The 461,373-nt window shown below is 71.7% G+C and carries 401 protein-coding genes, 6 tRNA genes, 3 rRNA genes, 1 other RNA gene and 1 pseudogene (1 of these 412 only partly in view); 293 read left to right on the top strand and 119 right to left on the bottom strand.

Annotation, left to right across the window (positions count from 1 at the left end; translation table 11 throughout):
• Positions 1–538 carry the start of a DUF2142 domain-containing protein gene (locus DEI88_RS10450; protein WP_181441171.1) on the bottom strand. It extends 1,025 nt beyond the left edge of the window, so the window shows 538 of its 1,563 coding nt (coding positions 1–538); its start codon is at positions 536–538; its stop codon lies beyond the left edge, outside the window.
• A 120-nt stretch (positions 539–658) separates the two neighbouring features.
• Between DEI88_RS10450 and DEI88_RS10445 the strand changes: the two genes are divergently transcribed.
• On the top strand, positions 659–1,264 hold the full coding sequence (locus tag DEI88_RS10445) for a dTDP-4-dehydrorhamnose 3,5-epimerase family protein (protein ID WP_111009536.1): 606 nt from the start codon (positions 659–661) through the stop codon (positions 1,262–1,264).
• Between the two features lie 5 nt (positions 1,265–1,269).
• On the top strand, positions 1,270–2,133 hold the full coding sequence (gene rfbA / locus DEI88_RS10440; RefSeq protein ID WP_111009537.1) for a glucose-1-phosphate thymidylyltransferase RfbA: 864 nt from the start codon (positions 1,270–1,272) through the stop codon (positions 2,131–2,133).
• A 77-nt stretch (positions 2,134–2,210) separates the two neighbouring features.
• Here the strand turns inward: rfbA and DEI88_RS10435 are convergent, their stop codons facing one another.
• The 3 genes from DEI88_RS10435 to DEI88_RS10425 are packed head-to-tail and all read right to left on the bottom strand — an operon-like array spanning position 2,211 to position 6,320.
• The gene (locus DEI88_RS10435) at positions 2,211–3,851 is read right to left on the bottom strand and encodes a DUF2142 domain-containing protein (RefSeq protein WP_111071370.1); all 1,641 of its coding nucleotides are present in this window, start codon (positions 3,849–3,851) and stop codon (positions 2,211–2,213) included.
• Positions 3,848–5,401 carry a DUF2142 domain-containing protein gene (locus tag DEI88_RS10430; protein ID WP_111071371.1) on the bottom strand — a complete coding sequence of 518 codons (1,554 nt, stop codon included), beginning with the start codon at positions 5,399–5,401 and terminating at the stop codon, positions 3,848–3,850. The genes DEI88_RS10435 and DEI88_RS10430 overlap by 4 nt, the downstream gene beginning before the upstream one ends.
• Positions 5,391–6,320, bottom strand: a complete 930-nt coding sequence (locus tag DEI88_RS10425) for a glycosyltransferase family 2 protein (RefSeq protein WP_375334619.1) — start codon at positions 6,318–6,320, stop codon at positions 5,391–5,393. The genes DEI88_RS10430 and DEI88_RS10425 overlap by 11 nt, the downstream gene beginning before the upstream one ends.
• Positions 6,321–6,429: 109 nt before the next feature.
• On the opposite strand from DEI88_RS10425, the gene DEI88_RS10420 reads away from it, so the two are divergent.
• Together DEI88_RS10420 and DEI88_RS10415 are read left to right on the top strand one after the other, a co-directional pair.
• Positions 6,430–8,337 carry a glycosyltransferase family protein gene (locus tag DEI88_RS10420; protein WP_146246009.1) on the top strand — a complete coding sequence of 636 codons (1,908 nt, stop codon included), beginning with the start codon at positions 6,430–6,432 and terminating at the stop codon, positions 8,335–8,337.
• Positions 8,324–9,904: a glycosyltransferase family protein gene (locus DEI88_RS10415; RefSeq protein WP_111071373.1), complete on the top strand. Its 1,581-nt coding sequence runs from the start codon at positions 8,324–8,326 to the stop codon at positions 9,902–9,904. The genes DEI88_RS10420 and DEI88_RS10415 overlap by 14 nt, the downstream gene beginning before the upstream one ends.
• Positions 9,905–10,014: 110 nt before the next feature.
• Here DEI88_RS10415 and DEI88_RS10410 read toward each other — a convergent pair whose 3' ends face one another.
• The 6 genes from DEI88_RS10410 to DEI88_RS10385 all read right to left on the bottom strand — a co-directional run bounded on the left by DEI88_RS10410 (position 10,015) and on the right by DEI88_RS10385 (position 18,032).
• Entirely contained in the window at positions 10,015–11,169 is a 1,155-nt protein-coding gene (locus DEI88_RS10410) for a glycosyltransferase family 2 protein (RefSeq protein ID WP_111036598.1), read from the bottom strand.
• A gap of 48 nt (positions 11,170–11,217) precedes the next feature.
• Complete coding sequence (locus tag DEI88_RS10405; RefSeq protein WP_111071374.1) at positions 11,218–12,084, bottom strand: glycosyltransferase family 2 protein; 867 nt, start codon at positions 12,082–12,084, stop codon at positions 11,218–11,220.
• Complete coding sequence (locus DEI88_RS10400) at positions 12,081–13,196, bottom strand: glycosyltransferase family 4 protein (RefSeq protein ID WP_111071375.1); 1,116 nt, start codon at positions 13,194–13,196, stop codon at positions 12,081–12,083. Before DEI88_RS10400 ends, DEI88_RS10405 begins: the two co-directional genes overlap by 4 nt.
• 2 nt (positions 13,197–13,198) lie before the next feature.
• Positions 13,199–14,443 (bottom strand): ABC transporter ATP-binding protein, encoded by a 1,245-nt coding sequence (locus tag DEI88_RS10395; protein WP_111071376.1) that lies wholly within the window; start codon positions 14,441–14,443, stop codon positions 13,199–13,201.
• Between the two features lie 26 nt (positions 14,444–14,469).
• Positions 14,470–15,405 (bottom strand): ABC transporter permease, encoded by a 936-nt coding sequence (locus DEI88_RS10390; RefSeq protein WP_111009546.1) that lies wholly within the window; start codon positions 15,403–15,405, stop codon positions 14,470–14,472.
• A gap of 68 nt (positions 15,406–15,473) precedes the next feature.
• Positions 15,474–18,032, bottom strand: coding sequence for a glycosyltransferase (locus tag DEI88_RS10385; protein ID WP_220038112.1), 2,559 nt, complete (start codon positions 18,030–18,032; stop codon positions 15,474–15,476).
• Positions 18,033–18,143: 111 nt separating this feature from the next.
• Between DEI88_RS10385 and DEI88_RS10380 the strand changes: the two genes are divergently transcribed.
• From DEI88_RS10380 to DEI88_RS10370, 3 genes are all read left to right on the top strand, one after another.
• The gene (locus DEI88_RS10380; protein WP_111071377.1) at positions 18,144–19,172 is read left to right on the top strand and encodes a glycosyltransferase family 2 protein; all 1,029 of its coding nucleotides are present in this window, start codon (positions 18,144–18,146) and stop codon (positions 19,170–19,172) included.
• Between the two features lie 147 nt (positions 19,173–19,319).
• On the top strand, positions 19,320–21,479 hold the full coding sequence (locus tag DEI88_RS10375; protein WP_146246010.1) for a hypothetical protein: 2,160 nt from the start codon (positions 19,320–19,322) through the stop codon (positions 21,477–21,479).
• A 118-nt stretch (positions 21,480–21,597) separates the two neighbouring features.
• Entirely contained in the window at positions 21,598–22,923 is a 1,326-nt protein-coding gene (locus DEI88_RS10370; RefSeq protein WP_111036595.1) for a hypothetical protein, read from the top strand.
• 73 nt (positions 22,924–22,996) lie between these two features.
• Here DEI88_RS10370 and DEI88_RS10365 read toward each other — a convergent pair whose 3' ends face one another.
• Positions 22,997–24,292: an O-antigen ligase family protein gene (locus DEI88_RS10365; protein ID WP_111026185.1), complete on the bottom strand. Its 1,296-nt coding sequence runs from the start codon at positions 24,290–24,292 to the stop codon at positions 22,997–22,999.
• A gap of 129 nt (positions 24,293–24,421) precedes the next feature.
• Here DEI88_RS10365 and DEI88_RS10360 point away from each other — a divergent pair, with 129 nt between their 5' ends.
• Positions 24,422–25,171, top strand: a complete 750-nt coding sequence (locus DEI88_RS10360; protein WP_111036640.1) for a polyprenol monophosphomannose synthase — start codon at positions 24,422–24,424, stop codon at positions 25,169–25,171.
• Here the strand turns inward: DEI88_RS10360 and DEI88_RS10355 are convergent.
• Positions 25,125–26,558: a glycosyltransferase family protein gene (locus DEI88_RS10355; RefSeq protein WP_111071379.1), complete on the bottom strand. Its 1,434-nt coding sequence runs from the start codon at positions 26,556–26,558 to the stop codon at positions 25,125–25,127. The genes DEI88_RS10360 and DEI88_RS10355 overlap by 47 nt on opposite strands.
• Positions 26,559–26,610: 52 nt before the next feature.
• Positions 26,611–27,993 carry an O-antigen ligase family protein gene (locus DEI88_RS10350; RefSeq protein WP_146246011.1) on the bottom strand — a complete coding sequence of 461 codons (1,383 nt, stop codon included), beginning with the start codon at positions 27,991–27,993 and terminating at the stop codon, positions 26,611–26,613.
• Between the two features lie 68 nt (positions 27,994–28,061).
• Between DEI88_RS10350 and manA the strand changes: the two genes are divergently transcribed.
• The 5 genes from manA (at position 28,062) to DEI88_RS10325 (ending at position 35,144) form a co-directional block, all read left to right on the top strand.
• Positions 28,062–29,267, top strand: a complete 1,206-nt coding sequence (gene manA, locus DEI88_RS10345) for a mannose-6-phosphate isomerase, class I (RefSeq protein ID WP_111009634.1) — start codon at positions 28,062–28,064, stop codon at positions 29,265–29,267.
• 38 nt (positions 29,268–29,305) lie between these two features.
• The gene (gene galE, locus DEI88_RS10340) at positions 29,306–30,268 is read left to right on the top strand and encodes a UDP-glucose 4-epimerase GalE (RefSeq protein WP_111009553.1); all 963 of its coding nucleotides are present in this window, start codon (positions 29,306–29,308) and stop codon (positions 30,266–30,268) included.
• A 203-nt stretch (positions 30,269–30,471) separates the two neighbouring features.
• Positions 30,472–30,795, top strand: coding sequence for a WhiB family transcriptional regulator (locus DEI88_RS10335; protein ID WP_111009635.1), 324 nt, complete (start codon positions 30,472–30,474; stop codon positions 30,793–30,795).
• A gap of 102 nt (positions 30,796–30,897) precedes the next feature.
• A complete protein-coding gene (locus tag DEI88_RS10330) occupies positions 30,898–33,732 on the top strand; it encodes a glycosyltransferase family 2 protein (protein ID WP_146246012.1) in 2,835 nt (944 codons plus the stop codon).
• Positions 33,729–35,144 carry a DUF5719 family protein gene (locus tag DEI88_RS10325; RefSeq protein ID WP_111071382.1) on the top strand — a complete coding sequence of 472 codons (1,416 nt, stop codon included), beginning with the start codon at positions 33,729–33,731 and terminating at the stop codon, positions 35,142–35,144. Before DEI88_RS10330 ends, DEI88_RS10325 begins: the two co-directional genes overlap by 4 nt.
• 14 nt (positions 35,145–35,158) lie before the next feature.
• On the opposite strand, the gene DEI88_RS10320 is transcribed toward DEI88_RS10325, so the two are convergent.
• Complete coding sequence (locus tag DEI88_RS10320) at positions 35,159–35,611, bottom strand: metallopeptidase family protein (protein ID WP_111009556.1); 453 nt, start codon at positions 35,609–35,611, stop codon at positions 35,159–35,161.
• 42 nt (positions 35,612–35,653) lie between these two features.
• Between DEI88_RS10320 and DEI88_RS10315 the strand changes: the two genes are divergently transcribed.
• The 8 genes from DEI88_RS10315 (at position 35,654) to secA (ending at position 46,273) form a co-directional block, all read left to right on the top strand.
• Positions 35,654–35,863, top strand: a complete 210-nt coding sequence (locus tag DEI88_RS10315; protein WP_111009557.1) for a DUF3499 family protein — start codon at positions 35,654–35,656, stop codon at positions 35,861–35,863.
• Positions 35,864–35,968: 105 nt separating this feature from the next.
• Positions 35,969–37,447 carry an adenosylhomocysteinase gene (ahcY, locus tag DEI88_RS10310; protein ID WP_111009636.1) on the top strand — a complete coding sequence of 493 codons (1,479 nt, stop codon included), beginning with the start codon at positions 35,969–35,971 and terminating at the stop codon, positions 37,445–37,447.
• A 133-nt stretch (positions 37,448–37,580) separates the two neighbouring features.
• The gene (gene mtrA / locus DEI88_RS10305; protein WP_111009558.1) at positions 37,581–38,258 is read left to right on the top strand and encodes an MtrAB system response regulator MtrA; all 678 of its coding nucleotides are present in this window, start codon (positions 37,581–37,583) and stop codon (positions 38,256–38,258) included.
• A gap of 72 nt (positions 38,259–38,330) precedes the next feature.
• A complete protein-coding gene (gene mtrB, locus DEI88_RS10300) occupies positions 38,331–39,983 on the top strand; it encodes an MtrAB system histidine kinase MtrB (protein ID WP_111036638.1) in 1,653 nt (550 codons plus the stop codon).
• Positions 39,980–41,650 carry an LpqB family beta-propeller domain-containing protein gene (locus DEI88_RS10295; protein ID WP_111071383.1) on the top strand — a complete coding sequence of 557 codons (1,671 nt, stop codon included), beginning with the start codon at positions 39,980–39,982 and terminating at the stop codon, positions 41,648–41,650. Before mtrB ends, DEI88_RS10295 begins: the two co-directional genes overlap by 4 nt.
• Before the next feature lie 101 nt (positions 41,651–41,751).
• Positions 41,752–42,444, top strand: coding sequence for a ComF family protein (locus DEI88_RS10290; RefSeq protein WP_111013448.1), 693 nt, complete (start codon positions 41,752–41,754; stop codon positions 42,442–42,444).
• A 90-nt stretch (positions 42,445–42,534) separates the two neighbouring features.
• Positions 42,535–43,236, top strand: a complete 702-nt coding sequence (gene hpf / locus DEI88_RS10285) for a ribosome hibernation-promoting factor, HPF/YfiA family (protein WP_111013447.1) — start codon at positions 42,535–42,537, stop codon at positions 43,234–43,236.
• 223 nt (positions 43,237–43,459) lie between these two features.
• A complete protein-coding gene (secA, locus tag DEI88_RS10280; RefSeq protein ID WP_111009562.1) occupies positions 43,460–46,273 on the top strand; it encodes a preprotein translocase subunit SecA in 2,814 nt (937 codons plus the stop codon).
• A 108-nt stretch (positions 46,274–46,381) separates the two neighbouring features.
• On the opposite strand, the gene DEI88_RS10275 is transcribed toward secA, so the two are convergent.
• Positions 46,382–46,975 carry an Rv3235 family protein gene (locus DEI88_RS10275; RefSeq protein ID WP_258374929.1) on the bottom strand — a complete coding sequence of 198 codons (594 nt, stop codon included), beginning with the start codon at positions 46,973–46,975 and terminating at the stop codon, positions 46,382–46,384.
• A gap of 139 nt (positions 46,976–47,114) precedes the next feature.
• Here DEI88_RS10275 and DEI88_RS10270 point away from each other — a divergent pair, with 139 nt between their 5' ends.
• Entirely contained in the window at positions 47,115–48,608 is a 1,494-nt protein-coding gene (locus DEI88_RS10270; protein ID WP_111009563.1) for a sensor histidine kinase, read from the top strand.
• Positions 48,609–48,743: 135 nt separating this feature from the next.
• Here the strand turns inward: DEI88_RS10270 and DEI88_RS10265 are convergent, their stop codons facing one another.
• Positions 48,744–48,992, bottom strand: coding sequence for a WhiB family transcriptional regulator (locus tag DEI88_RS10265; protein ID WP_066515941.1), 249 nt, complete (start codon positions 48,990–48,992; stop codon positions 48,744–48,746).
• Positions 48,993–49,296: 304 nt separating this feature from the next.
• Here DEI88_RS10265 and DEI88_RS10260 point away from each other — a divergent pair, with 304 nt between their 5' ends.
• Positions 49,297–49,671, top strand: coding sequence for a hypothetical protein (locus DEI88_RS10260; RefSeq protein WP_111009564.1), 375 nt, complete (start codon positions 49,297–49,299; stop codon positions 49,669–49,671).
• A 10-nt stretch (positions 49,672–49,681) separates the two neighbouring features.
• On the opposite strand, the gene bcp is transcribed toward DEI88_RS10260, so the two are convergent.
• The gene (bcp, locus tag DEI88_RS10255) at positions 49,682–50,152 is read right to left on the bottom strand and encodes a thioredoxin-dependent thiol peroxidase (RefSeq protein ID WP_111009565.1); all 471 of its coding nucleotides are present in this window, start codon (positions 50,150–50,152) and stop codon (positions 49,682–49,684) included.
• Positions 50,153–50,251: 99 nt separating this feature from the next.
• Here bcp and DEI88_RS10250 point away from each other — a divergent pair.
• Together DEI88_RS10250 and DEI88_RS10245 are read left to right on the top strand one after the other, a co-directional pair.
• Positions 50,252–50,327: transfer RNA gene (locus DEI88_RS10250), tRNA-Lys, on the top strand.
• Between the two features lie 201 nt (positions 50,328–50,528).
• Positions 50,529–50,981: a MarR family winged helix-turn-helix transcriptional regulator gene (locus DEI88_RS10245; RefSeq protein ID WP_111071384.1), complete on the top strand. Its 453-nt coding sequence runs from the start codon at positions 50,529–50,531 to the stop codon at positions 50,979–50,981.
• 46 nt (positions 50,982–51,027) lie between these two features.
• On the opposite strand, the gene DEI88_RS10240 is transcribed toward DEI88_RS10245, so the two are convergent.
• Positions 51,028–51,279: an SHOCT domain-containing protein gene (locus DEI88_RS10240; RefSeq protein WP_220038113.1), complete on the bottom strand. Its 252-nt coding sequence runs from the start codon at positions 51,277–51,279 to the stop codon at positions 51,028–51,030.
• 218 nt (positions 51,280–51,497) lie between these two features.
• Here DEI88_RS10240 and DEI88_RS10235 point away from each other — a divergent pair, with 218 nt between their 5' ends.
• Genes DEI88_RS10235 through DEI88_RS10215 form a run of 5 tightly spaced genes read left to right on the top strand, consistent with a single transcriptional unit; the run spans position 51,498 to position 57,235 of the window.
• Positions 51,498–53,012 carry a sensor histidine kinase gene (locus tag DEI88_RS10235; protein ID WP_111071385.1) on the top strand — a complete coding sequence of 505 codons (1,515 nt, stop codon included), beginning with the start codon at positions 51,498–51,500 and terminating at the stop codon, positions 53,010–53,012.
• Positions 53,005–53,697, top strand: a complete 693-nt coding sequence (locus DEI88_RS10230; protein ID WP_258374930.1) for a response regulator — start codon at positions 53,005–53,007, stop codon at positions 53,695–53,697. The genes DEI88_RS10235 and DEI88_RS10230 overlap by 8 nt, the downstream gene beginning before the upstream one ends.
• A gap of 60 nt (positions 53,698–53,757) precedes the next feature.
• Positions 53,758–55,095 carry an alpha-amylase family protein gene (locus DEI88_RS10225; RefSeq protein ID WP_111071386.1) on the top strand — a complete coding sequence of 446 codons (1,338 nt, stop codon included), beginning with the start codon at positions 53,758–53,760 and terminating at the stop codon, positions 55,093–55,095.
• A 29-nt stretch (positions 55,096–55,124) separates the two neighbouring features.
• Positions 55,125–56,045, top strand: a complete 921-nt coding sequence (locus tag DEI88_RS10220) for an endo alpha-1,4 polygalactosaminidase (RefSeq protein WP_111071387.1) — start codon at positions 55,125–55,127, stop codon at positions 56,043–56,045.
• Between the two features lie 41 nt (positions 56,046–56,086).
• Positions 56,087–57,235, top strand: a complete 1,149-nt coding sequence (locus DEI88_RS10215) for an NAD(P)/FAD-dependent oxidoreductase (RefSeq protein ID WP_111071388.1) — start codon at positions 56,087–56,089, stop codon at positions 57,233–57,235.
• 16 nt (positions 57,236–57,251) lie between these two features.
• Here DEI88_RS10215 and DEI88_RS10210 read toward each other — a convergent pair whose 3' ends face one another.
• Together DEI88_RS10210 and DEI88_RS10205 are read right to left on the bottom strand one after the other, a co-directional pair.
• Positions 57,252–58,640 carry a hypothetical protein gene (locus tag DEI88_RS10210; RefSeq protein ID WP_111071389.1) on the bottom strand — a complete coding sequence of 463 codons (1,389 nt, stop codon included), beginning with the start codon at positions 58,638–58,640 and terminating at the stop codon, positions 57,252–57,254.
• Between the two features lie 151 nt (positions 58,641–58,791).
• On the bottom strand, positions 58,792–59,628 hold the full coding sequence (locus DEI88_RS10205; protein ID WP_111026170.1) for a DUF2382 domain-containing protein: 837 nt from the start codon (positions 59,626–59,628) through the stop codon (positions 58,792–58,794).
• A gap of 337 nt (positions 59,629–59,965) precedes the next feature.
• On the opposite strand from DEI88_RS10205, the gene cofD reads away from it, so the two are divergent.
• The 5 genes from cofD (at position 59,966) to DEI88_RS10180 (ending at position 65,108) form a co-directional block, all read left to right on the top strand.
• Complete coding sequence (gene cofD, locus DEI88_RS10200) at positions 59,966–60,982, top strand: 2-phospho-L-lactate transferase (RefSeq protein ID WP_111071390.1); 1,017 nt, start codon at positions 59,966–59,968, stop codon at positions 60,980–60,982.
• Positions 60,983–61,137: 155 nt separating this feature from the next.
• The gene (locus DEI88_RS10195; RefSeq protein ID WP_111009641.1) at positions 61,138–62,109 is read left to right on the top strand and encodes a TIGR03557 family F420-dependent LLM class oxidoreductase; all 972 of its coding nucleotides are present in this window, start codon (positions 61,138–61,140) and stop codon (positions 62,107–62,109) included.
• Positions 62,061–62,948 (top strand): coenzyme F420-0:L-glutamate ligase, encoded by an 888-nt coding sequence (cofE, locus tag DEI88_RS10190; protein WP_111071391.1) that lies wholly within the window; start codon positions 62,061–62,063, stop codon positions 62,946–62,948. Before DEI88_RS10195 ends, cofE begins: the two co-directional genes overlap by 49 nt.
• Complete coding sequence (gene cofC / locus DEI88_RS10185; RefSeq protein ID WP_111071392.1) at positions 62,945–63,526, top strand: 2-phospho-L-lactate guanylyltransferase; 582 nt, start codon at positions 62,945–62,947, stop codon at positions 63,524–63,526. Before cofE ends, cofC begins: the two co-directional genes overlap by 4 nt.
• Before the next feature lie 43 nt (positions 63,527–63,569).
• Entirely contained in the window at positions 63,570–65,108 is a 1,539-nt protein-coding gene (locus tag DEI88_RS10180) for a reverse transcriptase family protein (protein WP_111071393.1), read from the top strand.
• A gap of 14 nt (positions 65,109–65,122) precedes the next feature.
• Here DEI88_RS10180 and DEI88_RS10175 read toward each other — a convergent pair whose 3' ends face one another.
• The 5 genes from DEI88_RS10175 to DEI88_RS10155 form a co-directional block, all read right to left on the bottom strand.
• The gene (locus tag DEI88_RS10175) at positions 65,123–66,631 is read right to left on the bottom strand and encodes a flavin-containing monooxygenase (protein ID WP_220038114.1); all 1,509 of its coding nucleotides are present in this window, start codon (positions 66,629–66,631) and stop codon (positions 65,123–65,125) included.
• Positions 66,628–69,081 carry a 7,8-didemethyl-8-hydroxy-5-deazariboflavin synthase CofG gene (gene cofG / locus DEI88_RS10170; protein ID WP_111071440.1) on the bottom strand — a complete coding sequence of 818 codons (2,454 nt, stop codon included), beginning with the start codon at positions 69,079–69,081 and terminating at the stop codon, positions 66,628–66,630. Before cofG ends, DEI88_RS10175 begins: the two co-directional genes overlap by 4 nt.
• 127 nt (positions 69,082–69,208) lie before the next feature.
• Entirely contained in the window at positions 69,209–70,117 is a 909-nt protein-coding gene (locus tag DEI88_RS10165) for an alpha/beta hydrolase (protein WP_111071394.1), read from the bottom strand.
• A gap of 8 nt (positions 70,118–70,125) precedes the next feature.
• Entirely contained in the window at positions 70,126–71,844 is a 1,719-nt protein-coding gene (locus DEI88_RS10160; protein WP_258374934.1) for a DHA2 family efflux MFS transporter permease subunit, read from the bottom strand.
• A gap of 62 nt (positions 71,845–71,906) precedes the next feature.
• A complete protein-coding gene (locus tag DEI88_RS10155; RefSeq protein WP_111071395.1) occupies positions 71,907–72,794 on the bottom strand; it encodes a siderophore-interacting protein in 888 nt (295 codons plus the stop codon).
• Between the two features lie 210 nt (positions 72,795–73,004).
• Here DEI88_RS10155 and DEI88_RS10150 point away from each other — a divergent pair, with 210 nt between their 5' ends.
• The 4 genes from DEI88_RS10150 to DEI88_RS10135 all read left to right on the top strand — a co-directional run bounded on the left by DEI88_RS10150 (position 73,005) and on the right by DEI88_RS10135 (position 76,541).
• Complete coding sequence (locus DEI88_RS10150; RefSeq protein WP_146246013.1) at positions 73,005–74,414, top strand: ferredoxin reductase family protein; 1,410 nt, start codon at positions 73,005–73,007, stop codon at positions 74,412–74,414.
• A gap of 13 nt (positions 74,415–74,427) precedes the next feature.
• Positions 74,428–74,925, top strand: coding sequence for an FMN-binding protein (locus tag DEI88_RS10145; protein ID WP_111049912.1), 498 nt, complete (start codon positions 74,428–74,430; stop codon positions 74,923–74,925).
• A complete protein-coding gene (locus DEI88_RS10140) occupies positions 74,922–75,767 on the top strand; it encodes an FAD:protein FMN transferase (RefSeq protein ID WP_111036579.1) in 846 nt (281 codons plus the stop codon). Before DEI88_RS10145 ends, DEI88_RS10140 begins: the two co-directional genes overlap by 4 nt.
• 255 nt (positions 75,768–76,022) lie before the next feature.
• Positions 76,023–76,541: a hypothetical protein gene (locus DEI88_RS10135; RefSeq protein WP_111071397.1), complete on the top strand. Its 519-nt coding sequence runs from the start codon at positions 76,023–76,025 to the stop codon at positions 76,539–76,541.
• A gap of 22 nt (positions 76,542–76,563) precedes the next feature.
• Here the strand turns inward: DEI88_RS10135 and DEI88_RS10130 are convergent, their stop codons facing one another.
• Positions 76,564–77,325 (bottom strand): SDR family NAD(P)-dependent oxidoreductase, encoded by a 762-nt coding sequence (locus tag DEI88_RS10130; RefSeq protein WP_111009581.1) that lies wholly within the window; start codon positions 77,323–77,325, stop codon positions 76,564–76,566.
• A 75-nt stretch (positions 77,326–77,400) separates the two neighbouring features.
• Here DEI88_RS10130 and DEI88_RS10125 point away from each other — a divergent pair, with 75 nt between their 5' ends.
• Positions 77,401–77,991, top strand: a complete 591-nt coding sequence (locus tag DEI88_RS10125; protein ID WP_220038115.1) for a TetR family transcriptional regulator — start codon at positions 77,401–77,403, stop codon at positions 77,989–77,991.
• A 153-nt stretch (positions 77,992–78,144) separates the two neighbouring features.
• Here DEI88_RS10125 and DEI88_RS10120 read toward each other — a convergent pair whose 3' ends face one another.
• Positions 78,145–79,701 (bottom strand): amino acid permease, encoded by a 1,557-nt coding sequence (locus DEI88_RS10120; protein WP_111071399.1) that lies wholly within the window; start codon positions 79,699–79,701, stop codon positions 78,145–78,147.
• 113 nt (positions 79,702–79,814) lie between these two features.
• Between DEI88_RS10120 and DEI88_RS10115 the strand changes: the two genes are divergently transcribed.
• Entirely contained in the window at positions 79,815–81,071 is a 1,257-nt protein-coding gene (locus tag DEI88_RS10115; RefSeq protein ID WP_111036569.1) for a mechanosensitive ion channel family protein, read from the top strand.
• Here DEI88_RS10115 and DEI88_RS10110 read toward each other — a convergent pair.
• Positions 81,046–81,243: a hypothetical protein gene (locus DEI88_RS10110; protein ID WP_111009585.1), complete on the bottom strand. Its 198-nt coding sequence runs from the start codon at positions 81,241–81,243 to the stop codon at positions 81,046–81,048. The genes DEI88_RS10115 and DEI88_RS10110 overlap by 26 nt on opposite strands.
• Before the next feature lie 95 nt (positions 81,244–81,338).
• Between DEI88_RS10110 and DEI88_RS10105 the strand changes: the two genes are divergently transcribed.
• A complete protein-coding gene (locus DEI88_RS10105) occupies positions 81,339–82,496 on the top strand; it encodes an SLC13 family permease (protein WP_111009586.1) in 1,158 nt (385 codons plus the stop codon).
• 46 nt (positions 82,497–82,542) lie between these two features.
• On the opposite strand, the gene DEI88_RS10100 is transcribed toward DEI88_RS10105, so the two are convergent.
• Positions 82,543–83,511 carry a magnesium transporter CorA family protein gene (locus DEI88_RS10100; protein ID WP_220037490.1) on the bottom strand — a complete coding sequence of 323 codons (969 nt, stop codon included), beginning with the start codon at positions 83,509–83,511 and terminating at the stop codon, positions 82,543–82,545.
• Between the two features lie 118 nt (positions 83,512–83,629).
• Between DEI88_RS10100 and DEI88_RS10095 the strand changes: the two genes are divergently transcribed.
• The 20 genes from DEI88_RS10095 to DEI88_RS10000 all read left to right on the top strand — a co-directional run bounded on the left by DEI88_RS10095 (position 83,630) and on the right by DEI88_RS10000 (position 108,017).
• Complete coding sequence (locus DEI88_RS10095; protein WP_111071400.1) at positions 83,630–84,394, top strand: fructosamine kinase family protein; 765 nt, start codon at positions 83,630–83,632, stop codon at positions 84,392–84,394.
• Between the two features lie 195 nt (positions 84,395–84,589).
• Entirely contained in the window at positions 84,590–86,179 is a 1,590-nt protein-coding gene (gene otsA, locus DEI88_RS10090) for an alpha,alpha-trehalose-phosphate synthase (UDP-forming) (RefSeq protein WP_111050147.1), read from the top strand.
• Entirely contained in the window at positions 86,172–86,948 is a 777-nt protein-coding gene (gene otsB, locus DEI88_RS10085; protein ID WP_111071401.1) for a trehalose-phosphatase, read from the top strand. The genes otsA and otsB overlap by 8 nt, the downstream gene beginning before the upstream one ends.
• A 66-nt stretch (positions 86,949–87,014) precedes the next feature.
• Complete coding sequence (ilvD, locus tag DEI88_RS10080) at positions 87,015–88,709, top strand: dihydroxy-acid dehydratase (RefSeq protein ID WP_111013417.1); 1,695 nt, start codon at positions 87,015–87,017, stop codon at positions 88,707–88,709.
• Between the two features lie 77 nt (positions 88,710–88,786).
• On the top strand, positions 88,787–90,607 hold the full coding sequence (locus DEI88_RS10075) for an acetolactate synthase large subunit (RefSeq protein WP_111009591.1): 1,821 nt from the start codon (positions 88,787–88,789) through the stop codon (positions 90,605–90,607).
• On the top strand, positions 90,604–91,110 hold the full coding sequence (gene ilvN / locus DEI88_RS10070) for an acetolactate synthase small subunit (protein WP_111009592.1): 507 nt from the start codon (positions 90,604–90,606) through the stop codon (positions 91,108–91,110). Before DEI88_RS10075 ends, ilvN begins: the two co-directional genes overlap by 4 nt.
• A 74-nt stretch (positions 91,111–91,184) precedes the next feature.
• Complete coding sequence (gene ilvC, locus DEI88_RS10065; protein WP_111071402.1) at positions 91,185–92,210, top strand: ketol-acid reductoisomerase; 1,026 nt, start codon at positions 91,185–91,187, stop codon at positions 92,208–92,210.
• A 204-nt stretch (positions 92,211–92,414) separates the two neighbouring features.
• The gene (locus DEI88_RS10060) at positions 92,415–93,590 is read left to right on the top strand and encodes a mannitol-1-phosphate 5-dehydrogenase (protein ID WP_111009595.1); all 1,176 of its coding nucleotides are present in this window, start codon (positions 92,415–92,417) and stop codon (positions 93,588–93,590) included.
• On the top strand, positions 93,587–94,042 hold the full coding sequence (locus DEI88_RS10055; protein WP_111071403.1) for a hypothetical protein: 456 nt from the start codon (positions 93,587–93,589) through the stop codon (positions 94,040–94,042). The genes DEI88_RS10060 and DEI88_RS10055 overlap by 4 nt, the downstream gene beginning before the upstream one ends.
• On the top strand, positions 94,039–94,440 hold the full coding sequence (locus tag DEI88_RS10050; protein WP_111013415.1) for a hypothetical protein: 402 nt from the start codon (positions 94,039–94,041) through the stop codon (positions 94,438–94,440). Before DEI88_RS10055 ends, DEI88_RS10050 begins: the two co-directional genes overlap by 4 nt.
• A 93-nt stretch (positions 94,441–94,533) precedes the next feature.
• On the top strand, positions 94,534–96,123 hold the full coding sequence (gene serA, locus DEI88_RS10045) for a phosphoglycerate dehydrogenase (protein WP_111071404.1): 1,590 nt from the start codon (positions 94,534–94,536) through the stop codon (positions 96,121–96,123).
• Positions 96,124–96,151: 28 nt separating this feature from the next.
• A complete protein-coding gene (locus DEI88_RS10040; RefSeq protein ID WP_111071405.1) occupies positions 96,152–97,213 on the top strand; it encodes a 3-isopropylmalate dehydrogenase in 1,062 nt (353 codons plus the stop codon).
• 44 nt (positions 97,214–97,257) lie between these two features.
• A complete protein-coding gene (locus DEI88_RS10035; RefSeq protein WP_111071406.1) occupies positions 97,258–98,460 on the top strand; it encodes a branched-chain amino acid aminotransferase in 1,203 nt (400 codons plus the stop codon).
• A gap of 9 nt (positions 98,461–98,469) precedes the next feature.
• Positions 98,470–99,240 carry a fumarylacetoacetate hydrolase family protein gene (locus tag DEI88_RS10030; protein ID WP_111009601.1) on the top strand — a complete coding sequence of 257 codons (771 nt, stop codon included), beginning with the start codon at positions 98,470–98,472 and terminating at the stop codon, positions 99,238–99,240.
• 678 nt (positions 99,241–99,918) lie between these two features.
• Positions 99,919–101,438 (top strand): 16S ribosomal RNA (locus DEI88_RS10025).
• A gap of 502 nt (positions 101,439–101,940) precedes the next feature.
• Positions 101,941–105,069 (top strand): 23S ribosomal RNA (locus DEI88_RS10020).
• Positions 105,070–105,176: 107 nt separating this feature from the next.
• Positions 105,177–105,293: ribosomal RNA gene (gene rrf, locus DEI88_RS10015) — 5S ribosomal RNA — on the top strand.
• The 16S, 23S and 5S rRNA genes sit together here, the layout of an rRNA operon.
• 107 nt (positions 105,294–105,400) lie before the next feature.
• Positions 105,401–106,888, top strand: coding sequence for a glutamate--tRNA ligase (gene gltX / locus DEI88_RS10010; RefSeq protein ID WP_111071442.1), 1,488 nt, complete (start codon positions 105,401–105,403; stop codon positions 106,886–106,888).
• Between the two features lie 65 nt (positions 106,889–106,953).
• On the top strand, positions 106,954–107,892 hold the full coding sequence (locus DEI88_RS10005; protein ID WP_111048878.1) for an NAD(P)/FAD-dependent oxidoreductase: 939 nt from the start codon (positions 106,954–106,956) through the stop codon (positions 107,890–107,892).
• 53 nt (positions 107,893–107,945) lie between these two features.
• Positions 107,946–108,017 (top strand) — tRNA-Gln (locus tag DEI88_RS10000).
• Between the two features lie 168 nt (positions 108,018–108,185).
• On the opposite strand, the gene DEI88_RS09995 is transcribed toward DEI88_RS10000, so the two are convergent.
• Complete coding sequence (locus tag DEI88_RS09995) at positions 108,186–109,163, bottom strand: endo-beta-N-acetylglucosaminidase H (RefSeq protein ID WP_111071443.1); 978 nt, start codon at positions 109,161–109,163, stop codon at positions 108,186–108,188.
• A 254-nt stretch (positions 109,164–109,417) separates the two neighbouring features.
• On the opposite strand from DEI88_RS09995, the gene DEI88_RS09990 reads away from it, so the two are divergent.
• From DEI88_RS09990 to DEI88_RS09975, 4 genes are all read left to right on the top strand, one after another.
• On the top strand, positions 109,418–110,713 hold the full coding sequence (locus DEI88_RS09990) for an ABC transporter substrate-binding protein (protein ID WP_258370190.1): 1,296 nt from the start codon (positions 109,418–109,420) through the stop codon (positions 110,711–110,713).
• A 162-nt stretch (positions 110,714–110,875) separates the two neighbouring features.
• The gene (locus DEI88_RS09985; protein WP_111013701.1) at positions 110,876–111,862 is read left to right on the top strand and encodes a carbohydrate ABC transporter permease; all 987 of its coding nucleotides are present in this window, start codon (positions 110,876–110,878) and stop codon (positions 111,860–111,862) included.
• Positions 111,859–112,764 carry a carbohydrate ABC transporter permease gene (locus DEI88_RS09980; protein WP_111009319.1) on the top strand — a complete coding sequence of 302 codons (906 nt, stop codon included), beginning with the start codon at positions 111,859–111,861 and terminating at the stop codon, positions 112,762–112,764. The genes DEI88_RS09985 and DEI88_RS09980 overlap by 4 nt, the downstream gene beginning before the upstream one ends.
• 11 nt (positions 112,765–112,775) lie before the next feature.
• Positions 112,776–113,024 carry a hypothetical protein gene (locus tag DEI88_RS09975; RefSeq protein ID WP_111009318.1) on the top strand — a complete coding sequence of 83 codons (249 nt, stop codon included), beginning with the start codon at positions 112,776–112,778 and terminating at the stop codon, positions 113,022–113,024.
• A 20-nt stretch (positions 113,025–113,044) separates the two neighbouring features.
• On the opposite strand, the gene DEI88_RS09970 is transcribed toward DEI88_RS09975, so the two are convergent.
• Positions 113,045–114,079: a DUF72 domain-containing protein gene (locus DEI88_RS09970; RefSeq protein WP_111071445.1), complete on the bottom strand. Its 1,035-nt coding sequence runs from the start codon at positions 114,077–114,079 to the stop codon at positions 113,045–113,047.
• 98 nt (positions 114,080–114,177) lie between these two features.
• Here DEI88_RS09970 and DEI88_RS09965 point away from each other — a divergent pair.
• From DEI88_RS09965 to DEI88_RS09950, 4 genes are all read left to right on the top strand, one after another.
• Positions 114,178–114,250 (top strand) — tRNA-Glu (locus tag DEI88_RS09965).
• A gap of 212 nt (positions 114,251–114,462) precedes the next feature.
• The gene (locus DEI88_RS09960) at positions 114,463–114,990 is read left to right on the top strand and encodes a fluoride efflux transporter FluC (RefSeq protein WP_111071446.1); all 528 of its coding nucleotides are present in this window, start codon (positions 114,463–114,465) and stop codon (positions 114,988–114,990) included.
• Positions 114,987–115,364, top strand: a complete 378-nt coding sequence (locus tag DEI88_RS09955; protein ID WP_111027136.1) for a fluoride efflux transporter FluC — start codon at positions 114,987–114,989, stop codon at positions 115,362–115,364. The genes DEI88_RS09960 and DEI88_RS09955 overlap by 4 nt, the downstream gene beginning before the upstream one ends.
• Complete coding sequence (locus DEI88_RS09950; protein WP_111071447.1) at positions 115,361–115,963, top strand: histidine phosphatase family protein; 603 nt, start codon at positions 115,361–115,363, stop codon at positions 115,961–115,963. Before DEI88_RS09955 ends, DEI88_RS09950 begins: the two co-directional genes overlap by 4 nt.
• Before the next feature lie 122 nt (positions 115,964–116,085).
• Here DEI88_RS09950 and DEI88_RS09945 read toward each other — a convergent pair whose 3' ends face one another.
• On the bottom strand, positions 116,086–117,159 hold the full coding sequence (locus DEI88_RS09945; protein WP_181441172.1) for an FUSC family protein: 1,074 nt from the start codon (positions 117,157–117,159) through the stop codon (positions 116,086–116,088).
• Between the two features lie 315 nt (positions 117,160–117,474).
• Here DEI88_RS09945 and leuC point away from each other — a divergent pair, with 315 nt between their 5' ends.
• The 6 genes from leuC to DEI88_RS09915 are packed head-to-tail and all read left to right on the top strand — an operon-like array spanning position 117,475 to position 123,986.
• Entirely contained in the window at positions 117,475–118,989 is a 1,515-nt protein-coding gene (leuC, locus tag DEI88_RS09940; protein WP_111013705.1) for a 3-isopropylmalate dehydratase large subunit, read from the top strand.
• On the top strand, positions 118,989–119,585 hold the full coding sequence (leuD, locus tag DEI88_RS09935) for a 3-isopropylmalate dehydratase small subunit (protein WP_111027139.1): 597 nt from the start codon (positions 118,989–118,991) through the stop codon (positions 119,583–119,585). Before leuC ends, leuD begins: the two co-directional genes overlap by 1 nt.
• The gene (gene murA / locus DEI88_RS09930; protein ID WP_111009310.1) at positions 119,586–120,953 is read left to right on the top strand and encodes a UDP-N-acetylglucosamine 1-carboxyvinyltransferase; all 1,368 of its coding nucleotides are present in this window, start codon (positions 119,586–119,588) and stop codon (positions 120,951–120,953) included. It begins immediately after the preceding gene.
• Between the two features lie 7 nt (positions 120,954–120,960).
• The gene (locus DEI88_RS09925; protein WP_258374942.1) at positions 120,961–121,785 is read left to right on the top strand and encodes a lysophospholipid acyltransferase family protein; all 825 of its coding nucleotides are present in this window, start codon (positions 120,961–120,963) and stop codon (positions 121,783–121,785) included.
• A 43-nt stretch (positions 121,786–121,828) separates the two neighbouring features.
• Entirely contained in the window at positions 121,829–122,854 is a 1,026-nt protein-coding gene (locus DEI88_RS09920; protein ID WP_111071570.1) for an NAD(P)H-dependent glycerol-3-phosphate dehydrogenase, read from the top strand.
• Between the two features lie 4 nt (positions 122,855–122,858).
• Positions 122,859–123,986 carry a D-alanine--D-alanine ligase family protein gene (locus DEI88_RS09915; protein WP_111071449.1) on the top strand — a complete coding sequence of 376 codons (1,128 nt, stop codon included), beginning with the start codon at positions 122,859–122,861 and terminating at the stop codon, positions 123,984–123,986.
• Between the two features lie 14 nt (positions 123,987–124,000).
• Here the strand turns inward: DEI88_RS09915 and DEI88_RS09910 are convergent, their stop codons facing one another.
• On the bottom strand, positions 124,001–124,531 hold the full coding sequence (locus DEI88_RS09910) for a DUF3515 family protein (protein ID WP_181441173.1): 531 nt from the start codon (positions 124,529–124,531) through the stop codon (positions 124,001–124,003).
• A gap of 38 nt (positions 124,532–124,569) precedes the next feature.
• On the opposite strand from DEI88_RS09910, the gene thiL reads away from it, so the two are divergent.
• A complete protein-coding gene (gene thiL, locus DEI88_RS09905) occupies positions 124,570–125,568 on the top strand; it encodes a thiamine-phosphate kinase (RefSeq protein ID WP_111071451.1) in 999 nt (332 codons plus the stop codon).
• A gap of 30 nt (positions 125,569–125,598) precedes the next feature.
• On the opposite strand, the gene rsmD is transcribed toward thiL, so the two are convergent.
• Positions 125,599–126,168, bottom strand: coding sequence for a 16S rRNA (guanine(966)-N(2))-methyltransferase RsmD (gene rsmD, locus DEI88_RS09900; RefSeq protein ID WP_111009306.1), 570 nt, complete (start codon positions 126,166–126,168; stop codon positions 125,599–125,601).
• An 84-nt stretch (positions 126,169–126,252) separates the two neighbouring features.
• Between rsmD and DEI88_RS09895 the strand changes: the two genes are divergently transcribed.
• The 7 genes from DEI88_RS09895 to DEI88_RS09865 all read left to right on the top strand — a co-directional run bounded on the left by DEI88_RS09895 (position 126,253) and on the right by DEI88_RS09865 (position 135,392).
• On the top strand, positions 126,253–128,493 hold the full coding sequence (locus DEI88_RS09895) for an ATP-dependent DNA helicase RecG (RefSeq protein ID WP_111071571.1): 2,241 nt from the start codon (positions 126,253–126,255) through the stop codon (positions 128,491–128,493).
• 26 nt (positions 128,494–128,519) lie between these two features.
• The gene (gene coaD / locus DEI88_RS09890) at positions 128,520–129,002 is read left to right on the top strand and encodes a pantetheine-phosphate adenylyltransferase (RefSeq protein ID WP_111013712.1); all 483 of its coding nucleotides are present in this window, start codon (positions 128,520–128,522) and stop codon (positions 129,000–129,002) included.
• A 127-nt stretch (positions 129,003–129,129) separates the two neighbouring features.
• Positions 129,130–129,684 (top strand): YceD family protein, encoded by a 555-nt coding sequence (locus tag DEI88_RS09885; RefSeq protein ID WP_111071572.1) that lies wholly within the window; start codon positions 129,130–129,132, stop codon positions 129,682–129,684.
• A 3-nt stretch (positions 129,685–129,687) separates the two neighbouring features.
• Positions 129,688–129,891, top strand: a complete 204-nt coding sequence (gene rpmF / locus DEI88_RS09880) for a 50S ribosomal protein L32 (protein WP_111009303.1) — start codon at positions 129,688–129,690, stop codon at positions 129,889–129,891.
• A gap of 70 nt (positions 129,892–129,961) precedes the next feature.
• On the top strand, positions 129,962–130,687 hold the full coding sequence (gene rnc / locus DEI88_RS09875) for a ribonuclease III (protein ID WP_258368504.1): 726 nt from the start codon (positions 129,962–129,964) through the stop codon (positions 130,685–130,687).
• The gene (mutM, locus tag DEI88_RS09870; protein ID WP_111048872.1) at positions 130,687–131,652 is read left to right on the top strand and encodes a bifunctional DNA-formamidopyrimidine glycosylase/DNA-(apurinic or apyrimidinic site) lyase; all 966 of its coding nucleotides are present in this window, start codon (positions 130,687–130,689) and stop codon (positions 131,650–131,652) included. The genes rnc and mutM overlap by 1 nt, the downstream gene beginning before the upstream one ends.
• A 38-nt stretch (positions 131,653–131,690) precedes the next feature.
• A complete protein-coding gene (locus tag DEI88_RS09865) occupies positions 131,691–135,392 on the top strand; it encodes a chromosome segregation SMC family protein (RefSeq protein ID WP_111071452.1) in 3,702 nt (1,233 codons plus the stop codon).
• A 17-nt stretch (positions 135,393–135,409) separates the two neighbouring features.
• On the opposite strand, the gene DEI88_RS09860 is transcribed toward DEI88_RS09865, so the two are convergent.
• The gene (locus DEI88_RS09860; RefSeq protein WP_111009299.1) at positions 135,410–136,426 is read right to left on the bottom strand and encodes a TerC family protein; all 1,017 of its coding nucleotides are present in this window, start codon (positions 136,424–136,426) and stop codon (positions 135,410–135,412) included.
• Between the two features lie 202 nt (positions 136,427–136,628).
• Here DEI88_RS09860 and ftsY point away from each other — a divergent pair, with 202 nt between their 5' ends.
• On the top strand, positions 136,629–137,498 hold the full coding sequence (gene ftsY / locus DEI88_RS09855) for a signal recognition particle-docking protein FtsY (protein WP_111009298.1): 870 nt from the start codon (positions 136,629–136,631) through the stop codon (positions 137,496–137,498).
• A 52-nt stretch (positions 137,499–137,550) separates the two neighbouring features.
• On the opposite strand, the gene DEI88_RS09850 is transcribed toward ftsY, so the two are convergent.
• Positions 137,551–139,743, bottom strand: coding sequence for a xanthine dehydrogenase family protein molybdopterin-binding subunit (locus tag DEI88_RS09850; RefSeq protein ID WP_111071573.1), 2,193 nt, complete (start codon positions 139,741–139,743; stop codon positions 137,551–137,553).
• On the opposite strand from DEI88_RS09850, the gene DEI88_RS09845 reads away from it, so the two are divergent.
• Together DEI88_RS09845 and ffh are read left to right on the top strand one after the other, a co-directional pair.
• On the top strand, positions 139,742–140,038 hold the full coding sequence (locus tag DEI88_RS09845) for a PH domain-containing protein (protein WP_146246015.1): 297 nt from the start codon (positions 139,742–139,744) through the stop codon (positions 140,036–140,038). The genes DEI88_RS09850 and DEI88_RS09845 overlap by 2 nt on opposite strands.
• A gap of 73 nt (positions 140,039–140,111) precedes the next feature.
• Positions 140,112–141,668: a signal recognition particle protein gene (gene ffh, locus DEI88_RS09840; RefSeq protein WP_111009296.1), complete on the top strand. Its 1,557-nt coding sequence runs from the start codon at positions 140,112–140,114 to the stop codon at positions 141,666–141,668.
• Positions 141,669–141,719: 51 nt separating this feature from the next.
• Here the strand turns inward: ffh and DEI88_RS09835 are convergent, their stop codons facing one another.
• Positions 141,720–142,859 (bottom strand): glutamate--cysteine ligase, encoded by a 1,140-nt coding sequence (locus tag DEI88_RS09835; protein WP_111048870.1) that lies wholly within the window; start codon positions 142,857–142,859, stop codon positions 141,720–141,722.
• Between the two features lie 225 nt (positions 142,860–143,084).
• Here DEI88_RS09835 and aroA (DEI88_RS09830) point away from each other — a divergent pair, with 225 nt between their 5' ends.
• The 8 genes from aroA (DEI88_RS09830) to trmD all read left to right on the top strand — a co-directional run bounded on the left by aroA (DEI88_RS09830) (position 143,085) and on the right by trmD (position 152,630).
• Complete coding sequence (aroA, locus tag DEI88_RS09830; RefSeq protein ID WP_111071454.1) at positions 143,085–146,222, top strand: 3-phosphoshikimate 1-carboxyvinyltransferase; 3,138 nt, start codon at positions 143,085–143,087, stop codon at positions 146,220–146,222.
• A complete protein-coding gene (locus DEI88_RS09825) occupies positions 146,219–147,397 on the top strand; it encodes an acyl-CoA dehydrogenase family protein (RefSeq protein WP_111009293.1) in 1,179 nt (392 codons plus the stop codon). The genes aroA (DEI88_RS09830) and DEI88_RS09825 overlap by 4 nt, the downstream gene beginning before the upstream one ends.
• A 143-nt stretch (positions 147,398–147,540) precedes the next feature.
• Positions 147,541–148,359: an SDR family oxidoreductase gene (locus DEI88_RS09820; protein ID WP_111071455.1), complete on the top strand. Its 819-nt coding sequence runs from the start codon at positions 147,541–147,543 to the stop codon at positions 148,357–148,359.
• 13 nt (positions 148,360–148,372) lie between these two features.
• Positions 148,373–150,484 carry an oxidoreductase gene (locus DEI88_RS09815; protein WP_111071456.1) on the top strand — a complete coding sequence of 704 codons (2,112 nt, stop codon included), beginning with the start codon at positions 148,373–148,375 and terminating at the stop codon, positions 150,482–150,484.
• 177 nt (positions 150,485–150,661) lie between these two features.
• Positions 150,662–151,072 (top strand): 30S ribosomal protein S16, encoded by a 411-nt coding sequence (gene rpsP / locus DEI88_RS09810; protein WP_111009290.1) that lies wholly within the window; start codon positions 150,662–150,664, stop codon positions 151,070–151,072.
• 3 nt (positions 151,073–151,075) lie between these two features.
• The gene (locus tag DEI88_RS09805) at positions 151,076–151,312 is read left to right on the top strand and encodes an RNA-binding protein (protein WP_111009289.1); all 237 of its coding nucleotides are present in this window, start codon (positions 151,076–151,078) and stop codon (positions 151,310–151,312) included.
• Positions 151,313–151,331: 19 nt separating this feature from the next.
• On the top strand, positions 151,332–151,940 hold the full coding sequence (gene rimM, locus DEI88_RS09800; RefSeq protein ID WP_111009288.1) for a ribosome maturation factor RimM: 609 nt from the start codon (positions 151,332–151,334) through the stop codon (positions 151,938–151,940).
• Between the two features lie 3 nt (positions 151,941–151,943).
• Entirely contained in the window at positions 151,944–152,630 is a 687-nt protein-coding gene (trmD, locus tag DEI88_RS09795) for a tRNA (guanosine(37)-N1)-methyltransferase TrmD (protein ID WP_111037204.1), read from the top strand.
• A gap of 3 nt (positions 152,631–152,633) precedes the next feature.
• Here the strand turns inward: trmD and map are convergent, their stop codons facing one another.
• Positions 152,634–153,425 (bottom strand): type I methionyl aminopeptidase, encoded by a 792-nt coding sequence (gene map / locus DEI88_RS09790; RefSeq protein WP_111071457.1) that lies wholly within the window; start codon positions 153,423–153,425, stop codon positions 152,634–152,636.
• Positions 153,426–153,651: 226 nt separating this feature from the next.
• Here map and rplS point away from each other — a divergent pair, with 226 nt between their 5' ends.
• The 9 genes from rplS (at position 153,652) to DEI88_RS09745 (ending at position 160,442) form a co-directional block, all read left to right on the top strand.
• Complete coding sequence (rplS, locus tag DEI88_RS09785; RefSeq protein ID WP_111009285.1) at positions 153,652–154,002, top strand: 50S ribosomal protein L19; 351 nt, start codon at positions 153,652–153,654, stop codon at positions 154,000–154,002.
• A 125-nt stretch (positions 154,003–154,127) separates the two neighbouring features.
• Positions 154,128–154,877 carry a signal peptidase I gene (gene lepB, locus DEI88_RS09780; protein WP_111009284.1) on the top strand — a complete coding sequence of 250 codons (750 nt, stop codon included), beginning with the start codon at positions 154,128–154,130 and terminating at the stop codon, positions 154,875–154,877.
• Between the two features lie 83 nt (positions 154,878–154,960).
• Positions 154,961–155,707: a ribonuclease HII gene (gene rnhB / locus DEI88_RS09775; protein ID WP_258374944.1), complete on the top strand. Its 747-nt coding sequence runs from the start codon at positions 154,961–154,963 to the stop codon at positions 155,705–155,707.
• Between the two features lie 28 nt (positions 155,708–155,735).
• Positions 155,736–156,059, top strand: coding sequence for a DUF2469 family protein (locus tag DEI88_RS09770; RefSeq protein ID WP_111009283.1), 324 nt, complete (start codon positions 155,736–155,738; stop codon positions 156,057–156,059).
• A gap of 216 nt (positions 156,060–156,275) precedes the next feature.
• A complete protein-coding gene (locus DEI88_RS09765; RefSeq protein ID WP_111009282.1) occupies positions 156,276–156,629 on the top strand; it encodes a histone-like nucleoid-structuring protein Lsr2 in 354 nt (117 codons plus the stop codon).
• A 210-nt stretch (positions 156,630–156,839) separates the two neighbouring features.
• Positions 156,840–157,214: a YraN family protein gene (locus DEI88_RS09760; RefSeq protein WP_258370192.1), complete on the top strand. Its 375-nt coding sequence runs from the start codon at positions 156,840–156,842 to the stop codon at positions 157,212–157,214.
• Positions 157,211–158,734: a YifB family Mg chelatase-like AAA ATPase gene (locus DEI88_RS09755; protein ID WP_111013722.1), complete on the top strand. Its 1,524-nt coding sequence runs from the start codon at positions 157,211–157,213 to the stop codon at positions 158,732–158,734. Before DEI88_RS09760 ends, DEI88_RS09755 begins: the two co-directional genes overlap by 4 nt.
• Positions 158,731–159,516, top strand: a complete 786-nt coding sequence (locus DEI88_RS09750; protein WP_181441174.1) for a DNA-processing protein DprA — start codon at positions 158,731–158,733, stop codon at positions 159,514–159,516. Before DEI88_RS09755 ends, DEI88_RS09750 begins: the two co-directional genes overlap by 4 nt.
• Positions 159,517–159,569: 53 nt before the next feature.
• Positions 159,570–160,442, top strand: a complete 873-nt coding sequence (locus tag DEI88_RS09745) for a cytochrome d ubiquinol oxidase subunit II (RefSeq protein ID WP_146246016.1) — start codon at positions 159,570–159,572, stop codon at positions 160,440–160,442.
• 479 nt (positions 160,443–160,921) lie between these two features.
• Here DEI88_RS09745 and DEI88_RS09740 read toward each other — a convergent pair whose 3' ends face one another.
• Positions 160,922–161,119 carry a hypothetical protein gene (locus DEI88_RS09740; RefSeq protein WP_111071460.1) on the bottom strand — a complete coding sequence of 66 codons (198 nt, stop codon included), beginning with the start codon at positions 161,117–161,119 and terminating at the stop codon, positions 160,922–160,924.
• A gap of 545 nt (positions 161,120–161,664) precedes the next feature.
• Here DEI88_RS09740 and DEI88_RS09735 point away from each other — a divergent pair.
• The 3 genes from DEI88_RS09735 to DEI88_RS09725 are packed head-to-tail and all read left to right on the top strand — an operon-like array spanning position 161,665 to position 163,645.
• Positions 161,665–162,474, top strand: coding sequence for a TIGR04255 family protein (locus DEI88_RS09735; RefSeq protein ID WP_111071461.1), 810 nt, complete (start codon positions 161,665–161,667; stop codon positions 162,472–162,474).
• 10 nt (positions 162,475–162,484) lie between these two features.
• The gene (locus DEI88_RS09730; protein WP_146246017.1) at positions 162,485–163,114 is read left to right on the top strand and encodes an SDR family oxidoreductase; all 630 of its coding nucleotides are present in this window, start codon (positions 162,485–162,487) and stop codon (positions 163,112–163,114) included.
• A 6-nt stretch (positions 163,115–163,120) separates the two neighbouring features.
• Positions 163,121–163,645 (top strand): hypothetical protein, encoded by a 525-nt coding sequence (locus DEI88_RS09725; protein WP_146246018.1) that lies wholly within the window; start codon positions 163,121–163,123, stop codon positions 163,643–163,645.
• Between the two features lie 576 nt (positions 163,646–164,221).
• Here DEI88_RS09725 and DEI88_RS09720 read toward each other — a convergent pair.
• From DEI88_RS09720 to DEI88_RS09700, 5 genes are all read right to left on the bottom strand, one after another.
• Positions 164,222–164,605, bottom strand: a complete 384-nt coding sequence (locus DEI88_RS09720; RefSeq protein ID WP_111071465.1) for a hypothetical protein — start codon at positions 164,603–164,605, stop codon at positions 164,222–164,224.
• A gap of 530 nt (positions 164,606–165,135) precedes the next feature.
• Complete coding sequence (locus tag DEI88_RS09715; protein ID WP_111071466.1) at positions 165,136–165,390, bottom strand: hypothetical protein; 255 nt, start codon at positions 165,388–165,390, stop codon at positions 165,136–165,138.
• Positions 165,387–166,169 carry a hypothetical protein gene (locus DEI88_RS09710; protein ID WP_146246019.1) on the bottom strand — a complete coding sequence of 261 codons (783 nt, stop codon included), beginning with the start codon at positions 166,167–166,169 and terminating at the stop codon, positions 165,387–165,389. The genes DEI88_RS09715 and DEI88_RS09710 overlap by 4 nt, the downstream gene beginning before the upstream one ends.
• 108 nt (positions 166,170–166,277) lie before the next feature.
• Positions 166,278–167,120 (bottom strand): hypothetical protein, encoded by an 843-nt coding sequence (locus DEI88_RS09705; RefSeq protein ID WP_146246020.1) that lies wholly within the window; start codon positions 167,118–167,120, stop codon positions 166,278–166,280.
• 180 nt (positions 167,121–167,300) lie between these two features.
• Positions 167,301–167,630, bottom strand: coding sequence for a hypothetical protein (locus tag DEI88_RS09700; protein WP_111071469.1), 330 nt, complete (start codon positions 167,628–167,630; stop codon positions 167,301–167,303).
• Between the two features lie 498 nt (positions 167,631–168,128).
• Here DEI88_RS09700 and DEI88_RS09695 point away from each other — a divergent pair, with 498 nt between their 5' ends.
• Positions 168,129–168,338 carry a hypothetical protein gene (locus DEI88_RS09695; protein ID WP_146246021.1) on the top strand — a complete coding sequence of 70 codons (210 nt, stop codon included), beginning with the start codon at positions 168,129–168,131 and terminating at the stop codon, positions 168,336–168,338.
• Positions 168,339–168,343: 5 nt separating this feature from the next.
• Here DEI88_RS09695 and DEI88_RS09690 read toward each other — a convergent pair whose 3' ends face one another.
• Positions 168,344–169,852 carry a recombinase family protein gene (locus DEI88_RS09690; protein ID WP_111071470.1) on the bottom strand — a complete coding sequence of 503 codons (1,509 nt, stop codon included), beginning with the start codon at positions 169,850–169,852 and terminating at the stop codon, positions 168,344–168,346.
• Between the two features lie 14 nt (positions 169,853–169,866).
• Here DEI88_RS09690 and DEI88_RS09685 point away from each other — a divergent pair, with 14 nt between their 5' ends.
• Both DEI88_RS09685 and DEI88_RS09680 read left to right on the top strand, forming a co-directional pair.
• Positions 169,867–170,322, top strand: coding sequence for a DNA-processing protein DprA (locus tag DEI88_RS09685; RefSeq protein ID WP_146246022.1), 456 nt, complete (start codon positions 169,867–169,869; stop codon positions 170,320–170,322).
• Between the two features lie 29 nt (positions 170,323–170,351).
• Positions 170,352–171,287, top strand: coding sequence for a tyrosine recombinase XerC (locus tag DEI88_RS09680; protein ID WP_146246023.1), 936 nt, complete (start codon positions 170,352–170,354; stop codon positions 171,285–171,287).
• Here the strand turns inward: DEI88_RS09680 and DEI88_RS09675 are convergent.
• Complete coding sequence (locus DEI88_RS09675) at positions 171,272–171,895, bottom strand: murein hydrolase activator EnvC family protein (RefSeq protein ID WP_258374945.1); 624 nt, start codon at positions 171,893–171,895, stop codon at positions 171,272–171,274. The genes DEI88_RS09680 and DEI88_RS09675 overlap by 16 nt on opposite strands.
• 293 nt (positions 171,896–172,188) lie before the next feature.
• On the opposite strand from DEI88_RS09675, the gene DEI88_RS09670 reads away from it, so the two are divergent.
• The 10 genes from DEI88_RS09670 to DEI88_RS09625 all read left to right on the top strand — a co-directional run bounded on the left by DEI88_RS09670 (position 172,189) and on the right by DEI88_RS09625 (position 181,000).
• Positions 172,189–173,637, top strand: coding sequence for a sugar porter family MFS transporter (locus DEI88_RS09670; protein ID WP_258368489.1), 1,449 nt, complete (start codon positions 172,189–172,191; stop codon positions 173,635–173,637).
• Positions 173,638–173,949: 312 nt separating this feature from the next.
• A complete protein-coding gene (rpsB, locus tag DEI88_RS09665; protein WP_111009277.1) occupies positions 173,950–174,870 on the top strand; it encodes a 30S ribosomal protein S2 in 921 nt (306 codons plus the stop codon).
• An 83-nt stretch (positions 174,871–174,953) separates the two neighbouring features.
• A complete protein-coding gene (gene tsf / locus DEI88_RS09660) occupies positions 174,954–175,781 on the top strand; it encodes a translation elongation factor Ts (protein WP_111009276.1) in 828 nt (275 codons plus the stop codon).
• A 102-nt stretch (positions 175,782–175,883) separates the two neighbouring features.
• Positions 175,884–176,603 (top strand): UMP kinase, encoded by a 720-nt coding sequence (gene pyrH / locus DEI88_RS09655; RefSeq protein ID WP_111009275.1) that lies wholly within the window; start codon positions 175,884–175,886, stop codon positions 176,601–176,603.
• 88 nt (positions 176,604–176,691) lie between these two features.
• On the top strand, positions 176,692–177,246 hold the full coding sequence (gene frr / locus DEI88_RS09650; RefSeq protein ID WP_111009274.1) for a ribosome recycling factor: 555 nt from the start codon (positions 176,692–176,694) through the stop codon (positions 177,244–177,246).
• Positions 177,246–178,256 carry a phosphatidate cytidylyltransferase gene (locus tag DEI88_RS09645; protein ID WP_111027153.1) on the top strand — a complete coding sequence of 337 codons (1,011 nt, stop codon included), beginning with the start codon at positions 177,246–177,248 and terminating at the stop codon, positions 178,254–178,256. Before frr ends, DEI88_RS09645 begins: the two co-directional genes overlap by 1 nt.
• Positions 178,257–178,317: 61 nt before the next feature.
• Positions 178,318–178,866 (top strand): DivIVA domain-containing protein, encoded by a 549-nt coding sequence (locus tag DEI88_RS09640; protein ID WP_111009272.1) that lies wholly within the window; start codon positions 178,318–178,320, stop codon positions 178,864–178,866.
• Positions 178,867–178,913: 47 nt separating this feature from the next.
• Positions 178,914–179,939 (top strand): aggregation-promoting factor C-terminal-like domain-containing protein, encoded by a 1,026-nt coding sequence (locus tag DEI88_RS09635; RefSeq protein ID WP_258372064.1) that lies wholly within the window; start codon positions 178,914–178,916, stop codon positions 179,937–179,939.
• A gap of 12 nt (positions 179,940–179,951) precedes the next feature.
• Positions 179,952–180,248: an Rv1322 family protein gene (locus DEI88_RS09630; protein WP_181434894.1), complete on the top strand. Its 297-nt coding sequence runs from the start codon at positions 179,952–179,954 to the stop codon at positions 180,246–180,248.
• Positions 180,245–181,000, top strand: a complete 756-nt coding sequence (locus tag DEI88_RS09625) for an alpha/beta hydrolase (protein WP_111009271.1) — start codon at positions 180,245–180,247, stop codon at positions 180,998–181,000. Before DEI88_RS09630 ends, DEI88_RS09625 begins: the two co-directional genes overlap by 4 nt.
• Positions 181,001–181,053: 53 nt before the next feature.
• On the opposite strand, the gene DEI88_RS09620 is transcribed toward DEI88_RS09625, so the two are convergent.
• Positions 181,054–182,904, bottom strand: a complete 1,851-nt coding sequence (locus DEI88_RS09620; RefSeq protein ID WP_111071471.1) for a DivIVA domain-containing protein — start codon at positions 182,902–182,904, stop codon at positions 181,054–181,056.
• 304 nt (positions 182,905–183,208) lie between these two features.
• Here DEI88_RS09620 and DEI88_RS09615 point away from each other — a divergent pair, with 304 nt between their 5' ends.
• Together DEI88_RS09615 and DEI88_RS09610 are read left to right on the top strand one after the other, a co-directional pair.
• Entirely contained in the window at positions 183,209–184,966 is a 1,758-nt protein-coding gene (locus DEI88_RS09615) for a DUF8094 domain-containing protein (RefSeq protein ID WP_111071472.1), read from the top strand.
• On the top strand, positions 184,963–185,958 hold the full coding sequence (locus DEI88_RS09610) for a tetratricopeptide repeat protein (protein ID WP_111027157.1): 996 nt from the start codon (positions 184,963–184,965) through the stop codon (positions 185,956–185,958). Before DEI88_RS09615 ends, DEI88_RS09610 begins: the two co-directional genes overlap by 4 nt.
• A 130-nt stretch (positions 185,959–186,088) precedes the next feature.
• Here DEI88_RS09610 and glgB read toward each other — a convergent pair whose 3' ends face one another.
• The 3 genes from glgB to DEI88_RS09595 all read right to left on the bottom strand — a co-directional run bounded on the left by glgB (position 186,089) and on the right by DEI88_RS09595 (position 192,736).
• The gene (gene glgB, locus DEI88_RS09605; protein WP_111013731.1) at positions 186,089–188,644 is read right to left on the bottom strand and encodes a 1,4-alpha-glucan branching protein GlgB; all 2,556 of its coding nucleotides are present in this window, start codon (positions 188,642–188,644) and stop codon (positions 186,089–186,091) included.
• Entirely contained in the window at positions 188,641–190,632 is a 1,992-nt protein-coding gene (locus DEI88_RS09600; RefSeq protein ID WP_111071473.1) for a maltotransferase domain-containing protein, read from the bottom strand. The genes glgB and DEI88_RS09600 overlap by 4 nt, the downstream gene beginning before the upstream one ends.
• A 61-nt stretch (positions 190,633–190,693) precedes the next feature.
• Positions 190,694–192,736, bottom strand: coding sequence for a glycogen debranching protein (locus tag DEI88_RS09595; RefSeq protein WP_111071474.1), 2,043 nt, complete (start codon positions 192,734–192,736; stop codon positions 190,694–190,696).
• Between the two features lie 84 nt (positions 192,737–192,820).
• Between DEI88_RS09595 and DEI88_RS09590 the strand changes: the two genes are divergently transcribed.
• The 8 genes from DEI88_RS09590 to DEI88_RS09555 all read left to right on the top strand — a co-directional run bounded on the left by DEI88_RS09590 (position 192,821) and on the right by DEI88_RS09555 (position 201,240).
• On the top strand, positions 192,821–193,987 hold the full coding sequence (locus tag DEI88_RS09590) for a cysteine desulfurase family protein (protein ID WP_111071475.1): 1,167 nt from the start codon (positions 192,821–192,823) through the stop codon (positions 193,985–193,987).
• Between the two features lie 106 nt (positions 193,988–194,093).
• A complete protein-coding gene (gene prfB, locus DEI88_RS09585) occupies positions 194,094–195,200 on the top strand; it encodes a peptide chain release factor 2 (RefSeq protein WP_111009263.1) in 1,107 nt (368 codons plus the stop codon).
• Positions 195,201–195,327: 127 nt separating this feature from the next.
• Positions 195,328–196,086, top strand: coding sequence for a cell division ATP-binding protein FtsE (gene ftsE, locus DEI88_RS09580; protein ID WP_111009262.1), 759 nt, complete (start codon positions 195,328–195,330; stop codon positions 196,084–196,086).
• Positions 196,083–196,997, top strand: a complete 915-nt coding sequence (gene ftsX / locus DEI88_RS09575; RefSeq protein WP_111009261.1) for a permease-like cell division protein FtsX — start codon at positions 196,083–196,085, stop codon at positions 196,995–196,997. The genes ftsE and ftsX overlap by 4 nt, the downstream gene beginning before the upstream one ends.
• Positions 196,998–197,106: 109 nt before the next feature.
• Positions 197,107–197,583 carry an SsrA-binding protein SmpB gene (gene smpB / locus DEI88_RS09570; RefSeq protein ID WP_111013736.1) on the top strand — a complete coding sequence of 159 codons (477 nt, stop codon included), beginning with the start codon at positions 197,107–197,109 and terminating at the stop codon, positions 197,581–197,583.
• 185 nt (positions 197,584–197,768) lie between these two features.
• Positions 197,769–198,146, top strand: a transfer-messenger RNA (tmRNA) gene (gene ssrA / locus DEI88_RS09565).
• Between the two features lie 376 nt (positions 198,147–198,522).
• Entirely contained in the window at positions 198,523–199,452 is a 930-nt protein-coding gene (locus DEI88_RS09560; RefSeq protein WP_111071476.1) for a hypothetical protein, read from the top strand.
• Positions 199,453–199,584: 132 nt separating this feature from the next.
• The gene (locus DEI88_RS09555) at positions 199,585–201,240 is read left to right on the top strand and encodes an APC family permease (protein WP_220035624.1); all 1,656 of its coding nucleotides are present in this window, start codon (positions 199,585–199,587) and stop codon (positions 201,238–201,240) included.
• Positions 201,241–201,340: 100 nt separating this feature from the next.
• On the opposite strand, the gene DEI88_RS09550 is transcribed toward DEI88_RS09555, so the two are convergent.
• The 3 genes from DEI88_RS09550 to DEI88_RS09540 form a co-directional block, all read right to left on the bottom strand.
• Positions 201,341–202,648: an LLM class flavin-dependent oxidoreductase gene (locus DEI88_RS09550; RefSeq protein ID WP_111071477.1), complete on the bottom strand. Its 1,308-nt coding sequence runs from the start codon at positions 202,646–202,648 to the stop codon at positions 201,341–201,343.
• Positions 202,648–204,090 carry an O-acetylhomoserine aminocarboxypropyltransferase/cysteine synthase family protein gene (locus DEI88_RS09545; RefSeq protein ID WP_258374946.1) on the bottom strand — a complete coding sequence of 481 codons (1,443 nt, stop codon included), beginning with the start codon at positions 204,088–204,090 and terminating at the stop codon, positions 202,648–202,650. Before DEI88_RS09545 ends, DEI88_RS09550 begins: the two co-directional genes overlap by 1 nt.
• A 92-nt stretch (positions 204,091–204,182) precedes the next feature.
• Positions 204,183–204,902 (bottom strand): M50 family metallopeptidase, encoded by a 720-nt coding sequence (locus DEI88_RS09540; RefSeq protein ID WP_181441175.1) that lies wholly within the window; start codon positions 204,900–204,902, stop codon positions 204,183–204,185.
• Between the two features lie 165 nt (positions 204,903–205,067).
• Between DEI88_RS09540 and DEI88_RS09535 the strand changes: the two genes are divergently transcribed.
• Positions 205,068–206,561, top strand: coding sequence for an MFS transporter (locus DEI88_RS09535; protein WP_111009256.1), 1,494 nt, complete (start codon positions 205,068–205,070; stop codon positions 206,559–206,561).
• A 21-nt stretch (positions 206,562–206,582) separates the two neighbouring features.
• On the opposite strand, the gene DEI88_RS09530 is transcribed toward DEI88_RS09535, so the two are convergent.
• From DEI88_RS09530 to aroA (DEI88_RS09520), 3 genes are all read right to left on the bottom strand, one after another.
• Positions 206,583–207,365 (bottom strand): inositol monophosphatase family protein, encoded by a 783-nt coding sequence (locus tag DEI88_RS09530; RefSeq protein ID WP_111048856.1) that lies wholly within the window; start codon positions 207,363–207,365, stop codon positions 206,583–206,585.
• Between the two features lie 135 nt (positions 207,366–207,500).
• Positions 207,501–208,571, bottom strand: coding sequence for a ribosome small subunit-dependent GTPase A (rsgA, locus tag DEI88_RS09525; RefSeq protein WP_111009254.1), 1,071 nt, complete (start codon positions 208,569–208,571; stop codon positions 207,501–207,503).
• Positions 208,568–209,914 carry a 3-phosphoshikimate 1-carboxyvinyltransferase gene (aroA, locus tag DEI88_RS09520; RefSeq protein ID WP_111071577.1) on the bottom strand — a complete coding sequence of 449 codons (1,347 nt, stop codon included), beginning with the start codon at positions 209,912–209,914 and terminating at the stop codon, positions 208,568–208,570. Before aroA (DEI88_RS09520) ends, rsgA begins: the two co-directional genes overlap by 4 nt.
• Before the next feature lie 67 nt (positions 209,915–209,981).
• On the opposite strand from aroA (DEI88_RS09520), the gene DEI88_RS09515 reads away from it, so the two are divergent.
• Complete coding sequence (locus DEI88_RS09515) at positions 209,982–210,887, top strand: sigma-70 family RNA polymerase sigma factor (protein WP_284158401.1); 906 nt, start codon at positions 209,982–209,984, stop codon at positions 210,885–210,887.
• Entirely contained in the window at positions 210,884–211,126 is a 243-nt protein-coding gene (locus tag DEI88_RS09510; protein WP_111009253.1) for a zf-HC2 domain-containing protein, read from the top strand. Before DEI88_RS09515 ends, DEI88_RS09510 begins: the two co-directional genes overlap by 4 nt.
• A gap of 81 nt (positions 211,127–211,207) precedes the next feature.
• Here DEI88_RS09510 and DEI88_RS09505 read toward each other — a convergent pair whose 3' ends face one another.
• The gene (locus DEI88_RS09505) at positions 211,208–214,987 is read right to left on the bottom strand and encodes a multifunctional oxoglutarate decarboxylase/oxoglutarate dehydrogenase thiamine pyrophosphate-binding subunit/dihydrolipoyllysine-residue succinyltransferase subunit (protein WP_111048855.1); all 3,780 of its coding nucleotides are present in this window, start codon (positions 214,985–214,987) and stop codon (positions 211,208–211,210) included.
• A 220-nt stretch (positions 214,988–215,207) separates the two neighbouring features.
• On the opposite strand from DEI88_RS09505, the gene guaB1 reads away from it, so the two are divergent.
• The 3 genes from guaB1 (at position 215,208) to DEI88_RS09490 (ending at position 219,287) form a co-directional block, all read left to right on the top strand.
• Positions 215,208–216,647, top strand: coding sequence for a GMP reductase (gene guaB1, locus DEI88_RS09500; RefSeq protein ID WP_111009251.1), 1,440 nt, complete (start codon positions 215,208–215,210; stop codon positions 216,645–216,647).
• A 205-nt stretch (positions 216,648–216,852) separates the two neighbouring features.
• Positions 216,853–218,253 (top strand): hemolysin family protein, encoded by a 1,401-nt coding sequence (locus DEI88_RS09495; protein WP_111013742.1) that lies wholly within the window; start codon positions 216,853–216,855, stop codon positions 218,251–218,253.
• The gene (locus tag DEI88_RS09490; protein ID WP_111009249.1) at positions 218,250–219,287 is read left to right on the top strand and encodes a hemolysin family protein; all 1,038 of its coding nucleotides are present in this window, start codon (positions 218,250–218,252) and stop codon (positions 219,285–219,287) included. The genes DEI88_RS09495 and DEI88_RS09490 overlap by 4 nt, the downstream gene beginning before the upstream one ends.
• Before the next feature lie 60 nt (positions 219,288–219,347).
• Here DEI88_RS09490 and DEI88_RS09485 read toward each other — a convergent pair whose 3' ends face one another.
• The 3 genes from DEI88_RS09485 to DEI88_RS09475 form a co-directional block, all read right to left on the bottom strand.
• Entirely contained in the window at positions 219,348–219,755 is a 408-nt protein-coding gene (locus DEI88_RS09485; RefSeq protein ID WP_111013743.1) for a VOC family protein, read from the bottom strand.
• A gap of 130 nt (positions 219,756–219,885) precedes the next feature.
• Positions 219,886–220,584, bottom strand: a complete 699-nt coding sequence (locus tag DEI88_RS09480) for a helix-turn-helix transcriptional regulator (protein WP_111013744.1) — start codon at positions 220,582–220,584, stop codon at positions 219,886–219,888.
• A gap of 49 nt (positions 220,585–220,633) precedes the next feature.
• Positions 220,634–221,713: an NADH:flavin oxidoreductase/NADH oxidase gene (locus DEI88_RS09475; RefSeq protein WP_111071479.1), complete on the bottom strand. Its 1,080-nt coding sequence runs from the start codon at positions 221,711–221,713 to the stop codon at positions 220,634–220,636.
• A gap of 165 nt (positions 221,714–221,878) precedes the next feature.
• On the opposite strand from DEI88_RS09475, the gene DEI88_RS09470 reads away from it, so the two are divergent.
• A complete protein-coding gene (locus DEI88_RS09470; protein ID WP_111071480.1) occupies positions 221,879–222,709 on the top strand; it encodes an ADP-dependent NAD(P)H-hydrate dehydratase in 831 nt (276 codons plus the stop codon).
• A gap of 13 nt (positions 222,710–222,722) precedes the next feature.
• On the opposite strand, the gene DEI88_RS09465 is transcribed toward DEI88_RS09470, so the two are convergent.
• The 3 genes from DEI88_RS09465 to DEI88_RS09455 all read right to left on the bottom strand — a co-directional run bounded on the left by DEI88_RS09465 (position 222,723) and on the right by DEI88_RS09455 (position 224,372).
• The gene (locus tag DEI88_RS09465; RefSeq protein ID WP_111071481.1) at positions 222,723–223,358 is read right to left on the bottom strand and encodes a TetR/AcrR family transcriptional regulator; all 636 of its coding nucleotides are present in this window, start codon (positions 223,356–223,358) and stop codon (positions 222,723–222,725) included.
• 86 nt (positions 223,359–223,444) lie between these two features.
• The gene (locus DEI88_RS09460; protein ID WP_111009243.1) at positions 223,445–223,633 is read right to left on the bottom strand and encodes a hypothetical protein; all 189 of its coding nucleotides are present in this window, start codon (positions 223,631–223,633) and stop codon (positions 223,445–223,447) included.
• A 49-nt stretch (positions 223,634–223,682) separates the two neighbouring features.
• On the bottom strand, positions 223,683–224,372 hold the full coding sequence (locus DEI88_RS09455; protein WP_146246024.1) for a YceI family protein: 690 nt from the start codon (positions 224,370–224,372) through the stop codon (positions 223,683–223,685).
• A 124-nt stretch (positions 224,373–224,496) separates the two neighbouring features.
• Between DEI88_RS09455 and DEI88_RS09450 the strand changes: the two genes are divergently transcribed.
• The 4 genes from DEI88_RS09450 to DEI88_RS09435 all read left to right on the top strand — a co-directional run bounded on the left by DEI88_RS09450 (position 224,497) and on the right by DEI88_RS09435 (position 228,086).
• Entirely contained in the window at positions 224,497–225,789 is a 1,293-nt protein-coding gene (locus DEI88_RS09450; RefSeq protein WP_181441176.1) for a glycosyltransferase 87 family protein, read from the top strand.
• On the top strand, positions 225,786–226,094 hold the full coding sequence (locus DEI88_RS09445) for a thiamine-binding protein (protein WP_111071483.1): 309 nt from the start codon (positions 225,786–225,788) through the stop codon (positions 226,092–226,094). The genes DEI88_RS09450 and DEI88_RS09445 overlap by 4 nt, the downstream gene beginning before the upstream one ends.
• Positions 226,095–226,354: 260 nt before the next feature.
• Positions 226,355–226,558, top strand: a complete 204-nt coding sequence (locus tag DEI88_RS09440) for a hypothetical protein (protein ID WP_111009239.1) — start codon at positions 226,355–226,357, stop codon at positions 226,556–226,558.
• A 259-nt stretch (positions 226,559–226,817) separates the two neighbouring features.
• Positions 226,818–228,086 carry an MFS transporter gene (locus DEI88_RS09435; RefSeq protein ID WP_111071484.1) on the top strand — a complete coding sequence of 423 codons (1,269 nt, stop codon included), beginning with the start codon at positions 226,818–226,820 and terminating at the stop codon, positions 228,084–228,086.
• A gap of 47 nt (positions 228,087–228,133) precedes the next feature.
• Here the strand turns inward: DEI88_RS09435 and DEI88_RS09430 are convergent, their stop codons facing one another.
• The 4 genes from DEI88_RS09430 to metX all read right to left on the bottom strand — a co-directional run bounded on the left by DEI88_RS09430 (position 228,134) and on the right by metX (position 232,757).
• A complete protein-coding gene (locus tag DEI88_RS09430; protein ID WP_111009237.1) occupies positions 228,134–228,805 on the bottom strand; it encodes a response regulator in 672 nt (223 codons plus the stop codon).
• 108 nt (positions 228,806–228,913) lie between these two features.
• On the bottom strand, positions 228,914–230,230 hold the full coding sequence (locus tag DEI88_RS09425) for a hypothetical protein (protein WP_111009236.1): 1,317 nt from the start codon (positions 230,228–230,230) through the stop codon (positions 228,914–228,916).
• On the bottom strand, positions 230,227–231,387 hold the full coding sequence (locus DEI88_RS09420; protein ID WP_111009235.1) for a sensor histidine kinase: 1,161 nt from the start codon (positions 231,385–231,387) through the stop codon (positions 230,227–230,229). The genes DEI88_RS09425 and DEI88_RS09420 overlap by 4 nt, the downstream gene beginning before the upstream one ends.
• A gap of 149 nt (positions 231,388–231,536) precedes the next feature.
• Positions 231,537–232,757, bottom strand: a complete 1,221-nt coding sequence (gene metX, locus DEI88_RS09415; RefSeq protein ID WP_111071485.1) for a homoserine O-acetyltransferase MetX — start codon at positions 232,755–232,757, stop codon at positions 231,537–231,539.
• Between the two features lie 231 nt (positions 232,758–232,988).
• On the opposite strand from metX, the gene DEI88_RS09410 reads away from it, so the two are divergent.
• Both DEI88_RS09410 and DEI88_RS09405 read left to right on the top strand, forming a co-directional pair.
• Positions 232,989–233,996 carry an SDR family oxidoreductase gene (locus DEI88_RS09410; protein WP_111009233.1) on the top strand — a complete coding sequence of 336 codons (1,008 nt, stop codon included), beginning with the start codon at positions 232,989–232,991 and terminating at the stop codon, positions 233,994–233,996.
• Positions 233,993–234,409 (top strand): hypothetical protein, encoded by a 417-nt coding sequence (locus tag DEI88_RS09405; RefSeq protein WP_146246026.1) that lies wholly within the window; start codon positions 233,993–233,995, stop codon positions 234,407–234,409. The genes DEI88_RS09410 and DEI88_RS09405 overlap by 4 nt, the downstream gene beginning before the upstream one ends.
• Positions 234,410–234,540: 131 nt before the next feature.
• Here the strand turns inward: DEI88_RS09405 and DEI88_RS09400 are convergent, their stop codons facing one another.
• Together DEI88_RS09400 and DEI88_RS09395 are read right to left on the bottom strand one after the other, a co-directional pair.
• Positions 234,541–235,875 carry a bifunctional o-acetylhomoserine/o-acetylserine sulfhydrylase gene (locus DEI88_RS09400; protein WP_111013753.1) on the bottom strand — a complete coding sequence of 445 codons (1,335 nt, stop codon included), beginning with the start codon at positions 235,873–235,875 and terminating at the stop codon, positions 234,541–234,543.
• 193 nt (positions 235,876–236,068) lie between these two features.
• Positions 236,069–237,196, bottom strand: a complete 1,128-nt coding sequence (locus DEI88_RS09395; protein ID WP_111071487.1) for an acyltransferase family protein — start codon at positions 237,194–237,196, stop codon at positions 236,069–236,071.
• Between the two features lie 111 nt (positions 237,197–237,307).
• On the opposite strand from DEI88_RS09395, the gene DEI88_RS09390 reads away from it, so the two are divergent.
• From DEI88_RS09390 to DEI88_RS09365, 6 genes are all read left to right on the top strand, one after another.
• The gene (locus DEI88_RS09390) at positions 237,308–238,081 is read left to right on the top strand and encodes an SDR family oxidoreductase (RefSeq protein ID WP_111009229.1); all 774 of its coding nucleotides are present in this window, start codon (positions 237,308–237,310) and stop codon (positions 238,079–238,081) included.
• A 34-nt stretch (positions 238,082–238,115) separates the two neighbouring features.
• Positions 238,116–238,679 (top strand): phosphoribosyltransferase, encoded by a 564-nt coding sequence (locus DEI88_RS09385; RefSeq protein ID WP_111009228.1) that lies wholly within the window; start codon positions 238,116–238,118, stop codon positions 238,677–238,679.
• Positions 238,676–239,401 (top strand): Type 1 glutamine amidotransferase-like domain-containing protein, encoded by a 726-nt coding sequence (locus DEI88_RS09380; protein ID WP_111013755.1) that lies wholly within the window; start codon positions 238,676–238,678, stop codon positions 239,399–239,401. The genes DEI88_RS09385 and DEI88_RS09380 overlap by 4 nt, the downstream gene beginning before the upstream one ends.
• Positions 239,398–240,096, top strand: coding sequence for a uracil-DNA glycosylase (locus DEI88_RS09375; protein ID WP_111013756.1), 699 nt, complete (start codon positions 239,398–239,400; stop codon positions 240,094–240,096). The genes DEI88_RS09380 and DEI88_RS09375 overlap by 4 nt, the downstream gene beginning before the upstream one ends.
• Positions 240,097–240,171: 75 nt before the next feature.
• On the top strand, positions 240,172–240,777 hold the full coding sequence (locus tag DEI88_RS09370; protein WP_111013757.1) for a GNAT family N-acetyltransferase: 606 nt from the start codon (positions 240,172–240,174) through the stop codon (positions 240,775–240,777).
• A gap of 67 nt (positions 240,778–240,844) precedes the next feature.
• Positions 240,845–242,269: an amidase gene (locus DEI88_RS09365; RefSeq protein ID WP_111071488.1), complete on the top strand. Its 1,425-nt coding sequence runs from the start codon at positions 240,845–240,847 to the stop codon at positions 242,267–242,269.
• Positions 242,270–242,341: 72 nt separating this feature from the next.
• Here DEI88_RS09365 and DEI88_RS09360 read toward each other — a convergent pair whose 3' ends face one another.
• The 6 genes from DEI88_RS09360 to DEI88_RS09335 form a co-directional block, all read right to left on the bottom strand.
• A complete protein-coding gene (locus DEI88_RS09360; protein WP_111071578.1) occupies positions 242,342–243,142 on the bottom strand; it encodes an ABC transporter ATP-binding protein in 801 nt (266 codons plus the stop codon).
• 53 nt (positions 243,143–243,195) lie between these two features.
• A complete protein-coding gene (locus DEI88_RS09355) occupies positions 243,196–244,029 on the bottom strand; it encodes an ABC transporter ATP-binding protein (RefSeq protein ID WP_111071489.1) in 834 nt (277 codons plus the stop codon).
• Complete coding sequence (locus DEI88_RS09350; RefSeq protein WP_111071490.1) at positions 244,026–245,012, bottom strand: ABC transporter permease; 987 nt, start codon at positions 245,010–245,012, stop codon at positions 244,026–244,028. Before DEI88_RS09350 ends, DEI88_RS09355 begins: the two co-directional genes overlap by 4 nt.
• Positions 245,009–245,959 carry an ABC transporter permease gene (locus DEI88_RS09345; protein ID WP_111009221.1) on the bottom strand — a complete coding sequence of 317 codons (951 nt, stop codon included), beginning with the start codon at positions 245,957–245,959 and terminating at the stop codon, positions 245,009–245,011. The genes DEI88_RS09350 and DEI88_RS09345 overlap by 4 nt, the downstream gene beginning before the upstream one ends.
• 22 nt (positions 245,960–245,981) lie before the next feature.
• The gene (locus tag DEI88_RS09340) at positions 245,982–247,499 is read right to left on the bottom strand and encodes an ABC transporter substrate-binding protein (protein WP_111071491.1); all 1,518 of its coding nucleotides are present in this window, start codon (positions 247,497–247,499) and stop codon (positions 245,982–245,984) included.
• Between the two features lie 72 nt (positions 247,500–247,571).
• Entirely contained in the window at positions 247,572–248,489 is a 918-nt protein-coding gene (locus DEI88_RS09335) for an alpha/beta fold hydrolase (protein WP_111071492.1), read from the bottom strand.
• Positions 248,490–248,563: 74 nt separating this feature from the next.
• On the opposite strand from DEI88_RS09335, the gene DEI88_RS09330 reads away from it, so the two are divergent.
• Both DEI88_RS09330 and DEI88_RS09325 read left to right on the top strand, forming a co-directional pair.
• A complete protein-coding gene (locus tag DEI88_RS09330; protein WP_111071493.1) occupies positions 248,564–249,484 on the top strand; it encodes a siderophore-interacting protein in 921 nt (306 codons plus the stop codon).
• Positions 249,481–250,392 carry an ABC transporter ATP-binding protein gene (locus DEI88_RS09325; protein WP_502866982.1) on the top strand — a complete coding sequence of 304 codons (912 nt, stop codon included), beginning with the start codon at positions 249,481–249,483 and terminating at the stop codon, positions 250,390–250,392. The genes DEI88_RS09330 and DEI88_RS09325 overlap by 4 nt, the downstream gene beginning before the upstream one ends.
• Positions 250,393–250,398: 6 nt before the next feature.
• Here the strand turns inward: DEI88_RS09325 and DEI88_RS09320 are convergent, their stop codons facing one another.
• The 5 genes from DEI88_RS09320 to DEI88_RS09300 all read right to left on the bottom strand — a co-directional run bounded on the left by DEI88_RS09320 (position 250,399) and on the right by DEI88_RS09300 (position 256,329).
• On the bottom strand, positions 250,399–251,226 hold the full coding sequence (locus DEI88_RS09320; RefSeq protein ID WP_111009216.1) for an SDR family NAD(P)-dependent oxidoreductase: 828 nt from the start codon (positions 251,224–251,226) through the stop codon (positions 250,399–250,401).
• Positions 251,227–251,245: 19 nt separating this feature from the next.
• Positions 251,246–252,646 (bottom strand): dihydrolipoyl dehydrogenase family protein, encoded by a 1,401-nt coding sequence (locus DEI88_RS09315; protein WP_111048845.1) that lies wholly within the window; start codon positions 252,644–252,646, stop codon positions 251,246–251,248.
• A 64-nt stretch (positions 252,647–252,710) separates the two neighbouring features.
• On the bottom strand, positions 252,711–253,532 hold the full coding sequence (locus tag DEI88_RS09310) for an arginase family protein (RefSeq protein WP_111071495.1): 822 nt from the start codon (positions 253,530–253,532) through the stop codon (positions 252,711–252,713).
• Between the two features lie 53 nt (positions 253,533–253,585).
• A complete protein-coding gene (locus DEI88_RS09305; protein ID WP_111013768.1) occupies positions 253,586–254,299 on the bottom strand; it encodes a PspA/IM30 family protein in 714 nt (237 codons plus the stop codon).
• 65 nt (positions 254,300–254,364) lie between these two features.
• Positions 254,365–256,329 carry a TPM domain-containing protein gene (locus DEI88_RS09300; protein WP_284183518.1) on the bottom strand — a complete coding sequence of 655 codons (1,965 nt, stop codon included), beginning with the start codon at positions 256,327–256,329 and terminating at the stop codon, positions 254,365–254,367.
• A 245-nt stretch (positions 256,330–256,574) separates the two neighbouring features.
• Between DEI88_RS09300 and DEI88_RS09295 the strand changes: the two genes are divergently transcribed.
• Positions 256,575–256,778: a hypothetical protein gene (locus DEI88_RS09295; protein ID WP_111013770.1), complete on the top strand. Its 204-nt coding sequence runs from the start codon at positions 256,575–256,577 to the stop codon at positions 256,776–256,778.
• A gap of 152 nt (positions 256,779–256,930) precedes the next feature.
• Here DEI88_RS09295 and DEI88_RS09290 read toward each other — a convergent pair whose 3' ends face one another.
• On the bottom strand, positions 256,931–257,953 hold the full coding sequence (locus tag DEI88_RS09290) for a Gfo/Idh/MocA family protein (RefSeq protein WP_111013771.1): 1,023 nt from the start codon (positions 257,951–257,953) through the stop codon (positions 256,931–256,933).
• 9 nt (positions 257,954–257,962) lie between these two features.
• A complete protein-coding gene (locus DEI88_RS09285) occupies positions 257,963–258,433 on the bottom strand; it encodes a MarR family winged helix-turn-helix transcriptional regulator (protein ID WP_111009210.1) in 471 nt (156 codons plus the stop codon).
• Positions 258,434–258,519: 86 nt separating this feature from the next.
• Between DEI88_RS09285 and DEI88_RS09280 the strand changes: the two genes are divergently transcribed.
• Positions 258,520–259,482: a quinone oxidoreductase family protein gene (locus tag DEI88_RS09280; protein WP_220038119.1), complete on the top strand. Its 963-nt coding sequence runs from the start codon at positions 258,520–258,522 to the stop codon at positions 259,480–259,482.
• 57 nt (positions 259,483–259,539) lie between these two features.
• Here DEI88_RS09280 and DEI88_RS09275 read toward each other — a convergent pair.
• Together DEI88_RS09275 and DEI88_RS09270 are read right to left on the bottom strand one after the other, a co-directional pair.
• A tRNA-Arg gene (locus DEI88_RS09275) sits at positions 259,540–259,614 on the bottom strand.
• A 219-nt stretch (positions 259,615–259,833) separates the two neighbouring features.
• Positions 259,834–260,436 carry a hypothetical protein gene (locus DEI88_RS09270; protein ID WP_111071497.1) on the bottom strand — a complete coding sequence of 201 codons (603 nt, stop codon included), beginning with the start codon at positions 260,434–260,436 and terminating at the stop codon, positions 259,834–259,836.
• A 115-nt stretch (positions 260,437–260,551) separates the two neighbouring features.
• On the opposite strand from DEI88_RS09270, the gene argS reads away from it, so the two are divergent.
• The 9 genes from argS to prmC all read left to right on the top strand — a co-directional run bounded on the left by argS (position 260,552) and on the right by prmC (position 272,642).
• A complete protein-coding gene (gene argS / locus DEI88_RS09265; RefSeq protein ID WP_111071498.1) occupies positions 260,552–262,216 on the top strand; it encodes an arginine--tRNA ligase in 1,665 nt (554 codons plus the stop codon).
• A gap of 3 nt (positions 262,217–262,219) precedes the next feature.
• Complete coding sequence (locus DEI88_RS09260) at positions 262,220–262,996, top strand: LmeA family phospholipid-binding protein (protein WP_111013774.1); 777 nt, start codon at positions 262,220–262,222, stop codon at positions 262,994–262,996.
• A 117-nt stretch (positions 262,997–263,113) separates the two neighbouring features.
• Positions 263,114–264,664 carry a diaminopimelate decarboxylase family protein gene (locus DEI88_RS09255; RefSeq protein ID WP_111071499.1) on the top strand — a complete coding sequence of 517 codons (1,551 nt, stop codon included), beginning with the start codon at positions 263,114–263,116 and terminating at the stop codon, positions 264,662–264,664.
• 41 nt (positions 264,665–264,705) lie between these two features.
• Complete coding sequence (locus DEI88_RS09250; RefSeq protein WP_111009205.1) at positions 264,706–266,037, top strand: homoserine dehydrogenase; 1,332 nt, start codon at positions 264,706–264,708, stop codon at positions 266,035–266,037.
• On the top strand, positions 266,037–267,119 hold the full coding sequence (thrC, locus tag DEI88_RS09245) for a threonine synthase (RefSeq protein WP_111071500.1): 1,083 nt from the start codon (positions 266,037–266,039) through the stop codon (positions 267,117–267,119). Before DEI88_RS09250 ends, thrC begins: the two co-directional genes overlap by 1 nt.
• A complete protein-coding gene (gene thrB / locus DEI88_RS09240) occupies positions 267,116–268,144 on the top strand; it encodes a homoserine kinase (protein ID WP_111025668.1) in 1,029 nt (342 codons plus the stop codon). Before thrC ends, thrB begins: the two co-directional genes overlap by 4 nt.
• Before the next feature lie 176 nt (positions 268,145–268,320).
• Positions 268,321–270,645 (top strand): transcription termination factor Rho, encoded by a 2,325-nt coding sequence (gene rho, locus DEI88_RS09235; RefSeq protein WP_111071501.1) that lies wholly within the window; start codon positions 268,321–268,323, stop codon positions 270,643–270,645.
• A gap of 3 nt (positions 270,646–270,648) precedes the next feature.
• Entirely contained in the window at positions 270,649–271,731 is a 1,083-nt protein-coding gene (prfA, locus tag DEI88_RS09230) for a peptide chain release factor 1 (protein ID WP_111071502.1), read from the top strand.
• Positions 271,732–271,808: 77 nt separating this feature from the next.
• Positions 271,809–272,642 (top strand): peptide chain release factor N(5)-glutamine methyltransferase, encoded by an 834-nt coding sequence (gene prmC / locus DEI88_RS09225; RefSeq protein ID WP_258374955.1) that lies wholly within the window; start codon positions 271,809–271,811, stop codon positions 272,640–272,642.
• Here the strand turns inward: prmC and DEI88_RS09220 are convergent.
• Entirely contained in the window at positions 272,639–273,334 is a 696-nt protein-coding gene (locus DEI88_RS09220; protein ID WP_258374948.1) for an HAD family hydrolase, read from the bottom strand. The genes prmC and DEI88_RS09220 overlap by 4 nt on opposite strands.
• 36 nt (positions 273,335–273,370) lie before the next feature.
• Here DEI88_RS09220 and DEI88_RS09215 point away from each other — a divergent pair, with 36 nt between their 5' ends.
• From DEI88_RS09215 to DEI88_RS09120, 20 genes are all read left to right on the top strand, one after another.
• Positions 273,371–274,045, top strand: a complete 675-nt coding sequence (locus tag DEI88_RS09215; RefSeq protein ID WP_111009198.1) for an L-threonylcarbamoyladenylate synthase — start codon at positions 273,371–273,373, stop codon at positions 274,043–274,045.
• Entirely contained in the window at positions 274,042–275,313 is a 1,272-nt protein-coding gene (locus DEI88_RS09210) for an MraY family glycosyltransferase (RefSeq protein ID WP_111009197.1), read from the top strand. The genes DEI88_RS09215 and DEI88_RS09210 overlap by 4 nt, the downstream gene beginning before the upstream one ends.
• The gene (locus tag DEI88_RS09205) at positions 275,313–275,792 is read left to right on the top strand and encodes a Cg1360 family ATP-synthase-associated protein (RefSeq protein WP_111013228.1); all 480 of its coding nucleotides are present in this window, start codon (positions 275,313–275,315) and stop codon (positions 275,790–275,792) included. The genes DEI88_RS09210 and DEI88_RS09205 overlap by 1 nt, the downstream gene beginning before the upstream one ends.
• 104 nt (positions 275,793–275,896) lie before the next feature.
• Complete coding sequence (gene atpB, locus DEI88_RS09200; RefSeq protein WP_111071581.1) at positions 275,897–276,757, top strand: F0F1 ATP synthase subunit A; 861 nt, start codon at positions 275,897–275,899, stop codon at positions 276,755–276,757.
• Positions 276,758–276,813: 56 nt separating this feature from the next.
• Positions 276,814–277,047, top strand: a complete 234-nt coding sequence (gene atpE, locus DEI88_RS09195; RefSeq protein WP_092096151.1) for an ATP synthase F0 subunit C — start codon at positions 276,814–276,816, stop codon at positions 277,045–277,047.
• Positions 277,048–277,055: 8 nt separating this feature from the next.
• On the top strand, positions 277,056–277,616 hold the full coding sequence (locus tag DEI88_RS09190; RefSeq protein ID WP_111009195.1) for a F0F1 ATP synthase subunit B: 561 nt from the start codon (positions 277,056–277,058) through the stop codon (positions 277,614–277,616).
• 2 nt (positions 277,617–277,618) lie between these two features.
• Positions 277,619–278,413, top strand: coding sequence for a F0F1 ATP synthase subunit delta (locus DEI88_RS09185; RefSeq protein WP_111013229.1), 795 nt, complete (start codon positions 277,619–277,621; stop codon positions 278,411–278,413).
• A 151-nt stretch (positions 278,414–278,564) separates the two neighbouring features.
• The gene (atpA, locus tag DEI88_RS09180; protein WP_111071504.1) at positions 278,565–280,202 is read left to right on the top strand and encodes a F0F1 ATP synthase subunit alpha; all 1,638 of its coding nucleotides are present in this window, start codon (positions 278,565–278,567) and stop codon (positions 280,200–280,202) included.
• A gap of 55 nt (positions 280,203–280,257) precedes the next feature.
• Positions 280,258–281,160, top strand: coding sequence for a F0F1 ATP synthase subunit gamma (locus DEI88_RS09175; RefSeq protein WP_111013230.1), 903 nt, complete (start codon positions 280,258–280,260; stop codon positions 281,158–281,160).
• Positions 281,161–281,201: 41 nt separating this feature from the next.
• Positions 281,202–282,662, top strand: coding sequence for a F0F1 ATP synthase subunit beta (gene atpD, locus DEI88_RS09170; RefSeq protein WP_111009191.1), 1,461 nt, complete (start codon positions 281,202–281,204; stop codon positions 282,660–282,662).
• 2 nt (positions 282,663–282,664) lie between these two features.
• Entirely contained in the window at positions 282,665–282,943 is a 279-nt protein-coding gene (locus DEI88_RS09165; RefSeq protein WP_111009190.1) for a F0F1 ATP synthase subunit epsilon, read from the top strand.
• Positions 282,940–283,713 (top strand): YaaA family protein, encoded by a 774-nt coding sequence (locus tag DEI88_RS09160; protein WP_111071582.1) that lies wholly within the window; start codon positions 282,940–282,942, stop codon positions 283,711–283,713. Before DEI88_RS09165 ends, DEI88_RS09160 begins: the two co-directional genes overlap by 4 nt.
• Positions 283,714–283,783: 70 nt before the next feature.
• A complete protein-coding gene (locus DEI88_RS09155; protein ID WP_146246027.1) occupies positions 283,784–284,365 on the top strand; it encodes an FHA domain-containing protein in 582 nt (193 codons plus the stop codon).
• A 13-nt stretch (positions 284,366–284,378) separates the two neighbouring features.
• The gene (locus DEI88_RS09150) at positions 284,379–285,206 is read left to right on the top strand and encodes a PP2C family protein-serine/threonine phosphatase (RefSeq protein WP_111009188.1); all 828 of its coding nucleotides are present in this window, start codon (positions 284,379–284,381) and stop codon (positions 285,204–285,206) included.
• Between the two features lie 145 nt (positions 285,207–285,351).
• A complete protein-coding gene (locus DEI88_RS09145; protein WP_111013231.1) occupies positions 285,352–286,758 on the top strand; it encodes a serine/threonine-protein kinase in 1,407 nt (468 codons plus the stop codon).
• Positions 286,759–292,602, top strand: coding sequence for an Ig-like domain-containing protein (locus tag DEI88_RS09140; protein ID WP_111071506.1), 5,844 nt, complete (start codon positions 286,759–286,761; stop codon positions 292,600–292,602).
• A 47-nt stretch (positions 292,603–292,649) separates the two neighbouring features.
• Positions 292,650–293,621: an AAA family ATPase gene (locus DEI88_RS09135; RefSeq protein WP_111013233.1), complete on the top strand. Its 972-nt coding sequence runs from the start codon at positions 292,650–292,652 to the stop codon at positions 293,619–293,621.
• Entirely contained in the window at positions 293,618–295,036 is a 1,419-nt protein-coding gene (locus DEI88_RS09130) for a DUF58 domain-containing protein (RefSeq protein WP_111013234.1), read from the top strand. The genes DEI88_RS09135 and DEI88_RS09130 overlap by 4 nt, the downstream gene beginning before the upstream one ends.
• A complete protein-coding gene (locus DEI88_RS09125) occupies positions 295,033–297,417 on the top strand; it encodes a transglutaminase TgpA family protein (protein ID WP_111071507.1) in 2,385 nt (794 codons plus the stop codon). Before DEI88_RS09130 ends, DEI88_RS09125 begins: the two co-directional genes overlap by 4 nt.
• 107 nt (positions 297,418–297,524) lie before the next feature.
• A complete protein-coding gene (locus DEI88_RS09120; protein ID WP_258374949.1) occupies positions 297,525–299,546 on the top strand; it encodes an FHA domain-containing protein in 2,022 nt (673 codons plus the stop codon).
• Between the two features lie 1,365 nt (positions 299,547–300,911).
• On the opposite strand, the gene DEI88_RS09115 is transcribed toward DEI88_RS09120, so the two are convergent.
• Positions 300,912–301,907: an asparaginase gene (locus DEI88_RS09115; RefSeq protein WP_111071508.1), complete on the bottom strand. Its 996-nt coding sequence runs from the start codon at positions 301,905–301,907 to the stop codon at positions 300,912–300,914.
• A gap of 47 nt (positions 301,908–301,954) precedes the next feature.
• Here DEI88_RS09115 and DEI88_RS09110 point away from each other — a divergent pair, with 47 nt between their 5' ends.
• From DEI88_RS09110 to rbfA, 10 genes are all read left to right on the top strand, one after another.
• Positions 301,955–302,422 carry an OsmC family protein gene (locus DEI88_RS09110; RefSeq protein WP_111009180.1) on the top strand — a complete coding sequence of 156 codons (468 nt, stop codon included), beginning with the start codon at positions 301,955–301,957 and terminating at the stop codon, positions 302,420–302,422.
• Positions 302,423–302,510: 88 nt separating this feature from the next.
• Complete coding sequence (locus DEI88_RS09105) at positions 302,511–303,467, top strand: FKBP-type peptidyl-prolyl cis-trans isomerase (protein ID WP_146242826.1); 957 nt, start codon at positions 302,511–302,513, stop codon at positions 303,465–303,467.
• Between the two features lie 2 nt (positions 303,468–303,469).
• Entirely contained in the window at positions 303,470–304,582 is a 1,113-nt protein-coding gene (locus tag DEI88_RS09100) for a 1-deoxy-D-xylulose-5-phosphate reductoisomerase (protein WP_111071509.1), read from the top strand.
• Between the two features lie 140 nt (positions 304,583–304,722).
• Positions 304,723–306,051, top strand: coding sequence for a M50 family metallopeptidase (locus DEI88_RS09095; RefSeq protein ID WP_258371956.1), 1,329 nt, complete (start codon positions 304,723–304,725; stop codon positions 306,049–306,051).
• 120 nt (positions 306,052–306,171) lie between these two features.
• Positions 306,172–307,320 carry a flavodoxin-dependent (E)-4-hydroxy-3-methylbut-2-enyl-diphosphate synthase gene (gene ispG, locus DEI88_RS09090; protein ID WP_181434785.1) on the top strand — a complete coding sequence of 383 codons (1,149 nt, stop codon included), beginning with the start codon at positions 306,172–306,174 and terminating at the stop codon, positions 307,318–307,320.
• Positions 307,321–307,398: 78 nt separating this feature from the next.
• On the top strand, positions 307,399–309,210 hold the full coding sequence (locus tag DEI88_RS09085) for a proline--tRNA ligase (protein ID WP_111009175.1): 1,812 nt from the start codon (positions 307,399–307,401) through the stop codon (positions 309,208–309,210).
• A gap of 170 nt (positions 309,211–309,380) precedes the next feature.
• A complete protein-coding gene (gene nusA / locus DEI88_RS09080; RefSeq protein ID WP_111071510.1) occupies positions 309,381–310,373 on the top strand; it encodes a transcription termination factor NusA in 993 nt (330 codons plus the stop codon).
• A 53-nt stretch (positions 310,374–310,426) separates the two neighbouring features.
• Positions 310,427–310,777 (top strand): YlxR family protein, encoded by a 351-nt coding sequence (locus tag DEI88_RS09075; protein WP_309146638.1) that lies wholly within the window; start codon positions 310,427–310,429, stop codon positions 310,775–310,777.
• Between the two features lie 72 nt (positions 310,778–310,849).
• A complete protein-coding gene (gene infB / locus DEI88_RS09070) occupies positions 310,850–313,612 on the top strand; it encodes a translation initiation factor IF-2 (RefSeq protein ID WP_111013242.1) in 2,763 nt (920 codons plus the stop codon).
• 87 nt (positions 313,613–313,699) lie between these two features.
• The gene (gene rbfA / locus DEI88_RS09065) at positions 313,700–314,170 is read left to right on the top strand and encodes a 30S ribosome-binding factor RbfA (RefSeq protein ID WP_111071511.1); all 471 of its coding nucleotides are present in this window, start codon (positions 313,700–313,702) and stop codon (positions 314,168–314,170) included.
• Here rbfA and DEI88_RS09060 read toward each other — a convergent pair.
• Positions 314,146–315,015: an iron-sulfur binding domain-containing protein gene (locus DEI88_RS09060; protein ID WP_111048899.1), complete on the bottom strand. Its 870-nt coding sequence runs from the start codon at positions 315,013–315,015 to the stop codon at positions 314,146–314,148. The two genes, rbfA and DEI88_RS09060, sit on opposite strands and share 25 nt — an antisense overlap.
• Positions 315,016–315,118: 103 nt before the next feature.
• On the opposite strand from DEI88_RS09060, the gene DEI88_RS09055 reads away from it, so the two are divergent.
• The 5 genes from DEI88_RS09055 to DEI88_RS09035 are packed head-to-tail and all read left to right on the top strand — an operon-like array spanning position 315,119 to position 318,457.
• A complete protein-coding gene (locus tag DEI88_RS09055) occupies positions 315,119–315,595 on the top strand; it encodes a hypothetical protein (RefSeq protein WP_111013244.1) in 477 nt (158 codons plus the stop codon).
• A gap of 54 nt (positions 315,596–315,649) precedes the next feature.
• Positions 315,650–316,585 (top strand): tRNA pseudouridine(55) synthase TruB, encoded by a 936-nt coding sequence (gene truB / locus DEI88_RS09050; protein ID WP_111071512.1) that lies wholly within the window; start codon positions 315,650–315,652, stop codon positions 316,583–316,585.
• A complete protein-coding gene (locus tag DEI88_RS09045) occupies positions 316,582–316,947 on the top strand; it encodes a hypothetical protein (RefSeq protein ID WP_111071513.1) in 366 nt (121 codons plus the stop codon). The genes truB and DEI88_RS09045 overlap by 4 nt, the downstream gene beginning before the upstream one ends.
• Before the next feature lie 50 nt (positions 316,948–316,997).
• Entirely contained in the window at positions 316,998–317,501 is a 504-nt protein-coding gene (locus DEI88_RS09040) for a hypothetical protein (protein WP_111035911.1), read from the top strand.
• A gap of 2 nt (positions 317,502–317,503) precedes the next feature.
• Complete coding sequence (locus tag DEI88_RS09035; protein ID WP_111035965.1) at positions 317,504–318,457, top strand: bifunctional riboflavin kinase/FAD synthetase; 954 nt, start codon at positions 317,504–317,506, stop codon at positions 318,455–318,457.
• A gap of 101 nt (positions 318,458–318,558) precedes the next feature.
• On the opposite strand, the gene DEI88_RS09030 is transcribed toward DEI88_RS09035, so the two are convergent.
• Both DEI88_RS09030 and DEI88_RS09025 read right to left on the bottom strand, forming a co-directional pair.
• Positions 318,559–319,791: a DUF349 domain-containing protein gene (locus tag DEI88_RS09030; RefSeq protein ID WP_181439687.1), complete on the bottom strand. Its 1,233-nt coding sequence runs from the start codon at positions 319,789–319,791 to the stop codon at positions 318,559–318,561.
• Positions 319,792–319,949: 158 nt separating this feature from the next.
• Positions 319,950–320,777 (bottom strand): peptidylprolyl isomerase, encoded by an 828-nt coding sequence (locus DEI88_RS09025; protein WP_111071514.1) that lies wholly within the window; start codon positions 320,775–320,777, stop codon positions 319,950–319,952.
• Between the two features lie 149 nt (positions 320,778–320,926).
• Here DEI88_RS09025 and DEI88_RS09020 point away from each other — a divergent pair, with 149 nt between their 5' ends.
• The 40 genes and pseudogenes from DEI88_RS09020 (at position 320,927) to DEI88_RS08825 (ending at position 366,932) form a co-directional block, all read left to right on the top strand.
• Positions 320,927–322,288, top strand: a complete 1,362-nt coding sequence (locus DEI88_RS09020) for a replication-associated recombination protein A (RefSeq protein WP_111048898.1) — start codon at positions 320,927–320,929, stop codon at positions 322,286–322,288.
• A gap of 256 nt (positions 322,289–322,544) precedes the next feature.
• Positions 322,545–323,174 (top strand): 30S ribosomal protein S4, encoded by a 630-nt coding sequence (gene rpsD / locus DEI88_RS09015; RefSeq protein ID WP_111009163.1) that lies wholly within the window; start codon positions 322,545–322,547, stop codon positions 323,172–323,174.
• Between the two features lie 117 nt (positions 323,175–323,291).
• Positions 323,292–323,486: a hypothetical protein gene (locus tag DEI88_RS09010; RefSeq protein ID WP_111009162.1), complete on the top strand. Its 195-nt coding sequence runs from the start codon at positions 323,292–323,294 to the stop codon at positions 323,484–323,486.
• Between the two features lie 84 nt (positions 323,487–323,570).
• Positions 323,571–326,228 carry an alanine--tRNA ligase gene (gene alaS, locus DEI88_RS09005; RefSeq protein WP_111071515.1) on the top strand — a complete coding sequence of 886 codons (2,658 nt, stop codon included), beginning with the start codon at positions 323,571–323,573 and terminating at the stop codon, positions 326,226–326,228.
• Between the two features lie 5 nt (positions 326,229–326,233).
• Positions 326,234–326,677, top strand: a complete 444-nt coding sequence (gene ruvX / locus DEI88_RS09000; protein WP_181434789.1) for a Holliday junction resolvase RuvX — start codon at positions 326,234–326,236, stop codon at positions 326,675–326,677.
• 55 nt (positions 326,678–326,732) lie between these two features.
• Positions 326,733–328,244: an endolytic transglycosylase MltG gene (gene mltG / locus DEI88_RS08995; RefSeq protein WP_258374951.1), complete on the top strand. Its 1,512-nt coding sequence runs from the start codon at positions 326,733–326,735 to the stop codon at positions 328,242–328,244.
• Positions 328,245–328,289: 45 nt separating this feature from the next.
• On the top strand, positions 328,290–329,522 hold the full coding sequence (aroC, locus tag DEI88_RS08990) for a chorismate synthase (RefSeq protein ID WP_111071516.1): 1,233 nt from the start codon (positions 328,290–328,292) through the stop codon (positions 329,520–329,522).
• Positions 329,523–329,599: 77 nt separating this feature from the next.
• Positions 329,600–330,157, top strand: coding sequence for a shikimate kinase (locus DEI88_RS08985; protein WP_111013387.1), 558 nt, complete (start codon positions 329,600–329,602; stop codon positions 330,155–330,157).
• Positions 330,154–331,254 carry a 3-dehydroquinate synthase gene (aroB, locus tag DEI88_RS08980; protein WP_181441177.1) on the top strand — a complete coding sequence of 367 codons (1,101 nt, stop codon included), beginning with the start codon at positions 330,154–330,156 and terminating at the stop codon, positions 331,252–331,254. Before DEI88_RS08985 ends, aroB begins: the two co-directional genes overlap by 4 nt.
• A gap of 113 nt (positions 331,255–331,367) precedes the next feature.
• Entirely contained in the window at positions 331,368–331,931 is a 564-nt protein-coding gene (efp, locus tag DEI88_RS08975; RefSeq protein WP_111009159.1) for an elongation factor P, read from the top strand.
• A gap of 12 nt (positions 331,932–331,943) precedes the next feature.
• Positions 331,944–332,417 (top strand): transcription antitermination factor NusB, encoded by a 474-nt coding sequence (nusB, locus tag DEI88_RS08970; RefSeq protein WP_111013250.1) that lies wholly within the window; start codon positions 331,944–331,946, stop codon positions 332,415–332,417.
• Positions 332,418–332,474: 57 nt separating this feature from the next.
• Positions 332,475–333,035: a bifunctional pyr operon transcriptional regulator/uracil phosphoribosyltransferase PyrR gene (gene pyrR, locus DEI88_RS08965; protein ID WP_181434791.1), complete on the top strand. Its 561-nt coding sequence runs from the start codon at positions 332,475–332,477 to the stop codon at positions 333,033–333,035.
• Positions 333,032–334,024 carry an aspartate carbamoyltransferase catalytic subunit gene (locus DEI88_RS08960; RefSeq protein WP_111071517.1) on the top strand — a complete coding sequence of 331 codons (993 nt, stop codon included), beginning with the start codon at positions 333,032–333,034 and terminating at the stop codon, positions 334,022–334,024. The genes pyrR and DEI88_RS08960 overlap by 4 nt, the downstream gene beginning before the upstream one ends.
• On the top strand, positions 334,021–335,382 hold the full coding sequence (locus DEI88_RS08955) for a dihydroorotase (protein ID WP_111071518.1): 1,362 nt from the start codon (positions 334,021–334,023) through the stop codon (positions 335,380–335,382). The genes DEI88_RS08960 and DEI88_RS08955 overlap by 4 nt, the downstream gene beginning before the upstream one ends.
• Positions 335,379–335,930 (top strand): PH-like domain-containing protein, encoded by a 552-nt coding sequence (locus DEI88_RS08950; protein ID WP_111071519.1) that lies wholly within the window; start codon positions 335,379–335,381, stop codon positions 335,928–335,930. The genes DEI88_RS08955 and DEI88_RS08950 overlap by 4 nt, the downstream gene beginning before the upstream one ends.
• Positions 335,927–337,168, top strand: a complete 1,242-nt coding sequence (gene carA, locus DEI88_RS08945; RefSeq protein ID WP_111071520.1) for a glutamine-hydrolyzing carbamoyl-phosphate synthase small subunit — start codon at positions 335,927–335,929, stop codon at positions 337,166–337,168. The genes DEI88_RS08950 and carA overlap by 4 nt, the downstream gene beginning before the upstream one ends.
• A complete protein-coding gene (gene carB, locus DEI88_RS08940; RefSeq protein WP_111013255.1) occupies positions 337,168–340,440 on the top strand; it encodes a carbamoyl-phosphate synthase large subunit in 3,273 nt (1,090 codons plus the stop codon). Before carA ends, carB begins: the two co-directional genes overlap by 1 nt.
• Complete coding sequence (pyrF, locus tag DEI88_RS08935; protein ID WP_258371953.1) at positions 340,437–341,348, top strand: orotidine-5'-phosphate decarboxylase; 912 nt, start codon at positions 340,437–340,439, stop codon at positions 341,346–341,348. The genes carB and pyrF overlap by 4 nt, the downstream gene beginning before the upstream one ends.
• Before the next feature lie 2 nt (positions 341,349–341,350).
• Positions 341,351–342,292 (top strand): guanylate kinase, encoded by a 942-nt coding sequence (gene gmk, locus DEI88_RS08930; protein WP_111071584.1) that lies wholly within the window; start codon positions 341,351–341,353, stop codon positions 342,290–342,292.
• Between the two features lie 32 nt (positions 342,293–342,324).
• Entirely contained in the window at positions 342,325–342,588 is a 264-nt protein-coding gene (rpoZ, locus tag DEI88_RS08925; protein ID WP_111009151.1) for a DNA-directed RNA polymerase subunit omega, read from the top strand.
• 3 nt (positions 342,589–342,591) lie between these two features.
• On the top strand, positions 342,592–343,800 hold the full coding sequence (metK, locus tag DEI88_RS08920; RefSeq protein ID WP_111009150.1) for a methionine adenosyltransferase: 1,209 nt from the start codon (positions 342,592–342,594) through the stop codon (positions 343,798–343,800).
• Positions 343,801–343,893: 93 nt separating this feature from the next.
• Positions 343,894–345,930, top strand: coding sequence for a primosomal protein N' family DNA-binding protein (locus DEI88_RS08915; protein ID WP_258374952.1), 2,037 nt, complete (start codon positions 343,894–343,896; stop codon positions 345,928–345,930).
• 30 nt (positions 345,931–345,960) lie between these two features.
• Positions 345,961–346,911: a methionyl-tRNA formyltransferase gene (locus DEI88_RS08910; protein ID WP_111071522.1), complete on the top strand. Its 951-nt coding sequence runs from the start codon at positions 345,961–345,963 to the stop codon at positions 346,909–346,911.
• Positions 346,908–348,332 carry an RsmB/NOP family class I SAM-dependent RNA methyltransferase gene (locus DEI88_RS08905; RefSeq protein WP_258374953.1) on the top strand — a complete coding sequence of 475 codons (1,425 nt, stop codon included), beginning with the start codon at positions 346,908–346,910 and terminating at the stop codon, positions 348,330–348,332. Before DEI88_RS08910 ends, DEI88_RS08905 begins: the two co-directional genes overlap by 4 nt.
• Positions 348,333–348,392: 60 nt before the next feature.
• Positions 348,393–349,049 (top strand): ribulose-phosphate 3-epimerase, encoded by a 657-nt coding sequence (gene rpe, locus DEI88_RS08900; protein WP_111071524.1) that lies wholly within the window; start codon positions 348,393–348,395, stop codon positions 349,047–349,049.
• A 5-nt stretch (positions 349,050–349,054) separates the two neighbouring features.
• The gene (locus tag DEI88_RS08895) at positions 349,055–349,318 is read left to right on the top strand and encodes a phosphoribosyl-ATP diphosphatase (protein WP_111013262.1); all 264 of its coding nucleotides are present in this window, start codon (positions 349,055–349,057) and stop codon (positions 349,316–349,318) included.
• Between the two features lie 67 nt (positions 349,319–349,385).
• Positions 349,386–350,225, top strand: coding sequence for an ATP phosphoribosyltransferase (gene hisG / locus DEI88_RS08890; protein ID WP_111071525.1), 840 nt, complete (start codon positions 349,386–349,388; stop codon positions 350,223–350,225).
• A gap of 14 nt (positions 350,226–350,239) precedes the next feature.
• Positions 350,240–351,001 carry an imidazole glycerol phosphate synthase subunit HisF gene (gene hisF / locus DEI88_RS08885; RefSeq protein WP_111009143.1) on the top strand — a complete coding sequence of 254 codons (762 nt, stop codon included), beginning with the start codon at positions 350,240–350,242 and terminating at the stop codon, positions 350,999–351,001.
• Between the two features lie 8 nt (positions 351,002–351,009).
• Positions 351,010–351,393: pseudogene (hisI, locus tag DEI88_RS08880) on the top strand (phosphoribosyl-AMP cyclohydrolase); the annotation flags it as partial.
• A gap of 163 nt (positions 351,394–351,556) precedes the next feature.
• The gene (locus DEI88_RS08875; protein WP_111035958.1) at positions 351,557–353,041 is read left to right on the top strand and encodes an anthranilate synthase component I; all 1,485 of its coding nucleotides are present in this window, start codon (positions 351,557–351,559) and stop codon (positions 353,039–353,041) included.
• Positions 353,038–353,748, top strand: a complete 711-nt coding sequence (locus DEI88_RS08870) for a Trp biosynthesis-associated membrane protein (RefSeq protein WP_111035901.1) — start codon at positions 353,038–353,040, stop codon at positions 353,746–353,748. The genes DEI88_RS08875 and DEI88_RS08870 overlap by 4 nt, the downstream gene beginning before the upstream one ends.
• Positions 353,735–353,971, top strand: a complete 237-nt coding sequence (locus tag DEI88_RS08865; RefSeq protein WP_111009141.1) for a DUF6704 family protein — start codon at positions 353,735–353,737, stop codon at positions 353,969–353,971. Before DEI88_RS08870 ends, DEI88_RS08865 begins: the two co-directional genes overlap by 14 nt.
• Positions 353,972–353,999: 28 nt before the next feature.
• Positions 354,000–354,773 (top strand): indole-3-glycerol phosphate synthase TrpC, encoded by a 774-nt coding sequence (gene trpC, locus DEI88_RS08860; protein ID WP_111009354.1) that lies wholly within the window; start codon positions 354,000–354,002, stop codon positions 354,771–354,773.
• A gap of 46 nt (positions 354,774–354,819) precedes the next feature.
• Entirely contained in the window at positions 354,820–356,034 is a 1,215-nt protein-coding gene (gene trpB, locus DEI88_RS08855) for a tryptophan synthase subunit beta (RefSeq protein ID WP_111009140.1), read from the top strand.
• Positions 356,031–356,861 (top strand): tryptophan synthase subunit alpha, encoded by an 831-nt coding sequence (gene trpA / locus DEI88_RS08850; protein WP_111009139.1) that lies wholly within the window; start codon positions 356,031–356,033, stop codon positions 356,859–356,861. Before trpB ends, trpA begins: the two co-directional genes overlap by 4 nt.
• 31 nt (positions 356,862–356,892) lie before the next feature.
• Positions 356,893–357,885 (top strand): prolipoprotein diacylglyceryl transferase, encoded by a 993-nt coding sequence (gene lgt, locus DEI88_RS08845; protein ID WP_111071526.1) that lies wholly within the window; start codon positions 356,893–356,895, stop codon positions 357,883–357,885.
• 268 nt (positions 357,886–358,153) lie between these two features.
• Positions 358,154–362,728 (top strand): glutamate synthase large subunit, encoded by a 4,575-nt coding sequence (gltB, locus tag DEI88_RS08840; protein ID WP_111071527.1) that lies wholly within the window; start codon positions 358,154–358,156, stop codon positions 362,726–362,728.
• 80 nt (positions 362,729–362,808) lie between these two features.
• On the top strand, positions 362,809–364,266 hold the full coding sequence (locus DEI88_RS08835; RefSeq protein ID WP_111009136.1) for a glutamate synthase subunit beta: 1,458 nt from the start codon (positions 362,809–362,811) through the stop codon (positions 364,264–364,266).
• 102 nt (positions 364,267–364,368) lie between these two features.
• Positions 364,369–365,814, top strand: coding sequence for a pyruvate kinase (gene pyk, locus DEI88_RS08830; RefSeq protein WP_111009135.1), 1,446 nt, complete (start codon positions 364,369–364,371; stop codon positions 365,812–365,814).
• A 29-nt stretch (positions 365,815–365,843) separates the two neighbouring features.
• Positions 365,844–366,932 (top strand): VIT1/CCC1 transporter family protein, encoded by a 1,089-nt coding sequence (locus DEI88_RS08825; RefSeq protein WP_111009134.1) that lies wholly within the window; start codon positions 365,844–365,846, stop codon positions 366,930–366,932.
• A 73-nt stretch (positions 366,933–367,005) separates the two neighbouring features.
• Here DEI88_RS08825 and DEI88_RS08820 read toward each other — a convergent pair whose 3' ends face one another.
• Positions 367,006–367,545, bottom strand: a complete 540-nt coding sequence (locus tag DEI88_RS08820; RefSeq protein ID WP_181435102.1) for an HdeD family acid-resistance protein — start codon at positions 367,543–367,545, stop codon at positions 367,006–367,008.
• Between the two features lie 123 nt (positions 367,546–367,668).
• Positions 367,669–368,397, bottom strand: coding sequence for a VIT1/CCC1 transporter family protein (locus DEI88_RS08815; RefSeq protein WP_111013390.1), 729 nt, complete (start codon positions 368,395–368,397; stop codon positions 367,669–367,671).
• 94 nt (positions 368,398–368,491) lie between these two features.
• Here DEI88_RS08815 and DEI88_RS08810 point away from each other — a divergent pair.
• Together DEI88_RS08810 and DEI88_RS08805 are read left to right on the top strand one after the other, a co-directional pair.
• Positions 368,492–368,573 (top strand) — tRNA-Leu (locus DEI88_RS08810).
• 100 nt (positions 368,574–368,673) lie between these two features.
• Positions 368,674–369,279, top strand: a complete 606-nt coding sequence (locus tag DEI88_RS08805; protein WP_111009132.1) for an ANTAR domain-containing response regulator — start codon at positions 368,674–368,676, stop codon at positions 369,277–369,279.
• Positions 369,280–369,306: 27 nt separating this feature from the next.
• On the opposite strand, the gene DEI88_RS08800 is transcribed toward DEI88_RS08805, so the two are convergent.
• On the bottom strand, positions 369,307–369,651 hold the full coding sequence (locus DEI88_RS08800) for a PaaI family thioesterase (protein WP_111071586.1): 345 nt from the start codon (positions 369,649–369,651) through the stop codon (positions 369,307–369,309).
• Between the two features lie 128 nt (positions 369,652–369,779).
• Between DEI88_RS08800 and polA the strand changes: the two genes are divergently transcribed.
• The 7 genes from polA (at position 369,780) to DEI88_RS08765 (ending at position 380,703) form a co-directional block, all read left to right on the top strand.
• Entirely contained in the window at positions 369,780–372,446 is a 2,667-nt protein-coding gene (polA, locus tag DEI88_RS08795; RefSeq protein WP_111071528.1) for a DNA polymerase I, read from the top strand.
• 83 nt (positions 372,447–372,529) lie between these two features.
• The gene (locus DEI88_RS08790) at positions 372,530–374,218 is read left to right on the top strand and encodes a DUF885 domain-containing protein (RefSeq protein ID WP_111071529.1); all 1,689 of its coding nucleotides are present in this window, start codon (positions 372,530–372,532) and stop codon (positions 374,216–374,218) included.
• A gap of 225 nt (positions 374,219–374,443) precedes the next feature.
• Positions 374,444–375,901: a 30S ribosomal protein S1 gene (gene rpsA / locus DEI88_RS08785; protein ID WP_111009129.1), complete on the top strand. Its 1,458-nt coding sequence runs from the start codon at positions 374,444–374,446 to the stop codon at positions 375,899–375,901.
• A gap of 69 nt (positions 375,902–375,970) precedes the next feature.
• Positions 375,971–376,585 (top strand): dephospho-CoA kinase, encoded by a 615-nt coding sequence (gene coaE / locus DEI88_RS08780; RefSeq protein WP_111071587.1) that lies wholly within the window; start codon positions 375,971–375,973, stop codon positions 376,583–376,585.
• 63 nt (positions 376,586–376,648) lie between these two features.
• Positions 376,649–377,740, top strand: coding sequence for a BPSS1187 family protein (locus DEI88_RS08775; protein WP_111013270.1), 1,092 nt, complete (start codon positions 376,649–376,651; stop codon positions 377,738–377,740).
• A 49-nt stretch (positions 377,741–377,789) separates the two neighbouring features.
• Positions 377,790–379,331: a class I adenylate-forming enzyme family protein gene (locus DEI88_RS08770; protein ID WP_111071530.1), complete on the top strand. Its 1,542-nt coding sequence runs from the start codon at positions 377,790–377,792 to the stop codon at positions 379,329–379,331.
• Positions 379,332–379,377: 46 nt separating this feature from the next.
• Positions 379,378–380,703, top strand: a complete 1,326-nt coding sequence (locus DEI88_RS08765; protein WP_111071531.1) for an acyltransferase — start codon at positions 379,378–379,380, stop codon at positions 380,701–380,703.
• Positions 380,704–380,753: 50 nt separating this feature from the next.
• Here the strand turns inward: DEI88_RS08765 and DEI88_RS08760 are convergent, their stop codons facing one another.
• Positions 380,754–382,088, bottom strand: coding sequence for an MFS transporter (locus DEI88_RS08760; protein ID WP_111071532.1), 1,335 nt, complete (start codon positions 382,086–382,088; stop codon positions 380,754–380,756).
• Between the two features lie 193 nt (positions 382,089–382,281).
• Between DEI88_RS08760 and uvrB the strand changes: the two genes are divergently transcribed.
• The 11 genes from uvrB (at position 382,282) to DEI88_RS08705 (ending at position 396,474) form a co-directional block, all read left to right on the top strand.
• Positions 382,282–384,366 carry an excinuclease ABC subunit UvrB gene (uvrB, locus tag DEI88_RS08755; protein WP_181434794.1) on the top strand — a complete coding sequence of 695 codons (2,085 nt, stop codon included), beginning with the start codon at positions 382,282–382,284 and terminating at the stop codon, positions 384,364–384,366.
• Positions 384,356–385,270: an SDR family NAD(P)-dependent oxidoreductase gene (locus DEI88_RS08750; protein ID WP_111071533.1), complete on the top strand. Its 915-nt coding sequence runs from the start codon at positions 384,356–384,358 to the stop codon at positions 385,268–385,270. The genes uvrB and DEI88_RS08750 overlap by 11 nt, the downstream gene beginning before the upstream one ends.
• 103 nt (positions 385,271–385,373) lie before the next feature.
• Positions 385,374–388,403, top strand: a complete 3,030-nt coding sequence (uvrA, locus tag DEI88_RS08745; protein WP_258371949.1) for an excinuclease ABC subunit UvrA — start codon at positions 385,374–385,376, stop codon at positions 388,401–388,403.
• Positions 388,404–390,425 carry an excinuclease ABC subunit UvrC gene (gene uvrC / locus DEI88_RS08740; protein ID WP_111048811.1) on the top strand — a complete coding sequence of 674 codons (2,022 nt, stop codon included), beginning with the start codon at positions 388,404–388,406 and terminating at the stop codon, positions 390,423–390,425. It abuts the gene before it with no gap.
• 60 nt (positions 390,426–390,485) lie between these two features.
• Complete coding sequence (rapZ, locus tag DEI88_RS08735; RefSeq protein WP_111071534.1) at positions 390,486–391,370, top strand: RNase adapter RapZ; 885 nt, start codon at positions 390,486–390,488, stop codon at positions 391,368–391,370.
• A 45-nt stretch (positions 391,371–391,415) separates the two neighbouring features.
• A complete protein-coding gene (gene whiA, locus DEI88_RS08730) occupies positions 391,416–392,396 on the top strand; it encodes a DNA-binding protein WhiA (protein ID WP_111013276.1) in 981 nt (326 codons plus the stop codon).
• 198 nt (positions 392,397–392,594) lie between these two features.
• Complete coding sequence (gap, locus tag DEI88_RS08725; RefSeq protein ID WP_111009120.1) at positions 392,595–393,599, top strand: type I glyceraldehyde-3-phosphate dehydrogenase; 1,005 nt, start codon at positions 392,595–392,597, stop codon at positions 393,597–393,599.
• A 3-nt stretch (positions 393,600–393,602) separates the two neighbouring features.
• Positions 393,603–394,820, top strand: a complete 1,218-nt coding sequence (locus DEI88_RS08720) for a phosphoglycerate kinase (RefSeq protein WP_111071535.1) — start codon at positions 393,603–393,605, stop codon at positions 394,818–394,820.
• Positions 394,817–395,596, top strand: a complete 780-nt coding sequence (gene tpiA, locus DEI88_RS08715) for a triose-phosphate isomerase (protein WP_111009348.1) — start codon at positions 394,817–394,819, stop codon at positions 395,594–395,596. The genes DEI88_RS08720 and tpiA overlap by 4 nt, the downstream gene beginning before the upstream one ends.
• Before the next feature lie 256 nt (positions 395,597–395,852).
• Complete coding sequence (gene secG / locus DEI88_RS08710; protein WP_111009118.1) at positions 395,853–396,104, top strand: preprotein translocase subunit SecG; 252 nt, start codon at positions 395,853–395,855, stop codon at positions 396,102–396,104.
• A 4-nt stretch (positions 396,105–396,108) separates the two neighbouring features.
• Positions 396,109–396,474 carry an RNA polymerase-binding protein RbpA gene (locus tag DEI88_RS08705; protein ID WP_111009117.1) on the top strand — a complete coding sequence of 122 codons (366 nt, stop codon included), beginning with the start codon at positions 396,109–396,111 and terminating at the stop codon, positions 396,472–396,474.
• A gap of 201 nt (positions 396,475–396,675) precedes the next feature.
• Here DEI88_RS08705 and pgl read toward each other — a convergent pair whose 3' ends face one another.
• The 6 genes from pgl to tkt all read right to left on the bottom strand — a co-directional run bounded on the left by pgl (position 396,676) and on the right by tkt (position 404,054).
• On the bottom strand, positions 396,676–397,446 hold the full coding sequence (pgl, locus tag DEI88_RS08700; RefSeq protein WP_111013278.1) for a 6-phosphogluconolactonase: 771 nt from the start codon (positions 397,444–397,446) through the stop codon (positions 396,676–396,678).
• Between the two features lie 34 nt (positions 397,447–397,480).
• Positions 397,481–398,425: a glucose-6-phosphate dehydrogenase assembly protein OpcA gene (locus DEI88_RS08695; RefSeq protein ID WP_111009115.1), complete on the bottom strand. Its 945-nt coding sequence runs from the start codon at positions 398,423–398,425 to the stop codon at positions 397,481–397,483.
• On the bottom strand, positions 398,422–399,963 hold the full coding sequence (gene zwf / locus DEI88_RS08690) for a glucose-6-phosphate dehydrogenase (protein ID WP_111013393.1): 1,542 nt from the start codon (positions 399,961–399,963) through the stop codon (positions 398,422–398,424). The genes DEI88_RS08695 and zwf overlap by 4 nt, the downstream gene beginning before the upstream one ends.
• Positions 399,964–400,049: 86 nt before the next feature.
• Positions 400,050–400,724, bottom strand: a complete 675-nt coding sequence (locus tag DEI88_RS08685; protein ID WP_111071536.1) for a hypothetical protein — start codon at positions 400,722–400,724, stop codon at positions 400,050–400,052.
• Positions 400,721–401,833, bottom strand: coding sequence for a transaldolase (gene tal / locus DEI88_RS08680; RefSeq protein ID WP_111048807.1), 1,113 nt, complete (start codon positions 401,831–401,833; stop codon positions 400,721–400,723). The genes DEI88_RS08685 and tal overlap by 4 nt, the downstream gene beginning before the upstream one ends.
• A 127-nt stretch (positions 401,834–401,960) precedes the next feature.
• Positions 401,961–404,054 carry a transketolase gene (tkt, locus tag DEI88_RS08675; RefSeq protein WP_111013280.1) on the bottom strand — a complete coding sequence of 698 codons (2,094 nt, stop codon included), beginning with the start codon at positions 404,052–404,054 and terminating at the stop codon, positions 401,961–401,963.
• Between the two features lie 319 nt (positions 404,055–404,373).
• On the opposite strand from tkt, the gene DEI88_RS08670 reads away from it, so the two are divergent.
• On the top strand, positions 404,374–405,309 hold the full coding sequence (locus tag DEI88_RS08670) for a heme o synthase (RefSeq protein ID WP_111009111.1): 936 nt from the start codon (positions 404,374–404,376) through the stop codon (positions 405,307–405,309).
• Positions 405,310–405,543: 234 nt separating this feature from the next.
• On the opposite strand, the gene DEI88_RS08665 is transcribed toward DEI88_RS08670, so the two are convergent.
• A complete protein-coding gene (locus DEI88_RS08665) occupies positions 405,544–406,503 on the bottom strand; it encodes a COX15/CtaA family protein (protein ID WP_111025625.1) in 960 nt (319 codons plus the stop codon).
• A gap of 303 nt (positions 406,504–406,806) precedes the next feature.
• On the opposite strand from DEI88_RS08665, the gene sufB reads away from it, so the two are divergent.
• Genes sufB through DEI88_RS08640 form a run of 5 tightly spaced genes read left to right on the top strand, consistent with a single transcriptional unit; the run spans position 406,807 to position 410,916 of the window.
• On the top strand, positions 406,807–408,225 hold the full coding sequence (gene sufB, locus DEI88_RS08660) for a Fe-S cluster assembly protein SufB (protein WP_111009109.1): 1,419 nt from the start codon (positions 406,807–406,809) through the stop codon (positions 408,223–408,225).
• The gene (sufD, locus tag DEI88_RS08655; RefSeq protein ID WP_111009108.1) at positions 408,226–409,479 is read left to right on the top strand and encodes a Fe-S cluster assembly protein SufD; all 1,254 of its coding nucleotides are present in this window, start codon (positions 408,226–408,228) and stop codon (positions 409,477–409,479) included.
• Positions 409,479–409,805: a non-heme iron oxygenase ferredoxin subunit gene (locus tag DEI88_RS08650; RefSeq protein WP_111009107.1), complete on the top strand. Its 327-nt coding sequence runs from the start codon at positions 409,479–409,481 to the stop codon at positions 409,803–409,805. Before sufD ends, DEI88_RS08650 begins: the two co-directional genes overlap by 1 nt.
• A 17-nt stretch (positions 409,806–409,822) precedes the next feature.
• Positions 409,823–410,587: a Fe-S cluster assembly ATPase SufC gene (gene sufC, locus DEI88_RS08645; protein ID WP_111009106.1), complete on the top strand. Its 765-nt coding sequence runs from the start codon at positions 409,823–409,825 to the stop codon at positions 410,585–410,587.
• Positions 410,587–410,916: a metal-sulfur cluster assembly factor gene (locus DEI88_RS08640; RefSeq protein WP_111009105.1), complete on the top strand. Its 330-nt coding sequence runs from the start codon at positions 410,587–410,589 to the stop codon at positions 410,914–410,916. Before sufC ends, DEI88_RS08640 begins: the two co-directional genes overlap by 1 nt.
• Positions 410,917–410,993: 77 nt before the next feature.
• Here the strand turns inward: DEI88_RS08640 and DEI88_RS08635 are convergent, their stop codons facing one another.
• Complete coding sequence (locus DEI88_RS08635) at positions 410,994–411,614, bottom strand: biotin transporter BioY (protein WP_111071537.1); 621 nt, start codon at positions 411,612–411,614, stop codon at positions 410,994–410,996.
• 188 nt (positions 411,615–411,802) lie between these two features.
• On the opposite strand from DEI88_RS08635, the gene DEI88_RS08630 reads away from it, so the two are divergent.
• On the top strand, positions 411,803–413,401 hold the full coding sequence (locus DEI88_RS08630) for an ABC-F family ATP-binding cassette domain-containing protein (protein WP_111013284.1): 1,599 nt from the start codon (positions 411,803–411,805) through the stop codon (positions 413,399–413,401).
• Between the two features lie 39 nt (positions 413,402–413,440).
• Here the strand turns inward: DEI88_RS08630 and DEI88_RS08625 are convergent, their stop codons facing one another.
• The 3 genes from DEI88_RS08625 to DEI88_RS08615 are packed head-to-tail and all read right to left on the bottom strand — an operon-like array spanning position 413,441 to position 415,178.
• Positions 413,441–414,493, bottom strand: coding sequence for an SURF1 family cytochrome oxidase biogenesis protein (locus DEI88_RS08625; RefSeq protein ID WP_111035887.1), 1,053 nt, complete (start codon positions 414,491–414,493; stop codon positions 413,441–413,443).
• Positions 414,490–414,777, bottom strand: coding sequence for a hypothetical protein (locus tag DEI88_RS08620; protein ID WP_111013286.1), 288 nt, complete (start codon positions 414,775–414,777; stop codon positions 414,490–414,492). Before DEI88_RS08620 ends, DEI88_RS08625 begins: the two co-directional genes overlap by 4 nt.
• Entirely contained in the window at positions 414,777–415,178 is a 402-nt protein-coding gene (locus DEI88_RS08615; protein WP_111035886.1) for a DUF3099 domain-containing protein, read from the bottom strand. The genes DEI88_RS08620 and DEI88_RS08615 overlap by 1 nt, the downstream gene beginning before the upstream one ends.
• A 131-nt stretch (positions 415,179–415,309) precedes the next feature.
• On the opposite strand from DEI88_RS08615, the gene fabG reads away from it, so the two are divergent.
• Positions 415,310–416,023, top strand: a complete 714-nt coding sequence (gene fabG / locus DEI88_RS08610; RefSeq protein ID WP_111013288.1) for a 3-oxoacyl-ACP reductase FabG — start codon at positions 415,310–415,312, stop codon at positions 416,021–416,023.
• 37 nt (positions 416,024–416,060) lie between these two features.
• On the opposite strand, the gene serB is transcribed toward fabG, so the two are convergent.
• Together serB and DEI88_RS08600 are read right to left on the bottom strand one after the other, a co-directional pair.
• On the bottom strand, positions 416,061–416,711 hold the full coding sequence (serB, locus tag DEI88_RS08605) for a phosphoserine phosphatase SerB (RefSeq protein ID WP_111013289.1): 651 nt from the start codon (positions 416,709–416,711) through the stop codon (positions 416,061–416,063).
• A gap of 64 nt (positions 416,712–416,775) precedes the next feature.
• On the bottom strand, positions 416,776–418,017 hold the full coding sequence (locus DEI88_RS08600) for a glucose-1-phosphate adenylyltransferase (RefSeq protein WP_111013290.1): 1,242 nt from the start codon (positions 418,015–418,017) through the stop codon (positions 416,776–416,778).
• A 47-nt stretch (positions 418,018–418,064) separates the two neighbouring features.
• On the opposite strand from DEI88_RS08600, the gene glgA reads away from it, so the two are divergent.
• The 3 genes from glgA to DEI88_RS08585 all read left to right on the top strand — a co-directional run bounded on the left by glgA (position 418,065) and on the right by DEI88_RS08585 (position 420,510).
• A complete protein-coding gene (gene glgA, locus DEI88_RS08595; RefSeq protein ID WP_111035885.1) occupies positions 418,065–419,261 on the top strand; it encodes a glycogen synthase in 1,197 nt (398 codons plus the stop codon).
• A gap of 74 nt (positions 419,262–419,335) precedes the next feature.
• Positions 419,336–420,118: an ABC transporter ATP-binding protein gene (locus DEI88_RS08590; protein ID WP_111009086.1), complete on the top strand. Its 783-nt coding sequence runs from the start codon at positions 419,336–419,338 to the stop codon at positions 420,116–420,118.
• Positions 420,119–420,261: 143 nt separating this feature from the next.
• Complete coding sequence (locus DEI88_RS08585; RefSeq protein WP_111009085.1) at positions 420,262–420,510, top strand: type B 50S ribosomal protein L31; 249 nt, start codon at positions 420,262–420,264, stop codon at positions 420,508–420,510.
• A 205-nt stretch (positions 420,511–420,715) separates the two neighbouring features.
• Here the strand turns inward: DEI88_RS08585 and DEI88_RS08580 are convergent, their stop codons facing one another.
• Complete coding sequence (locus DEI88_RS08580) at positions 420,716–421,456, bottom strand: exonuclease domain-containing protein (protein WP_111071588.1); 741 nt, start codon at positions 421,454–421,456, stop codon at positions 420,716–420,718.
• 291 nt (positions 421,457–421,747) lie between these two features.
• The gene (gene treS, locus DEI88_RS08575; RefSeq protein WP_181435100.1) at positions 421,748–423,496 is read right to left on the bottom strand and encodes a maltose alpha-D-glucosyltransferase; all 1,749 of its coding nucleotides are present in this window, start codon (positions 423,494–423,496) and stop codon (positions 421,748–421,750) included.
• Between the two features lie 130 nt (positions 423,497–423,626).
• Here treS and DEI88_RS08570 point away from each other — a divergent pair, with 130 nt between their 5' ends.
• Positions 423,627–424,544: an alpha/beta fold hydrolase gene (locus tag DEI88_RS08570; RefSeq protein ID WP_111009344.1), complete on the top strand. Its 918-nt coding sequence runs from the start codon at positions 423,627–423,629 to the stop codon at positions 424,542–424,544.
• Positions 424,541–425,632, top strand: coding sequence for a glycosyltransferase family 4 protein (locus tag DEI88_RS08565; RefSeq protein ID WP_111071538.1), 1,092 nt, complete (start codon positions 424,541–424,543; stop codon positions 425,630–425,632). Before DEI88_RS08570 ends, DEI88_RS08565 begins: the two co-directional genes overlap by 4 nt.
• A 66-nt stretch (positions 425,633–425,698) precedes the next feature.
• Here DEI88_RS08565 and DEI88_RS08560 read toward each other — a convergent pair whose 3' ends face one another.
• Together DEI88_RS08560 and DEI88_RS08555 are read right to left on the bottom strand one after the other, a co-directional pair.
• The gene (locus tag DEI88_RS08560) at positions 425,699–426,340 is read right to left on the bottom strand and encodes a histidine phosphatase family protein (protein ID WP_111009082.1); all 642 of its coding nucleotides are present in this window, start codon (positions 426,338–426,340) and stop codon (positions 425,699–425,701) included.
• A 52-nt stretch (positions 426,341–426,392) separates the two neighbouring features.
• Positions 426,393–427,253, bottom strand: coding sequence for a Sir2 family NAD-dependent protein deacetylase (locus tag DEI88_RS08555; protein WP_111071539.1), 861 nt, complete (start codon positions 427,251–427,253; stop codon positions 426,393–426,395).
• Positions 427,254–427,311: 58 nt separating this feature from the next.
• On the opposite strand from DEI88_RS08555, the gene DEI88_RS08550 reads away from it, so the two are divergent.
• Together DEI88_RS08550 and DEI88_RS08545 are read left to right on the top strand one after the other, a co-directional pair.
• Positions 427,312–428,133: a TrmH family RNA methyltransferase gene (locus tag DEI88_RS08550; RefSeq protein WP_111013294.1), complete on the top strand. Its 822-nt coding sequence runs from the start codon at positions 427,312–427,314 to the stop codon at positions 428,131–428,133.
• A gap of 32 nt (positions 428,134–428,165) precedes the next feature.
• Positions 428,166–429,398: a D-alanyl-D-alanine carboxypeptidase family protein gene (locus DEI88_RS08545; protein ID WP_181441178.1), complete on the top strand. Its 1,233-nt coding sequence runs from the start codon at positions 428,166–428,168 to the stop codon at positions 429,396–429,398.
• Between the two features lie 5 nt (positions 429,399–429,403).
• Here DEI88_RS08545 and DEI88_RS08540 read toward each other — a convergent pair whose 3' ends face one another.
• Entirely contained in the window at positions 429,404–430,198 is a 795-nt protein-coding gene (locus DEI88_RS08540) for an SGNH/GDSL hydrolase family protein (RefSeq protein WP_111071589.1), read from the bottom strand.
• A gap of 23 nt (positions 430,199–430,221) precedes the next feature.
• On the opposite strand from DEI88_RS08540, the gene DEI88_RS08535 reads away from it, so the two are divergent.
• The 8 genes from DEI88_RS08535 (at position 430,222) to DEI88_RS08500 (ending at position 440,623) form a co-directional block, all read left to right on the top strand.
• Complete coding sequence (locus tag DEI88_RS08535; protein ID WP_111071541.1) at positions 430,222–431,397, top strand: acyl-CoA dehydrogenase family protein; 1,176 nt, start codon at positions 430,222–430,224, stop codon at positions 431,395–431,397.
• 55 nt (positions 431,398–431,452) lie between these two features.
• A complete protein-coding gene (locus DEI88_RS08530) occupies positions 431,453–433,834 on the top strand; it encodes an FUSC family protein (protein ID WP_111071542.1) in 2,382 nt (793 codons plus the stop codon).
• Between the two features lie 139 nt (positions 433,835–433,973).
• The gene (gene dinB, locus DEI88_RS08525) at positions 433,974–435,227 is read left to right on the top strand and encodes a DNA polymerase IV (RefSeq protein WP_111025611.1); all 1,254 of its coding nucleotides are present in this window, start codon (positions 433,974–433,976) and stop codon (positions 435,225–435,227) included.
• Positions 435,228–435,253: 26 nt separating this feature from the next.
• Complete coding sequence (locus DEI88_RS08520) at positions 435,254–437,059, top strand: DEAD/DEAH box helicase (protein ID WP_111009075.1); 1,806 nt, start codon at positions 435,254–435,256, stop codon at positions 437,057–437,059.
• A complete protein-coding gene (locus DEI88_RS08515; protein WP_111009074.1) occupies positions 437,056–437,259 on the top strand; it encodes a hypothetical protein in 204 nt (67 codons plus the stop codon). The genes DEI88_RS08520 and DEI88_RS08515 overlap by 4 nt, the downstream gene beginning before the upstream one ends.
• 120 nt (positions 437,260–437,379) lie before the next feature.
• A complete protein-coding gene (locus DEI88_RS08510) occupies positions 437,380–438,708 on the top strand; it encodes an NAD(P)/FAD-dependent oxidoreductase (RefSeq protein WP_111071543.1) in 1,329 nt (442 codons plus the stop codon).
• 138 nt (positions 438,709–438,846) lie between these two features.
• Complete coding sequence (locus tag DEI88_RS08505) at positions 438,847–439,995, top strand: zinc-dependent alcohol dehydrogenase (protein WP_111009072.1); 1,149 nt, start codon at positions 438,847–438,849, stop codon at positions 439,993–439,995.
• Positions 439,996–440,035: 40 nt separating this feature from the next.
• Positions 440,036–440,623, top strand: a complete 588-nt coding sequence (locus DEI88_RS08500; protein ID WP_111009071.1) for a hypothetical protein — start codon at positions 440,036–440,038, stop codon at positions 440,621–440,623.
• A 99-nt stretch (positions 440,624–440,722) separates the two neighbouring features.
• Here DEI88_RS08500 and DEI88_RS08495 read toward each other — a convergent pair.
• Positions 440,723–440,808: transfer RNA gene (locus DEI88_RS08495), tRNA-Leu, on the bottom strand.
• A gap of 168 nt (positions 440,809–440,976) precedes the next feature.
• Between DEI88_RS08495 and DEI88_RS08490 the strand changes: the two genes are divergently transcribed.
• Together DEI88_RS08490 and mshC are read left to right on the top strand one after the other, a co-directional pair.
• A complete protein-coding gene (locus tag DEI88_RS08490; RefSeq protein ID WP_111071544.1) occupies positions 440,977–442,302 on the top strand; it encodes a M20/M25/M40 family metallo-hydrolase in 1,326 nt (441 codons plus the stop codon).
• Positions 442,302–443,567 carry a cysteine--1-D-myo-inosityl 2-amino-2-deoxy-alpha-D-glucopyranoside ligase gene (mshC, locus tag DEI88_RS08485; RefSeq protein ID WP_111071545.1) on the top strand — a complete coding sequence of 422 codons (1,266 nt, stop codon included), beginning with the start codon at positions 442,302–442,304 and terminating at the stop codon, positions 443,565–443,567. The genes DEI88_RS08490 and mshC overlap by 1 nt, the downstream gene beginning before the upstream one ends.
• Before the next feature lie 45 nt (positions 443,568–443,612).
• Here the strand turns inward: mshC and DEI88_RS08480 are convergent, their stop codons facing one another.
• The gene (locus tag DEI88_RS08480; RefSeq protein ID WP_111071590.1) at positions 443,613–444,548 is read right to left on the bottom strand and encodes a proteasome assembly chaperone family protein; all 936 of its coding nucleotides are present in this window, start codon (positions 444,546–444,548) and stop codon (positions 443,613–443,615) included.
• 158 nt (positions 444,549–444,706) lie between these two features.
• On the opposite strand from DEI88_RS08480, the gene DEI88_RS08475 reads away from it, so the two are divergent.
• From DEI88_RS08475 to lnt, 8 genes are all read left to right on the top strand, one after another.
• Entirely contained in the window at positions 444,707–445,441 is a 735-nt protein-coding gene (locus DEI88_RS08475) for an HAD family hydrolase (RefSeq protein ID WP_111013301.1), read from the top strand.
• Positions 445,441–446,454: a tRNA (adenine-N1)-methyltransferase gene (locus DEI88_RS08470; protein ID WP_111009067.1), complete on the top strand. Its 1,014-nt coding sequence runs from the start codon at positions 445,441–445,443 to the stop codon at positions 446,452–446,454. The genes DEI88_RS08475 and DEI88_RS08470 overlap by 1 nt, the downstream gene beginning before the upstream one ends.
• A 63-nt stretch (positions 446,455–446,517) precedes the next feature.
• Positions 446,518–447,429, top strand: coding sequence for an FKBP-type peptidyl-prolyl cis-trans isomerase (locus tag DEI88_RS08465; protein WP_111071546.1), 912 nt, complete (start codon positions 446,518–446,520; stop codon positions 447,427–447,429).
• A gap of 36 nt (positions 447,430–447,465) precedes the next feature.
• Positions 447,466–448,512 carry a helix-turn-helix transcriptional regulator gene (locus DEI88_RS08460; RefSeq protein WP_111071547.1) on the top strand — a complete coding sequence of 349 codons (1,047 nt, stop codon included), beginning with the start codon at positions 447,466–447,468 and terminating at the stop codon, positions 448,510–448,512.
• Positions 448,505–449,473 carry a helix-turn-helix transcriptional regulator gene (locus DEI88_RS08455; protein WP_111009064.1) on the top strand — a complete coding sequence of 323 codons (969 nt, stop codon included), beginning with the start codon at positions 448,505–448,507 and terminating at the stop codon, positions 449,471–449,473. Before DEI88_RS08460 ends, DEI88_RS08455 begins: the two co-directional genes overlap by 8 nt.
• A gap of 129 nt (positions 449,474–449,602) precedes the next feature.
• Positions 449,603–450,358, top strand: a complete 756-nt coding sequence (gene tatC / locus DEI88_RS08450; RefSeq protein WP_111009341.1) for a twin-arginine translocase subunit TatC — start codon at positions 449,603–449,605, stop codon at positions 450,356–450,358.
• Positions 450,355–452,859 carry a DEAD/DEAH box helicase gene (locus DEI88_RS08445; protein ID WP_111071548.1) on the top strand — a complete coding sequence of 835 codons (2,505 nt, stop codon included), beginning with the start codon at positions 450,355–450,357 and terminating at the stop codon, positions 452,857–452,859. Before tatC ends, DEI88_RS08445 begins: the two co-directional genes overlap by 4 nt.
• Positions 452,860–452,870: 11 nt before the next feature.
• On the top strand, positions 452,871–454,517 hold the full coding sequence (lnt, locus tag DEI88_RS08440; RefSeq protein ID WP_111071549.1) for an apolipoprotein N-acyltransferase: 1,647 nt from the start codon (positions 452,871–452,873) through the stop codon (positions 454,515–454,517).
• A gap of 57 nt (positions 454,518–454,574) precedes the next feature.
• Here lnt and DEI88_RS08435 read toward each other — a convergent pair whose 3' ends face one another.
• The 3 genes from DEI88_RS08435 to DEI88_RS08425 all read right to left on the bottom strand — a co-directional run bounded on the left by DEI88_RS08435 (position 454,575) and on the right by DEI88_RS08425 (position 456,732).
• Positions 454,575–454,940 (bottom strand): RNA polymerase-binding protein RbpA, encoded by a 366-nt coding sequence (locus DEI88_RS08435; protein ID WP_111009061.1) that lies wholly within the window; start codon positions 454,938–454,940, stop codon positions 454,575–454,577.
• 104 nt (positions 454,941–455,044) lie between these two features.
• Positions 455,045–456,253 carry an SPFH domain-containing protein gene (locus DEI88_RS08430; RefSeq protein WP_111071550.1) on the bottom strand — a complete coding sequence of 403 codons (1,209 nt, stop codon included), beginning with the start codon at positions 456,251–456,253 and terminating at the stop codon, positions 455,045–455,047.
• The gene (locus DEI88_RS08425) at positions 456,250–456,732 is read right to left on the bottom strand and encodes an NfeD family protein (RefSeq protein WP_111071551.1); all 483 of its coding nucleotides are present in this window, start codon (positions 456,730–456,732) and stop codon (positions 456,250–456,252) included. The genes DEI88_RS08430 and DEI88_RS08425 overlap by 4 nt, the downstream gene beginning before the upstream one ends.
• A 184-nt stretch (positions 456,733–456,916) precedes the next feature.
• On the opposite strand from DEI88_RS08425, the gene DEI88_RS08420 reads away from it, so the two are divergent.
• Complete coding sequence (locus DEI88_RS08420; RefSeq protein ID WP_111009058.1) at positions 456,917–457,687, top strand: SDR family oxidoreductase; 771 nt, start codon at positions 456,917–456,919, stop codon at positions 457,685–457,687.
• A 12-nt stretch (positions 457,688–457,699) separates the two neighbouring features.
• Positions 457,700–458,149, top strand: a complete 450-nt coding sequence (locus DEI88_RS08415) for an NUDIX hydrolase (protein WP_111013308.1) — start codon at positions 457,700–457,702, stop codon at positions 458,147–458,149.
• A 5-nt stretch (positions 458,150–458,154) separates the two neighbouring features.
• Here the strand turns inward: DEI88_RS08415 and DEI88_RS08410 are convergent, their stop codons facing one another.
• From DEI88_RS08410 to DEI88_RS08400, 3 genes are all read right to left on the bottom strand, one after another.
• Complete coding sequence (locus DEI88_RS08410) at positions 458,155–458,550, bottom strand: VOC family protein (protein WP_111071552.1); 396 nt, start codon at positions 458,548–458,550, stop codon at positions 458,155–458,157.
• 65 nt (positions 458,551–458,615) lie between these two features.
• Entirely contained in the window at positions 458,616–459,161 is a 546-nt protein-coding gene (locus DEI88_RS08405) for a DinB family protein (protein ID WP_111048785.1), read from the bottom strand.
• Between the two features lie 27 nt (positions 459,162–459,188).
• A complete protein-coding gene (locus DEI88_RS08400; RefSeq protein WP_181434800.1) occupies positions 459,189–460,565 on the bottom strand; it encodes an NtaA/DmoA family FMN-dependent monooxygenase in 1,377 nt (458 codons plus the stop codon).
• A gap of 277 nt (positions 460,566–460,842) precedes the next feature.
• On the opposite strand from DEI88_RS08400, the gene DEI88_RS08395 reads away from it, so the two are divergent.
• Positions 460,843–461,301, top strand: coding sequence for a hypothetical protein (locus tag DEI88_RS08395; protein ID WP_111071554.1), 459 nt, complete (start codon positions 460,843–460,845; stop codon positions 461,299–461,301).
• The last annotated feature ends 72 nt before the right edge of the window (positions 461,302–461,373 follow it).

Here is a 461,373-nt window from a genome sequence, read left to right as displayed (position 1 = left end):
AGGAACCGATCTGGGCCAGTTGCGGCACGGCCGCCAGGGCCGCAGCCGCGACGAGGCCGAACCGCCGGGACCGCGTGAGGCGACGGCCGGCAGCCCAGACGAGCATGGGCAGCGGCGCGACGAGTGCGACGTCGAGGAGGCGGAGGACGACGATCACGTGGTCCCACCGCAGGTCCTCGAACCCGACCACGCGGAGCACGACGGCCGCCAGGGCGTAGGCGGTCGGTGGATGCTGGGTCATCTGGTCCGCTCCGGCGCTCGCACCGGGGGCGGCACGGACGAGTTCGGCCCAGGTGCCCCGGTCGGCCGGCGCGGTCGTCGCGACCTCGGCGCGGGCCGCGAGGAGCGCGTTCGACACCCGCAGTGCGCCCGGCGCCGGCCAGCCCTCACCCGTGGCGATCGCCACGACGGCACCGGTGTGCGGCAGTTCGTCGGGCGCCTGGAAGAGCGGCGTGAGGAGCGCCCAGACGACGAGCAGGAGGGTGAACGCCGCGGTGATCGAGCCGATCGTCCAGCGCTCCGTGCGGGTGACTGGCATCCGGACCTCCATCGTCGGCGAGCTTACCGATGGGCCACCGCCCCGCCCCGCCCACCCGCCGACCCGCGCCGCGCCGCTCCCGGGCGAGGGCGCGAACCGGTGCCTTGCTACGCTCTCGGGGTGCAGATCCGCGAACTGAAGATCCCCGACAGCTACGAGATCACGCCGAAGCAGTTCGGGGACGACCGTGGCGTGTTCCTCGAGTGGTACCGCTTCGACCGCCTGGCCGAGGCCACCGGCCGTTCGATCGACCTCAAGCAGGCGAACACGTCCGTGTCGAAGCGCGGCACCGTCCGCGGCATCCACTTCGCGGACATCCCGCCGAGCCAGGCCAAGTACGTGACGGCGACGCACGGCGCGGTCCTCGACTTCGTCATCGACATCCGGGTCGGCTCGCCGACGTACGGCGAGTGGGACTCGGTGCTCCTCGATGACGAGGACCGGCGGGCGATCTTCCTGTCCGAGGGGCTGGGCCACTGCTTCGTCGCACTGACGGAGGGCGCCACGGTGTCCTACCTCGTCACGGACGTCTACCAGCCCACGCGCGAGCACGGCATCAGCCCGGTCGACCCGGCCATCGGGCTCGCGTTCCCGGAGGAGGCGGGCGAGCTGCTGCTGTCCCCGAAGGACACCGAGGCGCCGACGCTCGCCGAGGCCGAGGCACAGGGGCTGCTGCCGCAGTGGGCGGACGCCCGGTCGTTCTACGACTCGCTGAAGGGGGCCTGATCGCGATGAAGGGCATCATCCTCGCCGGCGGTTCCGGCACGCGGCTGTGGCCCATCACCAAGGGCATCTCGAAGCAGCTCATGCCGATCTACGACAAGCCGATGGTCTACTACCCGCTGTCGACGCTCATGATGGCCGGGATCCGCGAGGTCCTCGTGATCACGACGCCGGAGTACAACGACCAGTTCCGTGCGCTCCTGGGCGACGGCTCCGCGCTCGGCATGACGATCGAGTACGCGGTCCAGCCCTCGCCCGACGGCCTCGCGCAGGCGTTCGTCATCGGCGAGGACTTCATCGGGGACGACAGCGTCGCGCTCGTCCTCGGCGACAACATCTTCCACGGAGTCGGCCTCGGCACGAACCTCCGCAAGAACACCCACATCGACGGCGCGACGATCTTCGCGTACCACGTCTCCGACCCCAAGGCCTACGGCGTGGTCGAGTTCGACGACGCCTTCCGCGCGATCTCGATCGAGGAGAAGCCCGCCGAGCCGAAGTCGAACTACGCCGTGCCGGGGCTGTACTTCTACGACCACCGCGTCGTCGAGATCGCCAAGACGATCGAGCCGAGTGCCCGCGGTGAGCTCGAGATCTCGACGGTCAACGAGCGGTACCTCGAGGCCGGTGCGCTCAACGTCCAGGTGCTCGACCGTGGCACCGCATGGCTCGACACCGGCACCTTCGAGTCGATGATGCAGGCGTCGGAGTACGTGCGCGTGATCGAGGACCGGCAGGGCCACAAGATCGGCTGCATCGAGGAGATCGCCTGGCGGAACGGTTGGATCGACGACGCCGCGCTCGCCGCGCTCGCCGCACCGCTCGCGAAGAGCGGGTACGGCGTGTACCTGCAGCGCCTCCTCGACGCCTGACGCGCGTCCCGTCGCGCGGCACCCCGACGCCCCGGACCTCCGCCAGGAGCCGGGGCGTCGTCGCGTCCCGAGCTCCGTCAGTCGACGTCCGGGAGGCGGTCGGTCGCGGTCACGGGACCCGTGGCGGTGACCGACGGGACCGGGGTGGGCGGGGCCTCCCGGCCGGTCGTGTCCCGACCGGACCCGAGCCCGCACCAGCGCCACGCGAGCACCACCGCGACGACGACCGCGACCGCCATGAGGACGCCGACCACGGCGAGGGCGTGCGACCCGAGCGGCGTCGTGTACGCGAGGTGCGCGAGGCCGGGACGCGTGATCCCGAGGTTCGTCTGCTCGTACTCGCCCCGGTAGGCGACGCTCAAGCCGTACGCACCGACGGCCGGGGCCGCGACGACGAGGACCCGGGCGGCCCGGCGACGGAGCACCGGCCGGACCACGAGCGCGGACCAGGCGACCGCACTCATCGCGATCGCCGCGACGAGTGCGACGAACAGGAACCGCCCCTGGGTCCCGCCGATCTGGTGCAGGCCACCGTAGGACCGCCAGTCGTACGCGACGACGGCGAGGAGCACGGCCGCAGGCAGCGCGCCGAGTGCGACGACGGCACCGCGCTGCGGGAACCGGCGGGTGAACGACCACGCGATCGCGAGCAGCGCCACGAGCGACAGGAGGTCGGTGAGGATCGGGGTCATCGGGAACTGGAAGCCGCCGAACTCGCCCCAGAACGAGCGCGTCAGTCCGTCCCACTGCTGGTCGACGAAGAGTCCCAGGTTCCGCGTCGAGCCGGGCGGCCACGGCGTGACCGGGGTGAGACCGGCGAGACCGTTCGGCAGCGGGGTGTGGAAGGCGACGAGGCAGTGCACCCACCACCAGGAGCCGAGCACCACGCCGATCGCGAGCGCCACCCCGGCGCGGGCCAGCCGTGCCCGCCAGGGGAGGGCGCGTGCGGCGAGCACGACGACGGCGACGAACAGGACCGCCGGGAGGCCCGTGGCCTTCACCGACGCCAGCACGGCGAACGTCAGCCCGAGCGCGAGTGTCGTCCACCAGCGCCGGTCACCGGTGAGGATCCGGACGCCGAACCACGTCAGCAGGCCGCCCAGGAGGAACACGGGGGCCTCGTTGGTCACGGAGGAACCGATCTGCGCGAGCTGGGGCACCGCGAACAGCGCGAACGGCGCGACCGCTGCGAGTCGCGGCGCCCGCGTGAGCCGCCGGACCGTCGCCCAGACCAGGACCGGCAGCGGCGCGACGAGGAGGGCGTCGACCAGGCGGAGCACGACGACGGCGACGTCCCACCGGAGGTCGTGGAGGTGGAGGATCCGGAGGACGACCGCCGCAGCCAGGTAGTAGGTGGGCGGGTGCTGCGACATCTGGTCCACGAGCACCGATTCGCCAGGGTGCGCCGCGAGGAGGGCACCGACGGTGGGCCGCTGGAGGGGCGGGGTCGACGCGGCGGAGTCGACCGCGGCACGCGTCGCGTTGAGGTAGTGCAGCTGCCCGGGGGCGTCCCAGTGGCCGCCGAGCGCGAGGTGCAGCACGGCGTCGACGTGGGCGGCCTCGTCCGGGGCCTGGAACATCGGGGTGACGAGCGCCCACACGACGAGCAGGAGCGCGAACGCCAGCGTGACCACCGCGACCACCACGACCTCGCGCCGGGTCACCCGGGGGCGCGGCACGACCACCGCGGTGGCCGGGAGGCGCTCGGCGGCGGTCATACCGGGACCTCCTCGCTCCGCGCCGCGCGCGTCCGCGCCGCCGCGGCTGCGGGGATCGCCCACCACGTGGTGACGGCCGCCGCGACGAGGGCGACGCCGAGGAGCACGGTGAGGACCGTCACGCCGGCGCCGCCGACGGGACTCACGCTCGCGAGCCGGTGGAGGCCGTCCTGCGTGACGAGGAACTGGTTCTTCTCCCAGAAGCCGCGGTACCCGACGGTGACGCCGTACGCGGCCACGAGCACGGCCGTCACCAGGGCCACCCGGCCGAACCGGGCGCGACCTGCGGGCGTCAGGACGGCGCGTCGCCACGCGAGCGCGCTCAACGCCACGAGGGCCACGATGCCCGGGAAGAAGTACCGGCCCTGCACGCCGCCGATGAACTGCGTGCGGTCGTAGCTCTGCCAGTTGTTGAGCAGCTGGGTCGCGACGAGGAACGCGGGGAACACCGCGAGCGCGATCGCCGAGCGGAGCGCGGGGCCGCGCCGGAACCCCCACACGACGATCCCGCCGATCCCGACGATCGTGAGCAGGTCCGTCAGCACCGGGGTCATCGGGAACTGAGCGCGTCCGAAGTCACCCCAGAACGTCGGTCCGAGGCCCGTCCACTCGCTGTTGAAGAACTGGCCGAAGTTCGGCGTCGCCCCGCCGGTCCAGGGCTCGTCCGGACGGAGGGCGATGAGTCCGTTCGGCTGGAGCGCGTGGTACACGACGATGTTGTGGAGCCACCACCAGCCGCCGAGCACCCCGGCGACGGCGAGCGCGACGAGCGCCCGGACCGCGCGCACCACGGGACGGAGGACACCGACCCCGGACCAGAACGCGGCGACGGCGACGAACGGGATCGCGGGCAGACCCGTCGCCTTCGACGCGACCGTGAGTCCGAGCGCGACCGACAGCGCCAGGAGCGTGCGGCGTCGGACGTCGCCCGTCACGACCCGGACCCCGAGCCACGTGACGAGCGCACCGGCGAGCATGACGAGCGGGTCGTTGCTCGCGGAGGCACCGATCTGTGCGACCTGTGGCACCGCGAGGACGGCTGCCCCGCCGACGAGCGCCGCGGCGGGTGAGCCCGTCAGCCGTCGGGTCGTCGCCCACGCCAGCAGGGGGAGTGCGAGCACGAGGAGGGCGTCGAACAGCCGCAGGGTGAGCACGACGAGGTCGAACCGGAGGTGCTCGTAGTGCACGAGGTGCAGGACACCGGCGGCGAGCACGTAGTACGTCGGCGGGTGCTGCGTCATCTGGTTCACGCCGGTCTCGTGCGTGTACCGGCGTTCCAGCGCGCCCCACGTCGGGCCCTGGTCGGTCGGGACGTGTCCCACGAGCGCCTGCGCCTGGACCGTCGCGCCCTCGTAGCGGAGGTGCCCGGGTGCCGCCCAGCCGTCGCCGCGCGCCACGTGCACCACGGCGTCCACGTGGGCGGCCTCGTCCGGCGTGTGGAACAGCGGGGTCAGGACCGCCCACAGCGCGAGTACCAGCCCGAACGCGACCGTCAGCGCGACGACGGCGATGCGCTCGCGACGGGTGATCGGAGGGGCGTCAATCGCCATACCGGGCGAGCTTCTGGAGGTCGAGTGTCTCCTCTTGCAACGTCCGGTTCAGGCGTGTCAGGTCGGCGACCACGCCGATCACGATCGAGAGCAGGGCCGTGATGACGAGGACGACGCCGAGGATGAGCGACTGCAGGTGGTTGCCCCCGCCGTCCACCGCCAGCAGGACGAGGTACCGGACGAACGGGATGAGCCCGCACACGGCGAGCAGCACGCTGATCCAGGCGAACAGGGCCATGGGTCGGTACATCAGGTAGACCCGGGCGATCGCGGACCCCGACTGGAACATGTGCTGCCAGATGTTGCTGAAGAGGCGGGACTCGCGGGTCTTCGGGTTCGTGGTGATCGGCACGCTGGCGATCGCGAGGCGCTTGTACCCGGCCTGGACGATGGTCTCCATGCAGTAGCTGAAGCGCGTCACGATGTTCAGCCGGATGAGCGAGTACTTGGAGTACGCGCGGAAGCCGCTCGCGGCGTCGGGCAGGTCGAGGCCGGCCGCGCGGCTGGCGACCCAGCTGCCGAACTGCTGCATGCTCTTCTTGAAGGCCGAGAAGTGCTCGATGGTGCGGGTCTGCCGGTCACCGATGACGATGTCGGCCTCGCGCCGGAGGATGGGCTGCACCAGCTCGGTGATCATGGCCTGCGGGTACTGGTTGTCGCCGTCGGTGTTCACGACGATGTCGGCGCCGTGCAGGAGCGCGTAGTCGACGCCGTCCCGGAAGGACCGCGCGAGACCCATGTTCGTCGTGTGGTGCACGAAGTGCTTGACGCCGTGTTCGCGCGCGACCTCGACGGTGCGATCGGAGCAGCCGTCGTCGATCACGAGCAGCTCGACCTCGTCGATGCCGGGGATCTCGCGGGGGATCGAATCGATCACGGACGCGATCGTGGCCTCTTCGTTGAGGGCGGGGATCTGCACGAACAGTTTCAAAATTCGGAACACCTCGGGCTCTGGACAGCGCTGTCGATCCTAGCGGAGGTCGTGAGCGGAACGGTGTCGGCGGCGCGCGGGCACTACCCTCGGACGCATGGCGCTGACCCGGGGACCAGCTCGCGTCGCTGCGGGTGTCGCTCGACGCCTGTTGGCCGGTCGTGACGTCAGCCCACCCGACGCGGGGCACGCACCCGTCGTGCTCGGCATCGCGACGGAGATCGACCAGCGCGGCGTGGACCATGCGGCGCTCCGCGCCGACGTGACCACCGTCCTCGTGCTCGCCGACGTCCGGACGTCGCTCGCCGACCGCGCCGCCGCCCTCGACGCGGCCGCAGCGTCGGTCGACGCCGCGCAGGTGCTCCTGGCCACGTACGACGTCCACGCCGGACCCGCCACCGCACATCCCGTACCGCGCGTCCCGCAGGGGTGGCAGGGCGTCGACGAGCGCGTGCACGCGACGGTCGGCGGCGCCCTCGCCGCCGCGCTCCCGGCCGTGGTCGGAGCGCGTCTGCTCGTGGTCGACGCGGCGCTCGACGCCGAGCCGGAGGCGTGGGGACGCCTCCTCGACGCGCTCACGCCGGACACCGCGGTGGTCCAGGCGGTCGTGCGCACCCGCGACGACCTCGTCGCGAGCGCGGGTGCCGGGTTGATCCGTCCAGGGTGGCCCACGTGGCCGGTCCTCGAGGGGTTCCCGGTCGAGGACGTCGGCGAGGCGGGCACGGTGGTCTTCGCCGCCGACGAACCCGTCCTCGCCGTCCACACGAGCGCAGTCGGGATTCCGCCGCGCACGATCGACGCACAGGTCACGCTCGCCGCCTGGACACGTGCCGCTGCGGACGTGCACGGCGGTGCCGTGCGGGCCGTGCCGGTCGGACGCGTGTACCGGGACGCGCGCGAGACACCGCGGCGCCTCGACACCGACGCCGAGGCGGTCGTCCGCGGGTGGGACGACCGAGCGGACGCCTGGACGCCGACGACCCTCGCCGCGCGCGGGCTCGCCATCGCACGCGTCGACGCCGGTCCTGCGGGGCGTCCCGTCGCGCTGCGCGTCCCCGTGCCGTGGCTCGTGCGGGCCGTGCACGCGACCGATCGCGCCGTCCGTCTGCGCTGGTCGCTCAAGATCGCGGCCCACGCCGGCCCCCGCGGTGACGACTGGGGCGACCTGTTCTTCGCCCAGGACCTCGCGGCCGCCCTGCGGCGAGCAGGTCAGGAGGTCGTGGTCGACGCGCGGGACCGGCACGTCCGTCCACGCTCCGAGCACCTCGACGACGTCAGCCTCGTGCTCCGTGGACTCGACGACACCCCGGTCGTCCCCGGCGCCGTCAACGTGCTCTGGGTGATCAGTCACCCCGACCTCGTCACCGACCCGGAGCTCGCCCGGTTCGACCTGCGCTTCGCCGCGGGCGCTCGGTGGGCGGACGCCACGGCGGCCCGGACGGGACTGCCCGTCCGGACGCTGCTCCAGGCCACCGATCCCGCGCGGTTCGCACCCGGACCGTCCGATCCCGAACTCGCCAGCGACGTCCTCTTCGTGGGCAAGACCCGCGACACCGTCCGGCCGGTCGTCGCCGACGCGGTGGCGGCCGGCCTCGACCTGACGGTGTGGGGATCCGGGTGGGACGCGACACCGGTGGCGCCCCTGGTCCGCGGGGCGTTCCTCCCGAACGACCGCCTGCCCGACGCCTACCGCAGCGCTCGGGTCGTGCTCAACGACCACTGGCCCGACATGGCCGACGGTGGGTTCCTGTCGAACCGGCTCTTCGACGCCGCCGCCACGGGGGCCATCGTCGTGTCGGACGACGTGCCGGGCATCCGCGAGGTCGCAGGACCGAGCGTCGTGGTCACGGCCGGCGGTCCGGACGACCTGCGGCGCGTCGTCGCGGCCGCGCAACCCGGCGACGAGATGATCCGATCGGCGCGTGCCGCGGTGTTCGCCGAACACCATTCGTTCGACCGTCGAGCCGCCGTCCTGATCGAGGAGGTCCTCCGTGTCCGCAGCTGAGTCGTGGGCCGAGGGACCCCGGAGTGCGACGCGGGAGCGACGCCGGGAGGGACGGGCGCGGCGGGACGCGCGGCTCGAGGTCGCCGGGTTGGTCGCCGCCGTGGTGTTCGTCGTGCTCGCCTCGGTCGCCCGTGCGCTGAGCAACGGGCCGCTGTCGACGGCCGACGAGACCGCGCACCTCGACTACGCCTACGAGGTGTGGCACGGTCACCTCCCGGTCTTCGAGCGCGGGATCCAGTTCCACCCCGCCTTCGGGGCCGTCCCGCCCGTGCAGTGGGTCTCGCAGCACCCGCCGCTGTTCTACGCGCTCCTCGCGCCCGTGGTCGGACCGCTCATCGACGGCAACCACCTCTACATCGCGGTGATCGCCGGCCGGTTCGAGGACGCGCTCATCGCGGGGACGACGGTGCTCGCGACGTGGTGGGCCGCGCGGCAGGTGCGTCCGGGGGACCGCGTCGTCGCGGTCGTGGCCGCGCTCGCCACCGCGTCGACCGGCATGCTCATCCTCGTCGGTGGCGCGATCTACAACGACCTCGTCAACGTCACGTTCTGCGCGCTCGCGATCGGGCTGGCGGCGCGGGCGTTGCGGACCGGCCTGACGACGCGGCTCGTCGTCGCCGCGGCGCTCGTCGGCGTGGGCGGCATGCTGAGTCGGCTCGTGTTCGCCGTCTTCCTCCTGGGCCTCGTCGTCGCCCTGTTCGTCGCGCCGACCCGTGCCGTCACCGCGCGCGGGGCGTGGGGGCGCCGGGTGCTGGCGGCCGTCGTCGTCGGTGTCGTCGCCGCGCTCGGGGCGGGGTGGTTCTACCTCCGCAATCGCGCGCTCACCGGCAACGTCGCCGGCAGCCACCCGGCCTGGGCCGCGGCGCACCTCGGTCGGCACGACCGGACCGCGTCGTCCGTCGTGACCGACAAGGGGTTCTGGGAGCAGCTGTTCGCCGTGTACCGGGCCGGCCTGCCGACGACGAGCCCGCTCACGTGGGTCCTGCTCCTCGCACCGCTCGTGCTCGCCGCGGTCGTCGGTGTCGTCGTCCTCGTCCGCACGCTGCGTGCACGCGGACGCCGTCACGGCTCCGCCGCCGCCGATGCCCAGCCGACCGAGGCCGCCGGGGTCGTCGGGCGGCCGCTCTGGGGTGTCCCGGCAGGGTGGTGGATCGCGGCGATGATGGTCGCGGTCGTCGTGCTGACGGTGTTCCTCGAGGTCCGGTTCGTGATGGGCGGTGGCGCCCCGAACACGCGCTACGCGCTCCCGCTCGTCCCGGTCACCGCGATCGTCGGGGCGATCGGACTGACCGCGCTCGGGCGCATCGCGGGCACGGTCCTGACGGTGCTCTGGTCGATCTGCGCCGTCGTGGCCTACTCGAGCGCCGTCGGGCTCGTGACCCCGGTCGGCCCGGCGATCGCGCTGACCGCCACGCGTGGCGACTACGTCGTCTCGCTCGTCGTCTTCGCGTTCATGGTGGTGGCGGCCGTCGTGCTCCGCCTCCGGCGGCCGCCGGCAGTCGGTGTCGACGCGGGTTCCGAGTCCGACGTCCACGCCGACCACGGCGGACGGCCCGACGGCGCCTGAGCGTCGCGTCCGGAGTCTCCGGCGTCTCCGGCGTCTCCGGAGTCTCCGGCACCTCCGCGTCTCCGGCACCTCCGCGTCGCAGCGAGGACGACCGCGTGTCAGTGCGGGTGTCAGTGCGCGCGGATGCGCGACCGGACCGACCGGGCCACGTCGCCCGCACGGTCGGCCATACGCACGACGCGCCGCGCCCGCATGCGCTGGAGCTCGGCCTCCCGGTGGTTCGCGAGCTGCTCGACGGCGTCGATCCGGAGTTGCTGGTGCTGCACCGTCGACTCGAGCAGCCGCACGTTCTCGCGGACGCGTCCGAGTTCGGTCTCGCGGCGGTCGACCTCGGCATCGCGCGCCGCCAACGCGGCTCCGACCCGGCGCAGGTCGACGAACTCGTCCTCCGGGACGACCTCGTCCTCGCCGTCGGCAAGCGGCGTCCCGCGGTCGGCGAACGAGCGGACGAGGGAGTCGTCCCGGGTGAACGGCCCCGCTTCGGCTTCCGCCTCGGTGACGTGGCGGAGCGCGTAGTAGTGGAGCAGGACGCCCTCCTGGAGGCGCCGGTAGTCACGCATCCCGTGGTGGTTCGGGCTCGGGTTGAGGTCGGGGTTCGCCTCGTACGCGCGACCGGCGATCTCGACGCGGTGCTCGTACTGCCCCCACGATCGCCAGGGGAAGTGCAGGACCTCGAGCGCGAGGTCCTCGGCGGGGGCCTCGCCCGCGGGGATGGTCACGAGGTGGTTGCCCTGGACGACGGCGACGTCCGGGTGTCCGACGTGGATCGCGTTCCCCGACGGCTGCGAGATGAGGCCCGCTGCGTGCAGTTCGGACGCGGAGCGTTCGTCGCGCCACAGGAGCCGCGACAGACCGCCGCCGCGCCGAGCGAGGGGACCGACCATGTTGACGACGGGGACGACGAACGCGTTCACCGCGGGGTCGAGCCGTTCGAACACCTCGTGGAGCGTCAGGCTGCGGTCCTTGGCGAACAGGAACTCGTCGGCGTCCGCGTTGACGACCCAGTCGGCACCGTGCAGCGTGTGCGCCTCGCGGGCCATCCGTGTCACGGTCTCGCTCTGCTGCTTCCGGTGCACCGGGTCGTGTCGCAGGTCGACCTCGGCGACGCCGGACGCCGCGAACGCCTCGAGGGCCTCGCGGGTGCCGTCGACCGATCCGTTGTCGGTGATGACGAAGACGTCCACGCCCTGTGCGAGGTGGTGGTCCAACCACGGTCGGATGACGTCCGCTTCGTCGCGGACCATGAGCGTGACTGCGAGTTTCATCGGTGGAGTCCCGGGGAGGTGTCGGGTCGGCCTGGGAGGCCGACGTGGTCAGATGGTCGAACCGTGCATCCTGCTGCGGACACCCAGGGCGAGCCTGAGCGCGACGCGCAGCGGCCACAGGTACCACCCGTGGTACTTCGAGGCGAGGAACCGGTACGCGCTCGCGTGGTGTGCGTGGCGCATCCGCTCGGACACGCCACGGGTGGAGTGCGCCCCGACGTGCGTGACGCGAGCCGCCGGCTCGTACACGTTCCGGAAGCCGGCTCTGGAGAGCCGGTAGCCGAGGTCGACGTCCTCGAAGTACATGAAGTAGCGCTCGTCGAACCCGCCGATGCGCTCGAAGGCGCTGCGGCGCACGAGCAGGCACGCCCCCGACAACCAGCCGGCGTCGCGTCGTCGGGCGCCGTCGCGGTCGCTGTGGTACCGGGCGGTCCACGGGTTCCGGGGCCAGACGTTAGCGAACAGCGCGTGGCCGAGCCCGTTCCGGAGCGACGGGACGGCGCGCGCTGACGGGTAGACGGTCCCGTCCAGTTCGACGATCGCCGGGCCGACGGCGCCGATGTCCGCTCGTTCCGAGCCGGTCGCGAGGAGGCGGTCGACGGAACCGGGCGCGAGGACGACGTCCGGGTTCGACACGAGCACCCAGTCGACGTCCGGGGGGAGCGCGGCCACGGCGCGGTTCACCGCACTGCCGTACCCGGCGTTGGTGCCGAGTTCCAGGAACACGGCACCGCTCGCCTCCGTCGCCGCGCGGAGCCCGGCCAGGTCGTCGGACCGGTTGTCCGCGACGACGACCGGGACCCGGCCGGAGCACGACGCACCGGTCGAGGCGAGGAAGTCGGTCAGGTAGCGGCCGGAGTTGTAGCTGACGGTCACGATCCCGACGTGGGCCGTGCGTCGTTCGGTCGTCGTCATGCCGCGTAGACCTCCTCGTGCACGCGAGCGCACGCGCGCCAGGTGAAGGTCTGCGCACGCTGTCGGCCGTCGGTGGCGAGGGTGGAGCGTAGCGCCGGGTCGGCGAGCAGGCCCGCGAGACCCGCGGCGATCGCGTCCGCCGTGGGCTCCACGTACGCGACGGCGTCGCCTCCGACCTCCGGGATCGCCAGACGGCGCGTCGTCAGGACGGCGGCACCGCACGCCATGGCCTCGAGGACCGGGAGTCCGAAGCCCTCGCCGGTGCTCGGGTACGCCACGACGGTCGCGCCGCCGAGGAACGCGGCGAGATGGTCGTTGGGCAGGAAACCGAGGTGACGGAGGCGGGCGCCGGGCCGGTTCCCCGCGCGTTCGAGCAGGTCCCGAGCCGTCGGGTCCCAACCCAGGCCGCCGGAGACGACGAGCGGGGGAGCGTCCGGGAGTTCGGCGTGTGCGGCGACGAGGGCGGCGACCTGCTTCCGGGGCTCGACGGTCCCGAGGAACGCGACCCAGCCCTCGCTCGGGTCGAGGTCGTGCTCGGCCGCGAAGGAGCGCACGGCCTCCGAGGTCGGCTCGTGGAACACGGCAGGGTCGACGCCGAGGTGCGCGACGACGTTGGGGACCGCGGTGTGGGGCACGAAGCGGGCGATCTCCGCAGCCGTCGCGGCGCTCGGCGTGACCGTGGCCCGCGCGTGACGGCGGGCGAGTCGGGTCCACAGCCGGAAGAACCGGCGCTTCAGGGCCCCGTGTGCGTCGGGGTCGCTGAAGAAGGTCGCGTCGTGCAGCGTGACGACGGACCTGCGGCCAGCGGCGAGGGGGAACGTGTAGTGGGGACAGTGCAGCACCCGTGCCCGCGCCCGCAGGGCCAGGAGCGGCAGCCCGACCTGTTCCCAGAGCAGTCGGACCGGACGACGCGCCACGGCGGCGGGCGCGACCGCGTAGCGGTGCGACGGCGCCACCGATCGGAGCCACGACAGGTCGTCGGGTTTCACGACGACACCCACCGCCACGCCGTCCTCGGCCAGGCCGCGCAACAGGCCCACGATGTAGCGCGCCACGCCTCCGCGGTTCGGCGGGAGACTGGTCGCGTCGACGAGGACCGGGAGGTCGACCACCGTCAGGCGGGGATCTCGCGTGCGACGGTCGACACCCGCGTCATCCCGGCGTGACGGTCGTCGTCGGCCATGACGAACCGGGCCGCCTCGCGCAGGATCGCGATGTGCTCCCCGGTCTTCTTGGCGAGGAAGCAGTGGATGAAGTACGGGCCACCACCGAACTGGATGTCCCGGAGCCGGTACTCCACGATGGTCCGACCGTGCAACGGCTGGTGCGTGAAGCCGATCTTGCGGCTGTCCGTTCCGTACACGAGGTGGCCGTGCTGGTTCTCGATCTTGAACCCCGAGTTCCACTCCTCCAGCGGCGAAGTGTGGGACACGGTCATCCGGATGACGAGGTCGTCGCCCGGCTGGAGCTCCTCGCCCGGGGCGCGGCCCGGCGCGGCGATCTCGACGCGCTCGACCTTGCCGGGCGTCGCTTCCTCGCCCGCGGCCTCGGCCTCGGCGACGCGGCGACCCTCGAGGATCTCGCGGAAGTTCTTGACGGCGTGCCGCGCGGACCCCTGGAACTTGACCTCGCCGTGGTGCAGGACGACGGCGTGGTCGCAGAGCTCCTGGACCTGCCCGAGGGAGTGGCTGACGAGGATGATCGTCCGACCCTGCTGCTGGAACTCGCGGATCTTGTCGAGGCACTTCTTCTGGAACTGCTCGTCGCCCACGGCCAGGACCTCGTCGACGAGGAGGACGTCCGGGTCGGTGTGGATCGCGACGGCGAACGCGAGCCGGACGTACATGCCCGAGCTGTAGAACTTCACCTGCGTGTCGATGAACTCGCCGATGCCGCTGAACCGGAGGATGTCGTCGAACTTCTCCTCGGCTTCCTCTTGCGTGAGACCGAGGATCGCGGCGTTGAGGAACACGTTCTCGCGGCCGGTGAGGTCCGGGTGGAAGCCCGCACCGAGTTCGATGAGCGCGGCGAGGCGCCCGCGTCGAGCGACCGACCCCGTGCTGGGCTCGAGGATGCCGCCGATCACCTTGAGCAGGGTCGACTTGCCCGATCCGTTCGGCCCGAGCAGCCCGATCGTCGTCCCGGCCGGGATGTCGAGGTTGACGTCCTTGAGGGCCCAGAAGTTCTCGCTGTGTCGGCGCCCGGCGCGACCGAGCGTGACGATCCGTTCCTTGAGGGAGTTGTCCTTCCGGATGACGAAGCGCTTCGAGACGTTCCGGATGCTGACGACGGTCGGGGCGTCCTCGAACACGGCGTCCTCGGTCTCGCTCGGGGCGATGAGGTCGTTGTCGATCGACATGTGCTGCCTTTCTCGGTCCCGAGGACTCAGATCTCCTGTGCGAAGTTCCCCTGCAGTCGGGCGAACGCCCGCTGGCAGAAGAAGAGCGCGACGAGTCCCACGACACCGGCGATCACCAGGCGGAGGAGCATGTGGTCCGGGTACTGCTCGGGACCGCCGGCGGTCCAGAAGGCGCGGTGGAAGCCGAGGATGGCGAGCGTGACGGGGTTGTTCTCGTAGATCGGCAGGATCCAGCTGATCCCCGCGGCGATCGCCCGGTCGTGCACCATCTGCCACGAGTAGACGATCGGGGACGCCCACATGAAGAGCATCATCAGGACCTCGACCAGGTAGGCCATGTCCCGCAGGTACACGTTGAGTGCCGAGAACAGCAGGCCGATGGCGGTGGCCCAGATCAGGATCACGAGCGTGGCGGGGAAGAAGAACAGGATCCCCTCGTTCATCGGGAAGGACCGGAACGCGGCCGTCGCGATGAGCAGGATCACCATCTGGATCCCGAAGTTGAACAGCGCGCCGCCCACCGCGGAGAGCGGGTAGATCTCGCGCGGGACGTAGACCTTCTTGAGGAGGCCCGCGTTCGCGACGACGGAGCCGGTCGCGCCGGAGACGATCTCGCTGAACAGTCCGTACAGGGTCAGCCCGGCGAACACGTAGATGGCGAACTCGGGGATCGCCCGGGACGAGCCGAGGATCTTGCCGAGGATCAGCCAGTAGATCCCCAGCTGGACGAGCGGCCGGATGAGTGACCAAGCGAACCCGAGTGCACTGTCCTTGTAGCGGGACTTCAGATCGCGGCGGATCAGGAGGTCCAGGAGCTGGCGCTGACCGTGGATCTCGCGCACCGACCCCCAGGTACCCCCGGCGGTCCGGCCCGCGGGCACCAGCTGCTCCGTGCGGAGACGGGCGAACCGGTCGGCGACGGTTCGGTCGGCGACGGTCCGGTCGGCGATGGTCGTGCTCATGTGTACCTCACTCGTCGGACGAACAGGAAACTATACCTCGCGCCGATCCGGCCGGCACCGCCACGCACTCAGCGTCCGTACTTGCTCGCGCGCATCGTCGAGACACGGTTGCGCACCTTGCCCGCGAGTTCCTGGACGCCGCCGTCGGTCAGGTAGTGCCTCGCGAGCATGACGTCGCGGCGGAGCCCGTGTCGGCTGTTCGCGATCTCGTGGAACCGCTGCTCGCGCGACTTGCCGATCTGCGGGATGACGACGCCTCCGCCCGTGCGCTCCCGTTCGACAGCGGCGTTCGCGCGGTCGGGAGCCGGGTACGGGTCGTGCGCGAACTCGATGAGCGGCGCGAGCGCCTTCTCCCAGGTGAAGTCCGCACGGACCCGGGCGACCTGTGCTCGGGCCTCGGCGATGGCGGCCTCGTCGTAGAGCATCGCCTCAAGTGCGTCGGCGAGGGCGTCGACGTCACGCTCCGGGACGGAGACGCCCATGCCCTCGGCGGCCACGAGGTCGCCGAAGCTGTCGCCCTCGGTGGTGACGATCGGCAGGTTCGCCCACATGTAGTCGAGGATCCGGGTGCGGAACGAGAACGTCGTCTCGACGTGCGCGAAGTGCGTCGAGACGCCGGCGTCGGCCTCGAGCAGGTAGTTCTGGCGGTCGTCGAGCGCGACCCACTGCTCGTTGAAGAACACGTGCTTGTTCGTCAGCCCGAGCTTCTCGCTGATCTCGCGGGTCTTCGCGACGATGGCCATCTCGGGCACGTCGGGGTTCGGGTGCGCGACACCGAGGAAGAACAGGCGGATGTCGTCGTGGCGCTCGGCGACCTTCGCGACGGCCTCGACCAGGGTCGGGGTGTCGAACCAGTTGTAGATGCCGCCACCCCAGATGACGACCTTGTCGTCCTCGCCGATGCCGGGCACGACACCGCGGATCGCCTTGCGGGTGTGCTGCGGCGGCGTCGAGTCCATGCCGAACGGTGCGATCGCGATGAGGGACTTCAGGTTCTCGTCCTGCGCGTAGGTGTCGGGGTTCACGCGACCCACGGCCGCGAGCTGCCCGATCCAGAACAACCGCTGCCGCTCCGAGGCGCACAGGAAGAAGTCGCCGCGCTGGAGCTGCTCGTTGACGACCTCGGTTGTCACGAGGACCTGGTTCCGCCACGCGGCGTCGCCCATCTCGCGCCCCTGCTCGAGCTGCTCGAGGTGCATCGGGTCGTAGAGGTCGACGACCATGATCTTGTTCGAAGCCTGCAGCGTCAGGAAGTGCCGCAGTGCGAAGCCCTGGAAGAAGATGACGTCGGCCCACTCCTCGTGCACCTTCATCGCGCGCTCGTCCTGCAGACGGACGCGGTGCACCTCGAACTGGTCCGAGGCCCGGTTGGCGACGTTCCAGGTGACGAGGCGGACGTCGTTGTGCTCGCTCAGCGCCTCGGCGATCTTCCACGCCCGCATGCCCGGGCCGGCCATCTTCTCGCCGAGCGCGTCGCCCGTGATGATGAGGACGCGCTTGCGCATCATCGGCCGGTTCACCTGGAACGCGTCCTGGATGGCGGTGAAGCCCTCGAGGTAGTAGTCGTTGCCGAACAGCGGGTGGAAGATGTTCCCGAAGAGCCGGAAGACCTCTTTGTCGGTCTTCACCCGACGGGACTGCACCTCGGCCCGGCTCTGCCGGAGCTTCGGCAGGTCGGCCACGAACTGGTCGACGGCGAACAGACCGGCCACGGTGTCCTTCGACACCGGTGTGGTCGGCTCGTGCTCGTCCGGTGCCCCGGTGAAGCGGCGGAGGTCGTACGACTCGCTGTCGAGCTCGCCCTTGGCGACGGCGCGACGGGCGAGGAGGGCGAGGGCCGCGGGGAGGATCGTGCCGAGGCTGGCGTCGTCGAGGTTCTTGTAGAGCATGTGCAGCGCGTTGCGCTCGAGCAGGTACATCTCGCGGTACTCGCCGAAGCTCTTCATCGAGCCGTGGTGCTTGTGGTACACGATCGAGTTCGGCGCGAAGCGGACGCGGTAGCCGTACAGGTTCAGCCGCCACCCGAGGTCGACGTCGTCGTAGAACATGAACAGGTCCTCGTCGAACCCGCCGATCTCGAGGAACAGTGCCCGGCGCACGAGGAGCGCCGACCCCGTGCCGAAGAGGATGTCCTTCTCGCGGTCGAACCGGCCGTCGTCGGGCTCGGTCGTGTGGTTCTTGTAGCCCATGCCGAACCAGGTCAGCCCGGCCTCGACGAAGTCGATCGCCGTGCCGTCCCAGTCGAGGACCTTGCTGGCGACCGCGCCGATGCGGGGGCTCGCGGCGAACGCGGCGAGCCCTTCGCGGATCCACTGGGGGTCCGGCTTGGCGTCGTTGTTGAGGAACGCCACGAACTCGCCGGTCGCCGTGCGGGCGCCGAGGTTGCTGCCGCCGGTGAACCCGAGGTTCTCGTCGGACACGACGAGCTTGACGTTCGCCTGGTCGCCGAGGGCCGCCCGGAGGCGGGTCGCACTGTCGTCGCCGGAGCCGTTCTCGACGACGACGATCTCGAGCTGGCGTGCGGGCCAGTCGACCTCGTTCAACCGCGCGACGCACTCCAGGGTGTCGTCCGTGCCGCGGAAGTTGATGATGACGACGGACACGGTGCCCGTGGTGGTGACGGTCAAGACGGGATCTCCAGATGTCGACGGCGGTCGTGGCGCACTGGCCGTGGCGAGTATAGCCAGCCGCCCGGCGCGGGACCGTGGAGACCGCCGGTGGTGCGGGATGATGGTCGAATGCTCGTCTCTGTCGTCGTCGTCGACTGGCACCGCGCCGACCTGACCGTGCGCGCGGTGGAGTCCGTCCTCGCGCAGCGCAGCGAGCACGACGTCGAGGTGGTGCTCGTCGTCAACGAGGCCCGCGACGCCGACGTCGCCCGCTTCCGTCGCGACCTGCCGCGGGTGGTCGTCGTGCCGATCGACCGGAACAGCGGGTTCGCGGGCGGGGTGACCGCCGGGATCGCGGCCGCACGGGGAACGGTCGTGGCCCTGCTCAACAACGACGCGGTCGCCGACGACGGCTTCCTGGCACACGGCGTGGCCGCGCTCGAGGCGGCCGGACCCCGTACCGCCGCGGTCGCCGCGACCGCCCTGCTCGAGGGCACCTTCCGCCCGGACCCGGACCCGGACGGCCGCGACCCCGACGACCTCGTCGCGCCCGACGGGGCACGCTGGCGGCGCTCGGAGGGCGGCGTCCACCTCGTCAACGGCACGGGCGTCGTGCTGTCCCGGAGCGGCAACGGCCGCGACCGCGACTGGCTCGCCCCGATCGAGGGGCCGCGCGAGACGACCCCCGTGTTCGGGTTCAGCGGCGGCGCCGCGTTCATCCGTCGCGAGGCGCTCGACCAGGCGGGCGGGTTCGATCCGCACCTCTTCATGTACTACGAGGACGTCGACGTGTCGTGGCGGCTGCGCCTGACAGGGTGGGACATCGGGCACGCGCCGCACGCCGTGGTGGTCCACCGGCACGCGGCGAGCTCGGGCAGCGACTCACCCCTGGTCCGCTACCAGAGCATCCGGAACCGGCTCGCGGTCGTCCTGCGCAACGCGACGGCCGGCACGACGCTGCGGGTGGTGCTCCGGACCACGGCGCGCGCCCTCCTCGACCTCGCGCGCCCCGACCGCGCACAGCTCACGCCCGCGCAGTGGCGGCGTCTCGTCCGGGAGGCCCCGGGCCTGGTCCGCCATGCCCGTCGCGCCCGTCGCGGCGACGGTGCCACCCGTGCGGACCGTCGGCGGGTCGAGGAGCTCCTCGAGGCGGACTGAGCACACCCTCCCGCCGCAGCGGCGTCGGGGAGGTGTGTCGAGCCTCCCGGCCGTTCCGTCGTGCCGCCCGTTCGGGGGACGGATCGGGGGCTGTGTGACTGGAGTGGTTCCCGTAGCCTGAAGTGACCCTGAGGACCTGATGTGGTCATGCGACCCCATCCGATGATCGCCGCGCCCGCGGACCGGACCAGCACCGACGCCACCGGCGAAGAGGAGACCGACGACGTGAACAAGCTCCTGGCGACGGTCATGGCGGTGCTCGCCCTGGCCACCGTGCTCGTCGGGTTCCAGGTCGCACCGCGCTCGCCCGGGGAGGAAGCCGCCCGCGCGCTCAGCGGGTCGGCGTTCCAGGCGGGGAACATCATCTCGGACGCCAACTTCTTCGACGGGGACGCGATGTCCGCGTCGGCGGTCCAGTCGTTCCTCGACGACCAGATCGGCACGTGCAAGTCGACCTCGTGCCTCAACGTCGGCACGTCGTCGCTGAACGCGCACGCCGCCGACCCCATGTGCGGGGCGGTCACCGGCGGATCGGGCCTGAGCGCGGCGACGATCATCACCCGGGTGGCGGTCGCGTGCGGCATCAGCCCCAAGGTGATCCTCGTGACCCTGCAGAAGGAGCAGGGACTCGTGTCGGGCAGCACCGCACAGAAGCCCTCGTCGGGCGTGCTCTCGCGGGCCATGGGCTACGCCTGCCCGGACACGACGAACGGCGCCTGCGACCCGGCGTACTCGGGGGTCGGCAACCAGGTGTACTGGGCCGCCTGGCAGTGGAAGCGGTACGCGAACCCCGCCGGCACGAGCAAGTACTTCACCTGGTACGCACCCGGCACGACGGCCGCGGTGCAGTACGACGTCCCGACCTCGTGCGGCACCAAGTCGGTGACGATCACCGACCAGGCGACCGCGGACCTCTACTACTACACGCCGTACACGCCGAACGCGGCGGCGCTGGCGAACCTCTACGGCACCGGAGACGCGTGCTCGGCGTACGGCAACCGGAACTTCTGGCGCCTGTACAACGACTGGTTCGGCGACCCGACGGCCGGCGCGGCGTCGCCGGTCGGGTCGTTCGACGGGGCGACCGGCGGGTTCGACGAGCTGAGCGTCCGAGGCTGGGCGATGGACGGCGACGTCGACGACCCGATCCGGGTCCGGGTCACGGTGGACGGTGGCAGCCCCACGACGATGACGGCCGACCAGATGCGCGCGGACGTCGGCAGGGCCTACCCGGGTCGGGGTTCGGACCACGGTTTCTCCGGGACGCTCGCCGCCGCCGCGGGGAGTCACCAGGTGTGCGTGACCGCGGTCGGCGTGGGCAGCGGCCAGACGACGGCGCTCGGGTGCCGGACGCTGACCGTGACGAGTGCGTCCCCGATCGGGGCGGTGGATCAGGCGCAGGCGTCGCCGGGCGGCATCCGCGTCCGCGGGTGGACGCTCGATCCCCAGACGTCGGACTCCATCCGTGTGGCCGTCTACGTCGACCACACGCACACGACCACCCTCGCGTCCGGCGCGCGGTCCGACGTCGGTCGCGCCTCGGGGCTCGGGTCCGCGCACGGGTTCGACGAGACGCTCCCGGCGACCGCCGGCACCCACACCGTGTGCGTCTACGGCATCAACGTCGACGAGGGCTCGAACGCGCTCATCGGGTCGTGCAGCACCGTGCACGTCCCGGGCTCGAGCCCGACGGGGTCGCTCGACGGCGTGACCACCACGACGAACTCGGTCGCGGTCGCGGGCTGGGCCCTCGACGGGGACACCACCGGTCCGGTGGCCGTCACGGTGACCGTCGACGGGAAGGCGCAGCGGGTGACGGCCTCCGCGTCACGCTCGGACGTCGCGAGGCTCTACCCGGTGTACGGGGCCGCACACGGGTTCTCGACATCGGTGCCGGCCGGCAACGGGTCGCACACGGTCTGCGTGACCGCCGTGAACACGGGCGCCGGATCGGACACCAGCCTCGGCTGTCGGACCGTCTCGGTCGTCAACCAGGCCCCGAAGGGGAGCCTCGACCAGGTCGCGGCGGTGACCGGCGGCGTCCACGTCCGTGGGTGGACGTTCGATCCGGACGCACCGACGACGTCGATCGCGGTCCACGTGTACGTCGACACCCGCGCGACCGCGCTGACCGCGTCGACCAGCCGACCGGACGTCGCCCGCTCCTTCAGCGGGATCGGCACGGCGCACGGGTTCGACGCCACGGTCCCGGCCGCGAAGGGCAGCCACCGGGTGTGCGTCTACGCGATCGACGCGACCGGCGGCAGCAACCCGACGCTCGGCTGCAGCACCGTCACCGTCCGCTGACCGCGGCGTGCGCGGGTGCGGCCGCCGGAGACCGGCCCGCCCCGCGCGGGTGAGGCCGCGGGGCACGCTCGCCGTGCCGTGGCGACGGAGCGGGTGAGCGGTCTGGCATGATCGTGCGGTGCTCAGGAACCGGACGGTCCACCCTGTCGTCGTCGCGATCGGCGCCGTGGCGCTGTGGGCGGTCGGCACGCTCGTCGCGTGGTTCCGGCTCACTCCCGAGAGCCGGGGGACGCTCTGGGCCGAGGACGGCCGCTTCTTCCTGCAGGACCTGTTCACCCACGGCACCGTCGGGTCGCTCCTCGTGCCCTACCAGGGGTACCTGCACGTCGTCCCGCGTGCCGTGATCGCCCTCGCGGAGCACGTGGCGTCACCCGGCCGCTTCGCGGAGGTCGACACGGCCCTCTGCTGTGCCGTCGCCGCGGCCGCGGGCGCGGGCGTGTTCGTCCTGTCCGGCGCCGTCGTCCGGTCCTGGGTGGCTCGGGTGCTCCTCGGTCTCGTGCCCGTGCTGCTCCCGCTGGCCCCGATCGAGATCTCCGGCAACGCCGCCAACATCCACTCGTACCTCCTGTTCCTCGCCCCGTGGGTGTTCGGGGTCGTCGTCCGGTCGTGGTGGCACTCCGGGGTGCTGGCGGTCGTCGCGGTGCTCATCGGTCTCTCGGAGATCCAGTCGATCGCGTTCCTGCCCGTCCTCCTCGTCGGGATCCGCTCACGTCGCAAGTGGCCCGTCGTCGCCGGTGCCGTCATCGGCACCGGTGCACAGGTCCTGACGACGCTGTCCAACGCGCGGACCGCCTCGGAGCACGTGCCCGTCTCGGTGGCCGACATGGTCGTCGGCTACCTCCTCGAGGTCGTCGGCGGCACCGCGACGTGGAACATCGCGGACGTCGGGACGGAGGCGGCGATCCACGGGTTCGTGGTCCTCGTCGTGCCGGCGCTGCTCGTCCTCGCCCTGCTCGTGCTCGGCGTGGTGCTCGGCGGCTGGTGGCAGCGCGGCGCGATCGTCGTGCTGCTGTACGGCTCGCTCCTCGTCTGGGCGGGGTCGGTGTACCTCAACGCCAACACGGTCTACGAGTACGCGGAGTACACGACCGCGCAGCTGCGGACCGTCTGGACGATCCGCTACGGTGCGCCGAGTTCGATGTTCCTGCTCGCCGCGGTCCTCGTCGCCGCCGACGTCCTCGCGGCCCGCGCGGTCGCGGCACGGCGTCGGGTGTTGCGGGTCGGCCTCCTCGCCGTGGCCGGAGTCGTCGCCGCCGGGGTGGCCGTGGCGTTCGCTCTGAACGCGCCCGTCGACGGCCAGAAGCGCGAGGCCGGGCCGCTGTGGTCGGACCAGGTGACGGCGTGGACCGCGGAGTGCGACGTCCGACCCGCGCAGCCGGCACGACTCCTCGAGGCCCCGACCGGGTGGGTGGCCGCAGTGCCGTGCACCTGGCTGGAGCACTAGCCGACGACGGGTGCACCCACGGCGCGTGCACCCACGCACCGGCGGACGCCGCGGGGGCACCGGTGCACGGGCTTCAGGGGCGCCGGAGGCGTGAGCGCCAGGACCGGCGTCGTGCGGTGATCACGAGCACGGTGACGAACATCATCAACCCCGCGCCGTGGAGCAGGTAGCTCTCGGCCGCACTCGTCACGCCGATGAGGACGAGCACGACGGCGGGCCACACGTAGGCGACCCCGGGGAACGTCGTGGCGGTGACCCAGGCACGCGCGAACGCCAGTCCGGCGGTCGCGACGAGGACGAGCATGCCCGCGAGCCCGATCTGGAACCAGGCGTCGACGAGGGCGTTGAGGCCGGAACCGAACGGGCGACCCGACTCGGTCAGCAGCGTGTCGAACGGGAACACGTCGGTCGGCCAGGTGCCCACCCAGCCCCAGCCCTGGATCGGGTACGCCTCGATGAGGATCCGGATCCGCGACCAGAGGGCGATGCGGGTGGCGGTGCCCTCGGCCGCTCCGATCCCGCGGAGCAACGGGTGACGCAGCGCGATCCCCGTGACGACGGCGGCGAGGAGGAGCACACCGAGCGCCGCGTTGATGCCGGGACGGCGGGGGAGCGGTGCCCGGCGGAGCGCGACGATCGCGAGCGCCGCCACCGCGAGTGCGATCATGGCGATGCCCGTGATCGGGGACTGGACGAGCATGAGCGTGATGAGGGCGAGCGCGGCCGACGCGATGCCCCGCCACCGGGTGACGCTGTGCGTGAGGATCTCCATGACGAACGTCACGAGCGCCATGCCCGCGATGAACCCCATGAAGTTCCGGGTGCCGCCGACGCCCTGGATCGGGCCGCCGTAGGCGATGTCGCCGGTGATCCCGAGCGCCGGGATCGGGACGTCGAGCACGAGGCCGCTCAGGACCTCGAGCCCGAGTGACGTCACGACGAGGATCCGGAGCGCGTCGCCCGAGGCGCGCACCACCTGCACGAGGTCGCGTCCGAGCGCCAGGTACAGCCCGAGGGACACGAACCCGATCGTGGACGCGAACCCGCGCAGGGACGACCAGGAGTACGTGCTCCACAGGACGCTGAGCGCCATGTACCCGACGAGGCCGAGCAGGCTCAACGGGAGCACGCCGTGCCAGTCGATCCGGTAGCGCTGCCCGAGCAGGCTGAGACCGGCCAGGACCACCAGGGACACGAGGACCGCACCGGTGCCGGCCGCGCCGACGAGCACGTGGACGGTCGGGGACCCGAACGCGAACACCACGATCACGGTCGCGAGCGCCTGCGAGAACCGGCCGCCGGCGGAGAACCCGATCCACGCGGACACGTACCGGCGCGCCAGGACACGGCGTCCGGGTGCTGAGCTCACGGACCAATCATCTCGTACCCGGAGCGCCGCGGCCCGGACCACGCGGCACGGCGGCCGTTCCCGGGCGCGTGACCGAGCATGGGATACGCTCGACCGTCCACGCTCGCGTCCGAGGAGTCCGTCCGCACCATGCCGTCGTCCGTCCGTCCGCTCGTCATCGTCCCCACCTACGACGAAGCGGAGAACATCACCGCCGTGACGGAACGGGTCCTCGGGGTGGTGCCCGAGGCGCACCTGCTCGTCGTCGACGACGGCAGCCCCGACGGCACCGCGGACATCGTGGCCGCCATCGCGGCGGGCGACGATCGCGTGCACCTGATGCGCCGCAGCGGCAAGCTCGGCCTGGGCACCGCCTACGTCGCGGGGTTCCGATGGGGGATCGAGCGTGGGTACGACCTGCTCGTCGAGATGGACGCGGACGGGTCGCACCCGGCGTCCGCGCTCCCGGACCTCGTCCGTGCGGTCGCCGACGCGCCCGCCGCCGCCCGCGTCGACCTGGCGATCGGGTCGCGCTGGGTCACGGGGGGATCGGTGGTCGACTGGCCGCGGTCGCGGGAGCTCCTGAGCCGCGGCGGGAACTGGTACGCGCGGTGGATGCTGCGGCTCGACGTCCACGACATCACCGCCGGCTTCCGCGTGTACCGCGCCGACGCGATCTCGCAGATGGACCTCGACACCATCGACTCGAAGGGCTACTGCTTCCAGGTCGACATGACGTTACGGGTGCACGACGCGGGAGGCCGCATCGTCGAGCGCCCCATCGAGTTCCGCGACCGCGTGCTCGGCACCTCGAAGATGAGCCGGGCGATCGTGCTCGAGGCGATGGCGCGGGTCACGCAGTGGGGACTGCAGCGCCGGTTCGGGCGTCGGCGCCGCTGAGCTCCGCGTGGGCGCCGCCGTCCCCGGTGTCCGCCACTCGGTCCGTCCAGCCGCGCTCCGGCAGCGCTGGGTCCGCCGTGCCCCGCAGGCGCGCCGTCGGTGACGCCAGGAACGCGACGACCATGCAGACGAGCAGCACCGCCCGTCCCCAGACGCCGAGTGCGAGCGCCTGGTCGGCCCACGTGGTCCCGGCCGGATGCCCGAGCGTCAGGTAGTACAGCCACCGGAACCACCCGACGAACGCGCACAGGTCGGCCACGAGGTACGCGGCGATCCAACCGACGCGGATCCGCACCGTGACGAAGAAGGGCAGCAGCCAGAGCGTGTACTGCAGCGAGTCCACCTTGTTGAACGCCATGTACACGCACAGCAGCGCCGCGCTCGTCTGCAGCCAGGGGTAGGGCCGACCGCCGCGTGCGAGCAGCAGGCTCACGACCACGACGACGACGATGCCGACGGCGGTCGCGGCGGTCGACGCCGCGCTCATGAGGTGCTGGATGTGCTCGGTGCCGTCGTCGGACCACGGGCGGAGCCCCCAGTACCAGATCGACAGCGTCGCGCGATCGATGTTGCGGGCGGCCTGGAACCGGAAGACCGAGAACCACCCGGTGAAGTTGACGACCGCGAGCGGGACGTTGACGACCGCGACGACCCCCACCGCGACGCCGATGGGCGCGAGGGCCCGGAGGAGACGCCGACCGATCGTCCGACGGCGTCCGTCGGTGAGCACCGCGAGGGCCAGGGGGAGCACGAACATGATCGGGTAGAGCTTGAGCGCGCCGCCGACGCCGAACGCGGCGGCCGCGAGGAGCACGCGGGTGGTGGGCGACCAGCGCCGCGGGCCCGCGACGACGAGCGCGATCCCGAGCGCGGTCATCAGCACGGGTAAGACGTCCCAGTTGTACAGGGCGTAGAGCGCGAGCGGCGGCGTCGCTGCCCAGGCCCAGGCCCGCCGACCGGCGACACGCACCAGGAGGAGCGTCACGAGCACGCCGACGACCGCGAACACGCAGGTGGTGACGAGCAGGAACCCGACGTCGGTGGACACCGGGAGTGCGGTGAGCCAGACGAACAGGCCCGTCAGTGCCGGGTACTCGACCGTGCCGCCGTGGACCGCCGGCGGGTCGGCCGTGTACGTCCCGTGCACGTAGGGCACGAGGTGCGCGATGAGCCCCCGGCTGCCCCAGAGCGACAGCACGTCCGAGTAGCAGGCCTTGCGGACGACGTCCTGGTACGGGTCGGTGCTCGCGCCGTTCGAGGCGAAGACGCCCTTGGAGCAGGTGAGCTTGTCCGCGGCGCTCAGGACCGTGAGGAGCACGGTGGCGAGCACCATGCCGACGACCTCGAGCGGGTGCGGACGGGAGCGCAGGACGGCCGGCGCGGTCATGGGGTCCTCTCGGACGGGGGCGGGGTCGGCGTCAACCGTAGCCGGTCGCGGGTCAGCGGCCGGCCGCGGCACGACGGAAGGACCGGCTGCGGACCGGCACACGCGGTCCGTCCCCGATCGACGGCGGTTCGTCGCCGACGGCGACGATCCGGGTCTTCACCGCGACGAGCACGAAGAGGATGAAGTCGCCCTCGTAGAGGAGCCGGGACTCCGTGACGCTCTGCACGAGGAGCGCCACCACGACGAGCAGGGCGAGCAGCGAGACCGGCGCGAACGCCCGCGGGCGGTGGTCGGCGTCGTAGCTGAACGCCGTGGCGCTCGCCCACGACCGCGCGAGCGTCGTGAGGACGGCGAGGCCGAACAGGACCACCCCGACGACGCCGGTCTGCATCCAGACGTCGAGGAACGCGTCGTGCGCCTGCAGGTACGTGACGCCGTTGCGCACGGCGAGGTGGTTGAGCGGCTCGATGGCGGGCCACCAGTACCCGAGCCACCCCCACCCGAGCACGGGGTGCTGCTCGACGAGGCCCCACACCGCCCGCCAGATCTCCCCGCGTCCGGTCAGGTCCGGGCTCTTGCCCGCCAGCGCGAGCACCGGCCGCCAGAGCAGCGCCACGAGGCCGGCGAGCACGACCGCGATCGCGAGCCCGGCGAGGTAGCGCGGGGTCCGTCGTCCGGTGGGCACGCGACGGATCACGAGCGCACCGGCGAGCATGAGCGCGGTCACGGCCGCGGCGGCCACCACCGTGGAGGAGCGGGTGAGCAGGAACACCACCGCGGCCACGGAGAGCCAGCCGGTCGCGCGCACGCGCCGCATGCGCCCCTCGGCGAGCTGCACGCCGACCGCGATCGCGGCAAGCAACGCCACCATGGCCAGGAGGTTCGCGTTGCCCGGGAGGCCCTGGATGCGTCCGCCGGTGAACAGTTCCGCCCGCGAGAACGCGAACGCGGCCGGCACGTGCCGGCCACCGTAGTGCGTCCACACCGGGTAGACGGGGTGGCGGACGAGGACCGCGACGACCGCCTCGAACACGAGGGACAGGGCGAGGACCCAGCGGACTGCGAGGCTCAGCGCGTCGAGGATCCGCCGCCAGCTCAGGGTCGAGGCGATGACGACCGCCATGAGGGCGCAGAGGAGCTGCGCGGCGATGCTCGCGGTCGTCGCGACCCGCCAGTGCGACCACGCGACGCTCACGAGGCACCACGCGATGTACACCCACAGGGCGTTCGGCGTGCGCCGGAACGACGGCCGGGCCCGGATCGCGATCGCGACCCCCCAGGCACCCGCGCCGGCGCAGACGACCGCCCATCCGATCCAGCTGATGGTGTTCGGGATGCCGTCGCCGGTGAAGACGATGAAGAGCACGGTGGCGGCGAAGCCGAACGCCTCACGCTCCGGGACGCGTCCGCGGGTCCACGGCCAGGTGTTCGTCACGACGACGAGGCTACCGGGCCGCGGGCCCGGGACCACTGCCGTCGGCCCCTGCCGATATGGTCGGAACCATGTTCCTCGGTATCACGAACACCCCGCGCGACTACGCCTGGGGCTCCCGCACCGCGATCCCCGAACTCCTCGGCCGCACCGTCACCGGTCAGCCGCAGGCCGAACTCTGGCTCGGAGCGCACCCGGGCAGCCCGAGCGTCGTGGTGAACCCGGCGATGGTCGGTGGTGCGGACACCCTCGCCGACTGGATCCGCGAGGAACCGGACGCCGCGCTCGGTGGCGGGGCCGAGGGCCTCCCGTTCCTGCTCAAGGTGCTCGCCGCCGCGGCACCGCTGTCACTGCAGGCGCACCCCACGCCCGAGCAGGCCCGCGACGGGTTCGCGCGCGAGGAGGCGGCGGGGATCCCCGTCGACGCCGCGGAGCGCAACTACAAGGACCCGTACCCGAAGCCCGAGCTCGTCGTCGCGCTGAGCGAGCGGTTCGAGGCCCTGAGCGGGTTCCGCCCGGTGGACGAGGCGCTCGCCGACATCGTCCGCATCGACGGCGGGACCGGTCGCACGGCGCCGCTCGCCGACCGGCTGCGCGACCAGGGCCTCGAGGAGACCGTCCGCTGGCTCGTCACCGCGGACGACGACGCGCGCTCCCTCGTGCGTGTGCTCGGGGAGCTCGCGACCGCCGTCGAGGACCCGACGCCGAACACCGCGACCGTCGTCGACCTCGCCGCGTCGTACCCGGACGACCCGGGCGTCGCGGTCGCCCTGCTCGTGCACCGGGTCTCGCTCGCCCGGGGCGAGGCCCTCTACCTGCCGGCGGGCAACATCCACGCCTACCTCGAGGGCCTCGGCATCGAGCTCATGGCGCCGTCGGACAACGTCCTGCGCGGTGGTCTGACGCCGAAGCACGTCGACGTGCCGGAGTTGCTGCACGTGCTCGACTTCACGCCGGGGCCGCCGCCGCTGCTCACGCCCGAGCCTGTCGCGCCGGGTGTGGACCGGTTCGCACCCGCGGGCGTCGGGTTCGCACTCGTCCGCGTGTCGAGCGCCGGTGCCACGGCCGGGCTGGGCGCCGGCGGGGTCGTGCCGCTCGGCGGACCGTCCATCGCGATCTGCACCGAGGGCGCCGCGACCCTCGTCGGAGCACGGTCGGCGACCATGCTGCGCCGGGGGGAGTCCTGCTACGTCACGCCCGACGAGGGCACGGTCACCGTCGAGACCGACGCCGCGGGGGGCGGCACCGCCACCGTCTTCATCGCCACCCCCGCCTGAGCCGCGGTCGGGGCGCGCCGTCCCGGTACGGTAGCGCCATGAGTTGGTTGGTCACCGGCGGTGCCGGGTACATCGGTTCCCACGTCGTACGCGCCCTGCGGGCCGCGGGGCTCGAGACGGTCGCCCTCGACGACCTCTCCAGCGGGTTCGCGTCGTTCGTCCCCGAGGACGTCCCGTTCGTCCAGGGCACGATCCTCGACGGCGACCTCGTGCGGCACGCCATCGACGAGCACGGTGTCACCGGTGTCGTGCACGTCGCGGGGTTCAAGTACGCGGGCGTCTCGGTCGAGCGTCCCCTCCACACGTACGAGCAGAACGTCACCGGCATGGCGACGCTGCTCGGTGCGATGGCGGACCGCGGTGTCGACCGGGTCGTGTTCTCGTCGAGCGCGGCGGTGTACGGCACCCCCGACGTCGACGTCGTCGTCGAGGACACCCCGAAGGCGCCGGAGTCCCCGTACGGCGAGTCGAAGCTCATCGGCGAGTGGCTGCTCCACGACATGGAGGTCGCGGCCGGGTTCCGCACGACGAGCCTGCGGTACTTCAACGTCGTCGGTTCCGGTGGACCCGATCTGTACGACGCGAGCCCCCACAACCTGTTCCCGCTCGTGTTCGACGCGCTGCTGGCCGGACGGACGCCGCGGATCAACGGCGACGACTACCCGACGCCCGACGGCACGTGCGTCCGTGACTACATCCACGTCGCGGACCTCGCCCACTCGCACGCCGTGGCCGCCCAGCGCCTCGACGCGGGGGACCGGCTCGAGCGTGCGTACAACCTCGGCAGCGGTGACGGTGTGTCCGTGCGCGAGATCATGACGGCCATGGCCAGGGGCACCGGGATCGACTTCGAGCCCACCGTCGCGCCCCGCCGTCCGGGTGACCCGGCACGCATCGTCGCGACCGGCGAACTCGCCGCGCGCGACCTCGACTGGGCCATGCGCCACTCGCTCGACGAGATGGTGACGAGCGCCTGGGAGGCCCGCCGGAACGCCTCCTGACCGCCGTCCGGCGGCCCTGTACACCACGGACGACGCGCCGCGCGACACGCCAGAACGGGGGACATGACCTTCGATACGAGGTCGACGGTTTTATGATCCGCCGACTTGACCTCAGCGAATCACACCTGTGTAATTAGTGCTGCGGCGCTCGCCGCGACCGTGGCCAACACGACCGTTCAGCGGTGGAGCAAGGGGTGATCAGGGTGAACGCTTCCGACTTCCGGTCCGGCGTCCCGGACGACTGGCACGTCGACCCCGTCGACCTCGGCGTCCCCGGGGTCCGTCGTGCCGGCGAGGACCAGGGGGACAACCCGCTCGCCTGGCAGGTCGACTCGCTGTGCGCGCAGACCGACCCCGAGGCGTTCTTCCCGGAGAAGGGCGGCTCGACGCGCGAGGCCAAGAAGATCTGCACCTCGTGCGAGGTCCGCTCCCAGTGCCTCGAGTACGCGCTCGAGAACGACGAGCGGTTCGGCATCTGGGGCGGCATGAGCGAGCGCGAACGACGGAAGCTGCGCAAGCGCGCGTAGTCCGGTCGTCGACACCGGATCCGCTTCGGCGGGAGCGGTCTCCGAAACGCGCGCCGCGCCTCCCGGGAGCCGCTCCGGACCGGACGTAGAGTGACCGGCGTCATGCAGCCCAGAGTCACCGCGATCCTCGTCTGCGCCAACGGCGCGGAGTTCCTCGACAGGACCCTGGACGCGCTCGCCGCCCAGACCCGCCCCCCGGAAGCCCTCGTCGTCGTCGACGTGGGGTCCACCGACGGCTCGACCGACGAGCTCTCGTTCGGCGGGTCCGCGCAGCTCGCACGGATCCCGGCCGGTCGGCCGTTCGGGGAGGCGGTGGCCCAGGGGGAGCGCGTCGCACCGCACGCCGCACCCGACGAGTCCGTCGACGAGTGGCTGTGGCTCATCGGGCACGACAACGCCCCCGCGCCGACCGCGCTCGCCGAGCTCCTCGCCGCCGTCGAGATCGCGCCGTCCGTCGCGGTCGCCGGGCCGAAGGTCATGGTCGCGCAGGAGCCCACGCGCATCCGGGAGTTCGGCGAGAGCATGACCCGCTTCGGACGGTCGACGGTCCTCGTCGCCGACGAGCTCGACCAGGGACAGCACGACGCGCACGCGGACGTGCTCGGCGTCGGTGTCGCCGGGATGCTCGTCCGACGTTCCGTCTGGACCGCGCTCGGCGGCTTCGACCCGGGACTGCCGCACGTCGACGCCGCGCTCGACTTCTGCGTCCGGGCGCGGCTCGCCGGCCACCGCGTCAGCGTCGTGCCCGAGGCCCGGGTGACGAGCGCCGGCGGCCCCGAGGACTTCGGACGACGGTCGGTGTCCGAGACCCGTCGCCTCCGTTTCCGGCGGCAGGCCCAGCTGCACCGGCGTCTCGTGTACGCACCGGCCGCGGTCCTCTGGCTCCACTGGCTGTCGCTCGTGCCGCTCGCGATCGTCCGGAGCGTCGGGCGCCTCGTCGCGAAGCACCCCGGTGCCGTCGGTGCCGAGATCGGTGCCGCCGTCGCCGTGGCCTTCGGCGGTGGCGTGGGACGGGCACGACGGACCCTCGCGCGGAACCGCCGGGTCGGCTGGGCCGCCGTCGAGCCGCTCCGCGTGAGTCTGGGCCGCGTCCGGGAGCACCGGGTCACCGCGCGCGACCTCGAGCTCGCCCGGGTCGAGGACGCCGCCGTGCCCCGCGCGTCGTTCCTCGGCGACGGCGGCTTGTGGACCGTCCTCGCCGCCGCGGTCGTCACGGCGGTGCTGCTCGGCCCGCTGCTCGGGGCACCCGCGCTGACGGGTGGGGGGCTGCTGCCGCTCAGCACGACGGTCGGTCGGCTCTGGCAGAACGTCGGGTACGGATGGCACACGATCGGGACCGGGTTCACGGGGCCGAGTGACCCGTTCGCGGCGGTGCTCGCGGTGCTCGGCACGCTCACGTTCTGGTCACCGTCCACGTCGATCGTGCTCGTCATGCTGCTCGCGGTGCCGTTGTCGGCCCTCGGCGGGTGGTTCGCGTCGCGCCGGCTCACGACGCGGGTCTGGGTGCCGGTCGTCGGTGCGACGCTGTACGCGCTCTCGCCGTCGCTCGTGACGGCCGTGATGAGCGGGCACGTCGGCGCCGTGATCGCGCACGTGCTCCTGCCGTGGCTGCTCCTCACCCTCCTCGGCGCCCATCGGTCCTGGGCGTCGTCGGCGGGCGCCGCGCTGCTGTTCGCAGCCGTGCTCGCGAGCGCCCCGTCGCTCATCCCGGTGCTCGTGCTGACGTGGCTGGCGTCCCTCGCCTTCGGCTGGCGGCACCTCCTCCGGCGCATCGCGATCCCGCTGCCCGCGGTCGTGCTGTTCGCCCCCCTCGTGATCACGCAGCTCCGCGCGGGAACGCCGCTCGGCGTCCTCGCCGACCCCGGCGTGCCCGACGCCACCCGGGCGCCGTCGGCGCTCCAGCTGGCGATCGGATCCCCGCTCCCGGACTGGAACGGGTGGACGACGGCGTCGCACGCCGCCGGGTTCGCCACCACGGTCCTCCCGATCGCGCTCGCGGTGCTCGCGCTCCCGGTCGGCGCGACCGCCATCGGTGCGCTGCTCGGCCGACGCTGGCACCTCGCCGCGGTCGCGCTCGGGTTCGCGCTCGTGGGGTACCTCACGGCCTTCGGCGCCACGCACCTCGCGCTGTCCGGCGTCGGGTCCACCACGACCATCGTGTGGCCCGGCAGCGGTCTCAGCGTGTCCTGGTTCGCGCTCGTCGTCGCCGCGGTGGTCGGGCTCGACACGCTGCCGCGACTCGCGCCCGGTCTGGGACTCGTCGCCGCGGTGCTCACGGGCGTGACGGTCGCGCCGGTGTTCGCGGGTCTGTACCTCGGCACGGCGGCGATCAGCCCGACCACGGGGCGCGTGATCAGCGCCTACGTCAACGCGGAGGCACGGACGAACCCCGACGTCGGCACGCTCGTCCTGACCCCGCAGCGCGACGGCACGCTCGGGGTGTCCCTGGAGCGCGGGCAGGGGGCGACGCTCGACGACCAGTCGACGGTCCAGGCCACCGCCCACCGCCTCAGCCCGGACGACCGGCGCCTGACGACGCTCGCGGCGAACCTCGCCAGCCGGAGCGGCTTCGACCCGCGCGAGGACCTCCGCCGGCTCGGCGTGCGGTTCGTCCTGCTCGCGGACGGACCCGACTCCCGTGCCGCCGAGGCACTGCACGACCGCGCCGCCGGTTCCATCGGCCAGGACGCCCGGTTCACGAGCATCGGCGCGACCGGCACCGGCGTCCTGTGGAGCTACGACGGCCGCGTCGACCGGCCCGCCACGGGCACCGCCGCGGCGTCCGCCGCCCACGCGCTGTTCCTCGTCGTCCTCGGCGTCGTGTTCGGCGCCACCGCACTCCTCGCGATCCCCACGGGGCCGCGTCGGCGGCGGGCGGTGTCGCACGTGATCGAGGCCGACGAACCCGCGACCACCTTCGACGAGGAGCGCGAATGACCCAGCAGCCCACGAACGGTCAGCGGAACGGACGGCGATGGGCGGTCCGGGGGAGCGCCGCGCTCGTCGCCGTGCTCGTCGCCGCGGGCACCATCGGCGCCGCGCACGCCGCGGACCTCACCGGCATCACGGCGCGACCCGCCGGGCGGACCGTGACCCCCGTCCCCGCGGACGCCTCCCGGGTGTGCGCGGGCGGCCTCCTCCAGCTGGCCGACGCGTCCGGTGCGGACGCGACCACGGCCTCCCGGGTCGGCCACGAGACCGTCGCCGCGGCGTCGACCACGGGACAGGTGCACCGGTCGACCCTGGCCGCCGCGAGCAGCGGTGGCTCGGACCCGACCGTCGTCACGGCACGCGCCGGGCGCACCACCCCGACCGTCGCCGGGAGCGGCATCCAGGAGGCCGACGGTGACGAGGTCGCGGGCCTCGCCGCCGCCTCGTGCGACGACCCGTCGACGTCGAGCTGGCTCGTCGGCGGCTCCACCGAGACCGGTCGGACGAGCATCGTCACCCTGGCGAACCCCACCGACGTCAACGCGACCGTGGACCTCGACGTCTTCACGACGACGGGCAAGGTGTCGGCGCCCGGCACCACCGGCATCGTCGTCGCACCGAACACGCAGAAGGTCGTGCCGCTGGCGGGGTTCGTCTCCGACGCGGCGTCGCCGGTCGTGCACGTGACGTCCTCCGGCGGTCAGATCGTCGCCACCATGCAGGAGAGCATCGTGCGGACCCTCACCCCGGGTGGGGCCGACGTCGTGCAGGCGGCGGCGACACCGTCCCGGACGCAGACGATCCCCGGGGTCGTGCTCCGCGACACGGACGGCGCGCAGCACGGCGACGACACCGCCGACGCAGCACCGGTGGTCCGCGTGTTCGTGCCGGGTGACGCGAGTGCGCACCTGACCATGGCCCTGACGACCGCGGACGGCGGTGGGACCACGGTCCAGGCCACGGCGGACGGCGGCGTCGTGACGGACGTGCCCCTCGACGACTTCGCCGACGGCCGGTACACGGTGACGGTCACCGCGGACGTGCCGATCGTCGCCGGGGCCCGGACGAGCACGCCGACGACCGACGGCCGGACCGACCTCGGGTGGTTCGCGTCCGCGCCGACGCTCACGGGCACCACCCTCGTCGACGTCGTCGACGGTCCCGGCGCCCGCCTCACGCTCGTCAACCCCACGACCTCCGACGCCACGGTGACCATGGCGGCGGGCGGGGAGCGCACGACCGTCACGGTCGCCGCGGGGACGACGGCGGACACGACGGTGCCGACGAGCACCGCGCTCACGCTCCGCGGTGTCCGCGGGCTGGTCGCGGGAGTGTCCTACGCGGGCGACGCCGGGATCGCCGGGTTCCCGCTGCGCCCGGGTGCCACCGCGTCGACGCCGATCACCGTCTACCCCTGATCGGCGGGACGGGGTCAGAGGTGCCGGTACCGGTCCGGGGCGAGGTCCCAGGGGTCCTTGTCGAGGAGCTCCGCGACCGCCCGGAACACCGCGGTCTCGACGACGATCCGGCGGTCGACGTCGTCCTTCTCGGGCAGGTGCGTCAGCCGCTCGACCGGGATCCGGTAGATCGTCACGCGGTCCGGCCGTCGGTCGATGCGCCAGCGTGGCACCGTGCGGTCCGCCGGGTCGGGTGCGGTCGCGGTCGACGGCATGTCCGCCACCTGGAACACGACGCCGCGCAGTTCGTCGGGCCACAGCTCGACCAGGTAGTGCGCCGTGTCGCCGACGATGCGGTCGAACGCCTCGGCCCGGGTGACCACGGGCGCGAGGTCGGGTCCGGTGACGGACGAGCGCCCGCCCCGGCCGTGCCGCGAGCGACCGCGGGCCCGGTCGACGGGCGTCACGAGGGGGCGTCGGCGGACCATGCGGCCATGGTACTGCCGGGTGCCCGGTAGGTTGGGCGGGAGATGGACGTGCGGATCTGCAGCAAGGTCGCCTGCGGGGCGGGGGCCGTGGCGACCCTGACGTACGACTACGCCGACTCCATGGTCGTCGTGGGACCGCTGTCGATCCGGGTCGAGCCGCACGGGTACGACCTCTGCGGCCGGCACGCCGAACGCCTCTCGGTCCCACGGGGGTGGCAGGTGGTGCGCCGTGCGCCCCTCGGGCGCGACTGACGACGGCCGGGTCCGTCGCCCCGCGGTCGCCACCGCCCGCATGCCGGGAGGCGCGGTGCGAGCCCGCCACGTGCCTCCCGGCCGGAGGGTGGGAGACTGGTGGTCATGCCCACCGACATGCAGACCGCGCTGCCCCACCGCGTCGCCGACCTGACGCTCGCCGAGGCCGGCCGACACCAGATCCGCCTCGCCGAGCACGAGATGCCCGGCCTCATGGCACTGCGCGAGGAGTTCGGTGCGTCGCAGCCGCTCGCGGGTGCGCGGATCGCGGGATCGCTCCACATGACCGTGCAGACGGCCGTGCTCATCGAGACCCTCGTCGCGCTCGGTGCCCGCGTGCGCTGGGCGAGCTGCAACATCTTCTCGACGCAGGACGAGGCGGCCGCGGCGGTCGCGGTCGGCCCCACGGGCACCCCGGACGCCCCCGCCGGTGTCCCGGTGTTCGCCTGGAAGGGCGAGACCCTCGACGAGTACTGGTGGTGCACGAACCGGATCTTCGACTGGTCGGCCGAGGCCGCGGCCGAGGGCGCCGACTGGATCGGGCCGAACATGATCCTCGATGACGGCGGCGACGCCACGATGCTCGTGCACGAGGGTGCGGACGCCGAGTCCGCCGGAGCCGTCCCCGAACCGGCGTCCGACGCCGCGGCCGAGCGTCTCGTCGTCCTCCGCACGATCGCCGAGTCGCTCGCGACCTCGCCCGACCGGTGGACCCGGATCGCGGCCGAGCTGCGCGGGGTGACCGAGGAGACCACGACGGGCGTGCACCGTCTGTACGAGCTCGCGCGCGCCGGCGTCCTCCGGTTCCCGGCCATCAACGTCAACGACTCCGTGACGAAGTCGAAGTTCGACAACCGCTACGGCATCCGGCACTCGCTGCCGGACGGCCTCAACCGGGCCACCGACGTCCTCATCGGCGGCAAGGTCGCGTTCGTCGTCGGCTACGGCGACGTCGGCAAGGGCGCGGCCGAGGCGCTCCGCGGACAGGGTGCCCGCGTCATCGTCTCCGAGGTCGACCCCATCTGCGCGCTCCAGGCGGCCATGGACGGCTTCCAGGTCGCCCGGCTCGAATCCGTCCTCGACCAGGTCGACATCGTCGTGACCTGCACGGGCAACGTGGACGTCGTGACGGTCGACGACATGCTCGGGCTGAAGCACCTGGCGATCGTCGCGAACGTCGGCCACTTCGACAACGAGATCGACATGGCCGGACTCGAGCGGCTCGAGGGGGCGGAGCGGATCGAGATCAAGCCCCAGGTGCACGAGTGGCGCCTGCCGAACGGCCGGAGCGTCCTCGTCCTCAGTGAGGGGCGGCTCATGAACCTCGGCAACGCGACCGGCCACCCCTCGTTCGTCATGAGCAACTCGTTCACGAACCAGGTGCTGGCGCAGATCGAGCTCTGGACCCGACCCGAGGCGTACCCGACCGACGTGTACGTGCTGCCGAAGCACCTCGACGAGAAGGTCGCACGACTGCACCTGGACGCGCTCGGCGTCGAGCTGACCACGCTGGACGCCCGACAGGCCGACTACATCGGCGTGCCGGTCGAGGGCCCCTACAAGCCCGAGCACTACCGCTACTGACGCCCCGGCGGCGCGGCGGCGATCCCCGCGGACCGCCGCCCCGCCGCGCCCGGCCGTCGTGACCGGGTCCCTCGGTTATGGTGGCAGCACGGGCGCGTCGCCACGTCCGGCACCACCGATCCTGAGGGGGACCATGAGCCCGCGCATCCTCGTCGTCGACGACGACCAGGCGCTCGCCGAGATGATCGGGATCGTCCTCCGGTCCGAGGGGTTCGAGCTCGAGTTCAGCGAGGACGGCACCGACGCGCTCGAGGCCTTCCAGAGCACGCGACCGGACCTCGTGCTGCTCGATGTCATGCTGCCGGGTGTCGACGGGATCGAGGTCTGTCGCCGGATCCGTGCCGAGAGCGGCACGCCGATCATCATGCTCACCGCCAAGGGCGACACCGCCGACGTCGTGTCCGGCCTCGAGAACGGTGCCGACGACTACGTGGTCAAGCCGTTCAACCCGAAGGAGCTCGTCGCGCGCATCCGCACGCGCCTGCGCCCGGTGGCGAGCGACGCGGCCGTCCTCACCGTCGGGGACCTCACGGTCGACGTCCCCGGGCACGAGGTCCGCCGCGGCCGCACCCCGATCGCACTCACCCCGCTCGAGTTCGACCTGCTGCGCGCCCTCGCCGAGAAGCCGAACCAGGTGTTCACGCGCGAGATGCTGCTCGAGCAGGTGTGGGGGTACCACTACAAGGCGGACACGCGACTGGTCAACGTCCACGTGCAGCGGCTGCGCGCCAAGATCGAGCACGACCCGGACAACCCGCGCATCGTCACCACCGTGCGCGGCGTCGGCTACCGGGCGGGCTCGCAGGGCTAGCCGTTGGCCAGGCCCGCGGCCCGCGCGACGCCGACATCCGTCGCGTCCCCCGGGGCGGTCACCGTCCGGCAGGTGTGGCGGCGCACCCGGCGATGGATCCGGCGGGGGTGGCGTGCCGTCGCGTTCCTCTGGCGACGGTCCCTGTTGTTCCGCGCGGTCGCCATCACGGTCCTGACGACCGGGCTCGCGGTCAGCGTCATCGGCACCGCGATCACCCTGAGCATCACGAACAACGTCTACGCCCAGCGGCGAGACCAGATCGAGGCCGAGTCGGAACGTGCGACGGTCCTCGCGCAGAACATCTTCGATGCCGCCACCGCCGCCGAGGACAACAACCAGGTCGAGCTCGAGACGCTGCAGAACGAGGCGCAGACCTCGATCCTGACCACCACGACGAGTCCCGGCGGCACGAGCATCGCCATCCTCCGCACCCCGGGGCAGTCCACCACGCAGACGCTGCAGAACATCGCCAGCCCCGACTTCCCGGACTCGGTGATCACGCCCGAGTTGCGGAAGGCCGTCGCGAAGGACTCCGGTGCGCTCCGGCTGCAGGCGGTCGCGCTCGAGGACGGCGGACGACGGGAACCGGGGCTCGCGGTCGGGTCGACGCTCCAGATCCCGAGCGCCGGGCAGTACGAGCTGTACCTCGTCTACGACCTCAGCGACGCGCAGAAGACGCTGGACTTCGTGTCGCAGACGCTGTCCGTCGGCGGCGTGGCGCTCGTCGTGCTCATCGCGCTCGTCACGTCGCTCGTCGTCCGCCTCGTCGTCGGCCCGGTGCGCGTCGCGGCCGAGACGAGCCGCAAGATCGCCGCCGGTCGACTCGACGAACGCATCCCCGTGCGGGGCGAGGACGACATCGCGATCCTCGCCACGAGCTTCAACGGCATGGCCGACGTGATGAGCCGGCAGATCACCCAGCTCGCCGAGCTGTCCCGCGTGCAGCAGCGGTTCGTGTCGGACGTGTCCCACGAGCTCCGCACGCCCCTGACGACCATCCGGCTCGCGGGCGACGTCCTGTTCGACGCCCGACACGCGTTCGAACCAGCGGTGGCCCGGTCGAGCGAGCTCCTGCACACCCAGATCGACCGGTTCGAGTTGCTGCTGGCGGACCTGCTCGAGATCTCGCGGTACGACGCCCAGGCGGTGCAGCTCGAGACGGAGCCGGTCGTGCCGGCGGCGCTCGCGACCGACATCGTCGACGAGTTCCGGCCGCTCGCCGAGTCGGCCGGAGTCGAGCTGCAGGTCGCCACACCGGGCGGCCACGTCGTCGTGCAGGCCGACGGACGACGGATCCGGCGCGTGCTCCGCAACCTCGTCGGGAACGCGATCGAGCACGGCGAGGCCAAGCCGGTGCAGGTCGTGGTCGACAGCGACGCCGACACGGTCGCGATCGCCGTGCGCGACCAGGGCGTCGGGATGCCCCCGCAGGACGTCGAGCGCGTGTTCGACCGGTTCTGGCGGGCCGACCCGAGCCGACAGCGGACCATCGGCGGGACCGGCCTGGGGCTCGCGATCAGCCTCGAGGACGCACACCTGCACGGCGGGCGGATCGACGTCTGGTCGCGGCCGACGGTCGGATCGGTGTTCGTGCTGACGCTCCCGCGCCGCGCCGGCGACGCGGTGACGCGGTCGGTGATCCCGTTGCCCGCGCTCGACGACCTGGAGGACGAGCCGCGCCTCCCGGCCGTCCCCGCCGACGGCGACGGAGGGCCGCAGCGGTGACCCGGCGCGTCCTCACCGCGCTCGTCGCGACGCTCGTGCTCGTCGTGCTCACCGCCTGCGCCGCGATCCCGACCGGCGGTGCCGTGCAGAAGGGCGGCCGCGTCGAGGACCAGGCGCCGTCCGGCGTCGACTACCGCCCGAACGGGCCGGTCAAGGGCTCGGACCAGGAGACCGTCCTCCGACAGTTCATCGACGCGGCCACCGGTGCCCAGGACAACTACGCGGTGGCACGGGAGTTCCTGACGACGGGGTTCGCGCAGCGGTGGAACCCGCGGCAGAGTGTGACCGTCCGCCAGGGGAGCGGCACCGTCGCGCGCACCGGGGACCGTCGGCTCTCGTACACGATGACGGTGTCGGCCACGGTGGACGCCGACGGCGAGTACACGCAGGCCGACAGCGACGCGACGTCGACGCTGACGTTCCAGTTCCGCAAGGAACGCGGGCAGTGGCGGATCAGCTACGCGCCCGGCGGGATCATCCTGTCGCCCGTCAGCTTCGAGTCGGTGTTCCAGGCGCACGCCCTCTACTTCTACGACCCGACGTACCACTACCTCGTGCCCGAGGAACGGTGGTTCCTCGCCCGGTCGTCGACGAGCACGCGGATCGCGAGCGCGCTGCTCGCCGGGCCGAGCGAGTGGCTCAAGGGAGCGGTCGTCACGGCGTTCCCCGAGGGCACGCAGCTGTCCCTCAACGCCGTGACGATCGAGAGCGGGTCCGCCCAGGTCGACCTGACGAGTGACGCGCTGAAAGCGACCACGGTCGAGAAGGTCCGGATGCGCGAGCAGCTCACCGCGAGCCTGGCGTCGGTCGCGAGCATCTCGTCCGTGACGATCACGGTCGAGGGCACGAGCCTCGACGTGCCCGACTCGACGGGCACGAACGCCGAACGCGACCCCGACGTCGACGCCCGGCCGCTCGTCGTCGCGAAGAACGCCGTCGGCAACGCAGCCGCGGGAGCCGTCGACCAACTCGCCGGCATCGCGGACAAGATCCGCGGCCTCGACCCGACGTCACTCGAGGTGACGGCGGCGGGCACCTCCGCCGCGGTCGGCACGGCGGACGGCGTGGACGCCGTCCGGTCCGGCTCGAGCGCTCCCGTGCAGGTGGACACGCGGAGCGGCCTCGTCGCGCCGTCCATCGACGACGAGGGCTTCGTGTGGTCGGCCCAGGCGGCGGACCCCCGGTCAGTCGTCGCTCACGGGCTCGAGGGCGATGCGCACCCGATCTCGTCGAGCCTGCCCGACGGCCGACTCGTCGCGTTCCGCGTGTCGCGGGACGCCACCCGGGCGCTCGCGCTCATCGACACCGACGAGGGTGCCGCCCTGTACGTCATGGGCGTGCTCCGGAACTCGCAGAAGCAGCCGACCGCGCTCGGCGCACCCGTCCGGGTGCCGGTCGCCGCGGGGACCCCGGTCGACGCGACGTGGCAGAGCGACCTCGAGGTGGCGTCGCTCGGCTCCACCGCGACCGGCTCGACCGTGACGTCGTCGACCATCGGCGGGCGTTCGACGACGCTCAACCGCCCGTCCGGTTCGGCGACGACGATCGTCGGCGGTGCGTCCGACTCGCTGCTCCTGCGCATGACCGACGGCCGTGTGCTCGCCGAGAGCGGCGGTGGCTGGGACGACAGCGGCGTGACGGCGGCCGTCCTCGGCACGCAGCGGTAGGCCGGGAGGCCCGTCCTCCCCAGGTGCTCCCGTCCGGACCGCCGTCCACCGACTGGTGGATCCGGCGCCGAGTCACGCGGCCGCGGCGCGACGATCGAGGCATGGGGGAGCGGGAAGCCGACCGGTGGCGGGACGCGGCGATCGAGGCGCTCGGCGTGCTGCTGCCGGTGTCGTGCGTCGTCTGCGGGCGTGACGACCGCCCGGTGTGCCACGCGTGTCTCGAGGACCTCGCCGCGACCCCGTCGTGCGTCCGGCTCGTGGCCGGCGTCCGGCTCGACGCCCCGTTCACCTACCGGGGGACGGCCCGGGCCCTCGTGCTCGCGTTCAAGGTGCACGGACGGCTCGACGTCGTCGGACCGCTCGCCCGCCCCACCGTGCGGGCACTCCGGGGGGCGCTCGCCGAGGCGCCCGACGCGGTCGTGGTCCGGGTTCCGTCCTCGCGGGCGGGACGTCGGCGGCGGGGATTCGACCCGGTCGTCGTCCTGCTCCGTCGCGGTGGTTTCCGGACCGCTCGCGTGCTCCGACGGGTGCCGGACCCGCGGGCCCGCGGCAGGCGCGACGGCGGCCAGAAGTCGCTGTCGGCGGTGGACCGGGTGACCGCGACGGTCGGCACCCTCCGCGCGGTGGACGTGCGCGACCGCGCCGTCGTGCTCGTCGACGACGTCGTGACGACCGGGGTGACCATGGCCGAGGCCATCCGGGCGGTCCGCGCCGCGGGCGGCCGCGTGGTGCGGTGCGTGGCGACGGCGAGCGTGGAGCCGTCCTCCCCGTCGGAGGCTGGGACCGGACCCTGAATCGTCGCGTGCACCCGGGTCTACGCTCGCTCGAAAGGCGTCTGGAGTCGCCACGAGGAGGCGACGCGCCGAGTCTGGATGGGAGCCGCCATGGACATCTCGATCACGGGACGGAACGTCGGGATCACCGACCGTTTCCGCGCCTACGCCGAGGAGAAGTCCGCGAAGATCGACGCGCTCGCCGATCGTGCCGTGGCCTTCGAGGTCCGGGTCAGTCGACACCACGAGAAGAGCAGCGGGGCGAGCGGTGACGACCGCGTCGAGCTCACCCTCATCGGTCCTGGGCCGCTCATCCGCGCCGAGTCGACCGCGTCCGACAAGTACGCGGCGTTCGACCTGGCGTTCGCCCGCATCGCCGAACGGTTGCGGCGTGCGAAGGACCGCAAGAAGGTCCACCGGGGCCGTCATCGCCCGACCTCGGTCGCCGAGGCGGCGGGTGACGGGTTCGCCACGATGGACGTCGTGCCCGCCGACGGCACGCTCATCGAGACGGTCGCGACCGGCAGCCTGCCCGTCGTGACGGACGAGGCCCAGGCGACGGACGAGGACGCCTACAACCCCGTCGTCATCCGCACGAAGGTCTTCGCGTCGTCCCCGATGACCGTCGACGACGCGCTGTACTACATGGAGCTCGTCGGCCACGACTTCTACCTCTTCATCGACGCCGAGACGGAACGCCCCAGCGTCGTGTACCGCCGCAAGGGCTGGGACTACGGCGTCATCGCCCTGGACGACGCCGCACCCGTCCAGCAAGAGGCCGCGACGGTCGAACGCGCTGGCGTGACCGTCTGACCTCCGCGCACGACCACGAGGGCCCCGCTCGGCACCACACGGTGCGGTCGGGGCCCTCGTGTCCGCCCCGAGCGAACGGGCGCGCCCATCGGCTCCGGCAGCGCCCGCCGCCCAGGTGTGCGGGCGCGGAGGTTGCTAGCATGGCTGGCTGATCAGGCGCGCGCGACCGGCCGTCCGGAGGCCCCGAGCGATCAGCGCCAGACGACACCATGAGGAGTCTCGATTGACCAACGTGCTGGAGAAGGTCCTCCGCATCGGCGAAGGGCGCACGCTCCGACGCCTCAAGGCCTACGCCGAGGCGATCAACGACCTCGAGGACGACTTCGCCACCCTCAGCGACGAGGAACTGCGCGACGAGACGCGTGAGCTGCGCGAGCGGTACGCGAACGGCGAGTCCCTGGACGACCTGCTGCCCGAGGCGTTCGCCGCGGTGCGTGAGGCGTCGAAGCGCACGCTCGGGCTCCGTCACTTCGACGTCCAGCTCATGGGCGGTGCCGCGCTGCACCTCGGGAACATCGCCGAGATGAAGACCGGTGAGGGCAAGACGCTCGTCGCGACGACGGCCGCGTACCTCAACGCCATCGCCTCGCGCGGCGTGCACGTCATCACCGTCAACGACTTCCTCGCGAGCTACCAGTCCGAGCTCATGGGCCGCGTGTTCCGCGCGCTCGGCATGACCACCGGCTGCATCCTCGCGGGGCAGGAGCCCGCCGAGCGTCGCGAGCAGTACGCCGCCGACATCACGTACGGCACGAACAACGAGTTCGGCTTCGACTACCTGCGCGACAACATGGCGTGGCAGGCGTCGGACATGGTGCAGCGCGGGCACTTCTTCGCCATCGTCGACGAGGTCGACTCGATCCTCATCGACGAGGCCCGCACGCCGCTCATCATCTCCGGACCGTCCTCGGGCGAGGCCAACCGCTGGTTCACCGAGTTCGCCACGATCGCCACGCGCCTGCGTCCCGGCGTCGACTACGAGGTCGACGAGAAGAAGCGCACGGTCGGCGTGCTCGAGCCCGGGATCGAGAAGGTCGAGGACTACCTCGGCATCGACAACCTGTACGAGTCGGCCAACACCCCGCTCATCTCGTTCCTCAACAACGCGATCAAGGCCGACGCCCTGTTCAAGCGCGACAAGGACTACGTCGTCATGAACGGCGAGGTGCTCATCGTCGACGAGCACACCGGTCGCATCCTCATGGGCCGCCGGTACAACGAGGGCATCCACCAGGCGATCGAGGCGAAGGAGGGCGTCGAGGTCAAGGCGGAGAACCAGACCCTCGCCACCATCACGCTGCAGAACTACTTCCGCCTGTACAAGAAGCTCTCCGGCATGACCGGTACCGCCGAGACCGAGGCGGCGGAGTTCATGTCGACGTACAAGCTCGGCGTCGTCCCGATCCCGACGAACAGGCCGATGCAGCGCAACGACCAGACGGACCTCGTGTACAAGAACGAGCCCGCGAAGTTCGAACAGGTCGCCGCCGACATCGAGCAGCGGCACGAGAACGGCCAGCCCGTCCTCGTCGGCACGACGAGCGTCGAGAAGAGCGAGTACCTGTCCAAGCTCCTCGCCAAGCGCGGCGTGAAGCACGAGGTGCTCAACGCGAAGAACCACGCGCGCGAGGCCGCGATCGTCGCCCAGGCGGGTCGCCTCGGTGCGGTCACGGTCGCCACGAACATGGCCGGCCGCGGTACGGACATCATGCTCGGCGGCAACGCGGAGTTCCTCGCCGTCGCCGAGATGCACGCGAAGGGGCTGTCCCCGACCGAGACCCCGGATGAGTACGAGGCCGCGTGGGACGACGTGTTCGCCCGCGTCAAGGCCGAGGTCGAGGTCGAGGCCGAGAAGGTCCGCGACGCCGGTGGGCTGTACGTGCTCGGCACGGAGCGACACGAGTCCCGGCGCATCGACAACCAGCTGCGTGGTCGCTCCGGTCGACAGGGCGACCCCGGCGAGAGCCGCTTCTACCTGTCCCTCACCGACGACCTCATGCGGTTGTTCAACTCCGGCGCGGCCGAGAGCCTCATGGGCCGCTCGAACGTCCCGGACGACCTCGCGATCGAGAACAAGCTCGTCGGTCGTGCGATCCGCTCCGCCCAGGCCCAGGTCGAGGCCCGGAACGCCGAGATCCGCAAGAACGTGCTGAAGTACGACGACGTCCTGAACCGCCAGCGCGAGGCCATCTACGACGACCGGCGCCGCATCCTCGAGGGCGACGACCTGCACGACCGGTCGCAGCAGTTCCTCGAGAGCGTGGTCAACGAGATCATCGACTCGCACACGGGCGAGGGCTCCCCGGACGACTGGGACCTCGATGCGATGTGGACCGAGCTCGGGACGCTCTACCCCGTGTCGATCACCATCGACGAGGTCATCACCGAGGCCGGATCGCGGGGCAAGGCATCGCGCGACTTCCTCGGCCGCGAGATCCTGTCGGACGCCAAGCTCGCGTACCAGAAGCGCGAGGAGGCCCTCGGCGACGAGGCCATGCGCGAACTCGAGCGCCGCGTCGTCCTGTCGGTGATCGACCGACGCTGGCGCGACCACCTCTACGAGATGGACTACCTCAAGGACGGCATCGGTCTCCGCGCGATGGCGCAGCGCGACCCCCTCGTCGAGTACCAGCGCGAGGGCTACGCCCTGTTCCAGAGCATGATGGGCCAGATCCGCGAGGAGTCCATCGGGTTCCTGTTCAACCTCGAGGTCCAGGTGCAGCGTGACGGCGAGACGGCCGTCATCGACGCCAAGGGCCTCGGCGAGGACTCGGAGGCCGCCGGGCTGGAGTACTCGGCACCGTCGATCGACGGCGAGGTCGAGGTCCGTGACCAGAGCGGTCGCCTCGAGCAGGCGGCGACCGCACTCGCGCAGCGGCAGCAGGCCGTCGCCGAGGCCGAGCAGGTCCCGGGTCCCGAGCGGGGGTCGTCGTTCGGTGCTGCGGCGACGGCGTCCGGGCAGCGCGGTGCCTTCGGGCAGCGCGACACGGCGCCGACGAACCGGGCGGACCGTCGGGCGCAGGCCAAGAAGAGCTGATCGGGAGCGTTCCCGGAACGGCGGCGGTCCTCCTCGGGCCGTCGCCGTTCGGCGTTCGCGCACCCGTCGCCGGCCAGCCCTGCGCTCCGGTGCGGTCCGCACCGGTGGTCAGAGGACGCTGACCGCGGTCGCGCGCCATCGGCCGTCGCGGCCCTCCAGGCGGATCGCGACCGCACGAGTTCGTGCCCGTGCATGCACGATGACGGTGGCCTCGGCGACACCGTCGCTCGGTTCGCGGACGATCACCGAACCGATCGAGAAGACGGGCCGGCGCGGCGCCGTCCGGCGTACCGACCGCGCGCGGGCCGCCAACCGGACGCGGACCTGGAGGTGTCGGTGCACGTCGTCCGTCACCCACCGCGCGATCTGGTCGAGTTCACGGGCGCCGGCGAGGATCTCGACGACACAGCGGGCGAGGTCCCGTGCGACGGGGGTGGGGTCCGGCAGCGCTGCGCGAGGGGGCTGCGGTGCGGCGTCGGCGCGGCGGAGCCGGCGCGGCCCGGCGGTGCGCCGCGGCGCGCGCTCGGCAGAGCGATCCGGCTCGTGCCCGGGAGGCGTGGGGCGGAGGACCGCGCCGTCGAGCGCCGTGGGCAGCGGAGGAGCCGGCTGCGCTCCGTGCTCGGTCAGGGCGTGCCGCCCCTGACGGCGCATGCCCCGTCCCTCCGGTCCGTCGTCGGTGCGCTGTGCGGCACGGTCGTCCATGAGCCCCCTCGTGGTGCGGTGGTGCGGCCTCCCCGGCCACGCCCTCAGGCTACTGACCGTTGGAATGTGACATTTAATCCCCGGACCGAGGTGGGGACGGTCGCAGGGAGGACCGGAGGCGGCCACCTAGACTTGCTCCGTGTCGACCCTCAGTGACCTCGTTCTCGCCCAAGGCCGGTCCACCGACGCGGACGTCGAGTGGCTCCACCTGCTCGTGGGCGACGGTCAGCTCCTCGCCGACCTGTCGTTCGCCGACATCGTGGTGTGGGTGCCCGCGGAGGACGGCTCGTTCGTGGCCGTCGCGCACGCGCGGCCGTCGTCCGCCGCGACGCTGTTCTACCGCGACGTCGTCGGGCAGGGCGTGCGGGACGAGTGGCGCGACCAGATCACCCAGTGCTTCGAACGCAGCGAGATCGTCGACTCGGCGGAGCCCGACTGGTACGAGGACACCCCGACCCGCGTGCGCGCGATCCCGGTCCTGCGTCGGTTGTCCGCCACGAGCGCCCAGACGACGGAGGCGCCCATCGCCGTCGTCACACGCCACTCGAACGTCAACGAGCAGCGCACGCCGAGCCGCCAGGAGCTGACGTTCAACTCGAGCGCGAACGACCTGTTCGGCATGATCGCCACGGGGGACTTCCCGGACATCGGCGCACCGACCGGTCCGCGTCGGGGTGCTCCTCGTGCCTCCGACGGACTCCTGCGACTCGACGTCGGGGGCGTCGTCACCTTCGCGAGCCCGAACGGCCTCAGTGCCTTCAACCGGATGGGCTTCGAGGGCGAGCTCGAAGGGCTCTCCCTGGCCGAGGTGACGACCGGGCTGCTCGGGAATCAACTCGTCGTGGACGAGTCCCTGCCGCTCGTCGTGACCGGTCGCGCTCCGTGGCGCACCGACATCGAGGCGAAGGGCGTGACCGTGACGCTCCGCGCGATCCCCCTGCGCGACCACGGGGAGCGCATCGGGGCGATCGTGCTCTGCCGTGACGTCACCGAGCAGCGGCACCAGGAGCGCGAGCTCATCACGAAGGACGCGACGATCCGCGAGATCCACCACCGCGTCAAGAACAACCTGCAGACGGTCGCGTCGCTCCTCCGCATCCAGGCGCGTCGCACGCATTCGGAGGAGGCCCGGGAGGCCCTGCAGCAGGCGATGCGTCGGGTCGCCGCCATCGCGGTCGTCCACGACACGCTCTCGACCGGTCTCAGTCAGAACGTGGACTTTGACGACGTGTTCGACCGCGTGCTCATGCTCGTGACCGAGGTCGCGGCGAGTCACAACACGACCGTGCGCCCCAAGAAGACGGGCGAGTTCGGTGTGCTCCCGAGCGAAGCGGCGACGCCGTTGGCGCTCGGCCTCACGGAACTCGTGACGAACGCGGTGGAGCACGGGCTCGACGGCCGTGACGGCGAGGTCGAGATCGTGGCCGACCGGTTCGAGGACCACCTCGAGGTGCAGGTGCGCGACAACGGGCGCGGACTCCCCGAGGGCAAGGTCGGTGCGGGACTCGGCACGCAGATCGTGCGGACCCTGATCCAGGGCGAACTCGGCGGCACGATCGACTGGCACACCTTGGTCGGCAGCGGTACCGAGGTCACCATCGGCATCCCCTTCCGGTGGTCGGAGCAGTCGTAGGGCTTCGGCCTCGGGATCGCGCGGGGTCCGAGTCGAGGGACGACGGGCGCGGCAGGACGACGTGGGGTGGAACGACGACGGCGCCCGGTCCCCTGGGGGACCGGGCGCCGTCGGCGTCGGAACGGGTGCGCTCGGTCAGGAGGCGCGACGTGCGCGGGCAGCGCGGCGCTTGAGCGCGCGACGCTCGTCCTCGCTCAGACCGCCCCAGACGCCCGAGTCCTGCGAGGTCTCGAGCGCGTACTGCAGACAGGTCTCGGTGACGGTGCACCGAGCGCACACCGACTTCGCCTTCTCGATCTGGTCGACGGCCGGGCCGGTGTTCCCGACCGGGAAGAAGAGCTCGGGGTCCGCGGTGAGGCAGGCGGCCTTGTCACGCCAATCCATGTGTTGATGCTCCTTAAATAGCTTCGAATCGCACGACGAACGGCCGTGGCGAATCAAGTGCAGGCGTGGGCCAGCTGGGCTGCAGCACTGCGGGGGGATTCTCTGTGGGGGAGAGAAAGACTCTGCGGGAGGCGCACACGTCATCGTGGCGTTCCATCGACCTCGAACATCGTTCCATACTGATATGGCCAAATCAAGGGTCGAGAGCTGGAGGAACGCTGTGTCGGATGCCCCACGCCCGGAGCGCCCCGAGGGTGCCGCTGATCGGGAATCACCTGATCGCGCGGCATTCCGGACGCCGACCGTGCTCGGTCTCGCGGTCGTCGTGGGGCTCGAGTTCCTCGCCGTGGCGGTGCTCACGGTGGTGCTCGTCGTCGACCTCGTGGTCGCCCCGCCGGACTCGGTCGTGAACGGTCTGGCGCTCATCGTCCTCGCCGCCGTCGCCGCGATCTGGCTCGGAGCGATGGTGCTCGGACTGGCCCGCGCCCGCTCCTGGGTGCGGAGCGGGGTCGTCGTCTGGCAGTTCCTCCAGATCGCCCTCGCCGTCGGTGCGTTCCAGGGCGTGTTCCGGGTCCCGGCGATCGGGTGGGTGCTGCTCCTGCCAGCGCTGCTCGCCCTGGTGCTCGTCTTCGCACCGGCGACGACGGCGGTGCTCGCCCGCCGCGACCTCGAGCGCTGAGGGCAGGGACTCAGTCCAGGCCGAGCTTCTTCCGCAGCGCGGCCACGTGCCCCGTCGCCTTCACGTTGTAGAGCGGCAGCTGCACGCGGCCGTCCTCGTCGACGACGATCGTCGAGCGGATCGTGCCCGTCGTGACCTTGCCGTAGAGGTTCTTCTCGCCGTACGCGCCGTACGCGCGGTGGACCGTCAGGTCCGGGTCGCTCAGGAGCGGGAAGGTCAGGGCCTGCTCGTCCTTGAAGCGCTGCAGCGCGGGGAGGTCGTCCTTGCTGATGCCGAGCACCGTGTAGCCGGCGCCCTGCAGGGAGTTCATGTTGTCGCGGAAGTCGCAGGCCTCGGTCGTGCATCCGGGCGTCGACGCGGCCGGGTAGAAGTACACGATGACCTTCCGGCCCCGCAGGTCGCGCAGGCTCGTCGGCGTGCCGTGCTCGTCCGGCAGGGTGAAGTCGGGGGCGTCGGCCCCGGCGGCGAGACGTTCGGTCATCCTGTGCTCCTTGCGCGACGTGGTGGCGTCGCCCCGTGGTCCGTGGCGGCCGAGACCCATGCTATTGTTGTTCTCCGTTGCGGCGAGCCGCGACGGTACGCGCCTCTAGCTCAATTGGCAGAGCAACTGACTCTTAATCAGTGGGTTCTGGGTTCAAGTCCCAGGGGGCGCACCACCAGCCCCGGACCTCCCGGCATCAGCCGCAGGTTCGGGGCTTCGTCGTTGCCAGGCGCGGCCGTCGTCCCCCTCGATCGGGGGCGTCGTCCGGCAACCGCGGCGCTCGCGGGTCGCGCCGAGGACGACCTGGACTCGGTGTAGCGTGCGTACCTCCGGGCGGGAGCAGGGGGGGTGACGGGTGGGAACAGCGGACGAGGACGTGTCCGACCTCATCGCGGCGTTCACCTCCGTACAGCGGGCGAACGCCGCGCTCATGCGGCAGCTGAGCCTCCTCGCGGGCGTGCACGAGAACGCGCTGCGGGCGCTCGTGCTCATCGACGACACGGCCCGGTCCACGCCGACCGAGGTCGCCGGGTTCCTCGAGCTGACCTCCGGTGCGGTCACGAGCATGCTCGACCGACTCGTGGCGGGCGGGTTCATCAAGCGGATCCCGAACCCGGCCGACCGGCGCGGGTCCCTGCTGACGCTCGAACCCGCGGGTCAGGCCGTCGTCGCGCAGATCCGGCGCCGCTACGAGGGGGTCATGCGGGCCGTCGACGCCGAGCACCGGGCCGGGCTGTACCTCGTGCTGAACGACCTCGCGACCGGGCTGCTCGAGCAGGCGCAGGGCGTCGTGTCCGACGCGGCCGCCGCGGGCGCAGACGGGACGTAGTCCCGGGACCGGCGGCGACCGCGGCGTGCGGCACGGTGCCGCGGCGTCAACGTCGGTCGAGCTCGGACGACCGCGCCCGGTACTCCGTCGCGTCGATCTCGCCGCGCGCGAACCGGTCCGCGAGGACGGCCCGGGCGTCGGAGCGAGCGCGCCACGGCCCGCGGCGGAGGACCCCGAACACGAGGGCGAGCACGACGAGGGTCGCGAGGAACACGACGGGGAACACGGCGAACGGGGCCATGGGCGGGCCGCCGTGCCAGGACGGTGCGGCGGCGAGTGTAGAGAGTGCGGGTGTCATGGTGACCTCCTCGGTCGGTGGCTGGGCGTCGCTGGTGCGACCGGTCCAGGCTCCTGCTCCGCGGTCGTCCTGTCGTCCGCTCGGGGGACGCTCCTGGACGTGCTCCCGACGGCAGTACCCGAGGTCGTTCCTCCACACGCATCACGCCGGAGGGAGGAGTCCACGGACACCTCCCCGGGCGGACGACGGCGCCCCGGTCGGCACCTAGGCTTCCGGGCATGAGGAGACCCACCGAGACCGGGCGGCGGCGGTTCGCGCGCGTCGGCAGGGTGCTCCCGGTGGCGGCACTGCAACTCGTCGGCACCCTCGTCCTGTCGCGCTGGACCGGGCCGACGCCCGGCACCGTGCCCGCTCATCCGGGACCGCCGTGGGGGCCGGGAACGGGGGAGGCCGTCGTGGCGGCACCCGGTCCGCTCGCGATCGCGATGCTCGTCGCTGCGGTGGTCGTCCTGCCGTTCCGGTGGCGTTGGCCGGTCGTCGTCCTCGGCGTGACGCTGGCGACGACCCTCGGCTACGCGGTCCTCGTGAGCCCGCGGGGTCCCTTCGTCGCGGCCCTCACCATGGCGGCGGTGAACGCGTGGCTGTCGGGTCGTCGCCGTTCCGCGGCCGCGGCGGTGGCGATCGGCGCGTTCGTGCTCCCGTGGGTGGACCTCGCGACCGGGCGTTCGTCCGTCCTGCCCTGGGGGACGGTCACCGTCATGCTCGCGTGGGGTGGACTCACGATCGCGCTCAGCGAGCTCGCTCGCGTCCGCGTGCTCCGCGCGGCCGAGGCCCGCCGCGCACGCGCGGAAGCGGTCCGGCGGCGCGCCGAGGACGAACGCGTCCGCATCGCTCGTGAGCTGCACGACTCGGTGGCGCACAACATGTCGCTGATCAACCTGCAGGCCGGGGTGGCGCTGCACCTCGGCGCCGACCTGCCGGACCCGACCCGGGCCGCGTTGACGAGCATCCGCGACGCCAGCCACGAGGCCCTCGTGGAGCTCCGCGCGGTGCTCGGGGTCCTCCGCAGGGTGGACGATCCGGACGCGGGAACGAACAGCGGCGGCGCGGGTGCGGCGACCGGGAGTGGGACCGAGGCGACCGGGGATGGGGGCGTCGTGGTGCCCGAACGGTCCCCGGTGCCCGGCCTCGATCGACTCCGGGATCTCGTCCTGCGCGCGGAGGCGGCCGGACTCGACGTCACGCTCGACGTCGACGGCGACCTCGGCGCCGTCGACCGCATCGTGGATCGGACGGCGTTCCGCATCGTGCAGGAGTCGGTGACGAACGTCATGAAGCACGCGCCGTGGAATCGTGTCGCGGTGGTCGTCGGCGCGTCTGCGGAAGTCCTCGACGTCACCGTGGAGGACCTGCCCGACGCGCGCGGGCGGAGGGGCACTGCTGCACAGCCGGACCCGGCCGCGTCAGTCGCGTCCTCCGCGTCGGCCGCGTCCTCCGCGTCGCCCTCGGTGGACGCCCCGCAGGACACCCTCGACCGCGCCCAGGCCGGCCTCGGTCCGTCGGGCAACGGCATCATCGGCATGCGGGAGCGGGTGGCTGCGGTCGGGGGCGTGCTCGAAGCCGGCCCGGTCACCGGTGGCGGATGGCGGGTGCACGCGCGGCTCCCGACCACCGGCACGACCCAGACCCCGACCCCGACCACCGGCACGACCACGACCACGACCACGGGCACGGACATCACGGACCGACGGACCGCTGCCCTCGAGCGAGGACAGGAGGCACACCGTGGATGACGCCAGCGAGGCGGCGCCGCTCCGGTTGGTGATCGCGGACGACCAGGCACTCGTCCGCGCCGGACTGCGGGCGCTCGTCGAGTCCGAGCCCGACATGACCGTCGTCGCCGAGGCCGCCGACGGCGAGGACGCCGTGCGTGCCGCCGTGAAACACCACCCCGACGTCGTGCTCATGGACATCCGGATGCCCCGCGTCGACGGACTCGTGGCGACGCGGCGCATCGGTGCCGACCCGGCGCTCCGTGACGTGCGCGTCGTGGTCCTCACGACCTTCGAGGAGGACGCCTTCGTGTTCGAGGCGATCCGGGGCGGAGCGGCCGGGTTCCTGGTCAAGGACACCGAGCCGGCCGAGCTCCTCCGCGCGATCCGGACGGTGGTTGCGGGTGACTCGTTGCTCTCGCCGGGGGCGACCCGGTCCCTCGTCGCCGCCTTCGCCACGCACGCCACCCCGGCGGAACTGACCCCTGCACTCGACCGCTTGACCGACCGGGAGCGCGAGGTCATGCGCTGGGTCGCCGGGGGACTGTCGAACAGCGAGATCGCCCAACGCCTGTTCATCAGCCCTGCGACGACGAAGTCACACGTGAGCCGGGCGATGGTGAAGCTCGGCGCACGGGACCGGGCGCAGCTCGTCGTGTTCGCCTACGAGACGGGCCTCGTCGCACCCGGCTGGTCCGGCTCCTGACCGCGTGGCCCCCAGCGCGGATCGGTAGGGTCGACCAGGCCGACGAACCGGAGGTGGTCGATGACGTCCTGGGTGGAGCACGCCCTCTGGTGGCACGTGTACCCGTTGGGGTTCGTCGGTGCCGACATCCGTCCGCCGGATGCCCCCGCGCCGTCGGCACGGGAACGCCCGGTCGAGCACCGGCTCGGCCGACTCGAGGCGTGGCTCGACCACGTCGTCGACCTCGGGCTGAACGGCATCGCGCTGGGACCGGTGTTCGCGTCGTCGACGCACGGCTACGACACGCTCGACCACTTCCAGGTGGACCCGCGGCTCGGGGACGAGGACGACCTCCTCCGTCTCGTCGCCACGGCGCACGACCGCGGCGTCCGGGTGCTGCTCGACGGGGTGTTCAACCACGTGGGGCGCGCGCATCCGGCGTTCCGAGCGCTCGAGGAGGACGGACCCGCGGCCCCGACCGCCGGACTGTTCCGCGTGCGCTGGGACGGGTGGCGTCCCGGTGACCGCGTCGACGCGGACGTGTTCGAGGGCCACGACCAACTCGTCGCCCTCGACCACGGCTCCTCGGGGACCGTCGACCTGGTCGTCGACGTCATGACCCACTGGCTCGACCGCGGCGTGGACGGCTGGCGCCTCGACGCCGCGTACGCCGTGCCTCCCGCGTTCTGGGCGGCGGTGTTGCCCCGCGTGCGAGAGCGGCACCCGGACGCTTGGTTCTCGGGTGAGGTGATCCACGGTGACGCCGCTGCCGTCGTGCGGGCCTCGACCATGGACTCGGTCACCCAGTACGAGCTGTGGCAGGGCATCTGGCACGGCATCGCGGACGGCAACTGCCACGAGCTCGCACACGCGATCCGCCGGCACGACGCGCTCCTGTCGACGTTCGTCCCGAGCACGTTCGTCGGTAACCACGACGTGACGCGCATCACCTCCGCGGTCGGTCCGCGGCACCTGCCGCACGCCCTCGCGGTCCTGTTCACGGTGGCCGGCGTGCCGAGTGTGTACGCGGGCGACGAGTACGCCTTCCGCGGCGTCAAGGAGGCCCGGGTCGGCGGCGACGACGCCGTGCGCCCGGCGTTCCCACCCGTGCCGCCGGCTCCGGCCGACCTCGATCCGGAGGGCCGGGACGCGTTCCGCACGCACCAGGCGCTCGTCGCCGTGCGGCGTCGCCACCCGTGGCTGCACCGCGCGCACACGGACGTCGTGCACCTCGAGAACACGGCGATCGTGCTCCGGACGGCGATCGGCACGGACGCGGTCGTCACCGCGCTCAACATCGGCGACGAGGCGGTGTCGCTGCCCGCGGCCGGGTCGACCATGATCGAGGCGGGCGCGGGCGAGGTCGACCACGGTCGCGTCCGACTGGCGGCCTCCGGTTGGGCGGTGCTCGGCGGGTGACCGCTCGTCGCGTCTCCGGGCGAGCCTGCATGACCGCCGTGCTCGTCGTGGCCGGCTGGGTGGTCGCCCCGCCCGTGGCGTCCGCCGCGCCGTCGGACCGACCCGCGTCGGCCGCCATCGGGAGGCTCGGCGTCGGGGGGCTCGGTGTCGGGAGGCTCGCCGTCGCGGCACCCGCGTCCACCGCGACGCGTTCGTCCCCGCCGGTCCGGCCGTTCCCGACCCGCGGGCGCCCGGACTACCAGCTCGGCGGCGCCTACCGTCCGCCCGCCGGCGTCACGATCGTCGAACGGGACAGCACCGCGCATCCGGCACCGGGCACGTACGGGATCTGCTACGTCAACGGGTTCCAGACCCAGCCCCAGGACACCGCGTGGTGGCGGCGCGAGCACCCGAGGGACCTCCTCCGGACCGCATCGGGGAAACCGGTCAGCGATCCCGGGTGGCCGGACGAGGTCCTCCTGGACACCGGGACCGCGGCGCACCGTCGAGACGTCGTCCGGGTCCTGTCCCGCACCGTGGACCGCTGTGCACGTCGTGGGTTCGACGCCGTCGAGTTCGACAACCTCGACTCGTGGACGCGCTCGCGCGGGCGCCTCAGCCGCGCTGACGCCCTCGCCACCGCCGCGCTCCTGGTCGACGTGGCGCACCGGGACGGCCTCACCGCGGGGCAGAAGAACGCGCCGGGCCTCGGCACGCGGGGGCGGGACGTCGGGGGCTTCGACTTCGCCGTCGCCGAGGAGTGCGTGCGCTACGACGAGTGCCGTGCGTACACCCGCGTGTACGGCGGACGGGTGATCGACGTCGAGTACAGCGACGCGCTCCGCACGACGTTCGCCGCCGCCTGCCGTTCCGCGTCGCGGCCGCGCATGACGATCCTCCGCGATCGTGACCTCGTCACGCCCTCGCACGCGGCGTACCGGTACCGGCGCTGCCTCGTCGCCGGCTCGTGAGAGCATCGTCGCGCCCCCGCCCGCCGACAGGAAGCCGCTCCGTGCCCCGCTCCGACACCACCGCCACCGCCCTCGTGATCGGAGCCGGGATCGCCGGCGCCGCCACCGCGTTCGCCCTGGCGCGCCGTGGGGTGGCCGTGACGGTCGTCGACGACGGCGCGACCGGGCAGGCGACCGCGGCGAGTGCGGGGATCCTGCAGCCCTGGTCGTCCGCGGTCGACGGGCCGTTCCTCGACCTCTACGCGGCGGGCGCCGCGTTCTACCCGAACCTGCTCGCGCAGCTCGCCGGCGTCGGCGTGACCCGGACCGACCACCGTCGGAGCGGTGCGCTCGTCGTCAACGCCGACCCGGCCCTCCTGGACGCGGCGGAGGCCCGGGTCCGGTCGCGGGCGGCCGTCGCCGGGTCGGTCGTCGGCGCGGTGGAGCGCATCACGAACGCCGAGGCCCGACGACGCTTCCCTCCGCTCGCCGCGGGACTCGACGCGCTCTTCATCGAGGGCGGCGGACGCGTGGACGGCCGCACGCTCCGTGATGCGCTCCTCCTGGCGGCCGAGCGCCTCGGCGCGGTGCGGCGGGGCGGCCACGTCCGATCGGTGCGCGTCGTGCAGGGCCGGCCGCTGGTCGACGTCGACGGCGCGGACACGACGGCGGACGTCGTCGTGGTCGCCGCGGGCGCGTGGTCACGGGACCTCCTCGCATCCACGGGTGCCGCCGTCCCGGTCGCACCGCAGCGCGGTCAGATCACGCACCTCCGCGTCGAGGGCGTCGACACGTCCGCCTGGCCCTCCGTCCACCCGTTGTCGCACCACTACCTCGTGGCGTTCGACGACTCGCGCGTCGCCGTCGGCGCGACCCGCGAGACCGGCAGCGGGTTCGATCCACGCGTCACCGCGGCCGGGCAGCTCCAGGTCCTGCAGGACGCGCTGGCGGTCGCGCCGGGACTCGCGGACGCGACGCTCATCGAGACGCGGGTCGGGCTGCGGCCCCTGCCCGACGAGACCATGCCGGTCGTCGGTGCGCTGCCGGGTGCGCCGGGCGTCGTCGTCGCGACGGGGTACGGCGCGGCCGGACTGACGATGGGCCCGCTGCTGGGTGACGCCGTGGCCCGGTGGGTGCTGGGGGAACCGGCACCCGAGCTCGAGCACACCGCGCCCGGACGCGCTGGCGTCCCTGGCACCGACGCGCGCTGATCCGCCGGTCGTCCGGTCAGACCCCGCCGCAGGTGATCGCGCGGATCGTCGCGGCGTTCCCGCCGCCGACGCCGCCGACGAACGCGGTGGTCGGCGTGCCGTCGGTGAGCGGCTCGGACTCCACGACCCGTCGGTCGTCCTGGCCACCCTGCCGCGACGCGACGCCGATGGTGATCGTCGACATCGGGCAGGTCTCGTGCGGGGTGAGCCGGAAGCCGACGCACCCGAGGGTGCTGCACGCGTCGGGGTAGGCGGCGGCGGGGACCTGACCGTCGACCGACACCGGCAGCAGCGACGGGCGGACCTCGTGGCAGATGACGTCCTGGACCCCGGCGTACGCCTCGTTCCCGGACTCGACGAGGACGACGGGGACGCCCGCGGGGACGTCGACGAACCGCAGCGCGAGGCGGGTGGCGACGCCCGTCGCGGTGTCGGCGAACCCGACCTCGACGCGCGCGCGGCACGTCGTGGTCGTCGAGAGGGTCCAGGCCCAGCACCCGCCGTCGTCCGTGGCGCCCGGCAGCGTCGGTGACGGGTCGCAGTAGCGGCCGACGTCGGCGTCGGGGACGTCGGTGACGTGGACGTCGTCCTCGGCTCGCGGTGCGGGACCGCCGGCGCGCGTGCCGTCGGCGGTGCCCGGGCCTCCCGACCGGCCCGCGGCCGTGACCGGCCCGTGTGCCGGTGACGGCAGGGCGGGTACGACGAGTCCGGCCGCCACGACGAGGGCCGTCACCGCGACGACGACGGTCGCACCGACCGTGTCCCATCGCCGTCGGCGGGTCAGCCGTTCGTGCAGCTGCGTGGGGGTGGTCCGCCCGGGTTCGACGAACGCCGAGGCGGTGGATGTGCCCCACGCCTCCGCGGACCACGCCGTCACGGCCTGGTCATCGGTCAGCCACGGCGTGCCCAGGGCGTCCGCCCGCCGACGCGCCCGCTGCGGCACCGCCCAGGCACGCCAGCTCCGCGCGTCGGTCGCGATGCGCTCGACGGCGTCGCCGGCCAGCCGTCGTACACGACGGTGCGCCACGATCAGCCGCACGCCGCCGACGAGGATCGCGCCGCTCGCGATGACGAAGGGTCCGCGCGAGGCCGCCCCGACGGCCGTGACGACGTCGCCGGCCAGGAACACGACCGCTGCGATCCAGCGGGCGCGTCGGGCTGCCGACCACGACGGGCCGAGGAACGCGAGCATCGCCGCACGATCGCGTGTCCAGAAGCGCCATCCGCGTGGCGCGGCCGGGAGGCCCGGTGCCGGGGACCAGCCCTCCGGCGGCTCCCACAGTTGGTGCAGGGCGACCCACTCCGCCGACGGTTCGGGCCACCCGAGCGGGCGGCGGAACCGGAACGGCGGGGCCGCCGCTCCCGCGGGCTCGGACGGGACGGCGGTGTCACGGAGTTCCCCCATGCGGCGACCGTACCGGCGCCTCCCAGGTGCCGCGCAGGCCCCTCTTCGGGGTCGACGTCCCGTGCGGTCCGGACGCGTCCTGCACGACGAACGACGACGGCCCGCCACCGAGGGGGTGGCGGGCCGTCGTCGTGGTGACGGTGCTGCGGAGTCAGCTCCGCGTGGTGCCCGTCGTGCCGGTGGTGCCGCCGTCGCCCTCGAGCTCGATCTCCTCGTGCGCGACGTCCTCGGTCACGTTCTGCTGCTCGGTGACGGTGTCCTTGCCGAGGCGGACGCGCTCGACCGGCACGGTCTCCTTGTCGACGACGACGCGCTCCTCGCTGAGGGTCACCTCGTGCTCCTCCTCGCTGAGCTCCGGGCCGTCGGTCGCGGCGCCGACGTTCGCGTCGGTGATCGGCTCGCGCTCGAGTCGGACCTCCTCGTGCTGGACGGGGACGGTGACGTTCTGCTGCTCGGTGACGATGTGCTTGCGGAGGCGCGCACGGCCGGTCTGGACCTGCTGCGTGCCGACCTGGAGGTGCTGCTCCGAACGGGTCATGGCGTCGTCGGTGTCGGGGCCGGAGGTGTCGTGGCCGGCGCCCTCGAAGCCCGTGGTGCCGGTGCCGACCGTGCCCGTGGTGTCGGTGCCGGTCGTGGTGGTGTCGGTGCCGGCGTAGGTGTCCGTCGTGCCGGTGCCGCCGGTGATGCCGTAGTACGAGAACAGCGTGTTCTCCTCGTCGATGCCGAGCTGGCCGTCGGCGTCCACCCGCGGGGCGTCCTTGATCTTGGCCTTCTCGTACCCGACCGTCAACGTGCCGTTGCTGTAGTTCGCGTTCTCGAGCGGGACGAAGGACTCGGAGGTGCCGAAGAGTCCCGTCGAGACGCTGGCGAACAGCGGGTGACCGTCGTTCTGGTCCACGTAGACCTGCTTGACGGTGCCGACCTTGTCGCCGTCGCGGTCGATGACCGTCGCGTCGAAGATGTCGTTCATGGTGGTGGTGTCGATCATCGCGTTCTCCCTGATGTCGGTGGTGCTTCTCGGGTCTGCTTCTCGGTCTGCTCTGGAGCGCGTGGACGTCGGGCCCTGCGCCGGTGTGATCGCGACGCGCCGTACGGGCTGACGTCGACGCAGGCGATGCAACGCGTTCTCGGCCGTGCCGTCCCGCATGTCCGGGTGCCACCCATCGAACGGGGGACAAACAGAGCCGTTCGCGTACTTCTGCGGCCCGGGACGCGGTGCCACGACGCATGTCGGAGGATGTGGGGCACGTGCTCCTCCTGCTGCTGGTTCGTGCCGGATCCAGCCGCGTTCCCTGGCGTTCCCGGTGCCTGGGAGGATCAAACGCATGGCCTCCTCGACCTCGACACCCGTGCCCACCCGCCGTTCCGTCACCGTGCTCGCCGGCGGCGTCGGCGGGGGACGGTTCGCGCGCGGCGTGCGGCACCTCGCGCGGCAGCAGGACCTCGACGTCACCGTCGTGGTGAACACGGGTGACGACCTCTGGCTCACCGGGCTGCGCGTGTGCCCCGACCTCGACTCCGTCATGTACGCCCTCGCCGACGCGAACGACACCGAGCGCGGATGGGGGCGGGCGGGCGAGTCCGAACGGGTCAGCGCCGAGCTCACCGCCTACGGCGTGGGGTGGCCGTGGTTCACGCTCGGCGACCTCGACCTCGGCACGCACATCGCGCGCACCGCGATGCTCCGCGACGGCGACGACCTGACCCGGGCCACGGCGCGGCTGGCAGCGCGGTGGGCCCTCGACGTCACGCTCCTGCCCGTGACCGACGACGAGGTCCCGACCCTCGTCGACGTCGACCGTCCCGACGGCACCCGGGACCGCATCCACTTCGAGGAGTGGTGGGTGCGCCACCGCGCCGCGATCCCCACGCACGGGTTCGTGCAGCAGGGCGTCGAACGGGCGTCGGTCAGTGCGGCGGCAGCGGCGGCGATCCGTGGTGCCGACGTCGTGCTCCTCGCGCCGTCGAACCCGGTGGTGTCGATCGGGACGATGCTCGGGGTGCCAGGGGTCCGCGAGGCGCTCGCCGCGGCCCGGGGTCCGGTGGTCGGCGTCGCCCCGGTGATCGGAGGTCGACCCGTGCGTGGCATGGCGGACGTCTGCTGTGCGGTGGTCGGCGTCGAGGCGACGGCCGCGGGGATCGCACGGCACTACGGCGCCCGGCGGGACGGCGGGCTGCTCGACGCCTGGCTCGTCGACGAGGTCGACGCGGACTCCGCGGCCGAGCTGCAGCGCGACGGGCTCCGGACCCGGGCCGTCCCGCTCTGGATGACCGACGACGACGCCACGGCCGACATGGCGCGGGCCGCGCTGGCGCTCGGGCTGGAGGCCCGGGGAGCGTGAGCGGAGCGGATGGTCGTCGCGGATCCGCAGCCAGCGTCATGACCTGACCGCCCGTACGATCGAGCCGGAGCCCGGACCGCGGATGCATCAGGCGCACGGGCACCCACGACAGGAGGACGCATCCCGTGACCGGACCGACCATCGGCTACGCCGCCATGCTCGAGCAGTTCCACCCGACCGAGGCCGTCGCGCTGAGCGAGTACGCCGAGCAGCACGGGTTCTCGGGGGTGATGGCCGCCGACCACTTCCAGCCGTGGGTCCCCGCGCAGGGTCAGAGTTCGTTCGTGTGGAACGTGCTCACCGCCATCGGCGAACGGACCCGGGGGGACATGGGGCCCGGCGTCACGGCCCCGACGTTCCGCTGGCACCCGGCGATGGTGGCCCAGGCGTCGGCGACCCTCGCCGCCATGTACCCGGGCCGGCACTGGCTCGGACTCGGATCCGGCGAGGCGCTCAACGAGCACGTCGTCGGGCAGTACTGGCCCGAGACGCCGGAACGCATCAACCGCATGTTCGAGGCCATCGACGTCATGCAGAAGCTGTTCCGGGCCTCGGCCGCGGGCAAGGACGTCAAGCACTCCGGCACCTTCTTCAAGCTCGAGTCGACCCGGCTGTGGACCATGCCCGAGGTGCCGCCGGAGATCCTCGTCGCCACCGCCGGTCCCGTGACCGCCAAGCGCGCCGGGCGGACGGTCGACGGCCTCATCACGGTGGGGGCACCGCTCGAGAAGATCGCGGGCCTGTTCGCCAAGTTCGACGAGGGCGCGCGCGAGGCCGGCAAGGACCCGTCGACCATGCCCCGCGTCCTCCAGGTGCACCTGTCCTGGGCGCCGACCGACGAGGAGGCGCTCCGGAACGCGATGGTCGAGTGGCCGAACGGCGGCATGAAGTTCCCGAAGGCCGACATCCGCTCGCCGTTCGAGTTCGAGCAGATGGCCAAGCTCGTCCGCCCCGAGGACTTCGAGGGCCGCATGGTCATCTCGAGCGACCCGGACGTGCACCTCCGGGCGTTGCAGCGGTACGCGGACCTCGGCTTCGACCGGATCTACCTGCACAACGTCGGGCGGAACCAGCGAGAATGGATCGATGTGTTCTCCGACGCGGTCCTGCCGAAGCTGACCAGGTGACCCGGTTCACCGTCTTCGCCATCCGCGGCGTGCCCGAGGTCGTTCCGGGTGCCGACCTCGCCGCGCTCATCGGTGACGCGATCGCCGCGGACCCCGAGCAGGCGCTCGCCGACGGGGACGTCCTCGCGGTGACGAGCAAGGTCGTGTCGAAGGCCGAGGGGCGGACGGCCCCCGCCGCCGATCGTGACCGCGTGATCGCCGAGGAGACCGTCCGCGTCGTCGCCGAACGTCCCACCCCCGACGGGCGGGTCACCCGGATCGTGGAGAACCGGCTCGGCATCGTCGGTGCCGCCGCCGGGGTCGACGCCTCGAACACCGCCGACGGCACCGTCCTCCGTCTGCCGGAGGACCCGGACGCCTCCGCCCGCCGCATCCGCACGGCCCTGGAGGCCCGCTTCGGCCTCCGCCTCGGCGTGGTCGTCACCGACACGCTCGGGCGGGCGTGGCGCACCGGGCAGACCGACGTCGCGATCGGCGCGAGTGGCGTCCGGCTGCTCGTCGACCTCGCCGGGACCCTCGACGCGAGCGGACGGCCACTCGGGGTGACCGCTCCGGCGGTCGGCGACGAGATCGCCGCCGCGGCAGACCTCGCCAAGGGCAAGGCGACGGGCCTCCCGGTCGCGGTGGTCCGCGGACTCGGGCACCTGCTCGACGCCGACGCGCCCGGCGCGCGGGTGCTCCAGTACCCGGCCGAGCGCGACTGGTTCCGGCGTGGTTCCGCCGAGGCGCACCGCGACGGCTACGAGGCCGGTCTGGCAGCGGCCGCGGCCGCGGCCGCGGCCGAGCAGGCCCAGCAGACCCGCACCCACCGGATCCTGCCGCCCACCGAGGTGCCGTGACCCCGGACTGGACGATCGTCGTCCCGGTCAAGGGCACGGCGGGGGCCAAGACGCGACTCGCGGCCACGCCCGAGCAGGCCCTCGCCATCGCGCTCGACACGGTCGCCGTCGCCGCCACGGTCGCGCCGGTCGTGGTCGTGACCCACCCGTCGTCCGCGCCGGCGTTCCACGCCCTCGCCGTCACCGTGGTCGAGGACCCGGGCCGCGGCCTCGACGCCGCGGTGCTCGCGGGCATCACGACGTGCGCACACGGCCCGACCGCAGTCCTCCAGGGCGACCTGCCCGCACTCGACGCGGCGCAGCTCCGTGCCGCGCTCGCGGCGGCAGCGGCGTACCCGCGCGCGGTGCTGCCGGACGCCGACGGGACCGGCACCGTCCTGCTCACGGCACTCCACGGCCACGACCACCGCCCGCGGTTCGGACGCGGCTCCGCCCGCGCCCATCGGGCCCAGGGATACACGGAGCTCGACCTGCCGGGCCTCACCGGTCTCCGACGTGACGTGGACACCCCCGCGCACCTGGCCGCCCTCGGGTCCGGCCTGGGGCCGCGGACGCTGGCGGCGTTCGCCCGGTCCTGATCCCGCACCACCACGACGACCCGCTGCGCACTATGGTGAGCCCGTGCGGTGGTCCCCGGGCGAGGCGGATGGAGCACGCGCTGCTGCATCCTCTCCGGGGCTCCCCCGGGGCACGCGGATCGACCAGGAACACACGCCTCAGGAGCTCGGGCGCGCTCCGCGCGCTGACGCTCCCGAACGGCACGACGAGTCGTCCGGGGACCACCAGCACGCCGACCCGCCACCGACCTCGCGGCTCGTCGCCCCGGAGCGGTCGGCCGGTCTCGTCGAGACGGCGATCGCGCTCGCGGACGCCTTCCTGGCCGCGTCGGCGTGGCGACCCGCGGAGCTCTCGGCCGCCGGCACCACGACGGTCGGACGCCGTCCGGGTCTGGTCGAGCCCGCGGTCGCGGCCGTCCTCGCCGTGTACCCGCGCGCCCCACGGGACGCGCCGCGTCGGCTGGCCGGGGTCCTCGCGTCCGACCGCTCGTTCACCGCGGCGTTCGCACGCCTCACAGCCCGCCGGCCCGTGCGGCTCCGGGTGCGCACGGTCGCACCCGTGGTCGCGGCTCCGGTCGCGGCGCACGTTCCCGTCGTCGACGCGTTGCCCGATCTCGCGGCGCTGCTCGGTGTCACCACCGAGCGGCTGCTCTGGTTCGCCGACACCCGCGGGTGGAACCGTCGGGTCCCGGCCGGGAGTCCGCTCCACCACTACGAGCACCGGTGGGTCCAGCGCCCGGGACGGACCCCACGGTTGCTCGAGGCGCCGCTCCACCAGCTCCGGACGATGCAGCGGGTGGTGCTCGACCAGGTGTTGGCGCCCCTCCCGCTGTCCGACGCGGTGCACGGCTTCGTGCGCGGTCGCAGCGCGCTGTCCGGTGCCGAGGTCCACGTCGGGCACGACGTCGTCGTGAGTGCCGACCTCGTGTCCTTCTTCGCGGCCGTCCCGGCCTCCCGCGTGTACGGGATCTTCCGCCGGGTCGGGTACGCCGAACCGGTGGCGCACGTGCTCACCGGACTGTGCACGCACGTCGTGCCGGACGCGGTGCTCCGCGCGATGCCGCCGGGCGGGGACCTCGACGAGCGGTGGGCGCTCCGCCAGGCCCTCGCCACGCCACACCTGCCGCAGGGGGCGCCGTCCTCGCCGGCGCTGGCGAACCTGTCGCTCCGCCGACTCGACGCCCGGCTCGCCGGGTGGGCGCAGGCCGCGGACGCCGTCTACACGCGGTACGCGGACGACCTGGCGTTCAGCGGCGACGGCGCGATCGCCGCGCGACCCGACGCGTTCCTGCGCGGCGTCGACCGGATCGTCGCCGACGAGGGGCACGCGCTGAACCCCCGGAAGACGCGCGTGCGGCGGCAGGGGGTCCGCCAGTCGGTCACGGGCGTGGTCGTGAACGCGGTGCCCGGCGTCGGCCGACGCGAGCTCGACCGCCTCCGAGCGGTCCTGCACAACTGCGTGCGGTACGGACCGGCGTCGCAGGACCGGGGCGACCACGCCGACTTCCGCGCCCATCTGGAGGGACGGGTCGGCTGGGTGGAGCAGGTGCACCCGGCGCGCGGAGCGACGTTGCGAGCAGAGTTCGAACGGATCGCGTGGTGAGCGGGCGATGCGTCTCAGGCCGCTCGTCGGGGGAGCGGCTGGGTGGCCAACCGCTCGAGGGTCCGCCGGAACGCGCGCGCCGTCCCCGGCCAGAGCAGGGTGAGCCGGCCGCTCCGCTCGTCGACGTACCAGCTGCGGCATCCGCCGGTCAGCCAGACCGTGCCCGCGGCCATCGCGTCGAGGTCCGCGGTCCATCGGCGCTCGGCGTCGGCGTCCACCTCGACCGTGCGCGCACCGTCGGCCCGCGCGCGTCGCAGGACCGCGACGACGAACCGTGCCTGCGTCTCGATCATGTCGACGGCGCTGTTGTGGCCGAGCGCCGCGTTGGGCCCGTCGACGACGAACAGGTCGGGGAACCCGGCCACCAGGGTCGTCGCCCAGGCCGTCATCCCGCCGCCCCAGTGGTCGGCGAGCAACAGGCCGTCGCGGCCCCGCACGCGTCGGGCGACGGGCGGTTCGGTGGCGGCGAAGCCCGTCGCGAGCACGATCACGTCGACCGGGTGCCGGCGCCCCGAGTCGGCGACGGCCTCCGTGTCGTCCACCGCGACGAGCGCCGACGACTCGAGCACGGCGCGACCGGACGCCAGCGCCGGGTAGTAGTCGTCCGAGAGCAGGACCCGCTTGCACCCGATCTCGTGGTCCGGGGTGAGCGCGCGTCGCATCACCGGGTCGGGCACCTGCGCGGCGAGGTGGTCGAGCGCGAGCCGACGCAGGGCGTCGCGGGCGGCACCGGGAGCGCGGCGGGCGACGTGCCCAGCCTCGGCCTGGTCGAACAGCGTGGCGCGCTCGCGCGCGAGGAACGCCGGGTCGGCCGCGGCGTGCTCGCGCTCCGTCGTCGGCACGGCCTCGTCGTTCCGCGGGACGACGTAGGGCGCCGAGCGTTGGAACACGACCGTCCGTGCCGCCTCGACCGCCACGTGTGGCACGAGCTGCACCGCCGATGCACCGGTACCGATCACCGCGACCCGCGCGCCCGCCACCGACGTCCTCGGGTCCCACGCGCTGCTGTGGACGACGGTGCCGGGGAACCGATCGAGCCCCGGCACGGCCGGCAGCCGGGGTTCCGACAGCCGGCCGGCCGCGAGGACCAGCGAGCGGCACCGGACCACCCCGCGGCTCGTGGTGAGGACCCAGCCGGCCGCGTCCTCGGGTCCCTCGTGCCACCGCGCGTCGAGCAGTTCGGTGCCGAAGCGCACGTGGGGCGTCACGCCCTCGGCGCGGGCCACGCCCTGCAGGTATGCCTGGATCTCCGCGCCGGGCGCGAACCGGCGGCTCCAGTCGGGGTTCGGGCGGAACGAGAACGCGTAGAGACGGGCGGGGATGTCGCATGCCACGCCGGGGTAGACGTTGTCACGCCACGTCCCGCCGACGTCGTCCGCGCGCTCGAGGACGACGAGGTCCCGGTGTCCCGCCCGCAACAGGCCGGACGCCACCGCGATCCCGCCGATGCCGGCCCCGACCACGACCGTGTCGACCACGGCGGGCAGGGTGTGCGAGGGCGACGGTGCGACCGGCCCGGTCACGCGGGGGAGCCCTCGCCCGTCACGGCCCCGTAGTCCGTCCGTCGCTCCCGCAGGGGACGTCCCGCGGCTGCCGCGAGGGCCTCGAGGTCCCGCCGTTCGAGCACGAGGCCCGCCTCCGGGCCGGCTGACGGTCGGAGCGCGCCGTCGAGCAGGACGCCGCCGACGTCGTCCGCGCCACCTCGGAGCACGTCGGCCGCCGTCGCGAGCCCGAGCTTCGTCCACGCCGCCTGCACGTGGTCGATCCGCCCCGCGAGCAGCAGCCGTGCGACCGCGATGACCGCGCGGGACTCCGACGGTGTTGGACCGGGCCCGGCGACCGCCGCGACCGCGGCGGGTGCGTCCGCCGGGACGAAGGGCATCGGGATGAACTCGGTGAACCCGCCGGTGCGGTCCTGCACGCGCGCGATCGTCCGGAGGTGCGCGACGACCTGTGCTGGCGTCTCGACGTGCCCGTAGACCAGGGTCGCGGTCGAGGGCAGACCGGCCGCATGCGCGGCGCTGATCGTCTCGGACCAGGTCGTCGCCGGTGGGTCCTGCCCCTCACTGAGCACGGCGCGCACGTCGTCGTCGAGGACACGGGCGGCCGTGCCGGGCACGCTCGTCACGCCGGCGTCCCGGAGCATCCGGAGGAACCCGGGCAGGTCGACCCCCGCACGGGCCGCGCCGTCGACGAGCTCGGGTGGCCGGAAGGCGTGCACCGACAGGGCGGGGGCCGCGCGACGGACCGCGCGGACGACGTCGGTGTACACGGCGGCCGGGAGGGCCGGGTCGGGTCGTCCCTGCAAGCACACCTCCGTGGCGCCGAGCGCCGCCGCCTCCGCGGCCAGGGCGGCGACGTCCTCGACGGTCAGACCGTCCCCCTTCCCGGCCTCGTGGTCGTCCCCGACGAGCCGCGCGGTGTCGATGTTGCGGTTCACGACGTGGGTCACGGCGTCGAGTCCCGCCGCGGCCCGCACACGGTCGGCGAGCTCGGCGAGCGCGTCGAGCTGCGCGCCACGGGCGGTGAGCAGCACGGCGGCGTCCTCGTCCGTGATCGCGGACGGGTCGGTCCCGACGGCGACGGTCGCCGCGGCGAGTGCGGCGTCGACCCGAGGATCGCCGACGGGCGGTGCCGCCGCGTCGCGCCCGAGTCGCACCGGCGTGCCGTCGTCGCGGGTGGCGGACCGGCCGCGGACGGGTGCCTGCTCGTCCGCGAGCCGGGTGACGGGGTCCTGCAGGGCCTCCAGGGCGGGTCGGACGGCGTCGTCGAGCCAGCGGTCGGCGTCGGCCAGGTACCGCGGGTGGGCGGTGAGCCGTTCGCGGAGCGTGTACCCGGACCGGGCGGTGAGGTCCGCGAGCGTGTCGAGTTCCGGCCACGGCCGCTCCGGGTTGACGTGGTCGGCGGTGAGCGGACTGACGCCGCCCCAGTCGTCGACGCCCGCGCGGACGAGCAGGTCGAGCTCGGCCGCGTCGGTGAGGTTCGGCGGCGCCTGCACGGTGGTGTCCGGCCCCATCACGACGCGCGCGACGGCCACGGCGGCGACGTACTCGACGAGGCCGAGGTCCGGTTCGTTCTGCATCGCCGTCCGGGGCTTCGCGCGGAAGTTCTGGACGATGGTCTCCTGCACGTGCCCGTACCGCTCGTACAGCCCGCGGATGGCGAACAGGGCCTCGGCGCGGTCGTGGTGGTCCTCGCCGATCCCGAGCAGGACGCCCGTGGTGAACGGGATGCGGGAGCGTCCGGCGTCCTCGATGACCCGGAGCCGCAGCGCAGGGTCCTTGTCGGGGGACCCGTGGTGCACGCCGCCGGGTTCGGACCACAGCCGCGTCGCGGTCGTCTCGAGCATCATCCCCATGGAGCCCGCGACCGGGCGGAGGCGCTGCATCTCGGCCCAGGACATCACGCCCGGGTTGAGGTGCGGGACCAGCCCGGTCTCCTCGCGGACGAGCCGCGCCATGGCGTGCACGTAGTCGAGCGTCGAGTCGTACCCGTGGTCCGCGAGCCACGTGCGCGCCGCACGCCAGCGGTCCTCCGGGCGGTCGCCGAGCGTGAACAGGGCCTCCTTGCAGCCCATCGCCGCACCCGCACGGGCGATCGCGAGGATCGCCTCCGGCTCCATGTACGTCGGGATGCCGCGCGTGGCGAGGCCCCCGGGGGTGTCGACGAAGACGCAGTAGTGGCAGCGATCGCGGCACAGCTGCGTGATCGGCAGGAACACCTTCTTCGAGTAGGTGATGACGCCGGCGCGTCCGGCACGCTCGAGTCCGGCGTCCCGGATCCGGGAGGCCACGGCGAGCAGGCGGTCGAGGTCGCGACCGCGGGCTCCGAGCAGGGCGGTGGCGTCGTCCACGTCGATGGGCTCGTCCGACTCGGCGCGATCGAGGGCCCGGTCGAGCGCCGGGGAACCGGGGGCGCGCCGGTCCGGGATCGGGACGGCGGTGGGGACGGGCACGGATGTGGGCACGGTCATGGCGGGCTCCCGGACGGCGTGGGCGGCGGACCGGTGCTCGACGGAGCACCCCGGACCCAAATCGAGGCCCGATCGGTGACTCCACCGATGCTAGCCGGGCCGGCGGGCGCCGCCGTCCGCCGGGCCGTCAGGTCTCCGAGGTGAGGTGCTGCCCGAGGAAGGCGACGTGGTCGGGTGCCAGGCGCCTCCAGAACGCCATGTCGTGGCCGCCGGCCTCGAACCCACCGGCCGGACGACGGGTGAATCCGTCGATGTACGTCCGGACCGCCGGTTCGAACCCGTCGCCGGTGCCGCAGTCGATCCGCACCGGGATGCCGTCGAGCGCGCGCTGCCGGCCCGTCACCGTGTTCGCGGCGAAGTCGGTCGGGTCGTCGAACGCACCGCGGGCGGTGTCCCCGGCGGTGGTCCACAGCGCGGGGGACAGCGCGGAGACGACGCGGACCCGGTGGCGCCCGAGCACTCCCGCGAAGTGCAGTGCGCCGTACCCGCCCATCGAGTACCCGGTGAACCCGAGGCGGGCCGTGTCGAGTCCCTGCCGCGCGAGCAGGGGGAGGAACTCGTCGAGCACCATCGACGCGGGGTCGTCGCCGTCGGCCCGCCGATGCCAGTAGCGGTCGCCCCCGTCGACCGCGGCGATCGCGAAGGGCGCACCACCGTGGTCGACGTGCTCGGCGAGGAACCGGTCGAGGCCGAGCCGGTGCCCGAACAGGTCCGCGTGGTCGTCCCCGTACCCGTGGAGCGCGACGACGACGGGGAGCGCGTGGTCCGACGTCGGCGCCGCGACCGTCCAGCCCACCCGTCGACCGCGTCGTGCGCGCGAGGTGAACGAGCCCGAGCGCGTCGGGACGGGACGGACGTCCGGGATGCGCCCGGCGTGGCCGTCCAGGCCGAGCACCCGGTACAGGGTGGACCGCCCGGGGAGCGCCCGGAGGTCGACGGCGGCACCGAGGGCACCGACCGCGGCGACGCCGACCGCCCCGACGACGAGTGACCGGCGCGTCACGACGGCGCGGCGGGATCCGGAGGGTGCGGCCATGGGGACGATCAGGCTCCGGTGTCCGGCGGCGCGACGTGGCGGGCGTGGTGCTCCGCCGGGACCCGTGTGCCACCGGCGTCCGTCGGGGCCCCCGATGCGAGGTGGGCCGGTGTGGGGTCGTGATGCTGCGTGGGCTGGGCGGGGGCCGTGTGGTCGGCGGCGGCCGTGTGCTCGTCGTGCGGCGTGGGCTCGGTCTGCGCGTCCTGCCCGGGCTGCTGCCCCCGTCCGGGCTGCTGCCCCTGGCCGGGCTGCTGTCCCCGTCCGGGCTGCTGCCCCCGCGGGAGCACGAACACGAGCAGGAACGCGAGCAGCGCGAACGCCGCGCTGACGAGCATGGCGTGGGCCGCGGCGTCGGCGAACCCGGTGGCGAGCGCGGCCTTCGAGCGGCCGGACACCGTCAGCGTCCCGAACAGCACCGACCCGATCACCGCGATGCCGATGGCTGCGCCGACCCGCTGGATCGCGTTGACGACCGCGCTCGCGGCGCCGGCCTCGGCGGGGTCGACGGTCGCGACGATGATCTGCACGTTCGGGGCGATGAAGAACCCGTTGCCGACGCCGGCGATGAACAGCGGCGCCAGGAACTCCCAGTTCGTCAGGTCGGACGCGTCCGTGAGCTGCAGGACGAGCCAGGACCACACGAGCCCGATCGTGACGAGCGCCGTGCCGAGCACGAGGACGTTGCGTCCGAGCCGGCCCACGAGCCGGGCGCTCTGCGACGAGCCGGCGATCGAGCCCACGGCGAACGGGGTCGCGACGAGCCCGGACTCGAGCGCGGTGTGGCCGAGGCCGCTCTGCCAGAGGAGCGAGATCGTGAAGAAGATGCTCGTGAACGCGGCGAAGTACACCAGGGCGAGGATGACGCCGCCCGTGAACGCCCCGTGGCTGAACAGGTGCGGTGGGACGAGCGGTGCCGCGCCCCGGCGGCTGATCCGGAGCTCCCACAGCGCGAACAGGGCGATGAGCACGACACCGGCCGCGAGCGTCAGGTAGGTCCAGAGCGGCCACCCCTCGTCCTGGCCCTGGATGAGCGGGACGAGCAGCGCGACGAGGCCCGCGGAGACGAGCAGGAGTCCGACGAGGTCGACGCCCTTCGCGCCCTCGCGGACGTCGAGGTCGCGTCGGGCCGGCAGGAGCGCGACGGCCGCGATGAGGGTCGCGATCCCGATCGGCACGTTGACGTAGAACACGGTGCGCCATCCGTCGGTGTCCCCGAACGCCTGGATGAGCAGACCACCGAGGATCGGCCCGAGCGCCGTGGACACCCCGATGACGGCACCCATGATCGCGAACGCACGTCCGCGCGTCCGCGGCGGGAACAGCAGCTGGATGAGGGCGGTGACCGCGGGGACGAAGATGCCGCCCGCGAGACCCTGGACCACGCGGAACACGACGAGCCAGACGGCGTCCGAGGCGATGCCGCACGCGAAGCTCGCGGCGGTGAACAGCGCGAGCCCCGAGAAGAACACCCACTTGTGCCCGATGCGGTCGCCGACCCGTCCGGCCGGGATCAGCGTCAGCCCGAACGCGAGCGCGTACCCCGAGATGATCCACGACAGCGTCGCCTCGGACGCGTCGAGCGACTGGCGGATCGTCGGCAGGGCGACGTTCACGATGGTGGTGTCGAGCAGTGCGATGAACATGCCCGCGAGGAGCACGATCATCGCCTGCCAGGCGCGGCGGGGCACGGCGTCGGCGGACGGCTGCCGGGTGGTCGGTTCGGTCACGGGTCGCTCTCGGATCGAGGATGGGCGGTGCGCACCCGGCCCGGAGGGCGGGCGGTGCGGGGTCAGTCGGCGAAGATCTGCCCGACGGGCTCGCGCTTCTCGGCCTGGAAGCGGTCCTCGGCGCGACCCAGCGCCCAGTATGCCGACAGGGACATCGCGCGGCGCTCGATTCCCCAGCCGTCCTGCAGGATCGCTCGGATCGCCTGCATGGCGCCGCGCTCACCGTGCGCGAACACCGCGACCGGCCGGGAGGGCCGCGACAGTCCGCGAACAGCGTCCGTGAGCAGCGCCCCGGCTTCGGCGACGGCTCCGTCGGGCCCACGGCGGTGGAGCCACCGCACCACGACCCCGTCCGGGGCCGCGAGCGGGAGTTCGTCCTCGGGGCCGTCCACCTCGACGAACGCGCGTCCCGAGGCGGCGGCGGGCAGGGCCTCCAGGACGGCGGCCACGGCGGGCAAGGCGGAGTCGTCGGCCACGAGGAGGTGCCAGGTCGCCGGGTCGGCGGTGGGGGAGTAGCCGCCTCCGGGACCGGACAGCGCGAGGGTGTCGCCCGGCCGTGCGGACGCGGCCCAGACGCCGGCGACGCCCGCGTCGCCGTGCACGACGAAGTCGATCGTGATGGTGCGGGCGACCGGGTCGACGGCGCGGACGGTGTAGGTCCGGCGCACCGGCATGTCCTCGGGCGCGAGTCGGCCGCGGAGCGCGTCGAGGTCGTACGGCGGGGTGAGGCCGAGGTCCGGACGCGCGAACAGGAGCTTGACGTACTTGTCGGCGGCGGCCAGCCGGTCGGGCGACGCCCCGGCGACGAAGTCGTCGAACGCGGGGCCGCCGAGGTGCACGCGGACCAGGTGCGGGCCGAGGCGCTCGGTCCGGTCGACCACGAACACGTGCTGGGCTCGGGCTGGCCGCGGCTGGGGTCCGGCGGCAGCGGGTGCGGGGGGATTCGTCATCACCTGCAGTCTCCCAGCACATCCGCGGCGTGACCGGGCATTTCTCGGTCGATTCTCGGAGCCGCCGTGCGCGGGTACGGCCACTGAGGAGAACCCGCGCGTTCTCACAACCCGCCCCCGGCCCGCTCATGGGATCGACACAGCCTGAGACCGTTCGATCATCCCACGACCACCGGCAGGGTGCTGGCGTCGCAGCGGATCGGAGACCCCATGGCGATCGGGACGGTTGGGCGGGCAGCGCCCACACGGCGCCCCACCGAGCGGCAGCTCCGCCGGCGGCACCGGACGCGCCAGGTCACCGTCGACCTGCTCGTCGTCGCGGTGTGGGTGTCGGCCGCCATGGCGCTCGCGCTCTGGCTCACGGCGGTCCCGGTGCGGTGGGACGGCATCGGTGTCGTCGTCACCGACCTCGGGATCGCGGCTGGCCTCGTCGGGACCGACCTCGTGCTCGTGATGATCGTGCTCGCGGCCCGCATCCCGTGGATCGACCGCGTGGTGGGACACGACAGCGCGATGGCCGTGCACCGGTCCCTCGGCAAGCCGTCCCTGTACCTGTTGCTGGCCCACGCGGTGCTGCTCGTCGTCGGGTACGCGCTCGAGGCGCACGTCGATGTCCTCGCCGAGGGGTGGGCGCTCGTCACCACGTACGACGTCTTCCTCTCGCTGCTCGCGATCCTGGCGATGATCGCGGTGGTCGTGACGAGCGTCGTCGCGGTCCGACGGTACCTGCCGTACGAGGGCTGGCACGCCGTCCACCTCCTCAGCTACGTCGCGGTGCTCATCGCTCTGCCACACCAGCTGTCGCTCGGCGGCATGCTCGCGCACGGCTCGTGGCAGCGCACGTACTGGATCCTCCTGTACGCGACGGCGATCGGCGCGATCGGCTGGTTCCGGTTCACCCTGCCCGCGATCCGGAGCGTCCGGCACCGCATGGTGGTCGAGCACGTCGAGCGCATCGCGCCCGACGTCGTGTCGCTCTGGATCCGCGGACGTCGGCTCGACCGACTCGGGGCGCGCGGCGGACAGTTCCTCATCTGGCGGTTCTGGTCCGGCGAGACCTGGTGGCACGCCCATCCGCTGTCGCTGTCGGCGGCTCCGTCGAGCACGCGGCTGCGGATCACCGTCCGGTCCCTCGGTGCCGGGAGCGGTCGACTCGCGACGCTCCCGCCCGGAACGCGCGTGTCGTTCGCCGGACCGTACGGTGTCTTCACCGACCGTGTCCGGGCAGGCGACCGGATCGCCGTCGCTGCCTCCGGCATCGGCGTCACCCCGATCCGCGCGTTCCTCGACCACCTCGACGTGCCCCGGGGCGCCGTGACGATCCTCCTCCGCGCCCGGAGCGAGCGCGAGACGTACCTGTGGGACGAGGTGTTCCAGTGGGCGACCGACCACGGCGCCCGCGTGTACACGAGCATCGGACCGCGTGGCCCGGGTCCGAACGGGTGGCTCGCCGCCGCTGACACGTCGCGCGGGGTCAGTGCGGGCACCGTCTGGCCGGGCATCGCGGACAGCGACCTGTACATCTGCGGACCGGACGGCTGGTCGGACCTCGTCGAGGCGGACGCCCGACGCGCGGGTCTGCCCGCGGACCGGCTGCACCGCGAACGATTCGACTGGTGAGGAGAGGGTGGTCATGAGGAAACGGGCACTCATCGGCGGGGTCCTCGCGTCGGTCGCCGTGGTCCTGGGGTCCTGGGAGGTCGGGCAGCCACACACGACGACCACCACGACCACCCCGGCGGCCAGTGGCGACGACGGCGGTTCGTCGTCCGGCTCGTCGTCGTCCGGCTCGTCGTCGTCCGGTTCGTCGTCGTCCGGCTCGACGTCGTCCGGCTCGACGAGCACGGCGACGTTCACCGACGGGACCTTCACCGGCTCCACGGTGTCGACCCAGTACGGCGACGTCCAGGTGCAGGTCACGGTGTCGGGCGGCAAGATCACGGCCGTGACACCCCTCCACCTCACCGACGCCGAGCAGCGCTCCGTCATGATCAGTGAGCAGGCGGCACCGCTCCTCGAGGACGAGGTCCTCAGTGCCCAGTCCGCCGACGTCGACACCATCAGCGGCGCGACCTACACGAGCGACGCGTACCTGCAGTCACTGCAGGCGGCGCTCGACGAGGCGCGATGACGTCGATCGGGTCGGTGACACCGACCGGGGACGGCGCCGGCGTCAGACGCATCGACGCGCCCGACGGCGTGCGACTCGTCGTGCCGACGATGGGCACGATGGCGTCGATCCGGGTCGACGGACCCCGCGGCGACACCCGCGGCCTGGAGGGCCGGATCACCGCCGTCGTCGACCGGCTCGACCGCGAGTTCAGTCGCTGGGACCCACGCTCCCCGGCGAGCGCCGTCGCCCACGGCCGACTCCGCCTCGGCGACACGAGCGCGGAGCACCGAGCCGTGTACGCGCTCGCGATCGACTGGCGGAACCGCTCGGGAGGCGCGTTCGATCCCCATCGACCCGACGGCACCGTGGACCTCGCGGGCATCGTGAAGGCGCTCGCGATCGAGCGGGTCGGCGCCGTGCTCGACGACCTCGACGCCGTGGGGTGGGTGTGCAACATCGGTGGTGACGTCCTCGTCGCCGGCACGACCATGACCGGGCGCCCCTGGACCGCGGGGATCGTCGACCCCGCCGACCGATCGTCGCTCATCCGTCGCGTGCGGCTCCTCGCCCGGCACCGCGCCGTCGCGACCTCGGGGACCGCGGAGCGTGGCGCACACATCTGGTCTCCGCTCGGCGACCAGTCGACGAGCGAGCGGTTCGTCCAGGCGAGCGTGGTCGCGGCCGACATCGTGACCGCGGACGTCCTCGCCACGGCCGTGATGGCCGGTGGTGCGACCGCCGCCGCGCTCGCCGCGTCCGAGCACGGGTGCGTGGTCCTCGCGGTGCGGCCCGACGGCACGACCGCGACGTGGGGGCTCGACCGACAGCTGCAGACCCGGCGCGGTGCCCACGCCGCCTAAGGGGGTACCGGGCGCGAGCACCGCGCGGGCGTCGCTTCCGCTGAAGGAGGGGCGACGGGAACGATCCTGTTCGTCCCGGACCAAGGAACCGCCAAGGAACCGAGCGACGCCCGTTCCGGCAGTTCGTGCTCTCGGAGCGGACGCACCGAGCCGTCATACGGGTGCCACAGGCGGGAGCGGTGTCATCGATCCAGGCGCTTCGCGGCGCTGCACACGCCCGGAGGTCCGGGAGCACCACGATCAGGAAGACCAGCCATGACGAGCACGAACGACACGGACCGACGCCCCGACTGGGAGCACACGCCCGCTCCCGGGGTGGACCAGCGCCCGGCGCCCGATCCGATGCCCCGGGTGTCCGGCGGGGAGCGGCGTGGCGGCGTCCCGGGATGGAGCGAGGTGCCGTCGGTGCGCGTGCCGCCCGTGATGTTGCCGCGGACCTCGGTCAGGTCGTCGCGGCGCTGGTTCTGGCCGGCCGTCGTCGCTGCGGTCGCGGTCGTGGCCCTGTTCGTCGGTGGCGTCGGCGGGTACGTCATCGGGCATCGGTCGTCCGGCACGACGACGCAGCAGTTCCCGAGCGGCGGGACCGGCGGGTACGGCTCGCCGGGCGGTGGGACGGGGGAGTTCCCGGGCGGAACCGGGTCGGGTAGCGGCACCGGCAGCGGCACCGGCACCGGCACCGGCACCGGCACCGGCACCGGAACCGGCACGGGCGCGGGCACCGGCACCGGAACCGGAACGGGTGCCGACGCCGGTGACGCCGGCACGTCCTCCTGACCGCGCCGGCGGCCGCCTCGGGTCAGACGACCGACCAGCCGCCGTCGCTCGGCAGGACCGCGCCGTTCACGTTCGCGGCGTCGTCGCTGAGCAGCCAGGTGATCGCGGCCGCGAGCCGCTCCGCCTCGGCGGGCTGGGGCACGGCGACCTGCATGATCGGACCGATGCGGCCGGCGGCGAAGTCCGATCGCATCGGGGCCTCGATGTTCGTCATGACCGCTCCGGGCGCGACGGCGTTCGCGCGGACGCCGCTCGGGCCGTAGAAGAACGCGACGCTCTTCGTGAGGCCGACGACGGCGTGCTTCGACGTCGTGTAGGCGACGCCGGCGGCCGAACCGCGGAACGCCGCCTCCGATGCCACGTTGACGATCGAGCCCGCGCCGGCGGGGATCATGAGCCCGAGCACCGCGCGCGTCAGACGCATGGGCCCCGTCACGTTGACGCCCATGACGCGGTCCCACGTCGCGTCGTCGACCTCGGCCGGCGGCAGGAACGCGTCCATGATGCCGGCGACGTTCGCCAGGCCGTGCACGGATCCGTCGGCGGCCGCGATGACGGCGTCGATCGTCGGGGCCTGCGCCACGTCGCCGACCACGGTGACGACGTCGTGCCCGGCCAGCTCGCCGCGCAGGGCGTCGAGTCGGTCGGCGACGACGTCGGTGGCGACGACGCGGGCGCCCTCCTGCACCAGCCGGGTGGCGGTGGCCCGGCCGATGCCGGAACCGGCGCCGGTCACGATGACGGTCCTCCCGTCGAATCGTCCCGGGGTGATGGTCTGCGTCATGATTGCTCCTCGTCGAACACGGGCCGCGGGTCGGCCCGGAAGCAGTTATAGCACCCAGTGCCAAAAGGAGGCCCGGTGGCAGCAGCGAGAACGGGCCGTCCCGTCGAGGTGGACCCCGACCGCGTCGCCGAGGTCGCGCTCCGGCTGTTCGCCGAGCGCGGCTTCGATGCGGTGACCATGGACGACGTCGCGGTGGCGGCTGGCGTCAGTCGGCGCACCCTCTTCCGGGTGTTCCGGACCAAGGACGACCTCGTCTGGGGCGGGACCGCCGAGGCGGCCGACCGGATCGCCGCCGAGCTCGCCGCGCTGCCGGACAGGGCCGACCCCTACGAGGCGATGCGGACGGCGTACGTGGCCGCGCTCACCTTCCCGTCCTCGCTCATCCCCGTGACGCGGGCGCGACTGCGTCTCATCGCGGACCACGAGCGATTGTCGGCCGGTGCGGTGACCCGGCTCGGCGCGGGCCGTGACCTCGTCGTCGGGGAGCTGCGCCGGCGGCTCGGACCGGACGCGTCGCCGCTGCTCCTCGAGGTCCGTACCAGCGCGATCGCCGCCGCGGTGTTCGCCGCGATGACCTTCTGGGCCCGGCAGGACGACGGCGATCCCGCGACCGTCGTGGACCGCGCTCTCGCAGGCCTCGTCCGGGACTGGTCGGCGGACGGCTGAGGTCGACCGAGCCCGGCGTTCGGCCGGACGAGGTTCGCCGTCACCGGCCGATCGACGTCGCCGACACGGGCGTGACCGACTCGGCCGGGAGGACCGGGACCGGCTCGCGCAGGCCGGTCCCGTCCTCGAGCGGCTCGCCGCGGCTGCTGCCGACTAGGAGCGGTCCTCGCGGCGGCGGACCTGTGCGCGCGGGTCGCGTCCCGTGACCGGGTACGGACCGGTGACGCCCTCCCGGAGCGACGCGATGCGGAGGATCCGGTCGCGCTGGAGGAACCACCCGACCACGAGCAGCGGGATGATCACCACGAGCGACGCGATCGTGAGCGTGCCGATCGGCCAGTCGATCGCCATGAGCACGAGCACGGACACCAGGAACGCGAGCGTCAGCCAGGACGTCACCGGGGCGCCCGGGAGCCGGAAGGTCGGCTCCTTCGCCAGGCCCTGCTTCGCCCAGACCCGGAGTCGCATCTGGCAGAGCATGATCGTGCCCCACGCGGTGACGATCCCGAGCGCCGACACGTTGAGGACGATCTCGAACGCCTGGCTCGGCACGAACAGGTTGAGCACGACACCGGCGAGCGTGAAGCAGGCCGTGAGCAGGATGCCCGCGAACGGCACCCCGCCCTTCGACATCTTCGTCGTCCACTTCGGCGCGGAGCCGTTCATGCCCATCGAGTGCAGCGCCCGGCCCGTGGAGTACAGACCGGCGTTCAGAGACGACAGCGCTGCGGTGAGCACGACGAAGTTCATGACGGATCCGACGACGTGCCCGACCTGCGGGTTGCCGATGGACGAGAAGAACGTGACGAAGGGGCTGACGCCCTCCTTGTAGGACGTGTACGGCAGGAGCAGCGACAGCAGGATGATCGAGCCGACGTAGAACACCGCGATCCGGAGCACGACCGAGTTGATCGCCCGGGGGATCACCTTCTCGGTGTCCTGCGTCTCGCCGGACGCCGTGCCGACGAGCTCGATCGCAGCGTAGGCGAACACGACGCCCTGCACGACGAGCACCGCGGGCAGGAGCCCGGTCGGGAACAGCCCGCCGTGGTCGCCCCAGATCGAGAAGCCGGTGTGGACGCTCGCGCCGCCGGTCTGCACGGGGAACGCGAAGAACAGCCAGATGAGTGCGATCACGAGGAACGCCACGAGCGCGGCGACCTTGATGAGCGCGAACCAGAACTCGAGTTCGCCGAACACCTTGACCGCCACGAGGTTCGCGGCGAGCACGACGAGCAGGGCCACCAGGGCGAGCGCCCACTGCGGGATCGCGCGCGTGCCCGTCCAGTAGTGCAGGTACAGGGCGACGGCGGTGGTGTCGACGATCGACGTCATGGCCCAGTTGAGGAAGTACATCCACCCGGCCGCGTACGCGAACTTCTCGCCGTAGAACTCGCGCGCGTACGAGATGAACGAGCCGGACGACGGACGGTGCAGCACGAGCTCGCCGAGCGCGCGGAGGATGAAGAACGCGAAGATCCCCGCGACCAGGTAGACGACCGCCAGCGCGGGTCCGGCGGAGTGCAGCCGACCGCCGGCGCCGAGGAACAGACCCGTGCCGATCGCTCCGCCGATGGCGATCATCTGGAGCTGCCGGGGCTTCAGGCCGTGCTGGAACCCCTCCTGCTCGTGGGCGAAGTCGTTGCCGGACGCCCGTCCGGTGTCGTTCGCTGGTGGCCGTCCGGTGTCGCTGTGGTCCTGCGCGGTCATCCCGCCACCGTACCGACGAGCTGCCGGACGTGCTCCCGGACCAGGGGGCAGCGACGGTTGCGCGACGGTCGTCGTCCAGCCGTCGCCACGTGTCAGCGTGGTTCCATGGACGGATGGCACCGCTCATCCGTCTCCTCGTCGCCGTCGGGTTCGCGCTGCTCCTGACCGCGGCGACGGCGCTCGTCCTCCACCTGGTGTTCCGAGCCCTCGCACGCCGGGGCCGATGGGCGGCCGTGCTGTCGCGCCGCACGAAGCACCCGACCCGGACGGTGCTGCTCGTCGCGTTCCTCTGGACCGCGTTCGCGTCCTCCATCCGGCCGGACGCCCGGCTGTACCCGTGGCGGGACGACGTCACCCACGGGTTCCTCATCGTGACCATCGCGGCGGGTGCCTGGCTGGCGTGCGAGCTCGCGATCTTCCTCGAGGACCTCGGTCTGCACCGCTACCGCGTGGACGTCCCCGACAACCGCGTCGCGCGGCGGATCCGCACGCAGGTGCTCATCATCCGGCGGCTCACCGTCGTCGTGGTCGTCGTCATCGCCGTCGGCTCCATCCTCCTGACGTTCCGGGGGATCGAGGCGGCCGGCGCGAGCGTGCTCGCGAGCGCGGGCCTCATCAGTGTCATCGCCGGCATCGCGGCGCAGTCCACCCTCGGCAACGTGTTCGCGGGCATGCAGCTCGCGTTCTCGGGCGCGGTCCGGGTCGACGACGTCGTGGTGGTCGAGCAGCAGTGGGGCCGGATCGAGGAGATCACGCTCACCTACGTCGTCGTGCACCTGTGGGACGACCGGCGCTTCATGCTGCCCTCGACGTACTTCACGACGACGCCGTTCGAGAACTGGACCAGGACGAGCAGCGAGCTCCTCGGGAGCGTCGACTTCGACCTCGACTGGCGGGTGAGTCCGGGCCAGATGCGGACGGAGCTCGACCGGATCCTGGTGACGACGGACCTCTGGGACGGGCGCACCAAGGTCCTGCAGGTCACCGACGCCGTGAACGGGCTCGTACACGTGCGGATCCTCGTGACGGCGCACGACGCACCCGGCCTGTTCGACCTCCGCTGCTACGTCCGCGAGGAGATGATCGCCTGGATCCAGCGCACGCACCCCGATGCGCTGCCGCTGCAACGGGTCATGATGGTCGACCCGACGCCGGACCGACCGCGGTCGCGGCGCGAGCCGTCCACCGCCACGAGCTCCGCCCTGTTCGGGGGCGACGAGGGCAGCGACCGCGCCGCGCTCTTCACGGGACCGATCCAGACCTCCGGCATCCGGCCGGACCAGATCCCGCCCGCCGACGCCGCGTGGCAGCGCACCCGGCGGGCGCCCCACGACCCGCGGGACGCTAGCGGACCTGCTGCCGGCCCTTGATCATCCGGTCGTCCTCGATGACGGTGCCGACCGCGACGATCGTCGTGGCGAGCCACGCGACCCACGTCAGGGCGAGGCGCCAGTCGCGCGGTCCCTTCCGCGTCGTCTGCAGGACGCTCCACCCGCTGAAGAGCGCGCTGAGCACCGATCCGTTGAACAAGAACTTCCGCACGTGTGCCTCCTGGTGTCGTTCCAGGCCACGCTACCCGTGGGTATGGTGGAGCGCCGTCCGCAGCGGACGGTGATCAGGACGAACCAGGAGGCCCCGTGCGTCAGGCCGCGATCGGGGCGCTGCTCCTCGTCGCCGGAGCGGTGTGCGTCGTGGTCGGTGTCCTGCCCGTGCCCACGCTCCTCGCGCTGGCCGACCGGGTGGTCCCGGTCCTGGCGTTCGTGCTGGGCCTCACGATCGTCGCCGAACTCGCGGCGGACGCGGGCGTGTTCGACCGGCTGGCCGACCTCGCGGCCCGGGTCGGGCGTGGCCGGACCCTCGGGCTCTGGGCAGCCGTCGTCGTGCTCGCGGTCGTGTGCACGGTGTTCCTCTCGATCGACACGACCGCGGTGCTCCTGACCCCCATCGTCATCGCCCTCGCTCGGCGGGTCCAGCTGCCGCCGATGCCCTTCGCGCTCACGACCGTGTGGCTGGCGAACACCGCGTCGTTGCTCCTACCGGTGTCGAACCTCACGAACCTGCTCGCCGTCTCGCGCATCGGACTGGCGGGGCCGCCGGCGTTCGCGGGGCTCATGGCGCTGCCGGCGCTCGCGGGGGTCCTCGTGCCGTGCGTCGTGCTGCTCGTCGTGTTCCGTCACCGGCTGCGCGGCGGGTACGCGCCCCCGCCCGTGCGCCGACCGGAGGACCGCGTGTTCTTCGTCGCAGCCTCCGCGGTCCTCGCGGCCCTCGTCGTGGCGCTGACCGCCGGCGTCACCGTGTGGGTCGCGGCGCTCGCCGCGGCCGCGGTCCTCGTCGTGGTCGCCGCTGTCCGCCGACCCGACGTGCTCCGCCCCGCTCGTGTTCCGTGGCAGCCGCTCGTCCTCGCAGCGGGGTTGTTCGTCGCCGTCGAGACCCTGCATGCAGTCGGCTCGACCGATCCGCTCGTCCGGGCGCTGCACGGCGGTGACGGCTTCGGGTCCCTGCTGGGGCTCGCGGGCGCGGGCGCGCTCGCGGCGAACGGGATCGACAACCTCCCCGCGTACCTCGTGCTCGAGCCGGCGGCGGGCAACGCGGCCGTGCGGTACGCGGCGCTCCTCGTCGGAGTGAACGCCGGGTGCCTCGTGACGCCGTGGGCGTCGCTCGCCACGCTGCTCTGGCACGCACGGCTCCGCGCCGAGGGCATCGCGCTGTCGTGGGGTCGCTACGCGGCGCTCGGCTGCGTCGTCGCCCCGCTCACCGTCGTGGCGGGCGTCGCGGCGGTCCTCGTCGCCCGCTGAGCACCGGTGGCACCGTCGGCGTGGGCCGGTCCTGCCGTCGTCGGCGTCAGAGCCAGTCGCGCCGACGGAACACGGTGTACAGCGCGACCGAGGACACGACGATGAGCACGGCGGACGCGACGAGCCCGGACCAGGCGCCCTCGCCGGGGAACTTGATGTTCTGCCCGAACCACCCGGTGATGGCGGTCGGGATCGCGATGATCGCCGCCCAACTCGTCACCTTCTTCATGACCAGGTTCATGCGGTTCGACGCGAGGTTGAGGTTCGTCTCGAGCACGCTCGACACCGACTCACGGAGCTGGTCGACCTGCTCCGTGGCCGACGTGATGTGGTCTGCCACGTCGCGGTAGTACGGTCGCAGTCCGTCGCTGACCTGCGTCGCGTCATCACGGACGAGGGTCTGGATCACCTCGCGCTGCGGCCCGACGAGCCGCCGCAGGGTCCCGAGCGCCTTCCGCAGCGCGAACGACCGCCGCTGGATGTGGGACGTCTGCGCGGACACCTCGAACAGGTCGTCCTCCAGGTGGTCGATGAGGTCCTCGAGCTGTTCGACCGTCGCGGTGGCGTGGTCCGCGAGCACGTCGAGGACGCCCCACACGAGGAACGCGGCACCGTGGCCGGCCAGGTCGTCGTTGGCGTCCCAGCGGCGCACGAACTCCTGCGCGTCGAAGCCCGGCGCGTGCATGGTGACGACGGCGCGTTCGGTGACGAACGCCTTGACCTCGTGCGTCACCAGGTCGGTGCCGCCGCGCGAGCACGTCACGTCGTACGCCACCAGGAACAGGGCTCCGTGGTACCGGTCGAGCTTCGGCCGTTGCCCCGGCTCGAGTGCGTCCTCGCTCGCGAGCGCGTGGATGCCGAGTTCGTCCTCGATGCGCGCCAGCTCGTCGGCCGTCGGGTCCGTGAAGTCGACCCACACCACCTCATCAGGACGCTCGAGGTGGTCGGACACGTCCTCCACCGGGAAGTCCTCGGCCGCGACCGTCCCGTTCCGCCACATCCGCGTCCGCACCATGCCGGTCATCGTACTGAGGCACACGTGCGGCCCGGTGCCTGGCGCGTCCGGGTCCACGGCGAGACCCGTGTCGACCGGGAGGCCCGCGTCGGTCGCCGGGACGGGGCAGGCTGGGTGCATGGCGGTGTTCACGAAACGGCGGTCCGACGCTCCCGACGGCTTCTTCGTGGCGGAGGCGGCGGGACTGACGTGGCTCGGTGCCGCTGGCGGCGTCGCGGTCGCGGCCGTGCTCGACGTCGGACGGCGCCACATCGACCTCGAGGAGCTGTCCGACGTCCGGCCCACGCCCGGTGTCGCTCGCCGGTTCGGCCACGACCTCGCCCGCACGCACGACGCCGGCGCCGCGGCGTTCGGTGCGCCGCCCGAGGGGTGGGACGGCCCGACCTTCATCGGCAAGCGGCCGCAGTCCTGCCGGCCGTCGTCGTCGTGGGGGCGCTTCTACGCGGAGCAGCGCGTTGCACCGTTCCTCGACCTGGCACGTGCTGCGGGCAGTGTCACGGATGACGAGCACGCCGCCGTCCGCAGGGTGCTCGAGGCCGTCGCGGACGGGGCGCTCGATGACGACGACGTGCCCGCGCGACTGCACGGCGACCTCTGGAACGGCAACGTCGTCTTCACGCCGGGCGGCGTCGTGCTCATCGACCCCGCGGCGCACGGCGGGCACCGCGAGACCGACCTCGCGATGCTCGACCTCTTCGGCTGCCCGTACCTCGACGAGGTCGTGGCGGGGTACCAGGAGCACGGGCCCCTCCGTCCCGGCTGGCGGGAGCGGATCCCGCTGCACCAGCTGCACCCGCTCGCGGTGCACGCGGCCGGCTACGGACGGTCGTACGGGCACGCGCTCGTCGACGCCGCGCGGCGGACCGCCGCGCTGCTGCGGTGACGTCCCTCGCCCCTCGTCCGCCCCGCCGCCGCCCCGGCTCCATCGGCCCGACGTCCGCCCCCGGGCAGCCTGGATGCCCGCTGCTAGCCTGGACCGGCCCGCCGCCGCGACGGGTGCCGAGCGCCTCCCGCGCCCGTGCGACGTCCGGCGCCTCCCGTCGCCGGTCGGCGGGACCAGAACGGAGAGCCCGCACCAATGTCCGCAGTCCCCCCGGAAGCCGAGCCCACCGACACGACGCCGACCCCCGACCGGACGGCCTCCACGGACCGGTTCGGCTTCGTCGTGGTGTCGAACCGCCTCCCCGTGGACCGCGTGGTCGACGAGGACGGGACCGAGGGGTGGCGGCACTCGCCGGGCGGGCTCGTCACCGCGCTCGAACCGGTGATGCGCGCGAACGACGGCGCGTGGGTCGGTTGGGCGGGCCAGCCCGACGTCGACCTCGACCCCTTCGAGAACGACGGCATCCACATCGTGCCGGTGCCGCTGTCCGACGCCGAGATCGAGGAGTACTACGAGGGCTTCAGCAACGACACCCTCTGGCCGCTGTACCACGACGTCATCGAGCAGCCGACGTACCACCGCGACTGGTGGAACGCGTACCGGCGGGTGAACCAGCGGTTCGCCGAGGCCGCGGCGGCGGTCGCCGACCAGGACGCCGTCGTGTGGGTGCAGGACTACCAGCTGCAGCTCGTCCCGCAGCTCATCCGCGAACTCCGTCCCGACGTCACGATCGGCTTCTTCAACCACATCCCGTTCCCGCCGGTCGGGATCTACGCGCAGCTGCCCTGGCGGTCGCAGATCATCGACGGCCTGCTCGGCGCCGACGTCATCGGGTTCCAGCGGTACGACGACGCCTCGAACTTCCTCCGCGCCGTGCGCCATATCAAGGGCCACACGACCAAGGGTGCGATCGTCGACGTCCCGGTGGACGACCCGGACGCCCCGCGTTCGCGACGGGGCATCACGGTCCGGCACGTCGAGGCACGGCACTTCCCGATCTCGATCGACGCAGAGAGCTACGAGGACATCGCCCGACGGCCCGAGGTCCAGGCCCGTGCCCGCGAGATCCGCGAAGGACTCGGCAACCCGAAGACGGTCCTGCTCGGGGTCGACCGACTCGACTACACCAAGGGCATCGGACACCGCATCAAGGCCTTCGGCGAGCTCCTCGAGGACGGCCGCATCGACGTCGAGGACGCCACCCTCGTGCAGGTCGCGAGCCCGAGCCGCGAGCGCGTCGACACCTACAGGGCACTCCGCGACGAGATCGAGCTCACGGTCGGTCGCATCAACGGCGACCTCGGCACGATCAGCCACCAGCCGATCAGCTACCTCCACCACGGCTACCCGCGCGAGGAGATGGTGGCGCTCTACCTCGCCGCCGACGTCATGCTCGTCACGGCGCTCCGCGACGGCATGAACCTGGTCGCCAAGGAGTACGTGGCGAGCCGGTTCGACAACCAGGGCGTGCTCATCCTGTCCGAGTTCGCCGGCGCCGCCGACGAGCTCCGCCAGGCCCTGCTCGTCAACCCGCACGACATCGGCGCGCTCAAGGACGCCATCGTGCGCGCGATGCAGATGCCACAGCGCGAGCGCGCGACCCGCATGCGCGCCCTGCGCAAGCGCGTGCGGGACAACGACGTCGCGCGGTGGTCGCGGTCCTTCATCGAGGCACTCGACCGGCACGCGCCGGGCGGCGGCATCGACCCCGAGGCGACCGACCCCGGTGACGAGCACGTCGACGAACTCGCGCAGACCACGCCGGTGGAGGCGCGTGATGCCTGAGGCCCCCTCGCTCGACAGCGCGATCGAGCGGCTGGGTGGGGCGCGGTCACTGCTCGTCGCCCTCGACTTCGACGGCACCCTCGCGCCCTTCGCGGACGATCCGGCAGCGGTGGCGGCTCTGCCGGGCTCCTGGGCCGCGGCGCTCACCCTCGACCGCGCACGCGACACCCACGTCGTCCTCGTCTCGGGCCGCCCGCTCGCGGGGTTGGCGCGCGTGACGCACGCTCCCGACGGCATGTCCCTCGTCGGGTCGCACGGCGTCGAGTGGCGGGTGGACGGCCACGACGAGGCCGCGCTGTCGCCCGACGAACTCGCGGCCGTGGATCGGATCGGCGCGCTCCTCGATGCGGTCGCCGAACGCCATCCCGGTGTCCACATCGAGCACAAGCCCGCGGGCCTCGGGGTGCACACGCGTCGCGTCGGTCCGGCCGAGGCCCGAGCGGCCGTGGAGGACGCCCGGGCGACGGTGCTCGCGGCGTTCCCCGACGTCCACGTGCGCGATGGCAAGGACATCCTCGAGTTCGCGGTGCGCGACGTCACGAAGGGCGACGCCGTCGAGCGGCTGCGTGCGCTCCTCGACGCCGACCGCGTCCTGTTCGCGGGCGACGACGTCACCGACGAGGACGGCTTCCGGGCGCTCGACCAGGACGCCGGCGACGTCGGCATCAAGGTCGGGCCGGGGGAGACCCGCGCGGCGCACCGCGTCGCCGACCCTGCTGCCCTGACGCCCGTGCTGCAGGCGCTGGCGCGCGCCCGCGCCTTCCGCTGACGCTCCCGTCCGCTCGCGCTCGGCCCCGCGTCCGGTTGGTGTACCAACTGCATCTAGACTCGCTCCATGCCTGATATCGACGTCAAGCCCCGCAGCCGTGCTGTCACCGACGGGATCGAAGCCACCACCTCGCGTGGCATGCTCCGGGCGGTCGGCATGGGCGACGCGGACTGGGACAAGCCCCAGATCGGCATCGCCTCGTCCTGGAACGAGATCACCCCCTGCAACCTCTCCCTCGACCGTCTGGCGCAGGGGGCGAAGGAGGGCGTGCACGGCGGCGGCGGGTACCCGCTGCAGTTCGGCACGATCTCGGTGTCCGACGGCATCTCGATGGGCCACGAGGGCATGCACTTCTCGCTCGTCTCGCGCGAGGTCATCGCCGACAGCGTCGAGACCGTGGTGAACGCGGAGCGCCTCGACGGCACGGTCCTCCTCGCCGGCTGCGACAAGTCGCTCCCCGGCATGCTCATGGCGGCGGCCCGGCTCGACCTGGCGAGCGTGTTCCTCTACGCCGGTTCCGTCATGCCCGGCTACGTCAAGCAGGCCGACGGCTCGGAGAAGCAGGTCACGATCATCGACTCCTTCGAGGGTGTGGGGGCCTGCAAGGCGGGCACCATGACCGAGGAAGAGCTGAAGAAGATCGAGTGTGCGATCGTCCCGGGCGAGGGCGCCTGTGGCGGGATGTACACCGCCAACACGATGGCGTCCCTCGCCGAGGCCCTCGGCATGAGCCTCCCCGGGTCGGCTGCGCCGCCGTCGGCCGACCGTCGTCGGGACTACTACGCGCACCGCTCCGGCGAGGCCGTGGTCGAGATGCTCCGCCTCGGCATCACCGCACGGCAGATCCTCACCCGTGAGGCCTTCGAGAACGCGATCACCGTGCTCATGGCGCTCGGCGGCTCGACGAACGCCGTCCTGCACCTGCTCGCGATCGCGCACGAGGCCGAGGTCGAGCTGACCCTCGACGACTTCAACCGCATCGGCGCGAAGGTCCCGCACATCGCCGACATGAAGCCCTTCGGCCAGTACGTCATGGTGGACGTCGACCGCAACGGCGGCATCCCCGTCGTGATGAAGGCGCTCCTCGACGCGGGTCTGCTGCACGGGGACTGCCTGACGGTCACGGGGAAGACCCTCGCCGAGAACCTCGCCGAGATCGATCCGCCGGAGCTCGACGGCAAGGTCATGCGCAAGCTCGACGACCCGATCCACGCCACGGGTGGCCTGACGATCCTCCAGGGCTCGTTCGCGCCCGAGGGCGCGGTCGTCAAGACGGCCGGCTTCGACGCCGAGGTCTTCCAGGGCCCCGCCCGCGTGTTCGACCGGGAGCGCGCCGCCATGGACGCCCTGACCGAGGGCCGGATCGGCAAGGGCGACGTCGTCGTCATCCGCTACGAGGGCCCGAAGGGCGGCCCGGGCATGCGCGAGATGCTCGCGATCACCGCCGCCATCAAGGGCGCGGGCCTCGGCAAGGATGTACTACTCTTGACCGACGGACGATTCTCGGGCGGCACAACCGGCCTGTGCATCGGCCACATTGCACCGGAGGCAGTGGACGCAGGTCCCATCGCCTTCGTGCGCGATGGCGACCAGATCCGCGTCGACATCGCCGCTCGCACGCTCGACCTACTGGTCGACCCTGCCGAGCTGGAGGCCCGCCACGACGGCTGGGCACCGCTTCCCCCGCGGTACACCCGCGGTGTCCTCGCGAAGTACGCGAAGCTCGTCCGGTCCGCCGCCCAGGGCGCGGTCACGGGCTGAGCGCCGACCTCCACCCTCGCACCACGACGGCGGCGCCGTCCCCGCGGACCGCGCCGCTCCACACCAGAGGAAGTGCCATGCCCACGGAAGCCACTCCGCTCTCCGCCGCGGGGACGCGGCGCGCACCCGAGGTCCTGACCGGCTCCGGCGCGGTCCTGCGGTCCCTCGAACACCTCGGCATCACCGACGTCTTCGGGCTGCCGGGCGGCGCGATCATCCCGTTCTACGACGAGCTCATGGCCTCGACGGCCATCCGCCACGTCCTCGTCCGCCACGAGCAGGGCGCCGGCCACGCGGCCGAGGGCTACGCGGCGGCGTCCGGGAGGGTCGGGGTCGCGATCGCGACGTCGGGTCCGGGCGCGACGAACCTCGTCACCGCCATCGCGGACGCCTACATGGACTCCGTTCCGTTCATCGCGATCACCGGCCAGGTGTTCTCGACGCTCATGGGGACGGACGCCTTCCAGGAGGCCGACATCGTCGGCATCACGATGCCGATCACGAAGCACTCGTTCCTCGTCACGAAGCCCGAGGACATCCCGAGCACGCTGGCCGCGGCGTACCAGATCGCGACGACGGGACGTCCCGGTCCGGTGCTCGTCGACATCACGAAGGACGCCCAGCAGAACTCGGCGCCGTTCGTCTGGCCCCCGCGGGTCGACCTGCCGGGGTACCGCCCGGTGACCAAGGCGCACGGCAAGCAGATCGCGGCCGCGGCGCAGCTCATCGCCGAGTCGAGCAAGCCCGTGTTCTACGTGGGCGGCGGCGTCATCCGGTCCGGTGCGTCGGCGGAGTTGCTGCGACTCGCCGAGGCCACGCACGTCCCGGTGGTCACGACCCTCATGGCTCGCGGGGCGTTCCCCGACTCGCACCCGCAGCACCTCGGGATGCCGGGGATGCACGGCACGGTCCCGGCGGTGCTCGGACTGCAGGAGAGCGACCTCATCGTCGCGCTCGGGGCCCGGTTCGACGACCGCGTCACGGGCAAGATCGACGAGTTCGCGCCGGACGCCAAGGTGGTGCACGTCGACATCGACCCCGCCGAGATCTCGAAGATCCGGTTCGCCGACGTCCCGATCGTGGGCGACGCGAAAGAGGTCCTCACCGACCTCCTGGCCGCGTGGCAGGACGTCCCCGTCGCCGACCGCGCGTCCCTCGACGCCTGGTGGGAGCGCCTTGGACGGCTCCGTGAGCAGTTCCCGCTCGGGTACGCCGCCCCGCAGGACGGCCTCCTCGCGCCACAGGCCGTCATCCGCCGCATCGGCGAGCTCACCGGGCCGGAAGGCGTGTACGTGGCCGGGGTCGGTCAGCACCAGATGTGGTCGGCGCAGTTCATCCAGTACGAGCGCCCCCACGCCTGGCTCAACTCGGGCGGCGCGGGGACGATGGGCTACTCGGTCCCCGCCGCCATGGGCGCGAAGGTCTCGCAGCCCGACCGCGTCGTGTGGGCGATCGACGGCGACGGCTGTTTCCAGATGACGAACCAGGAGCTCGCGACCTGCGTCATCAACGACATCCCGATCAAGGTCGCGATCATCAACAACTCGTCGCTCGGCATGGTGCGACAGTGGCAGACGCTGTTCTACGACGGCCGGCATTCCTTCACCGACCTCGAGACGGGGCACGCGTCCCGACGGGTACCGGACTTCGTCAAGCTCGCCGACGCCTACGGTGCGCTCGGCATCCGCGTCGAGCGCGAGGACGAGATCGACGACGCGATCCGGCTCGCCCTCGCCACGAACGACCGGCCCGTCGTCATCGACTTCGTCGTCAGCCGCGACTCCATGGTGTGGCCGATGGTGCCGCAAGGGGTCAGCAACTCCGCGATCCAGCACGCACGCGACCTCGCCCCGAGCTGGGACGACGAGGACGCCGACATGACCGGGAGGCCCGCATGAGCCACGTCCTGTCCCTCCTCGTCGAGGACAAGCCGGGTCTGCTCACGCGCGTCGCCGGCCTGTTCGCGCGGCGCGGGTTCAACATCGAGTCCCTCGCGGTGGGATCCACCGAGGTCGAGGGGTTGTCCCGGATCACCGTCGTGGTCGACGTCGAGGACCTGCCGCTCGAACAGGTGACGAAGCAGTTGAACAAGCTCGTCAACGTCATCAAAATCGTCGAGCTCGAGTTCTCGCAGTCCGTGCAGCGGGAGCACATGCTCGTCAAGGTCCGGGTGGACAACCAGACGCGCTCCCAGGTACTCGAGGCCGTCAACCTGTTCCGGGCGCGCGTCGTCGACGTCGCGACCGATTCCCTGGTGATCGAGGTCACGGGTGACCCCGGCAAGATCCAGGCGATCCTGCGCGTGCTGGAGCCGTACGGCATCAAGGAGCTCGCGCGGGCGGGCCTCCTCGGCATGGGCCGAGGCCCGAAGAGCATCACCGACCGCGTCCCCCGCGCGTAGTCGACATGACCCCGGGGCGGCACACCGCGGACCCCCGGACCGGACACACCGAACCGACAAGGAGAACCACCACCGTGACTGACATCGTCTACGACGCCGACGCCGACCTCTCGCTCATCCAGGGCAAGAAGGTCGCGGTCATCGGCTACGGCTCGCAGGGCCACGCGCACGCGCTCAACCTCCGCGACTCGGGCGTCGAGGTCGTCATCGGCCTGCAGGAGGGCTCCAAGAGCCGCAGCAAGGCCGAGGAGGCCGGATTCACCGTGCACACCCCGGCCGAGGCGACCGCCTGGGGCGACGTCATCGTCGTCCTGACGCCGGACCAGGTGCAGCGGCACGTGTACGCGGACGAGATCCAGCCGAACCTGACCGACGGCAAGGCGCTCGTGTTCGGGCACGGCTTCAACATCCGCTTCGGCTACATCCAGGCCCCCGAGGGCGTCGACGTCGTGCTCGTCGCGCCGAAGGGCCCGGGCCACACGGTGCGCCGTGAGTACGAGGCCGGCCGGGGCGTGCCCGTGATCGTCGCGGTCGAGGTCGACGCCTCGGGCCAGGCGTGGGACCTCGCCTGGAGCTACAGCAAGGCCATCGGCGGTCTGCGGTCCGGCGGCATCAAGACGACGTTCACGGAGGAGACCGAGACCGACCTGTTCGGCGAACAGGCCGTCCTCTGCGGTGGCACCTCGCAGCTCATCCAGTACGGGTTCGAGACCCTCGTCGAGGCGGGCTACCAGCCCCAGATCGCCTACTTCGAGGTCCTGCACGAACTCAAGCTCATCGTCGACCTCATCTGGGAGGGCGGGCTCACCAAGCAGCGCTGGTCCATCTCGGACACGGCCGAGTTCGGGGACTACGTCTCGGGCCCGCGCGTGATCGACCCGCACGTCAAGGAGAACATGAAGGCGGTCCTCGCCGACATCCAGGACGGCACCTTCGCCAAGCGCTTCATCGAGGACCAGGACGCCGGTGCGCCGGAGTTCACGGCGCTGCGCGAGAAGGGCGAGGGGCACCCGATCGAGGCGACCGGTCGCGAGCTGCGCAAGCTCTTCGCGTGGAAGCAGACCGACAGCGACTACGTCGACGGCTCGGCCGCCCGCTAGGCTCCTGCCAGCACTCGACGAGGAGGCGACGGTGCGCACCACGCGCACCGTCGCCTCGCGACGTGACCCGAACGACATGCAGCTCCTCTCCTCCAGCACCCCCGCGCACGCCGCCCTCCGGCCGGCGTCCTCGGCGCACCGATCGCACCCGCTGGGTCGTCCGTCGTGGTCGGTCGCGGCCTCCCGGCATGGGAAGATGCTCGAATGGCGGTGACGAGACGTGCGGTCCACATCGGCGCCGGCAAGATCGGGCGCGGATTCGTGGGCCAGTTCCTCGCAGCCAGCGGGTACGACCTCACCTTCGTCGACGTCGACGACCGCGTCGTCCGCGCCCTGAACGAGTCCGGCCGCTTCGTCGTCCACGAGGTCGGTGACGACCCCATCGACCGCGTGGTCGAGGGCTTCGCCGCCCTCAACAGCAAGCGCGAGCGCGACCGCGTGGTGGAGGCGATCGCCGGCGCGGACGTCGTCACGACCGCGGTCGGCGCGCGGACACTGCCCCTCGTGGCGCCGTTCATCGCCGAGGGACTGGCCGCGCGGCCGGCCGGAGCGGGCGTGGTCACCGTCGTGGCATGCGAGAACGCCATCAACGCCACCGACTCGTTGCACGCGAGCGTCCGGCGATCGCCCGCCCTCGAGGACCACGACATCGACGCGGTGTTCGCGAACTGCGCGATCGACCGCATCGTGCCGGAGCAGACCGGCGTGCTCGGACAGTCCGGCGGCCTCGACGTCGTCCTCGAGCCCTTCTACGAGTGGGTCATCGAGCGGACGCCGTTCTCCGGCGTCGACGCCGAGCCCCCGGCGATCCAGGGCGTCACGTGGGTGGACGACCTGCAGCCGTTCGTGGAGCGCAAGCTCTACACGGTGAACACCGCCCACGCGACCGCGGCCTACCACGGCTTCGTCCGCGGGATCCGGCTCATCCGCGAGGCCCTCGAGGACGACCTGGTCCGGGCCGAGGTCGACGGCGTCCTCGACGAGACCACCGCGTTGCTCGTCGCGAAGCACGGTTTCGACCCGGAGGAGCACCGCCGGTACGTCCAGGCGAACCTCGTCCGCATCGCCAACCCGCTCCTCCCGGACACGACGGCGCGGGTCGGACGCAACCCGCTCCGCAAACTCGGGCGTCGTGAGCGCTTCATCGGTCCCGCCGCGCAGCTGGCGGAACGCGGCATGCCGGTCGACCACCTGCTCGGCGCCGTCCGGGTCGCCCTCGAGTTCGACGACCCCGACGACCCGGAGTCGTTCGAGCTGCACGCGCTGCTGCGGTCCGGGGCGACCGCCCACGCCCTCACCGAGATCCTCACGGGACTCATGGAGAGCCACCCCCTGTTCCCGGCGGTCCGTTCGGTGGTCGCTTCTACACTGGAGTCATGACCACCCCGAAGGACGTCGGGTCCCCGCCGAACGGCGGTGCGGACCACGACGACGCCGAGGCCCTGAGCTGGGGTGCGGAGCAGGACGCCACCTACGTCGATGCACCGGCCAACGAACTCCGCGCACCGAGGGCGCCGCGGGCCCGCACCGGTGACGAGCCCCTCGCGTCCGGATCGCTCGTCGGTCTGGGCGTCCTCGGTGGGGTGTACCTGCTGTACACGGTGGCGTGGCTCGTCAGTGCGGGCGCGTTGCCGGTCGATCCCGGCACGTCCGCGGCGGCCGTCTTCTCCGAGGGCCTCCGGGTCCTCGCGATCATGGCCCCGGCTCTGTGGTTCGCGGCCACCCTGTGGCTCGGGCAGGGCCGGCGCCCGCGGACGCGGGTCCTCTGGCTCGTCGCGGGGGCGCTCGTGCTGTTCCCGTGGCCGTTCGTCCTGACGAGGAGCTTCGGGTGAGCGCGGTGCCCTCGGACGACACGTCGTCGTCGGCCGTTCCCGACACCACGGGCGTGACGCTCGGCAAGGTCGTGGTGTGGGTCGTCGCCGCCGTCCTGTTCGCGTACGTGCTGTGGCAGGCGATCGGCAACTTCGTCGGCGTGACGACCACCCTCTCGGCGAACAACGCGTTCCTCCGGCGCAACGGGGGCGATGCACTGCAGACGAGCGTGCCCTGGGTGGCCCTCGTCATCGACGTCGCCATCGCACCCGTCCTGTACGCGGTGGCGTGGTTCGTCACTCGGCGCACGGACCTCGTCCGGACGGTCGTCGTGTTCCTCGCGGCGTTCTGCGCGGTCGCGGCGCTCTGGTTCGACGTCCTCCAGTACGTCTCCGCGACGCTGCGCGTGGGCGGCTGACACCCGTCGTAACGCGTTCGGCCCGTCGATAGCATGGGATGCGCGTCGTCCCGCGTCGCGACCCCACCGCCCCCTCCCCGAAGGAACCCACCTGTGGCAAAGCCGGTCGTCCTGATCGCCGAAGAACTCTCACCAGCGACCGTCGAGGCCCTCGGGCCCGACTTCGACGTCCGGGACGTGGACGGCACCGACCGCCCCGCGCTCCTCGCCGCGCTGGCCGACGCGAACGCGATCCTCGTCCGATCCGCCACCAAGGTCGACGCCGAGGCGATCGCTGCGGCGCCGCACCTGCAGGTCGTCGCGCGCGCCGGGGTGGGCCTCGACAACGTCGACATCAAGGCCGCCACGGCTGCCGGGGTCATGGTGGTGAACGCGCCGACGTCGAACATCATCTCGGCGGCCGAGCTCACGGTCGGTCACATCCTCAGCCTCGCCCGGCACATCCCAGCGGCCCACGCATCGCTGTCGCAGGGGGCGTGGAAGCGTTCCGCCTACACGGGTGTCGAGCTCTACGAGAAGACCGTCGGCATCATCGGCCTCGGTCGCATCGGCGCCCTCATCACCGCACGGCTGCAGGCCTTCGGCGTCTCCGTGATCGCGTACGACCCGTACGTCACCCCGGCCCGCGCGCAGCAGCTCGGCGTCGAGCTCGTGTCACTCGAGGACCTCCTCCGCCGGAGCGACTTCGTCACGATCCACATGCCGAAGACCCCCGAGACCGTCGGGATGATCTCGGACGACCAGCTCGCCCTCATGAAGCCGACCGCGTTCGTCGTCAACGTCGCCCGCGGCGGCCTGATCGACGAGGCCGCCCTGCGGCGCGCGCTCACCGCGAACACCATCGCCGGCGCTGGCCTCGACGTCTTCGTCACCGAGCCGCCGACCGACGACGCCCTGACCGCGCTGCCGAACGTCGTCGTCACACCGCACCTCGGGGCCTCGACGGACGAGGCCCAGGAGAAGGCGGGCGTCTCGGTCGCGAAGAGCGTCCGACTCGCACTCGGCGGCGAGCTGGTGCCGGACGCGGTCAACGTCGCCGGCGGTGTCATCGACCCCTACGTGCGACCCGGCATCCCACTCGTGGAGCAGCTCGGGCAGGTGTTCGCGAGCCTCGCCGACACCTCGATCACGAGTGTCGACGTCGAGGTGCACGGCGAGCTCGCCGGGTTCGACGTGAGCGTCCTCCGGCTCGCGGCGCTCAAGGGCATCTTCACGAACATCGTCAGCGAGCAGGTGAGCTACGTGAACGCGCCGCTCCTCGCCGAGCAGCGCGGGATCACGGTGCGGCTCATCACGGACCCCGCCACCGCCGAGTACCGCAACGTGCTGACCATCCGCGGCGCCCAGTCCGACGGTCCGGCGATCAGCGTCTCGGGGACCCTGACGGGTCCGAAGCAAGTGGCCAAGCTCGTCGAGGTCAACGGCTACGACATCGAGGTCCCGCTCGCCCAGCACCACGTCGTCATGGTCTACACGGACCGTCCGGGGATCGTCGCGGTGTACGGCAAGGAGTTCGGGGACGCGGGCATCAACATCGCGGCGATGCAGATCGCCCGGCGTGCCGCTGGCGGCCAGGCGCTGAGCGTCCTCACCGTGGACTCGCCCGTGCCGAGCCCGATCCTCGAGCGCGTCCGCGCCGCGATCGACGCCGAGTCGCTGCGCGAGATCGACATCACCCTGTGACCGCGGTCGCACGACCAGGAGGCCCCGCATGACGGACACCATCGACCTCGCCGTGATCCGTGGCGACGGCATCGGCCCCGAGGTCGTCGAGGAGGCCCTCAAGGTCCTCGACGCCGCGGTCGGGCCCGACGCGATCCGACGGACCGAGTACACCCTCGGGGCCGGGCACTACCTCGAGACGGGGGAGGTCCTGACCGACGACGACCTCGCCGCGATCGCCCGGCACGACGCGATCCTGCTCGGCGCGGTCGGGGGTGACCCCCGCGATCCGCGGCTCGCGGGCGGGATCATCGAGCGCGGTCTCCTCCTGCGCCTCCGGTTCGCCTTCGACCACTACGTGAACCTCCGACCGACGCGCGTCTACCCGGACGTCGCCTCCCCCCTCGCCGATCCCGGCGAGGTCGACTTCGTCGTGGTCCGCGAGGGCACCGAGGGGCCGTACGTCGGCAACGGCGGGGTGATCCGCAAGGGCACCCCGGCCGAGATCGCGACCGAGGTGAGCCTCAACACCGCGTTCGGCGTGGAGCGCGTCGTGCGGTACGCGTTCGACCTCGCCCGTCGTCGCCCTCGCCACCACCTGACGCTCGTGCACAAGAGCAACGTCCTCGTGCACGCGGGCGACCTCTGGCAGCGGACCGTGGCCTCCGTCGGGGCCGAGTACCCCGAGGTCACCGTGGACTACCAGCACGTCGACGCCGTGACCATCCACATGGTCCAGCGGCCCGGTGTGTTCGACGTCATCGTCACGGACAACCTCTTCGGCGACATCATCACCGACCTCGCCGGCGCGATCAGCGGCGGCATCGGTCTGGCGGCCTCGGGCAACATCAACCCGGACGGCACCTTCCCCAGCATGTTCGAACCGGTCCACGGGTCCGCGCCCGACATCGCGGGTCAGCAGCGGGCCGACCCCACGGCCGCGATCCTGTCCGTCGCGTTGCTGCTCGACCACCACGGTCGGACGGCCGAGGCCGAGACCATCACGCGGGCGGTCGAGGCGGACATCGCGGGCCGCGGCGCCACGTCGCGCTCCACGGCCGAGATCGGCGACGCGATCGCCGCGGCCGTCGCGCGTACCACCGCGGCCTGACCCCGGCGTCCGCCGAACCGACCGCTCCGTCCCCAGGAGACACCATGACCAGCACGACACCCACCAGCACCGACACGGCGTTCACGACGGCGTTCCGGACGGTCCCCTCCGCCGACCGCCGCGCGGCGGCCGAACGGGAGGCCATCCTCGCCGACCCGGGGTTCGGCAAGTTCTTCACGGACCACATGGCGACCATCCACTGGTCGGTCGAGTCCGGCTGGCACGACGCGAGCATCCATCCGTACGGGCCCCTCGTGCTCGACCCGAGCGCGAGCGTGCTCCACTACGCGCAAGAGATCTTCGAGGGCCTCAAGGCGTACCGGCACGCCGACGGTTCCGTCTGGGGGTTCCGACCCGAGGCGAACGCTCGTCGGTTCCAGCGGTCCGCCGAACGCCTGGCGCTGCCGGAACTCCCGGTCGAGGACTTCGTGTCGGCCATCCGGCACCTCGTCGCGACGGACGTCGAGTGGGTGCCGTCGGCGGACGAGACGAGCCTGTACCTCCGGCCGTTCATGATCGCGACCGAGGCCTTCCTCGGGGTGCGCGCCGCGCAGCAGGTGGAGTTCCACGTGATCGCCTCGCCGGCCGGGGCGTACTTCACCTCGGGTCCCAAGCCGGTCTCGATCTGGCTGTCGACGCAGTACGGCCGCGCGGGCAAGGGCGGCACGGGAGCGGCGAAGACCGGTGGCAACTACGCGTCGTCGCTCCTGCCGCAGCAAGAGGCCTACGCGCATGGCTGTCAGCAGGTGATGTTCCTGGACTCGGTCGAGGGGCGGTACCTCGAGGAACTCGGCGGGATGAACGTCGTGCTCGTCCGGTCCGACGGCACGCTCGTCACCCCGGACTCCGACAGCATCCTCGAGGGCATCACGCGGGACTCGATCCTGCAGCTCGCGGAGGACCGCGGCCTGCGCGTCGAGCGCCGTCGCGTCGCCCTCGACGAGTGGCGCGACGGGGTCGCCGACGGCACGATCACCGAGGCCTTCGCGTGCGGAACGGCTGCCGTCGTGACCCCGATCGCCGAGTTGCGGGGCGAGGACATCACGATCGGGTCCCCGACCCAGGGGGCCGGCGAGCTCACGATGTCCCTGCGACAGGAGCTCACCGACATCCAGTACGGGCGACGCCCCGACCCGCACGGGTGGATGGTGCAGCTCACCGAACCGGGCGCGGCGGCCGTCGGCGACGCGGGCGACGATGCCCTCCGCTCCGCGGAGTCCGGGACCGACGAGGCAGCGGCTCAGTAGGGTCGACACGTGAAGATCGCACGGTTCAGCACTCCGGGGGAGGACCCCCGTTACGGCATCCTCGACGAGCGAGCGCTCGTGGTCCTGGCGGGCGACCCGCTGTACCAGGGGTTCGAGACGACGGGGGAGCGGGTGGACCTGCGGACCGCGACGCTCCTCGCTCCGGTGATCCCGAGGTCGAAGGTCATCGGGGTCGGGCTCAACTACGCCGAGCACGTGTCCGAGATGGATGAGCGCGCGGGGGAGGACCCCATCGTGTTCCTCAAGCCGAACACGGCCATCATCGGCCCGAACGACCAGATCCGCTTGCCGCAGGACGTGGGGCGCGTCGACCACGAGGGCGAGCTCGCCGTCGTGATCGGGTCCCTGGCGAAGAACGTCCGTCGCGAGGACTTCGCGGACGTCGTGCTCGGGTACACCGTGGCCAACGACGTGACCGCCCGTGATCTCCAAGCCCGCGACGGACAGTGGACCCGGGCGAAGGGCTTCGACACGTTCTGCCCGATCGGCCCGGTCATCGAGACGGACCTCGATCCGTCCGACGTCCGGTTGGAGACCCGCGTGGACGGCGACATCCGGCAGGCGGCGTCCACCTCGGAGATGATCCACGACATCCCGAGTCTCATCGAGTTCGTGTCCTCGATCTGGACCCTGCTGCCCGGGGACCTCATCCTCACCGGGACCCCGGCGGGCGTGGGCCCGATCAACGACGGCGAGATCGTCGAGGTCACGGTGTCCGGCATCGGCTCGCTGACCAACCCGGTCGTCGCGCGACGCTGACCCGACGCCGCCGAACCGAGCTCCGACGCCGCCGAACCGAGCCCCGACGCCGGCCGACCCGGCCCGCGACCCCGACACCGCCACGGTGCCGGGGTCGCGGCGTTCGCGGCTCCGCAGACCACGATCGGGGCGCGGAACCAGGAGCGGACAGCCCGGTGGTTGCATGGGACAACTTCGCGACACGCCCGGGATGTGGGGTGGTTTGCTGGGTGGTGGGGTGGTGCGTAAAGTAATCACTCGTCACCCCAAAGGTGCGGCGGAGCGGCCGGGACAGTGTCCCGGAGCGAGCCGGCCTCAAGCGGGACCGTCCTCCACCGAGGTTCTGATCGGGACTTGCGCCTGATCGCTTCGACGCTTAGGATGTAAAACCTGCAACTGGTCCTCTCCTTCGGGATGAGCCATCCACCTCGTGTAGGGGGATGCACATCGGTTGCACAACCAAGAACACAGCTTCGTTGCTGATGTCCGGGGGTTCCCGGGTGGATGAGCGGACGCGTCTGGTCCTTGAGAACTCAACAGCGTGCACATTGTCAATGCCAATTTATTGACCCCGTGCGTGTCGGCCTTCGGGTTGGCGCGTTCGTGGACGATTCCTTTGGATTGAATGATTGTCAGTAGACAGTCTTTTCAGTCAGCATCAAATTCGCCTTCTGCTCTTCGGAGTGGTTGGGAACGTTTTTTACGGAGAGTTTGATCCTGGCTCAGGACGAACGCTGGCGGCGTGCTTAACACATGCAAGTCGAACGATGATGCCCAGCTTGCTGGGCGGATTAGTGGCGAACGGGTGAGTAACACGTGAGTAACCTGCCCCTGACTCTGGGATAAGCGTTGGAAACGACGTCTAATACTGGATATGACGGCCGATCGCATGGTCTGGTCGTGGAAAGAATTTTGGTTGGGGATGGACTCGCGGCCTATCAGGTAGTTGGTGAGGTAATGGCTCACCAAGCCGACGACGGGTAGCCGGCCTGAGAGGGTGACCGGCCACACTGGGACTGAGACACGGCCCAGACTCCTACGGGAGGCAGCAGTGGGGAATATTGCACAATGGGCGAAAGCCTGATGCAGCAACGCCGCGTGAGGGATGACGGCCTTCGGGTTGTAAACCTCTTTTAGTAGGGAAGAAGCGAAAGTGACGGTACCTGCAGAAAAAGCACCGGCTAACTACGTGCCAGCAGCCGCGGTAATACGTAGGGTGCAAGCGTTGTCCGGAATTATTGGGCGTAAAGAGCTCGTAGGCGGTTTGTCGCGTCTGCTGTGAAATCCCGAGGCTCAACCTCGGGCTTGCAGTGGGTACGGGCAGACTAGAGTGCGGTAGGGGAGATTGGAACTCCTGGTGTAGCGGTGGAATGCGCAGATATCAGGAAGAACACCGATGGCGAAGGCAGATCTCTGGGCCGTAACTGACGCTGAGGAGCGAAAGCGTGGGGAGCGAACAGGATTAGATACCCTGGTAGTCCACGCCGTAAACGTTGGGCGCTAGATGTAGGGACCTTTCCACGGTTTCTGTGTCGTAGCTAACGCATTAAGCGCCCCGCCTGGGGAGTACGGCCGCAAGGCTAAAACTCAAAGGAATTGACGGGGGCCCGCACAAGCGGCGGAGCATGCGGATTAATTCGATGCAACGCGAAGAACCTTACCAAGGCTTGACATACACCGGAAACGGCCAGAGATGGTCGCCCCCTTGTGGTCGGTGTACAGGTGGTGCATGGTTGTCGTCAGCTCGTGTCGTGAGATGTTGGGTTAAGTCCCGCAACGAGCGCAACCCTCGTTCTATGTTGCCAGCGGTTCGGCCGGGGACTCATAGGAGACTGCCGGGGTCAACTCGGAGGAAGGTGGGGATGACGTCAAATCATCATGCCCCTTATGTCTTGGGCTTCACGCATGCTACAATGGCCGGTACAAAGGGCTGCGATACCGTAAGGTGGAGCGAATCCCAAAAAGCCGGTCTCAGTTCGGATTGAGGTCTGCAACTCGACCTCATGAAGTCGGAGTCGCTAGTAATCGCAGATCAGCAACGCTGCGGTGAATACGTTCCCGGGCCTTGTACACACCGCCCGTCAAGTCATGAAAGTCGGTAACACCCGAAGCCGGTGGCCTAACCCTTGTGGAAGGAGCCGTCGAAGGTGGGATCGGTGATTAGGACTAAGTCGTAACAAGGTAGCCGTACCGGAAGGTGCGGCTGGATCACCTCCTTTCTAAGGAGCATCTGGCACTGCTGGCCTGGCCCGTTCGGGTTGGGGGTGGTGTCCAGGCGCCGGATCGAGACGAATGTTCTCGCCGGTAGCTCATGGGTGGAACATTGACAGTGGGTCCGGATGGATCTCGTGGATGCTAGTACGTCGGTTTCGGCCGGTTGGAACGGGTCTGTGGGTGAGGTTCGGGCCGTGCACGTTGTTGGGTCCTGAGGGACCAGGCTTCCCTGCTGCCTGTGTGGTGGTGGGGGTTGGGGCTTGATGCCCCCTCGTTGGGCCAGTGCCAAGTCGACCGGTTGGTCGGGGCGGGCTGGTGCCGATCGTATGTTGAGAACTACACAGTGGACGCGAGCATCTTAGACGCTTGCTGATTCGTCGCCGGCTTTCGTGGTTGGTGGTGGGTCGGCTGGTGTCACAAGAGTGCGATTCGCTCCTGACGTCGTTTGGCGTTGGGACGAGTCAACACTGAGGCCGTGCATCGTTTTCGGTGCGCGGCAATCTTTGTGGTCAAGTTTCTAAGAGCAAACGGTGGATGCCTTGGCATCTGGAGCCGAAGAAGGACGTAGAAATCTGCGATAAGCCTCGGGGAGCTGATAATCGAGCTGTGAGCCGAGGATTTCCGAATGGGGAAACCCCGCCAGGCGTTTTGCGACCTGGTGACTCCCGCCTGAATGTATAGGGCGGGTAGAGGGAACGTGGGGAAGTGAAACATCTCAGTACCCACAGGAAGAGAAAACAACATGTGATTCCGTGAGTAGTGGCGAGCGAAAGCGGATGAGGCTAAACCGATCATGTGTGATAGCCGGCGGGCGTTGCATGGTCGGGGTTGTGGGACACGTCGCTCAGTTCTGCCGGACTGGGGCGGTTACAGCGCATCATAGTCGAACCGGTTTGAAAGCCGGGCCGTAGTGGGTGCCAGCCCCGTAGACGAAATGGTGTTATGGCCGGATGTGTATCCCAAGTAGCACGGGGCCCGAGAAATCCCGTGTGAATCTGTCAGGACCACCTGATAAGCCTAAATACTCCCAGATGACCGATAGCGGACAAGTACCGTGAGGGAAAGGTGAAAAGTACCCCGGGAGGGGAGTGAAATAGTACCTGAAACCGTTTGCTTACAAACCGTTGGAGCCTCCTTGTTGGGGTGACAGCGTGCCTTTTGAAGAATGAGCCTGCGAGTTAGCGATATGTGGCGAGGTTAACCCGTGTGGGGTAGCCGTAGCGAAAGCGAGTCTGAATAGGGCGATCCAGTCGCATGTCCTAGACCCGAAGCGAAGTGATCTATCCATGGCCAGGGTGAAGCGACGGTAAGACGTCGTGGAGGCCCGAACCCACTTCAGTTGAAAATGGAGGGGATGAGCTGTGGATAGGGGTGAAAGGCCAATCAAACTTCGTGATAGCTGGTTCTCTCCGAAATGCATTTAGGTGCAGCGTTGCGTGTTTCTTGCCGGAGGTAGAGCTACTGGATGGCCGATGGGCCCTACAAGGTTACTGACGTCAGCCAAACTCCGAATGCCGGTAAGTGAGAGCGCAGCAGTGAGACGGTGGGGGATAAGCTTCATCGTCGAGAGGGAAACAACCCAGACTACCAACTAAGGCCCCTAAGCGTGTGCTAAGTGGGAAAGGATGTGGAGTTGCACAGACAACCAGGAGGTTGGCTTAGAAGCAGCCACCCTTGAAAGAGTGCGTAATAGCTCACTGGTCAAGTGATTCCGCGCCGACAATGTAACGGGGCTCAAGCACACCGCCGAAGTTGTAGATTTCGTACCCAGACAAGCCTTCGTGGTTCAGTCGTACGGAGTGGTAGGAGAGCGTCGTGTGGCGAGTGAAGCGGCGGAGTGATCCAGCCGTGGACGCCACACGAGTGAGAATGCAGGCATGAGTAGCGAAAGACGGGTGAGAAACCCGTCCTCCGAAAGACCAAGGGTTCCAGGGCCAGGCTAATCCGCCCTGGGTAAGTCGGGACCTAAGGCGAGGCCGACAGGCGTAGTCGATGGACAACGGGTTGATATTCCCGTACCGGCGAACAACCGTCCCAGTCAATCCAGTGGTGCTAAGAGTCCTAACCCGGCTCGATCCTGATCCCTTCGGGGTGATGGACGTCCGGTCTAACGCTCGACCCCATGCTGGTGCGGCTAGCGTATTAACAGGTGTGACGCAGGAAGGTAGCTGAGCCAGGCGATGGTATCCGTAAGGTGAACCTGGTGTAAGGATGTAGGGCTGACGATAGGCAAATCCGTCGTCTGTACGCCTGAGATCCGATGCATACCCGTCATGGGGAATTCAGTGATCCTATGCTGCCGAGAAAAGCATCGACGCGAGGTTGCAGCTGCCCGTACCCGAAACCGACTCAGGTGGTCAGGTAGAGAATACCAAGGAGATCGAGAGAATCGTGGTTAAGGAACTCGGCAAAATGCCCCCGTAACTTCGGGAGAAGGGGGGCCGGAACCGTGAACGGACTTGCTCCGGGAGCGGGGAAGGCCGCAGAGACCAGTGGGAAGCGACTGTTTACTAAAAACACAGGTCCGTGCGAAGTCGCAAGACGATGTATACGGACTGACGCCTGCCCGGTGCTGGAAGGTTAAGAGGAAGGGTTAGCCTCACGGCGAAGCTCAGAATTTAAGCCCCAGTAAACGGCGGTGGTAACTATAACCATCCTAAGGTAGCGAAATTCCTTGTCGGGTAAGTTCCGACCTGCACGAATGGCGTAACGACTTCCCAGCTGTCTCAACCGCGAACTCGGCGAAATTGCACTACGAGTAAAGATGCTCGTTACGCGCAGCAGGACGGAAAGACCCCGTGACCTTTACTACAGCTTGGTATTGGTGTTCGGTGTGGCTTGTGTAGGATAGGTGGGAGACTGTGAAGCGGGCACGCCAGTGTTCGTGGAGTCGTTGTTGAAATACCACTCTGGTCACTCTGGATGTCTAACGTAGGACCCTGATCGGGTTCATGGACAGTGCCTGGTGGGTAGTTTAACTGGGGCGGTTGCCTCCCAAAAAGTAACGGAGGCGCCCAAAGGTTCCCTCAACCTGGTTGGCAATCAGGTGTCGAGTGTAAGTGCACAAGGGAGCTTGACTGTGAGACTGACAAGTCGAGCAGGGACGAAAGTCGGGACTAGTGATCCGGCAGTGGCTTGTGGAAGCGCTGTCGCTCAACGGATAAAAGGTACCTCGGGGATAACAGGCTGATCTTGCCCAAGAGTCCATATCGACGGCATGGTTTGGCACCTCGATGTCGGCTCGTCGCATCCTGGGGCTGGAGTAGGTCCCAAGGGTTGGGCTGTTCGCCCATTAAAGCGGTACGCGAGCTGGGTTTAGAACGTCGTGAGACAGTTCGGTCCCTATCCGCTGCGCGCGTAGGAAATTTGAGAAGATCTATCCCTAGTACGAGAGGACCGGGATGGACGAACCTCTGGTGTGTCAGTTGTTCTGCCAAGGGCACCGCTGATTAGCTACGTTCGGACCGGATAACCGCTGAAAGCATCTAAGCGGGAAGCCGTCTTCGAGATGAGATTTCCATGCCCCTTGTGGGTGAGAGGCTCCCAGTAGACGACTGGGTTGATAGGCCGGATGTGGAAGCGGGGACTAACGACCCGTGGAGCTGACCGGTACTAATAAGCCGATGACTTGATTACACTTCCCACCCGTTCGGGTGGGGCTCGCGTCCACTTTGTGGTTCCCGATATGCGATCGGGGATCATCCGTAGCAACTGCGGAACATGATCGTGAATATCGATGGTGTTCCGGTGGTCATAGCGAGAGGGAAACGCCCGGTCACATTCCGAACCCGGAAGCTAAGCCTCTCAGCGCCGATGGTACTGCAAGGGGGACCTTGTGGGAGAGTAGGACACCGCCGGACTCAACGTCAGGGAAGCCCCTGATCACTCGCTCGAGGAGCGTGCTGATCAGGGGCTTTTCGTCGTCTCCGGTCGGTGTCGACGGGCGTCACGGTAGGATCGGGGCGTCATGACAGCGCCATTCACCACCGCCTCCGGCTCCGACGTCCGAGTTCGTTTCTGCCCGTCACCGACGGGGACGCCCCACGTCGGACTGATCCGGACGGCCCTGTTCAACTGGGCCTACGCACGGCACACCGGCGGGACCTTCGTGTTCCGGATCGAGGACACCGACGCGGCCCGCGACAGCGAAGAGAGCTACGAGCAGATCCTCGACGCGCTCCGCTGGCTGCGGTTGGACTGGGACGAGGGCATCGACGTCGGCGGTCCGCACGGCCCCTACCGGCAGTCCGAGCGGTCGGACATCTACGTGGACGTCATCGAGCGCCTCAAGGCCGAGGGGCTCGTCTACGAGTCGTTCGTGACCCCGGAGGAGATGGAGGCCCGGAACCTCGCGAACGGCCGTGATCCGAAGCAGGGGTACGACAACTTCGAGCGCGACCTCACCGAAGCCGAGCGTGCGGGGTACCGGGCCGAGGGTCGGCAGCCGGCGCTCCGTCTCCGGGTCCCGGACCGCGATCTCGGGTTCGCTGATCTCGTCCGGGGCGACATCACGTTCCCCGCCGGATCGTTCTCGGACTTCGTTGTCGTCCGGCCGAACGGCAAGCCCTTGTACACGTTCGTGAACCCGGTCGACGACGCGCTCATGGGGATCACGCACGTGCTCCGCGGCGAGGATCTGCTCTCGTCGACGCCACGGCAGATCGCGCTGTACGAGGCCCTGGTGCAGATCGGCGTGACCTCGTTCGTGCCGCGGTTCGGGCATCTGCCCTACGTGATGGGCGAGGGCAACAAGAAGCTGTCCAAGCGCGACCCGGAGTCGAACCTGTTCCACCACCGGGCAAACGGGTTCATCCCCGAGGGTCTGGTGAACTACCTCGCGCTGCTCGGCTGGTCGCTGCGGGCGGACCAGGACGTGTTCTCCCTCGACGAGATGGTGGGGGCGTTCGACGTCGTGGACGTCAACCCGAACCCGGCGCGGTTCGACCCCAAGAAGGCCGAGTCGATCAACGGCGACCACATCCGACTCCTCGCCGTCGACGACTTCACGGACCGTCTGGTGCCGTACCTCGACGGCGTGCTGAGCGACCCGGTGACGGCGGACGAGCGGTCCGTGCTGCAGCGCGCGGCGCCGCTCGTGCAGGAGCGCATGAACGTCCTGAGTGATGCGCGGGGCATGCTCGGTTTCCTCTTCGTCGCGGACGACGACCTCACGATGGAGGACGACGCGCTCGCCACCCTCAAGGAGGACGCGCGGACCGTGCTCGACGCCTCCGTCGACGCCCTCGAAGCGATCGAGGACTTCCGCGCGGAGCCCATCGAGTCGGCGCTCCGCGCTGCGCTCATCGACGGGCTCGGCCTGAAGCCCCGGGTCGCCTTCGGTCCGCTGCGGGTCGCGGTCTCCGGGCGACGGGTGAGTCCGCCGCTGTTCGAGTCGATGGAGATCCTGGGAAAGTCGTCGACGCTCACCCGGCTCCGCCGGCTCCGCGACCGGTGACGGACCCATCCGGAGCGGGAGCGGTGCCCCCGCGCCGCGCCCCTGCGGCGCCGCACGGCCCCGACGTGCCCCCCGCGGACGACTACGACGTCGTCGTGATCGGGGCCGGCCCTGCCGGGCTCAGCGCCGCGCTCAACCTCGTGCGCGCGCGCAGGCGGGTGCTGCTCGTGGACGCCAACCGCCCGCGGAACGCGGCGACGCTGCGGTCGCACGGGTTCCTCACCCGTGACGGTGTGTCGCCCCTCGAGCTCCGGAAGCTCGGTCGTGAGGAGGTCGAGGCCTACCCCGAGGCGACGGTCACACAGGCGGTGGTGGATGACGTCCACGCGGACGCTGGCGGCTGGGTGGTCTCGGGCGCCTGGCGGGGAACGCCCGTCGCGGCGCGCGGTGCGGCCGTCGTCGTGGCGACGGGACTCCGCGAGAGCTTCCCGAGCCTCCCGAGCCTCCGTGCGTTCTACGGGACGAGCGTGCACAGCTGCGTGGAGTGCGACGCGTACGAGAAGGCCGGGCAGCCGCTGGCGTTGATCGGGGAGACCGACGACCTGGCGGAGCGCGCGCTCGTGCTGGCGGCGTGGACGGACGACCTCGTCGTGTTCACGAACGGCGTGGGCCGTCTGTCGGAGGACGACCGCGCTCGCCTCCATGCCGCCGGGGTGGCTGTGGAGGACCGGGCGATCGCCGACCTCGAGGGCGGACGTGATGGACTGACGGGCGTCCGGCTCGTCGACGGCGTCGTGGTCCCGCGTGTCGCCGGCTTCGTGCGACCCCGGTGGCACGTCGATCTCGACTTCCTCGACACGCGGCTGGACCACGACGAGGACGGGTTCGTCGTGGTCGACCGGCACGGCCGGACGGGTGTCCCGGGACTGTACGCCGTGGGCGACGTCACCCCGCCCGGCCCCGAGCAGCTCATCGTCGCGGCTGGTGCCGGCGCCGTGACGGCCGCTGCCGTCCATCGTGACCTCGTCCGTGGTCTTCGGCCTGCTCGGGATGCTGTACAGTAGACACTCGGTTCCGGACACCACGGAACCATGGTCCGAGGCTGCCTCGTGACCATTGGGGTATGGTGTAATTGGCAACACGGCTGATTCTGGTTCAGTTGTTCTTGGTTCGAGTCCAGGTACCCCAGCAGCGAGCAGGCCCCCGAGCGATCGGGGGCCTGCTGCTTTTCCGGGGAACAGTCGCGAGCGCCCGGCGGGCGTGCCGGCCCGTCGACGGCACGATCTCCTGGGGCGAGCGCGAGGGACGGTGCCGCCACCGTCCCTCCCGCGCCGGGCGTCGCGCGCGGCCGTTCCGGTCAGCGGTACGTCGCACCCTGTCCGTAGAGGCTCTGCGTGAGTGCTGACACGTACGCGCTGTCGTCACCGTCGGGCAGGTCGTACGTCATGAACACGCCGTAGTGCTCCGCCTCGGTCCGTCGTGCGAGCGCCTGCGCGGTCGCGATCGGGGTGCTCTGGATGTCGACGGCGGCGGGGGAGAGCCGCGACTTCGGGAGGCCGGGTGTCGCCGGGGCGCTGTAGGTGCCGTAGTAGGGGTTCCAGGCGTAGTCGAGCTTCGAGCCGATGCGCGGGCTCGAAGCGTCGAGGCTGGTCGATGCCGGGCCGATGTCGTAGAACGAGAGCAGCTTGTGCGGCAGGTCTGCCCGGAGCGCCGAGATGAGCCAGCCGATCGACTGCGCGTTGGGCTGTGGCGTGCCGTTCACGCCGTAGTCCGAGTACTCGTCGTCGAGGTCGATGCCGTCGAGGCGGTACTTCGTGACGACGTCGCGGACCTGCCGTGCGAAGTCCGCGGCGGCGGCGGGTGTGGAGAAGTTCGCGATGCCGGCGCCCTGGTGGTTGCCGAGGATGGACAGCTCGACCTTGATCCCCTTCGCCTGGAGGGGCCGGACCTGCGTGGCGGCCTGGTCGAGCGTCGCCTGGACGTTGGCGTTGAGCGACAGCTGCGCCTTCGTGCCGTCGTCGTCGATGTTCGCGGCGAAGATGATCCCGATGTCGAACGCGTTCGCCCCGTCGGCGAGCGTGTAGCGGCCGACGTTCGCGAGCTGGTCGTTGTTGACCTCGACGTACGCGACGCTGGTCGGGCCGTGCTTGACGGCGTGGTGCTGCTGATGTCCGTGGTCCGGACGGCCTGCCGTCGCCGCGTTCGCAGCGGACGGTGCGAGCGGCACGGCCGCAAGCGTGATGGCGGCCGCGGCCCCGATGCACCATCGCCTGGTGGTCCTGGGGGTGACGGTCCCGCGGGTCCCGGTGGTGGTGGTGGTGGTGGTCCTGCGCATGGCACTCCTCGTCGAGTGGGGTGGGTGGCGGTGTTCTTCGCCGTGGACCGAGCGTGGATGACTGAAGCGCTTCAGTCAACCCCGCACCAGCCTCGTCCTCGGAGTCGGGCCGGCGTCCAGCGGGTTGATAACGATGTGGTGTCGCGACGCCCCGAGCGGGTGCGCGCCTCCCCCTTCCGGGGGTACCGTCCCGAACCAGCGGGCAATGAGGCCTGCTCAGGCGTGTCGCCTGCGATCTCAACGAGGAGACGACAGTGGACAGGACACGAGGGAAGCTGCGCATCGTCTGTGCGGCCGGCGTCGCGGTGATCGGACTGACGTTGGCAGGGTGTTCGAGCGGCGGTTCCGGCTCGGGTTCGGGTGGCGGCGACGCGACCTCGGGCCAGACCAGCCGCGGGCCGATCACGTACGTGCAGGGCAAGGACAACTCGAACGTCGTCCGCCCGCTCATCGCCAAGTGGAATGCCGCGCACCCGGACGAGAAGGTGACGTTCAAGGAGCAGTCCGACCAGGCCGACCAGCAGCACGACGACCTGGTGCAGCACTTCCAGGCGAAGGACTCGGGGTACGACGTCGTCGACGTCGACGTCGTGTGGACGGCCGAGTTCGCGGCGAAGGGCTGGCTGACGCCGCTCACGGGGAAGATGCGGATCGACACCTCGAAGCTGCTCGCACCGACCGTGAAGACGGCGACGTACAACAACACGCTGTACGCCGCACCGCAGACGTCGGACGGCGCGCTCCTGTACTACCGCAAGGACCTCGTGACGACGCCGCCGACGACGTGGTCGGCCATGATGCAGGACTGCTCGATCGCCGAGCGGGCCGGGATCGGGTGCTACGCGGGTCAGTTCGCCAAGTACGAGGGCCTCACGGTGAACACCTCCGAGGCGATCAACGGTGCCGGTGGATCGGTGCTCGCGAAGGACGGTTCGACACCGACGCTCGACACCGCGAAGGCCCGGGCAGGCCTGCAGAACCTCGTCACCGCGTTCAAGGACGGCGACATCCCCGCGGAGGCGATCACGTACCAGGAGGAACAGGGACGCCAGGCGTTCGAGTCCGGCAAGCTGCTGTTCCTGCGCAACTGGCCGTACGTGTACAACCTCGCGAAGACCGATGGTTCGTCGACGGTCAAGGACACGTTCGGGATCGCGCCGATCCCGGGCGCCGACGGCATCGGATCGTCGACGCTCGGTGGTCACAACGCCGCGATCAGCGTGTACTCGAAGCACAAGGCGACCGCGCATGACTTCCTCGAGTTCCTCGAGTCGAACGAGACCCAGAAGTTCTTCGCGACGCAGGGGTCCCTCGCGCCCGTCGTCGGGAGCCTCTACACGGATCCGGCCCTGACGTCGAAGCTGCCGTACCTGCCCACGCTGCTCACCTCGATCAAGAGCGCCGAACCCCGTCCGGTGACGCCGTACTACCCCGCGGTCACGAAGGCGATCCAGGACAACGCGTACGCCGCGCTCAAGGGCTCGAAGTCGGTGCAGCAGGCACTCAAGGACATGCAGGCCGCGGTCAAGTCGGCGTCGAACTCGAACTGACCCTCCAGGTCCTCCCGACCGACGGACGGGAGGCGCGGTGACGGAGCCGCGCCGCCCCTCCCGTCCGTTCCGTCCGGAGACCGGTACGAAGCGACACCAGGCGAGGAGGCCACCGTGTCAGCAGCAACAGAGATCCCGGCCGCGATCCCGGCCCCGTCGGGCATGGAACCACGACGTCGGGGACGGAGCGGTCTCAACGCCGCGCACGGCCGGTGGGCCGTCTGGCTCATCGGCCCGACCCTGCTCCTGCTCGCGATCGTCATCGGGTACCCGGTGGTGAGCGCGATCGTGCAGTCGTTCCAGAACGACGCCGGCCTGGACAAGGCGACCGGGATGTTCGTCAGCGGCGGCTTCGCCGGTGTCGCCAACTACGTGCACTGGCTCGGACAGCGGTGCGGCACCGGTGGGAGCGCGGTCGCGTGTCCGCCCGGCAGCCTCGGCGCGACGTTCTGGACGTCGTTCGGCAACACGTTCTTCTTCACCGCGGTGACGGTCGTCTTCGAGACCGTGATCGGGGTGTGGATGGCGATCATCATGAACCGACCGTTCACCGGGCGGGCGCTGGTCCGGGCCGCGGTGCTCGTTCCGTGGGCGATCCCGACCGCCGTGACGGCCAAGCTCTGGTACTTCATCTTCGACGTCAACGGCGTTCTCAACCAGGTACTCGGGACCCACGTGCTCTGGACGAGTGGGGAGTGGTCGTCGCGGTTCGCGATCGTCATCGCCGACACGTGGAAGACGACCCCGTTCATGGCGCTGCTCATCCTCGCGGGCCTGCAGCTCATCCCCGAGGAGGTCTACGAGGCCGGCAAGGTGGACGGTGCCACGACGGTCCAGCGGTTCCTCCACATCACGCTGCCCCTCGTCCGCCCGGCCCTCATGGTGGCCGTGCTGTTCCGGGTGCTCGACGCGCTGCGCCTGTACGACCTCCCGGCGATCCTCACGGGCGGCGGCGGGGGATCGGGGAACGCCACCACGACGCTCTCGATCCTCGTCGTCGAGCAGATCCGACAGGGGTTCAACTCCGCGTCGGCCCTGTCGACGATCACGTTCCTCGTGATCTTCGCCGTGGCGTTCCTGTTCGTCCGGTTCCTCGGCGCGAACGTCGTGCAGACGCAGGCCGCGCAGCAGAAGGGCGAACTCCGATGACCATCGCAGCGCCTCGGGCCCGCGCCGCCGTCCGCGATCGCGACACGACCACCTCGACCATCCGGGTCGAGCGGCACCGAGGTCCTGCGATCCGGACGGGCATCAGCGCCGCCGTGATCGTCATCTGGTGCCTCCTGCCCTTCTACTGGATGGTCGTCACGTCGTTCCGCGACGTCGGCTTCACGTTCGACGCGACGCCCTGGCCCACCCACGTGACGCTCGAGAACTACCGGACGGCGTTCTCCACCGGACTCGGCAACCACCTGGGACGTGCCCTCGGCAACAGCCTCGTCATCGGTGGGACCGTGACGGTGATCGCGTTGCTCGTCGGGACGAGTGCCGGCTACGCGTTGGCCCGACTCGAGTTCCGCGGCAAGTCGGTGATCGCCGGCGCGATCCTGGCCGCGTCCATGTTCCCCGGCGTGGCGCTCATCTCGCCCCTGTTCCAGCTGTTCACGGACCTCGGTTGGATGGGCACCTACCAGGCCCTGATCCTGCCGAGCATCTCGTTCGTGCTGCCGCTGACGGTCTACACGCTCACCTCGTTCTTCCGCGAGATGCCGTGGGATCTCGAGGAGGCTGCGCGGATCGACGGCTGCACGCGGATCCAGGCGTTCCGACGGGTCATCCTGCCGCTCGCCGCTCCCGCGGTCTTCACGACGGCGATCCTGGCGTTCATCTCGTCGTGGAACGAGTACCTCATCTCGAGTCAGCTCTCGAGCGACCGGACACAGCCGGTGACGGTGGCGATCGCGAGCTTCGCCGGCAGCCAGCCCCACCAGGAGCCGTACACGGCGGTCATGGCCGCGGGCACGATCGTCACGATCCCGCTCGTGATCCTCGTGCTCGTCTTCCAGCGTCGGATCGTCGCCGGCCTGACGGCCGGTGGCGTCAAGGGCTGATCGTGGCGCGCATGCGGCCGCCGCGCCCCACGGACACGACCGACACGTTGATCGGGTTCAGTGGGTTCTTCGGCGCGGTCCTCCTCGTCGTGACGATCACGTGCGAGCTCACCGGGCGGTCCGCGCTCGGATGGGCGCTCGCGTTGCTCGTCGTCGTCGCGCTCGTCGCGGCTCTGCTGCATCGGCGCGCGGCGCTCGTCCGCCGGACCGGCGGGCACGACGGACGGGAGGCCTCCCATGACGTCGGCGGGAGCGGCTGACGGATCGCGACCGCGCGCGGTCAGGACCCGAGGGTGCCGCCGGGCCGGTGCGGTGCCTCCCGGCTGACCGCACCCCGCGCAGCGAGCGCCGCGTCGAGCGCCAACGCGTCCCAGGGTGCGTGGCGCTCGGCGTCGTTGTCGAAGTAGACGAACGTGTCCCGCCCGGCGAGGAGGTGTTCCTCGACCCGGTGCGCCCACTGCCCGGTCGCGTGCTCGTCGTAGCCGCTGTGGTAGACCTCTGGACTGCCGTGCAGGCGCAGGTACGCGAAGTCGGTCGTCGGCTCGTCGAAGCGGGGCCAGGCCGTACCGGCGTCGCTGTCCACCAACGCCACCCGGTGCTGGCGGAGCACCGCGAGGTGGTCCGGCGTCACGGCGGCGGGGGTGCGGACCTCGAGCGCGTGACGGATGACCCGCTCGCCCGGCGTGCCGTCCCCGGATCGACCGTCACCGTCGCCGTCGGAACCGGGCACGCTGTCCGACGCGCGCACCTTCGCGTCGTGGTCGTCGGCGAGCGCCCGTGCGGCGTGGAAGGTCGTGGGCAGCTGGTCGAGGAAGGCGTCGAGGACGTCGGGGGTGGGGGCGAAGGCCGCGGGGAGCTGCCAGAGGACGGGCCCGAGCCGGTCCTCGAGCTCGAGGACGCCCGACGCCATGAAGTTCGCGAGCGCCGTGTGCACGTTCCGCAGGTGCAGCATGTGGGTGAGGTAGCGCCCGCCCTTCACGGCGAAGACGAAGCCGTCGGGGACGGCGTGCCGCCACGCCTGGTACCGCTCGGGGCGCTGCAGCGAGTAGAACGAGCCGTTGAGCTCCACGGTCGGGAACCGATCGCCGACGTACTCGAGCCAGCGGCGCTTGGCGAGGCGCTGCGGGTAGAAGTCGCCCCGCCAGCCGTCGTACTGCCACCCGGAGAGCCCGACGCGGGCGACGGCGCCCGTCGGAGGGGCCCCGGCGGACCGGGCCAGCGCGCGACGGTCGGTGCCCCCGATGGTGGCGGCGCCCCCGATACGCCCTTCGCCCTCGATGGACTCGGCGCGGTCGTCGGGGTCGGGGTCGGGCATCGCCCCACGGTATGCCCCGGCGCCGGGCCGACACACCGACGGCCGCTCGTTTTGCGTCGTGACCCGGACCTGTGTCATACTCTTCTGGTTGCCGGAACGGCCCCATCGTATAGTGGCCTAGTACGCCGCCCTCTCACGGCGGTAACGCGGGTTCGAATCCCGCTGGGGTCACGCGCACAGTGACTGCAGAACCAGCACGGCAGCCGCATGGAATCCCTCGCCCGCGGGCGGGGGATTCCGTCGTTCCGGCTTGGTACGCTCCAGGGGTCTCCGACCCGGCAGTGGGGCCTGCCGGACCCGAACCTCGCCGACCGGCCGGTCGAGCGACGACGGTCCCTGTCTCCGATCGCGCGTCCTCGACGCGCCCAGCAGATGGGAGCACCATGACCAACGCGTCCGGCGGACCGAGCGCCGCCCCCGCGTCGAGCGGTGGCAGCCCGCCGTCCGACCCTGACGTCGAGGTCGACGACACCGCGAGCGGTGCGCCGACCCGTCCGCCGCATCTCCGCTGGCCCTCCATCGGCCTCGTGGCGCTCGGCGGAGCGGTCGGGACGGCTGCGCGAGCGCTGATCACCTCGGCCCTGCCGTCCGGTCCCGCCTCGTGGCCGGTCCTCGGCATCAACGTCCTCGGCGCGTTCTGCCTCGGGCTCCTGCTCGAGGCGTTGACGCGCCGCGGTTCCGACGAGGGGCGCCGCCGATCCCTACGGCTCCTGTTCGGGACGGGCGTGCTCGGGGGCTTCACGACCTACAGCACGCTCGCGGTCGACGCGGCCACGCTGCTCCGGACCGGGCACGCTGGCACCGCGGTGGGGTACGGCCTCCTCTCGGTCGTCGCGGGGCTCGTCGCGGTCGTCGTGGGTCTGGTGGTCGCGGCGGTGACGCGCCCCGACGCCGGGGCAGCACGTCGGTGAGCACGGTCGAACTCGTGCTCGTCGCGGTCGGCGGCGGCGTCGGCGCCGTGCTCCGCTTCGTCCTCGACGGCGCCGTCAGAGCGCACTGGCCGCGCTCCCTTCCCCTCGGGACGATCGTCATCAACGTGAGCGGATCGCTCGTCCTCGGGTACGTCACCGGACTCGGAACGGCCGGGCTGCTCCCGAGCCTGGTCGTCGCGACGCTCGGGACGGGCATGATGGGCGGGTACACGACGTTCTCGACGGCGAGTGTCGAGACGGTCCAGCTCGTGCGTGCCGGTCATCCGTGGCTCGCGCTGCTGAACGGGATCGGCATGCTCGTCGTCTCGGTCGGCGCCGCAGCGCTCGGCCTCCTCCTCGGAAGGAACACATGACCTCGGAACGCCCCGGTGGACTCGTCCTCGTCCGCCACGGAGAGACCGCGTGGTCGAAGAGCGGCCAGCACACCGGTAGGACGGACATCCCCCTGACGGAGAACGGCATCGAACAGGCGAAGCGCGCGGGGCGGTTCCTCGCCGATCGCGACTTCGCCCTCGCGCTGTCGAGCCCGCTCGAGCGAGCGCGCGAGACCGCGCGGCTCGTCGGCGTCGACGCCGAGCCGGACGAGGACCTGTTCGAGTGGGACTACGGCGCGTACGAGGGACTGACCACGCCGCAGATCAAGGTGCAGCGGCACGGGCCCTGGGACCTCTGGACCGACGGCGTCCCCGCCGGCGACACCCCTGGTGAGAACGCCGCCGAGGTCCGGGTCCGGGCCGAACGGGTGCTCGACCGGGCGCGACCGGTGCTCGCCGAGGGGCAGGACGCGATCTTCGTCGCGCACGGGCACGTGCTCCGCGCGATCGGTGCGGCCTGGATCCGACTCGCGCCGCAGGACGGCGCAGTCCTCGCGCTCTCGACCGCCTCGGTCAGCGTGCTCGGCTACGAACACGGCCGCCCGGTGATCGACCACTGGAACGTCCAGCCGGGATAGGCCCGACGGCCGGGAGGGCCGGGGCGGCCCGTCCCTCCCGGCCGTCGAACCGTCGGCCCCGGTGCCGGGAGTGCCGCGCTGTCGTTCCCCGGCCCTCCCAGCCGTCGGACGGCTCCCGGCCGTCAGACGGTGCGGATCGCGCTCGTCGCACCGAGCGGCCGGCCACGGCGTCGCTCGACGGCGCGCCCGGCCAGGAGCAGGAGGACGCTCACGGCCGCCCCGAGCGCGGTCTGCACGACCCGCTCGACCGCGAGACGCTCGGGTGCCTCGGGGAGGCTGAGCCACGAGACGGCGAGGGCGAGCGGCGTGAGGAACAGCAGGCAGACCGCGTAGTTCCGCGCGACGAAGATCTCGGCCCAGAACTGGCCGAGCACCGCGATGAGGACGATCCACCAGTCCGTCGGGTGCAGGAGCAGGACGCCGACGGCGACCACGGTGCCGCCGATGGTGCCGACCACGCGCTGCACAGCGCGCTGGATCGTGTGCCGCTGCCGGAGCGCGGGGAGCGTCGACACGACCGCCACCACCGCCCAGTACGGGTGTCCCAGCCCCGTCGCCTCGCCGACCGCGCCGGCGACGAGCGCGCCGACCAGGTTGAGGCCGACGGTCTCCCACAGGGCGGGACTCCGCAGCACGGCGAAGGACCGGCGTCGTGGCTCGACGAAGGGTCGGAACAGGTGGCGCATCGACTCGCCCCACACGGCCCGGGCGAGGAACCCGCCCATCGACACCACCCAGGCGAACGCCACGGCGCCGAGGACGATCCCGACCACGCCCGGCAGCTGGGCCGGGGTCACCGGTACGAGCGAGCAGACGACGAACGCGAACACGGGGAAGATGGGCTGCGCGGGGATCGCCTGGAGGACCGAGAGCGTGCCGACGGCCACCACGAGGACGACCGCGAGTCCGACCGCCTCGGCCCAGAGCGGCGCCCCGGTCATGCTCATCGCGACGCCGGCGAGCATGCACGCGGCCTGCAGCAGGCCCGCGGTGGTGACGGTGACGACGCGTCGTCCGTAGGGCTCCCGCGCGCCCGGGATCGCGGCGAACCCGGCGAAGAGCGCGAAGGCGGCGTAGCCCGACAGACCGGAACCGATGAGCACGGCGAGCGGGACGCCGCCGGCCACGGCGGCCCGTGCCGCTCCCTCGATGTTGATCGTGCGGGCGGAGTGGGGCGGTCGTTCGGTCGTCGTCATGTCCTGTCCATCATCCCACCGGGCGTGCTGGGGGAGGACGCCCGGACGACGCGCGAGACGGAGAAGAACGACAGGTGTCGTCCTGCTGGTATACCAATCCGCGCCAGCATGCGGATCGGACCGGGAATGGACGCTCGAGGCCCGTGGTTCCGGGCATCCACGGGCCTCGGAGGGCCCGGACGCGAGCGTAGACTCGCTGGACCCGGCGCCCGCCGGGCCCGCGACTCGCGGGAGGCGCACCTCGCTCGGGGTGCGCGGACGACCCGGTCGCCGTCCGACAGGACAGGCGACCACACGCATGGGAGGCACGAGGTCATGGGCAGGACGCTCGCCGAGAAGGTGTGGGACGACCACGTCGTGGTCAAGGGCGAGGACGGCACTCCCGACCTCCTCTACATCGACCTCCACCTCGTGCACGAGGTCACGAGTCCGCAGGCGTTCGACGGCCTCCGCCAGGCCGGGAGGCCCGTCCGCCGCCCCGACCTCACCATCGCCACCGAGGACCACAACACGCCGACCCTCGCGATCGACCGTCCCATCGCCGACCCGACGAGCCGGACGCAGATCGAGACCCTGCGGCGCAACTGCGCGGAGTTCGGTGTCCGGCTGCACCCGCTCGGGGACGCCGAGCAGGGGATCGTGCACGTCGTCGGACCGCAGCTCGGCCTCACCATGCCCGGCATCACCGTCGTGTGCGGCGACTCGCACACCTCGACCCACGGCGCGTTCGGGGCCATGGCGTTCGGGATCGGCACGAGCGAGGTCGAGCACGTCCTCGCCACGCAGACCCTGCCGCTCAAGCCCTTCAAGACCATGGCGATCACCGTCGAGGGGACGCTGCGCCCCGGTGTCACGGCGAAGGACGTCATCCTCGCCGTGATCGCGCAGATCGGCACCGGCGGTGGTCAGGGCTACGTCCTCGAGTACCGCGGCAGCGCGATCCGGGCGCTCTCGATGGAAGGCCGGATGACGATCTGCAACATGTCGATCGAAGCCGGTGCACGCGCCGGGATGGTCGCACCCGACCAGACGACCTACGACTACCTCCGCGGACGGGCGCACGCCCCGAGCGGGCAGGACTGGGACGACGCCGTCGCCTACTGGGACACGCTGGCGACGGACGACGACGCCGTGTTCGACGCCGAGGTGTTCATCGACGCCGACGAGCTCGAGCCGTTCGTGACGTGGGGGACGAACCCCGGTCAGGGCGTCTCGCTGTCGGCGACCGTGCCCTCGCCGGCCGACTTCGCCGACGCCAACGCCCGTGCGGGCGCCGAACGGGCGCTCGAGTACATGGACCTCACCCCCGGCACCCCGATGAAGGCGATCCCCGTCGACGCGGTGTTCATGGGCTCCTGCACGAACTCGCGCATCGAGGACCTCCGCGCGTTCGCCTCGATCGTCCGCGGTCGGACCAAGGCCGAGGGCGTCCGGGTCATGGTGGTGCCCGGGTCCGCGCGGGTCCGCCTCGAGGCCGAGGCCGAGGGGCTCGACCAGGTGTTCCTCGACTTCGGCGCGGAGTGGCGGTTCGCCGGCTGCTCGATGTGTCTCGGCATGAACCCCGACCAGCTCGCCCCCGGCGAGCGATGTGCGTCCACGTCGAACCGCAACTTCGAGGGGCGCCAGGGCAAGGGCGGCCGGACACACCTCGTGTCACCGCTCGTCGCCGCGGCCACCGCCGTCCGGGGCACGCTGTCGAGCCCGTGGGACCTCGAGGAGGACGACGCGCGGCGTGCCGTGGACGAGGTCACGCCGGTCGGTGTCGCCGCTGGCCGCACGACCGTCGCCGACGCCGAGGCCGGCGTCGCGCAGCCCGAGGAGGAACACTGATGGACAAGCTCTCGGTCGTGACCGGCGTGGCGGCACCGCTGCGTCGGGCGAACGTCGACACCGACCAGATCATCCCGGCCGTCTACCTCAAGCGGGTGACGAAGACGGGCTTCGAGGACGCCCTGTTCGCCGCCTGGCGGCAGGATCCCGAGTTCGTCATCAACCGTCCCGAGTACCAGGGTGCGTCGGTGCTCGTCGCCGGTCCGGACTTCGGCACGGGGTCGAGCCGGGAGCACGCGGTGTGGGCGCTCCGGGACTTCGGGTTCCGGGTGGTCGTCTCGCCGCGGTTCGCGGACATCTTCCGCGGCAACGCCGGCAAACAGGGGCTGCTGACCGCCGTGGTCACCGAGTCCGACGTCGAGCGCATCTGGGCGGCGATCGATGCCGCGCCCGGAGTCGAGGCGACGGTCGACCTCGTCGCGCAGCGCGTGTCGGTGGGTGATGTGGACGTCCCGTTCGAGATCGACGCATACACTCGATGGCGGTTGATGGAAGGGCTCGACGACATCGGGCTCACCCTCCGCGACGAACCGTCGATCACGGAGTTCGAATCCCGCCGCGCCTCGTGGCGGCCCGAGACATTGCCGGTGAAGTAAGTGAACTCTCTCGTACAGGACGCAGCGGCTGCAGGCGCTCGCGTCGGTCTCAAGTCGGACGAGATCGTCATCCGCGGCGGCAAGCCGCTCGTGGGACGCATCGAGGTCCGCGGCGCGAAGAACCTCGCGACCAAGGCGATGGTGGCCGCGCTGCTGGGCGACACACCCTCGATCCTCCGCGACGTGCCGGACATCAGCGACGTCAAGGTCGTCCGGGGCCTGCTCGAGGTGCACGGCGTCCGGATCAGCGATCCTGCCCGTGGCGAGCTCATCCTCGACCCGTCGAACGTCGAGAGCGCGCACTTCGCCGAGATCGACGCCCACGCCGGGTCGAGCCGCATCCCGATCCTGTTCTGCGGTCCGCTGCTCCACAAGCTCGGCGAGGCGTTCATCCCCGACCTCGGCGGTTGCCGCATCGGCGACCGCCCGATCGACTTCCACCTCGACGCGCTCCGCGCGATGGGCGCCGTCGTGGACAAGCAGGTCGCCGGCATCCACCTCGAGGCGCCGAACGGTCTCAAGGGCGCGAACATCGAACTGCCGTACCCGAGCGTCGGCGCGACCGAGCAGGTGCTCCTCAGCGCCGTGCTGGCCGAGGGTGTCACCGAGCTGCGGAACGCCGCGATCGAGCCCGAGATCATGGACCTCATCGCGATCCTGCAGAAGATGGGCGCCGTCGTCTCCGTCGAGCCGAACCGGACGATCTTCATCGAGGGCGTCGAGAAGCTGCGCGGGTACACGCACCGGGCGATCAACGACCGCAACGAGGCCGCCAGCTGGGCCGCCGCCGCACTCGCCACGAACGGTGACATCTTCGTCGAGGGTGCCAAGCAGCAGGACCTCATGACCTTCCTCAACGTCTTCCGCAAGGTGGGCGGCGGGTTCGACATCCAGGAGGACGGCATCCGCTTCTACCGCGAGGTCGAGGTGCTCAAGCCCGTCGTCATCGAGACCGACGTCCACCCCGGCTTCATGACCGACTGGCAGCAGCCGCTCGTCGTGGCACTGACGCAGGCCGAGGGCCGCAGCGTGGTGCACGAGACCGTGTACGAGAACCGGTTCGGGTTCACGGACGCGCTCAACGAGATGGGTGCGGACATCGTCGTGCACAAAGAGGGACTGCCCGGCCACGACCGTCGAGTCGCTCGTCGTCCCTTCGAGCAGGCCGCGGTGATCACCGGACCCACGCCGCTGCACGGCGCGAACGTGCGCGTGCCCGACCTCCGGGGCGGGTTCAGCCACCTCATCGCCGCGCTCACCGCCAGCGGTGAGTCGCACATCACGAACGTCGGCATCATCAGCCGTGGGTACGAGCACTTCATCCCGAAGCTCCGCAAGCTCGGCGCGGACTTCGACTTTGCCGGGTGAGGGCGCGGTGCCGGACAACGGCACGCGGTCGACGAGGGGGCAGCAGGGCGGCGGGCGCGAGGTCGTCACCGCTGGCCTGCCCACCCCGGGACGGCGGTTCCACCGGGGCGACCTGAACGGTGCGTTCCGGGTCGTCGCGTCGATCGTCATCCCGATGATCCGGGTCGCTGCGCGGTTCCGGTGGCACGGGAGCACGCGGCTGCCGGCCGAGGGTCCGTTCATCGTCGCGCCGAACCACTACACGAACATCGACCCGCTCGTCGTCGGCACGGTCGTGTGGCTGCACCGTCGACTCCCGCAGTACCTCGCGAAGGCCTCGCTGTTCCGGGTCCCGGTGCTCGGGTACTTCATGCGCGGCATGGGCAACGTCCCCGTCGAGCGCTCCGGACGGACCCGCGGCAGCGACCCGCTCACCGGTGGTCGTGCCCTCGTGGCGGGCGGCGGCGGTCTCATCGTCTACCCCGAGGGCACGCTCACGCGCGACCCGGACCTCTGGCCCATGCGCGGGAAGACCGGCGCGGTCCGACTCGCGCTCGAGAACGACGTCCCGCTCATCCCCATGGCCCACTGGGGCACCCAGCGCATCATGCCGCGGTACGGGCGCACGCTCCGGCTCTTCCCGCCGTCGCGCGTGGACGTCGCGATCGGCGAGCCGCTCGACCTCTCCGCGTACCGGGGACGTCCGCTCGACCAGCACCTGTTGCAGCAGGCGACCGCCGAGCTCATGCAGGCGATCACCGCGCTCGTCGAGGAGCTGCGCGGCGAGCGTGCACCCGCCGAGCGGTGGGACCCGGCAGCGAACAACCAGAAGGAGACCGGCCGCTTTGCCTGACGCGCCCGACCATCCAGGCCGCGGCGCGGTCGACACCGCCGCCATCAACGTCGTCCTCCGTCGCGCCGAGTCGCGACGGGTCGCCGTGCTGGGCGCGGGGAGCTGGGGCACCACGTTCGCCAAGGTGCTCGCGGAGGGCGGGGCCGACGTCGTGCTCTGGGCGCGTCGACCCGAGGTCGCGCGCGAGATCACCGAGACGAAGCGGAACTCCGACTACCTGCCCGGCATCAACCTCCCGCGCACGCTGACCGCCTCGGACCACCTCGACCGCGTGCTCGACGGCGCCGAGCAGGTCTACGTGTCGGTGCCCAGTCAGAGCCTGCGCGCGAACCTCGCGGCGGTCCGGACACTGCTGCCCGTCGAGGCGCCCGTCGTGAGCCTCATGAAGGGCGTCGAGAAGGGCACGGGCCTCCGGATGAGCGAGGTCCTCCAGCAGGGCCTCGACATCGATCCGGATCGGATCGCGGTGGCGTCCGGCCCGAACCTCGCACTCGAGATCGCACGACGACAGCCGACGGCGGCCGTCGTGTCGTCGACGAGCACCGACACCGCGACCGCCGTCGCGGCGACCGCCACGAACCCGTACTTCCGGTCGTTCATCAACACCGACGTCATCGGCACCGAGTTCGGCGGCGTGCTCAAGAACCTCATCGCGGTGGCCATCGGCATCGTCGACGGTGTCGGCTACGGCGAGAACACGAAGGCGTCGATCATCACCCGTGGCCTCGCGGAGATGACCGGGTTCGCGGTCGCCAACGGTGCGCGCCCCGAGACACTCGCCGGTCTCGCCGGGCTCGGCGACCTCATCGCGACGTGCCAGTCACCGCTGTCGCGGAACAACACCGCGGGCCGACTGCTCGGCCAGGGCTACCGATACGACGAGGTCGTCCGGCAGATGAACCAGACCGCCGAGGGTCTGGCGTCGGTCGCTCCGATCCTGGCGCTCGCCGCCGACCACGGCGTCGACATGCCCATCGTCAGCCAGGTGGGCGAGGTGCTCGCCGGTAGGCTCGACCCGCGGAACATCGCGCCGCACCTGACCGAGACCGACGAACCCCAGGGCGAGTGATCCCATGACGCAGACGACCGCCATCGACGCCCGGCCGGCCGGAGCCGGGGCTCGGACCCGTGTCGTGGTCCTGTTCGGCGGCCGCTCGAGCGAGCACGCGATCAGCTGCGTGACCGCGGGCGGGATCATGGCCGCGATGGACCGCTCGCTGTTCGACGTCGTGCCGGTCGGCATCACCCGTGCGGGCGCGTTCACGTTGCAGTCGGACGACCCGGGCGCTTGGGCCCTACGCGGCTCCGACCTCCCCTCGGTCCCGGACAACGGCACCCGCGTGCGCTGGCCGGACTCGGTCGACTCCCGCGCCCTCGCGGTGGTGCAGGCCGACGGATCCATCACCGCGCTCGGCGACGTCGACGTCGTGTTCCCGATCCTCCACGGCCCCTTCGGCGAGGACGGCACGGTCCAGGGCCTCCTCGAGTTGGTGGGGCTGCCCTACGTGGGCGACGGCGTCCTCGCGAGCGCGGTCGGCATGGACAAGCACCTGTCGAAGGTCGTGCTCGAGCACGCCGGTCTCCGGGTGGCGCCCTGGACGACGGTCCTCCGCCGTGAATGGGACGCCGACGAGGCCGACGTCCTCGAGCGAGCGGCCGCGCACGGGTGGCCGTTGTTCGTGAAGCCCGCGCGTGCCGGGTCGAGCATGGGGGTCTCGCGGGTCGACGAGCCGGGGCAGCTCCCGGCGGCGTTCGCGACCGCGTTCGAGCACGACAGCAAGGTCATCGTCGAGCCACGCATCGTCGGGCGCGAGATCGAGGTCGCGGTGCTTGAGGGTCGCGATGGCACCCCGCGCACGAGCCTCCCGGGCGAGATCGTCGTCGACGAAGCGGGGTTCTACGACTTCGAGGCGAAGTACCTCGGTGGCGACGAGCAGCTCCGGTGTCCCGCCCCGCTGTCCGAGGACGAGACCGACGAGGTCCGTTCCATCGCCGCCCGCGCCTTCGAGGCGATCGCCGGTTCGGGCCTCGCACGGGTCGACTGCTTCCTCACGGACGACGGGTTCGTCGTCAACGAGGTGAACACCATGCCCGGGTTCACCCCGTTCTCGATGTACCCCCGGTGCTGGGCCGCGTCCGGGCTGCCCTACCCGGACCTCGTCCGCGAACTCGTCGAGCTCGGGGCGGTCGCCGTCCGCTGAGCGGTCGTGGCGGGTCAGCCCGCCGGGGTGGCGCTCGTCGACGGCGTGGCGGGCGCGGAGGGCGTTGCCACGTCCGAGGGGTCGAGGCACGCGTGGCCGTCCTTCGGCAGGGTCGACACGGCGTCCCCGATGTCCTGCAGCACGTCGCTCGTCGCCGCCGTCGGATCGAGCGCGACCTGCACGGCGGGCGAGCGTCCGAACGTCGTGTAGACGATGGAGTCCTTCCGGGCGTCCCGGATCCAGTCGACCGATCCGAGGGTGAAGCACGGCAGGTCGGACACGGTCGGCACGGGCACGCCGCAGTGCAGGACCACGGCTGCCGGGGTGCCCCAGACGGCCGTGGACTGCGCGTTCGTGGCTCGGATCGCGAGCTTCGACTCGACGGTGGTCGGCAGGCGCACCTGGACCGCGGCGCAGGCCGCGGAGTTCGCCGCCGGCGCCGGTGTCAGCGTGACGGCGTCAGCACAGCCCGCGAGGGCCGCGACGAGGCCGACCGCCAGGGCGATCGCCCCGAGTGCCCGGGGGAGACGGCGCGAGGAGTGCATCGCCATCAGGCTACCCGAGCGGGCGGTACGGTCGGAGAGTGCACGACAGCGACGACACGGTGGGCAGCGTCGGCGAGCTCGGCGTGCTCGCTCGGATCACCCGTCGGCTCCCGTCCGCCGCATCCGCCCTGCTCGGCCCGGGCGACGACTGCGCGGTCGTCGCCGCGCCGGACGGACGCTTCGTCGTGACGACGGACATGATGGTGCACGGCCCGGACTTCCGGTGGGCGTGGTCCTCGCCGACGGACGTCGGTTGGAAGGCGGCCGCGACGAACCTGTCCGACGTCGCTGCGATGGGGGCGCGCCCGACCGCGTTGCTCGTGGCGTTGGCCGTGCCGCCGCAGACCCCGGTCGGCGTGCTCGAGGCCATCGCCGACGGGTTCGCGGCGGCGTGTGCCACCCTCGCCCCGGGTTGCGGCGTGGTCGGCGGCGACCTGTCGACGTCGGCGACCGCGACGGTGACGGTCACGGCGTTCGGGGACCTGGAGGGCCGGGCGCCGGTGCTCCGGTCGGGCGCACGAGCGGGTGACCAGGTCGCGGTCGCGGGTGAACTCGGCGTCGCGGCCCGGGGACTCGCGCGGCTGTTCGCGGAGGGGGTCGACGACCGCGGCGAACCGGACGCCGAACGGACCGCGGCCTTCCTGGCGGCCTCGCCCGGGGGGACGGACCCGGGCGTCGAGCGGCAGCGTCGCCCCCGTCCGCCGGTCGCCGCGGGGGTCCTCGCCGCCCAGGCCGGGGCGACCGCGATGCTCGACCTGTCCGACGGGCTGGCGATCGATGCCGGTCGCGTGGCCCAGGCCAGCGGTGTCACGATCGACCTCGACCCGTCGGTGGTCCCGGAGGGGCCGGCCCTGCACGGCGGTGAGGACCACGGACTGTTCGCGACGTTTCCACGCGGGTCGGGCCTCCCGGCCGGGTTCCGGCGGATCGGGACGGTCGTGTCGGCGGCCGGTGCGCCGGGCGTGACGCGGGGGGGCGTCCCGGTGTCGACGCAGGGGTGGGACCCGTACGTGGGCTGGGACGGCGCCGTCGGCTGACACCAGGGACGAGCGCGGTGGGCGCCGGGGTCAGTCCGTGATGTCGGGCGCGGCCTCCCACGCGACGGTGTCGCCGTACGTGCGCTTGCTCCAGGCCTGGAGGCCGTCGGGCCAGGTCGGCTGCGGCGACCTGGTGCTGCGTTCCACGACCACGAGCGCCTCCGGCCCGAGCCGGGGGACGAGGGCCGCGAGCACGGCCTGGATCTCGTCCTCGTCCACCTCGTACGGCGGGTCGATGAACACCAGGTCGAAGCGGCGACCGGTGGATCGGAGGTACCCGAGCGCGGACTGTGCGTGGACGTCGATGTGGGTGGCGCCGCCGGTCCTCCGCTGGACCGACCGGGCGTTCTCGCGGCAGGCGGCTGCCGCGGGTGCTGCGCGGTCGACGAGCACGACCTCGACCGCGCCGCGTGACGCCGCCTCGAGGCCCAGAGCGCCCGTGCCGGCGTAGAGGTCGAGCACCGCCGCGCCGGCGACGAGTCCCCGCGCGTCGAGCGAGGAGAACAGGGCCTCGCGCACACGGTCGCTCGTGGGTCGCGTGCCGGCCCGCGGCACGCGCAGCGTCGTGGAGCCAGCGGCCCCCGCGATGATCCGGGTCACGCACGACACCGTATCGGCACCAGCGGACGTCGTGCACGGCTGGGAGGCCCGGTGCATGTCGGCGGGAGCGACTACCGTTGCGACGTGGTCACCGCCAGTCCCGCGTCCGCGTCGTCCCCGGCAGTCACCCCGGACCCGCTCGACGCACGGTTGAGTGGGGTGCTCGGCGGCCGCACCGCGACGGCCTTCGAGAAGGCGTTCGGCATCCGCACGGTGGGCGACCTGCTCGCGCACGCCCCGCGGCGGTACGCCGAGCGCGGCGCGCTGACGGCCCTCGACGAGCTCGCGGTGGGGGAGTCCGTGACCATCGTGGCCGAGGTCGTGGACGTCCGTGAACGGACGATGCGGCAGCGGCGCGGGTCCATCCTCGAGGCACGCATCGGCGACGGCAACGGCATCCTCACACTCACGTTCTTCAACCAGGGCTGGCGCGCGAAGGACCTCGTCGCGGGCGCACGCGGCATCTTCGCGGGCAAGGTGTCCGACTACCGGGGCGCACGGCAGCTCGCGCACCCCGACTACGAGCTGTTCGACGCCGACGACCCGCGGGCCACGGCCGACGCCGACGGCGAGCAGGCGATGCGCTGGTCGCGACAGCCGATCCCGATCTACCCGGCGACCTCGACGCTGTCGTCGTGGCAGATCGCCAAGGCCGTCGGGGTCGTGCTCGACACGTTGCCCGAGCTCGAGGACCCGGTGCCGTCGTCGGTGCGCGCCCGACTGGGCCTGCTCGGGCACCGGCGCGCGCTCGAGCTCCTGCACCGGCCCGAGCGGACCGCCGACTGGAAGGCCGCGCAGGACGCGCTCCGGTACCGCGAGGCCTTCGTGCTGCAGACCGCGCTCGTCCGACGGCGCCTGGCCGCGCGGGCGACCGCGTCGACGCCGCGGGTCGCGGCGCCGGGTGGCGTGCTCGAGCGCTTCGACCGGCACCTCCCCTTCACGCTGACGGACGACCAGACGGCCGTCGGCGCGGAGATCGCCGCCGACCTGGCCGAGCACCACCCCATGCACCGGCTCGTGCAGGGCGAGGTCGGATCCGGCAAGACCCTCGTGGCGATCCGCGCGATGCTCACGGTGGCGGAGTCCGGCGGCCAGTCGGCGCTCATCGCACCGACGGAGGTCCTGGCGGCGCAGCACCTCCGCTCGATCGTGCGGTTCCTCGGACCGGACCTCGCCGCCGAGCTCCGGCCGGTGATCGTCACCGGTTCCCAGTCCTCCCGCGAGCGGCAGCGGGCGCTCCTCGCGGCGGCGAGCGGCGGGTCACGGCTCGTCGTCGGCACGCACGCGCTCCTCGGCGATCGGGTCGACTTCGCCGAGCTCGGCCTGGTCGTCGTCGACGAGCAGCACCGGTTCGGCGTCGAACAGCGCGAGGCCCTGCGCACCAAGGGCAGGACCCCGCCGCACGTGCTCGTCCTCACCGCGACCCCGATCCCGCGCACCGTCGCCATGACGGTCTTCGGCGACCTCGACGTGTCGACGATCCAGGGGCTGCCCTCGGGGCGGGCAGGTGTCGAGACCCACACCGTCGCCCTCGCGGACCACCCGGGTTGGGAGCACCGGATCTGGACCCGGATGGCCGAGGAACTGGCGTCGGGGCGGCAGGCGTTCGTCGTGTGCCCGGCCATCGAGGACGGCTCGGTCGAGGAGGGCGAGGAAGCCGGTGACGACGCGGTCCAGGCCGACGCGGGCGCGACGGGTCCCACTCGTCGTCCCCCTGCCACCGTCCTCGGGACGGCGGAGCGGATCCGCGCGATGCCGGAGCTGCGGGACCGGCGGATCGCGGTCCTCCACGGCCGGATGCCCGCCGAGGACAAGGACGCCACCATGACCGCGTTCGCCGCGGGGGACGTCGACGTGCTCGTCGCGACGACCGTGATCGAGGTCGGCGTCGACGTCCCGAACGCCTCGATGATGGCGGTCCTCGACGCCGACCGGTTCGGGGTGTCCCAGCTGCACCAGCTCCGTGGGCGCATCGGGCGTGGCGGTCACCCGGGCGTCTGTCTGCTCGTGACGAGCGCCGAGGACGGCACACCGGCGCGCGAGCGCGTGGACGCGGTGGCCGGCTCGGACGACGGGTTCGAGCTCGCACGCGTCGACCTCGAACTCCGACGTGAGGGCGACGTGCTCGGTGAGCGACAGTCGGGCGGCCGGTCGTCGCTGACGCTCCTGCGGGTCGTGCGGGACGCCGACGTCATCGTCGATGCCCGGGGCGAGGCGGAGCGGCTGTTGACGGCGGACCCGACGCTCGAGCGCCACGCCGTGCTCCGGGCCGCGCTCGACCGACGCCTCGACGAGACCGACGCGGCGTTCCTCGGCAAGAACTGACGCGGCGGCGTCGGTAGGGTCGGTCCATGCCCCAGATCGCCGTCGTCCCCGGCTCGTTCGACCCCGTCACCGTCGGGCACCTCGACGTGATCCAGCGTGCCGCCACGATCTTCGACGAGGTCCACGTCCTCGTCGTGCACAACCCGGACAAGACGAGCAGCCTCTTCGACGCCGCGGAACGGGTCCGGCTCATCGACGCCGCGCTCGACGAGGCCGGGTTGCACGACGGCGTCCGGGTGGAGTCGTGGTCCTCCGGTCTGCTCGTGGACTACTGCCGGCAGGTCGGTGCGCGCGTGATCGTCAAGGGGGTGCGGTCGAGCGCGGACGTCGCGTACGAGACACCGATGGCGGCCGTGAACCGCGACCTCGCGGGCGTCGAGACCGTGTTCGTCGTCCCCGAGCCCGGTCGCTCGCACGTGTCGAGTTCGCTCGTCCGGCAGGTCGCGTCGCTCGGTGGGGACGTCTCGCCCTACGTGCCGCGGGTCGTGGTGGAGGCCCTGGCCCACTGACTCGGAGCGGTGACCGTCGGTGGCGGGCGCCGCCGTCCTGCGCGCACCGCACCGGGGTGCGCCGCGGCATGCTGACGCTCGCTCTCGGGCGGGATGCGCGGTAGGATCGATCCTCGTGCCTGGCTTCGTGAACACCCCGTACACCCTGCCGGTGCGTGACATCATGCACCGCCCGGGCGAGATGCGCGAGCACGTCCTCGACGTCGAGCTCGCGGAACCGTTCGGTGCCGGACAGGTCGCCGTGCCGGTCGGTGGGGCGCTCCACGTCGAGGTCCGACTCGAGGGGCTGCACGAGGGGATCCTGGTGTCCGGCCACGCCGACGCCGAGGCCGTCGGCGAGTGCAGCCGCTGTCTGATCGACATCACCGAGCCGGTCGAGGTCGATTTCACCGAGTTGTTCGCGTATGATGCCTCGGAGGATTCTGATCTCCAGGTTCACGATGATCACGTGGATTGTGAACCGGTGATCCGAGACGCGGTGGTGCTCGCACTGCCGTTCCGACCGGTCTGCCGACCGGACTGCCCAGGACTGGACCCGGTGACGGGTGAGCGCCTGGCGGACGTCGGCGAGCGTGTGACCCCTGAGGTCATCGACCCGCGCTGGTCCGCGCTCGCAGCACTCCGAATCGACACCACCGACCCCGACGGCGCTCGTCCTGACGCCGACAAGGAAGAGAGATAAGCCATGGCCGTTCCCAAGCGCAAGAAGTCCCGCGCCAACACGCACGCCCGCCGCTCGCAGTGGAAGGCGGCGCCCGTCGCGCTCGTGAAGACCGTCGAGAACGGCAAGGTCACCTACAGCCTCCCGCACCGCGCCAAGGTCGTCGAGGACAGCGCCGGCACCGCGCTCTACATGGAGTACAAGGGCCGCAAGGTCGCCGACGTCTGATCGAGGCGGATCAGTGCGTGCAGCGTCCGGTTCCCGTGGGTCGACCCCCGCGGAGTCGGACGCTGCACGTCTGCTGGCCGTCCTCGACGTCGACGTCGACCCGGATCTCGTCGACCTGGCGTTGACGCACCGCTCGTTCGCCTACGAGCACGGGGGCATCGCGCACAACGAGCGACTCGAGTTCCTCGGTGACTCGATCCTCGGCCAGGCCGTGACGGTCAAGCTCTACCGCGACTACCCGGATCTGGACGAGGGCGAGCTCGCCAAGCGACGCGCGAGTCTCGTGTCGACCGTCGCCCTCGCCGAGATCGCCCGCATCATCGGCCTCGGCGCCTTCCTCAAGCTCGGTCGCGGCGAGGAGCTCACGGGCGGCCGGGACAAGTCGTCGATCCTGGCCGACACGGTCGAGGCCGTCATCGGCGCGACCTACCTGTCCGCGGGGCCGGACGTCGCCACCGCGCTCGTGCTGCGCCTCGTGGAGCCCCTGCTCGTCGACCCCGACCGCTTCGGCGCCGCGATGGACCCGAAGACGAGCCTGCAGGAACTGGCGTCGGCACGGTCCCTCGGCAACCCCGCGTACCGGGTCACCGAAGAGGGCCCCGACCACGACAAGACCTTCCACGCCACCGTGGTGCTCATGGGCGAGGACATCGCGAGCGGTACCGGATCGAGCAAGAAGAACGCCGAGATGGCCGCGGCGCTCGGCGCGTGGACGCGACTGTCCGGCCGCGGCGAGGAGTCGGTCGACCTCCTCGCGGCGGACGGACCCGACGCCGGCACGGGTGACGCCCGCTAGTGCCCGAACTCCCCGAGGTCGAGGTCGTCCGCGCGGGCCTCGAACCGGCCGTCACGGGCGCCCGCGTGCTCGACGTCCACGTCGTCGACGAGCGCGCTCTGACGCGACACCGGGGCCCGGCCGAGGACTTCGTCGCCCGCCTGACCGGGCGCACCGTGCAGGCCGCCGTGCGGCGCGGCAAGTTCCTGTGGATGCCGCTCGACGACGTCGGCGCGGGTCCCGAGGCCCTCGTGGCGCACCTCGGCATGAGCGGTCAGATCCTGCTCGGTCGGGACCGCCCGGCCGCTCGGCACCGCAGGGTGGTCCTCGCGGTGCAGCCCGCGGGCCGGACCGCCGACGGCCTCGTCGAGCCGCCGGTCGAGCTCGAGTTCGTCGACCAACGGACCTTCGGTTCGATGGCGGTCGACGCGACCGTCCCGACCGTCGACGGCGCACCCGCGGGGCACGCCGGTGCCGCCGACCAGGCGGATCCCGACGGGGCGTGGCGACGGCGGATCCCGACGCAGGTGTCGCACATCGCACGGGACCCCCTCGACCCCGCGTTCGACGACGCGCGGTTCGTCGCGCTCGCGCACCGTCGGCACAGCGGCATCAAACGGGTGCTGCTCGACCAGGGTGTGGTCAGCGGGATCGGCAACATCTACGCGGACGAGAGCCTGTGGGCGGCCCGGCTGCACCACGACCGCCCCGCCGACGCACTGAGCCGGCGCGCGCTGACCGGCCTGCTCGACGAGGTGCGCGCGGTGCTCCGCCGGGCGCTCGAGGACGGCGGCACGAGCTTCGACGCCCAGTACGTCAACGTGAACGGGCAGTCCGGGTACTTCTCCCAGCGGCTCGCCGTGTACGGGCGACAAGGTCAGCCGTGCCCCCGCTGCGGGGCGACGATCGTGCGCGAGGCGTTCATGAACCGCTCGAGCCACCGCTGCCCCGTGTGCCAGCGACGGCCGCGGTCGCGCCTGGGCTAGCCTGTGCCCACCGATCGCGCGAGCATGGAAGGCCGTCCGTGTACCTGAAGAGCCTGACCCTCAGGGGGTTCAAGTCCTTCGCGCAACCGACGACCTTCGCACTCGAGCCGGGCGTGACCTGCATCGTGGGTCCCAACGGCTCGGGCAAGTCGAACGTCGTGGACGCCCTCGCGTGGGTGATGGGGGAGCAGGGCGCCAAGACGCTCCGCGGCGGCAAGATGGAGGACGTCATCTTCGCCGGCACCTCGACGCGGGGACCGCTCGGCCGCGCGCAGGTCACCCTGACGATCGACAACAGCGACGGCGTGCTCCCGATCGAGTACGCGGAGGTCACGATCTCGCGGACCCTGTTCCGGAACGGCGGGAGCGAGTACGCCATCAACGGCGAGAACTGTCGCCTGCTCGACGTCCAAGAACTCCTGTCGGACACGGGGCTCGGCCGCGAGATGCACGTCATCGTCGGGCAGGGACAGCTCGACAAGGTGCTCCACGCGACGCCGGAGGACCGACGCGGCTTCATCGAGGAGGCCGCCGGCATCCTCAAGCACCGTCGGCGCAAGGAGAAGACGCTCCGCAAGCTCGACGCGATGCAGGCGAACCTCACCCGGTTGTCCGACCTCGCCGGCGAGATCCGGCGTCAGCTGAAGCCGCTGGGACGGCAGGCCGAGGTCGCGCGCAAGGCGCAGTCCGTGGCGGCGGTCGCCCGGGACGCGCGGGCCAGGATCCTCGCGGACGACGTCGTCCGGCTGCGGCGGGAGCTCGCCGAGCACCTCGCGGTCGAGGCCGGCCGGAAGAGCGAGCGCATCGTGCTCCAGGAGCGGCTCGACCAGGCGCGCATCCGACAGCAGCACGTCGAGCAGACGATGGTGGGTGACGACGTCGACCGGGCGCGGACGGTGCTCCACGGCCTCGAGAGCGTGCAGGAGCGACTGCGGGGGCTGTCGACCCTCGCGAACCAGCGCCTCCTGCTGCTCGCCCAACAGGCGGACGTGCCCGCCCAGGGCCCCACCGTCACCCCGTCGATGGTCGCGGACGCGCGGGACGAGGCCGAGCGTCTCGAGGCGAACGCCGAGGACCTCCAGGGCGCGCTGGCGTCGGCGGCCGAGCGCGTGGCCCGGGCGCGTGCGTCGCTCGACGCCCTCGACGAGGAGATCGCGGCGCAGAGCGCACTCGTGTCGCAGCACGACCTGGACGCCCAGCGCCTCGGCAACCGCGTCGACGTGGCACGGCAGCGGCTCGCCTCCGCCACGGCCGACCGTGCCCGTCGGGAGCGGGCGCTCGCCGAGGCCGAGGAGCGTGCCGGACGCGCCGAACAGGAGCTCGCCGGGATCGCCCGCGACCCGGGACTGGACGCGGACGAGGACGACCTGGCGCAGCTGCTCACGGACGCCCGGGCGGCGCTCGAGGGCGCCCAGTCGCGACGGGACGAGGCGCGGGAGCGGCTGCATCGGCTCGAGCGCGAGCGTGACGCCCTCGCCGCACGCGTGACCGCGCTCGGGCTGTCGCTCGACGTCCGCGACGGCTCACAGGCGCTCATCGACGCCGGGCGCGCCGGGGTGCTCGGCCGACTCGCCGACCACATCCGGGTCGCCGCCGGGTACGAGGCCGCGGTCGCGGCCGCCCTCGGCGGACTCGCCGACGCGGTGCTCGCCGCCACCCGGTCCGCCGCGCTCGACGCCGTGACCGCCGCACGGACGAACGACATCGGTCGCATCGACGTCGTCGTCGCCGACGCGCCGGGCACGGGATCGCACCTGCCCCCGGCCCTCCCGTCCGGCGTCCGTCCGGCACTCGAGGTGGTCGACGGGCCTCCCGCGATCGTGGCGCTGCTCGCGGACACCGTCGTCGTCGAGCCGGGCGCGGACCCGGCCACGGCCGACCTGGAGGCCCTGCTCGCCGCCGTCCCGCAGGCGACGGTCGTCACCGCCGCGGGTGACGTCGTCCGCGCGGTCCTCGTGACGGGCGGCGGGGAACGCGCGACGTCGCGGCTCGAACTCGTGGCCGAGCGGGACACGGCCGCGAGCCGGCACGTCGAGGTCGTCGCGGCCGCCGACGCGGCGGGCACCGACCTCCGAGCTGCGCGTGACGCCGTGGACGCGGCACGCGCCACGGCGGACGAGGCCGACCGCACCCTCCGCGCCCACGTGGCCGCGAAGGCGGCGTTCGACCGGGCGTCGGCGACCGCGCGCACCCGCGCGGAGAACGCGCGAGGCGAGGCCGACCGGCTCCGCGCCGCGCTCGCCGAGACCGCGGGCGCCGTCGAACAGGCGGAGCAGGCGCTCGCCGTCGCAGACCAGGAGCACGCCGCCTTCCTCGCCGCACCACGGCCGATCCTCGACGCGTCCGCGCGTGACGACCTCCTCGACGACCTCGAGGCCGCGCGGAGCGACGAGATCGACCAGCGCATCCAGGTCGAGACCATCCGCGAGCGGGCGCGCGCCGAACGGGCGCGGGGCGCGGCGTTGGAGCGGCAGCTGGCCGCGGAGCGCGCGGCCGCCGACGAACAAGCGCGCCTCGCGGTGATCCGTCGCCGGCAGATCGAGGCCGCCGAGGGGGTCATCGCCGACCTCCCCGCGGTCCTGGACGCCGTCGATCGCTCCGTGGCTGAGGCCCGCGTCCGGCTGACCGCCGCCGAGGCCGACCGTGCGCGGCGGAACACGGAGCTCCAGACCCTGCGGGCCGAGGAGCAGTCCCTCCGCGACCGGCTGCAGTCGGTCACCGACGGCCTCCACGGGCTCGAGATGGAGATCTACGAGAAGAAGCTGCACGTGTCATCGCTGCTCGAACGCGCCGGCAGCGAACTCGGCCTGGTCGAGCAGGTGCTCGTCGCCGAGTACGGCCCCGACGTCCCGGTCCCCGTGGACGTGCTCGTCGACCCCCGCGTGCGTGCGCGCCAGCACCGCGAGGCGATGCGCGCGGCGGGAGTCGACCGTGACGCGGATGTCGACGCCGACGCTGACCCCGCGACGCTCGATGCCGAGGTCTCCACACTGCCCGGCGGCCCCGCGCTCCCGGACCCGGACGCCGCGCCCCGCTCCGAGACCGAGGTCCCGACCGTGCCGTACGTGCGCGCGGAGCAGGAACGCCGGCTCCGCGACGCCGAACGGGACCTCGGACAGCTCGGCAAGGTGAACCCGCTCGCGCTCGAGGAGTTCCAGGCGCTCGAGCAGCGGCACCGGTTCCTCACCGAGCAGCTCGACGACCTGACGAGCACGCGGGGGGACCTCCTCACGATCATCGAGGAGCTCGACGGCAAGATGCAGGAGATCTTCCGCTCGGCGTTCGAGGACACCAAGCGGGCCTTCGACGAGGTGTTCCCGATCCTGTTCCCCGGCGGGACGGGCACGATCGAGCTCACCGATCCGGACGACATGCTCGCCACCGGCATCGACGTCGCCGTGCGCCCCGCGGGCAAGAAGATCGACCGGCTCACCCTGCTGTCCGGCGGCGAGCGCTCCCTCGCGGCGATCGCGCTGCTCGTCGCGATCTTCACGGCCCGGCCCAGCCCGTTCTACATCATGGACGAGGTCGAGGCCGCGCTCGACGACGCCAACCTCGGGCGACTCCTCACCGTGTTCGGACGCCTCCGGACCTCGTCGCAGCTCATCGTGATCACGCACCAGAAGCGGACGATGGAGATCGCCGACGCGCTGTACGGCGTCTCGATGCGGCAGGACGGCGTCAGCGCGGTCGTCGGGCAGCGCGTGCAGGACGCGGAGCGCGAGCGCGCCGCGAGCTGAGCGCCCCGATCAGCGGATCAGGCCTCGACGCGCTGGTCGTGATGGCCGTCGAGCGGTTCGCCGCGGCGGACCCGCCGCGCGGACACGACGAGGCTGACGATCGTCGCCACCGCGACGACGAGCACGATGAACGACAGCGAGAACCAGATCGGGATCTCCGGAGCCCACTCGATGTGGTGACCGCCGTTGACGAACGGGAGCTCGTTGACGTGCATGGCGTGGAACACGAGCTTCACGCCGATGAACCCGAGGATGACGGCGAGTCCCTGCCCGAGGTAGATGAGGCGCTCGAGGAGCCCGGAGATGAGGAAGTACAGCTGTCGCAGACCGAGCAACGAGAACGCGTTGGCGACGAAGACGATGTAGGCGTCCTGCGTCAGCCCGAAGATCGCGGGGATCGAGTCGAGGGCGAAGAGCACGTCCGTGAGGCCGAGCGCCACCATGACGAGCGCCATCGGCGTGAGGAGGCGACGGCCGTCGACCTTCGTGGTGACGCGGTCGCCGTCGTAGTCCTCCGAGGTCGGCAGGATGCGGCGCAGCACGCGGATCAGCCGCGACTCGCCGGCGCTCTCGTCCTCGTGCCCGCCGCGCGCCTGACTCCAGGCGAGCCAGAACAGCAGCGCGCCGAACAGGTAGAAGACCCACGAGAAGTTGTCGATGATGACGACGCCGAGGGCGATGAACACGCCGCGTGCGATGAGCGCGATCGCGATGCCGACGAGGAGGACCTTCTGCTGGTACGCGCGCGGGACCTTGAACGCGGTCATGATGATGAGGAACACGAAGAGGTTGTCGATGCTCAACGACTCCTCGGTGATCCACCCGGCGAAGAACTCGCCGCCCGCCTGGTGGCCGCCGAACGCCCAGACGCCGAGGCCGAAGAGGACCGCGATCCCGATGTACACGAGCGACCAGGTCGTCGACTCGCGGATGGTGGGCTCGTGCGCCTTGCGCACGTGCGAGAAGAAGTCGAAGACGAGGAGCGCGAGCACCAGCGCGATGGTGCCGAGCCAGACGGCGATGTGGACGTCCACGTGGATCCTCCAGTAGGGCCGTTCCCGGAATCGGGGACGACGACGACTGAAGGTCTCTTCCGCCGCCCGGACGAGCGGCCGATGGCACCGGGCCCGGATCGTCCCGGACCGTACTGACGGCACCACCGCGGGAGGAATACTCCCCTTCGTGGTGCCAGGCTACCGGTGATCGCGCGCGATCGGCCCGCTCTAAGCTGGGAGCATGGCGAGTTCCTGGTCCCTCTCGAGTCGGCTCCGCGGGTTGTTCCAACGGCGCACGATCGACGAGACGACCTGGGAGGACCTCGAGGCGGCGCTCATCGGTGCCGACTTCGGGCCGGACATCACCGAAGAGGTCGTCGACGACCTCCGTGCGCAGGTGGACCGGTACCAGACGACCGATCCGGCGGACCTGAACCGGATGCTGCGCGAGGTGCTCGAGGAGCGCCTGTCGAAGCTCGACACCACGCTGAAGCTGTCGAACCGCCCGGCCGTCGTGCTCGTCGTCGGTGTGAACGGCGTCGGCAAGACGACGACGATCGGCAAGTTCGCCAAGTTCCTCCGTACCTACGACCGCAGCGTGCTCGTGGGCGCCGCGGACACGTTCCGTGCCGCGGCGGTGGAGCAGGTCGCGACGTGGGCCCAGCGCGCCGGGGTCGAGGTCGTGCGACCGCAGCAGCCCGGACAGGACCCCGCGTCGGTGGCCTACCAGACCGTCGACCGGGCGATGCGCGAGGGGATCGAGATCGTCGTCATCGACACCGCCGGCCGCCTGCACACCAAGGCGGGTCTCATGGACGAGCTCTCGAAGATCAAGCGCGTCGTCGAGAAGCAGACGGAGATCGCCGAGGTGCTGCTCGTCCTCGACGCCACCACCGGGCAGAACGGCCTCGCGCAGGCGCAGGCGTTCATCGAGGGCGCGGGCGTCACCGGTCTCGTCATCACGAAGCTCGACGGCTCGGCGAAGGCCGGGTTCGTGCTCAGCGTGCAGGAGAAGACGGGGATCCCCATCAAGCTCATCGGCCAGGGCGAGGGCATCAACGACCTCACCGGGTTCACGCCCCACGTCTTCGTGCAGAACCTCGTCGGCTGACCGTTCGACGCCTGGACGGTGACCGTGCCCGGGTGTCCGAACGGGCGCCGGATCAGGCTCGGGCCGGCATCCGATCGACGAGGGCGTCCGGTCGGATCGGCAGGCGACGGACCCGCACGCCGGTCGCGTCCCAGACGGCGTTCGCCAGCGCCGCGGCAGCACCGACGATCCCGATCTCCCCGATCCCCTTGCCGCCGAGCGGCGTGAGGTCCTCGCCGGGTTCGTCGAGCCACTCGGCGTGGATCGACTCCACGTCCGCGTTCGTCGCGACGTGGTACGTGGCGAGGTCGTGGTTGCCGATGTCGCCCGCCACGGGGTCGATCTCGGCGTCCTCGTGCAGCGCCATGCCGATGCCCCACGTCATCCCACCGACGAGCTGCGCTCGGGCCGTGCGGGCGTTGTAGATGCGGCCCGCGGCGAACACGCCCACCATGCGGTCGACCCGTACCTCGCCGGAGTCCGTGTCCACGCGGACCTCGACGAACTGCGCGCCGTACGCGTGCCGCGACCGCTCCGCGAGGTGCTGCACGTTGTCGTCGGTCCGCTCCGTCACCGAGAGACCGGAGGACGGCACGACCGCTCCGCGCTCGAGTCGCTCTCGCAACGAGCGGCAGGTCTTGTCGACCGCCCATCCCCACGAGGTCGTCCCGAACGACCCCGCACCGAGCGCGGCCTGCGGGAGCGTCGAGTCGGCGATGTGCATGCGGATGCGGTCCACCCCGACCTCGAGGGCATCGGCTGCGACCTGCAGGAGCACGGTGCGGGACCCGGTCCCGATGTCCGAGGCGGCGACGCCGACGGTGAACGTCCCGTCCGCCTCGGCGGTGACGGTCGCTCCGCTCGGGACGACGCGAGCGGGGTAGTAGGCGGCGGCGACACCCGCGCCCACCAGCCACCGTCCGTCGCGTCGCATGCGCGGCTCGCGCCCACGGGCCTCCCACCCGAACAGCTCCGCCCCCCGGCGGAGGCACCCGACGAGGTTCCTGGTGCTGAACGCCGCCCCGTCGATCGGGTCGACGTCCGGCTCGTTCCGGAGGCGGAGCTCGACGGGATCGATGCCGAGCGCGGCGGCGAGCTCGTCCATCCCCGATTCGAGCGCGAAGCTCCCGGGTGCCTCTCCGGGAGCGCGCATGAAGCGGGGTGTCGGCACGTCGAGTGCGACGTACCGGTGCGAGGTGCGGCGGTTCGGTGCGGCGTACACGTGGCGGGTGCAGTCCGCCACCTGTTCGACGAACGTGCCGATCGTGGAGGTCTGGGTGCGGACGTCGTGACCGATCGCGGTGAGCGTGCCGTCCGGACGCGCTCCGAGGCGGATCCGGCTGGCGGTCGGCGTGCGGTAGCCACCGATCGAGAACACCATCTGCCGCGTGAACACGAGCTTCACACGACGGCCGGTGACGAGTGCGGCCATGGTGGCCAGGGGCAGATCGGGCTTCGGCGAGCCCTTCGAGCCGAACCCGCCGCCGACGTGCTCGGTGCGGAGCCGGACCGCGCTGTCGTCGATGCCGAACAGGTCGGCGACCACACCCGCGGCCAGGGACGGCCCCTGCGTCGCCTCGATGAGCTCGAGCCGGGCACCGGCAGCGGCGCGTGGTCGACCGTCCTCGTCCTGCTCGCGCGACGGGCCGACCCACCACGCGGTCGCGGCGTGCGGCTCGAGCGGGTTGTTGACCTGGGGTGGCGTGGTGTAGGTCGCGTCGAGGACGACGTCCGCGTCGGCGAGCGCGCGGTCGAGGTCGCCCTGGTCGGTGTCCGGCTCGAGGTCGCCGTTGATCGACTCCGGGGCGACGAACACCCCGGGGGCGTCGTCCGGACCGAAGGACGGTTCGTCGGGGAACACCGTGTCCGCCGGCTCAGCGTCGTAGGTCACCCGGAGCGCGGCCGCGGCCGCCCGCGCGGTCTCGAAGGTCTCCGCGATGACGAGCGCGACCGGTTCGCCCCGGTAGTGGACGCGGTCACTCTGCAGCACGAAGAGCTCGGTCGTCGGGACGGCGGTGAGCCGTGGTGCGTCGTCGGCCGCGATCACGGTGACGACCCCCGGCATGGCGAGCACCGCCTCCCGGTCGATCGCCACGACCCGGCCGCGTGCGATCGCGGCCTGCACGACCCACGCGTAGCAGGCGACGTCCTCGCCGCCGGTCTCGGCGGCGTACCGAGCCCGTCCGCGGACCTTGTCGGCGCCCTCGACCCTCGGGAGGGGCGCGCCGAGCACCGGTCCACGTCGCTGCTCGTCCACCGACTCCATGCGCACCGCCTCGTCCACGACCACCTGCGCGGCGATCTCGAACCCTTCTACTCCCGGACAGCTCGCGCCCGCGGGGCTAGCGTCGACGGTGGTCGGGCGGTCGCCCGGCCGTCGGCTCGACCCGGAGGCTCTCATGCGCTGGCTCCTCACCACCGCGATCATCGTCGGCATCGTCCTGCTGGTCGTCGGTCTGCTCGGCGCAGCCCTGCGCATCCTGCTCTGGATCGGGATCGTCGTGCTCGTGATCGCGGTGATCGGGTGGTTGGTGCGCCTCGTCACCGGTCGTCGCGCCTGACGACCGGCGCGCGCGCCCGCGGTGGGCGGGCCGGGAGGCACGGCACGGGTCCGGCGCGTAGAATCACGGGACCATGGCGCAATTCGGCACACTCTCCGATCGGCTCACCGAGACCTTCCGCAACCTCCGGTCCAAGGGTCGACTCACCCCGTCCGACGTCGACGGCACCGTCCGTGAGATCCGGCGTGCCCTGCTCGACGCCGACGTGGCGCTCGAGGTCGTCAAGTCGTTCACGGCGTCGGTCCGCGAACGCGCCTTGTCGGACGAGGTCAACAAGGCGCTGAACCCGGCCCAGCAGGTCGTCCAGATCGTCAACGAGGAACTCGTCGGGATCCTCGGCGGCCAGCAGCGCCGCCTCGAGTTCGCGAAGCGCCCGCCGACGGTCATCATGCTCGCGGGCCTCCAGGGCGCGGGCAAGACGACGCTGGCCGGCAAGCTCGGCAAGTGGCTCAAGAAGGACGGCCACACCCCGATGCTCGTCGCCGCGGACCTGCAGCGGCCGAACGCGGTCACGCAGCTCCAGGTGGTCGGCGAGCAGGCCGGCGTCGAGGTCTACGCGCCGGAACCGGGCAACGGTGTCGGGGACCCGGTCAAGGTCGCCAAGAACGCGATGAAGGTCGCGGTGGACCGGCAGTTCGACACCGTCATCGTCGACACCGCCGGGCGGCTCGGCGTCGACGCCGAGCTCATGAAGCAGGCGGCGAACATCCGCAAGGCCGTCGACCCGGACGAGGTCCTGTTCGTCATCGACGCGATGATCGGTCAGGACGCCGTGGCGACCGCGCGCGCCTTCCAAGAGGGCGTCGACTTCACCGGTGTCGTGTTGTCCAAGCTCGACGGCGACGCGCGCGGTGGTGCCGCGCTGTCGGTGGCCAGCATCACGGGCCGACCGATCATGTTCGCGTCCACGGGCGAGAACCTCGACGACTTCGAGCCGTTCCACCCCGACCGCATGGCCAGCCGCATCCTCGACCTCGGTGACGTCCTGTCGCTGATCGAGCAGGCGCAGCAGGCCTTCGACGAGGACGAAGCCCGCAAGGTCGCCGAGAAGATCGCGACCGACTCGTTCACGCTCGACGACTTCCTCAAGCAGATGCAGCAACTCCGCAAGGCGGGGTCGATCAAGAGCATGCTCGGCATGCTGCCCGGCGCGAAGGGCATGCGCGAGGCCCTCGACTCCTTCGACGAGCGCGAGATCGTCCGGACCGAGGCGATCATCCAGTCGATGACGCCGCAGGAGCGTGCGCTGCCGAAGATCCTCAACGGGTCCCGTCGCCTGCGGATCGCGCGCGGTGCCGGGTCGACCGTCACCGAGGTCAACCAGCTCGTGAACCGGTTCGAGCAGGCCGCGAAGATGATGAAGACGGTCGCCAAGGGTGGCGTCCCCCAGGTGCCCGGCATGGGCCCGGTTCCCGGTGCGTCCTACGCGGGCAAGCGGCAGCAGCCGAAGAAGAAGGGGTCCAAGGCGGGCAACCCGGCCAAGCGCGCTGCGCAGAACGCGGCCATCGCGTCCGGACCGCAGGCGCCGACGGCGCCGACCGGCGGTGGCTTCGGGCTCGGTGGTGCGAAGAACCCGAAGGCGCCCACCGAAGAGGAGATGGCCGCGCTCGGCAAGTTCCTGAACCGGTAGCGGCGGGACGGACGTGCGGTGCGCCTCCCGTCCGTCCCGTCGGTCGCGCGGTCACAGCACCGCGTCGATGCTCTCCCCGAGCTCGGTGACCAGGGACCGGACGACGGCCCGCATGTCGTCCTCGTGCTCTGCCGCGACGCGGAGCTGCCGCTGGTAGGACGCGCCCTCCTCGAGGACGCGGTCGAGCCCGTGGAGCTCCTCGAGGCACCCCAGGCGCTCGGCGACGGGCTCGAGTCGTACGACGAGGTCGCGGACGTCGTCGGACACGAGGCGCTCGTCACCGGCGGCGTCCACGATGATCTCCGCCTCCATCCCGTACCGGGCCGCACGCCACTTGTTCTCGCGCACGAACCAGGGCTGCATGGTGGGGAGGGTCTCCCCGGCGTCCAGCCGATCGGACGCCTCGGTCACCAGGCACTGCACGAGCGCGGCGACCGCGGCGAGTTCGTGCGCCGTGCTGATGCCGTCCGAGACGCGGTTCTCGAGCGTCCCCCACTTCGGCGACGGTCGGAGGTCCCAGCGCAACTCGGTGTGGTCGTCCACGACACCGGTGCGCACCATGTCGTCCACCATCTCCTCGTAGTTCGCCCACGCACCGAACTGCGGGGGGAGTCCCGCCGTCGGCAGCTGCTGGAACATGAGCGCACGGTTCGAGGCGTAGCCGGTGTCGACGCCGGCCCAGTAGGGACTGGACGCCGTCAGCGCCTGGAGGTGTGGCACGGACGCGAGCATCGCGTTGAGGATCGGCAGGGCCTTCTCGCGGTCGTCGATGCCGACGTGGACGTGCACGCCCCAGATGAGCATCTGGCGACCCCACCAGCGCGTGCGATCGATGAGGGTCGTGTACCGCTCACTGTCGGGCGTGACCTCCTGCTGGTCCCACTGCGCGAAGGGGTGCGTACCCGAGCACATCACGTCGGTGTCGAGCACGTCAGCGGCCGTGCGCACCGCGGTCACGATGCCGGCCAGGTCGCGGACCGCGTCGCGGACGGTGTCGTGGACGCCCGAGACGACCTCGACGGTGTTCGTCAGGAGCTCGTTCGTGACCCGGTCGTGTCCGAACCGCTCCCGCACCGCGAGGAGCACGTCGGGCGCCCGCGGCGTGAGGTCGCCCGTGGTGCGATCGACGAGCGGCAGCTCCCACTCGATCCCGATCGTGGACGGTCGTGACGACGTGAACGCGATGTCCATGCGCGGCCTTTCGGAGGCGGTCGGTGGGCCCGGGGACACGGCTCCGTCGCCGGCTCGGGACACGCGCCCGGGGTCGGGCGCCGGTTTGTCGGATCGGGTCCCATCCTGCCTCGTGCATTGTCGGACACGCACAACAACGGCTCCCGCGCGTCGTTCCCCCGGCGGTTTCGACCCGCGCTCGGCGAGGACTACGGTGGATCCGCTCCGCCACGGAATGAGGTACGCATGCAGCTGGTCGTCCGCGGGACATCCGCACCCCTCGTCGGGGAACTCGACATCCCCGTGTCCAAGTACCACGCGCATCGTGCGCTGGTCCTCGCGTCACTGGCGGAGGGCACCAGCGTCGTGTCGGGCATCAGCACGACGCGGCAGGTCGAGTGGACGGTCGGGACGCTGCGGGCGCTCGGCGTCGACATCGTGCGACGGGGCAACGACTACCTCGTGACGGGGCTCGGCGGTCGCTACGTCGCCACCGACGTCGTCGACCACGGCTCCCGCGGCGCCGACGGTCTGCTCAACATGGGCTCGTCCGGGACCACCCTCTACTTCATGACGGGCCTGGCCGCACTCGCCGACCGCCCGATGACGCTCACGGGCATGAAGTACTTCCAGCGGCGCCCGATCAAGGCGCTCCTGACCTCGCTCACGCAGATGGGCGTCGAACTCGAGGCGACGAACGACTGCCCGCCCATCACCGTGCAGCCCCGACGGCCGCGCGGTGGCGACGTCTCGATCGCCGGCACCCTGTCGCAGTGGGTCTCCGGACTGCTCCTGGTCGCCCCGTTCGCCGAGCAGGAGACCCGCATCCACATCACGGGCGGCCGCCTGAACGAGCAGCCCTACGTCGAGCTGACGGTCGCGATGATGCGCCAGTTCGGTCTGACCGTCGAGGTCTCGGACGACTGGCTCGAGTACCGCGTGCCGGCGAACCAGCGCGCGACGCCGCACGACTACGTCATCCCGCCGGACATCGGCTCGGCCGCGTTCGGGATCGCCGCCGCGGGCATCCGCGAATCGGACGTGCTCCTGCGTGGGATGACCTCGTTCCGGACCGCCGACACCGACCACCCCGAGAGCGAGTTCCTCGACCTCGCCACCGCGATGGGCGTCCCGATGCGCATCGACGAGGAGACCGGGTTCGTGCGCATCACGCACGACGGCTCGCCGCTCCGGCCACTCGACATCGACTGCCAACCGATCCCGGACCTCCTGCCCGTCCTGTCCACCATGGCGACCTTCGCCGAGGGCACGAGCCGCCTGTGGAACGTCGCGCACATCCGCCTCAAGGAGTCTGATCGCGTCGCCGCCATGCTGCAGCTGAACCGCATGGGCGGCCGCGCGGAGCAGGGCGCGGACGAGCTCCGCGTCACGGGGGTGCAGCAGCTCACGGGATCGCCGATGTCGTCGTTCAACGACCACCGCGTGCTCATGTCGCTCGCCGTCGCGGCGTCGAAGGCCGACGGCGTGTCCGCGCTCACCTACCCGAGGGCGTACCGCATCTCCTACCCGACGTTCCTCGAGGCGATGAACTCGGTCGGGCTCGACATGGAGGTCGGGGATGCCACCGCGGCGCTCGCCGCGGCCGACTCCGCCGAGGGCTTCGACCCCGAGGACGCCGCCGAGGACCTCGGCGCCGTCGCCGCCGAGGAGGCCGCGGTCCCGGCGGGGATCGACGCCGAGCCGCTCGTGCTCAGCGAGCGCGTCCGGGCACTCGCCGAGTCGGACCCCGACGGAGCCGCGGTGATCGAGGTCGGCGGACCGGCCGCGGTCACGACCACGTGGAAGCAGCTCCAGGACGAGGCGGACCAGGTGTCCGCGCTCCTGCTCGAGCTCGGCGTGCGCAAGGGCGAGTCGGTCGCGATGCAGCTGCCGAACTGGCGGGAGTTCGTCGCCATCACGCTCGGCGCGGTCCAGATCGGCGCCGTCGCGACCCCGATCATGCCGGTGTTCGGACCGCGTGAGACCACCATGACGCTCGCGCGGTCGCGTGCCCGCGTCGTGTTCCTGCCGAACGTGTTCCGCAAGCGCCGGCCCGCGATCGAGCTGCTCGACGTGGTGGACGAGGCCGCTGCGCAGAACCGTCGGCTCGCGGTCGAGCACGTCGTGGTCCTGCGGTCGGAGGCCCGCGGGCACCAGGACACCCCGACGAACCTGCCGCCGATGCCCGCTGACGCCATGGACCGCGTCGACGCCTCCGAGTGGAACTGGCGGTACTACGACACCGCGCTCGAGTCGGTCCAACCGGACACCGCGCAGATCCGCTCGATGTCGCCCGGTCCGGACGACATCTGCCAGCTGCTGTTCACCTCCGGGACCACGGGGGAGCCGAAGGGCGTCCAGCACCCGCACCGGACGCTGGGCCTGGCCACCGCGATGCACGTCGCGCAGACCGGCCTCGGTGCCCAGGACCGCATCTACATCCCGTCGCCGTTGGCACACCAGACCGGGTTCCTCTACGGCATGCTGCTGGCGTTCCGCCTCGGCGTCGCGCAGGTGATCCAGCCCGTCTGGGACGGCCGCGTGGCGCTCGACCAGGCGTTCGGAGCGGCCGGGGCGACGTTCGTGCAGTGCGCGACGCCGTTCCTGACCGACCTCGTCGACCTCGTCGAGGCCGGGGCCGAGCAGCCCGCGTCGTTGCGGATCTTCGTGCCCACGGGCGCCGCGGTCCCACGCGCGCTCGCGCAGCGCGCCGCGACGGTGCTCGGGAGCGCGATCCTCGGCGCCTTCGGCACGAGCGAGACCTGCCTCGGCGCGCTCTCGAGCCCGAGCGACGACCCGGCGGACGCATACGGGCACGACGGGCGCGCGTTGCCGGGCATCCGCCTGCGCATCGTCGACGACGAGGGCGCCGAGCTCCCGGTGGGGAGCGAGGGCAACTTCGAGCTGCACTCGCCGACGATGTTCGACGGGTACCTCGACCGCCCCGACCTCACCGACGACGTGTTCACCCCGGACGGGTGGTACCGCACCGGCGATCTCGCGCGGATCGACGACAAGGGGTTCCTCAGCATCACCGGCCGGGTGAAGGACGTCATCAACCGCGGCGGTGAGAAGATCCCCGTGGTCGAGATCGAGAACCTGCTGTACCAGCACCCCCTCGTCACGGACGTCGCGATCGTCGCGATGCCCGACGAGCGACTCGGGGAACGTGCCTGCGCGTTCGTGGTGTCGTCGCGTGACGACGAGACCCTCGACTTCGGTGCGATGCAGCAGTACCTCGAGCACGCCAACGTGTCGAAGTACTACTGGCCGGAGCGGCTCGAGTACATCGACGAACTGCCGCGGAACGCGGTGGGCAAGGTCCAGAAGAACGTCCTGCGCGAGCAGGCCGCGGCGCTCGTCGCCCAGAAGGAGAACTCATGACGCAGGTGACCGAGACCGTGGCCCCGTTCGACGAGGACGCGTTCCAGCAGCTCAAGGCCGAGGTGGACGCGTGGGTGCGCGGCCCCGGCGAGGACTACGCGAACGAGATCGAGCGCACCGGGCAGGTCCCCCCGCAGGTCCTCGTGGACCTGCGCGAGCGTGGGTGGCTGGGCCTGGCGGCGCCCGTCGAGCTCGGCGGTCGTGGGATCCCGTTCCCGCGCTACCTCGAGATCATGGAGATCATCTCGCGCTCCCACGGCTCGATCCGCATGCTCGTGCACGTCATCAACGGCACGTGGCGCGCCATGGCGCCGTACGCGACTCCGGAGCAGCTCGAAGAGGTCGTCAAGCCGTCGATCGCCGGTGACACGCTCGTGGCGTTCACGCTGACGGAGGCGACCGCGGGTACCGGTGCGGACATCCGCACGACCGTCCGGCGCGAGGGTGACACCTACGTCATGAACGGCGAGAAGCACCTCATCACGTTCGGCGTGAAGTGCGACTACTGGCTGCTGGCGGCGCGGCTCGAGGGGTCGACGGGCCAGGAGGGCACGGTCGCGTTCCTCATGCCGAACTCGGGTCTGCCGGGTGCCGAGGTGATCGACGACTCGGACACCATGGGCATCCGGGGCACCGACCACGCCATCCTCAAGTTCCACGACGTCCCGGTGCCGGTGTCCGCGCGCCTCGGCGAGGAGGGCCAGGGGCTCGAGGTCGCGCTCGGCGGGTTCCTCCTGCCGAGCCGCGTGTCGGTCGCGATGAGCGCCGTCGGTCTGGCCGAGCGTGCGAACGAACTGGCCGTCGAGTACGCGAACACCCGCGAGACCTTCGGCAAGAAGCTGAGCAGCCGACAGGCGATCCAGTTCTACCTCGCCGAGAACTACGCGGACATCGCGGCCGCGCGGGCCCTGGTGTACGAGGCCGCCCGCGCCTACGAGGAGGGCCGTCCCGACGCGGGAACGCTCTCGAGCGCGTCGAAGATGGTCGCCGTGGACATGCTCGCGCGGGTCACCGACAAGGCCCTGCAGGTGCACGGCGGATCCGGCTACTGGAAGCGCAACACGATCGAGCGCGTGTACCGCGACGCCCGTGCGCAGCGCTTCGAGGAGGGCACGAACGAGATCCAGAAGCTCGTGGTCGGCCGCGCGGTCGTCACCGGGCAGGCGCGATTCTGACATGACCTCGGTCGGGAGGCGCGGGGCGGGCCCGTCCCGTGCCTCCCGACCGTCAGCACCAGCGTGACCGTCCCACCCGCGTGACGTCCGCCCCACCCCCGACCGGCGCGCACGCGCCGGCACCAGCGAGACAAGGAACCCCCGTGGCCGACACCACCAGTGCACCCGTCGCCGTCATCACCGGCGCATCCCGCGGCATCGGCCGCCTGCTCGCGAAGAAGCTCGGCGCGCGCGGCGTCACCGTCGTCGTGACCTACAAGGGCAACGCCGACCTGGCCGAGGAGTCGCTCGCCGACGTCAAGGCCGCCGGTGGTGACGGCATCACCGCCCAGGTCGACATCGAGCAGCCCGAGTCCATCGACGCGCTCTTCGACGTCGTCCGCGACACCTACGGACGGCTCGACTACTTCGTGGCGAACGCGGCAGCCAGCGCGTTCAAGGCCGTCAAGGAGCTGAAGCTCCACCACCTCGACCGCAGCTACGCGACCAACGCGCGGTCGTTCGTGCTCGGCGCCCAGCGCGCGGCGGAGCTCATGGACGACGGCGGTCGGATCGTCGTCGTCACGTCCTACGGCTCGCTGCGGGCGTTCCCCACGTACGCCGCGCTCGGCGCCGCGAAGGCGATGACCGAGTCCTACATGAAGTACATGGCGGTCGAGTTCGGTCCGCGGCAGATCACCGTCAACGCGGTCAACGGCGGACTCATCGACACCGACTCGCTCGACTACTTCTACTCGAACGTCCCCGGTCAGGCCCCGATGCACACCGTGCTCGAGAAGCTGCCGCTGCAGCGGCCCGGCACCCCGGACGACATGGCGGACGCGGTCGACTTCCTGCTCTCGGACAAGGCGTCCTACATCACCGGACAGGTGCTGTCGGTCGACGGTGGGCTCACCGTCATCGCGCCGCCCTTCTGGTCGGACACGACGTCGCCGCTGCGCGACGCCGTCCTGCCGCAGTAGGACCCTCGCGCCCATGTCCGACCCGTCGACACCGCTGACGACCGCCGCACCGCTCGCCGTCACCACCACCCCGTGGTCGCTCGGTCCGATCACGTTGCCGCATCGTGTCGTGATGGGCAGCATGCACACCGGACTCGAGGTGCACGACGACGGTGGCGCCGGCATGGCCGCGTTCTACCGGGAGCGAGCCGCCGGGGGAGCGGCGCTGCTCATCACCGGCGGCATCGCGGTCAACGACGAGGCGCGCGGCGGCCCGGACTTCGCGGTGTTCGGGGTGGGGGACACCGACGACCGCTTCCGCACCGCCGTCGACGCCGTGCACGCGGAGGGCGGCGCCATCCTCGCCCAGCTCTTCCACGCTGGTCGCTACGCCCTGGTCGCCGGGCTCACGGACCGGAACGGTGCGCCGCAGCGCGCCGTCGCACCGTCGCCCCTGCCGTGGGCGGCCGCGCGCGGTGTCGTGCCCGAGGCGCTGACCCACGACGAGGTCCTCCGGACGATCGAGGACTTCGCCGACGCGGCCCGGGCCGCTCGGGACATCGGGTTCGACGGCGTCGAGATCATGGCGTCCGAGGGCTACCTCGTCAACCAGTTCTGCTCGCCGCTCACGAACCAGCGGGACGACGCATGGGGTGGCGACCCCGAGCGTCGGCGGCGGTTCGCCGTGGAGGTCGCACGCGCCGTCCGCAGCGCGGTACCGGACCTCGCGGTGACGATCCGCCTGTCCGGGGTCGACCTCATGCCGGGGTCGTCGTCGCCGGAGGACGTCGACGCACTCGTCCGCGACCTGCTGCCGACCGGGATCGACGGCATCAGCGTCGGGGTCGGCTGGCACGAGTCCCGGGTACCGACCGTGCAGGCCGCCGTGCCGCACGGTGTCTGGCTGTCGTACGTCGAACGCATCGCGCGCGTCGTGCGCTCCTCCGACCGCCCGGACGTCCGGGTGCTGGCGTCGAACCGCATGACCGACCTCCGCGACGTCGAGGCGGTCCTCGAACGCGGGCTCGTCGATGCGGTGGCCCTCGCCCGCCCGTTCCTCGCCGATCCGTCCATCGTCAGCACGAGCCTCCGCGGCCGGTTCGACCTGGTCACGACGTGCATCGGCTGCAACCAGGCGTGCCTCGACCGGTCGATCGTCGGTCAGCCGGTGTCGTGCCTCGTGAACCCGCGGGCCGCTCGTGAGGTCGCGTTCCCGGTCCGTCCGACCGCCGAGCCGAAGCGGATCGACGTCGTCGGCGGGGGACCGGCGGGTCTCGCGGCGGCCGTCGACGCGGCGCGTCGCGGGCACCGGGTGCGACTCTGGGAGCGCGCGGACGAGCTCGGCGGGCAGTTCGGGCTCGCCTCCCGCATCCCCGGGAAAGAGGACTACGCCGGTCCGGTCCGGTCCGCGCACGCGGAACTCGTCGAGCGCGGCGCGGAGGTCCTGCTCGGCCGGACCGCCACCGCCGCCGACCTCGCCGACAGCGACGGCGTCGTGCTCGCCTCCGGCGTCGTGCCCCGCACGGTGACGATCCCCGGAGCGGACCTGCCGCACGTCATCACGTACGAGCAGGCGCTCCGGCACGGCGTTCCCGCGGGCAGCGTGGCCGTGATCGGCGGCGGTGGGATCGGTGTCGACACGGCCGCGTTCCTCGTGGAGTCGCCCGACGAGTCACGTCGGGCCGCGGAGTTCGACGAGCGCTGGGGGCTCGACGGCTTCGACGGGCTCGTCGGTGACCTGCCGCAGCGCGAACCCGCCGCTGCCCGCACGCTCCGGCCGGGGCACGACGTGACCGTGCTCCGCCGCTCCGGCAAGTTCGGACAGGGTGTGGGGATCACCTCGCGCTGGGTCGCGCTCGGCCGCCTCCGGGACGCGGGGGTCCGCTTCATCGGAGGGGTGCGCGAGTACGTGGGGATCGAGCCCGGGGTGCTCCGGATCCTCGACGAGGACGGCACACCGGTCGCCGTGCCCGCGGACACGGTGGTGCTCTGCGCCGGGCAGGAGGCGTCGAGCGACCTGGCGTCGGAACTCGCGGCGACCGGGGTGCCGTTCGCGGTCGTCGGCGGTGCGCGGGACGCCCGTTCGGTGGACGCGGTCCGCGCGACCACGGAGGCGCTCGAAGCGGTCCGGCGGCTCGCTCCCTGACGCCCGATCGCGTGCCGGTTGGCGAGCCTCCCGGTCATCTGCAAGAATGAACGGTCGAGTCCTGCCCGCCCGACCCTCTATCAGGCGGTGCGCGACTTCCATCCGAGCTTTCGCCGCGTGTGCCCCCACGCCCACGGTCGGCAGTTCAACCACTCTGAACACGCAACAGGAGCAAACGTGGCTGTCAAGATCCGCCTCAAGCGCCTCGGGAAGATCCGAGCGCCGTACTACCGTGTCGTCGTCGCCGATTCGCGCACCAAGCGCGATGGTCGTGTCATCGAGGAGATCGGCAAGTACCACCCGACCGAGGAGCCCTCGGTCATCGACATCGACTCGGACCGCGCGCAGTACTGGCTCGGCGTCGGCGCGCAGCCGACCGAGCAGGTCGCCGCCCTCCTCAAGCTCACGGGTGACTGGGGCAAGTTCAAGGGCGACGCCTCGGCGACGAGCACCGTCAAGACCGCCGAGCCGAAGCAGGCCTTCGTCGCCGACGACAAGAAGAAGCCGGTCCTCAAGCCGAAGTCGGAGAAGCAGGCCCCGGCCGCTCCGGCCGCGGACGCCACCGACGAGACCGCCGCCGAGGCGTAGGTCTTGCTCGAATCCGCGCTGACGCACCTCGTCAAGGGGATCGTCGATCACCCTGACGACGTGCGCGTCGCCAGCTCCACCTCTCCGCGTGGCGAGGTCCTCGAGGTGCGCGTGCACCCCGAGGACCTCGGCCGCGTGATCGGACGCGCCGGACGGACCGCGAAGGCGCTCCGCACCCTCGTGTCGGCGCTCGCCGACGGTCAGCGGGTGCGGGTCGACGTGGTCGACACCGATTCCTAGTCGCACGACCCAGCTCCGGGTGGGTCGACTCAGCAAGGCGCACGGGCTCAAGGGCGGTCTCAAGCTCGAGCTCTACACCGACGACCCGGACCGTCGGTTCACCCCGGGAGCCGTCTTCTCGCTCCAGGTGCCGGACGATTCGCCGTGGTCCGGCAAGGACCTGGAGCTCCAGGAGCTCCGGTGGTACAACGCGCACCCCGTCGCGTTCTTCGTCGGTGTCCCCGACCGGACGGTCGCCGAGACGCTCGTCAAGGCGATCCTCTGGGTCGAGCAGGACGAGGACGAGCCGACGGGCGAGGACGACGCATGGTACGACCACCAGCTCGTCGGGCTCCGGGTCCTCCGCGAGGGCGTCGAGGTCGGGACGGTCGCGCGGGTCGACCACCTGCCGGCGCAGGACCTGCTGGCGATCGACACGCCGTCCCGTGGCGAGGTCCTCGTCCCGTTCGTGAGCGCGATCGTCCCGTCGGTGGACATCGCCGGGGGCACGCTCACCGTGACGCCCCCGACCGGGCTGTTCGAGGAGGTCATCGAAGCGCCGGAGGACGCCGCCGACGGCCCGGAGGACGCCGCCGGTGCGTCGGAGGCGGAGGCCGACGGGTCCGCCACCGACCACGACGAGGACTGACCCGTGCGGATCGACATCGTCACGATCTTCCCGGAGTTCTTCGGCGTGCTGGACGTCTCGCTCCTCGGTCGCGCGCGGCAGGGGGGTCTGCTCGACGTGCACGTGCACGACCTCCGCGACCACACCTCGGACCGCCACCGGACCGTCGACGACACCCCGTACGGCGGCGGTGCCGGCATGGTGATGAAGCCGGAGCCGTGGGGCCTCGCGCTCGAAGGGCTCCTGCGGCCCGACCGGTCCTCGACCCTCGTCGTGCCGACCCCTGCCGGGGTGCCGTTCCGACAGGAGACCGCGCGTGCCCTCGCCGAGCAGGAACACCTCGTGTTCGCGTGCGGCCGGTACGAGGGCATCGACGCGCGGGTCGTCGAGTGGGCGTCCTCCCGCGCGTCCGTGCGTGAGGTCTCGCTCGGGGACTACGTGCTCAACGGTGGCGAGGTCGCGGCGATGGCGATCGTCGAGGCCGTGGGGCGGCTCGTCCCGGGCGTCGTCGGCAACCCCGAGAGCCTCACCGAGGAGTCGCACGAGGACGGCCTGCTCGAGTACCCGAGCTACACGAAGCCGGCGTCCTGGCGGGGTCTCGACGTCCCCGAGGTCCTGCTCAGCGGGCATCACGGGCGCGTCGCTGCGTGGCGCCACGAGCAGCAGCTCGAGCGGACGCGGCGGGTCCGGCCGGACCTCCTCGGTGACTAGACGTCAGGCGAGGAGGGCGGCCCGCTCGGCGCTGCGCAGCGTGAGGACCTCCGGGCCGTTATCCGTGACCGCCACGGTGTGCTCGACGTGCGCCGCCCGCGACCCGTCGCTGCTGCGCAGGGTCCAGCCGTCCTGGTCCTGGTAGAGCTCGTCCGTGCCGGCCATGAGCCACGGCTCGATCGCCATCACGAGACCGGGACGGAGGACCATCCCCCGGCCCGCGCGGCCGTCGTTCGGGACGTGGGGGTCGCCGTGCATCGAGCGGCCGACACCGTGGCCGCCGAACTGGAGGTTGACCGGGTAGCCCGCATCCCGGGCCACCGAGCCGATGGCCGACGAGACGTCGCCGAGACGGTTGCCGGGACGCGCCGCGGCGATCCCCGCGTCGAGCGCGCGCCGGACGGTCGCGACGAGGCGCTGGTCCTCGGCGCGCGGGGTCCCCACCTGGACCGTCACGGCCGAGTCCGCGACCCAGCCGTCCACGCTCGCGGCGAAGTCGAGGCTCACCAGATCGCCGTCGACGAGGCGCTGCGCGTGGGGCAGGCCGTGCAGCGCGGCGTCGTTGACGGACGTGCAGAGGTACCGGCCGAACGGCATCGCGCCGAACGACGGGTGGTAGTCGACGTAGCAGCTCTCCGCGCCGCGGTCCGCGATCATCCGACCGGCCAGCGCGTCGAGGTCGAGCAGGTCGACGCCGACGTCGGTGGCGTCGACGAGCGCGTCCAGGACGTCCGCGACGAATCGTCCGGCGGTGCGGAGGCCGTCGAGCTCGGCGGGGGTGCGCAGTTCGATCATGCACACCATCCTGCACCGCACGGGCCGCGCTTCGGCACGCCGACCCCGCGCGGGACGTGGTCCCGGCTGACGGCCCGGGTGGCGCTGGCCATACAGCCTGTGGCAAGATGGACAGCCGTGCCCTGGCCTGGTTCTGCCACGGGGGAACCGCCGCTCGTGGGGCACGCACCACATCTTCCCATCGATCAGCGACCGACCCGTGCGCGGCCGCAGAGAGTGACACATCATGAGCCAGCTCCTCGACCAGGTGGACGCCGCCTCGCTCAAGAGCGACATCCCCGCCTTCCGCGCCGGTGACACCGTCAAGGTGCACGTCAACATCATCGAAGGCACGCGCTCGCGTGTCCAGGTGTTCCAGGGCGTCGTGATCGGCCGGCAGGGCCACGGGGTCCGCGAGACCTTCACGGTCCGCAAGGTCAGCTTCCAGGTCGGCGTCGAGCGGACCTTCCCGGTGCACTCCCCGGTGATCGACCACATCGAGCTCGTGACCCGCGGTGACGTGCGTCGCGCCAAGCTCTACTACCTCCGCGAGCTCCGCGGCAAGAAGGCGAAGATCAAGGAGAAGCGCGAAGCCTGATCCTCCTCGAAGGATCAGCCAGCGCGCCGAGCGTCGGCGAGGGCCTCCCGTCCATGTAGCGTGTTCGCTGGACGGGGGGCCTTCGCTGTCTCGTCCGTCACCGTTCAAGGACCAGCAGGACGTCAATGACCGAACCGATCACCGACGGGGAGACCCGTCGCCGGGGCGAGCCGCGCCGCCGCAATGGAGCGCTCACCTTCCTCCGCGACCTCGTCATCATCTTCCTCGCGGCGCTGCTCGTGTCGTTCCTCGTGAAGACGTTCCTGATCAGGTCGTTCTACATCCCCTCGGCGTCGATGGAGGAGACCCTCGTCCCGAACGACCGGGTCATCGTGAACGAACTCGTGCCGCACGTGGTCGGACTCAAGCGCGGTGACGTCGTCGTGTTCAAGGACCCGGGTGGATGGCTCGACGGCGAGCAGCTCCCGGACCTGACCCCGCACACGGCGCTCGGCAAGGCCGCCGAGTGGCTGCTCACGCAGGTCGGCCTCGGGACCGCGGACAGCGACGACCACCTGATCAAGCGCGTGATCGGGCTGCCGGGCGACAAGGTGTCCTGCTGCAACGACTTCGGACAGCTCTCGGTGAACGGCGTGCCCATCAAGGAGCCGTACATCACCCTGCCGGCGGGGGAGACGCGCGCATCCGGCACGGACTTCTCGATCACCGTGCCGGCCCACTCGCTGTGGGTGATGGGTGACAACCGGTACGACTCGAAGGACTCCCGGTACAACCGGCAGACGCCGAGCCATGGCTTCGTGCCGGAGTCCGACGTCGTGGGGCGCGCGTTCGTGATCTCGTGGCCGACGAGCCGGTGGTCGTGGCTCGGCGACTACCCGGACGTCTTCGCGGGCGTGGAGCAGCGGGACTCGTGACGGCGGCGGGCGCAGTGCGCGGCGCGAAGCGGCCTGCGCGGCCGACCCTGCGATGGGAACGCTCCTTGCTCGAGCAGGGTCGCGTGACCGTCATCGGGTGCGACGAGGTCGGTCGCGGAGCGATCGCCGGCCCCGTGGCCGTCGGGGTCGCGGCGGTCACGATCGCGGTCGGCCGGATGCCGAGCGGGCTCGCGGACTCGAAGCTGCTCTCGCCCGCCAAGCGTGAGGCGCTGGTGCCGCGGCTCGAGGCCTGGGCGACCACCGCGGTCGGGATGGCATCGGCGGACCTCGTGGACGAGCAGGGCATCGTCACGGCGCTCGGAGTGGCCGGGGCGCGCGGCATCGACCAGCTCGTCGCGGCCGGGATCGCGTTGGACGGTGCGGTCGTGGTCCTCGACGGCTCGTTCGACTGGCTGAGCCGAGCGCTCCGCGACCCGGTCGACGTGCTCGTGCGGGTCAAGGCCGACCGCGACTGCGCCTCGGTCGCCGCCGCGTCGGTCGTCGCGAAGGTGCGGCGCGACGCCCTCATGGTCGCCGCGCACGAGGAGGCCCCGCACTACGCCTGGGCGTCGAACAAGGGGTACGGCTCAACGGAGCACTACGACGGCATCCGTGCCGCCGGTCCGCACGCGCTCCACCGTCGGTCGTGGCTCCACCGATTCGATCCCGTCGTCGAGGTCGAGCCGCTGTTCGAGCTCGACGAGGACGTCCCGTCCGCCGACGACGCGGTCCCGTCGGTCGACGACGCGGTCCCGTCGGTCGACGACGCGGTCCCGTCGGTCGACGACGGGGCCCGCCCGCTCGTGGGAGCCGACCCCGAGCGCTCCTGAAGCTCGTCGCGCCGTAGGATGTGCGGCGATGGATGACGACGAATTCGACGACTACGACCGCGAGGTCGAGCTCGCGCTGTACCGTGAGTACCGCGACGTGGTGTCCCAGTTCCGCTACGTGGTCGAGACCGAGCGACGGTTCTACCTGGCGAACGAGGTCGAACTCGTCCGGCGGGACACCGAGCACGACTTCTACTTCGAACTGAGCATGAACGACGTCTGGGTGTGGGACGTCTACCGTTCCGATCGCTTCGTCAAATCAGTTCGAGTGCTCACGTTCAAGGACGTCAACGTCGAGGAACTGACGAGTCGGGAGCTCGAACTCCCCAAGGAACTCGCCCTCGACGAGTAGGTGCGCCGTGCACGGAGTGTTCACCCCGGCGGGGTGAAATCACGGACCCGGCGCCGACGAATTCGACGGCATTCCGCAATTCCGTGAGCGAGTGCAATCCGGAATGGTTACGCTGTGTGCTGGCGTCAATTCGTGGACATGTCCGCATGCCCCACGTCATCGACGTCGTCAACGACCGGAGAACCACCGTCCCCACGGTGGGCAAGGAGTGTGCACATGGCCCAGAAGGTGACCGTTCAGCTGGTGGACGATCTCGACGACACCCCGATCGGCGCGGGCGACGGCCGGACCGTCGAGTTCGCGTTCGACGGAGCGACCTACGAGATCGACCTGTCCAACGACCACGTCGACGCGTTCCGCGAAGTCCTGTCGGACTACATCGCCGCAGCGCGGAAGGTGGGGGCCCGGCGTTCGGGTTCCGGATCGGGTTCGACCAAGACCCCGGCGAAGCGCGGGAACTCGGCCGATCTCGCGAAGATCCGGGAATGGGCGCAGGAGAACGGTCACAACGTCTCCAGCCGTGGCCGTATCTCGGCGGCGGTGCAGGAGGCCTACGCGGCCGCCCACTGACGACGCATTCCGACGATCGCTGAACGACCGTCGGGAAACGGCGGATCCGCGCACGCGGATCCGCCGTTCGTGTTCTCAGCAGGACATCCGTCCTGTCAATTCCGCCCGTCCTCCACAATCCAGCCGAATCGCATTCCTTCCACCGATCGGCGCCACGCGAAATGCGTGGATCCCGGGTTCGGCAGGCTCGGTCCGGGAGGAACGATGCAGGTGACACAGGACGATGGCGGTCACAACCGCCGGACCGGGGCGGCGGGAGAGGACATCGCAGCGCGGTGGTTCGAGGAACGGGGGGCCCGCGTCCTCGACCGGAACTGGCGAGGCCCGAGCGGCGAGCTCGATCTCGTGGTGCGCCACGGGCAGACGGTGGCCGTGGTCGAGGTGAAGACGCGCACGGTGACGACCGCAGGACACCCGTTCGAGGCGATCACCCGCCGCAAACGCACCCGGCTCCGCCGGCTCGCCGCCGAGTGGTGCGCGACACATCCCCGCGTCGCTCGCGCCTCGGCCGTCCGCGTCGACGCAGTCGCGGTCCTCATGGTCGGCGACCACGTCGCGGTCGAGCACCTCGAGGACATCGCGTGAGCGGCATCGGGCGGACCACGGCCGTCGCGCTGCTCGGCATCACCGGCCGCATGGTCGAGGTCGAGGCGCACCTGTCGAGTCAGCTGCCCTCGTTCAGCATCATCGGCCTGCCGGACGCGGCCCTGGGTGAAGCCCGCGAGCGGGTCCGTGCCGCGGCGTCGAACACGGGCAGCGCGCTGCCCGCGCGGCGCATCACCGTCAACCTCATCCCGGCCTCCGTGCCGAAGCACGGCTCCGGGTTCGACCTCGCGATCGCCATGGCGGTGTTCGTCGCGGCGGGGGTCGTGCCCGCCGACCCGGCCGGGACGGTGCACATCGGCGAGCTCGGGCTCGACGGGCGAGTCCGTCCCGTCCCCGGCATCATCCCCATGCTCGCCGCCGCGCGCGAGGCGGGTGCCGAGCGTGCCGTGGTGCCGGCGGGCAACGCCGCCGAGGCGTCGTACGTCCCCGGCATCCGTGTCGAGCCGGTCGTCACCCTCCGCGACGCCGCGATCCTGGCAGGAGCCGACCTGCTCGCCGAGCCGGCCGAACCCGTGACCGCCGCGGCGGTCACGGCGGCGGACCCCGAACCGAAGGAACTGGCGGACGTCGTCGGCAACCCGACCGCGGTCCGCGCCCTCGTCCTGGCGGCCGCCGGTGGTCACCACGTGCTGTTCCTCGGCCCACCCGGCGCGGGCAAGACGATGCTCGCCGAACGGTTGCCCGGCCTCCTGCCCGACCTCGATCCGGTCGCCGCGCTCGAGGTGGCGGCCATCCGGTCGCTCGCCGGCCACGGCGCGGAGTCGTGGACGGTCCGGCCCCCGTACGAGCACCCGCACCACTCGACGAGCCCGGTCGCGCTGATCGGCGGCGGCAGCCGTCTCATCCTGCCGGGCGCCGTGTCCCGTGCGACACACGGGGTGCTGTTCCTCGACGAGGCGACCGAGTTCCCCCGGAACGTGCTCGACACCCTGCGGCAGCCGCTCGAGTCCGGCACCGTGACCATCCACCGCGCGGTGGGACGCGCGCACTTCCCGGCACGCTTCCAACTCGTGCTCGCGGCGAACCCGTGCCCCTGCGGCCGGTACGGCGTCCCCGGACCGCCGTGCGAATGCCCGCCGCTCGCCCGGCGTCGATACCTCGGACGGCTGTCCGGCCCGTTGCTCGACCGGATCGACGTGCGGCTCGCGGTGCCCCGGGTCACCCCTGCTCGCATCCGCTCCGACGTCGATCACCCGATGACCACCGCCGTGGCGCGAGAGCGCGTCGTCGCCGCCCGGGCCGCGATGTCCCGGCGCTGGCGAGGCACCCCGTGGCGGCTCAACGCCCACGTCCCCGGCACCCACCTCCGGAGCGCCGACATCGCGTTGCCGACCACGACGACACGGTCGCTCGATGTCGGACTCGAACGGGGGACGCTGACGATGCGCGGGTACGACCGGATCCTGCGCATGGCGTGGACGCTCGCCGACCTGGCGGGCGAGGAGCGGCCCGACACCGACCACGTGCGTCAGGCGATCGCGCTGCGGAGCGCCCTGTGAGCGCCACCGCGGCCGCTCGCCTGCGCGGCGTCGGCAGGACGGACGACGGCGATCCGGACACGGCCGTCGCCGCGGCGCTCTGGACCGTCGTCACGGAGCCGGGGGACGCGGTCGCCGGGCACCTCGTCGCCGCCCTGGGGGCGGTGGACGCGCTCCGCCTGGTGAGGCGCGGCGACGACGCCCTCCGCATCGCCGACGCCTGCCGCGCACAGGTTCCGGTGGCCGACGAGGACCACCGCGAACTCGTGCAGGCGCTCGTCGCCGCGCTCGCCCGCTGGGCGCCGCGGCTGCGACATCTCGACCCCGATCGCGTGCTCGACGCGGCGGCGGCGGTCGGCGCACGACTCCTGGTTCCCGGGGACCGTGACTGGCCCGAGCGGCTGGCGGATCTCGGCCCGCACGCACCGCTCGCGCTCTGGATGCGCAGCACCGCCCCGCCCGCGTCGTGGTGGGCGTCCGCGCCATCGCTCGCGGTGGTGGGGTCCCGCGCGGAGACACCCTACGGAGCCGAGACAGCGGCCGACCTCGCCTCGGCCGCGGCCGATGCAGGCGTGCTGGTCGTGTCGGGCGGCGCACACGGGATCGACGCGGTGGCACACCGCGTGGCCCTCGCTGCGGGTACACCCACCGTGGCGGTGCTCGCGGGCGGTGTCGACCAGCTCTACCCGGCGGCGAACGTGGAACTCCTCCACCGCGTCATGCGGCGCGGGGCCGTCGTGGCCGAGGCGCCACCCGGGGTCCGGCCGACGCGGTGGCGGTTCCTCCAGCGGAAACGCAAATAGACAGATTCTACGTCTACGCAATCGGTGTCGGCGGGTTCTGCCATAGTCGTAACGTGGCACGCCTGAAGGACTCCCTCACTGATACTCGCCGGTTCCGCGTCTGGGCGTCCACCCCGTCGGAATTGCTTCCGGTGCTCGACGCGCTGGAGGCTCAGTACGCCGAGCTGCGTAACAGCTACATCGACGAGCGAACGCGTTATGCCCGCGAGGCCTTGGACCGCGCGGAGCGAGACCTCGCGACGTCACAAGAGCGCGTCGCCGATGACTTCACCAACTATTACGCGAGCCGCGTGCAATACGCGGAGAGAGAGGTGGCAGAAGCGGAGGCCCGCCTGAGGGAAGCAACGAGCGAGGCCGAGCGTTTTGACATGGTCAAGGTCCACGTTAAGTTGCGGGGTGGGGCCGAGCGGGACGCGAAGGGGCGTCCTCAGGAGGTTGTGGAGTACCTCGCTCCGCTGCCGATTCGTGATTTGACGGTCAGTACCCCTGCGGGGTCCCTCAGCGGACACCGCATCACCGTCAACTTCCGGCGGGACGAAGGCGCGTTGCTGACGGTTACATCTGAGGATTCTCGGTGGGCCGCCGCCGCCCTCGCTGAGGTCGGCGACGCCCTCGCTGTGCGGGTGCCTAGCTGGCGCTGGGCGCGAAGCTGGTGGGTCGTATACCCAGTGGTGTTGTTCGCCGCGATCGTCCTCTCAACAGGTGTTGCAAGGGCTCTGCCGAAGGATCAAAACGTCGTGGCTCTGTTCATCGCAGCCGCGTTCGGCCTCGCCGTGGCGGGGGCCTTCGTGGGGATACGCCGCCTGCTGCCGGCGTTCGAGCTTGCCGCGAGTGGAGCACCGCGAGGGCGTCGCGTCGTCGGGCTAGTTGCAGGTTGGGTTACCACAGTGGTGCTCGGAGTGATCACCAACCGCATCAGCGGATGACGGGGGGCGAGCGGACTGACGAACGCCCCGGCCTGAGTAGGTCGAGGGCGTTCGTATGTCTGAGGCGGCCGGCGCGGGGGTACACCGCACCGGCCGCGCATTCACTCTAAGCGTGCCAGTACGGTTGGCGCGAGAGCCCGGGGCGCTTCCATCGCTCCGGGCTCTCGTCACGCCGCGGACGCCAGCGCCAGGGCCTCTACATCGAGCACCTGAGCCTGTCCGGCGGCGACCCAAGCGCGGAGCTGGTCGCGGAGGCCGGCGGCGCGGAGGAGGCTCACGAAAGCATCCCCGGCGACTAGGACGAGCTGGCGCTGGGGGCGGTGATGGCGGGGGACTGGGGGTACGTCATGGTGCTGGTTCCTCTGTTCGATGCCGGCGGGGTGCCGGGCTCGAACAGTTAAACAGTCGGCGCGCGGGGGAGCGAGCCGAGGCGTACCCCCAGTACCGGCGGTAAGAGCCAGTCTCCTAGCGTGAGTCCCCTAGTGGTCGTCGCCGGGGGCGTAGAGCCCGAGGTCATTCCGCTGCGGAGCGCCGAGGTCGGGCGGGAGTGCGGGGCCGGTGACGCCTGCCTGAGCCTGAGCGATGCGGCGGGCCGCGAGCGGCCCGCCGTTCTGCTGGGCCTGGCGGACGGCGTAGGGGGCGGTGCGGTCGACGTAGATGGTGCCGTCGTAGAACATGTTGGTCCTTTCGGTGGTGTCGGTGGTGGCGCATACCGTCCCCGCATGGCTGGCAAGCTCTGCGAGCGGCACAGTCTGCGGATGCGGCTGCTGCTACCGCTGGCGCGTCCTGGCGATGGGTGGTGGCTCTGCCCGGAGGGCGACTCTGAGCGAGCGGACGTAGGCGAATGCCCGAGCCCACAGCGGGCGGCGAGTTGAAGTGCGTCCCGGCTCCTGCGGTGCAGGTGGCGCAGTTTGGCTCGTCAGAACCAGGCGGCCGCTCCACCGCGGCGGAGTGGTAGAGGACCGCGCGGCCTGCTCGCGCTGCCCGCAGATCACGACGTGTGATCGAGTCCGGAAGCGCGCTGAAGGGAGGCGTTCCAACTTGACGCACGCGTATGCGCCGGTCGTGTCGTCCCGCGAATACCGCATCAGGTCGACGTGGACGCCGCACCTGTGCTTCCCGCTCCTCTGCCTTGCGAGCCGCTCTCAAGCCTCGCGTGGCACAGCTCCAGCCGTGACCGTTGCGCTACGTTCGTCTTCATGCACACCCGTGGGGCAGAACGATGACACTTCATTTCAGGAACCCACCGCTGCTTGAGCTCGTGGCGGACCTTCGCTGGGATGTCCCTTCATCACCGCAGCCGTTGGCAGCCATCGGGCCGCTCGGCACAGTGCCGGTCCAGGTTGCGTTGAACGCGCAGGAGCCGCTTCTCGATGAGTTCCGGGCTGCTTGTCAAGAGCTTGGATTCACGTACGTGGAGCGGCTGGTGCCAGTCGGTATGCCACTGATGCCCGGTCAACATCTATTTCGATTCCGTCGAACAACCGACAACCTGATCGTGCAGGCCGGCCCCGGCGTAGTGAGTGTTCACGCTCTTCCTCCTTATGAGTCTTGGGCGGGATTCTCGCCCGAGGTGAAAAAGGTTGTCGCCGCCTTGACAACCGTGCTGCGGGGTTATAATAATGAGTTTTTCCGAGAAGTAAGCGTCCGCTATCTTGATGCTTTCGGAAGACGTTTTCTTGGCGAAGCGTCACCCTCCGATTTCGCTCAGCAGACGCTAGGCTTTAAGTTGCACCTTCCCGGATCTGTTGAGGATGAGAGAGATGCGTCATCAGCTACGCAGCTAGCATTCACATATAGTTTTTCCACGCGAGATGCACTCGCCGTCACGATAGCGCTTTCTGAGGGACTCATCAATAATGAAGTATCGTTGATCTGGGATACAGCCGTGCGATCCGGGAGCGCAGTTGCTTCTGAAAGCGAGAAGGTCATGGAAGTGTTTGCAAGGGCGCATGACGTGATTCATGCAATATTCGTAGACTCAACTCAGTCCATCCGCGAACTCATGGAGCCGGAAGGGCAGGATGACTGAGCCGGCAGTGATGGCCACGCTCGGCGGTCTTCGCTATTCGTTCCCTTCGCTCCTATCGGGGGTCGCGTCGCTTGCGACGAGCGCGTCGGTAGCTGTCGCAGCGCCTCTGCAAAACCTGACGTCGTTCCTCACTAGCGCTCGTGATCGGTCCGGCCGTGATATGGCTGCTGGTGTTGTGAATGAGTATCTCGCGCTCGCGCGCGAGATTCGATTGAGCAAGACTCGCAGTGACCTGGAATACTTGTCGACCCTCCAAGACGGGTGGGACGGGCCGGGATCCCTCGCGCCCTCTACGGAGGTCCTAGCCAACGTCAATGGCGCGGTTGCAGTCCTGCTAGAGGAACTCAGTGACTACGACCTGGTTCCCAATACTACGGGCACTGTGTCGTTCGAATGGGAGGATGAAAAGGGCTACGCATTGTTGGAGATTGGAAGCGAGAGCTACGCGCTAACGATCGACCCCTCAATGGGCGAGCCGCACTTTGAGAACGGCAAGTTTGGCCTAAATGCCCTTGTTTCGGTTGTCCTGCATCTCACTGTATTGCTTGAGTTTTCGGCTGTGTCGCAGCCCGTAGGGGTTGAAATACCTCGTGACGCGTTTGTGTCTGACGTGCGGCGGACGTTCGCGCCGGTCGGCTGAGATTCAATGGGGGAAGATGAACGCCTGTCTCCAGATGAGAGCGGGGACGTCAACAATGACTTGCCACTCGTCGTGGCGGACGATGAGTATGTGGAGCGCATAGTCTCTAAAACCAACGTCAGCGGCAAGGGCGGCTTGCGATGGCAAGCGTTGAAGCCTCGTCCTGGCGAAATGGGCGTATCCGTGATACGAGCCGTTATTGGTAAGAACGTCGTCAAGCGGACTGCAAAAGCAGTCATCCGAGACTACGTGGGACTCGCGGAAGGCCTGGTCGGTCAGCTCAGGGCGGTGGGGGTGGATGTTGTTGATGAGCGGCGTGTCGGTGAGTATCACGGTCACGCCGAGATCCGCTTCCAGACCTATCCGGAAGTTCTCCAACCGTACGAGCCGGTTCCAGCAACCGAGGGAAACCTAGAACAGATTCACTATTACAAGAGTCACCTTCGGCTGTTCAGGCTGCTTGTGGACCCGGATCCATCTAGCGAGAGCTGGGACGGGCCTGCGCTAGCCGGTGGAACTTTAGGCGAGTAGTCGATTCAGCTTCACTGCCGAGTTAGCCGTGAAGCCCATGGGCGCCGCCGGGCAGGGCAGGTCTGCGAACAGGTAGCCGCACCGCCACGGCGCTGGGCCGTCGCGGAGCACGTCGTGCGCGGATGCGCCATGGCCCCGCGCGGTCAACGCTGCATCAGGATCGAGGACGCCGAAGCCCCGCCGGCGGTGCCGGAGAAGGCCTGTCTGAGTGGGCGTAGTGCGCGGTCAGGGCGAGGTCGATGGGGTGAGGCTCGCGGCGCATGAGTGCGGTGGCGGCGGCCATGAGCAGGCCATATCGGCGCTCGGGGTAGCCGGGGTCCGGCTCGTGCCCCCTGGGGAACCAGCCGGGGTGCGCGGAGTCGTAATGGACGATGGCGCTGTATGCGGCGTGGGCGGCGTCGGCGCGAGCGCTGCCGGTGAGGCCGAGAGAGTCGGCGTAGCCGATGGCGGCGGCGACCGCTTCCGCGGGCGTCGTCACCTGGCGGGCAAGCCGGAGCAGTGGCCGGTCGTCAGTGCGGTCACCTACCGGGAGGACGAGCTGCGCCGCGGCGCGGGGACGCGATGGCGGGCGGCGCACTAGAGCTGCTTGCCCTGCCGAAGCCCGGAGACCTTGCGGAGCTGCGACGAGGACAGCGGCGCAAGCCGGGCGAGCATCTGGCCTGCGGCCTGGCGAGCCAAACGGCTCTCAGTGACCGCGCCGCTGATGACCGTTTGGCCTTGCGAGCCGTTCAACACGTAATCGGTGCGAGCGGCGACGCTCATCATGAGGTCAGCGGTGGTGACAAGTTCGGCGGCCTGTTCGAGCTGCGCCAGCTCTGCGCCGGCGAGCTCGGGACGCTGCTCGATGACGGACAGGAAGGCGTCCCGTGCCGCGTCACTCCAGTGGTCGGGCGTCGGCCACTCGTCGGGATTGAACGCTGGTGCGTCGGGCTCGGTGGCGAGAACGTCGTCAGTGGTCATGGTGATGGGCTCCGGAAGGGTAGACGGACCGCGGTCAGCGGAGGAGGGACGTTCGAAAACCGGCGCAGGCCACGGGAGGCTCGGTCTCTGGCGCTATGCCTTGTCGAGCTGGAAGACGGCCGGGGGGAGGAGTCCGACGCCGGCGGCTCGGCTCGGGTGAGCGCGGGTCGCCGGTTGCCCGTGCGGCGCTTGCCGAAGCGATCAGCGCGCGCACACACTCGCGGCACGACGGCGGCCCGCCGCGGCCCGCGTCGGTCAGGACACGAGCCGCGGCGGTCGATGCTGATGCGATCAGTCGCGGCCAGCCGTCAGTAGGCCGAGTCGCCTGTCGAGCGCGCTCGGCGCTGGCGTTGCGGGCTCGACTGCCTCACGGCAGGCGCGGCACCGGGGGACTCGGCGGACGGGTCGTGCGGATGCGACGGGCACCCACCGCGTACAGGTTCGGCAGGTCAGGAACCAGCGCGGGGCTGGTCCAGGAGTGGGGGTTGACCGTGGCGCGGGAGCCGCAATCCGTGCGCCGGGGCGATAGGTCATGAGGCGTCTCGTCGGATCGCGGCCTGAACGTCGAGTGCGGCGCGAGCGTCGGCCTGCTCTCGGGCCTGCTCTGCCATTGCCTGCACGGCGTAGCGCTGCCAGTAAGTCTCCCGGGCCTCGCCGGCGCGGTCGGCAGCACCGCGAACGGCCTGCTGCTCGCCCCACGTCAGCTCGTGGTACGGCTTGGGCTGAGTCGGAGTGGTGTTGGCGACGACGGCGCGGGCGATGGCGCGGGCGGTTTCGGAGTTCACTTGGCGTCCTTCCCGGACAGGTCGAAGGTGAGGCCGGCGAGAGAACGGCCGTCCGGCGCGGTGGCGACGCCAGCGGTCCCGGCGCTGCGGGCGTCGCTGAGGCGCTGCACGTCGCGGGCGATTTGAGTCAGTTGACCCGCTGCCGCTCCGGCGTCGGCCGCAGCGGCAGCGCGTCGGCGCTGCGCGAGGTCGACAGTGCGCTCGATGTCGGGCAGGAGCTGCATCGCGGCAGCGTCGAGCCCCGCCGGATTCACACCCGCGAGCGGCAGCCCGGCGAAGGGTGCGAGCGTGCGGATGGCCGAGATGTGCTCGATGACGCCGGTCAGTGCCTCGGGGAGCGCGGCGAGATGATCCATGAGCGCGGACTCTGCGCCTGCGCGCTTGCCGGCGAGGTTTGCGATTGGCGCGTCGCTCAGCGAGTCCTCCAGGAGGCGCACGGGCCGGTACGCCTGGACCGCGCGGCCCTCCGCGGCCTGCCAGTCGCGGTAGGCGTTGTCAAAGTCCTCGACACTCACGTCGCGGCGTCGGCGAAAGCTGCCGTCAGCGTCGCGGCGGACGGTCCGGCCGTCGCTTTCGGCCATCGCGTAGTACGCGCGCCGCGCGGCTTCCGCTTCATCGGATGCGGCTCGGGAAGCAGCGCGGAGAGCAACCAGCTCAGAGCCGCCGTCCGGGCGGTCGATGATCGCGTCGAGTTCGGCTTGTGCGGCGGCGTCGGCGTCGCGCTTGATCTGCTGCATGCGGTCGTTGGCGCGCGAGACGGGGTTGTCGGTGTAGGTCAAAGGGGTTGCCTCTGTTCTGAGCCGTGGGCAGCCGTGCGATCCATCGCGGCTCGTTCGATGGCGGCGGGGGCTACAAGGGGGTAGAGCTCGCGGAGCGTCGGCGTGGCGTCAGGCGAGTGCGGCGCGCTGCGCGGCGAGCCGGGCGTCGAGGGTGGTGCGGTCCGGGACTATCCAGTGCCGGCCGTAGGGGCGGGCGTTGCGGGGCGTGAGGACAGCGTCTAGGGCAGCGCGGAGGATGCGGGAGCCGTTGCTCTGGCCACGCTTGTTCGGGTCGTCCTGAGCGTCGAGAAGTGCCGTGAAGGCCTCCGCCGCGTCGGCGTCGAGCAGGAGGTCGAGGACCCCGGTCCACGTCAAGCGCTCACCCTCGCCCAGCTCGCCGTCAGTGAAGGTGTCAGCGATGAAGCCGAGCGCCGCGACCGCCTGGCGTTGCTGGACGCGGGCGCGCGACTCGCGGCACCGCTCGGCGTGCGGGATCGCGGGACGCGGCGTAGCCGGCTCCGCAGGCGTCCGCTGGACCGGCCAGGGACAGTCCCGGATGGCGGCGCGGCGAACGACAGCCAAGAGATAGGTCGAGACGGCCTCCGGGTCGCCGTCGAGGACGTAGGTGCGAAGGTCCGTGTAAACGGGCGAGGCGTCGGCGCGGTCCGGCAGCTTGCGGAGCTGGTCACGGAGGATGGTGGCCGCTGCGGCGAAGGTCAGGGGTGCCGCGGTCTTCGTGCCGGGGACGTGCTGGGCGAGGCCCGTGGAAGCGCGGCCGATGCCGGCGTCGTGGAGGACGCCGGTGGCGAAAGTGCGCGCGAGCATCGCCGGCCAGGGCAGCGCGAGGCGGCGGCCGTCGGGCGTCCAAGCCACCTTGGTCGCGTGGCCGCTGTGCGGCGCGGCCCGGAGCTTGCTGCCGGTAAGCGCGGCGAGGCGGTCCGCCGGGGTCGGTGGGGCGGGGGATGGAGTCATGGGGTCGGTTCCGAGAGGGTCGGTGGGCAGCGCGTGGGCGCGCGCTGTGTGGGCGTGCAACGGAAACGTGAGAATGACGATTTGCTGCCGCCCCATCTATCTTTTGTAGGAGAGAAAGACGCCTAGAGAGAGATATGTGTAGGGGGCAGAGAATCGTCACTTCTCACGTTTCCGTTGCAGCTAGGAGGCGAGCGGCGCTACCGCCGGCGTCCCTGCCCGCGTCCGCTCGACCGCCGCGCGATACGCGGGGCCGAACATGGCCGTTGCTCGGGCGTCGGCGGCACGCCAGAGGGCATCTGCGGCATCCGCCGGCCCGGTACCGGCGTTCGCATCGAGCGTGGCGCGGAAGGCCGCCTGCATGGCCCAGAGCAGCTCCAGTGCCTCGCGGTCACGGGATGCCGCGGGTCGGTTGCTGCGGGCACGGCAGGCGTCGGAGCAGAATCGCGCCGTTGAGCGCTGGGCCTCGAAGGTGTCGCCGCACTGGCGGCATGTAGTCGTGAAGGTGCTCACGGAGCGTGCTCCTTAGCGGTCGATAACGTTCGGGATGAAGGACAAAAGCAACGGCCCCGGCAATGAGCCGAGGCCGTGAATATCGAGTGGGGGAGAATGAGTGGGTGCGCCGGCGCTCACCCCTGAGCTGGCGCACCCGAGACACGCGCCATTGCGTGTCGTTGTCCGCCGGGAGGATCGCCGGACGATGGGCCGCCGCGGGGGTGAGCGGCGAGAGCGTGAGGACCGCCGCGCCCCGGGAACCGACCAGGGTGCCGGCGCGGGCGGTCAGACGGCGGCGCGTGCCCATTCGCGCTGCCGTCCGTGTGCGGCGCTGATCGTCCGCGTTCACGATGTGGGCCGCCCCCGGCCGAAAGGACCCGGAGGCGGCAGGGCACAGGAGGCAACCCTTGAGAGAGCCAACGCGCGTCACGGGCGGGTCGCATCTACCCGCGGGGGCATCGCCCTCTCACCGCTATAGACCACGGCGTGGCCCACGTCACATGTACGCTCGCGGCTGTGAAGCGCCGCCTGCCCCGTTACGCCTACGTGCTGATTGCGATTGGCGGGCTCGCCGCAGGCGTCGCGGGGGCGCTCGGTGACAACGCTAAAGAGCACGGAACGCCGTGGGGCGTCGCTTTCGGCGGCGTTGTCGCCGCTTGGGTCGTGATCTGGCTTGTCGTCGTGGGCCTTGTGGCGCTTGCAGCGCGGCGCGGCGGTCGGCGCTGACCCCGCTACTCGGTGTGCTCCCATTCGTTGAGGTGGGTCGCTAGAAGGTGCTGAATGCGCACGCGCTCGGGGCCGCGGCCCGGGTCTACCTGTACGGCGACGAGAGCGCGGACTACCTCGCGCTGGCGGTCCAGGTCGAGCGCGTCGAATCGCTCTCCGACTGTCTCGCGGATGCTTGCCCCGCCGCGGACGGCCGCTGCTGCGGGAGGCAGGTGCCCCAGCAGGTCCAGCGCAACGGCGAGCAGAGCGCTCGCGCCGGACCGCTCGGCGCGTGCCCGGTCGAGTTCGGCCGTCACGACCTCACGTTCGTCGCGGAGCTGTTCGAGGCGTACGCGAGCGACGGCTGCGGAGATTAGGCCCTCATCACGATCCGCCGAGGTTTGCGCGGCGGCGCGCTCCGCACGGTCCAAGCGGGCCAGGAGTGTCGCGAGGGTAGTGCCCGGCTCTGCGGTCGGGATCAGGTCGGGGCCGCCGGTAGCTATTGCCCAGACGACGGCGTCGCGCACCTGGGGCTCCAGGTAGCGCGCGAGGATCTGCGGGTGGCGGTGGTTGGCGCTGCACCGGTAGCTCTCCCGAAGGCGCTTGATGCCCGCGCCACACACACCGCAGACGGCGATTCCGCTGAGCAGGTACCTGCGGGCCGGTCCCGGCGTCGTCCGCCTGGCAGGGTCCGCGAGAATGGCTCTGGCGGTCTCGGCAGTGTCATCGTCCACGATGGCGGCGACGTGCTCGCTGCGCTGCCAGCTCTCGGCGCGCTTGCGCAGCTCGCGCCGCTCGCTCGGGGTGAGCGCAGCATCATTTGGCAGTGCGAGCGCCATGCCCTGATAGCTGCGGTTCAGGATCACGTCACGAACGCGGCCAGGGGTCCATTTTCCCTCGCCTCCGCGACCAGTTGTGAAGGCGGTGCCTCTGGCGGTGAGGGCTGCGGCAATGCTGTAGATCGTGCGGCCGTCCGCCACGGCGTGAAAGATTTCCAGGATCACCGCCGCTTCGTTGGGCCGGGCGGTCGTCCCATCAGACTCATAGCCGTAGCGGCGGCGTCCCGGCACTGGTAGCCCCATAGCGACACGCTGAACGTTCGCGCGGCGCTGTCGAGCGCCCTTGCGTTCGATTTCTGCGCGAGCTACCGAGGCTTTGATGCGGGCGTACATGCGGCCCCCGTCGGTGCTCAAGTCAGCTTCACCGTTGGCCGTGACGACGATGAGGCCACGTGACTCCGCTGCATCGATCCAGTCCTCCAGCTGGCGGGGCTGACGCGTCAGACGGTCCAGGTCCCAGCACACGAGTGCATCGAATCGACCGGCGGCGTAATCGTTCTCCAGGCGTTCGTAGGCGGGGCGCTTCACGTCCTTCTTGCTGGCGGAGATGCCATTGTCCGTGTACGGCTCGCCAGCCAACGTCCATCCTCGGTCGGCGACGATCCGGAGGCAGTCCTGTCGCTGACGCTCGACGGCCAGACCGGTTGCCCGGTCGTCGTTGCTGATGCGGAGGTAGACGGCGGCGCGCAGTTGCATACGTCTAACTTAGTTTGGCGCAGCGCAACCGGTTGATCGCGGCCCTCGCCGACGCCGTGGTGGTCGTCGAGGCGGGCGCGCGGTCCGGGGCGCTCAACACGGCCCATCACGCCGCTCAGCTCGGTCGACCCGTGCTGGCGGTGCCGGGTCCGCTCACCTCACCGTCGTCGGTCGGGTGCCACCGACTGGTGTCCAGCGGTCGGGCGACGCTGCTCACCGCCCCCGCCGATGCGGTGCGGGCGGTGAGCGGTCCGGACGCCGACGGCGGGCCGCTCCGCATCCGATCGGCGCAGGACGACCCTGAGCTGCTCCGTGTGCTCGATGCGCTCAGCCGCCGCGCGGGACTGTCCGTGGACGAGGTCGCTCGACGGTCTGGGCTGGGGACCGCCGCGACGGAGGACGCGCTCGCCCTGGCCGAGCTCGAGGGCCGGGCGGAACGCCACCGGACGGGGTGGCGCCTGGTTCCGTGAGGGCGACCGGCGGCGACTACGGTTGGCCCATGACGCCCGCGGCCGAGGACCTGGAGTTGGTCCGCGCCACGCACGCGTTCCTCGACCACCTCGTCCACGGTCGTGGTCTGAGCGCCCAGACGGTCCGCGCCTACAGCGGTGACCTCGAGGACCTGGTGGCGTTCGCGGCGGAGCGTGGTGTCGGTCGGCCGGACGAGCTCACCCTCGAGGTGCTCCGGGACTGGTTGTGGCGTGCGACCGAGCGTGGACTCGCTCGGACGACGATCGCCCGCCGGGCCTCGTCGGTGCGCGCCTTCACCCGGTGGGCCGCCGAGACCGGTCGGATCGCCACCGACCCCGGCGTCCGGCTCCGTGCGCCGAAGGGCGGCGCCCACCTGCCGCGAGTGGTGCGTGCCGACCGTGTCGAGGGCATCCTGACGACCCTCGGTGACCGCGCCGCGGACGGCGATCCGGGAGCCCTCCGTGACCACGCCGTCGTGGAGCTCCTGTACGCGTCGGCGCTGCGGGTCGGTGAGCTCGTGGGCATCGACCTCACAGACGTCGACCGGAACCGGCTGACGGTCCGTGTCCTGGGCAAGGGCGGACGCGAACGGGTCGTCCCCTTCGGCGTGCCCGCGGACGACGCCCTCGGTGCCTGGATGGAACAGGGCCGACCGGTGCTCGTCGGCCGTGCCCAGGCGCCGGACCCGTCGGCGTTGTTCCTGGGTGACCGGGGTGCCCGGCTCGGCGTCCGCGGGGTGTACCGGCTCATCGCGCGGATCCTGGCGTCTGAACCGGGGGACGGTCCCGCAGGCCCGCACACGTTCCGGCACAGCGCGGCGACGCACCTGCTCGATGGCGGTGCCGACCTCCGGGCCGTGCAGGAGATGCTCGGGCACGCGAGCCTCGGCACGACGCAGATCTACACCCACGTGTCGAGTGCGCGCCTGCGCGAGGCGTACCGGAGTGCTCACCCTCGGGCGTGATCACCGAGTGGCAGGAGCACGGGCCAGGCCGCCGGTGCGAGGTACGCGAGCGGGTCGACGTACCGCTCGTCGACCCGCACACCCAGGTGGACGCAGGGCGCGGCGGCCGGGCAGTGTCCGACCGCGACACGACCGACAGGGGTCCCGGCCGCGACCGTGGTGCCGACCACGACGTCCGGCGTGACCGAGTCGAGCGAGCTCCGGACGCCACGGCCGTGGTCGATCGTCACGACGCCGCGTCCTGCCACGGGCCCGGCGAACACCACGGTCCCCGCCGCAGGGGCCCGCGCGAGCGTGCCGACGGATGCGCGGACGTCGATCCCGCGGTGCCCCGCGCCGTAGTCGTGTGCCGGGGGTTCGAACGGCCGGAGGACGACGCGCTCCGGGACGGGCCAGGTCCAGGCCGACGCCGCCATGCTCGCCGACGTGCGGATCGACGCCGGGCGCCGGGGTGCCCCTGCACACGGGGGCCCAGCGCACGAGGAACCAGCACGCGCGGGCCCAGCGCCGAGCGTGACGGTGCACAGCGCGACGACGCACAGCACGAGGACGCGCGGGACGACCACCAGCGCCGCGCCGAGGCGCGTCCAGGATCTGCGCGGCGTCATCGTCCGCAGGGGAGAGGGCACCGCTCGCGACCGTCCTGTCGTGTTCATGGGCCGAGCCTGGTCCCCACCGCACGTCTCGAGGGGACGCTGCGCGAGCGTGCGGGGAGTGCTGCTTGATGGCGGGTCCTGGGGAGGGGGAGCGACTGCGGCGTGCGATGACGACCACGGACACGGCCCCAGGGGTACCGTGGCAGGCGCTCCGGTCCCGAGCAACGCCGCCCCGGACGGCGACCAGCCGACCTCCGGGGCAGCGCACGGCGACTCGGTCGTACGCCGGCGGGAACGAGGAGCACGTGAGCACATCGACGACGAGGTCCGGCACAGACCGGGCGTTCAAGGGCAAGGTGACTGCGTTCGCCATCGCCGCAGCGGTCGGCGGGTTCCTCTTCGGGTTCGACAGCTCGGTGATCAACGGCGCCGAGTCGGCGATCACCGACCAGTTCAAGCTGTCGGCCGGGGGGAGCGGCTTCGCGGTCGCGAGCGCCTTGATCGGCTGCGCCTTCGGCGCCTACTTCGCCGGGCGGGTCGCGGACCGTTGGGGCCGCACGCGCGTGATGTTCATCGCGGCGATCTTGTTCTTCGTCAGCTCGGTGGCGGTGGCGTTCTCGCCCGACACCACGTTCTTCGTGGTGTTCCGCCTCATCGGCGGTCTCGGCATCGGCACCGCGTCGGTGATCGCGCCCGCCTACATCTCCGAGGTCGCGCCGAAGGGCATCCGCGGTCGACTGGCGTCGTTCCAGCAGCTGGCGATCACGCTGGGCATCTTCGCCGCGCTGCTGTCCGACCAGGTCATCGCGATCGGCGGGGGCGGCACTGCGAGCGGACACTTCTGGGGCCTCGAGGCGTGGCGGTGGATGTTCCTGGTCGGGGTGATCCCGTCGGTCGTGTACGGCGTCTTGGCGCTCGTGCTGCCCGAGTCGCCGCGGTACCTCGCCGCGCAGGGGCGCAAGGACGATGCGCGGGAGGTGCTGACGAAGATCGTGCCGAGCGACACCGTGGACACGTCCCTCGACGAGATCGAGGACGGCATCCGCCAGGAGGAACAGCAGCAGAAGGGCACGATCCGCGGCGACCGCTTCGGCCTCAAGGGCATCGTCTGGGTCGGCATCATCCTCGCCGTGCTCCAGCAGTTCGTCGGCATCAACGTGATCTTCTACTACTCGACGACCCTGTGGCAGGCCGTCGGGTTCAAGGCGTCGGACTCCTTCACGATCTCGACCATCTCGTCGGTGATCAACGTCGTCGTCACGTTCGTGGCGATCTTCACGGTCGACCGCCTCGGTCGGAAGCCCCTGCTCGTCGCCGGATCGGCCGGCATGTTCGTGTCGCTGCTCATGGTCGCGATCTCGTTCTCGCAGGCGTCGCTGGACTCCAGCGGCAATCCGCACCTGCCGGGTCCGTGGGGCGTCATCGCGCTCGTCTTCGCCAACCTGTTCGTCGTGTCGTTCGGTGCGACGTGGGGCCCGCTCATGTGGGTGCTCCTGGGTGAGATGTTCCCGAACCGCATCCGCGCGACCGCGCTCGGCATCGGTTCGGCGGCCAACTGGGTCGCCAACTTCGTGGTCACGATCACGTTCCCCGCGCTGTCGGGCTTCAACCTGACGGTCACGTACGGCATCTACGCGTTGTTCGCGCTCGTGTCGTTCTTCTTCGTGCTCGCCAAGATCCCGGAGACCAAGGGCCGCTCGCTCGAGGAGATGGGTGTCAGCGCCGAGGGTGGCAAGGTCGGCAGCAGGTCCTGACGGGCGCGGGACCATCGCGATCGGCGTTGCCGGTCGTCCAGGAGGCACGGGGCACGGGAGACGATCGAGTCACCGGCACCGTGCCTCCCGGCGTCCTGCGGCGCGACCGGCTGGTGCTATCCTGAGTGCAGCAGCGCGCTGAGCGCTGACTTCGCGTGCCCATCGGCCTCCACGCCCATCGGTCCGCCCGCTGGTCCTCTCCGGCGTCGCGGCGGTCGTGCGCCGGGCACCAGGGACCCGACCGCCGGTCGTGGTCGACAAACCGCAACATCAGCGCGCGGCCGTGCCGTGCGCCGGAAAAGGAGAACGGCCATGGCCGTCGTCACCATCCGCCAGCTGCTCGACAGCGGCGTGCACTTCGGGCACCAGACCCGCCGGTGGAACCCGAAGGTGAAGCGTTTCATCCTCGCCGAGCGCTCGGGCATCCACATCATCGACCTGCAGCAGTCGCTGTCCTACATCGACCGCGCCTACGACTTCGTCAAGGAGACCGTCGCCCACGGCGGCACGATCCTCTTCGTCGGCACCAAGAAGCAGGCGCAGAACTCCATCGCCGAGCAGGCGACGCGCGTCGGCCAGCCCTACGTCAACCAGCGTTGGCTCGGGGGTCTCCTCACGAACTTCCAGACGGTCTCCAAGCGGCTCGCCCGCATGAAGGAGCTCGAGGAGATCGACTTCGACGACACGACGAAGGGCTTCACCAAGAAGGAGCTCCTCATCAAGAAGCGCGAGCTCGACAAGCTGCACAAGACCCTCGGTGGCATCCGCAACCTCACGCGCACGCCGAGCGCCCTGTGGGTCGTCGACACCAAGAAGGAGCACCTCGCCATCGACGAGGCGCAGAAGCTCGGCATCCCGGTCATCGGCATCCTCGACACCAACTGCGATCCCGATGAGATCACCTACCCGATCCCGGGCAACGACGACGCGATCCGCTCGGTCGGTCTGCTGACGCGCATCGTCGCCGACGCCGCCGCCGAGGGCCTGACCGTCCGCCACCAGGGCGGGTCGGACGAGCCCGTCGAGCCGCTGGCCGAGTGGGAGCAGGAGCTCCTCGCGCAGGGCGGGTCGAACACCGCCGCAGGCCAGACTGAGGGCGAGGGCGCCACGGTCGAGGAGAACGACGCCGACGCGCAGGTCGCCGAGAAGCCGCTGGGCGAGCCGCTCGAGACGGTCAACGCGGAGCCGACGGCCGAGGCCGCTGCCGCCGCCGAGACCACCCCGGCCGAGTAACAGCCGCACAGGACACACCGGGGAGGCGCCGTCCGGCGCCTCCCCGTTCATCACCACACGCGAGTCCAGAAAGGACGTCCACCATGGCGAACTTCACCGCAGCTGACGTGAAGACCCTGCGTGACCGCCTCGGCGCGGGCATGCTCGACAGCAAGAACGCGCTCGTCGAGGCCGACGGCGACATCGAGAAGGCCATCGAGATCCTCCGGGTCAAGGGCCTCAAGGGTGTCGCGAAGCGCGAAGGCCGTGCGACCACCGCCGGCCTCGTCGCCGCCACCGAGACCACCGGTGCCGCCACGATCATCGAGCTCGCGAGCGAGACCGACTTCGTCGCGAAGAACGACCGCTTCATCGCGCTCGCGTCCGAGGTCCTCGGCGCGGTCGCCGAGGCCGGTGCCGACACGGTCGAGGCCGGCAACGCAGCGACGGTCAACGGCCAGACGGTCAGCGACTACATCAACGACAACGCCGCGCTCATGGGCGAGAAGGTCGAGCTCCGCACGGTCGCCCGTGTCGACGGCACGAACTTCGCGATCTACCTGCACAAGACCAGCCAGGACCTGCCCCCGCAGGTCGGCGTCGTCGTCGCCTACTCGGGTGACGACGCCGAGACGGCTCGGTCGATCGCGCAGCACATCGCGTTCGCCGACCCGAAGTACCTGACGCGCGAGGACGTCCCGACCGAGGCCGTCGAGAAGGAGCGCGGGATCGTCGAGGAGACCACGCGCGCCGAGGGCAAGCCGGAGGCCGCCCTCCCGAAGATCATCGAGGGCCGCCTGAACGGCTTCTTCAAGGAGATCGTGCTGCTCGAGCAGGGCTACGCGAAGGACTCGAAGGTCTCCGTGGCCAAGGTCGCGCAGGACGCCGGTCTGACCATCGAGGGCTTCGCCCGCGTCAAGGTCGGCGCGTAACCCACCACCGACGGGGTCCGGAACGACACGTTCCGGACCCCGTCGTCATGTCCGCTTCCGATAGATTCCCTCCAGCACGACGACGAAAGGGCGAACCGAACGATGACCGACGAGAAGACCGGCCGCAGGCGCGTCCTCCTGAAGCTCTCGGGAGAGGCGTTCGGCGCCGGATCCCTCGGTGTGAGCCCCGCGGTCGTGAGCCGCCTGGCGGGCGAGATCGCCGAAGCAGCACGCGACGTCGAGATCGCCGTGGTCGTCGGCGGCGGGAACTTCTTCCGCGGCGCCGAGCTCAGCCAGAGCGGCATGGACCGCGGCCGCGCCGACTACATGGGCATGCTCGGCACCGTCATGAACGCGCTGGCGCTCCAGGACTTCCTCGAGCAGGCGGGTGCCGCGACGCGGGTCCAGTCGGCGATCGCGATGACGCAGGTGGCCGAGCCCTACATCCCGCGCCGGGCGGAGCGGCACCTCGAGAAGGGCCGTGTCGTCATCTTCGGCGCCGGTGCGGGGCTGCCGTACTTCTCGACGGACACCGTGGCCGCGCAGCGTGCGCTCGAGATCGGCGCGAACGAGGTCCTCGTCGCGAAGAACGGCGTCGACGGGGTGTACTCGGCGGACCCGAAGAAGGACCCGTCGGCCGAGAAGCTCGAGCGGGTCACCTACCAGGACGCCCTCGTCCGCGGGCTCAAGGTCGTGGACGCCACCGCCTTCAGTCTCTGCATGGACAACGGCATGCCCATGCACGTGTTCGGGATGGAGGGCGAGGGCAACGTCGCCGCCGCCATCCGCGGCGCACGCATCGGGACCGTCGTCAGCAACTGAGCCCTGCGAGGTCGAGGCGCGCGGGGCCTCCCGGACGGTCGACGGACCCCGCGCGACTAGACTCGACGCGTACCGAAGGAGAACGACCGTGATCAGTGATGTCCTGACCGAGGCGACCGAGAAGATGACGCGCGCCGTCGAGGTGGCCAAGGACGACTTCTCGACCGTCCGCACCGGCCGCATCAACGCGGCGTTGTTCCAGAAGATCCCGGTCGACTACTACGGTTCGCCGACGCCGCTCGCGCAGCTCGCGTCGTTGCAGACGCCCGAGGCGCGCACCCTCATCGTCACGCCGTACGACAAGACCGCGCTCAAGGAGATCGAGCGCGCGATCGCGACGTTCCCGAACCTCGGCGCGAGCCCGTCGAACGACGGCGAGATCGTCCGGGTCACGATCCCGGAGCTGACGCAGGACCGCCGCAAGGAGTTCGTCAAGATCGTCCGGGGCAAGGGCGAGGACCACAAGGTGGTCATCCGGAACATCCGCCGTCGCGCGAAGGACGACCTCGACGCGCTGAAGGGCGAGATCTCGGACGACGAGATCTCGCGCGCCGACAAGGAGCTCGAGGCCCTCACGAAGCGCTACGTCGACCAGATCGACGACGCGCTCAAGAAGAAGGAAGCGGAACTCCTCGAGGTCTGATGGAGCAGTCGCAGGGGGACCCCCGCCCCGAGTCGGGCGAACACGATCGCGCGACCCGGCCCGCTTCCACCGCGCGACGGCTCCGCGCCGACCTCGACGCGCGCGCACGGTCGGCGCGGACCGACTTCGAGACGCAGCTGCGGCAGCGTCGTGCTGAGATCGAGGCCCGGAACGAACAGCTGACCGCGCGCACCGGACGCAACCTGCCCGCGGCGATCGGCATCGGAGTCGTGTTCGGCCTGGTGATGGTCGGCAGCCTCGTCATCTGGAAGGCGCTGTTCATCCTCGTCGGCGCGTTCCTGGTCGGTGTCGCGGTCTACGAGCTCGCGACGGCCATGCGCGCCGGTGGCCGTGACGTCCCCCGGATCCCGAGTGTCCTCGCCGGCGTCGCCATCGCCCCGATCGCCTTCTTCGGGGGGCCGCGCGCCGCGCTCCTCGAACTCATCGCCGGGATCGTGCTCATCACGGTGTGGCGCCTGGTCGAGCTCGCTGCCACCCGACCGCGCCTGGCGGCGAGCAGTGTGGTCCTCGACCTCATGGCGGGTCTGTTCGTCCAGGTGTACGTCGCACTGCTCGCCGGATGTGCGGTGCTCCTCACCGCGCTGCCACACGGCCAGTGGTGGACCATGGCGTTCCTCATCGTCGTGGTGTCCGTCGACACGGGCGCCTACGCGAGTGGTCTGTCGTTCGGCAAGCACCCGATGGCGCCGAGGATCAGTCCGAAGAAGACGTGGGAGGGCTTCGGCGGGTCGTTGCTGGCCAGCATGATCGCGGGCGTGATCGTGTCCGTGCTGCTCCTCGACGAGCCCTGGTGGTTCGGCGTCGTCCTCGGTGTCGCGATCACGGCCTCGGCGACCATCGGGGACCTCACCGAGTCGATGATCAAGCGCGACCTCGGCATCAAGGACATCTCGACGTTCCTGCCGGGGCACGGTGGCCTGCTCGACCGCATCGACAGCGTGCTCCCGTCGGCGGCGGTCGCGTACGTCCTGTACCTCGTGGTGCACTGAGGCGCGAGCCGAGCCGACGGCGCGGTGCTGCTCGCATGGGCGGTGATGGCATGATGTCGCCGTGGCTTCGACATTCCCGACCGTGGACCGTTCGACCCTCGGCTACGACGTCGACGAGGTCGACCGGTTCCTCGAGGACGCGCGGCGGGCCTACACGGACGACGGCGCCGACGGCCACGTCGCCTCGGACAAGATCCGCGCGACCGCCTTCAGCATGCGCAAGGGCGGGTACTCGACGCAGCACGTCGACGCGGCGCTCGAGCGGCTCGAGGACGCCTTCGCGGCTCGGGAGCGCGAGGCGGAGCTGAGCCGTCACGGACAGAAGGCGTGGTACGCCGAGGCCCGCGCCAAGGCGTCCGACGTGGTGGCGCGCCTCGACCGCCCGGACGGCCAGCGGTTCCAACGGGTCGGCTTCCTGACGGTCGGCTACCACCCGAAGGACGTGGACACCTTCGCCGCCCGACTGCGCGGGTACTTCCACGACGGCAAGCCCCTGAGCCTCACCGAGGTGCGATCGGTGGTGTTCCGGCCCAAGCACGGTGGGTACCGCGAGGGCCAGGTCGACGCGGTGCTCGACGCCGTGGTGGAGGTCATGCTCGCCGTTCGGTGAGTCAGTGCTTCGCATTCCGTGATCCATCCGTTACCCTGGACGGACTCATGGGCAGGCACACCGCAGAACCACGATCCGTCCGGACCCCCCGTCAGAACGAGTCCTTCCAGCAGGACACCGTCGACCAGGGCAGGTCCAGCTCCGTCATCGGCGAACGTCGGGCAGCCCTCGGGCGGCCTCGCGCCGAGCGGCCCGCGGCCCGTCGCGTGGCGGCCCGGGAGGCCACTCCCGCGCTGCCGACGCCGGTCTCGGTCGCCGACAACCGCGTCTCGGCACCCATCGCTCGGGGCGAGGCGGCGCTGCACGCGACGACCGCCGCCGAGTCGGCCCTGACCGCGCAGCGTGACGTCGCCGCCCGCGTCGTCCGGGTGCGGCGCGCTCCGGTGGCTCCGCCGAAGCGTCCGGAGCGTGCCGTCGGCGTGACCGCGTTCCTCCGTCGTCGCGCGACCATCCCCGCGCTGTCGTTCTTCGCGGTGTTCGGGTTCGTTGGCGGCTCACTGGTCAATCCACTGTCCGGCTCGTACGCGTCCGCGGCGGTCCTCGCGCCGACGCTGCCCTCGGCGCCCGCGCAGCAGTTCACGGCGCACGGCACGTACCAGAACGTCGTCGTCACGCGCGACGGTTACCAGGTGACGAAGCCCGTGGTCGTGACGCCGAAGGTGACCGCGCCGACGACGACCACGACGACGACCGCCGCAGCAGCGTCGACTTCGACCGCTTCGAGCGCCGCGGCGACCGCGAGCGACGCCGCACCTGCCGCGGGTACGCCGGACCCGGGCAGCGCCAAGGCGATCGCGCTGACGCAGGTCACCGCCAAGGGCTGGGGGACGGACCAGTACAACTGCCTCGTGTCGCTCTGGACCCGTGAGTCAAGCTGGAACGTCTACGCGTACAACCCCTCGGGTGCGTACGGCATCCCGCAGGCGCTGCCGGGCAGCAAGATGGCGAGCGTCGGGGCCGACTGGCAGACCAACCCGGCGACGCAGATCGCGTGGGGGCTCGGGTACATCCAGGGCTCGTACGGGACGCCGTGCGCGGCCTGGGCGCACAGCAACGCCTTCAACTGGTATTGATCGGCGCCCGGCGTGCCGCGGAGCAACCGGCCCCGGCGACGCGGGCGCGCGGATCCCGATGAGGAGTCCGGTCTCGACCGCCTCCTGACCGGTTGGGCGCGCACCGAGTCGCGGCGCGGCAGGACGTTCACGGTGCAACCGATCAGTGCGTCCTCCGCACAGAAGGCATACGTGTGTCCGGGGTGCGGGGGGACGATCGAGCCCGGTGTCGCACACCTCGTGGTGTGGCGGCAGGACGGTGTCCTCGGTGACGCCGCCGACCTCGCCAGTCGTCGGCACTGGCACGTCCACTGCTGGAGGATCGCGTGAGTACGGCCCCGGACGACCGCGTCACCGAGATCCGGAGCGACGTCGTGCTGCCCGCGCTGCGCACGGAGGTCGATCTCGTCACCGACGACCACCTCGTGCTCGTCGGCGAACTGGCCGAGCCGGAGGGACGGCCCGCCGCCGGGACGATCGTGACGCTGCACCCCCTGCCGACGGCGGGCGGGTTCATGGACTCCCACGTGTTCCGGAAAGCCGCCGCGCGCCTCCCGGCCCTCGCCGCCATCGCGGTGCTCCGCTTCAACTTCCGCTCGGTGTCGTCGCCGCGGGGGACGTCCGAGGGTGCCTTCGGGGACGGCGTCACCGAGGGGTTCGACCTCCGTGCGGCCGTGGCCGAGGTCCGTGACCGCGGGCTCCCGGCGCCGTGGCTCGTCGGGTGGTCCTTCGGGACCGAGGTCGTCCTGCAGCACGGCATCGAACACGTCCGGTCCGGTGCGGTCGCGGGCGTGGTGTTGTTGTCGCCGCCCCTCCACCGCACGACCGACGACGTCCTGGCGCGCTGGCGAGACCTCGAGGTCCCCGTCGTCGCGTTCGTGCCGGAACACGACGACTTCTTGCGCCCCGACGAGGCCGCCCGTCGCTTCGCGATCGCGCCGGCCGTCCGCGTCGTCCCCGTCGCCGGAGCGAAGCACCTCTGGGTGGGGGAGCGGGCCGTCCGGGTCGTGCTCGACGCCATCGCCGACCTGGTCGTGCCGGGATCCGCGCCGCTGCCGACCACCTGGCCGGTCGCGGACTGAGGCGGACGCCCCGCCGGCGGAGGGAGCCGGCGCGGCGCTGCCGTGGCTCGTGCTCAGTCCCGCTGGACCTCGACCGCGTGCGTCAGCGCTCCCCGGAGGTTCTCGAGGTACCCGGCCACCGCCTCGCGCTCCATGCGGATGGCGGCGAGGCGGTCCTCCGCGTCGGCGACCAGGCGAGCGGTCCGCTCCTCGGCCTCGGCGACGAGCGTGCGGGCGCGCTCCTGGGCGTCGCGGAGGGTCTCGTCCGCACGCTCGGCCGCGCGGTCCTCGCGCGCGCGAGCGGCGTCCTGCGACTCGCGGTCGAGCCGGTCGGCCTCCGCTCGGGCGTCGTGGGCGCGTCGGACGGCCTCGGCGAGCTGCAGGTTCGCCTCGTCGAGGTACTTCTGGGTCTCCGCGACGGTGTCCTGGTGCTTCTGCAGGTAGTCCTGCTCGGCTTCGTCGCGGCGACCGGCGAGCTCGGACTCGAGGGCGGCGCGGGCGTCCTCGCGCTCGCGGGCGAGGGCGGCGCGCATCTCGTCGACCTCACGGTCCAGGTCGGCTCGGGCGACGTCGATCTGCTCGCGGAGGGCGTCCCGCTCGGCGAGCAGTGCACCGATCTCGGCGGTGCGTCGCTCGGCGATCTCGGTGTCGAGCGCGGCGTGCTCCCGTGCCGAGCGCTCGGCGAGTTCGTGCTCGTGTGCCGCAGCGGCCCGCTCCGCCGCGTCCTCCGCAGCGGCCCGCTCCCGCGCGATCCGGGCCTGGTGGTCGGCGGTCTCGCGCGCGATCCGCTCGGCGGTCTCCTCCACCAGGCGCTCGTTCTCGAGGCGCGTCTGCTCGGTGTCGACCGCGATCGCGGCACGCGCCGACTCGATCTCGTGGTCGAGGTCGCTGCGCGCCGCGGCCAGTTCCTGGTCCGACCGGGCACGGGCCGCGCTGAGCTCCTGCTCGAGGTCCGTCCGAGCGCGGACGGCCTCGTGCTCCCACGCCGCACGCTCGGCGGCCAGCCCGGCCTCGGTGTCGTCACGGCGCCTGGCGAGTTCCGCTTCGACGGCCTCGAGCCGACTGGCGACCTCGTCCTCGAGCTGCGCGCGTCCGGTCTCGAGCTCGAGCGCCAGGGCGTCGCGACCTGCCTGGAGCTCCCTGGCCCAGGACTCGCGGCCGCTCCGCAGTTCGTGGTCGAGCGTCTCGTGGCCCTCGCGCATCGCGCGGTCGAGCTCGGCGGTGCGTCGCTCGTGCTCGGCCTCGAACACACCACGGCGGTGTTCGGTCTCGCGGTCGAGCGCCGCCGCGGCCTCGCGCGCCGCTGCGGCCTCGCGCTGGGCGACCTCGCGCAGTTCGGCGACCTCGCGCTCGACCTGCGCACGGAGCGCAGCGGTCTCGCGGACGGCGACGGAGCGCGTCTCGGCGGCTTCGGTGACCGCGGCGCCGCGCGTGGCCGAGGCCTCGTTCCGGGCGTCCTGGAGCAGCAATCCGGCCTCGGACCGGGCGCGTTCGATCGTGTCCGCGGCCTCGGCGCGTGCTCGGGCCACGTCGCTCGTCGCGCGGGCCCGGGCGTCCTCGAGGGTGTCGGTCGCCTCGCGCTGGGCGTCCGCGACGAGGCGGGCGGCTTCCGTCCGGCTCGTCGCACGGAGCCGTTCGGCGTCGATGTCGGCCTGGCTGATGAGGCGGGTCGCCTGTTCCTCGGCGACGCGCAGGGTGTTCTCGAGCCGGGTGCCGAGCCCGCTGTACGTCGGCGTGCCGGCCTCGTCGAGCTCGGACTGCAGGTCGTCGACCCGGGCCTGCAGCAGGCGGATCTCCTTGGCGGCCTCGGCACGGTCGTTGTTCGACTTGATGAGCTCACGGCGCAGCTCACCGAGTGCGCGATCGACGTCGTCCCGCCGGTAGCCCCGGAGCTCCGAACCGAACTCTGCTTCGTCGTACGCCACGTGTCGCTCCTGATGTCACTCGTCGAGGCGGCTCCGCCCGGGGTCGATTGTAGTGGTGGGTCCGGCGAGCACGGCGGGAGCGCAGGACGGTCATGCCGGCATCGTCCGCCGGTCCACACCGGCCGCCGGGAAGATGCGCCTCCCAGGCTCGTTGGCTATCCTGGACCGTCGTTCCGCGCGCCCGTGCGGCGTGCTCCGGCGCGGCCGCCGGGAGCGTGGCGCCCGCCATCCGAAGCGGGACCCCGCGTCCGACGTCGTGGGGGCGTCGCGCCGCAACCCACCCCGGCGCGGAGGGAGAGTACACGTGCGTTTCGTCCTGGCGATCATCAGCTTCGTCATCGGCGTCGTGCTCGTCGGCCTCGGGGTCGGGCAGCGGACGGTGTTCGCGCCGCCCTCCTCGACCGTGGCGTCGACGACCACGACGGGCGACGCTCCGGTGACGGTGATCCCGGGTCGGACGCTCGTCGCGAACGCCGGCCACCAGCACGTCCGCGTCTCCGGGGCCTCGGGCACCGCGTTCGCGGCCTACGGGCGCACCGCCGACGTGATGGCCTGGGTCGGGAAGGCCCGGCACAACACCATCCGCTACGACGCCGAGACCACATCGCTCCGGGACCGTGTCTCAGGCACGCAGCGACACGTCCCGTCGCCGAAGGGCAGTGACCTCTGGTACGGCGAGTACGAGGGGCACACCCTCGACTTCACCGTCGACCTGCCGGCGGACACCGCGCTCGTCATCGTGTCGAACGGGTCGGACCCGGCCCCCGCGCACCTCTCGGTCACCTGGCCGCGGGACACCGCGACGCCGCTCGTCGGCCCTCTGATGACGGCGGGCGGGTTCTTCGTCGCGCTCGGCATCGCGCTCTACATCTGGGCCATCATCCACCAGCGGCGGCTGCGCGGACCCCGCCGGCGCAGCGGTGGCACCCGGCCGCCGCGCGCACGGGTCTCGCGCCGTCGCGCGGTCGCCGCGGGCGCGCAGGTCCCGCCGCGTCCACGCCGCGGCCGCCGCATGGTCGCGGTCGCGCCGGTCGTCGCGCTGACGACACTCGCCCTCGCGGGGTGTTCGTCGGAGTACTGGCCGCAGGGGACCTCCGCTACGCCGACGCCGACGCCGACCGTCACCGCGACGGCGGGCCCGGCCGCGGCCGCCGAGCCCACGGCGGCGACGCTCCCGCAGATCCGCCGCATCGTCGCGCGCGTCGCCGCGGTCGCGGCGCAGGCGGACAGCTCGCGGAACGCCACCACGGCCGCGGAGCGCTTCACCGGGCCCGCGCTCGACCTGCGCAAGGCGAACTACACGATCCGGGGGAGCGACACCGAGGTCGACGCCCCGCCGACGATCCCGTCGTCGGGCATCTCGGTCGCCCTGCCGCAGCAGACCGACACCTGGCCGCGTTCGGTGTTCGTCGTGCTGACGGGATCGCAGCAGCAGAAGGACGTCGCTCCGCAGGCCCTGACGCTGGTGCAGGCGTCGCCGCGGGCGCAGTACAAGGTCGAGTACGACGTCTCGCTCGAGGCGGACGCGAAGCTCCCGTCGGTCGCGCCCGTCACCACCGGTGCCGCGCAGCTCTCGCCGGACGTCAAGCTGCTGACCGTGCCGCCCGGGCAGGTGGCCTCCGCCTACGCGGACATCCTCGCGAACGACACGGCGAGCGAGTACGCCGACGTCTTCTCGTCCGAGGGCGACGAGCTCCGCCAGAAGATCGGCAAGTCCTACAAGGACCAGAAGGCGAAGAGCCTGTCCTCGACCGCGAAGATCGCGTACTCGTCCGAGGTCCCGTCGGCCGACTCGAGCATCGCGCTCGCGACGAACGGCGCCGGCGCGCTCGTCTCCACGAGCCTCGACGAGATCGAGAAGGTGACCCCGATCCAGTCGGGCGCGACGCTGAACACGGAGGGAGCGGTGAAGGCGCTCTCGAAGGTCGGGTCGAGCACGAAGGGGATCAGCGCGACCTACGGCGTGCAGGTGCTGTTCTCGGTGCCGCCGGTCGGATCCAAGGCCAAGATAGAACTGCTCGGGTTCACGCAGGGCCTGATCGCAGCGAGTGAGGTGCAATGAGCAACATCCCCCCGACCCCCGCCGGTCTCCGTGGCGCGGTCGACCTGTCGTCCCTCGTGAACCGCGGCACTGCATCGCCGCAGGCTCCGGCGTCCGCGGCTGCTGCCGCCCCCGGCGGACCCGGAGGCGCCGCCGCCGGGGCCTCGGACGCCCTCGTGGTGCCCTCGCTGGTCGTCGACGTGACGGACCAGACGTTCCAGGACGTCATCGAGCTGTCCATGCAGGTCCCCGTGATCGTCGACCTCTGGGCCGAGTGGTGCGGGCCGTGCAAGCAGCTGTCGCCGGTGCTCGAGCGCCTCGCGCAGGAGTACGACGGGCGCATCGTCCTCGCCAAGGTCGACGTCGACGCGAACCCCCAGCTCACGCAGGCGTTCCAGGCGCAGTCAATCCCGACGGTCGCCGCCGTGATCGGTGGTCGTCCGCTCGGGCTGTTCGTCGGCGCCCTGCCCGAGGCCGAGGTCCGCGACGTCATCGAGCAGGTGCTCCAGGCCGCCGCGCAGAACGGGATCGCCGGACGCGTGCAGGTGGCCGACGGCGCCCCCGACGCCGACGCCGCCGCCGAGCCCGAACCGGAGCCGCTGCCGCCGCACCACCAGGCCGCGTACGACGCGATCGAGCAGGGTGACTACACGACGGCGATCGCCGAGTACCGCACCGCGATCGCGCAGGACCCGCACGACCGCATGGCCGTGGCGGGGCTGGCGCAGGTGTCGCTCCTCGACCGGCTGCAGGGCGCGACCGCCGACGAGCTCCGCGCCGCGGCGGCCGCAGCACCGACGGATCCGGCTGCCCAGCTCGGCGTCGCCGACCTCGACATCAGCGGCGGGCACGTCGAGGACGCCTTCGGGCGCCTCCTCGACGTGTTCCCGACCGTGCACGGCGCGGAGCGCGAGGCCGTCCGCGCGCGGCTCGTGGAGTACTTCGAGCTCGTCGGTGCCGACGACCCACGGGTCGTGGCGGCACGCCGTCGGCTCGCGACCCTGCTCTACTGAGCCCGGCGCGCCCGGCCGGCACCGCCGGCTCGTGGCGCGCCCCCAGCGGACGCAGGACGAACGGAACGGCCGGGAGGCGCGCCTCCCGGCCGTTCCGTTCGTCACCGCGCGCGTGCGGCGCGGCGATCGCTCACCGCTCCAGTCGGAGCCAGACCGACCCGAGCGGCGGGACCACGAGGTCAGCGGACGCCGGACGACCGGCCCAGGGCTGGTCCTCGGCGGTGACGGCGCCCATGTTGCCCACCCCGGAGCCGCCGAACGCGGTGGCGTCGGTGTTGAGGACCTCGCGCCAGACGCCCGCCTCGGGCAGCCCGAACCGACGCTCGACCGGGACGCCCGAGAAGTTCGTGAACACGGCGATCCGCTCGTCTCCGGCCTTCCGGATGAAACCGATGGTCGAGTGTTCGGCATCGCCACCCTCGAGCCACTCGAACCCCTCCGGGGAGTCGTCGTGGGTCCACAGTGCCGGGCTCGCGACGTACACGCGGTTCAGCTCGGCCACGAGGTCCTGCACGCCGCGGTGTCCCGGGTCGTCGAGGAGCCACCAGTCGAGTCCGCCGGCCTCGTTCCACTCGCTCGGCTGCGCGAACTCCTGCCCCATGAACAGCAGCTGCTTGCCGGGGTGGGCCCACATGAACGACAGGTACGCGCGGACGTTCGCCAGGCGCTGCCACTGGTCGCCGGGCATCTTGCCGTACAGCGAGCCCTTGCCGTACACGACCTCGTCGTGGCTGATCGGCAGCGTGAACTGCTCGCTGAACGCGTAGACGAACGAGAACGTGATCTCGTCGTGGTGGTACGAGCGGTACACGGGCTCGCGGTGGATGTACTCGAGCGAGTCGTGCATCCAGCCCATGTTCCACTTCTGCCCGAACCCGAGGCCGCCCTCGCTCGTGGGACGGGTGACCCCGGGCCACGAGGTGGACTCCTCGGCGATCATGACGATGCCCGGGTAACGCTTGTAGGCCGTCGCGTTCGTCTCCTGCAGGAACGAGATCGCCTCGAGGTACTCGCGTCCGCCGTACTTGTTCGGCAGCCACTCCGTGCGCGAGTAGTCGAGGTAGAGGATCGAGGCGACGGCGTCGACGCGGAGACCGTCGATGTGGAACTCCTCGAGCCAGTACAGGGCGTTCGCGACGAGGAAGTTCCGGACCTGCGGCTGACCGAAGTCGAACACGTACGTGCCCCAGTCGAGCTGCTCGCCGCGCCGGGGGTCCGGGTGCTCGAACAGCGCGTAGCCGTCGAACTTGGCGAGCGCCCACTCGTCCTTCGGGAAGTGTCCCGGCACCCAGTCCATGATGACGCCGATGCCGGCTTCGTGCAGACGGTCGATGAGGTAGCGGAGGTCGTCGGGGCTGCCGAACCGAGCGGTCGGCGCGTAGTAGCCGGTGACCTGGTAGCCCCACGAACCGCCGAAGGGGTGCTCCGCGAGCGGCAGGAACTCGACGTGCGTGAACCCGAGGTGCTGCACGTGCCCGATGAGGTCGTCCGCGACCTCGCGGTACGACAGGCCGGGGCGCCAGGACCCGAGGTGGACCTCGTACACGCTCATCGGGTGGTCGTGCGTGCTCGTCCGAGCCCGCCGTTCCATCCACGCGCGATCGCCGTCGCTCCACTCGTGGGTGGCGCGGGTGATGACGCTCGCGGTGAGCGGCGGGACCTCGGTCCGGCGCGCGAACGGGTCGGCTCGCTCCACCCAGCCGCCGTCGGTCAGGATCTGGAACTTGTACCGCTGGCCGTCCTTCGCGCCGGGGACGAACAGCTCCCACACGCCCAGACCGCCGAGCTTGCGCATCGAGGTGGTCCGACCGGACCAGCCCTCGAAGTCACCGATCACCCGCACCGCCGTGGCACGAGGCGCCCACACCGCGAACGAGACGCCCTCGACGCCGTCGATCGACCGGAGGTGCGCACCCATGAGGTGCCAGAGCTGCTCGTGGCGGCCCTCGGCGAACAGGTGCAGGTCGACGTCACCGAGGGTCGGGGCGAAGCGGTAGGCGTCGTCGCTCGTCCACGTCTCGTCGTCGTACTCGGCCTCGACGCGGTAGCTCGTCACGGTGCCGGGCAGGGCACCGGCCCAGACCCCGAACCCCTCGTGGTGCAGGGGCGCGGCCGTGCCGTCGGGGAGCACGAGCGTGACGGCGTTCGCGAGGTGACGCACGACGCGCACACTCGTGCCGCCGTCGACCGGGTGCGGGCCGAGGACGTCGTGGGGCTGCGACCATCGGCCCTCGGCGACCTGCTGCAGGAGCCACTCCTCGACGGGGCCGGGGACCGGCTCCGCGGCCGGTGCGACATCGGTCCTCGGTGCGGCGGCGTCGGTGTCGACATCGGTGTCGGTCGGCCGGGAGGCCGTGCTCGCGCCCGTCGGCTCGACCCCGGTGTCCGTCCTGGTCGCACCCGGCGTCGTCGCGCCCGCGGGGACGGGTGCGTCGGTCGCCGTGGCCGCGGGGTCCGTGTCGTCGGTCGCGGCCGGGGCACTCGCCCCGCGACCGGCGAGCGTGTCGGCCTCTGCGACGGAGCGGTCCGGGGCCTCGGCGGCCGTCGCGGGCGCGCCGGGCAGGTCCTCGCCGGGCGCGGACGTGTTCGGTTCGTCACGGGGCGCCGACGCCGTCGGGACGAAGGTCGAACGCCGTGCGGGGCGGCCCTCGTCGGGCTCGCGCGTGGGTTCGGTGGTCTCGGTCATCGGTGTGGTCCCTCCACGACGAGCAGGTGCACGGGTTCCTGGAAGGCGTCCAGGCGCACGTAGTTGGCGGCGCCCCAGGTCCAGCGGGCGCCGGTGACGACGTCGCGCACGTCGAACAGCCCGTCGGTCGGGAGCCCGAGCGCGGCGAGGTCGAGGAACACGGTCGCCTCGCGGGCCGAGTGCGGGTCGACGTTCGCGACGACGATGACGGTGTCCGAGCGGCCCGACCGGGTGTACGCGCCGGGCAGGTGCTTCGAGTAGGCGACGATCGCGTCGTTGTCGGTGTGGTGCACGTGCAGGTTGCGGAGCTGACGCAGCGCGGGGTGGGCGGACCGGAAGCGGTTGAGCATCGTCACGTACGGCGCGAGCGATGCTCCGGCGGCCTCGGCGGCACCGAAGTCCCGGGGCTTGTACTCGTACTTCTCGTTGTCGATGTTCTCCTCGCTGCCCGGCCGGGCGACGTCCTCGAACAGCTCGTAGCCGGCGTACATGCCCCAGGTGGCGGCACCCGTCGCCGCGAGCGCGGCCCGCACCTTGTAGCCCGCGCGCCCGCCGAACTGCAGGTACTCCGAGAGGATGTCCGGGGTGTTCACGAACAGGTTCGGCCGGAGGTAGGCGCTCGTCTCGTGCGCGAGCTCGTCCAGGTAGGACTCGATCTCCTCTTTGGTGTTCCGCCAGGTGAAGTACGTGTAGGACTGCGTGAACCCGGCCTCGGCGAGCGCGCGCATCATCGGCGGACGCGTGAACGCCTCGGCGAGGAACGCGATCTCCGGGTTCTCCGTGCGGATCTCGCGGATCACGCGCTCCCAGAACCACAGCGGCTTCGTGTGCGGGTTGTCGACACGGAAGATGCCGACGCCGAACGAGATCCAGTGCCGGAGGACACGGAGGACCTCGGTGACGATGCCCTCGGGGTCGGTGTCGAACTGGATCGGGTAGATGTCCTGGTAGCGCTTCGGCGGGTTCTCCGCGGTCGCGATCGAGCCGTCGGCGCGCTGCGTGAACCAGTCGGGGTGCTCGGTGACCCACGGGTGGTCCGGCGAGCACTGGAGCGCGAAGTCGAGCGCGACCTCCATGCCCGTGTTCTTCGCTGTCTCCACGAAGGAGCGGAAGTCCTCCTCGTTGCCGAGGTCGGGGTGGATCGCGTCGTGTCCACCGTCGGCGCTGCCGATCGCCCAGGGGCTGCCCGGGTCCGCCGGGCCGGCGTGCAGCGTGTTGTTCGGCCCCTTGCGTGCGGTGACGCCGATCGGGTGGATCGGGGGGAGGTAGATCACGTCGAACCCCATGCGCGCCACACCCGGGAGGCGGCGCGCGGCAGTGCGGAACGTCCCGCTCCGCCATGTGCCGTCGGCCTGTCGGCGCGCGCCCTCGCTGCGCGGGAAGAACTCGTACCAGGCCCCGACGCCGGCGCGGGTGCGCTCGACGTCGAGCTCCTGCGTCGCGGAGGTCGTGCGGAGCGAGGTGAGCGGTGCGTCCACGAGCGCGGCGGTCACGCGCGGGTCGTCGGCGGCGGCAAGGCGTGCGGCGGGGGAGCGGTCCGTGTCGCGCATCACGGCGGCCGCGTCGGCGGCTGCGGTCGACTCGGCCTCGTCGGCGAGTCGGTCGAGCAGCACGGCGCCGTCGAGCAGGGTCGCCTCAGTGTCGACACCCGCGGCGATCTTCAGCCGCGCGGCGTGGATCCACGTCGCCCAGTCGTCGGCGTAGGACTCGACGTGCCAGGTCCAGAGACCGACCGAGTCGACCTGCACGGTCGCGGCGTAGCGGTCGGTGCCCTCGCCGACGAGTGCCATCGGCACCGCCCGGACGGCGCCGTCGGGGCGCTCGAGCACGAGGTCCGCTCCGATGACGCCGTGGCCCTCTCGGAACACGGTCGCGGCGAAGGTGACGACCTCGGAGTCGAACGCCTTGCTCGGGAAGCCGTTCGGCGTCGAGGGTTCGATCGCGGTGATGGGGATGCGCCCGATGACGGGTCGGTCTGCAGTGGCCACGGTTCGACCGTACTCGGAGGACCGCGGGCGGGTCCGCCGCGGGCCCTGGCGCGGGCGACGCTCAGACGATCTCGAACACGTGGATGCCCGGTCCGTAGGCAGTGAACACCGTGCCGACGGACCGGTGCCGCTCGTGGTCGCGGTGCTTCTCGCTCGACCAGACCAGGCGGTAGGCCTCGACGTCGCCGTGCGCCGGGAGGGTCATGTCGCGGGTGCGTCCACTGCCGTGGACGATCACGAGCACGCGGTCGTCGGGTTCGTCCTCCGGCGTCGACTCGGCGAAGTACTGCAGCGCCCGGTGCGTCGGCTCGTCCCATCGGTCGTCCGTCATCGGGGTGCCGTCGGTCGCGTACCAGGTCATCCTGGTCGCCGAGGGCGTGTCGGCGCCGTCGGTGCCGAAGCGCGACGGCCGGAGGGCCGGGTGCGCCGCCCGGAAACGCACGAGGGCGGCGGTCTGCTCGACCATCCACTCGACGTCCGGGTCCGGGCTCCAGTCGACCCACATCGACGCGTCCGTGATGGCGTACGGGTTGTTGTTGCCGTGCTGGGTCCGACCTCGTTCGTCGCCGGCGGTGATCATCGGCACGCCCGCGGACAGCAGCAGCGTGCCCATGAGGTTCCGGAGGGACCGTTGCCGTGCGGCACGGACCCCGCGGTCGTCGGTCGGCCCCTCCACGCCGTGGTTGAACGAGCGGTTGTCGTCCGTGCCGTCGCGGTTGTCCTCGCCGTTCGCCTCGTTGTGCTTGTGGTCGTACGACACGAGGTCACGCATCGTGAAGCCGTCGTGCGCCGTGACGAAGTTCACCGCCGCCGTGGGGCCACGGTCGGCGCCGAAGACGTGACGGGACCCGGCGAGCACACCCGCGAGGGCACCGATGCCCGTCATCGGGCTGCCGTCGCGGCGCTCCCGGGCGATGTCGGTGAGCCAGAACTGCCGGACCGTGTCGCGGAAGCCGTCGTTCCACTCGGCGATGCGCGGGCCGAAGGCACCCGTCCGCCAACCGTCCGGCCCCACGTCCCAGGGCTCGGCGATGAGCTTGACGTCCTGCAGGAGCGGGTCGTCGCGCAGGCGTTGCAGGAGCGGGTGTGCGGGGTCGAACCGGTGGTGGGCGTCCCGTGCCAGGGCCGCCATGAGGTCGAACCGGAACCCGTCGACCTGGACCTCGCGTGCCCAGTACCGCAGGCTGTCGATGACGAGGTCCGCGATCGCCGGCTGGGAGGTGTCCAGGGTGTTGCCGCATCCGGAGGTGTCGAAGTACCGCTCCGCGCCCGCCGCTGGTTCCTCCGCCCAGCGGTACGCCGTCGCCCCGTCGAGCCCGCGCAGTCCGGACGTCGGGCCGCCGAGGCCCTCTTCCGCCGTGTGGTTGTAGACGACGTCGAGCACGACCTCGATGCCGGCTTCGTGCAGGAGCCGGACCATGCCCTTGAACTCGCGCAGCACCGCGGTCGCCCCGGCCGCCCGGGCGCTCGCCGAGGCGTAGGGCGCGTGCGGGGCGTGGAACCCGAGCGTGTTGTACCCCCAGGCGTTCTCGCGCCCGGCTCGCCGGAGCCACTCCTCGGAGCGGAAGGCGTGCACGGGCAGGAGCTCGACCGCGGTCACCCCGAGCCGCCGGAGGTGGGCGATCGTGCTCTCGTGCGCCAGTCCCGCGTAGGTGCCGCGCAGGTGTTCGGGCAGGGCCGGGTTACCGGCGGTCAGGGTGCGGACGTGTGCCTCGTACAGGACGGTCCGGTCGATGGGCGTGCCCGGCTTCGGCACGCCGCCCCAGTCGAAGCCCTCGTCCACCACGACCGAGGTCCAGCCGTCGCCGGCCGGCTCGATCCCGCGCGCGTACGGGTCGAGCAGCGGACGGAGGGGGTCGAAGTCGTCACGGGCACCCCGTGGTCCGTCCGCGAGCAGGTGGTAGGTGTCGCCCACACGGGCGCCGTCGGCGCGGCCGGTCCAGACGCCGCCGTCGCGCTGCAGGGGGACGCGGATCGGACCGTGGGTCGCGGAGGCGTCGACCACGAGGGTCACTGCGGTCGCGGTGGCGGAACGGACGGCGAACGACGCGCCGTCAGCGTCGGGACGGAGCCCCGGCTCGGGCACGATGTCGACGGTCTGCACCCGATCAAGGCTAGCGAGCGACCGGCGTACCCTGTGGAGGCGCCCACGGCCGGGGGCGCGAGGACGCACCACCCGGGAGGCACCGTGCCGGTCTACCTCGACCACGCTGCGACGACGCCGATGCTGCCCGCCGCGCTCGCCGAGTACACGCGTGCGCTGTCGGTGGTCGGCAATCCCGCGTCCATCCACAGCGCGGGCCAGGGGGCGCGCACGACGCTCGAGACCGGCCGCGAACGGGTCGCCCGCTCGCTCGGCGCCGATCCCGTCGAGGTCGTCTTCACCTCCGGTGGCACGGAGAGCGTCAACCTCGGCGTCAAGGGCCTGTACTGGGCCCGGCAGCGCGACGCCCGTCGACCACGCGTCGTGGTACCCGCCGGGGAGCACCACGCGACCGTCGACACCGTCGAGTGGCTCGCCCGGCACGAGGGCGCGGTCGTCGACGTGGTCCCGCTCGACGAGCGGGGTCGCCTCGACCTCGTCGCCCTGAAGGCGGCGCTCGCCGATCCCGCGGACGTCGCCCTGGTCACGTTCCTGTGGGCCAACAACGAGGTCGGCACGATCCAGCCCGTGGCCGACGTCGTCCGCCTGGCGCACGCGGCGGGCGTGCCCGTCCACTGTGACGCGGTCTCGGCGTTCGGCCAGGTGCCCGTCGACTTCCACAGCAGCGGTGTCGACGCCATGAGCGTCTCGGCGCACAAGATCGGCGGCCCCGTCGGGATCGGTGCGCTCGTCCTGTCGCGGACCGCCGTGGTCGAGCCGCTCCTCCACGGTGGTGGGCAGCAGCGACAGGTCCGGTCCGGGACGCAGGACGCGGCGGCGGCCGCGGCGTTCGGCGTCGCCGCGTCGGCGCCCCACCCGGACCTCACGCCGCTCCGGCAGGCGCTCGTCGCCGGGGTCGCGGAGCGCGTGCCGACCGCGGTGCTGCGCGGCGACCCGGTGGACCGCTTGCCGGGGAACGCGCACTTCACGTTCCCGGGGTGCGAGGGGGACTCCCTGCTGTTCCTGCTCGACGCGGCAGGCGTCGCGGTCTCGACGGGGTCGGCGTGCCAGGCCGGGGTGCCCGAGCCCTCGCACGTCCTGCTCGCCATGGGCCTGTCCGAGGAGACCGCGCGCGGCGCGCTGCGGATCACCCTCGGGCACACGAGCACGGCGGACGACGTGACCGCGTTCCTCGATGCACTGCCCGACGCGGTCCGACGAGCCACCCGCGCGGGCATGGCCGGACACGCGCCCGCCATCGGCGCCCGCTGAGGCCGCCAGCCGGGACGACGGTGGCGCGGACGGTGCCGCCGCGCATGCTCCACTGCCGACCCCGGCCGCGGGGACGGTGGCGGCTGGGCCGGTAGGCTTGTCGATCATGGTCGAACTGGACATCAGCGAGCAGATCTCCGCCCTCCGCGAGACGTTCGGGAACATCCGCTCGGTGGTCGACGTGGACCGCCTCGAGCGTGAGATCGCCGAGCTGAGCGAGCAGGCGGGCGCGCCTGATCTGTGGGACGACACCGCGCACGCGCAGCAGGTGACGAGCGCGTTGAGCCACCGGCAGGCCGAGCTCAAGAAGATCACCGAGACCGAGCAGCGCCTCGACGACCTCGAGGTCCTCGTCGACATGGCGAACGAGGCCGAGGACGAGGAGAGCGCGCAGGAGGCCCGCGACGAGCTGACCGCCCTCTCGCGGACGATGGGCGAGCTCGAGGTGCAGACGCTCCTCGACGGCGAGTACGACGCACGCCCGGCCGTCATCACGATCCGCGCCGGCGCGGGCGGCGTCGATGCCGCGGACTTCGCCGAGATGCTCCTGCGCATGTACCTCCGGTACGCCGAGCAGCACGGATTCCCGGTCCAGGTGATGGACACCAGCTACGCGGAAGAGGCCGGGATCAAGTCCGCGACGTTCGAGGTCGACGCCCCGTACGCGTTCGGCAACCTGTCGGTCGAGGCCGGCACGCACCGCCTCGTCCGGATGTCGCCGTTCGGCGCCGCCGGCAAGCGCCAGACGTCCTTCGCCGCGGTCGAGGTCATCCCGCTCATGGAGGAGACCGAGGCCATCGACATCCCCGAGAACGACATCCGGGTCGACGTGTTCCGGTCCTCCGGCCCGGGTGGACAGTCGGTGAACACGACGGACTCCGCCGTCCGCCTGACGCACATCCCGACCGGCACCGTCGTCTCGATGCAGAACGAGAAGTCCCAGATCCAGAACCGCGCCGCGGCGATGCGCGTGCTGCAGTCGCGCCTCCTGCTCCTCAAGAAGGAAGAGGAGAACGCGAAGAAGAAGGAGCTCGCCGGGAACATCACGGCGAGCTGGGGGGACCAGATCCGCTCGTACGTGCTCGCGCCGTACCAGATGGTCAAGGACCTCCGGAGCGAGTACGAGGTCAACAACCCGAGCGCCGTGTTCGACGGTGACCTCGACGGCTTCCTCAATGCCGGGATCCGGTGGCGCAAGCGCGGCGACGCCTGACAGGCACCGCGCCAGCGTTGCGCGTCGCCGCCTGCGACGGACGCGCCGGGACCGGCCCCGTCCCTCCCGGCCGCGAACCGCGCGCCTGACTTGCGTTCCGAGGAACGGCACCTACCCTGATCGGGTCATGATCAGATTCGACCAGGTCACCAAGGTGTATTCGGGCAACCCGAATCCGGCGCTCAACGACCTCACCCTCGAGATCCTCAAGGGCGAGTTCGTGTTCCTCGTCGGGGCCTCCGGCTCCGGCAAGTCCAGCTTCTTGCGGCTCGTCCTCAAGGAGGAGCGCCCCACCAAGGGTCAGATCCACGTCCTCGGGCAGCGGCTCGGCTCCCTGTCATCGCGCAAGGTCCCCTATTTCCGCCGCAACCTCGGGGTGGTGTTCCAGGACTTCCGGCTCCTGCCCAACAAGAACGTCTTCGACAACGTCGCGTTCACGCTGCAGGTGATCGGCAAGAGCAAGGGGTTCATCGGCGAGGCGGTGCCGGACGTGCTCAAGATGGTCGGACTGTCGGGCAAGGCGAACCGCCTGCCGCACGAGCTCTCCGGTGGTGAGCAGCAGCGCGTCGCGATCGCCCGTGCGGTCGTGAACAAGCCCGCGATCCTGCTCGCGGACGAGCCGACGGGCAACCTCGACCCGACGACCTCGGCGGGCATCATGGCCCTGCTCGAGCGCATCAACCAGGGCGGGACCACCGTGCTCATGGCGACGCACGACGCCGGCATCGTGAACCAGATGCAGCGTCGCGTGATCGAGCTGTCGGCGGGCAACGTGCTCCGCGACGAGCAGTCCGGTGGCTACCAGACGCAGGCGGTGCCGATCGTGCGGCAGCAGCCGGTGTCGACCACCACGGGCATCCAGACGCTGCCGGGGATCGTCCGATGAGGCTCGGGCTCGTCATGTCGGAGGTCGGCTCCGGCCTCCGCCGCAACGCGTCCATGGTCGTGTCGGTCGTGCTCGTGACGTTCATCTCGCTGACGTTCGTCGGCACCGCGATCCTGCTGCAGATGCAGATCACCCAGATGAAGGGGTACTGGTACGACCGGGCGCAGGTCGCCGTCTACCTGTGCACCGACACGGACACCACGGGGAACTGCACCGGGGCGAAGGCGACGGCGGACCAGCGTCAGCAGGTCGAGGAGCAGCTCCGCTCGTCGACACTCAAGCCGTTCATCCAGAAGACCTACTTCGAGACGCAGGACCAGGCGTACACACGCTTCAAGTCGCAGTTCAAGGACTCCCCGGCGACCGAGTTCGTCAAGCCGCAGTACCTCAACGAGACCTTCTGGGTGAACCTCAAGGACCCGTCACAGTCCGACGTGCTCATCGAGAGCCTGTCGAAGCTCGCGGGGGTGCAGAGCGTCGTCGACCAGCGGGGGTACCTGCAGCCGATCTTCTCGGTGCTCAACGCGTCGTCGTACACGGCGGTCGGCATCGCGGCCCTCATGCTCGTGGCGGCGGTGCTCCTCATCGCGACGACCATCCGGTTGTCGGCGTTCTCGCGACGTCGAGAGCTCGGCATCATGCGGCTGGTCGGTGCGTCGAACCGGTTCATCCAGACACCGTTCATCCTCGAGGGGGTGATCGCCTCGCTCATCGGGGCGGTCCTCGCCGGGGGAGCGATCGTCGCCGTCGTCTGGTTCTTCGTGCGCGGCTACCTGGCGACGCGGTTCACGGGCACGCCGTTCATCGGCATGAGCGAGACGGTGCTGGTGGTGCCGGCGGTGGTGGTCATCGGCGGCATCCTGGCGGCGCTGTCCGCGAGCGTCGCGATCCGGCGGTACCTCAAGGTCTGACCTTCCCGCGCGCTGCTGCGGCTGTCGTTCGGGGAAGCGTGGGTGGTCGACACCGGTTGGGTAGACTGGGCGGCCGCCACACACCGGTGGCCGGCGGAGAGGACTCGACATGCCGAAGGAACGCGGGGAGAAGGTCGTCGCGACGAACCGGCGCGCGCGGCACGACTACCTCATCGAGGACACGTACGAGGCCGGCATCGTGCTCTCGGGCACCGAGGTGAAGTCGCTGCGACAGGGCCGGGCCTCGCTCGTCGACGGGTACGCCTTCATCGACGGCGGTGAGGCCTGGCTCGACGCCGTGCACATCCCCGAGTACACCGAGGGCACCTGGAACAACCACGCGCCCCGCCGCAAGCGCAAGCTGCTCCTCCACAAGCAGCAGATCGTCAAGATCAGCCACAAGACGAAGGAGGGCGGCTACACACTCGTCCCCCTGCAGATCTACTTCTCGGATGGCCGGGCCAAGGTCGAGATCGCCGTGGCGAAGGGCAAGCGCGAGTACGACAAGCGGCAGGCGCTGCGTGAGCGCCAGGACCGCCGTGAGGCCGAGCGCGCGATCTCGACGCGCGGGCACCTCGGGGAGTGACGAGGCGGGCCTCCCGAGCCGTTCGCTCCGGCGCCGTTCGCCCCGGGCGGACCCGGGAGGACCGTGCTGGCCTGGCAGGGTCCGGTGTGAGCGCGCTAGACTGGGCAACCGCCTCCACCACGAGGCGTGTGGTGCCGCTCACGCGGCGCTGACAACTCCACAGTGTGACAGTGGCCCTCCGTCATGGGGATGATCGGTTTCGACATCGCCTGCGTGCCGACGGGAAGCGGGCCGAGGATCCACGGTCATCTCGTCAACGATCCGTGGAAAACAACAAGTGCCAATTCCAAGCGCACTGACTTCGCTCTCGCTGCGTAAGCAGTAGAGCCACATGAAGTCCGTCGGCCGGGTGATCGTTCCCTATCCCGTGTCCGGCGTCATCCAGGGGACTCGCTGCGTGATTCCGTCCGGAGGTCACGCGGGACTTGCATCCGGGCTGGGCTCGTCGTCCTAGAAGCCAGTAGCAAAGGGCGGAGTCGAGCAGAACGCCTCATCTGGCTACGCCCGTAGAAGACGTCGAATCACAGCGATGGACGGGGGTTCAATTCCCCCCATCTCCACCACTGCGGATCGATCCGCGGGGTCACTGTCACACACGTGGTCGTCCGAGGCCGCACCGGTTCCGCTCTGCGGGCGCCGGTGCGGCCTCGGACGTCTCAGCCCCCATCTCCAGCGCCCAGAAGTTCTCCAGCGCCCAGCGGTTCTCCGGGGCCCGGCGGTTCTCCGGGGCCCGGCGGTTCTCCGGGGCTCATCAGTGCTCGGAGACCCAGGTACTCCCGGCCTGGGTACCTGCGAGGCCGGGTTCCTGTGGGCTGCCTGCGTAGCACGATCGATCGAGCGCCTCCCGTCGGTAGCGTCGGCGTCGGGTCGGCGGACGCCGGTCCGCTCGCTCACACGAGGGTCCCGCGGTGCGGGTGGCCCGTCGACGGGAGGACGCACGTGCAGGAGATCGCGATCCGGGTCCGGCTCGCCGCTCGGGAGCGGCTCGGGCTGTCCGACTACGAGCGGACCGTGCAGGCCGTCGCCACGCTCGCCGCGGTCGTCCGCTGGCTGCCCACGCCGGAGGCGCGTCTCGTCCTGCGTGGTCGTGGCAGCGACCCGGTGCGGGTCGAGACCGTGAGCACCGCGAACGGCTTCGAGATGGTGCTCGTGCTCGATGACCGGTCCTCGGCCGTCGAGCGGGCGGCGGTGGTCGTCGCGTCGGCGATCGCGACCGCCGCACGGGAGCGGGTCGACGGTGCCGCAGGAGTCGTCGGCGAGCTCGACCGCCTCGATCGCAGTGCGCCGCGCGGTCGGAGTGTTGCCGAGCGGGCGCTTCGCCGGTTCCTCGAGGACGCCCGCACCGACGTGGTTGCCGGGCGTCTGACCGCACGCGTCCGGGCCGCGAGCGCGCTCGTCCGGTTGGCGGAGGACGGTGCGATGGTCGTCGTCGAGCGCGTGGTCGACCCCGCTGCCCCGGCGGTCGAGACGCACGTGGTCGACGACGTGCCCGAACCGGGGGACGCGGTGGTCGTCGCCGAGACACCGGACGAGGCGGCGCTCATGGCGGACGCGCCCGTCGTCGTGGGAGTCGTGCCGCAGGTCGCGGTCACCGAGGCCCCGCCGCTCCCCACGCCGCCTTCGGGCGAGCCGAGCATCGCTCCCGCGCAGCAGCCCGACCGGCTGAAGACGGACGCCTCGAAGCAGAAGGACGAGTCGAAGCAGAAGGACGAGTCGAAGCAGAAGGACCGGTCGAAGCAGAAGGACAAGTCGAAGCAGAAGGACAAGTCGCGGCAGAAGGACAAGTCGAAGCGGAAGGACCCGTCGGCGAAAAAGGACCGGTCGAAGAAGGGCGGGCCGAAGAAGGGCGGGTCGAAGAAAGGCCAGTGAACCTGTGGGATCGTACAGGCGCTGTGTTTCCATCCGGTTACGGCTGTGTTCCGATCGCGTTGCCTGAACGTTCACCGGGTGCGGATGGTGGAAGAGTCGCATAGTCCTCAGCAATCCGACACAGGAGCGACTTTGGCTACGACCACCACCACGACGACGCCGCCGGACACCGGACTCAAGCGCAACGTCGGCTTCATCGGGCTCATCTGGGCCTCGACCGGATCGATCATCGGTTCCGGGTGGCTCTTCGGTTCCCAGCATGCCCTCGAGGCAGCTGGTCCCTCGGCGATCATCTCGTGGGCGATCGGCGGTGTCGCGATCCTCGTGCTCGCACTCGTCCACGCCGAGCTCGGCGGCATGTTCCCGATCGCCGGAGGCACGGCTCGCTTCCCGCACATCGCGTTCGGTGGCGTCGCCGGCGCGTCGTTCGGTTGGTTCTCGTGGCTGCAGGCCGCGACCGTCGCCCCGATCGAGGTCGAGGCGATGATCAACTACGCGCAGCACTGGAAGTGGGCGCAGACCTTCGTCACGCCGTCGACGGGCGTCCTCACGGGCTCGGGCATCGCCGTCGCGATCTTCCTCATGCTGATCCTCACCGTCATCAACCTGTTCAGCGTCAAGATCCTCGCGAACACGAACTCCGCGGCGACCTGGTGGAAGGTCGGCATCCCCGTCCTCGTCATCATCGTGCTCGGGTTCTCCGGGTTCCACGGCAGCAACTTCACGGCCGCCGACGGGTTCGCTCCCGAGGGTGCGAAGGGCATCCTCGCCGCGGTCTCGACCTCGGGCATCATCTTCTCGTTGCTCGGGTTCGAGCAGGCCGACCAGCTCGCGGGTGAGTCGAGCAACCCGAAGCGTGACATCCCGCGCGCGGTCATCGGCTCGGTCGTCATCGGCCTCGTGATCTACCTGCTGCTCCAGATCTTCTTCCTCGGTGCGCTCAACCCGTCCGAGATCGGCCACACCTGGCTCTCCGGTGCCTACACGAAGTTCACCGGCCCGTTCGCGGACATCGCCATGGGCGCCGGGATCACCTGGCTCGCGGTCATCATCTACATCGACGCGGTCATCTCGCCCGGTGGCACCGGCCTCATCTACGTCACGGCGTCGTCGCGTGTCTCGTACGGCCTCAGCAAGAACGGGTACTTCCCGCGGGCGTTCGAGTGGATCACGAAGGGCGCGGTGCCGTGGTTCGGCCTCATCTTCGCCTTCGTCATCGGCGTCGTGTGCTTCCTGCCGTTCCCGTCCTGGCAGTCGCTCGTCGGCCTCATCACGAGCGCCTCGGTCCTCATGTACGGCGGTGCCCCGCTCGCCCTCGGTGCGTTCCGCAAGCGGATCCCGGACGCCGAGCGCCCCTACCGGCTGCCGGCCGCCAGCGTCCTCGCACCCCTGTCGTTCATCGTCGCGAACCTCATCATCCTGTGGACCGGCTGGTCCACGGACTGGAAGCTCGGGATCGCGGTGGCGCTCGGCTTCGTCATCATCATCCTGAACCGGGTGCTCGGTGGGAACCGTGCGGTCCAGCCGCGTTGGGACTGGCGGGCCGCGCAGTGGCTGTTCCCGTACCTCATCGGCATGGGTCTCATCGTGTTCCTCAGCGACTTCGGTCCGCTGAAGCACCCGTGGTTCCCGCTCTGGTGGGACATCGCGGTCACCGCGGTGTTCTCGATCGTGATCTACTACTGGGCCGTGAACAGCGCCTCGAGCCGTGAGGAGATCCTCCGCACCGCCGAGGACGTCCGCGAGACCGAGGAGACCAGCGTCGTCGACGCCGTGCCCACCCACTGATCGCGGTCTCCGCTCACATCGAACGGGAGGCGGTGCGCACGACGTGCGCACCGCCTCCCGTTCGTCGCTCCCGGACCCGTGATCGTGGCGCGGTCGAGCGTCAGAAGTCGGCGAGGTTGGCCCGGAGGCCGCCGTCACCGAACTCGCGACGGAGCAGACCGCGGCGACGGAGGACCGGGACGAGGTCCGCGAGCATCCGCGTGACCGCGACGGGGTGGAGGTCTCCGGAGAGGATGAAGCCGTCGTTGTCGGCGTCGTCGCCGAGCTCCTCGGCGAAGTCGGCGAACTCCTCCGCTGTGCCGACGAAGCCGGTGCGGTCCGCGAGCCGGCCCTTCCGTGCCTTGCGGGTCAGGAGCGCGCGGAGCGGGGCGTCCGGGGTGTCGCCGACGAGACCGCGGATCGTGCCCGCGGAGACGTGGTCGCCGAACAGTCCCGCGGGCAGGGGTGCGTCGAGGTCGAGCGTCGTGAGGTCCGTCTCGAGGTCGCTCGACTGGCCCATCGCCACGACGAGCAGGTCCTCGTCGCTCGGGTGCCGCGACGCGTCGACGAGCCGGTCGGCCTCGGTCGCCGAGGACACGATCTCCGGCTTCACGACGAACATCGTCCGGACGGCGCCCGGCGCCCGGCCTGCAGCGGCGGACGCCTCGGCGATGCGGGACCGGTACCCACGCACGGTGGCGGCGTCGAGCGGGGCGAGGGCGAGCTGCACGTCGGAGTGCGTGCCCGCGAACGCGAGCCCACGCCCCGAGCCGCCCGGCGAGACGATGACGGGGTCGTCCGCGAGCGGGAGCGCGTTGAGCGGACCGGTGACGTCGAAGTACGTGCCCTGGTGGCGTGAGCCGTCGGTGCGCTCGCCATCGGCGAAGTGCCACGTGTCGGTGTCGGCCACGACGGCGTCCTCGCCCCAGCTGTGCCACAGGTGCCGGATGACGCCGAGCCACTCCTCGGCGCGGTCGTACGCGGCGTCATGGGGCAGCGGCGCGGCGCCGACGTGCCGCGCGCTCCCGACGTCGGTGACGACGTTGAGCCCGAACCGGCCGCCCGACAGGTGCGCCAGGGTCGACGCCTGTCGGGCCGCCAGGTACGGCGGGGTGATGCCCGCGTTGACGGTCGGCACGACGCCGATGTGCTGGGTCGCTGCGAAGAGGTACGGCGCGAGCAGGAGCGGATCGTGCTTCGGGCCGCCGTACGCCTGCCGGATGCGCAGGTCGAGGGTCGACGGGTTGCCGAGCGAGATCGCGTCCTCGGCGATGACGAGGTCGAGGCCGGCCTGTTCGAGTGTCCGGGCGGACTGCTGGTACAGCTCCGGACGGGTCCAGTCGTACCCCCAGTCCCAGTCGGGCCGACCCCACCCCTGGGGGCCGAACCCGCGGGCGAAGAACCACCCGAAGTGCTGCATCCGTGGCATCAGATCTCCTCGAGCACGATGTGGGGAGCGCCGAACTCGCCGGACCGGACGTCTTCGTCCACGGTGACGGTCTCCGCGACCGGTGTCCGGCCTCCCGGACCGTCGGCGGGCAGAACGACCCCCGGCCCCTCGGCGGACCGGACCGCCGCCAAGCCGCGCTCGAGGTCGCGGATCAGGTCCTCGACGTCCTCGATGCCGACCGAGACGCGCAGCAGGCCCTCGTCGATGCCGGTTGCGGCGCGTTCCTCGGGCGTCCGCTGGGCATGCGTCGTCGACGCCGGATGCAGGATGAGTGACCGGACGTCGCCGAGGTGCGTCATGCGACTGAACAGGCCGAGTGCGTCGACGAACCGCTGGGCGGCGTCCCGTCCGCCCGCGAGCGAGAAGGCGAACACCGAACCGGCCCCACGCGGCAGGTAGCGCGTCGCGAGGTCGTGGTAGGGGTTGGACTCGAGCCCCGCGTGGTCCACGTTCGCGACCTCGGGCTGCGCGTCGAGCCACCGGGCGATCGTCAGCGCGTTCGCGCCGTGTCGCTCCATGCGCAGCGAGAGCGTCTCGACGCCCTGCTGGATGAGGAACGCGTTGAAGGGCGAGGGGGTGGGGCCGAGCCGTGCGGCGACGACGTCGCGTGCGTACACGACGAACGCCCGGTCGCCGTGGCGGTCGACGTGGCTCCGGCCGCCGAGCGCGCGGTCCGGTTCGGTCAGATGGGGGAACCGGCCGCCCGTGGCAGCCCAGTCGAAGCGACCGCCGTCGACGACGACCCCACCGATGGCGGAGCCGTGTCCCGCCAGGAACTTCGACGCGGAGTGCACCACGATGTCCGCGCCGTGCTCGAGCGGCCGGACGAGGTACGGCGTGGCGAGTGTGTTGTCGACGACCAGCGGTACGCCGTGCTCGTGCGCCACCGCGGCGACCATCGCGATGTCGAGGACGTCGTTCTTCGGGTTCGGGATCGACTCGCCGAACAGGAGCCGCGTCTCGGGGCGGATCAGCGCCCGCCAGGCGTCCGGGTCACGGGCGTCGTCGACGAAGTCCACGCTGATCCCGAGTCGTCCGAGGTTCTGCAGCAGGAGGCCGCGGGTGCCCTCGTAGATGCTCGACGCGGACACGACGTGGTCGCCGGCCTGCAGCAGACCGAGGAGCGCCACGGTCACCGCGGCCTGTCCGCTGCCGACGAGGATCGCCTCGACCCCGCGCTCGAGGACGGCGACGCGGCGCTCGAGCGACGCGTTCGTCGGGTTGCCGAGCCGCGTGTACGTGTACCCGGCGTCGTCGCCGGCGAACCGGTCGCGCGCCTGCCCGAAGTCGTCGAACAGGAAGCCGGACGACATGTGGATCGGGGTGATCCGCGCGCCGTGCGCCGAGTCGGGCACGACCCCGCCGTGCACCTGCTCGGTGCTGAACCCGAACCCCGCCGTCGCCGTGTCGCTCTCGGGCACGTCCCACCTCTCTCTGCCTCTGCCGGCGCACCTGCGCCCATCGGGCGATCCTCCCACTGCCGGAGCCGGGAGGCACGACCGGCGTCGTCCGGTTACGGCACCACCCCCACGACGAGCGTCCGCAGACCGACCGCGACCGCGTCGACGACCGCGCCGAGCGGGGCACGCGCCAGCCAGACGACGCCGAGTTCCACGAGCACGAACAGGACGTACCAGACCGCTGCGGGGAGCCGGTACTCGCTCGCGACGATGTGGAAGTCCGTCCGGACCGGAGCGCCGGTGGCGATCCAGCCGGCCACCCGCACGACCGACCGCACACCGTCGACGACAAACAGCGCGCCGATCGCAGCGACGACGAGCACGGTCCACTCCGAGGGACGCACCGCGACCCAGACGGCGACGGCCGCGAACCCGACGACGACCAGGACGCCGAAGGCGTTCCGGACGAACAGGACGGCGACCACGGCGGCGACGCCGAGGACGGCCGTCGTGAGCACGCGGTCGGCGTGGACGGACCCGATCACGAGCAGGGCCCCGGCCCAGAGCGGTGCCGAGTACCCGGCGTAGAGGTTGCCGAGCCGGACCGCCCACCGCACGGCGCGGGGGACGCGACCGAGGTCGACCCATGCCTCTCCCGAGCCGTCCGCGTGGAGGTCGATCCGGCGGATGCGGCCGCCGAACGGCACGACGACGACGCAGTGGCCGACCTCGTGCACGATGGTCGTGGCGATCCGGGCGACGCGTCCGACGGCGGGCACGAAGGGCAGCGCCGCCCCGACGAGCAGGGCGACCAGGAGCGCGGAGGACGGCACCGGGGGATCTTCGCGCACCCGGCCGATGTCGAGCCTGGGAACGCGGGGGGCGACCCCCGGCCGCCGCCGATCGGCGCTCCTGGTGGAGCCGCGGTGGCAGACGCCCGCCGGCATGGGGGACGTCCGCTCGGCGACCACGGCGCCGACGCGGAGTAGACGAGACAGGTGACGACGACCTCCCGATCCGACGCCGGCGACCAGGACACCGAGCGCGACCGGCAGCGGTGGCACGCGTTCGCGGTGTGCATCGCGGTCGCCGGGATCACGATCATCGACCTGTCGACGGTGAACGTCGCGCTGCCGTCGATCCAGCGGTCGCTCGGCGCGTCGAACTCGGAGCTGCAGCTCATCGTCGCCGGCTACGCACTGGCGTTCGGCCTGGCGCTCGTCCCGGCCGGGCGCCTCGGTGACCTCCGGAGCCGCCGGCTCATGTTCGTGGTCGGCCTGATCGCGTTCACGACCGCCAGCCTGTTGTGCGCGATCGCCCCGTCCATCCAGGTGCTCGTCGTCACGCGGATCCTGCAGGGCTTCGCCGCGGGGACGCAGATGCCCCAGGTGATCGGCCTGGTGCAGCAGCTGTTCCGTGGGGAGGAGCGCGGGCGCGCGTTCGGCATCTTCGGCGCGATGGTGGGCATCTCGACCGCGCTCGGTCCGACGATCGGCGGCGCGCTCATCGCCCTCGGCGGCGAACAGACCGGATGGCGCTACATCTTCTGGCTCAACGTCCCGTACGGCCTCGCGGCCCTGTACTTCGCGGTCCGCCTGCTGCCCCGGAAGCGCCAGGACCCGTCACGCGACCGCGAGCTCGACCTCGTCGGGATCGTCCTGCTCGGCGTCGCGGTCGTCACGCTCATGCTGCCGTTCGTGCTCACCTCGGGCACGGGCGACTCGCCCCTGCGGTGGCTCGCACTCGTCGGCACCGCGGTGTCCGGGGCCCTGTTCGTCTGGTGGGAGCGGCACTACGCGCACACGGGACGGTCCCCGGTCGTGCACTTCGACCTGTTCCGGCTGTCGTCCTACCGGAACGGCCTGCTCATCGCCGCGGTGTACTTCGCGGCGCTGCCGGCGACGTTCCTCATGGTGACCCTCTACCTGCAGGAGGGCCTGCACCTCGAGCCACTGTTCGCCGGCATGGTGAGCATCCCGTTCGCCGCCACGGCCGCCGCCGGCGCCTGGTTCGGCGGTCGCCTCGTCAACCGCATCGGCAGGGCGCTCGTCGTCTGGGGGCTCTGCGCGGTGGTCGTCGGGTTCGTGGCGCTGCTCGTCGCCGCGACCACGACCCCCGCGTCGATCACTCCATGGGCGATGGCGGGTGCGTTCCTCATCGGTGGCGCGGGCGGTGGCCTCGTCGTGTCGCCGAACCAGACCCTGACGCTCGCGCAGGTCCCCGTCGAGCACTCCGGTGTCGCGGGGTCGATGCAGCAGCTCGGCCAGCGCGTGGGCACCGCGATCGGCACGGCCGTCGCCACGAGCGTCTTCTACGGGATCGTGCGGAGCGAGGACCGGAAGGCGGGGGACCTCACGGCGTACCACGACGCGTTCCGCGCAGGCACGGCGTTCACCGTGGGACTCGTCGTGCTCGTGCTCGCGCTCGCGATCGTCGACCTCGTGTCGCGGAAGAAGCGCGGCGAGGAGACGCCCGTGCCGCAGGAGGCCTGAGACGTCGCCGGGTCGTCGCGCCTACCCGCGGATGGTGCGCACGACCGCGTCGTGCAGGAGCCCGTTCGTCGCGAGGGCGGTGCCGTGCCACGGGCCGGGCTCGCCGTCGAGCGACGTGAACCGCCCACCCGCCTCCTCGACCACGGGGACGATCGCCGCAATGTCCCACGGCTTCAGGTCGCCCTCGCCCGCGACGTCGAGGGTGCCCTCGGCGACCATCATGTAGGCCCAGGCCTCGCCGTAGGCACGGGTCCGCCAGACGGACCGGGACAACCGCAGGAGGCCGTCGAGCCGCCCGGCCTCGTCCCAGTCCTGGAGGCTCTGGTAGCTCACCGAGGCGTCCGCCAGCTCCGCCACTCCCGACACGCGCAGGGGACCCTCCAACGAGGAGGCCCCGAGTCCCGTCGCCCCCCACCACCGCTTGCCCATCGCGGGGGCGGACACGACGCCGACCCGGGGGACGCCGTCGACGGCCAGGGCGATGAGCGTCGCCCACACGGGCACGCCGCGCAGGTAGTTCGCCGTGCCGTCGATCGGGTCGATCACCCACTGCCGGTGTCCGGAACTCCTCGCGGTGGTCCCTGCGGCGGCGGTCGACTCCTCGCCGAGGAACGTGTCGTCGGGACGCTCGGCCGCGATCCGCTCGCGGAGGGCCGCCTCGACCGCCTGGTCGGCGTCGGTCACGTGCGTGCGGTCGGCCTTGACGTCGACGTGCAGGTCGGCCGCCCGGAAGCGGGCGAGGCTGATCGCGTCCGCCGTGTCGGCCAGGGAACGGGCGAACGCGAGGTCGGCGGCGAGGTCCACGCGCCGAGCCTACCGAGCACCGACGGTGCACCTGGCCCGGCCGTCCTTCCCCGCGAGATCGCGCCCGGTGCCGCTCGCAGACCGGTCGGAGCGGCAACGACTGCGATGGCGGCGGAAGGAGGGGAGAGGGGCAGGTCAGTCCGCGCCCGGGTCCAGCTCGCCCATGCCCGTGAGCAGCGCGCGGAACGAGTCGAGCCGCTCGATGCCCGTGGGGCCGAGCTCGCCGTCCTGGACCCGGTCGACGATCTCCCAGTCGTGCGCCTGGTCGAGCGGTATGCCGTCGGCGGGCTCGCGGACCGGCACCGCGTGCGCGGCGAACGCGCGGAACACGTTCTCGGGCTGCACGTGCCCGAGGCCGAACGACCGCACGCCGGGGGTGTCGATGATCCAGCCGCCGCCGTGCACCGGCAGCGCGATCGAGGACGACGACGTGTGGCGCCCGCGTCCGGTGACCGCGTTCACGACGCCGGTCGCCCGGGAGGCCCCGGTCAGGGCGTTCACGAGCGTGGACTTGCCGACGCCCGAGTGTCCGACCGTCACCGTCACCTGGTCACGGAGCACGGCCGCGAACGCGTCGAACGGCACGTCACCCGCGGCGCTCGTGACGACGCGCAGGTCGAGGCACGCGAAGTGCGCGAGGAACGGCTCCGGGTCGGCGAGGTCGGTCTTCGTGATGCAGAGCACCGGGTCGAGCCCGGCGTCGAAGGCGGCCACGAGGTACCGGTCGACGAGCCGGGGCCGGGGCTCGGGGTCGGCCGCGGCGATGACGATGAGCATCTGGTCCGCGTTCGCGACGATGACGCGTTCGACGTCGTCCGTGTCGTCCGCGCTGCGGCGGAGGAACGTCGAGCGGTCCGCGACCTTCACGATGCGGGCGAGGGAGCCCTCGTCGCCGCTCACGTCGCCGACGAGCGACACGTGGTCACCGGTCACGACGGCCTTCTTGCCGAGCTCGCGCGCCTTCGTGGCGGTGATCACCCGGGCCTGGCCGGACTCGGCGTCGAGGGGACCGCCCCCGACGAGCACGCCGAACCGTCCGCGGTCGACGTTCGTCACCCAGCCGGGCGTGGCGTCCTCGTGGGTGGGGCGCTGCTTGGTGCGCGGACGACTGCCCTTCGGGTTCGGCCGCACCCGCACCGCGGACTCGTCGTACTGCCCGTACGGTTCGTCGAGGTCGTCGTCGTCCCCGCCGTCGAACCAGCTCATGCGCCCGACGTCGCCACGAGCGTGTCCCACAGCTCCGGGAACTGCGGCAGGGTCTTCGCGGTGGACCCGATGTCGTCGACCGCGACGCCGTCGACGACCAGACCGATGATCGCGCCCGCGGTCGCCATCCGGTGGTCCTCGTACGCGCCCCACGCCCCCCCGTGCAGCGGACGGGGCTCGATCCGGAGGCCGTCGTCGAGTTCCGTCACCGCGCCTCCGAGACCGACGACGTCGGCGGCGAGTGCGGCGAGCCGATCGGTCTCGTGTCCGCGCAGGTGCCCGATGCCGGTGACCGTCGACGGGCCCTCGGCGAGGGCCGCGAGCGCGACGAGCGCGGGCGCGAGCTCGCCGCCACGCGACAGGTCGAGGTCGACGCCGGGCAGCGACGCCCCGCCACGGACACCGACGCCGCCGTCGACGACCAGGTCCGCGCCGTCGCGCGAGACGGTCGCGCCCCAGTGCGGCAGGAGGGTCTCGAGGTCCGCGCCCACCTGGGTGGTGGCGGTCGGCCAGGTCCGGATGCGGACGGTCCCTCCGGCGACGAGCGCGGCCACCGCGAACGGTGCCGCGTTCGACAGGTCCGGCTCGATCGTGACGTCGCGGGCGGCGATCGGACCCGGGTGCACGTGCCAGACGCCCGTGTCGGGTTCGTCGACGACGACCCCACGGTCGCGGAGCGCCGCGACGGTCATCGCGATGTGCGGCATGCTCGGCAGCCGTTCCCCGCGGTGCCGGAGCAGCAGGCCCTCGTCGAAGCGGGGCGCCGACAGCAGGAGGCCCGACACGAACTGGCTCGAACGGCTCGCGTCGATCGTCAGCTCGCCACCGCGCACACCGCCCGTCCCGGTGAACGCGAACGGCAGGCTGCCCCCGCCGTCGTCGGTGACGTCCACACCGAGCGCGACGAGCGACGCGATGGTGGTGTCCATGGGGCGCCGGCGCGCGGACTCGTCACCGTCGAACACCACTGGACCGTCGGCGAGCGCGGCCAGGGGCGGGAGGAACCGCATCACGGTGCCGGCGAGGCCGCAGTCGACCCGGACGTCGCCGTGCAGCGGCGCGGGGGTCACGCGGAGGTCCGGGCCGTACGGGCCGGCCCCACCCGCCGGGTCGATCCGGACACCGAGCGCGCGGAGGGCGTCGACCATGAGCGCCGAGTCCCGCGAGTGCAGGGGGAGCCGGATCGTGGACGGACCGTCGGCGAGGGCCGCGAGCACGAGCTCGCGGTTCGTCAGGGACTTCGACCCGGGCAGGGCGACGTCGCCGTGGAGGGGACCGCGCGCCACGGGCGCCGGCCAGTCGTCACCGGCGGGGACAGAGCGGGAATCAACGGGAGCCTGCATCGGTTCCCCAGGATAGCGATGCGCGTGCCCCGCCTGCCTGGCGAGGTGCGTGCCGGACAGGAGGACCATGGCCACCGCGCTGACAACGGAGCGTCCACGGGTGCGGACGTTCCCGTCCGCGTCGACGTCGCTGATCGGGGACCTCGACGACGACCGCCGACTACGATGGCGGGCGATGACGAGCCAGGACGACGCGACGAACCCCGACGGTCCGCTCGGACGACCCCCGGTCGACGAGACGGAGGAGCAGCTCGACGCCGTCGAGGAGGAGTCCCTCGCGCTCGCCGAGACGGACGGTGCGGACGCGGTCACGACCCCCGACGCGCAGGAGCTCCGCCGGCTGTTCGAGGAGCAGGCGTTGCCGTTCATGGACCAGCTGTACGGCGCGGCGATGCGGATGACACGGAACCCGGCCGACGCGTCGGACCTCGTGCAGGAGACCTTCGTCAAGGCGTTCGCGGCGTTCCGGTCGTTCCGGCAGGGCACGAACCTCAAGGCCTGGCTGTACCGGATCCTGACGAACACGTTCATCAACAGCTACCGGAAGAACCAGCGGAACCCCTACCAGGGCACCATCGACGAGCTCGAGGACTGGCAGCTCGGCGGGGCGGAGAGCGTTACGCAGAGCATCTCGTCGCGCTCGGCCGAGGCCGACGCGATCGACCACCTGCCGTCGTCCGCGGTCAAGGACGCCCTGCAGGCGATCCCCGAGGACTTCCGGATGGCGGTCTACTTCGCCGACGTCGAGGGGTTCTCCTACCAGGAGATCGCCGACATCATGAAGACCCCGGTGGGCACGGTCATGAGCCGGCTCCACCGCGGCCGGCGCCTGCTCCGCGGGCTCCTGGCCGACCACGCACGAGAGACCGGTGTGGTGCCCGACGCAGCGTCGACGGAGACGATGCGCCCGCGGACCCGCACCACGAAGACGCCCGCCACGACGGGCCGGAGCACGGGGAGGAACGGACGATGAGCGGCTGCGACTGCTCGAAGGCCAAGGCGGAGCTCGAGGAGTTCCTGCACGACGAGCTCGAGCGCGACGACCTCGCGGACATCCGCGAGCACATGGCCGGCTGCGAGGACTGCTCGAGCGAGCACCGCGTCGGCGTGGTGCTCATGACGGCCGTGCAGCGCGCCTGCAAGGAGACCGCCCCGGAGGACCTGCGGACCCAGGTCATCGCCGCGCTGCGCGAGGCGCAGGCGACCCACTGACCCGACCGGGAGGCCCGCTCGCCGTCCGCCTCGTCGGCGGCGGTGCGGGGGGCCTCCCGGCCGGTCGGGGTCGGCGCCCGATCAGATGGTGAGCGCGCGGTCGATGACCTCGGCCGCCTCGCTCGCGGAGCGCTTCGACGACCCCGTCGCCGGAGCCGCGCTGGCGGGACGTGAGGACACCGAGAGCGGACGGCCGTCGAGGTGGCGCGACAGCGCCATGCAGACGAACGGCCAGGCGCCCTGGTTCTCCGGCTCCTCCTGCGCCCAGACGAGGTCCGCCTGCGGGTAGGAGCGGAGGGTCGCGAGGATCTGGTCGAGCGGGAGCGGCGCGAGCTGCTCGAGTCGGACGAGTGCGACGTCCTCGACCCCGCGCTTGGCGACCTCGGCAGCGAGGTCGTGGTGGATCTTGCCCGAGTGGAGCACGACCCGCCGTACGGCCTGGCGGTCGGCGATCCGCTGGTCGTCGATCACCTCGCGGAACCCGCCGGTGGTGAACTCCTCGACCGCGCTCGTCGCCTGCCGCATGCGGAGCATCGCCTTCGGCGTGAACACCACGAGCGGCTTCTGCGGACGCGCGTGGGCCTGCCGACGGAGCAGGTGGAAGTACGACGCCGGGGTCGACGGCCGCGCCACGACCATGTTGTCCTCGGCGCAGAGCTGCAGGTAGCGCTCGATCCGAGCCGAGGAGTGGTCCGGCCCCTGGCCCTCGTAGCCGTGGGGGAGGAGCAGCACGAGCCCGGACCGCTGGCCCCACTTCTGCTCGGCCGACGAGATGAACTCGTCGATCACCGTCTGCGCCCCGTTGGCGAAGTCGCCGAACTGGGCCTCCCACATGACGAGGGCCTCGGGCCGCTCCACGGAGTAGCCGTACTCGAACGCCATGGCCGCGTACTCACTGAGCGGCGAGTCGTAGATGTACAGCCGGCCCTGGTCCTCGGTGAGGTTCGCGAGGGGGAGCCACTCCTGGCCGTTGACGCGGTCGTGGAACACCGCCTGGCGCTGCACGAAGGTGCCTCGCCGGGTGTCCTGACCGGTGAGCCGGACCGGCTTGCCCTCGACGAGGAGGGACCCGATCGCGGCGAGCTCCGCGAACGCCCAGTCGATGCCGCCGCTGCGCGACATGTCGACGCGCTTGGTGAGCAGCTGCTGGAGCTTCGGGTGGACCGTGAACCCCGCCGGGTGGTTGTCGTGCGCGTCGCCGACGAGTCGGAGGACGTCCGCGCTCACCGCCGTCTCGTGCACCTCGTGCTCCGAGTCGTCGCGCTGCGCGGAGGGCCGTTCGAGGCCCTGCACCGCGCCGCCGTCCGCGGGGACGACCGGGATCGACCCCGTCTGTGCCTCGTGGGTCTCGGCGAACGCACGCTCGAGGCGGTCCTGGAAGTCCCGGTGCGCCTGGTCGTACTCGTCCTGCGTGATGTCGCCGCGACCGACGAGGGCGTCGGTGTACAGCGTGCGGACCGAGCGCTTCGCCTCGATGAGGTTGTACATGAGCGGCTGCGTCATCGACGGGTCGTCGCCCTCGTTGTGGCCGCGGCGGCGGTACGAGACGAGGTCGATGACGACGTCGCGGTGGAACTGCTGCCGGTACGCGAACGCGATCTCGGCGACGCGTGCCACGGCCTCCGGGTCGTCCCCGTTCACGTGGAAGACCGGCGCCTGGATCGTCTTGGCGACGTCGGTCGAGTACACCGACGACCGCGACGCGCTCGGCGACGTCGTGAACCCGACCTGGTTGTTCACCACGACGTGGACGGTGCCACCCGTGCGGTAGCCCCGCAACTGCGACAGCTGCAGGGTCTCGACGACCACGCCCTGTCCGGCCATCGCCGCGTCGCCGTGGACGAGCACCGGCAGGACACCGAAGGTGCCGATCGGGGTCCGGTCCTGCTTGCCGCGGACGATGCCCTCGAGCACGCCGTCGACGGCCTCGAGGTGCGACGGGTTCGCGGCGATGGTCACCGGGATCGCGGTGCCCTCAGCCGAGCGGAACACGCCCTCCGTCCCGACGTGGTACTTGACGTCGCCGGAGCCCTGGCCCGCGACGGCGCCGGGCAGCTGTGTCCCCTCGAACTCGCGGAAGATCTGCCCGTAGGTCTTGCCCGCGATGTTCGTGAGCACGTTGAGCCGACCACGGTGCGCCATGCCGATCGCGACCTCGTCGAGACCCTCGCGCGCGGACTCCTGGATGAGCGTGTCGAGGAACGCGATCATCGACTCGCTGCCCTCGAGGCTGAACCGCTTCTGGCCGACGTACTTCGTCTGCAGGAACGTCTCGAACGCCTCGGCCTCGTTGAGCTTGCCGAGGATCCGCAGCTGCTCGTCCTTGCCCGGCTTGGCGTACGGCACCTCGACGTGGTCCTGCATCCACCGGCGCTGGGCCGGGTCCTGGATGTGCATGTACTCCACGCCGATCGTGCGGCAGTACGAGTCGCGGAGGATCCCGAGGATGTCCCGGAGCGGCGCGCTCGTGGTGCCGGCGAGGCCACCCGTGACGAACTCGCGGTCGAGGTCCCAGAACGTCAGCCCGTGGTTCTCGATCTCGAGGTCCGGGTGGGTCCGCTGCTGGTACTCGAGCGGGTCGATGTCCGCCATGAGGTGTCCGCGCACCCGGAAGCTGTTGATGAGCTCCTGCACGCGGGCGGTCTTGTTGACCCGCGACGACAGGTCGACGTTGATGTCGTTCGCCCAGCGGATCGGCTTGTACGGGATCCGGAGCGCCGCGAAGATGCCCTCGTAGAAGCCGCGCTCGCCGATGAGCAGCTCGTGGACCGTCTTGAGGAACTCCCCGGACCCGGCGCCCTGGATGACGCGGTGGTCGTAGGTGCTCGTCAGCGTGATCGTCTTGCCGACCCCGAGCTCGACCAGGGTCTTCGGCGCGGACCCCTGGAACTGCGCCGGGTACTCGAGGGCACCGGCGCCGATGATCGACCCCTGCCCCTTCATGAGCCGCGGCACGGAGTGCACCGTGCCGATGCCGCCCGGGTTCGTCAGCGAGATCGTCGTGCCGGCGAAGTCCTCGGCCGTGAGCTTGTTCGCCCGCGCGCGCTTGACGAGGTCCTCGTACGCCGCGATGAACTGCGAGAACGTCAGGGTCTCGGCGCGCTTGATGCTCGGGACGAGCAGCGCACGGGTGCCGTCGGACTTCGGGACGTCGATGGCGATGCCGAGGCCGACGTGTGCCGGGGTCACGACGACGGGCTTCCCGTCCTGCTCGTCGTGGTAGACGTTCTGGCTCGGGAACTCCTGGATCGCCTTGACGAGCGCCCAGCCGATGAGGTGCGTGAAGGACACCTTGCCGCCGCGCGTCCGCCGCAGGTGGTTGTTGATGACGATGCGGTTGTCGATCATGAGCTTCGCGGGGATCGTCCGCACGCTCGTCGCGGTCGGCACCTGGAGCGAGGCCTCCATGTTCGCGGCGAGGGTCTTCGCCATGCCCCGCAGCGGCGTCCGGACGTCCTCGTGGGTCTCCTCGTGGTCGTCCCGCTCGTCGCTCGGATCGGCCGGGATCGGGGCCGGGGTCGGCTGCTTCGACGTCGTCCGTGCCGGCATCTGCGTCGACGAGGTACGCGGGGCGCCGCCGTCCGCGGCGCGCGCGGGCTGCGCGACCGGCGCGGCCGGCTCGACGGGACCCGCCGGGTCGGGAGCTGACCCGGCAGCCGGGGACGGGCCTCCCGGGCGGTCGTCGGACGCGCCCGCGTCGCTCACCTGCGTCCGGTGGTAGCTCTCGAGGACCGGCCACCAGGACCGGTCCACGGCGTCCCTGTCGACCAGGAACTGCTCGTAGAGCTCGTCCACCAGCCACTCGTTCGCGCCGAATTCGCCTGCGGTCTCGTCCGATGTCCCCGTCAGATGGCTCGACACAGCCGATCGCCCACTCTCCGTCGATTGATGCTGGTGCCGGTCGCACACACACGACCCGTGCACCGTGCGGGCAGCATCGCCCGCGCCCGTCAAGCCTAACCCGCCTGCGGGCCGCCTCGGCGGGAGCGCCCAGGGTGTCTGGACGGACCCGTCCGCGCCGGTGGCCGTCACCCCGCTGCGACACGGTCGCCCCCGAGGAGGGCCGTATTACGGTGAGCGCATGAGGTTCTACGAGACGCGACCGACCCACGACCTGACGTACTCGGACGTGTTCCTCGTGCCGAGCCGCTCCGGCGTGTCGAGCCGGTTCGACGTCGACCTCACGCCGCCCGACGGCACCGGCGCGACCATCCCGGTCGTCAGCGCCAACATGAACTCGGTCACGGGTCCGCGGCTCGCGGCCACGTTGGCGCGGCGCGGCGGCCTCGGGGTCCTGCCGCAGGACATGCACCCGCAGGACCTGGACGCCGCCATCCGCTGGGTCAAGGCCCAGCCGGTCGATCACGACACCCCGGTCACGATGACGCCCGACACGACCGTCGCCGAGGCGCTGACGCAGCTCGCGCCGGTCCCCGGGCACGGCGTCGTCGTGCAGGACGCCGGCGGGGAGTACCTCGGCTGCGTCCCCGCGGTCCGGCTCGCGACCGCAGGCGAGGACGCGACCGTCGGGGATCTCCTGCACGGCGCGGTGACCGCGATCGACGCCGACGACGTCGACTCGCCGCGGGCCGTGTTCGACCTGCTCGCCGCCGCCGAGGTCGACTTCGCGCCCGTCCTCCGGCACGGTCGCGTCGTCGGCACCACGAGTCCCACGAGTGCGATCCGTTCCGGCATCTACCGGCCCGCGGTCGACGCGGACGGGAGGCTCCGGGTCGCCGCCGCGGTCGGCATCAACGGCGACGTGGCACGCAAGGCGTCCGCGCTCGTCGCCGCGGGCGTCGACGTGCTCGTCCTCGACACCGCCCACGGGCACCAGGAGGGCATGCTCCGTGCGCTGCGCACCGTGGCCGACCTCGGACTCGGCGTCCCGCTCGTCGCGGGCAACGTCGTGACCGCCGACGCGGTGACGCACCTCGTCGACGCGGGCGCCTCGATCATCAAGGTCGGTGTCGGCCCTGGGGCCATGTGCACGACCCGCATGATGACCGCGGTCGGGCGGCCGCAGTTCTCGGCGGTGCTCGAGACCGCGGCGGCGGCACGGGCGCTCGGTGCCCACGTCTGGGCGGACGGCGGTGTCCGGTACCCACGCGACGTTGCCCTCGCCCTGGCGGCCGGCGCCGCGAGCGTCATGATCGGGTCGTGGTTCGCCGGCACGGTCGAGGCGCCGGGCGTCCTCAAGGTCGACGCGCAGGGGCGACGGTACAAGGAGAGCTGGGGGATGGCGTCCGCGAAGGCCGTTCGCGAGCGGTTCGAGCGGCTCGACCCGTACGAGCGCGCGCGCAAGGCCCTGTTCGCCGAGGGGATCTCGTCCTCGACCATCTACCTCGACCCGGAGCGTCCGAGCGTCGAGGACCTGCTCGACATGATCACGGCCGGGGTGCGGAGCTCGGCGACGTACGCCGGCGCACGTGACCTCCCCGCGTTCGCGGACCGTGCGCTCGTCGGCATCCAGTCCGCCGCGGGGTACGAGGAGGGCAAGCCGGTCCCGGTGTCCTGGTGAACCGGACCGTGTCCCGCTGAGCGGCACCGCGCCGACCGCATCGGTTCCGCGCTGGGGGGATTCCCGGCCAGGGCGGGCCCCCGGGCGCTACTGTTGACCACACTGTGGACGACCCTCCTGATCGCACGTCGCCGGGCCGACAGCCGAACGCGGCCCGACATGCCCGGCCGCGCCGCCAGCTCCTCCTGCTCAGGAGGCCCTCGGTATGACCGTCGTCGACCTCCTCATGCTCGTGGGCGGCGTCCTCCTCACCCTCGGGACGGGCGTGTTCGTCGCGAGCGAGTTCGCGCTCGTCAACCTCGACCGCGCCGACCTCGAGGCCCGGCGTGAGCGCGGCGCAGCGGGGCTGACACCCGTCATCCAGGCGCTCAAGGTGACGGCGACCCACCTGTCGAGCGCCCAGCTCGGCATCACGCTCACCACGCTCCTCAGCGGGTACCTCCTCGAACCCTCCATCGCGCACCTCATCGAGGGCCCGTCCACGGCGCTCGGTCTGCCGGACGAGGTCGTCGAGCCCGTCGGGTCCGTCGTGGCGCTCGTCATCGCGACCCTGCTGTCGATGGTGCTCGGAGAGCTCGTGCCGAAGAACTTCGCGCTCGCCCTGCCGCTCGGTACCGCCCGACTCGTCGTGCCCGTGCAGATCGTGTTCACGACGGTGTTCCGACCCGCGGTCGCGTTGCTCAACGGCACCGCGAACGCCGTGCTCCGCACGATCGGGATCGAGCCGCAAGAGGAACTGTCCGGTGCCCGGAGCGCCGAGGAGCTCACGAGCCTGCTCCGCCGATCCGCGATGGAGGGCAGCCTCGAGCAGGACACCGCCACGCTGCTCACCCGCACGATCGCGTTCTCGGAGCACACCGCGAGCGACGTCATGACGCCGCGCCCGCGGGTGTCGACGATCGGGGTGGCCGAGTCCGCCGCCGACGTCATCGCCCTCGCCCGCCGCACCGGGTTCAGCCGGTTCCCGGTGATCGACGAGGACGCGGACGACGTCGTCGGCATCGTGCACGTCAAGGCAGCCGTCGCCGTACCGCGCGACAAACGGGCGGAGGTGCCGGTCGGTGCTCTGCGGACCGAGGCCGAGCGCGTCCCCGAGACGATGCACCTCGACTCCCTGCTCACCGCCGTCCGCGGTCGCGGGTACCAGATGGTGATCGTCGTCGACGAGTACGGCGGCACCGCCGGGGTCGTCACGCTCGAGGACCTCGTCGAGGAGCTCGTCGGTGAGGTCTCCGACGAGCACGACCGGACGCGGGTCGACGTGGTGCGGTCACGGGGCTGGCTGACGTTCCCGGGCCTGCTGCGCCCGGACGAGCTGCAGGACCGTGCGGGCGTCCGTGTCCCCGACGACGGCCCGTACGAGACCATCGGTGGCTTCGTGATGAGCCGACTCGGACGCCTCCCGGTGGTGGGCGACACGGTCCCCGTCGACGGCGGGATGCTCCGTGTGGAGCGCCTCGACGGCCGCCGGATCGACCGCATCCGGTTCACGCCCACGCCCACGCCGACGGCGGTCGACGAGGGTGAACCCGCGGTGCCCGGATCGTCGAGCATCGCGCCCGAGGTGCCCGACGAGGTCGGGGTCCGACTGGGGGTCCCGCGATGAGCGACTGGCTCGGCATCCTCTGGCTCGTCGTGCTGCTGCTCGGCAACGCGTTCTTCGTGGCCGCGGAGTTCGCCGTCATCTCGGCGCGACGATCCCAGATCGAACCGCGCGCGGAGCAGGGCTCGCGGGCCGCGCAGCGCACGCTCTGGGCGATGGAGCACGCCACCCGCATGCTCGCGACGACGCAGCTCGGCATCACCGTGTGCTCGCTGCTCATCCTCAACGTCTCGGAACCCTCGATCCACCACCTGCTCGAGGGGCCGCTGCACCTCACGGGGTGGGACGTCGAGGTGACCGGCACCATCGCGTTCGTCATCACGCTCGTGATCGTGTCGTTCCTGCACGTCGTGTTCGGCGAGATGGTGCCGAAGAACATCTCGTTCTCGATGCCGGACCGGGCCGCGCTCGTGCTCGTGCCGACGCTCTGGTACCTCGGGCACGGCGTCCGAGGGATCACCGTGGTCCTGAACGCACTGGCGAACGGGTTCCTCCGCGTGTTCCGGGTCGAGCCGAAGGACGAGGCCGTCAGCGCGTTCACGGTCGACGAGGTCCAGACGATGGTGGAGCAGTCCCGCCGCGAGGGCACGCTCGTCGACGCCGCCGGCACGCTCGCCGCCGCGTTCGAGTTCACGGCGAAGAAGGTGCGGGACGTCGCGGTGCCGATGCCCGACCTCGTCACGCTCCCGGACGACGCCACGCCGGGCGACGTCGAACGGGCGGTCGCGACCCGTGGATTCTCCCGGTACGTGCTCGTCGGCGACGACGGCGACCCGACGGGCTACGTGCACGTCAAGGACGTCATCGACCTGCGCGAGGACGAGTTCGACGACCCGGTGCCGCCGAAGCGCATCCGCCAGCTCATCTCGCTGTACCGCGACATGGACCTCGAGGACGCACTCGCGACGATGCGGGCGGCGGGTGTCCACCTGGCGCGCGCGTTCGACGCCGACGGTCGGACGACGGGCGTGCTGTTCCTCGAGGACATCCTCGAGGAACTCGTCGGCGAGGTCGAGGACGCGACCCGACGTCGCTGAGCCGGGTCGCGCCTCCCGGAGGGCGGCGCGCGCGGTCGGCTCGTGCCGGCACGCGGGAACTCAGCGCGGGACGCCCTCGAACTTCGCGATCGCGACGGGGCTGACCGGCGTGAAGCAGTTCACGAGCGTGCCGTCGGGATCCCGGAGGAGCAGCGACCGGTTGCCCCACGGCATCGTCGTCGGCGGTGCGACCACCTCGACCGTGCCGTCGTCGAGCTCGGCCGCGAGCGCGTCGACGTCGGCGACGAGGAACTCGACGATCGGCGTCCGGCCCGTGCTCGGGTCCGACCGGTCGCCGAGCACGGCGGCCATCGTGCGGGTGCTGCCGATCGCGAGGGTCCCGCCGGCGGTCCGGAGTTCGGCGAAGTCCGGTGCGGGGCGGACGGCGGTGACACCGGTCACACGCTCGTGGAAGGCGACGAGGCGGTCGACGTCGTCGGTGATGAGGCGGACGGAGACGAGGTTCACGGTGGGGCTCCCGGTTCGGTGGCGCCGCTGGTGCGGCGCGGTGACGGCCGCGGAGTGCGGCGACGACCAGGATCGCGGGCGCGAGCGACAGCCCTGTGTCGGTGTTTCCGGTGCCGATGTCCGATCCGCGTCAGACGAGTGTCAGCGTTCGGAGGTCCCCGTCCGGCACCGCGATCTCCTCGGGGCGCACGGTCCGGCGCGGCGCGGTCTCGGCCGTCACCGTGAGGCCGTCGATCCGGTCGACGCGGAACGCGCGGAGGTCGTCGCGGAGGCGGCACCACCCGAGGAGGTACCACCCGCCGGCGGCGCCGATCCACCCCACGGGCTCGACGTCCCGGAGTGTCGCGCGCCCCGCACGGTCCGTGTAGCGGAGCCGGAGGACGCGCCGCGCCGAGACCGCGTGCCCGAGCGCGGGCGGGGCGGCGGCGTCGAGCGGGACCGCGCCGAGGAAGTGCACGCGGTCGGCCAGGTCCCGCGCGGCGTCCGCGTCGTCGGACCGCATGGCCGCGAGGACCTTGCGCAGTGCCACGGCTCCTGCGTCGCGGAACGGGCTGCCGGCGAGGGCCTGCAGGGCGACCGCGACCGCGACCGCCTCGTCCGGACCGAAGTTGACGGGCGGGAGCGTCCGCGCGCGGTCGATGCAGTAGCCACCCGTCCGACCGGGCTCGGCCCACACCGCGGCACCCGACTGTTGCAGCGCGCTGACATCGCGTTCGATCGTGCGTCGGCTGACGGAGAACCGGTCGGCGAGCCACGCAGCGCTCCGCGGGCGCGGTGCGACGGCACGCAGTTCCTCGACGATCGCGTACAGGCGGTCGGTCCGGTTCACGGGCTCACGATAGTCCGGAGCGGGCCCGGAGCGGGCCCACTCGGCCGGACTAGACGATCGGCGCGCGGTGGTACTGCCGGGGCGCGTACGGCAGCTCGACGCGGAGCGCCGCCGCGGCCCGGAGGGCGAAGTTCGGGTCGCGCAGGAGTGCCCGACCGATCATGACGACGTCCGCCTGCCCGGTGACGAGGACCTGCTCGGCCTGGTGCGGCTCGTCGATCATCCCGACCGCTGCCGTGGGCACGCCGGTCGCCGCTCGGATCGCCGCCGCGAACGGCACCTGGTAGCCGGGACCGACGGGAATGGTGGCCTGCGGGACGTTGCCACCCGTCGAGACGTCCACCATGTCGGCTCCGTGCTCGGCGACCCAGCGTGTCACCTGCTCGGTGTCCTCGAGCGTCCATCCGCCGTCCACCCAGTCGGTGGCCGAGAACCGCACGACGATCGGCACGTCGGCGCCGACCTCGGCCCGGACGGCGTCGACCACCTCGACGAGCGCGCGTGCCCGGTTCTCGAGGGAGCCTCCGTAGGCGTCGGTCCGGGTGTTGCTGAGCGGCGAGAGGAACTGGTGGAGCAGGTACCCGTGCGCGGCGTGCACCTCGAGCAGGTCGAAGCCCGCGTCGACGGCACGGCGAGCGGCGGCGGCGAATGCCCGGACGACCTCGTGGATGCCGTCGGTGTCGAGCGCGGCCGGCTCGGCGTAGCCGTCGAACGCGATCGCACTCGGCGCGACGGTCGTCCATCCGCCCTCGTCGGCGGGGACGGTGCCGTGCTGTTCGGCCCAGGTGCGGTGGGTCGACGCCTTCCGGCCGGCGTGCGCGAGCTGGATGCCGGCGGCTGCACCCTGGCTGTGGATGAAGTCGACGATCGGACGGAACGCGTCGCGCTGCTCGTCGTTCCAGATCCCGAGGTCGTGCGGGGTGATCCGTCCCTCCGGCACGACGGCCGTGGCCTCGGCGAGCACGGCGCCCGCGCCCCCACGCGCGAACGACCCGAGGTGCACCAGGTGCCACGGCGTCGGGACGCCGTCCTGTCGTTCCACCGAGTACTGGCACATCGGGGAGACCCAGATGCGGTTGCGGACCTCGAGTCCGCGGAGGGTGATGGGTTCGAACAGGGCGTGCGTCACGCGGTGGTCTCCTCGTGTCGGGGCGGTGCCCGCCGCGCCGGACGGTGCAGCGAGGGTGTGGAGGAGCGCCCGCGGGACGGGGACGGCGTCGTGCCGCCGTCGGCCCGGCGTCCTCCGTGGCCCCGAGCGGAACGGACTCCTCCGCTCAACCGTAACGTGGGGGACGTGAACGCATTCCGCCCCTTCCGCATCGAGGACGCCGCCGACTGGATCACCCCGCCCGAGCCGGACACCGACAAGTACGGTCGCGGCGTGCTCGGCATCGCGACGGGGTCGAGTGCGTACCCGGGCGCTGCCGTGATCGGTGTCGACGCGGCCGTCCACACGGGCGTCGGCATGGTGCGGTACGTCGGTCCGGAGCGGGCGACGGACTTCGTGCTCGCGCGACGCCCCGAGGTCGTGTCCGGTGTGGGACGCGTCCAGGCGTGGCTCGTCGGCTCCGGGACGAACGCCGACGCCCTCGACGCCGAGACCCGTGAGGGGCTCGCGCACGCGTCGGACGACGGCGTGCCGGTCGTCGTGGACGCCGGGGCGCTCGGCGCGGTCGACCTCGGACCGGCCGCCGTCCTGACGCCCCACGCGGGCGAGCTGGCGAAGCTCCTCGGCATCGACCGGGCCGCGGTGCAGGCAGATCCGCGTGGATCCGCGCGTCGCGCCGCCGACCGGACCGGCTCGACCGTCCTGCTCAAGGGCCGGATCACGCACGTCGCCACACCCGACGGCGGGCCGTCGTTCACCGCGGACAGCGCCACCCCGTGGCTCGCGGCGGCGGGCGCCGGGGACGCGCTCGGCGGCGTGCTCGGCGCGCTCGTGGCGACGCGGGCCGCGCGGGGCCCACTGACACCGACGGACCTGGCGCATCTGGCCGCGGCGGCGGCCGTGCTGCACGGCAGCGCCGCCGTCCGTGCCTCGGACGGTGGCCCGTTCACGATGACGTCACTCGCGGAACACGTCTCGCGTGTCGTCGCGGACCTCGCGACCGGACGGACCGTCTGAGCGTGGCGGAGCGCTACAGCGGCAGGTCGATCTCCCACACGGGCGGGATGTAGGCACGGGACCACCCCTCGCGCATGCGCGTGATCGCGCGGTCGAACGCCTCGACCAGGTCCATGCCCGGTCGCACCATCGACTGCAGCTGCAGGCCCTCGTAGAGCGCGATGAGCTGCTCGGAGCCGTACGCCGGCACCATGGTGTCCGGCTCCCGTCCGGCCTCGATGTCGCGGGACAGCTGCCGCTGCACCATGAGCTGGAACGTCAGCCACCGGTCCTGGAGGCGCGGCGCGAGCGGGTGCCCGGGCGTCGCGGCGATGTTGAGCATGGCCGTGAGCAGACGCATGAGCGCCGGGTCCTCGACGTTCGCCTCGACGATGCCGCGGAGGAACCGCACGGCGCCGTAGCGCTCGGCGAGCGGGAGGATCGGCGCCATCCGCTGTGCGTTCCAGTGCTCGATGGTGGCGAGCACGAGGGTGTCCCAGGGCCCGATCGTCTCCTCGAGCTCCGCGACCGTCGTCCCCGCGCGCTCCGCGAGCAGCTCGGGCGACGCCTCGTGGAACGCGACATCGCGGAACATCGCGATGGCCGCCTCCAGGATCGGGGTGCGGCGGTCGTCGACGGTCAGAGCCCCGTCCAGCGCGGTGTCGGTCACTCGACCATCCGACCGCAGATCGGGTCTCCGGCGCGACCGCCAGTCCTGGGGACACGGCAGCGGGGTCGGAGGCTGCCCGCGCGGGGCTATCGCGCGTCGAGTTGCCGCTTGACCTGGCTCAGCTCGGGAGGGGTGAGGTTGGTGCCGTCCGCGCGCTTCGCCTCGTGCACGACCCGCCTCGTCGGTCCACCGCGGTCGTCCACCTCGTCCTCGCCGCGCCAGTCCACGGGGCCGAGGCCCGGGATGTCGATCGTTCCGCTGCTCGGGGTGCCCATGCCGAGGACCGTACGCGGGGGCACGTGCGCGGACGTGCGGCAGGGAGGGTCAGGAGGCCGGGGTCGCGTGCACCTCGAACTCGACCGACCCGGTGTCCTCGACCCTGACGAACCCGAGACTCGGGGCGGTCACGCCGTATTCGGCGAACCGGATCGGGATCGTGCCGGACACGTCCGCACCGTCGCCGTCGAGTCCCGACTGGATGGTCGCCGTGACCGTCCGCGTCACGCCGTGCAGGGTGAGTTCCCCGGTGACCCGGCTGGTCGTCGTCCTGCTCGACGAGGACGGCACCGCACCGGGGATCGACGCCGTCGTGGTGAACGTGGCGGTCGGGAAGGCATCGGCGTCCATCGCCGAGTCCCGGAAGTACGCGTCGCGCTGGCTGGAGTCCGTGTGGATGCTCGCCACGTCGACCCGGATCGTCGCGGCCGTGATCGCGCTGCCCGCCACCGTGGCGGTGCCGGACACCTGCCCCGTCCGACCCGTGACCGTGACCGGCTGCCCGTTGAGGACCTCGTGCACGCGGTACCCCGCGGTCGAGCCACTCGCCACGCGCCAGGTGCCGTCCATCTCAGCGGTGTGGAGGGTCGACGGTGCCCGGCTCGCGGCGACGCTCGGGGTCGCCTCGGCCTGGGCATCCACGTGGTTCCGGTACACCACGGGGCCGACGACCGCGGCGATCACCGCGAACACCACCACGACGACGCCGATGCCGATCCAGATCGTCCGCTTGCGCATGGCCGAACCGTGGCACGGCGCGCTGCGTCACCCCTGGGAGGCCCCTGGAGACCTGCCACGGACCGCAGGAACGCCGCCCGTCGCCGCGGGCACCCGCACCGGCCACCGCTACGCTCGTCCGGTGGTGACCGCCCCGCCTGACGCCGTCGCGTCGCACGCGCGTCGCGCCCTCGTCGCCCGCTCGGCGGACATCGCGCTCGTGGTCGCGTTCCTCGGCGTGCACGCACTGCTCTGGTACCTCGACCGCGTGCTCCCGAACCTGCCGCTCGGCGACGTCACGTACACCTACCGGAACTGGGTCGCCGAGGGCGCCGCATCCGGCACCTGGGTCGGCATCGACCGCGACTGGGTCTACCCGGTGGTCGCCCTCGTGCCGATGGTGCTCGCCGCGGCGGGGGGTGTCGCGACCATCGGCACCGGCTGGCTCGTGCTCATGACCGTGCTCGACCTCGGGGTGTTCGTGCTGCTCTGGCGGCACCGCGTCCTCGGGGTGCGCGTCGCGTGGTGGTGGACGGTGTTCCTCGTGGCGCTCGGACCGATCGCCCTCGGTCGGATCGACACCGTAGCGACGTGTCTCGCCCTCGCCGGCGTGGTCGTCCTCGCCGCGCGTCCGGCCGTCGCGTCGTCCCTGTTCACCCTCGCCGCCTGGATCAAGGTCTGGCCGGCCGTGCTCGTCGGGACGCTCGTGCTCCTGCGGCGCGGTCGTCGGCCGGTGCTCATGGCGGCCGGGGCGACGACCCTCGTCGTGGTGCTGGTCGACCTCGTGCTCGGCGGGGGCGCCCACCTGCTGTCGTTCGTCGGGCAGCAGACCGGGCGCGGCCTCCAGATCGAGGCGCCGCTGGCGACCGCGTTCCTGTGGCGCGCGCACGCCGGGGTGCCCGGCACCGTCGTGTACTACGACCAGACGATCCTGACGTTCCAGGTGCGTGGATCCGGGACGGCCGCCGCCGCCGCCCTCTCGACACCGTTCATGGCACTCGTCGTCGTGGCCGTGGTGCTCCTCGCCCTGTGGGCCGTGACCGGCGGCGCACGACGAGCCGAGGTCGCTCCGGTCCTCGCGACCGCGCTCGTCGGCGCGCTGCTCGTCACGAACAAGGTCGGGTCCCCGCAGTACATCGGGTGGTTCGCGGTGCCGGTGGTGTGGGGCCTCCTGGCGGGTCGGGCGAGCGCCCTGCGCTTCCTGGCGCCGGCGGGGCTCGCCCTCGTCACCGCGTTCACCACGCAGCTGGTGTACCCCGCCCCGTACGACCGGCTGCTGGCGCTCGACCCGGTGACCCTCGCGGTCCTGTCCGTGCGGAACGCGCTCGAGCTGGCGATCCTCGTGTGGGCGGTCGTCGCGCTCGTCCGCATGCGACGTCCCGTCACCGCCGGCGACCGGGAGGACGGTCGACGGGTCGGTGGCACGATGGACGCATGATCGTCGCGTTCTCCGTCGCCCCGTCCGGCGGTCCCGCCGCCGAAGACGGCTCGGTGCACGACGCCGTCGCCGCCGCCGTCCGCGTCGTGCGGGCGTCCGGGCTCCCGAACCGCACCTCGTCGATGTTCACCGAGCTCGAGGGCGAGTGGGACGAGGTCATGGCCGTGGTCAAGGCCGCGACCGAGGCCGTCGCCCCCTTCGGCACGCGCGTGTCCCTCGTGCTCAAGGCCGACATCCGGCCGGGGCACTCGGGCGAGATCGACGGCAAGCTCGCCCGCCTCGAGCGCGCTCTGGGCCGCGACTGAGCACTGCTGGCGCCGCGGCTGAGCGCTGACCGGGCCGCGACTTCGGCCGGCTCCGGTGCTCGCCGCGAGCGGCGCATGCGCAGACCTGGGAGCGCTGCGTGCGATCGGCCGACACGCCGCGGTGGTTCCGGCGATGTCGGTGGTCGGGTGTGTCCTTGGATCATCGGGGCGGACGTGATCCCCACACCAGGGACCTGCCCGACCCGGTCGACAGGACGAAGCGCGACGGGCCACGACGTGGTCACGGACAGGAGGCTCGGATGATCTTCGAGGGATGGTGCCCCGACTGCGATCTGCAGACCGTGCTGGTGGACACCGGCGACGGGCCGGAGCACGGCGAGCAGGCGTGGGCGACCTGCACCGAGTGCGGTGTCGGCTGGACCTGGCGTGACGCGCTTCCCGAGCCGAGGACGTCCGCCCGTGACCGCAGCGACGACAACGAGGTCGCGGCTCGCGCGGCCTGAGCGCATGCACGGCTCGAACCGAGGCGTGGGCCGGACGTCGAGCAGGTCGAACCGATTCGACCGGACACGCCGAGCTGTGCTTCCGAGGCCACTGATGCCGACCTAGCATGGACGGAGCCCGTTGCGAACGGGCTTGCTCGCCGCCGAGCGCCCCGGCTCCGCCGGTCGTGACGGCCCCGTCGGCGCGGCGAGGGAGCAGCGGGGCCCTGACACCAGCTCCGCGGTGCGATCCCGTCCGACCCCCGCCGGAAGACACGCCATGACCACGCTCACGCCCGCGCGCAAGACCGCGGCGCTCCTCGCGCTCGCCCTCGGTGGGTTCGCCATCGGCACGACCGAGTTCGTCGCGATGGGCCTCCTGCCGAACCTCGCGTCCTCCCTGCTGCACCACCAGTACGTGGTCGACCCCGAGGCCGGTATCGCCCACGCGGGCTGGCTGGTCAGCGCCTACGCGCTCGGCGTCGTCGTCGGCGCTCCGACGATCGCGGCGGCGGCGGCGCGGTTCCCCCGTAAGCAGCTCCTGCTCGGCCTGCTCGTGGGCTTCACGCTCGCCACGCTCGCCAGTGCGGTGCTCCCGTCGTTCGGCCTCGTCCTCGCGGCGCGGTTCGTGGCCGGCCTGCCGCACGGGGCGTACTTCGGCATCGCTTCGCTCGTCGCCGCGGAGATCATGGGCCCGGGCAGCCGCGGCAAGGGCGTGTCGATGGTGCTCGGCGGACTCACCATCGCGAACGTCGTCGGCGTCCCGCTCGTCACGTTCATCGGTCAGCACGCCGGATGGCGCGCCGCGTACCTCATCGTCGCGGCGCTGTTCGCGCTCACCTTCGTCGCGGTCGCCACGCTCGTACCGTTCCACCCGGCCGAGCCGGGCGCGTCGTTCCGGCGGGAGCTCCGCGCGTTCCGGGTCCCGCAGGTGTGGATCATGATGGCGTGCGGTGCCATCGGCTTCGGCGGCTTCTTCGCCGTGTACTCGTACATCTCACCGCTGGTGCAGCACGTCACGCACCTGCCCGTGTCGTTCGTTCCGTTCGTGCTCGTCACCGTCGGCGTCGGCATGACGGTCGGCAACATCGCGGGTGGTCACTTCGCCGACGTCGACCTGCGCCGGGCCACGTACGTCGGGTTCGCCGCGCTCATCGCCGCGCTCCTGCTCGTGACGCTCACCGCCGCGACCGTCGTCGGGCTGTTCGTCGGGATGTTCGCCCTCGGTGCCACCTCGTCCATGATCTCGCCGAGTGTCCAGTCGCGGCTCATGGACGTCGCGGGGGAGTCGAAGGGCATCGCCGCGGCGCTCAACCACTCGGCGTTCAACATCGGGAACAGCCTCGGCGCGCTCCTCGGGGGCAGCGCGATCGCCGCCGGCTGGGGCTACGCCGCCCCGGGCTGGATCGGCATCGTCCTGGCACTGCTCGGCCTCGGCATCATCACCATCAGCTTCTCGATGGAGCGGCGGACGAACCGTCGCACGGCCCTGGCGCGGGACCAGCACCCGCGCACCGGCCCGATCACGTCGCCGGTGCCGACCGTCTGACGTGCGAAACGGCCGAGACCCCTCGGGGTCTCGGCCGTCGCGGATCCTCAGAGCCCGTGCGGAGCGTCCGTCTGGATGATGATGCCGTCGGTGATCGCACGCTTCCGCAGGGCGACCTTCGTGCCGACGTCGAAGCCCGCGACCCGGTACTTCTCGCGGATGCGCTTGAGGTAGCTCTTCGCGGTCTCCTCCGAGATCCCCAGCTGGTAGGCGACGCTCTTGACCGGCTCGCCACCGCCGTACAGCGCCATGACGCGGCGCTCCTGGGCACTCAGCTTCGGCACGCCGCCGACGTCCCCGGCGTTGAGCGCCAGGTCGAGCTCGGCGGAGATGTACGGCTCGCCGCGGTGCGCGGAGCGGATCGCCTCGACGATCATCTCGGCGCCCTCGCTCTTGACGAGGTAGCCCATCGCGCCGGAGCCGAGGGCCTCGCGCACGACGTTCGGCTCCGAGTAGGTGCTCATGACGACGGTCGTGACACCCGCGGTCTTCAGCGTGGAGATCTTGAGGGAGATGGGGATGGAGTCCTTGAGGTCGAGGTCGAGGAGCACGACGTCGACGGGGAACGCCGGATTGGTCAGGAGTTCGGGCCACGTGGTGACCGCCGCGACGAGCGTGATGTCGTCGGCGGCTCCACGGATCCACTCCGTGAGCGCTCCGAGCAGCATGCGGTGGTCGTCGACGAGTGCGAGTCGGATGGGGTCCTCGGGAGCTGCCACGAGCGGCGTCCTTTCTTGGCGGTACCGGGATCCTAGGTGGATCGATCGGCGGTGGAGGAACAGGCGGTCAGCGTGTCGCGGCTGGTGCCCGGGATCCGGCTACGGCGGTCACATCGACGGGTGTCGGTTGACCACGCAGTGCACGACGACGTGCAGGACGCCGTCGCGGACGGTGTCCGTGTACGGCCCCACGCGTTGGAGCGCGCTCCACGCCGCCGGGCCGAGCCGACGTCGTGGGACGCCGCGTGACTCGATGACGACGGGCACGTCCATCGTCTCGTCCGACACGGGATGACCGGCGGCGCCCATCGGACCGAGGGTCACCGACACCGTCGCGCTGCCGGTCGTCGCGGCGCGTCCGTCGCCGACCATGAGCCAGATCGCCTGCAGGAGACCGTCGCGCTGCGCGGGGGTCAGGTGGCCGGCGAGCGAGCCCGGATCGGTCACGCTCACGGCGCGCCCGAGGTGGTCGGATTCCGTGATCGCGTGGTACAGCCAGGTCTCCCGGCGCCCCTCGATGAGGTGCAGCCGGAGCTCGGTGGCGAGCTGCGCGGCCACGGACGCACTGGCGGGGGAGAGCGGCAGGGGATCGGTGCCGTTCGCGACGCTGTCCAGGAGCTTCTCGGCGGCGAGGTCGAGGCGCGCGAGTTCCTCGGACGCGAGCATCCCGACGGCGAACTGCGGCGCCGTCACGGTGCTCTGGACGAGCACGCGGTCGAGTTCGCGCTGCACGAGCTGTCGGAACCGATGCACGATGAAGAGCGCGACCGACGGCGGGACGAGGACGAGCGCGAGCATCGAGACCTGCCCGGGTAGGGTCGTCCGGTCGATCGGCGTCGAGACCAACGTCATGACGACGAACGCCACACCGAGCGCGACGATCGCCACGACGACCTCGCGGGCGGGACGCAGCGTGGTCATCGGCAGGAGCGCGAACCCGGCGGCGATCGACGCGGTCGCGGTGTGGGCGATGTCGTGCTCCGGCCAGACCGCGATGAAGTCGAGGGCGACGACGCAGGCGAGCACGAGGCAGATGAGCGTGAACGCGAGCCCGGTGAGGCGCTCGCCGTACGTCAGCACCGTCGCGGTCACCCCGATCGCGGCGACGATGTAGAGCAGCCACGCGGCCGCGGCGGCGTACGGGTCGCTGTAGTCGGGCCAGTGCACGAGGAACAGCACGATGCCCGACACGGCCTGCAGGGCGGTGAGCACGGCCGCACCGAGGCCGAGGTGACCGGTGCCGAGCGACGCCCCGGGCTGCGCCGCCTGCTGCAACGAGCGCGCCCCGGTCGAGGTCGACGGCAGACCACGCGCCTGGCGCCGGTCGTTGCCCTTCGCGCGCTCGCGGGCCTCGCGCCGTGTGCGTGGGGGTTCCTCCCGGCTGCCGATGGTCTCGCGGCCGATGGTGTCCTCGGGGAAGGTCATCGCGGGGCCTCCAGGACGACCGTCGTGCCCGAGCCGGGCGCCGAGAACAGGCGGGCGTCGCCGCCGACCTCGCGGAGGCGGTTCACGACGCTCTCCTTGAACCCGAGGCGCTCCTCGTTGATGGAGTCGATCTCGAACCCGACGCCGGAGTCGGTCACCATGGCGCGGACCATGCTCGTGTCGTGGACGATCGTGACGTGCGCCTCGGCGACACCCGCGTGACGGCGCACGTTCTCCAGGCACTCGGCGAGCGCGAGCAGGAATGCGTCGAGCACGTGCGTGGGCAGGAGGACCTGGCCGGTGCCGTGCCAGCTCACCTCGAGTCCCATGCGGCCGAACCGCTGCTTGACGGACTCGAGGGTCTGCCCGAGGGGTGACTCCTCGGTCTGGGTCAGCGTGTAGCCGTTCGACTCCTGGGGCTGCGGGGTCGCGCCGAGGCGGAGGTGGCGGAGCAGTCGGGCGTCCTCCGCTGCCTGCTCGCGCATGGCCTGCTCCGAGACGCCGACCCCGGAGTGGGCGAGGAGCGTCAGGGTCGCGAGGACGGTGTCGTGCAGGAGGCGGGCCCCCTGGCGACGCTGTGCCTCGGTCTCGCTCGCCTGCCGCTCGGCGCGGTGTGCGTTGCCGATGCTGAAGATCCTGCGAGCGACCCGCGGGATGCTCAGCGACACCCAGTAGGCGATGACGCAGGTGAGCACCCAGCCGAGCAGCACGCCGCCGACGGGGCTCGCGAACGGCGAGCGACACGTCCAGACGACGATGCCGACCGCGGCGACGCCGGACAGGAGCACGAGCACGAGCAGCGCCGGACGGCCGCGTTGCGACATGACGAGCGACGACAGGCCACCCGCGGCGAGGGGGACCAGGCCCGCGGCGACGACGTCGCGGTCGCCGGCGTCGCCGACCGACTGGGTGAGCGCGACGAGGGCACCGACGCCGCCCACGACCGCCAGGACGGTCCAGTACCAGGCACCGTTCGCACCGACACCCCAGAGCGCGCCGACGAGCACCGCGACGCCGAGGAGCCCGACGACGAGCGGCGCGGTCGGGATGCTGCCCGCGCACAGGACCGCCACGACGCTGACGAGTGCGCAGACGATGCCGACAACGCGCGTCGTCGTCCGGAGCAACCGGTCACGTTCTTGCGCGATGAGGTCCATCGATGTCCTGCAGGGGGAAACGGATCCGCGAGGTGGTTCCTTCGCGTTCGACCATGCTCGCACAGACGGCACCCGTTCGAGGGGATCCGGCACGGTCCGGGTCCCCGGTCTGGTGCTGAATCGTTATCACCAGCGAACGATCGCCGCGGTCACGCGTCGTGCAGCAGCCGCCGGAGGTGTCGCCCCACGGCCTCGTGCTCGATGAGGAAGCCGTCGTGTCCGTACGCGCTCGCGATGACCGTCGCGCGGTCGCCGTCGAGGGTGTCCGGGATGCCCGCGGCGATGCGGTCCTGGTCCTCGAGGGGGAACAAGCGGTCGCTCGTGATCCCGACGACGAGGGTGCGGGCACGGACCCGCCCGAGTGCCGGGACGACGCCGCCTCGGCCGGTCCCGACGTCGTGGGAGTCCATCGCGTGCAGGAGCGTCAGGTACGAGTCGGCGTCGAACCGCCGGGTGAACTTGTTCCCGTGGAAGTCGAGGTAGCTCTCGACCGAGAACCGTCCGTCGTCGCCGAGCGGCGACACATCGCTCTGCCAGCTCCGGGCGAACCGCCCGTTGAGCTCGTCGGGAGCGCGGTAGGTCAGGAGCGCCATCCGGCGGGCGAGCGCGAGGCCGCGGTGCGGGCCGTCGCCGGGTTCGGCGTCGAAGTAGTCGCCGCCGGCATACCCGGGGTCCATCTGGATCGCGGCGCGCTGCAGGGAGTTCCCCGCGATCTGGTCCGCCGTGGTCTGCGCCGGTGCCGACAGCACCGCCAGCCGCTCGACCCGCTCCGGGTACGTCACGGCGAACTCGAGGGCGTGCATGCCGCCCATCGAACCGCCGACGACCGCCGCGAACCGGTCGATGCCCAGATGGTCCGCCAGGCGCGCCTGGACGCCCACCTGGTTGCGGACGGTGAGGAACGGGAACCGCGATCCCCACTCGACGCCGTCGGGGGCGAGTGCGGACGGCCCCGTTGTGCCCTGGCAGCCGCCGAGCATGTTCGGCGCGACGACGAACCACCGGTCGGTGTCGATCGCCCGACCGGGGCCGACGACGTCCTCCCACCAGCCGGCCGTCCGGTGTCCGGGCCCCGCCGGGCCGGTGACGTGCGAGTCGCCGGTGAGCGCGTGGAACACGAGCACGGCGTTCGAGCGCTCGGCGTCGAGTTCGCCCCAGCTCTCGTAGGCGACGCGGGTCGACGGGAGCACCCCGCCGCGGACGGTCACGGCGCCGAGGTCCAGGAACCGGCGGGAGCCCGCCGGGTCGCCGGGTCGCCAGGCGCCCGTCACCGGTGGCTTGCCGACGATCCCGAGGCCGCCACCGAGCAGGGCGGGACCGGGGACCAGGGTCGAGGGGACCGAGTCCTCCGGGGTCGTCTGCCAGTCCATCGTCCGCCCATTCTCCCGGGGTCGCGGACGGCGTGGGTGCTTTGTTACGCGAGGGGCGTGGCGGGCGGGCTCCGGGCCTCCCGGCCGGACCCGGCCGGGATCCACGTCCGTCTGAGGGAGCGGGGCGATCGGACGTGTGCCGCCCCACGCTCGCTGAGCGCCGCCGACGGCCGTCCGGTAGACGTGGAGGGCCGCGCCGCTCGGGCGACGGCAGGACGCGAGGAGGACCGGATGGCTCGTGGGATCGCCGTGGTGACGGGAGGCTCGGCCGGACTCGGCCGGGCGACGGTGCGGGAACTCGCCGCACGGGGCTGGGACGTCGCCGTCCTCGCCCGCGGGCAGGAGGGCGTCGACGCGGCGGTCGCCGAGGTGCGGCGAGCCGGGAGGCGCGGCCTCGCGCTCGTCGCGGACGTCGCGGATCGCGAGGCCGTCGAGGCCGCCGCCGACCGCGTCGAGGCCGAGCTCGGGCCGATCGACCTGTGGGTCAACGGGGTCATGGTCGGCGTGTTCGGCTCGTTCATGGACACCGACCCGGACGACTTCGCGCGGGCGAACCAGGTGACGTACTTCGGGTTCGTCAACGGGACCCGTGCCGCGCTGCGTCACATGCGGCCGCGGGACCGTGGACAGGTGATCCAGGTCGGCTCCGCGCTCGGGTTCCGCGGGATCCCACTGCAAGCGGCGTACTGCGGCGCCAAGCACGCGATCGTCGGGTTCACCGAGTCGGTCGTCAGCGAGCTGCGCAACGAGGGCAGCAACGTCACGGTCTCGCGGGTCGACATGCCCGCGCTCAACACGATCCAGTTCAACTGGGTGAAGTCGAAGTTGCCACACCACCCGCAGCCCGTGGCGCCGATCTACCAGCCCGAGGTCGGGGCCCGCGCCATCGCAACGGTCGCCGAGCGGCCACGCCCGCGGACGTGGGTCGGAGAGTCGACCGTCTACACGATCATCGGGAACCGGATCAGCGGTCGGTTCGCGGACTGGTACGCCGCCCGCACGCTCGTCGACGGCCAGCAGGCGCCGCAGAAGGACGAGCCGATGCTGCCCGACAACCTCTACGAGCCGGTGCCGGGCGACCACGGTGCGCACGGGATCTTCGACGACACCGCCCACGCGTGGTCGCCGCAGACCTGGTTCGTCGAGCACCGCCGCCTCGGGTCCGCGATCCTCGCGGGCGCGATCGGCGTGGCCGGCGTCGTCGCCACCGCCACCCGTTCCGTGGGTCGCGGCCGATGAGTCTCGGTGCAGCACCGGGGCGCCGCACCGGTCGGGAGGCCCGGCACCCGTCCGCACGGCCCGGTTCCGCCGCCGGGGTGGAGGTGATGCGGGGCGGCCTGGGCGTCCTGCACCTCCTCGCGGCGCGAGGCGGTGCACCCGACCGGGCAACGGGTGCGCGTCGGGGCGGGGTCGCCGCGTTCCACCGGGTGCTCGGGCTGCGGCAACTCGTCGAGGCCGTGGTGCTGCGCCGGGTCGACACCCCCGACGCGCACACGGTCGCCGCCGTGGTCGATGCGACCCACGCGGTCTCGATGCTGCCGCTGCTGCTCGTCGGCGGTCGGTGGCGACGCCTCGGCGCGTCCCAGCTCGTGATCGCGGTGGGGCTCGGCGTCGCCGAGGCGCTCCTCGTCGGCCGGGGCCGCCGCCGCTAGCCCTCGTCGGCCGGGCCCGCCGCCGCTCGCCCTCCTCAGCCGAGATCGCAGAACACGCCGTTGTCACAGTGGTCGAAGCGGCGTGTTGCGCGATCTCGGCGGGAGGGCGTCGAGCCGGGCCCGGTCGGTCGTCAGGCGGTGAGGCCCGCCTCGGCGACCCGACGCGCGGCGGCGAGCCCGGCCTCCAGGTCGGCGATGAGGTCCGCGACGTTCTCGATGCCCACCGACAGACGGACGAGACCCGGCGTCACGCCCGTGGTGAGCTGCTGCTCGGGCGTGAGCTGCGAGTGCGTCGTCGACGCCGGGTGGATCACGAGGGACCGCACGTCACCGATGTTCGCCAGGTGACTGAACAGCGACAGGTTGTCGACCAACGCCCGGCCGGCGTCGACGCCGCCCTTGAGCTCGAACGACAGCACCGCGCCGACGCCCTTCGGGGCGTACTTCGTGGCCGCGGCGTACCAGGGGCTCGTCGGCAGTCCGGCGTACGCGACCGTCGCGACGTCCGGGTGACGGTCGAGCCACTCCGCGATCTCCTGCGCGTTCTGCACGTGTCGCTCGATCCGCAGGCTCAGCGTCTCGATGCCCTGGAGCAGCGCGAACGCGGTGTCCGGCGAGTTCGAAGCACCGAGGTCGCGGAGGAGCTGCACCCGCGCCTTGACGACGTACGCGAGGCCGTCGCCGACCGCCTGCGTGAACACGGCGCCGTGGTACGACGGGTCGGGCTGGTTCAGCTCCGGGAACCGCTCGGCGTGCTGTGACCACGGGAACCGGCCGCCGTCCACGAGCACGCCGCCGATCACGGTGCCGTGCCCGCCGAGGAACTTCGTCGCCGAGTGCACCACGATGTCGGCGCCGTGCTCGAACGGACGGATGAGGTACGGCGTCGCGATGGTGTTGTCGACGACGAGGGGCACACCGGCGTCGTGGGCGACGCCGGACACCGTCGCGATGTCGAGCACGTTGATCTTCGGGTTGCCGATCGTCTCGGCGAAGAAGAGCTTCGTGTTCGGCCGCACGGCCCGGCGCCACTCGTCCGGGTCGTCCTGGTCCTCGACGAACGTCGTCTCGATGCCGAGCTTGGCGAGCGTGTACTTGAACAGGTTGTACGTGCCGCCGTAGATCGACGACGAGGACACGATGTGGTCGCCGGCGCCCGCGATGTTGAGCACGGCGTACGTCTCGGCCGCCTGCCCGGAGGACACGAGCAGGGCGCCCGTACCACCCTCGAGCGCCGCGATGCGCTGCTCGACGACGTCGTTCGTCGGGTTCATGATCCGCGAGTAGATGTTGCCCGGCGCGGCCAGGGCGAACAGGTCGCGGGCGTGGTCCGAGCTCTCGAAGACGTACGACGTCGTCTTGTAGATCGGCGTCGCGCGCGCCCCCGTCGTCGGGTCCGGTCGGGCACCCGCGTGCACCTGCGTCGTCTCGAAACGCCAGGTCGTCGGGTCGGTGGTCTCGGTCATGGTGTCCGTCCTCGCAGTCCGCACGCGCCGTGGTGACGTCGGGAGGGACGGCGCACCCTCGCGGTCCGGCCAGGCTAGGACCGCCCTCCACCCGCGGCAACGTCGGGCGTCAGCGCGCGTAACACGGCGGCGTCGGGACTCGTCGGCGACCCGCTCCGGAAGGCGCGGGTCGGGTCGGGAGGCGCGGGTCGGGTCAGGAGGCGCGCGTCGCCTCCGACGTCGGCTCCTGGTCCGGGTCGCGCCGGAACAGCAGCGGCACCCGCGGCTCGAGCAGCCACCGGGTCGCGGACCGGACCGGTGGCGTCGCGAGCAGCACGGCCACCGTGATCGCGAGCGCCACCATGAGCAGCAGGTACGGCCAGGCCGAGTGCGGACCCGACAGCACCCCGGACTCCCGGATCGGGTAGAGGACGAAGGTGTGCAGCAGGTACACGTACATCGTCGCCTGCCCGAAGGCCGACAACCACACCCGCCGCCGCGGGACGAGCAGCAGGAACGACGCCGTGAGGGCGCTCGCCAGCACCATGAGCCCCAGTCGCAGGAACCCGGCCCACCAGGCGTCCTGCCCGAGCCCCGAGTACGAGTCGTCGTAGAAGAACCAGTGGTGCAGCTCGAACGAGCGGAACGGCCGGACGAACACGACGCACGCCGTGCCCCACGCCGCGAGCACCACGACCGCGGCCGACCGCACCCACACGACTACCCGCCGCGGCGCGCCGGCCCACCGGTCCATCACCCCCCAGCCCTTGAGCTGCCAGCCGAGGACGAAGAACGGCATGAGTCCGATCGCACGGGACAGCGACAGGGTGGAGTCGACGTTGTCGAGGTACCCGACGCCGATGCTCGCGGCGACCGTCCACAGCAGCGGCCACCGGAGCTGCGCCAGGTAGGGGAGCACGAGTCGGAAGATCCCGAGCGCGAGCAAGAACCAGAGCGTCCACGTCGGCTGCGTCGGGTTGAACTGCTTCCGGCCCTCGACGATCGACTCCACCACCGTCCAGATCGTCTGCATGACGATGTACGGCACGACGATCTCGGCGATCGTGCGTCGCATCCGCACGGCGGTCGGGGTCGCGGACGACGAGAAGTACCCGCTGATCACACCGAACGCCGGGATGTGGAACGCGTAGATGAACGTGTAGAGCGCCATCGCGTGGTCGCTCGCGGTCGTCTGCCGCTGGATCGCGTGCCCGATGACGACCAGCGTCACCGCGAGGAACCGCGCGGTGTCCCACAACGGCACCCGCACCCGCGCTGGTGCAGGCCCGTCGGGAGCGACCGGAGGAGCCGAGGGCGCGGTCGAGAGGACGTCCGTGCTCATGCCCCGCCACGCTACCCGAACGCGCACCATGATGACCGCCCCCTCGGGGTCGCCCCAGTAGCGTTGGACGACAGGAGTCGGCACCGGAGTCGGCACAGGAGGACACAGCACATGGCAGCACGACGCGCGGTCGTCACGGGAGCGAGTTCGGGCATCGGAGCGGCGACGGTCCGCCTGTTCCGCGCGCACGGATGGGAGGTCGTGGCGGTCGCCCGGCGCGAGGACCGGCTGACGGCGCTCGCCGAGGAGACCGACTGCGAGGCGTTCGTCGCCGACGTCACCGACGCATCGGCCGTCGCGGCGCTCGCCGCACGGGTCGGGGAGCTGGGCGGCGTGGACGCCCTCGTCAACAACGCGGGTGGCGCGTTCGGGCTCGAGCCGGTCGAGACCTCGAGCGTCGACGACTGGCGTGCCATGTTCGAGGTCAACGTCATCGGCACGAAGCAGGTGACGAGCGCGCTGCTGCCCCACCTCCGGACCCGGGCCGACGTCACGGGCGGCGCGGACGTCGTGACGGTCACGTCGACCGCGGCGACGGTGCCGTACGAGGGCGGCGCGGGCTACAACGCCGCGAAGGCCGCGGAGCACGCGCTCGTCGCGGTCCTCCGCCTCGAGCTGAGCGGCGAGCCGATCCGGGTCGTCGAGATCGCCCCGGGGATGGTCCGCACCGAGGAGTTCTCGCTCGTGCGGTTCGGCGGCGACCAGGACCGCGCGGACGCCGTCTACCAGGGCGTCGCCGACCCACTCGTCGCCGAGGACGTCGCCGCCGCCATCGTGCACGCGGTCGAGCTCCCCGCGCACGTCAACCTCGACCTCGTGACGATCAAGCCGGTCGCCCAGTCCGCGCAGCACAAGGTCGCCCGGGGCGAACTCCGCACCCGGTAGCGCCCGCGGACCGTGAGGGCGATAGCGTGGCGGGATGACCTGCCCCGCCGACGCCGTCCCCGCGGCAGCGCCCGCCGATCCGGCGCCCGCCACCGTCACGTCCGCGGGTGCCGACGCACCCCCGTCCCACGCCGAGGTGCTCGGGTGGCTCGAGTTCGGGGACGCCGCGCGGCATCTCGCCAAGGACGTCCTCGACGCGGGGTTCGTGCCGGACGTCGTCGTCGCGGTCGCCCGCGGCGGGCTCCTCATCGGCGGTGCCGTCGCCTACGCCCTCGGCACGAAGATGTGCGGGTCGATCAACGTCGAGTTCTACACCGACGTCGAGCAACGGCTCGCCGCGCCGATCGTCCTGCCCCCGGCACTCGACGCGCCGAGCCTGGCCGGCAAGCGCGTGCTCGTCGTCGACGACGTGTCGGACAGCGGCCGCACCCTCGCGCTCGTCGTCGACATCGTCCGGCAGGCGGGGGCGGACGTCCGGAGCGCCTGCCTCTACTCCAAGCCCGGAACCGTCCTCGAGCCCGACCACGTGTGGCGGCGCGTCTCCGGGTGGATCACGTTCCCGTGGAGCGCCCTCGCACCCGTGACGGCCGAATCGTGAGCGTCCACCTGGTCGGTGGCGGCACCGACGCCACCCAGGCCTCCGACGTGTACGGACGGTTCCTCGCCGAGGCGACACAGCGCGGCGCGATCGTCGGCCGGTCCGCGCCGCGGGTCGCCGTCCTCGCGGTCGGCGCACCCGACGCGGCCGACACCCTGGTCGCGCTGCTGGGCGAGGCGGGCGGTGGCGACCTCCTCCCCGACGTCGTCGCGGCCGGCGCCACGTTCGACACCCGCGTGCTCAGCGACGTCGACGGCCTCGTGATCGCGGGTGGTCGCACGCCGGACTACGTGACGGCGACGGTGCCGCTCGTCGACCAGATCCGGTTGCTCGTGGCCGACTCGCTGCCGTACCTCGGGTACTCGGCGGGCGCGATGATCGCGGCGGACCGAGCGCTCGTCGGCGGGTTCCGCATCGGCGGGGTGGACGTCTCGCCGGAGTGGACCAGCGAGGGCCTCGACGAGGTCACGCTGCAGGAGGGCCTCGGCCTCGTCGACCTCGCGATCGACGTCCACGCGGCGCAGGCGGGCACGCTCTCGCGGCTCGTCGCAGCCGCCGAGGCCGGCGTCGTCGCGGGTGGTGTCGCCATCGACGAGGACACCGTCCTCATCGTCGGCGAGGGCGCGCTCGAGGTCCGTGGCTCGGGCAGCGTCTGGCGGGTCATCGCATCGGAGGACGGCGAGGGCGACCAGTTCGTCTCGGTGGCGACGATCGGCGCATGACCGACGGCGTCGCGGTGCACCCCCTCGCCGAGCTCGTCGACCCCGGCTGGGCGCGGGCGCTCGCACCCGTGGAGGACGACGTCCACGCGATCGGGGCGTGGCTCCGGGAGGAGGTCCGCGCCGGACGTCCGTACCTGCCGGCGGGGCCGTCCGTCCTGCGGGCCTTCGCCGACCCGTTCGACGACGTCCGCGTGCTCGTGCTCGGTCAGGACCCGTACCCGACGCCGGGGCACCCCATCGGTCTGTCGTTCGCCGTCGACCCGCACGTCCGGCCGGTCCCGCGGAGCCTCGCGAACGTGTACCGGGAGCTCCGGGACGACCTCGGCGTCGAGCCGCCGGTGCACGGCGACCTCCGGGCCTGGTCGTCGCGCGGCGTCCTGCTCCTCAACCGCGTGCTCACGGTCGGGGTCGGCGCGCCGGCGTCGCACCGCGGGCGGGGCTGGGAGCGCGTGACCGAGCAGGCCGTGCGGGCGCTCGCCGCCCGCGAGGCGCCCCTGGTCGCGGTGCTGTGGGGTGCGCAGGCGGCGGCGGTGCAGCCGTTCCTCGGGGACACACCGGTGGTGGCGTCGGCCCACCCGAGTCCGCTGTCGGCCGCACGCGGCTTCTTCGGCTCGCGCCCGTTCTCGCGCGTGAACGCGCTGCTCGAGGCACAGGGCGCGGAGCCGATGGACTGGACCCTCCCCGACACGGTGTGAGCGCCGGACGCCCCGCCTCGCCGGTCCGTAGGCTGGCGGGCGTCGCGGCCACCGCGGCCGGGAGGGACGGGTGCGGTGCTCGAAGAGGAATACCAGCCGCGTCGGCGGTTGCCCCGGCACCTCCGGCCCGCGACCACACCCGAACCGGCGTTCACCTACGTGATCCGGGCGGCCGAGCCGAGCGACCTGCCCGACGTCCGTGACATCCACGGCCACTACGTCCGGAACTCGTCGGTCACGTTCGACGCGTCGGCGTTCTCGTTCGCGGCCTGGAAGCAGCGCTACGACGACGTGCGCCGCCGCGGGTTGCCGTTCCTCGTGGCCGAGAACCCCTCGGGGCAGATCCTCGGGTACGCGCTCGTGACGCCGTGGAACCCCCGGGACCGCTCGAACCGCGTGGTGGAGGACTCGATCTACCTCCGCCCGGCGTCGGGCGGCAAGGGGCTCGGACGGGCCCTGCTGACCGCGCTGCTCGAGGAGAGTGCGGTCGCCGGGGTGCGCGAGGTCGTCGCGGTGATCGCCGACCGGGCCGCCGAGGCGTCGATCCGGCTGCACGCGTCGCTCGGCTTCACCGAGACCGGACGGATGGCGCGCGTCGGCTACAAGTACGAACGGTGGCTCGGCACGGTCACCATGCAGCTCCGGTTGCGGGGCGGCCGGGGCCGACGCCCGCTCGCATGACCGTCCGCACCGCCGGGAGCCTCCGCCTCCGCGCCGCCGCCGGCGCCGCTGGCTAGGCTCGGGAGCCGTGTTCGAACTCCACCACCTCAGCGCGCAGGACCTGTGGGACTGGATCCGTCGGGGCGAGGCCTCCCCGCTCGAGGTCGCGGAGCACTACCTCGGCCGGATCGAGCGGATCGACCCAGGACTCGGGGCGTTCACCGCGGTGACCGCCGACGCCGCCCGTGATCGTGCTGCCCACCTCGCCGAACGGGTGCCGACGTCCAGGCCGCTGTGGGGCCTCCCGAGCGGTGACAAGGACCTCGTGGACCGGACCGGATTCGTGACGCGGGCGGGCTCCCGAGCGGTCGCCGCGACGCCGGCGGTCGCGGACAGCCCGCTCGTGCGGGCGCTCGACGACGCCGGGACGGTGTCCCTCGGCCGCACCGCGACCCCGGAGTTCGGCTTGTCGTCGACGACCGAATCGCTCGCGACCGGTGCGACGCGGAACCCGTGGGACACGTCGGCGAGCCCGGGTGGGTCGAGCGGTGGTGCGGCGGTGGCGGTCGCGGCCGGGTTGCTGCCCGCCGCGGTCGGGTCCGACGGCGGCGGGTCGGTGCGGATCCCGGCCGCCGCGACGGGCCTCGTCGGGCTCAAGCCGTCCCGCGGGCGGGTGCCGGCGATGCCCGGGCGCGCCGGACTCGGCGGACTCGTGGTGGCCGGGCCGATCACACGGTCGGTCGCGGACGCCGGGATGCTGCTCGACGCCCTCGTGGCGCCGAGCGGTCGCGCGGTCCCGGAGCCGTTCGCGCTCCGCACGCCGGACGAGGGTGAGGGTCCCTTCACGGCCGCGGCGACCCGCGGCGAGGGCCGGTTCACGGTCGGGCTCCTGCAGGGGTCACCGTGGGACGACGCCGTCGACGTGCGGACGAGTCCCGAGGCCGCCGCGGCGGTCGCGGAGACCCTGGCGCTCCTCGACGCGCTCGGGCACGGCGTCGAGGACGTCGCGATGCCGCGGGTGGAGTACGCCCGGTGGTTCCGTGTCGCCTGGCAGGCCTCCGCGGCACGCATCCCGGACGTGCCCGGTCTCGACCGGTCACGCCTGGAACCGCTCACCGCGTGGCTCGTCGAACGCGGACGGGAGCTCTCGGGCGTGGCGGTGCTCGAGGCCATGGCCGGACTCGATGCGTTCTCGGTCGCCCTGGTGCAGGCGTTCGCGTCGTACGACGCCGTGCTCACCCCGACGCTCGCGCTCCCGCCGCGACCGCTCGGCTGGTACTCGGACGACCCCGAGGAGAACTTCGCGGACCAGTGCCGGTACTCGCCGTGGACCTCGATGTGCAACGTCGCCGGGCTGCCGGCGATCACGCTGCCGGTGTCGACCACGGACGCCGGCCTCCCCATGGGCGTGCAGCTCATCGGCCGCCCCGGTGGGGAGCGCACGGTCCTCGCCCTCGGCGCCCAGCTCGAGCGTCGGGTGCGATGGCAGCGGCGGCACCCGCCGCAGTGGTGAGGTCGGTGGGCCGGACGCCGTCCGCGGTGCGGGGCGACGGCCTCCCGTCCGGCGCAGCGGTCGGGCCGGACCTCAGACCGGCGGGAGCGTCGGCGCGGCCGCGACGAGTCCCCGCGTGACGTCGTGCCGCGGGTCGTCGAGCAGGGTCGCCGGGCCCTGCTCGACGATCCGCCCGGCGTCCATCACCGCGACCCGGTCGCACAGCCGCTGCACGACGCCGACGTCGTGCGACACGAGCACGAGCGTCATCCCGAGGTCCTCGGTCAGGCGGTCGAGCAGGTCGATCACCCGGGCACGAACGACGACGTCGAGCGCGCTCATCGGTTCGTCGCCGACGAGCAGCGCGGGCCGGTGCACCACCGCGCGGGCGATCGCGATGCGCTGGCGTTGACCGCCGGAGAACTCGTGGGGGAACCGGTCGGCGGCGTCGTCCGGCAGGTCGACCCGGTGCAGGGCCTCGGCGACGAGCGCCGCGTGGTCGCCCGTCAGGCGGAGGGCGCGCAACGGCTCACCGACGGTCCGACCGATGCGCATGCGCGGGTCGAGCGACGCGTACGGGTCCTGGAACACGATGCCCGTGCGGCGCCGGAACCAGCGCGTCGTGCGCGCGGAGGCGGCTGCCGACACGGGGCGACCCCAGGCGCTGACGCTCCCGGACGTCGGGGCCTCGAGCGCGGTGAGGAGGCGGACGAGCGTCGACTTGCCCGAGCCCGACGCGCCGAGGACGCCGAGGCGCGCACCCGCGGGGACGGTGAGGTCGACGGCGTCGACGGCGGTCCGCGTCGCGCCGGGCTCGAACGGGCCGCGACGCGGGAGCCGGTAGGTCCGTGACAGTCCGCGCGCCTCGAGCGCGGGCGAGTCCTCGTGCTGGATGTGCCCCGCCGCGGCGGTCCCGACCCCCCTCCCGCCGCTCGTGGTGTCCTCGCTCACGGGGTCCTCCTCGCGGTGGCGGCGGCGGCCGCGACGAGCGCGGCGGTCGCGGGGTGCCGCGGCGCGGCCAGGAGGCCCGTCACCGGACCCGACTCGACCACTCGTCCCGCGTCGAGCACGACCGCGGTGTCGGCGATGCGCGCCAGGACGGCGAGGTCGTGCGTGACGAACACCAGACCGGTGCCCCGCTCGTCGGCGGTGCGGTCGAACAGCTCGAGGACCCGGGCCTGCGTCGTCACGTCGAGCGCCGTCGTCGGTTCGTCCGCGAGGAGGAAGGCCGGCTCGCCCGCGAGGGCCATGGCGATGCACACGCGCTGCCGTTGGCCGCCGGACAGCTGGTGCGGGTACTGCCGCAGCAGGCGCTCCGGGTCGGGCAGGTCGACCGCGACCGCCAGGTCCACGGCGGCCTGGGCGGCGGCGCGGCGGTCGAGTCCGCGGTGCAGCCGCAGCGGCTCCGCGATCTGCGACCCGACCCGCCGGATCGGATCGAGTGCCGTCCCGGGCTCCTGGAACACCATGCCGATCCGACGACCGCGGTGGCGGGCGTGCTCGCGGTCCGACAGACCGACGAGCTCGTCGGGGCCGAGGCGCACGCTGCCCGAGACGGCGGCATCCGGGGGCGTCAGGCCCATCACCGCCAACGCGGTCATCGACTTGCCCGACCCCGACGCGCCGATCACACCGACACGGGCCCCGGCGGGGACGGCGAACGAGACGTCGTCGAGCACGGTCCGCCCGCCGATCCGCACGGTGAGGCCGCGCACGGTGAGGTCCGCCGTCGCGCCATGACCCGGACCGCCGGCGTGCTCGGCGCGGTCGACGGCGGTCATGCGGTCCCTCCGTGGACCTCGACCGTGGCGTCGGCGGTGGCGGGCATCCCTGCGGGCGCAGGACGGGCCTCCCGGGCGTCGGCCGCACCGGCGGTCGCGCCGGTGTCGGCATCGAGGTCGCGCCGTCGTCCGGTCAGTCGTGGGTCCGACGCGTCGCGCACGGCGTCGCCGAGCAGGGACAGCGCGACGACGACGAGGGCGATCGCCGCCCCCGGCCAGGCCGCGCTCCACGGGTGCACGCCGATGTAGGTCTGCAGGTCGGCGAGGAGACTGCCCCACGAGGCGGTGGACGACGACGCGCCGTACCCGAGGTACGACAACCCGGCCTCGGCGAGCACGGCCGTCGCCATGGCGAGCGACAGCTGCACGGTGAACAGCGGTGCCGCGTTCGGCACGAGGTGGCGGAGGAGCACGCCGACCGGTCCGACGCCGGCGGCGCGTGCCGCGGTCACGTAGTCGCTCCGTGCGATGCGGCGGATCTCGCCGCGGGCGACCCGGGCGATCGTCACGCCGAAGCTCAGGCCGACCGACACGACGACGACGCCGAGCGAGCCGCCGAACACGGCCGTCAGGAGCATCGCCGTGAGGAGCGTCGGGAACGCGACGAGCACGTCGAGGAGCACGGCCATGCCCTCGCGGACCCACCGGCTCGTCAACGACCCGACGGCGGTCAGCAGCATCCCGACCACCGAGGCGATGACGCCGGACCCCAGGGCGACCAGGACCGTCGTCCGCGCGCCCGCGAGCACGTAGCTCGCGATGTCGCGGCCGACGGCGTCGGTGCCGAACCAGTGGGCGGCGCTCGGGGCTCGCCACTGGTGGAACGGGTCGGTGTCGAACGGGTCGTACGGCGTCCAGAACGACGCGACGACCGCGGCCACCACGAGGAGCCCGAGCACGACGACCGCCACCGCGCCGGACGGCCGGGTGACGAGCCGTCGGAGGAAGCCGCGCTCGCCCCGTCCCGCGGCCCGGGCGGTCACGCTGCCTCCCGGAGACGGGGGTCGAGGAGGCGGTGCGCCACGTCGACCGCGAAGCCCACGACGAGCACGAGCCCGGTGAGCACGAGGAGCTCGGACTGCACCTTCGTCAGGTCCCGGCGACCGACGTCCGTGACGAGCATGCGTCCGACGCCCGGCAGCGCGAACACCTGTTCCACGAGGACGGCGCCGACGAGCAGCCCCGCGATCTGCACGCCGAGGACCGCGAGCACGGTGAGCGCGACCGACGGCAGCCCGTGCCGCAGGAGCGCTGCCCGCCGGGTGAGCCCGACCGCCGCCGCGGTGCGCAGATGGTCGGCACCGAGGACGCCGAGCGTCGCGGAGCGCGTGAACCGGAGGACGACCGCACCCTCGACCGCGCCGATCGTCAGCGCCGGCAGGACGAGGGCGGCGAACGCGCGCCCCGGTTCGTGCCAGCCGTCGAGCGGGAATCCCTGGGTCGGCAGGAGCCGGAGCCGCACCGCGAACACGGCGACCAGGAGCATGGCGGCCCAGACGACCGGGATCGCGGCGACGGCCTGCGCCACGATCGAGATGACCACGCCGGCGGGTCGACGTCGGAGGACCGCGGCGACCACGCCGAGCGGCACCCCGAGCACGAGGGCGAAGAGCAGGGACAGGCCCGCGAGCGGCAGGGTGACGGCGAGCTTCTGCGCGATCTGCGGTGCCACCGCGCCACCCGTGACGAGGGAACGGCCGAGGTCGCCGTGCAGGACCCCACCGATCCAGCTGAGGTACTGCACGACGAGCGGACGGTCGAGCCCGAGTTGCCGACGGACGGCGGACACCTGCGCGGCCGACGCCTGTGTCCCGGCGACGACCTGTGCGACGTCGCCGGGCAGGACCCGCAGCGCGGCGAAGACGATGACGCTCGCGACGAGGAGGCCGACGGCGAGCAGGAGCAGCCGCCCGACGAGGAATCGGGTCACGGGGTCAAGCCTACGAGCGGCGTCACCCCGTGACGGCGAGCTTCGACAGGTCGAGTCGCGTGCTCGTCGAGTTCGTGGGGAAGCCGGTCACGCCGTGGCGGATGGCGGTGATCGTCGTCGCGGTGTAGAGCCACTCGCCCGCGGCGTCCTCGCTGACGATGCGGGCGGCCTTCCGCAGGTCCGCGTCCCGCTCGCTCGTGTCCGTGGTGGCGAGGGAGTCGGCGTAGAGCTGCTGCACCTGCGGGTTGTCGTACCCGAAGTAGTAGTCCGGGTTCGCCCAGTTGCCGAAGTCGCGCGACTCGGTGTGGTCGACCATGCTCAACTCGAAGTCGTGTTTCCCGAACACCTGGTCGAGCCAGGTGGTGAAGTCGACGCGCTTGACGTGCAGGGTGATCCCGACCTTCGCGAGCTGCGAGGTGAGCACGTCGCCGATCGTCGACGGGTAGATGTTCGCGTACGTGAGCGTGAGGTCGAGGTCGTGCTTCCCCGCCTGCTGCAGGAGCTTCCGCGCGTCGGCGGGATCGTACGCGTCGATGTCCGTCAGGTCCTGGTACCCCGGGTCGAGCGCCGGGATCGGTCCGCCCTGTTCGACGCCCGTGCCGCCGATGGCCTTGATGAGCGCCTTCGGGTCGATGGCCTCGCGGATGGCCCGCCGGACCCGCACGTCCGTGAACGGCGCCTCGCGGTCGTTGAAGGCGAGGGTGTACTTGTCGGTCGTCTCGCCGGTGTGCAGCGTGATGCCCGAGGCGCCCTGGAGCTGGCCCTTCAGGGTGCCGTCCACCGCGGTCTCCACGTCGAGGTCGCCGTTCGCCATGGCGTTGACGGCGGTCGACGCCTCGGTGATGTAGCGGAAGACGACCTTGGCCACCTTCGCCTTCGCGCCCCAGTAGCCCTTCCAGCGGGTGAACGTCAGCGAGTCGCCCTGCTTCCAGCTGCTGACCCGGAACGGCCCCGTGCCGATCGCGCTGTCCGAGCGGTCGTTGTGGGCGCCACGCTCGAGGACGACACCCGCGCGACCGGTCAGCGCGAACAGCAGGTTCGAGTCGGGACGGGCGAGCCGCACCACCACGGTGTGGTCGTCCGGCGCCGTGACGTCCGAGACCGACGCGAGGTCACCCGCGTCGACGTAGGTCGAGCTCGCGCGGAAGTCGTCGAGCGACCACGCGACGTCCGATGCGGTGAGTGGGGTGCCGTCCTGGAACCGGATGCCGTCGCGCAGCGTGAACGTGTACGTGCGACCGTCCGCCGACACCGACCGCTTCGACGCGAGCACGTTCCGGATGCCCCCGTCCTGCGTGCGTCCGACGAGGCCCTGGTACACGTTGTCGATGAGCACCTGGTCGAGCGCGGCGCCCGACTGCTTTCGGATGTCGAGGCTCGTGGGCTCGAGCACCAGGCCCACCCGGACGGTGGCGTCCCGGCCGCCGGAGGTGTCGTCCGACGCGCCGGAGCAGCCGGTCAGGGCGAGTGCCGCGGTGACGGCGAGTGCGGCGGCGATGAGGCCGGAGCGGCGCGGCCCGGAGCTGCGGAGCGGACGCATGTCGTGGGGGTTCCTTCCGTGCGGACGGCGGCGGTCGCCGCGGTGCGCTCGGACGAGCGTACCGGCAGGCGGTCACCGGGGTTTCGATGGCTCCCAACGCCGGAGCACGTCCGCGAGTTCCCGCGGCGCCTGGGTCTGCACCGTGTGTCGCGCGGGGACCGTGACGATCCGGGCCGACGGCAATCGCTCTGCGAACCGGCGGGCGAGGGCCTGGGACACGTAGCCGCGGTCCCCGCGCACGAGCAGGACGGGCACCCGGAGGGACTCGAGGTCGTCCCACGCGTCGGCGAATCGACCGATGTGCGCCACCCCCGGCTCGAGGTGCGGGAAGTGGTGCCGCCGCACCCACCGGCCGTCGGGGGCGCGCCGGGTGGCGTGGCGGGCCTCCCGGGCGAGCGCGACGGGGTCGTCGCCGAGCCGGAGTGCCAGGGCCCGCACGACCACCTCGTCGAGGTCGGCGAAGTCGGGTTCCTCCTCGAGGGCGCGGACGATGCGGTCCACGGCGCGCTGGGTGAAGTCCGGTGACATGTCGAGCAACACGAGACCGGTCACGCGGCCCGGCGCGATCGCGGCGACGCGGGCGGCGACGATCGCACCGAGCGAGTGGCCGACGAGCACCACGGGGGGCGTGCCGAGCGCGTCGAGCGCGTCGACGACGGCCGGCGCGACGGTGTCCGCCGAGTAGACGGCGTCCGCCCGCCACGAGGACCGGCCGTGTCCGGGCAGGTCGACCGCGAGTGCCGGTACGCCGAGCAGCAGCGCGGTCGCGTCGAACGTGTGCGCCTCGAGTCCGACGCCGTGCAGGAACACGACGCGGACGTCGTGGGCATCCCGGGTCGCCGCGGCGGTGGCGCGCCAGCGGACGGCGCTCACCGTGGCACCGTCGCCGACGGTCGCGGTCAGCCGGGAGGCCCGGAGCGGCTCCGTCACGCCGAGGTGCGCCGCGAGTGCGGGAAGGTCGCTGAACTCGTCGGGGTCGGGCTCGGTCACCCCGACATCCTGGCAGTCCGCCGATCACCTGCTGGACCGGCTGCGGTGATGTAGGTAAGGCATGCCATACTCGGATGGTGTCGACCCGGTACAGGACCTTCGCGGTGCGCGTCCTGCGCATCACGCCCCTCACGCCGCACTTCGTCCGCGTGACGCTGACGGGTGACGAACTCGCCGACTTCGCCGCCGTCGGTCTCGACCAGCGCATCAAGGTCGTCCTGCCACTGCCGCACGGTGGCTACGAGAGCGTCCCGGGCGACGACGCCGGGGACTGGTTCACCGCCTGGCGTGCGCTGCCCGACGAGCGCCGCAACCCGATCCGCACCTACACGGTCCGGTCGTTCCGGCCGGCCGTGCGCGAGCTCGACATCGACTTCGTCGACCACGGCGACATCGGACCGGCGTCGCGCTGGGTCGGTGGCGCCACGGTCGGTGACGAGCTCCGCGTCGTCGGACCGGTCGTCGCGCGGGGGACCCGCGCCGAGGCCGACACCGGACGGGGCGCCGCCGAGTTCGCACCCGGGAGCGCGCAGCGCGTCATGATCGCAGGCGACGAGACCGCCGCCCCGGCCATCTGCGCGATCCTCGAAGCCCTCGACGCGGGGACCGTCGGGCACGTCTTCATCGAGGTCCCGACCGAGGCCGACCGGCTCCCGGTGGCCGCACCGCGCGGGGTCGAGGTCACCTGGCTCCCGCGGAACGGCGCGGACCACGGCCTCCACATGACGGAGCAGGTGCGGTCGTGGGCGCTCGCACACCGGGCCTCCCGGGCTGCCGCGGCCGCGGCACCGGTCCTGGCGGACGTCGACGTCGACAACGGGATCCTCTGGGAGGTCCCGGACGACGACCGTGCCGACGACAGCGTCTACGCGTGGATCGCGGGCGAGGCCGGATGTGTCAAGGAGATCCGCCGCCACCTCGTCCGTGGTGCCGGCATGGACCGGCGCTCCGTCGCCTTCATGGGGTACTGGCGCCGCGGGCGCGCCGAGTGCTGAGCGGGACCACGACCGGCACACCGAGCCCGGTGCTCGCGGCGCGGGGGCTCACCCTCGCGTACGACGACCGCGTCGTCGTCGAGTCGCTCGACATCGACGTCCCGGACCGGGAGCTCACCGTCATCGTCGGGCCGAACGCCTGCGGCAAGTCGACGCTGCTCAAGGCGCTCGCGCGCACGCTCACCCCGACCGCGGGCACGGTGTCCCTCGACGGCCGGCCGATCCGCTCGTACCGGTCGAAGGCCGTGGCCCGACGCGTGGCGATGCTCCCGCAGACCCCCGTCGCGCCGGCCGGCATCACGGTGCGCGACCTCGTCTCGCGCGGTCGTTACCCGCACCAGGACCTCTGGCACCCGATGTCCGCGGACGACCGCGCGGCGGTGGACGCGGCGCTCGAGCAGACGAGCACCGCGGCGCTCGCCGAGCGGAGCGTGGACGAGCTCTCGGGCGGCCAGCGCCAGCGGGTGTGGATCGCGATGGTCCTCGCCCAGCAGACCGACGTCGTGCTCCTCGACGAACCGACGACGTTCCTCGACATCGCACACCAGTACGACGTCCTCGAGCTCGCGGCCTCGCTGCACGCGGCGGGGCGCACCGTCGTCGCCGTGCTGCACGATCTCAACCAGGCCGCCCGGTACGCGACGCACCTGGTGGCGATGGACCGCGGGCGGATCGTCGCGCAGGGGCCGCCCGCCGAGGTGCTCACGGCCGACCTCGTCGAACGGGTCTTCGGTCTGCCGTGCGTCGTCGTCCCGGACCCGGAGACCGGCACGCCGCTCGTCGTCCCGCGCGCGGGCGCCGCCGCGGCCGCGCGCTCGGCCGCACGGGGCGCTGACGGCACCGGCGGGCGCGCCGCCTCGACCGTCCGTGGGGACGCCGAGTCGGCGACGGTCCGCGAGGCGGACTGACCCGCCTCAGTTCCATCCGGGTACCACGGCCGCGAGTCGCTCCCAGAGCGCGGCACCCACGCGGTCGTCCCGGGCCTCGCGGGACAGCGTCCCGGCGTTGAGCCCGTCGAGGTACGTGCCGGGCCGCTCCTCGACCACGTCGTCGCCAGCGAGCCGGACGAGTCCGACCGCACCCGCCTCCGGCGAGAGACCGTAGTTCCCACCCGTCGCGAACGACATGAGCCGCATCGAGGGGGAGTCGGCCCCGAAGCCCGTCGCGACGAGCCCCGGGTGGTACGAGTACGCCGGGACGCCGGTGCGCTGGGTCCACTGCCGGGTCAGGAGGACGGCTGCGAGCTTGGCGGTGCCGTACGCGCGCCAGCCGCCGAACCAGGGTCGCCGCGCGCCGTCGAGGTCGTCGAGCACCACGTGCCCGAAGCGGTGCGCGAGGCTCGCGGTGACCACCATCCGACCGTCCTGTGCCGCGGTGAGCACGTCCGCGAGTGCGTTCGCGAGCACGAACGGCGCGATCACGTTGCGCTGCAGCGTCGTCTCGAACCCGTCGACGGTCCGCGAGCGGTGGGACACGAGGCCACCGGCGTTGTTGACGAGGGTGTCGAGGTCCGGGACCTCCCGCCGCAGGTCCGCCGCGAGGCCGTGCACGGCCTCCAGGCGGTCGAGGTCCGCGACGAACCGCGGCATCCCGAGTTCGTCGGCGATCCGGGCCGTGCGATCCGGGTCGCGCCCGATGACGACGACGCGATGGCCGTCGGCGACGAGGGCGCGCGCCGCGGCGGCACCGATGCCGGAGCTGGCGCCGGTGAGGGCGATGGTACGGGGGTGGTCGGTCCGCATGGCGTCGTCTCCGTTCCGACTACGGTCGGCCGAGAGTCTCGAGCAGTCGGAGCCAGATCTCGCTCATCGTCGGGTACGCCGGGACCGCGTGCCAGAGCCGGTCGATCGGGACCTCCCCGACCACGGCGACCGTCGCGGCCTGCAGCATCTCGGCGACGTCCTGCCCCACGAACGTGACGCCGACGAGCACATGGCGGTCCTCGTCGACGACGGCCTTCGCCCGTCCGGTGTAGCCGTCCGCCTGCAGCGCCGAGCCGGCGACGGCACCGAGGTCGTACTCGACCGCGCGGACGTTCAGGCCCTGCTGCCGGGCGGCCGCCTCGGTCAGCCCGACGCTCGCGACCTCCGGGTCGGTGAACGTGACCTGGGGGACCGCGGCGTGGTCGGCGGTCGCGACGTGCGCGCCCCACGGAGCGGTCTGGAGGGGCGTCCCCTGGAACCGGGCAGCGATCGCCTCGCCCGCCGCCCGGGCCTGGTACTTGCCCTGGTGCGTGAGGAGCGCGCGGTGGTTGACGTCACCGACGCCGTACAGCCAGTCGGTCCCGTGCACGAGCATCGTGTCGTCGACGTCGAGCCACGCGCCGGGGGTCAGGCCCACCGTCTCGAGGCCGAGCTCCGCGGTGTGCGCGGTCCGTCCGGTCGCGACGAGGACCTCGCTCGTGACGAGCGTCGAGCCGTCCTCGAACGTGGCAGTGACGAGTCCGTGCTCGTCGCGATCCACCCGGACGGGCGTCGCGCCGATGCGGACGTCGACCCCGAGCTCGCGGAGTGCGTCGGTGACCATCTCGCCCGCGAAGGGCTCCATCGCACCGAGGAGGCCGCCGCGGGCCACGAGGGTCACGGTGGTGCCGAACGACGCGTACGCGGTGGCGAGTTCGCAGCCGGCGACCCCGCCGCCGATGACGAGCAAGCTGTCCGGCGCTGACTGGGCGCTCGTGGCCTCGCGGGTGCCCCACGGCGCCGCGTCTGCGAGCCCCGGGATGTCGGGGAGCTGCGGGAGGGAGCCCGTGGCGACGGCGACGGCGGCACGCGCCCGGTGCTCGACGCCGTCGACCTCGATGGTGCGCGGTCCGGTGATGCGGGCGTGGCCGCGGATGAGGGCGATGTCGGCCGAGTCGAGCCACGACACCTGGCTGTCGTCCTGCCAGTTGCTCGTGAACCCGTTGCGGCGCGCGAACGTGGCCGCGGGGTCGACCGTCCCGGTGACGGCCTCCGCCGCGCCGCCGAGCCGCTGGGCGGCGCGGACCGCGTGCCCGCTGCGGAGGAGTGCCTTGGACGGCATGCAGGCCCAGTACGAGCACTCACCCCCGACGAGTTCCGCTTCGACGATGGCGGTGGACAGGCCACGCTTGTGGGCGTAGTCCGCCACGTTCTCGCCGACCGCTCCGGCACCGATCACGATGAGGTCGTAGTCCGTCATGCCGCTGAGCGTACGCGAGACGGGGCGCTCCGCTCCGGGCGGGCTCCCGGCTGGTGCGGACGGGTCAGGAGATGCGTGCGGCGGCGGACAACGCCCCGACGACCCGGAGGATCACACCGAGGTCGTCGACGGCCCGGTCGGGATCCACCGGCGCGAAGCCGGTCAGCGCGGCGCCCACGAGGCGTCGGCCGTCCGTCGCGGCGGCGATGAGGTCGACGAGCGTCCCCCCGCCCAGACCGAACGGCACGGGTTCGAGCAGGCCGTCCACCTCGGACGGGTCGAGGACGTCGAGGTCGACGTGCACGAAGACGCTGTCGGCCCCGGTGGCCACGACAGCCGCGCGGAGGGAGGCCGTGTCGGTGTCGTCCGCGTCGAGGGCGCGCACGTCGGCACGAGCGAGCGCCGCACGTTCGACGTCGTCGAGGCCGCGGGTACCCGCGATGACGACCATCGGCGCGGCGAACGTCACCGCCTCCGGGAACAGGTCGTCGGGGCGGTCGACCAGCAGGCGGACCGCGGCGGTCTCGGCGGCGACGGGCTGCGCGCGGTTCAGGGGCCGGAACCCGCTCGACCCGGACAGGCGGACCAGGGCGGTGGTCGGCGTGCACACGGCGGTCGCGCCGAGCACCACGGCGCCGTCCCCACCGATCGTGAGGACCGGCTCGGCGGCCACCCGGACCTCTTCGCTCACCGCCTCGGCGACGGAGCGGACCGCGGTGTAGCGGGCGACGGCTGTCTCGAGCCGGTCGCCGGCGCCCGCCGGGATCGGAACGGTCGTGGTGGCCGACCGTGGGAGGTCCGCGGCGATCGCGCTCGCGCCGTCGGCGAGTCGCATCGCGCGGGACGACGCCGAACCCTGCCACTGACCGACCACGAGGAACTGCACGTCCCCATCCTGTCAGTTCGGTCCGGCGTCGTCGCCGAGCGGGGCGGTGCGGCTCAGTGTCCGTTCTTCAGGGCCGCCAGTCGCGCCTCGACCTCGGCGTCCTTGCCGAGGTCGTCGAGGCTCTGGAACTGCGCGTCGAGGCTCGAGGCCTGGAGTTCCTGCTGCCCGAGCACCCGGGCCTCCTCGCGGCGGATCTTGTCCTCGAACCGGGCGAGATCGCTCGTCGGGTCCATGACGTCGATGCTGCCGATGGCCTCGTTCACGCGCGACTGCGCCTCGGCGGTCTTCTGCCGCGCGACGAGCTGGTCGCGCTTCGCCTTGAGGTCGACCAGCTTCTGCTTGAGCTGCTCGAGTCCGGACTTGAGCCGATCGACGACCTCCGTCTGCGCGGCGATCTGCGGTTCGGCGTCCTTCGCCTCCTGCTCGCTCCTGATCTGCCGACCGAGCGCGATCTTGGCCAGGTCGTCGAACTTGTCGGCGTCCGCGGTCTTGCCCTCGGCGCGGTAGCGGTCCGCTGCGGCACTCGCGCTCGCTGCCTTCTGGCCCCAGTCGGCGGCGGCGGCGACGTCCTCCGCGTGGTCCTGCTCGAGGAGACGGAGGTTCCCGATCGTCTGGGCGATCGCACTCTCGGCGTCGGCGATGTTGTTCGTGAAGTCGCGGACGAGCTGGTCGAGCGCCAGCTTGGGGTCCTCCGCGTTGTCGATGATCGCGTTGATGTTCGCCTTCGCGAGCTGCGCGATCCGTCCGAAGATGGTCTGCTTCGCCATGGTCGTGTCCTTTCTGGTGGTGGTGTCGTCACTGGTCCCGGAACGCCCGTGCGTCCGGTTGGTCATCAGAACCGGCCGCCGCCGGAGAAGCCGCCGCCGTCTCCGAAGCCGCCGCCGCCGAAGCCGCCGCCGCCGAAGCCGCCGCCGCCGTACCCGCCGCCGAAGCCCCCGCCGCGTCCGCCGAACATGCCGCCGAGCACGAGACCGGTCACGAGCCCGCCGAGCTGCGCGCCGTTCGAGCCGCCGCCGCCCGGCCAACCGCCCATGTCCTGGTCGGCCTCGTCCATCGCCGCGGCGGCGTACTGCTCGGCGGCGCGCGCTGCGCGGATCGCCGTGTCGGGGTCGGAGGTGGCGGCGCGCACGGCGTCGTCGAAGGCGCGCTCGGCCTCGGACAGGCGGGTCCGGGCGCGGGGGCCGATGCCGCCACGCCGCATCGAGATGAAGTCCCGTGCCTGGTCGATCCGGGCCCGAGCGTCACGGAGTGCGGCGTCGAGCGCGGCCGCGGCCCGCTGGCGGCGTTCCTCGCGCGACCGGGCGGCAGCGAGCGCGGTGTCGATGGCGGCGTTGACCTGCGTGAGGCGGTCGAGCGCACTGATCGGATCGCGGGGGTCGAGGTCTTGGCGGAGCACGGTCGCGGCGCGCGCGACGGCGGTCGTGACGTCCGGACCGGGGTCGCGGAGCGATCGACCGGCTGCGACGTCGGCCTCGACATCGGCACGGAGGGCCTCGACACGACCGGCGGTCTCGTCGAAGGTCCGGGGTGCGCTCGCGACGGCCCCGGCGAGCTGGGCGACCTGGGCGAGGGCGTGCTGCGCGTCGCGGACGGCGATCACCGCCTGACCACGGTCGCCGCTCGCGATGGCGTCCGTCGCGGCGCGTGCGCGCTCGTCGGCGTACGCGAGGACGTCGCGTGCTTGGTCGACGTTGCCGTCGACCGTCGCGATGGTGCGTCCGGTCCACCGGCCGCGCAGCGTGGTGAGCGTGGCGTCCGCGTCGGCGACCTGCCGTCTCGCCGTGGGCAGCGCGGCGGTCACCTGGGCCGCGTTCGCCTCGACGCCGTCCTCCAGTGCGCGCAGCGCGTCGAACGCCGCCGTCTGCTCGGCGAGCTCCCCGTGCACGCGGGAGCAGATCTCGACGATGCGCCGCGACCACGCGGCACGGTCGGCGGGGGAGTCCGGCACCTCGTCGTCGAGCTGCTGGCGGAGCGTGAAGGCCTCGCGCACCGCGCGTCGGGCGCGGTCGAGTGCTGCGGTGAACGGTGCGGCGGCGTCGGTGCCGAACTGTGCGACGGCGAACCCGACCTCTTGGTCGGCGCTGCGGATCTCGTCGTCGATGGTGACGAGGGCCACACCGGCACGACGCTCGAGGGCGGCGAGGTCCGCGGCCTCGGCAGCGGCGGCACGGGCAGCGCGGCGGTGGTTCCGGGCCCGGATGACGAGCACGAGGACGACGAGACCGACCAGGACCACCGCGAGCACGACCCAGAGCCACGTCAGGTCGGGCGGTGCCTGGGTGGCCGCCAGTCCCTGCGCGAACGCGGTCGCGGCGCCGTCCCAGTCGTCGGCGCGCAGTCTCGGGACGAGGTCGTCGTCGGTGGCCGTCCGGACGTCGTCCTTCGAGAGGGTCGTGGACGTGTCCGACTGCGTGACGTTGTACACGCGATCGTCGACCGCGACGGAGAGCAGCACGCTGTCGGTGTCGAGCTGGTTCCGTTCGAGCGTCGCGCGTCCCCACGCCGCCTGGTCGGACGGGTCCGTGAACCGCGGCACGTAGACCACGAACAGCCGGGTGTGGGTCTGGTCGTAGAGGTCGTCGAGCGCTTTCCGAACCCGGTGCTCCTGGGCGGTGCTCAGGGCGTTCGCGTCGTCGACGACGTAGGCGCCGTCGAGGTCGACCGGTGCGGTGGCCGATGCGCCGGCGGCCGGCCCGAGGACGGTGAGCGCCGCGAGCAGCACGGTGACGAGCCCGGCGGCCCGACGAGCGTACGGGTGTCGTCCTCGTCGTGTGCTGCCGTCGCGGGTTCCGCGCATCCGTCCTCCTCGTGCCGCGGGCGGTGGGCCGCAGGACCCTGGGACCCCGGAGTCTAGCGAGCCGCACCGCGGGGTGGCCGTGTCGCCGGGCGGTCGGTGGACCGCGTCCGCGCGGGGTGGCGTTCGTACCCCGTCGGGGCGCGTCGCTCCTCCCGCGGGTCCCGCGCAGGACCTCCGGGTCCGGCGTCCATGTCCCCCGAGTTGGGAGTAGCATGGACCGGCATCGGCGACGAAGGGAGCGGGCAATGGAGCGAGCGACCAGGACAGAAGTCGTCCCCCTCGAGGACGGGTTCCACCGGGTGTCGACACCGGCGAGCGGTGTCATCGGGTTCGTGCGCGAGCGCGACGGGCGGTACGAGGTCCTCCGAGGACGGGTGCGTCAGGCGACGCGGTCCGAGGGGATGTACTCCACCATGAACGTCGCGCTCATCGCCCTGACCCACGCCTGATCGGGCTGACCCACGCCTGATCGGGCTGACCCACGCCTGATCAGCGGCCCCGTCGTCGTCGGCCCGCCCCGCTTCGTGCGGTGGTGGGCCGACGCCGTCCGGGCCCGTCGTCAGGGGCATCGGCGCGGGCGACGGTGTGGCGCGTGGCGGGATCACGTGCGCGCGAGCGCGACCTGTCGTCGGACCTCGTCGAGTGTGCGCATGAGCGTGATCGAGTCGTCGAGTGAGTGGACGGGGGAGTCCGTGCGGCCCTCGGTGGCCCACGCCGCCAGGGCGACGGCCTGCCAGACGAGTCCCTGCCGGCCGCGGAGGCCCGAGCGGTCGCGCCAGGCGTGCACGGTGTCCCCGAGGCGGAGCGTGAACGCGGCCGGGAACACGAAGTGCTCGGTGAACCGGACCGTGCCCTCGGTGCCCGCGATGGTCGGGAGCCCGTCGGTCGAGGCGAGCATGGTGGTCGTCACCGACGCCTGAGCGCCGGTCGCGCCGGTCAGCACGGCGACGGACTGGAGGTCCACCCCGCTTCGGCTGGTCCGTCCCGTCGCGTCGATGCGCACCGGTGCCCCCGTCGCGAACTGTGCGAACCACAGGCCGTACACGCCCGCGTCGAGCAACGCGCCGCCGCCGAGCGCCGGGTCCGTGATGCGGTCGAGGCCGCCGAGGTCGTGCGGCCAGCCGACGTCGACGAGCGCGAGGTGGACCTCGCCGAGGTCGCCACGGTCGATGCAGGCCCGGAGGACGGCCGACTGCGGCAGGTACCGCGTCCACATCGCCTCCATCGCGAGCACCCCTGCCGCTCGTGCGGCGTCCGCGACCCGGACGGCGTCTGCGGCGGAGGTCGTGAACGGCTTCTCGACGAGCACGTGCTTGCCGGCGCGGATCGCGAGGAGTGCCTGTTCGGCGTGGTGCACGTGCGGGGTCGCCACGTAGACGACGTCGACCTCGGGGTCGCCGACGAGGTCCTCGTACGAGGTGTGGGCCCGGGGCACGCCGTGCCGGTCGGCGAAGGCCGCAGCCCGGTCACGCGATCGTGATCCGACGGCGACGACGCGCTGGTCGGTGGCCGCGTGCAGGGCGGCGGTGAAGTCGTTCGCGATCTCCCCGGGCCCGATCACGCCCCACCGGAGGGCGGGGCCACCGCGGAGCGGAGGGACGTCGGGCTCGGGGAACGTGAACACATGCCGAGCCTAGGGACGCGGTGCGGTCGGCACCAGCTCGACGCCGGTCGTCTCCGCTCGAGCGGCGAGCACCCGGGTGGCGAGCGTTCGGAGTACGTCGCGGTCGTCCCGTCCGAGCGGAGCGACGATGTCCTCGACCTCCCGACCGAAGGCGGCCGTGACGCGGTCCACGACGTCGCGTCCGGCGGTGGTGAGTCGCACGTGGGCCATGCGTCGGTCCTCCCGGGACGGCACGCGCTGGACCAGGCCGCGCCGCTCCGCTCGGTCGACGAGTCCGGTCACGCTCGACTTGTCGAGGTCGAGCAGGGCCGCGAGTTCTCGCATGCCCGGTTCCCGGTCGCGGAGCACGCCGAGCAGGCGGGTCTGCACGAGCGACAGGTCGTCGGCGTCCGCGGTGCGGGCGAGCGTGTTCTGGACGAGGAACGACAGCTGTGCGAGTGCGTCGACGATCCCGAGGTCGGGGTCCGGAGCAGTGGTCACACGGACATCGTACTTGTGGTGGTACGTGGCACCAACTAAACTGGTTTGCGCCACGTACCAAATTGGTATGGCGCGAGGAGGAACCGATGCCCACCATGCACGCCGCTGTCGTCACCGCGTTCGGCGAGCCACCCCGGAGCGGTGCGGTCCCGGTCCCCGAACCGCGCTCCGGCCACGAGGAACTCGTCGACGTGGTCGCCGTCGGCCTCCTTCCGCGCACCCGCTCGGGTGCGGCGGGTGCCCACTACACGAGCACCGGCGTCCTGCCGATGGTCCCCGGCGTCGACGCCGTCGGACGGCGCGCGGACGGGGCGCTCGTGTACTTCGTCGCAGACGACGACGTGATCGGGACGATGGCCGAGCGAGCCGTCGTCGACCGTCGTCGCTCCGTCGTCCTGCCGGACGGCATCGACCCGCTCCGCGTCGCCGCCACCATGAACCCCGCGATGTCGTCGTGGGTCGCGCTCCGCCGCCGCGTCCCCGTCCGCCCGGGACAGTCCGTGCTCGTGCTCGGCGCCACCGGCAGCGCGGGCTCCATGTCGGTCCGCATCGCGAAGCACCTCGGCGCGGGGCGGGTCGTCGCGGCGGGTCGGGACCGGCGGCGCCTCGACGCCCTCGCCGAGGTCGGCGCCGACAGCCTCGTGCAGCTCGGGGTACCGGCCGCCGACGCCGCGCTCGGTGCGGCGGCCGCCGACGTCGACATCGTGCTCGACTACCTCTGGGGCGCGCCGACCGAACAGGCGATCCGCGCCGTCCTCACCGCCAGGAGGGACCGGAGCGCCGCGCTCCACTGGATCCAGATCGGGTCCGTGGCCGGTCCCGACATCACGCTGCCGTCGGCCGTGCTCCGCGGCGCAGACCTCCGGCTGCTCGGCAACGGGCAGGGTGCCGTCTCGCCGGCGGGCTACCTGGCCGAGCTGCCGTCCCTCGTCGCGGAGATCGACGCGGGCGGCATCGTGGTCGAGCCCGTTCCCGTCGCGCTCGGCGAGATCGAGCAGGCGTGGGGTCGGGACGAGGAGCCGGGGCAGCGGATCGTGGTCGTGCCGTGAACGACGGACGGCCCTGAGCGACGGACGGCCTAGCGACGGACGGCCCTGAGCGACCGATGGTGCCCCCAGGAGGATTCGAACCTCCGCCCCTGCCTCCGGAGGGCAGTGCTCTATCCCCTGAGCTATGGGGGCCCGGGGTGCTCCCACCGTAGCAGGTCCCACGACCGCTCCCGGACACCGGTGACGCTGCCCGGGCAGCGGATGGACGACCCGCTCCGATCCGTCGCCCGCTGCTCGCCGTCGTCGACGTCAGCGCCGGGGCCGGGCCACCGCTGCGTGCCACGAGGCGGTCGACGGACTGTCCCCTGCCCGGCCCCGGAGGGCACGTGTCACATCGGCCTCTGAAGCGCGCTACCCGGCCTGCGGCGTCGCGGACGCGCTCGCCGTGGCGGACGAGAGGGCCGCGCGGACCGCGTCGACGACCGGCTGTGCGTCGCCCGGCTCACCGAACACCGTCGACTCCACGTGGATCCAGTACGGATCCGTGAACGCATCGGCCCGTCCGATGCCCTTCCGCGCCTCGAAGTAGCCCTCGACGGTGTACGTCGGCACGCTGTTGCTGTCCTCGTACAGGGTGTCCTTGAGCTTCGTCAGGGTCGACTCCGGCAGCGAGGCGACCGCCAGCGTCAGACGAGCGCCGCCGCTGGCGTCCCGCCAGGTGCAGACGTCCCCGCGCTCGGCCGCGATGCCGGCCGCCGTGCTGCCGTGCGCCGGTGTCGCGTCCGTGTCGAGCGTGAAGGTCCGGCCGTACGTGGCGAGCACCTGCTCGGGCACCAGGGCCGCGCAGGGGACGTCGACGCGGGTGCCGATCGGCGCCGGGGGTGTCGAGGAGGACGTCGTCCCGCTCCGTCCGGCGGAGGACGCGTGGCCACCGGTGCACCCGCTGACGGCGAGCACGCTCGTAGCGGCGATCGCGACCGTGGTGATCGCCCGGACGAGGGTGCGGGAGGTCATCGGACCATGATGACGCACCCCGTCCCCGACGCGCGAACCCCGCTCGCAGCGCGGCGCGCACGAGCCGTCGCCGCGGCGCGGACCGTGCGACGACGCCCCGGTAGACTCGACCGCCGTGACCCCAGCCGAACTCTCCGCCGCGTACCTGTCGATCCTCGCCGGGATCGTCGAGCGACGGGGCGCCGCCGACACCGTCGTGGTGGGGGAGTCCCACGCGGCCCTCGAACGCCCCCGCAACCGGGCACACGGGGACTGGTCCTCGAACGCAGCCATGCAGCTCGCCAAGCGCCTCGGGACGAACCCGCGTGAGCTGGCCACCGAGATCGCCGGGGAGCTCACCGAGCTCGACGGCGTCGACGCGGTGGACGTCGCCGGCCCCGGCTTCATCAACATCACGCTCGAGGCCGCCGCCGCCGGAGCGATCGCGCGGACCATCGTCGAGGAGGGCGGTGCGTTCGGGCGCGGCGACCTCTACGACGGCGTCCGGATCGACCTCGAGTTCGTCTCCGCGAACCCGACCGGCCCGATCCACATGGGCGGCGTCCGCTGGGCCGCGGTCGGCGACAGCCTCGCGCGCGTGTTCACGGCGCAGGGCGGGCTCGTCACCCGTGAGTACTACTTCAACGACCACGGCGGCCAGATCGACCGCTTCGCCCGCAGCCTGCTCGCGAGCGCCCTCGGCGAACCCACCCCCGAGGACGGCTACGGCGGTGCCTACATCACCGAGATCGCCGCCCGGGTCCTCGCCACCTTCGACGGCGACGTCGCCGACCTCCCGCGGGACGAGGCGCAGGAGCTCTTCCGGCGCGAGGGCGTCGAGTTCATGTTCGCCGACATCAAGGCGTCCCTGCACGACTTCGGCGTCGACTTCGACGTCTACTTCCACGAGAACTCGCTACACGAGTCGAAGGCCGTCGAGCGCGCCATCGCCCGCCTCCGCGAGCTCGGGCACATGTACGAGGCAGACGGCGCCCTGTGGCTCCGCACGACCACGTTCGGTGACGACCGCGACCGCGTCGTGATCAAGTCCGACGGCGAGCCCGCGTACATCGCGGGCGACATCGCGTACTACCTCGACAAGCGCGAACGCGGGTTCGAGCGGAACCTCATCATGCTCGGCGCCGACCACCACGGCTACATCGGCCGGATGATGGCGATGTGCGCCGCCTTCGGCGACGAACCCGGCGTCAACCTCGAGATCCTCATCGGCCAGCTCGTCAACCTGCTCAAGGACGGCGAGCCCGTGCGCATGTCGAAGCGGGCCGGCAACGTCGTCACGATGGAGGACCTCGTCGACGCGGTCGGCGTCGACGCCGCCCGGTACGCCCTCGTCCGCTTCGCATCCGACACGGCGATCGACATCGACCTCGACCTCCTCGTCAAGCGCACGAACGACAACCCGGTGTTCTACGTCCAGTACGCCCACGCCCGGACGTGCGCCGTGGACCGCAACGCCGCGGCGAGCGGCGTGGACCGGTCGGTCTTCGACGGCTCGCTGCTCACCCACGAGACCGAGAGCGCACTGCTCGGCGCGCTCGCCGAGTTCCCGCGCGTCGTGCGCCAGGCGGCGGAACTCCGGGAGCCGCACCGCGTCGCCCGGTACGTCGAGCAGCTGGCCGGTCTGTACCACCGCTGGTACGACGCCTGCCGCGTGACGCCGCTCGGCGACGAACCCGTGACGGACCTGCACCGGACGCGCCTCTGGCTCAACGACGCCACGGGGCAGGTCGTCCGCAACGGCCTGACGATGCTCGGGGTCACCGCACCCGAGCGGATGTAGCGCGTGTCGGCAGCGACGGCGACCGCCGGCGGCGCTCGGGGCCGGCGCCGCGGGCGCCGCGGCGTCGTCGTCCTGGTCGTCCTCGTGCTGGTCCTCGCCGTCCTGGCGGTCGTCGCCGAGCTCGTCCTGCGGCACGTCGTCGACCGGACGATCGCCGACCGGATCGAGTCGTCCCTCCCGTCCGGCACGGCCGGCCACGTCGTCGCCGACGCGCACGGCGTGGTCATCCCGCAGCTCGTCGCCGGGCGACTCGACGACGTCGACGTCACGACGCACGACCTGACCGTGCGCGGCGTCCCGCTCGCGGTCGACGCCACGGTGCACGACGTGCCCGTGCGGGGGACGGGACGGACGGGTCGCGCCGACGGCACGGTGCGTCTCACCGCGTCCGCGGTGCGGCAGGCCGGCGTGCTCGACCAGGTGGCGGGGGACGTCCGTCTCCGCGACGGCGGCGTCGCGTACGCCGGGCGCACCCGCTTCCTGGGCACCGACATCCGGTACCAGGTCACGGCCGCGGTCGCCGCAGCGGCGAGCGGACGGGGCGTGACGATCACCCCACACCAGGTGCGCGTCACGAACAGCGCGCTCGGCATCGACGTCGGCGGCCGCATCCCCGGCGTCTCCGGGACGCCGGTCGACGTGTGCACGGCCCGGTACCTCCCGGCCGCGCTGCGTCTGCGGTCGATCGCGATCACGGCCTCGGCCGCCACGATCCGCATCGACGCCGCGCACGTGCCGCTGTCGGACGACGCGCTCCGCACGACCGGGTCGTGCTCCTGATCCCACGGATCGGCCCGTCGTGACGCCCCGCGTCCACCCGGCCGGGAGGCCCGCCGTGGCTCGGTAGGCTGGACCGGCCCGGTGGTCCCGGGCTCCGTACCACCCCGGAAGGCCCCCGTGACCGGCAACCCCCTCGCCCCCGCACGTCTGTCCGTCCCCGACGACCCGAACGCCCTGGTCGCCCGCATCTGGCCGGCCTCGGCGACACGAACGGACGACGGTGACCTCGTCGTCGGCGGGGTCACCGCGTCCGATCTCGTGGCGCGCCACGGTTCCCCGCTGTACGTCGTCGACGCCTCCGACGTCCGCGCCCGGGCGGCGCGCGTGCGTGACGCGTTCGAGGACGCCTTCGCCCGCGTGGGTTCGACGGCGCACGTCTACTACGCCGGGAAGGCCTTCCTGACGACACAGGTCGCCGCGTGGATGGCCGAAGCCGGCCTCCGCGTGGACGTCTGCACGGGCGGTGAGCTCGCCGTGGCGCTCGCGGGCGGCGTCGATCCCGGACGGCTCGGGTTCCACGGCAATGACAAGTCCGACGCCGAGATCGAGCGTGCCGTCGAGGTCGGACTCGGCACGATCGTGCTCGACAGCGTCGAGGAGATCGGCCGCGTCGCGCGGATCGCCGAGCGCGCAGGAGCGGTCCAGCGCGTCCGCATCCGGATCAACAGCGGCGTACACGCCTCGACGCACGAGTACCTGGCCACCGCTCGGGAGGACCAGAAGTTCGGCATCCCCCTGACCGAGGCGGTGGCCGCGGGCCGGGCGGTCCGGGCGGAGCCGGCGTTGGCGTTCGTCGGGCTCCACTCGCACATCGGGTCGCAGATCTTCGACGAGGGCGGGTTCCGCGAGGCCGCCCGTCGCCTCGTCGAGGTCCACGCCGCCCTCGCCGCCGAGGGGCCCGTGCCGGAGCTCAACCTCGGTGGTGGCTGGGGCATCGACTACACCGAGTCGGACCGGGCGTTCGAGCCGGAGGACATCGCCGAGGCCCTCGCACGGATCATCGCGGACGCCTGCGCGGCACGGGACGTCCCCGTGCCGGTCGTCGCCGTCGAACCCGGGCGGTACATCGTCGGGCCGCCCGGCATCACGCTCTACCGCGTCGGTACCGTCAAGCCCGTCGAACTCGCACTCGACGCCTCGACCGATGCACCGGGCGACGGGTCCGGAGCGGAGGACCCGGTGCGTGCCGAGGAGGCGCCGCACGGGCCGGTTGAGACCGCCGAGCACCGTCCCCTCGGACCGACCGCCGTCCGGACGTACGTGAGCGTCGACGGGGGCATGAGCGACAACGCGCGGCCCGCGCTCTACGACGCGGACTACACGGCCCGGCTCGCCCGCACCTCCGACGCCGCCCCGGTCCTCGTGCGCGTCGTCGGCAAGCACTGCGAGAGCGGCGACGTCGTGGTGCGGGACGACTACCTGCCGGGTGACGTCCACCGGGGTGACCTGCTCGCGGTGGCGGCGACCGGCGCCTACTGCTGGAGCCTCTCGAGCAACTACAACCACGTGGCGCGCCCGGCGGTGGTGGCGGTGGCCGACGGCGTCGCCCGTATCCTCGTGCGGGGCGAAACGGTCGACGACCTGCTCGCCCGCGACGCCGGCCTCGTCCCGAGCGGCGGCGCCTTCGGCGGCCCGACCGCCCACGGCGTCCGCGGCGACGCATCCTGACCACCGTCCGCGCCCGACCCGCACGAGGTACACGAACCCCCATGATCGAATACCGCAACGTCCGCGTCGCGCTCCTCGGGGCCGGCTCCGTCGGCGCCCAGGTGGCGCGACTCCTGCTCGAGCACGGCGACGAGCTCGCGTCACGGGCGGGAGCGGGGCTCGAACTCGTCGGGATCGCGGTCCGCGACGTGGACGCGCCCCGTGACGTCGACCTGCCGCGGTCGCTGTACACGACGGACGCCGAGTCGCTCATCCTCGGCGCGGACATCGTCGTCGAGCTCATCGGCGGCATCGAACCGGCCCGGACCCTCGTGCTGCAGGCGCTCGGTTCCGGCGCCGACGTCGTCACCGGCAACAAGGCGTTGCTCGCGACCCACGGCCCCGAGCTCTTCACGGCCGCCGAGCAGGTGGGCGCACAGCTCTACTACGAAGCGGCGGTCGCGGGGGCGATCCCGATCATCCGGCCGCTGCACGACTCGCTCGCGGGGGACCGTATCGACCGCATCATGGGCATCGTCAACGGCACGACGAACTTCATCCTCGACCGGATGGACCGCGAGGGCGAGAGCTTCGAGGACGCCCTCGCCACGGCCACCCGGCTCGGCTACGCGGAGGCCGACCCCACGGCGGACGTCGAGGGCTACGACGCGGCCCAGAAGGCCGCGATCCTGGCGTCCCTGGCCTTCCACACCACCGTGCCGCTGGCCGCCGTGCACCGCGAGGGCATCACCAGCGTCACGATCGAGCAGGTCCGCGCGGCCCGCAAGGCCGGCTACGTGGTCAAGATCCTCGCGCTGTGCGAGCGCCTGACCGACGCGGACGGCCGCGAGGGCGTGAGCGCACGCGTGTACCCGGCGCTCGTGCCCGAGGGGCACCCCCTGGCAGCCGTGCACGGCCCGAAGAACGCCGTCTTCGTCGAGGCCGAGGCCGCCGGCGACCTCATGTTCTACGGGGCCGGCGCGGGCGGCGTCGAGACCGCGTCGGCCGTGCTCGGCGACCTCGTGTCGGCGGCACGGCGGCACGTGATCGGCGGACCCGGTGTGGCGGAGTCGACGCAGTCGAACCTGCCGGTGTTCCCGATCGGCGTCGTCTCGACCCGGTACCAGATCACGATGCGCGTCACGGACGCCCCTGGCGTGTTGTCCACCGTGGCGGGGGTCCTCGCGCGGCACTCGGTCAGCGTCGAGACCGTCGAGCAGACCGTGGCCGGGGCTGCCCCGGCGTCGGACGCGGGCACCCCCGGGGCCACCGCTACATTGGTGATCGGCACGCACCGGGCCCGCGAGCACGACCTCGCGGCGACCGTGGTGGCACTCCGAGCCGAACCCGTCGTGGCCGCGGTCACGAGTGTCCTGAGAGTAGAGGGAGCCTGATGGCCCACCAGTGGCAGGGTGTCCTGCGCGAGTACGCCGACCGTCTCGACGTCACGGACGCGACCCCCATCGTGAGCCTCGGCGAGGGCGGCACTCCGCTCATCCGGGCCCGCGCGCTGTCGGAGCGGACGGGCGCCGACGTGTACGTCAAGTTCGAGGGGATGAACCCGACCGGGTCCTTCAAGGACCGCGGGATGACCATGGCCATCTCGAAGGCCGTCGAGCACGGCGCCGAGGCCGTCATCTGCGCCTCGACGGGCAACACGAGCGCCTCGGCCGCCGCGTACGCCGCACATGCCGGCATCACCGCCGCCGTGCTCGTGCCCGAGGGCAAGATCGCGATGGGCAAGTTGAGCCAGGCCGTCGCGCACGACGCGCAGTTGCTGCAGGTGCAGGGGAACTTCGACGACTGCCTCGACATCGCCCGGGACCTCGCGGCGAACTACCCCGTGCACCTCGTCAACTCGGTCAACAACGACCGCATCGAGGGACAGAAGACCGCCGCGTTCGAGATCGTCGACGTCCTCGGGGACGCGCCCGACTTCCACTTCCTGCCGGTGGGCAACGCGGGCAACTACACCGCCTACGCGCGCGGCTACCGCGAGGACCTGGCCGCCGGACGGACGACCCGGCTGCCGCGCATGTTCGGTTTCCAGGCGGCAGGCGCCGCGCCGATCGTCCGCGGCGAGGTCGTCAAGCACCCGGAGACCGTCGCGAGCGCGATCCGGATCGGGAACCCGGCCTCCTGGCAGTTCGCGCTGGAGGCCCGCGAGGAGACCGACGGACACTTCGGCGCGATCGAGGACGACGCGATCCTCGCCGCGCAGCGGATCCTGTCCGCCGAGGTCGGCGTGTTCGTGGAGCCGGCGTCCGCCATCAGCGTCGCCGGACTGCTCCAGCAGGCCGAGGCCGGCGCGGTCCCGCGTGGCGCGCGCGTCGTCCTCACCGTGACCGGCCACGGTCTCAAGGACCCGCAGTGGGCGTTGCGCGGCCCCGAGGGCACCGACGTCACGCCGACGACCGTGCCCGTGGACACCGCGGCCGTGGCGGACGTGCTCGGCCTGGTCGGGGCGCCTCGGTGAGCGCGGACCGCCCCGGACACGATCGGCAGGAGACGCCGTCCGGGTCCGGCGGCGGTCTCCGAACTGCACCGGCCGGACGGACCGTCGTCGTCCGTGTCCCCGCCACCACGGCGAACCTCGGGCCCGGGTTCGACTCGCTCGGGCTCGCCCTGTCGTTGTACGACGAGGTCACGGTCCGGGTGCTGCCCGAGCCGGGGCTCGTCGTGTCGGTGTCGGGCGTCGGCGCCGGCGAGGTACCGGAGGACGAGACGAACCTGGTCGTGCGAGCGGTCCGTCACGGGTTCGCGGCAGCCGGCGTCGAGCAGCCCGGACTCGAACTCCGCGCCACGAACGCGATCCCGCACGGTCGCGGGCTCGGTTCGTCGGCGGCCGCGATCGTCGCCGGGCTCATGGCGGCGCGGGGCCTGCTCGACGGCGTCACCGAGCTCTCCGCGTCCACGATGCTCGCCGTCGCGACCGAGATGGAGGGACACCCGGACAACGTCGCCCCGGCGCTCTTCGGTGGTCTCACGATCGCGTGGATGACGCCCGACGGGCCGGCGTACAAGCGCCTCCTCGTGCACCGCGGGGTGTCACCGGTGGTGTTCGTCCCCACGTCGACGCTCTCGACCAAGCTGGCGAGGAGCCTCCAGCCCGCATCCGTGCCCCACGCCGACGCTGCCTTCAACGTGTCGCGGTCGGCGTTGCTCGTCGCCGCCCTCATCCAGAGCCCGGAGCTGCTGCTCGCGGCGACGGAGGACCGCCTCCACCAGAGCTACCGCGCGAGCGCCATGCCCGAGACCGACGGGCTGATCCGGATGCTCCGCGAGCACGAGCTCGCGGCGGTCGTCAGCGGGGCCGGACCGAGCCTCCTCGTGCTCGGGAGCGACCCGGCGCAGCGCCTCCGGGCGGCCGATCTCGTGGCGCGACACGCGCACACGTCCTGGACGCCGCTCATGCTCGCCGTCGACCTCGGAGGTGCTACAGTGGTGCCGCACCCGGCCCCAGGGGCGAATGTGCCGCTCGTCGTACCCGTCTCGAAGTGATCGCGAACAACCCGATCGCCCGCGTCTGACGTCCTGCGGATCCCCAGGGCCCGGTGCATCGGGAACCATCTCTTTCAGAAGCCGTCTCCCGATCGTCGTCTGAACGGCGGTCGTGGCGTACCCGCGCGGGGGACGGCGAATTTCTCCGCGTTCTGCGGTCCGAAAGGAAATCCATCTTGACCGACGTCACCACCGCTGCGGGCTCCGCGGCGGACACCACAGCCGACCTGCGGGCACTCCGCCTCCCGGAGCTCCAGCGCATCGCCGCCGGCCTCGGCATCGCCGGCCTCTCCAAGCTCCGCAAGGGCGACCTCATCGCCGCGATCGAGGACAAGCGCGCCGAGTCGGCACCGACCGAGGTGCACCCGACGGGCGAGCCCGAGTCGGCCACCGGCAGCGAGGCCGCCGCCGTCTCCGAGACCGCCGCGCCGGCCCGCCACGAGCACCACGACGCGGGCGCCGAGGTCACGGACAGCGCCGACCTCGCCCCGGCCGGTGCCGTCGCCACCGGTCGCGGGCGGTCGCGTCGAGCCACGAGCGGCGGCACGGTCTCGACCGAGCCCACGCCCGCCGGCACCCACGCCAACGCCGGCCACACCGGCACCGAGGACCTCCTCGCCGGACTCGACGCCGTCCGCGCCGAGCGCGACGCCCAGCAGGAGGGCACGCCGCGGCGTCGCCGCCGTGCCACCAGCCAGGACCCGGCCGCTGGGACCGAGGCCCCGACGACGACCGCCCCGGCCGACGCCGGATCCGCGGTGGAGGCCGACACCGCCGACATCGTCGAGCAGGGCGGCACCGGCTCGCCGGCCGAGCCGCAGGGCACCGACCGCCAGCCGTCCGAGCAGGCCGGCGCCGACGCTCAGGCCGACGGCCAGGGTGACGGGCAGGGCGAACGCCGCGGTCGCCGCAGCCGTGGTCGTGGGCGCAACCGTGACCGCAACGGCGCAGAGGGCCAGAACGGTGGCGGCCAGAACGCCGACGCGCAGAACGGCGCCGCGACGGCGGGCCAGAACGGCGCCGGCCAGAACGCGCCTGGCCAGAACGCGGCCGGCCAGAACGCGGCCGGCCAGAACGGTGGCGGCCAGAACGGTGGCGGCCAGAACGGTGCCGGCCGGGGTGCCGAGCAGCAGCAGGGCCGGGGCCAGCAGGAGCAGGCCCGTTCCCAGGGTGACCAGGGGCAGCAGAACGGCCAGCGCGACCAGGCCAAGGGCCAGGGCGGCAACGGTCGCGGCAGCCAGCAGGAGCAGCAGCAGGAGGAGTCCCGCTCCCGACGCCAGCGCGACCGCAAGCGCGGGCGCGGCGGTCAGGGCGACGACTTCGAGCCGGAGATCACCGAGGACGACGTCCTCATCCCGATCGCGGGCATCCTCGACGTCCTCGACAACTACGCGTTCGTGCGGACCACGGGGTACCTCGCCGGGCCGAGCGACGTGTACGTGTCCCTCGGACAGGTGAAGAAGTACCACCTGCGCAAGGGCGACGCCGTCGTGGGCGCGATCAAGCAGCCGCGCGAGAACGACCACCAGGGCCGCCAGAAGTACAACGCGCTCGTCAAGGTCGACTCCGTGAACGGCCAGACGGTCGACGAGGCCGCCGCGCGGGTCGAGTTCGGGGACCTCACCCCGCTCTACCCGCAGGAGCGCCTGCGCCTCGAGACCGAGCCGGGCAAGCTCTCGACCCGGATCATCGACCTCGTGTCGCCGATCGGCAAGGGCCAGCGCGGCCTCATCGTCTCGCCGCCGAAGGCCGGTAAGACGGTCGCGCTGCAGGCCATCGCGAACGCCATCTCGAAGAACAACCCCGAGGTCCACCTCATGGTCGTGCTCGTCGACGAGCGTCCCGAAGAGGTCACCGACATGCAGCGCACGGTCAAGGGCGAGGTCATCGCCTCGACGTTCGACCGTCCCGCCGAGGACCACACGACCGTCGCCGAGCTCGCCATCGAGCGGGCGAAGCGGCTCGTGGAGCTCGGTCACGACGTCGTCGTGCTGCTCGACTCGATCACCCGCCTCGGCCGCGCGTACAACCTCGCGACCCCGGCGTCGGGCCGGATCCTCTCCGGCGGTGTCGACTCGTCGGCGCTGTACCCGCCCAAGCGGTTCTTCGGCGCGGCACGGAACATCGAGAACGGCGGCTCGCTCACCATCCTCGCCACCGCGCTCGTCGAGACGGGGTCGAAGATGGACGAGGTGATCTTCGAGGAGTTCAAGGGCACCGGCAACATGGAGCTCCGGCTGAACCGCCACCTGGCGGACAAGCGGATCTTCCCTGCGGTCGACGTGAACGCGTCGGGCACGCGTCGCGAGGAGATGCTGCTCTCGAACGACGAGGTCAAGATCACCTGGCGGCTCCGTCGGGCGCTGGCCGGTCTCGATCCGCAGCAGGCGCTCGAGATCGTGCTGCGGAACCTGCGTGAGACGCAGTCGAACGTCGAGTTCCTCGTCCAGGTCCAGAAGTCGGTGCCCGCGACGAGCGGCCACAACGGCCACCAGGAGTAACGGGTGTTCGAGTCGGTGGCGGTGCTGCTGGCCGAACACGAGGACCTGACGCGTCAGCTGTCGGATCCCGCCGTCCACGCGGACGCGGCCAGGGCCAAGAAGATCAACCGTCGGTACGCGGAGCTCAGCCAGATCACGTCGGCGTACGAGGCGTGGGAGGCGGCGGGGGAGGACCTCGCCGCCGCCCGCGAGCTCGCGCGCGAGGACGACGCGTTCGCCGAGGAGGTCCCCGCGCTCGAGGAGCACCTGCAGGCGACGCAGGAGCGTCTGCGGCGGCTCCTCATCCCGCGCGACCCGGACGACGGCCGTGACGTCATCATGGAGATCAAGGGCGGCGAGGGTGGCGCCGAGAGCGCGCTGTTCGCGGCCGACCTCCTGCGCATGTACACCCACTACGCGGAGTCCAAGGGCTGGAAGACGGAGCTCCTCGAACGCACCGAGTCCGACCTCGGTGGGTTCAAGGACGTCCAGGTGGCGATCAAGTCGAACGCGACGGACCCGTCCCAGGGCGTCTGGGCGCGCCTCAAGTACGAGGGCGGCGTGCACCGCGTGCAGCGCGTGCCGGCGACCGAGTCGCAGGGCCGCATCCACACGTCGACGACCGGCGTGCTCGTGTTCCCCGAGGTCGACGAGCCCGAAGAGGTCGAGATCAACCAGAACGACCTCAAGATCGACGTGTACCGGTCCTCCGGCCCCGGCGGTCAGTCCGTGAACACGACGGACTCCGCGGTCCGCATCACGCACCTGCCGACGGGCATCGTCGTGTCGATGCAGAACGAGAAGTCGCAGCTGCAGAACCGCGAGGCCGCCATGCGCGTCCTCCGCGCGCGGATCCTCGCGCGGCAGCAGGAGGAACTCGACGCCGCGGCCTCCGACGCCCGTCGGTCGCAGATCCGCGGCATGGACCGCTCCGAGCGCATCCGGACGTACAACTTCCCCGAGAACCGGATCGCGGACCACCGCACCGGGTACAAGTCGTACGACCTCGACCGGGTCATGGACGGCGCCCTCGAGCCCGTGATCGAGTCCTGCATCCGCATGGACGAGGAGGCGCGCCTGGCCGACATCGGGGACCAGACGGCGTGAGCATCCCGGGCGGGCGCTCCGACGGGGAGGCCCGGCAGTCGACCGAGGCCGACGGCGCGTTCCCGGCGGATCGCCTCCTGCGGGAAGCGGCGGCCGCGTTGGCCGCGGCCGGTGTGCCGTCCCCGGACGTCGACGCCGAGCTGCTGCTCGCGTGGGCGACCACGACGTCGCGCGGGGCGGTGCTCGCCCGCGCGGTCACCGGCGGTCTCGTCCAGCCGGCGCACGTCGCGGCCTTCCGGCTGGCCGTGGCGCGTCGACGGACCCGCGAACCGCTGCAGCACATCACGGGCGAGGCCCACTTCCGTGCGCTGACGCTCGCGGTCGGCCCGGGGGTGTTCGTGCCCCGTCCGGAGACCGAGTCCGTCGCGCAGTTCGCGATCGACGCGGCGCGGGCCACGGCCGTCGCGGAGCCCGTCGTGGTCGACCTCGGGTCGGGGAGCGGCGCCATCGCCCTCGCGGTCGCCACCGAGGTCCCGACCGCCCGGGTCGTCGCCGTCGAGCGGTCACCCGAGGCGCTGCCCTGGACGCGCCGGAACATCGACGCCCACGGCGGGGCGGTCCGGCTCGTCGAGGGCGACCTCGCCGACGCGGTGCCCGACCTCGACGGGACCGTGCACGTCGTCGTGTCGAACCCTCCCTACGTGCCGGACGACGCCGTGCCTCGTGATCCCGAGGTCCGGGACCACGACCCGGCGGTCGCGCTCTACGGAGGCCCCGACGGTCTCGACGCCGTCCGTGCGCTCGCCCGGACGGCCCGCCGGTTGCTCGTGCCCGGCGGCGCACTCGTCGTCGAACACGCGGAGCACCAGGGGGCGGCGGTGCGCGACGTGCTCGCTGCCGAGGGGTTCCGGCGTCCGGAGACCCACCAGGACCTCACCGGGCGGGACCGCACGACCACCGCGACCCGTTAGTCCTGCTGCTCTGGGCCTCCCCGCCGGCCGTGCCCGGCGACGAACGCGGCGACGGCGGCGACGAGGTCCGTCTCGGGCGTGACGTGGACGGCCGTGATGCCGACGTGCCGCGCGCCCTCGACGTTCTCGACCCGGTCGTCGGCGAAGAACGTGCGGACGGCGGGCACGCCGTGGTGACGGAGGGCGCTGCGGAAGACCTCGGGGTCGGGCTTGCGGGCACCGAAGTCGCTCGAGGTGTTCAGGTGCTCGCCGAACAGCGCGGGGAGTTCGGGTGCCCAACGCGCGATGTGCCGGGCCGCGAGGGGGCCGTTGTTCGTGAGCAGCGCGACGCGCCCGGCCCGGGCGGCGATGCGGACGGCGTCGAGGGCGCGGGGGATCGGGGTCATCGCCGAGCCGCGGATCCGTGACCACTCCTGCTCGGGGACGCGGCACCCGAGCGCGGTCTCGAGCGCCGCGAGGTACGAGTCGCCGTCCGGCCAGTGTCCTGCCTCGGCCCGCCACTCACCCTCGTCGTTCCACCACCGTCGGCGCAGCTCGTCGAGGTCGTGCCCGGTGAGCGCCGTCATGCCCGCCATGCGGGTGCGCCAGTCGTACCGGTAGAGGACGTCGTCCATGTCGAACAGGAACAGGAGCGACGGTGCCGGGGCGGTCGCGTGCGAGGACGCGCCGGAGACAGGGTGTTGGTGGTCCACGATGCCTCCATCCTCCCGCACTATCATGGGCGGGCCATGGCCTCCCGACACGACTGCTCCGATGCTGACGGACTCCTGACCGGCATGCGGCTCGCACGGGCCGCGCTCGGTCGCGGGGAGCTCGTCGTCGTCCCCACCGACACCGTCTACGGTCTCGCGGCCGACGCCTTCTCGGCGAAGGCCGTGCAGCGACTGCTCGACGCCAAGGGCCGCACGCGGCAGTCGCCGCCCCCCGTCCTCATCCCCGGGATCGCCACGCTCGACGCCCTCGCCGCCGAGGTCCCGGAGGTCGTGCGTGACCTCGTCGCGGAGTTCTGGCCGGGCGGCCTCACGGTCATCCTCCCGGCGCAGCCGTCGCTCGACTGGGACCTCGGCGAGACCCGGGGCACCGTCGCGCTGCGCATGCCGGACCAGCGCATCGCGCTCGAGCTCCTGCACGAGGTCGGTCCGCTCGCGGTGTCGAGCGCCAACGCCACGGGCGTGCCCGCCGCGATGGACGTCGACGAGGCCGAGGCCATGCTCGGGGACAGCGTCGCGGTGTACCTCGACGGTGGCCGGCTCGCCCCGCACGAGGGCGTCGCGGCCTCGACCGGCTCGACCATCGTCGACGCGACCGGTCTCGCGACCGGGGGCGGGCTCCGCATCGTCCGGCACGGGGTGATCCCCGACGCCGAGATCGAGCGCGTCGCCGGTGGCGACCTCGTCACATGAGGTACTACCTGCTCGCCGGCGCCATCGCGGCCGCCGTGAGCTTCGGGCTGAGCTGGGTCGTGTGGAAGCTCGGGATGCGGTACCGGTGGTACCCGAAGGTCCGCGAGCGTGACGTCCACCGGACGCCGACCCCGCGCCTCGGCGGGATCGCGATGTTCCTCGGGATCATCGTGTCGCTGCTGTGCGCGTGGTTCGTGTTCCCGCACATCGCGGGCGTCGACTACTTTCGGCTCGTGTTCGCCGAGCCCGGTCGTGTCCTGGCGGTCCTGGCGGGCGCCACGATCATCGTCGTGCTCGGGGTCGCCGACGACATCTGGGACCTCGACTGGATGACGAAGCTCGCCGGGCAGATCATCGCGGCGGGCATCCTCGCCTGGCAGGGCGTCGCGATCGTGTCGCTCCCGATCGGCAACTCGCTCACGGTCGGCTCGAGCTACATGTCGCTCATCTTCACGGTGCTCGCGGTGGTCCTCGTCATGAACGCCGTCAACTTCATCGACGGTCTCGACGGGCTGGTCGCGGGCGTCGCGATCATCGGCGGCGGCGTGTTCTTCCTGTACAGCTTCTTCGTGAACCGCATCGTCGTGCAGACCGAGTTCTTCTTCAACCTGCCGTCCCTCCTGACCGCGGTCCTCGTCGGTGCCTGCTTCGGCTTCCTGCTGCTCAACTGGCATCCCGCCAAGCTGTTCATGGGTGACGCCGGAGCGCTGCTCGTCGGGTTCCTCATGGCGACGAGCGCGGTGTCGCTCACGGGCAACATCGACCCCGCGGCGGTGCACACGCGGACGCAGCTGCTCCCGGTGTTCATCCCGATCCTGCTGCCGTTCGCGATCCTCGTCGTGCCCATGCTCGACTTCGGACTCGCGGTGTTCCGCCGGGTGAGCGCGGGGAAGTCCCCGTTCTCGGCCGACCGCAAGCACCTCCACCACCGGCTGCTCGACATGGGACACTCGCACTTCCACGCGGTGCTCATCTTCTACGGCTGGACCGCCGTCGTGGCCGTCGGGGGCCTGCTGTTCCTGTTCCTGCCCTGGTACTGGGTGCTCGCGTTCGTGACGGTCGGTTTCCTCGTGTGCGCCGTCGTCACGTTCGCGCCCCTCGGCAGGAAACGCGCCGAGATCGTCGCCCAGAGCGCGGCGGGTGGCGAGGTGCCGGTCGACCCGGCCCTCGATCCCCTCGACCGCGCCGCGTCCCGCCGCGACGGCGCCCGCACCATCCCGGACGCGGCGCCAGCGCCGCGCCGACCGACCACCGGAGAGTCCCGCTGATGAGCACCCCCGCGCCGAACGCGCTCGACCACGTCCGCCCGGTCTTCCGCCGGATCCTCGTCCAGGGAGCCGTGCTCGCGGTCGTCCTCGCCGTCGTCGGCGGCGTCGTCGGGCTCCTCGTCGCGGGTGGTCCCGGCCTGGCCGGTGGTCTCGTCGGCGCCGTGATGAGCGTGGTGTTCCTGGGCCTGACGGCCGCGAGCGTGCTCGTCGCGCTCCGGGTCTCCCGCGGGCAGATGATCAGCGGTGCCTTCTTCGGCATCGTGATGGGTACCTGGCTCGTCAAGTTCATCCTGTTCGTGGTGATCCTCGCCGTCCTGCGGGACCAGGACTGGGTGGACCGCGTCGTCATGGCGATCGCGATCATCGTCGGCATCGTCGGGAGCCTCGTCATCGACGTCTCGGCGGTCGCGCGGGCTCGTGTGCCCATCGACGTGCCGCTGCCGGGAGACCGCGACGGCCGGTCGGACCCTCGCGCCTGAGAGACCGAGAAGGCTCCCACACCTGATAGGCTTCTGGAAGTCCGTGTCGCCGAGCCCCGTTGCTCCGATCGGATCGCCTCCACTCAGTCCACCTCCGCGTGCTCATTGCGCGCTCGACACAGGAGACAGCGCTGCTATCCCACGCTCTTCCCCTGTCCCTCACCGCTGCGGGTTCGACCGTCGCGGCGGGGAGCAGTGACGCCGCGACGTTCCAGGGTCCCTCGATCAACGAGTTCTTCCCCGACCCGATCTTCTTCGCGGGGACCCCGATCGAGATCGACCGGCTCGTCATCATCCGGTTCATCGCGGTCGCTGTGCTGCTCGTGTTCGCCTTCGCCGGGACCCGGGCGCTCAAGCTCGTCCCGAACCGTGGGCAGGCGATGATCGAGTACGGCTTCGACGTCGTGCGGCGCAACGCGTTCGACAACCTGGGCGAGCGCGAGGGTCGGCGTTACCTGCCGCTGCTCGCCTCGATCTTCTTCGGCGTGCTGTTCATGAACCTCAGCGGACTCATCCCGGGTCTCAACCTGCAGGGCACCAGCCGCATCGCGATGCCGGCATTGCTCGCGGTGATCGCCTACATCGCGTTCATCTACGCCGGACTCCGGAAGCACGCCGGGACGTTCCTCCGGAACGCGCTGTTCCCGCCCGGTGTGCCCTGGTACCTGTACATCATCGTGACGCCGATCGAGTTCGTCTCGACGTTCGTGCTCCGGCCGATCACGCTCACGCTGCGACTCCTCATGAACATGGTCGTCGGGCACCTGCTGCTCGTCCTGTTCTTCTCGGCGACCTGGTTCTTCTTCACGGAGTCGCACGGCCTGTTCAAGGTCTTCGGGATCGGGACGCTCGCGTTCGGGATCGCGTTCAGCTTCTTCGAGATCCTGGTGGCGCTCCTCCAGGCCTACGTCTTCATGCTCCTCACCGCTGTGTACATCCAGCTCGCGCTGGCTGACGAGCACTAACGAACCTCACTCCGGTCCCGGCGTCCGCCGGGACCGACCCCCAGGAAGGAAAACACGTGGACGCAACGACCGTTCTCGCGGCAATCAACGGCAACATCGCGACGGTTGGCTACGGCCTCGCGGCGATCGGCCCGGCCATCGGCGTCGGCATCGTGGTGGGCAAGACGATCGAGTCGGTCGCCCGCCAGCCCGAGCTCCAGGGCCGCCTGACGACCCTGATGTACATCGGTATCGCCTTCACCGAGGCGCTCGCCTTCATCGGCATCGCCACGTACTACATCTTCGCGTAAGGCTCCCGATGCAGAACGCACTGATCACCGCGGCCGGGGAGACGCACAACCCGCTCCTCCCCGAGACGTATGACATCCTCTGGTCGCTCGTCGCGTTCATCATCATCTTCATCGTGTTCTGGCGTGTCGTCACGCCGCGCATCACGAAGATGCTCGACGAGCGCACGGAGGCCATCGAGGGCGGCATCAAGAAGGCCGAGGCAGCCCAGCAGCAGGCCGTCGCCGCGCTCGACGAGTACAACAAGCAGCTCGCCGACGCCCGTGCCGAGGCCGCGCGCATCCGTGAGCAGGCCCGTGCCGACGCGACCGCGATCGGCAACGAGGTCCGCGAGCAGGCCGCGGCCGACGCCGCTCGTATCACCGCGAACGCGCAGGCCCAGATCGAGGCCGAGCGCGCGAGCGCCGTGCAGTCGCTGCGCTCCGAGGTCGGGTCGCTCGCGATCGACCTCGCGTCCGGTGTCATCGGCGAGTCCCTCAAGGACGACGCGAAGGCCGCCGCGGTGGTCGATCGGTTCCTCGCCGACCTCGAGGCGTCGTCCGCGCGGTCCGAGGCCGGAACGGAGCACTGAGGATGCGCAGCGCCACCAGGACCGCACTCGAGGCCGTCCGCGAGACCCTCGCGGAGCTCGGAGACGCCGCGGACCTGTCCGCCGGTGTCGAGATCCTCTCGGCGGGCCGGACCATCGCCGGCGCTCCCCAGCTCCTCGGTGTGTTCGGCGACGCCACGGCGGACGCCGACGGCAAGCGTGCGCTCGTCCAGCGGGTGTTCGCCTCGCGCTCGGACGCGGTCCGCGCGGTGCTCTCGGCGGTCGTCGCGGAGCGGTGGTCGTCGCACCGGGACCTCCTCGCGGGCATCGAGGACGCGGGCATCCGCGCTCTCGCGCGCAGTGCCGGACCCGAGACGTCGATCGAGCGCGAGCTCTTCACGTTCGAGACCGCCGTCCGTTCCGATGCCGACCTCGAGCTCGCACTCGGCACGAAGCTCGGGAGCCCCGAGCAGAAGGCGGCACTGGTGGAGCGACTGCTCGACGGCAAGGCCTCGGCGCAGACCATCGCGATCCTGTCGGCCCTCGTGCAGCAGCCGCGCGGTCGCCGGATCGGTGAGATCGTGCGGGCCGCGTCCGAGATCGTCGCAGCGGAGGCGGACCAGGTCGTCGCCGTGGTGATCAGCGCCGCACCGCTCGAGCACGAGCAGCGGGATCGCCTCGGCCGGACGCTCGCCAACCGGTACGGGCGCACGATCAACTTGAACGAGGTCGTGGACCCCACCGTCGTCGGCGGCATCCGGGTCCAGGTCGGCGGCGACGTCATCGACGGCACCGTCAACACGCGGCTCCAGCAGTTGCGCCTCGAGTTCGCCGGTTGAGCACGAGGTCGGGGGCAGGACGTACCCTCGACACCACACGGTCAGCAGCAACGCGTCCGAGATGAACCAGGGTGGGGCCGTCGAGGTCCGACTCGAACGGGCACACACACCTCGGGGCCATCGGTCTCGAAAACCAACAAGGAATATCCCCATGGCAGACATCACCATCAGCCCCGATGAGATCCGTGATGCCCTGAAGGACTTCGTCTCGAACTACGAGCCGACGAAGGCCTCCACGGCCGAGGTCGGTCACGTGATCGACGCAGCCGACGGCATCGCCCACGTCGAGGGCCTCCCCGGCGTCATGGCCAACGAGCTGATCCGCTTCGCGGACGGCACGCTCGGCCTCGCGCAGAACCTCGACGAGGACGAGATCGGCGTCATCGTGCTCGGCGAGTTCGCCGGCGTCGAAGAGGGCCAGGAAGTCACCCGCACCGGCGAGGTGCTCTCCGTCCCCGTCGGCGACGGGTACCTCGGGCGCGTCGTGGACCCGCTCGGCACCCCGCTCGACGGCCTCGGCGAGATCGCGTCGGAGGGCCGCCGCGCCCTCGAGCTCCAGGCTCCGGGCGTCATGGCCCGCAAGTCGGTGCACGAGCCGATGCAGACCGGCATCAAGGCCATCGACGCCATGATCCCGATCGGCCGCGGTCAGCGTCAGCTCATCATCGGCGACCGCCAGACCGGCAAGACGGCCATCGCGATCGACACGATCATCAACCAGAAGGCCAACTGGGAGTCCGGCGACGTCGACAAGCAGGTGCGCTGCATCTACGTCGCGATCGGCCAGAAGGGTTCGACGATCGCCTCCGTCAAGGGTGCGCTCGAGGACGCCGGCGCGATGGAGTACACCACCATCGTCGCCGCCCCCGCCTCCGACCCCGCGGGCTTCAAGTACCTCGCCCCGTACACCGGCTCGGCCATCGGTCAGCACTGGATGTACGGCGGCAAGCACGTCCTCATCATCTTCGACGACCTGTCGAAGCAGGCCGAGGCCTACCGCGCGGTGTCCCTCCTCCTCCGTCGTCCGCCGGGGCGCGAGGCCTACCCGGGTGACGTCTTCTACCTGCACTCCCGGCTCCTCGAGCGTTGCGCGAAGCTGTCCGACGAGCTCGGTGCCGGTTCGATGACGGGTCTGCCGATCATCGAGACCCGTGCCAACGACGTCTCGGCCTACATCCCGACGAACGTGATCTCGATCACGGACGGGCAGATCTTCCTGCAGTCGGACCTGTTCAACGCGAACCAGCGTCCGGCGGTCGACGTGGGCATCTCGGTGTCGCGCGTCGGGGGCGACGCCCAGGTCAAGTCGATCAAGAAGGTCTCCGGGACGCTCAAGCTCGAACTCGCCCAGTACCGGGCGCTCGAGGCCTTCGCGATGTTCGCTTCGGACCTCGACCAGGCCTCGCGTCGTCAGCTCGACCGCGGAGCCCGGCTCACCGAGCTCCTCAAGCAGCCGCAGTACTCGCCGTACCCCGTCGAGGACCAGGTCGTCTCGATCTGGGCCGGCACCAACGGCAAGCTCGACGAGGTCCCGGTGTCGGACGTCCTCCGGTTCGAGGCCGAGTTGCTCGACCACCTGAAGCGCAACACGTCGATCCTCGACACGCTGCGCGAGACGAACGTCCTCGACGACGACACGATCTCGGCGCTCGGTGCGGCGATCGACGACTTCAAGAAGGGGTTCCAGACGAGCGAGGGCAAGACGCTCGCCTCGGTCGGGAACGAGCAGTTCGCCGCTGCGGACGCCGACGACGTCGATCAGGAGCAGATCGTCCGCGGACGCCGCTGACCTCCGGGTCCGCGCGTCCTGACGAACTCCACCTCCCGAACAAGAACGGACAGCAATGGGAGCACAACTCCGGGTCTACCGGCAGCGCATCCGCTCGGCGCAGACGACCAAGAAGGTCACGCGCGCCATGGAGCTGATCTCCGCGTCGCGGATCCAGAAGGCGCAGGCCCGCATGGCCGCGTCCGGCCCGTACTCGCGGGCCGTGACGCGTGCCGTGTCCGCCGTGGCCACCTTCTCGAACGTCGAGCACGTGCTGACGACCGAACCGGCCAGCTCGACGCGTGCCGCGATCGTCGTGTTCACGTCGGACCGTGGGCTGAACGGCGCGTTCAGCTCGAACGTGCTGAAGCAGACCGAGGAGCTCGCGTCGCTCCTGCGCAGCGAGGGCAAGGACGTCGTCTACTACCTCGTGGGCCGGAAGTCGGTCGGGTACTTCTCGTTCCGCCAGCGTGACTCGGAGCGGCAGTGGATCGGCGGGACGGACCAGCCGTCCTTCTCGACGGCCAAGGAGATCGGTGACGCGGTCGTCGGCAAGTTCCTGCAGGAGACGTCCGAGGGCGGTGTGGACGAGATCCACATCGTGTTCAACCGGTTCGTGAGCCTCGTGACCCAGGAGCCGCAGGTCGTGCGACTGCTGCCGCTCGAGGTGGTCGAGGGAGTCGACGCTCCGGCGGACGACGCTCCGCTCCCGCTGTACGAGTTCGAGCCGGACGCGGACGCCGTCCTCGACGCCCTGTTGCCCGTCTACATCGAAAGCCGCATCTTCAACGCGATGCTGCAGTCCGCCGCCTCGGAGCACGCTGCTCGCCAGCGCGCGATGAAGTCCGCCAGTGACAACGCGGACTCGCTGATCCGCGACTTCACGCGGCTCGCGAACAACGCGCGTCAGGCCGAGATCACGCAGCAGATCTCCGAGATCGTCGGCGGTGCCGACGCGCTCTCCGGCACCAAGAAGTAACCCCACCAGGGTCAGAAACCACCCCCAGGAAGGCACCAGCCATGACCGACACCGCCACCATCGCGGTCGAGTCGTCGTCGGCACCCGGCGTCGGCCGGATCGCCCGCGTCACGGGCCCCGTCGTCGACATCGAGTTCCCGCACGACGCGATCCCCGACATCTACAACGCGCTCCACACGACGATCACGCTCGGCGAGAACCAGCAGGAGATCACGCTCGAGGTCGCCCAGCACCTCGGCGACGACCTGGTGCGCGCGATCGCCCTCAAGCCGACGGACGGCCTCGTCCGCGGCCAGGAGGTCCGCGACACCGGTGCGCCGATCTCGGTGCCGGTCGGTGACGTCACCAAGGGCAAGGTGTTCGACGTCACGGGGAACATCCTCAACGCCCAGCCCGGTGAGCACATCGAGATCACCGAGCGCTGGCCCATCCACCGCAAGGCCCCGGCGTTCGACCAGCTCGAGTCGAAGACCACGATGTTCGAGACGGGCATCAAGGTCATCGACCTCCTCACCCCGTACGTGCAGGGTGGCAAGATCGGCCTGTTCGGTGGTGCGGGTGTCGGCAAGACCGTCCTCATCCAGGAGATGATCCAGCGCGTCGCCCAGGACCACGGCGGTGTGTCGGTGTTCGCGGGCGTCGGTGAGCGCACCCGTGAGGGCAACGACCTCATCGGCGAGATGGACGAGGCCGGGGTCTTCGACAAGACCGCCCTGGTGTTCGGCCAGATGGACGAGCCGCCGGGAACGCGCCTCCGCGTGGCGCTGTCGGCCCTGACCATGGCCGAGTACTTCCGCGACGTCCAGCGGCAGGACGTGCTGCTGTTCATCGACAACATCTTCCGCTTCACGCAGGCGGGCTCCGAGGTCTCGACGCTGCTCGGTCGCATGCCGTCCGCGGTGGGCTACCAGCCGAACCTCGCCGACGAGATGGGTGTGCTCCAGGAGCGCATCACCTCGACGCGGGGCCACTCGATCACCTCGCTCCAGGCGATCTACGTGCCGGCCGACGACTACACCGACCCGGCGCCGGCCACGACGTTCGCACACCTCGACGCGACGACGGAGCTCTCGCGTGAGATCGCGTCGCAGGGCCTGTACCCGGCGGTCGACCCGCTCGCGTCGACCTCGCGCATCCTCGACCCGCGCTACCTGGGCCAGGACCACTACGAGACCGCGACCCGCGTCAAGCAGATCCTCCAGAAGAACAAGGAGCTGCAGGAGATCATCGCGATCCTCGGTGTGGACGAGCTCTCCGAAGAGGACAAGATCACCGTCGAGCGTGCTCGTCGGATCCAGCAGTTCCTCTCGCAGAACACCTACATGGCGAAGAAGTTCACGGGCGTCGAGGGCTCCACCGTCCCGCTCAAGGACACGATCGAGTCGTTCCGCGCCATCGCGGACGGCGAGTTCGACCACGTCGCCGTGCAGGCGTTCTTCAACGTCGGTGCGATCTCCGACGTCGAGGAGAAGTGGGCGCAGATCCAGAAGGAGAACCGCTGATCATGGCCGGTCTCACCGTGAGCGTCGTATCGGCCGACCAAGAGGTCTGGACGGGCGACGCCACCATGGTCGTGGCCCGGACGACCGAGGGGCAGATCGGTGTCCTCGCGGGGCACGAGCCCATGCTCGCCATCCTCGCGCAGGGGCAGGTGCGGATCTCGCGCGCCGACGGGAGCACCGTCCACGCGGACGCCGAAGACGGCTTCCTGTCGGTCGAACACGACACCGTCACGATCGTGGCGCGCCAGGCCGCCCTCGCGTCCACCGGAGGACGGGCCTGAGCGGACTGACGATCCTCCTCCCGCCGTCGGAGACCAAGCGGGAGGGCGGTGACGACACGCGCCCCTTCGACCTCGGTGCGCTGTCGTTCCCGGAACTGACCAGTGAGCGGGTCGCGGTGATCGCCGCGGCCCGCTCCGTCAGTTCTGACGACGAGTCGGCGCGGTACGCGCTGCGACTCGGTCCGCGATCCGTGGGGGAGCGTCTCCGCAACCTCTCCCTGGAGGGTGCGCCGACCCTCCCGGCCGTGGAGCGGTACACGGGTGTCCTGTACGACCCACTCGACGCGTCCTCCGCGCCGCCGGCGGTCCGCGAGTGGTGGCACCGACACGTGATCGTGCAGTCCGCGATGTTCGGTCCCATCGCGGCTGGTGATCCGATCCCGGCCTACCGCCTGTCCCACGACGCGCGGCTGGGGAACCTCCGCCTGGGGAGCGTGTGGCCGGGGTCGACCGTGCGGGCGCTCGGATCGCGGGGAGTCGACGGCGTCGTGCTCGACCTCCGTTCCGAGGGGTACCGTGCGCTCGGGCCGGTGTCCGGATCGGTCCGGCTCCGCGTCGTGTCGGAGGGGACGGACGGCCGTCGCCGCGCGCTGAACCACTGGAACAAGACCGCGAAGGGCCGGCTCGTCTCCGCACTCGGTCGGGCTCAGATCGAGCCGGGGTCCATGTCGGAGCTCGCCGACTGGGCTCGGACGGTCGGGATCGGGCTCGATCGGACGTCCGACGGATGGGACCTCGTGGCGGAGACCCTCGAACCCGCGACAGTGTGACGAGTGCCGCCCCTCGCGGGCAGGGGAGCACGGTCGACTACGGTGGAACGACCGATCCGGGGAGGTGGACATGGGCGAGGACGACGACACCATCCTCGGACGTCCGGTGACCCGGCCGTCCCCGCCGCATCCTCACGTGCGGCACGCCCGTGACGACGGCGGTCCTGCGCGGCCCACGGCAGGGTCGACCACGACCGGGTCGCCGCATCCGGGCACCGACGGCGTCGAGTCCGGGCGCGTCCCGGCGATCCGGGTCGGCGAACAGGTCGTCCGGCTCGACCGGCCGGTGGTCATCGGTCGTCGTCCCGCACCACCGCGGGTGCCGCTCACCGCACGGCCGCTGCTCGTCACCGTGCCCTCCCGGCACGGTGAGGTCTCGGGCTCGCACATCGCCGTCCGCGCTGAGGGAACCGCCGTCGTCGTGGAGGACCTCGCGTCCACGAACGGCACGGTCGTGCGTGCCCCCGGTGCCCGTCCGTTCCGCATGCCCTCCGGTGCCGCGATCGTCGTGCTCACCGGTACGGTGGTGGACATCGGGGACGGCAACACCGTCGAGATCCTGTCCCGTCACCTCCGCATCCCGGAAGCGACCCGCGGCGGTCTGGCCGGTGACCCCCTCGACCTCCCACCGATCCCACGACACCACGACTGAGAGCGACCCACCCGTGACGGAACTCGGCCGACCGACGTCGGCGCACTCCCTGGCCCTGCCCGGTGCGGACGGCGGTGCCCTCACGCTCTCGTGGGGGGCCGCGACCGACGTCGGTCGGCGTCGCGACCACAACGAGGACAGCTACCTCGTCGAGTCGCCGTTCTTCGTCGTGGCGGACGGCATGGGCGGCCACCTCGCGGGGGACCGGGCGAGCGACGCGGTGGTCCGTCGTCTCGGGGCGCTCCGCGACGTCTTCGCCTCGGAGGACGCGATCCAGGCCGCGCTCGTGCGCGCGACGTCGGACATCGAGCGCGCGGCCGGGGGCAACGCGATCGGTGCCGGCACCACCGTGACGGGCGTCGCGATCATCGCGGCAGGGGGCGTCCCCGCGGCGCTCGTGTTCAATGTCGGGGACTCGCGGACCTACCGTGTCGAGAACGGCGCGATGCGACGGGTGACCGTCGACCACTCTGTGGTCCAGGAGATGGTGGATGCCGGGCTGCTCCGCGCCGAGGACGCCGAGTCCCACCCGGACAGCAACGTCATCACGCGCGCGGTCGGGTTCGGCGAGACGCCGGAGCCCGACTTCTGGACGCTGCCGCTGCACGCGGGTGACCGCTACATCATCTGCTCCGACGGTCTCACGAAGGAGATCGGCGACGTGGGGATCTCCCGGATCGCGGCGAAGGTGGACGACCCGCAGCAGCTCGCCGAGCGCCTGGTGGGTGACGCGATCGTCGCCGGTGGCCGCGACAACGTGACGGTCGTGGTCCTGCAGGTCGACGCCGCGCCGCACGCCGACGACGTCGAGGACACCCTGCCCCGCCACCGGTCCGCCTGAGGTCCGTCACCACCCCCGAACTGGGGTGCCGACGCCGTGCAGTTGTCCACAGACCGACCGACGACGCCGGGACCGCTCCGTAGAATCGAGGGGTTGCGGGCCGGATCGCGGTCGCGCTCGGAGCACGTGGTCGTAAGGAGAGGTCATGGCCCGCCGCCTGCCGTCCACGCCACCCGTGCTCCCCGGCTTCACGTACGTGCACGTCCTGGGATCGGGCGGGTTCGCCGACGTGTTCCTGTACGAGCAGAACATGCCGCGTCGCCAGGTCGCGGTCAAGGTCCTCCTCGACGAGGTCGTCGACGACCGGGTGCGGCAGTCGTTCCAGTCCGAGGCGAACCTCATGGCGCGGCTCAGCACCCACCCGTCGATCCTGACGGTGCTCCAGGCCAGCGTGGCGGCCGACGGTCGGCCGTACCTCGTGATGGAGCTCTGCTCGGCGTCGTTGAGCGAGCGCTACCGTCGGGACCCGGTCCCGGTGTCCGAGGTCCTCGCGATCGGTGTCCGCGTCGGGTCCGCCCTCGAGACCGCGCACCGCGAGGGCGTCCTGCACCGCGACGTCAAGCCCTCCAACATCCTCCGCACCGCGTACGGCAGCCCGGTGTTGTCGGACTTCGGTATCGCCGCTTCCATCGGCGAGGCCGACCCGGACGAACCGATCGGGATGTCGATCCCGTGGTCCGCGCCCGAGGTGCTCATGGACGAGTCCCGCGGTTCGGTGCAGTCCGAGGTCTACTCGCTCGCCGCGACGGTGTACTCGTTGCTCGCCGGCCGGAGCCCCTTCGAGGTACCTGGTGGCGCGAATGGTGCGGACGACCTCATGGGCCGCATCGACAAGGGCACGCCGAAGCCGACCGGGCGGCCCGACGTCCCCCCGTCGCTCGAGCGGCTCCTCGCGGCGGCGATGTCCCGACGCCCGGAACAGCGGCCCGCGACGGCGATCGAGTTCGTCCGCGGACTCCAACAGGTGGAGGCAGAACTCGGTCTCCCGCAGACCCCGGCCGAGGTCGAGGTCGAGAACTGGGCGATGGCGTCGGTCGGTGACGCCACGGACCGCACCATGCTCCGCAACGTCGCCGCGCCGGTCGCCGGTGGCCGTCGGCGCCGTGCGCGGCAGTCCCCGCGCGGCGGGCTCACGACCACGGCGTCCCGGAGCGTCGGCACGGTGCACCGCAGCGCGTCGACGGCCCGGGTCGGCCGGCGGTCGCGGTCGACCCTGCTGTGGGCCGCCCTGGCCGCCGTCGTGGTCGCCGTGGTCGCCGTGTCGGCGACGCTGGTGCTGACCCGGACCGGCTCGGGATCGATCCCGACCGTGTCGGACATCCGGGCGACGACCGTCGGCACGACCGTCACGTTCCGCTGGGGTGACCCGGGCACACGCGCCGGTGACACGTACGTCATCAGTTCGAACGGCGGCACGAGCCAGCAGACCGGGCGGAGCTTCGTCGTCTCGGGCAAGCGGGGCGACGAGGAATGCGTCGCCGTCGCGGTCAACCGGGACGGCAAGAACGGCGACCAGAGCGCCCAGAAGTGCGTCACCATCGGGGACGACTAGGTGCTGCGCGTCGTACTGCGACGGCACCGCTCGGTGCTCATCACCACGATCGTCGCGTTCGTGGTGATGGTCGTCGTCGCCACCACCGCGATCGTTTCGAGCGGCTACCACACGCAGCGGGTGGACCTCGGCGACGGGACCGTGTGGGTCCCGAGCGGACAGTACGGAGCGGTCGGCCGCGCGAACACCGGCGTGCTCCAGCTCAACACGGCGGTCGCGGCCGCCTCGGACACCCTCGCGGTGGTGCAGCGAGGCCACCGGGTGTGGAGTGTCGACGAGACGAAGGGCACGCTCACGCGGGTGGACGTCGCCGACGCCACCCTCGGGGATCCGGTCACGTTGCCCTCGGGGTCCCCGCAGGTGTTCCTGGCCGGCGGCACGGGGGTGATCGGCAACGGTGACACCGGGCAGTTGTGGGCGACCCCTGCCGGCGCGATCGGTGCGTTCGACACCGCCACGAAGGCCGACCTCACCCTCGGTGCCGACGCCGTGTTCGATGCCGATGACTCGGACGTGGCCGTCTACTCGCCCCGCACCGGCACCGCGTCGCTCGTCGCGGTGGGGACGTCCCTGAGCGTCCGACGGACGTTCGACGTCGCGATGTCCCGGAAGCACGACCTCCAGACCGCGGTGGTCGGCGACCACCTGGCCGTGTTGGACCGCACGAGTTCCGTGCTCGCGATCGACGGCCGGCGCGTCGCCCTCGGCGACCGGGTGAGCGGTCGGGCGACCCTCCAACGGTCCTCGTCGTCCGGAACCGCGGTGACCGTGGCGAGTGCTGCCGGGCTCCTGCGGGTCTCACCCTCGGGCGGGGTGACGGCGGTGCGCCTCGGCGTCTCCGGCACGCCCGCGCGCCCCTACGTCGACGGCTCGTGCACGTTCGGCGCGTGGAGCGGGGGCCAGGCCGTGGACACGTGCGACGGTCGAGCCGTGCAACGACTCGACGCGGTGCCGTCGGGGGCGTCACTCACCGTGCAGCACAACGGCGACACGGTCGTGGCCAACGACCCGGAGTCCGGGCGCACCTGGGCGATCGACCGGAGTGGGCAGCTCATCGACAACTGGGGCGACCTGATCCAGAAGCAGGACGACCGGCAGCAACGACAGGCCTCGTCCGACGACGCGACGGCGGACACCGAGCAGAAGCCGCCTGTCGCAACCGACGACGTCCTCGGTGCGCGGCCGGGCCGGACGACGGTCCTGCCGGTGCTCCTCAACGACTACGACCCCAACGGGGACCCGATCGTCATCGAGGACCTCGGCAGCATCGATCGTACGACGGGGACGCTCGCCCGCATCGACGAGCGGCAACAGCTCCAGATCACCCTCTCGCCGCGAGCGACGGGCACGGTCCGCTTCCGCTACGAGATCAGCGACGGCAACGGCGGCACCGCCTCGGCGACCGTGAGCGTCACCGTGAAGACCCCCGCGCAGAACGGCGCTCCCGTGCAGGTCCGCGACACCCACGCCGTCGTCGTCCGTGCCGGCACGGTCTCGACGAACGTGCTGTCGGACTGGGTCGACCCCGACGGCGACCCCGTCTACCTGGCCTCTGCCTCCGCGGCGGATGGCGACACCGTGACCACGACGCCCGACGGGGTCGTGGACGTGACCGACCACTCCGGTCGCACCGGCGAGCGCACCGTGCAGCTGGTCGTGAGCGACGGGCGCCTGCAGGGACGGGGGACCCTCACGGTCGACGTGGACGCACAGGGCAAGGCGCCCCTGTCCGCGGATTCGTTCGCGGTGCAGGCGTACGCGGGTGAACCCCTGACGGTGCACCCGCTCGACCACGTGCGCGGCGGCAACGGCACGGTGACCCTGACCAGCGTCCCGGCGGTGGCCAGGACCACGCTGACGCCGAGCTACGACGCGGGCACCTTCGTCGTGTCGAGCGCCGTACCGGGCGACCACCTGCTCGCCTACACCGTGACCGACGGCACCAAGACCGCCACCGGAGTCGTCCGCGTCACCGTCGAGGCGGCGCCGGACGCCTCGACCGCGCCCATCACGACGCCGAAGACGGTCTTCGTGGACACGCTCTCCACGAAGGACACGGACGTCACGGCCACCGACATCGACCCGGCAGGGGGCGTCCTGCTCGTCACGGGACTCAGCGGGGTCGACGGCGGCAGCGGCGTGCAGGCCACCGTGCTCGACCAGCACACCGTCCGGGTGACGCTGATCGCTCCGCTCTCCGGGCCCGTGACCTTCACCTACACCGAGACCAACGGGCTCGCGTCGAGCACCGGCACGGTGACCGTCATCGAGGTCCCCGAACCGGACCACGTCCAACCACCCGTCGCCCAGCCCGACAGCGCGACCGTCCGCGTCGGCGACGTGGCGACGATCGACGTGCTCGCGAACGACACGCAGCCGGACGGAGAGCCGTTGACGCTCGAGCCGGACCTGGTGCAGAACCTGCCGGCCGGTGCCGGTCTGCTGTTCGTGTCGGGAGACACCCTCCGGTACCTCGCCCCCGACACCCCTGGCAACTACACGGCGGTGTACCGCGTGGACGGACCGGACGGCCAACACGCGGACGCCGTCGTCTCGATCGCCGTGCGCGAGCGGGACGCCGCCACGAACGCCGCACCGGTCCCGGACACGATCACGGCGCGGGCGGTGGCGGGGCAGACGGTGCGGGTGACCGTGCCGCTGTCGGGGATCGACCCGGACGGCGACTCCGTCCAGCTCGTCGGAGTCGCGTCGAACCCGGACAAGGGCTCCGTCAGCGACGTCACCGCGTCCACGCTCGACTACGCGGCGGGGGACTACTCCGCAGGGACGGACCAGTTCACCTACACGGTGGTCGACGCCCTGGGCGCCCGTGCGACCGGGACCATCCGCGTCGGCATCGCGCCGCGGGCGGACCAGGCGTCGAACCCGGTCGCCCAGGCGGACCACGTCACCATCCGGCCGGGCGGCAGCGTGACCGTCCGGGTCCTCGAGAACGACTCCGATCCGGACGGCGGTGACCTGCGGGTCACGCGAGCCGAGCCGAACGGTCCCGGTCTCGAGGCCCGTGTGTTGCGGCACCAGGAGGTCAAGGTCACGCCCCCGCCGGCGGCCCGACGCGGCGACTTCGCGGTCCTCTACACCGTCGCGAACGACGACGGCGGTGCGAGCACGGCCTTCCTCACCGTCACCGTCGACCGGGACGCCGCACCGCTCCGGCCGGAGGTCTCGGACTCCACCCTCGACCTCGTCGACATCCTGCATCGCAAGGCGGTCTCCGTCGACGTCCTCGCGAACACGTTCTTCGCCGAGGGCTCGACCGCGGACCTCCGCGTCGGGCTCGTCCGCGGCTACGCGGACGGCGCGCGGGTCACGCGGTCGGGCCGGATCGTGGTCCCGGTGACGGCCCGGTCCCGGATCATCCCGTTCTCCGTCGCGCGTCGCGACCACCCTGACGTCGTCTCGTACGCGTTCGTGCACGTGCCCGGACTCGACGACGCGCTGCCGCAGATCGACCGCACCGCCCCGGCGATCACGGTGCGGAGCGAGTCGACGGTCCAGATCCCGCTGTCGAAGTACGTGGTGACGGCCAACGGCGCCGTCGCGCACGTGACCGACCCGAGCACCGTCAAGGCGACCCATGCGAACGGGGCCGACCTCGTCGTCGACCCGACCACCCTGTCGTTCACCTCCGCCAAGCTCTACTACGGGAACGCCTCGATCTCGTTCGAGGTCACCGACGGTTCCGACGCGAACGGAGGCAAGGGCCGCGTGGCGACGCTCGTCCTGCCGATCAAGGTGACCCCGCGCACCAACCAGCCGCCGTCGTTCACCGGGAGCACGATCGAGCTGCAGCCGGGTGACCGCCGGACGGTGGACCTCACGAGGCTGACGGACTACCCCTACCCGAAGGACCTCGGCGAGCTGCGCTACGACGTCGTGAGCCGCCCCGCCAGCGGCGTCACGGCGACGATCAGCGGGCAGCGGATGACGCTCGCGGTCGACGACGACGCGACCAAGGGCTCGACGGCGTCCGTCGGCGTCGGCGTCGCCGACCGGAGTGCGGCGGGTCGCAGCGGCACGATCGCGGTGGAGGTCGTGGCGTCGACCCGTCCGCTCGTGCAGCCGGCCGCGGACCGCGCCGTCGTCAAGCGTGGACAGACCGCCGACGTCGACGTCCTGGCGAACGACGCCGCGACCAACCCGTTCCCCGGTCGGCCCCTGCGGGTGGTCGCGATCCGCGGACTGTCCGGCGGCGTCCCCGCGGGCGTGTCGATCACCCCGAGCGCCGACCGTGCGCGCCTGACGGTCCGGGTGGCCGCGTCCGCTCGCCCCGTCGACACCCACCTGCAGTACGAGGTCGCGGACGCGACGAACGACCGCGACCGGTACGTCTGGGGCGACGTCACCGTGTCGGTCCAGGACGTCCCGGAGCAGCCCTCCGTGCCCACCAGGACGGGGACGTACCAGGGTGGGTCGTTGTCGCTCACCTGGAACGCACCGGCGGCCAACAACGCCGCCATCTCGGACTACCGCGTGACCAGCCGGACCTCGGGTGGCCGCACCGCGACGCACGACTGCGGTGCGAGCACCGTCTGCACGCTCACCGACCTCGATCCGCAGGAGCGGTACACGTTCACCGTCACCGCGGTGAACGCGGCCGGCAGCTCGAAGCCGTCCGGGGCGAGCGCCGTGATGAGCGACGACTTCATCCCGGCGGCCCCGGCCTCGGTGACGGTCACGCCGGCCAAGGAGACGCCACGTCGGCTCGTCGTGCAGTGGGCGGCCGTCCCACGACCGGGCACGGGGTCCACGGTCTCGAACTACGTCGTCACCCTCGAGGGGCCGTCCGGCACGCAGGCGCAGACGGTCGGCGCGGCGACCACGTCCACCTCGTTCGACGGCCTGCAGCCGGGCGGCCAGTACACCGCCACCGTGTCGGCGCGGAACGCGGCCCTCGTCCTCTCGACCGCGGACTGGAACGAGCGGACGTCCGCCGCCGCGACGGCCGTCGGTCAGCCGGCAACCCCGTCGCTCTCGGCCACGGGCAGCCCCGACGGCCAAGGACGGACCACGGTGCGGCTGTCCTCCGCGGAGGCCGACTGGGCCGGAGGCACGGCCACGCGCCTGACGATCGCCCGGTTCGATCCGGGCGCCGCGATCCCGTCCGGTTGCCCGCCGACGGGAGCCGGTGCGACGTTCGGAGCGACCGACACCGACACGATCAGCGGCGACGGCGACTACCAGTACGTCGCGTACGCCGACAACGGTCGTTTCTGCAGCGCCAGCGCCCCGACGAGCGTCACGAGCTACGCGCCGCCGGCGACGCCGACGGGCAGCGTCGACGTCGAGCAGGTGGACCCGACCTCGCCGAACTGGCAGATCCGGATCAGCGGGGTGTCCTCGGCCAGGGGTCGCGTGGACCACTACGCCTACACCGTGAACGGTGGCTCGGCGGTGCCGCTGACCGGGGACACGTGGTCGACCGGCACCGGGTACGGTGACCAGGCGGCCATCCAATTGGTGGCCTGCGCGACGGCGTCGGACGACTACTGCAGCACGAGCGACCCCGTGTCCGTCCAGCCCTTCACCACGCGTGCGACCATCGCGAGCGCTGTGCAGGGCCAGGCGCCCGTCGTGAACGCCCCGGACAACGACGGTCGGCTCGCGCCCACCGGCTACGACGTCAGCTACTGCATCGGTGGCGCCTCGGGGTTGTGCACCGACACGGACCCGGTGACGGGCGAAGCGTTCACCACCACGGACCCGGTGCCCGTGGGGTACGACACGATCCGCGTGCAGGCGACGGTGAACGGACAGCAGGACCCGACGGGCGCGTCGGCGCCGATCACCACGCCGGCCGTTCCACAATCGACCGACGGCTGAACGGCGCGTGACCGACGTCACCACCACCGCAGAGGAACGACATCCGCATGAGCATGACCCCCGAGCAGGCGACCTGGTTCGCCGACGTCGCCGGCCGCATCGTCACGAACGTCGAGCAGGTGCTGCTCGGCAAGACCTTCGTGATCCGACTCGCGGTGACGGCGATGCTGAGCGAGGGGCACCTGCTGCTCGAGGACGTCCCGGGCACGGGCAAGACGAGCATGGCCCGAGCGCTCGCGCAGAGCGTGCAGGGTTCGACTGCCCGGATCCAGTTCACGCCCGACCTGCTGCCGGGCGACATCACGGGCATCAGCGTGTACGACCAGCGCACGAGCGAGTTCGAGTTCCACCGCGGTCCGGTGTTCGCCAACGTCGTGCTCGCCGACGAGATCAACCGAGCGAGCCCGAAGACGCAGTCCGCGCTCCTCGAGGCGATGGAGGAGTCCGCCGTGACCGTGGACGGCGTGACGCATCGTCTCGCCGCACCGTTCATGGTCATCGCCACGCAGAACCCGATCGAACAGGCGGGAACGTACCGTCTGCCCGAGGCGCAGCTCGACCGCTTCCTCATGAAGACGTCGATCGGGTACCCGGATCACGCGGCGACCGTGCGGATCCTCGAGACCCCGTCCGCACCCTCCGCGTCGGTGCCGCTCGCGAGCGTCGTGCCCGCCGCCACGATCACCGAGATGGCCGCGCTCGCCCGCACCGTCCACGTCGACCCCGTCATCGCGGACTACGTCGCGCGACTCGTCGACGGCACCCGAGCGTCGAGTGAGGTGCGTCTCGGCGTCAGCGTGCGGGGCGCGATGGGGCTCATGCGAGCAGCCCGCGTCTTCGCCGCGCTCAGCGGACGGCACTACGTGACCCCCGACGACGTCAAGGCGCTGGCCGAGCCGGTCCTGGCACACCGGATCGTGCTCGACGCCGAGGCGGAGTTCGACGGCGTCAGCACGACGAGCGTCGTCGCGCAGCTCGTGGTCGAGACACCGCCGCCCGTCGACCGGGTGGCTCCGTGACCGACCGCGCCACCCGCGACCGGGCCCCGACCGGGACGGCGTCCCGTCGGCCGGGAGGGACCCGGTCGCGTCGCCCGGGCGTCGAACGGACCGCGACGCTCGGCGCGACGAACGCGCGCACTCACCTGGTCGGCGGCTCCCGAGGCGGGGCGGCGGACGCCGTGGCGGGCGCAGCCCGTCTCGCGCGAGCGGTCGGGAGGCTCGGCGCGCGGGTCGGGGGGCAGGTCGCGTCGGTCGTCACCGGACTCGGCTGGACCGTGGCGGTGCTCACGGCGGTCGCGCTCGTCCTCGGGTACCGGTACGGGCTGCGTGAGGTCGTCGCCGTCGGCTGGACCGGTGTCGTGCTCGCGGTCGTGGCGCTCGTCGCGTTGGTCGGGCGGTCGCGCCTGGCCGTCCGGATGCACCTGCCCACCCGCAGGGTCGCGGTGGGGGGCACGGCCACGGTCCGGATCACGGCGGAGAACCCGGGCCGCGTGCCCACGGTCGCCACGAGCGTCGAGGTCCCCGTCGGACCCGGACTCGTCGACGTCGCGTTGCCGGGCATCGCCCCGCAGGACACGGTCGAGCGGGAGGTCCCGGTCCCGACCCTCCGCCGCGGCGTCCTCGACGTCGGGCCCGTCCGGGGCGTCCGCGCCGACCCGGTCGGCCTCGTCCGACGCGAGGTCGTCTGGACGCAGCGGGAGCAGGTGATCGTGCACCCGCGCACGATCGCGATCCCGTCCACCAGCACCGGTCTCGTCCGCGACCTCGAAGGGCAGGTCACGCGCGACCTGTCGCCCGCGGACATCGCGTTCCACGCCATCCGCGAGTACCAGCCGGGCGACGACCCGCGCACGGTGCACTGGAAGTCGACCGCCAAGACCGGCGCGCTCATGGTCCGTCAGTTCGAGGAGACACGCCGATCGCACCTCGTGGTCGCGCTCGGGACGGCCCGGAGCGAGTTCGGCGACGACGACGAGTTCGAGCTCGCCGTGAGCGCTGCGGCGTCCCTCGGCGACCGCGCCATCCGCGACGGTCGCGAGGTCACCGTGGTCGTGTCAGCGCGGACACCGGAGTTCGCGCGGCGTCGGGTGTACGCGGTGCACCCGCTGACGACACGATCGCCGTCGCTGCTGCTCGACGACTTCGCGCGCGTCGCGGCCTCCGATGCTTCCCTGCCCACCAGCGAGGTGGCCCGGATCGTCGGTGACGACAGCGTCGGGACGTCCGTCGCCTTCCTCGTCGTGGGCTCCGCCGTCGGACTCGGTGCGCTGCGGCTCGCCGCGACCCGGTTCCCCGTCGGCGTCGAGGTCGTCGCGGTGATCTGCGAGACCGAGTCGCCGCCGCGTGTCGTCCGGGTGCCCGGACTCACCGTCATCACGATCGGGTACCTCGAAGACCTCCGGCACGCCCTGCGACGATCGGCAGCGGCGTGAGCGCCCAGCCGGTCGCGGCCGCCGCCGACGTCTCCTCGCGTCGGGCGGAGCGCGAGCGCCGGCAGCGGCGTCCCGCGGTCCTGCGCGTCGTCGGCGGCACGCTCGTGGTCGTGCTGCTCGTGGGCCTCGCGAGTGTCGCGTGGTGGCCGCTCTACCGGTCGTCCGCCATGGTGGGGGCCGGCGTCGCGGCGGTGGTCGCCGGGGCGCTGATCGCGCTGGCGGGCTCGTGGTGGCGCCTCCCCGGCCCGGTGCTCCTGGCACTGACGGTGGCGGCGTTCACCCTCGTCGGCGTGCCCGCCGCGGTCCCGACCGAGGCAGCCGGGGTCCTGCCGACTCCGGCCGGTCTCGTGGACCTGTTCTCGTCGGTCGCCCTCGGGTGGAAGCGCCTGCTCACCATCGGGCCGCCGGTGGGCGACTACGAGGCGCTCCTCGTGCCCTACTTCGCGTCCGCGCTCGTCGTCGTCGTCGTCGGCGTGACCACCGCCGTCCGGACACCCCGTCCGGAGATCGCGGCGCTTCCACCGCTCGCGTTCTTCGCGGTCGGCGTCCTCGTCGGCCCCACGCGGCTCGCCTACCCCGTGGTGTCCGGCGTCGTGCTCGTGGGGGCGGCCCTGGCGTGGGCGCTCGTGTCCCGGCGGGTGCGTCGCGCGGTCGCGGTCGCGGGGACCGCCGGGAGCCGGGTCCACGTCGGTCGGTCGATCGTGCGCCCGTCGCTCGTGGGACTCGCGACCATCGTCGCCGCCGGGGTCCTCGCGAGTGGGCTCGGGGTGGTCGCGACCCCGCACGCCGACCGCCGCGTCGCACGGAGCAGCGTCGTCGCGCCGTTCGACCCCCGCGACTACGTCAGCCCGTTGAGCGGGTTCCGCGCGTACGAGGAGGCGGGAACGGCGGACGCCCCGCAGCTCACCGTCACCGGGCTCCCGGCCGACGGTTTCGTCCGGATCGCGACGCTCGACACCTACGACGGCGTCGTGTACTCCGTCGGCGGGCCGTCGGGTGCCTCCGCGTCCGGCACGTTCAGTCGGGTCCCGACGTCCGTCGACACGAGCGGTGTCCGAGGCCGCCGGGTGCACGTCGACGTGCAGGTACGCGGGTACGGCGGGGTCTGGGTGCCCACGGTCGGTGACCTCGAACAGATCCGGTTCACCGGCTCCCACGCCGATGCCGAACGGAACGCGTTCTACTACGACCAGAGCACCGGCACCGCGGCCGTCGTCGGCGGAGTGGGCCGCGGGACCGCCTACTCGCTGACCGCGGTGGTCCCCGCCCGACCGTCCGCAGCGGAGCTCGCCGGCGCGCGCCCCGGTGCTGCCCGGGTCCCGACCCCGACACAGGTCCCCCAGGCCGTGTCGGACACCGTCGCCGCGACGACGAAGGGCGTCACCGGCACGGGTCGCAAGCTCGCGGCCGTGATCGCGGCGCTGCGCACGCACGGGTACGTCAGCCACGGTGTGGGCGACGACCGACCGAGCCGTTCGGGCCACGGTGCCGACCGCATCACCGAGCTCCTCACCGCGCCGCTCATGATCGGGGACGGCGAACAGTACGCCGTCGCCGCGTCCCTCATGGCGCAGGACCTCGGGTTCCCGGCACGGGTGGTCCTCGGGTTCGCGTCGGGCGGTTCCGGGGCAGACCGCGTCGACACCGGTCGGACGACCTTCCGTGGTGCGGACGTCACTGCTCGGATCGAGGTCGACACCGCCCAGTACGGCTGGGTCATGATCGACCCGAACCCGCCCGTCCGGGCGATCCCCGAGGACCAGGACCAGACCCCGCAGCCCGTGACACGACCCGAGACGGTCGTCCCGCCACCGCCCGCGGCACAGGAGGACCAGGACACCCAGACCCCGCCACAGAGCGACCGCGGTACCCCGCCGGAGGCGCCGCTGTGGCTCCGGATCCTGCTGGCGGCGCTGCCCTGGGTCATCGGGGCGCTGGCCGTCGCGGCGCTCGTCGCACTGCCGTTCGCCGTGGTCGTCGCCCGCAAACGCCTGCGTCGACGTCGCCGCCGTCGTGCTCCCACGGGCCGCGCACGGGTCGTCGGCGCCTGGGACGAGTACCGCGACGCCCTGACCGACCGAGGCGTCCCGATCGGACGTGCGGCCACACGGCGGGACGTCGCGGGCATGGCACCGGACCCGGCGGCAGCGGGATTGGCCGCGCTCGCTGACCGGGTCGTGTTCGGCCCCGCCGACGCGGACGGTGCCACGGCGGACCGCATGTGGTCCGCGACCGACACCGCGGTGCGGGCGCTGCAGGATGGCCGGACGCGGTGGCAGCGGTTCCGAGCCGCCACGTCGCTCCGTTCCCTGCGTCGGCCGCGGTCGCCGCGCGCGTCCGCTCCGGCTCGGTCGTCCTCGACGCCGGGTTCCGCTGGGTAGCATGGCGGGAGTTCGAACGAGGACAGAGGTCACGAGTGATCAGATGTGAGCACTGCGGATCGCCGCTCCCGGACGGGGCCATCATCTGCGGTGAGTGTGGTCGGTCGGTGTCGGTGGCGACGGCACGTCGCTCCGTCGAACCGGAGCCCGGACGCGCCCCGCAACCACCGCCGCTCCGTCCGCCGGCCCCCTCGGCCGGGCGACCGGACCCCGCGGCCGATGCCTGGCTGCCGGAGACCACGCTCGACCCCGCGACGCGTGCCTGGCTCACCGGCGCGTCCGACCGGCGCGACGAGTCCGGTCGCGGTGGGGACGAGATCCGGCGCCCGCACGACCCGGACGACGACGGCGACCGTCGGTTCGCGCCGCGGAGCGCACCGAGCCATGTGAACGGCTCGGACAGCGGTCTCGCGAGCTGGGCCGGCCGACGCACGGAACCCTCGCTCGACCCGGACCGCATCCGGCCCGTTCCGGTCGACGACCGCCCGGACGACCGAGCCGGTCGGGTCGACGACGGCGCTCCGGTGGATGCACCCGGTGTAGCCACCCGGGCGGATCAGCTCGACGAGGACCCCGAGGTGACGCTCGTCGCGCCGCCCACGCCGCAGCGCCGCGTCCCCGATCCGGTCGTTCCCGAACCCGCCGCTCCCACGTGGTGGGTCGGGCGGAACCGGCCCACCGCAGCGGCTGATGCGGGCCACGATGCCGACACCGCAGCCGTTTCCGGCACCGAAGCCGACCCGGTGGACCGAGACGACGACGCGGTGCCGGGGGAGCGCTCGAACGCGGGAGACGCTCCCGCCGCCATGGACCGCCGCGCGGACGACGCCGGGCGCGGTCATGACGCAGCCGCGAGCGGTCACGACGCAGCCGCGGGTCAGGACGGATCCGAGGGGCACGGCCATCCCGAGGGTCACGACGGACTCGAGGGCCGCGGGGACGCCCGTGGCCAGGACGATCGCACCCGGGACGACGACTCGCCATCCCCGGCAGCCGGCGTCACCGCGGACGTCCCGGCACCGGGCGACACCGCGGTCATCATGCCCTTCCCGGAGCGGCGCGTCGCGCCACGCCCCGTGCCGCTCGTGGCGCCGGGAGCGCAGGGAGCGACGTGCCACGTGTGCGGGCACCCCCTCGAGCCGGACGACATCTTCTGCGAGGAGTGCGGCGCCGTCGTGCCGGCCGTGACCGCGGCGTACACGGGCCCCGTGGTGCCGCTCCCGATGGAGCGACCCGACTGGTCGATCGTGGACGACTCGGACCCCGTGTCCGGGAGCGCGGACGAGGCCAGTACCGACGCCGGGTCCGACGCTGTAGACGCTCCCGACCCCGACCAGGACACCGACGTGTCCCAGGCCGACGCGCCCCAGGACACCGACGTGTCCCAGGCCGACGCGCCCCAGGACACCGACGTGTCCCAGGCCGACGCGCCCCAGGACACCGACGCGGACCAGGACGCCGAGGCGGACCAGGGCGACCCGGACCAGGACGCCGACGCGGACCACGTCGCTGACGCGCAGCCGCTGCCGCAGGCCGACTCCGGAGACGCAGCACCCCTTGCCGTGCCGGATCCGGCGTCCCGGATGCGTGCCGGACATGCCGCCTCAGCGCCGTCGGACGACCTCCCGCCGATGCCGGGTCGCCTCGACGAGCCGCCCGCGGCCGCACCGCTGCGCCCGACGCTCCCACCCATCCCACCGTCGCCGATCGCCGAGGACACCCTCCGCACGTGGAGTCGACGGCGGCAGGACGATGACGGCGAGGACGTCGAGGCGACACGCATCGTCGCCCGTTCGCCCCAGCGCGCTCCCGTCGTCCTGCACTTCAGCACGGGCGAGCGGGTCGGACTCGTCGGTTCCGGGCTGCTCGGACGCCTCCCGCGCCCCGAGCCGGGTGAGCGGATCGACGAGGTCATCACGATCGTCGACCCCGGCAAGTCGGTGTCGAAGACGCACCTCGAGTTGGGGCGGGAGGGCGACGACCTGTGGGTGTCCGACCGGTTCTCCGGCAACGGCACGGTGATCCGGCACATCGACGGCAGCATCCGCCGGTGTGAGCCCGGACGCCGCTACCGAGTCGAGCGCGGGGCACGGGTCGACATCGGCGAGCAGTTCTTCCTGGTGCAGTAGGCGGAAGGCGCCGCGTCGGGCGGACCGGACGGGGCCTTCGGGGGCCGGGATGACGTGCTGGCGTCGTGGTGTCCCTCGACTCGGCCTTCGTCCCGGCGATCCGCGGTCGTTTCCACGAGCGGTCGATCCGCGCTTCCGCCATCGCGCGCTCGAGGGCTCCCGATCGCCGGGGCGCTCCTCGCGGGCGCATCAGCCGACCCTGTACAAGAGCTCGTCCGTCGAGGGCGTCGAGGCCGCGATGGTCGCACACGAGCACGTCGGCGCGGCCTCGCACGCGATCGTCGAGCCCCGGTACCGGGGACCAGGAGCACGCGGCCTGAACCCTCCCGACGCGGCTCGGCGTCCACGTACGGGTCGCGGTGTCGACCCTGCCGACGACCGGATCCGAGAACACGCGAGGTCAGGGCGGGCGACGCTCCTCCTCCACAGACGGCGGGGATCCGGAGGTCCCACACCGCGCGCCCCCTCGGTGCCGGGGTCGCGTCCGGTGTGCGTCACGCTCGTGCCATGCAGAACGGTCAGGAGGGCCGTGGCCGCGCCGTCCTGGCCCTCGCCACGGCGGTGGTCGCCCTGGGCAGCGCCGTGTCCGCGCTCCCGGGGACGGCTGATGCCGCCGTCTCCCGCATCGTCGGTGTCATCGCAACCACAGCCGCGCTCGTGGCCGTCCGCTGGGCGTCGCGTCGGCCGGGTGGTGGACCGTCTCCGACGGGGCGGGCGGGTCCGGCCCCGTCGACTCCCGATGGCGCACCCGGCCTCGACATCGACCGTGCCCAGCATGCTCAGGACCTCGGTCGGTTGCCCGTGCTCCTCGGTCACCGGCCGGAGCGAAGCGGGGCAGCGTCCCGGATCGGTGCGATGCGGGACCACGTCGACGGCGTGCCTGACGAGGTCATCGGCTGGTCCGCCATCGTCGCCGACGTGGCCGGCGGCCTCGCGGTCGTCGGCCCGGGCGTCGCCGCACGCGCCGTGTTCCGTGCGGTCGTGACGGCGCTGGCCGACGGCGCCGGAGGCGAGCACGTCGAGATCCGGAGTGTGGGCGACGAGGTGGTGTCGGGCCTGCCGGCCGCCGGGCGGCCGCCCGCCGGCGCGCTCGGCTGGACGTCGGACGGGACCGCGGTGGCCGTCGTGCACCCCAGGCACGGTCCGCCCGGCGCGCTCGGCTGGGTCGTCCTCGCCCCGACGCGCGCCGACGTGCCGCCCGCCGTCCGCACCCGGCTGCTCGTGGACGCCGGGGGCTGCCGTCTGCTGCCCGGCGGGTCCGTCGAGCCGATCGACCTCGTGGCGGACGGTGCCGATGGCATCGTGCCGGTGTTGCCGCCGGTCCCAGGCCGACCGCCGGTCGAGCTCCGTCCGTCGCCCGCGACCTCAGGCCACGAGGCCGCGCCCGGGCCGCACGCCCCCGACGCGCTGCCCACCACCGAGGACCGACGGGACGGACGCCGCGATGACGGCACGCGCGTCGTCGGGGTCGACCATGCCGGAACGGGCGAGCAGCGTCAGCGCCGCGAGCGTGCCGGCGCGCTGTGATCCGTCGAGCACCTTCACGGCGACCGCACCGGAGCCGGGTACCCCCATGACCATGACGCCCTCGGCACCGAGCTTCGCCAACACCCCGAGACGCTCGATGGTGAGGGTGTTGGCGCGACCCGGCCCGTCGATCGCCCACGGCTCCGCGAGCACGGCCGTCGTCAACGCCCGACCGTCCGCGTCCGTCGGGCCGACGACGGTCGCGATGCCGCGGGCCAGGCCGTGCAGGGTCAGCGGGACGACGGGCGCACCGCAGCCGTCCACGCCGACGACGTCGACCGACTCACGGGTCAGGTCCTCCACCGTGTCGACCACCACGCGCTGCAGCGGGTGGTCCACGGCGAGGTAGGTCGACCGGTCCCATCCGTTCAGTGCGCAGGAGGCCAGCATCGCCGCGTGCTTGCCGGAGCAGTTCATCGCCAGACGACGGGGTGCGGTCATCCGTCGTGCGGTCGCGCCGTCGAAGGGGAAGTCCGGGGGGCATCCCAACGTGTCCTCGTCGTGACCCCATGCGGCGAGCATCGCCGCGGCGACCTCCTGGTGCGCGGGCGTACCGGCGTGGCTCGCGGTGCTGAGCACGAGCTGCGCTCCCTCGAACCGCGCTCCCGTCCGACGGACCGCGATCGCCTGGAACGGCTTCAGCGTGCTCCGCGTCCAGACGCTCGCGGCTGCGTCGCCCACCACGTCCACCATCCGCCCGTCCGCGTCGACGACCACGCCGGCGCCGACGTGCCGGCTCTCGTCGAAGCCCGAGCGGGACACGACGGCCAGCTCGACCGACCCGCCCGCGGTGAGGGGGTGGCGGTCGGAGCGGACGTCGGCGGTTCCCGGCATGATGGGGAGTGTAACCGCGGTGTCACACCCCCTCGGCAGGAGGCTCCATGCTCGACCACGACCACACCGTCGAGGTCCGGTGGACCGGCGACCGGGGGACCGGCACGTCCGACCACCGTGCCTACGGCCGCGACCACGTGGTGTCCGCGGCGGGCAAACCGGACCTCCCCGGCTCGGCGGCGCAGCCCTTCCGCGGCGACGCGGACCGCTGGAACCCCGAGGACCTCCTCGTGGCGGCGCTCGCCCAGTGCCACATGCTGAGCTATCTCCACGTCGCCGCGCTCGCCGGGATCACCGTCGTCGAGTACGAGGACCGCGCCACCGGGCACCTCGACGTCCACCCCGACGGCTCCGGCGAGCTCACCGACGCGCTGCTCCGACCCGTGGTCACCATCCTCGAGCCGGACCGCGTGGCCGACGCGACCGCCGCGCACGCCCGGGCCTCGTCCCTGTGCTTCATCGCCCGGTCCGTGTCGTTCCCGGTCCGGCACGAGCCCGTGATCCGCGTGCGCTGACGAGCACACGGGAACGGTGCGGCAGACTGGTCCGGTCGAAGCGGCCGTCGTCCGCCCGAACGCACCTCAACCCCAACCGAAGGTCCTCGTGAAGCGTCTCCGTCTCGTCCCGTTCCTGATCGTCCCGGCGGTCGTCCTCGGCCTCGCCGCGTGTTCCTCGTCCGGGTCGGGTGGTGGTGCCTCCAGCTCGGCCAGCGCGAGCTCGTCGTCGGCGGCCTGCCCGTCGCCCGGCTCCGCGTCGCGCAGCATCCGGGTCTCGGGGGACTTCGGCGGGACGACCGCGCCGAAGGTCACGTTCGCCAAGGGTCTGTCGGCGAGCCCCACGCAGGCGTCGCGCGTCGTCAAGGGTGGCGGCAAGGCGCTCGCCGACGGCGACTTCATCAAGGTCTCGTACTCCGTGTACCAGGCGAAGACGGCGAAGAAGCTCGGCTCCGTCGGGTTCGATCAGGGCGACCCGCAGGTGCTCTCGGTCGGTGGCACCGGGTTCGGTCAGGTCCTCGGCTGCGCGAACGTGGGGTCGCGCCTGGCCATGGTCGGTTCGAGCAAGGCGCTCGGGTTCGGCACCACCGGCCAGATCGTCGTGGTGGCGGACGTCATCGGCACGACCGCCAAGAAGTCGACCGGGCACCCGCAGACGCAGGACCCCTCCCTCCCCACCGTCAAGGACGCCTCGAGCGGCGAGCCGACCATCACGATCCCGAAGACGGCTGCGCCCGCCAAGACGACGACCGAGGTGATCAAGCTCGGCTCGGGTGACACGGTCGCCAAGGGTGACACCGTGCTCGTGCAGTACAAGGGCGAGGTCTACGCGACCGGCAAGGTCTTCGACTCCACCTGGAAGCGCGGACAGCCGGCGAGCTTCACCGTGCAGGACGGCCAGCTCATCGCGGGGTTCGTGACCGGCCTCGTCGGCCAGAAGGTCGGCTCCCAGGTGATGATCGCCATCCCGGCCGCGGACGCGTACGGTGCGAACCCGCCCGAGGGATCGAACATCCCGAAGAACGCGCCCCTCGTGTTCGTCGTCGACATCCTCGCCAAGGGCTGAGCGTGACGAGCGCCGGATCGAGCGCGCACCCGGACGGCAAGCGTCGGATCGTCGTCCTCGGGAGCACGGGGTCGATCGGCACCCAGGCCCTCGACGTGGTCGCACGCAACCCGGATCGGTTCGAGGTCGTCGGCCTCGTGGCCGGCACCAACCGCGCACTGGCGTCCGAGCAGGCCGAGCGGTTCGGCGTGACCGAGGTCGCGTTCGGCGCGGCCGACGCCCAACGGCTGGTTCGTGCCGTCGAGGCGGACGTCGTGCTCAACGGCATCACCGGGTCGGTCGGGCTCGGCCCGACGCTCGCGGTCCTCGAGACGGGCGCCCTGCTCGCGCTGGCGAACAAGGAGAGCCTCATCGTCGGGGGTCCGCTCGTGCAGGCGGCTGCGGCACCCGGTCAGATCGTGCCGGTCGACAGCGAGCACTCCGCGATCGCGCAGGCACTCCGCGCGGGGTCCGCCACCGAGGTCCGCCGGCTCGTGCTGACCGCTTCGGGAGGCCCGTTCCGCGGACGCTCACGGGCGGAGCTCGCCGACGTGACCCCGGCCGCGGCACTCGCGCACCCGACGTGGGACATGGGTCTCGTCGTCACGACGAACTCGGCGACGCTCGTCAACAAGGGCCTCGAGGTGATCGAGGCGCACCTGCTGTTCGGGGTCCCGTACGACCGCATCGACGTGACGGTCCACGCGCAGTCGATCGTGCACTCGATGGTCGAGTTCGTCGACGGCTCGACGATCGCGCAGGCCTCCCCGCCCGACATGCGGTTGCCGATCGCGCTCGGTCTGGGGTGGCCCGACCGTGTCGCGGGCGTCGGCGTGCCACTCGACTGGACGCGGTCGTCCGCCTGGACCTTCGAGCCGCTCGACCAGGACGCCTTCGGCGCCGTCCGGCTGGCGAAGCAGGTGGGGGAGCGCGGCGGGACCTACCCGGCGGTGTTCAACGCCGCGAACGAACAGGCGGTCGCGGCGTTCCACGCGGGGGCGATCGGGTTCCTCGACATCGTCGACACCGTGGAGCGGGTCGTCGACGCACACGACGCGGGGGAGTCCTCGCTCGAAGGCGTGCTCGCGGCGGAGCGGTGCGCGCGCGCCGAGGCGGATCGTCTGCTGCGTCGCTGACGCGCACCGCGCCTCCCGGCAGGACGCCTGTCTCCCGACCCGTCGTCGATGCCCGACACGGCACGGTGACTCCGCGATGAGCAGTCGCCGCTCAGCGGTCCCTCGGCTGCTGCTTGGCGAGGGTCCCGTACGCTACCCCGGTGACCCCCGGATCCGTGCTCCTGTTCGTCCTCGGCGTCGTCGTGTTCGTCGTCGGCCTGCTGGTCTCGATCGGCCTCCACGAGCTCGGACACCTGTTCTTCGCCAAGCTCTTCGGCGTCAAGGTGACGCAGTACATGCTCGGGTTCGGGCGGACGCTGTGGTCGTTCCGCCGCGGCGACACGGAGTACGGGGTCAAGCCGATCCTCCTGGGCGGCTACATCTCGATGGTCGGGATGCTCGCCCCGCGGGCGTCCGGCAGACCCGCACCGATCACGAACACCGGGTTCTACAGCGCGATGGTGCAGGACGCCCGAGACGCCAGCGCGGAGCAGATCGCCGAACAGGGGGACGAGCGGGCGTTCTACCGACTGACACCGTGGAAGCGGATCATCGTCATGATCGCGGGCCCGGCCATGAACCTCGTGATCGGCATCGTGCTGTTCGCGGTCCTGCTGTGCGGCTTCGGCGCGCCGACGACGAGCATCGCGGGCACGACCGCGTGCGTGCTGCCGACGTCGCAGTCGACCCGGTGCACGAGTGACGATCCGGTGTCCCCGGCGAAGCGGGCAGGACTGCGTGCCGGCGACGCGGTGCTCGCGGTCGACGGCCGGTCGGATGTCTCGACGACCGAGCTGACGACGATCCTGCAGCGGTCGGCCGGCTCGCCCGTGCGACTCACGGTCCTCCGCGACGGGCAGCGGCGCACGATCACCGTGACGCCCCGGCTGGCGACGCGCGACGTCTACCGCGCCGACGGCACGGTGGCGAAGGAGCAGGACGGCAGCACGAAGACGGAACGCGTCGGCGTCGTCGGCGTCTCGATCGGACAGACGCTCGTCCGGCAGTCGCCGGCGGCGGTCCTGCCCGCGGTCTGGGCGCAGACCGAGGCGTCGGCGTCGCTCATCCTCGACCTGCCGCAGCGACTCGTCGCGGTGTGGAACGCCGCGTTCGGATCGCAACAGCGCGCGCAGGACAGCCCGGTGAGCGTCGTGGGCGTCGGCCGCGCCATCGGGACCGTGGCGTCGGCGAGCGGCGTCCCGGTCGTCGACAAGATCTACACGATCCTGTCGCTGCTCGGCGCGCTCAACATCGGTCTCTTCGTGCTCAACCTCGTGCCGCTGCTGCCGCTCGACGGCGGGCACGTCGCGGGCGCACTGTGGGAGGCCGTCAAGCGTCGAACGGCCAAGCTCCTCGGCCGCGGGGACCCGGGCCCGATCGACCTGGCCAAGACGATGCCGCTCACGTTCGCCGTCGTCGTCCTGCTCGGGGGCATGAGCCTGCTCCTCATCTACGCGGACATCGTGCGTCCGGTGCGCGTGTTCGGCTGAGGTCGACCGGGAGGGCCAGCCGTCGGCCCCGGCCGTCGCCCCGGCCCGGGAGGCACGCCGACAGCGGACTGTCGGCCGCCGGTCACCGGGCTGTCACCGGGAACGCGTAGGCTGCCGACCGTGCCAGCAGTCAATCTCGGTATGCCCAAGGCCCCCGTCACCCTCGCTCCGCGCCGCAAGTCGCGCCAGATCAAGGTGGGCAAGGTCCTCGTCGGCGGCGACGCGCCCGTGAGTGTGCAGTCGATGACCACGACGCCGACCACGAACATCAACGCCACCCTGCAGCAGATCGCGGAACTCACCGCGTCCGGCTGCGACATCGTGCGCGTGGCGGTCCCGAGCCAGGACGACGCCGACGCACTGCCGATCATCGCGAAGAAGTCCCAGATCCCGGTGATCGCGGACATCCACTTCCAGCCGAAGTACGTGTTCCAGGCGATCGACGCGGGCTGCGCGGCCGTCCGGGTCAACCCGGGCAACATCCGCAAGTTCGACGACCAGGTCGGTGCGATCGCCAAGGCAGCCAAGGACGCCGGCGTCTCGCTGCGCATCGGTGTGAACGCCGGGTCGCTCGAGCCCAGCATCCTGCAGAAGTACGGCAAGGCCACGCCGGAGGCCCTCGTCGAGTCGGCGGTGTGGGAGGCCTCGCTGTTCGAGGAGCACGACTTCCACGACTTCAAGATCTCCGTCAAGCACAACGACCCGGTCGTCATGGTCCAGGCATACCGACTGCTCGCGCAGCGGGGGGACTGGCCGCTCCACCTCGGCGTCACCGAGGCCGGACCGGAGTTCCAGGGCACGATCAAGAGCGCGACCGCCTTCGGCATCCTCCTCGGTGAAGGCATCGGCGACACCATCCGCGTGTCGCTGTCCGCACCGCCCGCGCAAGAGGTCAAGGTCGGCCTGCAGATCCTGCAGTCGCTCAACCTGCGCGAGCGCAAGCTCGAGATCGTCTCGTGCCCGAGTTGCGGCCGGGCACAGGTCGACGTCTACACGCTGGCGAACGACGTCACCGAGGGCCTGCAGGGCATGACGGTCCCGCTCCGCGTCGCGGTCATGGGCTGCGTCGTCAACGGACCGGGTGAGGCGCGCGAGGCCGATCTCGGCGTGGCGTCGGGCAACGGGAAGGGCCAGATCTTCGTCAAGGGCGAGGTCATCAAGACCGTGCCCGAGGCCGAGATCGTCGAGACCCTGATCGCCGAGGCGAACCGCCTCGCGGCCGAGATGCCCGCCGGAGAGGTCGGCAGCCCCGAGGTCGTCACCGCGTAGATGCGTCGGACCGGACGGCGCGCGGGTGGTCCTGCTGCGGGCCGCTCGGGCGTCCTGCGCGGCCGGTAGGCTTTCCGCGTGGTCACACGGCTCTCGCACCTCTTCCTCCGCACGCTCCGCGACGATCCCTCGGACGCCGAGGTGAGGAGCCACAAGCTGCTCGTCCGCGCGGGCTACATCCGTCGGCAGGCGCCCGGCATCTTCGCCTGGCTGCCGCTCGGGCTGCGGGTCAAGGGCCGGATCGAGGCCATCGTGCGCCAGGAGATGACCGCCGCAGGCGCACAAGAGGTCCACTTCCCGGCACTGCTCCCGCGCGAGCCGTACGAGGCGACGAACCGCTGGACCGAGTATGGGGACGGGATCTTCCGCCTCCAGGATCGCAAGGGTGCGGACTACCTGCTGGCGCCCACGCACGAGGAGATGTTCGCGCTCATCGTCAAGGACCTGTACTCGTCGTACAAGGACCTGCCGGTCACGCTGTTCCAGATCCAGGACAAGTACCGCGACGAGGCCCGGCCTCGTGCCGGTCTGCTCCGCGGGCGCGAGTTCACGATGAAGGACGCCTACTCGTTCGACATCGACGACGCCGGGCTCGACGCCAGCTACCAGGTCATGCGCGACGCCTACGAGCGGATCTTCACGCGCCTCGGCCTGGAGTACGTGATCGTGCAGGCGGACGCCGGCGCGATGGGTGGGAGCCGGAGCGAGGAGTTCCTGCACCCGATCGCCGTCGGCGAGGACACGTTCGTGCGGAGTGCCGGCGGGTACGCGGCGAACATCGAGGCGTACACGACCCCGGTGCCCGAGGCGTCGCCCACGACCGGACTCCCGGCACCCGTCCTCCTGCCCGTGGCCGAGACGCCGACGATCGCGAGCCTCGTGGAGCACGCGAACGCGGTGGCGCCGCGCGACGGGAGCGGCTGGAGCGCATCGGACACGCTGAAGAACGTGGTGCTCGCGCTCACCCACCTCGACGGCACGCGCGAGATCGTCGTCGTCGGGCTCCCCGGCGACCGCGAGGTCGAGTTGAAGCGTGCGGAGGTCGCCTTCGCCCCGGCCGAGGTCGAGCCCGCGACGGACGCGGACTTCGCGAAGCACCGGTCGCTCGTCAAGGGGTACATCGGTCCGACGGCCGCGTCGTTCATCGAGGAGGCCGCTGCCGGGCACGGGACCGAGGGCTCGGTGCGGCAGTTCCTCGGCGCGGACAGCGAGACCGGACTCCGGTACTTCCTCGATCCGCGGGTCGTCGACGGCACCACGTGGATCACGGGCGCGAACACCGCCGGGCGTCACGTCTCGGGGCTCGTCGCCGGGCGCGACTTCGTGGCCGACGGCGTCGTCGAGGTCGCGGACGTGCGACCGGGGGACCCCGCTCCCGACGGCTCGGGTCCGCTCGAGACGGCGCGCGGCATGGAGATCGGGCACGTGTTCCAGCTCGGGCGCAAGTACGCCGAGGCGCTCGGTCTCAAGGTGCAGGACGAGCGGGGCAAGCTCGCCACGGTGACGATGGGTTCCTACGGGATCGGCATCACGCGCATCATGGCGATCCTCGCCGAGGCCCACAACGACGACCGTGGGCTCGTCTGGCCGAAGGACGTCGCCCCCTTCGACGTCCACGTCGTGGCCACGGGCAAGGACCAGGTGGCCTACGACGTCGCGTCGGGCATCATCGCCGAGCTCGAGCGCGCCGGGATGGACGTCCTGTACGACGACCGGCCGAAGGTGTCGCCGGGTGTCAAGTTCGGTGACGCCGAGCTCATCGGTGTCCCGGTGGTCGTCGTCGCGGGCCGGAACGCGGGCGACGGCGTGGTGGAGCTGTGGGACCGTGCGGCGGGGGAGCGTCGCGAGGTCCCGGTCGCCGAGGTGCTCGCAGCCGTGCGCGCGATCTGATCGCGCCGGCCACTCGATCCGGTCCGGATCGACGGGCCTGCGTCGTGCCTCCCGGTCGTCGGACAGGAAGTGCGGCGCCGGCGGGCGGTCGACGTGCGCTATCCTGGACGCCGCCTTCCGCGCGGTGTCCGAGCGCGGGGTTCCCATCATCTGAATACTGGAGGCCCTCGATGCAGATCGATCTCGCGGTGCTGCGGCTCATGGAACGGGAGCGGGAGATCCCGTTCGACGAACTCGTCACCATCATCGAGCAGGCCATCCTCACCGCGTACCAGAAGCACGCAGCCGAGAACGGTGAGCCGGCCGACCCGCAGGCGCGGGTGGAGCTCGACCGCAAGTCGGGCCAGGTGCGTGTCTACGTCCCCGAGCGTGACGACGACGGCACGGTCATCGGTGAGTCCGTCGACGAGACGAACGACTTCGGTCGCATCGCGGCGTTCGCGGCCAAGCAGGTCATCAACCAGCGGCTCCGGGACATCGGCGACGACAAGGTCCTCGGCGAGTTCCGTGGCAAAGAGGGTGACATCGTCGCCGGCGTCGTGCAGCAGGGGCCGAACCCACGCATGGTGCACGTCGACCTCGGCACGATCGAGGCCATCCTCCCGCCCGAGGAGCAGGTCCCCGGCGAGACCTACCCGCACGGTCAGCGGCTCCGCGTGTACGTGACGAGTGTCGGCAAGGGACACAAGGGCCCCCAGATCACCGTGTCCCGGACGCATCCGGGTCTCGTCCGCAAGCTCTTCGCGCTCGAGGTCCCCGAGATCGCGTCGGGCGTGGTCGAGATCGTGTCCATGGCGCGCGAGGCAGGTCACCGCACGAAGATCGCGGTCAAGGCGAACGAGCCCGGCGTCAACGCCAAGGGTGCGTGCATCGGGGAGCTCGGCCAGCGCGTCCGTGCGGTCACGAACGAGCTCGGGGCCGAGAAGATCGACATCGTCGATTACTCGCCGGACCTCGCGACCTTCGTGGGCAACGCCCTCTCCCCGGCGAAGGTCACGAGTTCGTTCGTGATCGACAAGTCCACCAAGGCGGTCCGCGCCCTCGTCCCGGATTACCAGCTCTCGCTCGCCATCGGGAAAGAGGGGCAGAACGCCCGCCTCGCGGCGAAGCTGACCGGTGCCCGGATCGACATCCAGCCGGACTCCATCCTCGAGGGCGACTGAGCGCCGGATGCGGAGCGCGCGCGGTCGTTCGCTGACCGCACCGCCTCGTTGGCGTGCCGGGATCGCGTCCGTCCGAGGCAGGGAGTAGAGTGGAACCCGTCAGAACGTGCATCGGCAGTCGTCGCCGTGCACCCCGATCCTCCCTCCTCCGAGTCGTCGCCCGTGGCGACCGCGTCGTGGTGGATCCGAAGGCAGTCATGCCAGGCCGGGGCGCGTGGATCACCCCGACGGTCGATGCGTACGAGCTGGCCGTCTCGCGTCGGGCCTTCCGACGCGCGCTGCGGCTGGATCGTGAACCGGACACGTCGGCGGTCCGCGAGTACCTGGAACGACTCCGGTCGGGCCAGGACCCGGCACGGGACCTCGACACGACAGAACAGGCTGAACGGCTTATGGACAACTGATGAGCGGCTCGAAATGAGACCCATCACTCAGTGAGTCCCACCCTTCTCGGGTGGGACCCGAGAAGGAGAACAGTGGCAAAACCACGCGTACACGAGATCGCCAGCGAGCTCGGTGTCGACAGCAAGACCGCGCTCGAGAAGCTCAAGGAGCTCGGCGAGTTCGTCAAGGGCCCGAGCTCGAGCATCGAGCCGCCCGTCGCCCGCAAGCTCCGCGCGGCGCTCGAGGCATCCGGCGCGACGTCGTCGTCGGCGACCAAGCCGGCGGCACCGAAGGCCGCGCCGCGCCCGCAGGCACCGCGCCCCGCTGCACCGGCACCCGCGCCCGCCGCGCCCGTCGCAGCGGAGCAGCCCTCGGTGAACGACGCGCCGCGTCCGGCCGCCCCCATGTCGGTGGCCGAGCGGCAGGCGCAGGCCGAGGCCGCTCAGAAGGCCCAGGCGCAGAAGAACCAGGCCGACAAGGTCGACGGTGCCGCATCGTCGACGGCGCCGAAGCCGGGCGCCGCACGCCCCGGCCCGAAGCCGGGCGGCGCGCGCCCGGGCAACAACCCCTACTCGTCGAGTCAGGGCATGGGCTCGCGCCCGCCCCGCCCCGGCAACAACCCGTTCTCGCAGAACCAGGGCATGCCGCGTCCGGGTGGCGGTACGGGTGGCATCCCGCGTCCGCAGCCGCCGCGTCCGGGTGCTCCCCGCCCCGGTGCTCCGCGTCCGGGTGGGCCTGGTCAGGGTGCGCGTCCGAACGGCTTCGGCCAGCGTCCGGGTGGGCCCGGCCGTGGCGGCCAGGGCGGTGGCTTCCAGCGTCCCGGTGGTGCCGGAGCCGGTGCCGGTGGCGGATTCCAGCGCCCCGGTTTCGGACCCGCGCGTCCGGCCGGCGGTGGCGGTCGTGGCCGTGGTCCGGGTGGTGGCACCGCTGGTGCGTTCGGTCGTGGTGGCGGCAAGAGCCGCGCTCGCAAGTCGAAGCGGACGAAGCGCGCCGAGTACGAGATGCGGCAGGCGCCGTCGATCGGCGGCGTGCAGGTCCCGCGCGGCGACGGCAACACGGTCGTCCGGCTGCGTCGTGGTGCGAGCATCTCGGACTTCGCGGACAAGATCGACGCGAGCCCCGGCAACCTCGTGACGGTGCTGTTCCACCTCGGTGAGATGGCGACCGCGACCGAGTCGCTGGACGAGGCGACCTTCGAGGTCCTCGGCGAGGAGCTCGGTTACAAGATCCAGATCGTCTCCCCGGAGGACGAGGACAAGGAGCTCCTGGAGGGCTTCGACATCGACCTCGACGCCGAGCTCGACGACGAGGACGACTCGGTCCTCGTCGCTCGTCCGCCGGTCGTCACGGTCATGGGTCACGTCGACCACGGCAAGACCCGCCTGCTCGACGCGATCCGGAACGCGAACGTCGTCGCGGGTGAGGCTGGCGGCATCACGCAGCACATCGGTGCGTACCAGGTCATCACCGAGCACGAGGGCATCGAGCGCCCGATCACGTTCATCGACACCCCGGGTCACGAGGCGTTCACCGCCATGCGTGCCCGTGGTGCCCAGGTGACGGACATCGCGATCCTCGTGGTCGCGGCCGACGACGGCATCATGCCGCAGACGGTCGAGGCCCTGAATCACGCCCAGGCGGCGAACGTGCCGATCGTGGTCGCGGTGAACAAGATCGACAAGGAAGGCGCGAACCCCGCCAAGGTCCGCCAGCAGCTCACCGAGTACGGGCTCGTGGCCGAGGAGTACGGCGGCGACGTCATGTTCGTCGACGTGTCCGCGCGGAACAACACGAACATCGACGCCCTGCTCGAGGCCGTGCTGCTCACGGCCGACGCGGGACTCGATCTCCGTGCCAACCCCGACAAGGACGCCCGCGGTGTCGCCATCGAGGCGCGTCTCGACAAGGGACGCGGTGCGGTCGCGACCGTGCTCATCCAGTCCGGGACGCTGCACGTCGGCGACGCGATCGTGGCCGGCACGGCGTACGGCCGCGTCCGCGCGATGATGGACGAGAACGGCAACGCGGTCGAGGCCGCGACGCCGAGTCGTCCCGTGCAGGTGCAGGGTCTGTCGAGCGTGCCGCGTGCCGGTGACACCTTCCTGGTGACGGAGGAGGACCGCACGGCCCGCCAGATCGCCGAGAAGCGTGAGGCCGTCGAGCGCAACGCCCAGCTGGCCAAGGCCCGCAAGCGCATCTCGCTCGAGGACTTCACCCGTGCACTCGAAGAGGGCAAGGTCGACGCGCTCAACCTCATCATCAAGGGTGACGTCTCCGGTGCCGTCGAGGCGCTCGAGGAGTCGCTGCTCAAGATCGAGGTCGACGAGAGCGTCCAGCTCCGGATCATCCACCGCGGTGTCGGTGCGGTCACGGAGTCGGACGTCAACCTCGCGACGGTCGACAACGCGATCATCATCGGGTTCAACGTCCGCCCCGACACGAAGGCACGGGAACGTGCCGCTCGCGAGGGTGTGGACATCCGCTTCTACTCGGTCATCTATTCGGCACTCGAGGACATCGAGCAGTCCCTGCGGGGCATGCTCAAGCCCGAGTTCGAAGAGGTCCAGTCGGGTGTGGCGGAGATCCGCGAGGTGTTCCGTTCGTCGAAGTTCGGCAACATCGCCGGTGTGGTGGTCCGGTCCGGCACGATCACGCGCAACGCCAAGGCGCGCGTCATCCGTGACGGCGTCGTGCTCGCCGACGGTCTCGCCATCGAGTCGCTGCGCCGGTTCAAGGACGACGTCACCGAGGTCCGGACGGACTTCGAGGCGGGCGTCGGTCTCGGCAAGTACAACGACATCCAGATCGGCGACGAGATCGAGACCATCGAGATGGTCGAGAAGCCGCGCGGCTGAGTCCGCTTTTCCGTCGGGGCCGCGCCGGGACGCACACCGCGTCCCGGCGGGGCCCCGTCCTCGTTCCCACACCACCAGGAGGACCCCATGGCCGACCCACAGCGCGCCCGCAAGATGGCGGACCGCATCCAGGAGATCGTCGCCAGGCGGCTGGACAAGGGCATCCGTGATCCGCGTCTCGGATTCGTCACGATCACGGAAGTCCAGGTGACCGGCGACCTGCAGCACGCGTCCGTCTTCTACACCGTGTACGGCTCGGACGAGGAGCGGCAGGACACCGCAGCGGCGCTGAAGTCCGCGACCGGCATGCTCCGCAGCGAGGTCGGCAAGAACATCACGGCTCGGCTGACCCCGACCCTCGAGTTCATCGCCGACGCCGTGCCGGAGAACGCTGCGCACATCGACGCGTTGCTCGCCGAAGCGCGTGACCGCGACGCCGCGGCGCGGGCACAGGCGTCGGCCGCGTCCTACGCGGGCGACGCCGACCCGTACCGACACGACGACGACGAGGACTCGGCCGACGTCGTCACCCGTCAGGCGGACCCGGGCAGCGAGTAGCCGACGGCGTCGGACCCGACGGCGAGCCCGTCCCGCACCAGCGATCGGAGCGCGCGGTCGCGCTGCTCGGCGTCGGGCCACACCATCGCGATCTCGTCCAGGGTCACCGGGACGTCGCTGGCCCGGAGTTCGGCCATGATCAGCCCGCGGACCTGTCGGTCGCTCCCGGCGAACCGCGACTGCCGGGGCGCCCGCGGGCCGTCGTGCGCGGGGTGCCCCTGCGCGCGCCACCGGCATCGATCGGAGATCGGGCACACGTCGCATGCGGGCCGCTTCGCGACGCACACGAGCGCGCCGAGCTCCATGACCGCCGCGTTCGTCGCAGCCGCGTCCTCGAGGTCGGGAGGCAGCACCGCAGCCATCAGCGGCAGGTCACGTCGAGCGTTCGCCGGCCCCGGCTCGGCCTGCCCGAGCAACGCCCGGGCGAGGACCCGGCGGACGTTGACGTCGACGACCGGGTGGCGCAGCCCGAAGGCGAACACCGCGATCGCCCGTGCCGTGTAGTCGCCGATGCCGGGGAGCGCGAGGAGGGCGTCGACGTCCGATGGGACGACGCCCCCGTGTCGGTCGACGATGGCGGTCGCCGCGGCGTGCAGCGCGAGCGCGCGTCGCGGGTAGCCCAGCCGGTCCCAGGCACGGACCGCCTCGGACGGCGGGTCGGCGGCGAGGGCGGCCGGCGTCGGCCAGCGCGCGAGCCACGCCTCGAGCCGTGGGACGACCCGTGCGACCTGTGTCTGCTGGAGCATGATCTCGCTCACCATCGTGCCCCAGGCGGGGAACCCGGGTCGTCGCCACGGGAGGTCGCGGCCGTGCTGGCGGAACCACGCGATGAGCGGGGTCGCGATGTCGGGGCCGAGTCGGGCCTCCCGGGCGTCGACGTCTGCGGAGACGTCCGAGGGGTGCTCGGGGCGCGGAACGGGGACCACCAGGAGAGCCTACGGTGGAGCGATGGCACGATGGGCACCGCAGGAGACCGACACCATGCAGGCGATCGCGACGGAGGTCGCGCACAACGCGGGCGCCGCTCGGACGGTGATCGCGGTCGACGGCGGGCCGGACGTCGACCTGGAGCGCGTCGCAGCGGGCCTCGTCGCGGCACTCGAGCAGCAGGGGGTCAAGGCCATGCACGCCGCGGCGTCCTCGACGGATGCCGATGGCCTCCGAGCCGAGGTCGTCGATCCCTTCCGGACGATCGGCACCGACCCCGGGATCCTCGTCGTCACGGGGAAGCGTCTGCTGTCGCGCTCCGTGCGGTCCCTCTGGCGCTGGTCCCTGTGGGTCGAGCGCGACGATCGGTCCGAGCCGCGCGCCGACGACCCGTTCGCCACGTACGTCCGTCAGGACGACCCCAAGGGTGCTGCGTCGGCCGTCCTCGACGTGACGGACCCCGAGCACCCGCGGCGGAACTGGGCGGACGCGTGCTAGCCGGAGGCGACCTGCGCGACGTCGGCTGAGCGCCGGCGCTGCTACCCTTTCCCGGTGCTCGAACCGGCCCCCAACGGGATCCTCCTCGTCGACAAGCCGGGCGGCATCTCCAGCCACCGGTCGGTCTCGATCGCGCGCCGACGCTTCGGCATCCGCAAGATCGGGCACGCCGGGACCCTCGACCCGATGGCGACGGGTCTGCTCGTCCTCGGTGTCGGGCCGTCGACGCGTCTGCTGACGCACCTGGTCGGCCTCGACAAGCGGTACACCGCGACGATCCGGCTCGGTGTCGCGACCGACTCCGACGACGCCGACGGTGCCGTGGTCGCGTCCCCCGGACTGCTCCCGGACGCGCTCGACGACGTCCGGCTCGAGGAGGCCGTGGGGGCGCAGCGGGGGACCATCGCGCAGGTGCCGAGCACGGTCAGCGCCATCAAGGTCGACGGCCGACGGGCGTACGCCCGGGTGCGCGCGGGCGAGACCGTCGAGCTGGAACCGCGACGTGTGACGGTGGCGCGCTTCGACGTCCTGGCCCGGCGTGACCTGGTCGTGGTCGTGGAGGGCGTGGAGACCCCGGTCGTCGACCTCGACGTCGACGTCGAGTGTTCCTCCGGCACCTACGTCCGCGCCCTCGCCCGTGACGTCGCGGTGGCCCTCGGGACCGGTGGCCACCTCACCGCACTGCGCAGGACCCGGATCGGAGCGTTCGCCGTCGCCGACGCCGTCGTGCTCGAGGACGACGACGTCGACGTCCGGGCCCGGCTGCGCCGTCCGGCGGACGTCGCCCGCGTCCTGTTCCGGGAGGTCGTGCTCGACTCCGCAGCGGCACGGGACCTCAGCGACGGCAAACGGGTGCCGACCGACCTGGCCGACACCGACGGTCCGGTCGCGGCCGTCGCCGCGGCGGACGACCGCCTCGTCGGACTCGTGTCCGTCCGACGTGGCGCGCTGCGGGTCATCACGAACTTCCCGACAGGAGCGGACGCATGATCGACTGGTTCACCTGGGTCCAGGTCGGCTTCGCGGCCCTCACCGGCCTGTTCTGCGTCGTGGTCGGCCTGATCGGTTGGAAGCCGAACGACCCGACCGCCGGCGCGCTCGTGCTCATCGAGCTCCTGCTCATCGCCCAGGGTGTCGTCGCGATCGTGCAACCCGCGGTGGGCAACCCGCCGAGGGGCAACGCGCTCGAGTTCGGGGTGTACGCGGTGTCAGTGCTGCTCGTCCCACCTGCGGCGATCGTCTGGGCCCTCATCGACCGCACCCGGTGGAGCACCGTGGTGCTCGGAGCGGGAGCGTTCACCGTCGCGGTCATGGTCTACCGGATGTCCCAGATCTGGTTCGCCCAGGCGTGACCGGTCGGCGCCAGACCGAGCCGCGCCTCCCGGCCGCTAGAATCGGGGCGATGCCGACCAAGTCCTCTCGCGCGACCGGCATCGGTCGCGTCCTCATCGCCGTCTACGGCATCCTCGCCCTCGCAGCGACCGGACGCAGCGTCGTGCAGATCATCGAGAAGTTCCACCACGCGCCGTTCGCCTACACGTTGAGTGCCCTGTCCGCCGTGGTCTACATCGTCGCGATGGTCGCGCTCATCGCCCCGGGCCGCACCTGGTACCGCGTCGCTTGGGTGACGATCGGGTTCGAGATGGTCGGGGTCGTCGTCATCGGGTTCCTGTCGCTGTTCGACCACGCCCTGTTCCCCGACGACACCGTGTGGTCGGGCTTCGGAGCCGGGTACTACTGGGTGCCCCTCGTCCTGCCGGTCGCCGGGCTGTGGTGGTTGCGGACCCACCACCGTGCCGCTGTGCAGGCCATCGCGACGGACCCGTCGTCGTCGCGCGTCGCGCCCGAGCCGGACGCGGAGCGGGCCGCGGCCGGTCGTGCCGACGCCGCGACCTCGGGGGAGTGACGATGCAGTACTTCGCCGACCTCGCCGAGGTCCCGGCGGGCTTCGGTCCGAGCGCGGTCACGATCGGCAAGTTCGACGGCGTCCACGTCGGGCACCGCGCCGTCATCGCGCAGCTCGAGGACGCCGCGCGTGAACACGACCTCGTCTCCACCGTCGTGACCTTCGACCGTCACCCGCTGTCGGTGCTCGATCCCGGGCACGTGCCACCGGCGCTCACGAGCATCCGGCAGCGGCGCGAGCTGCTCGAGGCGGCCGGGGTGGACGCGACCCTCTTGCTGCCGTTCGACCAGTCCCTGCAGTCGCTGCCCGCCGCCGAGTTCGTCGCGCGCGTCCTCGTGGGTGCCCTCCACGCACGGGTCGTGCTCGTCGGGAGCGACTTCCGGTTCGGCGCCCGCGGTGCCGGCGACGTCGACCTGCTCCGGCGCCTCGGCGAGCAGCACGGGTTCTCCGTCCGGTTGATCGATGACGTGGACCTCGTCGACGACGGCCGGCCCGCGGGGGAACGGCGCGTCTCGTCGACCTGGATCCGCGAGCTGCTGTCCGTCGGTCGCGTCGCGGAGGCCGCGCGGCTGCTCGGCCGCGACCACGCCGTGCGGAGCACGGTCGTGCACGGCAACGAGCGCGGGCGCGAGATGGGCTACCCGACCGCCAACCTCGATCCCGACTGCGAGGGGTTCGTGCCCGCGGACGGCGTGTACGCCGCGCGGGTGCTGCATCGGGGCCGGACCTACCCGGCCGCGGTCTCCGTCGGGAACAACCCGACGTTCGAGGGCGTCCCCGAGAAGCAGATCGAAGCGCACCTGCTCGACGTCGACATCGACCTGTACGACGACGTCATCACGGTGATGTTCGTCGCCTACGTGCGCGGCATGGTCGCGTTCGACGGCATGGACGCGCTCGCGGCGCAGATGCGGCAGGACGACCGCGAGATCCGGCTGATCCTGGGCGTCGACTAGCTGCTGGGTCGACCAGCGGCCGGCGGCCGGCGGCGCGACCCGGGCACGTCCGACGAGCGGGTCGCCGACGACGTCACGATCCCAGTGGGTCGCCGACGACGTCACGATCCCAGTGCGTCCAGCCAGATCCTCCTGGCGTCCAGGGCCTCCTGCGCGGCCTTGATCCGAGCGGTGTCGCCCGAGGCCTCGGCGTCGTTCAGCTCGGCCTGGAGCTTGCCGATGGCGTCCTCGAGCTGGCTCGCGAGCCCGGCGGACCGGGCCTTGCGCTCGGGGTCCGACTCGCGCCAGTGCTCGTCCTCGAGCCCGCGGACGTGCGACTCGATCGCACGCATGCGGTCCTCGACACTGCGGACGCGGTCGCGCGGCACGCGACCGATCTCGTCCCACCGGCGCTGGATGTCGGTCAGGCGTCGGCGTGCCGCGACCCGGTCGGTCTCCTGCAGCAGGGGCTCGGCCTCGGTCAGCAGCGCGAGCTTCGCGTCGAGGTTCGCCGTGTACTCCTCGGACTCGCGGGCGACCTCGTCGTGCTTCTGCGCGAAGAGGACGTCACCCGCGGCCTTGAACCGGCTCCACAGTGCGTCGTCGTACCGCTTGCCCGCGCGGCCGGCGTGCTTCCAGTCCTCGAGCAGTTGGCGGTACGCGGGGATGCCGTCCGAGCCGCGGGTCGCGAGCGCCTCGGCCTGGTCGACGAGCTCCTGCTTGCGGGACCGTGCCTCGCGGTGCTGCGCGTCGAGGTCGGCGTAGAAGGCACGGCGGTGCTGGTCGACGGTGGAACGGGCGGTGCGGAACCGCTTCCACAGCTCGTTGCCCTCGTTCTTCGGGATCCGTGGACCATCGTGCTGGTGCCGCTGCCACCGGGCGAAGACGTCGTCGAGCTGCGTGGTGATCTGCTTCCACTGCGCCCGTGCCGGATCCACCGCCGCCAGTGCCTCGGCTTCCTCGACGAGGCCCCGTCGGTACGCCAGCGCGTCGGTCAGGGCCTGCTCGGCCTGTTCGGCCTGCTCGCGACCGAGGGAGCCGACCTGCTCGCCGAGGACGTCCACGCGCCGCTCGAGGGCCTGGATGTCGCCGACCACCCGAGCGTCGGCGAGCGCCGTGCGGAGGTGCTCGACCGTCCGGCCGATGTCCGACGCCGAAGCGCCGCGCTGCGCGCGCTGCTCGGCGATCCGCACCTGACCCTCGAGGTCGGCGTACTTCCGGGCGTAGTAGGCGAGGGCTTCCTCCGGGGCGGCGTCGGGGTACTCACCGACCGCACGCTCGCCGTCGCCGTACCGGACGTACACCGTCCCGGTCTCGTCGACTCGCCCCCAGCTCGTTGCTTCGTCAGGTCCCACAGGTCTCGCCTCGATCGTGGTCGTGCTCGCCGACGTCACCGTCGGCCGGTCAGGACGCCAGCCTATTGCACGGGCTGTGATGGCGACGGGTCACTTGCCAGGGGTGTGGGCGGCCGGTGGCGGCAGCATCTCCGACACAGGACCGGGGAGGCCGTGGGTCACCGCTCGATGGCGATGGTCGCGCCCGTGATGGTCGTGGGGACCTTCGGCGCACCGGTACCGTCGCTGCCGGCGGTGCCGATCCCCTTCGACGTGATCGTCTTCCGGAGCCGGGGGAGCCCCGCGGTCACCTTGCCGACGACCGTGTAGCCGCCGGTCGAGCCGTCGAGGTGCGTGTCGCCGTAGGTGATGAAGAACTGCGTGTTCTGGGAGTACTGCGAGCTGCTCCTGGCCATGGCGATCGTGCCGGTCGGGTAGTCGCCGTCCGCGGGCACGTTCTCGAGCGGTCCGTACTCGAACCCGGCGTCCCCGGTGCCGTCGCCGTTGGCGGAGCCGCACTGGATGAACTGTGCCCCCTTCGAGACGCTGAGCCGGTGGCACGACGTGCCGTCGTAGAACTGCTTGCGGATGAGGTCGACCAGGACGCTCGTCGACTGGGGTGCGGCCTTCCCGTCGAGTTCGATGTCCAACGTGACCGTCTTGTTGAGCGTGAGCCTGCCCGTCCAGGTCGAGGCCTTCGCGATGGACGCGCTCGGCACGTTCCCGGTGTCCGCCGCGGTGGCGCTGGCGGACGGGGTCGGCGTGCTCGTGGCGGACGCCGACGCCGATGCCGATGCCGATGCTGATGCGGAGGCCGTCGCCCGCCCGTCGTGCACGAGCTGTGAGCCCGTGGCGAGTGCCGCGACGACGACGAGTGCCACGAGTGCGACGAGGTCGTCCCGCCGCCGCCTCCGGCGTCGCCGGTCGTGGAGGCCCTGGCGCGCCTGGTACAGACGGAGGCGGTCGCGCGCCTCCCTGGCATCCCTGCCCTGGTTCCTCGGTGCCACGTGTCCTCCGCCCTGGTCCCGCGTCCCGGCCGCCCCGGTGCCAGGGAGGATCGTAGTGGACGACCCGATGACCGATCGCCGCGGCCTGCGGTGGTGGCGTCCTCCCGGTCCCGCGCATCGTGTCGGTGCCGCCGCTTACCATGGGGGACATGGCAGCGGACCGGTCGGTGACGGGCGTGCAGAGCGCGCCGGGCGTCGGTCAGGGCGCGGCGCCGCTCGCCGTGCGCATGCGGCCGACGAGCCTCGACGAGGTCGCCGGGCAGGGGCACCTGCTCGGGCGCGGATCACCACTCGTGTCCCTGGCGTCCGGAGCGGACGACCGTCCCGGTGGCGTCTCGGTCATCCTCTGGGGTCCACCGGGCACCGGCAAGACCACCATCGCGCAGGCCATCGCCCGTTCTTCCGGTCGGGCCTTCGTCGAACTGAGCGCCGTCACCGCAGGCGTCAAGGACGTGCGTGAGGTGATGGAGCGCGCCCTCGCCCACCGCGATCTCTACGGCTCGACCACCGTCCTGTTCCTCGACGAGATCCACCGGTTCAGCAAGGCCCAGCAGGACGCCCTGCTGCCGGGGGTCGAGAACGGCTGGGTCGTCCTCATCGCCGCGACGACCGAGAACCCCTCGTTCTCGGTCATCGCGCCCCTGCTCTCCCGGTCGTTGCTCCTGACACTGCGCCCGCTGTCCGACGTGGACCTCGGGACCCTGGTCGACCGCGCCGTGGAGGATCCTCGTGGACTGGCCGGGACCGTCGTCCTCGGTGACGAGGCCCGTGCGGCGCTCGTCCGACTCGCCTCGGGTGACGCCCGCCGTGCCCTGACCGCCCTCGAGGCGGCCGCGCAGTCGGCGATCGCGGCGTCGGACGACCACGAGACCGTGCCCGTCGTCACGGCCGAGACGATCGCGGCCGCGGTGGACCGCGCGCTCCTGCGGTACGACCGGCAGGGGGACGAGCACTACGACGTCATCAGCGCGTTCATCAAGTCGATCCGTGGCAGCGACGTCGATGCCGCGTTGCACTACCTGGCCCGCATGATCGAGGCGGGCGAGGACCCGCGGTTCATCGCGCGCCGGGTGATCATCTCGGCGTCCGAGGACATCGGGATGGCCGATCCCCAGGCGCTCCCGATCGCGGTCGCCGCAGCCCAGGCCGTGCAGCTGATCGGGATGCCCGAGGGCCGCATCCCCCTCGCCGAGGCGGTGGTCTACCTCGCCACCGCACCCAAGTCGAACGCCGCGTACACCGGCATCGACGCGGCGATCGCCGATGTCCGGGCGGGCCGGATGGGAGTCGTCCCCACCCACCTGCGCGACGCGCACTACCCCGGTGCGAAGCGGCTCGGCCACGGCAAGGGGTACGTCTACGCGCACGACGCCGAGCACGGGGTTGCGCGACAGCAGTACCTCCCCGACGTCCTCGAGGGCACCGAGTACTACAGCCCCACGACGAACGGGAACGAGCGCGAGGTCGGACCGCGACTCGACCGACTGCGGCGCATCATCCGCGGATCCTGACACGGACGGCCTCGCTGCTTCCGACGGCCGCGGCCGCCCTGCTATGCTGTTCGCGCCACGTCCGGGTCCTCGCGTGCGGCTGCGTCGAGGACCGCAGTGACCGCGGTTCGGACTGTAGCCGTCCGATCCCACAGGCTCATCCCTCTGGATCCCGTCACGGGCGGTCCGATCCGCGTCAGCGGAGCTCCGCAGGTGATCGTCGTGTGCGCACGGCGGGGCCACCGTGATCCGTTCGTTCAGTACAGAAAAGGACCCTGTGTCTACCAAGTCACGTTCCCGCAGCAAGACCCGCCTGTCGCGCGCGCTCGGCATCCCGCTGACGCCGAAGGCGGCCCGTTACCTCGAGAAGCGCCCCTACGGGCCGGGTGAGCACGGTCGCACCCGCCGCAAGGCCGACAGCGACTACGCCGTCCGCCTCCGTGAGAAGCAGCGTCTGCGTGCCCAGTACGGCATCCGCGAGAAGCAGCTCCGCATCGTCTTCGAAGAGGCCCGCAAGTCGAAGGGCCTGACGGGTGAGAGCCTCGTCGAGCTCCTCGAGGAGCGTCTCGACGCGCTCGTCCTCCGCGCCGGCTTCGCCCGGACCACCGCGCAGGCACGCCAGCTCGTCGTGCACCGCCACATCCTGGTCGACGGCAAGCTCGTCGACCGTCCCTCGTTCCGCGTCAAGCCGGGGCAGCTGATCCACGTCAAGCAGCGCTCCGAGTCGCTCGAGCCGTTCCAGGTCGCCGCCGCCGGTGGTCACCTGGACGTCCTCCCGAAGGTGCCCGGGTACCTCGAGGTCGAGATCGACAAGCTCCAGGCCCGCCTCGTGCGTCGCCCGAAGCGCGCCGAGGTCCCCGTGACCTGCGAGGTCCAGCTGGTCGTCGAGTACTACGCCGCCCGCTGATCCACAGCACCACCGCCGAGGGCGGGTCGTCCACAGCGGACGGCCCGCCCTCCGGCGTTCCGGCGGACCGCACTAAGCTGGGCAGGGCACGCCTGCGGGTGTGGGAGGGAGCCGGACGTGAAGCAGCTGTTCTTCGTCGCCGTCGGTCTCGTGGTGGGGTTCGTCCTCGCGCGGCGGGTCGACCGGTCGCAGGCTGCCCAGCGCCCCGTGGTCCGGGCCGGATCGGCGGCGAAGGCCTTCGCATCCGCCGTCGCCGATGGCTACCGCTCGCGCGAGGCCGAGTTGCGGGCACGCCCCGGCGACCACGCCTGACCCCATCGGTGCGGCCGGCCCCGGTCTCCGCCCGGGGGCGCCTTCCGTCACCCCGCCAGTCCACCGTCACGACCAGGAAGCACCATGCAGACCGCTGACATCCGCCGCCGCTGGCTCGAGTACTTCGGGGACCGTGGCCACACCGTCGTCCCCTCCGCCTCGCTCGTGTCGGACGACCCCTCGCTGCTGTTCACCGTCGCGGGGATGGTCCCGTTCATCCCGTACCTGTCCGGTCTGGTGCCGGCGCCGTTCCCCAGGGCCACGAGCGTGCAGAAGTGCATCCGCACGAACGACATCGAAGAGGTCGGGCGGACGCCGCGGCACGGCACGTTCTTCCAGATGAACGGGAACTTCTCGTTCGGCGACTACTTCAAGGAGCAGGCGATCACGTACGCGTGGGAGCTGCTCACGTCGAACGAGTCGGACGGGGGTCTCGGGTTCGACCCGAAGGACCTCTGGGTCACCGTGTACAAGGACGACGACGAGGCCATCCGGTACTGGAAGCAGATCGCCGGGCTGCCGGACGAGCGCATCCAGCGGCTCGACAAGGACACGAACTACTGGTCGACCGGTCAACCCGGCCCGGCGGGCCCCTGCTCCGAGATCTTCTTCGACCGCGGTCCTGCCTACGGCGCCGACGGCGGCCCCGCGACCGACGACGACCGCTACGTCGAGATCTGGAACCTCGTGTTCATGCAGTACCAGATCCAGGACGTCCGCTCGAAGTACGACTTCGAGATCGTCGGGGAGCTCCCGAGCAAGAACATCGACACGGGCATGGGTCTCGAGCGCGTCGCCTTCCTCAAGCAGGGCGTCGACAACATGTACGAGATCGACCAGGTCCGCCCGGTGCTCGACCGCGCCGCGGAGCTCTCCGGTCGTCGGTACGGCGCCGACCACGGTGACGACGTCCGCATGCGCGTCATCGCGGACCACGTCCGGTCGTCGCTGATGCTCATGTCGGACGGTGTCCAGCCGTCGAACGAGGGCCGCGGGTACATCCTCCGGCGGCTGCTCCGGCGTTCGGTCCGCGCGATGCGACTCCTCGGGGTCCAGGACGCCACCTTCCCGGAGCTCTTCCCGGCGTCCCGCGACGCCATGAAGGCCGCGTACCCCGAGGTCCACGACGACTTCGACCGCATCGCGCGGCTCGCCTTCGCCGAGGAGGACGCGTTCCTCCGCACGCTCGAGCAGGGCACGACCATCCTCGACGTCGCCGTCGACCGCGCCAAGCAGGACGGGGGTGCCCCGATCGGCGGCGACACCGCGTTCCTCCTGCACGACACGTTCGGGTTCCCGATCGACCTCACGCTCGAGATGGCCGAGGAGGCCGGCCTGCGTGTCGACCGCGCGGCGTTCGACACCCTCATGGCGGACCAGCGTGCTCGTGCCAAGGCCGACGCCAAGAGCAAGAAGCGCGCGCTGGCGGACCTCAGCGTCTACAGCGCCTTCCGTGCCCAGGGCGAGACCGTGTTCACGGGGTACGACACCCTCGAGACCGAGACCCGTGTGCTCGGGATCATCGTCGACGGCCGGGGCGTGGACCGCGCGGTGGCGGGCGACATCGCCGAGATCGTCCTCGCCGAGACCTCGCTGTACGCGGAGTCGGGCGGACAGGACGCCGACCAGGGATCGATCGTCGGCAACGGTTTCGACCTCGAGGTGCTCGATGTGCAGAAGCCGGTCGCGGGCCTGTACAGCCACACGGTGCAGGTGCGGTCGGGCGAGGTCGGGGTCGGTGACGCCGCGACCACGGTGGTCGACGCCGAGTACCGGCGCGGTGCGACCCAGGCCCACTCCGCGACGCACCTGGTGAACGCGGCACTGCGCGAGATCCTCGGGCCCGACGCGCTGCAGGCCGGCTCGTACAACAAGGCCGGGTACATGCGGCTCGACTTCTCGTGGAGCCAGCCCGTGTCCCTCGCGACGCGGACCGAGATCGAGGACGTCGTGAACGGCGCCATCCGGTCCGACCTCGACGTCACGACCCGTGTCCTGCCGCTCGACGAGGCGAAGGCGCTCGGGGCGCAGGCACTCTTCGGCGAGAAGTACGGGTCCGAGGTCCGGATGGTCGACATCGGCGGACCCTGGTCGCGCGAGCTGTGTGGTGGCACGCACGTGGCGTCGAGCGCCCAGGTCGGGCTCGTCAACCTCGTGGGCGAGAGCAGCGTCGGGTCGACGAACCGCCGTGTCGAGGCGCTCGTCGGGCTCGAGGGCTTCCGCGACCTCGCCGTCGAGCGGACCATCGTGTCGCAGTTGTCGAGCGCGTTGAAGGCGCCGCGCGAGGACCTCCCCGCCCGCGTCGCCGGACTGATGGCCGACCTCAAGAGCGCCGAGAAGCGGATCGCCGAGTTCGAGTCGGCGAACCTGCAGCAGCGCGTCCCGGGCATCGCTCGGACCGCTGGCAAGGTCGGCGACACCACCGTCGTCGCGCAGACGGTCGAGGGCCTGAACTCGTCGGACGACCTCCGGTCCCTCGCGACCGCCGTGCGCGGGCAGCTCGGCACGGACCCGGCCGTCGTCGTGCTCGGTGCGGTCGTGAACGGCAAACCGGCCGTCATCGTCGCCACCAACGACGCCGCTCGACAGCACGGCGTCCAAGCAGGCCCCCTCGCGAAGGAGGCCGCCGGCGTCCTCGGCGGGGGCGGCGGCGGCAAGCCGGACCTCGCCCAGGGCGGCGGCACCGACGTGGCGGCGCTCCCCGCAGCGCTCCGCGCGGTCACCGATCGTCTCGGCGCCTGACCGGCGTGCGCACCGGGAGGCGCCTCGGCGTCGACGTCGGACGGGCGCGCATCGGGGTGGCGGTGTCGGACCGCGACGGCCTGCTCGCCACCCCGGTCGAGACCGTCCGTCGCGATGACCGGCGAGACGTGCCCCGGATCCTCGAGCTCGCGGCGGAGTACGACGCGATCGAGGTGATCGTCGGGCTCCCGTTGTCGCTGTCCGGGGACGACACCCCGTCGACCACGGACGCGCGGGCCTTCGCCGCACGGATCGCGACCCGGGTCCCGGTGCGCCTCGTGGACGAACGGCTGTCGACCGTGAGCGCCCAGCGGGGCATGCGCGAGGTGGGCCGGGACAGCCGGAGATCGCGAGCCGTCATCGATCAAGCCGCCGCTGTTATCATTCTGCAACATGCGCTCGACCGAGAGCGCTCGGGAGGCACTCCGCCGGGGTCACTGATCCCGTGACTCGTGCGAGAGCGACCCGATCCGAGCAACACCGACCCGAGGAACATCGAGCAGCGTGGCAGACGACCTTGATTGGCGTGCGATCATCGCGCCCGGCGACGATGCCGACCAGCAGCGTGACGACCGCGCCGTCGGGGCCGCCGACGACCGGGCACCTTCCGCTCCGGACCGCGCCGGAGCTCCGCTCGGACCCAGCGCCGCCGATGCTCGTCCTCCCCACCTGACCCGCCGCGCAGCTCGAGAGGCCGCGGCCCGGGCCGACCGCAGCAGCGGGGGCGACGACGTCGTCACCGACCCACAGGACCACCACCACAGCGACGTCCGTGCGCTGTTCGGCCACCACGACGACGAGACCGCCGACCGAGACGCGCCCGGCCGGGCCGAGCAGGATGCCGCCGCGGTCGCCGTCGGAGCCGCGGCGGGCCGCGACGGGGGAGTCGGCGACGGGCGTCGCTCCGGGCGTCGCGGTGGGGCCTCCCGGCGTTCGCAGCCGCCGCGCCGCCGTCGCTCGCGGGGCGCGGTCGTCGCGGGCATCGTGATCGTCGCCATCGTGCTCGCGGGGGGTGCCGGCGCCACCCTGTTCGTGGTGCCCAAGGTCCAGTCGGTCGTCGCGAGCCTGACGAAGAAGCAGGAACCCACCGACTACACGGGGAGCGGCACGGGCAAGGTGACGGTCACCATCAAGGAGGGTGACATCGGCAGCGACGTCGCGAAGACCCTGCACCGGAGCGGTGTCGTCAAGACCTCGACCGCGTTCTACCAGCTCCTCCTCACCAAGCAGGACGTCCAGTTCCAGCCGGGTTCGTACCAGCTCAAGCACCACATGAGCGCGAAGGCGGCCCTCGCGGCGCTGCAGGACAGCGCGAACAAGGTGACCGCGACCGTCCTGATCCCCGAAGGCGCGGTGCTCAAGGACGTCGAGGCGTCACTCGTGAGCAAGGCCGGCCTCACGCAGGCGTCGGTGACCGCCGCCGCCGCGGACGTCTCGGGTTACGGCCTCCCTGCGGGCGTGACGAGCCTCGAGGGCTACCTGTTCCCCGCCACGTACCCGATCAACCCGTCGTGGACGGCAACGCAGTACTTCCAGTCGATGGTCGACACCATGAACCAGCACCTCGACGACGCGGGGGTGCCGGTGGCCGAACGCGCGCACGTCGTGACATTCGCCTCGGTCGTGCAGAAGGAAGCCGGACTCGCCGCCGACTACCCGAAGGTGGCCCGGGTGTTCCAGAACCGCATCGACCAGGGTATGCCGCTCCAGTCGGACGCGACGGTCGCGTACGGCACCGGGCACACGGACCGGGTGACCACGACCGACGCCGAACGCGCGGACGCGGGCAACCCGTACAACACGTACCAGCACAAGGGGCTCCCGCCCGGTCCGATCTCGAACCCGGGCGACATCGCCATCAACGCGGTCATGCATCCCGCGGCCGGCAGCTGGCTGTACTTCGTGACGGTCGACCTGCAGACCGGAGCGACCGTGTTCTCGACGACCTACGCGGAACACGAGGCCGCGGTCGCCCAGTGGCAGGCGTGGATGAAGGCCCACCCCGACTACAAGTGATCCCGGGCGGCGGCCGGCCGTTCGGGCTGTGGGAGGATGGACACCATGCTTCGCTGGTTGACCGCAGGTGAGTCCCACGGACCCGAACTCATCGCCGTGCTCGAGGGGCTGCCGGCCGGCGTCCCGGTGTCGTACGAGCAGATCCGCGCCGACCTCGCGCGCCGCAAGCTCGGGTACGGTCGTGGTTCCCGCATGAAGTTCGAGCAGGACGAGCTGCACATCTCGAGCGGGGTCCGCCACGGGTCCTCCCTCGGCAGCCCGATCGCGATCCGCGTCGGGAACACCGAGTGGCCCAAGTGGGTCGAGGTGATGAACGCCGAGCCGGTCGAGACGACGGACGCCTCCCGCGGTCGCAACGCGCCGCTCACCCGACCCCGACCGGGCCACGCCGACCTCGTGGGCATGCAGAAGTACGCGTTCGACGAGGCGCGTCCGATCCTCGAGCGCGCGTCGGCGCGCGAGACCGCGGCGCGAGTCGCACTCGGCGCCGTCGCCAAGTCGTTCCTGGCGGAACTCGGCATCACGTCGGTGAGCCACACGCTGCAGGTCGGCACGGTGCGGGTACCGGACGACGCGCCGCTGCCCGTGCCCACGGACGTCGACCGGCTCGACGACGACCAGCTGCGGTGCTTCGACGCCGCCACGAGCGCGCGCATGGTCACCGAGGTCGAGGCCGCCAAGAAGGACGGCGACACGCTCGGCGGCGTCGTGGAGGTGCTGTTCTACGGTCTCCCGCCGGGGCTCGGGTCGCACGTGCAGTGGGACCGGCGTCTCGACGCCCGGCTCGCCGCCGCGGTCATGGGCATCCAGGCGATCAAGGGCGTCGAGGTCGGGGACGGCTTCGCGACGGCGGCGCGGCGGGGTTCCGCGGCCCACGACGAGCTGTTCCAGGCCGACGGCGAGATCTACCGCACGTCCGACCGCGCCGGCGGCACCGAGGGCGGCATGTCCACGGGCACGGTCCTCCGCGTCCGTGCCGGGATGAAGCCGATCGCGACGGTGCCCCACGCGCTGCACACGGTCGACGTCGCGACCGGCGAGGACGCCTCGGCGCACCACCAGCGCTCGGACGTCTGTGCCGTACCGGCCGCGGGCGTCGTCGCCGAGGCGATGGTGGCGCTCGTCCTGGCCGACGCCGTGCTCGAGAAGTTCGGCGGCGACTCCGTCGGCGAGACCAAGCGGAACCTCGACGCGTACCTCGCGGCGATCCCGGCGTCGTTGCGGACGCGTGGCGTGACGTCGTCCGCCGACGTTCAGCAGCCCACACCGTCCCTGTGAGCGCGACGCCGCCAGGCTCCGGACCGTCGGGCGTCGCTCGCCACGACGACACGTGGACCCGGTCGCATCGGCTGGCGGTGCCCGTGGTGCTCATCGGTCCGATGGGCGCAGGCAAGTCGACCGTGGGCAAGCGCGCGGCGAAGGCGCTCGGCGTGCCCTTCACCGACACGGACCGTGAGATCGTGCGGGGACACGGACCCATCGACCGCATCTTCGCCGAACGCGGCGAGGCGGCGTTCCGCGACCTCGAGCGGGCCGCGGTCGACGCCGCGCTCGACACGGGCGGCGTCGTGGCGGTGGGTGGCGGCGCCGTCACGCACGCCGCCACCCGCGCGGCCATCGCGACGTGCCGGGTGGTGCTGCTCACCGTCTCGGCCGACGCCGTCGCCGAGCGCATCGTCGGGACCGACCGCCCGCTCCTGGCCGTCGGCGGCATCGACGCGTGGACCGCGATCGCGGATGCGCGCGCAGCGACGTACGCGTCCCTCGCGCACGTGGTCGTGGACACCTCACGGCGTCCGATGAGCCGCGTGGTCGACGACGTCGTCGCCTGGGTCCGCGCCGCCGAGACACCAGGACCAGCATCGGCACCAGTGGCGGCCGCCGGCGCGCCGGCGCCAGAGGAGGAACCATGACGACGAGCACGGCGCTGCCGGACGGCACGACGCAGATCCGGGTGGGCGGGGACGACGGGTACGTCGTGGCCGTCGGGCACGGTCTCCTCGAGGCGGTGCCGACGGTCCTGCCGCGCGGCGTCGCGAAGGTGCTCATCGTGCACGCTGCGCCGCTCGCGGAGCAGGCCGAGGTGCTCCGCGCGCGTCTCGTCGACGCCGGTCTGGAGGCCCTCATCGCCGAGGTGCCCGACGCCGAGTCCGCCAAGCGGGTCGAGGTCGCGGCCTTCTGCTGGCAGATCCTCGGGCAGGCCGACTTCACGCGGACGGACGCCGTGGTGGGGCTCGGGGGTGGTGCGGTCACCGACCTCGCCGGGTTCGTGGCCGCGACGTGGCTCCGCGGGGTCGCGCTCGTGCAGGTGCCGACGAGTGTGCTCGGCATGGTCGACGCGAGCGTCGGCGGCAAGACGGGGATCAACACGAACGAGGGCAAGAACCTCGTCGGCGCCTTCTACGCGCCCCGGGCCGTCGTCGTCGACCTCGACCTGGCCACGACGCTGCCGAGGAACGAGATCCTCACGGGCTTCGCCGAGATCGTGAAGGCCGGGTTCATCGCCGTGCCCGAGATCCTCGACACGATCGAGCGCGACGTCGACCGCGTCACCGATCCGACCGCCCCGGAGTTCCGTCGCGTGGTCGAGCTCGCGATCGACCTCAAGGCGCGGGTCGTCTCGTCGGACTTCACCGAGCAGGGCAAGCGCGAGATCCTGAACTACGGGCACACGCTCGGGCACGCCATCGAGCACGCGGAGCGCTACCAGTGGCGGCACGGAGCTGCGGTCGCCGTGGGCATGGTGTTCGCGGCCGAACTCGCGCGGCTGACCGGTCACCTGGACGACGCGACGGTGGACCGCCACCGGACCGTGCTCGAGTCGCTCTCGTTGCCGACGACCTACCCCCTCGGCCGATGGGAGGGCCTGCTCGCGACGATGCGCCGCGACAAGAAGGCACGGGCCGGCATGCTGCGGTTCATCGTGCTGGACGGCCTCGCGAAGCCGATCGTGCTCGAGGGGCCGGAGCCGGCCCTCCTGTTCACCGCCTACCAGGAGGTCGGGGTCTAGCCCCTCCTCCCCGGGCGGCCCGGAGGGGCACCGGGTCGCTCCGCTACACTTGTCCAAGGCCTCCGGCCACCCGACGAACACCACCATCTCCACATCGAACGGAACACACGCGCATGGCGAGCACCACGGACATCAAGAACGGCGCCGTTCTCAACATGGACGGCCAGCTCTGGTCCGTCATCGAGTTCCAGCACGTCAAGCCGGGCAAGGGCGGCGCGTTCGTCCGCACCAAGATGAAGAACGTCACGTCCGGCAAGGTCGTCGACCGCACGTTCAACGCGGGGGCGAAGCTCGAGTTCGCGACGGTGGACCGACGCGACTTCCAGTACCTGTACACGGATGGCGACGGCTACGTGTTCATGGACACCGACACCTACGACCAGGTCACGATCCCGAGCGAGATCGTCGGTGACGCCAAGAACTTCCTGCTCGAGTCGTCGATGGCCACCATCGCGATGAACGAGGGCAACCCGCTGTACGTCGAGCTCCCCGCCAGCGTGGTGCTCGAGGTCACGTACACCGAGCCGGGCCTCCAGGGCGACCGCTCGACGGGCGGCACGAAGCCCGCCACCGTCGAGACCGGCTACCAGATCCAGGTGCCGCTCTTCCTCGAGACCGGCACGAAGGTCAAGGTCGACACCCGCACGGGTGACTACCTCGGCCGCGTCAACGACTGAGGCGGGGGTTCGATGAGCGCCCGTTCGAAGGCGCGGAAACGCGCACTCGACATGCTCTACGTCGCCGAGGTCCGCGGCCTGCCCATCGCCGAGGTCCTCGCGACCGAGACCGTCCGCCACCTCGACCAGCCCGAGCGGGCCTCGAGCTGGGACTACGCACGCCAGATCGTCACGGGAGTGGACGACGACCGCGCGGAGATCGACCGGATCATCGTGGACCACGCCCAGGGCTGGACGATCGCGCGGATGCCCGTGCTCGACCGCTGCATCCTCCGCATGGGGGTGTGGGAGATCCGCTGGAACGACGAGGTCCCCGACGCGGTCGCGATCGCCGAGGCCGTCGAACTCGCCCAGTCGCTGTCCACCGACGACTCCGCAGGCTTCGTCAACGGGGTCCTCGGGGCGGTCGCCGGCCGCGCGCGGGCACGGACGGCCACGACGGCCGACGACGCCGGTGCGGTGGCGGAGCCCGATCCGGGTCGGTAGGGTTGCTGGCGATCGAGTCCTTTAATGCCGTCCTGTGAGGCGGGGAAGGAGGTCGGCATGGGCGCCCGCACGGTGCTGCAGTCCGCTGACATCACGCGCGCTATGACGCGCATCGCCCACGAGGTCCTCGAGGCGAACCACGGCGGCTCGGACCTCGTCCTGCTCGGCATCCCGACGCGCGGCGCCGTCCTCGCCGAGCGCCTCGCACGGGTGCTCGAGTCGATCGAGACGGGCGCCGGCACGGTCGGCACCCTCGACGTCACCATGCACCGTGACGACCTCGGCCGGGGCATCGGTCGCGCGCCGCACCGGACCGTCATCCCGGCGAGCGGCATCGACGGCAAGGTCGTGGTGCTCGTCGACGACGTGCTCTACAGCGGCCGGACCGTGCGCGCCGCGCTCGACGCGCTGCAGACGATCGGGAGGCCCAGGGCCGTCCGCCTCGCCGTCCTGGTGGACCGGGGGCACCGGGAACTCCCGATCCGGGCCGACCACGTGGGCAAGAACCTGCCGACCGCGGCGGACGAGCGCATCTCGCTCCACCTCGCCGAGACCGACGGTGTCGACGAGGTCGTCATCGAGGGTGCCCGGACCGCACCCGAGGTCACCGTCCGATGAGGCACCTGCTGTCCACCCGGGACCTCCCACGTGCCGAGGCCATCGAGGTGCTCGACGTCGCCGAGGAGATGGCCGACACCGGCACCCGCGAGGTCCGCAAGCTCCCGGCGCTCCGCGGCAAGACCGTCGTGAACCTGTTCTTCGAGGACTCCACCCGGACGCGCATCTCGTTCGAGGCGGCCGCCAAGCGACTGTCCGCCGACGTCATCAACTTCGCGGCGAAGGGATCGAGCGTCTCGAAGGGGGAGTCGCTCAAGGACACCGTGCAGACGCTCGGAGCGATGGGGGTCGACGGCATCGTCATCCGCCACGGAGCGTCGGGCGCCCCGCGCGTGCTCGCCGACAGCGCCTGGGTCGACGCGGCCGTCGTGAACGCCGGGGACGGCACCCACGAGCACCCGACACAGGCCCTCCTCGACGCGTTCACCATGCGCCGTCGGATCCACGGCGCCGACTCGCGGGGCCGGAACCTCGACGGCGTGCGGGTCCTCATCGTCGGCGACGTGCTGCACTCCCGGGTCGCCCGCTCGAACGCGTGGCTGCTCCGCACGCTCGGTGCGCACGTGACCTTCGCGGCACCGCCCACGCTCCTGCCGGTCACGCCACGGCCGTTCGGTGCCGCGGTGCACCACGACCTCGACGCCGCGCTGGCGGAGGCCCCGGACGTCGTCATGATGCTCCGGGTGCAGCAGGAGCGCATGCACGACGCGTTCTTCCCGAACCCCCGCGAGTACACCCGGCACTACGGCCTCACCGCGGGACGCTTCGCGGCGCTGCCGGATCGGACCATCGTCATGCACCCCGGGCCGATGAACCGCGGTCTCGAGATCGCGGGCATCGCGGCCGACGACCCCCGGTCGACCGTCGTCGAGCAGGTCGCGAACGGTGTGTCGGTCCGGATGGCCGTGCTCTACCTCTGCCTCACCGGAGGGGACCGCACGGGTGCCCCGACGACGAGCACCCCGACCGCCGAGGAGGCGACGGCATGACGACCACCCACCTGATCCGCGGCGGCACCCTCGCCGACGGAACCCGAGCCGACGTCCTCCTGCGCGCTGGCCGGATCGCGGAGGTCGGCCCGCGGGTCGACGCAGGGCCGGCGCAGGTCGTGGACGCCGACGGCCTGCTCGTCCTGCCCGGGCTCGTCGACCTGCACACGCACCTCCGCGAGCCGGGCTTCGAGGAGTCCGAGACGGTCCTGACCGGGTCACGCGCGGCGGCCGTCGGTGGGTTCACCGCGGTCAACGCCATGGCGAACTCCTCGCCCGTCGCCGACACCGCCGGCGTGGTGGAGCAGGTGCAGGCGCTCGGCGACGCCGCCGGCTACGTGACCGTCCGCCCGATCGGAGCCGTGTCCCAGGGGCTCCAGGGCGCGCAGCTGTCCGAGATCGGCGCGATGGCGACCTCCCGAGCGCGGGTGCGGGTGTTCTCCGACGACGGCTCGTGCGTCTCGGACCCGCTCCTCATGCGTCGGGCGCTCGAGTACATCACGGGCTTCGGCGGCGTCCTGGCGCAGCACGCCCAGGAACCGCGTCTGACGATCGGCGCGCAGATGAACGAGGGCGCGCTCTCGTCCGAGCTCGGGCTCGCCGGGTGGCCCGCGGTCGCCGAGGAGGCGATCATCGCCCGCGACGTCCTCCTCGCGGACCACGTCGGCGCGCGTCTGCACGTCTGCCACGTGTCGACCGCCGGCAGCGTCGAGGTCATCCGGTGGGCGAAGTCCCGCGGGATCGCCGTGACGGCCGAGGTCACACCGCACCACCTCCTCCTCACCGAGGACCTCATCGCCGGGGGCCCGGACGGCGTCGACGGCTACGACGCCCGGTACAAGGTGAACCCGCCGCTGCGCCGTCGCGAGGACGTCGAGGCGCTGCGATCCGCGCTGGCCGACGGCACGATCGACATCGTGGCCACCGACCACGCTCCGCACACCGACGAGGCGAAGTGCTGCGAGTGGCCGGCCGCGGCGAACGGCATGGTCGGGCTCGAGTCGGCGCTCAGCGTCGTGCACGAGTCCGTGGTCGCCACGGGTGGTCTCGACTGGGCGGACGTGACGCGCGTGTTGTCCTCGGCGCCCGCGCGGATCGGGCAGGTGGCCGGCCAGGGGCAGGCGATCACGGCGGGCGCACCGGCCGAGGTACTGCTCTACGACCCCGCAGCGTCGCGGACGTTCCAGCGGCAGGACCTAGCGGGCCAGTCGACGAACTCCCCGTACCTCGGCATGCGCCTGCCCGGACGGGTGGTGGCGACGTTCCACCACGGCTACGCGACGGTCCTCGACGGCCGTGCGGTCGACGCCGAGCGCGTCGCGGCAGCGGCGCGCGCCGCGACGGCGGTGTCGGCATGACCTGGTCCACCGAGGCCGTGATCCTCCTCGTGATCGTCGCGCTGCTCGTCGTGATGGCGCGGACGTGGCGGCGGCGAGGACGCGGGCAGGACGCGGTCGTGCCTCCCGTCCCGGTGCCCCCGGGACTGCACGCGGCGCTCGGCTCCTGGGACGGCCTGTACGTGGCGACGACCCGCGCCGACCAGCCGCTCGAGCGGATCGTCGGCGGAGGCCTCGGGTTCCGTGGGCGCGCCGCGCTCAGGGTCCACGACGAGGGCGTCGTGCTCTCGATCGCCGGCGAACCCGAGCGGTTCGTGGATCGTCGTGCAGTCCGCGGGGCGGACCGCGCCACCTGGACGATCGACCGCGTCGTCGAGCGCGGCGGACTCGTCCGACTGCGATGGCGGGCGACCGGCGCCGCGGGTGCGACGGACCTCGACAGCTACTTCCGGTTCCCCTCGGGTGATGCGGCTCCGCTCGCGGCCCTGCGGGAACTGACCCAGACGACCAGCCCGGTGACGGGCGAGCGAGGCCCGGACACGGGCGACGGAGGAGAACCGACACGATGACAACACGCGAACGGGCACTGCTCGTCCTCGAGGACGGCACCCGCTACGAGGGCTGGGCCTACGGCGCCCGCGGCCGCACGCTCGGCGAGGTCGTGTTCGCCACCGGCATGACGGGGTACCAGGAGACCCTGACGGACCCGTCGTACGCCGGCCAGATCGTCGTGCAGACGGCACCGCACATCGGCAACACGGGTGTGAACGACGAGGACCCCGAGTCCGGTCGGATCTGGGTGGCGGGCTACGTGGTGCGGGACCCGAGCCGCATCGTGTCGAACCACCGCGCGAACGCGAGCCTCGACGACCACCTCGAGCGTGACGGCATCGTCGGGATCTCCGGCATCGACACGCGCGCGGTCACCCGCCGGATCCGCGACGCCGGGGCCATGAAGGGCGGCGTGTTCAGCGGCGCGGACGCGGACCTCGGACCCGACGAGCAGCTCCGTGCCGTGCGCGAGCAGACCGACATGACGGGCCAGAACCTCTCCGCGGCCGTCTCGACCCGCGAGGAGTACGTGCTCGAGCCGGAGGGCGACCGCATCGGGACCCTCGCGGTGCTCGACCTCGGTGTGAAGACGTCGACTCTGCGGTACCTGGCGGCGCGCGGGTTCGAGGTCCACGTGCTGCCGCAGGACGTCTCGATCGACCGGCTGCGCGAACTCGACCCCGACGCCCTGTTCTACTCGAACGGCCCCGGCGACCCGGCGGCCTCGGACGCGCAGGTCGCGCTCCTCCGTGAGACCCTGCGTGACGGCCGGCCGTTCTTCGGCATCTGCTTCGGCAACCAGCTGCTCGGTCGGGCGCTCGGGTTCGGGACGTACAAGCTCCCGTTCGGGCACCGCGGCATCAACCAGCCCGTCCTCGACACGACGACCGGGCGGGTCGAGATCACGAGCCAGAACCACGGCTTCGCGGTGGACGCACCCGTCGGCGAGGTGCTCGAGTCGCCGATCGGCTTCGGACGGGTCGAGGTGAGCCACTTCAGCCTCAACGACAACGTCGTCGAGGGCCTGCGCGCGCTCGACATCCCCGCGTTCAGCGTGCAGTACCACCCCGAGGCCGCGGCGGGCCCGCACGACAGCATGTACCTGTTCGACCGGTTCCGGGACATGGTGATCGCCCGGCGCGAGGGGCGTCCGCTCGACGCCGCCACGGCCGCCGCCACCACACCCGCCGCCGACCCGACGCACGACCGGCCGAGCGACAGCTCGGCCACCACGACCGGAAGCAGCAACGACTGATGCCCAAGCGCCCCGACATCACATCCGTCCTCGTCATCGGCTCCGGGCCGATCGTCATCGGGCAGGCCGCCGAGTTCGACTACTCCGGCACCCAGGCATGCCGCGTCCTGCGCGCCGAGGGCGTCCGGGTCGTCCTCGTCAACCCCAACCCGGCGACGATCATGACCGACCCGGACTTCGCCGACGCCACGTACATCGAGCCGATCACGAACGACTCGCTCGAGGAGATCATCAAGATCGAGCGCCCGGATGCCGTGCTCCCGACGCTCGGCGGACAGACGGCCCTCAACGCGGCGATCGCGCTCGACGAGGCCGGCATCCTCGAGCGCTACGGCGTCGAGCTCATCGGCGCCAAGGTCGACGCGATCCAGCGCGGTGAGGACCGGCAGCTCTTCAAGCAGCTCGTGCTCGAGTCCGGTGCCGACGTGGCCCGGAGCCACATCGCCCACACCGTCGACGAGGCCAAGGCGTTCGCGCTCGATCTCGGCTACCCGCTCGTCATCCGCCCGTCCTTCACGATGGGTGGTCTCGGTTCCGGGTTCGCCTACACCGAGGACGAGCTCGTCCGCATGGTGGGGGACGGCCTCCACGCGAGCCCCACGACCGAGGTCCTGCTCGAGGAGTCGATCCTCGGCTGGAAGGAGTACGAGCTCGAGCTCATGCGCGACCACGCCGACAACACGGTGGTCGTCTGCTCGATCGAGAACGTCGACCCCGTCGGCGTGCACACCGGCGACTCCATCACCGTCGCACCCGCCCTGACGCTGACCGACCGCGAGTTCCAGAACCTGCGGAACATCGGCATCGACATCATCCGTCGGGTCGGGGTCGACACCGGCGGCTGCAACATCCAGTTCGCGGTCGACCCGGCGACCGGCCGGGTCATCGTGATCGAGATGAACCCGCGGGTGTCCCGCTCGAGCGCGCTCGCGTCGAAGGCGACCGGGTTCCCGATCGCGAAGATCGCGGCGAAGCTCGCCATCGGGTACCGCCTCGACGAGATCCCGAACGACATCACCCAGAAGACGCCGGCGAGCTTCGAGCCGACGCTCGACTACGTCGTGGTCAAGGTGCCGCGGTTCGCGTTCGAGAAGTTCCCCGCGGCCGACGCGACGCTCACGACGACGATGAAGAGCGTCGGCGAGGCCATGGCGATCGGACGCAACTACGCGCAGGCACTGCAGAAGGCGCTGCGCAGCCTCGAGAAGCGCGGATCGAGCTTCCACTGGCCTGCGGAACCGGGCGACAAGGACGTCCTGCTCGCGGCCTCCCGGGTGCCGACCGACGGTCGCATCGTGACGGTGCAGCAGGCGCTCCTCGCGGGTGCCACGGCGGGGGAGGTCTTCGCGGCGACGGGGATCGACCCGTGGTTCGTCGACCAGATCGTGCTCATCAACGAGGTCGCTGCCGAGGTCCGCGGGGCGTCGACGCTCGACGCGGACACGGTCCGGTGGGCCAAGCAGCACGGCTTCAGCGACGCCCAGATCGCGGAGCTCCGCGGGACCGACGAGCAGTCCGTGCGGGCGACCCGCCACGAGCTCGGGATCCGCCCCGTGTTCAAGACGGTCGACACCTGCGCCGGGGAGTTCCCGGCCCTGACGCCGTACCACTACTCGAGCTACGACGCCGAGACCGAGGTCGCGCCGAGCGACCGCAAGAAGGTCGTCATCCTCGGTTCCGGTCCGAACCGGATCGGGCAGGGCGTCGAGTTCGACTACTCGTGCGTGCACGCGTCCTTCGCACTCGCGGCCGCCGGCTTCGAGACGATCATGGTGAACTGCAACCCCGAGACCGTGTCGACCGACTACGACACCTCGGACCGCCTCTACTTCGAGCCGTTGACCGCCGAGGACGTCCTCGAGGTCATCGAGGCCGAGGCGGCGTCGGGCGAGCTGGTCGGCGTCGTCGTGCAGCTCGGCGGGCAGACCGCGCTCGGGCTCGCGAAGCCGCTCGAGGCCGCCGGCATCCCGATCCTCGGCACGAGCCCGCGGTCGATCGACCTGGCCGAGGAGCGGGGGCTGTTCTCCGGCATCCTCGACGAGGCCGGGCTGGTGGCCCCGCGGAACGGCACGGCGCACGACCTCGAGAGCGCGACCGCCGTGGCCGAGGAGATCGGCTACCCCGTGCTCGTCCGTCCGTCGTTCGTCCTCGGTGGTCGCGGCATGGAGATCGTGTACGACAGCCCCTCGCTCGTCGACTACTTCGACCGCGTCGCCGACCAGGCGATCATCGGCCCGGATCTGCCGTTGCTCGTGGACCGGTTCCTGGACGACGCCGTGGAGATCGACGTCGACGCGTTGTTCGACGGCCAGCGGCTCTACATCGGCGGGGTGATGGAGCACATCGAGGAGGCCGGGATCCACTCCGGCGACTCGAGCTGCACCCTGCCGCCGGTGGGCCTCGGTCGTGCCGAGATCGACGCGGTCCGCGCGGCGACCGAGCGGATCGCCCGCGGGGTCGGCGTGGCGGGTCTCCTCAACGTGCAGTTCGCGATCGCGGCCGGTGTGCTCCACGTCATCGAGGCGAACCCCCGTGCGAGCCGGACCGTCCCCTTCGTGTCGAAGGCGCTCGGCATCCCGCTGGCCAAGGCGGCGGCGCGCGTCATGACCGGCAGCTCGATCGACGACCTCGTCGCCGAGGGTCTCCTCCCCGAGCGTGACGGCTCGGTCGTCCCGATGGAGGCCCCGATCGCGGTGAAGGAGGCCGTGCTGCCCTTCCGGCGGTTCCGGACCCGCGACGGCCAGGTCGTGGACAGCGTGCTCAGCCCCGAGATGCGGTCCACCGGCGAGGTCATGGGCATCGACCGCGACTTCCCGCGGGCGTTCCTCAAGAGCCAGATCGCCGCGTACGGCGGTCTGCCCACCTCGGGCACCGTGTTCGTCAGCGTCGCGGACACGGACAAGCGGGCCATCGTCCTGCCCGTGCACCGACTCCAGCAGCTCGGGTTCACGATCATCGCGACCGAGGGCACCGCCGAGATCCTGCGCCGCAACGGGATCGACGTCCGCGTGGTCGGCAAGTACAGCCAGGGTGGCGAGAACGTCGTCGACCTCCTGGCCCGCGACGAGGTCGACATCGTCATCAACACGCCGAGCGGGGCGGCCGGTCGCGCGGACGGGTACGAGATCCGCGCCGCGACCGTGGCGGCGGACAAGCCGCTCTTCACGACCATCGCGCAGCTCGGTGCGGCGGTCGCGGCGATCGAGACGATCGGCACCCCGCACAGCGTGCGCAGCCTCCAGGACTACGCCCTCGAGCGGGCGACCTGGTGACCGACGAGGCGACCGCTCCGTCGGCTCGGACGGGAGGCGCGACACGGTTCGGTGCGCGCCTCCGGTCCGCCATGGGGGAGCGGTCGCCGCTGTGCGTCGGGATCGACCCGCATGCCGCGACGCTCCGCGCCTGGGGACTCCCGCGGAACGAGGCCGGTCTGACCGCGTTCGGCGCGGTGCTCGTCGACGCCGCCGTGGGCCGCGCCGCCGCGGTGAAGCCCCAGGTCGCGTTCTTCGAGGTCGCCGGCGCCGCCGGCTACCGGGCGCTCGAGGCCACGGTCCGGCGCGCACGGGACGCCGGCCTCCTCGTCATCGCGGACGCGAAACGCGGGGACATCGGGTCGACGGGGGACGACTACGCCGCCGCGTGGCTCGACCCCTCCTCGCCGCTCGCGTCCGACGCCCTGACGGTGTCCCCGTACCTCGGGTTCGGCGCCCTCGCCGGGACGCTCGACGTCGCGGCGGCGGCGGGGGCGGGCGTGTTCGTCCTGGCCGCCACGAGCAACCCCGAAGGCCGGGTCCTGCAGACCGCCGTGGTGCAGGAGGGGCCCCGTTCCGGGTCGTCCGTCGCCGCCGGTATCGTTCTGGACGTGGCAGACGAGAACCGACGCAGGGCAGGGGAGCACACGGGCGGGCCGGGGGAGCTCGGCTCGGTCGGACTGGTCATCGGCGCGACGCTCGACCTCGCCGACTTCGGTCTCCGCAGGGACGCCGTGGGGTCGGCACCGGTGCTCGCGCCGGGGTTCGGCGCGCAGGGGGCCCGGATCGAGGACCTCCGGGAGCGCTTCGGCGCCGTCGCCGACCAGGTCCTCGTGAACGAGTCGCGTGGCCTGCTGGCGTCCGGTCCCGACGGGGTCCAGGACGAGGTCGCCGCGCGGGTCGACCGCATCGCGGCGGCGCTCGCGTGAACGTGGACGGCACGGGCAACGAGGACGTCCCCCCGGGCGGGGCGTCCGGCCCTCGCGGGGCCCGGCCGCCCGAGGTCGACCGCGCCGCGGCCGCCCGGGCCGCCGTCGCGGCACGCCGGGCGCGGGCAGCCGTGAAGGCCGACGTGGCCTCCGGTGCCCGGTCCGGGCTCGACGTCGCGCGTGCTGCCTGGGGGAGCGACGCGGCCACCGCGGAGCAGTCGCTCCGCGTCCGCGACCTCCTGACGAGCCTCCCGGGCATCGGTCCGGCGCGTGCCGAGAGCGTCATGGCCACGCTCCGCATCGCGCCGACGAAGCGGCTGGGCGGCCTCGGCACGCGGCAGCGCGGGGAACTCGCGGACTGGCTGGCGTCGCGGTCCGGTCGTCGCCGACGCGCCTCGCGGCTCGTCGTGCTCGCCGGGCCCACCGCGGTCGGCAAGGGCACGGTCTCGGCGTACATCCGGGAACACCACCCGGAGGTGCTCCTCAGCGTCTCCGCGACGACCCGGGCACCGCGCCCGGGCGAGGTCGACGGCGTCCACTACTACTTCGTCGACGACGCCGAGTTCGACCGGATGGTCCGCGAGCGCGAACTCCTGGAGTGGGCGACGGTCCACAACTCCTACCGGTACGGCACGCCCCGACCGCCCATCGACCGCGCGCTCGACCAGGGGCGCAACGTGCTGCTCGAGATCGACCTGCAGGGTGCGCGGCAGGTCCGGGCCGCGATGCCCGAGGCGCTCCTGGTGTTCCTGCTCCCGCCGACGTGGGAGGAACTCGTCCGGCGGCTCATCGGGCGGGGGACCGAGAGCCCCGCGGAGCAGCAACGGCGGCTCGACACGGCGAAGGTGGAGCTCGCCGCCCAGGACGAGTTCGACGTCCGGATCGTGAACTCCGATGTCCGTACCGCTGCGCAGGAGGTCGTAGACTTGTTCTCCGCGCCGTGACCCGGCGCTCGTCAACCTACCGAGGAGCTCCCATGGCCGACCGTTCCCAGGGCATCATCGATCCGCCCATCGACGACCTGCTCGCCAAGGTCGAGTCGAAGTACGCGCTCGTCATCTTCGCGTCGAAGCGTGCGCGGCAGATCAACGACTACTACGCCGACCTGCACGAGGGCAGCCTGTTCGACAACGTCGGCCCGCTCGTCGACTCGACCATCGACGACAAGCCGCTGTCGGTCGCGCTCCACGAGATCAACGAGAACAAGCTGACTGCCACGCCGCAGACGCCCGACGCCTGATCCGTGACGTCCGCACTCCGCCTCTTCACCTCCGAGTCGGTCACCGAGGGGCACCCGGACAAGATCTGTGACCAGATCTCGGACCGCATCCTCGACGCGCTCCTGACCGTCGACCCCCACGCCCGAGTCGCGGTGGAGACCCTCGTGACGACCGGTCTCGTGCACGTCGCGGGCGAGGTCACGACTGCCGGCTACGTCGACATCCCCACGATCGTGCGCGACGTCATCACCGGCATCGGGTACGACTCGTCCGAGGTCAGCTTCGACGGCCACACCTGTGGGGTCGAGGTCTCGATCGGCTCGCAGTCGCCCGACATCGCGCAGGGCGTCGACGACGCGCTCGAGGCCCGGACGGGCGCGACGGATCCGCTCGATCGCCAGGGTGCCGGTGACCAGGGCATCATGTTCGGCTACGCGACGAACGAGACGCCCGAGTACATGCCGGTCGCCATCTGGATCGCACATCGGCTCGCCGAGCGCCTCGCCGCGGTCCGCAAGTCGGGCGAGCTGCCGTACCTCCGACCCGACGGCAAGACGCAGGTCACGATCGGGTACGACGGCGTGACCCCGCGGACCGTCGAGACCGTCGTGCTGTCGACCCAGCACGCGCCGACCGTGTCGCTCGAGCAACTCACCGTCGACATCACGGCCCGGGTGATCCGCCCCGTGCTCGACACGGTCGCGCTGGACTCGAGCGCCGTGGACGTGATCGTGAACCCGACCGGCCGCTTCGAGATCGGCGGTCCCCAGGGCGACGCGGGGCTGACGGGCCGCAAGGTCATCGTGGACACCTACGGCGGCGCCTCGCGGCACGGTGGTGGTGCCTTCAGCGGCAAGGACCCGTCGAAGGTGGACCGTTCGGCCGCGTACGCCCTGCGGTGGGTCGCGAAGAACGCGGTGGCCGCCGGTCTCGCCGACCGGCTCGAGGTCCAGGTCGCCTACGCGATCGGCCGCGCCGCCCCGGTCGGGCTGTACGTCGAGTCCTTCGGGACCGGCCACGTGGACGACGCCGTGATCGTCGACGCCATCCGGGCGGTCTTCGACCTGCGGCCCGCGGCGATCATCCGCGACCTCGACCTGCTCCGCCCCACGTACGCCGCGACGGCGACCTACGGACACTTCGGTCGGGAGCTCCCCGGGTTCACCTGGGAGGCCCTCGACCGTGTCGAGGCGCTGCGGGTCGCCGCCGGGCTCGTGACGGCCGGGGTCTGACGGTCCGTCGTGCCGGAGGACGCGCCAGCGCCCGCTGAAGCGGCGCGGTCCCCGCGCGCGGCCGCGCGGCCGCGCCTGCCCGGCGCCCCAACGGTGCCGACGGTCGAGGCCGCGGCGTCGCCCGTGCCCGCGGGCACGGCGTCGCCCGCGTCCGCGACCCCGCGGATCGCACGCGTCGTCCTCGACTCACCGCTCCCGCAGCTCGACCGGTTGTTCGACTACCGCATCCCGGACGCGATGCGCGAGGCGTGCCTCCCGGGTGTCCGGGTGCGCGTCCCCCTCCGCACGGGTGCCCGGATCGCGGACGCCTTCGTCGTCGAGGTCGCCACCGAGGGCTCGTTCCCCGGCGACCTCAGTCCGCTCGAGGAGGTCGTGTCGCCCGTCCCGGTCCTGGCGCCGGAGGTCTGGCGGCTGGCGCGCGACGTCGCGGACCGCGCGGCGGGGGTGGCGAGCGACGTCCTCCGGTTGGCGGTGCCACCGCGTCAGGTGCGCGCCGAGAAGGCGTTCCTCGCACGGGACACCACCACGGTGCCGCCGGTCGTCACCGCGCCGGTGGTGACGGCGTACCCGGAGGGCCGCGTGGAGGCCCTGCTCGAGGACGGCGGCCGCGCCGCGATGACCGCGATCGCGCATCCGGTGCGGCTGCCGGACGACTCCTGGGTGGACGGGTGGGCGCGCACCTTCGCCGAGGCGGCGGCCCGGGTGCTCGCGTCGGAGCGGACCGCGATCCTCGTGGTGCCGGACTTCCGGGATCTCGCCGAGGTCGAGCGCGCCGTCGCCGCCTTCGTCCCCGCGGAGCGTGTGGTGCGGTTCGACGCGCGGCAGACGAACGGGCAGCGCGCCCGCGCACTCCTGACGGCCCGGTCGGGTCCGGTCGTCGTGGTCGGCAACCGCGCGGCGGTGTACGCACCGGCCGAGCGCCTCGGGTTGCTCGCCGTCTGGGACGACGGCGACCCCTCGTTCGTCGAGCAACGCGCTCCCTACGTGCACACCCGTGACGCCGTGCTGCTCCGGACCGCGCAGTCGGGGGCGGCCCTGCTGCTCGCAGCGCACGCGCGGAGCACCGACGTCCAGCGTCTGGTCGAACTCGGGTGGCTCGACGACGTCCGGCCCGTCCGCGCGGTCGTCCCGCGCGTGGTGCCGACCGCGCAGCAGACGTCCGCGGAGGGCTGGGCCGCGCACGCCCGGATCCCGTCCGCGGCCTGGCGTGCGGCACGCGAGGCCAGCCGTACCGGTCCCGTGCTCGTGCAGGTGGCGAGTCCGGGGTTCGCGACGGGGCTCGTGTGTGCCGACTGCGGCGACCGGGCCCGCTGTCCGCGGTGCGGGGGACCCCTCGGCCGGGCGACGTCGTCCGGCGTGCCGCAGTGTCGCTGGTGCGGGGCCCTGGCGGTCGGGTACCGGTGTCCCACCTGCCAGGGGTCCACGTTCCGTCCGGTCGGCCACGGCGCGCAGCGCACGGCGGACGAGCTGGGACGGGCGTTCCCCGGGACGCGGATCGTCGTCGCCGACGGCGCCCGTCCGGTGGACGAGGTCGACGACCGACCCGCCGTCGTGGTCGCGACCCGCGGCGCCGAACCGTCGACGCCCGGCGGGTACGCGTGCGTCCTCCTGCTCGACGGCGAGCGCATGCTCGCCCGCGAGGGCCTGCGCGTCGCCGAGGACGTCCTCCGGGTCTGGGCGAACGCGGCGGCCCGGACGGCGCGCGGCGGCACGACGTTCCTCGTCGGCGTCGGCGGACGGCTGGCGACGGCGATGGCCACGTGGCGGCTCGAGGTCCCGGCGCACGACGAGCTCGCCGACCGCCGGGTCCTGCACTTCCCGCCCGCCGTCCGCGTGGCGACGCTGACCGGGACGGACGAGGCGGTGGCCGCCGCGGTCGAGGCGCTCGGCGACGCCCTCGTCGGGCCCGTGCTCGGTCCGGTGGCCGTCGACGACTCCGTACCCGGGACGGTCCGGACCATCGTGCGGTTCCCGTACGCGCACGGCACCGAGGTCGCGGCGACGCTCAAGGCCGAGGTGATCCGGCGGTCGTCGACCCGTCGGGTGCTGCCCGGGGGCAACCGTCGCCGCGCCGCACCTACACTCAGGGTGCGGCTCGACGACGTCGAACCGTTCTCCGAGGGCCCCTGAGCCCCCTCCACCGACCACCACCCGGAGTCCATGCGTCTCGTCGTCGCGGGCAGCCCCGCAGCCGCCGTCCCCACTCTCCGTCGCCTCGCCGCGACGGACCACGAGATCGTCGCCGTCCTGACCCGGCCTCCGACGCCGCAGGGCCGCAAGCGCGTGCTCACCCCGACCCCGGTCGCGGTCGCCGCCGAGGAACTCGGGCTCCCCGTGATCACGGCGTCCCGCGTGGACGGCGACGTCACGGAGCGACTCCGCCTCCTCGAACCGGACCTCGGCGTCATCGTCGCGTACGGTGCGTTGCTGCGTCGTGCCGCGCTCGACGTCCCGCGACACGGCTGGCTCAACCTGCACTTCTCGTCGCTCCCGGCCTTCCGGGGCGCTGCGCCCGTCCAGCGCGCCGTCATGGCGGGCGAGCGGTCGACCGCGGCGACCGTGTTCCGCCTCGTCGAGGAGCTCGACGCCGGACCGGTGTACGCCTCCGAGCCGTTCCCGATCGGGCCCGACGCGACGGCCGGCGAGGTCCTCGCCGCCATGGCCGAGACGGGCGCCGAGCTCGTCGCGCGCGTCGTCGACGACGTCGCGGCGGGCCGCGCGGTCGGCGTCGCGCAGGTGGGCGAACCCACCACGGCTCCGAAGACGACCTCCGCCGATGGCCACGTCGCCTTCGACCGTCCGGCTGCGGTCGTGCACGCCCACGTGCGCGGGGTGACGCCGGAACCGGGCGCGTACGCCTACCTCGGTGCCACGCGGGTCAAGCTGCTCCGGACCGCCCGCACGACACCGACGACACGGCCGGCAGGCCTGGTGACGACGACCGAGGAGCTCGCACCCGGTGCGCTCGGGCTGGTCGGCGGCGCGCTCCGTGTGGGCACCGCGACCGAGCCGCTCGAGCTCCTCGAGGTGCAGCCGGCCGGTGGGCGTCCGATGCCCGGCGCGTCGTGGGCCCGCGGTCTCGGGGACCTCACGTCGGCGGTGCTCGCGTGACACCCACGACGCCCGAGGGCAGCGGCTGGGGGAACCGCGGTGCGGGGACGAGCGCCCGGCGCGTGGCGCTCGACGTGCTCCGTGCGGTCCAGGCGGACGACGCGTACGCGAACCTGTTGCTCCCGGTCCGCATCCGACGCGCGGGGCTCTCCGCCCGGGACGCCGGCTTCGCGACGGAGCTGACGTACGGCACCATCCGGATGATCGGCACGTACGACGCGATCATCGAGGCGGCGTCCGGGCGCCAGGTCGCGAACATCGAGGCCGACGTGCTCGACGTCCTCCGCCTCGGCGTCCACCAGCTCGTCGGGATGCGCGTGCCGTCCCACGCGGCCGTGTCGCAGACGGTCGACCTCACCCGGGCGATCGGAGCGCGTCGGGCGAGCGGGTTCGTCAACGCCGTGCTCCGGAAGGTCGGTGGGCGCGGCGCGGACGGCTGGGACGCCGAGATCACCCGCGGCCTGACGGGCGACGACCTGCTCGCGAGGCGCTGGTCACACCCGCGCTGGGTCGTCGGTGCCCTCCGCGACGCCCTCGCCGCCGAGCGCGCCCGCGACGAGCTCGTCGCCCTGCTCGCGGCCGACAACGTGCCGGCCGGTGTGACCCTGGCGGCGCTGCCCGGGCTCGTCGAACCCGGCGACGTGTTGCCGGATGCCGAGGCGGAGCCTCCCGTCTCGCCGGTCGGGGTCCGCGGAGTCGCCGGGGACCCGTCGCGGGTCCCTGCGGTCGCCGACGGCCGAGCGCGGGTGCAGGACGAGGGGTCGCAGCTCGCGGCGCTCGCGTTGACCCGCTCGTCGGCCATCGCTCCGGGGGAGCGTTGGCTCGACCTCTGCGCCGGCCCGGGCGGCAAGGCCGCGCTGCTCGCCGCGGAGGCCCGGGTCGCCGGCGCCACGCTCGTCGCCAACGAGCTCGTCCCGGCGCGTGCGGGACTCGTCCGATCGGCGCTCGAACGCTTCACCGACACCGTGACGGTCACCGAGGGCGACGGCCGCCGGTTCGGACGCCCTGGGGAGGCCGGACCCACTGCCCCCGGCGGCTACGACCGCGTCCTGCTCGACGCGCCGTGCACGGGCCTCGGCGCCCTCCGTCGTCGACCGGAGGCGCGATGGCGGAAGGACCCGGAGGACGTCTCGGAGCTCGCGGTGGTGCAGGCGGAACTGCTGGACGCCGCCGTCGCGTCGCTCGCACCGGGCGGCACGCTCGCGTACGTGACGTGCTCGCCACACCTCGCCGAGACCCGTGGGCAGGTGGACGCGCTCCTCGCCCGGCACGGCGACGTCCTCGAGCAGCTCGACACGGCCTCCGTGGTGCGGAGCATCGCCGCTCGGGACCCGCAGGTCGCCGACGGCGCCACCGTCCAGCTCTGGCCGCACCGCATCGGCACGGACGCGATGTTCATCGCCCTCCTGCGTCGGCGCTGACGGGGCGGGAGCGGCTCCGCCCCGTCGTCGCGCTCCGGGCGCTCCCGGTACGCTCGTCGCGTGACGATCCGCATCGCGCCCAGCATCCTGTCCGCCGACTTCGCCAACCTCGAGCGGGAGCTCGGGCGGATCGCGACGGCGGACATGGTGCACGTGGACGTCATGGACAACCACTTCGTGCCGAACCTGACGATCGGTCTGCCCGTCGTGACGCGGCTGCAGCAGGTCTCGCCCGTCCCGCTCGACGTGCACCTCATGGTCTCCGACGCCGACACCAACGCACCGAAGTACGCCGAGACGGGGGCGGCCAGCGTGACGTTCCACATCGAGGCCGCGACGGATCCCGTGGCCACCGCGGCGGCGATCCGGAGCAACGGCGCTCGCGCGGCCGTGGCGGTCAAGCCCGGGACGGACATCGCGCCCGTGCTCGACCACCTCGACGCGTACGACATGGTGTTGCTCATGACCGTCGAGCCGGGATTCGGCGGTCAGGCGTTCATGCCGCAGGTCATGCCGAAGCTCGCCGCCGCCCGCGCGGCGGTCGCGGCGTCCGGTCTCGACGTGTGGCTCGAGGTCGACGGCGGCATCGCGCTGGACACGGTCGAGGAGGCCGTGTCGAACGGCGCCGACACCCTCGTCGCCGGCTCGGCCGTCTACGGCGGGGACCCGGCTGAGCGGATCGCGGGCCTGCGGGCGGCTGCGAGCCGGGTAGCCTGATCGCCGTGAAGACGTTCGATGACCTGTTCGCCGAGCTGTCCGAGAAGGCACGGACGCGTCCCGCGGGGTCGGGGACGGTCGCCGAGCTCGACGCCGGCGTCCACCAGATCGGCAAGAAGATCGTCGAGGAGGCCGCCGAGGTGTGGATGGCCGCCGAGTACGAGGGCGACGTGCGGACCGCCGAGGAGATCTCCCAGCTCCTGTACCACCTGCAGGTCCTGCTCGTCGCGAAGGGCCTGACCCCCGAGGACGTCTACGAGCATCTGTGAGCCGCGCCGGTGACCCACCGGCGGCCTCCCCGATCACCCGAGCCGCTCCTCCAGAAAGCGAGACCCGATGCTCCGCGTCGCCGTGCCCAACAAGGGATCCCTGTCCGAGACCGCGACCGACATGCTGCGCGAGGCGGGCTACGCCGGCCGGCGTGACCCGAAGGCGCTCCACCTCGTCGACGAGCGCAACGGGGTCGAGTTCTTCTTCCTCCGCCCACGTGACATCGCGACCTACGTCGGCTCCGGCGCGCTCGACGTCGGGATCACGGGACGCGATCTGCTGCTCGACAGCGGTTCGACGGCCTCGGAGATCGAGGAGCTCGACTTCGCGGATTCCACGTTCCGGTTCGCCGGGCCGCCCGGACGCTTCACGGAGTTGACGGACCTCGAGGGCGTGCGTCTGGCGACGAGCTACCCGGGGCTCGTCGGCGACTTCCTCGCTCGGCACGGGGTGACCGCGGTCCTCGTGAAGCTGGACGGCGCGGTCGAGAGCGCCGTGCGGCTCGGTGTCGCCGACGCGGTGGCCGACGTCGTCTCGACGGGGAGCACGCTGCGCGCCGCGGGACTCGAGATCTTCGGGCCGGTGATCCTCAAGTCCACCGCCGTGCTCGTGACGACGGACGAGTCGATCGAGGGCATCTCCGTGCTGCGACGACGGCTCCACGGTGTGCTGGTGGCCCGGAGCTACGTGATGCTCGACTACGACATCCCGTCCGTGCTCCTGCCCCAGGCCACGGCGATCGCGACCGGGATCGAGTCACCGACCGTGTCGCCCCTGCACGACCCCGAGTGGTCCGCGGTGCGCGTCATGATCCCGCGGGCCGACACGAACCCGATCATGGACGCCCTCTACGAACTCGGTGCGCGCGCGATCCTCGTCAGCGCGATCCACGCCGCGCGACTGTGAGCGGGAGCACGGGCATGTCGGTCGCGGTCCGGGTGATCCCGTGCCTCGACGTCTCGGCGGGCCGGGTCGTCAAGGGCGTCAACTTCCTCGACCTGCAGGACGCCGGCGACCCGGTCGAGCTGGCGGCGCGGTACTACGAGCAGGGCGCGGACGAGCTCACGTTCCTCGACGTGTCGGCGACCGTCGAGGGCCGCGCGACCATGTACGAGACCGTCACCCGGACGGCCGAGCAGGTGTTCATCCCGCTGACCGTGGGTGGTGGCGTCCGCAGCGTCGACGACGTCGCCCGTCTCCAGCAGTGCGGCGCGGACAAGATCGGCGTCAACAGCGCGGCGATCGCCCGACCGGCACTCGTCGGCGAGATCGCGGACCGCTTCGGAGCGCAGGCCGTCGTGCTGTCGCTCGACGTCAAGCGCGCCGATCGCATGCCCTCGGGGTTCGTCGTGACCACGCACGGCGGTCGGCGCGAGACCGACATCGACGCCCTCGCCTGGGCGCGGGAGGCCGTGGAGCGTGGCGCGGGCGAGCTGCTCGTCAACTCGATCGACGCCGACGGCACGAAGGCGGGCTTCGACCTCGAGCTCGTCGCCGCCATGCGCGCCGTCGCCTCGGTGCCGGTGATCGCGTCGGGAGGCGCGGGCGCGCTCGAGCACTTCGCGCCCGCGATCGACGCCGGGGCCGACGCGGTCCTCGCGGCCAGCGTGTTCCACCGAGCCGAGATGACCATCGGCGACGTCAAGGACGCCCTGCGCGCGGCCGGACACGCCGTACGCTGATGGACGACATGGCCGACAGCACCAGCACCGCAGTACCGTCCCCCTCGTCCACCGAGGCGGTCCTCGACCGCGCCCGCTTCGCGGCCGACGGCCTCCTGCCCGCCGTCATCCAGGAAGCCGCCACCAAGGACGTCCTCATGCTCGGGTACATGGACCGGGAGGCCCTCCGCCGGACCCTGACGGAGGGTCGCGTCACCTTCTGGTCGCGGTCCCGGCAGGAGTACTGGCGCAAGGGCGACACCTCGGGGCACGCGCAGTTCGTCCGAGCGGCGGCGTTCGACTGCGACGCCGACACGATCCTCGTCACCGTCGACCAGATCGGCGCCGCGTGCCACACCGGTGCGCACCGGTGCTTCGACGTCGACCCGCTCGCACCGGTCGTGGGCAGCGCCGAGGGCACGGCCGGCACCGCCGTGGCCCGCACCGCCGCAGCCGGTGGCGACGCGGCCGACGTCGACGCGAGGGAGGCGACCGGTGCCTGAGGCGACCATCCCGGGCACCGAGGCGGCACCCGTGGACCACCCGCACACGACCGCGCGCGCGGAGTTCGACGCCATGCTCGACGGCCACCGCGTCGTCCCGGTCGTACGAGCGCTCTTCGCGGACAGCGAGACGCCCGTGGGCGTCTACCGGAAACTGGCAGCGGGGCGTCCGGGGAGCTTCCTGCTCGAGTCCGCGGGCCAGGGCGGACTCTGGTCGCGCTGGTCGTTCGTCGGGGTCCGCAGCTTCGGCGTCCTGACGCAGGACGGTACCGAGGCGCGGTGGATCGACACGGGCATCGACGCGGAGCGCGCGGTCGGATCGCTCGAGGGCGCGCCGCTCGACGTGCTCGCACGACTGCACGAGCGGTGGGCGACCCCGCGGCTCGCGGGCATGCCGCCGCTCGTCGGGGGCACCGTCGGGTTCATCGGATGGGAGGCCGTCCGTCAGCTCGAGCACCTCCCGGACGCGCCACCGGCCGAGTTCACGGTGCCGGGCCAAGCGATGGCGTTCGTCTCCGAGCTCGCGGCGATCGACCACCGGACCGGACTCGTGCTCCTCGTGGCGAGCGCCCTCAACGACGGCGCGGACGACCCCGACGCCATGTGGGCGGATGCGCAGGCGCGGCTCGACCGTCTCCAGCGCGACCTCGTGCAGCCGTCGACGGCCACGGTGGCCGAGGCCTTCGACGTGGCGGCGCCGTCCCCGTCCGCTCGCTCGACCCCCGAGGAGTACGCGGCGGCGATCGAGCGTTCGAAGCGCTTCATCCGGGACGGCGACGTGTTCCAGGTCGTCATCTCGCAGCGGTTCGACCAGCCCGTCACGGCCGACCCGCTCGACGTCTACCGCGTGCTCCGGACGCTCAACCCGAGCCCGTACATGTACTTCCTCAGTCTCGCGGACACGAGCGACGAGCCGTACTGGATCGTCGGTGCCTCGCCGGAGGCCCTGGTGCGGGTCGAGGACGGTCGCGCCATGACCCACCCCATCGCCGGCTCCCGGCCTCGCGGTCGCACCACCGAGGAGGACGTGCGTCTCGCCGACGAACTGCTCCTCGACCCGAAGGAACGGGCCGAGCACCTCATGCTCGTCGACCTCGCGCGGAACGACCTCCAGAAGGTGTGTCTGCCCGGCACCGTCGCCGTCACCGAGTTCATGCAGGTCGAGCGGTTCAGCCACATCATGCACCTCGTGTCGAGTGTCGAGGGGACGATCCGCCCCGGGGCGAGCGCGATCGACGTGTTCCGCGCGACGTTCCCGGCAGGCACGTTGTCGGGTGCGCCGAAGCCGCGTGCGCTCGCGATCATCGACGAGCTCGAACCCGCCCAGCGGGGCGTGTACGGCGGCGTCGTCGGCTACTTCGACTTCGCGGGCTCGGCGGACGTGGCGATCGCCATCCGCACGGCGCTGATCCAGGGCGGGGTCGCCCGCGTGCAGGCGGGTGCGGGGCTCGTCGCCGACTCCGACCCGGCCACGGAGCACGTGGAGGCCCAGAACAAGGCCGCGGCGCCGCTGCGCGCCGTCGCGACCGCCAACGCCATGCGGGCGGTCCGGTCGTGAGGCGCTCACGCCCGCTCGTCGTCCTCGCCGGTCTCGCGGTCGCGGGCATCGTGCTCCTGTCCTGGACGCAGACCTGGTTCACGGCGCACCTCGACGCCACGAGCGCGACGGCGAGCACGGTGACGGCGGACGGCTCCGTCGTGCCCTACTCAGCCCTCGCGATCGCCATGTTGGCCCTGTCGATCGCCCTGACCATCGCGGGGCGCGTGCTCCGCGTCGTGCTCGCGGTCGTCGAGGTGCTGCTCGGGATCGCGGTCGTCGTGACGGGGATCGGCCGTCTGAGCGATCCCGTGGTCGCCGCGCAGTCCGCGATCAGTGGTGTCACCGGCGTGCAGGACGTCCCCGCGATCCGCTCGATCGTACGGAGCATCGACGTCACCCCGTGGCCGTACGTCGGCATCGCGGGTGGCGTGCTCGCCGTGGCGCTCGGCCTGCTCGTGCTCGTCGTCCAGCGGTCCTGGCCCGGCCCGAGTCGCCGGTACGGGGGCACTGGACGGGTGCCGGCGGCCGACGCGCCGCGGGATGCCATCGTCGACTGGGACGACCTCAGCGCGGGCGTCGACCCCACGGCTGCCGGGACCTCCACCGCCGGGGTCGACGGGGTGGCCGCCGCTGACGGGACGGCGGAGGACCGCACGGTAGGATCGGGGGAGCGTCGCACCGAGGACGACGCACCGGACCACGAGGAGCACCGTGAGCAACACTGAGCCCGCAGAACTCGGCGAGGGACACTCGCCCGCCGCCTGGACGGCCGTGATCATCATGCTGGTCGCCTTCGCCATCGGCGTCATCTGCTTCTGGTTCAGCATCGCGTGGGCGGTCTGGGCGTCCGCCGGACTCCTCGTCGTCGGGCTGATCCTCGGCGGCGTGCTCGCGAAGCTCGGGTACGGCGTCAACGGCCCGAAGTACGTCACGCGCACCCACGAGTGACCCGATGACGGCCGAGCCGACCACGGATCTGCTCGCGGGGCTCGTGGCGGGAGCGCTGGAGGACGCTGCGGCGCGACGGCTCGACCGTCCCGCGGCGGACGTCGAGCGCGACCTCGACCGCGTGTCGTCGCCGCGCGACGCGCTCGCGTTCCTCGCTCCCGGCGACCGCGTGCACGTCATCGCGGAGGTCAAGCGGGCCAGCCCCTCGCGTGGGCCGCTCGCCGAGATCGCCGATCCAGCCGAGCTGGCGAGCCGGTACGAGGCCGGCGGCGCCAGCGCGATCAGCGTCCTGACCGAGGGGCGCCGGTTCCGGGGGAGCCTCGCCGACCTCGAGGCCGTCCGGGCCCGGGTGGCCGTCCCGGTGCTGCGCAAGGACTTCATCGCCGATCCCTACCAGGTGCTCGAGGCGCGGGCGTCGGGCGCCGACATCGTGTTGCTCATCGTCGCCGCGCTGGACCAGCCCCGGCTCGTCGAACTCCACACGCTCGTCGAGCAGCTCGGGATGCGGGCACTGGTCGAGGCCCACTCAGCGGACGAGGTCAGCCGCGGGCTCGACGCCGGGGCGCGCATCCTCGGTGTCAACGCCCGCGACCTGACCGACTTCTCGCTCGACCGCGACCTCTTCGGGCGCCTCGTCGGTGCGGTGCCGGATGGTGTGGTCCGCGTGGCCGAGTCCGCCGTGTCGTCGCCCGCCGACGTCGCCCACTACCGCGCCGCGGGCGCCGATGCCGTGCTCGTCGGCGAGGCCCTCGTGACCGGTGACGACCCGGCGGCGACGCTCGCTGCGTTCCGCGTCGTCTAGAACCCATCCGCCGGGCCCGCCCGGACCCTCCTCACCGGAGCACCACGTGACCCACCTCCGCGACCTCCATGGTCCGTACTTCGGCGACTTCGGCGGACGGTTCGTCCCCGAGTCGCTCGTGTTGGCGCTCGACGAACTCGAGCAGGCCTTCCGCGCCGCCTGGGCGGATCCGGCGTTCCACGCCGAACTCGACGCCCTGCAGCGCGACTACACCGGCCGCCCGTCGATCATCACCGAGGTCCCGCGGTTCGCCGAACACGCCGGTGGTGCCCGGGTGGTCCTCAAGCGCGAGGACCTCAACCACACCGGGTCGCACAAGATCAACAACGTGCTCGGGCAGGCGCTCGTGGCCAAGCGGCTCGGCAAGACCCGGCTCATCGCCGAGACCGGGGCGGGCCAGCACGGGGTCGCCACCGCCACCGCCGCGGCGCTGTTCGGCATGGAGTGCGTGGTCTACATGGGTGCCGTGGACACGGAGCGCCAGGCGCTCAACGTCGCGCGCATGCGGTTGCTCGGGGCCCAGGTCGTCGCCGTCGAGACCGGTTCGCGCACGCTCAAGGACGCCATCAACGAGGCCCTGCGAGACTGGGTGGCGAACGTCGACACCACGCATTACCTGCTCGGCACGGTCGCCGGCCCGCACCCGTTCCCCGAGATGGTCCGTGAGTTCCACAAGGTGATCGGCGAGGAGGCCCGTGCCCAGGTCCTCGAGCTCACCGGGCGCCTGCCCGACGCGGTCGCGGCGTGCGTCGGTGGCGGGTCGAACGCGATGGGCATCTTCGAGGCGTTCCTCGATGACGAGTCCGTGGCGCTGTACGGCTTCGAGGCGGGTGGCGAGGGCGTGCAGAGCGGACGGCACGCGGCGAGCATCACCCTCGGCCGGTCGGGCGTCCTCCACGGGGCGAAGTCCTACCTCATGCAGGACGACGACGGGCAGACGATCGAGAGCCACTCGGTGTCCGCCGGCCTCGACTACCCGAGTGTCGGCCCGGAGCACGCTCACCTCGCTGCGATCGGGCGCGCCACCTACGAGCCGATCACCGACGTCGAGGCCATGGACGCCTTCCGGCTGCTGACGCGCACGGAGGGGATCATCCCGGCGATCGAGTCGGCCCACGCGCTCGCGGGCGCGGTGAAGCTGGGGGCGCGGCTCGGCCCCGACGCCATCGTCCTGGTGTCGCTGTCCGGGCGCGGGGACAAGGACGTCGCGACCGCCAGCCGCTGGTTCGGGCTCATCGACGAGGGAGCGGAGCAGCTGTGAGCACCACGACGTCGCGGTCCGTGCGCGCCGCCATCGACACCGCGAACGCCGAGCGTGCCGGGGCGGTCGTCGGCTACCTCCCCGCGGGGTTCCCGGACCTGCCCACGAGTGTGGCAGCTGCGGTGGCCCTCGCCGAGAACGGGGTCGACGCGATCGAGCTCGGCCTGCCGTACTCCGACCCGGTCATGGACGGCCCGGTCATCCAGCGCGCGACCGAGACGAGTCTCGCGAACGGCTTCCGCGTGGCGCACGTCTTCGATGCCGTGCACGCGATCACCGAGCGTGCCGACGTCCCGGTCCTCGTCATGACGTACTGGAACCCGGTGCTGCGCTACGGCGTCGACCGGTTCGCGGACGACCTCGCCGCCGCGGGCGGGTCCGGGCTCATCACGCCCGACCTCATCCCGGACGAAGCAGGCGAGTGGATCGCCGCGTCCGAGCGCACCGGCGCCGACCGCGTGTTCCTCGCCGCGCCGTCCTCGTCCGACGACCGCATGCGCCAGGCCGTCGAGGCGAGCCGGGGCTTCGTGTACGCCGTGTCCACCATGGGCGTGACGGGTGCTCGTTCGGGCGTCGACGCCGCTGCGCGCTCGGTCGTGTCGCGCCTGCGCTCCGCGGGGGTCGAGCGCACCTGCGTCGGTCTCGGGATCTCGACCGCGGAGCAGGTGTCGGAGATCCTCGCCTACGCGGACGGCGCGATCATCGGTTCGGCGTTCGTCCGGGCACTGCAGGACGAGGGCGTCCGCGGCGTCGGCCGCCGCGCTGCCGACCTGACCCGTGGCGCTACAGTGATCTCCGACGACGGCCCGGCCTCGCCGGTCGTCTGACGGAACAGCGACGAAAGGCGTACGCCCCTCCATGCTTCCCCTGAGCATCCCGAGCCCGAGCACGGCCTGGCAGTACTTCGACCTGACGAACTGGCTGGACCGGGTCTTCGGGTGGTCCTTCCCACTCGACTTCCGGATCCACGCCTACGCCATCTGCATCCTGCTCGGGATCGTCGCCTGCGTCGTCATCACCGACCGTCGGCTGGTGCGTCGCGGCGTCGAGAAGTGGGTCATCGTCGACATCGCGATCGGCGCGGTCCCGCTCGGCATCATCGGCGGGCGCGCCTACCACGTGTTCACCCACGTCGGGGACTACTTCGGGCCGGGCATCGCATGGTGGGAACCGTTCGCCATCTGGGAGGGCGGGCTCGCCATCTTCGGCGCCCTGATCGCCGGCGCCCTCGGTGCCTGGTGGGCCTGCCGGTACGTCGGGCTCCGGTTCACCACCTTCGTCGACGCCGTCGCGCCCGGGCTGCTCGTCGCTCAGGCGTTCGGCCGGCTCGGCAACTACTTCAACCACGAGCTCTTCGGCATGCCGACGAACCTGCCCTGGGGGCTCCAGATCGAGCAGTCGAACCCCGCGTACCCGGTCGGTCTGCCGGCCGGGACGTTGTTCCACCCGACGTTCCTCTACGAGATCATCTGGAACCTCGTCGGGTTCGCGGTCATCATGCTCATCGACCGGCGCTTCCACCTGCAGTGGGGCCGCGTGCTCGCGCTCTACCTGATCTGGTACGGCGCGGGGCGGTCGGTGCTCGAGTCGATCCGGGTCGACACGAGCGAGACCTTCTTCGGAGTCCGGACGAACGTCTGGGCCGCACTCGCGGCGATCGTGCTCGGCATCGTCATCTTCGTGGTGCAGACCCGCCGACACCCGGGTACCGAGCCCAGCGGGTACCTGCCCGGTCGCGGTCCGCGCGCGGCCAGCAGTGTAGGATCTGACGACACCTACTCGGAGTCCGACGACGAACCGCTCGTCGTCACCGATCCGGAACCGGTCGCCACCGCCGCCGACCGCAGCTAGGGCACACCCGAGCTGAACTCCGACCGACCGCGGCAGAGCCGTGGTCCGACGACATCACGTCCACAGCAACTCGTGATGTCGTCCGGGTCCCGCGCGGGACCCGACCGTCGTAGGGTCACCACAAGTGGCCCGACACCTCGCACGCCGCCCGGAGCACCGTCACGGGCGGCTGTGCCCGGGCACACGCCTCGCCGCTCGGCGACGTACCACCGGGTCCAGTCGACCGCTCGACGTCCCAGTTCCCCATCTCCTCGTGAGGACGGTTCCCATGGCGCTCCTGCCACCCCACCAGCGTTTCAGCGCGGTCCCGGCCGCCGTCGGCGCGTACGACCCGGCGAACGAGAAGGACGCCTGCGGTCTGGCCATGGTCGCCACGCTCCGCGGAACGCCCGGTCACGACATCGTCGACGCGGCGCTCGGTGCCCTCCGTCACCTCGAACACCGCGGTGCCATCGGCAGCGACGCCGGCACGGGTGACGGCGCGGGGATCCTCTGCCAGGTCCCGGACGCCTTCCTCCGCGAGGTCGTGCCGTTCGCGCTGCCCGATGCGGGCGGGTACGCGGTGGGTACGGCGTACCTCCCGACCAACCTGGACGCGCGCGCCGCCGTCAAGGCGGCGATCGAGGCCGTCGCGGCGGACGAGGGGCTCCGGGTCCTCGGTTGGCGTGAGGTGCCCGTGCGCCCGGACGAGCTCGGCACGCTCGCGCGAGCTGCCATGCCGGCGTTCGAGCAGTGCTTCGTCGCGAGCGAGCGCCACGACGAGGACGGCACGCCGCGGTCGGGCATCGCGCTCGACCGACAGACCTTCCGCCTCCGCAAGCGGATCGAGCGCGACCAGGACGTGTACTTCATGTCGCTGTCGAGTCGGACCATCGTCTACAAGGGCATGGTCACGACCCTCCAGCTCGAGCCGTTCTACCCCGACCTGAGCGACGAACGGTTCGCCTCGAAGCTCGCGATCGTGCACTCGCGCTACTCGACGAACACCTTCCCGTCCTGGCCACTGGCGCAGCCGTTCCGGATGATCGCGCACAACGGCGAGATCAACACGGTGCGCGGCAACCGCAACTGGATGCGCGCACGGCAGTCGCAGCTCGAGAACGAGCTCCTCGGCGACATGGCGCCGTTGCTGCCGATCGTCAGTCCGGCCGCGAGCGACTCGGCGTCGTTCGACGAGGTCGTCGAACTCCTCAGCCTGTCGGGCCGATCGCTGCCGCACGCCGTGTCGATGATGGTGCCCGAGGCGTGGGAGAACCGCGCGGACATGGACCCCGACCTCCGGGCGTTCTACGAGTACCACTCGATGCTCATGGAGCCGTGGGACGGCCCCGCCGCCATCACGTTCACCGACGGCTCGCTGGTCGGTGCGACGCTGGACCGCAACGGCCTCCGGCCGGGTCGCTTCCTCGTGACCGACGAGGGCCTCGTCGTGCTCGCGAGCGAGACGGGTGTCATCGACGTCCCGGCCGAGCGGGTCGTCCGGAAGGGGCGCCTGCGGCCGGGCCGGATGTTCCTCGTCGACACCGAGGCCGGGCGCATCATCGAGGACGACGAGGTCAAGCGTGAGCTGGCCGCCTCCGGGCCGTGGGCCGCGTGGCTGGCCGCGGGCCGGATCAACCTCGAGGACCTGCCGGACCGCGAGCACGTCGTGCACACCCCGGCGTCCGTGACCCGACGGCAGCGTGCCTTCGGGTACACGGAGGAGGAAGTCCGGATCCTGCTGCGTCCGATGGCGCAGACGGGAGCCGAACCCCTCGGCGCCATGGGGTCGGACACGCCCATCGCGGTGCTGTCGGAGCGACCCCGGTTGCTGTTCGACTACTTCACCCAGCAGTTCGCGCAGGTGACGAACCCGCCGCTCGACTCGATCCGCGAGTCCGTCGTGACGAGCATGGGACTCGGGCTGGGCCCGGAGCGCAACCTCCTCGACGCGACGCCGGAGCACGCGAAGCAGATCGTCCTGGACTTCCCGGTGATCGACAACGACCAGCTCGCCAAGATCGAGCACTTCGAGACCGAGTCCGGCCGGCAGCTCACCGTCACGGTCAAGGGGCTCTACCGCGTCGACGCGGGCGAGCAGGCGATGCAGACGCGCATCCGCGGGATGCTCGACGAGGTCGACGCCGCGATCGAGGCCGGCAAGCAGTTCATCGTGCTCTCCGACCGTGACGGCACCGTGGACCTCGCGCCCGTTCCGAGCCTGCTCATGCTCGCGGCCGTGCACCACCACCTCATCCGGACCGAGCAGCGGATGAAGGTCGGTCTGATCGTCGAGGCCGGCGACGTCCGCGAAGTCCACCACGTCGCGACCCTCATCGGGTACGGCGCGTCCGCGATCAACCCGTACCTCGCGATGGAGACCTGCGAGAACCTCGTCCGGTCGGGGATGCTCCCCGGCATGACGCCAGAACAGGCCGTCAAGAACGTCATCAAGGCGCTCGGCAAGGGCGTGCTCAAGATCATGTCGAAGATGGGCATCTCGACGGTGTCGAGCTACGCTGCGGCGCAGGCGTTCGAGGCCGTCGGACTGAGCCAGGAGTTCGTCGACGAGTACTTCACCGGCACGTCGTCGATCCTGGGCGGGGTCGGCATCGAGGTCATCGCCCGTGAGAACGCCGAACGGCACGCGAGCGCCTACCCGCAGGACGGTGCGGTCAGCGCACACGAGCGCCTGGCCACCGGTGGTGAGTACCAGTGGCGCCGCGAGGGACCGCCGCACCTGTTCAACCCCGAGACGGTGTTCCGGCTGCAGCACGCCACCCGCGCCCGCCGGTACGACATCTTCCGCGAGTACTCGTCCGCGGTCGACGACCAGGCCGAGCAGCTCATGACCCTGCGCGGACTCTTCTCGTTCCACAAGGGACTCCGCCCGCCGGTGCCCCTCGACGAGGTCGAGCCCATCGAGTCGATCGTCAAGCGGTTCAACACGGGTGCGATGAGCTACGGCTCCATCTCCCGGGAGGCCCACGAGACACTCGCGATCGCCATGAACCGGCTCGGCGGACGCTCGAACACGGGTGAGGGCGGGGAGGACGTCGAACGACTGCTCGACCCCGAGCGCCGGAGCGCGATCAAGCAGGTCGCCTCGGGGCGCTTCGGCGTGACGAGCATGTACCTGACGCACGCGACGGACATCCAGCTCAAGATGGCGCAGGGTGCGAAGCCGGGCGAGGGTGGCCAGCTCCCGCCGGCCAAGGTCTACCCCTGGGTCGCGCGCACCCGCCACGCCACCGCCGGTGTCGGCCTCATCTCCCCGCCGCCGCACCACGACATCTACTCGATCGAGGACCTCAAGCAGCTCATCTTCGACGTCAAGCGAGCGAACCCGTCCGCGCGCGTGCACGTCAAGCTCGTGAGCCAGTCGGGCATCGGTGCGGTCGCGGCGGGGGTCACGAAGGCACTCGCCGACGTCGTGCTCGTCTCGGGCCATGACGGCGGCACCGGCGCGAGCCCGCTCAACTCGCTCAAGCACGCGGGGACGCCGTGGGAGATCGGTCTGGCCGAGACCCAGCAGACGCTCATGCTCAACAAGATGCGCGACCGCGTCGTGGTCCAGGTCGACGGTCAGATGAAGACCGGGCGTGACGTCGTGGTGGCCGCACTGCTCGGGGGCGAGGAGTACGGGTTCGCGACGGCACCGCTCGTCGTCGAGGGCTGCATCCTCATGCGGGTGTGCCACCTGGACACGTGCCCGGTCGGCGTCGCGACGCAGAACCCGGAGCTCCGCAAGCGCTTCACGGGCAAGCCGGAGTTCGTCGTGAACTTCTTCGAGTTCCTGGCACAGGAGGTCCGCGAGTACCTCGCCGAGCTCGGGTTCCGCAGCCTCGAGGAGGCGATCGGGCACACCGAGGTCCTCGACGTCGACCGCGCCGTCGAGCACTGGAAGGCCTCCGGGCTCGACCTCGCCCCGGTCCTGCGCGGGCCGGAGTTCGCCGACGACGAGCCGCGCCGGAACCTGCGCGAGCAGGACCACGAGCTGGACGCCCACTTCGACAACGGGCTCATCCGCGCCGCGACCGACGTCCTCGAGCACGGCGGCCACGTCGCGCTCGACCTGCCGGTCCGGAACACCGAGCGCGCGGTCGGGACCATGCTCGGGCACGAGGTGACGGTGCGACACGGTGAGAACGGCCTCCCGGCCGGCGCGATCGAGGTGACGCTCCGCGGATCCGCCGGGCAGTCGCTCGGCGCGTTCCTGCCCTCGGGCGTCCGCATCCGGCTCTTCGGCGACAGCAACGACTACGTCGGCAAGGGGCTCTCCGGCGGCGAGATCGTCGTCCGCCCCACCGAGGGTGCCGGGTTCGCGGCCGAGGAGAACGTCATCGCCGGCAACGTCATCGGATACGGCGCCACGCAGGGGTCGATGTTCATCCGCGGGATCGTCGGCGAGCGGTTCCTCGTCCGGAACTCGGGCGCCACGGCCGTGGTCGAGGGCGTGGGCGACCACGCGCTCGAGTACATGACCGGCGGTCTCGCACTGATCCTCGGCGCGACCGGCCGCAACCTCGGCGCCGGCATGTCGGGCGGCACGGCGTACGTCCGCGGGCTCCGACCGGAGGACGTCAACCAGGACGCCCTCGCGTCCGGCGAGCTCGTCCTGTCGTCGCTCGACAGCGCGGACGCCGAGATCGTCACCGATCTGCTCGAGCGTCACGTGGCCGAGACCGATTCCGGGCTGGCCCGGTCGATCCTGGCCGAGGACCCGGACCTCACCGCGTTCGTCAAGGTGCTCCCGCGCGACTACGCTGCCGTCCTCAAGACCCGCCAGACCGCGGTCGACGAGGGGCTCGACCCCGACGGCGACGTCGTCTGGAACCGCATCCTGGAGGTCACCGGTGGTTGAGCGCACCCGGATCCGATCCGTCCCACCCACGGGGTCCGTCCGACCCCGATCGACCCGCACGTCACCGGAGGTGATGACCCGTGGCTGACCCGAAGGGCTTCCTCAAGGTCCAGGAACGCGAACTGCCGCCTCGTCGGCCCGTGCCGGTGCGGCTCATGGACTGGAAAGAGGTCTACGAGCAGCAGGAACCGGGTGCGCTCCGGCGCCAGGCCGGCCGCTGCATGGACTGCGGCGTGCCGTTCTGCCACCAGGGCTGCCCCCTCGGGAACCTCATCCCCGAGTGGAACGACCTCATGTGGCGCGGCGAGGGCCGACAGGCGATCGAGCGCCTGCACGCGACGAACAACTTCCCGGAGTTCACCGGGCGGCTGTGCCCGGCGCCGTGCGAGGCCGCGTGCGTGCTCGGCATCAACCAGCCACCGGTGACGATCAAGCAGGTCGAGGTCTCGATCATCGACCAGGCGTTCCAGAACGGGTGGGTGACGCCGCACCCGCCCGAGCGACTCACGGGCAAGACGGTCGCGGTCGTCGGGTCGGGTCCCGCGGGACTCGCCGCCGCGCAGCAGCTCACCCGCGCCGGGCACACCGTCGCGGTGTACGAGCGTGACGACCGGATCGGCGGCCTCCTGCGCTACGGCATCCCCGACTTCAAGATGGAGAAGCGGCAGATCGACCTCCGTCTGCAGCAGATGCAGGCCGAGGGCACCCGGTTCCGCGCGGGCGTGGAGATCGGCGTGGACATCAGCTGGTCCGACCTGAAGAGCCGGTACGACGCCGTCGTGGTCGCCACGGGCGCGACGGTCCCGCGCGACCTGCCGATCCCGGGCCGGGACCTGTCCGGCGTCCACTTCGCCATGGAGTACCTCGTGCAGCAGAACCGCACCGGTGCCGGCACGGTGGTCGACAACCAGATCACGGCGGAGGGCAAGCACGTCGTCGTGATCGGTGGCGGTGACACGGGCGCGGACTGCATCGGCACCGCCCACCGGCAGGGCGCCATCAGTGTGACGAACCTGGCGATCGGCAAGCAGCCGCCGCTCGAGCGTCCGTCGGACCAGCCCTGGCCGATGTTCCCGACGGTGTTCGAGGTCTCGAGCGCGCACGAAGAGGGCGGCGAGCGTCGGTACCTCGCCTCGACCGTCGAGTTCCTGGCGAACGAGGCCGGCGAGGTGCGGGCCCTCCGGGTCGCGGAGACCGAGTACCTCGACGGCCGCCGTGTGCCGAAGTCGGGGACCGAGCGTGAGATCCCCGCGGACCTCGTGCTCATCGCGATGGGCTTCACCGGACCGGAACGCGACACGCTCGAGCCGCAGCTGGGCCTCCCGTTCGCGCCGTCCGGCGCCCTCGAGCGGGGCGCCGACTACACGACCAACGAGCCCGGGGTGTTCGTCGCCGGTGACGCCGGTCGCGGGCAGTCCCTCATCGTCTGGGCGATCGCGGAGGGCCGCGCGGCGGCCGCCGAGGTGGACCGCTACCTCGAGGGATCCACTCGCCTCCCGGCCCCGGTCCGTGCGACCGACCGCGCGATCAGCGTCTGACGGAGCGGCACCGGCCGGTAGGCTGCCGGTGGCCGGTCGTCCGGCCGGGACCGCCCGTGCGGGCGCCACCGCAGCACGACATCCACCACACGAAGGACACCATTGAGACGCGCAAAGATCGTTTCGACGCTCGGACCGGCGACCTCGGACTACGAGACCGTCAAGGACATCATCCAGGCGGGCGTCGACGTGGCCCGGCTGAACCTCAGCCACGGTGACTACAGCGTGCACGAGGCGAACTACGAGAACGTCCGACGTGCGGCGGACGACCTCGGCAAGCCCGTCGCGGTCCTCGTCGACCTGCAGGGCCCGAAGATCCGCCTCGCGCGGTTCGCGGACGGCCCCCACGAGCTCGCGGCCGGCGACGTCTTCACGATCACCACCGAGGACGTCCCCGGCTCGAAGGACGTGTGCGGGACGACGTTCAAGGGGCTCCCACAGGACGTCAAGCCCGGCGACCCGCTCCTCATCGACGACGGCCGTGTCCGCCTCCGGGTGCTCGACTCGGACGGCGTCCGCGTGCGCACCGAGGTCGTCGTGCCCGGGACGGTGTCGAACAACAAGGGCATCAACCTCCCCGGCGTCGCCGTGAACGTCCCCGCGTTGAGCGAGAAGGACGAGGCCGACCTCCGCTGGGCGATCCGGCAGGGCGCCGACCTCATCGCGCTCTCGTTCGTCCGCAACGCCGCCGACGTCGAGCGCGCCCACGAGATCATGGACGAGGAGGGCAAGCGGCTCCCGGTCATCGCGAAGGTCGAGAAGCCGCAGGCCGTGGACGCGCTCGAGGAGATCATCGACGCCTTCGACGCGATCATGGTCGCGCGCGGGGACCTCGGTGTCGAGCTGCCGCTCGAGGCCGTGCCGATCGTGCAGAAGCGCGCCGTCGAGCTGTCCCGCCGCATGGCGAAGCCCGTCATCGTCGCCACGCAGATGCTCGAGTCGATGATCTCGAGCCCCATCCCGACGCGCGCCGAGACCTCGGACGTCGCGAACGCGGTCCTCGACGGCGCGGACGCGGTCATGCTCTCGGGCGAGACGAGCGTCGGCGAGTACCCGGTGGAGACGGTCCGCACCATGGCCCGCATCGTCGAGTCGACCGAGGACCACGGCCTCGAGCGGATCGCGCCGCTCGGCACGAAGCCCCGCACCCTCGGCGGTGCGATCACCCTCGCCGCCGTCGAGATCGCGGAGTTCACCGAGGCGTCGTACCTCTGCGTCTTCACGGAGTCCGGCGACTCGGCTCGCCGCATGTCCCGGCTCCGCCACGGTCTGCCGATCATCGCCTTCACCCCGAACGAGGCGACGCGACGCCGCATGGCGCTGACGTGGGGCGTCCGCTCGTTCCTGGTCGAGCGCATGACGCACACCGACGAGCTCTTCCCGCAGGTCGACGACCTCCTCATCGGGCACGGCCTCGCCAAGCCCGGCGACCGCGTCGTCGTCACGGCCGGTTCGCCTCCCGGGCTGCCGGGGTCGACGAACGACCTCCGCGTGCACCGCGTCGGCGACGCCCACGCGGAGGCTGCTCCGGCCTACGTCCGCAACTGACCGCCGGATCCGAACAGGAGGCACGGGGCGTGGTCTCGACGTCGACCGACGGTCGCGCGCGACGTCCGCCGACCGAGCTCCGGCGCTGGCGCCGGTACCTCGCCGACGAACGCGCCGAGGCGTCGGTCTACCGGAACCTGGCCGCGCGGCGGTCCGGTGAGGAGCGGGACATCCTGCTCGCCCTCGCCGAGGCCGAGGGGCGCCACGAGCAGCACTGGCTCGAGCTGCTCGGCGACGACGTGGGGCGTCCCCTCCGTGGCGATCTGCGGACCCGGATCCTCGCGGGCCTCGCGAAGCGCTTCGGTTCGGTGTTCGTGCTCGCGCTGATGCAGCGCACCGAGGACCGGTCCCCGTACGGGGCGGACGTCGACGCCTCGGCGGCGATGGCGGCGGACGAGCGCATCCACGGCGAGGTCGTGCGCGGTCTGGCGAACCGGGGGCGACTCCGTCTGTCCGGCACCTTCCGGGCCGCGGTGTTCGGCGCGAACGACGGCCTGGTGTCGAACCTGGCGCTCATCATCGGCATCGGCGCGTCCGGCGCCGACCAGCACGTCGTGTTGTTGAGCGGCGTGGCGGGGCTGCTCGCCGGTGCACTCTCCATGGGGGCGGGGGAGTACGTGTCCGTGCGGTCGCAGCGCGAGCTGCTCGACGCCTCCGCTCCGCATCCCGAGGCCGGCCAGGCCGTGGTCGACCTCGATGTCGACCAGAACGAACTCGCGCTCGTCTACCGAGCGCGCGGGATGGACGAGGCCGCGGCGGCCCAGCACGCCCACGAGGTGCTCACCGGACTCCGGCAGACGTCGGAGACGGGGGCCGTCGGCACGGTGGAGCACGAGGCGGTCGGGAGCGGGCTGAGCGCCGCGATCTCGAGTTTCCTGTTCTTCGCGTCGGGGGCCGTGGTCCCCGTCCTCCCGTACCTGTTCGGACTCGGGGAGTGGTCCGCCGTCGCGGTCGCCGCGGTGCTGGTCGGCATCGCGCTGCTCGTGTCCGGGGCGGTCGTCGGTGTGCTCTCCGGTGCGTCCCCCGCACGGCGCGCCCTGCGGCAGCTCGCGATCGGGTACGGTGCGGCGGCGGTGACCTACCTGCTCGGGTTGCTGTTCGGGACCGCCGGCATCTGACCGTCCGGGTGGTCCGGTCCCCGGCCGTCCTCCCGCCGGCACGTTCCGGCGCGGGACGCACGGTGCCGTGGCGTCATCCGCGGATGGCGGCGCGGGGCGGGACGAGCAGCAGCGCCGCGATGCCGACGACGACGAGGACGATGCCGGCGAGGACGACGAACGCCGCCAACGCGAGTCCGGGTGCGACCAGGACCGCCACACCGGCGAGGATCGACAGCGCACCGCTCACCGCACTCGGTCCGCGCGACGAGCCCGGGTGACCGACGACCGCGCCGACGAGTGCCGCGACACCCTCGACGACGAACCCGATCCCGCCGAGCGTCGCCAGGACGACGAGCGGGGCCGCCGGGTCGAGCAGGCAGACGAGCCCCGCGGCTGCCACGAACACGCCACCGACGATCGACACCCAGCGCCAGACCCGGTGCGTGCCCCGGCCGATCGCCGCCGAGGCCACCCGCAGGACCCCGGCGACGACGAGATCGACGCCGAACAGGAGTGCGAGCACGACGAGCGTCGGGCGTGGCCACAGGATGCCGACACCGCCGAGCACGATCGCGACGACCGCGGTGGTCACCACGAACACGCGGAAGGTCCGGACCGCACGTGTGTCCACGTTGGCTGTCCCTCTCCGTCGGGTCCCGGGCTCGGGGTCGGATCCGGGTTCCGGGCAGACGGTACCGATCGGGCGGGCGCCGCGCTCAGCGGGTGTTCAGCGAGCCGACGGAGGACCTCGCGATCATCCGCCGACGTGCGCGCCGAGGAGCAGTCCGGCGGCGTAGGTCGCCGCGAGCGCGAGGGCCCCGCCGACCACCACCCGCACCGTCGCGCGGCCGCGGGCCGCGCCGCCGAGGGTCGCCCCGGTCGCGCCGGTCACGGCGAGGGCGAGGAGCACGGCGACGATCGTCGCGGGCACCCGAGCACCGGCTGGCGGGATCAGGATGGCGAACAGGGGCAACAGGGCGCCGACCGTGAACGTCGCCGCCGAGACCCACGCGGCGCGCCACGGGCTGACCATGTCGGCTTCCTCGTCCGCGAGGGCGATGGCGGCGCGTCGGCGTCGCACCTCGGGACGCACGAGCTCGGCCGCGATCGACGCTGCGGTGTCGGGGTCGACGCCGAGGGCGGCGTAGTGACCGGCGATCGCGCCGGCGTCCTCGGCCTCTGCCGCGCGCTCCGCTTGGCGTGCGGCCAGTCCGGTGCGCTGTGCGTCCCGCTGGCCGCTGACCGAGACGTACTCGCCGAGGGCCATCGAGATGGCGCCTCCGACGAGTCCGGCCGTGCCGGCGGCGGCGATCGCTCCGGTCGACGCGCCGGCACCCGCCACGCCGACGACGATCGCCGCGACGGACACGATCCCGTCGTTCGCACCGAGGAGGCCCGCCCGGAGCCAGTTGAGTCGACCGGCGCTCGTCGCGTCGTCGACGGCGCTCGTCTCCGGCAGGGCGAGGTCCGTTGCGTGCGACATGCAGGAATGGAACCACCACCGGACCTGCGCCGCCAGCATGGACAGGCTTGCCTCACCTGGTGCGGTCCGGCCCTCCTGCTAGCCTGAGCAGGACGCGAGTGTGGTGGAATCGGCAGACACGGGGCACTCAAAATGCTCTGCCTCACGGCGTGCGGGTTCGAGTCCCGCCACTCGTACCGACGGCGCCCGGCAGGATCACCGGTCGCCGGAACGACGTCGCCTGCTGACCGTCCCGGGACTCCGGGAGGGCCGGGATGGGCATAGTAGGATTGCCGCGTGAGTGACACAGAAGCAACCCCCACCGCACCCCGTCGCGTCGTCGTCGCGGAGGACGAGTCGCTCATCCGCCTCGACATCGTCGAGATCCTCCGGGACAACGGCTTCGACGTGGTCGGCGAGGCCGGCGACGGCGAGACCGCTGTCGCGCTCGCCACGGACCTGCGGCCCGACCTCGTGATCATGGACGTCAAGATGCCGCAGCTCGACGGGATCTCCGCGGCCGAGCGGCTGTCGAAGAACCACATCGCGCCGGTCGTGCTGCTGACGGCCTTCAGTCAGAAGGAGCTCGTCGAGCGTGCGACCGAGGCCGGTGCCCTCGCATACGTCGTGAAGCCGTTCACGCCGAACGACCTGCTGCCCGCGATCGAGATCGCGCTCTCTCGGCACCAGCAGATCATCACGCTCGAGGCCGAGGTCGCCGACCTCGTCGAGCGGTTCGAGACCCGCAAGCTCGTCGACCGCGCGAAGGGGCTCCTCAACGAGAAGATGGGCTTGACGGAGCCCGAGGCCTTCCGGTGGATCCAGAAGGCCTCGATGGACCGGCGGCTCACCATGCACGACGTCGCCAAGGCGATCATCGAGCAGCTCAGCGTCAAGAAGTAGCGCGACCGGCCAGCGGCGCGGCGGCGGTCAGGCGTCGCGGAGCAGGTTGGTGATGCGGACCGTCGAGCAGCGTCGCCCCTCGTCGTCGGTGAGCACGATCTCGTGCGTGCACAGGGTGCGGCCGAGGTGGATCGCGGTGCACGTACCCGTGACGACGCCCGTCGTGGCGCTCCGGCTGTGTGACGCGTTCAGCTCGATGCCGACCGCGATGCGCCCGGGGCCGGCGTGGACGGTCGCCGCCATCGAGCCCAGGCTCTCGGCGAGGACCACGAACGCCCCGCCGTGCAGCAGCCCGACCGGCTGACGGTTGCCCTCGACCGGGATCGTGCCGACGGCGCGCTGGGCGCTCAGCTCGAGGATCTGCATGCCCATCTTCTCGGCGAGTTCACCGATCCCGCGCTGTTCGTACCGCTCGACGCCCTCGGGGGAGCCGGTGATGGTCGGGCTGTCGGTCACTCATGGCCTCCGGGGTTGTCACCGGCCGTGGATAGGCTGTCCGGGTGTCGGACGCGGAAAAGCCTACCCTCCTGGTCATCGACGGACACTCGCTGGCGTTCCGGGCGTTCTACGCGTTGCCGGTCGACAGCTTCGTGAACCGCGAAGGCCAGCACACGAACGCGATCCACGGCTTCATCTCGATGCTGCTCATGCTCTTGCAGCGCGAACGACCGACCCACATCGCCGTGGCGTTCGACATCTCGCGGTTCTCGTTCCGCACTCGTGAGTACGAGGACTACAAGGGCACCCGCTCCGAGACCCCCGAGGAGTTCAAGGGGCAGATCCCGCTCCTGCAAGAGGCCCTGCACGCCATGGGCATCACCACGGTCACGAAAGAGGACTACGAGGCCGACGACATCCTCGCCACGCTGTCGCTGCAGGGCGCGCAGCAGGGGTACCGCGTGTACGTCGTCTCGGGTGACCGCGACGCCATCCAGCTCGTCGACGACGACGTGACGCTGCTCTACCCGTCGGTGCGGGGCGTGTCCGAACTGACCCGCTACGACCGCGACAAGGTGTACGAGCGGTACGGCATCGAACCGCACCAGTACCCGGACATCGCGGCGCTCGTGGGTGAGACCAGCGACAACCTCGTCGGGATCGACAAGGTGGGCGAGAAGACCGCCGTCAAGTGGATCACCCAGTACGGCTCGCTCGACGGTGTCCTCGAGCACGCCGACGAGATCAAGGGCGTCGTCGGCGCCAACCTCCGCGAACAGAAGGACCGCGCGGTGCGGAACCGCCGCCTGAACCGTCTCGTGCGCGACGTCGAGCTGCCGGTGGGGCCGGCCGACGTCGTCATCCGTCCGGTCGACGAGGCCGCGGTGCGTGAGCTGTTCGACCGCCTGCAGTTCCGCACGCTCCTCGACCGCGTGTTCAAGGTCGCCGGGACCGGTGACGGCGACGCCGCGACCGAGGGCGGGGTGGACGACGGTGCTCCGACGCCGCCGGCCGCGCGGACCCTGATCGACGAGGAGCTGGGACACTGGCTCCGCACCAAGACCGAGCACGACGCGGACAACGGCTTCGGGGTGTCGGTCGAGACCGTCGACGGGCGTCTCAGCGCGATCGGCATCGCGACGCATGACGACGCCGTGCTCGTGCCCGGAGGCAGTGGAGCGCGTGACTACGAGCAGTTGCAGACCTGGCTCGCCGGGGACGCGCCGAAGCACCTGCACGACGCGAAGGCAGCGGTCCAGGCGCTCGCGACGGCGGGGTTCACGCTCGGCGGCCTCGCGGGCGACCCCCGCGTGACGGGGTGGCTCGCGAACCCGGCCCGGCAGGGGCAGTCGCTCGAGGACCTCGTCTACGGCGAGCTCCGCGAGACCATGCCCACGGCCGACCCGAACCAGCTCGTCCCCGAGTCGGAGCCGGCGAGCGCGGCGACACGAGCCTGGTACACCCTCCGGGTCGAGACCGCGCTCCGCGCCCGGATCGACCCCGGGTCGTTGCGCGTGCTCGACGACATCGAGCTCCCGCTCGTGTCCGTCCTCGCCGACATGGAGTCCCGGGGCGTCGCGATGGACCACGCGGTCCTCGCCGACCTGTCGGGCGAACTCGGGGAGCGCGCCTCGGAGCTCGCACAGCAGGCGTTCGCGGAGATCGGGCACGAGGTCAACCTCGGGTCGCCGAAGCAGCTCCAAGAGGTCCTGTTCACCGAGCTCGCGATGCCGAAGACCCGCAAGACCAAGACGGGCTTCTCGACCGACGCCGCGTCGCTCGCGGACCTCCAGGAGCAGCACCCGCACCCGTTCCTCGGCCTGCTGCTGCAGCACCGCGACGCGACCAAGCTGCGGCAGATCGTCGACACCCTCGACGCCGCCGTGGTCGACGGTCGCGTGCACACGACCTACGAACAGACCGGGACGAGCACCGGACGCATCTCGTCGACCGACCCGAACCTCCAGAACATCCCTGTCAAGACCGCGGTCGGCCGTCGGATCCGGTCCGCGTTCACGGTGGCCGCTCCGTACACGACCCTGCTCACCGCCGACTACTCCCAGATCGAGATGCGCATCATGGCGCACCTGTCGGGGGACCCGGGCCTCATCCAGGCGTTCAAGGAGGGCGAGGACCTGCACCGGTTCGTCGGTGCCCGCGTGTTCGGGGTCGAGCCCGCCGACGTCTCCCCGGAGATGCGCACGAAGGTCAAGGCGATGTCGTACGGACTCGCCTACGGACTGAGCGCGTTCGGCCTGTCGAAGCAGCTCCGGATCGACCAGAAAGAGGCACGCGGCCTCATGGCCGAGTACTTCGCGCGCTTCGGAGCGGTGCGCGACTACCTCCGCAACGTCGTGGAACAGGCCCGCGAGGACGGCTACACCGAGACCATCTTCGGTCGCCGGCGTCCGTTCGGCGACCTCAAGAGCCCGAACCGTGTGCTCCGGGAGAACGCCGAGCGGGCTGCGCTCAATGCGCCGATCCAGGGTTCGGCCGCGGACATCATGAAGATCGCGATGCTCGGCGTCGCGGCGGACCTCGACGCGGGTGGCCACGACTCGCACCTGTTGCTGCAGGTGCACGACGAACTCATCCTCGAGGTCGCTCCGGGCGAACAGGACGCGGTCGAGGAGATCGTGCGTCGGCGCATGGGCCGTGCCGCGGACCTGAGCGTGCCCCTCGACGTCCAGGTCGGCACGGGGCCGAACTGGGAGGCAGCGGCGCACTGAGCGACCAGGCGCGATCGCCCGGTCGGACGGTCCGCCGGGGTCGCTCCGGGCCTCCCGGATCGCGGAGTCGGTATGGTCGCACCATGAGCTCCGAGCGTCCTGTCCGCAAGCCGTCCGCCGTCGACCGCGTCGCGGAGGACTGGGTGACGACACTCGTCGACCTCGACCCGACGATCGGGACCTACATCGGCGTGGGCGGTCGGCAGGGTGAGTACGGTGACACGTCGCCCGCGGGAGCGGACGCCCTCGCGGACGCCGCACGCGCGGCCCGCCGGAGCCTCGACGCCGCGGAGCCCGTCGACGCGATCGACCGCGTGACGAAGACGGACCTCGGCGCGGAACTCGACCTGGTCGTCGAGTCGTACGACCGGCGACTCCACCTCCGGGACCTCAACGTCATCGCCAGCCCGGCGCAGCACCTGCGGGACGTCCTCGACCTCATGCCGACGGCGACGGCGAACGACTGGTCGGACATCGCGAACCGGCTGTCCGCGCTCCCCGACGCGCTCGAGGGGTACCGCGAGACCCTGCTGCAGGGGACGCGCGAGGGCGTGACCCCCGCGAAGCGACAGGTCGCCGCCGTGGCGCAGCAGGCCCTCCGGAACGCCCGCGACGGCGGGTTCTTCGACGAGCTGGCCGCCGACGCCGCCCTCGACGACGGTGGTGCGCTGCCGGAGTCGGTCCGTGCCGATCTCAGCCGTGGCGCCGCCGTCGCGGCTGCCGCGTACCGGTCGCTCGGTCGGTTCCTCGAGCACGAGCTGATGCCGCTCGCCACCCCGGTGGACGCGGTCGGACGCGAGGACTACGAGCTGCACTCCCGTCGGTTCCTCGGCGCGGTCGTCGACCTGGACGAGACCTACGCGTGGGGGCTCGAGGAGCTCGCGCGGATGCGGTCCGAGCAGGAGCGCATCGCCGACCGTATCGAGTCCGGGGCCAGCGTCGCCCGGGCGATCGCGGTGCTCGACGCGGACCCGGCCCGGAAGCTCCACGGCACCGACGCACTCCGCGCCTGGATGCAGGAGACCTCGGACGCCTCGGTCGAGGCCCTGGCGGGGACGTACTTCGACATCCCGGACCCCATCCGTCGCCTCGAGTGCCGGATCGCCCCCACCCACGACGGCGGGATCTACTACTCGGGCCCGAGCGACGACTTCAGCCGGCCGGGCCGCATGTGGTGGTCCGTGCCCGACGGCGTGACCGAGTTCGCGACCTGGCGCGAGAAGACGACGGTGTTCCACGAAGGCGTCCCGGGCCACCACCTGCAGATCAGCCAGGCGGTCTACAACCGCGGCGAGCTCAACACGTGGCGGCGTCAGCTCGCCGGCCCCTCGGGACACGTCGAGGGTTGGGCGCTCTACGCGGAACGGCTCATGGAGCAGCTCGGCCACCTCGACGACGACGGCGACCGCCTCGGCATGCTCGACGGCCAGCGGATGCGGGCGGCCCGCGTCGTCCTCGACATCGGGGTGCACCTGCAGAAGACGAACCCCGACGGCGGTGGTTGGACGCACGAGTACGCGCTCGACTTCATGCGACAGAACGTGAACATGGACGACGCGTTCGTCCGGTTCGAGGTCGACCGCTACTTCGGCTGGCCGGGACAGGCCCCGTCGTACAAGGTGGGTCAGCGTGTGTGGGAGTCCATCCGCGACGAGGCCGCGGCGCGTGCCGGTGCCGACTTCGACCTGCGGGCCTTCCACCGCGACGCCCTGGCCCTCGGCGGGGTCGGACTCGACACGCTCCGGTCGGCGCTGCTCCCCGAGCGGGAATGACCCCCGCCCCGGGGCGGTTACACCCCCTGTCGGGGGTCCCGGGACGGAGCCGTCGCGGGTCCCGCTCGCGGTTGTGACCGTGGGGGAGGCCCGGCTAGACTGGTGCGGCGCAATCCGCGTCAAGCATCCACTTCGCCATGCCGAAGCGTGCACGGACCTCCCGTGCTCGCCAGGGGGACCCCGATCGTCATGGCCCGATCAATGCCCGTTCGGAGCAATCTCTACATGACAACCACCACGACCAAGGCTCCTAAGCAGGTCGCCATCAACGACATCGGTTCGGCTGATGACTTCCTGGCCGAGGTCGAGAAGACCCTGAAGTTCTTCAACGACGGCGACCTGATCTCCGGGACCGTCGTGAAGATCGACCGCGACGAGGTCCTCCTCGACGTCGGTTACAAGACGGAGGGTGTGATCCCCTCCCGCGAGCTCTCGATCAAGCACGACGTCGACCCCAACGAGGTCGTCGAGGTCGGCGACGACGTCGAGGCCCTCGTCCTCCAGAAGGAGGACAAGGAAGGCCGTCTCATCCTGTCGAAGAAGCGCGCGCAGTACGAGCGTGCGTGGGGCGACGTCGAGAAGATCAAGGAGTCCGACGGCGTGGTGACCGGCACGGTCATCGAGGTCGTCAAGGGCGGTCTCATCGTCGACATCGGCCTCCGTGGCTTCCTCCCGGCCTCGCTCATCGAGCTCCGTCGCGTCCGTGACCTCACGCCGTACCTCGGCCAGGAGATCGAAGCGAAGATCCTCGAACTCGACAAGAACCGCAACAACGTGGTCCTGTCGCGCCGCGCCCTGCTCGAGCAGACGCAGTCCGAGTCGCGCACGACGTTCCTCAACAACCTCCACAAGGGCCAGGTCCGCAAGGGCATCGTCTCGTCGATCGTCAACTTCGGTGCGTTCGTCGACCTCGGCGGCGTCGACGGTCTCGTCCACGTGTCCGAGCTCTCCTGGAAGCACATCGAGCACGCCAGCGAGGTCGTCGAGGTGGGCCAGGAGGTCACCGTCGAGATCCTCGAGGTCGACCTCGACCGCGAGCGCGTGTCGCTCTCGCTCAAGGCGACGCAGGAGGACCCGTGGCAGGTCTTCGCCCGCACCCACGCGATCGGTCAGGTCGCGCCGGGCAAGGTCACGAAGCTCGTGCCGTTCGGTGCGTTCGTCCGTGTGGCCGACGGCATCGAGGGCCTCGTGCACATCTCGGAGCTGTCGAACAAGCACGTCGAGCTCGCGGAGCAGGTCGTGTCCGTCGGTGACGAGGTCTTCGTCAAGATCATCGACATCGACCTCGACCGTCGCCGCATCTCGCTCAGCCTCAAGCAGGCGAACGAGGGCGTCGACCCCGAGGGCGACGAGTTCGACCCGGCGCTCTACGGCATGCCGACCGAGTACGACGAGCAGGGCAACTACAAGTACCCCGAGGGCTTCGACCCGGAGACCAACGAGTGGCGCGAGGGCTTCGAGACCCAGCGCGACGCGTGGGAGAAGGAGTACGCGGCTGCCCAGGCTCGCTGGGAAGCGCACAAGAAGCAGGTCGCCGCGTCGATCGCCGAGGAGTCCACGCCCTTCGACGCGCCCGCCGCGTCCGCTGGGTCGTCGTTCTCGAGCGAGACGGCTGGTCAGGGCACCCTGGCCGACGACGCCTCGCTCGCGGCGCTGCGCGAGCGGCTCAGCTCGAACAGCTGACCGCCCGACGCGTCCCGAGAGCCCGGTACCCACGAGGGTGCCGGGCTCTCGCCCGTTAAGGTGGTGGACGTGCGGATCATCGGACTGACGGGTGGCATCGCGGCGGGCAAGTCGACGGTGTCCGCGCGCTGGGCGGAGCGCGGCGCGGTGGTCGTCGACGCCGACCTCCTGGCGCGCGAGGCGGTCGCGCCCGGGAGCCCGGGGCTGGCGGCGATCAGCGAGCGGTTCGGCCCGGCGGTGATCGCGCCGGACGGGTCCCTCGATCGCCCGGCCCTCGGCGCGGTCGTCTTCCGCGACGCGGAGGCGCGCGCCGCCCTCAACGCGATCACCCACCCCGAGGTGTGGCGCATCGCGAAGGAGCGCTTCGCCGAGGCCGAGCGGGCCGATCCCGACGCCGTGGTGGTCTACGACGTGCCGTTGCTGGCCGAAGCCCAGGAGGGACGGCCGCTCCGCTTCGACACCGTGGTCGTCGTGCACGCGCCCGCTCCGGACCGGATCGACCGCCTGGTGCGCCACCGTGGCATGGAGCGTGGGGACGCGGAACGTCGGGTCGCGGCACAGGCGAGCGACGAGGAGCGGCTCGCGCTCGCGGACCTGGTCGTCGACGCGACCGGTTCGCCAGCCGACACGATCCGCGCTGCGGACGAGGTGTGGGACCGCATCGTCGCGTCTCAACCTGAGTAGTTCTTCTGACCCGTCAGGGAGCAAGCAGCCTGCGCGCGGCGACGTCCGGTAACGTCCCCGCACGTGTCCTCGGCCGCGCGTCACGCCCTCCATGCCCTGCTCGTGGTCGTACTCGCCGTCACCGTCGTGGTCGCGGTCGTGGTCGTGGTCGACACGGCGTCCGAGCACCAGCAGGCCACCGCCGAGGCTCCCCGGGGTCCGTCGGGGTCGCTCGGCCACGTCGGCCCGCCCGCGGAGACGCATGACTTCCGTCGGTTCCGGATCGGTGCCGTCGACGGGCAGCGCCTCACGCCGAACGCGACGGACTTCGCGTCCCGATCGGTCGGGGACGGCCCCCTGCTGCTGTTCCTGCCCGCCACGCGGGCGCGCCCCGCGGACTACCGGACGTTCCTGTCGGTCGCGTCCCAGGCCGGGTACAACGTGCTCGGCCTCGACTACTGGAACCTCGGGACGACGCTGTCCGGGACATGCGAGAACGACCCCCGCTGCTACACGCAGGTCCAGCGGAACCGGTTCGACGGCACCGATGCCTCCCAGTTCAGCGACGTCGGACCTGCCGGGTCGATCACCGCTCGTCTCCGGGACGCCGTGGCGCACCTGTCGAGCGCGGACCCCGCGGGCGGATGGAACCGCTTCGTGGACGGTTCGGGTCACATCGCCTGGGACCACATCGTGGTGGCCGGCCACTCCCAGGGCGGCGGCGAGGCGGCCTTCATCGCGCACATCCGACCGGTGCTCGGTGCGCTCATGTTCTCGTCGCCCGTCGAGTCCGACGGGGCGGCGCACGCGGCGTGGATGGACCGCCCGGGTGTCACGCCGATCACCCGCGAGTACGCGATCGACGACGTGCGTGACGTGTTCGGGCCGCGCATCCGCGGCTCGTGGCGCGTGCTCGGTCTCGACGGTCCGCACGGCCCGTCGGTCACGACGACGCGGCCTCCATCGGGCGACCCGCACGCGATCCTCACCCGGTTGGACGTCGGTGACCCCGACCAGGCGCACTCGCTCATCATCGACGACGCCACCCCGCTCCAGGCGAACGGCACCCCGCGCATGCTGCCGCTGTGGCACTGGATGCTGACGCGGTTCCCGCTCCCGCAGACCCACGAGCCGAACCCCACGCGCTCCGCGGCACCGACGCCGTCCCAGGGGTGAGGATCCCGCGCCTCTGCACGTTCATAGGGAGCCGCAATAGCATGGGCGAGTGCAACGTGGAGTGGACGACGTCAGCGGAGACCGGCATCCGGAAGGCTCCGGGAGCAGGTCAGCGGAGACCCTCGCCGCCCTGATCCGACGTCGGGGAACCGACGACCCGGACCACCACTACCTGGAGGACGCCCGGTCCGACCGGGTGCTGACGTACCGGGCCTTCGCCGAAGCGGTCCAGGCCTGGACGTCGGTGTTCGACGACCTCGGGATCGCCCCCTCCGGCGCGGTCCTCGTGGATCTCGGGGACCCGCTGTCGTTCGCGGTCGTGCACCTCGCAGTGCTGTCCTCCGGCCGTCGTGCGGTCCCGGTGGACACGGGGCAGCCGACCTCCGAGCCCCTGCGCCTCGCGGACCTGCTCCATGGCGCCTCCCTCGTCGTCTCCGACCGTGCAGACGACGCCACGATCGCCGGGACCGCGGCGGCGCACATCGACCCCGCCACCGGTCACCCGATCGACGTCGTGGCCGGCACCGTCCCGTCGAGCGCTCCCGACGCGCTCGACACCGGGTCCGTCGTGCTGTTCACGTCCGGTTCGACGGGCACGCCGAAGGGCGTCGAACTGCCCGAACCCCAGCTCGTGTTCGTGGCACGAGCGGTCGCTGACCACAACGAGCTCACCCGGGAGGACCGGGGCTTCAACTCGCTCCCGCTGTTCCACGTCAACGCCGAGGTCGTCGGGCTGCTCGCCACCATGGTGGCCGGTTCGACGCTCGTGCTCGACAAGCGGTTCCGACGCACCGGCTTCTGGGAGCTCCTGGCCGAGCGTCGCATCACCTGGCTCAACGCCGTGCCGGCGGTCCTCGCCGTCCTCGCGAAGACGGGGCCGCTCGACCTCCCCGCGGGTCTCCGGTTCGTCCGGAGCGCCTCCGCCCCACTTCCCGACCCGGTCCGAGCGGCCCTCGGTGCGACGCCGCTCGTCGTGAGCTGGGGGATGACCGAGGGTGCCAGCCAGATCACCGCGACCCCCCTCGGTTCAGCGCCCCGACCCGGTTCCGTCGGCGTCCCCGTCGGCTCCGAGGTCCAGGTCCGTGGAGAGGACGGCGCGCTCCTCCCGGCAGGCGAGGTCGGTGCGCTGTGGATCCGCGGACCCGGGGTCGTGAGCCGGTACCTGTTCGGCCGGGCCTCCGAGCGGTTCGACGCCGAGGGCTGGTTGTCCACCGGCGACCTCGGCTCGATCTCCACAGACGGGTGGGTGTCGCTCGCCGGTCGATCGGACGACGTCATCAACCGCGGAGGCGAGAAGGTCTACCCGTCCGAGGTCGAGGACGTCCTGCTCGGCGACGCGCGCGTGCTCGAGGCCGTGGTCGTGGGGCGCCCCGACCCGATCCTCGGGCACGTTCCGGTCGCCTACGTCATCCCGCAACCGAGCGAGGACACGGCGGCCGCGTCGCTCGTCGCCGACCTGACCGCCCGCTGCGCGGCGCAGCTGACCCGGTTCCGCCGGCCGGTCGAGATCATCGTCGTCCCGGACCTGCCCCGGGCGCCGACCGGCAAGGTGCAGCGCGCGCGCGTGCGGGCGATGGCCTCGGTGGAGTAGTCACCGCCTGCGGGACCTTCATCGGATCACGCCGTAGCCTTGAGCGGTGCAATCCGCCCCCGCCGCCACCGACACGAACGTCACCACACCGACACGGCAGAACGGCCGCCCGCGTCACCTGTACGAGGTCGACGTCCTGCGGATCCTGACCTTCGCGTGTGTGATCGGCGTCCACACGACGAGCCACACGACCGCGTCGGACAACCACTTCTACTACGCCCTGCTCGCGCTGTTGCACTTCACCCGCCTCGTGTTCTTCTCGCTGACGGCGTTCGTCCTCGTCTACAGCTACACACTGCGACCGAAGCCGATGTCGCAGTTCTGGCCGAAGCGGTTCCTGCTCGTCGGTGTGCCGTACCTGGCGTGGTCCCTCGTGTACGTCGGGTCGGCGTGGCTCCTCAGCGTGACCGAGCGCGGGGACGTCCCGCTCCTGGTGACGGACCTCGCGCACGGGATCGTGACCGGCACGGCGATGTACCACCTGTACTTCCTGCTCGTGACCATGCAGGTGTACCTGCTGCTCCCGGCGATCATGTGGCTGGTCCGACGCACGCGCCGTCACCACGTGCTGCTGACGGTCGTCGCGCTCGTGGTCAACCTGGTCGTCTACGGCGCGTACAAGTACTGGCCGCACTCGTTCGACTGGATGCACGGGTACAGCAAGCAGTTCTTCTTCATGTACGTCTTCTTCATCGTCTCGGGTGCCGTCGCCGCGGACCACGCGGAGGCGTTCCTCACCTGGATCCGGGTGCGTCGGCGACTCATCGGCTGGGGGGTCACCGGGGTCGGCGTGCTCACCCTCGCCGTGTGGGCGGGGCAGGTGCTCCTCGGCCAGTCCCTGTACGCGGCCGGCACCCCGCTGCAGCCGATCGAGGTCGTCTGGAGCGCCGCGATCGGGATGGGCTTCCTCGCGCTCGGCGCGGCGTGGGCCGACCGACGCGACCCCTCGACCCTCCTGGCGCGCGTCATCGACTACGGGTCCGACCGGTCGTTCGGCATCTTCCTGAGCCACCCGTTCGTGATCTTCCTGCTGCTCTACGGCGACAGCTGGCTGGAGCGGCATGTCGCGCAGCCGTGGCTCACGCCGGTCACGTACGTGCTCGTCATCGTGCTCGCCGTCGCGATCACCGAACTGTTCCGCTGGACGCCGCTCAGCATCCCGCTCACCGGGCGTCCGTCGCTCGGGTCCCGGAGCGCCCGGGAGGCCCGGCGCCGCGGACGGGAGCGGCTCGCGTCCGCTGGCGGTACGACCACGACGACGGCTCGTGCCGTCCGCGACGCGGGACGCGAGCGCTCGAGCGAGGCCGTCGAACCGGATGACGCGCTCGTCGGCGAGACGGACGACGTCGGCGGGTCGCACGCCGAGCGGTGATCCGCGAACGGGCCGTCCCACCCAGGTGGGACGGCCCGTCCGTCGTGGTCTCAGGCGCTGCGTTCCGCCGCCGGGACGCCGATCTCGAGCACGCCGTCGGTGACCGTCAGGCGCCTCGGGTTCATGAACCAGGCGACGATCGCGGCGCCGAGGAGGAGTGCGACGGACAGGGCGAACGGCCACTGCCACCCGGACACCCCGACGAGCCACCCGAACACGATGGGGGAGAACACGCCGGCGAAGCCGTAGCCGGTGTTCATCATGCCGCTCGCGGTGCCCGACCACTGGGGGGCGACGTCCATCGGGATGGCCCACAGGTTGGCGTTCGTCAGCTCGAGGAAGAAGAACGAGAGCATGAGCGAGGCGGACGCGAGCCAGAGGTGGTGCGAGAACAGCAGCGGGAGCAGGCACACCGCGGAACCCACGAGCCCGATCAGGAGGACCGTGCGACGGGCCTTGCGCGCGTCACCGGCACGACGGATGAGTCGGTCCGAGACGATGCCACCGACGGTGTCGCCGATCACGCCGGCGAGGAGGATCACCGACGTGTAGCCGGCGTACGTCGTGAGCGGGAGGTGGTAGGAGTCGGCGAGGAATGACGGGATCCAGGTGAGGAACACCCAGAGCGTCCAGCCGTAGCCGAAGTCGACGAACGAGACCGGCAGGATCTGCTTGATGAGCTGGCGCCACGGGACCGGCGGACGCGTGGCGCGGACCTGGGCGGGCGGGAGTTCGTCCAGCTCCCGCTGCGAGATGCCGGGTGCGGTCTCCGGACGATCGCGGAAGAGGAACCACCAGAATCCCGCCCAGATGGCGCTGAGCAGGCCGACGTAGATGAAGGACTCGCGCCAGCCGGCGGCGGCGATGATCGCCGCGACGAGGAGCGGGGCGAGGGCGTTGCCGAGCCGCGAGGCGGAGTGCACGATCCCCTGGGCGAACCCGTTGCGGTCCCGGGGGATCCACCGGCTCATCGCCTGCGTCGCGGTGGGGAACGCGGATCCCTCGGTGAGGCCGAGGAGTGCGCGAGCGAGGAAGAGACTGAGGACGCCGCCCGCGAGGCCCGTCCAGATCGTCGCGACGCCCCAGAGGACACCGATGGCGAGGAGCGACCGACGCGGGCCGATCTTCTCGCCGAGCCAGCCGCCGCCCATCTGGACGAAGGCGTAGGGGAGCGCGAACGCGGACACGATCGCACCCTGCGCCGTCGTCGACAGGTCCAGGTCCTTCGCCATCTCGGGGAGGGCGGTCGAGATGTTCGTCCGGTCGATGTACGAGATCGCGTACATGACGCAGAGCAGGAGCAGGACCCGTCCGCGGAGGCGTCCGCGGAAGGGGCTCGCCTTGACGGGTACGGGGGCCGCGGCCGGTTTCGCTGCGGTGGTCATCGCGGGTCCTGTTCTTCGGAGTGAGCGGGGGAGCGGTGGAGCCGGCGACCTGAGCGCCTCCCCACGGTCGATCACGGTATCGCCGGTCCCTATCAGCCATCTTGGAGCGTGATCACACCAGGATACGCGCGAGCGATCAGCCCGCCGCGAACCAGTCGGGCTGCTGTCGGTCGTCGCGCTTAGCATCGACGGCATGACCACGATGATCGAACCCACCCGAGCCCTCCGTCGGTTCGAGGTCATCTCCGAGTACGAGCCCAGCGGTGACCAGCCGGCCGCCATCGCGGAACTCGCGGGGCGGATCAACGCGGGCGAGACGGACGTGGTCCTGCTCGGCGCCACGGGGACGGGCAAGTCGGCGACCACCGCGTGGCTCATCGAGCAGGTGCAACGGCCGACCCTGGTGCTCGCCCACAACAAGACGCTCGCCGCGCAGCTCGCCAACGAGTTCCGCGGTCTGCTCCCGAACAACGCGGTCGAGTACTTCGTCTCGTACTACGACTACTACCAACCCGAGGCGTACGTCCCGCAGACCGACACCTTCATTGAGAAGGACTCGTCGATCAACGCCGAGGTCGAGCGGCTCCGGCACTCGACGACGAACTCCCTGCTGAGCCGCAGGGACACCGTGGTCGTCTCGACGGTGTCCTGCATCTACGGCCTCGGTACGCCGGAGCAGTACATGAACGCGTCCCTCGCGCTGCAGGTGGGACAGCAGATCTCGCGGGACACGCTCGTGCGCCGCTTCGTGGCGATGCAGTACCAGCGCAACGACGTCGACTTCGCCCGGGGCACGTTCCGCGTGCGTGGCGACACGATCGAGATCATCCCCGTGTACGAGGAACTCGCGATCCGCATCGAGATGTTCGGCGACGAGATCGAGGCCCTGACGGCGCTGCACCCGCTCACGGGCAACGTCGTGAAGGAGCTGCCCGCGGTGACCGTGTTCCCCGGCTCGCACTACGTCGCCGCCACCGACGTGATGCACCGCGCGATCGGCACCATCAAGGAGGAACTGGCAGAGCGCCTGGCCGAACTCGAGCAGCAGGGCAAGCTGCTCGAGGCCCAGCGGCTGCGCATGCGCACGACGTTCGACATCGAGATGATGGAGCAGATCGGGTTCTGCAGCGGCATCGAGAACTACTCGCGTCACATCGACGGCCGCGCCCCCGGCGAGGCGCCCCACTGCCTGATCGACTACTTCCCGGACGACTTCCTCGTCGTCATCGACGAGTCGCACGTCACCGTGCCGCAGATCGGCGCCATGTACGAAGGCGACGCGTCACGCAAGCGCACGCTCGTGGAGCACGGATTCCGGCTGCCGAGCGCGATGGACAACCGCCCGCTGACGTGGGAGGAGTTCCTCGACCGCGTCGGTCAGAAGGTCTACCTGTCGGCGACGCCCGGCCGCTACGAGCTGGGTGTGACCGACAGCGTGGTGGAGCAGATCATCCGGCCGACGGGGCTCGTCGACCCGCAGATCGTGATCAAACCGAGTGAGGGGCAGATCGACGACCTGCTCGAGGAGATCCGCATCCGTGTGGACCGGGACGAGCGCGTCCTCGTGACCACCCTGACCAAGCGCATGGCCGAGGAGCTCACGGACTTCCTCGGGAACGCGGGCGTGCGTGTCCGCTACCTGCACTCGGACGTCGACACGCTGAAGCGCGTCGAGCTGCTGACCGAACTGCGGCAGGGCGTGTACGACGTGCTCGTCGGCATCAACCTGCTGCGCGAGGGGCTCGACCTGCCCGAGGTGTCGCTCGTCGCGATCCTCGACGCCGACAAAGAGGGCTTCCTCCGGTCGTCCACCTCGCTCATCCAGACGATCGGTCGTGCCGCCCGCAACGTCAGCGGTGAGGTCCACATGTACGCCGACAAGATCACGGACTCGATGCGGCAGGCGCTCGACGAGACCGAGCGGCGTCGCGAGAAGCAGATCGCCTACAACACCGAGCGTGGGATCGACCCGCAGCCGCTCCGCAAGAAGATCGCGGACATCACCGAGGTCCTCGCGCGCGAGGGCGCCGACACCCGCGAGCTCCTGGAGCGCCGCGGGGCCGGCGACGCCCGTCGCTCGCCCACGCCGAACCTCCGCCGCGAAGGCCTCGCGGCCGAGGGTGCGAGCCAACTCGAGTCGACGATCGCGGACCTCAACGAGCAGATGCTGCAGGCGGCCGGCGAGCTGAAGTTCGAGCTGGCCGCGCGGCTCCGTGACGAGGTCCAGGACCTGAAGAAGGCCCTGCGACAGATGGAGGCCGCCGGACATGTCCGGTGATCCGGCGGTCCGGCGCACCGTCGTCGTGACGGGGGCGAGTGCTGGCCTCGGGTACTTCACGGCCGAGCAGCTCGCCGTGGCGGGGCACCGCGTCGTGCTCGCGTGCCGCGACCGGGAGCGCGCTGCGCGAGCCGAGCAGGCGATCCGTCGTGCGGCACCGGACGCATCGATCGCGCAGGTCCTCGTCGACCTGGCCGACCTCAGGAGCGTCACGGAGGCGGCCGACGCCATCGCCGGTCTCGGACCGGTCGACGCCCTCGTGAACAACGCGGGGGTCGTGGGGTCGCGCCGGGAACGTCGCACCGCCCAGGGGATCGAGCTGCAGATCGGGACGAACCACCTCGGGCACTTCGCCTTGACGGCGCAGGTGCTGCCGCTGCTCGAGCGGACGGCGGGTCGCGTGGTGCACGTCGGAAGCATCAGCCACCGGTGGGTCCGGCTCGACGGGCGGGACCCCTTCCGGGCGGATCCCTACGTGAACTACCTCCAGTACGCGCGGAGCAAGCTCGCCGTGATGCTGTTCGGGTTCGAGCTCGCCCAGCGTCTCGCGGACAGCGGCTCCTCCGTGCGGAGCGTCGTGGCGCACCCTGGTCTCGCGCTCGACTCGCTGTCGCCGTCGCGTCCGGGGGTCGTGCCGTCCGGACCCGGAGCACCGTGGCTCCGCGTCGGGGGCCGTCTGGTCGCGCAGGGCAAGGACGCCGGGGCCGTCCCGCTCGTGCACGCCGCGGTGGGCGATGACGTCCGATCCGGCGCGTACTGGGGCCCGGACGGATGGTTCCAGTTGCGCGGAGGGGCGACCGTCGTCCCCGCGGAACCCCATGCCCACGATCGCACCGCGGCGGCGCGCCTCTGGGAGGCCTCGGCGGCGGTCGTGGGTCGCGAGCCCGCCGCCACGTCGGTCTGACCCCGGACGTGTGCCGGGCCGGCCGCCGCTGTCCGCGAGGGGCGAACCCCGTGGGACGCGCGGGGCGGGCCGGATGTCAGACGGGCTTCGTAGAATCGAGGTGATGACCATCACCTCCGACCGCGGTACTCCTTCCTCCGATCTGGCGGCCTTCGGGCAACCCGGCGAGCCGCACGTCCCCGGCGCCAGCATCTCCGGGACCTCGACCTCGACGCTCAGCGTCCGGGGTGCGCGCGTGCACAACCTGCGGGACGTCGACCTCGAGATCCCGCGGGACTCCCTCGTCGTGTTCACGGGTCTGTCCGGCTCGGGCAAGTCCTCGCTCGCGTTCGACACGATCTTCGCCGAGGGGCAGCGTCGGTACGTCGAGTCGCTGTCGGCGTACGCGCGCCAGTTCCTCGGGCAGGTGGATCGTCCCGACGTGGATTTCATCGAGGGACTCAGCCCCGCCGTGTCGATCGACCAGAAGTCGACGAACCGCAACCCGCGCTCGACGGTCGGGACGATCACCGAGGTCTACGACTACATGCGGCTGCTGTGGGCGCGCATCGGCGTTCCGCACTGCCCGGTGTGCGGCGAGGTGATTAGCAAGCAGTCGGTGCAGCAGATCGCCGACCAGTTGATGACGCTCGAGACCGGTACGCGGTTCCAGGTGCTGGCACCCATCGTGTCGAAGAAGAAGGGCGAGTTCGTCGACCTCTTCCAGGAACTCGCGGCCTCCGGGTACGCGCGGGCCATCGTCGACGGCGAGCGCGTGCAACTGAGCACACCGCCCACGTTGAAGAAGCAGGTCAAGCACGACATCGCGGTCATCGTCGACCGCCTCGTCGCGTCGGACGACGTCCTCGGGCGCCTGACCGACTCGCTCGAGACCGCACTCCGGCTCACCGGCGGCACCGTCTCGATCGACCTCGTCGACCACGAGGGCCCCGGTGCGGTTCGGACCTACTCCGAGAACCTCTCGTGCCCGAACAACCACCCGCTCGCGCTCACCGAGATCGAGCCCCGGACGTTCTCGTTCAACGCGCCGTTCGGAGCATGCCCCGAGTGCTCAGGCCTCGGTACACGGATGTCGGTCGATCCGGACCTCGTGCTCGGCGACCCCGAGGCGAGCCTCGCCGACGGCGTCGTCCTGCCGTGGACGGGGACGGGCGGCCTCTACAGTTACTTCGAGAAGCTCCTGCAGGGACTCGGCAAGGAGCTCGGGTTCCGGCTCGACACCCCGTGGAACCAGCTCGACCCGGCCGTCCAGGCAGCCATCCTGACGGGCAAGGACTTCGAGGTGTCGGTGTCCTGGCGCAACCGGTTCGGCCGTGAGATGCGCTACACCAGTGGTTTCGAGGGCGTGATGCCCTACATCGAGCGCAAGTACGGCGAGGCCGAGACCGACGCGCAGCGCCAGCGGTTCCAGGGGTACCTCCGCGAGGTCCCGTGTCCCGTCTGCGACGGCACGCGCCTCAAGCCCGAGGTGCTCGCCGTGACGGTCGCGGACCGGAGCATCGCCGACGTCTGCGACCTCAGCCTGGAGGACTCCCACGCCTTCATGGAGTCGCTCGCCCTCACCCCTCGGGAGGCCCACATCGCGGCCGCCGTGCTGCGCGAGATCCGCGCGCGCCTCGAGTTCCTGCTCGAGGTGGGGCTGTCGTACCTGACCCTGTCTCGTGGTGCAGGGTCGCTCTCCGGCGGGGAGGCCCAGCGGATCCGCTTGGCGACGCAGATCGGCTCGGGCCTGACCGGCGTGCTGTACGTGCTCGACGAGCCGAGCATCGGCCTGCACCAGCGGGACAACCGGCGTCTCATCGACACCCTGGTCAAGCTGCGCGACCTCGGGAACACGCTGATCGTCGTGGAGCACGACGAGGACACGATCCGGACGGCCGACTGGATCGTCGACGTCGGCCCGGGTGCGGGCGTGAACGGCGGTCGGATCGTGCACTCGGGGCCGTACCAGGAGCTGCTCGACAACCGCGGTTCGACGACCGGGGACTACCTCGCGGGGCGTCGTGCCATCGAGCTCCCTGCAGAGCGTCGTCGCGTCGACCGGAAGCGCGTCATCACCGTCCAGGGGGCACGGGCGAACAACCTGAAGGACGTCGAGGTGCAGTTCCCCCTCGGGGTGTTCACGGCCGTCACCGGGGTCAGTGGTTCCGGCAAGTCGACGCTCGTCAACGACATCCTCTACAAGGTGCTCGCCAACCAGCTCAACGGTGCTCGACACATCCCGGGCAAGCACACCCGCGTGAAGGGCCTCGACCAGCTCGACAAGGTCGTGCATGTCGACCAGGCGCCCATCGGCCGGACCCCGCGGTCGAACCCCGCGACGTACACCGGTGTGTTCGACCGGATCCGGAACCTGTTCGCCGAGACGCAAGAGGCCAAGACCCGCGGCTACGGGCCCGGTCGCTTCAGCTTCAACGTCAAGGGCGGGCGCTGCGAGAACTGCGCGGGCGACGGCACGATCAAGATCGAGATGAACTTCCTGCCGGACGTCTACGTGACGTGCGAGGTCTGTGGCGGTGCGCGCTACAACCGCGAGACCCTGCAGGTCCACTACAAGGGCAAGAACATCTCCGAGGTGCTCGAGATGCCGATCAGCGAGGCGGCCGAGTTCTTCGAGCCGATCTCGGCGATCCACCGCTACATGAAGACCCTCGTCGACGTCGGACTCGGTTACGTGCGTCTCGGTCAGAGTGCCACGACGCTCTCCGGTGGTGAGGCCCAGCGCGTCAAGCTCGCGACCGAACTGCAGCGTCGCTCGAACGGGCGGACCGTGTACGTGCTCGACGAGCCGACGACCGGACTCCACTTCGAGGACGTCCGCAAGCTCCTGCTCGTGCTGCAGGGGCTCGTCGACAAGGGCAACACGGTCATCACGATCGAGCACAACCTCGACGTCATCAAGTCGGCGGACTGGATCGTCGACATGGGCCCCGAGGGCGGGTCGGGTGGTGGCACGGTGCTCGCCACGGGGACGCCGGAACACGTCGCGGACGTGCCGGAGAGTCACACGGGCGTGTTCCTCCGCGAGATCTTCGATGCCCAGGACGCCCGAGTGGGCGCGCAGCGTGCGGTCGACCGTCGGTCGGCGGACCACGTGGCCGGACGCAGTCGGGTCGCGGCGGAGGTCCGGTAGGTGGCGGACACCGTCCCGTGGCGACCGAGAGCGAGCGAGATCCCGACCGACCCGGGCGTGTACCGGTGGCGTGACGCCGACGGGCGCGTGTTGTACGTCGGCAAGGCGAAGAACCTCCGTGCTCGCCTCAGCAACTACTTCGCACCGCTGCCGACCCTGCACGAGCGGACCCGGCGGATGGTCCTCACGGCGGCGAGCGTCGAGTGGACCGTGGTGGGGAGCGAGATCGAGGCCCTCCAGCTCGAGTACACGTGGATCAAGGAGTTCGATCCGCCCTTCAACGTCAAGTTCCGGGACGACAAGTCGTACCCGTACATGGCGATCACCCTCGGGGACGAAGCCCCTCGGGTCATGGTCACGCGGAACCGGAAGATCCGGGGCGCCAAGTACTTCGGGCCGTACCCGAAGATCTGGGCGGTGCACGACACGATCGACCTGATGATCAAGGTGTTCCCGATCCGCACCTGTTCGGACTCGAGCTACAAGCGCGCGATGCAGACCGGGCGGCCCTGTTTCCCGGGGCAGATCGGCAAGTGCGGCGGTCCGTGCTCCGGTCGGGTGTCGATCGAGGAGCACCGGGCGATCGTCGAGGAGTTCGTCCGCTTCATGGGCAGCTACGACCGGCGGGTCATCAGCGAACGTCGTGCACGGATGGCAGCCGCCGCCGACGCCATGCACTACGAGGAAGCGGCCCGCTACCGCGACCAGGTCGAGGCGCTCGAGGCGGTGCTCGAGAAGAGCGCGGTCGTGCTCCGCGACTCGGTCGACCTCGACCTGTTCGGTGTCGCCGAGGACGAACTCGCGGCCGCGGTCCAGCAGTTCACGGTGCGGGGTGGCCGGATCCGAGGCGTGCGGGGCTGGGTGGTCGACAAGGAGCTCGACATCAGCACCGGCGAGCTCGTCGAGCAGATCGTGCAGAGCGTGTACGCCGGAGCCGAGGAGCCGCCGCGCGAGGTCGTCGTCCCGGCGCTGCCCGAGGACGCCGACGCCCTCGAGACCTGGCTGTCCGAACAGCGTGGTGGCCGCGCGGTACGACTCAGCACAGCCCAGCGTGGGGACCGTGCCGGCCTGGCGAAGACCGCGACGGTCAATGCTGCCCAGGCCCTGATGCTGTACAAGACCAAGCGGTCGGCCGACTACACGACCCGCTCCGCCGCGCTCGCCGACATCCAGGACGCCCTCGGGATGACCGAGGCGCCGCTGCGGATGGAGTGCTACGACATCTCCCACCTGCAGGGCACGAACATCGTCGCGTCGATGGTCGTCTTCGAGGACGGCCTGCCACGGAAGGACCAGTACCGGCGCTACACGATCGCCGAGTCCCGTGACGACACGGACAGCATGTACCAGGTGCTGTCACGACGCCTCGCGCGGCTCGACGAGGACGCCGACCTCCCGACCGTGGCGGACCCGACCAGCGACGAGGTCGTCGAGCAGGGCACACGCACCAAGCGGTTCGCGTACCGACCGCAGCTGCTCATCGTCGACGGCGGTCAGCCGCAGGTCGAGGCCGCTGCCCGGGCGATGGCCGACGCCGGCGTCACGGACATCGCGCTGTGCGGGATCGCCAAGCGCCTGGAGGAGATCTGGTTACCGGGCGATGACTTCCCGGTGATCCTGCCGCGGAACTCCGAGGCGTTGTTCCTGATCCAGCGGATCCGTGACGAGGCGCACCGGTTCGCGATCACCCACCAGCGGACACGGCGCAAGCGCGATGTCCGGAGCCGGCTCGCCGAGATCCCCGGCCTCGGTCCGACGCGCGTCAACGGTCTCCTCAAGCATTTCGGGTCCGTGGCTCGGCTGCGCGATGCGACACCGGAGGAGATCGCCGAGGTCCCCGGCATCGGTCCGGCGACGGCCGCTGCCATCCGGAGACAGCTCGACGCGTCGGCACCGACGTCAGCGCCCGAACCCGGGTCAGCGCCCGAAGCGCCCGAACCCGGATCAGCGCCCGAAGCGCCCGAACCCGGGTCAGCGCCCGAAGCGCCGGATCTGCCCGCGCTCCATTCGGTGAGCCGCTAGCCTGGGCGGACCAGTCCGATGACGACCACACCGCACGGTGACCACGGAGCGCGCTCACGAATGACCGACCTCAGTAGTCCCTCGCACGACGTGCTCATCGTGACCGGCATGTCCGGCGCGGGGCGGTCCACCGTCGGGAAGGCGCTGGAGGACCTCGGCTGGTACGTCGTCGACAACCTGCCGACGCAGATGCTCGGTCCGTTGACCGACCTGGCCGAGCGGGCGGGGGAGTCGCTGCCCAAGATCGCGACCGTCGTGGACGTCCGCGGTGGGAGGTTCTTCACCGACCCCGAGGGGGCCGTCCGACGACTCCGGGACAGCACCACCGCACGGGTCCGGGTGCTCTTCCTCGAGGCGACCGACGCCGTCCTCGTCCGGCGGTTCGAGCAGGTGCGGCGGCCCCACCCCTTGCAGGGCGAGGACACGCTCCTCGACGGCATCGGTCGAGAGCGGTCGCGTCTGCTCGGACTCCGTGAAGCCTCGGACGTCGTCATCGACACGTCGGACCTCAACATCCACCAGCTCGCCGCCCGGGTCGCGGAGCAGTTCGCCGAGGACCGGTTCGTGGGCGTTCAGGTGACCCTGATGAGCTTCGGGTTCAAGTACGGACTGCCCGCCGATGCGGACATGGTGGCGGACGTCCGCTTCCTCCCGAACCCCTACTGGGTGCCGGAACTCCGCGAGCACACGGGCCTCGACGCCGACGTCGCGGACTACGTCGTGGGCCAGGACGGAGCACGTCCGTTCATCGACCGCTACGCGGCGGCGGTCGAGCCGGTGCTGGCCGGGTACCAGCGAGAGAACAAGAGACACGCTACGATCGCCATTGGCTGCACGGGCGGCAAGCACCGGTCCGTCGCCATCGTCGCCGAGCTGGCGAGTCTCATCCGCGGGATGCCGAACGTGGCCGTGCGCGTCAAGAACCGCGACCTCGGTAGGGAGTGACCGACCCTCCCTTCCCGCGTGCCCCCGAACGTAAGGAATGATGCATTGCCGTTGACTGCCGAGGTCAAGGACGAACTGGCCCGTGTGGCCGTGAACCGCAACACGGTCCGCGCCGCGGAACTCGCGACGGTGCTTCGGTTCGCGGGGGGCCTGCACGTCATCTCGGGCAGGATCGCGGTCGAGGTCGAACTCGACACCCGGATCATCGTGCACCGCGTGCGGAAGGACCTCGCTGAGCTGTACGGCGTGCGCAGCGAGGCGAGCGTCGGCTCGTCCGCATCCGCGCGGCGCGGGACCCGCTACCTGGTCCGCGTGCTCGAGGCGGGCGAGACCCTGGCGCGCCAGACCGGTCTCATGGACGCCCGTCGTCGCCCGGTTCGGGGCCTCCCGAACCGACTGACGACCGGCAACCGTGACGACCTCGCCGCCATCTGGCGTGGCGCCTTCCTTGCCACCGGCACGCTGACCGACCCGGGGCGCGCTGCCGCGCTCGAGGTCACCTGCCCCGGGAACGAGGCTGCGATGGCGCTCGTCGGAGCGGCGTCCCGCCTCGGTGTCGCGGCGAAGGGCCGGGAGGTCCGGGGCGTCCACCGCGTCGTGATCCGTGACGGTGAGGCGATCGGCCAGATGCTCACCGTCATGGGCGCAGCGCGGTGCAGCGCGGAGTGGGAGGAGCTCCGTCAGCGTCGCGAGGTCCGCGCGACCGCGAACCGGCTCGTGAACTTCGACGACGCGAACCTCCGTCGCTCGGCGCAGGCGGCGGTCGCCGCGTGCGCCCGGGTGGAGCGAGCGCTCGAGATCCTGGGCGACGACGTCCCGGACCACCTGAAGTACGCAGGGGCACTGCGGCTCACCCACCGCGATGCGAGCCTCGACGAGCTCGGGCAGCACGCTGACCCTCCCATGACGAAGGACGCCATCGCCGGACGCATCCGGCGCCTGCTCGCGATGGCCGACAAGAAGGCGCTCGACCTGGGTGTCCCGGGCACCGAGGCGAACCTGCCGGACGACCTCGACGAGGCCTGAGCGCTCGGCCACGGACCCGCGGAAGCGTCTCCCGCGCCCGTCCGTGACGTCGCTCGACCTCGTGCGTCGACCGATCTGTGCCGACTGCTACTGTCGTCCCGACGACGTCTCGGGCGTATCGTCAGCCTCAGGCGCAGGCCCCGACCTGCACTCCGAACACCAGCGTCGAAAGCACGCTCGACAGACACAGGAGTTCCATTGACCGTCAAGATCGGCATCAACGGCTTCGGCCGGATCGGCCGCAACTTCTTCCGGGCCGCCCTGGCCAAGGGCAGCGAGCTCGAGGTCGTCGCGGTGAACGACCTCACCGACAACAAGGCGCTCGCTCAGCTCCTGAAGTACGACTCGATCACGGGCAAGCTCCCGGCTGAGGTCGGGCTCGAGGGCGACAGCATCGTCGTCGACGGCAAGCCGATCAAGGTCCTGGCCGAGCGCGACCCCGCCAAGCTGCCGTGGGGCGAGCTCGGTGTCGACATCGTCATCGAGTCGACCGGGTTCTTCACGAAGGCCGAGGACGCGCGGAAGCACATCGAGGCGGGCGCCAAGAAGGTCATCATCTCGGCGCCGGCCACGGGCGACGACGTCACGATCGTGCTCGGTGTGAACGAGGGCACCTACGACCCGGCGTCGCACCACATCATCTCGAACGCGTCCTGCACGACGAACAGCCTCGCGCCGCTCGCCAAGGTGTTCAACGACGCGTTCGGCATCGAGCGCGGTCTCATGACGACGGTGCACGCCTACACCGCGGACCAGAACCTCCAGGACGGCCCGCACAAGGACCTCCGCCGCGCCCGCGCCGCCGCGCTCAACATCGTGCCGACCTCGACCGGCGCCGCCAAGGCCATCGGTCTCGTGCTCCCGGAGCTCGCGGGCAAGCTGGACGGATTCGCGCTCCGCGTGCCGGTGCCGACCGGGTCGATCACCGACCTCACGCTCGAGACCTCCTCCGACGTGACGATCGACGACATCAACGCGGCGTACAAGGCCGCCGCGGAGGGGCCGCTCAAGGGCATCCTCGAGTACAGCGACGAGCCGCTCGTGTCGAGCGACATCACGACGAACCCGCACTCGTCGATCTACGACTCGGGCCTGACGAAGGTCATGGGCAACCTGGTCAAGATCACCTCGTGGTACGACAACGAGTGGGGCTACTCCAACCGCCTCGTCGACCTGACGGAGTACGTCGGGGAGCGCCTGTAACCCATGGCACTCCGTACCCTCGAGGACCTCGGCGACCTGGCGGGCAAGCGCGTCGTCGTCCGGTGTGACCTGAACGTCCCGCTGGCCGACGGCACCATCACGGACGACGGCCGCGTGCGCGCGTCGCTCGGCACCCTGAATCGACTCATCGGAGTCGGCGCACGGGTCATCGTGATCTCGCACCTCGGGCGGCCCGATGGCGAACGCAAGGCCGAGTTCAGCCTCGCACCCGTCGCGCAGCGGCTCTCCGAACTGCTCGGCAAGCCGGTCGCCTTCTGCGACGAGACCGTCGGTGACGCCGCCACCGCAGCCGCCGAGGCCCTCGAGGACGGCGACGTCCTGGTACTGGAGAACCTCCGGTTCAACAGCGAGGAGACCGCGAAGGACGCCAGCGTGCGCGGCGACTTCGCGGACCGCATCGCCGCCATGGGCGAGGCGTTCGTCTCCGACGGATTCGGCGTCGTGCACCGCAAGCAGGCGAGCGTCTACGAGTTGGCGGGAGCGTTGCCGAGCGCGGCCGGACTCCTGATCGAACAGGAGCTCGGTGTCCTCGAGCGCCTGACCACCGAACCCGAGCGCCCATACACCGTGGTGCTCGGCGGCTCGAAGGTCAGCGACAAGCTCGGCGTGATCGCGCACCTGCTCCCGCGGGTGGACACCCTGTGCATCGGGGGCGGCATGCTGTTCACGTTCCTCGCGGCGCAGGGCCACGGTGTCGGGTCGTCCCTCCTCGAACGCGACCAGCTCGACACCGTGCGGGGCTACCTCGATGAGGCAGCGCAGCGCGGCGTCACCATCGACCTGCCCACCGACGTCGTGGTGGCGTCCGGATTCGCGGCCGACGCCGAGCACGAGGTCGTCGCGGCGGACGCGATCGAGTCCGCCCGCTTCGGCCCGGACGGCATCGGTCTCGACATCGGGCCGGAGACCGCGGCGCGTTTCGCCGACGCGGTCCGCGGCTCGCGGACGGTGTTCTGGAACGGCCCGATGGGCGTGTTCGAGTTCCCGGCGTTCGCCGCTGGGACCAAGACGGTCGCCCAGGCGCTCACCGAGGTCGAGGGCCTCGGGGTCGTCGGTGGCGGTGACTCCGCGGCCGCGGTCCGCTCACTCGGCTTCGACGACGACCAGTTCGGTCACATCTCGACCGGTGGCGGGGCGAGCCTCGAGTTCCTCGAGGGGAAGAGCCTGCCCGGCCTCGAAGCCCTCGGGTGGAGCGCATGACCCGCTCGCCGCTCATCGCGGGCAACTGGAAGATGAACCTGGACCACCTCCAGGCCATCGCCACGGTGCAGAAGCTCGCCTGGACGCTCAAGGACGCCCGACACGACCACGACGACGTCGAGGTCGCGGTGTTCCCGCCGTTCACGGACCTGCGGAGCGTGCAGACGCTCGTCTCCGCGGACAAGTTGCGCATCCGCTTCGGCGGACAGGACCTCTCACGGCACTCGTCCGGCGCGCACACGGGCGAGGTCAGCGGGGCGTTCCTCGCCGCCCTCGACGCGACGTACGTGATCGTCGGGCATTCGGAGCGGCGGACCGAACACGGGGAGACCGACGAGATCGTCGCGGAGAAGACGGCCGCGGCGCTCCGGCACGGCCTGGTTCCGGTCGTGTGCGTGGGTGAGACCGCCGAGGACCGGGAGTCCCACGGTGCCGGCAAGGTACCGGTCGAGCAGCTCGAGGTGGTGCTCCGCGCCGTGCCCGCCGCCGAGATCGTCGTGGCGTACGAGCCCGTGTGGGCCATCGGGTCCGGTCAGGCCGCGACGCCCGAGCAGGCGCAGGACGACTGCGCCGCGCTCCGTCGTGCGATCGCGACCGCATGGGGCGACGACATCGCGGCGAGCACTCGGGTGCTCTACGGCGGTTCCGTGAAGTCCGGCAACATCGCGGGGTTCATGCGGGAGCCCGACATCGACGGCGCCCTCGTCGGCGGCGCGAGCCTCGACGTCGCCGAGTTCGCGGCCATCTGCCGCTTCCGGCAGCACGTCGGCCTCTGACCACCGTCGGTGCGGGCCGCACGTCTCGGGCCGCACGTCTCGCCTCGGGCCGCACGTCTCGCCTCGGGCCGCACGTCTCGCCTCGGGCCGCACCTGGGTGCCTGACGCGCTCCTCCGCATGCCGTGACAGCCGGCCCGGCACCGCCCGGGAGGCTCGACTCCGGCCGGTACCGTGCCTCACGTTCCCGGTCCGGCGCGCTGTTCGGCGTGGCCGTGCCGTTATACTCGTACAGCTGACTGACACGAAAGGGTCCGCGTGGTCATCCTCCAGGTCGTCCTCCAGGTGCTGCTCGCCATCACGAGCCTCCTGCTGACGCTGCTCATCCTCCTGCACCGCGGTCGCGGCGGCGGTCTCTCCGACATGTTCGGCGGTGGCGTGACGAGCAATCTCGGAGCGTCCGGCGTCGCAGAGCGGAACCTCAACAGGATCACGGTGATCCTCGGGCTGGTGTGGATCGTCTGCATCATCGTGCTCGGTCTCATCAGCAAGTTCACGGCGGGGAGCTGAATACATGGCATCCGGAGGCAGTGCAATCCGAGGGTCACGCGTCGGCGCGGGCCCGATGGGGGAGCAGGACCGCGGCATCCAGGCGGACCGAGTGGCGATCTCGTACTGGGACGCGCTCGGCAACGAGACCGTGCGGTACTTCGCCGCGGGTCTGCCGGACGAGGAGATCCCCGAGGTCATCGACTCACCGTCGTCGGGTCTCCCGGCCGGGCGTGACAAGGACAACCCGCCCCTCGTGACCAAGACCGAGCCGTACAAGACGCACCTCGCGTACGTCAAGGAGCGTCGTACCGAAGAGGAAGCCGCGCAGCTCCTGGAGGAAGCGCTCCAGCAGCTCCGAGCTCGTCGCGGGACGCTCAAGTCGGAGTAGCCCGCGCCGTCGCCTGTCGACGAAGCCCCGGCTCCCATCGCGGGAGGCCGGGGCTTCGTCGTCCCGGCCGTCGCCGCGTCCGTCTCGCTCATGGGCGACCGTCCGGCGGCCTCGGGCGGAGCGCTTGGTGCTCGGGGAACGAGGACGGCCCCGGTGCTCCTCGAGGGAGCACCGGGGCCGTCGGACGACGCTGTGCGGACGTCAGTACGTCGACGCGATGAGGTTCTCCGGCACGTCGCGCGCGGCGTCCTGATCGATGAAGAACACGGTCCGCTTCCGACCCTGCACACCGCCGACCGGGACGTCCTCGACCGACGCGCCGGCCAGGGCGAGCCCCAGAACCGAAGCCTTCTCGGCGCCGGACAGGACCACCCAGACGCGCTGCGAAGCGTTGATCACCGGGTAGGTGAGGGTGAGCCGCTGCGGCGGCGGCTTGGGGGAGTCGTCCACGGGAACGACGCTGCGGTCGGTGATGGCCAGCTGCGGGAACTCCGGGAACAGCGACGCCGTGTGGCCGTCGGGCCCGACACCGAGGAGGGTGATGTCGAAGCTCGGCGCCATCGCGTCGGACGATGCCGAACCGGCCAGCTCCTCGGCGTACTTGGCCGCGGCCTCGTCGATCGTCAGGCCCTCATCGCTCGACGGCATCCGGTGGATGTTGTCGTCCGGGATGGACACGTGGGCGAAGAAGTCCGACTCCGTGCCGGTGTCGTTCCGGTCGGCGTCGCCCTTCGGGACCCACCGCTCGTCGACCCACCAGACGTGGACCTTCGACCAGTCGACGCTCTCGCGGGCGGGAGACTGCCCGATCGCTGCGAGGACCAGCGTCGACACCGAACCACCCGAGATGGCGATGGACGCCTGCCCCTGGTCGTCGATGACGTCGATGATCTTCGTGATGAAGCGAGCGGCGACCGACGCGCCGAGGGCCTGCTTGTCCGGGTGTACCAGCACCCGTCGTTCGTTGGTCACGTGACTCCGTTTCGATTGCGACTGACGCGGTCGATCAGCCGGCGACGGTGTCGCCGAGCTGGCGGACTCCGTGCTTGACGACGTCTCCGAAGAGCACGTCGGGGTCGAGTCTACGGAGTTCCTCCGCGAGACAGTCCCGGAGACTCCGGCGCGGCAGCGACAGGTCGTGGACCGGCTGTCCCGGCTGCGACAGCGTCGCGACGTCGACGAGTGACCGCTCGAGGACGATGTCCCCCGACTCGCGCGTCAACGTCACGCCGTGGATCCCGCTCGAACCCGTCGCCCGCGGCGAGGTCACCTGGGTGACGGGGACCTGGAGCTGCAGCTGCAGCCATCCGGCGAGCAGGTGGGTGGAGGGTGAATCGCTGGCGCCCGAGACCTCCACGGCGGTCACCGGCTCGTAGGGTGGCTGGTCGAGCACGGCAGCCAGCTGGTTCCGCCAGAGGGTCAACCGTGTCCACGCGAAGTCGGTGTCACCGGGCGTGTACGAGGCTCCGAGCGCCTCGATCGCGACCCGCGGGTCCGGCTGGTTGGCGGCGTCGGTGATCCGGCGCTGGGCGATCCGGCCGAGTGCGGAGTCCGCCGGGGTCTCCGGAGCGCGCTCCGGCCACCAGGCGACGACCGGCGCGTCGGGCAGCAGGAGCCCCGTGACGAGGCCTTCCTCGTCCGACGCGGTCTCGCCGTAGGCCCGGAGGACGATGACCTCGCTCGCACCGGCGTCGCTCCCGACTCGGATCTGCGCGTCGAGGCGCCCCGGGGACTTCCGGTCACCCTCGTTCCGGGACACGATCACGACTCGCATCGGGTGCTCGCGAGAGGCCTCGTTGGCCGCCTCGATCGCTTCTTCCTCGTGACCGAGCGAGGTCGCGACGATGAGCGTGAGCACCCGTCCGAGTGCGACCGCGCCGCCCTCCTCACGGATGCGGATGAGGGACTTCTGGATCTTCGAGACCGTGGTGTTCGGCAGATCGATCTTCATGGACGCCTCCAACTCCGGCCGTCGCGGGCGAGCAGGGCATCGGCGGACGCCGGACCCCACGTGCCGGGACGGTACTGCTCGGGCTGACCCTGGGTCGCCCAGAACTCCTCGATCGGGTCGAGGATCTTCCAGGAGAGCTCGACCTCCTGGTGACGGGGGAACAGCGGCGGGTCGCCGAGGAGCACGTCGAGGATGAGCCGCTCGTACGCCTCGGGGCTCGCCTCGGTGAACGCGTGCCCGTAGCCGAAGTCCATGGTCACGTCGCGCACGTGCGTGCCGACGCCCGGGACCTTCGAACCGAACCGCAGCGTCACACCCTCGTCGGGCTGCACACGGATGACCAGTGCGTTCTGGCCGAGGGGCGAGCGCTCACCGATGCCGAAGATCTCCTCCGGTACCCGCTTGAACACGATCGCGATCTCGGTCACGCGTCGGCCGAGGCGCTTGCCGGCCCGCAGGTAGAACGGGACTCCGGCCCACCGGCGCGTCGCGATGCCGAGCTTGATCGCCGCGAAGGTCTCAGTGGTGGAATCCGGGTTCATCCCGGCCTCCTCGAGGAACCCGAGCACCTTCTCGCCACCCTGCCACCCGCCGGCGTACTGGCCGCGCGAGGTCGCCGTCGCGAGGTCGGCCGGCAGCCGCACCGCGGACAGGACCTTCTCCTTCTCGGCGCGGAGATCCCCCGCCTTGAACGAGACCGGCTCCTCCATCGCCGTGAGCGCGAGGAGCTGCAGCAGGTGGTTCTGGATGACGTCGCGCGCCGCACCGATGCCGTCGTAGTACGCAGCCCGACCCGCCACCCCGATGTCCTCGGCCATGGTGATCTGGACGTGGTCCACGTAGTTCGCGTTCCACAGCGGCTCGTACATCTGGTTGGCGAAGCGGAGCGTCAGGATGTTCTGGACGGTCTCCTTGCCGAGGTAGTGGTCGATCCGGAAGACGTCGTCCGGCGCGAACACGGTCTCGACGATCGCGTTGAGTTCCCGCGCCGTCGTGAGGTCCGAGCCGAACGGCTTCTCGATGACCACCCGGCTCCAGGCCTCGTCGGGCTTCTCGGTGAGGCCGGAGCGCTTGAGCTGCTCGGTGACTACCGGGAACGCCTTGGGCGGGATCGACAGGTAGAACGCGTGGTTGCCCATGGTCCCGCGCTCGGCGTCGAGTTCGTCGACGGTCTCCTTGAGCTGTCGGAACGCCTCCGGGTCGTCGAACGACCCCTGGACGAACCGGATGCCCTGCGCGAGCTGGTGCCAGACGGCCTCGTCGAACGGCGTCCGCGAGTAGTCCCGCACGGCGTCGTGGACGACCTGCGAGAAGTCCTGGTCCTCCCAGTCACGCCGGGCGAACCCGACCAACGCGAAGCCGGGCGGGAGCAGCCCGCGGTTCGCGAGGTCGTAGACCGCGGGCATCAGCTTCTTGCGGGAGAGGTCCCCCGTGACTCCGAAGATGATGAGGGCGCTGGGGCCCGCGATCCGGTTCAGGCGTCGGTCGGACGGCAGTCGGAGCGGATTGTGCTCCGGAGTGATGGCCACCGGTGACATGTGTCGGTGAGCTCCTTCGATGTTCTGGGGACGCAGGGCCGCGGCGATGATGGGTGCCGTGACCTCGACGTCGGAGACGGTCAGCGTCAGGACCGGGCGACCCCGTGCCGCGAGCACGCTCGCGTCACGGGATGCCTGGGCCTGGACGAGCTGACCGAAGGTGGACGGACGGTCCGGGATCGCGACGCCCAGTTCCACGAAGTCCGGGGCTTCCGGCTCCGGGTGCCGTCCGGGACGATCTCGGTCGCGTCCCGGAGGGGATCGGTGCCCGCGAGCACGGCACTCGAGTACTGCCCGCCCACCTCGTACTGCCCGCCCACCTCGGGGTCGGCGGTGGAGACGCGGTCGACAGCCCCTCGTGGGGTCCGCTCGAGCCACGATCCGTGCTCGAGCGCCGTGCCGACGGCGGATCGCCCCGGTGCGGGATCGGTGGCGTCGAGGACGACGAGCTCGGTGTCGTTCGCCCGCGCGATGACCTCGGACGCGAGCGACGAACCGCTCATGCCCTCGAGGACGACGTGGTCGACGCCCTCGTCCTGCAGTTCCGACCTCAGTGCCGCGACCTGCTCCACGAGCGGGCGCGACGCCGAGACCGCCTCGACCCAGCCGCGGCGCCGTGACGCCTCGGACTCGGCCTCCGGGCCCCACAGCGGTCCGACCTCGACCGTGATGCCCGAGGCCACCTGATCGGTGACGACTCGGGACACCACGGTCTCGATCGCAGGCGCTGCGTCGCCCGAAGCGGCGATGGAAACCGTCACTTCGCCCCTTCGAGGGCGGTCTTCACGGTGTCGACGAGCTCGCCCCAGGAGACGTCGAACTTGTCCACGCCCTCCTTCTCGAGGAGCGCCACGACGTCGTCGTAGTCGATGCCGATCGCCGCGAGCTGGTCCATCACCTGGTTGGCCGCGTCGTAGGAGCCCGTGATGGTGTCACCGCGGACCTCAGCGTGGTCGAACGTGGCCTCGAGGGTCTTGCCCGGCATCGTGTTGACGGTCTGGGGTGCGACGAGCTCGACGACGTAGAGCGTGTCGGGGAGCGACGGGTCCTTGACACCGGTCGAGGCCCAGAGCGGACGCTGCGGGTTCGCGCCGGCCTCGAGCAGGCCCTTGGCGCGCTCGGAAGCGAACGCCTGCTCGAACACCTGGTACGCGAGCTGCGCGTTGGCGATGCCGGCCTTGCTCTTGAGCGCCTTCGCCTCGTCCGAGCCGATCGCGTCGAGGCGCTTGTCGATCTCGGTGTCGACGCGCGACACGAAGAAGGACGCCACCGAGTGGATCTTCGAGAGGTCGTGGCCGGCGGCCTTCGCCTTCTCGAGCCCACCGAGGTAGGCGTCGATGACGGCGCGGTAGCGCTCGAGGCTGAAGATGAGGGTCACGTTGACGCTGATACCGGCACCGATGACCTCGGTGATGGCCTCGAGGCCCTCGATCGTCGCCGGGATCTTGATGAGGACGTTCTCCTTGCCGACCTTCTCGTGCAGGAACTTCGCCTCCTTGATGGTCTCGGCCGCGTCGTGCGCGTAACCGGGCTCGACCTCGATGGACACGCGGCCGTCGAAGCCGTTCGACGACTCGTAGATCGACCGGAACTTGTCGCTGGCGTCGGCGACGTCGCGCGTCGTGATCTCGAAGATCGCGTCGACGACCGAGGTGCCCGCCGCGGCGAGCTCCTTGACCTGGTCGTCGTACCGCTCGCCCTTGGCGAGGGCCGACGCGAAGATCGTCGGGTTCGTCGTCACACCGACGACGTTCCGGTCGGCGATGAGCTTGTCGAGTCGTCCGGTCTGGAGCAGCTCGCGCGACAGGTCGTCGAGCCAGATGCTCACGCCCGCAGCGGAGAGCGCGGCGGTGGGGGTGGTGTCAGTCATTTCTCGCTTCATCTCTTTCGTCATCGACCCGTTCCCTGGCGAGCTGCCCGGGCGGGTCCGGTCTGGTGGTGTCGTCGTCCGACGAGGAAGGGGCCGGGTCCGGTGAACCGGACCCGGCCCTCCTGGCTCAGGACGCCGCGATGGTCTCCTTCGCGGCGGCGACCACGGCCTCTGCCGTGAGACCGAACTCCTTGTAGAGCGTCTGGTAGTCCGCCGAGGCGCCGAAGTGCTCGATCGACACGCTGCGGCCCTTGTCGCCGACGATGTCGCGCCAGCTCATCGCGATGCCCGCCTCGACCGAGACGCGCGCGGTGATCGCCGACGGGAGCACGCTCTCGCGGTACTCCTCCGGCTGGGCCATGAACCACTCGAGGCTCGGGGCGGACACGACGCGCGCGTTCACGCCCTCGGTCTTGAGCTGCTCGCGAGCCGCGACCGCGATCTGGACCTCGGAACCGGTCGCGATGAGGATCACGTCCGGCGTCCCGTTCGGCGCCTCGGCGAGCACGTACGCGCCCTTGGCGACGTTCTTCGCCGAGGCGAAGGTGTCGCCGGTGGCGTCGCCGTCACCGCGCTCGAAGACCGGGAGGTTCTGTCGGCTCAGCGCGATGCCGGCCGGGCCCTCGCGACGCGACAGCATCGCGAGCCAGGCGTACGCGACCTCGTTGGCGTCGGCCGGTCGCACGACGTCGAGCCCCGGGATCGCGCGGAGCGCGGTGAGCTGCTCGATCGGCTGGTGGGTCGGGCCGTCCTCACCGAGGGCCACGGAGTCGTGCGTCCACACGTAGATGGCCGGCGCCTTCATGAGGGCTGCGAGGCGGACCGCCGGGCGCATGTAGTCGCTGAAGATGAGGAAGGTGCCGCCGAAGGGGCGGGTGTTCCCGTGCAGCACGATGCCGGAGAGGATCGAGCCCATGGCGTGCTCGCGGATGCCGAAGTGCAGGACACGACCGTACGGGTCGCCCTTCCACATCTTGGTCGAGAACTTCGTCGGGACGAACGACTTGGCTTCCTCGATCGTGGTGTTGTTCGACTCGGCGAGGTCGGCCGAGCCACCCCAGAACTCGGGCATGAGCGGGGCGATCGCGTTGATCACCTTGCCGGAGGCCGCACGCGTCGAGACGTCCTTGCCCGGCTCGAACACCGGGAGCGCCTGCTCGAGGCCCTCGGGCAGCTCCTGCGCCTGGACCCGGTCGAACAGCGCCTTCTTCTCGGCGTTCGCCGCGGCCCAGGCGTCGAACGCCTGCTGCCACTCGGCGTGCTCGGCCTGGCCACGCTCGACCGCGCCGCGGGTGTGCTCGAGCACCTCGGGAGCGACGTCGAACGTCTTCTCCGGATCGAATCCGAGGACCTCCTTGAGGCCCGCGAGCTCGTCCGCGCCGAGGGCCGAACCGTGGATCTTGCCCGTGTTCTGCTTCTTCGGCGAGGGCCATCCGATGATCGTCTTGAGGACGATGAGCGACGGCTTGACGGTCTCGGCCTTGGCGGCCTCGACGGCGGCGTACAGCGCCTCGACGTCCTCGGAGTACTCGCCGGTCTTCTTCCAGTCGACGTGCTGGACGTGCCAACCGAGCGCCTCGTACCGCGCCGCGACGTCCTCGGTGAAGGCGATGTCGGTGTCGTCCTCGATCGAGATCTGGTTGGAGTCGTAGAAGACGATGAGGTTGCCGAGCTCCTGGTGGCCGGCGAGCGAGGCGGCCTCGTTCGTCACGCCCTCCTGGTTGTCGCCGTCACCGCTGATGACGTAGGTGAAGTGGTCGAACGGGCTCTGACCGGGCGCGGTGTCGGGGTCGAACAGGCCCCGCTCGAAGCGCTGCGCGTAGGCGAAGCCGACCGCCGAGGCGAGACCCTGGCCGAGGGGACCGGTGGTGATCTCGACGCCGTCGGTGTGGCCGTACTCCGGGTGACCCGGGGTCTTCGAGCCCCACTTGCGGAGGTGCTCGAGGTCCTCGAGCTCGAGGCCGTACCCACCGAGGTAGAACTGCACGTACTGGAGGATCGAGGCGTGTCCGGCCGACAGGATGAAGCGGTCGCGGCCGATCCAGGTGCTGTCACTCGGGTCGCGCCGCATCACCTTCTGGAAGAGCAGGTAGGCGAGCGGGGCGAGGCTCATCGCGGTGCCGGGGTGGCCGTTGCCCGCCTTCTCGACGGCGTCGGCGGCGAGCACGCGGGCCGTGTCGACGGCCTTCTTGTCGATGGAATCCCATGTGAATTCAGCCACTGGTGGATTGACCCTTCTTGATGCGACATGTGCGAGGGCTCGTGCTCCCGCACGGACATGACGCCCACCCGGGTCCCGTGGTCGTCGGGTGGTCCGGCGGCCCTGAGTGCGCTGGTGCGCACGACGTCGGGCACACTGCGGGCAGGCGTCTCCCAGCATAGTGAAGACGCACTCAGTCGGCGTTCAGCCGTCGGCGGAGCCGGTGCAACGCGAGCGTGCCCGCGGGGACCATCACGAGCGTGCCCGCGGGGACCATCACGTAAAGTGGGAGGCGGCCCGGTCTTCGACGCGGGTGCCCACTCCCCGAGACAGAGGTTCCATGCCGACAGCCGTCGTGACCCGGCCCGAGATCGTCCAACCGACACTCGTCCGCAAACTGCGCGCCTACGTCGCCCTGACCAAGCCGCGCGTGATGGAGCTGTTGCTCGTCACCACCGCGCCGACGATGTTCCTGGCGGCTCGCGGTGTGCCGGACCTCTGGCTGGTCCTGTGGACGCTCATCGGGGGCGCGATGTCCGCCGGCGGCGCCTCGGCGTTCAACTGCTACATCGATCGCGACATCGACAGGGTCATGAAGCGCACGAGCGACCGTCCGCTCGTCACCGGTGCGGTCTCGGACCGCGAGGCCCTCGTCTTCTCGTGGGCGCTCTCGATCGCGTCGACGCTCGAGCTCGGGCTCCTGGTGAACTGGCTCGCGGCGGCGCTCAGCGTCGGGGCGATCCTGCTGTACGTCGTGTTCTACACGCTCTGGCTCAAGCGTCGGACGCCGCAGAACATCGTCTGGGGCGGCGTCGCGGGCTGCATGCCGGTGCTCATCGGCTGGGCAGCGGTGACGGACTCGCTCAGCTGGGCACCGGTCATCCTGTTCGGCGTCATCTTCCTCTGGACGCCCCCGCACTACTGGCCGCTCTCGATGAAGTACCGCGACGACTACGCCGCGGCGCGCGTGCCGATGCTCGCGGTCGTCCGCGGGCGCACGGTCGTCGGGCTGCAGGTCGTGCTCTACGCCTGGGCGACCGTCGTCTGCTCGGTGATGCTCGTGCCCGTGGCGCACATGGGCGTCCTGTACACGGTCGTCGCCCTCGCGGCCGGCGCGTGGTTCGTCGTCGAGTCCCACCAGCTGTACGGCCGGGCGATCCAGCACGTCGAGCAGGTGCACCCGATGCGCGTGTTCCGGAGTTCGATCATCTACCTGACGCTCCTGTTCCTGGCGGTGGGCATCGATCCGCTCCTGCAGAACGCCCTGACGCGGTAGCGGTCCGGGCGACGCGGGGCGCGGTCGCGCCCGACGCCGCCGGTGCATCCGGGAGGACCGCCACCGGCTGGCAGCCCCCGTCCCGCCGCGCGTGGCGCAGCCGACGGGAGGCGCGGGACCGGCTGGCAGTGCGCCTCCAGTCCGGCGTGGCGGCCGGGAGGCGGGTCGTCCTCTGGCACCGCTCAGCTGCCAGCGGGCCTCCGGGCCGGGGCGCAGCGCAGCCGGTGCCCGTGCTCAGGACCGGACGGCGTCCCGGCCAGCGCTCGGGTGCGAGGACAGCGACACCGCGGTCGTGGCACCCACGAGCAACCCGGCCAGGACCATGTGGGTCCCGACGAGACCGACGGGGAGCGCGCTGCGGGCCTGCGTGATGCCGACGGCGATCTGCACGAACTCGACGACGAGCAGGAGCAGCACCCAGCGGCTCGAGATGCGGAGTCGCACCGCGGCGACGAGCAGGACCAGCGTCAACGCGAAGACCGCGAAGGCGGGGACCGCGTGGAGGTCCTCGATGACCGCCGGGTCGAAGCCCGTCCGGACGAGCTTGCCGCCCTGCACCGACTCGCCCGCGCCGGCGTGCGGCCCCGATCCCGTCGTGAGGATCCCGAGCAGGACCGTCACCGCGACGGCGCCCATGAGGGCGTCCACAACCGTCCGGTACCAGCGGGGGACGAGTGTGCCGGGGCTCCGCGGACCGTTGAGGGAGCGGTAGACGAGGCGGGCCGTGATGGACACGAGCGCGGTCGAGATGACGAAGTGCAGACCGACGACGTACGGGTTGAGGTTCGTCAGCACGCTGATGCCGCCGACCACGGCCTGGAGGGGGATGCTCGCGCCCTGGGCGAACGCGAGCCAGAAGAGCTCGGGCCGCGTGCGTCGGAGTCGCACGACGGCGAGGAACATGGCGATCGCGATCACGACGAGCACGAACGTCAGGAGCCGGTTGCCGAACTCGATGACCCCGTGGAGGCCCATCTCGGGTGTCGTGACGAAGGAGCCGCTCGTGCACTCGGGCCAGGTCGGGCAGCCGAGTCCGGACGCGGTGAGGCGGACGAGCCCGCCCGTGCCGATGAGCACGACCTCGATCACGAACGACGCCCAGGCCAGGACGACGACCCGTGCGTCGACCGTGCGGGGGAGCCCCCACCACCGGGTCGGCGTGGATCGGTCGATCGGGGTGCCGACGCGTGTCACGGAGTGGGTGCCTTCCTGTTGTTCCGGGGGTCGAACCTGTAGACTCAGCGGGTTCGGCACGACGGCCCCGCGGGTCGGCCCGCAGGGGCCGGCGGACGGGGACGGAGCAGTCAAGTGTATTCAGCGGAGCGCTGGAAGTTGACTCCGGGCTTCGAAACCGCCGCACATCGTCGCTGATGGCCGGAGCCGGTGCGACCATCGTCAGACGGCCGGTACCGCGGACGACGTCCGAGGAATGGTGCCGGAGACCCCGGCGTTGTCGTCCAACGGACCGAACGGCCCGAAGAGAGATAGAGGGAGACCATGTCCGACGTGCTCATCGACCGTCCCGAGCTCGAAGGGCTCGGCCAGTACGAGTTCGGCTGGGCCGACCCCGACGCCGCTGGCGCCTCCGCCCGCCGTGGTCTCTCCGAAGAGGTGGTCACCGACATCTCCCGGCTCAAGTCCGAGCCCGAGTGGATGCTCAAGAACCGGCTCAAGGGCCTGCAGCTCTTCGGCCGCAAGCCGATGCCGACGTGGGGCGCGGACCTCACCGGCATCGACTTCGACAACATCAAGTACTTCGTGCGCTCGACCGAGAAGCAGGCGCAGTCGTGGGAGGACCTCCCCGAGGACATCCGCAACACGTACGAGCGCCTGGGCATCCCCGAGGCCGAGCGGCAGCGCCTCGTGGCGGGCGTCGCGGCCCAGTACGAGTCCGAGGTCGTCTACCACCAGATCCGCGAGGACCTCGAGGCCCAGGGCGTGATCTTCATGGACACGGACACGGCGCTCCGCGAACACCCCGAGTTCTTCGAGGAGTACTTCGGCACCGTGATCCCGGCCGGCGACAACAAGTTCGCGGCGCTGAACACCGCTGTCTGGTCGGGCGGTTCGTTCGTCTACGTCCCGAAGGGCGTCCACGTCGAGATCCCGCTGCAGGCGTACTTCCGGATCAACACCGAGAACATGGGCCAGTTCGAGCGGACCCTGATCATCGCGGACGAGGACTCGTACGTGCACTACATCGAGGGCTGCACGGCCCCGATCTACAAGTCGGACTCGCTGCACTCGGCGGTCGTCGAGATCATCGTCAAGAAGAACGCGCGCGTGCGCTACACGACGATCCAGAACTGGTCGAGCAACGTCTACAACCTCGTCACGAAGCGTGCGATCGCCCACGAGGGCGCGACGATGGAGTGGATCGACGGGAACATCGGCTCGAAGGTCACGATGAAGTACCCGTCGATCTACCTGGCCGGTGAACACGCCAAGGGCGAGACCCTCTCGGTCGCGTTCGCGGGTCCGGGTCAGCACCAGGACGCTGGCGCGAAGATGATCCACATGGCGCCGTACACCACGTCGTCGATCGTCTCGAAGTCGATCGCCCGCGGTGGGGGCCGCGCGGGGTACCGCGGTGAGGTCCGGGTCGATCCGGACGCCCATCACGCCGCCAACACGGTCCGCTGCGACGCGCTGCTCGTGGACACGGTGTCGCGGTCGGACACGTACCCGGCGATCGACATCCGGGTGGACGACGTCCAGCTCGGTCACGAGGCCACGGTGTCGCGCGTCAGCGAGGAGCAGCTGTTCTACCTCATGTCGCGGGGCCTGCCCGAGGACGAGGCGATGGCGATGATCGTCCGTGGCTTCATCGAACCGATCGCCCGGGAGCTCCCGATGGAGTACGCGCTCGAACTCAACAAGCTCATCGAGATGAGCATGGAAGGATCCGTCGGCTAGATGTCCGCCACCAGCCCCCAGCCCCAGACCGACGTGCAGCCGCGCATCGACCAGCCGGTCGAGCCTGCGGGCGGGACCGAACAACACGGAGCGCGAGCCCACTCCGACGGCGGGTGGGACACGCGCGTCCCGGTGCAGACGCGGTCCGAGCGATTCGCGTCGGCAGACGTCGACGCGTTCCCGGCGGTCACCGGTCGCGAGGTCAACTGGAAGTTCGCACCCCTCGCGAAGATCCGGCCCCTCCTCGACGGTGATCTCGACGGTGCGGCGTACCCCTTCCTCGCCCGCGAGTCGGGCGGGACACACATCGACTGGGTCCGGAGCGACGACGAGCGGGTCGGCAGCGCGGGTCTCCCGGAGGACCGGGCGTCCGCGGCGGCGTGGAGTGCGCGCGACGCGGTGCTCGCGATCACGGTTCGTGGCGACGAGCCGGGGCACGTCACGATCACGCGGTCGGCGATGGGCTCGGAGCCCCGCGCGGCCCACACGGTGATCACCGCCGAGGCCAACAGCACGGGCATCGTCATCGTGAACAGCACGGGCTCGGCGCTCCTCAGCGAGAACGTCGAGATCGTGGTCGAGGACGGCGCGCGGCTCACCGTCGTCGCCGTGCAGGACTGGGACGACGACGCCGTCCACGTCGGGACCCACTTCGCCCAGGTCGGGCGCGACGCCTTCCTCAAGCACGTGGTCGTCTCGCTCGGCGGGGACGTGGTCCGGATCAACCCGTCGACGCGCCTCGGTGCGCAGGGCGGCGACACCGAGATGTACGGCGTCTACTTCGCCGACGCCGGGCAGTACATCGAGCAGCAGGTGTACGTGAACCACGACGCCCCGAACACCCGGAGCCGCGTCAACTACAAGGGCGCGTTGCAGGGCGAGGGCGCGCACACCGTCTGGATCGGCGACGTGCTCATCGGGCGGCCCGCCGCGGGCACCGACAGCTACGAGCAGAACCGCAACCTCGTGCTCTCCGAGGGCACGCGGGCCGACAGCATCCCGAACCTCGAGATCGAGACCGGCGACATCCAGGGCGCCGGGCACGCGAGCGCCACGGGACGCTTCGACGACGAGCACCTGTTCTACCTGCAGTCCCGCGGGATCACCGAGGACGAGGCCCGCCGCCTCGTCGTGCTCGGGTTCCTCGTCGACGTCGTGCAGAAGATCGGGGACCCCGACCTCGAGGAACGCCTCGTCCGCGCCATCGAGCAGGAGCTCGCCGGCGGCCGCACGGAGCACGGGGACCTCGCCTGATGGCCACGAAGGTCTGCTCCGAGTCGGAGATCGCGGTCGACAGCCCGATGCGGGTCGTCGTCGACGGCGCTCCCGTCGCCGTGGTCAAGGACTCGGCGGGCACCGTGCACGCCATCGGTGACACCTGCACGCACGGCGACATCTCGCTGTCCGAGGGCTTCGTCGAGGACGGCGCGCTCGAGTGCTGGGCCCATGGCTCGAAGTTCGAGCTCACCAGCGGCAAGCCCCTCAACTTCCCGGCGTACGAACCGGTGCCCGTCTACCGGGTCTCGATCATCGATGGCGACGTGTACGTCGACACGTCCGACGTCCGCGCCGACAACTGACCACCGAAGGAACACGCATGTCCACTCTCGAAATCCGCGGTCTCCAGGTCTCGATCGACACCGATCAGGGCAAGAAGGAGATCCTCAAGGGCGTCGACCTCACCATCAACGAGGGCGAGATCCACGCGATCATGGGTCCGAACGGATCCGGCAAGTCGACGCTCGCCTACACGATCGCCGGCCACCCCCGCTACAACGTCGACGGAGGCTCGATCCTCCTCGACGGGCAGGAGGTCCTCGAGATGAGCGTGGACGAGCGCGCCCGCGCCGGGCTGTTCCTCGCCATGCAGTACCCCGTCGAGATCCCCGGTGTCACGGTGTCGAACTTCCTGCGCACCGCGAAGACGGCGATCGACGGTGAGGCTCCGGCGCTCCGCGGCTGGGTGTCCGACCTCCGTCGCTCCATGGCGGACCTCAAGATGGACAGCGCCTTCGCCGAGCGCAACGTGAACGAGGGCTTCTCGGGCGGCGAGAAGAAGCGCCACGAGATCATGCAGCTCGAGCTCCTCAAGCCGAAGTTCGCCGTGCTCGACGAGACCGACTCCGGCCTCGACGTCGACGCGCTGAAGATCGTCTCGGAGGGCGTCAACCGCGCGAAGGCCGCGACCGACATGGGCGTCCTGCTCATCACGCACTACACGCGCATCCTCCGCTACATCAAGCCCGACTTCGTGCACGTGTTCGTCGCGGGCAGGGTGGCTGAGCAGGGCGGGCCGGAGCTCGCTGAGCGCCTCGAGAACGAGGGCTACGACCGCTACGTCGCCGCCGCCGCGAGGGCCTGATGATCACCACACTGTCACCACAGAAGTTCGACGAGGTCGCCGAGGCGCTCAAGGAGGTCTCGGACCCGGAGCTCGGCGTCAACGTCGTCGACCTCGGTCTGGTCTACGACCTCGCGTGGGACGACGACGCGAACGCCCTCATCATCAGCATGACGCTCACGAGCGCCGGGTGCCCGCTCACCGACGTCATCGAGAACGACACCGCGAACGCGCTCGACGGCATCGTCGACGCCTTCCGCATCAACTGGGTCTGGATGCCGCCGTGGGGGCCGGAGCGCATCACCGACGACGGTCGCGAGATGATGCGGGCGCTCGGCTTCGCCATCTGACGCCAGCCGACATACGAACGGACGGGAGGCCCGGTACCAGCTGGTACCGGGCCTCCCGTCCGTCCGTGTCGGGCCGATCAGCGGGAGCGGCGGCCGATGGCGCGCCACGCCAGGGGGAGGACGCCGGCGGCGATGACCGCCTTGGCGATGCCACCGACGACGAACGGGGCGAGTCCGAGGTGGAACACCGTGGCGAGGTCGTGCGGCGCACCCAGCTGGCCGAGGACCACCGCCAGGTACGGCAGACCGGTCACGAAGGGGATGGCGCTCGCGAGCGTGAAGGCGATCACGCCGCGGACGAAGCGACGGTCCCAGTTCCGGCGCGCGAGCCACCCGATCGCGGCAGCGCTGGGGACGAAGCCGATGACGTACCCGAAGCTCGGCACCGCGAGCGCGTGCAGGCCACCGGTCATGTCGGCGAAGAACGGCGCTCCGGCGAGCCCGGCCACCATGTAGAGCAGCATCGAGATCGCACCGCGGCGGGCGCCGAGGGTCGCACCGACGAGCACCACGGCGAGCGTCTGCCCGGTGATGGGCACCGGCCACATCGGGACCTCGACCTGCGCCATGGCCGCGGTGAACAGCGCGCCGCCCGCGACGAGTGCCGCGTCGGTCGCGAGGCCGCGGGAGCGGATACGGTCCGCGAGCACGGGTCGGCTGGCGCCCGCGTGGACGCGACCGGGAACGGCGTTGGTCATGGAGTCTCCTAGAATGGGTCGGTGGTCGCGGGCGCCGCACGGAATCCGCCATGGCCTGCGGGCGTTCTCGTCGATGGTCCGCTCCTGTGTCGGGAGCGCGGCGCCGGAGCCGGGTTCCCCTCGATCCTACGGGCCACCCCCGCCTGCACACCGTTGTGACCACCCCACCAACTGATTGGACGTCCGCTGTGCTTGCCGTGCACGATCTCGAGATCCGCGTCGGAGCGCGCCTCCTGATGGAGGGCGTGACCTTCCGCGTCGACAAGGGCGACAAGATCGGGTTGGTCGGGCGGAACGGTGCCGGCAAGACCACGATGACGAAGGCGCTGGCGGGCGAGACCATGCCGACCGGCGGCGAGATCACCCGCTCGGGCGAGATCGGGTACCTGCCGCAGGACCCGCGGTCCGGCAACCCCGAGGACACGGCGCGCAAGCGGATCCTCGACGCCCGTGGACTCGGCGAGATCGTCGAGGGACTGCGCGCCGCCTCGCTCGACATGGGGAGCAGCGACCCGGCCGTCGCCGAGAAGGCGATGGCCAAGTACGCGCGACTCGACGACCGCTTCACCGCGCTCGGTGGGTACGCGGCCGAAGCGGAGGCGGCGTCGATCGCGTCGAACCTGGCGCTGCCGGACCGGATCCTCGACCAGCAGCTGAAGACGTTGTCCGGCGGGCAGCGGCGGCGCATCGAACTGGCGCGGATCCTGTTCTCCGAGGCCGACACGATGATCCTCGACGAGCCGACGAACCACCTCGACGCGGACTCGGTCGTCTGGCTGCGGGAGTACCTCAAGACGTACGCGGGCGGTGTGATCGTCATCTCGCACGACGTCGAACTGGTGGACGAGGTCGTGAACCGCGTCTTCTACCTCGACGCGAACCGCCAGGTCATCGACATCTACAACATGGGCTGGAAGCACTACCAGCGCCAGCGCGTCGCGGACGAGGAACGGCGCCGCAAGGAACGCGCCAACGCCGAGAAGAAAGCGGGGGAGCTGCAGAAGCAGGCCGCCCGGTTCGGCGCCAAGGCGACGAAGGCGGCGGCCGCCCATCAGATGGTGGCGCGCGCCGAGAAGCTCCTGGCCGGGCTCGAGGACGTCCGCGAGCAGGACCGCGTGGCGAAGCTGCGGTTCCCCACGCCGGTCGCCTGCGGGCGCACGCCGCTGATGGCCGAAGGCCTCTCGAAGTCGTACGGGTCGCTCGAGATCTTCGCCGGGGTCGACCTCGCGATCGACCGGGGATCGCGGGTCGTCATCCTCGGCCTCAACGGTGCCGGCAAGACCACCCTGCTCCGCATCCTCGCGGGCGCCGACCGCCCGGACACGGGCGAGGTCCAGCCAGGCCACGGCCTCCGCATCGGCTACTACGCGCAGGAGCACGAGAACATCGACGTCAACCGGACCGTGATCGAGAACATGGTCTCGGCGTCCCCGGCGCTCACCGAGACCGAGGCCCGACGCGTGCTCGGTTCGTTCCTGTTCACCGGGGACGACGGCTACAAGCCGGCGGGCGTGCTCTCGGGCGGCGAGAAGACCCGTCTGTCGCTGGCGATGATCGTCGTGTCCGGGGCGAACGTGCTCCTGCTCGACGAGCCGACGAACAACCTGGACCCGGCATCGCGCGAGGAGATCCTCGGCGCACTGGCGGGGTACGAGGGCGCCGTCGTGCTCGTGAGCCACGACGCGGGTGCGGTCGAGGCCCTCAGTCCGGAGCGGGTGCTGTTGCTGCCCGACGGCGTCGAGGACCACTGGAACAAGGACTACGCGGAGCTCATCGAACTCGCCTGACCGGGGCCGCCGACGCTCGTCGTCCGGGGGCTGTCCGGCTCAGCCGACCCGGACGTCGTCGAGGAGGCCGTCCTCGATCTCCGCGTCCGTCTTCGGACGGGCTTCACGCCGCCGCTTGCGTTCGAGCGCGCGCTCGCGTTCCTCCGGGTCGTCCTGGTTGAGGTTCCGGTACTCCTGGACCATCAGGTAGGCGAGGAACCCGAAGCCGCCGGCGGCGAACATGAACCACTGGATGAAGTACGACAGGTGGAGGCCGGTGTCGGCCGACGGGCGATCCCAACCAAGGGGCCGGGCCTGTGCGGGCGCCGGATCCTCGCTCTTGAGCTGACCGTACGCGCCGGTCCAGATCGGCTGGGCGACGCGGCCCGCGACGTCCGACAGGGTGACCGACTGGATCTCGTCGGTGTGGGCCGGGTCGGTCCGACCGGGGATGTGCGGCTCGGTCTGCTGGAGGCGCACCACGACGTCGACGGTGCCCCTCGGCGGTGCGGGCACGGAGTCGGGGTAGTCGTGGTCGTTGCCCGTCGGGACCCATCCGCGGTCGACGATGAACGCGCGCCCCGACGACGTCACCAGCGGCGTCAGGACCTCGAACCCGGGCTGACCGTTGTGGACGCGGTTGCGCACGAGGAGCTGCTCCGCCACGTCGTAGTGCCCGGTCACGCGGACCTGGAGCCACGTCTGGTCGTCGTCGAACGCGGACCGTGTCGGGAGTGCGCGGTCGACGGGCACGGGGGTGTGGTCGTAGTTCTCGGCGATCTGGTCGTTCTCGCGGACCGCCTCGTTGCGGCGGTCCCACTGCCACATGCCGAAGAACGCGCAGAGGATCGCGAAGCCGACCGCGATCGCGAAGTACCCGACCCAACGGCGGCCGATCACGAAGCCCCAACCGACGAAGGGTTCGTCCGGGTCCCGGTCGGTCTCGTGCTCGTCGGCGGTGCCGAGCCGGGCCGCGTGGGCCTCGCGTTCGGCGCGGCGGAGGCGCTCCGCGCCCCGGCGCCCGTAGCGGGCCGTCGGGTCGAAGTCCCGGAGGCCGGCCGTCGGCTCGTCGTCGGTGCGGTCGTGGTCCGTCCGGGGGTCGTGCAGCGTCATCCGAGGGAGCCGCCCTCGGCACCTCCGGAGGTCAGGGAGTCCGCGACGTCCTCGAGCCGCTCGACGTCCTCGTCGATGCCGGTCACGGTCACCGGGAAGGCCCGGGACCGCAGGTAGTCCGCGAGGAAGGCACAGTGGTCGTCACACGCCGCCCAGATCTTGACGCGGTCGACCGCATGGATCCTCGGGTTGCGCCAGTTGACCCGCCAGGACGCCCTGTTCGAGCATCCGGCCCGCGAGCACACCGGCGCTCCTGGATCGGTGTGGAGGTCGAAGGTCGCCATCAGCGCCGGCTCCGTCCGCCGCTCGCCGCGGCGCGTTCGCGCTCCGCACGCTCCTGCTCGGCGTGTGCCCACGCGGCTCGGGCGCGCTGGTCTTCGCGGTAGCGTTCCTCGCGCTCCTGCTCGATGCGTTCGCGGTCGTCGTCGGGCAGCACGCGCACGAGTTCGCCGCCCGGTCGGACGAGGTCGTCGGCGCGGCGGTTCCCCGCGTTGGCGACGACCACGGCCACCCACGGGATGACGCCGGCGAGCACGAGCGGGAGGATGCTCCAGACGTCGTGGAGGCAGACCGCCACGACGAAGCACACCACGCGCACGGACATCGTGAACACGTACCGCCTGAGGCGGCCGCGCCGGTCATCGGCGGGCGATGCCGGCAGCGAGGTGATGCTGTTCGTCTTCATGCGATGGTCTCTCCGCTTCCCCGGCTCAAGCCTAAGCCTCACCACCGACGGTAGGCTCGCATGGTCCGTTCGGCGCACCGCGGTGATCCGACGGGCGCCCCTACCGCCCCCGTTCAGCACCAGGAGCACTCATGACCACGCCCCGTACCGTCCTCGTCACCGGAGGGAACCGCGGGATCGGCCACGCCATCGCCCAGGAGTTCGTCGCCGCCGGGCACCGGGTCGCGGTGACGTCGCGCAGCGGTGACGGCGGCCCCGAAGGCGCACTCACCGTCGCCGCGGACGTCACGGACGCCGCGAGCGTCGACGCCGCGTTCACCGCCGTCGAGGCAGCGCTCGGACCGGTCGAGGTGCTCGTGTCGAACGCCGGCATCACGCACGACACCCTGCTGCTCCGGATGAGCGAAGAGGACTTCACCTCGGTCGTGGACACGAACCTGACCGGAGCGTTCCGCGTCGTGAAGCGCGCCTCCAAGAACATGCTGCGTGCCCGGTTCGGCCGGGTGATCCTGATCTCCAGCGTCGTCGGGACGCTCGGTTCCGCCGGACAGGTCAACTACGCGTCGTCGAAGTCCGGGCTCATCGGGTTCGCGCGGTCGCTCACGCGTGAGCTCGGGGGCCGCGGCCTCACGGCGAACGTCATCGCGCCCGGGTTCATCGAGACCGAGATGACCGCGGCGCTGCCCGAGGACGTCCAGGCGCAGTACAAGAAGCAGATCCCCGCCGGTCGGTACGGGAGCGTGCACGACATCGCCGCGACCACCCTGTTCCTCGCCGGCGACGACGCGGGGTACATCTCCGGGGCGGTCATCCCGGTGGACGGCGGCGTCGGGATGGGCGACTGAGCCCATCCCGGACGCGGCTCCTGCCGGTACCGGTCGGTCAGGAGGCCCGGACGGGCACCCCGAGGCACGCCAGGACGGGTGTGAGGTCCCGCCGGTCGACGACGACGTCCGCGGCGTCGCGGACGCCCGGCCGCGCGACGAAGGCGACGGCGAGCGCGGCCTCGCGCATCATGGACAGGTCGTTGGCGCCGTCGCCGACCGCCACCGTGTGCCGCCGTGCGTCCACGCCGTCCGCGGCCGCCCAGGCCCGGAGCGCGTCGGCCTTCGCGGCCGCGTCGACCACGTCCCCGAGCACCCGGCCGGTGAGCACGCCGCCGGACGCCTCGAGTCGGTTGGCGCGACAGTGGTCGAGCCCGAGTGCCGCCGCGATCGGGCCCAGCACCTCGTGGAAGCCGCCGGACACGACGCCGACGCTGCCGCCGGCGGCGTGGACGCCCTCGACCAGTTCGACGGCGCCGGTCGTGACCCGGACGGCGCGACGGACGTCCTCCAGAACGCTCACGGGCAACCCCGCGAGTGTCGCGACGCGGTCGCGGAGGCTGTCGGCGAAGTCGATCTCACCGCGCATCGCCCGCTCGGTGACGGCGGCGACGCGATCACGCGCTCCTGCGGCGTCGGCGAGCAGCTCGATCACCTCGTCCTCGAGCAGTGTGGAATCGGCATCGAGGACGACGAGGAAACGCGGCACGCGCCAAGGCTAGTGGCGGTCGCGGGCGCGAGACGGCGGATGACGCGGACCGTGCCTCGCGGCCTCAGGCCTCGACCCGCACCCCCTTGCCGACCACGGTGATTCCGGAGTCCGTGACCGTGAACCCGCGGGCGAGATCCGCGCCGCGATCCACCCCGACCTGAGCGCCGGCCTCGATCACGACGTCCTTGTCGAGGATCGCGCGGCGCACGACCGCGTCAGGGCCGACCATCGCCCGGTCGAACACCACGGAGTCGACGACCTGGGCGCCGGACTCGATGGTGCACCACGGCCCGATCACGCTGCGCTCCACCTGTGCCCCGGACAGCAGGCACCCGAGCGAGACGATCGAGTCGACCGCGGTTCCGCTGACGCCCTTGGCGTCACGGACGAACTTCGCGGGCGGCGAGTTGATCTGCTGGTTGAAGATCGGCCAGTCGACGTTGTAGAGGTTGAAGACCGGGAGTGCTGCGATGAGGTCCTGGTGCGCCTCGAAGAACGAGTCGATCGTCCCCACGTCGCGCCAGTAGTACTTGTCGCGCTCGGTGGCACCCGGGACGTCGTTGCGGTTGAGGTCGTAGACGCCGGCGTCGCCCCGGGTCACGAAGTCCGGCACGATGTCACCGCCCATGTCGTGGTTCGAGGACTCGATCTGACCGTCGCGCAGGACCGCGTCGATGAGCGCGTCCGCGTCGAAGACGTAGTTGCCCATCGACGCGAGGACCTCACCGGGGGAGTCGGGGAGTCCCACCGCGTCCTTCGGCTTCTCCAGGAACGCGCCGATCTTCGTCGGGTCCTCGTCGTCGACCTGGATGACGCCGAACTGGTCGGCGAGCGCGATGGGCTGTCGGATCGCGGCGACGGTCGCGCTGCGGCCCGACGCGATGTGCGCCTCGACCATCTGGGAGAAGTCCATTCGGTACACGTGGTCCGCACCGACCACGACGACGATGTCGGGCCGTTCGTCCCGGAGGAGGTTGAGGCTCTGGAGGATCGCGTCGGCGGACCCGGCGAACCACCGCTTGCCGAGTCGCTGCTGCGCCGGGACCGACGCCACGTACGAGCCCAGCAGCCCCTCCATGCGCCAGGTCTGGGACACGTGGCGGTCGAGGCTGTGGGACTTGTACTGGGTCAGGACCACGATGCGCTGCAGTCCGGAGTTCACCAGGTTGCTCAACGCGAAGTCGATCAGACGGAAGTTGCCGCCGAACGGGACGGCGGGCTTGGCTCGGTCGGCGGTCAACGGCATGAGCCGCTTCCCTTCGCCCCCTGCGAGGACGATGCCGAAGATCTTCTTCGATGGCATGCCCCAAGAGTAGGCGTGCGACCGGGCCATTCGTTACGTTGGGGGACGTGCGAGTCGATCTGCTGACGAAGGAATTCCCCCCGGAGATCTACGGGGGTGCGGGCGTCCACGTCGCGGAACTGACGGCGGCGCTCCGATCCGGGACGGACACCGACGTGCGCGTCCGCGCGTTCGGAGCCGATCGGGACGCCGACGGCGTGACCTCCTACCGGGCCCCCGCGGGGTTCGAGCATGCGAACGGCGCCGTGACCACGCTCGCCACCGACCTGCAGATGGTGCCCGACATCGAGGGCTCGGACCTCGTGCACTCCCACACCTGGTACGCGAACGCCGCAGGACGTGTCGCGCAGCTCACCTACGACCTGCCGCACGTCGTGACGGCACACAGCCTCGAGCCGCTCCGCCCCTGGAAGGCCGAGCAGCTGGGCGGCGGGTACCGGCTGTCGAGCTGGATCGAGCGCGAGGCGTACACGAACGCCGACGCGGTCATCGCGGTGTCGAAGGGCATGCGCGCCGACATCGCCCGCTCCTACCCGTCGATCCCCGAGGACCGGTTGCACGTCGTGTACAACGGCATCGACATCGACGCCTGGCAGCGCGTGGTGGACCCGGAAGCGGTCCGCGCGCTCGGGATCGACCCCGATCGGCCCACCGTCGTCTTCGTGGGTCGCATCACCCGCCAGAAGGGTCTGCCGTACCTCCTCCGTGCGCTCGACGGGCTGCCGGCGGATGTCCAGGTGGTCCTCTGCGCCGGAGCGCCGGACACCCCGGAGATCCTCGCCGAGGTGACGGGCCTGGTCGAGGACCTCCGGACCCGCCGCTCGGGCGTGGTGTGGATCGACCGGATGCTCTCCCACGACGAGATCGTCCGGGTGCTGTCGGCGGCGAGTGTGTTCGTGTGTCCGTCGGTGTACGAGCCGCTCGGGATCGTCAACCTCGAGGCCATGGCGTGCGGGCTGCCGGTCGTCGGCACGGCCACGGGCGGCATCCCCGAGGTCGTCGCCGACGGACTGACCGGGCGCATCGTGCCGATCGAGCAGGTGCAGGACGGGTCCGGGACGCCGGTCGACCCGGACCGCTTCGTGGCGGACCTCGGCGCGACCTTGCGCGAGGTGCTCGCCGACCCCGGGCTCGCCGCCCTCATGGGTCGGGCCGGGCGTCTGCGTGTCGAGGGCGAGTTCACCTGGTCCGCCATCGCGACCCAGACCCGTCGGGTCTACGACGCCGTCCTCGCCGGTCGCTGAGGACGCCGGCGGCGGCCGTCCACAGGACGTGTGCCGCGCCTCCTCCCCGACGGCCGACCGCGTAGGCTGACGGCATGCCCTCGGTTGTGCGCTTGCAAGACGTGTCCGTCGTCCGGAACGGGGTCAGCATCCTCGACCAGGTGTCGTGGCAGGTCGACGAGGCGGACCGTTGGGTCGTCCTCGGCGCGAACGGCGCGGGGAAGACGACCCTGCTGCAGGTCGCCGGGGCGCAGTCGTTCCCGACCTCGGGCACGGTCGAGGTCCTCGGCACGGAGGTCGGTGGCGCCGACCTGTTCGAACTCCGTCCGCGCATCGGGTTCGCGTCGACCGCGCTCGCCCGGCGGATCCCGGTCACCGAGCAGGTCCTCGACGTCGTGCTCACGGCCGCCTACTCGGTCACCGGTCGGTGGAACGAGCAGTACGACGACATCGACGTCCGACGTGCCCATCGGGTCCTCGACGAGTGGGGCCTCGGCGGCTTCGCCGACCGGACCTTCGGTGAGCTGAGCGACGGCGAGCAGAAGCGCGTCCAGATCGCCCGGTCCGTCATGACCGATCCCGAGGTCCTGTTCCTCGACGAGCCGGCGGCATCGCTCGACCTCGGGGCACGCGAGAGTCTGGTCCGGACGCTCGGGGGGTATGCCGAGAGCGCCGAGGCTCCTGCCATCGTGGTCGTCACCCACCATGTGGAGGAGATCCCGAAGGGCTTCACGCACGCGCTCGTGCTCGCCGAGGGGCGCGTGCACACCGCCGGACCGATCGCTGACGTCGTGACGAGCGAGGTGCTCTCGGACGCGTTCGGGATCGGCCTCGTCGTGACGGCGGACGCGGGTCGCTACACCGCCCGCGCCAGCTGAGGTGACGACCGAGCCGCCGATGCCGGAGACGAGCGGTGCCTCCCGTCCGCGCTGACGGTCTGCTAAACTCGGTCGCTGGCGTACGCCACAGTTTTCCGCGCGCTCGCGCACTCCGAACCACCACATCCACGACGAGGAACACCATGAAGACCGACACGCACCCCGAGTACAACGCCATCGTCTTCCGCGACCTGGCCTCCGGTGAGACGTTCCTGACGCGCTCCACCGCGACCAGCGACAAGACCATCGAGCTCGACGGTGTCACCTACCCGGTGATCGACGTCGAGATCTCGAGCGCCTCGCACCCGTTCTACACGGGCAAGCAGCGCATCCTCGACTCGGCCGGTCGCGTCGAGAAGTTCAACCAGCGCTTCAAGGGCTTCGGCAAGTAAGTCCGAGCCCTCGGTCGCGGCGGCAACGCTGACGCGACCTCGTCGGGAACGGCGAGCGAGCAACGGGCGGTCCACCTCCGGGTGGCCGCCCGTTGCTGCGTCTCCGGGGCAGCCGTTGCCGAGGACCGCCTGGTTCAGGTGTGTGCCTGTGCCTGTGCCTGTGCCATGCCCCGTGCGCGCGTGCCGACACCGGGGCCGGGGACGATCAGGCGGGGTTGCGGTGCGGCCAGCGGCCGTCCGCGACGAACTGCGGATTGCGCTCACGCCGCATGTAGTCCTGGAACGACGCCGCCTGGTCGGAGCACCAGGCCACCTGCAGTCGGTGGAGCTCCTCGGCGCTGATGCTGAGCTGGTCCGGGTAGCGGCTCGCGATCGCCTGCGCGACGCGTCCGGCGGCGATCGCGTCGGCACCGGCGTCGTGCGCGTCCGCGAGGGTCACGCCGTACAGCGCGGAGCAGACCTCGAGCGTGCGCTTGCCCTTGCGGTAGGTGTCGACGGCCTTGTCGATGACGAGCGGATCGACGACGTTCCCGATCACGGGTGCCGCCAGGCCGTGGCGCTTGGCCTCGCGGTCGAGGACGGTGAGGTCGTACGGCGCGTTGTAGACCACGAGCGGGATCCCGCGGGCGAACACGGCCTCGACCGCGGCGATGATCTCGGCGACGACGACGCCGGCGGCACGCCCCTCGGCACGGGCGCGCTCGGTCGTGATGCCGTGCACCGCGGCGGCCTGCTCCGGGATGGGGACGCCCGGGTCGGCCAGCCACGAGCCGGCGGCGATGCTCGCGCCGGTCATGTCGATGAGCCCGACATGGGCGCTGACGATCCGTGCTGTCTCGACGTCGATCCCCGTGGTCTCGAGGTCGAACACGCCGAGCGCGTGCCACCAGGGGCGTTCCGCAGGGGAGCGGGGTGCCGCCGAGGGGGCTCCGAGGGTGGCGTCGATCGGCGCTGCGAGCGGAGAGCTGGTCACGCGGTCAGGCTAGCGGCGGCCGCCGACACCGCGGACGCGACACGGCCGGCCGGGCGACCCGATGCGGCCGGGCGACCCGACGCGGCCGGGCCGGGCGACCCGATGCGGCCGGGCGACCCGACGCGGCCGGGCCGGGCGACCCGACGCGGCCGTCCGGGCGACGTGACGCGGCCGTCCGGGCGACGTGACGCGGCCGTCCGGGCGACGTGACGCGGCCGGCCGGGCGACGTGACGCGGTGCCGATCCCGAGACCCCTACGGACCGTCAGTCCCGCGGCCGTCCCACGTGCAGCCAGTAGAACGCCTGCGTCCCGAGGGTGATTGTCACCTTGCCGTCCTCGTCGAACGACGGGAACGACCCGCCGCCGAAGAGGTCGTACAGGGGCAGACCGGCGTGCTCGGGCGCCGTGATCGTGACCGCGGTGGGGTTGTGCGCGAACGAGAAGACGCAGAGGACGTCCTCGGCGGAGTCACCGAACTGGGTGCCCGTGCCCTCGTACGACCGCATGAACGTGAGCACCGAGTCGTTGTCGCTCTCGAGCACGGTGAGCGTGCCGAGCCCGAACACCGGGTGCGCCTTCCGCACGTGGATGACGTTGCGGATCCAGTGCAGCAGGGAGCGGGACTGCGCCAGCTGCGACTCGACGTTGACGAGGTTGTAGTTGTAGACGAGGGACTGCACGACCGGCAGGTACAGCTTGCCGGGGTCGGCCGTCGAGAACCCGGCGTTGCGGTCCGGCGTCCACTGCATGGGGGTGCGGGACGAGTCGCGGTCGGGCAACCAGATGTTGTCGCCCATGCCGATCTCGTCGCCGTAGTACAGGAACGGCGAGCCGGGGAGCGAGAACAGCAGCGCGTGCACGAGCTCGAGCTCCGCCCGGGAGTTGTCGAGGAGCGGCGCGAGGCGTCGACGGATGCCGATGTTCGACCGCATCCGCGGGTCGTACGCGTACCAGCCGTACATCGCCTGGCGGTACTCCTCGCTCACCATCTCGAGCGTCAACTCGTCGTGGTTCCGCAGGAACACACCCCACGCCGCGCTCTCCGGGACCTCGGTGGTCTCCGAGAGGATCCGCTGGAGCTCCGTCGCGTGCTGCGCGCGGAGCGAGTAGTAGATGCGGGGCATCACCGGGAAGTCGAAGGCCATGTGGCACTCGGGCTCGTCGTCGGTGCCGAAGAACGCCGCCGTCTCGCGCGGCCACTGGTTCGCCTCGGCGATGAGGACGCGCCCGGGGTACTCCTCGTCGACCATCGCGCGGAGGCCCTTGACGAACTCGTGCGTCGCGGGCTCGCCCTCGCCGTTGCCCTCCTCGGACTCGAAGAGGTACGGGATCGCGTCGAGCCGCAGCCCGTCCACGCCCATGTCGAGCCAGTGCCGGACGACGTCGTAGACGGCCTCGACCACGGCGGGGTTCTCGAAGTTGAGGTCCGGCTGGTGCGAGAAGAACCGGTGGAAGAAGAACTGCCGTCGGATCGGGTCGAACGTCCAGTTCGACTCCTCGGTGTCGACGAAGATGATGCGGATGTTCTCGTACTTGTCCGGGCTGTCGCTCCAGACGTAGAAGTCGCCGTAGGGCCCGTCCGGGTCCTCGCGGGACTGCTGGAACCACTCGTGCGCGTCGGAGGTGTGGTTGATCACCATGTCGATGACGATGCGCATGTTCCGTTCGTGCGCCTTCGTCACGAGGTCGCGGAACTCGTCCAGGGTGCCGAACTCCGGCAGGATCGCCTTGTAGTCGGAGATGTCGTAGCCGCCGTCGCGCATCGGCGACTGGAAGAACGGCGGCAGCCACAGCGCGTCGACGCCGAGCCACTGCAGGTAGTCCAGGCGGCTGATGAGCCCGGACAGATCGCCGGTGCCGTCCCCGTTCGAGTCGACGAACGAGCGGATCATGCACTCGTAGAACACCGACCGCTTGTACCAGAGCGGGTCCAGGGTCAGTCCGGGCAGCTGGATGGGGGCAGTGAACGTCACCGTGCTCCTCGTGGATCCGTCGGGCGTCGGGGCCGACATGGCGCCCGTCGGCCCACTCTATGTCGCCCCGGGTATCCGTGTCCGGAGGGAACGGACGACCGCACGGCCCGCCGACCGGGAGGCGCGGCACCCGTCCGGCGCGACGGGTCCGGCCCGTAGACTCGGCGGGATGCGTGCCCCGATCGTCTCCCCGTACCAGCGGCTCATGGCCGGGCTGCCCGTGGTGCACCGGTCGGTCCTCGTCGACGGTCGCGCGACGCACTACTGGGTGTACGGCCCCGAGGACGCGGACACCACCATGCTCGCCGTGCACGGCTTCCGTGGCGACCACCACGGGCTCGAGTCGCTCGCCGCGCACCTGCCCGAGGTCCGCACGATCGTGCCGGACCTCCCGGGCTTCGGGGTGTCCGACGCGCTCCCGCGGTCCGACATGGACGGCTTCGTGCGGTGGCTCCGAGCGTTCCACCGCGCCCTCGGGCTCGACCGACGGGCCGTCGTGCTCGGGCATTCCTTCGGGAGCATCGTCACCGCAGCCGCGGTCGCCGACGGGCTCGACACCCGGCGCCTGGTCCTGGTCAACCCGATCGCCGCTCCCGCACTGCAGGGCCCGCGCGCCGTGGGTACCGCGATCGCGATCGCCTACTACCGGCTGGGTGCGGTCCTGCCCCGGGCGCTCGGGCTCGCCCTCCTCCGGAACCGGGGGATCGTCCGGGCGATGAGCGTCGCGATGCTCAAGTCCCGCGAACCGCGGTTGCGCCGATGGGTGCACGACCAGCACGACCGGTACTTTTCGGCGTTCGCCGACCGCCACGTCGTCCTCGACGCGTTCCGGACGTCGGTGACGCACGACGTCGCCGCGTACGCGGACCGCATCGACGTACCGGTGCTCCTCATCGCCGCCGAACGTGACGACATCACCGCGGTGCCGGAACAGGAAGCGCTGGCGGACCGGCTGCCCGACGCGACCCTCGTCGTGATCCCCGGCGTCGGCCACCTCGTGCACTACGAGACGCCGGCCGCCGCGGCGGACGCGATCCGTGCCTCCCTGGCGACGCCCGAACCGGACCGCGGCGGGATGCGCCGATGAGCCGTCTCCGCATCGGCATCGACTGCCGCTACGTCCGGGTGGGGCGCCATGACGGCATCAGCCGGTTCACGACCGGTGTCGCGGCACATCTGCCGGACCGGCACGACTACGTGCTCCTGGTGAGCGAGGACGGACAGCGGGACTCGCTGCCGGACGGGATGCCCTGGGAGCGCATCAGTCCACCGACGAGCGCCGCGGAGCCCCTGGTCGCGCGGCAGGTGAACCGGCTGGGGCTCGACGCCGTGTTCTCGCCGATGCAGACCATGGGATCCCGCGGACGCCACTACGCGCTCGTGCTGACGCTGCACGACCTCATCTACTACCGCAACCGCACACCGCCCCGTGAGTTCTCGTGGCCGCTGCGGCTGGGGTGGCGTGCGTTCCACCTCGCGTGGTGGCCGCAGCGGATGCTGCTCGATGGTGCCGACGGCATCGTCACGGTGAGCGAGACGACCGCCGGACTCATCCGGGACCACCGGCTGACGCGTCGGCCCGTGACGGTCGCGTACAACGCCGCGGACCCGGTGGCGCCGCGCGCGGCGGACGGCCTGCGGACGCGGGACCTCGTCTACATGGGCACGTTCATGCCCTACAAGAACGTCGAGACCCTCGCCTCCGCGATCCCGCTGCTCCGCGGGCCCGGGGAGGCCGACTGGCGGCTGCACTGCATGTCGCGCGTGCGAGCTGCGGACCGGGAGCGGCTCGAGCGGCTCGCCCCCGCGGGTTCGCTCGTGTTCCACGACGGAGCGTCGGACGAGGAGTACCGCGCGGTGCTCCGGACCGCGACGGCACTCGTCAGCGCCTCGCACGACGAGGGCTTCGGGATCCCGCTCGTCGAGTCGATGGGCGTGGGCACGCCCGTCGCCGTGAGCGACATCCCGATCTTCCGCGAGATCGGCGGCGCGGCCGCCGAGTACTTCGACCCGGCCTCGCCCGCCGCGGTCGCGGCCGCGGTGCGACGGGTCGAGGCGCGCTGGGACGACCTGCACCGGGCCTCCCTCGAGCGGGTCCGCCGCTTCGACTGGACCACGTCCGCCGAGCGCGTTGTCGCGTCCGTCGAGCGCGCCGTCGCCGACCGCCGCGCCTGACCGACGCCCCGTTCGGCGGATGTGGAGGACCGCCGGACCGAGGTGGGAGCGCCAGCCCGGCGGCCGTCAGTCGCCCTCGGCCTCGAGCGGGTTCTGGTACGCGAACTCGTACCGCCCGGGGGCCTCGGACTGGTCCTCGATCGGGTCGTCGAACCGGACGAGTTCCCCGCGGAAGCGCTCGGGGTCCCAACGGAACGAGTGGATCGACCCGTTGCGGATCGGCGTCGTGAAGGAGTCGGCGGTACCCGGGGCGAGCTCGTTCACCACGGCACGGATCACCGCTCCGTGCGTCGCGACGACGACCGCGCCGGCGTCGAACCGGATCGCGATCTCGCCGAGCGACTCGAGCACGCGGGCGAGCAACGCCGAGCGCGACTCGCGGCCGGGCACCGAGCCGTCCGGGAACCGTTCGCGGATCTCGACGTCCGTCAGGCCCTCGGCCTCGCCGTACGACCGCTCGACGAGACCGTCGTCCGTCGACGGAGTGGGCAGTCCGAGCCGGGAGGCGATGATCGCGCCCGTCTCGAACGCCCGGGACAGCGGGGACGCGAGCACGGCGTCGAACCGGCGACGGACGAGCAACGCACCGGCGGCGGCTGCCTGTCGGCGTCCGGTCTCGTTCAGTGGGATGTCGGTCGACCCCTGGATGCGGCGCTGCTTGTTCCAGTCGGTCTCGCCGTGCCGCACGAGGTACAGGAGGGTCGTCACCGTTCGTCCCTTCCGCGGCGACGCGCCGTCCGTGGTGGCGTCGGCGACGCGGTCAGTGCAGGAGTCGGTGGCGCAGCGCCGTCAATGTCTCGGTGGTGCCTGCGTCGAGCCTAGCCACCGCCCGACGGTCACTGCGCGTGGCACCCCGGTTCACGATGACGACGGGCTTGCGGCGACGAACGGCGTGGTCGACCAGCCGGACGCCCGAGTTGACGACGAGGGACGACCCGACCACGAGGAGCGCGTCCGCGCCGGCGACGATCGAGACGGCCTCGTGGAACTTCTCGACCGGCACGAACTCGCCGAAGAACACGACGTCGGGCTTGAGCACGCCGCCGCACACCGAGCACGCGGGGACACGGAACCGGTCGGCGCCCGTGATGTCGACGTCGCCGTCCGGCGCGAGCGTCACCGTGCCGGGTTCGTCGATCCAGGCGTTCTCCCGGTCGATCACCGCTGCGAGATCCGACCGTGCGAACGCCTGCCCGCAGCGCAGGCACACCACGCGGTCCATGGACCCGTGGAGCTCGACCACGCGGCGCGACCCGGCCCGGAGATGGAGACCGTCGACGTTCTGCGTGACGATCCCGCTCACGACACCGGCCGCCTCGAGGTCGGCGAGCGCCCGGTGCCCGTCGTTCGGCCGGGCGGACGAGAACGTGCGCCAACCGAGGTGGCTCCCGGCCCAGTACCGCCGGCGCCTCGCCGGGTCGGCGGAGAACTCCTGGAACGTCATCGGCGTGCGCGCCACGCGGCCCGCACCCCGGTAGTCGGGGATCCCGGAGTCCGTGCTGATCCCGGCCCCCGAGAGCACGGCGATGCGCTTGCCCCGCAGCGTCTCGACGACGCGGTCGAGGTCGTCACCCTGCTCGGGTGCGCCTCGCTCGAGGTCGCCCGCCTCCACCCGCTCCATCGGCTCCACGGTACCCTCAACAGCCCACGACCCCGATCGCTTCCCGGAGGACCATCCCGTGCAGACGGTGCGCATCGACGCCCTCGACGACCCGCGACTCGACGACTACGCCCGCCTGACCGACGTCGCGCTCCGACGCGTGCGGGAGCCGGAGGGTGGGCTGTACATCGCCGAGTCGAACACCGTGATCGAGCGTGCCCTCGCCGCTGGGCACGTGCCTCGGAGCGTGCTCGTGCAGGAGAAGTGGCTGCCCGAGGTCCTGCCGATGCTGGCCGAGCACGACGGTCCGGTGTTCGTCGGTCCCGACGCCCTGCTCGAGGAGCTCACCGGGTTCCGCATGCACCGCGGTGCGCTCGCGGCGATGCAGCGACCCGCCGAGCCCGCACTGGCGGACGTCGTCCGGGACGCGCGTCTCGTCGTCGTGCTCGAGGACATCGTCGACCACACGAACGTCGGTGCGGTATTCCGGTCGGTGGCCGGACTCGGGGCGGACGCCGTCCTCGTCTCGCCGCGCTGTGCCGACCCCCTCTACCGCCGCAGCGTGCGCGTGAGCATGGGGACGGTCCTCCAGGTCCCGTGGACACGGATCGGCGAGTGGGCGGACGCCGGGCCGGCGCTCCGGGCCGCGGGGTTCCACCTGGCCGCGATGGCCCTGACGGACGACTCCGTCCCACTCGACGCGTTCGTCCAGGACGTGCCCGAGCGCGTCGCACTCGTCATGGGCACCGAGGGTGACGGCCTGAGCGCGCGTGCCGTGGCCACCGCCGACACCGTGGTGCGGATCCCGATGGCGCACGGGGTCGACTCGCTCAACGTGGCGGCGGCGAGCGCCGTGGGCCTGTGGGCGGTCGCACACGCCCAGCGCGCGGCGCGCAGCTGATCCATCGCCGCCCACCCCTAGGCTGCTGTGCCGTGTCACGTGTCGTCCACCGGCCCCGCTCCGCGGTCCGGCGTCCCGTCCTGATCTCCGTGGTCGCCGTGGTGCTCGTCGCGGTCGCGTACCTGGTCGCGGCGGCCGTCGTGCCCTTCGCGCCGGCGACCGTCTCGCGCGCGACGTACGCCGCACCCACGGCGACGCTGCCGGCGCTGTCGTTCCCGGGCTACGGCGCGACCGCGGTCGAGGCCCCGGGCTTCGCCGGGAGCCTGCAGACGAGCGGCGACACCGGTCAACGCTCGATCGCGAGCATCAGCAAGGTGGTGACGGCCCTCGTGGTGCTGCAAGCGCACCCACTGACGACCTCGGACGACGGGCCGACGATCACGTTCACGGCCGCGCAGCACGCCCTGTACGACCAGTACCTCGCCCTGGACGGCGAGGTCGCGGCCATGCCGGTCGGTCTCCGGTTGAGCGAGCGGCAGGCGTTCGAGGTCATGCTCATGAAGTCCGCGAACAACTACGCCGGGGCGCTGGCCCTGTGGTCGTTCGGGTCGATGGACGCGTACCGCACGGCAGTCCACGCCTGGTTGTCGGCGCACGACCTGGACCACACGACCATCGAGGAGCCGACGGGACTCGACCCGCACAACACCGCGACCGCGTCGGACCTCGTGCACCTCGGCGAGCTGGCGATCGCGAATCCCGTGGTGAAGCAGATCGTCGGCACGCAGCGCACGACCATCCCCACGGTCGGTCCGATCGAGAACTCGAACAAGCTGCTCGGGATGGACGGTGTCGAGGGCATCAAGACCGGGACGCTCGACCAGGCCGGTGCGTGCTTGCTGTTCGCCGCGACGTACCAGCGCGGCGGACACACCGTCACGGTCGTGGGAGCGATGCTCGGCGGGAGGGACCACGACTCGCTCGACGTCGACGTGCGGCGGCTGCTCGACTCGGTCGCGGACAACTTCCACGTCGTGACCCTGACGAACCGCGGGCAGACGTTCGGCCACTACGCCACCCCCTGGCGGCCCCGGACGGACGCGGTCGCCGCCTCGGCGCGGTCGGTGCTCGTCTGGGGGCGGACGACGGTGACGGCACGCACTCGCCTCGAGCAGGTGACCTTCGGCCGTCGCGGCGAGCGGGTGGGCACCGTGCGGTTCACGATCGACCACCACGCCCCCGTCACGGTCCCGCTCGAGCTCGACGCGTCGATCACGGAGCCCGACCTGTGGTGGCGCTGGACGAACCCGTTCCAGGGGGCGTGAGGCCGTCAGGGCGTGTCGGAGCGGTGCTCGAGCACCGTCTGGAGTTCGGGCCGCTTCGGCTCGACTCCGTCGCCCGAGGACGTGTGCCGGATCCGCCGGACGACCCACGGCACGAGGTACTCCCGCGCCCACCCGAGGTCCTCGACCCGCGCCTCGCGCCACGGCCGAGCCGCCAGGGGCTCCGGCTGCCACGGCGCCAGCTCGTGTTCGACCCCGAGGGTGTCGAGCACGGCCGCGGCGACGGTGGCGTGCCCGACGGGGGAGTGGTGGAGGCGGTCGGGCGCCCACATGCGCGGGTCCCGGAGGACGCGGAGCGCCCACATGTCGGCCACGAGTGCGCCGTGCTTGAGCGCGATCGCGTGCAGGTGCTCGTTGTAGATCGCCGCCTTGCCGCGGACGAGTCCGAGCACCGGCGTGGTCCCGACGTCGGGCCCGGTGAACAGGACGACGGTCGCGCCGTCCCGCCGCAGGGTGGCGATGAGCCCGTCGAAGCGCTCGGCGACCTCGTCCGGGTCGCTGCCGGGACGGATGATGTCGTTGCCGCCCGCCGAGACCGTGATCAGGTCGGGCCGCAACGCCAACGCGTGTTCGGCCTGTTCGTCGATGATCTGCTGCAGGAGCCGCCCGCGGATCGCCGTGTTCGCGTACGCGAAGTCGATGGTCTGGTTCGCGAGCACCTCGGCGACGCGATCCGCCCACCCTCGATGGCCACCGGGGACGCTCGGGTCAGGATCCCCGATGCCCTCGGTGAACGAGTCACCGATGGCGACGTACCTGGACCACGGATGCCGATCTGTCACGACCACAAAATAGTCTCGTCCTCGTGACCGACACCACCGCGTCCAGTCCGGGCTGGGAGCTCGACGACGCCCTGCTCGCCCGCATCGCCGCCCGCGCTCCCGGGTACGACCGTGACGGCCGGTTCTGCACGGAGGACCTGGCCGAGCTCCGCGACGCGGGGTACCTGCGCGTGGGCGTGCCGGTCGGCTCGGGAGGCGCGGGGCTGGGTCTCCGGGAGACCGCGCGGATCCAACGACGGCTCGCCGCGGCGGCACCCGCCACCGCGCTCGGGCTCGGCATGCACCAGGTGTGGGTGCAGGCCGCCCGCGCCGTGGGCGCCAGGGGCGAGTCGTTCCTCCAGATCGTGACGGACGCGGCGGCCGCCGACCGGCTGCTCGCCTTCGGCGTCAGCGAGGCGGGGAACGACGCGGTCCTGTTCGACTCGACGACGCGTGCCGAGTCCGACGGTGCCGGGGGATGGCGGTTCACCGGTCGGAAGTCGACGGTGTCGCTCGCGCCGGCGTGGGACCTGCTCAGCGTGTTCGGCCGGGACGACAGCGACCCGGCCGCCCCGGTGCTCGTGCACGGGTTCGTCGAGCGGGAGCAGCCCGGGCACCGTGCGCTCGGGGACTGGGACACGCTCGGCATGCGGGCCACGCGGAGCGACGCCACCGAGCTCGACGGCGTCCACGTGCCCGCCGACCGGATCGTCCGCGTGCTGCCCGTCGGGCCCTCCGCCGACCCGTTGGTCTTCGGGATCTTCGCGGCGTTCGAACTGCTCGTCGCCGCGGTCTACGCCGGCATCGCCGAGCGGGCGTTGGCCCTCGCCGTCGAGGGCGTCGGGCGACGGACCGCGCTCGACGGCACGCCCCGGTCGTCCGATCCGGACGTCCGTCGGGCGTTGGCCGATGCGCAGGGCGCGGTGGACGCGGTGGTCCTGCAGATCGATGCGTTGACGCGGGACGTCGACGACCTCGTCGACCACGGACCCCGGTGGTTCCCGCTGCTCGTCGGCACGAAGGCGCGCTCCGTCGACACCGCGGCTCACGTCGTCGACGAGGCCATGCGCGTCGTCGGCGGGGGCGCGTACCGGGCCGGGGCGGAACTCGCGCGGCTGGCGCGGGACGTCCGCGCGGGGCAGTACCACCCGTCCTCCCGGGACTCCGCCGCCCGGACGATCGCGGCGGCCCTGCTCGGGCCGGTCCCGGCGCCGCACTGAAGGTCGTTCCGCTCCGGTACCATTGGTGGGGGACCACGACAGGAGGCGGCACCGGGTGACGAGCGCGACCGACCGATCCCGGGCCTCCCGGCTCGCACCCGAGCGGATCGCGCGTCCCGGTCGCCGACGGCGGGTCGTCGACCGCGTCCTCATGCTCGACGTCGGCCTCGTCCGGACCCAGAGCGCGCTGCGGACCCTGCTGTGCGTGCCCGCCGGGATGGCGGTCGGTCTCGCCCTCGCCTCCGCGGCCGGCCTGCCCGGCGTCCTCGGCGTGCTCATCGGGGCGATGCCCGCCTTCATCAGCTGCCTCATCATCAACGACGTCAGTGCCGGGCGCATCGCCGCGCGGACGGGTGCGGTGGTCGTGCCGTTCGTCGTCGCCTTGTTCGCGAGCGTCGCGCTCGATCGGTTCCACGTGCTCGAGCTCGCGCTGATCGTGGTGCTGTTGTTCGTGCAGTTCGCCGCGATGGGCTGGGGACCGTGGGCGACCGACGCCGCCGCGGTGGTGTTCTCCGGGTACCTCTGCGGGCTCCTGACCCCGTTGCCAGCGGCGAGCGTGGCCGGTCTGGCACTCATCGGTGCCGGTTCCCTCGCGGTGACCGTCGTGATCCGCGGTGTGTTCCTGCGGCCCATGCCGTTCCGGTCCCTGCTGTGGACCCGGCGTGCCCTGCTCGCCTGGGCGACCGCCGTCCTCCGTGCCGCCGTCGACCTGCTCGCGGTCGGACCCGACGCGTCCCGGGAGCGGGTCCGGGCCGCCCGTCGCCTGCGCCGACGGCTCGACCGGTTCCAGGAGGTCGCGCTCACCGCCGACGGCATGCTCGCCGCTCCGGGTGCGGGACCGACGGGCGCGACCGCCGAGACGCTGCACCGGCTGCTGTTCGACACCCACCTCGCCGTCGACGGACTCGGCCGGACCGCCGAGACGCTCGCCGGGAGCGGGGCGCCCGACGACGTCCGAGCCGCGGTCGCGGAGGCGATCCGCACGGTCGTCGTCGGCGGCGGCGCGCAGGGGGCGACGGCGGCTGAAGGGATGCTCGCCCGGTTCGGGGTCACGCCGTCCGCCCGGGCGGACGGGTCGGCGCTGGCGCACGTCGTGCACCGCGCCGCCCTGCAGCTCGCCGACCTCGCCGCCGCTGCCCGCGCTTGGGGGACACTGCGCGCCGCGCTGCCGCGTGAGGGCGACGCGGTCCCGTTCCGGACACCGGTCGTCCTGGTCGGCGGACGTCCGTCCGGCGCGGTCCCCGTCCTCGACGACGCACTCGCCGACGGCATGACCGGTCCCTGGCGGCGGTGGCACGTCTCGGCGTCCCTCCGCACCGGCATCCAGGCGGCGGTCGCGGTCGCGGTCGTGGAGCCGCTCGCGCTCCTGCTCGACGGCAGCCGGTTCTACTGGGGCGTGATCGGCGTCATGATCGTCCTCGCCGGCACGAACTCGACGCACGAGCGGGTGCGGAAGGCACTCCACCGCGGGGTCGGGACGGTGCTCGGCGGCGCGCTCGGGATCGTGCTCGTGCACCTGCTCGGCACGCACCACCCGTGGTGGACCGCCGGCATCGCGGTGTTCGCCCTCGCGGTCGGCACCTACGGCTTCGGCGGCGTCTACGCGATCTGGGTCACAGCGCTCGTGGTCGTGCTCTGCCAGGTGTACGCGTACGGCGGCAGTTTCACGGACACGCTGATCCCGTTCCGGCTCGCCGAGAACCTGCTCGGCGCCGCGGTCGCCGTCCTCGTGAGCGTGGTCGTCCTCCCGGTGGCGTCGGGCAGGATGGTCCGGAGCGCCGTGCGACGCCAGCTCGCGGCCGTGCGCTCGTTCGTCCTGTCCGCGGGTCTCGTCGATGTCGGTGGGGACGGTCCGCGCGACGCCGACCCCTCGGATCCGGATGCCTTCGACCTGCGGCGCCGGTCACGCGCCGTCGACGCCGCGACCTACCAGCTCGACGCGGTCATGAAGCCCATGGTGCGGTTCCCGTCCGGCGGTGCGGCCCGCACCGACGCGCGCACACGGGCGGCGCTGCAGTCGGTCGCCGTGTTCGCGCGCGAACTCGCCGGGAGGCCCGCTCCGATCGCGCGACCACCCGTCCCGGTCGTCGAGGCCCTCGCGCACGCCGCGGGGGTGCTCGCCACCTCGATCGACGCGCTCTCCGGCGCCGTGGGCAGCGGTCGTCAGCGCGGGGAGATCCGACGCGGCGACGACGCGTGGGTGCGTGCGAGCGACGCGCTCGACGCCGCCGTCGCGGCGACACCACCCGGACCCGCGCACGAGTGGGTCCACGACCGGGTCCTGGCGCTCGGACGCGTCGACGACGCGCTCGCGGTCCTGGCCGAGCGGAGCGGACTCCCGGTCGCCGGCGTCGCCTCCGGAGCCACGAGCACGAGCGCCCGAGCACGCCGAGCCGCGGCGCTCGTCGAACGACACCTGCTCGCCACCGACCGCTGAGCGCTGAGCGCTGAGCGCTGAGCGCTGAGCGCTGAGCGCTGACCGCTGAGCGCTGAGCGCTGAGCGCTCCGGAGTTTGTCGGCGGCGCATGCCACCATGGTCGCGCGTTCGGCCGATGTCGATCGCGGAAGGACGTGGCGTGAGCAAGCAGGACGGCAGCACCCGCCTCGTCACGGAGGCCCCGACCGACGACACGACCGCGTCGGTCCTGCACGTCGACATGGACGCCTTCTTCGCCTCGGTCGAGTTGCTGGACCGTCCCGACCTCGTCGGCAAGCCGGTCATCGTCGGGCACGACGCCGAGCGCTCGGTCGTCACGGCCGCCACGTACGAAGCGCGTCGGTTCGGGGTGAACTCCGCGATGCCGATGGCGATCGCCCGCCGCCGCTGCCCCCAGGCGATCGTCGTCGAGCCGCACTTCGAGAAGTACCGGACGAACTCGCGACGCGTCATGGAGATCCTCGATCGCTACACGCCGCGGGTCGAACGCCTCGGGATCGACGAGGCATTCCTCGACGTCCGGGGGGCGCTCCGCCTGCACGGCACCCCGTGGCAGGTCGGCACCGCCATCCGCGCCGAGGTCCACCGCGAGACCGGCCTGCGCTGCTCCGTCGGCGCCGCCGCCACCAAGTTCGTGGCGAAGCTCGCGTCGAGCCGCGCGAAACCGGACGGGATCCTCGTGGTCCCGGAGGCCGACACCGTCGCGTTCCTGCACCCGCAGCCGGTGTCCGCGCTCTGGGGTGTGGGCGGCAAGACAGCCGAGGTGCTCGAGCGGCGTGGCATCCGCACCGTCGGGGACCTCGCGACGACCCCGGTCGCGTCGCTCGTGTCCGCCGTCGGGCCCGCGATGGGCAACCGCCTGCACGAGCTCGCGTGGGGGCGCGACCCGCGGGTGGTCGAGAGCGGCTCGGTCGAGAAGTCCGTGGGCCACGAGGTCACCTTCCCGACCGACGTCACCGACCGCGACGAGCTCGCCCGGGAGCTCCTGCGCCTCGCCGACCGGGTGGCCGCTCGCCTGCGGGCGGCGGGCCTGCGCGCGCGGACGATCGCGCTGAAAGTGCGGTACACGGACTTCACGACGCTCTCACGGTCGCGCACGCTGCCCGAGCCCACGGACGTCGCGCGCCGCATCCACCGCGAGGCCGTCGACCTCTACGACGCCCTGCACCGGCCCGGACACCGGATCCGGCTGATCGGTGTGCGGGGCGAGAACCTCGCGCCCGCAGGCGAGAGCAACGCGCTGTGGGACGACGACGCGCCGTGGCGCGAGACCGAGACGACCGTCGACGCGGTGGCCGCGCGGTTCGGCGCGGGGATGGTCCGGCCCGCCTCCCTCGTGCGTCCGCAAGCGGCGCCCCACGCTCCGCACGCCCGACAGGACGGCGAGGCGTGACGGCACGGCCGGTAGACTCCCATGGAGTGAGTGCAGGGGAGTCGAGCCAGGAGGCCGCGGGCAACGCAGCGGCCGAGCACCTGTCGCCGGCGTTCCCGGACCGTGCCGCCTGGGGCACCGCGTCGAAGCTCCGCGCCTGGCAGGTCGAGGCGTTGACCAAGTACTTCGAGACCGAGCCGCGTGACTTCCTCGCCGCCGCGACACCGGGCGCCGGCAAGACGACCTTCGCCCTCCGACTCGCCACCGAGCTCCTGGCGCGGAACACCGTCGACCGGATCGTGGTCGTCGCCCCGACGGAGCACCTGAAACGGCAGTGGGCGGACGCGGCCGACCGCGTGGGCATCCGGCTCGACCCGATGTTCAAGAACGGCGACGGCATGTTCGGTCGGCACTACCAGGGCATCGCGATCACCTACGCCCAGGTCGGCATGAACCCCGAGGTCCACCGCCGGATCACCGAGGGTGGGCGCACGCTCGTCGTCCTCGACGAGGTCCACCACGGCGGTGACGCCCTCACCTGGGGCGACGGCATCCGCGAGGCCTTCGGAGCCGCGACCCGACGACTGTCGTTGAGTGGCACGCCGTTCCGCTCGGACACCAACCCGATCCCGTTCGTGAGCTACGCACCGGACGACGAGGGCATCCGGACCTCCATCGCCGACTACAGCTACGGCTACGGCCGAGCGCTGCAGGACGGCGTCGTCCGCCCCGTGTTGTTCATGGCCTACGCGGGCCAGATGCGCTGGAAGACCCGCATGGGGGACGAGATGTCGGCCTCGCTCGGCGAGCAGGTCACGAAGGACATCACCGCGCAGGCCTGGCGCACGGCACTCGCCCCCGACGGCGAGTGGATGACCGCCGTGCTGTCGGCCGCCGACAAGCGGCTCACCGAGGTCCGGCGTGGGGTCCCCGACGCCGGCGGTCTCGTCATCGCCACCGACACGACGACCGCCCGGGCCTACGCCCGGATCCTCCAGCGGATCACCGGCGAGCGACCCACCGTGGTGCTCTCCGACGAGGCCGCGGCCTCCAGCCGCATCGGCGCGTTCGCGGCCGACGAGACCCGGTGGATGGTCGCGGTCCGGATGGTCTCCGAGGGTGTCGACGTCCCGCGTCTGTGTGTCGGCGTGTACGCCACGAGCGCGAGCACCCCGCTGTTCTTCGCTCAGGTGATCGGTCGTTTCGTGCGGGCACGTCGTCGTGGTGAGACGGCCTCGGTGTTCCTGCCGAGCGTGCCCGGGCTCATGGCCCTCGCGGCGAGCCTCGAACTCGAGCGCGACCACGCCCTCGACCGCCCCAAGGGCACGGACGACGGCATGTACAACCCCGAGGACGCCATGGTGGCCGAGGCGAACCAGGACGCCAAGGCCTCGGACAGCCTCCTCGACCTGCAGCCGTTCCAGGCCCTCGACTCGCAGGCGTCGTTCGACCGCGTCCTCTACGACGGCGGCGAGTTCGGGTCGGGCGGCGAGATCGGCAGCCTCGAGGAACTCGACTTCATCGGGATCCCCGGGCTCCTCGAGCCGGACCAGGTCCGCGAACTGCTCCGCCAGCGTCAGGCGACGCAGGCCAAGCGCGCGCGACGGGGGAAGGACGGCCAGCCGCGACCCCCGGAGCCCGAGCACCGACCGATGTACATGACGATCAAGGAGCAGCGGTCGGAGCTCCACCGGCTCGTGTCGATCTGGGCCCGGCACAGCAACGAGCCGCACGGCGCCGTGCACGCCGAGCTCCGTCGAATCAGCGGGGGACCGGCAGTGGCCCAGGCGAGCACCGAGCAGATCCAGAAACGCATCGACATCCTCCGGTCCCGGATCGGCAACCGCCGGTGATCGAGCCCGTCGACGAGCGCACCTGGTTCGTCAAGCGCGAGCCGGACGCCTCGCCCGAGGCCATCATCGACCGGTTCGGCGGCGGGTACCGACTCCGTCGCTTCTCGCTGACCGAGGCACGACGGACCGCGCACGGCGTCTACACCGGCCTCGACATCGCCGAAGCGGCCTGGTGGCGACTCCGTCAGCGGCGCGGGTGACACAGGTCGACCACGGCTCGGCGGCGACGCGCGCCGACGACGCGATCCGAGCCTCCCGGGACGGACGCCGGGCCGTCGGAAATGGTGACCGTCCGAGCCGATCTGGCGTAGACCGTATGCATGGCTGACTCGATCCCACACGTCCTCGTCCTCGGCGGCGGTTCCGGCGGTTACTCCACCGTCCTGCACCTGCAGAAGCAGGCCACCACGGTCCCGATGCGGATCACCCTCGTCGACCAGAACACGTACTACACGTACCTGCCGTTCCTGCCCGAGGTCGCCGGCGGGCACATCGCACCCCGCGACGTCACCGTGGAGCTCCGCCGTGCGCTGCGGCGCACCCGGGTCATCCAGGGCAAGGTGACCGGGATCGACAGCACGGCGAAGACCGTCTCGGTCGCCACGGCGGGCGGGGACGACCGCACGCTCGGCTACGACCACGTCGTCGTCGCCCTCGGTTCGGTCACCCGCGTGTTCCCGACCCCCGGTCTCGAGGAGCACGCCGTGGGGTTCAAGAGCGTCGAGGAGGCCGCGTTCGTGCGTGCCAAGCTCCTCGACAACATCGCCAAGGCCGCGGCCACGCGTGACGAGGAGGAGCGCCGCAAGCTCCTCACCAGCATCTTCATCGGCGGTGGCTACACCGGTGTCGAGGCGATCGGGGAGCTGTTCGACGTCTCGCAGGCCGCCATCGCGACCTACCCGTCGCTCGCCGGCGAGCAGCCTCGATGGGTGCTCATCGACGCGCTCGACCGCGTGGCGCCCGAGGTCGGCCCCGACCTGTCGAAGTGGACGCTCGAGTCGCTCCGTGCCCGCGGGATCGACGTCCGCCTCAAGACCACGATGCCGAGCTGCGAGGGCGGGGTGGTCAAGCTCAGCGACGGCGACAAGTTCGCCGCAGGCCTCATCGTCTGGACGGCGGGCGTCAAGCCCAACCCGGTGCTCGACAACACCGATCTGCCGCGCGGGCCGAAGGGCCACCTGGCGTGCAACGCGAAGCTCCAGGTCGAGGACGAGCAGACCCACGAGGTGGTCGAGGGGGCCTGGGGCCTCGGCGACGCCGCACAGGTGCCCGACCTGACGGCGGAGAAGCAGCCGGCGTACTACCCGCCGAACGCGCAGAACGCGGTCCGGCAGGCGGTCGTCGTCGCGGACAACATCGTCGCGACGATCACCGGGCAGCCCATCCGCGAGTACCGCCACGTGTCGATCGGATCGGTCGCCTCGTACGGCATCGCGAAGGGCGCGGCCAACATCAAGGGCATCAAGATGACGAACCTCCCGGCCTGGGCTGCCCACCGCGCCTACCACGTGTACGCGATGCCGACCCTGAACCGGAAGGCGCGCATCGTCATCGGCTGGCTCACCGGCGCCGTGTCGGGTCGCGACTCGACGTCGCTCATCAAGGAGACCGACCCGCGGCGCGAGTTCGTGGACGCCGCGAACAGCTGAGTCACGCTCCGCTGACGCGGGAGACGGACGGGAGGGACGGTGCCGGTCGGCGCCGTCCCTCTCGTCCGTGGGCGGGGTACGTTCCTGGATCGCCGCCCAGCGGGCGTGGGGTGGACTCGGGACGTCGAGAGGAGACGCATGCGCGCCATGACCTACCGGGGGCCCTACCGGATCCGAGTCGAGGACAAGGACGTCCCTCGGATCGAGCACCCGAACGACGCGATCGTCCGCGTGACCCGAGCCGCCATCTGCGGCTCCGATCTGCACCTGTACCACGGCCTCATGCCGGACACGCGCATCGGGCACACCTTCGGTCACGAGTTCATCGGCGTCGTCGAGGAGGTCGGCTCCTCGGTCGAGCGGCTCCAACGTGGCGACCGGGTGATGGTCCCCTTCAACATCTTCTGTGGCACCTGCTGGTACTGCGCCCGCGGCCTGTACTCGAACTGCCACAACGTCAACCCCAACGCGACCGCGGTCGGCGGCATCTACGGGTACTCCCACACGACGGGCGGCTACGACGGCGGCCAGGCGGAGTACGTCCGGGTGCCCTTCGCGGACGTCGGTCCGCAGGTCATCCCCGACTGGCTCGACGACGAGGACGCGCTCATGATGACCGACGCGCTCGCCACCGGGTACTTCGGTGCACAACTCGGCGACATCGCGGAGGGCGACACGGTCGTCGTGTTCGGCGCGGGTCCGGTCGGTCTGTACGCCGCGAAGTCCGCCTGGCTCATGGGTGCCGGCCGGGTGATCGTCATCGACCAGCTCGAGTACCGGCTCGAGAAGGCCCGCACGTTCGCGCAGGCCGAGACCATCAACTTCGCCGAGGTCGCCGACGTCGTGCTCGAGCTGAAGCGCACGACCGACTTCCTCGGTGCGGACGTCTGCATCGACGCCGTCGGAGCCGAAGCCGACGGCAACCTGTTGCAGCACGTCACCGCGACGAAGCTGAAGCTCCAGGGCGGTTCGCCCATCGCGCTCAACTGGGCGATCGACGGCGTCCGCAAGGGCGGCACGATCTCGGTCATGGGCGCGTACGGGCCGATCTTCAGCGCGGTGAAGTTCGGTGACGCGATGAACAAGGGCCTGACGTTGCGCATGAACCAGACCCCGGTGATCCGCCAGTGGCCGCGGCTGCTCGAACACATCCGCGCCGGGTACCTCAAGCCGAGCGAGATCATCACCCACCGCATCCCGCTCGAGCACATCGCCGAGGGCTACCACCTGTTCTCGGCGAAGCTCGACGACTGCATCAAGACCGTGATCGTGCCGGAGGGCGCGTGACCGGCGGCGACCGGACATCGCCGAACACGAGGAGGACCGCATGACCGACGACGAACCGCTCGCCTACCTGCCGGACAAGCCCCGCGACGTCCCCACGCCCGAGGAACTGCGTGCTCGGATCCCGGGCTGGGGCGCCGACCTCGACCCCGCCGACCGGCCGGCCGTGCCGCGCCTCCGGTTCGACCCGTCCGCCACCGGTGCGCACTGGACGTTCCCGGAGCGACAGCCGGGTGCCGAGGGCCGCGAGCGCTCGATCGAGCACGCCTTCGTGACGCCCGTGTTCGGGACGGCGCAGCCGCTGTCCGGTGTCTCGGGTCTGATCCGCCGCGCTGCGTACGGGTTCTTCAGCGAAGGGCGTGCGGCGCACTGGCTGCTCCTCATCGCCGGGGACCGCGTCAACGTCGCGGAGGCGCGGATCGCCGCGGCCCTGCAGGGGTCGCCGGACCGGGTCGTGCACGAGACCGGGATCGCTGCCGAACGGGGCGGCCGGGGGATCGCCGAACGGCTGCGCTCGTCGCGGTCGGACACGCACCACACGTGGATCGACCCGCTGCTGACGATGGGGCCGTACGTGCTCGTGGGCCTCGTCGCGACCTCGCTGGTCCGGGGCCTGGTGCGCCGGCGCTGAAGCCGGGTCCGCCAGCGGCGGAGCCGGGGTGCGGTCCACGAGCGGGGACGGCCACCGGACGAAGAAGCGGCTGGTCCCGATGGGACCAGCCGCTCGTCGTGTCCGAGGGGGGACTTGAACCCCCACGCCCTAATACGGGCACTAGCACCTCAAGCTAGCGCGTCTACCAATTCCGCCACCCGGACAGGGTGTCGACGCGGGTCCTGGGCCTTCCGGCCGGTCCCGCTGCCGAGGAACGACAGTAGCACGGATCGGCGGCGCGACCGCACACGGGCGCGCATCCCGGGCGCGCCCGCCCGGTCTGCCCGCACCGGCGGGCACCGTGGTCGTACGCGGACGGTACCGTTGGGGACATGACCGATGTGCAGCGACCGGCGGACGTCGACACGGAGCTCGAGGCCACCGCCGCCATCGCCCGTGACCTCATCCGGTTCGACACCACGAACCACGGCGAGGGGCGTTCGAACGGCGAGGCCGACGCGGCCGAGTACGTCGAGGCGCATCTCCGGGACCTCGGGCTGGAGCCGCAGCTGTTCGAGTCGGAGCCGGGCCGGGTCAGCGTCGTCGCACGGGTTCCCGGGCGCGACCGCGACAAGCCGGGGCTCGTCGTGCACGGGCACCTCGACGTCGTCCCGGCCGATCCCGCGAACTGGTCCGTGGACCCGTTCGGTGGCGTCGTCCAGGACGGCGCGCTCTGGGGTCGCGGCGCGGTCGACATGAAGGACATGGACGCGATGATGCTCACCGCCCTGCGGGACGTCATCGAGCGGCAGGGCGCACCCGAGCGCGACCTGGTGATCGGCTTCTTCGCGGACGAGGAGGCCGGCGGCGTCCTCGGCGCGCACCACGTCGTCGCGGAACACCCCGAGGTCTTCGCCGGGGCGACGGAGGCCATCAGCGAGGTCGGTGGTTACTCGATCACCCTCGGCGATCGCCGGGCCTACCTGCTGCAGACGGGCGAGAAGGCGCTCATCTGGATCAAGCTCGTCGCGCGGGGCACCGCCGCGCACGGGTCGCACGTGATGCGCGACAACGCCGTGACGAAGCTCGCCGCGGCCGTCGCGCGCATCGGGAGCCGCGAGTGGCCGGTCCGGATGTCCGACACGACCGACGCGATGGTGCGCGAGGTCGCCCGGTTCCTCGGGGTGGACCCCACGCGGACGGGGCCGGACGAGGTCGCGCTGGCGACCGGTTCGGCCTCGCGCTTCATCCACGCGGCCCTGCACACGACGACGAACCCGACGCTCCTGCACGCCGGCTACAAGCACAACGTGATCCCCGACACCGCCGAGGCGCTCGTCGACATCCGGTGCCTGCCCGGCGACGAGGAGCAGGTGCTCGCCGAGGTCCGTGAACTGGCCGGGGACGACGTCGAGGTGCTGACGACGCACCGGGACGTCGGTCTCGAGACCGCGTTCTCCGGTCCGCTCGTCGACACCGTCCGTGCGGTCCTCGACCGGCACGACCCAGGCGCGCCGGTACTGCCCTACCTGCTGTCCGGCGGGACCGACAACAAAGCGCTGTCGACCCTCGGCATCGCCGGGTACGGGTTCGTCCCGTTGCAGCTCCCCGGTGACATGGACTTCCCCGCGATGTTCCACGGGGTCGACGAGCGGGTCCCGCTGGCGTCGCTCGCGTTCGGGCGCCGCGTCCTCGCCGACCTCCTGGCGACCTACTGATGCGGGCCTGGGAGCACCCCGACGTCCCCGAGGTCCCCGGCGTCGGCAGCCGGCCTCGCGTGCACGACACCGCCACCGGCAGCCCGGTCGACCCGACGGACGGCGGCGAGCGCGCGACCATGTACGTGTGCGGCATCACGCCGTACGACGCGACCCACCTCGGGCACGCGGCCACCTACCTGGCCTTCGACACCCTGAACCGGGCCTGGCGGGATGCCGGGCTCGACGTCGAGTACGTGCAGAACACGACCGACGTCGACGACCCGCTCCTCGAGCGCGCCGCGGCGACCGGCGTCGACTGGCGCGAGCTCGCCGCCTCGCAGATCGCGTTGTTCCGGCGCGACATGGAGGCGCTGCGGGTGCTCCCGCCGGACGAGTACGTCGCGGTCACCGACGAGGTCGAGCGCATCGGCGAGGCCGTCGCGTTCCTGCTCGAGTCCGGCCACGGCTACCGGGTGCCGACGGAGGGCGCGGACGGCGACGACGTGTACTTCGACGTCCAGCGCGCGACCGACGCCTGGTCGCTCGGTGCCGAGAGCGGCCTCGACCGCGACACCATGCTCGCGCTGTCGGCGGAGCGCGGTGGCGACCCGGATCGACCCGGCAAGCGTGACCCGCTCGATCCGCTGCTGTGGCGTGCGGCACGACCCGGCGAACCGACCTGGGACACCGCTGTGGGCACCGGGCGGCCCGGATGGCACATCGAGTGCAGCGTCATCGCGGGCGACCGCCTCGGTGCGCCCGTCTCGGTGCAGGGCGGGGGGAGCGACCTCGTGTTCCCGCACCACGAGATGAGCGCGGGCCACACCGCGGCGCTCGCACACGCACCACTCGCACGCGCCTACGTGCACACCGGGATGATCGCCTACCAGGGCACGAAGATCTCGAAGTCGCTCGGCAACCTCGTGACCGTCCGCGGCCTGCTCGACGACGGCGTCGACCCGCGGGTCATCCGCCTCGCGCTGCTGTCCCACCGCTACTCGGACGACTGGGAGTGGTTCGACAGCGAGCTGACGAGCGCGACCACGCGGCTCGCCTCGTGGGACGCCTGGGCTCGCGGAGTCGATCTGGAGGACCGGGGCGACGCCGACACGTCGGTGGCCGTCGCGAGCATGACTCGGATCCGCGAGCGGGTCGCGGACGACCTCGACACGCCGGGGGCGGTCGCCGCAGTGGACACCGCGATCGCGGCGGGCGGCACGTGCACGGGCGAGCTCGTCGACCTCGTCGACGCCGTGCTCGGGATCCGGATCGGACCGCACTGACGGAGGACCCGGACCGGGGGTCCGGGTCCGTCGGCCGTCCCGCCTTCAGGACTGGGGTGGGCGCCAGGGACCCTCGCCGGGGCCACCCGGGGCGCCGTCCTTGCCGTCGCGTCGGCGGAGGTACTGCTCGAACTCCTGGGCGATCGCGTCGCCGCTGGCCTCCGGCGAGTCGACCGTGTCGCGCGCCTGTTCGAGCTGCGTGATGTAGCTCGCCATGTCCTCGTCGTCGGCTGCCAGCGCGTCGATGCCCTGCTCCCAGTTCGCGGCGTCGTCGAGCAGGGACCCGCGCGGCACCGTCACGTCGGTGAGGTCCTCGATGCGGTCGAGGAGCGCGAGGGTCGCCTTCGGCGAGGGGGCGTTGTGGACGTAGTGCGGGACCGAGGCCCAGAGGGAGATCGTGGGCACGCCGGCGGTGTCCATCGCGTCCGACAAGACGCTGATGATGCCGACCGGGCCCTCGTACGTCGAGTGGTCGACGCCGAGCGCGGTGCGGACCTCCTCGTCCTCACTGGACACGAAGACCGAGATCGGGCGGGTGTGCGGGACGTCCGCGAGCATGGCGCCGACGAACACGACGGCGTCGATCGCGTGCACGTCCACCAGGTCCACGATCTCCGCCGCGAACCCACGCCACGTCCGCGACGGCTCGGGACCGACGAGCACGTACACCCCACGCTCACTCGTGGTGCCGCCGGCACCGACGACCTGGGAGACGGCGGGCGTGGTGCCGGTGGACGCCGGACCATGGAGCACGATCCGCGGCCAGATGACGCCGCGCACGCCGTCGTCGTCGCTGCCGATCGTCGGGCGGTTGAACTGGTAGTCGACGTACCGTTCACCGTCGAGCTCCCGGAGTTCCTCCAGGTCGAGCGCGTCGACGATGCGTCGGGCGAGTCCGCTCGCGGCCTCGCCCGCGTCGTTCCATCCCTCGAACGCGACGACGAGCAGGCGCCCGTCGCTGAAGGGGGAGTGCTGTGGCACGGAGGGGACCTCCTGGTCGATCTGCCGAGGGACGCGGGGCGCCGCGACCTGCACACCAACAATAGGACGTGCGTCCTCGCGGGCACCGCGGCCCGCGCTCCCGGCGTCGTGCCCGGAGCGAACGGGCGTTCGGGTGCCCGCCGCTACACTCGGGGGCCGTGACCTCCGAACTCCCCGCCGCGGTCCTCTGGGACATGGACGGCACCCTCGTGGACACCGAGCCGATCTGGCAGCGGTCCCAGATGGTGCTGACCGCGCAGTACGACGCCCCGTGGACCCACGAGGACGGCTTGTCCCTCGTCGGCAGTGGCCTCGAGCGCTCCGGCGAGATCCTCCGTGAGCACGGCGTGGACCTGACCGTGGAGGAGATCGTCGAGTGGATGACGACCTACGTGGTCGAGCACATGCACGACGCCATGCCGTGGCGTCCCGGGGCCCGCGAGCTCGTCGAGGAGCTCCACGACCGCGGCGTCCCGACCGCACTCGTGACGATGTCCCGCCGGCGGATGGCGGTCGACGTGGCCGAGTTGCTCGGCGCGAGGGGATTCCGCGTGGTCGTCGCGGGCGACGACGTGGAGCACGCCAAGCCGCACCCCGAGGCGTACCTCCGTGCTGCGGCAGAACTCGGCGTCGACCCGGCCCGCTGTGTCGCGATCGAGGACTCGCCGACGGGTGTCGCCGCGGCGCTCGCCTCCGGGGCCGTCACGGTCGCGGTCGAGCACGTCGTGCCGATCGCCGAGGGCAGCGCCGACGTCCGGCTCGAGTCGCTGGAGGGCGTGGACGTCGACCGGCTCGTCGCACTGACGGCGCCCGCGTTCTCGGCGCACGCCGCCGCGGCGACCACGGCGTCCTCCGGGGCGGCGGCGGCGCAGCTCCCGGGCGAGGGCGCGTGATGACCGGCGCGCCAGCCCGCGGTCCCTTCCGTGCCGGCGACCGCGTCCAGCTCACCGGCCCGAAGGGCAAGCTGACCACGCTCTCGCTCGAGACCGGCGGCGAGTACCACACGCACCGCGGCGTCCTCCGCCACGACGACGTGATCGGCCAGCAGGACGGCTCCGTGATTGCCTCGTCGAGCGGCGACGAGTACCTGGCCCTCCGCCCCCTGCTGAACGACTACGTCATGTCCATGCCCCGCGGGGCCGCGATCGTCTACCCGAAGGACGCGGCCCAGATCGTCGCCTTCGCGGACGTGTTCCCGGGGGCCCGGGTCGTCGAGGCCGGCGTCGGCTCGGGCGCGCTCTCGCTGTGGTTGCTCCGGGCGATCGGCGCCGAGGGGACCCTGCACTCGTTCGAGCGTCGTTCCGAGTTCGCCGACATCGCCCGCGGCAACGTCGCCACGTTCCTCGGGGCCGATCCGGACAACTGGACCGTCACCGTGGGCGACCTCGTCGAGGAGTTGGCGCAGCACGTCGACGCCGGATCCGTCGACCGGGTCGTGCTCGACATGCTCGCGCCGTGGGAGTGCGTGGACGACGCCGCCGACGCACTCGTGCCCGGCGGACTCATCGTCTGTTACGTGGCGACCGTGACGCAGCTCTCCCGCGTGTGCGAGGCGATCCGCGACACCGGCCGCTACACCGAGCCGGAGCCGAGCGAGACGCTCGTCCGCACCTGGCACGTCGACGGACTCGCCGTGCGTCCCGACCACCGGATGGTCGGCCACACCGGGTTCCTGGTGACGGCCCGACGGCTCGCGGACGGCGTCGTGCTGCCCGACCACCGACGCCGTCGCAAGCCCGAGTTCGCCGACGAGGACGTCGAGCTGTGGACGCCCGGCGCCGTGGGCGAGCGGGCGACGAGCGACAAGAAGCTCCGGAAGGTCGCCCGGCAGGCGGCCGCGCAGGCCCGGAAGGTCGCCGCGGCGGACGGGCCCCGGGCGGACGAGGCGCCAGCGGACGACCGCTAAGCTCTACCGGAGTCGTCCGGCGTCATCCGGGCGCGAGCCCCCGAACGAGTGGAAAGAGGGTCCGTGCGCACCATCCCCGCACTCCTGGTCACGGTCGGCCTCGTCGCGTCGCTCACAGCGTGCGCGTCGGGCTCGGCGTCCGCGGGGGGATGCACGGCACCCGCGCCCGGCAACGCGTCCGAGGCCGTGTCGGCGTCCGGCGCGATCGGTGCGAAGCCGACGGTCCACGTCCCGTCGCCGCTCACCACGAAGCGGACCGAGGTCTCCGTGCTCCACCAGGGGTCCGGCCGTGTCCTCGGCGAGGGTTCACCGGCGGTCATCGAGTACACGGTGGTGGACGGCGCGACCGGCAGAACCCTGCAGACGAGCGGGTACAAGGGGACGACGAGTCCCATCACCGTCGGGTCGACGAACGGCGGTGCACTGGGCAACGCGCTCGAGTGCGCGCGGGTCGGTGACCGCCTCGCGATCGTGGTGTCGAAGAAGGCGCTCCAGAACGGCAGCACCACCACGGCGAAGGTCCAACAGGACGCCGCGGTCGTCGTTGCGGACGTCGTGGACGGCTTCGCCTCGCGTGCCGACGGACGGCCACAGGTCGCCGCCGACGGTATGCCGGCCGTCGTGCTCGCTCCGAACGGTGCGCCCGGGATCACCGTGCCCGCCACCGCTGCACCGTCGAGTGACCAGGTGCACCTGCTCCGCAAGGGGTCCGGCCGCGAGATCACCGCGAAGGACACGGCAGTGGTCAAGTACACCGCGGTCAACTGGGGCACGAACTCGACTGTCGCCGGGTCGAGCTGGACCGACGGATCGGGTGCCGTGACGGTCCCGCTGGCGCCCGGCAACCAGATCGCGGCATCGATCCGCAAGGCCCTGATCGGCAAGCAGGCCGGCGACCAGGTGCTCGCCGTCGTCAAGCAGAACGGCACGACGTACGCGTACGTGTTCGACCTGCTCGGCGTGATGCCACGCTGATCCCGGGGGTACGCCCGCTGCCGTAGGATCAGCCTCGTGCCAGCGACCCGATCCCCGCGTGTCCCGGCAGAGGAACGGCTGTTCAGCCTCGTGCTCGCGCTCCTGTCGACGGAGTCGGGGCTCACGAAGGGCGAGATCCTCGCGAACGTGCAGGGATACCGCCAGCGGTACACGCCGGGTGGTGACAACGCCTCGCTCGAGCGTCAGTTCGAGCGCGACAAGGACGACGTCCGCGAACTCGGTGTCCCGCTCGAGACCATCGAGACGCCCGGTGCGACCGGCAACAACCAGACGCTGCGCTACCGGATCCCGAAGGGCGAGTACGACCTGCCCGAGGACGTCCGGTTCACCCCGGACGAGTCCGCGCTGCTGTCCCTGGCGGCGATGGCCTGGCGTGAGGGCGCGCTCTCGGCCGACTCCCGTCGCGCCCTGCTCAAGCTGCGGTCCGTCGGCGGTACCGACGACGACGGCGAGGACGCGCTCGCGGACGGCCGCGCCGTGGACGCCTACGCTCCTCGGCTCCGGGCCAGGGACGCCGCGTTCGAACCACTGCGCGCCGCGCTCGACCGCGCCGCCGCCGTCCGGTTCGACTACATCACACCGGGCAGCACCAAGGCTCGGACCCGGCAGGTCGCGCCACTGGCACTCGTGCAGCACGGCGGACGCTGGATGCTCGCCGCGCACGAGTTCGCGACCGACTCCGACAAGAACTACCTGCTCTCCCGCGTCGTCGGTCCGGTCTCGACGTACGAGGTCGGCCAGCACGAGGCGCCGGCAGACGCCGGGGAGCGTGCCCTCGCGGAACTCGACCGGGTCTGGGCGAACCGGACCGCCACGATCCAGGTCGCCACGGGCAGTGACGCCGAGCGGCGACTCGCCCGCCGACGCGGCACCACCACGGACGCCGACGGTCGGCTCGTCCTGCACTTCGTGGATCCCCAGATCCTGGCCGAGGAGCTCGCCGCCTTCGGGCCGGAGGTCCGTGTCGTGGAGCCGTCGGCCGTGCGGGACCTCGTGTGTGCCCGTCTCGAGCGACTCGTGCAGGACCACGACGACACCGCGGGGGAGGCTGCCCGTGGCTGAGCAGCCGCTCCAGGCGCAGGACAAGCTCGCGTTCCTCCTGTCGCTCGTGCCGTACCTCATCGACCGCGAGCGCGTGTCGGTCACCGAGGCAGCACGACACTTCGGGGTCCCCGCGGCTCGGATCCGCCGCGCCGTCGAGCTCATCGCCGTGTCGGGGGTCCCGGGCGAGACCATGCAGTACCAACACGGTGACCTGTTCGACATCGCCTGGGACGACTTCGAGCAGAACGACATGATCGTGCTGACCAACCTCGTCGCGATCGACGACTCCCCGCGGCTCTCGGCCCGCGAGGCCTCGGCGCTCATCGCCGGCCTGCAGTACCTGTCGGCGCTACCCGAGGCCGGGGACCCGGAGGCGATCCACGCGCTCATCGCGAAGCTGTCCCGTGGGGCGGGTGGCGCCTCCAGTTCGGTCGCGGTCGGGCAGGACGCGCACGACGTCACCCTCGAGGTGATCCGGCGGGCGATGTCGGCCGGTCGGGGCCTCCGGTTCGACTACGCGGGGCCGCGGGCGCCCCGCGGTGAACGCCGCGTGGACCCGCTCCGGGTCGAGTCCATCGACACCGACTGGTACCTGCGCGCCTGGGACCTCGATCGCGATGCGCTCCGGACCTTCCGACTCGACCGCATGTCGGGCGTCGCCGTGGACGACCGTCCGGCGACGAAACGGATCGAGGACGTCGAGATCCCCGACACGCTGTTCCAACGTGGGCCCGAGGACACGATCGTCACCGTGGAGCTCGACTCCTCGTCCCTGCCGCTCGTCGCGGATTACCTCGCCGACACCGCGGACGACCCGGACGACCAGGGCCGCGTCCGCATCCGGCTCGCCGCGACCGGGTTCGACGGCGTCGTCCGCCTCGTCGCCGGGCTGCCCGGCCGTGCGGTCGTGCTGCACCCGCCCGCCGCGCGCGCGGCCCTCCGCGCCTTCGCCGCGGCAGCGCTCGCCCCCGCGGACTGAGCCGCCCCCGGCGTCGTCCGCCATGTCGGTCCACGGCGGAGAGGACGTAGGATCACAGCCATGGCCTCGACGACTGCGCGCGGACGCCAGCCTCGCCCGGGGATGCCGAAGAAGGACCCCGAGGGGCGGATGTCCCTCGGACAGCACCTCGTCGAGCTCCGCAAGCGCCTGTTCCGCGCCGTGCTCGCCATCGCCGTGTGTGCCGTGGCGGGGTGGTTCCTCACGCCGTGGGTGCTCGACGCCCTCCGCGCGCCGGTCCGCAACCTGGCCCGTGCCGGCGGCGGGCACGTCGCCGAGCTGAACTTCCCGGTGATCACCGGTGCGTTCGACCTCCGTCTGCAGATCGCGATCACGATCGGCATCGTCATCTCGAGCCCCGTGTGGCTCTACCAGGTGTGGGCCTTCATCGTGCCGGCGCTGGTCCGCCGCGAGAAGCTCTACGTCATCGGCTTCTTCGGCTCGGCGATCCCGCTCTTCCTCGGCGGCTGCTTCTGCGGGTGGTACGTCCTGCCGCACATCGTCGGGATCCTCGGCAGCTTCGTGTCACACGAGGACGCCTCGATCGTGGACGCCAAGACCTACTACGACTTCGTCATCAAGCTCGTCCTCGCCATCGGCATCGCGTTCGTGCTCCCGGTGTTCCTCGTGCTCCTCAACTTCGTCGGGGTGCTCTCCGCGGCGGCCATCATCGGCTCCTGGCGCATCGCGATCCTCTGCATCCTCGTGTTCACCGCTCTGGTCACGCCGTCGGCCGACGTCATCTCGATGTTCCTGCTCGCCGTGCCGATGGTCGTGCTGTACATCGCTGCCTGCGCGGTCTCGTGGTTCCACGACCGGCGCGCGGCGCGACGTCAGGCAGCCGTGGACGCGGAGTACGGCCTGTGACCGACACGGGACTCACCCCGGCCGCCCGGTTCGCCGCCGCCCGCGCGCGGGCGCGGTCACGGAATCTCGAGCTGTTCCGCACCGAGCTCCGATTCGACCTCGACCCGTTCCAGATGGCGTCGTGCCTGGCGCTCGACGAGGGCCGCAGCGTGCTCGTCGCCGCGCCCACCGGTGCCGGCAAGACGGTCGTCGCCGAGTTCGCGGTGTGGCTCGCGATGCGTTCCCCGACGGCGAAGGTGTTCTACACCACGCCGATCAAGGCGCTGTCGAACCAGAAGTACGGCGAACTCGTCGACGCGTACGGCGAGTCGGAGGTCGGGCTGCTCACGGGCGACACCAACGTCAACCCGAGGGCGCGCGTGGTCGTGATGACGACCGAGGTGCTCCGCAACATGATCTACGCGGAGTCCGACCTGCTCGACGACCTGGCCTACGTCGTCCTCGACGAGGTCCACTACCTCGCCGACCGGTTCCGCGGGCCGGTGTGGGAAGAGGTGATCCTGCACCTGCCGAGCGAGGTCCGGCTCGTCTCCCTGTCGGCGACCGTGTCGAACGCCGAGGAGTTCGGCGACTGGCTGCAGGCGGTGCGCGGGGACACGGACGTCATCGTGTCGGAGGAGCGTCCGGTGCCGCTCGAGCAGCACGTGCTCGTCGGTCCGAAGCTCGTCGACCTGTTCGACTCGTCGGGTGCGGCTGCGACCAACCGTGTCAACCCGGAGCTCATGCGACTGGTGGGTGGGGCCTCGCGGGGTGGTGACCGCAACGGCGGTCGAGGCCGCGGCCGCGGACGCGGACGCGGTCCGGCGTACGACCATCGCGGGCCGCGCCAGGAACGCATGCACCGCGAGGGCATCGTCCACATGCTCGACGAGCGGCGGTTGCTGCCGGCCATCTTCTTCGTGTTCAGTCGGAACGGATGCGACCAGGGCGTGCGCCAGGTCCTCCGCTCCGGGATCTCGCTGACGACCGCCGCTGAGCGCCGCGAGATCCGCGAGACCGCCGAGTACCACTGCCGCACGCTGCTCGACGAGGATCTCGCGGTGCTCGGCTACTGGGAGTGGCTCGAGGGCCTCGAGCGGGGCGTCGCGGCGCACCACGCGGGTCTGCTGCCGGCGTTCAAGGAGGTCGTCGAGGACCTGTTCCAGCGCAAGCTGCTCAAGGTCGTGCTCGCCACCGAGACCCTGGCGCTCGGGGTCAACATGCCCGCTCGCACGGTGGTGCTCGAGAAGCTCGAGAAGTTCAACGGCGAGGCGCGCGTCCCGATCACGCCGGGGGAGTACACGCAGCTGACCGGCCGCGCCGGTCGCCGCGGGATCGACGTCGAGGGCCATGCGGTCATCCAGTGGACCGACGGCCTCGAACCACAGGCGGTGGCGTCGCTCGCCTCGCGCCGGACCTACCCGCTCAACTCCGCGTTCAAGCCGACGTACAACATGGCCGTCAACCTCATCGAGCAGTTCGGGCGGGAGCGGACGCGCGAGGTCCTCGAGACGTCGTTCGCGCAGTTCCAGGCGGACCGCTCGGTCGTCGATCTCGCCCGGAAGGCCCGATCGCAGCAGGAGTCGCTCGACGGCTACCGCCGGTCCATGGAGTGCCACCTCGGGGACTTCACGGAGTACGCGGCGCTCCGACGCGAGCTCTCCGACCTGGAGCGGTCGACGATCCCGGGCGGCCGCGAGTCCTCGCACGGTGCACGCCAGGAGCGGCAGGCCGCGATCAGCGAGGTCCGGCGACGCATGCAGCGGCATCCCTGCCACGCGTGTCCCGACCGCGAGGCGCACGCGCGCTGGGCCGAGCGCTGGTACCGCCTGTCCCGCTCCACCGACAAGCTGCTCGCGCAGATCCGCTCGCGCACCGGTGCGGTGGCGATCGTGTTCGACCGGGTGACCGACGTCCTCCTGGCACTCGGCTACCTGACCCGCGACGCGCCGGAGGACGTGGACGGCGTCCCGGTGCCGACGTCCGAGTCCGCGGGGGCCCGACGGGACGAGGTGCGCGTCGCCGCCGGTGGGCGCCGGTTGCAGCGCATCTACGGCGACCGCGACCTGCTCGTCGCGGAGTGCATCGAGGCGCACGTCTGGGACGAGTTGACACCGGCGCAGCTCGCGGCGATGGCGGCGACGATCGTCTACGAGCCCCGCCGCGAGGACGCTCCCGGCACGGAACACGCGCTGCCCCGCGGCGCCTTCCGTCCGGCCCTCGACGAGACGCTCACGATCTGGGCGCGCCTCGACGACCTCGAGCGGGACCACCGCCTGGCGGGATCGATGCCGCCCACGCCCGCGATCGCGCTCGGCGTCTTCCGATGGGCGTCGGGGTCCTCGCTCGACGACGTCCTCCGGACCCTCGACCTCGCCGCAGGCGACTTCGTCCGGTGGTCCAAGCAGGTGATCGACCTGCTCGACCAGCTCCGCAACGCGGCCGACGCGCCGTTGTCGCGCACCGCCTCCCGTGCCGCCGACGCCATGCGCCGTGGCATCGTCGCCTACGCGACGGTCTGAGGGACGATCCCATGACGACGACCGAGGACCGTCCGACGCGCCTGCCCGCCGTCGGCGGGGAGGCCGTGCAGTCGCCCCGTCCGACACCGCGGCGGCGCCCTCCCCGGCACCCCCTGCCGGTCTGGAGGCACGGCCCCGGTCACGACGCGGGCGCGGTCGGTGTCCTCCCGCGCTCCGTCGCGTACCCGCTGGCAGCGCTCGGCGGACTCGTCCTCGACCTCGCGTTCCCCGGGGCGGGCGTCTGGGTGCTGGCGTTCCCCGCCGTCGCGATGATGCTCCTCGCGGTCCGAGGACAGCGGTTCTGGGTGGCGTTCGGGCTCGGCTACGTCTTCGGCGCCGCGTTCTTCCTGGTCGACGTGGACTGGGCGGCGAAGTACCTCGGCCCGGTGCCCTGGCTCGCGCTCGCGCTGTTCGAGGCGCTGTTCCCGGCGCTCGGGGGAGCGGCCATGGCGCTCGCGTACCGGTGGGTGCCGCGGGCGGTTCCGACCGTCCTCGGTCGAGTGCTCCTCACGCCTGCGGTCGTCGCGGCGCTCTGGACGGGCCGCGAGTGGCTCGGCGGGAACTACCCGTACAACGGGTTCTCCTGGGGTCGCGTCGCCCTGAGCCAGTCACAGAGTCCCTTCGCACCGCTCGTCGCTTGGCTCGGGGTGCTCGGACTGACGTTCGTGCTCGTGTTCATGGTGGCGGCACTCGTCGCCCTCGCGGTCGAGGTCGGTGTGCGGCCGTTCGTCCGGGCCGTGCTCGCGGTCGGCGTCGTGGTGGTCGTCCTCGCGGTGCCGGCGTGGCCCGCGACGACATCGGGCATGGTCCGCGTCGAGAGCGTCCAGGGCGACGGTCCGGCGGGGTACTTCGACGGCGCCCAGCCCGGCGAGGTCCTGTCGTCCCAGCTCGACGCGACGGACACGTCGGCCAAGGGAGTCGACATGGTGGTGTGGCCGGAGGCGTCGGCCGAGTTCGACCCTCGGCGTTCGCCCGGGGTGGCGGCGGCCCTCGACGCCCTGAGCACCGCCACGCACGCGCCGATCGTCGCCGGTGCGATCACCGAGAACGCCCGTGGCCAGTACCACAACACGTCCTTCGTCTGGCAGGCCGGCAAGGGCTGGCTGGGCTCCTACGACAAGGCCCATCCGGTGCCCTTCGGTGAGTACGTGCCCGACCGCTGGTTCTACAGCAAGCTCGCGCCGTCCCTGATCGGGCTGATCGGCCGTGACTACACGCCGGGGACGAAGCCGAACACCGTCAGCGTCGCGGGGGTGCGCGTCGGGCTCGCGATCTGCTTCGACATCGTCGACGACCGCCTGACCGACGAGATGACGGCCGCCCATGCGCAGCTCATCCTCGCCCAGACGAACAACGCCGACTTCGACGGCACCGACGAGAACCTGCAGCAGCTCGCGATCGCCCGGATGCGTGCGATCGAGACGGGGCGCTCACTCGTGAACATCTCGACCGTCGGTGCGAGCGCGGTCGTCGATCCGTCCGGACGCACCATCGACTCGGTTCCGGCCTACACGGCCACGTCGATGGTGACCGACGTGCCGCTGGGGACGAGCACCACGCCGGCGACCGTCATCGGCACCGGTCTGACGACCGTCGTCGTCATCGGTGGCGTGCTCATCCTGCTCGGCGCGGCGCCGTGGCGCCGGCGCCGCACATGACGGGAGGGCCGCCCTCGTGATGAGGACGGCCCTCCCGGTCCGCAGGCGCTGACGGTGTCAGGCGCCGATCTTCTGTTCGCCACGTCGGGCGCGCAGGTAGGTCAGGCGCTCCTGCAGGAGCTCTTCGAGCTCCTCGCGGGACCGCCGCTCGAGCAGCATGTCCCAGTGGGTGCGCGGCGCTTTCGTGTCGTGTTCCTCGATCGGGACGGGAGCGCCGTCATCACCGAGGAGACGACCCTCCTGCCCGCTCCTGGGGGACTGCCACGTGTCGGGGATCTCCGCCTCGGCGGCGAAGACGACCTCGAACGTCGTGCCCTTGTCGGTCTGGTAGACGGCTCGCCTGCGCTCGGAGAACTCGACGCCCTCTTCGCTCTGGAGACTCTGGCTCCCGAGTCGCATGCCCCGGAGACTGCGATCAGCCATGGTTCGCTCCTTCCGCATCGCTTCCGTGTATGGGAACCGCGCTACCCGCCCGGGTGTTTCCGATGTTCGCCTTTCACAGAGGCTTCCCAGTCCCCGCGCGCCCGTCAGTCGTGCTGCGGCGAGCTCCCGTCGCTCGCGCCGAGGTGCTCGTCGACACTCCGATCCGACTCCGCCAACCGGGCGTCGAGCGCCGCGTCCGCTGCGTCGAGCGCCGCTCCGGGCGCCGACGAGGAGGGCGTCGTGTCGGCGAGGCTCGCCGCGGCGAGGGCCGAGATGCGGTCCATGAGGGCAGGAGCGGCCGACCCGCCGGCCTCGGTTCCGCCTGCGCGGCGGACCGAAGCGTTCCCGGAGTCCTGGTTGCGGGCGTCCTGGCCGGCGTCGCCGCTGCCCGCGCTCCCGACATGGGGTCGGCCGCCGCCTCCGAGCGGACCCGCCCCGAAGCCGCGCGCGATGCCCTGCAATGCCTCGGTGAACTCGCTCGGGATCATCCAGAGCTTGTTGGCGCTGCCCTCGGCGAGCTTCGGGAGGGTCTGCAGGTACTGGTACGACAGCAGCTTGTCGTCTGGGTCGCCCGCGTGGATGGCGCCGAACACCGTCGCGATCGCCTGGGCCTCGCCCTCGGCCTCGAGCACACGGGCCTTCGCTTCGCCCTCGGCACGGAGGATGGCGGACTGCCGCTGGCCCTCGGCCTCGAGGATCTGGGACTGCTTCGTCCCCTCGGCCTGCAGGATGGCGGCACGACGGCTCCGTTCGGCACGCATCTGCTGCTCCATGGAGTCCTGGATCGACGCGGGCGGATCGATCGCCTTGAGCTCGACCCGACCGACGCGGATGCCCCACTTGCCCGTGGCCTCGTCGAGGACGATGCGGAGCTGACCGTTGATGTTGTCGCGGCTGGTGAGCGCCTGCTCGAGGTTGAGGCCGCCGACGACGTTGCGGAGGGTCGTGGTCGTGAGCTGCTCGACCGCGCCGAGGTAGTTCGCGATCTCGTACGTCGCGGCCCGGGCGTCGGTCACCTGGAAGTACACGACCGTGTCGATCGACACGACGAGGTTGTCCTCGGTGATGACGGGCTGCGGCGGGAATGAGACCACCTGCTCGCGCATGTCGAGCAGCGGGCGGAGTCGGTCGATGAAGGGCACGAGCAGGTTGAGACCCGGTGTGAGCGTCTTGTGGTAGCGGCCGAGCCGTTCCACGACGCCGGCCCGCGCCTGCGGGATGATCCGGATCGCCCTGCTGAGCACGACGATCACGAAGATGACCACCACCACGATGAGCGCGATGAGCAGGATCGTCCCGGTGGAGACGGTCATGGTGTTGTCCTTTCGGTGAGGCGGACGACCGCCGTGGAGCCCTCGACGCCGGTCACGACGACCGGCGTGCCGAGGGGCGGGCGGACCGGGACCGCGGCGCCGGTGTCGGCGGCGATGCGCGCGCTCCAGGTCTCGCCGTTCGCCAGACGGACCTGGCCGGGGGCGGAGCCCGTGAACGCGACGACGACCTCGCCCGGCATCCCGGTGAGTGCGTCGACGTTCGTGCGGTGCGGATCGGCACCCCGACCCAGCGCGTGGATGACGCGCGGTCGGACGAGGGCGATGAGCAGGAGGGACAGCGCCGCCGCGATGAGCACGGCGGCCCACCACGGGAGTCCGAGCAGCGAGGCGACGAGACCGCCGGCCGACCCTGCTGCGAGCATCACGAACACGAAGTCGAGCGTGAAGACCTCGACCACGAGGAACACGAGGACGAGGGCGATCCACACGACCACCCAGGTCCACATGACACCGTCCACGCGATCTGCCCTCCCTCGGGTCGCGTTCCGACGGCGCGTGCGTCGCACCGTCCGATCCAGGTGCCGCTCACGCTAGCAGCGCGGGGTGACAGCGGGACGGGAGGCCCGCGTTGCTAGGCTCGGACCCGGTCACGCGCGGTCCAACCGACGGCGGCGCGGGCCCGTATCCGAGGAGACACCACACGTGAGCAACCCCCTGGCCGCCGGTCGACTCGCCGGTACCCGCGCCCTCGTCACCGGGTCGTCCCGGGGGATCGGGGCGGACACCCTCGGTTACCTGGCGGAGGCGGGCGCCCGTGTGGTCGTGAACTACCGGAACAAGGCCAAGCGCGCCGACCAGATCGCGGAGCGCATCACCGCCGCGGGCGGCGAGGCCATCGCCATCGGCGCCGACCTCACGGACCACGACTCCGTGCAGGCGATGTTCGACACGATCGCCGAGCGCTTCGGCGGGCTCGACCTCCTCGTGCTCAACGCCTCCGGCGGTATGGAGGCCGGCATGGGCGACGACTACGCGCTGCGCCTCAACCGGGACGCCCAGGTCGACGTCCTCACGACGGCCGTGCCGCTCATGCCGGCGGGGTCGCGCGTCGTGTTCGTGACGAGCCACCAGGCGCACTTCGTCGAGACCGCCGAGACCCTGCCCGAGTACGTGCCGGTCGCCAAGAGCAAGCGGGCCGGGGAACTCGCGCTCCGTGACCTCATCCCGCAGCTCGACGCCGCCGGGATCGAGTTCGTGGTCGTCTCGGGCGACATGATCGAGGGCACGATCACGGCGACCCTGCTCGAGCGCATCAACCCGGGTGCGATCAGCGGGCGTCGCGAGTCCGTCGGCAAGCTCTACAACGTCGCCGAGTTCGCGGCCGAGGTCGCCCTCGCCGCGGTCGAGCCCATCCCGGCCGATCACACGAAGCTCGTCGGCGACGTGTCCGAGTTCGTCGGCTCGGCTTCCTAGCGGACCGCGGTCGTGACCGCGCTGCCGGGCCTGCGCCGCACCTCCCGGATCCTGCTGCTCGACGCCGACGGCCGCGTGTTCCTCATGGACACGCGAGCGCCGTCCAGCGACGGCTTCCACCGCTGGATCACGCCCGGCGGCGGTGTCGACCCGGGGGAGTCGCACCGCGACGCCGCGATCCGGGAACTCCGCGAGGAGACCGGCATCGTCATCGAGGACCCGGGGGAGTCCGTCTGGTCGTGGGACTTCGCGGTGGACTTCGACGAGGCGGACCACGACCGCGGCCACTCCGAGTTCTACGTCGTGCGGACCACCGGGTTCACCCTGTCGAACGCGGAGTGGACCGACGAGGAGCGCGTCGACATCCTCGACGCGCGCTGGTGGACGGCCGACGAGCTGGCGGCGACGACCGAGCCGTTCGAACCGCCGGAGCTGCCCGCGCTCGTGCGCCGCTTCGCCTGACGCGGTCAGTCGCGCGGGGAGAGCACGCAGAACTCGTTGCCCTCGGGGTCGCGCAGGACGACCCAGGAGACGTCGTCGTCCTGACCGACGTCCGCGCGGGTCGCGCCGCGGTCGAGCAACGCCTGCACGTCGGTGGCCTGGTCGTCCTCCGGTCCTGGCGCGAGGTCGATGTGGAGTCGGTTCTTCACCGTCTTGCCTTCGGGGACCGGGACGAACACGAGGCCCGGACACCGCTCGTGCAGGGGCACGAGACGAGAGGGATCGAGTGCGTGAGGCGGCACGATCACCGCCTCGTCGTCGGCTTCGTACACGAGTCGCCAGTCGAGCGTGTCCGCCCACCACCGCGCTTGCGCGTGCAGGTCCTGACAATCCACGACGACGCTGAACCACCGAACGGTCATGCCCTGAGTCTGCCGAGCACGGCGGGCGACGACAAGCGCTGGCGGCGGCTCTCCGCCCGCGCCCGTCACTCGCCGACGAGTCCGTCCACGGCCTCCCGGATCAGGTCGGCGTGCCCGTTGTGCCGGGCGTACTCCTCGATCATGTGGCAGAGCACCCAGCGGAGGCTCGGCCGTCGCCCGTCCGGCCACGCCACGGCCGACGCCCGGTCGAGTCCGCCGTCCGCGAGCGCGGTCGCGACGGCGCCGCGAGCGCGCCCCACCGCCTCGGTCCACAGCGACCGGAGGGCGTCGGGGTCGTCGTCCGCGGCGGTCCGCCACTCCCAGTCCGGGTCGACGTCCCAGTCGACGGCGTCCCAGGGAGCGCGGTCGGGGTGCCCGAGCACGACGTGGTCGAACCAGTCGTCCTCGACGAGCGCGAGGTGTTTCAGCATCCCCCCGAGCGTCATGGTCGAGACGCCGACGCTCGTCGTGAGACCCGCGGCGTCGAGGCCCGAGGTCTTCCACGCGAAGGTCGCTCGCTGGTACTCGAGGAACCCGACGAGTGTCGCGGCCTCGTCGGCCGCGACCGGCGGCTCGGGGCGTCCCACCGCATCGACCACGACGTCGTCCATGGCGCGATGGTAGCGCGGTCCCCGATGTCAGGACACCGTCGTCACGGCACCGGCGTTCCGGCGCAACTCGGCGGGGAGGCGCCGGTGTCCGGGCCCGAAGAACCGCTCGCGCAGGGTGTCACCGACGTACTCGTCCCGGGCGAGACCGCGGGCACGGAGCACCGGCAGCAGGTACTCGATGAGATCCTCGTACGTGCCCGGTGTCATGTGGGGCTGGATGAGGAACCCGTCCGCATCCGTCGTCCGCACGAACTCCTCGACCTGGTCCGCCACGCTCGCGCCGGTTCCGACGAAGACGCTGCCGTTGATGCCCGTCACCCGGAAGTCCTCGATGATCTCGCGCACGGTGGGGCCGGGGCGACCGTCACGGCCGAGGTACCGCTGCAGGTTCGACAGCCCGAGCTCGGTCCGCTGCTGCGCCAGAGGCTGGTCCGGGTCGAGCGCCAGGAGGTCGACACCGGTGTTCCCGGCGAAGATCGCCGCGGCCCCCTCGGGGGTCGACATCGCGAGCATCTCCCGGTGCGTCCGCTGCGCCGCCTCCTCGGTCGGTCCGACGAGGAACAGCGCGCCGACCAGGACCTTCACGGCGCTGGGGGAGCGGCCGGCCTCGACCGCGGCCTGCCGGATCGCGGCGATGTTCCGTGCGACCCGCTCCGGTGCCCCGCCGGCGACGAACACGGCTTCGGCGTGCTCACCGGCGAACCGCATCCCGCGCCCCGATGTCCCGGCCTGGACGAGGAGCGGCGTTCGCTGCGGCGACGGCGGCAGGTTGAGGATGCCGCGCGAGCGGAAGTACGGCCCGTCGTGCGTGATCATCCGGACCCCGGCCGGGTCTGCGTATGTGTTCGTCGCCTTGTCCCGGACCAGCGCGTCGTCGGCCCATGAGTCCTCCCACAGCGCCAGGTCGAGCGCCAGGTAGTCGTCCGCCATGTCGTAGCGCTCGTCGTGCGGCACGAGGGCCTTGCCCATCAGGTCCGCCGCGGTCGCGCCCGAGGACCCGGTGACGATGTTCCAGCCGATCCGGCCCTTGGTGAAGTGGTCGAGCGTGGCGAACCGGCGGGCGTTCGCCGCGGGTGGTTCGACCGTGGTGGAGGCCGTGAGGATGAACCCGAGTCGCTCGGTCGCCGCGGCCAACGCGGTCACGAGCGGCATCGGATCGCCGCCCGGGATCCCACGACCCTCCTTGACCGAGGCCGGGATGAGTTCGCCGTCGAGCGCCGGGAACCCGTAGCTGTCGGCGAGGAACAGGAGGTCGAGCCGTGCCTCCTCGAACATCCGTGCCAGACGGATCCAGTGGTCGAGGTCGGTGAAGTCGGCCGAGCGGTCGTCGGGGTGCTGCCACGCCGACCCGACGGTGCCGTTCGGGCTGAGGCTCTGGAAGATGCCGAGGATGAGCGGGTCCATGTCCCATTGATGCCATGGATCGTGTTTCGCCCGGGTGAACTCTGCTGACTGGCGCGCTCGTGCGCGGACGACGCCGCGGTTGATCTCGGATCGGCAGAGCCGCTTCGTCGGCGGGAACGCCGGGGGAGTGCGCCCCGACGGAGCCGTACGGTCGCGACGCGGCACCGCCGTCGGCGCTCGTTCCTCAGGCCGGCTCCGACCCCGGAGCCGATCACCCCGAAGCGACTCGGGGCCCGGGCCGAACCCGTGGCCCGTCGCCTCGATCGTGAGGAACAGCATGAACACCATCGTCCGAACCGTCGTCGGCTCCGGGACGGACTCGTACAGCCCGGGTCTGGCCATGACCCCGCGCAGTGTCACCGTGTCGGTGTCGGCGTCGTACGACTGCCCGCTCGGCTTCTCGACGCCGCAGGTCAGCAGTGCGTCGATCTCCTACGCCAAGAAGACGGCTCCGCAGGCCTCGTGTCTGGAACCGGCGCACGTCGGTGCCGGGGCGGTCGCGATCCGGTGGAGTACCGGTCAGGTCAGTCAGTTCGCCTTCACGCTCACCGACGACGTCGTCGACGGCGCGCTCGTGCAGACGCAGACCGGCTCGATCATCTCGGGGCTGTTCGCCGGCGACCAGGTCGTCCGGGTGACGACCGGGACGCCGGCCGACCTCACTGCCTGCCTCGCGACGGGCGTGCCGCGGACGACGAGCGACTCGACGATCACGGTGCTCGCCTCCGGCCTCTGACGGTCACGCACTGCGCACCCGACCGTTCTCCGGACGGGAGGAACGGCACCAGCCGGTGTCGCGCCTCCCGTC

This window comes from Curtobacterium sp. MCBD17_003 (genome assembly GCF_003234885.2).
Taxonomy (GTDB): Bacteria; Actinomycetota; Actinomycetes; order Actinomycetales; family Microbacteriaceae; genus Curtobacterium.
This window is presented reverse-complemented; position numbering and strand designations above follow the sequence as displayed.

Coding starts and splice junctions, on each gene's coding strand:
- lepB (WP_111009284.1), top strand. CDS start 154,128: ATGACCGAACCGATCACCGACGGGGAGACCCGTCGCCGGGGCGAGCCG.
- DEI88_RS10150 (WP_146246013.1), top strand. CDS start 73,005: ATGGCGATCGGGACGGTTGGGCGGGCAGCGCCCACACGGCGCCCCACC.
- ffh (WP_111009296.1), top strand. CDS start 140,112: ATGGCGCAATTCGGCACACTCTCCGATCGGCTCACCGAGACCTTCCGC.
- DEI88_RS09305 (WP_111013768.1), bottom strand. CDS start 254,299: ATGGCGAAGCAGACCATCTTCGGACGGATCGCGCAGCTCGCGAAGGCG.
- thrC (WP_111071500.1), top strand. CDS start 266,037: ATGGCCCACCAGTGGCAGGGTGTCCTGCGCGAGTACGCCGACCGTCTC.
- DEI88_RS09155 (WP_146246027.1), top strand. CDS start 283,784: ATGGGCGAGGACGACGACACCATCCTCGGACGTCCGGTGACCCGGCCG.
- DEI88_RS09850 (WP_111071573.1), bottom strand. CDS start 139,743: ATGGAGTCGGTGGACGAGCAGCGACGTGGACCGGTGCTCGGCGCGCCC.
- DEI88_RS08640 (WP_111009105.1), top strand. CDS start 410,587: ATGATCACCACACTGTCACCACAGAAGTTCGACGAGGTCGCCGAGGCG.
- DEI88_RS10145 (WP_111049912.1), top strand. CDS start 74,428: ATGAGGAAACGGGCACTCATCGGCGGGGTCCTCGCGTCGGTCGCCGTG.
- DEI88_RS08790 (WP_111071529.1), top strand. CDS start 372,530: ATGAGCTCCGAGCGTCCTGTCCGCAAGCCGTCCGCCGTCGACCGCGTC.
- carB (WP_111013255.1), top strand. CDS start 337,168: ATGCCCAAGCGCCCCGACATCACATCCGTCCTCGTCATCGGCTCCGGG.
- ftsY (WP_111009298.1), top strand. CDS start 136,629: ATGGCGAGTTCCTGGTCCCTCTCGAGTCGGCTCCGCGGGTTGTTCCAA.
- aroA (WP_111071577.1), bottom strand. CDS start 209,914: ATGCAGGCTCCCGTTGATTCCCGCTCTGTCCCCGCCGGTGACGACTGG.
- DEI88_RS08635 (WP_111071537.1), bottom strand. CDS start 411,614: ATGACCAACGCCGTTCCCGGTCGCGTCCACGCGGGCGCCAGCCGACCC.
- DEI88_RS09040 (WP_111035911.1), top strand. CDS start 316,998: ATGCCGACCAAGTCCTCTCGCGCGACCGGCATCGGTCGCGTCCTCATC.
- DEI88_RS09340 (WP_111071491.1), bottom strand. CDS start 247,499: ATGCGTCCGCTCCGCAGCTCCGGGCCGCGCCGCTCCGGCCTCATCGCC.
- DEI88_RS10140 (WP_111036579.1), top strand. CDS start 74,922: ATGACGTCGATCGGGTCGGTGACACCGACCGGGGACGGCGCCGGCGTC.
- DEI88_RS10235 (WP_111071385.1), top strand. CDS start 51,498: ATGAGGAGACCCACCGAGACCGGGCGGCGGCGGTTCGCGCGCGTCGGC.
- DEI88_RS09425 (WP_111009236.1), bottom strand. CDS start 230,230: ATGACCTTCCCCGAGGACACCATCGGCCGCGAGACCATCGGCAGCCGG.
- DEI88_RS08910 (WP_111071522.1), top strand. CDS start 345,961: ATGCGTCTCGTCGTCGCGGGCAGCCCCGCAGCCGCCGTCCCCACTCTC.
- manA (WP_111009634.1), top strand. CDS start 28,062: ATGTTCCTCGGTATCACGAACACCCCGCGCGACTACGCCTGGGGCTCC.
- prfB (WP_111009263.1), top strand. CDS start 194,094: ATGGTCGAACTGGACATCAGCGAGCAGATCTCCGCCCTCCGCGAGACG.
- nusA (WP_111071510.1), top strand. CDS start 309,381: ATGCAGATCGATCTCGCGGTGCTGCGGCTCATGGAACGGGAGCGGGAG.
- DEI88_RS09215 (WP_111009198.1), top strand. CDS start 273,371: ATGGCCTCCCGACACGACTGCTCCGATGCTGACGGACTCCTGACCGGC.
- sufD (WP_111009108.1), top strand. CDS start 408,226: ATGTCCGCCACCAGCCCCCAGCCCCAGACCGACGTGCAGCCGCGCATC.
- DEI88_RS09055 (WP_111013244.1), top strand. CDS start 315,119: ATGGCACGATGGGCACCGCAGGAGACCGACACCATGCAGGCGATCGCG.
- DEI88_RS09825 (WP_111009293.1), top strand. CDS start 146,219: ATGACGCAGGTGACCGAGACCGTGGCCCCGTTCGACGAGGACGCGTTC.
- atpA (WP_111071504.1), top strand. CDS start 278,565: ATGGCAGACATCACCATCAGCCCCGATGAGATCCGTGATGCCCTGAAG.
- DEI88_RS08650 (WP_111009107.1), top strand. CDS start 409,479: ATGGCCACGAAGGTCTGCTCCGAGTCGGAGATCGCGGTCGACAGCCCG.
- DEI88_RS09945 (WP_181441172.1), bottom strand. CDS start 117,159: ATGACGACGACCGAACGACCGCCCCACTCCGCCCGCACGATCAACATC.
- DEI88_RS09400 (WP_111013753.1), bottom strand. CDS start 235,875: ATGACCGAGACCACCGACCCGACGACCTGGCGTTTCGAGACGACGCAG.
- DEI88_RS10155 (WP_111071395.1), bottom strand. CDS start 72,794: ATGACGAATCCCCCCGCACCCGCTGCCGCCGGACCCCAGCCGCGGCCA.
- DEI88_RS09175 (WP_111013230.1), top strand. CDS start 280,258: ATGGGAGCACAACTCCGGGTCTACCGGCAGCGCATCCGCTCGGCGCAG.
- DEI88_RS09440 (WP_111009239.1), top strand. CDS start 226,355: ATGATCTTCGAGGGATGGTGCCCCGACTGCGATCTGCAGACCGTGCTG.
- DEI88_RS09770 (WP_111009283.1), top strand. CDS start 155,736: ATGGATGACGACGAATTCGACGACTACGACCGCGAGGTCGAGCTCGCG.
- tatC (WP_111009341.1), top strand. CDS start 449,603: ATGTCCCTCGGACAGCACCTCGTCGAGCTCCGCAAGCGCCTGTTCCGC.
- DEI88_RS09675 (WP_258374945.1), bottom strand. CDS start 171,895: ATGACGCCGCGCAGATCCTGGACGCGCCTCGGCGCGGCGCTGGTGGTC.
- DEI88_RS08750 (WP_111071533.1), top strand. CDS start 384,356: ATGTCCGGTGATCCGGCGGTCCGGCGCACCGTCGTCGTGACGGGGGCG.
- treS (WP_181435100.1), bottom strand. CDS start 423,496: ATGTCGGCCCCGACGCCCGACGGATCCACGAGGAGCACGGTGACGTTC.
- DEI88_RS08585 (WP_111009085.1), top strand. CDS start 420,262: ATGAAGACCGACACGCACCCCGAGTACAACGCCATCGTCTTCCGCGAC.
- fabG (WP_111013288.1), top strand. CDS start 415,310: ATGACCACGCCCCGTACCGTCCTCGTCACCGGAGGGAACCGCGGGATC.
- DEI88_RS09300 (WP_284183518.1), bottom strand. CDS start 256,329: ATGCGCGGAACCCGCGACGGCAGCACACGACGAGGACGACACCCGTAC.
- aroA (WP_111071454.1), top strand. CDS start 143,085: ATGCAGCTGGTCGTCCGCGGGACATCCGCACCCCTCGTCGGGGAACTC.
- rapZ (WP_111071534.1), top strand. CDS start 390,486: ATGACCGACCTCAGTAGTCCCTCGCACGACGTGCTCATCGTGACCGGC.
- DEI88_RS09490 (WP_111009249.1), top strand. CDS start 218,250: ATGAGCGACTGGCTCGGCATCCTCTGGCTCGTCGTGCTGCTGCTCGGC.
- DEI88_RS09355 (WP_111071489.1), bottom strand. CDS start 244,029: ATGACCGCCGTCGACCGCGCCGAGCACGCCGGCGGTCCGGGTCATGGC.
- rpsA (WP_111009129.1), top strand. CDS start 374,444: ATGACAACCACCACGACCAAGGCTCCTAAGCAGGTCGCCATCAACGAC.
- DEI88_RS08620 (WP_111013286.1), bottom strand. CDS start 414,777: ATGGCGACCTTCGACCTCCACACCGATCCAGGAGCGCCGGTGTGCTCG.
- DEI88_RS09950 (WP_111071447.1), top strand. CDS start 115,361: ATGACCTCGGAACGCCCCGGTGGACTCGTCCTCGTCCGCCACGGAGAG.
- DEI88_RS09725 (WP_146246018.1), top strand. CDS start 163,121: ATGGGGGAAGATGAACGCCTGTCTCCAGATGAGAGCGGGGACGTCAAC.
- DEI88_RS10130 (WP_111009581.1), bottom strand. CDS start 77,325: ATGACGCAGACCATCACCCCGGGACGATTCGACGGGAGGACCGTCATC.
- lnt (WP_111071549.1), top strand. CDS start 452,871: ATGACGACGACCGAGGACCGTCCGACGCGCCTGCCCGCCGTCGGCGGG.
- cofD (WP_111071390.1), top strand. CDS start 59,966: ATGGCCTCCTCGACCTCGACACCCGTGCCCACCCGCCGTTCCGTCACC.
- DEI88_RS10055 (WP_111071403.1), top strand. CDS start 93,587: ATGACCACCCCGAAGGACGTCGGGTCCCCGCCGAACGGCGGTGCGGAC.
- DEI88_RS09315 (WP_111048845.1), bottom strand. CDS start 252,646: ATGACGGACTACGACCTCATCGTGATCGGTGCCGGAGCGGTCGGCGAG.
- gltB (WP_111071527.1), top strand. CDS start 358,154: ATGGCGCTCCTGCCACCCCACCAGCGTTTCAGCGCGGTCCCGGCCGCC.
- DEI88_RS09980 (WP_111009319.1), top strand. CDS start 111,859: ATGACCATCGCAGCGCCTCGGGCCCGCGCCGCCGTCCGCGATCGCGAC.
- DEI88_RS09915 (WP_111071449.1), top strand. CDS start 122,859: ATGACGCAGACGACCGCCATCGACGCCCGGCCGGCCGGAGCCGGGGCT.
- gltX (WP_111071442.1), top strand. CDS start 105,401: ATGACAGCGCCATTCACCACCGCCTCCGGCTCCGACGTCCGAGTTCGT.
- DEI88_RS08760 (WP_111071532.1), bottom strand. CDS start 382,088: ATGACCACCGCAGCGAAACCGGCCGCGGCCCCCGTACCCGTCAAGGCG.
- DEI88_RS09115 (WP_111071508.1), bottom strand. CDS start 301,907: ATGCCGGGAACCGCCGACGTCCGCTCCGACCGCCACCCCCTCACCGCG.
- cofE (WP_111071391.1), top strand. CDS start 62,061: ATGGATCGATGTGTTCTCCGACGCGGTCCTGCCGAAGCTGACCAGGTG.
- DEI88_RS09295 (WP_111013770.1), top strand. CDS start 256,575: ATGGAGCGAGCGACCAGGACAGAAGTCGTCCCCCTCGAGGACGGGTTC.
- metX (WP_111071485.1), bottom strand. CDS start 232,757: ATGGACTGGCAGACGACCCCGGAGGACTCGGTCCCCTCGACCCTGGTC.
- DEI88_RS09435 (WP_111071484.1), top strand. CDS start 226,818: ATGACCACGCTCACGCCCGCGCGCAAGACCGCGGCGCTCCTCGCGCTC.
- DEI88_RS09495 (WP_111013742.1), top strand. CDS start 216,853: ATGACCGTCGTCGACCTCCTCATGCTCGTGGGCGGCGTCCTCCTCACC.
- DEI88_RS08405 (WP_111048785.1), bottom strand. CDS start 459,161: ATGGACGACGTCGTGGTCGATGCGGTGGGACGCCCCGAGCCGCCGGTC.
- DEI88_RS08500 (WP_111009071.1), top strand. CDS start 440,036: ATGACCGACGACGAACCGCTCGCCTACCTGCCGGACAAGCCCCGCGAC.
- hisF (WP_111009143.1), top strand. CDS start 350,240: ATGTCGGTCGCGGTCCGGGTGATCCCGTGCCTCGACGTCTCGGCGGGC.
- pyrR (WP_181434791.1), top strand. CDS start 332,475: ATGGGCGCCCGCACGGTGCTGCAGTCCGCTGACATCACGCGCGCTATG.
- DEI88_RS10355 (WP_111071379.1), bottom strand. CDS start 26,558: ATGACCGCGCCGGCCGTCCTGCGCTCCCGTCCGCACCCGCTCGAGGTC.
- DEI88_RS08435 (WP_111009061.1), bottom strand. CDS start 454,940: ATGGCTGATCGCAGTCTCCGGGGCATGCGACTCGGGAGCCAGAGTCTC.
- rpsB (WP_111009277.1), top strand. CDS start 173,950: ATGGCCGTCGTCACCATCCGCCAGCTGCTCGACAGCGGCGTGCACTTC.
- DEI88_RS09445 (WP_111071483.1), top strand. CDS start 225,786: ATGATCGTCGCGTTCTCCGTCGCCCCGTCCGGCGGTCCCGCCGCCGAA.
- smpB (WP_111013736.1), top strand. CDS start 197,107: ATGCCGAAGGAACGCGGGGAGAAGGTCGTCGCGACGAACCGGCGCGCG.
- DEI88_RS09550 (WP_111071477.1), bottom strand. CDS start 202,648: ATGCCACGGATGCAGCACTTCGGGTGGTTCTTCGCCCGCGGGTTCGGC.
- bcp (WP_111009565.1), bottom strand. CDS start 50,152: ATGACCGAACGTCTCGCCGCCGGGGCCGACGCCCCCGACTTCACCCTG.
- DEI88_RS09110 (WP_111009180.1), top strand. CDS start 301,955: ATGCTCGACCACGACCACACCGTCGAGGTCCGGTGGACCGGCGACCGG.
- DEI88_RS09690 (WP_111071470.1), bottom strand. CDS start 169,852: ATGCAACTGCGCGCCGCCGTCTACCTCCGCATCAGCAACGACGACCGG.
- DEI88_RS10380 (WP_111071377.1), top strand. CDS start 18,144: ATGCTCGTCTCTGTCGTCGTCGTCGACTGGCACCGCGCCGACCTGACC.
- DEI88_RS09730 (WP_146246017.1), top strand. CDS start 162,485: ATGGCCACGCTCGGCGGTCTTCGCTATTCGTTCCCTTCGCTCCTATCG.
- otsA (WP_111050147.1), top strand. CDS start 84,590: ATGTCCGCAGTCCCCCCGGAAGCCGAGCCCACCGACACGACGCCGACC.
- DEI88_RS10320 (WP_111009556.1), bottom strand. CDS start 35,611: ATGGTCCGCCGACGCCCCCTCGTGACGCCCGTCGACCGGGCCCGCGGT.
- DEI88_RS10075 (WP_111009591.1), top strand. CDS start 88,787: ATGCCCACGGAAGCCACTCCGCTCTCCGCCGCGGGGACGCGGCGCGCA.
- DEI88_RS10135 (WP_111071397.1), top strand. CDS start 76,023: ATGACGAGCACGAACGACACGGACCGACGCCCCGACTGGGAGCACACG.
- ahcY (WP_111009636.1), top strand. CDS start 35,969: ATGCCCACCGACATGCAGACCGCGCTGCCCCACCGCGTCGCCGACCTG.
- coaD (WP_111013712.1), top strand. CDS start 128,520: ATGCCCCAGATCGCCGTCGTCCCCGGCTCGTTCGACCCCGTCACCGTC.
- pyrH (WP_111009275.1), top strand. CDS start 175,884: ATGACCGACGAGAAGACCGGCCGCAGGCGCGTCCTCCTGAAGCTCTCG.
- DEI88_RS09185 (WP_111013229.1), top strand. CDS start 277,619: ATGCGCAGCGCCACCAGGACCGCACTCGAGGCCGTCCGCGAGACCCTC.
- sufC (WP_111009106.1), top strand. CDS start 409,823: ATGTCCACTCTCGAAATCCGCGGTCTCCAGGTCTCGATCGACACCGAT.
- DEI88_RS08490 (WP_111071544.1), top strand. CDS start 440,977: ATGACCGATGTGCAGCGACCGGCGGACGTCGACACGGAGCTCGAGGCC.
- DEI88_RS09815 (WP_111071456.1), top strand. CDS start 148,373: ATGTCCGACCCGTCGACACCGCTGACGACCGCCGCACCGCTCGCCGTC.
- DEI88_RS09385 (WP_111009228.1), top strand. CDS start 238,116: ATGACCTGCCCCGCCGACGCCGTCCCCGCGGCAGCGCCCGCCGATCCG.
- DEI88_RS10205 (WP_111026170.1), bottom strand. CDS start 59,628: ATGATCGACACCACCACCATGAACGACATCTTCGACGCGACGGTCATC.
- DEI88_RS09375 (WP_111013756.1), top strand. CDS start 239,398: ATGACCGACGGCGTCGCGGTGCACCCCCTCGCCGAGCTCGTCGACCCC.
- carA (WP_111071520.1), top strand. CDS start 335,927: ATGACAACACGCGAACGGGCACTGCTCGTCCTCGAGGACGGCACCCGC.
- DEI88_RS10225 (WP_111071386.1), top strand. CDS start 53,758: ATGACGTCCTGGGTGGAGCACGCCCTCTGGTGGCACGTGTACCCGTTG.
- mtrA (WP_111009558.1), top strand. CDS start 37,581: ATGAGCCCGCGCATCCTCGTCGTCGACGACGACCAGGCGCTCGCCGAG.
- DEI88_RS08625 (WP_111035887.1), bottom strand. CDS start 414,493: ATGACGCTGCACGACCCCCGGACGGACCACGACCGCACCGACGACGAG.
- DEI88_RS09320 (WP_111009216.1), bottom strand. CDS start 251,226: ATGCGGACCGACCACCCCCGTACCATCGCCCTCACCGGCGCCAGCTCC.
- DEI88_RS09765 (WP_111009282.1), top strand. CDS start 156,276: ATGGCCCAGAAGGTGACCGTTCAGCTGGTGGACGATCTCGACGACACC.
- DEI88_RS09705 (WP_146246020.1), bottom strand. CDS start 167,120: ATGACTCCATCCCCCGCCCCACCGACCCCGGCGGACCGCCTCGCCGCG.
- DEI88_RS08960 (WP_111071517.1), top strand. CDS start 333,032: ATGAGGCACCTGCTGTCCACCCGGGACCTCCCACGTGCCGAGGCCATC.
- ftsE (WP_111009262.1), top strand. CDS start 195,328: ATGATCAGATTCGACCAGGTCACCAAGGTGTATTCGGGCAACCCGAAT.
- hpf (WP_111013447.1), top strand. CDS start 42,535: ATGGACATCTCGATCACGGGACGGAACGTCGGGATCACCGACCGTTTC.
- DEI88_RS10165 (WP_111071394.1), bottom strand. CDS start 70,117: ATGGCCGCACCCTCCGGATCCCGCCGCGCCGTCGTGACGCGCCGGTCA.
- DEI88_RS08505 (WP_111009072.1), top strand. CDS start 438,847: ATGCGCGCCATGACCTACCGGGGGCCCTACCGGATCCGAGTCGAGGAC.
- DEI88_RS08410 (WP_111071552.1), bottom strand. CDS start 458,550: ATGACCGTTCGGTGGTTCAGCGTCGTCGTGGATTGTCAGGACCTGCAC.
- tpiA (WP_111009348.1), top strand. CDS start 394,817: ATGACCCGCTCGCCGCTCATCGCGGGCAACTGGAAGATGAACCTGGAC.
- uvrA (WP_258371949.1), top strand. CDS start 385,374: ATGACCATCACCTCCGACCGCGGTACTCCTTCCTCCGATCTGGCGGCC.
- DEI88_RS10060 (WP_111009595.1), top strand. CDS start 92,415: ATGGCGGTGACGAGACGTGCGGTCCACATCGGCGCCGGCAAGATCGGG.
- DEI88_RS08430 (WP_111071550.1), bottom strand. CDS start 456,253: ATGACCGTCTCCACCGGGACGATCCTGCTCATCGCGCTCATCGTGGTG.
- DEI88_RS09835 (WP_111048870.1), bottom strand. CDS start 142,859: ATGGACATCGCGTTCACGTCGTCACGACCGTCCACGATCGGGATCGAG.
- DEI88_RS08705 (WP_111009117.1), top strand. CDS start 396,109: ATGGCATCCGGAGGCAGTGCAATCCGAGGGTCACGCGTCGGCGCGGGC.
- DEI88_RS10325 (WP_111071382.1), top strand. CDS start 33,729: ATGACCCAGCAGCCCACGAACGGTCAGCGGAACGGACGGCGATGGGCG.
- DEI88_RS09995 (WP_111071443.1), bottom strand. CDS start 109,163: ATGCGCAGGACCACCACCACCACCACCACCGGGACCCGCGGGACCGTC.
- DEI88_RS10375 (WP_146246010.1), top strand. CDS start 19,320: ATGCGACCCCATCCGATGATCGCCGCGCCCGCGGACCGGACCAGCACC.
- DEI88_RS10405 (WP_111071374.1), bottom strand. CDS start 12,084: ATGACGACGACCGAACGACGCACGGCCCACGTCGGGATCGTGACCGTC.
- rplS (WP_111009285.1), top strand. CDS start 153,652: ATGAGCCAGCTCCTCGACCAGGTGGACGCCGCCTCGCTCAAGAGCGAC.
- mshC (WP_111071545.1), top strand. CDS start 442,302: ATGCGGGCCTGGGAGCACCCCGACGTCCCCGAGGTCCCCGGCGTCGGC.
- DEI88_RS08600 (WP_111013290.1), bottom strand. CDS start 418,017: ATGCCATCGAAGAAGATCTTCGGCATCGTCCTCGCAGGGGGCGAAGGG.
- DEI88_RS09420 (WP_111009235.1), bottom strand. CDS start 231,387: ATGGACCTCATCGCGCAAGAACGTGACCGGTTGCTCCGGACGACGACG.
- rpoZ (WP_111009151.1), top strand. CDS start 342,325: ATGGCCGACCGTTCCCAGGGCATCATCGATCCGCCCATCGACGACCTG.
- DEI88_RS10210 (WP_111071389.1), bottom strand. CDS start 58,640: ATGGGGGAACTCCGTGACACCGCCGTCCCGTCCGAGCCCGCGGGAGCG.
- DEI88_RS09390 (WP_111009229.1), top strand. CDS start 237,308: ATGGCAGCACGACGCGCGGTCGTCACGGGAGCGAGTTCGGGCATCGGA.
- DEI88_RS09455 (WP_146246024.1), bottom strand. CDS start 224,372: ATGCGCAAGCGGACGATCTGGATCGGCATCGGCGTCGTCGTGGTGGTG.
- DEI88_RS09735 (WP_111071461.1), top strand. CDS start 161,665: ATGACACTTCATTTCAGGAACCCACCGCTGCTTGAGCTCGTGGCGGAC.
- ftsX (WP_111009261.1), top strand. CDS start 196,083: ATGAGGCTCGGGCTCGTCATGTCGGAGGTCGGCTCCGGCCTCCGCCGC.
- DEI88_RS09975 (WP_111009318.1), top strand. CDS start 112,776: ATGCGGCCGCCGCGCCCCACGGACACGACCGACACGTTGATCGGGTTC.
- DEI88_RS09190 (WP_111009195.1), top strand. CDS start 277,056: ATGCAGAACGCACTGATCACCGCGGCCGGGGAGACGCACAACCCGCTC.
- DEI88_RS09135 (WP_111013233.1), top strand. CDS start 292,650: ATGAGCATGACCCCCGAGCAGGCGACCTGGTTCGCCGACGTCGCCGGC.
- DEI88_RS10035 (WP_111071406.1), top strand. CDS start 97,258: ATGACCAGCACGACACCCACCAGCACCGACACGGCGTTCACGACGGCG.
- DEI88_RS08510 (WP_111071543.1), top strand. CDS start 437,380: ATGGCTGACTCGATCCCACACGTCCTCGTCCTCGGCGGCGGTTCCGGC.
- DEI88_RS10115 (WP_111036569.1), top strand. CDS start 79,815: ATGGCACCGCTCATCCGTCTCCTCGTCGCCGTCGGGTTCGCGCTGCTC.
- DEI88_RS08695 (WP_111009115.1), bottom strand. CDS start 398,425: ATGAAGATCGATCTGCCGAACACCACGGTCTCGAAGATCCAGAAGTCC.
- DEI88_RS08565 (WP_111071538.1), top strand. CDS start 424,541: ATGAGCCGTCTCCGCATCGGCATCGACTGCCGCTACGTCCGGGTGGGG.
- DEI88_RS09680 (WP_146246023.1), top strand. CDS start 170,352: ATGACGCCCGCGGCCGAGGACCTGGAGTTGGTCCGCGCCACGCACGCG.
- hisG (WP_111071525.1), top strand. CDS start 349,386: ATGCTCCGCGTCGCCGTGCCCAACAAGGGATCCCTGTCCGAGACCGCG.
- DEI88_RS08400 (WP_181434800.1), bottom strand. CDS start 460,565: ATGGACCCGCTCATCCTCGGCATCTTCCAGAGCCTCAGCCCGAACGGC.
- DEI88_RS10265 (WP_066515941.1), bottom strand. CDS start 48,992: ATGGATTGGCGTGACAAGGCCGCCTGCCTCACCGCGGACCCCGAGCTC.
- DEI88_RS10275 (WP_258374929.1), bottom strand. CDS start 46,975: ATGGACGACCGTGCCGCACAGCGCACCGACGACGGACCGGAGGGACGG.
- DEI88_RS09410 (WP_111009233.1), top strand. CDS start 232,989: ATGGCTCGTGGGATCGCCGTGGTGACGGGAGGCTCGGCCGGACTCGGC.
- DEI88_RS10195 (WP_111009641.1), top strand. CDS start 61,138: ATGCTCGAGCAGTTCCACCCGACCGAGGCCGTCGCGCTGAGCGAGTAC.
- nusB (WP_111013250.1), top strand. CDS start 331,944: ATGAGCGCCCGTTCGAAGGCGCGGAAACGCGCACTCGACATGCTCTAC.
- lgt (WP_111071526.1), top strand. CDS start 356,893: ATGCTTCCCCTGAGCATCCCGAGCCCGAGCACGGCCTGGCAGTACTTC.
- DEI88_RS10330 (WP_146246012.1), top strand. CDS start 30,898: ATGCAGCCCAGAGTCACCGCGATCCTCGTCTGCGCCAACGGCGCGGAG.
- DEI88_RS08570 (WP_111009344.1), top strand. CDS start 423,627: ATGCGTGCCCCGATCGTCTCCCCGTACCAGCGGCTCATGGCCGGGCTG.
- uvrB (WP_181434794.1), top strand. CDS start 382,282: ATGACCACGATGATCGAACCCACCCGAGCCCTCCGTCGGTTCGAGGTC.
- cofG (WP_111071440.1), bottom strand. CDS start 69,081: ATGACCGTGCCCACATCCGTGCCCGTCCCCACCGCCGTCCCGATCCCG.
- DEI88_RS10100 (WP_220037490.1), bottom strand. CDS start 83,511: ATGGTGCGGACGCGGATGTGGCGGAACGGGACGGTCGCGGCCGAGGAC.
- DEI88_RS08800 (WP_111071586.1), bottom strand. CDS start 369,651: ATGGGCATGCAGATCCTCGAGCTGAGCGCCCAGCGCGCCGTCGGCACG.
- DEI88_RS10120 (WP_111071399.1), bottom strand. CDS start 79,701: ATGACCGCGCAGGACCACAGCGACACCGGACGGCCACCAGCGAACGAC.
- rfbA (WP_111009537.1), top strand. CDS start 1,270: ATGAAGGGCATCATCCTCGCCGGCGGTTCCGGCACGCGGCTGTGGCCC.
- DEI88_RS09045 (WP_111071513.1), top strand. CDS start 316,582: ATGATCGACTGGTTCACCTGGGTCCAGGTCGGCTTCGCGGCCCTCACC.
- DEI88_RS10395 (WP_111071376.1), bottom strand. CDS start 14,443: ATGTCGATCGACAACGACCTCATCGCCCCGAGCGAGACCGAGGACGCC.
- DEI88_RS09395 (WP_111071487.1), bottom strand. CDS start 237,196: ATGAGCACGGACGTCCTCTCGACCGCGCCCTCGGCTCCTCCGGTCGCT.
- DEI88_RS09205 (WP_111013228.1), top strand. CDS start 275,313: ATGAGCACCCCCGCGCCGAACGCGCTCGACCACGTCCGCCCGGTCTTC.
- DEI88_RS08615 (WP_111035886.1), bottom strand. CDS start 415,178: ATGAAGACGAACAGCATCACCTCGCTGCCGGCATCGCCCGCCGATGAC.
- guaB1 (WP_111009251.1), top strand. CDS start 215,208: ATGAGGTTCTACGAGACGCGACCGACCCACGACCTGACGTACTCGGAC.
- DEI88_RS09720 (WP_111071465.1), bottom strand. CDS start 164,605: ATGACCACTGACGACGTTCTCGCCACCGAGCCCGACGCACCAGCGTTC.
- DEI88_RS09635 (WP_258372064.1), top strand. CDS start 178,914: ATGGGCAGGCACACCGCAGAACCACGATCCGTCCGGACCCCCCGTCAG.
- DEI88_RS10240 (WP_220038113.1), bottom strand. CDS start 51,279: ATGACACCCGCACTCTCTACACTCGCCGCCGCACCGTCCTGGCACGGC.
- aroC (WP_111071516.1), top strand. CDS start 328,290: ATGCTTCGCTGGTTGACCGCAGGTGAGTCCCACGGACCCGAACTCATC.
- DEI88_RS09740 (WP_111071460.1), bottom strand. CDS start 161,119: ATGTTCTACGACGGCACCATCTACGTCGACCGCACCGCCCCCTACGCC.
- efp (WP_111009159.1), top strand. CDS start 331,368: ATGGCGAGCACCACGGACATCAAGAACGGCGCCGTTCTCAACATGGAC.
- DEI88_RS09985 (WP_111013701.1), top strand. CDS start 110,876: ATGGAACCACGACGTCGGGGACGGAGCGGTCTCAACGCCGCGCACGGC.
- DEI88_RS10360 (WP_111036640.1), top strand. CDS start 24,422: ATGCCGTCGTCCGTCCGTCCGCTCGTCATCGTCCCCACCTACGACGAA.
- DEI88_RS09510 (WP_111009253.1), top strand. CDS start 210,884: ATGAGCGGCTGCGACTGCTCGAAGGCCAAGGCGGAGCTCGAGGAGTTC.
- DEI88_RS09845 (WP_146246015.1), top strand. CDS start 139,742: ATGCGCACCGCCTCGTCCACGACCACCTGCGCGGCGATCTCGAACCCT.
- DEI88_RS08950 (WP_111071519.1), top strand. CDS start 335,379: ATGACCTGGTCCACCGAGGCCGTGATCCTCCTCGTGATCGTCGCGCTG.
- ilvN (WP_111009592.1), top strand. CDS start 90,604: ATGAGCCACGTCCTGTCCCTCCTCGTCGAGGACAAGCCGGGTCTGCTC.
- otsB (WP_111071401.1), top strand. CDS start 86,172: ATGCCTGAGGCCCCCTCGCTCGACAGCGCGATCGAGCGGCTGGGTGGG.
- DEI88_RS08555 (WP_111071539.1), bottom strand. CDS start 427,253: ATGGAGCGGGTGGAGGCGGGCGACCTCGAGCGAGGCGCACCCGAGCAG.
- DEI88_RS08720 (WP_111071535.1), top strand. CDS start 393,603: ATGGCACTCCGTACCCTCGAGGACCTCGGCGACCTGGCGGGCAAGCGC.
- DEI88_RS09165 (WP_111009190.1), top strand. CDS start 282,665: ATGGCCGGTCTCACCGTGAGCGTCGTATCGGCCGACCAAGAGGTCTGG.
- leuC (WP_111013705.1), top strand. CDS start 117,475: ATGGGCAGGACGCTCGCCGAGAAGGTGTGGGACGACCACGTCGTGGTC.
- DEI88_RS09460 (WP_111009243.1), bottom strand. CDS start 223,633: ATGGGCACCCCGAGCAGCGGAACGATCGACATCCCGGGCCTCGGCCCC.
- rsgA (WP_111009254.1), bottom strand. CDS start 208,571: ATGAGCTGGTTCGACGGCGGGGACGACGACGACCTCGACGAACCGTAC.
- rpmF (WP_111009303.1), top strand. CDS start 129,688: ATGGCCGTTCCCAAGCGCAAGAAGTCCCGCGCCAACACGCACGCCCGC.
- galE (WP_111009553.1), top strand. CDS start 29,306: ATGAGTTGGTTGGTCACCGGCGGTGCCGGGTACATCGGTTCCCACGTC.
- map (WP_111071457.1), bottom strand. CDS start 153,425: ATGATCGAACTGCGCACCCCCGCCGAGCTCGACGGCCTCCGCACCGCC.
- DEI88_RS10420 (WP_146246009.1), top strand. CDS start 6,430: ATGGCGCTGACCCGGGGACCAGCTCGCGTCGCTGCGGGTGTCGCTCGA.
- DEI88_RS08875 (WP_111035958.1), top strand. CDS start 351,557: ATGCTCGACGGCCACCGCGTCGTCCCGGTCGTACGAGCGCTCTTCGCG.
- DEI88_RS09270 (WP_111071497.1), bottom strand. CDS start 260,436: ATGACCTCCCGCACCCTCGTCCGGGCGATCACCACGGTCGCGATCGCC.
- rbfA (WP_111071511.1), top strand. CDS start 313,700: ATGGCCGACCCACAGCGCGCCCGCAAGATGGCGGACCGCATCCAGGAG.
- DEI88_RS10315 (WP_111009557.1), top strand. CDS start 35,654: ATGGACGTGCGGATCTGCAGCAAGGTCGCCTGCGGGGCGGGGGCCGTG.
- zwf (WP_111013393.1), bottom strand. CDS start 399,963: ATGTCACCGGTGGCCATCACTCCGGAGCACAATCCGCTCCGACTGCCG.
- DEI88_RS09405 (WP_146246026.1), top strand. CDS start 233,993: ATGAGTCTCGGTGCAGCACCGGGGCGCCGCACCGGTCGGGAGGCCCGG.
- DEI88_RS10040 (WP_111071405.1), top strand. CDS start 96,152: ATGACGGACACCATCGACCTCGCCGTGATCCGTGGCGACGGCATCGGC.
- DEI88_RS08590 (WP_111009086.1), top strand. CDS start 419,336: ATGCCCTCGGTTGTGCGCTTGCAAGACGTGTCCGTCGTCCGGAACGGG.
- DEI88_RS09020 (WP_111048898.1), top strand. CDS start 320,927: ATGGCAGCGGACCGGTCGGTGACGGGCGTGCAGAGCGCGCCGGGCGTC.
- DEI88_RS09280 (WP_220038119.1), top strand. CDS start 258,520: ATGCCCACCATGCACGCCGCTGTCGTCACCGCGTTCGGCGAGCCACCC.
- DEI88_RS10430 (WP_111071371.1), bottom strand. CDS start 5,401: ATGGCGATTGACGCCCCTCCGATCACCCGTCGCGAGCGCATCGCCGTC.
- DEI88_RS09960 (WP_111071446.1), top strand. CDS start 114,463: ATGACCAACGCGTCCGGCGGACCGAGCGCCGCCCCCGCGTCGAGCGGT.
- DEI88_RS09970 (WP_111071445.1), bottom strand. CDS start 114,079: ATGCCCGACCCCGACCCCGACGACCGCGCCGAGTCCATCGAGGGCGAA.
- leuD (WP_111027139.1), top strand. CDS start 118,989: ATGGACAAGCTCTCGGTCGTGACCGGCGTGGCGGCACCGCTGCGTCGG.
- tsf (WP_111009276.1), top strand. CDS start 174,954: ATGGCGAACTTCACCGCAGCTGACGTGAAGACCCTGCGTGACCGCCTC.
- alaS (WP_111071515.1), top strand. CDS start 323,571: ATGCAGACCGCTGACATCCGCCGCCGCTGGCTCGAGTACTTCGGGGAC.
- DEI88_RS10410 (WP_111036598.1), bottom strand. CDS start 11,169: ATGAAACTCGCAGTCACGCTCATGGTCCGCGACGAAGCGGACGTCATC.
- tal (WP_111048807.1), bottom strand. CDS start 401,833: ATGACTGACACCACCCCCACCGCCGCGCTCTCCGCTGCGGGCGTGAGC.
- aroB (WP_181441177.1), top strand. CDS start 330,154: ATGACGACGAGCACGGCGCTGCCGGACGGCACGACGCAGATCCGGGTG.
- DEI88_RS09250 (WP_111009205.1), top strand. CDS start 264,706: ATGATCGAATACCGCAACGTCCGCGTCGCGCTCCTCGGGGCCGGCTCC.
- glgB (WP_111013731.1), bottom strand. CDS start 188,644: ATGACCGAGACCACCGAACCCACGCGCGAGCCCGACGAGGGCCGCCCC.
- DEI88_RS09645 (WP_111027153.1), top strand. CDS start 177,246: ATGGAGCAGTCGCAGGGGGACCCCCGCCCCGAGTCGGGCGAACACGAT.
- DEI88_RS10435 (WP_111071370.1), bottom strand. CDS start 3,851: ATGACCGCCGCCGAGCGCCTCCCGGCCACCGCGGTGGTCGTGCCGCGC.
- DEI88_RS09330 (WP_111071493.1), top strand. CDS start 248,564: ATGGTGTCGACCCGGTACAGGACCTTCGCGGTGCGCGTCCTGCGCATC.
- DEI88_RS09610 (WP_111027157.1), top strand. CDS start 184,963: ATGAGCAACATCCCCCCGACCCCCGCCGGTCTCCGTGGCGCGGTCGAC.
- DEI88_RS09035 (WP_111035965.1), top strand. CDS start 317,504: ATGCAGTACTTCGCCGACCTCGCCGAGGTCCCGGCGGGCTTCGGTCCG.
- DEI88_RS08815 (WP_111013390.1), bottom strand. CDS start 368,397: ATGTCGCACGCAACGGACCTCGCCCTGCCGGAGACGAGCGCCGTCGAC.
- DEI88_RS10290 (WP_111013448.1), top strand. CDS start 41,752: ATGGGGGAGCGGGAAGCCGACCGGTGGCGGGACGCGGCGATCGAGGCG.
- DEI88_RS09145 (WP_111013231.1), top strand. CDS start 285,352: ATGGCCCGCCGCCTGCCGTCCACGCCACCCGTGCTCCCCGGCTTCACG.
- DEI88_RS08395 (WP_111071554.1), top strand. CDS start 460,843: ATGAACACCATCGTCCGAACCGTCGTCGGCTCCGGGACGGACTCGTAC.
- DEI88_RS09210 (WP_111009197.1), top strand. CDS start 274,042: ATGAGGTACTACCTGCTCGCCGGCGCCATCGCGGCCGCCGTGAGCTTC.
- atpD (WP_111009191.1), top strand. CDS start 281,202: ATGACCGACACCGCCACCATCGCGGTCGAGTCGTCGTCGGCACCCGGC.
- DEI88_RS08670 (WP_111009111.1), top strand. CDS start 404,374: ATGCCGACAGCCGTCGTGACCCGGCCCGAGATCGTCCAACCGACACTC.
- sufB (WP_111009109.1), top strand. CDS start 406,807: ATGTCCGACGTGCTCATCGACCGTCCCGAGCTCGAAGGGCTCGGCCAG.
- DEI88_RS10095 (WP_111071400.1), top strand. CDS start 83,630: ATGGCGGTGTTCACGAAACGGCGGTCCGACGCTCCCGACGGCTTCTTC.
- ilvD (WP_111013417.1), top strand. CDS start 87,015: ATGCCTGATATCGACGTCAAGCCCCGCAGCCGTGCTGTCACCGACGGG.
- DEI88_RS08470 (WP_111009067.1), top strand. CDS start 445,441: ATGACCGGCGCGCCAGCCCGCGGTCCCTTCCGTGCCGGCGACCGCGTC.
- DEI88_RS09515 (WP_284158401.1), top strand. CDS start 209,982: ATGGCCACCGCGCTGACAACGGAGCGTCCACGGGTGCGGACGTTCCCG.
- DEI88_RS10220 (WP_111071387.1), top strand. CDS start 55,125: ATGACCGCCGTGCTCGTCGTGGCCGGCTGGGTGGTCGCCCCGCCCGTG.
- DEI88_RS10390 (WP_111009546.1), bottom strand. CDS start 15,405: ATGAGCACGACCATCGCCGACCGGACCGTCGCCGACCGAACCGTCGCC.
- DEI88_RS08955 (WP_111071518.1), top strand. CDS start 334,021: ATGACGACCACCCACCTGATCCGCGGCGGCACCCTCGCCGACGGAACC.
- DEI88_RS09910 (WP_181441173.1), bottom strand. CDS start 124,531: ATGCACTCCTCGCGCCGTCTCCCCCGGGCACTCGGGGCGATCGCCCTG.